The following is a 461,373-nucleotide window of genomic DNA, read 5'->3' on the forward strand; positions in this document are numbered from 1 at the left end:
TCAGATCACCAAACTCGCCGGTAAACACCTGCGTCCAGGGCTGTTGCCATATCAAGGCCTGAGCTTGCTGCTCCCAGAAGCGGGCTACTTCAGCAGGCAGCGTATCGATCACGGATTTTCTCATGATGCCACGCACTCCAATGATTTGATGATGGCTGAAAAATCCAGTTCGCCAAATCCTTGTTGGTTAAATTGCTGGTAGATGGCGGTGGCCTTTGCCGCGAGCGGTGTTTCCACCCCGGCGACTTTGGCGCTTTGCTGGGACAGGTTTAAATCCTTAAGCATCATGGCGGCGGTAAATCCGGGTTGGTAGCCGCGGTTGGCTGGAACATCCGGCAGCAGGTTGGGGACCGGGGCATACTTGCTCATTGCCCAGCATTGGCCGCTGGAGCTGTTAACGACTTCAAATAACTTGTCGGCGGCGAGGTGAAGTTTTTCAGCCAGGACAAATGCTTCAGACACGGCAATCATGGAGATGCCGAGGATCATGTTGTTGCAGAGTTTTGCCGCCTGCCCGCTGCCGGCTTCACCGGTGTGGATAATTTTTTTACCCATGGCGGTTAAAATCGGCATCGCCCGATTCAACGCCGCCGTTTCGCCGCCTACCATGAAGGTCAGCGCGCCTGCCTCTGCGCCAGCCACACCGCCTGAGACGGGGGCATCGAGTGCCAGCAGCTGATTGGCTGATGCGTGTTGATGCAGTGCACGAGCGCTTTGCACATCGATGGATGAGCAATCGATGTGCAGCGTGCCTTTTGCCTGCGCATACAGCCCGTCATCCCCCAGGCAAACGCGCTTAACCTGCTCGCCGGTTTGCAGCATGGTAATCAAACAGTCGTTTTCCCGCGCGGCGTCGCTGATGGATGCGGCGCGCAACCCCCCGGCATTGACCAGGGCCGTGAGCGCCTCCTGCTGCAGGTCAAAACCGGTTACTTCATGTCCGGCTTGAATCAAACGGATGGCCATGGGTAAACCCATATGACCCAGACCGACAAAACCAATCCGTGCCATGTTCTCTCCCTCATAAACAACCGGCCCCAAAAGCCGGCTCACTGTTAATTAATCATGTATCGGCATGACAAACGCACTGGTATTCGATGGGCTTACAGGCCATTTACTGGTCACTGTTTTGCGGCGGGTGTAAAAATGGATGCTTTCCAGCCCATGCATGTTGGTATCGCCAAAGGAGGACTGTTTCCAGCCGCCAAAAGGATGGTTGGCGACAGGAACGGGAATAGGGACATTAATACCCACCATGCCCGCCTGCACTCGTTGGCTGTACTCGCGCGCACTGTAGCCGTCGCGTGTGAAAATGGCGGTGCCATTGCCGTATTGGTTGCGATTGATGATCGCCAGCGCCTCATCCAGGGTGTCAACGCGAACAATGCATAAAACCGGTCCAAAAATTTCATTCTGATAAATGGACATGGTTTCCCTCACGTGGTCAAAGAGGGTAGGGCCCAGGAAATAGCCCTGCGGGTATTTGGCATGGCGGAAAGCGCGGCCATCGATCACCAGCGACGCTTTCTCATGGATTCCTGCATCAATGGCTGCCACCACACGCTGTTTGTGGGCCTGACTAATCAAGGGGCCCATTTCGCTGTGGGGGTTGTCGCCTGCGTCCACACGAATGGCATGAATGAGCGGCGTGAGCTTGTGCAGCAACCGATCCGCCGTCTCATCACCGACCGCCACCACGACCGAGAGCGCCATGCAGCGCTCGCCAGCAGATCCGTACGCCGCACCGGTAATCGCCTGGGCTGCTTGATCCAAATCCGCGTCCGGCATCACCACGCAATGATTTTTCGCGCCGCCGAAGGTATGAGCGCGTTTGCCATTGGCCGCGGCGGTGCGGTAAATGTATTCCGCAACTGGCGTTGAAGCCACCGCGGTAAAGGCTTTAATATCCGGGTGATGCAGCAGACAATCCACGGTGGACTTATCGCCCTGAACACAATTGACCACCCCTGGAGGCAGGCCGGCATCGGCTAACAATTCCACAAGGCGCAGTGGCGCTGAAGGATCCTGTTCCGACGGTTTTAAGATGAAGGTGTTGCCGCAGGCAATGGCTGGGATCATCATCCACACCGGCACCATCACCGGAAAATTAAACGGCGAGACGCCGGCACAGACGCCCAGCGATTGCCTGAGCGTATGGCAATCCATGCCGGTGGCCACGTTGGCGGAAAAATTGCCTTGCAACTGGCTGACAATGCCGCAGTGCAACTCCACTACTTCAATGGCCCGCGCAATGGATCCTTTGGCATCTTCCAAGGTTTTGCCATGTTCACGGGTAACGACATGGGCAAGTTCGGTTTGATTTTTTTCCAGCAGCTCCCTGAACTTAAACAGCACGCGCGCACGTTTTATCGGGGTGGTTTCTGACCAGGACTCCCAGGCCGTTTGGGCTGCCTGAACGGCAGCATGACAGGTTTCCTGCGCAGCGATTGGCACCTGTCCAATGGCTTCGCCCAGAGCAGGATTGTAAATGGGGCGCTGACTTTCGTTGTTGTGGGTATAAATTTTACCATTGATGTAGTGATCTACTGAGTAAACCATGATTAAACTCCTTTTAAAAACAGTGTTTTTCAGCAAAACTCAGTCTGTGTAAGCAGTAATCGTGACCTGGTAGGTTTTGTCGTCAGTGGTGTGGGAACTGCGTGTCTCAATGACTTCAACACGTTGGTATTCGCCTGCTTTTTGCAGCGCCTGAGCCAGGGCATCGTCCAAACCGGATTCAGAGTAGCCGGTGAAATCGTTGGGTTTAACTGTGGTCATCCTTTTAGGCCTGTTTGCTGAAGTGATGATCAGTGTAGCATGAACAAAATGATTTTCTTAATAAAAACATGAACAATAAATTGTTTATGCGTTTGATTTATTCAATAATAAAGGACCAGTGCAGGTAAAGGAATCATAGCGATGGGAAAAAAAACAATCTTACGCGTCGAGGATGGCGTCAACCTCAGCGAAACACAGTTAAATAATTTAAAGGAAATAACAGGCGGGGATTTCGATATTCAGCAGGCCTCACTGACGGCTGATTTGCAACGCAGTTATCAACTTCGTGCAGACTCATTTAAAGACGCATTTTCTCTGATAGTCAAGTCCGTTTCCAGACAATCGAAAGCATCATTTAACAGTGACTCTTATCTGGATTGGGCTAAAAACGAGTTCGTTTTTGCACAGGGGTTATCCAGGGACCAATACGAAGAAATTCTTACAAAATACACGCGTAAATTACTTGAAGCATTGGTCACGCACTGGCTCAGTCATGTCAAGCTGGAACACCGTTGGGGGGAAGCCATTGAACTGCTTAATAAAGCGGAACAATACCATCTCATGATGACGGGGCGCCCGGATTTGGCCACGCTGACACCCATCACCATTCGTGGAGAAGCCCATTTTATCCTGCAAAAGGACACGCAACTGCCGCCGTTGACTGACGAGACGCGCGATGAGCTTGAAAAAATAAAGGCATCGGTGTTGTCGACTACACCGGACTGGTTTCGTGCCTTGCCGGTTCACCAGCAAGTGTATCTCCATGGTCTGCAACCTACGCCAACCAAACTGGGGATGTTAAAAAGCAGTGTGAATGACTTTATGCTGCATTGGAATGAGCTTAAAAAAGATAAAAACCTTGAAAATGAGTTACTGAAAATTAAAAGCCAGAGTGACGTAGTTCCGTCCTGGTTTTCTTCGCTGACTTCTGCTCGCCGGGAGTTCCTCTTGGCGGTGCTTCGTTCGTCTTCAAATCCGTTGGTTGATGTCAGTCAGGCTTTGGACGGCCTCAATCAGCTGGTTGATGAAATGCAGACTGGAAAACACGTCAACCCACATCATTTAGCTGAACTTGCCGAGCTGCCATTCTGGTATGTTTGCCTGCCTGACTATGAGCAGCAATTATTAAAACATGTCTTAAAAAGCAATAAAAACATAAACGAAGTGACGTCCTTTTTACCCAGTCGTTTGCGCACACTGCCGGGGGTGCCCAATTTTTGTGAGCATCAATTCATGATACTTAATAACCAGGCCCAGGTCCTTGAAGCTTATGAGGGACGGTATCGCTCAAGCCATGCGGGATCGCGGGAGGTGAAGGACTATCCTGAACAGGTCAGTCGGCTGCATACCCAGCGCAACGGGGCACGGATTCGCGAAGCCACCCTTGGCAAGGGTGGTCGAAAAAAAATGCTGCTGCAAACCTTAATCAGCCCGGTTCCCTTTTCAGAGGGATTTATTCCGGATCGTTATCTCGAAGCGCAGCGTCAGAAAGTGGTGGGAACCCTAAGACAGGAAAGCAAGGGTAAAAATATCGATATATTCACGTCCAACCATCCGTTTAATGTGGCCCGCTATGTTTTATGGACATCATCAAAAGATACGGAATGCCTGGCGCTTTTGGACAGCGCGCGTGAATTGTTAACCTCTTCCCGCCTTGAAAAGCGCATTGACGAGTTGAACCTGCAGGATAAGGAAAAGCAGGCGTTAACCTCACTTCTCAAGCAGAACGTCGCGTTCATTGAAAGCAATAAAAATCCAAAAGATTATTCCACATTGAGTAACCTTGCGACCAGACTGGACCTGAGTCAGGTGAATCTATCCGTTTTGGAATGGCAGGACCTGGTTAAACAAGCCGTTGAAGAGATTAAGACGTTAAAACAGGCACCGTCTTTTGTGCAAGGACCGTTGACCCAGCCTGCTCAAGTCAGGCAGGCATTGATCAATCTGCTCTACAGCGCAAAAGACAATTTAACCTGGTCGGATTGGCAGCCGCTGTTTGCCCAGCAGCTTCATTGGCATTCGCTGGCCAATAAGCCCAGGGCGGCGTCTACCCTGATTACGGATGTAAGCGATCTGGCCTTATTGGCGAATGAATACGAAGCCACTCTGAAATCCGGCTGGGGTACGGCAACCTTTTTCGATTACAATGGCCGTGAACTTTTCTTAAGCTCGTTAGAAAACCTGCTGATGCTCAAAATGCAGGGCGTGAGCTATGGATCCTGCGTCAGCGGAAAAGATCGCAAGGCAATCGAAGCCATTCATACGGATGCGATGTTGTTATACCGCTACATTTACGGTTACTGGCCCAGTTACAATGACACAGGGCTTGAACGCAGCCAGTTTGTGAACCTGTTTGCGAAAATCTACCTTAGCCGGCACCAGCATATGCATGCCGGGCAAAATGCACCGGGTTCTGAAGGCTTGAAAACGCCGGACGTTTATTTACCGGCGGATATAGCGCAAGCTATCCGGGATTTATCGGGACAGCCTGACATTCTGACGCGTGATGACTGCCTGGCCAGTAATAACGAGGTCAAACGGGTAGTTATAGGCTCAAAACAGCACAGTGACAAGGTTGCCATTGATATTGAGGCGGCAAAAAAACTGTCAGAAAGTCACCGTGTGGCGCTGCTAAACAAGTTAAAGGCGTTAATGGGGCAGAAGAAATACTGGCACAGCAAGACGACGGGCTTGGGATGGGGCTGGAATGCACCGGCAGGGATTAGCAAGATTAAGTGCATCCTTGACCGCTTTGATTCCACCCAGCATATCTCCTCTTCAGAAACGATCCTGGCTGAGATCTACGCAGTGGTCAGGGAAAGGCCAATGACGAACTCCAAGCGCGACGAAGCAACACAAAAACTCTATGCCTTGATCCGCGAGCTCTGTGTGAGTAAATATCCTCAGTCGATTATTGATGTGGCGCTGTCTAGGCTGGATTCCATTAAGGAGGAATCGTTTTCTATGAGCAATGACACCACGACTGGAGTAAAATTATAAACACGTTACTCTGACTTCAGCGACGCCGAAGTCAGAGTCCTCAGAGGATGTGTTCGAGGCCGTAGTACAGGCCATCGAGTTGCTGGACTTTTTGACAACAGCGCACGATACCCGGCATAAAACAGGCGCGATCAATGCTGTCATGGGTGATGGACAGGGTTTCGCCCAGGGAACCAAAAACCACCTGCTGGCGGGCGATGACGCCAGGTAGCCTGAGTGAATGAATGCGGATATCCTGATGTTGACAACCGCGCGCACCTGTAAGCAACTCATGCGTGGCTGAAGGCTCTATCGTTGTCTCTCTGGCTTTAGCAATCATTTCCGCTGTTTTTAAGGCGGTACCTGACGGCGCATCGTATTTTTGCGGGTGATGCGCTTCAATGATTTCAACATCGCTCAGGTAGCGCGCCGCTTCGGCCGCAAAGCGCATCATCAGTACAGCACTGATAGAAAAATTGGGCGCGATAATGCCGCCAAGTTTGCGGGCATGGCAGAGTTCAGTCAGGGCGGCAATTTGTTTATCCAGCAAACCGGACGTACCAATGACTGGATGCGCCCCACTTTCAATGATGGCCAGACTGTTCTCAAACACACTGTCGGCACGAGTCAAATCAACAACAATGGCAGCCTGTGTATCAACGATGGCGCGGCGAAGATCATCCTTGCGCGTCAATGCACCCACCAGCTCAAAATCAGGATGCTGTTGAATGGTGTCGCAGGCCAGGCTGCCCATTTTGCCCAGGGCGCCATTTACGATAACGCGTGCCGTCATGTGTTTCTCCATAAAATAAGAAGGGTAGTCAATCAGCGGGCAGAGGCCGGCTTTTCAGATTCTTTAAGGACACGCATCGCCCAAAGGCTAGCGGGTATCCAGCCAATGATAGACGCCTGCATAATCAGAGCCATGACGGCACCACCCGGGTTATCTTTAATCAGCAGAACAAACCATGGAAAAGCCACTGATAAAAAGAAAAAAAACAGTCGTTTCATCGAATAGTACTCTGTTGCAACGATAAATAAAGTATACACTGATCGAATTTCATTTGGCGAATCCTTAAGGAAGCAGGGTAACGTCTTGCAATTGATTGCCAAACATTGTACATTGCATGCGCATTTTGCAATGAACGTGGTATCCAATTGGTTTGCAATAGGCCACTCGCAATTTCAATACAGTCTCTCGACAAACAGGCGGCATTGTTCCTATTGTTCGATTATTCAACAAGGTTTTAGCATGAGAAGGCAAGCACTTCATCCTCTTACAGCAGTAATTAACAAATCTCAAAAAAACCATTCCAAACGGGCCCGGCACGAGGCCTTAAACTGGCTGGCAAAAAAATTCCCGGAGGCCTTTGATAACAGTCAACGTATTCAACCGTTGAAAACCGGCATTATGGATGACATCCTTGCTTTTGCTGAGGAAGCGGCTGAAGCCGGTTTATCCAAAAGTAAGTTGCGTGAAGCCGTGGTTATTTTTACCCGCCGTCTCGATTACCTGGCCTGCCTTAAAGCCCGGGAAATGCGGGTTGACTTACAGGGGAATCCCGTATCGGTGGTCACTGAAGACGAGGCGGAGCGTGCGGCAGCTAAAATCAAGCGGCGAATTGAGAAGGGACTTAAAAACGCGCGTAACACCGCGGAAGCCAAGGCAGCACCTGCCACGCCAGTGAAAAGCGACACTCAGTCCCCTCTCTATCCTCAAAACGCTAGCGACTATGCGTCCCAATACGCTGAGCGTTTATCCGCCTACAGTGCATCGGGTCCTGAGGCCGTGATGCAAACCAAGCGCAGTGCGGCGGTGATTGTCAAGCACCGTAATGTCAAAAAAACCTATGATCCCGAGGCCGTTGCCCGCCTGAAAGAAAAACTGGGTTTATCCCGTCGCGAGGAAGAGAAAGAGGCCAGCAATTAGCGACACACAGGCTTAGAAAGAGCCTAAACCGGGCTTCTATTATTTAAAGCGCAAGGTATTGAAAAGACATCGTGCCCCCAAATAAACACGGTGTGAGGTTGACAGTAAGGCTTTATTGTCAGGCCAGAATTCTTCGGCATTGATGCGATAGATAAGGCCGTGAGCATTATGCCAGTTCCAATTGGATGCAGAGCCAATGCGCATGCGGTAAGGATAATGCCTTTTAACCTGTCGGTTGACGCGACTATTCATGCTGCCATAAGGGTAGATGAATGTGTCGGGTGTGTAACCTGTTTGTTGCTGAAGCCGGTGTTTGGCGGCAACCACCTCGGTTTCAAGGCAGACGTCTTCGGCTGTCAAATGCTGGTGGGTCATGCCGTGCACCGCCGGAATAACCAGCCCGGATGAAACCATTTCATTGATCTCTTTCCAGGTACATAAGGTGGCATGGCTTTGATAAGATGCCATGGCCTCCGCATAAGGCACGCCAAGACGGGTTGCGTCATCGAGTGTTGTGTCTTCCAGAATAAGGCCTACCGGAATAGCCAGCACTGCTTTGATTTGGTACTGCTTCAGCAAAGGGAAGACCTCGCGGTAAAAATCATAATAGGCATCGTCAAAGGTAAGACAAAGGTTGACTCGCTGTCTGTTCAGGGACTCCCCGGGAATCACAAACGGGTAGTGTCCAGCCAATTGCTTTAAATGCTGCTGGAAAGCCAGGACGCGGTCTGGGAGTGAAAGATTTGAAACACGATGGTACATTAAAACAACTAGCATGCCGTACTACCTGAAACAACTGAATTTTCGCGTGGAGAAGGCTTTTTTTCCAGAGACTCGCCCAAGGCAATGGCGGCAAAAAAAACCAAAAAATCCCCGGTATTGGAAAATAACAGGAACGAGTCCGACAGGTTGGCGACGAGGAAGCTGCAAAGCAAGGCAATCATCATCGGCCGCATGTCCTTTAAGCGTTGGCTGGCGTGAAAAAAAGCCAGAAAAAAGAAAAATAACACGGCAAGGCCAACAACACCGTACTCTGCCGCCATGAGCCAATACTGGTTATGCGGATCCAGCAGGTTTTTCCCCCAGGCAGGAATAGGCTGCTCCTGTCGGTAACTGTAAGTAAATCCGGCGGTGCCTGTGCCCCAGAGCGGGTGGGCTAAAAACAGTTTTTTTGCATACTGGTGAAATTGAAGCCTGAAACCGACGGAGGTATTTTTATTATTCCCTTCCTGGTAATTCTGCACGTCATGAACCATGGCTTTAAAGCCCGTGTTAAGCGCCATGCTGTGGTAGGCTACCAGCAGTGCGAAAGGTAAAATAATAAGGAAGTAGAAAGGTATTTTACGTGTCGGGATGTTTTGCCATAAAAACAGGGCCAATAAGACGGAGTAAATCACATACCCCGTTCGACCGGTATTAATAAACAGGGTTTGATAACTGAACAGCAGGGCCAACAGGCTGTAACTTAAACGCAATGCGGTGTTTTTATGGTTCAAGGCCAGATTGGCACTTAAAAAGGCGGCAAAGGCCATGTAAAACCCGGTCACAATGTGGTTATGAAACACAGCCCCGGGATCATTGACCGGATTCATGGTTACCCAGCCTAAGGCTTTGAAAAAGGAAATTAACAAGGTAAGGGTCATGGCCGCAAGGAATGCGTGAATTGCGAACCAGCGAAGGCGCTCACTCTGAAAAGCAAGAGCGATTAAGGGGATGAATAAAAATTTGGAATACTTGTTGATGAAAATCAACTTGCTTTTTAAGTCAGCTATGCCAGTCAACGCGCCAAGAAGGACTAAAGCAAACAGGAGGACGATGCCATAAAACCAGGGTTCGCGGATGATTTTGCTCAGTTGACGGCGTATATCGGGGCTTAACAGGGCGACGACGAGGCCGCTGATTAACGCGATGGATTTTAAGGTCATGCTAAGCGGCAGGGTAAAAATACTCAAAACAAACAAAAGCGCAGCAATACGTTGCAAATGAACTTGTTTGAAATGGAACACACACCACCTTTACACTTTACGCTAATCGAAGCGGGATCATACCATAGCTTCGATTAGCAAAGCGAATATGCCTGTCTTAAGCATGATGCGCATTATAACTGAACAATTTCCATGCAGTTAGTTCCCCCCGCCTTGCCGATAGTACTGCCGCGGGTCAACAACACATACCCATGGGCTTTAAGCAGGGATTTGTGTTTTAACTGGTTGACCACCCAGGCATTCACTTCCTGGACAGGGATGTTGTGGTAGGGCAAAAGGATGGGGGAGACGTTATTCACCAGGCACAGTTTACCCACGGTGCGTTCATTGGCTGTAACCGCAAAAATGGGGACATTGCTGAATTGACGCGACATCCAGATGGCGCTGGCGCCTGATTCCGTCATGGCGATGATCGCTTTAATGGGGAAGTGATTGGCGGCGTGCATGGTTGCCATGGCAATGGCCTGATCGGCGCGGTGATAATGGCAGGTTTCCTTGTCCGCTGTGTACAAAAACGACGTGTGCTTTTCCGAGCTTAGGCAGATTTTTTCCATCATGGTAACCACTTTGACCGGAAATTTGCCCGTTGCCGTTTCTGCTGACAACATGACGGCATCGGTGCCATCGAGGATGGCATTGGCGACATCCGACACTTCAGCCCTGGTCGGCTGCGGGTGGGTGATCATCGATTCCATCATTTGCGTCGCGGTAATGACCACTTTATCGAGCCGCCTGGCCTGCTCAATGATGCGTTTCTGAATGGCCGGCACTTCAGCCGCCCCCACTTCCACGCCCAAATCTCCGCGTGCCACCATGACGGCATCGGCCGCATTGATGATGTCAGTGAGATTATGCAAGGCTTCGGTGCGTTCAATTTTAGCGATAATGGGAACGTCCGGTGCGCCTAAGTCAGCCAATAACTGCCTGGCTTCCTGAATGTCATGCCTGTCTTTGACAAACGACAGCGTCAAGTAATCGATATCAATACTGACAGCAATACGCATGTCGTCGCGATCCTTCTCCGTTAAGGCTTTAGCAGCCAGACCGCCGCCGCGACGGTTTAATCCCTTGTTGTTTTTAAGCACGCCGCCTTCCAGCACCTCGCAAATGATTTGCGGTGGTGCGACCGACGTGACTTTGAGTTCAATCATGCCGTCATCCAGCAGCAGCAAATCGCCAGGCCTCACTTCATAACACAGGTTTTCATAGGCGACGCTCACCCATTGTTCATTGCCCAGGGCTTTGTTGGCGCAGTCTAAAATGAATGATTGGCCATTGACTAACGTTATGTGGTTGTGTTCAAAACGGCCGATGCGAAGTTTGGGTCCCTGCAGATCAGCCATGACAGCAATGGGACGTTCCAGTTCAGACGCAATGGCTTTGGCTTGTTTGATGGTATCGAGTACGCTCTTGTCGGCGTGAGAAAAATTCACGCGGAAAACATCAACCCCTGCGGCAATGATGGCGCGCAGGGTGTCAGGTTGACTGCAGGCAGGGCCTAAGGTGGCAACGATTTTAGTTCGACGGTTCATGGGCACGCTCTTCCAGAATAGCTACGGCAGGTAAGGTTTTGCCTTCGAGATATTCCAGAAAAGCTCCACCTCCTGTGGATATATAGGAAATCTGCTCATTGAGATCATACAAATCAATGGCAGCCAGGGTATCACCGCCGCCGGCAATGGAAAAGGCGTTGCTGTCGGCGATGGCGATGGCAACGGCCCGGGTTCCATAAGCAAACTGCGGGAATTCAAAAACGCCGAGAGGTCCATTCCAGATAATGGTCCCTGCTTCTTCAATGATGTCGACATAATGGCTGATGGTATCCGGACCAATGTCCATGATCATGTCGTCAGCCGCGACGCCATTTAAAGATTTGTTGAATGCCGGGCAATTGTCACTGAATGACTTGCCCACCACCACATCGGTCGGCAGAGGGATGTTGCAGCCTTTGGCTTCCGCCAGGGCTAAGACGGTACGTGCTTCATCCAGAAGGGATTCTTCGTACAGGGACATGCCGATTTCATAACCTTGCGCTTTTAAAAAGGTATTGACGAGACCGCCGCCCAAAATCAAATGATCGACTAAGCCCACCAGCTCACGAAGCAGGGACAGTTTGGTTGATACTTTGGAGCCGCCAACGATTGCCACAATGGGCTTTTTGGGATCTTTAAGCACATGCTCCAACGCCTCAAGCTCACTCACCAACAAGGGGCCGGCAGCCGCCACGGGGGCGTATTGCGCCACGCCATACGTTGACGCGTGTGCACGGTGCGCTGTTCCAAAAGCGTCCATGATAAAAATATCGCACAAGGCGGTGAGCTTTTTCGCCAGCACGTGATCATAGGCTGTCTCGCCGACATTGAAGCGGACATTCTCGCAGATCACGAGTTCACCCGGCTTTACCTCTACACCGTTGAGGTAGTCACTGACAAAGCGAACTGGGTAATCAAGATGTTGATCCAGGTAGTGTGCGACAGGCTCCAATGAAAAACGTTTGTCAAATTTCCCTTCCTCCGGCCGTCCCAGATGGGACAGGACAATGACGGCAGCGCCCGCTTCCAGGGCGGCTTTAAGGGTGGGCAACGCGGCTTGCAGGCGTTGATCGCTGGTAATCAGTCCATCTTTAATGGGAACGTTTAAATCTTCGCGGATTAATACCCGTTTTCCGCGCAGATCCAAATCACTCATCTTGATTAAATTCATCATCCTGTCCTTAACGATTCATCATGCAACTGGCGGTATCGAGCATGCGGTTAGAGAAGCCCCACTCGTTGTCATACCAGGCCACCACTTTAACCAGGTTGCCCAGAACTTTGGTTTGGGTGGTATCAAACACGGCAGAGGCCGGGTAATGATTGAAATCGCAAGACACCAGCGGGTCATCGCTGATGTGCAGAATGTCGCTTTTGGCACGGCGCATGATGTCATTGACTTCGTTGACTGACGTTTCACGCAATGGTGTAAAGGTAAAATCAATCACGGAGACATTCAAGGTCGGGACCCGCATCGCAAAGCCATCAAGTTTGCCAGCCAGTTCCGGTAATACCAGACCCACGGCTGCAGCGGCGCCGGTTTTGGTTGGGATGATGGATTGGGTGGCTGAGCGCGCACGGCGCAGATCGTTGTGGCTGCCGTCTAACAGCATCTGATCCTTGGTGTAGGCATGCACGGTGTTTAACAGGCCATGATCAATACCAATGGCATCGTGCAGCGGCTTGACCACGGGGGCTAAACAGTTGGTGGTGCAGGAGGCATTGGACACGATAATGTCGGTGGCCTGCAGGGTTTGATGGTTCACGCCGTAAACAATGGTGGCATCGGCGTTTTTACCGGGGGCGGAAATCAATACTTTTTTAGCCCCGGCTGCGATATGTTGCATGGCGGCATCACGGTTGGTGAAATGGCCGGTGCACTCCAGCACGATGTCCACGTTCAAGTCTTTCCACGGTAAGGCTTTGGGATCGCGCTCGGCAATCACGCGAATCGGGTGGCCGTCAATCAACAGCCTGTCGCCCTCGACACGGACTTCGCTGGCAAAGCGGCCATGTGTGGAGTCAAAACGGGTCAGATGGGCTGTGGTTTCAATCCCGGACAAATCGTTAATGGCCACGACATCAAATTCATTCTGACGTCCGTACTCATAAATGGCTCGTAACACACAACGGCCAATACGCCCATAACCATTGATAGCAATTTTTATCGTCATTTCACTTCTCCAAAATACTGGCGACTCATAAAGAGTCTGTTTCTAACAGGGTATTGAGCCTGTGTGACAAGTTCTCAACGGTAATACCCAAATACTTGAATGCCTGTGCGGCCGGGGCTGAAACGCCAAAACGGTCAATGCCGATAATCACGCCATCCAGGCCGGTAAAACGAGACCAGTCCGAGGTCGCGGCCGCTTCAATGGCAATGCGTTTACGGACAGTCTTGGGCAACACTTGTTCCTGATAAGCAGCCTCTTCGGCAAGGAAACGCTCACAGCAGGGCATGGAGACCACTCTGACGCGATGACCCTGGCTGTTCGCCTGGGCGGCTGCGGCTACAGCCAATTGGACTTCAGAACCTGTCGCTATAATTATAGCCTGAGGCTCTCCCTCGCAATCCATGAGAATGTACCCACCGCGGGCGATGCGATCGCGGGCGTTGTGTTGATGGGTTAGGGCCGGCAGGTTCTGACGTGACAGCAGCAAAGCCGATGGACCGGTATGATGTTCAATGGCCTGCTGCCAGGCAACCGCCGTTTCCATCAGATCCGCCGGCCGCCAGACCTGCATGTTCGGGGTATTGCGAAGCATGGATGCCTGTTCGATGGGTTGATGCGTGGGACCATCCTCACCCAGACCCACCGAGTCATGGGTAAACACATAAATGACGCGCTGCTTCATTAACGCGCTTAACCGCACGGCATTGCGGGCATAGTCAGCAAAGACCAGAAAGGTTCCGCCGTAAGGAATAAAACCGCCGTGCAAGGCGAGGCCGTTCATGATGGCGGCCATGCCGAATTCGCGAACGCCGTAAAACAGGTAATTGCCATTAAACTGCGCATGGGTAATGGGGCGGCTGCTGGAGCAATCGGTGTTGTTTGAACCGGTTAAGTCTGCTGAGCCTCCCAATAATTCTGGCAGCAGTTTACTGAACTCCTCAAGGCAAAGCTGCGAGCTTTTGCGTGTAGCCAGCGCCTTGTCATTGAGGCGGCATTGCTCAATAAAGGCGTTACTGACCGAGGGCCATTGATCAGGCAAATCGCCATTGATGCGGCGCAGAAATTCAAAATAATCCTGCTCATGCTGCTGCTGGTAACTTTGGCAGCGGGCAATCCAGTCATCCTCGTCACGCTGGCCCTTTTCACTGTGATCCCAGGCGGCATAAATCGCGTCGGGAATGACGAAAGGCGGATGCGGCCAATGAAAGGTGTTGCGGGCCTGGACAATGCCGGCAGCGCCCAAGGGCGCGCCGTGTGATTTTTCGCTGCCGGCGACAGGCGAACCATAGCCAATGATCGTCTTGCAGATAATCAGGCTGGGTTTTGCCGTTTCAGCACGGGCTTCTAAAATGGCCTGTTCGATGGCGGCCTCGTCATGCCCGTCAATGGGGCCGATGACTTGCCAGTGATAGGCTTTAAAGCGCATGGCCGTGTCGTCGCGAAACCAGTTTTCGACGTTGCCATCAATGGAAATGCCATTGTCATCATAAAACACGATGAGCTTGCCAAGGCCCAGGGTGCCGGCCAGCGAACAGGCTTCATGAGAAATGCCTTCCATCAGGCAGCCATCGCCGGCAAAAGCGTACGTGTGATGATTAACCAGCTCATGTCCGGGGCGATTAAACTGGGCGGTCAGCGTCTTTTCCGCGATTGCCATGCCCACGGCATTGGCAAGCCCCTGCCCCAGAGGGCCGGTGGTGGTTTCCACACCCGGTGTATCTTCCCGTTCCGGATGTCCCGGCGTTTTTGAATGCAGTTGACGGAAATTTTTCAAGTCGTCGATACTAAGCTTATAACCGGTTAAATGCAGCAGCGAATAAAGTAACATCGAGCCGTGGCCGTTGGAGAGAACGAAGCGATCCCTGTCGAACCAGTGCGGATTTAGCGGGTTGTGCTTTAAAAATTTATGCCATAGGACATAGGCGATGTCTGCCATGCCGAGCGGCATGCCGGGATGCCCTGACTGCGCCTGTTCCACGGCGTCGATGCTTAAGAAGCGGATGGCATTGGCCAGTTCATTTGAAAAACTCATGCGCTCTCTTTAAATCGCTGATCGAAGTGCGCGTATTGTCGCTCAGAAGCCGCTAATCAGCAAGTTGCTTTCGGTGGCCTTTTGCTTAAAAAATGTGCTTAAACAGCTTGGAAGAAGTAAAAAAGCAGTTTAATCTGGCTTTTTGAGATTATTGGCCTGAATTATGCCAAGGATAAAGCTGCTTGAGGCGCACGGCAGGATGTTTTTTTATTGACGGAAATGTATTACAATGCGCAAATTTTGCAAAAATTTTACTCAATGGACAATTTTGTGACCATCACATTCGAGCAAGGTAGTGTATGACCGCACTCATGTATCGTTTGCAAACCCTGATGAAAACCCTGCCGCCATTGCCCATAGCGCATGACGCACCCTGGTCATTCAGTGACTATTTAAACCAGCAGCCTGTGTCTTTTTTCCGTCCCCTGCTAAAGAAACATCTGGTGCTGACTATTGAATACAGTGTTCTTTGCGCGCAATTGTCGTCTGATTTGCTGAGAAAAAATGCCAATCTTGAGGAAGTTACCGAACAGGTCGCGAGCGCCTTGATGATGTCGGAATTGCTGGCTCATCTTTACCGTTATTATCTGAATGTTCCACGTGAAGTCGAGCGCTTACGCAAGGATCAGCTCTTTTATCGGAAATTGCTCAAGTCTCGCGGGTATCAGTTTACCTCGCTAAGCGAACAGGTCGAACCCGATACGTTTACCCAGCAAGTACGCACCATGACCGCAAAATCCAATTGGCTCAGGCTTTTTGTTGTGCGTTCCAAGCGTTTTGTTGATGCGATTGCTCAGTTGCTTAAGCGGGCTGAAGACATTAAACCCGTCACCAAATTTGTTAATCCGGCACTCAGTTATTTATCCTGGCTGTTTTTTATTCCGCGCCTGGCCGCTAACATGCTGGTGATGGGCAAGCACTTTTATCCGAGCGATCGCTGGATGAGTAAGGAAGAGCGTGCGCTCGGTGTTTCAACCCGACTGCAATTGCATTTCCAGCGCCGCTGGTTTGAACTGGGCAATGATTCCGTCTGGCTGATTGCCGGATTACTGAATTGTTTTGTGCTGGTGGGGCCGCTCGCGCCGGTCGGAGCCTACATGACCACGGTGTTGTTTGCCTATGATATTCTGCTTGCGGCGATTCGGGCATCCATTGAGCTTGGCCGCCTTGAGCGCCTTCGCCAGGAGCATGTGCAGCGTATTGAACAGCTTGAACGGCAGGACAACCCTGCGGAAACGGATGAAGCGCGCCGCTACCTCACGCATCTCGATGCACGCATTCTTTTTGAGAAGAAACGCCTCTTGCTGAGCGTGGCCAACACAACAGTCCTGTTTTTGGCGATGGTGTTAACCGTGCCGTTTTTAGCCTCTTTCGGGCCGTTTGTGCCGCTGATTGCAGGCGCTCTGCTGGTCACCATCACCATCGCTGGTTTTCTGGCGTTCTCAGCATTGGAGAAACAACGGCCTGCTGATAAGGTGGCGCAACTGGAAGTGTCGCATGCCGCAACCCTGGTCCGCCTGGGGTTGTTTGCCCCTGACGTCCCGCAGAAGCCTTCTGAAACCCCTGAGCCTGATGTGAACGCGCTGCCGCCGCCTGAAGGACTGGTCGCCAGCTGAATCCCGTCGCCTGCCATGGAGCTAACGGATTTTCAATGCTATGCTTGCCTTATTTGCTTACGAGAGAACAGGCCATGGCAACCCCTCAATTACCCCAATTCAGTGCGATTAAGCTCGAGACCTTTCCGGCGCAGCTTGACCAATTGTTACAACACCACCTAGACCAGATTGAGCGATTGTTAAACCAGACCTCGTTCACCTGGGATAACCTCATGCACCCGCTTGAGGAAATGGACGATACCCTGGAGCAGTTATGGGCGCCTTTGGGCCACCTGCATGCGGTGGTTAATTCCAAATCATTACGCGATTGTTACCAGGCCTGTTTACCCAAACTGTCAGCCTATGATTCGGCCATCGGCCAGAACCAGCGCCTGTACGAAGCCATCCGTGCCATTGACCAAAGCGTACTCGATGAGGCGCAGCAGAAGATTTTAGACGACACGCTCCGGGATTTTGAATTGTCGGGCGTGGCCTTGTCCAGCGAGAAAAAACAACGGTTTGAAGCCATACAAACGCGCTTGTCTGAATTATCGAACCAGTTTGACAACAACGTACTGGATGCCGGACAGGCTTTCAGCCTGCACATTAGGGACGAGAAACTGCTGCAGGGCTTGCCGGAGCATGCGATGTTGACAGCGAAGGCACTGGCTCAGGAAAAGCAGATGGACGGGTGGATGCTTAATCTTGAATTTCCCTGCTATCTGGCGGTGGTGACTTACGCCGACGATCGCGGCTTGCGCGAAACATTTTATCACGCCTACGTGACCCGTGCCTCGGATGAGGGGCCTAACGCTGGCCAATTTGACAATACCGCCATCATTGACGAAATCCTGGCGCTGCGACATGAAAAAGCTGCGATGCTGGGCTTTGCCAATTACGCGGAGCTGTCGCTGGCGACCAAAATGGCGGAATCAACGGAGCAGGTGGTGGATTTTCTGCTGGATTTATCGCAGCGGGCCCGCCACCAGGCGAAAGAAGAGTTCACTGCGCTTAAGGCTTTTGCTGAGGAAGAGTACGGCATGACTGCGCTTAACTCCTGGGACATTGCCTACGTGTCTGAAAAAATGCGTAAAGCCCGCTATGATTTATCCCAGGAAGAGTTGCGGCCTTATTTTCCTGAGGACACGGTGATGAAGGGCATGTTCACCATTGTCAACCGCCTTTATGGCATGCGCATGGAAGTGATGAGCAATGTGGATGTCTGGCATGAGGACGTGAAGTGTTACCGTGTGATTGATGAGCATGATCTGACCCGCGGCTATGTGTATGTGGATTTGTATGCGCGCCAGCAAAAACGGGGCGGCGCCTGGATGGATTCGCTGCAGGGCCGGCGGCGTTTGGCCAATGGTGAAATTCAGTTGCCGATTGCCACCTTAACCTGCAATTTTGCCAAGGCCGCCGGCAACAAGATGGCCACGTTATCGCATGACGAAGTGCTGACGCTGTTTCATGAATTGGGTCATTGCCTGCATCATTTGTTAACCCGGGTCGATTACCTGGGGGCTTCGGGCATTAATGCCGTGGAATGGGATGCAGTGGAGTTGCCGAGTCAGTTTTTTGAAAACTGGTGTTGGGAAAAGGAGGCGCTTCAATTGCTGACCCGCCATGTGGAGACGCAGGAGACCTTGCCTGACAGCCTGTATGACAAGCTGTTGGCTGCGAAAAATTTCCAATCCGCCATGGGCATGATGCGCCAGCTTGAGTTCTCGCTGTTTGATTTTCGCATTCATCGCGAATACCAGGGGCATGAACCCGGTTGGGTATCCGCCATTTTGGCGGATGTTCGCGATCAGACCACGGTATTGCCGATTGCGCCATACAACCGCTTCCAGCATAGCTTTTCCCATATTTTTGCCGGCGGGTATGCGGCGGGGTATTACAGTTACAAGTGGGCGGAAGTCTTGTCCAGTGATGCCTATTCGCGGTTTGAGGAAGAGGGGATTTTTAATGAGAGCACGGGGCGTAAGTTCCTGCAGGATATCCTTGAAGTCGGCGGCTCAAAAAAAGCCCGCGACGCGTTCCACCGCTTCCGCGGCAGGGATGCTAAAATCGATGCCCTGCTGTTGCACAATGGCATTCGTTCATAGACAAAATTTTTAATCGAGGCGGGCATCCCGCTTCGATTTTATGTTATACTGTAAGTGTACAAATTGGGGGCGACCTGGCTTCGACGTGGGTTGCGAAACCTGAAGTGCATGCCGAGAATGAGATCTCTCGTAAATAAGGCTCACTAAACATAAATGCAAACGATGAAAACTTTGCTGGTGGTGCTATCGCTGCCTAATCCGCTTCGATAGTGTTACCTTGTGCGCTGCCATAAAACCAGCGTCCCGTTGACCGAGCCTGCTTGCCGGTATCGACTCAGCGGTCATAGAAGACAAGCTAGTGTCCTGGTCCATCCCGAATCAGGATTGCGAAATTCAGGGAATCGCTGCCGACCATCCTGCCTGTCGGAGGGGAAGCAGTTAAATTAATAGACAAGGCTACGCATGTAGAGCTGACGGCAGAGGATTTGCGGACGCGGGTTCGATTCCCGCCGCCTCCACCATATATACTTCTAAAATCTTCCAAAAACATCCAATAGGCCTTGATTATAAGGCTTTTTTTATTTAATCTTCTTCCCACAAATTCCAAAGAAAGCCCCCAACTTCTAGCTCTAAAGTGGGGCCTATATAGGGGCTTTTTGATCTGTAATAAATGTGAGGCCCCCATGGCGCTAACTGTTGTTCAAATTAAAGCTGCAAAACCTAAAGAAAAGCCTTATAAGCTGGCTGATGAAAGAGGTTTATACCTATTGGTTAATCCAAGTGGTTCCAAATTATGGAAGTTGAAATATCGATTTGCAGGAATTGAAAAGAAATTGTCTTTAGGTGCTTTTCCAGAAGTGAGTTTGGCTGAAGCTAGGGATAAACGCGAAGATGCAAGAAAATATCTCACTAATAATATAGATCCAGGGGTTTTAAAAAATTCCATCAAACGATCTAAGAAAGAAGCAGCAGAAAACAGCTTCGAGGCAATTGCTCGTGAATGGCACGCAAAATTCACTCCCAAGTGGACAGATGATCATGGTAAACGAATTTTAATTCGCCTAGAGCAGAATATTTTTCCATGGATAGGTAAACGTCCTATTAAGGAAGTAACTGCCCCTGAATTGCTCTCTGCATTACGTCGAGTTGAAGCAAGAGGAGCAGTAGAAACAGCTCACCGTATTTTACAAATCTGTGGTCAAGTATTTCGTTACAGTATTGTTACTGAACGTGGCGATCGTGATATTTCTGCTGATTTAAAAGGGGCACTAGCACCCGTTAAGAAAAGACATCATGCCAGTATTACTGAGCCAACTGAAGTTGGTAAATTATTACGCGCTATCAATGCATATAAGGGCTCTTTTGTTACAAAATGTGCTTTGCAGTTAGCGCCGTTATTTTTTGTACGACCTGGTGAGTTGCGTCAATCTGAGTGGGTTGAGTTTAATATAGAAAAGGCTGAATGGCGTATCCCAGCTGAAAAAATGAAAATGCGTCAAACACATATTGTGCCTTTATGTACTCAAGCAATTCATATTTTACAAGAATTGAAACCATACACCGGAGAAGGTAAATACCTATTCCCATGTATTCGTACTCCACAACGCCCTATGTCAGAGAACACTATCTTAGGAGCTTTGCGACGTTTAGGGTACACCTCTGATGAAATGACAGGCCATGGTTTTCGCAGTATGGCTTCTACTTTACTCAACGAGCAAGGTTGGAATCCTGATGCCATAGAGCGACAACTTGCTCATGCAGAAAGAAATAATATACGTGCAGCTTATAACTATGCTGAATATTTACCAGAACGTCGGCAGATGATGCAAAGCTGGGGAGATTATTTAGAGGAACTGGTTGTGAGTCGGAATGAAGTTATTCAGTTTAAAATAGGATGATTAATATGTACTCTTCAATACAATTTGCGGACATTGATGTGAAAAAGCTAACCCTACTCACAAACTATACCGAATATGAACAAAAACTATTAATTGAAGCAGCCATAAAATGTTTATTATTATTTTATATTATTTTTGATTCTGGGAAGCCAATTGTTTTAGATAATGGTGAAGTTGAACGAATCAGGCTTAATCATCCCGAAGGAGTTTATCTGAATTTTCAGAATACTAACGAATATGAAGATAATATCCAAAATAAAATACAGTACATAGAAAAATATGGCTGGGGTTCGATGTGGATTGATTCAGAAAAAGCTGATGAATACTTAGACATGCCTAGGCCAGATAAATTATCTTATAGTTCACCCCTTATAAATATTTTATTAATAGCTGAGAAGAAATTTTGGCACAATTTCGATCCGGAGCACCCTCCGAAATCTGAAGAGATAGTTAGCTATTTAATTAATGATCATAAACTCAGTATTAAAAATGCGAAAGAAATTGATTCTATTATACGCCCTGAAGTATATAAATCTGGAGGGAATAGAAGACGCAATAAAATTTAACCTAACACCCCAATAATTCTTTAAATTTCATTGGGTTAATTGAACCTAAGAGGGCAGTTTTTAATAGTGCTCATAACCCTTTGAATCGTTACAAACTAATTTTGTTGATTTCTAATGGAGTTGTTCCTAAACACATTAAGGAGATACAAAATGCAACAGCAACAAGCAAAATCATCACGAATTTTAAGACTTCCTGATGTTGAATCCAAAACCGGCATATCCTGCTCATCAATATATTTGATGATGGCTAATAATACTTTCCCTTCCCCTATAAAATTAAGCAAAAGATCTGTTGGTTGGCTTGAAACTGAAATAGATCAATGGATAGAGAATAAAATTAGGGAAAGCCGGCATAATGGGGGAAACAAGTAATGGAATGTAAAAGCAATGCCGTCAGAATGTCTGCGAAACAACTAACGGCTAAAACAAGCGCAAATAACAACAACGATTGTAACACAGATACTTTGTTAAATGATGATGTACAGCAAGTTTGTGCACCAAGTAAAACGGCCTTATTACTTGAACTCATCAAAAATGAGGAGCTTTTTCATGATGAACAAAATAACCCATACATAACTTTTAAAAATATTGATCATTATGAAACATGGCCGTTAGATAGTGCGAAATTTAAAGAGTGGGTTTCATTTCTATTTTGGAAAAATTATAAAAAATCCATTCATGGACCGGCCTTTATTGACGCACTCTCTGTCCTGAAGGGAAAAGCTTTTTACGAAGGTTCTCGTTGTAAGATATTCACTAGAGTTGGTTATTTAGATGGGAAAATATATATCAACCTTGCTAATAAACAATGGCAAGTTGTAGAAATATCAAAACATGGATGGAAATTACTAGAAAAATCGCCCATTAAATTCGTTGGTTCTCAGAATATGAGAGCATTACCAACACCCATTCCACAGAGTGGTAATTTAAATCTTCTATGGAAGCATGTAAATATTACAGTAGAATTACAACTTTTAGTTACAGCATGGCTTTTAGATGCATTATTACCAAATACCCCATATCCAGTTCTGCTGCTTACAGGCTTTCAGGGATCTGGAAAAAGCATAACACAAGACAGGCTTAGAGAACTAATTGATCCAAGTTCTTCAAATTTACGTAACCCTCCAAAAAATTCTGATGACATTATTACAGCAGCTCAGAATAATTATCTTGTTTCATATAATAATGTGAGCAAATTAACAGCCGAAAATCAGGATGATATGTGCTGTTTATCTACTGGGGGCGGTTTTGCTAAAAGACGATTATATACAACTGGTGAAGAAGTTGTTCTTGATATAAAAAGACCAATAATCATGAACGGTATCGGTGACTTAATTAATAGACAGGATTTACTGGATCGAACTATCGCCATAGCGTTACCAATAATTAATACAGCAGGCAGAAAATCAGATGTTGAGTTAGATGCCGCATTCAATCATGAGCTTCCACAAATCTTTACTGGCTTGCTGGATTTATTAGTAAAAGTTTTATCCTATATTCCTAGTGTCAACCTTCGAGAAAAACCAAGAATGGCAAGTTTTGCTATCTTAGGGAAAGCCTTAGAACTGTCTCTCAACTTACCAGATGGCAGTTTTGAAAATACCTATAGATCAAACCTTCAAGAAAGTATGTTGAGTGCATTAGATAGTTCTTCTGTTGCAGTTGCTGTTATGAATTTCATCAAAAAAGAGCAGCATTATAAAGGAACCTATGCAAATCTACTGGAAGTATTACATTGGTATCAGCCGTGGTCACAAGGATGGCCTAAGTCACCTAAAGGTTTGTCCAATGCTCTAAAACGATTGGCACCTGCATTAGCCATCACAGGGCTTAGGATGGTCTTTGAGGAAAAACCACGTAATGATGGTTATCATATCGAAATATTCAGTTTGTAGAAGATTAAAATAATATATTTTAAGTTCACTATGTACACTGCGGTTAACTTAGTGAACTTAAAAACGAATAAAAAAATATTTCTCTGTAAAATACAGACAATAAACAGGAGCCATTATGAAATTTCAGCCAGGAAAAAGTGGTAATCCATCTGGAAGACCTGTGGGGGCATTAAATAAACAAACTCAAATGTTAAAATTATTAGAACCAAAAGCAGAAGAACTTATTAATAAAATGGTTGAAATGGCACTAGAAGGTGATGCAACAGCTCTAAAACTATGTATTGAAAGATTATTGCCAAAGGCTGTTCATAAACATATCCAATTTGAATTACCCGTTTATGAAGAAGCTAATTCAATAACTAACGTAACCGAAGTATTAAACCAAATACTAGCAGGCAATCTTTTACCTGATGATGGCTTTAAAATAATCAAATTAATTGAACAGCAGGATAGGCGAGTGGCTGTTGGCGGTTTGCCAATTTTTTCTTTACCTTAATATAAAAGGGAAATTTGACTGTGTTAGTAAAAGAGATCTAGGTAGATTTAAATGTCATCTAAGGTAGTGTTCAAAAACTGTGTCATCTCTAAAAAATTGATATAATTTGTACAATTTTGTAGAGGTGACAATGAATAAGAATAAAAAAATAGATTTAGCGAATTTTGATTTCAATGATTTCAAAGCAGATGCGATATCTCAATTAAAATCAGGTCAATCCTTGACGGGTAAAGACGGGATATTAACGCCGTTAATCAAAGAACTATTAGAAGCTGCTTTGGAAGGTGAAATGGACACGCATATGGAAGCGTGCCATGAAACCGGACTTACGAATCGACGCAATGGCAAAACGACCAAGACCATACAATCCACTTCCGGTGTTTTTGATTTAGAGACACCAAGAGATAGAGACGGTAGTTTTGAGCCAGAAATTGTCAAGAAGCGTCAAACTGTATTGAATGAATCCCTAGATAACAAAGTTTTAGCCTTATATGCCCTGGGTATGAGCTACGAAGCCATAAGTGAACACCTAGCCGAGATGTATGGTTTAGAAGTATCGTCAGCTAAAATCAGCCTTATCACAGATAAATTACTTCCTATGATTACCGAATGGCGCAATCGGTCTTTGGAGTCTGTATATCCTATTGCTTTTTTAGATGCCATGCATTTTAAAGTACGTGTCGAGGGAAAGTGACTAGCAAAGCGTTTTATACAGTTCTTGCAGTAACACCGGAGGGGCGGAAGGATATTTTAGGTCTTTATTTATCTGAAAATGAGGGGGCTCGCTTCTGGCTTGGTGTTCTAAATGACCTCAAAGCCCGTGGCGTAGAGGATATCCTCATTGCAAGCATTGATGGGCTTAAAGGGTTTCCTGAGGCGATTGCTGAGGTGTTTCCTAAAACCGAAGTGCAGCTTTGTGTGGTTCATCAAATTCGCAACTCCCTAAAGTATGTAGTCAGTAAAGACCAGAAAGCGTTCATGGCCGATTTAAAGCTTGTGTACAGAGCAACCAGCAAAGAGCTAGCCGAGCATCACTTAATAGAGTTAGAGATAAAATGGGGCAAAAATACCCCGCTGTATTGAAGTCATGGAATAATAACTGGGAGGCTCTATCCCAATATTTTAAATACCCAGAAGAACTCAGGCGCATTATTTATACTACTAACATTGTGGAAGGCTTTCATCGACAAATCCGCAAATACACTAAAAATAAAGCCGCTTTCACCAGTGAAAACGCCCTTATTAAGCTCATTTATTGTGCTTGAAAGTGCTGGAAAAATGGAATCAGCCCATGCACAATTGGGCGCTTATCATTTCCCAGTTACACATCTATTTTGAAGATAGATTAAATATAGGGCTTAGATAACTAGCGAGGTGACACAGTTAGATGAACACTCTCTCATCTAAAGTTGATGCATTTAATAATTTATTTCTAAGAGTATATCTATGATTTTGAGGTGCTTTTACTTTGCCATTTTTATTTAGCGGAATAGTATTAATTTCTTCTATCTTTTCAAAATTTATAAGCCATTTCCCAGTTTTCCCCAAGGCTAAATAGATTTTATCGTTGCTAGGTGAGTAATAGCTGAAATGGGTGACACACGATAGCAAGCAATGTATTTTATTCTTTCTCTCATAGAACTTTCCAATCGCAGTCCATAATACCGACTTTCAGTTAAAAAATTATGAAACCATTGTTCTCTAATGGGAACGACGATAGTGTCAATTTCTAATGGATTAATATTTTTAACTCGAACCACACCATTATTATCTTCAATAACATTTTGTAGAAATGGGCTGAAATGATAAATATAATCGTTATCAACGCTCTTATAACGAGCTAAGTAAAGAACATCAACATCTATGTTAAGCTTAGGAATAACAAAATTTTCTAAAGCAATATGTTCTTCATCAATGATTATAAGAACGGAAAGAAGATTTTCTATCAGGCAATCAAGGAAATGGTCAAAATTTCTATAGTTATGTAAAGAGATGTAATTTTCACATATATTTTTTAAATCAAAATTTTTATTTAGTTCTTCAAATAAAATGTTCCTGATTTTTCTCGGATCAGCATCAAATGAAGCAAAAATCCCATAATTTGTGCGCCAATATGCTTAAATGCATCATGTCTACTTAACTCATTTTCAACAAAATATAATCGAGGAGTATTATTATTTAGATCCACTAAATACCCATCAGGGATGTTCCCATGAACTCCCTTTTTACCAATTTTTTTCTTTATATCCAGATAGAAACGATTATTCCCAAAAAGCTCAAATTTAACATTGTTAATTGCTTGTTCAAGCTTTGCTTCGTTTGCAAAGGGATCTAAATGATACAGACCATTATTTGTAGAAATGGTATTCATACATGCCTCTATATGTTTTTATAACAATTGATACTTATAGTCCGTGGTTCTATAAGTATACCACTTATATTCTAATTGGATGAATAAAAAACATCCTTCTCTAACTAAACTAGGCAGCAGAATACGAGAGCTTCGTAAAGCCCAGGGATTCTCTCAAGAGACATTTGCCGCCGAAGTGGGGTTAGATAGAACATATATGGGTAGTGTTGAGCGCGGTGAGCGAAACATTGCGACATTAAATCTTATACGTATTGCTAAATGTTTGAAAGTTGAGGTGGGGGAGCTATTTCCAGCTATAAAAAGTCTTCATGTTGATTAAGTGTCGAACCTCAAAATTATTATATCGTTATTAGTAGTTATATTGTCTATCTATTATCCCTCATCAGTTTTTCGATTCTCCGGCTCTAACAGTCTTCAATGCGATGGTCATATTATTCAAACAAGCTCTGTTGGGAGAGCACCAAAGGACTCCAACAACTATAAAAATATTTAACTATACTTATAGAACAAAAAATACCTAGAATATTTATGAAAATAAAAACTTGGAGTGATATAAAGGACAAATATACTGATACCTTAATATTGGGGAATGGTGCCAGTATAGCTGTCTGTCATAAATTCAAATATACTTCCCTTCATGAGGAGGCTTTTAAGCAGAAATTATTAAACTCCGAAACAAAATCAATATTCGATTCTTTTCAAACTAACGATTTTGAAAAAGTTTTACATGTTTTAACACAAGCTCAAACAATAAATAAGATTTTAAAAATAAATAACAAAAAATAACAAAATCTTATGAATCAATTAGAAATTTATTAATTAATACGCTTAGAGATATACATCCTACATTTAATAATATTGAAATAGACAATTTTGAAAAATTTCGCATTTTATTAAAAATTTCCGAACCATTATAAGCTTAAATTATGATTTGATTCTTTATTGGACAATGTTTCATATAAATTGTCGAAACAGGGGATATGGAATTCTTCGAGTACCTTATGTACAAAAAAATATACATGAAATAAGAAAAAAATTGCATTATAAAAATGGGATCGTATTTCGAAATAATAGTTTCTTTTATTTTTCCCCTAATGGAAAGTTTGAGAAAATTAAAAATAATTTCGATTATTTACAAGAGCTTTTTTTGAAATGGATGAAAATATTTTTAGGATTTCTACAGATGAGGAAACTGATAAGTTAAATGTGATTACTGGTAAGTCAATTTTAAAATACTCTGAAAATATAATTAAAGATGGTTTTATTTGCAAAGGAGAAAGAGGAAATTTATTTAATTATGATTATGAGTTTTTAAGAAAGCCATATAAATCGACCTCACCCCCGACCTTAGTTTTTTATCTTCATGGCAATATCTCTCTTGCAAAATATATTAATAAAAATTTAGATGAATCCGAAATAAAGTTGTCCTCCACTAAGCTTTCACAGCTTGGTACGATATATGTTCAGTGGAAGTTAGGAAGTTGTTCTCCTTTATTTGTATGTGAAGGAACAAAAGAAAAAAATTGGCTCAATTGAAAATAGCGCCTACTTGAATACTGTTTATAATAATGCATTCAATGATATAGATGAGTCTATAACTATTTATGGATGGAATTTTAATGACAATGATGATCATGTTTTAGAAAGAATTAAAAGGAGGAAATGGGAATCTAAAAAATTGGAACGTATTGCTGTTTTTCGGGATGGAAAAGAAAATGAATTTATAGACAAAGTGGAAAAGAAACTTAATAAATTTATTGGAAAAAATGTAGTTATAGAATTTTATGATGCTGGTAGTAAAGATGCCTGGAATAATTAGATTGAAATCTAAAATTTAATTCACAGCATGCAACTTTGAACATTATGAGCAATGAATAATTCACGTAATTTAATTACTCATTTGCATTACGAAATACAACATCTACTTCTATAGGTGTAATTATTATGCAATTCGTTAGAAATGGACCAGAAGTTCCAGACAGGTTATTACAAACACATGAAGACGGCAAAGTAGTTTTTTTTTGTGGGGCAGGCATATCATACCCAGCAAAACTTCCTGGTTTTGGGGGGTTAGTAAATAAAATTTATGAATTTTTAGGTGAAATGCCAAATGATATTGAAAAAACGGCGATTAAGGCAGGGCAGTTTGATACTGCAATAGGGTTACTTGAAGCTAGAATCGTAGGGGGACGGAATGAAGTTCGTCGAACCCTCATTGATGTGCTTAATCCCGATCTGGAATCTAAAAATGCGTTAGAAACCCACGCATCATTACTGACATTAGCCCATTGCCATAAAAATGGATATGCACGGTTAATTACAACTAACTTTGATCATATTTTTGAAGAAATTATCGAGAAAGAAAGTATGAGTATTGAAAGATATCAAGCTCCATTACTTCCTGTTCCTAAAAACCGTTGGAATGGCCTTGTTTACTTACATGGTTTGCTACTGCGTGAAATTAAAGATAGGGCTAATAATCATCTGGTTCTTTCTAGTGGTGATTTTGGTCTGGCATATCTAAATGAACGATGGGCTGCCCGTTTTATTAGTGAATTATTTCGAAACTATACGATTTGTTTCGTTGGGTACAGCATTAACGATCCTATACTTCGTTACATGATGGATGCTCTTGCAGCTGACCGCTTATTAGGTGAATCAACATTAGAGATGTTTGCTTTTGGAAGTTATTCTAGAGGTAAGAGAGAAGAGGCGGCTAAAGAATGGAAAGCAAAAAATGTTACTCCCATCCTTTATCAAGAGCATAATAATCATCTTTATTTACACAAAACAATTCGAGCGTGGGCAAAAACTTATAGAGATGGAGTAAATGGTAAAGAGCGCATAATTGTTGAGCATGCAATAACAAGACCTCAAACAAGTACTTTGGAAGATAATTTCGTTGGGCGAGGGATCTGTAAATAATTTTGTGTAATTAGTCATAGCATATAATCTGTCGGCACTGGATAGTGCTGACAAATATGATGAGAACAACTATGACTGAAGATATAGATGAATTGGCAAAAGAGATAGCCAGAAATTGCAAAACACCTGAAGATTTCACCGAGTTTTTCAAACAATTAAAAAGACGAGGATTGGAAGCTGCTCTAGCCGGCGAGCTTACTGCACATCTGGGCTATGAAAAGCATGATAAAGGTGAATCACGCAAAGATAATTCTCGAAACGGTTACAGCAAAAAGAAAATTCATGTCAGTGAAGGTGAAATGGAAATTGCCGTACCTCGGGACCGCGCGGGCTCGTTCGAGCCGCAACTCATTCCCAAGCATGCCACTCGCTTTGACGGTCTTGATGAGAAAATTATTTCCTTTTATTCTCGTGGATTAAGCACCCGTGATATCCAGTCAGAGCTGGAAGAAATTTATGGGACTACCATTTCCCCAACGTTAATTTCCAATGTTACAGATGCTGTTTTGGCTGATGTGCGAGCCTGGCAATCAAGGCCTCTGGATAGCTGCTTTCCCATTGTTTATCTGGATTGTCTGGTGGTCAAGGTAAAGACGGATAAAGGCATTACCAATAAAGCCGTGTATTTGGCACTGGGTGTAAATACCCAAGGACATAAAGAACTACTTGGCATGTGGATTAGTCAAAATGAGGGCGCAAAATTCTGGCTTAATGTGCTGACTGATTTAAAAAACAGAGGTCTGGATGAGATATTTATTGCCTGTGTTGACGGCTTGACTGGTTTCCCGGAAGCCATCGAAACGGTCTACCCTTACGCCAAAGTTCAGCTTTGTATTGTCCATAAAATCCGCCAATCCCTGTCTTATGTGAGCTGGAAAGACCGCAAAATACTTGCCGCTGATTTAAAAAGCATCTACAGTGCAAATACGCTCATTGAGGCTGAAATGGCACTGGATGCTTTCTCTGCCAAATGGGATGACCAGTATCCGTCTATCAGCATCTCCTGGCGCAGGGATTGGGAACGGGTCATTCCTTTGTTTGATTATCCGGCGGATATTCGACGGGCGATTTATACCACCAATGCGATTGAGTCATTGAATATGACCTTACGGAAAGTAATAAAAAACAAACGCATGTTTCCTTCTGATGAAGCCGTTTTTAAATTGCTCTATTTGGCAATTGAACGAATTTCTCAAAAGTGGACCATGCCGATTCATAACTGGAAACCAGCTATGAATCGCTTCATGATCGAATTCGGCGATAGAGTTACCGGATAACAGGACGGCTAGTTACACAGAATTCCGGACAGACTCTGGGCGAGTTTTATGGGCATTATCAGACCCCTCGGGATTGCCTGCAAGACGATTTGCTGGTGATAAGTTTTCTGATCCGGCACCTTCATTAGATTGGTTAGATATATTTCATGAAAATCGTTTTACTAATTCAGATTTGTTGCAGTTTGGTGTATCTCATTTGCTAAAACAAGATGAAAAGATTACGTTTAGTTTCTTAAATCGTCCTGTACCAAATAAGTGCGTTCCATACATGAGCTTGATAGAAAATAGTTCTGTAGTTAAAAATCTGGATGATATTATGCGCAACCTATCACCCTGGTTTGTGCGGCATTTAAATGATCCCAAACTACTTCTATGGTTTGCTAACCAAGGTGGTAAGTTAAACTATTTTTTAATTAATCTCATTGAGAAAGAACTTGAATATTATAAAAGTCTTGAGGGTAATGAGAAAAAGGAAGAAATTGCACTAATTCTTAGACACTCAAAAAATGCAATACCCTCACCTATAATGCGCAAATATTGGCAACTATTATTAACTGGACGGATTGATTCAACTCAAAATAATTTTGAACTTTATCAGTGGGTGACTCAATTTAAACAGGATGGTTTAACAGTAGCTCTGAAAATGAAATTACGCGAACTACTATCTCCAAAAATATCTTTAAGAAAATTTGTCTCTACCAGACAAGAGATCGGCAATTCATCCCCTGAGTCGCTCATAGATTGGGAGTTACGACTTACTAGTGATCATGTGCATTCTGCATTAGGCGAGTTATCAAAAGAAGCCAGCTGGAAAGATGCTTTACCCCAACTACTAGACGATTTTACAATGCTACTGCGAGATGCAATTGATTTGAAAGCAGAACTAGGTAAAGCGAATGAATTGGCTGATATGACCTATAGCGCTCAACCATCAATAAGCGAACATCCTCAAAATCGCAAATTTGATGATTGGACAACATTAATTGAACTTATCAGAGATGCTTGGCTAGTAACATCAGTTCGTAATCCAGAACAAGCTTTACTTGTAGCTAAAAAATGGCAGTTTTATCCATATCCAATATTTCGTCGCTTAATGTTCTTTGCAGCTGCTCAGAAAAGCATTATTTCCTCATCAAATGGTTTAGAGTTGCTTTTATCTGATAATTGCCGATGGTTATGGTCAACTGAGACTAAACGAGAAGCTATACGCTTAATTGTAGCTTTGGGCTCCCATTTAACAAGAGATGATTTGCTCAATTTGGAACAAGCGATTATAAAAGGCCCACCAAATGAATTATTCGAAGGGGTTGTTGAATTGGATCGCCTGGAACAGATCAAAGACCATATGATTTGGTTGCGTTTGGCTAAGCTTAAAATGAACAACATAGAGCTGAGCGAAGAGGCTTCAACAAAATTAGAAACAATACAAACTACTTATCCTCTGTGGTCAATTGCCGCAGAAGAGCGTGATGAGTTTCCAGTTTGGATGGGAAATGGAGAAGAACTTCAGAGTTTCAAACAAACACCTAAAAGCCGCAAAGAGCTTGCAGAATGGTTGAAACAAAATCCTGGTGATGATTGGAGAAATGAGGATGACTGGCAACAACGGTGCCAAAATGATTTTTCAACAGTAGCAACATCCTTGTGCATACTTGGTAAAGAAGGTTTTTGGCCTTTGAAGCGTTGGCAACAAGCGTTGCAAATATGGTCCGATGATAAATACACCGCCCATTCATGGCGTTATATAGCTCCTATTCTTATTAAGATTCCTAACAATATATTGCCCGAACTTTCTCATGCATTAGGATATTGGATAAAATCTGTAGCTAAATTCTCGGTAACGCATCATGAAGAAATATTTTTTAATTTCTGCAATCAAATATTAAATTTAGATTACCCTGAAACAAAATTTGATGACCCAGTAATGATGGCAATCAATCATCCCGTGGGATATGTTACTCAAGCAATACTTAACAGGTGGTTTGTACGTAAACTCGAAGATGGTCAGAAACTTCCAACAAACATTAATACAATATTCACAGAACTTTGCGACATTACAATTGAGAAATTTCGATTGGCACGTGTATTACTTGCCGCAAATGCAATTACACTTTTTCGTGTCGATCCTGACTGGTCATTTAATCATTTGCTAAATATATTCAACTGGGAAATCTCTAAAATAGAGGCTCGGATGGTATGGGAAGGATTTCTTTGGACCCCTCGTTTATATTATCCATTTCTTGAGGCCATAAAGCCTCATTTATTAAAAACAGCAACCTTTTATGAGATATTAGGAAAAAACAGTAAACAACAATATGTTGCTTTTATTACGCACATTTCACTTAATCGCGGTGAAACTTTTAACTACAGTGAACTAAAAGATATTTATCATATTTTACCATCAGATGGCTTAGACATAACGGCGGAAGTTTTGGCCCGAGCTCAAGAATCTGCGGCTGATCAACGAGAAGAGCATTGGGACAATCGTATTCTACCTTTCTGGCGAAATATATGGCCAAAGTCTCTTGAGGTCGTGTCTGATAATATCTCGAAAGAATTAATACGCCTATGTATCGCAAGTGGTAATCGATTTCCAAGTGCACTTAAGCTTTTGCTCCCTTGGATAAGTTACAAACAAAATATAATAAACGATTTACATCTACTACATAGTTTAAATCACTGTTCTAATTTTCCTGAAGAAGCTCTTATTTTATTAGATAAAATTACTTACGATTCACCGTGGATTTCCGATAAGTTAAACGATTGTTTAAGAGAGATTGAAAGTGCAAATCCTGAATTAACGAAGACCCCCAAATTCATTAGACTCCATCAAATTTGGAAAAAACACCACCCGGTCAAATAATTAATGTGTTGGCAAGAAACCTCGGGATCATCGAAGCCAGAGGATCAAGACCCTTGGATATTACGGTCTATCAACTTAATATGGTGGACTGCTGCTAACCATTTTCCTGACGTCGGCAAAATGGATCAGGAATAAAATCCCAGCCTATTGCCAAAATTCTTGCTGTGCCCATTCAGTGGGAAACCCCATATCTCGAATGGTTATGTAATTAGAATTTGGGAAAGACTGCATCAATTCCACGACACGCTTTTGCCAGGTCGAACGCGGGCAAATTATTTTCATGTAATGTGCTAAAATACATAGCACGATATATACCCTAGATGTCATATTTGTGTTGCCAATAAATGAATCGAAAGCAGGCATTGTCCCTGCTTTTGCAAGTTTAGGTTGGTCGATTAAGTTTCTATTCCATAAACGACTATGATGTGCAACTACATTTCGGACGTAATTTAATGTGCGCAACCAACTTTCCATGACCTGCCAATCAGGAATGTTGTACTTTTGTGCAATTACGGTTTTATCTTTTACCGCCATGCCTTTATAAAATACAGACAAAAGGCCGAAGTCCCACAGCTCTATAGCAACCCATATAGGTAATGGCAAGCCGTATTTCTCTTTGTAATGTTCTACAAAATCTTCTTTGGAGCGTTTTATCAATTGTTCGTGTTTAGAAAGCCATTCTTCATATTTTGTTTTACCAGTTTTGGGATCAATTTTTTTAGTGAAATGCCCGTGTAATAAATCGGGGTTAGTGTAAGCAAATGGATCCGTTTCTCCAAGAAGATAGGCTATGTCTACTCTGAAGGCGACTTCTATTCTCTCAATAGCATCCAGTATCAGTAAACGTAGTTTTTTATCGAAAACATATAAAGCAACTACATCTTGGAAATGTGCATCCTGTACAAATTCATCAGAACGCCGTGGCCTTACCAATTTTGTTTCAGTTAGAGGAAGTAATTTGCGAAGGGGATACCAGTAGCCACTTAAGCGATAGTAGCCTAAACGACGAAGGTATTCCAATGCTACGCTGTCATTGGTAACTTCTAAACCACGAGATTTCAATAGTTCGAGTTGATCTTCAAATGTTAGGTGAGGTTTGTTATAACGTGGCATCTTGCTACTTATACAAAAAAGAAAACCCACTCGTACATTTTGCAATGAAGAGGAGCAGGCCGTGTTATATATAGTATAACACTATTTTTAAGAGAGACAAATTTTCTGTAATTGTAAGTTATACTATTCCATATTCTAGAATTTAGAATGGGCTATTTGCAATTCGCGAATAGCGAATAAAATACGTGGAGCACGGTTCGCTTCCAGCATCAGTACGCTATTTTTAGGGGCCTATTTGGGGGCTTTTTTAAAAATCACATTGAAATAGTTGTTTATTATCAATTAATTATGTGGCTAATGTGATGGCCGCCCCACCAATACACCATCCCACCAAAGACCACCGAAGAACATCAAAAACCCTTATGCAGTAAGGGTTTAATGAGGGTTTGTCGGCTGTCTTTCATCCTCTCTCATAGCCTCCAAATGATCCCAAAAAGTGCCCATTTTTCTGAAAAATGTACCCAATTTGTGCCCAAAAAGTATTACCCATCAGCGATGCCTTTTTATCCATGGGGGGATTGGCTTGTGATCACTCCATAAGCCCAATTTTTGAGATTGCGTGTATTTCTGTAGTTCGTATAGTGATTTATCGGTGACGTATTTATTATAAACCCATGCCATGCCCAGTTTAACCTGTTCTGAATTGGCATCGATGCCATTACAAGAAACGCGACCAAGGACTCGACCGTACCGATCGTGCTTCTGGGTTGTAACGGTAGCCATTTTGTTAAAACATAGTTTAGCGAGACTCTGCTTTGATTTATTACCAAATGGCTGACTTTTCTCAGGCGCATCAATTTCTGTCAGGCGGATTTTGATTTGCTTATGGTTGTTGGTCAAAATGGTAAGAGTATCTCCGTCTGCAATCTTTATGACTAATCCAGTCATTGTTATTGTCGCGGAATTGCAAGAAAGAGAAAATAAACTGAGTGAAATCAAAAGCCACCTTTTAATTATCTGGGTCTGTGCCATTTTGCTCATTCGATTTCTCTTTATTTTTATTGAGTGACTTTAAAAATTCAGGACATATCTGCTTTGATTGGCTTATCGTACCGTCCATACAAACAAAATAATTGTTAAGGCAATGCGATATCCCTCCCTTTTTCCCTGAGCAGGGGGTATTTTGAGAGAGGCTATTTGTGGAAAAAAACAGACAAGAAAGCATCGCAAATAATTTAAAGTCCATTTTATTAGCCGAAGAATCCTCTTTGCTGAGTATAGATTACCTTCCGGGGCTATATAAAACTTCTAATAGAAAATTGAACAATTCCAATAATATCACCCTCATTTTTTTCTAAAGCGATATTCCCCCAATTATCATTTTCTGCTTTTAATTCAAACGACTGAATGATCCTCTCCCAAAAACAGAGCCGTCAAAAACTAGAAAAAATTGACATCCGAGATTTTCTGCCTAAACTGATTTGGGGTCAAATTGTTCAGGGAGGAATGGGGCCGAAAATCGTTGTAATCTTGACGCCATTCCTCAATTTTTCTTTTAGCATCTTCCAGAGAAAGAAACCAGTGGCTGTTCAGGCATTCATCCCTAAAACTGCCATTAAATGACTCAATAAACGCGTTATCTGTTGGTTTTCCGGGCCTTGAGAAATCCAAAGTTACATTATTCTGATAAGCCCATTTGTCTAATATCTTTGAAATAAACTCAGGGCCATTATCAATCCGGATGCTTTTGGTAGCCTGTTATCAAGGACTCTGAGCTCCTCAAGAACATTCACAACTTCCTCACTTCGAATAGTCGGCCCTACATGAATAGCCATGCATTCCCGACTAAAATTATCGACTATAGTTAAAGCCCGTATTCTCCTCCCATTAAACAGATTGTCAGAAACAAAGTCCATGCTCCAGCATTCGTTTAAAGTGGACGCCATTAATCGTTCTTCTCTGTGCGCACCAGCAACATGACGGCGCGGACGCTTTCTGCGAAGATTAAGACCTTCCTCACAATAAATGCGGTGAACTTTTTGTGATTAATAACCCATCCTTCCCGCCTTAATAAAACATGAATGCGTTGATAACCATAACGTACCCGTGTGTGGGCTATCTCACGTATACGGTGTCTTACTGCTGTATCTTCGCCACGACATGAACGGTACTGATATACACTACGGCTTAACATTAGAACGTCACAACTTCTGCGGATGCTTATCCGGTAACTGTCCTGAAGGGCTAATGCCAACGCTCGCTTTTTCCGTGGCTTTAAAGCTTTTGACAGAACATCCTGCAACATCTGCTTATCAAGACTTAGGTCAGCAACCAACTGCTTAAGACGCTTGTTTTCATCTTCCAGCTGACGAAGTTTCCTGAGTTCCGATGCACCAAGCCCACCATATTTTTTCTTCCATATGTAAAATGTCGCCTCGCTTATTCCCAGCTTTCGGCATACCTCTGAAACACTCGTTCCCAGTTCCGCCTGCTTCAACCCAAACAGAATTTGTTCTTCTGTAAATTTGCTTCTTTTCATGATGGCTTATACCTTTTTTGCTTGTTGATATTTTGCCAGATTTCTCCAGTTTAGGGTGGATCTATTTTCAGGGAGGAGATCAGATTTCAGACAAAACTACCTCTTTATTAGTTGATATAGCTCCATAATACAATGATCATCACCTAAGTACCCAAGCTGAGATAGAATTTTACATAACTTATTTCTCACCAAAAATAGTAGTGAGGTTTTCTATTTCCCAAAGGAAAACTGAGAAAACCAGAATCCTGTCCTCTCAAAATCATACCGCACAATCTCTTGTTCTCCCTTCGTTTGGGTCTAGTCATGTACCTGTTCCGCCAACTATGAGGGCACCCGCAGGGAAAAGCGACCCGCCATTTAAGAGAAGGACCAGTGTATTTACGTTTTATACGACCGTTTTTATCTCTATCACGCGCCTTATTTTTTACAGACATTTTAATTCCTAAGTTGATTAACTTAGTAAATGTCTTTTGCAAATCCCCATATGGTTTTATTCATTAGAATCTCTGGCATAATTAATATGCAAGAATAACACAGACCAGCATGCAAACTGTAATGCCGATATTACCTTTCGCTTGGATTAGAGACTGTAGAGCTAGCGAGACAGCATGTTCAGATTGAATTTGAAGCGGGCGTGATTCAGGGATTAATAGCGGCACTATTTGTGGCCAATTTTAGACTGTGAAAGACAACCTGATGAATTTTCGAGAAAGCAGAATATCCTAGAGCAGGCTTGGTTAGCCTTTCATCCTTGAACCCACATGATATTTTCCCTTGAGACAGCATCATGGAGTCATACGTGTGGCGCGTTTTATAGGTATTTTGATAGCAAACCTCTGCTTTTTTTAAACCGGTGAATTCTTTCTGCCTTTCCAGTGCTTCCAAGGCAGGGGAAAGGAGAAGTACTTCACGGTTACCGGCCTCCGTTTTCGGCCTTTCAATTCCTTTGCAACGATGGTTTCTTCAATACTCATTAATTGGTTCTTCCAGTCGATGCCTGTCCCGCATAATCCAACCAATTCAGAAATACATAAACCGGTAAAAAAGGCAAATTGAAATAAATTTCGCAATTAGCCATCAGACGAATTCAGAATGGCATTTATTTCATCAACACTGAACAGACCGGGCTTGTAATCGCTGCAGTTGGTGTTTTGCGGAGGATTTTATCGATAATAATACTGTTTAATGGGTTTTGTCATTCAGCATGCTAAAGGGACCGTCGATCAGCAGCTAATGGGACCGCCTAAAATGTCAAAACGGTACCTATCAAACTTGTCCACTTTTAGTTAATTATACATGTTATTTTCGCTTTTGTTTCTCGCTCTCCTCTGTAACTGGGACCATCTAATGTAACCCGATATGAATTATGTCTTAATCTATCGATAGTGGCTGCAGCAAGTAATCGATTAGGGAAAGCAGAACCCCATTCGCTAAAGTCCAGATTGGATGTAATGATCGTTGATGCACGCTCATATCTTTCCGAGATTAGGTCGTGAAAATCCTCATCCTGGGGGTTGCGTAATGGTCTTAGTCCAAAATCATCGATGATTAGTAGTGGCATTTTCACCAGTTCTGAGAACTTTTTATCAAATCGACCTGATGCTCTAGCTGCTTGCAACTCATTAAAGAGTTGATTTTGCGAAAGCCAGAGTGTATCGATTCCTCTTGTATCGCACAATGAGCTATGGCTTGAGCAATATGAGATTTCCTGTTCCACAAGGTCCTACGATGAGAATGGGAACTTTTTCTGCAATAAATGAACACGAGATTAACTCCTGTATTTGAGCGCGATTGATTTTAAGGTTAAAGTCAAAATCGAATGATTCTATCGTCTTGTCACCACGGATACGTGCACGCTTCATTCGTGTTCTTAATTTTTTGTTTTCCCTTCCTAATAACTCATCTTGAAGCAGTAATCCCAGAAACTCAGGTAGCTTAGCTTCTTTTCTATAGACTCACGGTTACGCAGCGGGATGTTCTCAGCAACATGCGATAACCGTAGTTGTTTTAACTGCGAAGATAGCTCGGGCATCGGGTTTATCATCATTTGTCTCCTGTTGTTTGTATTAGTGTAATAAGTGGGACGTATTCCGGCAGAACTTTCCCCCTACCGAATAGGGTTTGGCCAATGTTGTCGGTTCTTCCTCATGCGGTAAGGCTTGCTTTTCAGCCCCAACCTCTAGCATCGTCTTGATTGTTTTATAATGCACGCTTTGAAAACAAGCGCTCTATGGCAAGCAGCCTCCAGACGGTCATCGCCATATTTTTCCTAAGACCGAGAATGCTTTGTGCAGCCCGAAGATAATCTACGACTGAATCATTTAATAGTCCCTCAATAGCAATCACGCATTGGCTTCCAACTTCATGTGCTTGCTTTAGGCACCACTGGGCATCTCGCATCGAGTAAGCCAAAGCATTCGGTGGAAGGTGTTCTGGTATTGTATGTTTGGTGCCTGGTATTTCGAGTTTCGGATGGAGTGCTACCAGTTGATGATTGAAATACAGTCGGATAGTTGTATCCGTTGCTCTAAGCCAAAGCTCTTGCCGTGCGAGGCGATATGGACCTGAATATCGGCATTTCTTGTATTGCACATGGCAATCACCATGAAGCTTGACCTTTTCCCACGCCGCAAACTCGGGCGGATGGTTAGGCAGTTTTTTAAGAAGAGGTTGTTCAATTTCAAATAGAACCAAAGGCTTTTCATGAGTAGTGCCGGTTGCGCGCGCCAGCCTCTTGTATTAACCAGATCTTTAACTGCTCGTTCGCATCGTTTAAGCTTCTAAACTGGCGCAGTGGAACAAAGCGGTTTTTAACGTACTTAACCCCGGATTCAACTCGGCCTTTTTTCTGGGGATCATACGGAGGACATGGGGAAATAATAAAACCATAGCCTGATGCGCACTCCCCATATGCCTTTTGAACGCAAGGGTTGTGGTAACAAGCTTTCGTAATCGCACACTTCGCGTTATCTATAATTATTTTTTCTGGAACACCATTAAACCATTCAAAGGCACGCCGATGGCAGGCAAGCCATGTCTCAACATCCTGATGTAAGACCATTTCTGCATACATATGACGGCTCCAGGAGAGCACCATCACAAAGATCCAGGTCTTCTGTTCCTCTCCTTTGCCATCAGTAATTTTAGGTCCTTGCCCAAAGTCAACCTGTGCTGATTCGCCCGGTTTAAACTCTAATATCGTGGTGACCGCTCGTTGTTTTTCCTTGTAAGACTTGATATAGCGTTGAACAACGCTATAACTACTTTAAAACCATGTTCTCGTTGTAAATGAGCATAGATAGTGCTGGCCTGAACGCCCTGTCTGGTCCATTCTTCAATCTTCACCCGGTATGGCTGTATGCTCAAAAAGCTATTGGCACTGCTCTTTTCAAAAATAACGCCAGTTCCTGTTCTGTGGGGATTGACTTATCCTTTTCTAACCAGCCTTGCTCTATCGCAATGTCACGCACCCTCCTAAGCGTTTTTCTATCGGCAAGTTTGTCACGGGACAGCCCTCTGAGCGTAGCGCCTTGACGCAATTGGCTAATAATAATGATATATTCGTGCATCTCAAATCTCCGGTTTGACATCCATTTCCCATTTATGAATAAACAGAGAAAATTATGTTCATTTTTAACCAAAGTTTGATAGGTGGGGTGGTCCCTTTAGCTGCTGACAGCCCGGTCCCTTTATGTGATGACTAGGTGGTCCCATTAAGTGCTAATGGGGTGGTCCCTTTAGGTGATGACAAAGTGGTCCCATTAGGGTGCTGAATGACAGGTTTTCTTTAATGTATGGATCAACCAAGGCCTGTTCAATGACGGTTCTTAAAAGGATTAAAATATTTGAAACGGTTTTTGTGGTGCAATGTACGATTGTATCCATTTGCGGATAATAGCCGGTTGTAGATTGGCAGTTTTTCAAACATTGGTAAAAGATGCCCATCGCAAATTTTTTTTATAGCCGCGATAAGGTTCAACAGATTTTTACTATTAATGTCGGGGGCTTAATATGAAAAATTAGCCAGTGCGATTGTGTTTAAAGAGGCCTATAAAATATTTTACGAATTTCTCTTGGCGTCTATCCGATTTTATTAATTTTACTTTTCTATAAACTTGATGCGAATAAACTCCATGAAAACTACATTAACCCCAAAAATAAATCTTGATCCTCATGTCGATCACTTCATGAAGGAAACCATCGAGGTTGCCAGGTCTAACCCCATGGCACCGTATGGCGCGATCATTGTGTATGATGATCGTGAGATTCTATTTAAATCGGTTAACTCTGCCAATAACCATCCTTTAATGCATGGTGAGTTATCGGTTATCCATGCTTTATTTAGTGATGGATTTGATGGAGATAAGAGTAAATTAAGCCTTTACAGCACGGCTGAACCTTGCCCCATGTGTGCGGCTGCTGTGTATTGGGCGATGATCCCTAAGGTATTCTATGGTTCATCAATTTCATTTTTACATGGTTTATTTGGTAGGCAGATTCAAATCGGTGCAAAGGAAATTTTAACCAGTACCCCTAATTTTTATGAGGTAGAGTTGGTGAGTGGGGTTATGGAAGAGCATTGTAATGATTTATTTCTGAAAGCAAAATTACTGCAGGGAAACCAGCATGATTAAAAAAATTGTTTCAGGTGGACAAACGGGCGTTGATCAAGCCGCGTTATTAATCGCAACTGAAATGGGTATCGATATCGGTGGCTGGTGTCCGAAGGGCGGCCTGGATGAGAACAACGTTAATGTCTTAAAGCAATTCCCTGCCTTGAAAGAAGCAAAAATCAGCGATCCTGATGAGCGAACGAAATTAAACATACTGGTCATCCCATTTGGCAGAGAAAGCATCCAGTGCCATTTCAGCCTCAATGAGCGTATTTGCACTGTAGATGCTTTTTAAATCAGCGGCAAGTATTTTGCGGTCTTTCCAGCTCACATAAGACAGGGATTGGCGGATTTTATGGACAATACAAAGCTGAACTTTGGCGTAAGGGTAGACCGTTTCGATGGCTTCCGGGAAACCAGTCAAGCCGTCAACACAGGCAATAAATATCTCATCCAGACCTCTGTTTTTTAAATCAGTCAGCACATTAAGCCAGAATTTTGCGCCCTCATTTTGACTAATCCACATGCCAAGTAGTTCTTTATGTCCTTGGGTATTTACACCCAGTGCCAAATACACGGCTTTATTGGTAATGCCTTTATCCGTCTTTACCTTGACCACCAGACAATCCAGATAAACAATGGGAAAGCAGCTATCCAGAGGCCTTGATTGCCAGGCTCGCACATCAGCCAAAACAGCATCTGTAACATTGGAAATTAACGTTGGGGAAATGGTAGTCCCATAAATTTCTTCCAGCTCTGACTGGATATCACGGGTGCTTAATCCACGAGAATAAAAGGAAATAATTTTCTCATCAAGACCGTCAAAGCGAGTGGCATGCTTGGGGATGAGTTGCGGCTCGAACGAGCCCGCGCGGTCCCGAGGTACGGCAATTTCCATTTCACCTTCACTGACATGAATTTTCTTTTTGCTGTAACCGTTTCGAGAATTATCTTTGCGTGATTCACCTTTATCATGCTTTTCATGGCCCAGATGTGCAGTAAGCTCGCCGGCTAGAGCAGCTTCCAATCCCCGTCTTTTTAATTGTTTGAAAAACTCGGTGAAATCTTCAGGTGTTTTGCAATTTCTGGCTATCTCTTTTGCCAATTCATCTATATCTTCAGTCATAGTTGTTCTCATCATATTTGTCAGCACTATCCAGTGCCGACAGATTATATGCTATGACTAATTACACAAAATTATTTACAGATCCGCGGTTTGATCCATTTCCTGACCACTTTGTTCAAGCAGCAATTTATTTTTGCTTAACACGTTAAAAAGTTGAGGTGTCTTTTCCTTGTCAAGGCTTTTCAGTTGCTGATTAAGCTGATGAAGCTGCGTTTGAACGCGGTGCTGCATGGCATTAAACTCTAGTGCAAGGGCGTCCAGGGTTGCAGTGTTTAGGTACTCAGTAACGGTCCCCGAGGCAGTCTTTTCCTTTTCATCCAGCCCCTCTTCTTCAGCCAGCAGTTCCATATCCGAAGCCGATAATTTATCGAATTCCTTAAAAAGGGATCGAAGTTGCTCTGTCATATGAGCAGGAGACTGGTTTAACGTGACCCTGAGAGTATGGTCAAGAGCGACCGATGAATACTCATCGATATGGGTTAATACCGTTAACAGGTTCGGTGTTACCCGGATAAACCCTTTAAGTTCCTCAGGATAGTATTTATCATTGCTTTTACTGAATTCAGGGTAACTAAAAAGAGCATCCGTTACATGATCCCAGTACGTTGGCCCGGAATCACAGTCCAGCCATATCCATAAAAAATTGCTGTTCACACCGATAACAGTCCCAAGTCCTTTTGGGGTATTGATGCGTTCTAAAAAATGGGTCCCGAACGGTTGAGTGGCCTCCGGAGAGGTATTAATGGTTATTTCTTTTTTTGACTTGGTTTTTAAACAAATGCTGGAAATAGCCTGCTCCGATTTTAAATGCACAATGGCACCTCAAGTTGGTTGGAATGTTTACGTTGCAGGAGTGTACTTATTTTTCAAATGCATGTACATATTTGGTCATTCTGGATTTGATTAGATCGTTATGTATATAAAATGATGTTAGGTGCGCCGTTTATTCTGGTCTGGGCATCAAGACAGACGAAGAATGGCTTGCATAATCGCTTGTTTTATTTTATTTCTATCGATGATGTTCGCAACCGCACGAATGGGGCTCGTTGGCGTTTCCATCATTTGAATCAGTTGACGGTCAAGACCGGGCATGGAATACCATAATCCCTTGAATTCCTGTTTTAAAATACCTTGGGCATTGAGGCATGGAAAGGCAATGGTCTGGGGTATGTAGTGATTAATTTCCTCGGAATGCAATGCAAGGAATAATGTAACGGGGTCAGCCAAGCCGGTGTTTTTTTTGTGATTGGCATCAATCCGGTGCCAGTTTTTCCAGTCCTCCAACACGGCCTGGCCTAAGTGCGATTGCAAATGCTGAGCGATGTTATCGAACTCCTCCGGACTAATGTAAAAATGGTGGCTTTCAATGAATTCACTGGAGATAAAAACGGTTTCAATCTGGTTTAGGACATCGGCTGTGATTTCGGGAGATATTAGCCCATTATACCCTTTGGGGTAATCGCCGCCCATGGCATAGAGCTTAATGTTGTCTTTAATTGTTTCATCAAGCAACAGTGCGGCATGGATGTTATGCAAGGGGCCTAGAGCCACAATAACCAGCTTATGTTCGGGGGAATAGTGTTTTGCGGTTCGTACAATAAAAGCGGGGGCTGATTCTGACTCAACGGGAAGATCATTAAAGCGTTGCCCATAGACTCTTCGATAAGCAGCCGCTTGCCTGATATGCCAGCTTTTTTCACCTTCATCGGGATTTGGGTAGCCATAAAATGGGGGCCATAATGGGTTTTGCTGCAGGAAAAGGTATTTGGAGTCGGTTCGTTTTACCCCGATACCGGCATAAACGGGGATTGAGGGAAAACCGCGCTCTGTCATGATAAGCTTGGCAATCCGCGCCTTGTCTTCGGGTTCAATGTGGTTGGTTGTTACGGCCAATGGTTGATGAGAGCTGTCCAGCGCGAGCAACAAGGCCAGCACATCGTCAATGTCGCCGCCGATATCGGTGTCCACAATGTAATCAAACGACGTGTCCGCCGCAGGGCAGACAATGGCGAATAACGACAGCATCACAGTAAAAAAACAGCTTAAGATCAAGCGGGGCAATGAACCATACCCGAAAAAGTTATTCCCGTGACAAGACAAAGGGCTTCTCCAACATCAGAAAAACAATAAAAGTTAGCAGCTTAAAACCAAGACGGTTCATGTGGCCATGTTCCATCGCATATTGAATAAACAATTCATCGGCGAGAATAAATACGGCATCGATTGCAAGAATCACCAGAAATGCCGTGTAGGCACGCTGCAAGTAGTGGTTATTTTTTTCTGAAACCCATACGGCGCGCGCAAAAAAGAAGGTGATAATCCAGGCGAAGACAACAATAATAAAATAGGACAGCAGAAATAAGGGCTCGTTATTGAGCTTATAAAGTGAAAAAGTCTGCACCACCAAATCATAATTTCCCGACGTGTAAACCCAGTGGGCGGGTAAGAGATGCAGACGCTGCAACAAATTAACCGTATCACTTAAAGCAACCAGTAAAGACCAGAGCATCCAGAACAGGAGGATGCCTTTGGCAATCCATCGAAGCGCGCGATTGTCCTTTTCAAAAAAAGTATCCAAACTCATCTTTACTGCTTCCTTAAGGATAAGTCACCGTCAGCGGGTCATCAATTGCGATAGTCACCGGTTGCGTCCACGTCGGGCCTGGAGACGTATAAGTTACTCCTGGTGTTGGGTTATTTCCTGGACCGCCCGGATTGTATAAGGGTAAATAGGGAGGGGTCGCTGGAATAATGACGGCAGTGATTAAACGCATGGCCGCTTCATCCCCTTTTAAAATGATGTCAAGGTAATTGTCGCGATCCGCCACATAGGCATCATTTAAAGGGAGATCGTATTTCCCTAAATCCGCGAGACCGACTACCTGAATGACGCCGGCAGAAAAATTATAAGGGATATTGGCTTGCGTGATGAACTGTGATACGCCGCCGTCCACTACCTCTATTTGAAAAAAGGTTTCAAAGTCGGTGGGTAGGATAGCTGAAACGCCGTCAGGAGAAATGCCGGCTGTAGTATAGATGCGTAATCGGTATTCTGCATCGGGTCCGTACAGTGCCGTGCCGCCATTCGGAAGATTACTTCGAAAGGCAACCGGTGCATTTTGCCCGACATCGTTCATGATGCTTAATTTGGCGCCAATTAATTTAGGACCTCCGCCGGGTTGGTAAGGATTGCCACTGGATTTACTCAAACCCACTGCACTCACCGGGCCGTTGGGACCCACCAGTTTCAATGTGGTTCCATTATCAACGACGGTGACCTTGGTCGGGTAAACGGCCCCGGGTGTTCCGGGTGAAAGTCGATTGCCGAATTTGCCAAAAATGACGACACAACTGCGCTTGTTGTATAAAAAATTAGGTGTGATCGATGCCACTTCCGGCTGCACGATTTCGCCGGTATTCAACGTTAAACGAAAATCAGTCGGGCGTACGGTACTGGGCAGCACGGGCCAACTGAAACAAATCGGCATGGCATCGGCATGATTGGTCGGATAACCAAAGCCAAAAGCGACATCCGTCGGTGTTTGTGCCGTGGTGTAGGCAGCAAAAGGCGCACCGGGGGTTGTAATCGTCATCCAGGCGCCACCGGCGGCGACAACGCCCGATTCATTGCCAGGAACCCCTTCAATGCCTTCAAACCCGTAATTGGCAGACAATATTTCGGGCTGATTGCCCCACAAGTCCGCGTTAATTAATTTATCTTCCAACAGGGATTGGTAAGCCAGGGAGGGCGGGGGGATCACGTTAACCCGCAATAAATCATTGGCATTGGTTACTCCGGCGCAACTCACGCCATCGTTCCAGCAGGCCATTAACACATTGGGAGCGCGGGCGCCACTGATGACATCGCCCACGCGCAACCCGTTGGCTGAAACCGTCAGGGTCAAGGTGCAGCTGGCGTTGGGCGCCAAGGTAAACCTTGAGCCGCATCCCGTCGCATGGATGCTGGTATGGGGTGGCAGAGAGACAATGGTCGCATTGATGGCGGTGAGCGGATTTGGATTGGTAATCTGATATTTCGCATGCACCGGAAAGCCGATGGGCACTTCTCGTGGTAGCAATGTGTTGGGCTGAGGTTTAATCAAAAAGGCGAGATTTTGCTGCTCGTTAGTGAATGCTGCCCGCGCATGGCCACTGGCGTGGGTAAGCGTCAAAAGCAGAAGAATCGGTAATACAATTCGATGGGAATGCTTCAAATGAGTCATTATTAGGAACCTTTTATATAGACCAGCTGATCTGTGCCAAAACGGTATTCATGTGCAAATGCGATTGGCTTAAATGATTGGATACGTGGGTTTGTCGTATCGCACCATCGCCAAGGCCAACCGGTCCCAAGTCAGAAAACAGATACCCTATTCCCGCTGTTACATTCGGGGCGAGCAAGGTATCGATACCTAAACCAAGGGCATAACTTAACGACGAGCGGTCATGGTTGGCGTAAGTTGGTGTTATCGTGAGATACCCTGGGACGGTGGTATAAAAATGTTCAGCGCGATTAAATCCCGCGCCAATACCGGCGATCAGATAGGGATAAAATCGTTGTCCCCATTGGTGCTGCAATTTCGCATCGATTAATAACTGCGACAGTTCAATGGTGTATTCGTAGTTAGCACTGTAGAGTGGCGGGAAAATCCCTTGTTGCAGGGTGCCCCTTACCGCCATGCTGCTGAATTGATGGTAGCTTAAGCCAATGATGAAGCTGTTTAATGGATTAAGCGGGAATCGGCGTCCCAGTGAAATGCCATACCGCGTCGTCGACGCATCCCTATCCGGTAAATAATTAAATGTGCTGTATCCCAGTTGAAAATGAGCGGACTGGCTTAATTGCTTCGTTTTCGCAGCGCCTGCATCCAAGCCCAGAACAAAGCGTTTATCACTGAGAGTGCCTATGTCGCGGCAGTAAGATCCTTGCATTAACACGTAGCAGAGTGAGAATAAAATAAACTGTCGTTTCAATCCATGTCCTTATCAATTGCAATCCTTGTGAACCGCCAGTTTATACAAAAATGAGTTGAAGGAATAGCCATGAAAGGGGTTGCATTCCGGCAGCGAGAAATGGCGTTTGGCTGAATTCATCGCTGCTAATCGGAATCACCCCTGATACTTCTCATGCAGTAATATCATTAAAATGATAAACAAGCCCCAGGTTAAACTGGCTTGTGGTTGGGTGATTGAAGATTAAGCTCCCTTCCACCAGGCCTCGTCGATTGATGACGGGATCGGTAAAGGATTGGTAGATATTGATTACCCATTCCCCTCGAAGGCTCAGGTTTTTCGAAAGGGTCGTGTTGAGGCCCAAGCCTGTTTGAAAGCCGTTTAAGTCGTGCTCATTGTTAAAAGTCGTGACAACACCGGTAGCTAACAAGGCACGCCCTTCGCCACTCACCTTCAATGCGCCGTTAATATACCCTGCACGGGCATAGGCAAGTGTGTTATTGTTGATTTTAATTCCTGGTAAAACGGCAACGCCAGCATGTCGCTTATTGCGCACATTAAACGAGGCGAAGGTAAGCCCTTCCAAATTGACCGGGTTATCATCAAAAATCGCTGCTTTAGCCTCATTATCAGAAAAATTTAAAAACCCCTCGACACCAAGATAGAAAGGGGAAGGGAAATGAATGGCAAAACCGGCGAACAGACCTCCGGCTATGGCTATATCGGTCAGGTGGGTTTGGCCAAAGCGATTGACTAATCCTGTCGCGAAGCGAATATCAGTCAACTTGATATTGTACTTGGAATAATCTCCCGAGAGATTAGCACCGATGTAAAAATCTTTTTTATACTGAAGACTTAAGTCTGGAGAAGCATTCATTGCGCCAGCCAAAACGCTTGCTGCATGCGCAATCCCAAAGAGTAGGAGTCCAAGTTTTTTCATAAAAATTCCTTTGATACGATAACCATCAGCCAAACCAGCACGCCGTGTTATACTAAAATCATTTCGATCGATTAACAATCCGGTGTTTACGGGGATTTTTGCTGTAGGTACAAAATAGCCATGGTATGTGCGAATGATTAAATTTGCTGCCTGTCACGCCTGATTTTTGGACATGTGCTCACCATTGAAACCCCAGCGGTAAAATAATCAGAATAAATGCCGCAACTTTCTGCTGCAAATCAGTATAAAATCCTGTACAATATGTGACAATTTTTTATCCATTTAAATTTTAGAAGAGTGCTATGGCTGATTTAAACCTTTACAGAAACATTGGTATCTTCGCTCACGTCGATGCTGGAAAAACCACGACTACCGAACGTATTCTCAAACTGACCGGTAGAATCCATAAAATGGGTGAGGTTCACGAAGGTGAATCAACAACCGACTTCATGGAGCAGGAAGCCGAGCGCGGCATTACCATCCAGTCCGCAGCGGTCAGTTGCTTCTGGAAAGGCACCCGCTTCAATATTATCGATACCCCGGGCCACGTTGACTTCACGGTTGAAGTGTACCGTTCACTGAAGGTACTTGATGGCGGTATCGGTGTATTCTGTGGTTCCGGTGGTGTTGAGCCTCAGTCAGAAACCAACTGGCGCTATGCGAACAATTCCAAAGTTGCCCGGTTGATTTTCGTCAACAAACTGGACCGTATCGGGGCAAACTTCCTGAAAGTCACCGAACAGATTAAAAAAGTCCTCGGTGCCAAGCCTTTAATCATGACATTGCCTATCGGCATTGAAGAGAACTTCGTCGGTGTGGTCGATTTATTAACCCGTAAAGCCTATGTCTGGGATGAAACGGGCCAACCAGAAAATTACAGCGTAACAGATGTTCCTGCCGATATGCAGGACGATGTGGAAACCTATCGTGCGCAATTAATTGAAACGGCGCTTGAGATGGACGATGAGCTGCTGATGGGTTATCTGGAGGGGGTTGAGCCTTCAATCGAAGAAATCAAGCGTTGCATCCGTATTGGTACGCGTGAATTGGCCTTCTTCCCAACTTATTGCGGTTCAGCCTTTAAAAACAAAGGGATGCAGTTGTTGCTGGATGCAGTCGTTGATTACTTACCTGCTCCGCATGAAGTGAATCCACAGCCATTGACCAATGCTGAAGGCGAGCCAAACGGTGAATTTGCTCTCGTTTCACCCGACGAGCCCTTCCGTGCCCTGGCCTTTAAAATCATGGACGACCGTTTCGGCGCCTTGACTTTCGTCCGTATTTATTCAGGAAAACTGAATAAAGGGGACACCATTCTTAACTCCTTTACCGGTAAGACAGAACGTGTCGGTCGTATGGTTGAGATGCAGGCCAATGAGCGTAATGAATTACAAAGTGCAGAAGCGGGCGACATCATCGCTATCGTCGGTATGAAAAACGTCCGTACCGGTCACACCCTTTGCGATCCAAATCACGAGTGTACACTGGAAGCGATGGTTTTCCCTGAGCCGGTTATTTCCATTGCCGTTTCGCCAAAAGACAAGGGCTCAACTGAAAAAATGAGCATTGCCATTGGTAAGATGGTTGCCGAAGATCCGACCTTCCGAGTTGAGACGGATGAAGATTCAGGTGAAACCATTCTTCGCGGTATGGGTGAATTACACCTCGACATTAAAGTGGATATCTTAAAGCGTACTTATGACGTGGAATTGATTGTCGGTCAGCCCCAGGTGGCTTACCGTGAAACAATCACCAAATCCATTCAGGACAGCTACACCCACAAGAAACAATCCGGTGGTGCTGGTCAATACGGTAAGATTGATTACACGATTGAACCTGGCGAGCCGAACAGTGGATTCACTTTCCTCACGTCCGTTGTGGGTGGAAACGTGCCCAAGGAATTCTTCCCTGCCATTGAAAAAGGTTTCCGCTCGATGATGGGCACTGGACCTCTGGCCGGCTTCCCTGTACTGGATGTGGTTATTAACCTCACTGATGGTGCTTACCACGCGGTTGACTCGTCTGCGATTGCGTTTGAAATTGCGGCCAAAGGCGCGTTTCGTCAGTCGATGCCAAAAGCAGGTCCTCAGTTGCTCGAGCCCATCATGAAGGTGGATGTTTACAGTACCGAAGAAGATGTCGGTAACGTGATTGGTGACTTGAACCGTCGTCGCGGTATGATTTCCGGTCAGGAGCCCAGTGCTGCCGGTGTTCGCATCAAGGCCGATGTTCCTCTTTCAGAAATGTTTGGTTACATCAGCACGCTGCGTACCCTGACGTCTGGTCGTGGTCAATTCTCCATGGAATTCTCTCACTATGCGCCTTGCCCAACCAGCGTGGCTGAAGCAGTGATTGCCAAAGAGAAAGAAAAGAAAGCCGCATTGGCCAAATAAGCCTGCCGTTTGTATTTAAAAGCCCTGTCAGCTTATGCTGGCAGGGCTTTTTTATTTAATGGATGATTAACTAACAACGTCTCCACGGTGGTCGCTTTTCCATAATCTCCCAGGAATCAGGAAGTCAGATCGAAACGATCCGCATTCATCACTTTCGTCCAGGCAGCAACAAAGTCGTGCACAAATTTTTCTTTGTTATCGTCCTGAGCATAGACCTCGACATAGGCGCGAAGGATGGAGTTGGAACCAAACACCAGATCCACGCGTGTGGCGGTCCACTTCAGGGTATTTGTTTTACGATCGCGAATCTCATACAGATGAGGTCCTGCTGGTTTCCATGTGTAGGCCATATCGGTCAGATTAACAAAGAAATCAGTGGTCAGAACCCCTTCGCGCTCGGTCAGTACACCGTGCCTGGTGTTGTTATAATTCGTCCCTAACACCCGCATCCCACCAATCAGCACCGTCATTTCAGGGGCTGTCAGACCGAGGAGTTGGGTTTGATTGAGTAAAAGCTCTTCGGGACGAACAGGTGATTCCTCCTTAAGCCAATTACGATAACCATCGTGAAGGGGTTCCAGTACGGCAAAAGAATCGACATCCGTCATCGCGTCCGTGGCATCGCCGCGACCCGGAGCAAAAGGAACGGTAATATCAAAACCCGCGGCTTTCGCTGCCTGTTCAATCCCGACATTGCCAGCAAGAACAATTACATCCGCCACGCTGGCACCGGTTTCTGCGGCAATTGCTTCGAGAATCTTAAGAACCTTTGCCAGACGGTGCGGTTCATTGCCTTCCCAGTCTTTTTGTGGCGCCAGGCGAATGCGTGCGCCATTCGCGCCCCCTCTCTTATCCGAGCCTCGGAATGTTCGAGCACTGTCCCAGGCTGTAGAAACCATTTCGCCGATACTTAACGCACTGGCCCGGATTTTCTCTTTGACGGTGGCCACATCATACGTTTTGTTACCTGTCGGAACAGGATCCTGCCAAATCAATTCCTCATCGGGTACATAAGGTCCAATGTAGCGTGCCTTTGGACCCATGTCGCGATGGGTCAGTTTGAACCAGGCGCGCGCAAATACGTCTGAAAAATAAGCCGGATCCTTGTAGAATCGTTCAGCAATTTGCCGATAAACGGGATCTTTCTTCATGGCCATGTCCGCATCGGTCATGATCGGATTTTGGCGAATGCCCGGATCGGCCACATCGACGGGTTTGTCTTCTTCCTTGATGTTAATCGGCTCCCACTGCCAGGCGCCGGCAGGACTTTTTTTCAGTTCCCAGTCATAGGTCAGGAGGAGATAAAAATAACCGTTATCCCATTGGGTGGGATGGGTTGTCCAGGCTCCCTCAAGACCACTGGTCACAGCATAGCGACCGATGCCGCCAAGCCAGCCAAGCCCTTGATCGTCAACATTGGCGGCTTCAGGGGCAGGTCCCAACTGTTTGGGATCGCCGTTGCCATGGCATTTTCCCACCGTATGGCCGCCCGCCGTTAACGCGACGGTCTCCTCGTCATTCATCGCCATGCGTCGGAAGGTTATACGCACATCCTGAGCCGTCCGCAGTGGATCAGGATGTCCCCCAACCCCTTCAGGATTCACATAAACCAATCCCATTTGCACGGCCGCCAGCGCATTTTCGAGGGATTCACGGTTGTCATCAGCATAACGTTCCGTGCCCAGCCATTCTTTTTCTGAACCCCAATAAATGTGTTTTTCGGGATGCCAGATGTCTTCACGGCCGAAACCAAACCCAAAGGTTTTAAGCCCCATGGATTCATAAGCAATGGTGCCGGCAAAAACAATCAAATCGGCCCAACTGAGACGATTGCCGTATTTCCTTTTAATTGGCCATAATAATCGCCGTGCCTTATCGAGATTCACGTTATCGGGCCAGGAGTTCAGTGGCGCAAAACGCTGACCGCCCGTGCCCGCACCGCCTCGACCATCGGCGATACGATAGGATCCGGCAGCATGCCAGGACATGCGAATCATAAGACCGCCATAATGACCCCAATCCGCAGGCCACCAGCTTTGACTATCCGTCATCAAGGCGAGCAAATCCTTCTTGAGTTCCTCAAAATTGAGCTTCCTTACTTCCTCTCGGTAGTTGAAGTGTTTTCCCATGGGATTGGTTTGCGTATCCTGCTGATGCAGGATGTCGAAATTTAGATTTTCTGGCCACCAGTCAAAGCTCGAGTGGCCTGTTGATAAGATACCGTGCAACGCAGGGCATTTTGAGGTGGTATTGATGTTTGTTGTATCCATAGGTATCTGCCGGTAATCCATTAATAGTGTCATCGTTTTTAACTATATACTGAGCCTTTCGCAAAAGAAATATTGATTCGGCTGTCTGTCCATGCCTCATGCGTATCGCTTGGTTGTATTTGCCAGATTGAGGATGACAATGTCCCTACCAATCATGTTTTTATTGGGATGCCGTGCCCGTGGTCTGCACGCACTGATCCCAGAACCAGTTCAGACTGTCTTTTATTATGTACTTGAAAACCGTACTATTTATTATGGTACTAACCCATGATGGTTATAAAAATTAATATCTATTCAAAAAAAGTTAAAAAATTTGTCTATGCCGGTATCGCTTTGGCCTCTGTCTTGACAATAGGAACACTGGGCTATTGGTTCATCGGTGAGGGTAACTACTCCGTGGTGGACAGTTTTTATATGACGTTCATTACCATCGCCACCATCGGTTACAGTGAAGTGATTGATTTGGATAATAACCCCCTGGGGCGATTATTTACTGTTTTTATCGCGCTTTCCGGGATAGGGGTTGCTACCTACATTATTACCAATCTGACTGCGTTTATGGTCGATGTTGAAATTTCCGAAGTACTTATGAGAAAAAAAATGAATAAGCAAATAAAAAAGCTAAAAAATCATTACATTGTGTGCGGGGTTGAAGGAGTGGGTTTTCACATTATTAAAGAGTTGGCGCAAACAAAGCGCACGAGCGTCATCATTGATGTCAATCGAGCGCACATTGACAAATTGGTGGATGTTTTTCATGGCCAATTATTTATGGTGGGTGATGCCAGCGACAGTGATGTGTTAATGGCCTGTGGTATTAACGAAGCCTTGGGCCTTTTTGCGATTACGGGGGATGATAATGAAAACCTTGTTATCAGTCTGACGGCTAAACAGCTTAACCCCCACCTTCGTGTGGTTGCAAACTGTCACGATCTTAAGAATGCCGAGAAAATGAAAATGGCCGGTGCAGATGCGGTGGTCTCCCCCAGTTACATCGGCGGTATGCGCATGGCATCGGAAATGATCCGTTCTACAGCAGTCTCTTTTTTAGATACCATGCTCAGAGACAGAGAAAAAAATTTACGCGTTGAAGAATTCACCGTACCCGAGGCCTGGTTTGGCCACGCCATTGAACGTTTGAATTTCAAACAATATCCCAGCTTACTGCTATTAGCTGTTAAAACAGAGGCGGCCTGGATTTATAACCCCTCGCCTGCTTATGTGCTGAACGCCGGGGATACGTTGATTTTTATGATCACGCCGGAGGAGAGGGGGGCGTTGGAAGCGGTTTTAAAATGTTATGCCGCTCAAGGTGACTAAAGAGTTGCTTTGTTTAAACTATCAGAGCCCTGTGTTAAAATTAAATTTTGTTAATGAAGGATTGCTGTATGAATATTGTACAGATATTTGAGCAACTGGCTAGGACAGCTCACCATAAAACAAATTGTATTGAATTATTAAAAGACGAGAGTAGTATTCTCCAGCAATTATTTTTAAACAACGATGCTTCCGCTTTAAGAGATTTTTTTAGTGAAAAAGCGATGTATGCTGATCGAACCACCATTTTTGATCTCTAAACTTCAGAATGCTGTTGTATTAAGACATGCAAGTCAATTCAAAATCCTCACTGGTTGTTGTTGGATCCGGGATTAAGTTTTTTTCTCATTTGACAACCGAAGCCATCGCTTATATACAGCAATCAGACATTGTGCTTTATTTAGTAAATGACCCGGTTCTAAAGTCATGGATACAAAAACAAAATCAGAATACGGAATCATTGGATTTTTTATATCACTCCTGTTCATTGCGTGCAGAAGCTTATCAATCCATTACGCATTATGTTTTAAAACATCTCTATCAAGAAAAGCATGTCTGTTTTGTCTTGTACGGTCATCCCAGTATTTTCTCCAAGCCAGGGCTTGAGGCTGTTAAACAAGCACGAATGGCAGGTTATTTTGCTAAGATTTTACCAGCAATCTCTGCCGAAGATTGTCTTTTTGCCGATCTAGTGATGGATCCAGGTTCGTCAGGATGCCAATCATTCGAAGCAACGGATTTTTTAATCCATCAGCGGCAATTCGATACCTCAAGTCATTTGGTTTTGTGGCAAATCGACGCGGTTGGTATTATTAATCATGAATCAACAAACAATAAGAAAACCGGTCTTTTACTGTTATTGGATTATCTTAAGCGTTCCTACCAACCTGCAGATGAGATTATTATCTATGAAGCAGCACAATATCCAGGTTTTGAACCGATTATAACCAGAGCCCAGTTACGGGACTTACCGGATATACAATTATCAGCGCTCTCAACTTTATATATACCTCCTGTAAGGAAGGCCCCTTGCGATCCGATATTATTAAATGCCTTAGGATTAAAATAATGACCGATTACTTAATAACCTTTGCCAGACAATACGCAGCAAGCTATAGGGGATTACCCAGGCAATGCTGGCAAGGTATAACTTTAATTGGCATTAGTACTCTTACCATGGGTATTTGCTTTTTTTTATCACTGTATTTTGTAAATATTCGTCATTTTACGCCATTTATGTCCGGATTATTTCTTTCGGGCTACGGATTAGGTACTGTATTAGGAGGATTTATTGCTGGTAAATTATCCGATAACTTTCCCCCTAGACTTATTGCGATTGCCAGCCTGTTAGTTCAATCTGGGGCATTTTCTCTTTTAACTTGCCTGCAATCGCCCTCTCTGTTAATGGTTAATTTATTTTTGCTTGGATTTTCAGCTTATGGATTTAAAACATCCAATCATGTCTGGATGCTTAGCCTGTGTAAAGGCAATGCCAACTTGCGTTATAAAGCAATTAGCCTTTCTCATGTTGCCGGAAATTTTGGCTTAGGGTTATCTGGTATTCTCACTGCAGGAATCACTTCCTATGGATTTCAGTCTATTTTTTATTTATCAAGCCTTCTACTGTTAGGCTCTGCACTTTATCTCGTATTTCAAAATAATCTTAAAATAAATATCCCTTTACAAATCAAGGAAGAGCTTTATGACAACCTTAAAACCAGCTCTAGAATAATCTTGATATTGGTTATTTCATGTGTTTTTTTTGTCGGACTAATAATTGCACAACTAAGTGCTACGTATCCTTTGTATATTGAAACTTCCTTTCCCTATTTAGGAGTTAAGGCAGTGAGTATTTTATTCATTTTAGATACGTTCCTGATTGTCTTATTTCAAGCCCCATTAACAACATTTGCCGATAAACAAAATAAATTGTTGGTTACAGGAGTTGGGGCTTTACTGATGGGCTTTGGAATGCTGGTTCTAATTTATTCCTCTCTCTTTTTTCTGGCTATTGTTTCCTGCGTGATTTGGACAACCGGTGAAATGCTCTTTGTGTCTACCGCTCAACTTCTCTGTTATGAGAACAGCAGTAGTCCAAAAAAAGGACAAAATCTGGGATTATTTCAAACTACCTTTGCAGCAAGCAATGTTATTGGGCCCATGTTAGGTGGTTTTATTTACCAGCATTGGGGTGGAAATTTACTCTGGTATTCCAGCATGCTTATAGGGACAATGTGTTTTTTGCTGTGTTGGTATTTTAGCAGAATCAATACTGACACAACCTCTTAAAAAAGTGGCATCAGCTGCAAATATCGCTTCTGAGGTATGTGGAAATAGAGTTTGATTGAATCGGCAGTCATTATCTAATAGCTCGAGAGAGTCTTTAAGTATGTTATGAGTATCCAATGTATTGTGAAAATAGTTAAATTGAACCGATTTTGCTATTTTTCCAATAATAGTGTCAGAAGATAATGCGCCTTCTTTTGATAATTCTCCAATAAAGACATTCATAATATGCTCTAGTTCTCGCATATCATTTATCGTACTGGAGGCTAGGCGTGATCTTGGTGAAAAGACGCGAGTAGCAGGGTGTTGTAAGGAGTAATATATTGGGAAATAATCAGTTTCAAAATGGAAATGCCCAGGTTGCATTATGGTGGGTTTGTATTTTTTTAAACCATAAGATTCCACAAACACTTGTTGTAAGATATCCAGGGGCAATGCGTCATTATTTGTCGCCGGTGCATAACCGGGAACTGCACCTAAAGCGGTGGCGAACAAATGTTTCGCTGTATCTACAAGATAAGGATTAGGCTTTAGATTGCACTTTTTTTGAATGACCGAAAAAGTAATGTCATAATAAATTCTGTTTCGTTCATACTCATATCGATCCCAAGCCAATTCATGTAGATATTGCTTTAGACTTTTCCATTCAACATCATTATGTATGCTTGTTAACCAATTCTCCGAAAAATATACTACACAACAACGCCAATTTGAACGAATTGCATCACTATGAACTATTTCTTTAAAAATTTTCCAATGCCCATAAAGCGATTTTGCAGGACGACTCTTAATATTAAAATCGCGCTGTAAATTTGAATGATTCGCTGCCGCACCGATATGAGGTAGCATAAATGCAGAACGCGCTCCTGCCGTTGAAGACAATAGTCCGTTAGGAGTGTAAACATGACTTTTCCTTTTATTCAGGATTGTTGATAGGGGGAAAAAATCGCCGGGTTTATAAACAAGCCAAGGAATAGTAATTTGCTCACTTCCCAAATCAATAAAGCACTCAAGTTCTTTCTCAAGGATAATGCCAAGAGGTGTGCCGTTTGCACTATAGCCGAGATGCTCAAGAATATCTCGAGGGACATGAGGGTCTGTTATTCTATAGTAATTACCATCCATACCTGGAAATAAAGAGCTGCGTGTATCGGCATCCGTATCTCCATAAGGATAATAAGCAATATAAAGTGGATGAGATTGTTTCGGTGATAACCGGTCCACAATATCAGTAAAAACAGGTTCAATTTTCGCAAAGCGATGACGAATGTCTGACCAAAAGCATTTTACCAACCCATTCCCTTCATCAATCTCTGTAAACATCAATACAACATCCTGTCTGTTCGGTAATGCGTAATAAAAGCGGTGATTTTAGTTTTTCGAAATGATCTCGTCAACGAGATTTTCTGAATATTTTTTGATTAAATTGAATCTTATTCGCCTCTAAAATTGTTATGAAAATACGATAATTTTTTTTTGATGTATTCAATGATTTAATGCAGCGCTTAAGTAATCCCAGCAAAATTGAAGGAGGGAATTGAAAGAGGTGCCAAATTTAAGGCTGACTTGAGAGATAGGATATTACAATTAGTGATGTTCGGTTAAATCATTCAACTACAGCGAAGTAGTATTAAGCAACATAGAAAATAGAGTATCTAATTAGTCTAATGCTTAAATAGTTCAAATCAGGAATCACATAATGATGAATGGAATAAATTTAGAAAAACACCATGCTTTACAAAGCGCGGATAATGTTCAACAAATATGCAATACTACTCTGAAAGTACTCGGCATCACCCATTTTAATTATATAAAGGTATACAACGATTGTTCCCGTGAGTTGTTAACAAATAATGCTGGCTGGATAAAACATTTCTATGAAAATAACTTATATCAATCAAAGGCAATCATTGACATAGAACATCTTTTACCAAAAGGATTCTATTTGTGGACTGAACAAGAAAAGAAAGATCCAGCCTATCTTCAAGGTCGAGAGTTTAATATTGATAATGGCATTAGTTTTGTGACCAAAACCTCTCATGCTACTTATATTTACATTTTTGCCTCGTCACCAGATAAGTATGAAATGAATAATTTTTATGTGGCTAATCTGGATTTATTGCAGCATTTTATGCATTATTTTAATGACAAGGCTAAACCTCTTATCGAACAAGCAGGAAAAAATCGAATTTATTTACCGGAGCAACAAACGATCAATCCTGACCGACTAAAAAACTTTACCTTATCCAAGACAATTAGACAGCAATTTATTGAGCAAACAAAAATTGAACGTTATTTCTTGTTTAATGAATCACAAGATATCTATTTGACAAAAAAACAAGGGCTTTGCGCCTCTTTTCTCATCAAAGGCTATACTTCCAAACAAATTGCACGTGAGACAAACCTTTCTCATCGTACTGTTGAGGGTTATTTCTTTAAAATTAAAAATAAATTGGAGGAAGCGCTCAATAGACAGCTTACGAAAACTCAGCTTATTCAAATATTACGTCAGGCCAATTTGGGATAGACACGTTTGACCTTATCTAAATAGGGGGCCTGGCTGAAACCAAGTAATGTGTAAAATTCCTTAATAGTTTACATGCGAAATAAACTGTACAGCTATAAATACGCGAATAGGTAATTATTAATTTGGGTAGTGTATACATTCAACCATCCGGGTTCCTCAAGGTCTGATATTAATAAATCACTATCCATAGAAACAGTCGCTGTATTGCAGTATAGATGGTGTCATGTAGATAATGTTTGAGTTTTTTCCGGTATCCGTATACAATTGCACTGAAAATATTCATATTGAACAATCCCATTCAATCCCCATTTGCTCGCTACAGGACATTTCATGAGTTTTGCATCCCTAGGCTTAATTGAGCCTTTAACCAATGCCGTGAAGGCATTAGGCTATGACCAACCCTCCGCCATTCAGGCTAAAGCCATCCCTGAAATTTTGCTGGGCAAGGATCTTTTAGCTTCCGCCCAGACAGGAACCGGTAAAACAGCCAGTTTTGTGTTACCTATTCTGCAAAAGACCAGCGTAAAATCGCGTGCCAGAAGTAACCGTACCAAAGTATTGATTTTAACACCCACCCGCGAATTGGCGGCGCAGGTTTATGAAAGCATTGTGCAGTATGGCGCCAACCTGTCGCTGCGTTCTGCGGTAGTCTTTGGTGGGGTAAAAATCAATCCTCAGATGATGCGTTTGCGTGCAGGGGTTGAGCTCCTGGTGGCGACACCCGGTCGCTTGCTGGACCTGCATCAACAAAACGCCATTCACTTTGATGAGGTGGACACCCTGGTGCTGGATGAAGCAGACCGTATGCTCGACATGGGCTTTATTCACGACATTAAGCGAATCATTAAATTATTACCGGAAAAACGCCAGAATCTGCTTTTTTCAGCCACCTTTTCTGATGAAATCCGCAAGCTGGTCAAAGGCATTCTTAATCGTCCGGTGGAAATTGAGGTGGCCCCGAGAAACGTCACGGCAGATGCCGTGAAGCAGGTTGTTCATCCGGTTGATAAAGGGCGAAAAAGCGAGTTATTAGGCCATTTGATTCACAGCAAAAAGTGGGGGCAAACCATTGTCTTTACCCGCACCAAACATGGCGCCAATAAATTGGTCAAGCAATTGCAGACCTCAAACATCCATGCTCAGGCGATTCACGGTAATAAATCACAAGCCCAGCGCACCAAAGTGCTGGCAGAATTCAAATCCGGTGAATTACACATCCTGGTCGCCACGGACATTGCGGCTCGGGGGCTGGACATCGACCAGCTGCCCTGTGTGGTCAATTATGATTTACCGCAAGTGGCGGAAGATTATGTGCACCGCATCGGTAGAACAGGACGTGCCGGCGCTTCGGGGTTGGCGGTGTCTTTAGTCAGCGCCGATGAGATTAATCAACTCCAGTCTATCCAAAAATTAATCCAATGCAAACTGCAGCGTAAAGAAGTGGAAGGTTTCGAGCCAGAGCATCATTTACCCACAGAGGTCATGAGCCGCCCGCCTGTAAAAAAGCCCAATGCGCCTAAACGTCAGGGGTTGAACGCAGGCAGTAGACAACCGCACTACCGCCAGGGTAAACCGCGAGCAGGCGCTCGGACCAAGGCTTGAATTCAAAGGCTGAGCATTGTTTGCGTCAGTGGTTTTATTCATCCTTTTTTAGGCAATGCCAAAAACAAGGAGCCGGCATGATTGATTGCATTGGCTTCCACGCCGGCCTGGTCACCTTCGCCTTTATAAACATCCACATGCGCACCCACGATAGCGCCTCCTGTGTCTTGAGCCAAACACCAGGAGGTTTTATTGTTGCAATGGTAAATAAAACTCATCCCCACCGGAATAACCTTGTGGTCTGTGGCGCAAGAAACATGCGGGGTCAGCGTTATGTTTTCAGAACCATAAGGGCCGCCTTCTTCTTTGGCAAAGAAGACATAGCTTTGATCGCGGTTTCGCAAATCGTCGGCCTGATGAGGGTTGAGACTATCGAGGTAGTGGCGAATCTGCTTTTCCGAAGCGGCGCTTTGCCTGATTTTTTGTGACACATTACAGCGTAATTTAGCCTCATCATGGCATTTGGGATCGTGAGCGCAGCGCTCGATGGTCTCCAGGTTGCCACCGCAGGTAGGGTCCTGAGCGCATTGGACGATGCGGCCAAGCATGGTGCGCGGTCTGCCGTTGGCTCCGGCGTAATTCACATGAAGGAATTTGCCATCCAGCACCAGGGATCCAGAGCCTTCAACCATTAAAAAAGCCGGATCATTGGGATCCTTCACGTAGCCAATGATGTGTTTTTTGTCGAGGGCGCCGTGTTCAATTTCTTCTCGGTCGGGAACCATCGAATAGGTGCCGTTTTTATGTTTAAGGCAAAATCCACGCGCCATGTTTGTCAGCGGGTCAACGCCACATAAGGGGCCTTTTAAGTTCAATCGCTTACTTTCCAGCGCGGCATTGACAACACCCGGATTGCCATAGACAGGGTATAAAAAGGCACCACCCCGTTGACTGCGTGCTTCAATGGCGGCGGGGGCATAATAAGCCGTAAATTGGAATTCCCCCTGCTTAAATCCAGCATGGTTTTCAGGCCAGCCTTCACTTTGATACCAGTCAAATTCTGTTTTAAGCGTCGAAACATAGGTTTTAAAGTTCCCATGGGCCGCCTTCGCGAGCGCGAGCATTTTTTGATTGGTACGAAGGCACCAATCCTGCCGGTTAAGTTGCCGGTCGGCAATGGTTATCCTTTGGAACTCTCCGCGGCTTTTTTTGCAGTTTTTAATCTGATGATTTAAGGCGCGGATCACTTCATCCATATTGCCCGTCAGGTGTGTGAAGGGGAGTTGTGAGGCTGGAATTTTATGGAATTTAAAGCGCAGAACACCAGGCTCCCTGGCCGCCATTTTTTGCCGGGTGGTGTAGTCTGCAAACCGTCTGACATCCAGGCAGCGCTGGATTGCATCGGTTGGCAGTGCAGCGTCTGCAAGTAAACTGAAGGTTATCAGGGCAAGAAAAAAAACGGAACGATTCATGGTGTCCTTCTTGTCGGTTAGCGTCGGGCGTTGCCCATTCATTGACTTTGCGATGAGGGATTATATCGGCTGTTGCCGGGCCATTAAAGAAAAATAAAGACCTGCCAGTCTACCAACGTGCCATTCGGCTTAATCAAGCCACTGCCTGAATCAGGCAATGGTTGAGTCTGAATCCTGCCTCATCCCCTTGTTGCGATAAACGCCGACGTGCGATAATCGGCTGACGAACCTTTTTTTCTGTAAGTTATGCACGCATTAAACATGATTCTGGCCAGTGCCTCGCCAAGACGCCGCCACCTCCTGGAAGCGCATGGTTTCACTGCGCGAGTAATGCCTGCTGACATCGAAGAAATACCGCAGCCGAATGAAACGGCGAAAGCCTACGTGACTCGTCTGGCGAAGGAGAAGGCCGAGGTGGTTTTATCACGGATAGCAATTAACGAAGCCGATGTCATTCTGGCGGCAGATACGACGGTGGCTTACCACAACGACATTCTGGAAAAGCCCCGTGATGCAAGCGATGCCTATACCATGCTGCAGAAGCTAAGCGGTAAAACCCACGACGTCCATACAGGCTATGCCCTTGTTTTTTTACCCGCCAAACGCTGGATTGTTGACTGCGTAACCACCACCATTACTTTCCATACCCTGAGTGAAGAGCTGATACATCAGTACATTGATTCTGGTGATCCCTTCGATAAGGCTGGAGCCTATGGGATACAGACTGTGCGCGATACCTTTGTGAAAGAAATCAGAGGCTCTTACTACAATGTCATGGGGCTTCCCATTGAGGACATTCTGCAAAAAATGCTCGAGCTGCTCCCAGATGATCGATTGAAAATCAGCCGTCCAACGCCGCCATGACAGCCTGTCTTTGTTCCCCGCTTAAGGTGGTCAACGGCAGGGTTGCTTTACCTAATAACGAATACAACTCATGCGAAACGTCGGTTAAAGCCAGCAGGTGATTGGTAACCGTCTCCGTATCGGCGCGTGTTATGGGGCCTGTCAGCGAAGCGCGCGGCGATTGTGTATGGCCTAAATTAGCCAGCGTGCCTTGCATTAGGTTCAAAACGGCCCTCACCGCCACGGTCTCATCGATTCCCGCGTCACTCAGGCATGACAGGGCCTGGTTGAACAGTGTAACCAGGTAGTTCGAGGCGAAAACCCCGGCGGCATGATAAAGCGGCTTTTTCGTTTTGTTGATGGCAAAGACAATGGCTCCCAAGCCCTGCCATTGCTCAGTGAGCGCGCTGACGGCAGGCAAATCCCCTTCCACCGCACAGTAAGTGCCGCTAAATTCCTGTACGCTAAGTGCGGGTTTAGCGAAGCTGCGCATGGGGTGGATACTGGCTGTATAACAGCCTTTTACTCGCACGGCATCGAGGGCATCACTGGTTAGGGCGCCGCTGCAATGGACGACAATGCCACCGGGTTTTAAGTCGCTTTGGCTTAAGGCGGCGCTGACGGCGGCAATACAGGAATCCGGGGTGGTGATGAAGGTGATGTCTGCCGGGGGCAGTTCTTCGATGGCAGGGCACCATTTTCCCTGACCAATGAATTGCAATGCTGCCTTGGCGCTGGCTTCGGTTTGATTGCAGACAAAGCCTATCTCACTCCCTTTTTGTCTGGATAACAGCCAGCCCAGGGTTTGTCCTACCCGGCCTGCACCGATGATATTGATTACCGCCATTTAAATCTCCGCAGGGATGTTGCCAAATTGTATCTATTTTTTGCAGTTAAACTCAACTTGTTGTAAGCACTGGCGGTTGACTTGCTCAATAAAAATACATACTATGGTTTGAGTTTCCCACTTTTTGGCTCACATGGCTAGTTTAGATACATACAGAATGATGATGCGCAGCCTGGACACTGTTGTCGAGGTTGGTGTGGTCTTTTTGTGAAAAAGCGTTAACAAACAGTCTTCTCCAATACCGGTGTCCAGGTCGTCACGGTTTTACCCGCGCATAATTCCGTCTCGAGAATGCCAGTTTCTGTCCCAACTGAGCTGTTCTTACGGCACCAAGTGAGATTAAGATGAAAGGAAAATTAAATTATTACTTCTCAGATTCCGACAAGGGCTACGACTCTGTCATTGAAGAGGGTAACGACAACTACAAAGCCCTGGGCCGAACGCCTTTTGGCCATACCGCCTACAGCCGTTTTTTTGGTTCGGAAAAAGAAGTCCGATTTGTGGTTAAACAGCCCAAACCGATTTACTGGCGGGGCGATAAGGGCGAGTTGAATGACGAGGGACTGATTGCCAAGTATTTGGCCCATTATGAGATGGAGTTAAGCAAGTGGAATCAGATTCATCCTGAGCATCCCGCCACCCTCGCCGTCGATAAGGGTCTCCGCTTGATATTACCCTGTTTGCCGGGAAAACCGCTGATGTCGATATTGTATCAGTTTCCTTCCAATCTCAGCGAGGCACGCGATCAGCTGGCCTATTGTAAAATTGTCCTGGCTGTTTTTAAGGAGGTCAGGCGTGTTCACGAGTTGGGTTTTTGCCAGGGTGATTTTAAGTGCGACAACCTGTTAATTGATCAGATCCATGAAGGGAAATACCGTGCTTACCTCATTGATTGTGATGGCCTGATTTTAAAAAGCAGCCTGGACGGTGCTTGTCCACCGGAATGGCAAATTATTAATCACCTTCTTGACCATTCAGGCCTGATTAAAAAGGAGGATGAGAGCGTGTTTCAGGATTACGTTAGTTTAAAGACGATTAATGTTGCTCTGACCCCAACGAAAAACATGGCGAGTGAATTGAATGGTATCCAAGAGGAGCTATCCCACCATGGCCCAACCCTGCTTAAAGTCAGGGATGTTGTTAATGGGAACTATAATTATTATGTTTATGGGTGCCTGGCGGATGGGAAATGGGGATTTACAGCGCTTGACAGAGGAATTGTCGATTCCGTCGAAATCAATGGTTTTTCCGGCAAGCTGCACGGCACTGCGGCTAGTGCAATCGTTCCCCATATCGAGAAGCAACACGGGCATGCCAGCCTGACATTGGATTTAGCCATCAGGCGCCTGAAATCGGCCATAGCCGAGCTGGAACTGAATTTAGGTTTTGAACCGATTCGGCTGACTTAACCGGATAAAACCTGCTCAAAAGGCAGGTTTAGCCCATGCTGTGAAAGCGCATGCCAAGTCCTTGCTTCATTTGGGCTTGTCGGCTGTTGGGATGGCAAGGTAATCGATTTTATTGTTACGATCCTCTAGCTGTTCAAAAAATCCGTAAGCATGCCTTGGCTTCTCGGTCGTGGCTTGCGTTTTGTCTGATAATGAAACGGGTTCTTCACATGAGCCCTCTTGAATCAGGCATTCGTCATCGAGGTAATGGCTGTCCCTTGGCAACGGTAAGAACGATTCATCCGTGAGGTAACCTGATCCAGAGGCTGGCCGCGCTTGCTCAGTGGGCTTATTGTTTGCCACGGGCCTGGGTTGTAAAGAGCGGCCAAAGTTCGATAACGTATTGTTTAAAAAAGCAAATGGAGATGCCTTGGTCATACTTCCCGAGTCCAGGATGGATTGGGTCTTGTATTGGACAAGTTTCCCAGTCTGCGGGTAATTGCAATGGTCTTCATAAATCAGATCCTGGTTCTCGGCAAGATGATGAAAAAAAGTAATTTCGGAAGCCATCTCCTCACTGGTGGGCTTGTAATGCCCGCTTTCATTACTGAACAGGCATAAACGCCCCTGATCAAAAATCAAATGACCGGCAGACAAGACTTTTTTGCCATTACTCAGGTAGGAATGATGACCAACCTCGCCTTCTTTAGCCGCTAAAAGGTGGCCGTCCAGAGTACGTACATAGAGATAACGCCCATGAAGTTCTTTTGTCTTATCGTTGGAGTAGCTAAAAATGCCCTGTTGGCATTCGAGTTTAAATAACAGTTGGGCGATAAATGGTTGAAAATAAAGGGACTGCCAGCCAAGGCGTTGCGATATCCGCTCGTTTTTTCTCTCTTGGCGAAAGGCATTTTTTAATTTAATGCCTCGGTTATTGCTGATAGGCATAACGAATAAATATTGGTTAATATTAGGTCATATTAACCAGTATTTATTAATAAAAAATTAAAGAGTGCGCCCATAATGTTATCTTTACAGTTTATTTTCGAAGCGAGCGTCAGTCAGCCCATCTCTCATTAAGCAGCGTCAAAACCTTTTCAGGCGGACGTCCAATCACGGCTTTACCGCGGTAGGTCACAATCGGGCGTTGCATTAAAACCGGGGCTTTGTGCATGGCGCTTAAGAGTTTTTCTTTATCACTCAGGGACAAGCCCCACTCTTTAAAAATGGTTTCCCCGCTGCGGACGAAGTCTTTAAGCTCAAAATGAGTGCTTAACGCGCGCAATTGCTCAAGGCTTAGCGGTCTTTTTAAGTACTCGACTATCACCGGTTTGAGGCCTTTGTCATGTAGCAGTTTTAATGTTTCCCGGGACTTCGAGCATCGGGGATTATGGTAAATCGTGATCGTTTCCATGACATCGCTTTTTTTGCCGACTTGAAAAAATCATAGCATGTCAGTGCGTTCAAACAATAGTGGTTACATCCTAAGCCTGCTAAACATCAGGAGCGATAAGCAGAGTTTGGCGCTTCTGTGCCATACTCGGGTAAAGGATCGCGCTCAAGCGAGGCGGGGGTTAACACAGTGACACTGAGCTTGACTTTGTCACGGAATGCACTGTTGACGTCGCCATTGAGGTAATTTAATTGGTCAACACCGGCCCATCCTTGTACGGATTGCATAAAGTCTTCACGCTCATCGAGCTCAATAAACACTTGCCGATCCGGGTCAATGAGGTAAGCATCCTCTTCATCCCGATAGATAAGGTAAGCATGATCAATGTCTTCGGATTCAAGACTTACCATCATTAATTCACCGGGTTTTAATTTCCTGATTTCTTCAAAAAAACCTGTTGGCTCTTTGCCGCGTATGTCGTCACTGCCATGACGGCTATGTATGAATTGTTCAATTGGATCGTAACCCTCCTGGTGGGATGGGATTTCCGTGGGTTCCGCCCCTCAAGCAATACCCGCGCACCCTCAATGGCACACCATTGGCAATTGCCGGTGTTTTTGGGGACACCGTTCACATCAATGGGGTTAATTTTTTTAAGTTTTTGTAATAGCTCATCTTTCATGGCGGCCTCACTAAATGTCCTTTTTAAGTATAGGCTTAAAAAAAGCAATGATTATGACGGGGTGCAGGATGGAATGGATTGAGCAGCGCATTATTCAATAAAGGGGATTACGGATAATGCCCAGTTGGACCACTGGGCACTTCAGGTTTAACTGCGCGCGTTTTTCAGCCTGTTTTCTTCGCTTAAGTCATCACTTCCTGATTCGTTCTTTTTCCCATAAACCGGACTGTTGGTGCTGCTCATTAACTCTGCGAAGGTAATCGGGGACGGATCGGATTCAATCACACGAGTTGCTGGTTTGGTTGACTCCTTTTCACTACCTGACTTTTTATTGGTGAGCACAGGCGCCAGCGGATTAACCGCTGGTTGTTTGGCGTCTGATTGGGTCTCGTCAGGGGCATCGGGGTTTGGAAAGTCCAGTTTGTACTGATTATCTTCCTGTTTATTGTGATTAACGGCAAGATAAACTAATGCGGCGGTAATCGCCAGGGCAAGCAGTACGCCTACACCAACAGGGAGCATGGTGGACATGATGGTGCCGAACATCACGGCGGGCAGCAGGGTGCTGACACCGGTTAAGGTAGCGAAAGCCACCAATGAAACCACGGCGAGGATCGGGACGTATTTGAATCCAATGACGTTTCGATCACTGTTTGCAAACCAGGCTGCTTTTTCTTCAACCGTATTCGACATTTCCGTAAGTCCATCCCTCTGATACTCGTTTAAACCATCTTGGAAGTCGTTCCATTGTTGATGGGCTAATCGATACTCATCTTCCCCCGCCATGTAAATTTTCTTTTTTCGTCTCGCGACCACATCGGCAATGATAACCACCAGGGGGAGGACAATCGCCATAACTGGCAGGACAAACAGCGCGGTCGGCACAAAAAAACCAGCAATGAGCGCCGTGACAAAAAATAAAATAGCGGCTGGAAAGGCTAAGGGAGCTACCGCGGCGATACCCCAGGCAATGCCTTGTGCCGCAGGTTTATTGGATTGAATCATGCTGTGTTGTTGCGGCTGATGCCCGAGCATGAAGTAAGGCAGGTTGCTTTTAGCTCCGAGCAGATCATTCAAAATGCCATATCCCATGGCCATTAAAAAAACCATCCCACCGGCAAAAAGAGCGCCGGCTATGACGGTCAGTACAAAGGGTGCGGCAAAAAAGCTTAACGCGGCAAAGCCTAAAATGGCGAGGATGGAGAGGATGGAAACAATAATTCCAAATTTCAGAGAGCCTCTTAATCCACTATTGTCAATCTGTCCTATCATGATTTACTTCGCAAAACGATTGAGAAAAGCTATTGTATTAAGGAATACTTAAGGAATTCTTAAGGAAGTATTCATTTTGACTAAAAATTGATCATTTTTCGCAAAATGGTTAGTGCACGAGTGAACAGCATAAGGACAACGATATGAATTCTCCCTGCCCTTTGGGCCCCAGACTGCAGGTATACTGGGACAGGCGATATGATTTTTTTCATCGCTTTGATGAGGGTATTCAGCTTGATGCCGAAGGTTTGCATACCGTTATGCCAGAACAGGCTGCCCTGGTTCAGGCGCAGCTATTTCATGAGGTTGATTGTGTTCTCGATGGCTTTTGCGGTGTCGGCGGGGCGGCGATTGCTTTGGCACGCCTCGGCAAAAAAGTCATTGCCATCGAGTTGAATGCCCAACGGCTTGCCATGGCCAGACATAACGCCCGAATTTACGGGGTCGATGAAGCGATTACCTTTGTGCACGGGGATTTTTTTGAAGTGGCGCACCAGTACAGCGCGGATGCCCTGCTGGTTGACCCCCCGTGGGGATGGCCCAGGTACCGTCCGACGGATCGCTTTTTGTTAGAGCATTTTGAGCCGCACGGCAAAAAAATACTTGATTTTGCCTTGTCTCGCAGTAATCAGGTCATTTTGCGGGCTCCCGTTCATTTTGACACGGCTGAATTAGAGTCCTTCGCTGTCAATTACCAGTCTTACGATAACATCCTGAATGATCGGGTGATTTCAAAATCGATCCTTCTCTATCAAAAGTCATTGAAAAGTTAAATCCAAAGCTTATGAACCCGGGTCTTTGCGGGTGCTGAGCAGAGGGCATTGCCTGACGCGTTCCGCCCAGGCGTCAATAGCGCTTGGGCTCAGGAACATCAGATCGCCGTCAATGTCCTGTTGGTTTTCAAAAAACAGCTGGTCAAAAATGGTGGGTTGAAGGGGCATAAATCCCAGTTTGAAATAAAATCGCCCGGATTTGCGAGCAGAATAAAGACAAATGCGACCTTTACAGCCCAAAACCTGGCTTTGTTCAAAAATGGCCTGGATCAGGATGGTTCCCAGCGAATAATCCCCCTGCATCCTCGATTCAATGGCATTGAGGACAATGACGGACTCTGTACCATAGGCAGACGTCAAACACTCGGATTGATCGAGGACATTAAAATGCGCATGAGCGGCGACTGTCTGTTCGGGTGTAATAAGAAAATAGTAATGCATGCTTGGAAACAGCTGGGAACGGATGTGATAAAGGGTGAGAGCGAGGGAGTTTCCCGTCGCCTGGTGTTTGGGAGCAACGGTGAGCCGGGTGATGGGTGTGTAATCAAACTGGCTTTGGTGGGCCGGGGGGGCGTGGTCATGATGCTTAAGCGGGTGAAGAATGACTTCGTACATGTTTTTGGCGAGTGCGTCACACAATGCCAGCCGTTTTGATCCGCCAGGACCAGGCAAACAGGTTAAAATATTCTGGGGTAATTGTTTGACCTGGCATGCCAGATGCCATTCATTCGCATGCGAGAAATTCATCCTGGTCCACGCATTACGCATCATTTTTCTCTAACTGCCAAGGGCGTCCATTTCAATTATAGCATTTGCGCTACCAGGGCTTTACAAGGAAGAGGGGGCTTTGTTAGCCTGTTTGATTTATTATTGACTGTATTTCGCTTATGAAAATGACCTTATCGCTGGGCTTGCTTGTTTTAACCTTCAGTATTCAGGCCTTCGCGTTTTCCTGCCATGAGCCTCAGCCCATTATTCAAAAACCAATCCAGTTTGATAAAGAGCGCGTTGCGTTGACGCGCGACTATCAACGGCATCATTACGGCATTGATTCCGAATCCATCGCCATTGAGCCTAAGATGGTTGTCTTGCATTGGACGATGCTGCCGACCATGGACATTGTTTTTCGTCTGTTTAATCCGCCCGCCTTGCCCAAAAATTCGCCGCGGCGTAACGAATTACCGGGGGATTTAAACGTGTCCAGTCATTTCCTGGTGGACAAAGACGGTCGCATTTATCAGTTAATGCCGGAAACCTGGATGGCGAGACACAGCATTGGCTTAAACCACTATGCCATTGGCATTGAAAATGTCGGGGGCGTCGATGGCAAGGACGACCTCACGGAAGAACAGGTTCGTGCCAATGCGTTTCTCGTGTGTTACCTCAAAGCCAAATACCCTCAAATCGAGAACGTGATTGGTCACAATGAGTATTTAAATTATAAAAATACGCCCTTATGGCTGGAAAAAGATCCGAATTATTATACTGATAAAACCGACCCGGGCCCCACCTTTGTCAACAGGGTAAAACAGCGCATTGCTGCCTCCTAAAGGGCGCGATAGTGCAACAGGTAGTGTTTTTGCCATTGCAGCCCATTGTCTTTCGCGATAATCCGCAGCGATTTGACGCGCTTGGCGCCCAGCACAGGGTCTCTGCCAAAAAGCAAAGCGAATTCCTTGCTGTTTTCGATAAGGGGGGACAGCAGAAAACCGGATTTAGCCATGCCGGCAATCAGGCGATAGTGTTTTTTATGGCCATTGGTTAATTCAAGCTCAATCACCAATGCGGAGGGCTTGTACAGCCAGGTCAACAGATGCCCCAGCCAATTGGCCTTGATGTCTATCGCCGCAAAAACGGGTTGTGTGCCGGAAGGCAAAGTGATGGTTTCTCCCAGTGTGTGCGTTTCAGTGACAGTGAACGGCAGCGGTTTTGCAGGTTGGCGCTGTTTTTTTAAAATTAAAAAATCCTTGACTAAATAAACAGGATAATACGCGGTGAGTAAGCCAGGCCAGGAAGCCCCGTCTTCCAGAGAGGGAAGCCGTTCATCAAGAGGCTCTATTTTAAACACAACCGTATCCGGTGCTTTTTCTGCCAGATGATTTGCATTCCTAAGGGCCATGGCTTCTGAAAAAACCGAATAACTTTGAAAAACCGGCCGCGGCGACCACTGTGCCCCGGAGGCGATTAAAAAATTCTGCTCAAATGAATAAATGTCGCTTTTTCCCGGCAAAGGGGGGAATTTGACCAGATTAGCCAGGTAATCCTTTAATAAATAAAAATCCCTTTCTCGCCAATGCCTGTCGGCAATATCCATTTTCAGGGCGGATAAGACATTACTGCACGTTACCCTCAAATAGGTTAAAGGCGAATAAGAGGTAAACTCCGTCAGAATATAAAACCAGGTCAATACCGCCAACAGCATCATGGGTAAGAGACGGGTGGACTGTATCACGGTTGGCAGCAGGAAAGCCGCCATCAGGATGGCGGTAGCTGCAATGAGGGAATGACCAAAATGCCGGACAAATCCTGCCTTAAATGCACAAAATAAAAACAGGGAAAACAGGGCGGTAAGAAAAATCCTGTCAATGCGTTTTAAGCCAGGCTGTTTGGCAATGAGAGCGATTAGCACCATCGCCGCGATCAGAAAGGCGAAAACGTCCCGACCATTACCAGGCGACGCCATGGCTTCGGTGTAGCCCATGGCCAATTCAATTGAGCGCCATAGATACATGGGCAGATGGGCAAGGGGCTGATTGGCCAGGCTCCAAAACGCGGCTAAGGCCAGAAAAAATCCAATCCAAAAGCTTAACAGGGTTTTGTGCTGCTTTTTTAGGAATAAATAAACACTGGTGCTTGAGAGAACGAGCAGGGTAAACAGCAGCAGGGTTCCTTTAATGAATATCAATAAAGCCAGGGGGGCGGTTGTCAATGCCAGCACGCTTCGCGGAGGAGCAGGGTATTTAAATACCATTAATCCCAGGAGGAGTGGATAAGAAAGCAGCAGGGCATCGCGTGAATAAACCATCATCAGGAACAACAACGCCAGGGCAAACCGCCATCGCCAGGCGATACCGTGCGTTAACACCATCAATAACAGGCCGTAGCTTAAGGCAAGGTAAAGACAGCCGCCATACATCAGGTGGGCGGTGTCCGGATGATACGCTTTCGTGTAAATGGCCGCATAAGGTCCCAGTGTAAATACAATATCCCGCCCAAAAATCAATCCCTGCGATACGGCCTGATTAAGCGCTAATGCCCAGGATGCATCAATGGTGAATCCCGGCATGACCGGTGAAAAGGGGATAAAAAGCGGTAAAAGCAGGAGCAGCAACAAGGCGTTAAAGCCCCAAAGGAGCCATGGTTTGTATACTGCGGGTGAATCCATATCTGTTCTGAAATAGCCGTTTAGACGCTATTATGCCAGAGATTAGCTAAAATGCCTGGTGGGAAATGAGGCCACAGGATGATTTCAATGGTGCTAGAAATTGCTTATAAATCGCTGCCCACGTTAAACTGTTGCCCCCTGTAAACGGTAAGGATTTTTTATGCCAAAATTCACTGAAGCCTTGTTGGCCGCAACCTACAAGAATGGCAAACCCAGCGGTGCACTGACGGACGTGCATGCCAAAGCGGAACATCACCGCTTTAAAAAGGACTATCTGTTTAAAGACAAGGCCATACCGAAGGGAGTGTATGCTTCTCGCCTGATTCAACATTATTTAATTATCCAAAGCCTGGAAGTGCATCTTCAGGCACTTTCCACAGAAAAAGAATCAGCTGTCAGCGCTTTTTTTATTTTATCTTACTTAAACGAACTCTGGCGCACGCCGGCCATTGAGAAGGATTTGCAGCAACTGGGCATTAATCCGAAAGACATCAGGCCGAGTGAGGTTGCTCCTGCAACGACGAAGTACCTGGAAAAAATCCATAATGCATCCCCGCAGGCGCTACTGACCCATTTTCTGGTGCATGTCGCTGGGTTTATGCATGGCGGTAATATCATTCTCAACAAGTACATAAAACCCAGTAATGAATTGACCGATTATCACATCTCAACCCATCAATATGATTTTTCCGCCGCCTTTACCCGCTTGCCTGAAAAAAGCCGTTCAACCCTGGGCCTGTACCAGGAGATGATGACGCATCTTGATACCAGACAGCTTTCATCAACTGACTATGACGAGGTGGTTAACGAGGCCCTGTGTGTTTATGAAGCCATGACCGGGATTTATGACGACCTATGTGAGATGCATGCCCGTCAACCCCTTGTTTCATCCTCGGCAATTGCCAAGGTCGGCGTCAGTTTAATGGTTGTCGCCTGGGTATTAAAATGGCTCTTTGATTTATTCAATCCAGTCGCCAATAGCCTGCCGGCAGCCACTCCTTAATGATTGTTCCCTCTGCGGTGGCTGATGCAGGCCACCCGATCCCCCTCCTTTGCTGAATCAAATCCCGCTTAAAAGGTAGTTTTTACTGGTTTACGCAACACCCAATCTCTCACATCATAGCGCCACCTGAGATTAAGACATGCAGGCAGGGTTCAAGAGGAACGTGCAGGCATAAAAAATAATCTCAGGTGCTAACTGCCTGGCAGCAATGGAATAGTGTCAGGCTTCATCAACTACGAAGGAGTAATTTTATGGAAAAAAACAACGAGCGAGTCCTGGCTTATTCAATGGCTAAACCCTTGTCTGAAAAAGAAATGATGGAAGTGGCTGGAGGTGCGGCCAACTACACCACCAGACACACCTTTCGCGTAACAGGAGGTACGGGGCCATCTGCAGATGTGGCTTATGATGTAAGCATCGATTGGTAACCTAACAACACGGGGTCGTAAGGGGCCCCGTGCAAAAGCGACAGGGATTTTACATGAAGTTTTTAATCTTGACGGAGCCTGACGACAGTCACGCAATGTGTATTAAATTGGCGTTGGAAAAAACGGGACATGACGTTCGATTGCTTTTTACAGCTGATCTACCGACCAAACAGAAGAACTCGGTTTACATTGATAATGTCAGTTACGAGTGGAAAAGCACGGATGCCGAGTTGTGCGTACGCGACAATTATTATGATGTCGTTTGGTGGCGGCGCGTGCGCAAGCCTTTTTTGCCAAGGGAAGCTGTTCATCCTGACGATTACCATTTTGTTTTACGGGAAAATATTCTTTTCCATGAATCCATTACCCACAATCTGGCACCCAAAGCCTGGTGGGTTAATAGTAAAGAGGCGGCACTGAGAGCCAATTCCAAACTTCTCCAGTTGAAGTGGGCTGTGCAGTGCGGTTTAACCATTCCGTCTACCCTTTGTTCGAATGATCCTAAGGACATACGGTATTTCCTGTTGAAACATGAAGATCAGGGTGTCATCTACAAGCCACTTTGTTCCAATGTCTGGTTTGAGGAGAGGGCGCTTAAAATTGCTTACACTGCTAAAGTGGCTTTTCTGGATTTACCCAGTAATAAATTACTGCAACTGGCGCCAGGACTTTTTCAGAAAGAAGTCAAAAAGAAATACGAGTTGCGCGTGACTTGTTTTGGCGATTACCTGGTCGCGGCCAAATTAAACTCTCAACAGCATGACGAGGGACGCATTGACTGGCGTGCCATTCCTGAGGGTCAATTGACGATCGAACCGTATTCATTGCCGACCGAAATCGAAAACAAAATCAGGCATTATATGAAAAAAATGGGACTGGTATTTGGTTGCATGGATTTCATTGTTTCGACCGATGACCAGTATGTTTTCCTCGAAGTGAATGAGCAGGGGCAGTTTTTATGGATTGAAGACTTAAATCCTGCATTTCCCATGCTGGATCTTTTTGTCCAATTTCTGACGAATCAGTCCGTGCATTTTATTCCAGCCAGTCAACCACCCAGGCATTGGGTTACTGATTATGAACAGGAGGCAGGCGAATGGATGGATCGAAACATCAGACAACATGTCGAACTCCATGCATTAAAAACGAACCAGGGGCAACGACAGCATGCGTAAATCATTTTGTATTTTGGGTGTTCTTTTTCCGATGGTCTTAATGGCTAAAACGACAATTGATCTGCTTGGCGACGAGGGAAGTCAGGCCGATCGTGTACTTAGGCAATACAGTGGGCCGATACGGGCCCTGGAAGAATCATTGCATAAATTGCTATTAAGTGATCAACTGCAGGCGCACCCCGAGAAGCTCAACGAGGCGGGTAAACGAAAAAGGGCTCTCGTTGATAAAATAAAAAAAGAGTACGGTTATGCGTATGTTGATGTATCGACAGTCAACTATTCGAGCGATTCTGTCTACATCACCATTGAAGTGATTCGCAAAGAGCAGGCTCAGCGTCTTCGCTTTATTGATGATCACAGAGCCGTGAAGCACAGTGCCAGGAAAGACCTCATCCATGACATGGAAAGGTACAATGAGCTGGGGACCACGTTGTTTTTAAATGATCAATTGAATCCCGAAAAACTGGATTGCCCCTTCTATCACTGTACCTGGGGGTTTGAGCATCCAAAATTAAAGCCTTTCTATGCGCCATTTCAACAGGGTGTCAGTGCACAGAAATCACTAATCCTCGAGACGCTTGATGCCGATCCGGATCCGGAAAGGCGCGCGGCGGCTGTGTTTTTAGTCGGGCATTTTGATAATCCTCAGGAAATCATTGATTTGTTGCTACCGCATGTTCTGGATAATGACAGTGGCATACGTAATAACGCCATGCGGGTGATAGGGACGACATTGGCCAAATACAAGACGGCGCGTGTCAACATCGAACCTTTCCTTCACTTGTTATCCTCACCCTATGACACAGATAGAAACAAATCCTTGTTGGTGCTGCTGCAGGTATGCGATGCCAATCGGCAAAAGCTGATTCAGGAGGGCAAAAAATCCTTGTTGGCTCTATTGGCATTAAAACAACCGAACAATCATGAGCCGGCATATCAGATTTTGAAAAAAATCAGCGGTAAGGACTACAGGGATACCGATCTTGAGTCATGGAAAGCCTGGGCCGATTCCGTTCAGGTCACGAATGAATAGCCATTGAGTGTGCCCAATGAGTCAATTATTCAGGCAGGAAGTCCTTGACTTCAAAAAAACTAAAAATCTTGGCACGGTGTTCATTAATATTCCTTTTAATGTTTATGTCCTGTCGTTTGGTATGGCGGTTATTTTAAGTCTGATGATCCTGTTCCTGTGTTTTGCCGAGTATTCAGAAAAATACATGGTTAATGGCTATCTGGATTACTCTAAAGGGTTCATTCCGATTTACTCCGGCAAAAGCGGGCTGATAGTAAAGGGACAGATGAAAAATCATCAACATGTCAATCAAGGGGATGTTTTATTTAAAATAGACACCTCTTATTCGGATGCGCCCAGTCAAAATAAAATACTCAGCCGTCTTAATCATCAAACACGGCGGCTTGGCCAGGACATCGTGCGGATAAAAAAGGAACTCGTGGTTCTTAAGCCCCTGCTGGCAAAAAAATACATTTCAGCAGACGTGTATAACACTAAAAAAGATCACCTTAACGAGTTAAGAAATAAGAAAAATCAGCTGGAAATTGAGCGGATTCAGCATCAAAAACGAAATGCTTACCTCGTTCAGGCCCCGATTAACGGCAGGTTGACCGTAATTCATTACCAGGTTGGGCAGCAGATCAGTCCTTCTGACGAGTTGGTAAAAATCATTCCAGACAATACCGATCTCCTTGCTGAAATTCAGGTTCCGGTTAAACACGCCGGGTTTATGAGCAGAAATGATCCGATTACGCTTCGTTACGATGCGTATCCGTATGAGCGGTTTGGTACTTACACGGCGATCATTAAAGACATCGATCCGGTGATTAGTGTCGATAAGACAGCTCCCCATTCTGAGCCCTATTACAGGGTGCGGGCTAAGCTCGGCCGTCAATTTGTGACGGTCTATGGTCGGCAAAAAGGTTTGCAGCAGGGGATGACCTTTTCTGCTGTGATGACAGGTACACGTCGAAAAGTATGGCAATGGATTTGGGAACCCATTAACCATTTTATGGGAAGTTAATCAATGAATTCAAAGCAACTCAATTTTAAATGGCAATGGCGTGCTGCGCTTCCTGTCATTATTCAGGATGAAACCGCCGAATGCGGTCATGCCTGTGTGGCGATGGTCAGTAATTATCACGGCCATGAATTGAATCTGCCTGCGCTACGGGCATTATCAAAGCCGTCCAGCCGGGGGACAACATTATTGGATATGACGCGTTTACTGACTACGCTTGGGTTTAGAACCCGCGCTTTGCGTGTCCCTCTGGAAGAACTCCAGCTCGTTCAGTGCCCTGCAATTCTGCATTGGGATTTAAATCATTTTGTGGTGTTAAAAGAGGTTAAAAAAGGACACGCAATTATTCATGATCCCGTGAGTGGCGTGAAGAAATGCAAGATGGAGGAGTTATCCAAATCCTTTACCGGTATCGCGTTGGAGATTGAAAAAGAGGCCGACTTTAAGGCGATAAGAAATAACCAATCGTTGACGCTGACCCATCTGGCGTCATCCATCGATGGCGTCAAAAAATTCATTACGCTGCTTCTTTTCTTTTCGGCGTTCATTGAACTATTCAACCTGATTAATCCCCTGTTTATGCAATTTGTAACGGATAACATCATCAGTACCCACAATGCCCATAATCTGTATTTTATTGCCTGTGGGTTTGCGCTATTGGTTTTTATCCAAACATTTGCCGAATACATCCGCGGCCAGGTGGTGATTTATGTCGGTAGTCACCTGACCGAGCAGTTTTCCTCGAATATTGTGCAGCATATGCTCAAATTGCCGTTGGATTTTTTTGAAAAAAGACACAAGGGCGATGTTCAGTCGCGATTTCAATCGATTGGGGAAATTCAAAAAAAGATCAGTACCGATTTTATCAGTACACTTTTTGACGGTTTAATGATAGCTATTAATCTCACGGTCATGGCATTTTACAGTATTCAGTTAACTGCCATTGTGCTGGTGGCCCTGGCGTTGTATGTCTTTATCCGCCAGACCAGTTATCATTCGTTAAAAAAACAAACCGAAACCTCGATTGCGCAGCATGCCAAGGCCTCGTCCGTTTTTCTTGAGACGCTCCATGGGATTTTACCGATCAAAGCCTTTTTAAAAGAGCAGACCCAATTCAACACCTGGCGAAACGCATTCATTGCTTCGCTGAACGCGGATATCCGGATTGCGCGTGTGAATCTCGGTTACCGTATTCTCAACCAGTTTCTGTTTCACATCGAACACATTATTGTCGTCTGTGTCGGCGCCTCATTGGTATTGGCCAACCAATTCTCATTGGGCATGCTCATGGCTTTTCTGGCTTACCGATTGGCTTTGGTGAATAAGGCCTCCACGTTTATTCAGAGTGTGTTTGATTACAGACTCATCGCCCTCCAACTCCATCGGTTAAGCGACATTGTTTTTCAGGAGCCTGAAGAAATAAGTCGGGGGAAAGGTGAGCTTAAACACATCCAGGGTTCACTCCATATGCAGGAGGTCAGTTTTCGGTATAACCCGGAAGGGGACGATGTGCTAAGCCAGCTGAGTTTGGACATTAACGCTGGGGAAAAAGTGGTTATTACCGGTGCCTCCGGTTGCGGCAAATCCACCTTGTTAAAAGTGGCCATGGGGCTTTTAAACAAAACGCAAGGCGAAATTTTTATTGATGGCAAGCCCATGCACGAGTTCGGTATTCATAATTTAAGGCAAATATCGGCGTCAGTCATGCAGGAAGATGTGTTGCTCAGTGGTTCGATACTCAATAATATTGCGTTTTTTGATGAAGCCCTGGATTTGGAGCGCGTGTATGAAGTGGCTAAACTTGCGTGTATCCACGAGGAGATTGAGCAATTTCCCATGGGTTATGAAACGTTGGTGGGCGACATGGGTTCTACGCTTTCAGGTGGGCAAAAGCAGAGAATATTTCTGGCACGGGCCTTGTACAAACAACCCAAAATTCTCTTTCTTGATGAGGCCACCAGCCATCTGGACATCGAAAATGAAAAAAAGATAAATCAGTCGCTGAATCGGCTTGCTATAACCCAGGTCGTGATCGCTCATCGGCCAGAAACCATAAAAATGGCAGACAGGGTAATTCATTTGCCAGCAAAAAAGCCGTTACAACCACCCTTTCCTCTTGAAGTAAAAGAATGGCAGCCAGGCTGAAATGACCATTAACAGGATGGCCAACGGGTAGCCGACGTACCAGTTAAGTTCCGGGATATGCTTAAAGTTCATGCCATAAATGCTGGCGATTAGCGTTGGGGGAAGAAAAAGGACGGCTGCGACAGTAAAACTCTTAATGATGTTATTCTGCTCCAGTGTAATCATGCCCAGGGTGGCATCGTGCAGAAAGTTAAATTTGGTTGAGAGAAAGGCAGAGTAATCGCTTAACGAGTTCACATCGTTGCCAATCGTCGCCAGAGTTGATTTCATGTTGCCCGACAGTTTGATGTTTTCAGCCTGACTTAAAAAAGAAATGAGCCGGGTAAACGACATCAGGCTTTCCCGGGCTTTGGCACCTAAATCCCCGTAAGCCCCGATCATGGCAATAATTTTTTTATAACTGATGTCCTTGGCGGTGCCGATTCGCTCCGTATGCCGGAAGATCAGCGCGGATGTTTTATCAAATTCGTGGCTGATCTTTTCAAGAATGTCAGCAAGTCGATCAACGGCCGCTTCAAGAAGACCAATCAGCAAGCCGGCCGATGTGGGTTTGCTGTATTGCGCCAGGCGTGACTTGAATAAACTGAATGAATGGAGTTCCGTGTAGCGCAGGGTCATTAAAATGCGGTTGTTTAAAATGAACGTGACCACATCGGTTTGCACTTCCGGGGATTCCGATTTGGCCACCATGGTGGCTGTCATGAACAGGGTGCCATTGTCGGCATAAAGCCGGCTCGATAATTCGATTTCTTCAACCTCGGTTTTGGTTGGGATATTAATGGTAAAAAAACCTTCGAGAAGCGCTTCTTCTTCGGGGGTTAGATCATTAAATCAAGCCATACTGCCTGGTGAAGGCGATAAGGATTACTCAGGTCTAATGGTTCAGCCTGTAGCCCTGTTTCAGTGTGACAATGGACAATGACCATTTCTGTTTTTTTTTTAGGAAAGGATGAAAATAGCATACGTTTATCCTTGGCTGTACACAAATCCTTTCAGCAGAGTGATGCGATCATTGGTGTACAGCCATGGCGTATTAACGTGGGGAAGGAGTATTTGCATTGTTATTCAGGTGATCATCCATGGCTTCCTTTTTGGTATGCAGTGACAGTGTATCATCCTGACAGACTTCAATCGCAACGTGTTTAAGGTAAGCGTTACCCATCACGGCATCCATTATGGCTTCAGTGCCGGCTGGTGTTAAGCGACAACCTAATAAGCTCAAGCTTTCGAGATGGGTGTTGTTTTTAATAATTTGAATTAATCGTTCTTCATCCTCTTTTGCAAGAGGAAACAAGTCGAAAACAGCGCTGGTAACCCGAGGCAGATTATTTTCTAACTCGAGAAGCAGCGTCTCTTTACCGTCCCGAACATTATGCACATTAAACATGGTCTCTCCTACTTCTTGTTCATTGCTTGCATTGAGTTGCTTTGAGTATGGAGGTCATCGTGGATTAGAGCCCTAATGTCATTAAGACAACGACCCAACCCGCTTTTTGTGAGGTAACCATAGGTTTTACCCGCCTCCTGCTCTGTCTTCTGATTTGAAAGAAAAGCAGTTGAGATTTTTTCCTGAAGATCAGGATAGTCCACTACATTTTCTAAATCCGTAATCAGCTGATAAGCGATATCGACCTTGCGGTGTGTCAGGTCCTTATCGCGAAAATGCCTGCTGATGAAATTCAATTCATAAGTATCCTTTTTTTGATTGGCCCGTGAATTGATATACTCCTTCAGCTCGTTCTGAATGGCTTTAATTAAGTCAGGAGAAACTTTATTTTCTTGTTTCGGTTGAGATAAAAGCGGTGTGCTCTCATCATTCATTTGATTCTCTTCACTATCGGAGTTCTCTACGTCCATTCCTATAACAGCCGGCTGGATGTCTTCTTCTTTTATTTCCATTTTCCCGTTATCCAGTTCACTCTCAACAGGTTGTCCCGGCAACTGCACTGGCTCATAACCTGGCATATGGTTTGGTGCGTAAACGTCATTAAAGTAGTTAAGGTAATTTCCCCAAGCTTGATTATTACGCTGAGCAAAATCAGGGTCAATCTGCGCCTGCTGGTCAAAAAATTGTTTAAAATTAGGCGCTTCAGCCCATTTTCCCTTTTGAGGAGGCGCCACGTTGTAGCCAGGTACCAGATCCAGGGCGTATTGCGCAGGTCCGATCACTTCGTGCAGGCTGTGAAAACCACCGCCAACGATGTAAGCGACTACCGCAGCCAGGTAATTCTTTTTAAGATTCACATCCTCAAGATTAGCCAGAAATTCCATTTGACCTAGAAACAAACTGGTCATTCCAGAAGGACCAGCGACATAGATGGCATCGTTTTCAATTAAATCCAGGACATATCCCGAGTCAAGGTCAGCTTCTTGTTCTTTACAATCCGGAATCCAACGTCCCTTTTCGGTTGGGAATCCTGAGGCATGTTCTTCTTGCCCCTTGAGCATCAGGCCCAATTGATCATGAGTGCTATAACCGATGCGACCTAAACGACCACGATTTCGTTCAGCAGTGTAAAGAGAACTGTTATAAAATACATCATCAGCAATATGATGGCGATACCCTTTCCCAGGCCAGAAGGGCTCTTGAATACCTTTGGTAAAAAATTGAATTAACCGTTCTTTTTTCTCGCTTTCACCTTCAGGTTCGTTGGGTTTGTTAAAGAGTTCGCTGACAATTTCTCGTAATTTACCGACCGGCTCGCGGGCAGGTGCTGTCGTAACGGGGGCGTCGCGAGTAATGCATTGAGCATATTTAAAATGAATATACATGATGCGGATGAAATCTTCTGGCTTGTTATCAGCCAGTATTTTTATGATCTCTTCAGGCTTTAGATCTTTATCATTAGGGAAAGCCCCAAGCGCAATGGCAATATTGTTTTGCTGATATAACACATGCATGTCATATTCATCTTCACGCGTTTTAATAAATTTTATCAACTCAGCAGAGACGCGCTGTACAGCCTCCATGATGGCTGGAGTTGGGTGCTTCAGAAGAAGCACAGGCATTTCTGATTCAAAACGGCGCCCCAGTGGGTTTTCAAATTTTTCTTGGGGGCTTTGCTTAAAATCAGCCTGGCGAATGTCGGCAATCAAGCCTTCAATTTGTTTAATATTCGCCATTTCTTGTAAAATGTCGATGACTTTTTCAGGATTCTGCTCGTGATTTTCAATGGCAGTTTTAATTTTACCAATGGCGAGATCGGCCTTGGCAACCAGCGCGAGATCCTCCTTGTTCTTATTTTTTAAACGAATCAACTCCATTATCGCAAAGGTGTAGGCTTCTGTTTTAGATTTAAACTTCATAATTAATCATGTGGGAACGTGGGTATGATGTAATTATATTCAACAAAGATTATGCCAACCTTAATTAAGCTTTCCATTTTTGTGTAAAAAAAATATAATTGTTGATTTTAATGTGATCAACCATTATGACTTTCTTTGACGACCTGAAAAAACTTCCTTATCGCGACCGCAGCAATGTCTATGCGCTTTTAATCAGTAAATTAACTGCTTATGCGGCTGAATCCGTCCCAATTGAAGACAAGATAGTATGCAATGGGATGATCAAGGAAATAAAGGAGCTGTTTTTTAATCACGAGCAGGAATGGGGTGTTTTAGGTTTTATTTTGAAGCAGTATTTAGCTAAACACGCCCGCAATCTTTCGGTAACGCTGTTTGGCTTCCTTAACGAGGTGCTGGCGCAGTTGGATTCCAATGAATTTAAAAATTATTTCAATCATAAGGAAATCACTGCGGAGGCGCTGGATTGTCGCTTGCAACGCTTGTTTGAATCGCATTTAGCAATTAATCTGTTGGAAAAGCCCAATCAAAAAATCTGGGCGAGTGTCAACAAAGTCAGTCAATTCATTGTTTCTCTTCTCATTAAGTATAACAACGAGGAAGAATACGCCCTTTTTTTAGATGATCTGGGACCTGATCCAAAGGATAGCGAAATCCCCAACCTCGCATTGGCCTTCGCCCGCTTCAAGATGCGACCCTCGCTTGACGAGGTGATCAAGGTACTACTGCGACAAGAGGATTTGGCCCAGGTGTTATTGATTCAATTTATGTTTATGCGTGATGCGTTTGGGAATTTCAAACTAAAAACTTACCCTGAAAGCAGGGCGACTTATGGGGGCGATTTCAAACATTATCTGAATAATGCCTCTAAAAAGCAGGATCTACGCAGTTTTTTCTGGAATTATGCCAAAGTAGCGCCGCATTTGTACACCGATCGAGGACGTGCTGAATTCAATCAAATCCCCTCAACCAGCATGGGACTGTGCATTAACGCGGAGGATAGAAAATTATTTCCTGTGCGAGAGGCTTCCTGGATGCCTGATTGCATTTGTCAGGCGCCCGATTTGAACTCCGATTATGTTAAATTGTTAGCAGAGCAAGGCATTCCTTATGTTGCCGGGCCTTCAGGGATGACGTCACTACTCTGCGGCGCAATGATTTTCATGGGCGATTTGGCTGAAACCTCGCAGCGCCATTACTATTTGCTTGCCATTGTGGCTTTTATTGCAGGGGGCGGATTACACAGCATCCATGAAATTTTAACCATCCCTCACGTACGTCTTGGATTATTGCCCCAATACCGTGCCTTTGGCAGCAAGGCTGGAAATTACAGCAGCTTTTTTAAACTGTTCGCTGACGATGATTGCGTTCAGGAGTGCATTAATAACGCCTGGAAGTCAACAATGGATTGGCTGAAAACCAATAACCCTGATATTGCCTTTATATCGAATTCGAAGCAGGAAATGGAGGAGGATGCCCCAGCCGCGAAAGTCAACCGGTGTATCTTACTCTAGATTTGGTAGCAGGGGCGTTATGACCTAAAGACCAATGCCTCTGTTTTTTTCTGAAAACGGTTTACACTTTGAGTTTTGCAAGGAATCGCTGATGTATGCAAGGATTGTGAGTTTGTTGTTGTTCACCCACATTGCTCTGGCTGGCCCCTGGATGACGGGGCCATTGTTAGCGCCTTCAGGAAAGACCATTCCTCCTGGCCATTTCAATATCGAGCCGTATGGCTTTTACACGGTTTATCCTCAGGATTTCAAAAACATTGAAGTCATGCCGATTATCAGTGCCGGAATTAATGAGTTTATGGATTTGCAGACATCCCTGCCGATTGACTACAGTTGGGCACGTGGACAACACGGCAGTGGCATTGGGGATTACAGTCTGGGGCTGGGTTTTCAGTTAATAAGGCAACAGGAAAACCCCAAGTGGCCGGATGCCCGCCTGATCATCCAGCAGGTCTTTCCCACCGGCCGCTTTGAGAATCTCCACCCAGATAAGCGAGGCACCGATCAAACCGGCTCAGGGTCGTATCAAACTTCGCTGGCCTTAACGCTGCAGCGGTTATCCGCGTTACCCAATGAACATTATCTGCGTACGCGGCTTAATTTAACAATGACTATACCAAGTGACGTCACGGTGCAGGGACTCAACGTGTTTGGCGGCAGCGTCGGTACGTCGGGAACGGTGACGCCGGGAAATAATTATGCAGCCGATCTTGCTTTTGAATACACGTTAAGCCAACATTGGGTGGCTGTGTTTGAAACCCTGTACAACAACAGTTCGTCTTCCAATTTTAACGGCAACCCGGGTTTCACGCCAGGCGCGTCAGTCGGCGGTCCCGGCGGCAATAATGCGTCATTAGCCCCTGCGCTTGAATACAATTTTAACGCCAATGTCGGCCTTATTGGCGGTGTATGGTTTTCAGTAACGGGTCCGCATGCCGCTAAATTTGCAGCCTACACCGTCGCGATTAACTGGTTTATTTAAAACGAGGTCATCATGAAAAAATGGACGGGAATTCTTCTTTTTCTGGGCAGCGCCGCCGCCTTCGCGGCTCCTTGCGATACCAAGCGAGATTTATTGCTTGATAACAGCGAAACCAAAGTCTGGCGGTCAACCATTTGCCCTAACCAGCAGTTACCCTTTCATACGCATGAGCATGCCAGAGTCGCTATTCCAGCAGAGGACGGTTCGCTTAAAGTCATCTATCAATCCGGTAAAACCGAGGTGATTAAGCTTAAGAAAAATCAACCGATTTTTCTGGATAAAGCGCAGGGAAAAGAAGCCCACCAGGATGTGAATACGACTCAGCACATTCTGCACATTACCGTAATCGAGCTCAGCAAGGATTAATCCAGCCACCGGGCAAGCTGCCATATTGCCCTTGCTCGGTGAATGGCTCTGGGTGACAAGGATACACCGATTGCATTTGCTGTGAATTGCAGCCATGAGCTATAATTTAGATGTTTATCTTTAGTCAATTGCGAGGCTAAAATGGACATTTATCAGAAGACCGCCCTCGTCAGCCGCTATTTCCAACTGCAGCAAAAATTTCACAGTTATTTTATTCTGGAAAACACGCATCCAGCGGATGAAGAAAACATTGAAATCAGTTTAAAAGAAACGATAAATGACATTAAACAGTACATAAAGCCTCACGAAATCCATTCGTTAATCAATCTAACCTTTGACAAGTTATTTCTAGCCAATCCCATCGAAAAATCGCGTTTTCTGGAGTTTGAAGCCAATGCGGAGCAATTGATTACTCTGCTGGCTAATCAAGAGAAGCAAACCACGCGCTCAAAGGCTTTCTGGGCGACTGCTTTATGTGGCTTGCCCATCGTGACCTTACCGTTTATGGGCTTGATTTACAAAGGGTGGTTAAAGCATTTCTCGCAAAAACAGATTTTGCAGCCAGGGAGTCTGGTTCGAAAACCGCCAACGCCTTTTCAGCCCAGGAAGCAGTCTTACAGGGCAGAGGAAAAGAAGAAAGCCGCCTCCTCGTCGGTGGCAGAATGGCAAACACTGCAGCAGGTACAGCAACTCCATTTAAAGGTCATGATTCACAACATGATCAAAGCCCGTAATATCCTCCTGCATCAGGATCCGTTTCAACTCGATGATGAGGAACTGGATTTTACTTACAAATCCCATGAAGAAGCCTGCAAAGTCTTAAGTAAAACCCCGCCTAACCGCTACACATTCGAAAGTTTGACCGGAGGCAGTTTGATTGAGGATTTTGAAAAAGCCATCGACAAATTGAACAAGGACAACCTGACACCGGGGATGACTAAAAATGTCATGCCCATTTCTTCCCGTGCCAAGCATTAACATCCGAGCTGCAACGTATTATAGTTGATGTCTTTCAACCACAAGGAAATGATTTGAAATTAGGCAAATTGCCCATTTGTGCGGCTAGGCTAATCAGCGGCTTGCTCATTGGGTTGATGGTCGGACAAACGATGGCGGCTTTACCCACGCACGACGTGCAGGTCTGGACCAACCTCACCGCCAACGGCCCGTTGAGTTCAAAAACGCCAAAAATCAAATACTGGCTTGAGGCACAGCCGCGTTTTGGCGAGGACGCTTCCCGGTTGTCGCAAGTGCTGCTGCGGCCGGGCTTAGGGTATGCCTTGACACCGACCACCAGTATCTGGGTAGGTTATGCCTGGATTTATACCACCTTGCCTTTTGCAAGCCCGTCATTTGATGAAAACCGCACCTGGCAGCAACTGTTATGGAGCCGAAAGTTCAATTCGGTTCGTCTAGTCAGCCGTACACGGCTGGAGCAACGTTTCATTGAGCAGAATATTCACGTCGCCTGGCGTTTCCGGCAGTTTTTTAAAGCGGAAATTCCATTGCCGAAACAACCGGCATTCTCGGGGATTGTGAGCAATGAAGTGTTCATCCACCTGAATGATTTTAACCGTAACAACAATCAGGGCTTTGATCAGAACCGTTTTTTTGTGGGCATCGGTAAAGAACTCACTCGGCATGTGAAAGCCGAGGCGGGCTATCTTAATCAGACAATAAGGCGTGTGAATGCCGCCGATTACAGCGGCAATTACCTGTCGTTGAATGTGTTATGCAATTTTTAGGCTGAACTTCTGTGAAGCCAGGGCAGCAAAGCGGATAATCACAATGAGCAACAATTATTTTGAGAGCCCTTTCAAAGGCATTCCTTTAAGCGAACAAGTCACTAATCCCAATATCCTTGTTGGCCGGTACAGTTATTATTCCGGTTATTACCACGGGCATTCTTTTGATGACTGTGCCCGTTATTTAATGCCGGATGAGGACAATGTCGACAAGCTCATTATTGGCAGTTTCTGTTCTATTGGCACTGGTGTCTCGTTTATGATGGCGGGAAATCAGGGGCATCGCATGGACTGGATCAGTACCTTTCCTTTTTTCTACACCGAGGAATCTGTGTTTGCCGAAGCTGTAGATGGGTATCGGCCTGCCGGCGATACGGTGGTTGGCCATGACGTGTGGATCGGTGCGGAAGCCATGATTATGCCGGGAATTCAAATCGGCCATGGCGCAATCATAGGGAGCCGGGCTGTCGTAACCCGACACGTCGAGCCGTACAGCATCGTCGCTGGCAACCCGGCGCGTCTTATCCGTAAACGGTTTGATGAACATGACATTCAGCGATTGCTGGAAATGGCCTGGTGGGATTGGCCAACGCACCGTTTGTCGGAAGCCATGAAATGCTTATGTGCCAGCGACATCGAAGCGCTGCATGCCTTCTGGCAATCCTGGCGTACTTGAAGTGCCAAACGAAAAGTGTTAAAAATCTGGCGGTGACTTTGGACGCATTTTTGGTGAATTTTTTGTCAAATTGAGGTAGAATGGCATTCCTGTTCACTGGATGTCCCTGACAATGACGTTAAACGGTTTAATGTTTCTCTTTATGGTTATCAATGGTTTAATACATACCGACGTGCACACGGTTAAACTTGGGGATACGCCGGTTAAAATCGTAAAGCAGCAAGGCAAGGGGAAAACCTTTGTCCATTTGCATGAAAATGAAACCACCGCACTCATGGCGGCTCAATATTATGTCAATAAAGAGGGCGGTACCCTCATCACATTAAAACACTCCGGCCAGCGTAACATTGTTTTCCATTTGCACAAGGTGAAATATGAATTTGACCCTAACCGTATTTTTACGGAAACGGGCATTAAAAAAACTTTGCAGCAATACGGGCATTATTCGTTAGCAGCCCATCAGGAAGTGAGCCGGTTTGCTTCCGCAATTAAACACTTAATCCCCAAAGGCAAGGTGATCGCAGTCCATAACAACAGGGACTATTCCATTCGTGAGTATTTCCCAAAACATCCGTTGGCCCGGGATGCCAAAGCCATTAATTACCATCCCAACAGCAATTACCGCAATTTTTATTTTGTGACGCAGCCCCGGGAATTTGAACGGTTGAAGAAACTTCAATTCAATGTGGCTTTGCAGTCGCCCAAAGCCCAGGATGATGGTTCCCTGTCGTATTATCTGGGTACAAAAAATTACATTAATATCGAATCCGCATACGGCCAGTTGAGCGCACAGCTTAAAATGCTTTATCATGCCTGACGGCTTGGCATAGCCCTCTTTTCAAGATAGGATTAAACTTTTGCACAGGGTAGGACGAATGGAGCAGCTTGACGAGAAAGTGACATCGACACAGACAACGATACAGCAGCAGATAGTGCAGCTCAGTTCGCATCTGAATGAGCGTATCCTGGGGCAAAAAGCCCTGGTTTCACGATTGTTGATAGCCCTGCTGGCGGATGGCCACCTGCTGGTCGAAGGGGCTCCCGGACTGGCCAAAACCCGGGCCGTCAAGGAGCTGTCGGCGTTGATTGAAGGCAGTTTTCATCGTATCCAGTTTACACCCGATTTACTACCCGGCGACTTAACCGGTACCGATGTGTTCCATCCGGAAAATGGCTCGTTTGTGTTTCAGCCAGGTCCCATTTTTCATCATCTTATTCTCGCCGATGAAATTAACCGTGCCCCTGCCAAGGTGCAATCGGCCCTGCTCGAAGCAATGGCAGAACGCCAGGTCACCATCGGCGGCAAAACCTATCCGTTACCAGAACTGTTTTTGGTGATGGCGACTCAGAATCCCATTGAGCAGGAAGGGACTTACCCCTTACCCGAAGCCCAGCTGGATCGGTTTTTGATGTACGTCAAAATCGGTTATCCGGATGCCGATGTTGAGCATGATATTTTATCATTAGCACGCAAAGAAGCCATGGGCGTAGAGGGCGGCCAGCATAAGTCAATAGAACCCTTGACTCAGCGCGCGCTGTTTGAAGCACGCCGGCACGTGTTAAAAGTTCATACCAGCAGTGCCCTTGAACATTACCTCGTGCAATTAGTGGTTGCTACCCGCAACCCCGCGGCCTACAGCGACGAGTTGACACGCTGGCTGCGATTTGGTGCAAGCCCAAGAGCGACCATTGCGCTGGATCGCTGCGCCAAAGTGCATGCATGGCTTGCCGGACGTGATTACGTGACACCCGAGGATATTCATGTCATTGCCCATGACGTGTTGCGTCATCGCATCCTGCTGAGTTTTGAAGCGGAGGCCGAAGGCGTCAACAGTGATGATTTCATTGATGTTCTATTACGTCTGGTGGCAGTCCCCTAGGAGGTTCAATGACCGACGGTGTTATTGCTCCCCTTAATGAACTGATCGATTTAAGGCGGTATGCGCGCAAAATTCATTATAAACCTGGCTACAGTACCGTGAGTGCGGGCAATCATTTATCCAGACTGCGCGGCCGGGGGATGGATTTTTCCGAAGTAAGAAATTATCAGGCCGGCGATGAAATACGCCACATGGAATGGCGGGTAACCGCCCGCACAGGCCGTCCCCACATTAAAATTTATCAGGAAGAGCGAGAGCGTCCGGTGGTCATCCTGTCGGACTTCAATCCTTCCATGTATTTTGGTACCCGCGTGGCGTTTAAATCGGTGCTGGCCGCCCGCTTGGCCGCGTTAATTGCCTGGACTGCGGTCAGGCAGGGTGACCGGGTGGGTGGTCTGGTTTACTCAGCCAGCCGACATGATGAATTCATGCCGCGCAGCCGTGACGCAGGTATTTTACCCTGGCTTGCCTCCCTCAGCGACTACACGAGCCAAGGGATTAATCCCGTGAAAGCGGCGCCGCGCCTGTTGAGCGACGCCTTGCTGCGCTTGCGAAGGGTGACCCGGCCGGGCAGTATTGTGGTGTTGATCAGCGATTTTTATCATGTGGATGCCGACAGTGAAAAGCATTTAAGCCGGCTGCGTGCTCATAATGACATCCTCATCTATCACATCTGTGATGCTCTGGAGTTAAATCCGCCAAAGCCGGATGTGTATGCCATCACCAACGGTGGAGAGGAAATTTTAGTCGATACCCGCATTCATCGTGTCAGTGAGGACTACCGTCATTATTGCCAGCAGCGATTATTGAATCTGCAGGCGCTGTGCAAACGCCTGCAGATTCAATGCGTGACTGTCACGGCGGAGCAGGATCTGGCCCAATTGGTGAGACAGACTTTCCCACGGAGGTCCCGTGACTGAGCCACAACCGCTTAGCCAATTGCGCGATATCCATTTACCGGATCCGGTGAGCTGGTGGCCTCTGGCGCCAGGATGGTATCTTTTAATGGGGATAGCCTTCATTGGCGTTATGGTATTGATCGGGCTTATTTACCGGTACTATGCCAATGGCCGGGCCAAACGACAGGCATTAAAATTGCTGGCGATCTACCAACAGGATTATTTACGTGACGGCGACAGCCAGTCAGCCAGCGCCAAAGTATCTGAGTTGTTACGCCGTGTGGCGCTGGTTTATTTCCCGCGCGAGCAGGTGGCCAGCCTTAAAGGCGACGAATGGCTTGCTTTTCTAAACCGGACGGGACAAAACATCAATTTCAATGCCGTGCGGGACTGTCTATTGGAATTACCCTATCAAACGCAGGGCGACGTGAATGTCAAACCCTTGCTTTCACGTGCAAAAGCCTGGATACAACAAAGGGGGGCGCCATGTTCCAGTTAGCTCAACCCTTAATCCTCTTGTTGTTACCGCTGCCGATTCTGATTTGGTTCTTTGTGCCCCGCGCGGTTTTAGCGTTGCCTGCGGCCCTGCAGGTGCCTTTTTATGACGCCATGTATTCCATTGTGCAACAGGAAAAACGCTTGCTTGCCAACCAAGTGCGTTCGGGGTTGTTTTTAGCCATCTGGATTCTACTGATTGCTGCGGCGGCCGGCCCGCGGTGGGTCGGAAACCCTCTCCCCCTGGAAAGGGAAGGGCGCAACATCATGATGGTCCTTGATATATCTGGCAGCATGGAATTAATGGATATGGTACTGGATGGACGGCCAGTGAACCGTTTGACTGTGGTAAAGCGCAGCGCGGAACAATTCATCAGCGAACGGGCAGGCGATAAAATTGGTCTGATTCTGTTTGGTACCCGGGCTTACCTGCAAACGCCATTAACCTATGATCTTCACAGTGTCCTGATGCGCATTGAAGATGCCACCATTGGTCTTGCAGGAAAAACAACCTCCATTGGTGATGCCTTGGGATTGGCTGTCAAACGCCTGCAAAATGTTCCGCCTCAGGGACGGGTGATTATTTTATTAACGGATGGCGCCAACACGTCCGGCATGTTGCTGCCTTTAAAAGCCGCTGAGTTAGCCGCTGCCGATCACATCAAAGTCTACACCATTGGTCTGGGTTCCGAGGGCAATGTGCAATCATTGAATAATGCGTTTTTAGGCATGGGCACAGGCTCTGATCTGGACGAAGACACCCTTAGGAAAATTGCCGACGTAACCGGAGGTCATTATTTTCGCGCCACCGATCCTCAATCGCTGCAGTCTATTTATGAAAAAATCAATCAATTGGAAACCATTTCCCAGGATGAGGTGAGCATAAGGCCCGAGCAGGATTATTATCCCTGGCTGCTCGCTATCGCCCTGGCCTTGTTTTTATACTGGTTTGCCGAGCAGGCGGGAATGTTCCGGTTGATCAGGAGGAGTAGCCCCTTGAAGGAGACTCACCATGCTGGCTGATTTGCATTTTTTGCGGCCCTGGTGGCTGCTGGCCCTTGCGCCACTCTTGATACTCGCCGTTCAATTGTGGCGCAGTAACGCCCGACTGGATGCCTGGTCTTCCGTGTGTGATCGCCATTTGTTATCCCATTTAATTGTATCAAAAGGAGAGAATAAACGGCATGTCGCCATCCTGTCTCTTTTTCTAAGCGCTTTATGCCTCATCATCAGTCTGGCCGGCCCTGCTTTTCAAAAGTTACCGGTGCCATCCTATCACCGCATACAGCCTCGCGTTCTGGTTTTAGATATGTCGGATGCCATGCTGGAGCGGGATTTAACCCCGGACAGGTTAACGCGTGCCAAATTTAAATTGCATGATTTGTTTTCACGGACTGACATCGGCCAAACCGGTTTGGTGGTGTATACCGGTGAGCCCTTTATCGTGTCACCCTTGACGGACGATGCTCAGACCATCGACTCCCTCCTGTCCTCCTTAACGCCGGATATTATGCCAGTAGGGGGGCAAAAGCTGGATACGGCCTTGCAACAGGCTGGGCAGCTGATAACGCAGGCAGGATTTAATCAGGGCCAGATTCTGGTCTTAACAGCCGAGTCGCCGAGTAGCGAAGCCATTAAAGAAGTAGCCAATCTGGCGAAGCAGTCTATTTTTACCTCGGTGATGCCCGTTGTTGGCGGCAATGCATCCATTAATCCCCTTTTTCAGGAACTGGCAAACGCTGGCATGGGCCTGGTTATTCCTTTTAGCAACAATGCCAGTGATTTGGATCATTGGCTGAATGCTTCGTCTGGAGAGCAGCAATACAATCTGGACGAACAAAACCTAATCCCGGTTTGGCGTGATGACGGGCGCTGGTTTTTAATTCCGGCTTTGCTCTTTTTATTGCCGGTATTCAGACGAGGCTGGTTACAAAGGATAGAATCATGAGAGTTGTGCTGTTTTCGCTCCTGTTGTTAGGCAGCGCGATGGTTCACGCGTTCAGTTGGCAGGATTTATGGGCGACAGATGATCAGCAGGCCCAGACATTGATGAACAAAGGGCAATACAAAAAAGCGCAGGAACGGTTTCAACAACCCGATTGGCAGGCGGCTGCGGCTTACCGTGCCGGTGATTATGAAGCAGCGGCTAAACAGTTCGGCGCTTTGGAAACCCAACAGGGCTATTACAATCAAGGCAATGCCTTAGCGCATATGGGACGATACGAAGAGGCTATTAAGGCTTACGATGACGCCTTGAGAATCAATCCCGCTGACGAGGATGCCCTGCATAATCGTCAGGTTGTCGAAGACTTGTTGAAAAAGGATAAGGATAAACAGCAAAACCAGCAGGCCAATAATCAACAAAATCAGCAGAATCAGGATCAGCAGGGTGATAAGCAACAGCAGGATGAGGATCAACAGGGTAATAAGCAACAAGACCAGCAGAATCAGGATCAACAGGGTAATAAGCAACAAGACCAGCAGAATCAGGATCAGCAGGGTAACAAGCAACAGAACCAGCAGAATCAGGATCAACAGGGTAATAAGCAACAAGACCAGCAGAATCAGGATCAGCAGGGTAACAAGCAACAGAACCAGCAGAATCAGAATCAACAGGGTAGCGAGCAGCAAGACCAGCATAAGCAGCCTGCCCGCCAGGATAAAAACAATCAGGTTGATGACACGCTCAAACAAGCCGAGGTAAACAAGCAACAATCAGCAGAAAATCGCGAAAAGCAACAGGCGAAAGAGCAAATGTTAAATTTGATTCCCGATGATCCGGGCGGACTAATGCGGGAAAAATTCCTGCGGGATCATTTAAAAAGAAAACGAGGGTGGTACCAATGAGACGAGGTTTGATTCTTATCAGCTTAACCTTCTGGCTGGGGTTCACCCAGGCTGCAGTGACCCTTCAGGTGGATGCTCAAAAAGTACAGATGGGGCAACCCTTCAGGTTAACCTTAACCCTGGATGACGAGAGCGGTTTACCGGACTTAACTCCCTTACGTAAGAATTTTACCATTGTTGGAACCGAGCGCAGCATCAATTACACAGTCATCAATGGCCAGGCGCGCTCAGTCAATCAATGGATAATCCTGCTCATGCCGAAACGCACCGGCATGCTGACCATTCCCTCCATTCGCGTCGGGCAGGAGCAGACCACGGCAACGACTGTGGACGTGACGGAAGACAAACCCGATGAAACGCAATCCATGGATGAACCTAAGGACATCATGCTGCTGACCGAGGTAAGCGATGAACACCCTTACGTCAACCAGCAGGTAATTTACACCGTTAAATTGTATTACAACCGTCGATTGCTTGATGCCGATTATCAAACACCGGAAATCAGTGACGGTTTGCTGGTTCCCCTGGGCGAAGGTCGGCGCTATCAAAAGTCCATTAACGGCATTGCCTATGCGGTGGAAGAACAGCAGTACGCCCTTTTCCCACAAAAAAGCGGTCCCTTAAAAATCAAGCCGCCTGTCTATAATGCGCTGGTCGCGGATGTCATACCCCGGCGCGCCAGTGTCAAAGCCAAGGCAACCACCCTAATGGTTAAGCCCGCGCCTGCCAATGCCGGTACGGATTGGTTTCCGGCCAAGCAGGTGCAATTAACGGAAACCTATGATCAACCCTCTCTCACGTTAAAGCAGGGCGATACATTGACCCGCACTATTACCGTACAGGCCACTGGTGCTGCAGCACAACTGATGCCGCGCTTAAATGTACAAAAGAGCGATCAATACAGTATTTACCCTGAAAAACCGCTTGAAAAAACCACATTGCAGGCCGAAAATCTGGTTGGAACGACCACAGTCAAAGTGACTTACCTGCTCAATAAATCAGGGAAAATTGTTATCCCCGAATTGAAACTCCCCTGGTTTAATACGGTCACTCGCCGCGCCGCGGTAGCAACGTTACCGGCCCGCACACTGGATGTCGCCTCATTCGGCGGCAACGCCAATGCAGTGCCTGCGGCATCAAGCGTCTTGCCAAAAACATCAACCGCGCCCGTCCTTACCAATCCGGTTAACGCGTCAAATCCCAAACAAGCACAAAACAATTCACTGGCCTGGATTATCGCCGCTCTGTTTGCGTTGGCGTGGGGTATTACCCTGCTGCTTTGGTGGGTAAAGCAACGGCAACCTTCGGGTCGAGGGCGTCTTCTGGCCAGTCGCAACAAACTCCGGGACGCCTGCCTTGCCAATGATCCTCAAGCGGCTAAAAACGCCTTGCTCGACTGGGCTCATTTACAATGGCCCAATGAAACAATACTCACGATTAATGATGTCGCGCGTCTTGTGCGCGATCCGGGACTGAAAAGGCAACTGATGTTGTTATCGGAAGTGTTGTATCAACCGGGGGCGCATCCCTGGAAAGGCGAAACGCTCTGGCGAGGTATGATGACGATGAAAAACAATCAGGGCACGCCCAAAAAGCCTAATCCCTTGCCCCCCATTAATCCGTCGTGACCCGAATAATGGACGTCAAGGATTACTGCCGGCTGGATGCTCATGCGCTGGCCGCAAAAATAAAGGCAGGCGAAACCACCCCGGAAGAGGCCATGGATTGTGCCTTAACTCGTCTGCGGCAAGTCAACCCGTCACTGAACGCCATTGTCCACGAATGCAGCGGCTGGGCCTTTGATCGGTTAAAAAACATGCAAGGCGACGAACCTTTTTATGGTGTGCCAGTGGTGGTCAAAGATTTGGGATTTACCTTAAAGGGCGTTCCATTTACGGCTGGTTCTCGTTTCTTTGCCGGCACCGTACCGCAAGCCAACAGCGATTACATTGATAATTTACTGTCGCTTGGCATGCTCCCTTTTGCGACCACCAATACCCCCGAGCTTGGTCTGTCCTTTGTCACCGAGCCCGTGTTACATGGCCCGGCAAAAAATCCCTATGATCCTGCTTTAACCCCTGGCGGTTCCTCAGGGGGCTCAGCGGCTGCGGTAGCGGCAGGCATTGCCCCTGTGGCCACGGCCAGTGATGGCGGCGGCTCAATCCGTATTCCGGCGGCCTGTTGCGGCTTATTTGGCTTTAAACCGACGCAGGGACTTATCTCCCTGGGGCCCTGGGTAGAAGAATCCTTGTCCGGTTTAAGCGGTCAGCACGTGATTACTCGCACGGTGCGCGACTCAGCCCGGGTCTTTGCCCATCAGGTACGGCATCAAAAACCGATAATACCGGTTATTCCTTCACAGCCGAAAACAGTGGTCCTGGTGCCCAACGCGTTTACACCGGTTGCGATCGAACCTCCCTGCCTCTTGGCCATGGACATCATGCGTCAACAACTGGAGGCGCTGGGTTATTCTGTAAGCGAACGGGAGCTAACGCTGGATTTGGAGTTGATTAATCAGTGTGCTCTGATTTTAATTACCGCCAATACGGCGGCTGTCATTGAAAGCCAGCAGCAGCTATTGGGGCGCAAGGCGAGAAAGCATGACCTTGAGCCAGCGACCTGGGCGTTTTATCGTGAAGGGAAGGCCATCAAGGCGAGTCAACTTATTCAGGCTCGAACTCAACTTTATCGGTGCCTGCGTCCACTGCATGCCTTACTGAATGACGCAGCGTTTCTGCTGACCCCGGCATTAGCCCAATTACCGATTAAAATCGGTAGTCTTGTCTACAACAATGATCTTAAAGCTTATATAGAGCAAGGCCGAGCGTTTTCTCCGTTTACGCCGTTATTTAATCAGGCCAACTTACCTGCGATGACATTGCCCGTCATGTCTCACGGGGAATTGCCTGTCTCGGTACAGATTGCTTCAGGACGGTGGCGCGACTGGGCATTGCTGGCTCTGGCCGAGCAATTGCAACCCGCCTTCCCATCGTTTTCCCCGCCGTTGCCTTAATGGAAAGCGAATTCAGCAATGCGCCTATTAACTGGCAGCATTGAAGAAATATTTTCTAGGCGACTCGCTATTTATTTCCTGCTGGAGTATAATAACAAGACTTGGTTGTTTTCTATATCTCAGTGGAAAAATGTTACTCTCGTGAAAATCCCTCTTTGAATATCAAGTGACGAATTATCGCGTAAAGTCCCATTGTCATGGCTTTGATTAGACAACTCCAAGTGTGTGTTTAATTTTATTTGGAAAATATAAATGTCCGCTATAGTAGAAACTGGCCACGTCAAGTGGTTTAATGATGATAAAGGTTATGGCTTCATTAGCCGCGATAATGGTCAAGACGATGTTTTCGTCCACTTCCGCTCCATCAAAAGCGAAAGTGCCGGACGCAGAACATTAGTTGAAGGTCAACGTGTACAGTTCACCGTCAGTAAAGGCCCTAAAGGATTACAAGCAGAAGAAGTATCTGCCATCTAATCCTGTCGTTTCTACCCATTTTTTCTCTTTACCAGCAGCATCGCTGCTGGTAAAAGAGAATTATCTCTATGAAAAATCCGGATGTAATAATCATTGGTGCTGGGGCAGCCGGTTTGATGTGTGCCATCGAAGCGGGCTTTCGTGGCCGTCGCGTACTGGTGATTGATCACGCCAACAAAGCGGGCAAAAAAATTCTGATGTCCGGTGGTGGTCGTTGCAATTTCACCAATTATGACATCGAGGCGCATCATTATCTTTCTGCCAATCCTCATTTTTGTAAATCGGCGTTAAAACGCTACACCGCCTATGATTTCATTGATCTGGTCAACAAATTCCGTATTCCTTTTCATGAAAAATCGCACGGGCAATTGTTCTGCGATAACAAATCGTCTGATATTGTGGGGATGTTGCTCGCCTGTTGCGAAGATGCCGGAGTCACCATTGCATTAAATACCTCGATTCAATCCGTTCATCTCGAAGGAAAAGGTTATCGTTTGCAGTTGGCCTGCGGCACACGCCTTCAATGCGACTCCCTGGTGGTTGCTACTGGTGGGTTATCCATCCCTACCATGGGGGCTTCACCCTTTGGGTACCAATTGGCGGCGCAATTTGGCTTAAACGTGCTGCCGACCAGGGCCGGATTAGTTCCTTTTACACTGCAGCCGCAGGATAAGGAACGGTACGGCACATTGTCGGGCATTTCGGTGCCTTGCCGTGTAGCCTGTAATAATCAGGAATTTAATCTCGATATGCTGTTTACCCATCGCGGCTTAAGCGGCCCTGCCATGTTGCAGATTTCTTCTTTCTGGCGCGCTGGAGAGGAGTTAACCATTGATCTCGCGCCGGGGCATGATCTGGCGGCCGCGCTCCTGGCTGCGAAACGTAAAACACCGAAAATGCGGTTGAAAACCTGTCTGGAAATGACCTTGCCAAAACGAGTGGTGGCGACCTGGCAGGAGGAGGACGTGCTTGAAAAAGAATTAACCACCTTTTCTGATCAACGGTTGAAAGACGTGGCATTAAGCGTCACTCAATGGCGCATCAAGCCCAATGGCACCGAAGGCTACCGTACGGCGGAAGTCACGCTGGGTGGTGTGGATACCGAGGCCATTTCCTCCCAAACCATGGCAGTGAAATCAATCCCCGGCCTGTACTTTATCGGCGAGGTTCTCGATGTCACCGGCTGGTTAGGCGGGTATAATTTTCAATGGGCTTGGTCTTCCGGTTGGGCGGCCGGGCAAGTGGTATAACCTCAGCAAAATTCTCGTAAGTTACCGAAACTTCTGTATAATCAGGTGTGCCTTAAATTGACAGGATGCCTACGTGATCAGAATCATTGTATCGTTATTGTCCCTCTATGCTGTGTTTGCCCAGGCTTCAGTGCCAGTAGACGGTACGTTTATTGCAGGTAAATCATGCCCTGCCTACCTTTCCAAAAACAAAAAAACTAACCCGTCCAATGCCTCGGTTGAAGCAGGGCAGCGTTTTACCTTAATAGAGATTAACCGCCCCTACAAACCGGACTGGCTGCGCATTGTCATGGCGGATGGGACGGGGCGCTGGGTTGCCAGCCAATGCGGTGATGCCGATTACCAGACTCAACCCGCCAGCCGTTGCGATCAAAGTCCAGGCATGGCGGACTCGTATGTACTGGCGTTAAGCTGGCAACCCGCCTTTTGCCAGACCTATGGTTATGAAGCAGGCAAGCCTGAGTGCATGAAATTGAAACCAGCTTCTTACGCGGCGTCTCACTTGACTTTGCACGGCATGTGGCCAAATCAGAATCAATGCGGTCAAAATTACGGTTTCTGCGGCGTGGAGCCGCAGCCTAATCATTGTGATTACCCGGCTGTGAATTTAAACGATGAAGTGGCAGAGAGATTGCGTGTGCTGATGCCAAGCTATGCCTTTGGCAGTTGCCTCGAACGGCATGAGTGGTATAAGCATGGCAGTTGTCAGATTTTAAGTGCTGATGCCTATTTCTCATTGGCCATGCGCCTGGCCAGTGAAGCGGATCTCTCGCAGTTAGGCACTTACCTGCATGAACATCTTGGTAAAACCGTGACGCGAAATGAACTGGAAGAGAGAGTGCGTCTGTCGTTTGGCAGTAATGCAGCCAAGAAGGTGTATCTCGGATGTAAAAACGGCTTTTTAGTCGACATTTATATTCAGTTGCCGGCATTGATACCCTATTCAGAATCACTTAAAACCTTAGTCGAGAAGGCACCGGAATTAAAACGCTACCAGGGCTGTCCTGCGTCGGTCGGCATTTCCGATTTCACCATGAATGCCTGGTTTTAGGCCGTTTGGTTCATCCTGCCGAGGCTTGAGAATCACCAGGCAGGATGCTTGCGCATTGCTTTAACTTCCTCTAATGTAGGGAAATACACGTCCATTTGGAAACGAGATTTATGTTGAGCCGCTTTTTGGTATTGATTTTTATAGGGTTTCTACTTAGTGGTTGCCATCGCCAGGCGGTAGCGACCGAGCAGCAACCCGTGGCAGTGGCCAATGTTCGTAGCACGCAGGTCCGTACAGTACCGAGCTTCAATCATGTCATTGCCAGAGGGCGTCTCAATGTCGATTTGCACACCGGCTATTCAAAACCGCAAGTGATTCTTCGTGGCGCGGCAAGCGATCTGCAGCAGGTGGTGACCAAAGTTCAGAATGGCCAGTTGCTTATCCAGATTGGTGAAGGCTATCCCCGTTGCGGTGCGGTTTCAGTCGAAGTTCGGGGTCATTATTTAAACTCCTTCACTTACCAGGGCGGCGGCGTCATTACCGGCTCCCGCCTTCATTCCGGCTTACTGGATTTAAGCATTGATAATCCGGGTAATACGACGTTGGGCGGTGATATTTTTCTGCGCAAACTGGATGTCCGAGGCAGCGGCAATGTCCAGATTAGCGGCGTTCACGCGCATTATTTACAACTGTCCATGCGCGGCAAGCCGCATGTGCAATTGACCGGGGTGGCCAATCTGTCCATGGTCGAACTGGCAGGTGAAGGCTGGTTCAGCATGTACTGGATAAAAAGCGATAAATTAAAAATTCGCGCCAAAAACAAAGCCTTTATGCAGTTGGCCGGTATTGCCAATGTCATTGATGTGGAATTATGGGGTAATGCCCAATTTAAGGGGCGCTATTTACGAGCCAACCGCGCCTTTGTTAAAACGCATGATCGGGCTGTGGCTGAGCTTTCAGCCGTTAAACGGCAACATACTCTGGCGAGCGATGCCAGTGATATTTATTTTTACAATCTTCCGGAAATGCGGACCGACTTCATGGCCTATAATGGGGCGGTGCTGGACATGCGGGATTGGGGATATTATTCCATGCAGGAATACACGCGATACAATAAGAGTTTGAATAATTAACAGCCCTGATGGGCTGTTGGTTATTTCCCAAATCCCCAGGACATCGGTGTGAATTCCATCTCGTCATCAAAGAATTCGAAATTAAGTCCATTGATCATTAAGGCCGGATCGATGTCGGTTGTGTTTGGCTCATCCCCCATTCCCTGTTGCAATCCCTCTTTCACGAGATAAACGACAGAAAAAACAGCGGCCACCCAGGCACCCACATTGCCCAACGTACTAATCACTTCTTTTTCTTTTTTAGAAAACATGACGACTCCCTTTATGTTGCTGAATAAAGGGATTGAGTGTACATGATTAAAGCAGGCTTAACCAGTCGTCAGATTCTGATTAACACATTGAATAATGTCGGCAATATCACCATCCAGCGGCAACACATGGGCTGATTTGGCAAGCCAGTGAATGGTGACATTGTCACAGCCTGCAAAACGGGCAGCCACACGGCGCGAAGCCACCACTTCATCATAACAGCCGAGAAACACATCGGTAGGGCAGGTGGGTGGTTTGAATTCAAACTGCTTCACCAGGGTTAAAATCTCAATGATGGTAGTCAGCGGCAATTGGCGATAAGCGATTTCACAATGATTGGTTGTGAATAAATTACCGGCTGCGCTTCGTAATTGACGAAATCCCAGCTGGTAGAGGATTCTGGCCAGTTTCAGGGAACCGGGTAAGGCCAACTGCAAATCAAGTGCCGGTGCCAGTAGATACAGGTGATTTAAAGGAAAACGGCTGCTCAAGTGACAGGCTAAGAGCCCGCCCAAGGACAGGCCCATGATATCCACCTGTTTAAACTCAGCCACCAGCGTCGCACAAACGTCCTCAACATAGGCAAGCCAATCAAGGGCCTTAACTTCGGCAAACGCATCGAGATTCTTGCCATGGCCTGGCAGTACCGGAGCAACCACGGCATCGTAGCCTGTAAATGCCCCCAGGAGATTACGAAAGACTGCTGGTGAAGAAGAGAAACCGTGCAACAACAGCAGGGCATGGTTTTTTTCCTTGCCTTCGCGCTTAAAGGGCTGCAACAGTTCGGCATCCCGCCTGCGCAACATGGAAACCTGCACCCCGCGTCTCATACAGCGAAAATCATTTAAATTCATTCCATTCCCTTCGGATAAGCCTGTCATCGTTGGCAATCATAACAAACCATCGACGTTTGTACCTACTGATACCTGATTTTACTGATGCCATTGGGTAGTGTCCGCTACTGCTAATGTGAAAAAAAATTGTAAATGCAGCCGTCTACGCAGAAATAACAACGATTTAGTAATATTATACTTGATAATATTATACAACGAATACCCGTAAAACGTATTGTCGCTTGGTGGGTATGCTATTCTTAATAGAGTAATGACATTTTGCAGGTGATTTTATGTCTGGAACAGAATTATCAGGGTCCATACCTAACCCCACGTCGACCACGCCAAGCCCAGGCTCTGGAGGCAACAGCGATAATGATGATTTGGTCAGCAAAATCAATCAGTATATGGTAGGTAATAATCAGCAAGACAAGGATGAGGAAAAAGATCCTCACATGAAGCAGCTTGAGGAATTACTAAAATTTGTCGAAGACATCAACTCACAGGTCACTGGTGCCATTAATCAGGCGATATCACCCGCGATCGGCGCTGCAGGCAGTGCCATAAGTCAGGGATTTAATTCAGTCCAGGGCATGTTTTCCAGCGGCGGCACTAACGCCGGCGATGATGCGCCAGAAGCGGGGCAGGATGATAGCATGGACATGGATGGAGACGGCATAGAAATGTCGATGATGAGCACTGACACCATGACCGACCCCATGGATGCGATTGAAGACATGCCGGAACTGGATCAGTTTGAAAGCATCGTCAGCGGTCCAGGCGCGGGCCAGGGACAGGATATGGATTTGGAACAAGAGGTGACCCAGGGTGTCTCAATGGTGATGTAACCTTGACATCGGGTAGTTAATGGTTGCCCGCTTAAGCGGGCAGACATGAAACCTTAAGATTCCATTAGCTTGTGCGGCAGGCTTTCCAGACGGCCGGCCTGCGTAATCACCACATAATTCAATTTGCGTTGCAGTTCGGAGATGGTATCGGAGCCCGCATAGGTTAAACCCGAACGTAAACCACCGATAATATCCGCAATAATTGCATCCTGATTGGTTTTGTAGAGTACTTCAGTTGCTACTCCCTCGGCTGTTTTCCATTCATGCATTTGCCCGAGAAAATCTTCCTGTGCCTCGCGGGAGGCCATGCCGCGGTAGCGTTTGACCAGACGCCCATCGTCCTTTTTAATGACCTCGCCGGGCGTGGGTTCCGTGCCGGCCAACATGCCGCCAATCATGACAAAATCGGCGCCAAAGGCCAAGGCTTTGACGATGTCACCTGACGTACGGATACCCCCATCAGCGACAATGGAACGATCCGTGCGGGCGCAATCCTGAATGCAGGTAAGCATGGGAATGCCAAAACCGGTTTTAATTCGCGTGCTGCAGACGGAGCCGCCGCCAATACCGGCTTTGATGATGTCCGCACCGCAGGAGGCTAAATAATCCGCGCCGGCATAGGTCGCGACATTGCCCGCCATAATGCAGCGGCTGCCAAGAAGTTTGCGCAGGTTTTTTAAGGTTTTACCCACGTATTTGGCATGGGCGTGGGCGACGTCAACACAGAAAAAATCAGCGCCCGCATCGCGCAGGGCTTCGGCACGCTGCAATTCCGCATCCGTGCAGCCAACGGAGACAAAAACCTGTCCCTGACACTGTTTGAATTCACGAATGTTGTCGTCAATGCTTAAAAAGCGATGCATGACGCCAATGCCGCCCTTGCTGTGCATAAAGTTAGCCATGTTGCTTTCGGTAATGGTATCCATGTTCGAGCTCATAATCGGCAGCTTAAGATTTAATTTGCCGAGACGATCCGTCATGCCGATATTCACTACCCGGCGAGACTCATGATGATTGTAGGCGGGCACCAGCAACACATCATCGAAGGTAATGGCTTGCATACTCATGCGTATTCTCTCCTAAAACGCGTACTATAAATGCTCTGCTGCATAATAAGCAAGCCTTGAGCGTTCGCCGCGTGTTAGGGTCATGTGGGCACTGTGCTGCCAATGTTTGAAACGATCCACGGCAAAGGTTAATCCCGATGTTGTTTCCGTGAGGTAGGGGGTATCAATCTGCTTGATGTCGCCAAGGCAGATTATTTTACTGCCCGGACCCGCACGGGTGACCAGTGTTTTAATCTGTTTGGAGGTGAGGTTTTGAGCCTCGTCAATGATAATAAACCGATTTAAAAAGGTGCGGCCGCGCATGAAATTGAGTGAGCGGATTTTAATTTTGTTCTGCAGCAAATCCTGCGTGGCATTTCGGCCAAACGTGCCGCCTTCCTGCGAACTGTGCAGCACCTCAAGGTTATCCATCAAGGCACCCATCCAGGGCGTCATTTTTTCTTCTTCGGTTCCGGGTAAAAAGCCGATGTCCTCTCCCACGGGGATGGTGACGCGCGTCATTAAAATTTCGTTGTAGCGGTTCTGATCAAGGACCTGGGTTAGTCCGGCCGCAATAGTCAACAAGGTTTTTCCTGTTCCCGCCGAGCCTTGCAGGGTCACAAAATCAATGTCCGGGTCCAGCAGCATGTTCAAGGCAAAATTCTGCTCGCGGTTACGGGCATTGATGCCCCAGACGGAATGCTTGGGTTGGGTGAAGTCACGTGCGACCTGCACGACAACACCGTTGGATTCAATGGTTTTAACCATGGCCTGGAACTGGTTGTCTTCCGTACTTAAACAATCATTGTAATTCCACTGATTCGTGAGAGGGCCGGTGATGCGATAAAACGTTTTGCCGTTTTCCTGCCAGGCCTCCATGTTTTTAGAATGCGTATCCCAGAAGTTGTTTTCAAGAATGTGCAATCCGCTGTGTAACAGATTGACATCGTCCAACACTTGATCGTTGTAGTAATCTTCCGCCGGAATGCCGAGAATACCGGCTTTAATCCTGAGATTAATGTCTTTGGAAATAATCACCACGGCCCGATCCGGGTGTTTTTTCTGCAGGCCTAACGCCGTGGCGAGCAGCGTGTTGTCGGCTTTATGTCCTGGCAGGGATGTTGGTCGCAATTGCTCAAATTCATCGGTCTGGAAAAACAAGCGGCCGCTGCTTTTAATGTTTTCCGAGGTCAGAAAGCTCGGAATAGGCAAGCCGGCTACGATTTGGGTATGGCTGGCATTGCTCATCAATTCCACCAGCATGCGGTTGGTTTGTCGTACGTTGCGTGCCACTTCCGAGAGGCCGGTTTTGTGACTGTCGAGTTCTTCAAGCACCACCATCGGCAGGTAAATATCATGCTCCTCAAAGCGGTAGATGGCAGTGGGATCATGCATGAGGATATTCGTATCCAACACAAATAATTTTCGGCTTTCAGATTTATTGTCCATGATAATCCCTGTCTACTAAATCAATTCATTGTGATTAGGGCGGGGAGCGCAGTCAAGTGAATTCATGCCCAAGCCGTGAAGTTTATCCAGGTTAACGTGATCAACGCGAGAGGAACTGGAGCCGTTCATCAAAAGAACTGGAATCACACGCAGCGACCAGTTGTTTATTATTTTTTACAAGGAGCTAACCGTGAAAGCGGCCAGTGAGTAGTATGTTGAATTTTATAAAGCGCAAGTGATTTTGCAATGAATTAAAGCCTCTGAACCCCATCGCAAAGGGCGAAATGGGATTCATTGAGGTATTAAAGAATGCGCACCAGCCATTATTTTTGCAGCGATTTAAGCGTCGCAAGGACATCATCGACATGGCCCGGTACGCTGACTTTGCGCCATTCGTGCCTTAAAACACCTTGCGGGTCGATGAGGAACGTACTGCGTTCGATGCCGCGTACTTCTTTCCCGTACAGCGACTTCATTTTAATGACATCAAAAAGTTGACAGATTTCTTCGTCTTTATCGCTGATTAATTCAAAGGGAAATTGCTGGTTGCATTTAAAGCTGTCATGTGATTTTAGCGAATCACGCGAGATGCCGAAAATTTCAGTATTTAATGCCTGGAATGCAGGGTAGGCGTCGCGGAAATTTTGTCCTTCCACGGTACAACCCGGCGTAGAATCCTTAGGATAGAAATAAAGAACAATCCATTTTCCCTGATAGTCACTTAAACTGGCTGAAAGACCATTGGTCGCGGTAAATGAAAAAGCAGGTATTTTTTCACCTATATTCATTGTGTATCTTGTCCTTACGTGAAGTCGTCTCTATTTAAAATACACGAGAACAAGACCGCCTGCAAAGCCGCTCAAGAGATGCACTGGATGCGGACAGAATTGCTTTCTGGTGTATAATTCCTCCTCTTTGTTAACAATGATAAGCAGATTATGACTACTCACAAAGCGTCAGACGCCTCCATTGCCGTCAATAAAAAGGCGCGATTTGATTATTTTATTGAGGATGAACTTGAAGCCGGCGTGGTGCTTGAAGGCTGGGAGGTCAAGAGCCTGCGCGCCGGAAAGATCAACCTGTCCGATGCGCACGTCATCCTTAAGTACGGTGAAGCCTTTTTGCTTGGTGCGCAAATCCAACCCTTGCCTACAGCTTCTGCGCACACGCTGCCCGACGCAACCCGCACGCGTAAGCTATTATTAAACAGGCGTGAATTGAGTAGACTGATTGGCAGTGTTGAGCGGCAAGGTTACACCATTGTTCCGCTGTCGCTGTACTGGAGCAAAAACCGCATCAAAATCAAAATCGCGCTGGCGAAGGGTAAGAAAACCCATGACAAGCGTGATGCGATTAAAGACCGCGATTGGCAGCGTGATCGCGCCCGGTTGCTCAAGAAAAAATAACAGACCCCATGCGTTGACAAGCGTGTACTGTCAGGGATAATGGTGGTAAGTTGCTAGAAATTTGCTGCTAGTTTTTTTCACGCGTGAACCTGACTGAGTAATTTCTATCGCATTGCAGGGATTCAATGGATTAATGATTCTAAGGAGAGATCATGCCTAATTTTGCCAGACTCTGTAAATGGTTATGTCTTACGCTCGTCTGCCTGCCCCTCTCGCTTCACGCGGGTAAAACCATCCAATCCATGGTGGTTTTTGGTGACAGCCTGTCCGATACCGGCAACACCACTCACCTGCTGAAAAGTTTAAGGCAGGAAGAAAGCCCCGCCTACCTGGTTCGTCCCTTAAAAGTCTTTGTCATCAACAAGATGACCGAATTTGCTTATGATTATTACGTACCGCAAATGGTGCTTGACGCCGGCATTGAGATAGTCAACAACTACTTTGATACAGAGTTCGGGCCGTTCCTGGCTTCCGTGATCAGCAAAGTGAGAAAAGTACCTGTCCTCCCGGGCGAACCCTATTGGCAAAATCATTTTTCCAATGGCCGCGTCTGGAATGAATACCTGGCGCCCATGTTGGCCCTTGATCGCGAAGACAATGGGGATTTCACCAACCAGGCTTTCGGTGGCAGCTGGGCTGTGACCTACGATTATCAACTGACGGTATGGAATCTTATCCGCCATCCTTTAAATACGTTAAAGACCCTGATCGTTGGGAAACTGATTCCGCCAAGCCTGGGGCTGACGGTACAGGCCTACCTGTTAATGAACGAAGTACTGGATGATCGTACGGCTTATTTCGTCTTTACTGGCGCTAACGATTACTTGAATGTGCTGGTGTTTGAAGACAATTACAATCCGGCGGTCATGAGCGCCTACATTGATAATGTACTCGACGGGATTGTTTCAGGTGTAAATAAATTGACCAAGGCTGGCGCACGGCATGTCATCATCATGGGCTTGCCAGACGTTGGCTTCACGCCAAAATTTGTTCACACCACCGACAAGCCGGTATTGAGTGCGGCCATTAAACTGCATAACGAGCGTCTGGCGGCCCGTATTGAAACCCTGCGTCAGGCACAACCTGAGGTTAATTTCCTCTACATCGACATCAACCCGCTGTTGCAGAAAGCCCTGGACCATCCAGCGGATTATGGCTTGACCAATATTACCGACGCCTGCATTGACGTCAAACTGCCGATGTTTGGCGCGTTTGCTGCATCCCCTTATGCACGCAATTACGTCTTGTTGTATGCTCAGGTTCTGCAATACCGCGATGCCAGTTTTAAGCGCGGCGAGCGCAATTATCATGTCTGTGATACGCCGGATAATTACCTCTTCTGGGATGAAATTCATCCAACAACACGCGCTCATCGTTACCTGGCTTATGAAATCTGTGAGGTAATGAAAGCCAATGGCTATAAAACAAACTGCCATCAACCGTCTACTATTTAGTATATCTGCGGTATTGTGGCATACTTGGCCATTTTTCAAATGATTAAGACGCCAGCATGCAGGGTTATGCTGGCGACCTGTCAAAGAATTGGGGTAAGGAGTGGACTATGTGCGGGATTATGGGAGCAACCTCTCAACGTGATATCAGCAAAATATTACTGGAAGGGTTAAGACGTCTGGAATACCGCGGTTATGATTCTGCCGGCATTGCGGTTATCGACAAGACAGGCCGGCTGAAGCGGGTCCGAATCCAGGGCAAGGTCCAGGCATTGGCTGATGCCATGCAGGAAGTATCCATTCATGGCACAATCGGCATCGCGCACACGCGCTGGGCAACCCACGGTAAACCCTGTGAAGAAAATGCCCATCCTCATCTTTCCCACGATGAAATTGCCGTGGTTCACAATGGCATCATTGAAAATTATGAATCCCTGCGTAAAAAATTGCAGAACGCCGGTTATCAGTTCAATTCTGAAACCGATTCAGAAGTGGCGGCACACTTGATCCATTACCATTACCAGCAACATGAAAACCTGTTGACCGCCGTGCAGGATGCCGCTGCCGAGATGCATGGCGCCTTCGCTCTGGGTGTCATTCACCAGAAACGGCCGCAGGAACTGGTTGCGGTACGCAAAGGAAGTCCGTTGGTTGTCGGGATGGGAATCGGCGAACAATTCATTGCCTCGGATCCGCTGGCACTGCGATCCTTTGCGCAATCGGTCATTTTTCTTGATGAAGGCGACAGCGCCCTGCTGACGGCCAATGAAGTGCATGTTTTTGACCACAGCAAAAAGCCGGTACAACGTCAGCGTCATCCGCTCGATAATGACAGTCAGACTGCCAGCAAGGGTAACTATCGCCATTTTATGCTGAAGGAAATCCACGAACAAAGTAAAGTACTGGCCGATACCCTGGAAGGGCGTATTGTCAGCCTGGATGTGCTCAAGGCCAGTTTTGGTGAGCATGCGGCGGCCATTTTCCCCGACGTCAAACAGATTCACATTGTGGCTTGCGGCACCAGTTATCATGCCGGTTTGACGGCCCGCTATTGGCTTGAATCCCTGACTGGTCTACCCACTCAAGTTGAAATTGCCAGCGAATACCGCTACCGGGATGTGGTCGTCGGCGATAATACCCTGTTCATAGCCATTTCCCAATCCGGCGAAACGGCGGATACGCTGGCCGCGTTATACAAGGCAAAATCCTTAAATTATTTATCTACCCTGGCCATTTGTAATGTGGCTACCAGCACCTTGGTGCGCGAAGCTGAGTGCGTTTTCCTGACACGTGCTGGCATCGAAATCGGTGTGGCCTCGACCAAAGCCTTTACGACGCAATTGGCTGCCTTACTGATGCTGTCGGCTGTGCTATGCCGCGATGAGCGGGCAAAAACCGTATTGACGCAGTTGCAGGAATTGCCGGCTTGTTGTGAGCGTGCCTTGAAAATGAATAAGGCCATTGAATCATTGTCTTCTCTTTTTGTGAATAAATCCCATACCTTATTCCTGGGACGAGGCGTGCAATACCCTGTCGCTCTGGAAGGGGCTCTGAAGCTGAAAGAAATTTCCTATATTCACGCGGAGGCTTACCCTGCCGGTGAGTTGAAGCACGGTCCGCTGGCTTTGGTTGACAATGAAATGCCAGTTATTGCCGTTGCCCCCAATGATGAATTGCTGGATAAACTAAAATCCAATCTGCATGAAGTCAGCGCCCGGGGCGGTCAATTGGTGGTTTTTGTGGATGATTCCCAAACCTGGGAATCCAATGGCGCACGCCTGATTCCCGTTCCTTCCTGTGGTCAATGGGTGGCGCCCATTGTGTACACCATTCCGCTGCAATTATTGGCTTATCATGTGGCAGTGGCGAAAGGAACAGACGTGGATCAGCCGCGTAACCTCGCCAAGTCGGTGACGGTGGAGTGAATAAAGGAAAACAATTCTGGCACGCGCTGTGGGAAAGCGGCAATCTCCCTTTCCACCGCAAGTCCGTGAATGAGGACTTAATTCAATTCTGGCCGTCCCTTAAAATGGCGGATAATCCCTCCATTTTAGTCCCTTTGTGCGGCAAGAGTCTGGATTTGTTGTGGCTGGTGGAGCACGGGGCCAGGGTCACTGGCATTGAATTAAGCGAGCTTGCCGTGCAGCAACTGGCCGCTGAAAATCACCTCCCTCTTAAACAACAGGCCATAGACGATTGCCTGTGCTATTCATCACCGGCATTAACACTCTGGGTCCATGATCTGTTTACACTGCCTCAACGCCTCATTGAACCCGCGGATGGGCTTTATGATCGCGGAGCGCTCGTGGCCTTGCCCGCGGTGCTACGGGCTGCGTACACGTCCCGCTGCCTGCAGTGGTTAAAACCAAAAGGCCGCATTTTACTGAAAACCTTAACCTACAATCAGACGCTGATGGAGGGACCGCCTTACAGCGTCACCCCGAATGACTTAACCGCTCTGTACCCTGGCTGCGCACTGCAATTGCTTAAGGAAAACCCACGTCGCATGGATGAGTCCGATTCGCTGTTTGTGCGCGGATTGCGGGAGGTTATCGATTATGTCTGGTTAATTGAAAGGAATTAACCAAAGGCCACAAAGTAGTATATAATGCTTTCGTTTTTTTTATCATCATGTTTTTCGGGGAACTGAATGAGTCAAGAGATGTTGTCTACGGCAGCGACAATTGCCCAGGAGCTTAAAGTAAAGGTGTCGCAGGTAGAAACCGCCATTCGCCTGCTGGATGAAGGCGCGACCGTACCTTTTATTGCCCGCTATCGTAAAGAAGCGACAGAGGGCCTCGATGACACTCAATTAAGACAACTGGCGGAGCGTCTGCTTTATCTGCGTGAACTGGATGAGCGCCGCGCCGTGATTCTGCAGTCCATCCGTGAGCAGGAAAAATTAACGCCGGAACTGGAACAGGCCATTCTTACTGCGGACACTAAAACCCGCCTGGAAGATCTCTACCTGCCGCATCGTCCCAAGCGGCGTACCAAGGCGCAATTGGCCCGCGAAGCAGGACTTGAACCGCTGGCGATGACCCTCTGGCAGGAGCCCGGGCATGATCCCGAAACGTATGCGCAGCAATTCATTAATGCCGAGGCTGGCATTGCTGATGCGAAAGCCGCACTCGAAGGCGCAAGACAGATTTTAATGGAGCGGTTTGCCGAAGATCCGGAATTACTCAACGAGCTCCGGGAATACCTCTGGCAGCATGCCGTGCTTAAATCCACTGGAGAGGCAAAGGACAAAAAAGACGCAGCGAATAAATTTGCCGATTATTTTGACTATGCAGAACCGATTAAAAAAATCCCCTCCCACCGCGCGCTGGCATTATTCCGTGGCCGACGCGAAAGCGTTTTACAAATCGGCCTGCACCTGGTTGATGATGTGGAGTACGGCGAGAGAAGGGTGGCTACTTATTTCAACATCAGTCATCAGGAACGTGCTGCGGATAACTGGCTGTTTGATACCGTACGCATGACCTGGAAAATCAAATTATTCACCAAGCTGGAACTCGAATTACTGGCGCGTTTACGTGAATCGGCCGATGAAGAGGCGATCCACGTGTTCGCACGTAATCTGCGCGGTCTGCTGTTGGCTGCTCCGGCTGGCCCACGCATTACCATCGGTCTTGATCCCGGTATACGCACGGGTGTAAAAGTGGTAGTCGTCGACATCACCGGCAAATTGCTGGATTACACCACCGTTTTCCCATTTGCCCCGCAGAATGAATGGCATCAGGCCATCGCTGAACTGGCAAAACTGGCCGCCAAACACCACGTTAACCTCTTAAGCATTGGCAACGGCACCGGCTCCCGCGAAACGGAACGACTGGTGGCGGACATGATTAAAATGTACCCCGATTTGAAATTAAACAAAGTGCTGGTGAGTGAAGCTGGCGCCTCCGTTTACTCTGCCTCCGAACTGGCGGCGAACGAGTTTCCGGATTTGGATGTCAGTCTGCGCGGCGCGGTGTCCATCGCCAGACGGTTACAGGATCCGTTGGCAGAATTGGTTAAAATCGAGCCAAAAGCAATTGGTGTCGGCCAATACCAGCATGACGTGAACCAGACTCGTCTGGCACGAAGCCTGGACGGTGTGGTCGAGGATTGTGTGAATGCAGTGGGTGTCGATGTCAATACGGCCTCCGTGGCCCTGTTGACCCGTGTGTCCGGTTTAAACGAAACCCTGGCAAAGAATCTGGTTGAATACCGCGATCAGCATGGCGCTTTTGTTGATCGTAACCAGTTAAAACAGGTTCCGCGCATGGGCGAAAAAACCTTCCAGCAGGCCGCGGGTTTCTTACGCATCATGAATGGCAGTAACCCCCTGGATGCCTCCGCAGTTCACCCGGAAGCCTATGCACTGGTGGAACGCATTCTGTCTGATAAAAAAATGACGATTACCCAAGTCATTGGTAATCATGATTTGTTAACCAGCGTCAATGCCGCCGACTACGTGGATGAGCAGTTTGGATTGCCGACCGTTCGTGACGTGTTGCGTGAACTCGAAAAACCCGGCCGCGATCCTCGCCCGGAATTCAAGACCGTTAATTTCAAAGAAGGCGTTGAAGACATCAGTCATCTGGAAGAAGGCATGATTCTCGAAGGGGTCATCAGCAATGTCACCAATTTCGGTGCTTTTGTGGATATTGGGGTTCATCAGGATGGGTTGGTTCACATTTCAGCCATGACCAATCGGTTTATTACCGATCCGCACACCGTGGTGAAAGCGGGTGATATCGTCAAGGTGAAAGTCGTTGAGGTTGACAAAGAGCGTCGTCGCATTGGTTTGAGCATGAAACTCGATGAAGCCAGACCGGTCGTTGTACACAAAAAAGTCAGTAAGCCTCAGGCTAAAAAAGCACCTGTGGTTAAAAAAGACGATGCCCGTAAAAAGGAAGACAGACGCCAGGTGCAACCGGCGAAAAAGGGCGTGTTTAACACCGCCATGGCGGATGCCCTGGCTAAACTGAAACCGGGATCATAGCATGACGCCTCGCGGTGAAATTACCATTCAAACTTTGGCCATGCCGGCGGATACCAATGCCAATGGCGATATTTTTGGCGGATGGATTGTTTCTCAAATGGATTTGGCTGCCGGCGTGCTGGCTAAAAAACTGGCGCGTGGGCGTGTTGCGACGGTAGCCATTCATTCCATGACCTTTTTAAAACCTGTGCACGTGGGTGATGTGGTCAGTTGTCACGTGGAACTAATAAAGCGAGGCACAACGTCAATGACCATTGCTGTCGAAGTCTGGGCAGAACCGGCTGCCGTTTCGGGGCGCTACCAGGTGACCGAGGGAACCTTTGTTTTTGTGGCCATTGACGAAGAAGGAAAATCAAGAAAGGTACCTGATTCGGAATGACTATTGAACTGGAACACTTAAAAAAATGGATCGCCAGCATGGCAGCCCTCATTGAAAAAGATGGTGATCCAGAACCCCAGCATTACACGCCTTTTTTGCAGGAACCTGAATTGGCTTTGCGTCTGGTCGATTTAATTGAGGAGTTGGACGAGTCTTCCTATGATGAAGAGCGGCCTTATTATTCAGCCTGCGTGTTTGCACTGGATATATGTGTTGCCCAACTGCAGGCTGCCCATGAAAACGGCAACAAAGCCGGTGGCAAAATCCTGACTCACTTAATGGATTACATGGCCGAAACCATCAATAAAACCAAACACACGCTAAGCTTTTGGCTGCCCATTCTTAATGCGTTTTACGAGGTACATGTTGAATTGTCATCTCGCCTTAAAGAAGCCTATTTAAATCTGGCAGGCGAAGAAGAGGAATTAACCCCGGAAGAAGAGGCCAATCATTTAAGTGCTATCAAAGACATGATTCAGGAACTGTCCGACTTGTCTGTGTTTGATATTGCTGAGAATTTTTTTGCGCAAAGCTATGCCATGCCGGATGACTTTTTTTCCGATTTGGTGATTGATCTATACAGCATTGAGGAGGGTCAGGATATTGCCTTGCTCCTGTTGCTTCATCCCAAGCCGCATGTGCGCCAGGTGGTTGTGGATACCATCGCCCAAATCATTGAAAGCATTACTTTCTCGTCCATCTCGTTGTCGCGCCTGCAGGTTATCAAAAGCTGGTATCCGTCGTCTTATCAGGAGCAGTTTAATTCCTGGATAAAAATTCAGCGAAAAAAAGGCGTCATTTTTCATCCGCTGGGCACCCAGCCGGTTTTTCGTGTAAAAGCCAGTGAAGTCGATGGCAGCGGCGCGCAGGGTTTGTTTGTGCATTTAAAAAAATACCGCGGTAATCGTCTGGGCGGTTTATTATTAAAGCAGGAGATCGGCGTTAAGGATGCCTGGATTACGCCGATCATTACGGCGAAGCAAGTGACCAGCTATTACGATGAAGCCTTTGATGAGACGGTGACCTTACGTGAAGTCGATAGCGATTATTTTGTGTTAATCACCAACCATTTTCTGGCCATTACCCTCGCGCAAGGCGCGATGCCTGATTTGCATTTATTTGAAATTCAGGAACTTCTGGGTTTGCATTTTGTGCCGGAGTTCATTGATGTGGCTGCCGTAATGGAAGAAATCAGTATTCAAATTGCCCCGTTTACTCAGGCGGCCATGGACGCGTCATTCAAGCGTTCGCGCGGTTGGCTGACGACCAAGAAATTCACAGAGTCCTGGTACATCGAAAATGCTCACGTCGACAAACTGGTGAATCGCTCAAGCAGTTTTGTAGAGGGGATAAGGGTTTGCGACATTGAAACCGCCATGGAAGCCGTTTTTGAACATGAAATGGAGAAAAACCGTGACAAGTGGTTGTTTCATTTCTTATGGATCACGTTGTGGATGAAAGCCAAAACGCGTAAAACGGAGAAGTTATGGCAGGACAGTTTTTTTATTGCCTACGCTATCCAGCAGGGGACGCCACTTCATACCATCCCTGTGATGCAGGAAATTTGTCGTCAAACCGTGATCAATAGTGCGGAGACGATGAATGAACGGCGGACTCACCTGAACCAGGAATAATTTCCTGCCGTTTCTCCAGGCAGTGATGAGATCAAACCATGATGTTATCGATGGACGAAATCAAACAACGACTCAATGCCATGACCTTTGATCTTGGTCAGGGCGATGCGGTGACCCTCTCGTTTTCTTTCACGACCCAATTGCGGTTTGGCGTCCATTTTCTGCAACGAATACGTATCGCCAAAAGGTATGGGACGGTTATTGGCGAACTGATTGTGCCTGGTTGTGAGCCTCAGCTCTACGTCTGGTGGGATCAGTCGCCTCATCCAGCACCGTTACCCCTGCGTACAACACTGCTAAAGGAGATCGATTCATTTAACCGCATGCATCCCCTTCAGGTGGTGAAATACATGGCGAAACGCTTTAACAATTGCCCTATTAAAACCCTGATGATGGCGGGCAACTACCCCTTGGGGCCGAATGACCTCCCATCCCTGTTTCATACCAACCAGTTAAGTGTTATTGAGCGTGGGGAGGAGCACTGGTCTGACTGGTTGGTTATGGCCTGCTTTTATTTTGAGACGGTCTCACAAGGCATTGAGACCTACCTGCAATCGCATGCTCAGTTGCCGCTTGATGTAATGGAAGCGGTGGGGGCTTACTCCATTGATTCAGGATTGGATTGGCAGGATTTTCCACTGTTTTATTCAAGTCAGGATATCGCAAGCGAAATCGACGGCATCAACCGACAGTTGGACTATTTGCAGTCACAGGCCACGCTGCCGGCTGCTTTGACTTCACAACGGGAATCAAGGGAAAAACTGGTGGCCCTGCTCATGGCGCCCCTGCAAGAACGGCACGCACTTCTTAAGCAGTACCAACGGGTTCCTCTCATGAGGGCTTGGCAGGAGGAGCCAAAGCAATTGCAAGCAAAACAGACGTTTGAAAGGCTTTTTTCCAACCTGCATTATCGTCATTTTGATGCCCACTCACGGATCATGCAGTTCCTTTTTAACACCTGGATTGAAATTCAGGGGCAACTGAACGATCACCAGCAAGGTCAAAATCAGGTCATTTTACAGAAGTTAAGTGAGTACGCTTATCATGAAGCATTAAAAGAAACGCCCCTGGCCGGACGTGATGTCGGACAAGACTCGTCACCCTGGCCTCCTTATTATTTGTGGGCCTTTGTTTTTGCACTGAGTCAGGGCGATGCCTTTGTTAAAAAAACCTGTACCCACCTGTTGATCAATGCCCTGTTGCCTGAACACGTGGACAGGCTGGTTCTGATTGATTTTGAGCAGTGGTGTGAAAAAAATCAGGCGGGAGTCTGTTTACTGCACGATCATTTGCTAAAAAATGAACACTTTAACCGCTTGAGAGGGGAGCTATTCGCCCATGGCCAGCAAACCTTTCAATTCGAAATGGTCAAATTGATGTTTTATGCCGTCAAAGCCATGGTTGCACTCAACAAGGCAACACCGGAAATCGCTGCCGCACGGTTTGCCAACGAGGCGCTACCTGCCTTGTCCGAGCTTATTCTAAACGGTCATCAGCCCGCGATTGATTTTATTGTCGCCGGCTTACAGGAACCCTCGCAGATCGGTGTTTTCTTTGGACTGGATTATAACCTGGCCATTGCCCTGGTAAGTCATTATGTGGACGACAATGACTTGCCCAAGGCCTGGTCTTTTTTTAGACGACTGGAGCAGTTTACCTGTGCCTCGGGGATTAAACGGCAGGCGCTTGCAACGGAAACAGTGGCTTTGCTGCACATTGTATTTGATGACAAAGCCCGTGAAGCCGGTCTTCATGTCCTTATTGAACAGGCTAAATTCGGCGCCTCGGATTTAATGAAAGACGAGGCGGTGAATGCGCTTCAGCGAGCAGGGCAATTGATCCCTGTTGCGGCATTGGCCTGTGTCAGGTATTTTATTGAGGTCCGGGAGCCCAGAGACAACAGGATTTTAAAATTCATGCGCCTTGCAGCCGAAGCGGATCCGGCTGAAACGGCTTATCTGAATTACCTTTTTTTGCGGCAGCGGAAAATGATGGCCCCGGAATCATTGATTAAAGCCGCCTCCTGGGGACATCGCCTAGCCTGCAGCGAACTGGAAAATTACATGGGCCGCTATGTTGAGGAAAAGAATACGGAACTGGTCAAGGATTTTTTTATCCCGGCTCTGCTGGATGGAAAAATACAAAAATACCTGCCGTGTGACCTTGTTGTAAAAACAGTGATTCTCATGATTGATACCCAGACTGAGGATGACAAACCGGCGTATACGGCGAAGATGATGTCATTGTTTATTCGCGCCTTGAAAAGAGAAAACCCGCCCAACCGTAACACATTGATTACCATGCTTCTGGCAAAGTCAGAAGGCCGGTTTTCCGCCGAACAATGCAATGAGCTGTCTCAGGCTATCGATCACAGTCTCCTGCCAGAGAAGGCATTGACAACTCCTGAAGCACAAGGGGTGGCCAGCCTGTCGTTTGCCAGGAAAAAAGGCCTCTTTGTCAGGGAGAAGTTGAGCAAAGAGATTAACGACACCAGGGAGCCCCCCGCTTCTTCTCCTGGTACGCCCCCGCTGTAGGTCATGCTTCTATTAAGCAATATTGATGTGCCTTCTGCGATCTTGACATATCCGGTGTTTTACGATCTGTGGATAACTTTGTTCATAAATTTGTTGGTCACCCACAAAAAAAGGCAAAAATCAAAATAAGTAATTGATTTTAATAAAATTAATCATTTTGGGGTTGGTAGGTTATTCGCAAGCGACTCTGTGGATAACAGTGTGAATGAATGATTGAATTCAAGAAAAAACAAGGGGTAAACCCATGCCCGTGCCTTGGTGCACGGGCACGATGGTTTACCTGTGAGGCAGGGTGCTTGTTGTGTAATGCGGGGCCATTTGACTAACCAGTTCCAGAAGAATCATTTGGGCAATGAGCTGGTCAATCATCCGTTCCATGCTGGGAGCATGGTGCGTTTTGATTGAGATAAATTCCGGAGCGGAGGAATTGCCTCTGTGATAGCGATAGGATTCAGCTTTCTCTTCCCGATGCAGATGAGCATCAAAATCGGTAAACAGATTAAACAGAGTCCGCAGTGGTGTAGGGGTCGTGTAAATAAAAAACGGGGCGTGTTCTGGGCCTGGTTTGAAGGTACTGGCATCCGAGGGTGAATTATAAAACCGGTAATAGGTTGGGGCTGGGCGTGGATAAAAACGATGCGAATCGTAATTGTCCTGGTTGGAAGCCCTTCTGGTCGGCTGAGGCCTGTGCGTCTGTTCTTCACGGGGCTGCGGCTGAGGTCTGTGAGCGTGTTCTTCACGGGGCTTCGGCTGAGGTCGTCTGGGTGCACTGTGTTGTTGTGCCTGAACAGGATTTCCCTGTTCATCAATGAAGCCTGCATCGTATTGAGCGCGTTGGTGGTTATCACTTAAAATGCTGTAGGCAGCACCAACTTCCTTGAATTTTGCTTCAGCCGATGGATCGTTCTGATTCTTGTCAGGATGGTGTTGCAGCGCCTTTTTGCGATAGGCTTTGCGTATGTCATCCTCTGAACATTGTTCAGTGTTGAGTCCAAGGATTTCGTATAATTTCTTAGGCATTATTACTCCAACGACGTAAATATATCTGAATTATAAGCCACTAAACTTAAGTCAATATTATGTGAGTGATTTTTCATGAGAAACCGATTAAGGGCCGTGATCACAGGGTTTCTTTTTAGCTGTGGTATCACAGCAGACCTTGCCATGAGAAGCTAGTGATTCTGAACAAGCAATTCTTTAGCATGCAGCCGGGTTTGTTCCGTGATGGTCAGTCCGCCGAGCATACGGGCAATTTCATTGATTTTATCGCTTTCTTCAAGCGCGATAATCTGGGAAAAAGTCTCATTGTGTTCACTGTGTTTTTCCACTACAAAATGATGATGAGCGGCAGAGGCAACCTGCGGCTGATGCGTGACACAAAAAACCTGGAGACGCTTGCCCAATTTTCGCAATAATTGACCGACCAATGCGGCTGTTGCGCCGCCAATACCGACGTCCACTTCATCAAATAACAAGGTGGGTGTGGCACCGCGTTGGGCTGTTACCATCTGGATTGCCAGGCTGATGCGTGACAGTTCACCACCCGAAGCAATTTTGCTCAGTAAGTCCGACGGCATACCGGGATTAGTGCAGACTTTGTATTCGACTTTGTCCATGCCATGCGCCTGCATCTTGTCAAGTGCGCTGATTTCGATTTCAACCCGTCCTTTTGGCATACCCAATTGCTGGATAATGCGGGTAATTTCCTGGGACAGTTTTTCTGCAGCCAGTTTTCGGGCGTTGGATAACTGCGCCGCAGCCTCCTGATAATGCCGGGTGCAGCGATCATATTCCTGCTGCAGGAAGGAGGCGCGCTGCTCTTTATTTTGTAATTGCTCGAATTCGTCCTGCAGTTGCCTGGCGTGTTGGGGCAGCGCATTGGCATCAACATGGTATTTGCGTGCGGCCTGATGCAACGCGCTGAGCCTCAGTTCGACGGTTTGCAGGCGCTCCGGGTCAAGCTGTACCTGATTGGTGAATTCGCGAATTTCATTTAAGGCTTCTTCACATTGAATCAGTGCATTATTAATGAGTTCCGCTGCATTTTTAATGGTCTGTTGCTCCTGGGGCAGCTGATTCATGGACTGCAAAACCTGATTTAAGGCCCGATTGATATTGAGCTCGTCATTGTCATTGAGCAAAGACAGGATTTGTTGACTGTGAGTTAAGTAATCGTTAGCGTGATGCAGAAGCTGATGTTCTTCGCTTAGGGATTGCATTTCGCCTTCATAGGAATTTAAAGCCTGCAATTCATCGATCTGGAACTGCAACAACTCCAGACGATCCGAATGGGCATCCTGATTTTTAAGATGGTCCATTTCCTGTTTAATCGTCAGGCATTGCTTATAAAGAGCCTGAACCTGCTGCAAACATTCATCATGACCGGCATAATCATCAAGCTGCTGACGGTGAGTCGCGTGATGCAGCAGCGTTTGATGCTGATGTTGGCCGTGAATATGAACCAGCATTTCGCTGAATTCCTTGACCTTTTGCAGGGGAAACGGTTGACCGTTGATGTAGGATTTTGAGCGGCCTTCCGCATAGATTACTCGCCGCAAAATGATTTCCCCGGCTTCGCAGTCAATGTCGTGCTCCTCAAGCCATTTAGCCGGTTCGGAGGTTTTATCAATGTGGAAGGTCGCGCTGATGTCGCATTTGTCTTCGCCTGTGCGTAATGTGGAAGCATCACCACGGCCGCCTAAGGCCAGCATCAGGGCGTCAATCATAATCGATTTACCAGCGCCAGTTTCTCCAGTGAATGCGGTCATCCCCTGGGAAAAATCCAGGTCAAGCTGTTTGACAATGGCAAAATTTTCAATGCGCAAGGAGGTGAGCATGTTTATCCCTGGTGTTTTGATTCCCAGCCGAGTTTAATCCGTAATGTATCATAATAATGGTAATCGGCGGGATGTAACAAGCGGAGTTGTTGCGCATTTTTTTCGACAGAAACCTGTTGTCCCGGTTTAACCAACCGTGATTCATGCCCGTCGCAGCTGATGCGCAAATCCGTTTCATTTAATTCACTGATGACTAAGTCCACCTTTGCCTGGCCATCGATAACCAGAGGCCTTGAACTTAAACTGTGTGAAAACATTGGTACCAGGACCATGGCATTCAACTGGGGATGCATGATCGGGCCGCCAGCCGACAGGGCATAGGCAGTGGAACCCGTAGGAGTAGAAATAATCAAGCCATCCGAGCGGTAATGACAGACGTACTGTTGATTGATGTACACGTCGAATTCGATGAGGTGGGTTTCACTGCCACGACCCAGTACAACGTCATTTAAGGCATCCCCCTGGAAGTAGGTGTTTTCATCATCATGGATACGGGTTTGCAGTAAAAAACGGTGCTCCTCCCTGTATTGGCCTCCGAGCACGGTGTCCAATTGTTTTTCCATGTCTTTCGGATTAATGTCCGTCAGGAAGCCCAGGCGGCCGCGGTTGATGCCAATGACCGGCACATTGACTTTAATGGCCATGCGCGCAGCCGATAACAGGCTGCCATCGCCGCCGACCACAATAATTAAATCCTGTTTTTTTCCCATGCAGGAGCGTTCAAGGACCGGGAGGTTCAGTTTAAAATGTAAGGCAGTCTCCGTATCCTGATAGGTCTCGATTTTCTGATGATGTAAAAAGTTAACCAGGCGCTCAATGCTCTCATTGACGCCCTGGTTGGCACGGTGTTGGCGTGCGTAAATGATAATGCGTTGGAATTTTTGTTTCATATCAGGCCAGACTATTACCTGTCAGGAACGGGGACCCTGTGTTTGATCCTAGCACATTCCTGACCTATAAACAGGGTGGCCGCTGCAGGAAACGCACCGCCCACTCCCTTTTTACTCCTCAGCGCTGGCGCGTGAAGCCCGTTTACGCTCGTGTTCCTTCAGCGCTTTTTTGCGCAGACGGATGGATTGCGGGGTGACTTCCACCAGTTCGTCATCGTCAATGAATTCCAGAGCCTGTTCCAGTGACAGTTTGATAGGCGGCGTCAGAATGATGTTTTCATCGCTGCCTGCGGCTCGGATATTGGTCAATTGTTTTTCTTTGGTGACATTGACTACGAGGTCATTATCTCGAGAGTGAATGCCGACGATCATGCCTTCATAGCACATGGTTTGCGGTTCGATGAACAAGCGGCCACGCTCCTGCAGGTTAAACAGGGCAAACGCACGAGCGGCGCCGTTGCAGTTGGCAATCAATACGCCATTCACGCGTTGACCCAGGCGGCCGCGATGCGCAGGGCCGTAATGGTCATACACATGGTACATTAATCCTGTGCCGGATGTGCTGGACAGAAATTCAGTGTGAAAGCCGATTAAGCCGCGGGTAGGAATCATGTAGTCGAGTCGTACACGGCTTTTACCGTCAGGAATCATGTTCTGCATTTCGCCGCGCCGCTCGCCGAGCTTTTCCATAATTGCACCCTGATGGGTTTCTTCCACGTCCACGGTTAAACGTTCGTAAGGCTCCAGCTGCTCGCCATTTTCTTCGCGCATGATCACTTCAGGCTTTGAAATGGCCAATTCATACCCCTCGCGGCGCATGTTTTCGATGAGAATGGACAAATGCAGTTCGCCGCGACCGGAGACGCGGAATTTGTCCGGATCTTCAGTGTCTTCAACCCGTAAAGCCACGTTATGCAGTAATTCGGTTTGCAGACGCTCGCGTACCTTGCGGCTGGTGATGAACTTGCCTTCCTGCCCGGCAAAAGGCGAGTCGTTAATCTGAAACGTCATGCTGATGGTGGGTTCATCCACGGTCAATGCCGGCAGGGCTTCAACCTGGTTGGGATCGCAGAGGGTGTCAGAAATGTTAAGCTGTTCAATTCCCGTGATGGCGACGATGTCGCCGGCGCTGGCGTCTTCCACTTCGACGCGATCAAGCCCTTTAAAGCCTAGTAATTGCAAAATACGGCCGCTGCGGATATTGCCATCTTTATCAATAACCTTCACCGGCGATTTGCTTTTGATCCTGCCACGGGTAATCCGGCCGATGCCAATGGTGCCTACGTAAGAGGAATAGTCCAGTGAACTGATCTGCATCTGAAAAGGACCATTCTCATCCACATCGGGTGGCGAGACGCGATCAATGATGGTTTGCAGCAACGCGTCCATGTCGCTGGCTTCATCATCCAAATCAAGCTTGGCGTAGCCATTTAAAGCGGAAGCATACACCACCGGGAAATCAAGTTGTGTATCATTGGCACCCAGATTGTCAAACAGATCGAACACCTGATCCATGACCCAATGCGGTCTGGCGCCGGGTCGATCGATTTTGTTAATTACCACAATCGGATTTAAGCCGCGGGCAAAGGCTTTCTGGGTGACAAAGCGCGTTTGCGGCATGGGCCCATCCACGGCATCAACCAGCAGCAGCACGCTGTCGACCATGGAGAGAATACGCTCCACCTCGCCGCCAAAATCAGCATGGCCGGGGGTGTCGACAATATTAATCTGATGATCGCGCCAGTGAACGGAGGTGTTCTTGGCAAGAATGGTGATGCCGCGTTCTTTTTCCAGGGCGTTGGAATCCATCAGGCGTTCCACTTTGGGGGCGCGCTCATTTAAAGTACCGGTTTGCTGTAACAGTTTATCAACCAGGGTTGTTTTGCCATGATCAACGTGAGCAATGATGGCGATGTTGCGAATTCTCTCAATCATATAAGACCTTTTGCGGTGAAGCAGACTCTAGCGTATTGCGGCTTATCCGTTATAAAAGCAAGCCATGTGTTCAGGGATTCGCCATTATACATGGGTTGAGGCATAAATCCTATTGGAAACTTGCCAGGACTGTGTAGTATGTGAATCCAGATTGAGCTCGTCTCGGGTTTGCTGCTGTATTGTGCAATGTCCGGGCAGTAGGAATGCTAATGATAAGTAATAAATCATGAAGACTAATAAATCAAAAATTATATGCCCCACTTGTGGCAAATCAGACACCTGGCGTTTGGATAATCCGTACAAGCCCTTTTGTTCCTACCGCTGTAAATTAATTGATTTAGGGGAGTGGGCCAGTGAATCACGAAAAATTCCCGGCGATCCCACCAACCTGGACAATGTCCAGGACAGTGACGGTTCAGGCGAATAGCCACGGCCAAGGTTGACTTAAAAATGATCTAAATGGTACTATATTTGACATTTTGCTGTCAGATAATTTCCCCATGCGCTCTCAATTTGAATATTCAGGTCACCCGATTTATCCCACTGCCCCTCGAACCTGGCGAGTGTTTATCCGAGCGGATGATTTGGATGCTGAGTCGGTTCGATCATTGAATACCCTGCCTGAATACAGGGTTTGTCCTGCCCTGCATATGAATTTGGGTACGGCCGACTTGCCTCAACGGGCTTACATCGACTCGGGTTATGTCAGTGCCTTTGAGTTTCACGATAACAGTGCTTTAAAGGCGGCCAATGCGTATTTGGCCTATAAAAACGTCCATTTCATTTTTATTCCTGAAGCACTCTGTGATTCGATCCATCTAACCGGCGGCACAAGAGGGTTTGAAAAAAACGGTAAAACGACTCATCCTCGACGCGAAGAGGGTTCTTCCTGGCAAATTCCGGTTCGTAATGCCGTTATTCCGCAAATTTTTAATACCGATAACATGTCAGTTGCGTTAAAAGAAGGAGACTCTCGTTCAAGTTGTGAAGTATTAATTGGCGGGAATTGGAAGGATTATGCTGTTTGCTTTACCTTGCCCAAAAGTCTCTCCAGAGAAATCGCCGGCCACGAACCTCAGGATATTGCGACTCTCGAGCGGCTGTTAAGACGAAGCGGCAGCCTCCCGTATCTGCTCAATCCCGATCGCTCCATAAGCTATGCCCAACGGGAAGCAATCGCTACCCAGGCAAAGCAATTGCAAACCTGGTGGAAAACGCTGGGAGAGGAGCGACAATTGCTTTGCTTTATGCACGCGGTGCTTGAGGGTAACGCGTATCGAGAGCCAAATCCTGAAAAGGAACCCCGTTTTACGCGCGAGCTATGGGCTGTGCATCTCAGGCTGAATGACATGATGAGCAGGACGCCTTCCGCGCGCCATTACCTCAATGCCCTGCAATGGGTGATAACACGTCTGCATGGTCAATTGCTCCCCTTTCATCCGTCCTATCACCACCTGTTTAATCGGTTCGTGCAGGAATTTAAAGAGGCGGTTCATCAGCAAAATGAGGGTGAAATGCAACAACGCATTCATTATCTTAATACCGTTGATAAGGCCCTGCAGGCGGAAGCCCAGTTCTGGAAATGCCTAGGACAGTGTAACCATCAGCAATTCTTACCTCGACAGCATTACAGACTCATCTTGAACAGTGCCGCAGCTTTCAGCCGATGGTCTCTTGCACGTCGAACGAAAAAGAGCTCATCGAAAAATCCATGTACGTCAAATCGGTAACCGAAGCTCTGCAAAAGGAATTCACTTTTTTTAAGCATTATCAAATCACTCGCCAATTAATGAACCTGGAGCAATTCAGGACAGGCAGGGAACACTCGTTTATATTCCATCTGGTGGAATGGTATAACGTGTGGGTGGATAAAAGTGACGGTTTGTTTAAGTCACTGTCTCCGGAAGCACTGAATCAACAGGCAAAAACCTGTGCAAAGACACAAATGGCTTTGATTAAACTGCAACACCTATTTGACCAGTGTAATGCCCGAGGCGCTGACATCAATCGGGAGAAATCCAATCATGGATTCAGGCAATTGGTTGCCAGGGTGACCAATCAGTTGGAGCAGGCATTGAGCGCGGGAACTTCCCTGGATGTTGGCCGATACATCGATGAAGCGACGCATTATTTGCTTATTCTGCTGGCTCAGCGTTTGGGTTCGCAACGCAATGCGTTCTTCAATGAAAAAATGCACTCCACTCAACTGCAAAATCTGGATAGAATTCCGAAACCCCAGGTAGAAGAAGCCAAACCGCCCATAATGGAAATCAATTAACATCGAATTGAATTCGCTTGCCAGTTTCATTGATTTTAAGGTTCAATACGGGGTCTGGTCTTTACGTTTTGATGCAAATTCACAAGGAATTGATATGCTTAAAGTCAGTGGCTTAAAAAAGCTCCGCTTACTGAGTTTAATACAAGGAATGGTTATGATGACAAGTACACTTGCTGGCAGCGGTCGCGGCGATTTTCACGTCCTGTATCAGGGACAGTCCGTTGACGATTTGATTATTCAGTACATGGCAGAACACAATATTCCCGGGATGTCCCTAGCGATTGTGCAGGCGCCTTATATTACCCGTGTGGTTGGTTACGGTTTAGCCAACACCGACAGCAAACGCCTGGTAGCCACGCACAGTGTTTTCCCCATTGGCCAAATGACCAATGCCTATACGGCGGTTGCGATTATGCAATTGAAAGAAATGGGCAAATTGCAGCTCGATGATGCGCTTTCCAACCATTTAAAGGATATTCCCTCCTCCTGGCAGGGAATCACACTTCGACAGCTCATTACCCATTCTTCCGGTTTACCGGATTATCGCGAAAGCCCCGGTTTTGATTACAGCAAGGACTATACACCGTCACAATGGCTGGAGCTGATTAAAAATACCCCCATTCTGTTCAAACCAGGAACCCAAAGTCGAGCCAGCGCCACGAATAATTACCTGCTGGGTCTTGTCATCGAAAAAGCTAGCGGCATGACTTATCAGGAGTTTGTCAGCAAGAATCAGATTGAACGCATGTCACTTAAACATACCTTTTTTGTCGGCGACGAGAAAACCATTGATAATGAAGTCAAGGATGACAAAGCAGGCTTTAAACATCAGCAATTTCTTAAAAATCGGGTGTATATTAACCCGATCGAGCCTGTTACCGGGTATGAACAAACCGAGCAGAAACTGTCCCCGTCCAAGCCATTAAGCTGGACTGCCACCTTTGCTGACAGCGGCATTATCGCCTCGGCCGAAGACATCAGTTTGTGGGATATTGGTTTGGCTGGCGGCATCCTGGTTCAGGATCCAGCCGACAGAGAATTCCTCTATCATCCGGTGACTGTGAATGGTCAAACCATACCAGGCAATGCAGGATGGCTGTTCCCCGGTCATCCCGGGTTTATGGAGATAAAGGGTCACTTGCCGGGTTATTCGTCGTTCCTGAGCCGTTTTACAGCACCCACGGAATTGGTTTGTGTAACTCTGCTGGCGAATAAGGGCGGATTAGCTGATTTGGATATTCTCGGGCGAAAAATTGCCGGTGCTTTCGATTACAATCTGGCCGCGCCTGTTGGAGCGGTTTGGTCCGAGACCCTGCAAAGCCCTTATTCCGTCAGTGAAACCATGAATCGGGTGGCTGCCATCATCAAAAAACAGGGCGGGACGGTATTTGCCCGCATTGATCACAGCGGCGAAGCTGAAAAAGCCGGACAATCCTTACCAGAGACGCAGGTTCTGATTATTGGTAATCCCGCGAAAGGCACGGCCCTCATGCAGGCGAATGCGGCCTTTGCACTGGATCTGCCGTTACGGATTATGGCGACTGAGGATGAGAAAAAACAGGTCTGGTTAAGCTTCACCGATCCGGTAAAACTGGCCTCACAATACCACCTCACACCCGAACAACTGCCGGTATTAAAGCCAATGAGCCTGGGATTAAACCGGATTTGTCAGCAGGCCGTGAGTACAACCACGATTCCTGCCTCTCCCTGAGGCAGGAAATCCGATTAATTGGGGTTAAACGGGACGATGGCGGTTTCGCTGTTTTCGATCTGCGGCGTTTCGGGCTCGTTGCCATTCTCCAGGTGCAAATCAGAACCGTCAGTAATGGTCAGTACGTCGGTATCGGACATTGCTTCCAATAAAGGCAAGCCCTGCTCTTGCCGGGACGGCTGATCTTGTGCGGTGGGCTGTTGAACAGTTGGAGTCTGGGTATCAGCCGGGTTTTGGCTGAATAAGCCCAATATTTTATTGGTTATTTGATGGTTAAACTCCAATACCCATCGCAGCAGCTGATCGACCCACTCCTGATTAGGATCCTTGTCTTCGCCTTTTTTAGCCGCGGGTGTCATAAAATCGTAAAGAGAATCATTCCATTCCTGGGCACGATTTTTGTCTTTAACCGTGGATTTTTTAGCCGGTGTTGCCTCCGCTTCAGCTTTAGCCTTGGGTTGTTGGGGAACGGCGGTATTGTCGGCGTCTTTTTTCTTGGTGTCCGGGGTGGTAGACGGTTGAGCGTCTTTCCCGAGATCATCCTTTTTGTCTTTATCCTTATCCTGGCCTTTGTCCTCGGTCCTATTCTCTTTCTTACCAGGAGCAGGATCTGAAGAGGAAAGATCGTATTGCCGGCGTTTCTCCCCATCTACTAAAACCGAATAAGCTTCCCCCAGTTTTTTAAACACCTCTTCGGCGTCGGGTTCCTGGTATTTATCGGGATGAACCAACAAAGCCGCTTTTTTATAGGCTTTTTTGATGTCCTCAAGGCTCGCGGTCGGAGGCACGCCCAGTACCTCGTAAAAATTTTTGGCTGTCTTGATGCGCTCAGCTGTGGGATTTTCTGCTTTCGGGGCGGCATCTTCTGGTGTTGAGGACATGTGAATCTCGTATAAACCAACTTATGTAAATAATAGCACATGCCTCTTTCAGATCATGCCGTTTTGTTTTTCTTAACACACCGTTTACAAAAAACATTGGCGTGGTTTGGCAAGGCCGCTTAAGCGCAGGGCATTTTATTGAGCAGGGTAATGAATAATGTCATGGAAAAAGGCGCTTTTATCCTGAGTATTGCGGTAGCCGTGGGGTTTGCTGGCATCAAAACGAAGCCCATCGCCCGGGTGAAGCACATGCCAGTCCTGATGAATCAGAATGTCAACGGTTCCCTCAATTACAATGATGTGTTCAATCACCCCGGGTTCATGCGGCGTGGATAATTGCTCGCAGTGCGGTAACAGTTCAATCATAAAGCATTCAAAGCGCAGTTCCGGATCAAAGGGGAACAAGGAGGTGATTTTGAGTTGCTCATCCGCATGCTGCAATGCCTGCTGGGGTTGGGGGCGGTAAAGGGTTGCGGTGGCGTCACGTGGGCTGTCTTCAAGAAACGAAGAGAAAGACACATGAAAGCCGCTGGCAATTTTCCATAAAGTGGCCACTGTCGGGCTTGATTCCAGGCGTTCGATTTGGCCAAGCATTGCCTTGCTGACGCCAGTTTCCTGAGCCGCCTTGTCGAGACTCCAGCCGCGCTGTTGGCGAAGGGTTTTTAAGTGATTGGCGATGTGTTGTGCAAAAATGTCCAAAATTTTCCCTCTCAACGCTTGTGCGCTATAACGCACGATGTTATTCTTCAGTTGTGCGCTATAACGCACAGTAATGTATTCTGTATTTAATCATGAGGTGGCGCGATGTTGAAGTATTTTTCCATAAGTCATGCCGCAGCCGGCTTTATCGCGGTGATGGTGGGGTTTACCAGCTCAGCCGCCATTGTTTTTCAGGCGGCCGCCGCCGCTGGCGCAGACAAGGCGGAAATCAGTTCATGGCTTTTAGCCTTGGGACTTGGCACATCCTTAAGCACCATGGGATTGTCCTTCTATTACCGCATGCCGGTCTTGACCGCCTGGTCCACGCCCGGTGCCGTCTTGCTGATGACCAGTCTCGCTGGCCTTTCCCTGCCTCAGGCGGTCGCTGCCTTTATGGTAACTGGCTTACTGACGTTGATTGCCGGCTTAAGTGGCTATTTTGAAAAAGTAATGGATTACATTCCGCGTGACCTGGTGGCGGCCATGCTCGCCGGGGTTCTGCTTCATTTTGGGCTGAATGTGTTTACCAGTTGGCAGGATGATCCCGGCTTGGTTACGGCTCTGCTGGCCAGTTATTTATTGGGGAAACGTTTTTTCCCCCGCTACGTGATGGTGGGGGTGCTTGCCGTCGGTCTGCTGTTTGCCTACTGTCAGGGTTTATTTACTCATACTTTGATTCAGCATGGGTTGACCCGTCCTGTGTGGGTGGAACCTGAATGGTCCTGGCCGCTTTTATTCAGCGTGAGCCTGCCTTTGTTTATTGTCACCATGACCTCGCAGAATATTCCAGGCATTGCCGTTCTTCATGCGGAAGGTTACCGCCCGCCCGTCTCCGCCTTAATTAGCTTGACTGGGCTCACGAATGTGTTATTCGCGCCTTTCGGCGGCTTTTCCTGTAACCTCGCAGCAATTACCGCCGCGATTTGTGCGGGTAAAGAAGCTGGCCGTGATCCTGATTTACGGTATCTCGCCAGTCTCTGGGCCGGCGTCTTTTATTTATTGATGGGCCTGTTTGCAGCAGCGATGGTGGATGTCCTCGCCTCTTTTCCAAAGGTTCTTATCACAACGATCGCGGGCTTGGCCCTCTTTGCTACTATCAGCAGTAATTTACAAGCCGCGTTTACAGACGCCCATCGTCGTGAAGCCGCGTTGCTGACCTTGATGATCAGCACCTCCGGGATTACTATTTTAGGAATGGGCGCGGCATTCTGGGGATTAGCGGCAGGCATCGTTGCCAATGGGCTTCAGAAAAAGCCGCTTCGTGCAATGACAACCCATGGAGAATAAGCAGCGTGCCATTCAACAGAAGGCGGTATCACCTGGATACGTCACTGTCTCCAACCCACTTCAATTTAAGCCGCTGGTTGTCGCAGCAGGGATGGAAGGCTACGCGCTTTAACAGCCTGTCCAGTATCAATGACAAGGTGTTGTTGTTTAACGAAGCGGCTGCGCAGACACTGGAATACAAGCATTTGCTGGCAAAACTTGTCGCGAACTATTGTCCACACGTCGCGCCCCAAACCTTTTGCATTGATGATGGCAATTGGCAGGAGGTAGTGCATCGTTTGCTCTGCATTCATGCCCAGTTGCCACCTCAGGAAAAATTAGCCTGGATCTTAAAACCGGCCTTGTTAAACAACGGACAACACATACACGTGTTTAACACGCCAGAGGCATTAGCCGCACATTACGTACAGTCGAAACGCATGGGCGGTATGCATGTTCTACAGCGTTATTTATGCCCTCATTTATTAAGGGATGATCGTAAATACAGCATCCGTTTGTTTGGGATTCTGACCAACTACGATGGCGCTTATTGTTATAAAGACGGTTACTTTAATGTCGCTCTGCATCCTTATGTGGAGGATTATTCTGATTTGAGGCCCCACTTAACCAATGAACATTTGCTCGATCCTAAGGTCAATGTCATTCAGATTCCGGCCAGTCGGTTTGCGCAATTCAGTCACTATCTGCCGCAAATTGACGCAATTCTGCAACAAGTATTGCGAGGATTGCACTCTGATTTTCCTGAGGCTTTTCGTTGCAGCAGGCAACGAACCCTTGCTCTTTTTGGTTTTGATTTTATGGTGGACAATCATGAGCGGCTATGGTTACTGGAAGCCAATCACGGTCCCTGTTTCCCAATCGATGACCACCATCCGCTTCAGGGTCCTTTGTATCAGGGGTTTTGGCAAGGACTGATTCACAGTTTTATTGAACCCATTGCTGACAACCGCCCTGTCAACCGCATTGATTACCCTCATTTTAACAAAGTCCTTTGACGATTTGTTCAGGTTAACTGATGTTCCGCTTTCCATTGTGACCAGGGGCCTGAATACCCCTTAAGACGAGCCTCGGCATACTCATAAAAACGTTGCAGAAACTGAAGCCGCTCCTGATAGTAGGGGGTCAGGTCGGGATCAGTACGCACAATCTGGGTTAAATCATAATAGGGTGGGATGGCCGCCAGCCGTTCAATGATGTCATTGAATGAAGCCTTGTCGGCGTTGTTTAACATATCGTACATGGCGAGCAGTGTGGTGGAGCGCCCCTTGCCGCCACGGCAATGCACATGAAGCCACATGCCTTTCGGCAATTTCTTGACCAGGGAAACGAAGGTATCAACTTCTTTATCCAGGGGGGCGCGGTGATCGGTGACCGGGAGACGGCGATAGGCAAAGCCTGTTTGAGTGACCTGCTCCTTTTCGCTGAGCAGGGTTTCAACAGCAATGGAATGGCCGGTGCCGTAATCTTTTTTGGCGAATTGCTGAACGGTCAGCACGTTGTCTATTTTTTTTAAGGACGACAGGCGTGCCAGCCATTGCGTCTCCGTTGCAATGGATTCTTCCGCGGTTTTACCGAGATTCAACCAGTTATGAAGATCACAGAGGGTGATGGCATTGCCATTCAGGTAGCCATGGTTTTCCTGACGCAAATCAAGCACCAGAACCTGATGGGGTTCAATGCCCGCCCGGGAGCGAATGTAATCCGCCACCTGTTGCCATCCCTGGCTGCCTGGCTCAGCACTTAATGACATGCGCAGGTTTTCAACACCGGCGAGATTGCCGTGGTAGTAATCGCTAATCATCAAGGTATCCCGCAGGCTGCCCACAGGCGATGTTGGGGTTTCGGTGTCCTGTACGATGCAGGGTTTCTCACGCGTCGCTTCGCAGGTGAGGGGATCATTAAAGGAAAAAACAGGGTGGATTGACGCGGCCCATCCCAGGAGTAATAACGTGATCTTCAATTTAATCATGAGAGTCACTCGCAAGTGCCAAATTGCTCTCAGTCTAGGTAAAAAACGCTGGTTCTTCAATAGTTTAAGCCGGTGAATGCTGGCCTCGATAGCAATCCATTGACAGAAAAAGCACCCGTTTGATTACTCAATGTTGACTAATTCAGGAAATTGGTATGCCGTTTGCTAAACTTAAACTAGGACGTAGGAAAAGGGGAAGAGTCATGAAACAACTTATTTTACATCCTACCGAAATAAGTCAATGGCATGCTTTAATCAATGAAGCGCAAGCTTCCACTCAACTTGTACTCAATGAAAGCACGGAAAGTTATCTGGTTTTTCTGCTGATGCGCTACACCCAGGGCCCCAAACTGATTGAATCAGTCATTGCGCTCGATTTCCTGGAATCCATGCAAAACGGCAAATGCCGCCAGGTTGAATTGCTGCGTGATGTGGGCGATAAAAGCCTGCTGTTTTGCGGTCTTTTTCCCGGTATCGCTAAAAAAAGGCAGGTTAGTCTCAACTATTTTGTCGACATGGGGCAGGCGGCCTACATGACCATCAGCGAATTGCAGGGGCGTCAACTGGCGCAGTTGTACCTGGAACTCAGTCTGCAGTTTTTAAAGCTTCAGCATATCCTGCAGGCCATGCGCAGCGATTACATTCAATTCTGTGATGCAGAGGGCCGTACCATTCCAACCTGGGATCTGCCCATGCAATAATTGTTCAGGTTAATAAAATCTTAAGCTTTATCGCCTAAAATCCGTTTCGACTAACCTTACCGGAGCGAACAATGACGCGGGCGTTTACGCATCTGACCGAAAAAATTAATTTTAGCCTCTATAAAAATACGCTCACCATCTACCCGAAATCCAAAGATTTACCTTCTATTGATAGCTTAAGAAGCAAACAGCCATGGGAAGTGATGACAGTATTGATGGAGGTGATGAGGTTTGAGGAATGTCAGGCTATTAAAGTAAATAGCGCGTTGAAGCATGTAGCAAACCAGTATAATGTGAAGCGTTTTGTGCATCGTGAAGATACTGATCACAGCTGTTACCATCGCGATGATTTTGATTGGGATGCTGACCATTACCATGCGCAGTTTGCCGTGTCGATTACACCCGGTTTGTTAAATAAGATCCTGTTGGTGTTTGAAAAGTACATGCTCATTACCAAGGAAGAGCGGGAACGCTTTATTAAAGCTTATCATGAGGCGAATGTATTGCCTTCAAAAGAGCCGCTTGGCAAGTCGCAGGAGGCTATTCTCCTGCCCTTCGCCGCAACGGCCGTGCACGGTAAAACTGTTGTTGAGGAACCAGTGCAGGTTGCCCAAGACATCGAAAAAGAGCCGGTTTTGAAGCCTAAACCCCATGAAATAAAGTTTGAAGCGCAGTTAAGCGATCTTTCCAAAAAAGTAGAGGATTTTAAAAGGGCGAGTCGAAAAGATCCTCAGACATACCAAGCGGCTTATAATGAAGCCAAGACCCTGCATGAGAAGCTTAATGAAAATTACGTGACTTATCAGCAGCACAAAGATGGGAAACTCTTTGTGGCAAATGCCAATTCGATTATCGATAAAGCGAGGGGAGAGTTGGAAAATCACCGTGGGGTTAAGAAATACATTGTCGATTTTGTTGAGCGGGTTCAGGGATTTATCGCTCAATTCGGTGATTCTCCTGCGCAGAAGGTGAATCAGAGGCCGACCTTTTTCAAGACGGATTCCATTCGCAAGCTGGAGGCCCTGACTGAGACAGTGCAAGCGTTTTCCTTCGATGCCTGATGGATTTAATGGATAACCGCGGCAACCGCGGTTACCCCTATTTTCTGAACAAGAGCGCAATATCAATGGTGTCAAATTGGTAATGACTGTTGCAAAAATCACAGGCGATTTCAATTGTTCCCTGCTCCTGCAACAATTGCTGGGCTTCGCTTTCGCCAAGTACCCCAATGACCTGCTTCATTTTTTCAGGACTGCAGCGGCATTGAAAGCGGGTTTCGCGGCTGGGGAACAACCGCAGTTCGGTTTCATGATACAACCTGAAAAGCAGGGTTTGATTATCAAGCGTCAGTAATTCCTGTTCGCTGACTGTCTGACCCAGTTGCACGGCATACTCCCAGAAATGCTCTCGCTGCTGGCTGTCGGATTGCCCGGGCAAGAGTTGCAGCAGCATGCCCGCAGCGCGTTCGTCATTAACTGCCAGCCAGACCCGTGTGGCAATCTGCTCGGATTGGGCAAAATAATGCATTAAATTTTCACTCATGGAGGTGGAGTGAAGCGGCACCATACTTTGATAGGCTTGTGTCTGCTGGTATTGATTAATGGTCAATACCATCTGTCCCTGAAGAAACGCTTCGGCATAATCCGCAATTTCAAGATTCTCTTCAAATTTGGCAAACCCGCGCAGGTTTAATTGATTATCGCATTGCACCAGCAACAAGGGCAGACGATTGTCTCCCTGAAACTGCAAACTGATTTCCCCCTCAAATTTCACGCTGCCGGCGAGCAGCAGGCAGGAAATCAGGGCCTCGCCCAATAAATTACGCACCATGGGAGGGTAAGGGCGTTGCTGCATGATGGCTTGAAAGCTGTCATCGAGATGGGCAATGGCGCCGCGTATGGTTTCGTTTTCAAAAATAAAGCCCTGCAGGGTATCCGGTTCTCTCATCATTAATCGCTAAGCCAAAAAGACAAATTCTAGCACAAAGTTCATTGCCTGCCTGCTTTTGACGCGCGATAATGCCAGTTTTTTGGCGAGGGCTCATGAAGCTTAATCCACAACAAATGGCGGCGGTCACCTACATCGGCGGACCCCTGCTGGTGCTGGCCGGCGCCGGAAGCGGCAAGACACGGGTCATTACTCAAAAAATCGCTTATTTAATCGAACAATGCGGGTATTCGCCGGCTACGGTGTATGCTGTAACGTTTACCAACAAAGCGGCGAATGAAATGCGGGAGCGGGTGTCTGCTACCCTGCCTGCAGGCAAACGACGCGGTTTGAAAGTGGCGACTTTTCATACCCTGGGCCTTGGTATTTTAAAACGTGAACTCGGCCTGGCAGGCCTTAAGAAAGGATTTTCCATTTTTGATGCCGAGGATAGCCTGCAACTGTTGCGCGGGCTGCTGCCCACGGGCAAAGCCAATGAGCGCGATTATGTCATGCAGATTCAGCATCAGATTTCCCATTGGAAAAATCAATTGCTTTCTCCTGAAAAAATCCATTCCTCTGCCTTCGGATCATCCCCTCATGCCGAAGAGGCAGCGAGACTTTATCCGGCGTATCAACAGGCCTTGAAAGCGTATAATGCGGTGGATTTTGATGATCTCATTCGTCTACCGGTGGAACTGCTGATGGCGCATGACGAGGTGCGGGAGCGCTGGCAGAATCAAATCCGCCATCTACTGATTGATGAATACCAGGATTCCAATACCAGCCAGTATGAATTGGTGCGCTTATTAACCGGTGTGCGTGCCCAGTTTACCGTGGTGGGGGATGATGATCAGTCGATTTATGCCTGGCGCGGTGCTCGTCCGGAAAATCTGGCGCAACTGCAAAAAGATTACCCGCAATTGAAGGTGATTAAACTCGAGCAGAATTACCGATCAACCAGCCGCATTCTGCATGTGGCCAATACTTTAATTGCCAACAATGCGCATCTTTTTGACAAGCGTCTGTGGAGTGATTTAGGTCATGGGGAGGTGCTCAGGGTACTGTGTTGCCGTGATGAACAGGATGAAGCAGAACAAGTGGTGGCCGACTTAATCAGCCATAAGCTCAGGATGGGCAATGAATACGGCGATTACGCCATTTTATACCGGGGCAACCACCAGTCCCGGGTGTTTGAGAAAGTGCTTCGTCACCATGGCATTGCCTACCGCATTAGCGGCGGGCAATCCTGGTTTGCCCGCACCGAGGTCAAGGACATTCTGGCTTACCTGAAGCTTCTGTGCAACGAACACGACAATGCGGCTTTTTTGCGTGCTGTGAACACGCCCAAGCGGGGCATTGGCGAGGCCAGTCTTGATGCGCTGGGTCATTATGCCCATGCTCGCGGACACAGTCTCTATGCCTCGGCCGACCACCTGGCCTTAAGCGAATTGCTCACCGACAAACCGCGTGCGGCGTTGGCGCAATTTAAGCAATGGCTGGAAACCATCAAGTCGCGCCTTGGCGATGGCAGCATTGAGCCTTTGCGTCAGATGGTGGAGGAAAGCGGCTATGAAGCCTACCTTTATGAACAGAGTGATGCACCGGCAAAGGCACAAAAGCGCATGGAAAATGTCCTGGAACTGCTGGAATGGGTCGGTCGTCTGTTGGCTAAAGACGAAACGCCGTCGCTGGCCGATGTCATCAACAAATTGATTTTAATTGATATCCTCGAACAGTCGGAAGATTATGATCGGGAAACGGTGCAGTTACTGACCCTGCATGCCTCCAAGGGCCTCGAATTCCCCTATGTTTATTTGGTCGGCATGGAAGAAGAATTGCTGCCCCATCGGGTGAGTATTGACGAGGAGCAGATTGACGAAGAACGCCGGCTTGCCTATGTCGGCATTACCCGGGCGCAAAAAGGCCTGTGTTTTACCTTAGCCCGTCAGAGACGACGTGGCGGGGAGTTGCAGGATTGTTTGCCCAGCCGATTTTTAGAGGAATTGCCGGAAGAACACCTGGAATGGTTTGGCAAAGGAAAGGAACGCAACGAGGCCAAGTCTAAAGAATTGGCGCGTTCTCATTTGCAGGGTTTAAAAAATTTACTGACTTAGTCAGCAGAATGAACCTGGATAAAGCCCGAAGGCTAAATCCAGTAGGGGGCGGTTTATGCCGCTGGGGAAATCCGTTTTGACAGTTTTTCCAGAAATGCCTCGGTCTGAGTAGGGCCTTTGCTGAAAAAGCGGTGGGTTTTGTGAACAGGGTTTCTGGCTTCATTTTTAACCAGTTCATGGGCCCTTTCCTCGCCACGACGTAACGACTGATCCAGTTCCTCCAGTTTTTGCGACTTCATGTCTGCCACACCAGGCTTCAAAAGCGTTCGTTTGAAATGCTCCTGCCGGTAAAGATTGACATGATACAGGGCCTGTTCGGTTTCCCAGTCCTCAGAGGGTTGGGTTTCCACCACCACATTTTCTTCGGTTTCCGAGTCAAAGGGATTGCCGCGTTGCTTATTCCAGGCGCTCTTAAAATCGGCATGCGGACTGCGTTGATTAACTTCCGGGTTATTGAGTTGGCTGAATCCGTAATCCCACAGGGCGGCCAGAAAATAGATGGGTATGAAAATGAACCTCAGCATCCGGGTCGGTAAATCCGCCTCATGCGAATGCCCATGTTCTTTCCCGAGGCGCTCGTTCAATACATCACGAAAATCACTGTGGCGGTGCTCATGGGAGTGAGACATGAAATAATGCATGTCTTCAAACCCTTCGCTGACAATGCCGAGAATGGCTGACAATATTTCAGGGATGCCCGGGACCCTGTCCGCGGTAACGCCGATACTGACCAAATGGCCGAAAAAAAACAGGATGCGCAAAGGCACAATGGTTAATTTCAGGATTAAACGAAACGGGTTTAAGATCTGCCCCCAGTTTTCGCGCGCATACAATTCTGCGCCCCATTTACTCAATCGCGTGATCGCGTGCTGGAAAAAATTACGGCCGCTGTTTAAGGCAGAGTAAATGATATTCAGTGAGTCCGCGGTATTTTCAAGATTAAAAATCAAGGCGGAAAAGCCGGTAATGATGGGATTGATCACCCCCATGACAAAACTGGGTATTTTGACCATCCAGCCAAACAGGGGTTGGGCATTTTTAGCCACCGTCCACCAGGTACCGGCGGTGCAGATGGTTAAGGCAGTGGCTAAACCCAACAGGAGTACGGCCGTGACCGCCATAAAGACATTTTTGACGGTGACGCCCTGTTTAAAATCATCACGAAGGCGCCGATACCACTTGCGCAGGGTATCGTTATTAATCATGTCGGTGATGGCATTGTAGGTCAGAAAACCATACGCTGTCCCGGCAACAATGGCCATGGGTAGAATGATGGCTGGCAAAAAGCCGAAGGGAATGGTGGCTAACAGCGGAATGGTTGCGAATTCACCCACTAACAGGTAGGTCGTGCCTATCCCCATGAAGACTGCGGCCAAGACACTGAACGCCTGGACGCCGCGATAAAGACGCTGGCGGCTTGCCAATAAATCCTGACTTTCTTTCTGCTGGTGCGTTTTAAGCCACTCACGTAATCTACTTTCATAGGGGGTCAGTGGCAGCATCCCTTCCCCCTCATCGTCTTTGGCGAAGAGCTGCAGCGCAAACCAGTTTTCCATGTCACGCAGGCGTTGCTTCAGTTGTTTTTTGCGTTTCCGGCTGGCCGCATTCAGTTTGACATGCTTGAATTTTTCCATTTCCAGCAATTGGGCCCGGTAATCGATAAAGAATTGCGGTAGAGGCTCGTTGCTATTAAATTCTTCCTCTTTGGGGAATTTTTCCAGCAGGTACTGGTTGGCAAGGTAACGCTTTAGGTAATCGCGCCCCGTTATTTTATTAAATGCCCCTTTAATATTCTGAAAATAAATTTCACCTTCGTAAGCCACCGACAAACCAAAGGCCGTGAAAGCCAGAGGCAATAAAGGCAATAGGGCATACATGCCGCCGAAACTTAAAAAGCCAAGAATCAGACTGGCGCCTGCCGTTAACAGGAATAGAAAAAGATAATACGGAATTTTTTTTGTTTTCATCATTCACCCTGAGCATTTGAAAGCTGTGGTACTTTATAACAAATGAAAATGATTATCAACAAAGTAGATGCAAAAAGAATCACTATGCTCGATTAGTTCATCGTCAAAAAAAGAAGTTGCAACATGGCGATCATCATGTACTATCAAAGGGCATTTTATTACTAAGGAGAAATAATGCGTCTGAAACAATGGATGATCGGTCTTTCCGCAAGCGTCGCCCTCGCAGGTCCTGCTGTTGCAAAGCCCGTTGTGATTAACGAACAGTTGCAAGTACCTCAATGCTTGGCCAGTCATTTGCCAAGTGACTACCCGGTCCTGGCTGAAAACCGCAATTTTAAAATTATTTCTGTCCCTTCAGACGATTTGGACACCATCACGCGTCTTGCTGATAAGGTGGGTTGCGGGCATTACATCAACGTGAGCCACAAGCTGGCCCGCGCCAAAGCCGGTTTATTACCTGAAAAAGCGCAAGCTTTGTTAAGCGCATCCCCTAAAAAAGCGGTGCAGACTGAAAACTATGAGATTAAACACCAGGCTGAGGTGGATGCGGCACTGGCAGAGGTCAAGGCGGACAACATTTGGGACACGCTGACGCATTTAACCAGCTATTACAACCGTTCCGCCACCAAGGATACCGGCGTTGAAACCGCCAATTGGATTAAGGCCAGTTTTGAAAAAATGGCGACCGAATACGGACGTCAAGACACGGACACGTACCTGGTTAAAACCGGCTGGTACAAGCAACCCTCCGTAGTCACGGTGATCGGAAAAGACATTAAAGCCCCAGGCATCGTCATTGGCGCTCATATGGATACCCTCGATGGCCGCATGCCGGGTGCCGGCGATGATGGCAGCGGTTCGTCCAGCGTGATGGAAATTGCTCGTGTCCTGTTGGCCAGCGATCAGAAATTAAAACGCCCGGTTTATATCATCTGGTACGCAGCCGAGGAACGTGGTCTTGTTGGTTCTCAGCATGTCGTTGAAGAATTCATGAATAAATCCATTCCGGTCAAGGCAGCAATCCAATTCGATATGACGGGTTTCCGCAACGATCCCAAGGATCAAACCATCTGGGTCTTTAAAGATTACACCGATAAAAAACTCAGTGATTTTGTCGCTTCATTAATCACGCATTACGTTAAAGTTCCCGTCAATTACTCGCGTTGTGGCTATGGCTGCAGTGATCATGCCTCATGGACCGACGAAGGTATTCCTGCGGCGTTCCCGTGTGAAACCAGCTTTGATGATCACAACCCCTACATTCATACCTCATCCGATACCATGTCGCTATTAAGCCTTGAGCACATGACCAATTTCACTCGTTTAGGCCTGGCCTTTGCGATTGAATTGGCGAGTGAATAAGGTGAGCTTGCGCCCTCTCCCGCGGGGAGAGGGTGTTAATAAGGCTGTGAATGACCCCTTTAGTGGATTTCTTTACCGCTTTTGGTCGTCGGAAGCGGCGGGCAATGATATTCCTGAAGAATCTGACCCTCCGTGTCAACCGCTTGCAGAATGACTGGAAATTTCCATAAGGTGTGCAGGTGTTTTAATACTTCGTCTGTACTTTCACCTAAAGGAATGCGGTTTTGCTGGGTGTACCGCAAAGTGAGCGATCGATCACCTGCAACATCGACGGAATACACCTGAATATCGGGTTCCAGGTTACCCAGGTTGTATTGCGATGACAGTGACTCACGAATGGTCTGATAACCCGATTCATCGTGAATTGCCCCAATAATGAGTTCCGGTTGCCGGTCATCATCCACAATATGGAATAATTTTAATTCACGAATTAAGCGTGGCGACAGATATTGGGCAATGAAACTTTCATCTTTAAAATTGCGCATGGCGGTATCGAGACTGCTTAGCCAATCGGTATTGACGAGGAAAGGGAACCAGCGTTTGTCTTCTTCAGTGGGAGACTCGCAAATGCGCTTGATGTCCTGCATCATGTGGTAACCGAGTGTGTACGGGTTGATGCCGCTGTAATAGGGGCTGTTAAAAGCCGGCTGCATGATCACATTGGTATGGCTTTGCAGAATTTCCAGCATAAATTCATCGGTAACCAGGCCTTCATCGTAGAGGCCGTGCAGCAGAGTGTAATGCCAAAAGCATGCCCAGCCCTCATTCATCACTTTAGTTTGCCCTTGCGGATAAAAATATTGGGCAATTTTACGCACTATCCTTACAATTTCCCGCTGCCAGGACTCCAGTAAGGGCGCATTTTTTTCAATGAAATAAAGAATATTCTCCTGCGGTTCTTCCGGAAAACGCTTTTTATGGCCATTAGCATCCACGTGCTTGCTTTGCGGGATGGTTCGCCACAATTCATTAACCTGCGATTGCAAATACATCTCACGGTTTTGCTGCCTGATTTTTTCTTCCTGAATGGACAGGGTGGCGGGGTGTTTGTAGCGGTCAACCCCGTAGTTCATCAGCGCATGGCAGGCATCAAGGACGGCTTCCACTTCATCAATACCATGCCGTTCCTCGCATTGACTGATGTAGTTTCTGGCAAAAACCAGGTAGTCAATAATGGCATCCGCTGAGGTCCACATCTTAAACAGGTAATTGTTTTTAAAAAACGAATTATGGCCATAACAGGCGTGAGCAATCACCAAGGCCTGCATGGCCATGGTGTTTTCTTCCATCAAATAAGAAATGCAGGGGTTGGAATTAATCACCAGTTCATAGGCTAACCCCATCTGGCCGCGTTTATAACTTTTTTCCACACCCACGAAATGCTTGCCAAAGGACCAGTGATGGTAACCAATCGGCATGCCGACGGAAGCATAGGCATCCATCATCTGTTCCGCGGTAATAATTTCAATCTGATTGGGGTAAGTGTCTAACTTAAAGTCAGCGGCCAGACGTCCGATTTCTTTATCGTAAGTTTGAATTAATTCAAAGGTCCATTCCGCACCTGTTGATATCGGTTTTTTCCTCATACCGTTTTCCTTTTGAATAACTCACGAAACACAGGGTAAATATCGGTAACATTATCGATGTTTTCCATGGCAAAGTTGGGGTAGTTGTTTTTAACCTGCTGATACACTTCCCAAAGGCTTTGGTGATGACGGGGCATGATTTCAATGTAGGCAAAATATTGCAGCAGCGGCATGATTTTCTCCTGCAGCAACTCCTGGCAATAGGGCGAGTCGGCATTCCAGTTGTCGCCGTCTGAAGCCTGAGCGACATAGATATTCCATGAAGAAGGCGGGTAGCGGGCTTCGATAATGGCATGCAAGAGTTCAAGAGCACTGGAGACGACGGTACCGCCGGTCTCGCGGGAGTAAAAAAACTCTTCTTCATTCACTTCCTTGGCGGAGGTGTGGTGACGAATAAAAACCAGCTCAATTTTTTCATAATTTTTGGTCAGGAAGAGGTAGAGAAGAATAAAAAAGCGTTTGGCGATGTCCTTCTTGGCTTCATCCATCGAGCCTGAAACGTCCATGACACAAAACATAACGGCCTGTGTAGAGGGCGAAGGAATTCGTATGCGGTGATTGTAACGCAAATCAATGGTGTCAATGAATGGCACAGCCTGAATCTTGCGTTTTAAAAATTCAACCGTCTGTCTGACCTTGGCCACGATGTCCTGATCGGCGGTGGGATCCGCTTCGAGTCTCGCCAGCTCCTCTTCCGCTTCGCGTAGCTGACGCTTGTAAGGGGATGACAGTGCCACGCGACGGCCGGTTGCCTGACGCATGGAGCGTACGACGTTGATGTTGCTGGGAATTCCGCTGCTGGTTACGCCGGCCCGCACCGTTTTGTAGGTGGTGAGACGAGCCAGTTCCTTTTTAACCAAATCGGGTAATTCGAGATCCTCAAAATAAATTTCAAGAAATTCTTCGCGGGAAAGCTGAAAGACAAAATCATCCTCGCCTTCGCCGCTGTCACTGGCCTGGCCGCCGCTGCCACCAGCCCCACTTTCGGAGGGGCGTTTAATGCGGTCACCAGTGATGAATTGATCATTCCCGGGTAACACCCGTTCAATACGTCCGCCCTGACCACGGTGAAAGCGTGGTTCAGAAATGTCTCTTGCTGGGATACTGATTTGTTCGCCCTGATCGATTTCGGTAATGCTTCGTTTACCAACTGCATCAGAGACAGCGCGTTTAATCTGGTTTTTGTAACGGCGAAGAAAGCGCTGGCGATTCACCGTGCTTTTTTTGCCGGCGTTTTGTCGTCGATCAATCAGTTGTGACATGGCCACATCCTTATCCGCATCCGGGTTGCTTCCTTCAATAATAGAAAAAAACAACCCTTTATGCTGGTGTTATTGCGATTTGCGTACACGTAAATACCATTCGCAAAGTAATCTAACCTGCTTGCGGGTATACCCTTTGTCAACCATGCGGGCAATAAATTCTTCGTGTTTCTTCTTGTCATCTTCCGATGCTTTGGCATTAAAAGAAATCACAGGCAACAAGTCTTCGGTATTGGTAAACATCTTTTTCTCAATGACCGTTTTTAATTTCTCATAACTGTTCCATATTGGATTCTTGCCGTGGTTATTCGCCCGTGCACGCAAGACGAAATTCACCACTTCATTTCGGAAGTCCTTGGGATTGGAAATACCTGCTGGCTTCTCAATTTTTTCCAATTCGGAATTTAATGACGGCCTGTCAAAGATTTCGCCAGTGTCCGGATCGCGGTAGTCCTGATCCTGAATCCAGAAATCCGCATAGGTGATGTAACGATCGAAGATGTTCTGACCATACTCGGAGTAGGATTCGAGGTAGGCAGTCTGAATTTCCTTACCAATGAATTCAACGTAACGGTGAGTCAGATGCTCTTTAATGAAGGCCAGGTATTTTTCATGCAGTTCCTGCGGAAATTGTTCCTGCTCAATCTGGCGCTCCAGCACATAGAGCAGATGCACCGGGTTTGCGGCGATTTCGGTGTGGTCAAAGTTAAAGACTTTGGACAGGATTTTGAAGGCAAAGCGGGTGGAGATGCCGCTCATGCCCTCATCCACACCGGCAAAATCACGGTATTCCTGATAGGATTTGGCCTTGGGATCCGTGTCTTTAAGGCTTTCGCCGTTATAAACGCGCATTTTTGAATAAATGCTTGAATTTTGCGGTTCTTTCAGGCGAGTCAATACGGAAAATTGAGCCAGCATATCGAGCGTGCCGGGCGCGCAGGGGGCGCTTTTTAACGAGCTGTTATCAAGCAGTTTCTGATAAATTTTGATTTCTTCAGACACGCGCAGGCAATACGGAACTTTGACAATATTAATACGGTCAATAAAGGCTTCATTGTTTTTATTGTTGCGGAAGGATTGCCATTCTGACTCATTGGAGTGAGCCAGGATAATGCCTTCAAAGGGGATGGCCGATAAGCCTTCTGTGGCGTTGTAATTGCCTTCCTGAGTCGCAGTCAATAGCGGATGCAGCACCTTGATGGGTGCTTTGAACATCTCCACAAATTCCATTATACCGCGGTTGGCGCGGCATAAACCGCCGGAATAACTGTAGGCATCGGGATCGTCCTGAGAAAATTCTTCGAGTTTACGGATATCGACTTTACCGACCAGCGAGGAGATGTCCTGATTATTTTCATCACCCGGCTCCGTTTTGGAAACGGCAATTTGTTTCAGGCGGGAAGGCTTTAATTTAATCACTTTAAATTGATTGATGTCGCCATTGAATTCCTGCAGGCGCTTCACTGCCCAGGGGGACATGACGTAACGCAGGTGTCGGGTGGGAATACCATACCGTTCCCTTAAAATGTCACCGTCTTCCTCCGGGTTAAAAAGAGACAGCGGCGAATCAAACACCGGGGATCCCTTAATGGCGTAAAAGGGCACTTTTTGCATCAGATCCTTAAGCTTCTCGGCAAGCGACGATTTGCCGCCGCCGACGGGGCCGAGCAGGTAAAGGACCTGTTTGGTTTCTTCCAGACCCTGAGCTGCGTGCTTTAAAAAACCCACAATTTGTTCAATGGGTTCTTCCATGCCAAAAAATTCCCGGAACACGGGGTAACGATGAATGACCTTGTTGGAAAATAATCTTGATAAGACGGGATCATGACGTGTATCAATCAATTCGGGTTCGCCAATGGCCAGCAGCAGGCGTTCAGCAGGATTGGCATAAGCCGTTGGGTCGGTTTTACACAACTCCAGATATTCATTGAGAGTCAACTCTTCTTCTTTGTTGTCGACAAAGCGTCGAGTGTAATTTAATAAAAAATCTTCTGTGCTCATAAGCCATCCCCTTTCACTAAAATCCCTGGCGGGAAACGCACGTCTTGCCTTTACCACTTTGCATTTCTCTGATAAAAGCGACAAACTATCCTTAAATTTAGTATAGAACCAAAATGGTTCCTGAAGTAGAGCTAAGGCATAAAAAAATTAAAAAGAATCAAATCATTATTTATACCGTTTTTTATTATTCAAGAGTAAGTCTACCCAGAATGGAGCAATGTTCATGCCAGAGACCACGGTTTATTTGAAAAATTACCAATCCCCTGTATTTTCAATCAAAACGGTTCAATTAAATTTCGAACTGTTTGACGATCATGCGCTGGTGACGAATGACATGACGGTCAAACGACAGTATGCAGGACCCCTGCAATTGTTCGGTGATGAGTTGGAATTGGTCAGCCTTCACATCGACGGCCGCGAGATCAAGGAAAAAAATTACCGTTTTGTCGATGGCCATCTGCTGGTTGAAAATTGCCCCGATGAAGCCACAATCACGGTGGTGACCCGAATTTATCCACAGAAAAACAGCAAACTCTCTGGTCTGTATCGTTCCAATCAGATGTTTTGCACCCAGTGTGAGGCGGAAGGTTTTCGCCGCATCACCTATTTTCCGGACAGACCCGATGTTCTGGCGACTTATACAACCCGCATCTGCGCTGACAAAGCCAAATACCCCGTGTTGTTATCCAATGGCAATCCGGTTGACCGCGGTTTGGCGGACGGTGGCAGGCATTGGGCGGTCTGGCAGGATCCCTTTAAAAAACCCTCTTACCTCTTCGCCCTGGTTGCCGGCAATTTAAGTTGTGTTGAAGACCAGTTTATCACCTGTTCCGGGCGCTCGGTGGAGTTACGCATTTATGTAGAACCCGGCAACGAAGACAAATGCAGCCATGCCATGGAATCGCTAAAACGCGCCATGCGCTGGGATGAAGAGGAATATGGACGTGAGTACGATCTGGATATTTTCATGATTGTCGCCGTCAGCGATTTCAATATGGGTGCGATGGAAAACAAAGGCTTGAACATCTTCAATTCCAAATACATTCTTGCACGGCCCGATACGGCCACTGATCAGGATTTTGCTGACATTGAAGGGGTGGTTGGCCATGAGTATTTCCATAACTGGACCGGCAATCGTGTGACCTGCCGTGACTGGTTTCAGCTTAGCCTGAAAGAGGGGTTAACCGTTTTTCGTGATCAGGAATTTTCCCGGGACATGCATGCCCGTGATGTTAACCGCATTCTGGATGTGAAGGCATTGAGAGCGCAGCAATTCCCGGAAGATGCCGGGAGTATGGCCCATCCAGTACGACCTGAATCCTATCAGGAGATTAATAATTTTTATACGGCAACGGTTTACAACAAGGGCGCAGAAGTCATTCGCATGCAGCAAACCCTGCTGGGAAAAGCCGGGTTTCGCCGTGGGATGGATCTGTACTTCAAGCGGCATGATGGCCAGGCAGTGACCATTAATGATTTTGTGGCGGCAATGGAAGACGCCAACCAGGTTGACTTGACCCAATTTAAACGCTGGTACAGCCAGGCGGGTACACCGGAAATTACCGCAAAAACCCAGTTTAAAGACAATTGCCTGACCTTAACGTTAAGCCAGTATTGCCCGCCCACGCCTGAAGCCAGTGAGAACGCGCCTTTCCATATTCCGGTGCGTATGGCCTGCTTTGATGAACAGGGCTTACCGATTCCGTTAGCGAAAGAGGTGCTTGAATTGCGTGAGCAAGAGCAAACCTTTACTTTCCCAGGCTTAAAAAAGAAGCCCATCGTGTCCTTGCTGCGTGATTTTTCTGCGCCGGTTAAACTAAAACGTGACCTGAGTCAGGACGAATCGTTGGCGTTGCTGCGCTTTGAAAGCGACGGGTTTACCAAATGGGACATTGCCCAGCAACTGGCCATTGATTGCATTGATGGTTTATTAAAAACCAACACAACACACTGGTCTATCCCCGCACCGCTGCTTCAGGCCTATCATCATGTGCTTGTTGATGATACCCTCAACAGCGCATTACGTGCTGAACTGTTAAATCCACCCTGTTTCGAGGAGGTGACGTCTTCCCTGCAGGAAATTGATGTGGATGCCGTGGAGGCTGCCCGTGATTTTTACCGTGCCTCTTTAGGCGAGGCATTGTATGGCTCGCTGTCTGAAACCTACCAGGCGTTGTGGCGTCAAGAAAAACATCAAATGGATGCGCAGGCTTACCAGCAGCGTAAATTACGCAACATCTGTCTGTGGCTGATGATGAAGGCGCGTGAGAAAGAAACCCTACCCCTTTGCCAACGCCAATTTGCCGAGGCTAAAACCATGACCGACCAAATGGCCAGCTTTGCTTTATTAAACAATTGTCAGGACCGTGCGGTTCGCGAAGAGGCGGCCGAGCGCTTTTTCACCCAATGGCAAAACGATGAACTGGTGCTTGATAAATGGTTTGCCGTGCAGGCTACAGGCGAGGCGGTCAATACGTTGGATCTGGTGAAACAATTAGTCCATCATCCGGCGTTTTCGTTAAAAAATCCCAACAAGGTGCGATCACTGATTGGGGCGTTCTGCATGAGCAATTACCGGCATTTCCATGCGTTAAACGCCAGCGGCTATGCCTTTTTAACGGATATTCTGGTTGAACTGGATAAAATGAATCCCCAGGTGACTGCGAGATTGGCCACGCCGTTCACCCGCTTAAGACGCTTTAATAAACCGAGACAGGAGTTAATGCGCAAGCAATTGGAACGGCTTAACGCGCTGGAGCTATCACGGGATCTCAAGGAAATTGTCAGCAAGAGCCTTAAAGATTAAAGAGGATTCATGGTTAATCGTTATGCTGTGATGGGCCATCCTGTGGCCCATAGTTTATCGCCTTTTATTCATGAACAGTTCGCTCTTCAAAGCGGTGTTTCGTTAAGTTATGAAAAAATCGCTGTTGAGCCCGGTTATTTTGTGACTGCTGTGCAGGATTTTTTTGCCGCCCAGGGGAAGGGGCTTAATGTGACCCTTCCTTTTAAAGAAGAGGCCTACCAGTTGGCAGAGCAGGTAACGCCGCGTTGCCGGCAAGCCCGTGCTGCCAATACCTTGTGGATGAAGGAAGGGCATTTGCACGCGGACAACACCGATGGTATCGGCTTGATTCGCGATTTGAAAACCCACATGTCCCTTGCCGATAAGCGGGTGTTAATTTTAGGAGCAGGCGGTGCAGCGCGGGGAATTATCGCACCGCTGCTGGCGGAAGGAATTGGCGGCCTCACGGTCACTAACCGCAACCTTCACCGTGCAAAGGATTTACAAGCCGATTTTCCCTCGATTCATTGCCAGGCCTGGGGAAGCTCCGCGCCGTTTGATCTGCTCATTAACGCCACGTCTGCCGGTACCCGGCAGGAGGAAATCACCTGGCCTGAGGGGGCCATCAAGGCAGAGTCATTCTGCTATGACTTGTCTTATACTCTGCAGGGCTGTACGTCGTTTGTCACCTGGGCAAGGCAAAGGGGGTGCGGGGCGTCAGATGGTTTGGGCATGCTGGTCGAGCAGGCCGCTGAGGCGTTTTTTATCTGGCATGGTCTTTTTCCAGAACGTGCAGCCGTGTTAGCCCGGTTGCGAGAAAAGCAGCAGGGGACACACTAGGAAAAGAAATCTTCAACAGCCGCTTTGGCATTGATGGTGTCATCATAGCCCAGTTGAATGAGTTCCTGAGTGAACTCCTTTTCAAATAACAGAAAACTGAGCAGGTCGCCTGAGTGACTTTTGGCCCCCAGCGTGTTTAATAGGAAACGCAGCAGTGCCGGCATGTTTTTGTATTGTTCCTGAGCAATGGCTGCCATGTCGATGCTGGGGCGCAAATGCAGTGTTTCAATGGGACGCCAGGGGGAGCGGCGTTTCTTCCATAAGGAAATCATGCGGGCAATGTCATTCATGCGATTGACGAGCTCAATATCCCGATCGAGATTATCCAGGAACAGGCCGTTCAGCATGCCGCCCAGAATGTGTGCAAAACCGATGTCGCCATTGCGTAATTTTTCAGTATTGGTTGCTTCCGGCAATTGCCGTGTGCCAAGGATAAGAATTTTTTCCACTTGGCAGCGTATGGCGCCTCGTAACGGAGAAACCAGCCCCATACTGCCGTCACCGTAATGAAGGCCATTGATTTTAACGGTGGGGAAAAACAAAGGCAAAGCACCGGAAGCCAGAATATGTTCCATTCTTAAGTTGGTGCGCTCACTCATGTGCCTGGGGTAATTCCAATCCTCAAAAAAGGCATCGGTATGCTGGTAAAAGGAAACGGTTTGATGGGTTTCATAGCAATTACTGATGACTTCAAGCGTTTCAATGTGATTATCAAGAATGTGGCGTTCGATGGCCTCAAAATCGACATTGCTGTTGATGAAGTCGTGCAGGGGAAGCGTATTGAGCAGATAACCGGATTGCCGCTGTTTGATGATCATATGGCTTAAATTGCGGAAAACCGATTTGCTTAACTCATAATTACTTGCGTTATAAATCTGCGAACAGCGGATTTCGCCCCAGAGACCCACCAGTTTCTCCACGCCCGCTGGAAAGTCCGTTGCGTTTTCAGCCAGGATAGCCGCATTGATGCTGCCGACGCTGACACCGCTGATGACTTCAAAGGGTATCTTCTTAACCCCAAGAATGGTGCTGATGGCTTGCAATACGCCGGCTTGATAGGCACCTCGGGCACCGCCGCCAGCAAGATAAAGGGCTTTTTTAGCCATGGACTCTTATTCTTAAAATTAATGTTGAAAATATAGATGACTTCGGGTGTCTCTGGCAAGCCTCTTAAGAACGCCAGGATGAATTGTTTAATTTCCACTGAGCAAAGGGATTTATTTCATTACATCAGCATTCGTTAAGCAACGGTTTGCTATAATAATAATTATTGTCATGAATCAGGTGTAGTAATGAGTCAGGATAAAATCCCCAACCCGCCATCCAGTTTTATCCCCGAAACCGACCTCGACGAGGAATTAACTCCGGAAGCCTTGCGTAAAAAGGCCACTGAGCATGCAAGAAAATTGAAGGAGCTTAAGGACCGGACATTTGAAGGCCATCCACCGGCTGATCCCGGCTTTATAAAGGATTTGCTTAAAGCCAAAATACCCGGCCTGACCGGGTTGTTGCAGGGCGTGGGTAGAACGGGTGGCACCATCAGCAGTCTTATCGCTGCAACGGGTCACGTGTCGCAGCCACTTCAGGCGGCGGGCTCCGGTTTTCATATCGCCGGTGCTGCCCTGGCGGCTGTGGATTTTGTTCGTATCCCGCTTGTTTCCCTGGCGGCATTCATCGCTGGTGAAAAGCCGATTACATTGTCAAAAACAGGGCGCTGGTTGTATTCAGCCACGGGACTTGGACTTGCATTAACGGCCATCCTGGTTCCGGTTGCCGCACCTTACATTGGTGTGGCCGCTGCGGGTATCGCTTTGGGAGTCAGTGTCATTACGCTCGGGAATATGATTTATCAACGCCAGAAGTTGAAAAAATCCCTGAAACAAACGGAAACAAGCATTGAAGCCGGCATGACGGAGTTAAAGGATATCGCGTCGGAAGCTGAGCGATTGGAGAATGAGCTTGGAACACTCGATGCGACCAGGGATGCAAAACGAATCAGCCAGATCGAAAGCAGCCTGACAACGCTTGGGGATGAGGCGAAAAGCCGGGAGGAGGCTCTGCAGACCCTGTACGACAAACAGGCCACAGACAATGCCAAGCTCAAAAAAATGGGCTTCACCGCCTTTATGGATAAGGGTGTTGCCATCGGCTTGGGCTCCATGGTTGTGATCGGCGCCATTGTGAGCCTGTTTTTTCCGGTGGCTGGCTTAAGCATTCTCGCTGCCGCAGGTGTCATCGGCGTCAGCTATGCGGCGGGGCGTTTCCTGGGGCCCATGGTTGCACCCTATGTTAAAAAATTTGGCAGCTGGGTTGCGAGCAATTTCACACAGGATAAGGACGATTCCAGGGAACCTGCGCCGGAGCTAATCGATGCCAACAGCGAAAAAGCGGCCTTGACAGACCATGATGCGCTCGATAAAAACGATGCGGGGTTAATTGAGCACCCGCGCCCGCGCTTAAGCCTGTTGGGAGGGAAGTCAAAGGATGAGCTGGAAAAGTTAACCCAGCAGCTTCAGATTGAGACAGAGCGTATGGATGCAATGAATAACAAGCTTACGTCCCTGGTCGAAAAAAACGATGCCAGAGGGGTTTTGAATTTCTTTAGCCAATTAAAGCAAAATCTCAAGGCAGAATGTCCGCATGAGGATTTAAGTTGTGTCTCTGATCTGTTTGAATCCATTAAACCGGCTCTGAAATTACTGGGGCAAGCCGTTAAGCAAATCAGGGATGGCGAGTTAAAACTCAGTGAGAAAGAGCAGATTGATTTGGAGAATGCAGTGGATTTCACGAGTTCGCTACTGGAAAAACCGGAGGCAGCGATGATGTTAACGATTGCTAATGAACACCACGTGAAGGACAGTTTACAAAAACCCTCTGCCATCCAGGATGATGAAGATGATAAGGAGGGGGAAGGCATGAAGGAAGACGACACCAAAAGCAATCAATTCACGTAATTTCTACGATTGCAATCCTCAATAAAGTGGTATAGCTTAGTTGATCTGATTATGGATTGATGAGGCGGCGGCTCATGCTGGCATTATTTCGTGAGCAACCACGCGCTTTCCACATGATTTTCATGCTGGAAATCTGGGAGCGGTTTGGTTTTTATACGGTACAGGGCATTCTTACCCTGTATTTCATGCGCTTTTTAGGATTCAGCGACAACGAAGCCTATTTTGCTTTTGGAGCCTTTTCGGCCTTGGTGTATGGAATGGTTGCCTTTGGTGGCTACCTTGGTGACAAAGTGCTCGGCACCAAGCGCACGATTGTTCTCGGATTAATCACCCTGGCCTTGGGCTACCTCGCTCTGGCATTTGCAGACGAAGAGCGTGTTTTTCTTGCGCTTGGTTTAATCTGTGTGGGTAATGGTTTGTTTAAAGCAAACCCCTCCAGCCTTCTCGCCAAATGCTACACCGAAGACGATCCCCGCCTGCACGGTGGTTTCACCTTGTATTACATGGCCATTAATTTAGGCTCAACAGTGGCTCTGATTGCCGGGCCTGCCATTTCTTCCCGCTATGGATACCCTTATGCCTATTTTGTCAGCTTCATCGGACTGGTATTAGGGCTGGCTAATTATTGGTTTCAGCGTCAGCATGTTGCCAATGTGAATACCGAAGCAGACAATAAGGTCATCCAGTTATGGCAATGGGCTGTGGTGGTTGCCGGCATCGTGTCAGCGACTTTCGCCTCGGCCTACCTGTTACAACATGTGATGATTGCTCAAGAGTTGGTCTGGCTGGTGACGGCAATTGTCGTGGGCATTTACTTTGTTTACATGCGTCGTGAAAAGAACCGCTCCTTCCTGCGTATGGTTGTGGCCCTGGTGTTGATGATTGAAGCCATTGTTTTTTTTACTCTTTATCAACAAATGCCGACCTCCTTGAATTTATTTGCGGTCAATAATGTGCACCCGGTCCTGTTAGGCGTCGCTTTCGATCCCCAGACTTTCCAGGCATTAAATCCCATCTGGATTATTGTCATGAGCCCCATTCTGGCCCTGTTTTACAGCCGTCTGCACAAATCACGCGTGCATTTTCACATCCCCTACAAATTTGCAGTAGGCATGATTTGCTGCGGCATCAGCTTTACCCTCCTTTATTTTGCACGTTTTTTTCATGACGAAGCCGGCTTGGTTTCGTCCTGGTGGCTGGTGGCCAGTTACTTTTTCCAAAGCACCGGCGAATTGTTTGTTTCCGCTCTGGGTGTTGCCATGGTGGCTGAACTGGTACCTGCCCAGATTGCCGGTTTTGTGATGGGCATGTGGTTTCTCACGTCTGCGGTGGCCGGGTTTATCGGTGCTTCCGTCGCCTCCTTTACTGCGTTACCTGAGCATGTGAAACCGGGTTTGGAGTCATTGGCTATCTACACCAATGTATTTGCCTGGATTGGCTTGGCGACTTTAGCCATTGGCATTTTCATGTGGTTAATTTCCGCACGCTTGAGCCATTACATCAAAACCCCTCTGGATGAATAAGGTATAGGTCTACTTCAAGCGCTGATTTATCAAGAAAGTGCGGAGTAGACGCCTGTACCATGACTTGAGGGCCTATTCCAATGTACAGTGGAGTGGCAAAGAAGAAATCAGCTCTCATCACTCTTTGCTATTCTTCGCACACGTCCTTTCTTGTTCTGAATTCTCCCCCCAGTATGTTTGTATTAATTTTTATTTCAATACCATGCGCTAGTTAATATTTGTTTAATAAACATTCAGTATGATCCTGGGTATGCACTGCTCGCAGTGAATTAACCTAATCCAGTGGAGTACTGACGTGAGTTTACCTCCTGTAACCCGAAAAGCGACATTAAAGGTAATTGCCAAGGCCAAAAAGGCGGGTATTAACCTGAATAAACTAGTTCCTGCTGTTTTTTTAGAGGAATCAGACAGCTCAAAGTCTGAGCCTGCAAAGGCTGGGCTTCAGGATTTACAAGGGTTGTTTGCGCTCACGTCTCAAAAGATGAAAGATAAAGAGCGGTACTATGTTGAAGCGCTGATTGCAGCCCACTTAAAAGACATGGAGAAAGCGTTACAAGTCAATAAAATTGCAGAAAAGAAAAAGTCCAATTGGTTTAACAAGCTCAAACTCATTCTTTTGGTTGTTGCGGGCACCGTCTTTTTTGGTTGTGAAGGTTTCGATGGCATCACCGCTTTATTGGGTATTTTTAATCTGCCTACGGTGGGTATTTTTGTCGCCGGTACAGTCTTTTCAGTTCTGTCCATTCTGGTTTTTTATGCGTTTGACTTAGTCGAGATCTCCCATAATCTGGGTGTGAATTTGAAAAGCGCGCCGAAGATGGTTGATCTCTACATCAAAGAACTTGAGTCCATTAAGGCACTGCGTATAAAAATTAATTCAGAATGGCGCAAGAAGCAAGCCTCTGAGGAACTTGAAGAATACATACAGTTGATCGAGGCTTTAAAGGCACATCGGGAAGAAATTTTAAAAGACGCAGAAACGTTGAAAAAGTCATTGGAGAGGCCGGTCCTTAAAGCCGCCAAATTGGTGACAGCGGCAATCACCGGGGTCATTTTTTTCAGCGGTGGTTTTTTTGCGGGCCAAACAGTGGCTTTAGCCATTGCCGGCGCTATTGGAGCCAGCGTTTCCGCCACGTTCTGGCCTATTATTTTAGTCAGTGTGGGCGTTGGTCTGGCAGCACTTGCCGTCTACTGGTTTGTCGAGCGTCCCGGTATTGAAAACCTCATTGGTCGAATGATTGGACTTGATAAAGAAAAAATTGATAAGTTAACTGATAAATCAGAGAATCACGATGAAAATCTGGAAATGCAGAGCCTGCTTGATAACATCAACCATCAAAAAAATCAATTAACAGTTGTTTCACGTACTCAAGAGGAACTTGATAAAGAAAAGAGTGCTCAAGTAGGCGCAAATGAAACCATTGGCAGACTAAAAAAAGACGTGGAGCATTTCCGTACCCACAACAATGAATTGGTTATCGACAACGAACGTCTGGGAAAAAATCTGACTCAGGCAAGCGAAGAAATGCAGAAAGTCATTTTTGAAAAAGAAAAGGCAACCGATGCAGCAGTTGATAGGGGAAACCAGCTTAAAGAGGCTCAGGAAAAATTAAAGGAAATGGAGGAAACCAAAAAGCTGCTCGAAAAAACGAGACAAGAAAATCTAAGATTACAGTCCGCTTTGGAAAAGGAAACACAGCGTGTTAATGAATTAGGTAACGCGTTGGGTCTTGAAAAGAAAGCAAAAGGCAAGCTTGAACAAAAAGTGTCACAGTTGGAATTGGCTCTTTTAAGACCGGATGCCGAACCAATTCGTGTTCCGGTAGAAAAACCCACTAATGTCTTATCGGCAGAATCAGTCGAGTTGGCCGATGAGAAGAAAAAACCAAATCCACTGGATGAGAAAAAAGAATCACCTTTAGTGGCGCTAAGCCTGTTTCCTACTGCCCAGACCAAACCCGCTTTATCCGCTGCCGTGGTCAATGCCACTTATACCCGTGAACAAGCCAGCAACAACCAGGTGTTCACCTAACAGCACTCGGAACTCATTAAATGAGGCGAGTTAGTCACCACCTGCCGGATACCATGGCCTATGGTGGCCAGGTTAAGCGGCAGGTAAACCAATAGGGAGTGGCCTTTGCGGTACTCGGGATTGATGCTGTGATAATAATCTGTCAATTCATTCTGCTCAACAAGCGGCAACTCGGGATCAAGGACCGCCAATTGATTGGTGATTACCATGGGATGATGGTCGGCTGATTGCCAGTGATTGCATGCCTTGAGCTTGTTTACCAATTGAAGAATCGACCCGGGAACAGGTTTTTGCGGTCGCGGATAGTATATCTCGCTCATGGTCGACAAAAACTGGTACTTGGTTGGTGTATTGACATTGGAGAAAAACACCAGTTCCTGCTCAGGGTGACTCAATTTGTACTTCATGGCCTGAATGAGTCCGATTTTGGCCGCACTGTAACAAATATTCAGCCGTTGATCATGGTAAGTCCCGCCTAGAAAAACAATGTAGTCTCTGGCATCCATGCAAAACAGTTGCCGGTAAACGCGCATAAAGCCGATTATACGATCATGATGCCCATAAAAAACAGCCAAATCACCTGGCTTGCCGGCTCCTAAAACAGCATTATTGAACTGCATGGCATCCGGAATCAGGTAATGCTTGCGGGTGAATCGTTCCAGATTTTGAACAAGCAGCGAAGGCAATGCTTCTCCCTGCTCCGTACTGAACAAGTCAGTCCGTAGAATAGCTCCCGTGTCCATTTTCCCTCCCTGGAAAAAGACATAAAGGATTTACTATAGTAATGCCTCTTCAAAAAAGTCAAACGCCGAGTATTTTTTTTACGAAAGGGACAGTAATTCGTCTTTGTGCGGCCAACGATGCTTCATCGAGTTTATCCAGGATGCGTTGTAATTCATGCATGTTACGTCCGCAGCGATTAATCAAAAAAAGCGCAACGCTGCTGTTTAAGTGAAATCCCCGCTTCTCGGCCTGTTGTTGCAAAGCGCTGATTTTCAATTCATCATTTAATTCCCTAAGCTGCAGCACCAATCCCCAGGCAAGGCGTGAACGCAAATCGGGCAATTGAATGGGGGACGATGCTGGAGGGTGCTGTCCGCTGATTAATAGCGTTGCTTCCGTTCGATCGCGAACCTGATTGTAAAGATGAAACAAGGCTTCTTCCCAGGCCGCATCCCCGGCTATCGCATCAATATTATCCAAGGCGATTAAATCATGGTCTGCCATGCCTTCAATACTGGCTGGCCCCCATTCTTTTAAGACATCCAATGGAAGATAGATAGCCTGAGAATGCAATTGACAACAGGCTTGCAGCAAATGGGATTTACCGCATCCCTTCGCTCCCCAGAGGTAGAGAAAGCGTTCCCCTTTGCCGTTTAACATGGCTTCAATCTGCTGCCTGATTAAACGGTTTTCCTCACCCCAGCAAAAGGTTGTTAAATTGGCTTGGTGATTTAATTGAATGGCTAAGGCTAACTGCTGATTATTCATTGAGGCGAACGGTTGGCAATACAGGCTTTCCTACTCCAGGTCCAGACATAATGAATGTAAGTGGCTGTTGTAGTTATGGCAGTCAGGATGATTAAGGTCTGAATTAAATAATCAGTAATGGGAAAAAAAGCCAGCTCGAAAAGACAAACAGTAACCAATGCCAGCTGTAAAGTGGTGTTGATTTTACTGAGTCCGGTAGGCTCAAAATCCAACTGACGCTGCACAAACAAATACCAGGCCAAGACGCCCATCGAAATAGTGAAATCCCGTAAAAAAACCAGAATAACCAACCACCAGGGCAGTTGCCCAATCAAGGCTAAGGAAATAAAGCTGGAGGCAATTAATAGTTTATCCGCCAGTGGATCAATGAACGAGCCCAAAAGGCTCTGCCAGCTGAAATGCCTCGCCAGCCAGCCGTCAAAGCCATCGGTAAATCCGGCAAGCATGAACACGTAAAAGGCTATCGGGTAATTTTTACGATAAAGATAAACCAAAAAAGGAATAATCAATATCAGCCGTAATACGGTCAATGCATTAGGAATATGTTTTAGTATCGGGTGAGACACAATAATTTATTGACCTTTTGTTTTTGGCCAGCAAAAGCAAGGCTGCGCCTTGCTGCCACGATTCTATTATCGCCCTCAAGTTTATACAATCCTGCCGCGACTGTCACCTTGTTGCGAAGGTGATTTGTTAGGCGAAAGACCGGAGCCTGTTATTAAACTGCAAATCCCAATCAAGCTCATCAGGCACATAAACGGCACAACACGCTGAATACTGAGCAGGCTGCTGATTAAACTGAATAGCGCGGAACACGCAAACTGACAGAACAGGGTCAATGCCAGTGCGGTGGCCATGTGCCGCGGAAAAGGACGTACCGACGCGGCGGTGCTCGATGCGACGATAAAACCTGTGCCGAAATAATACACCATCATGGGTAAAATGAAGAGAAATCCGAGGCTGGCATCCATCCATGAAAAGAAAACCATCAGCAAGGCGCTGGCAGCAAAAAAACGCACGCCCAGCATCACCAGTTGGGCGCTACTGAAATAACGGATAAGCCAGCCGCAAGCCCCTGTTCCCAGCAAGTGCATGATGGCCATGAGTGTTTTAATGGTGCCATACTGGCTGACGCTCAATCCCCCGCCCTGGATTAAAATAAAGGACGCGCTGGTATTAAATGCCGATTCGCCGGCCATCATAAAAGCCGATACAAGCAGGTAACGCACAAACAGGGCGTTGTGAAAAACCAGGTTAATTGTTTGCCGCAACGTCAAAGCACCGCTTGGTGCAGTGTGGGTTTCGTCGATGCGGGCAGTAAGGCATAACAACAATAATCCATAAGCGGCCATGATGAGCATGGCAGTCTGCCAGGGCCAATACTGATGGATACGCCCGCCTATAAAAGGCAGAAAGCAGATAAACAAACCGGCTAACGAAAATAAAAAAGCAAATTGCCGGGTAGCTTTTTGTTCATCATGGGTGTCATTCACCATCGCCCGACCCATGAGCAAGGTGGCGCCTACCGCAACGCCCTGAATAAAACGGCACGAAAGGAAAAAAAGCGCGGAATGACTGAATGAACAAAGCCAGTTACTGAGGGTGTAAAGTAATAGGCCTGAGATAAAGATAGGCTTACGGCCAAAGCGCTCTGACAGTTGGCTCCATAATAGCATGCTGACCGCTTTACCGGCTAAAAAAAAACTGATGGTTAATTGGGCGACCCGTGGGGACACGTTAAAAAAAGCAGCCAGTTGCGGCAATGCCGGGGTTATAAAATGGATGCTCATATTGCCCAGGAACCAGGTCAATAAAATCATGATCCAGGCTGATTTTCTCATCATGGCACCTCAACAGCGGACTGGAGTGGAGATCGGTGCGGCAGCAGCACGGCCGAGGCAATCAAGGCCATCACGGCATAAAGCGCGGCAACCACTAAAAACAATTGCGCAAGGGACATAAACCCAGCCAGATACCCACCAAGGCAAAGACCCGTTAAATTACCGAGTTTGGCTAACGAGTTGGCCACGCCCAGGGCATAGCCCTGTTGTGGATGCCTGTCACTGATTAGGGTAAACAAGGCAGGTAAAAGTGCTGCAAGCACCACGCCCCAAAGAAGACGCAGACTAATCAGGCTGAACCGGTTAATAAACAAACCCTGTGCCAGCAGGGTGAGTGCACCCAATAAGGAAAAGCCTAATAAATAATATTTAATCCGTTCCGGGTGTAGACGGCATTGATCAAATTGCCGCCCGCACCACTCCGAAACCAGAAGCATTGACACGGCAGGGAGAGAATAAAGCAGGCCGATGAACACGGCATCCGCGTTAAGCAAGCGGGCAATCGCCACCGAAAAGACGGGATCAGTTAAACATTTGGCCATTTGAGTCAATAGAATCAATAGACCAATGACGCTGGTAAAAAGTCTTAAGGAGATGAACGGCGCGCCTTTTTTCAGGGGGAAATTGACCTGTTGGCAGCCTGAGTCCGGCAACTGCTTTTGCATGACCAGTGCCGTCATCAGACTGAGCAGCAAGGCAGTACTGTAGAGACCGCGATAACCGGTGTACGTCAGGCATAAACCGCCAACAAGGCCTGCGATGGTGGTGGCGACGGCTTTGGCGGATTGCAGACGCGCCAATTGCCGGCTTTTACGGTGCCAGTCGCAGAGGGATAGGGCATAGGTCTGCATGGCGACAATGAATCCCGCAAAGCCGCCTTGAATAACACGGACAATGAGGATGGCTGAAGCCGAATTGGCAGCAAGCATCAAACCCTGACAGAAAACCAGGGCCCAGGCCGCCCGCATTAACATCCGTTTGTATCCCCAGCGATCCGCCAGCCGACCCCACAAAGGCCCCATGATAATGTTGGCTACCATGGGCAGTGCCAGAGCCAAGGTGCTGTAAATAACGGCGGCTTTAAGGGAACTGGATTGGCTTGCAACCAGCAGGGGAAGAAACGGGTTTGTCATTTCCATCGCAAGCAGCATAACGAACTGGCTTACGAGAAGGATCCATTCTAAACGCTTGCTCATGAGAATGAACTCAATGGGTTGGCGACAAAGGTAAACAAGTCATCCTGGTTTCCTTGCAGCCGCATGGATAACAGGCTTTTATGTGGCCATGGCCTGACTAGAATTTTTTGATAATACCAATCAGCAAGAGCAGCTGAAACCGTGGGAGCCAGTTCGGCGAACAAACGCTTTAATTCGGTACTTGCCTGGTGCCATAATTCACAGGCTGCAACCTGACCCTGTTGATGAAGAACCGCGATCACATGGGCCAGATTGCTTTGCAGATTGCCATGGATGAATTTATCGCACACCACGTCAAGCTGAGGGCTGGCTAAGGTTGAGTCGGGATGCAAACGGGGTTTGGCGACGTGGTCGTAAACCGGGTGGGTGGCCAGGCGGATTCCCCCAAGGTCACGTATAACCAGGGCTGAAGGCAGGTGATCGTCAAAACGGATTAAGGTATTTTGCTGGTGGCTTTCCATGGCAATGCCGTAGTGCATCATCAGATGCAGTTGGCCGGCAAGCACCAGGCGGCAGTAAACAGTAAAATACTCACGCAGCGACAGACCACTGGCTTCAATGATTTCAAGCAGCAAAGGATGGGATTCTGCAGGTGATTTGGTCAGAAGTGCGGCAAGCGGGATTAAGCGTTGTGTTTCATGCTGCACAAAAGCAACCGGGTTTTCCCGCAGCAGTAGCGCGGTCTGATTTCGTTGATGGGAGGGGATAGCGGCATGATTGACATTGATTCCAGCGAGGTCACCGGCTAAAAAAAGTGTCCCTCGATAGTCATCGTGTCTCTGCAGTAGTTCCTTAATCCAGGAGGATAAGACAGGGCCGTTGTCCACCGAAGCCGGAGAAACGGTTCGCAGCGCCGAGGTGGTGTGCACCGCGGCTGCCAACTTTAAATGGCCGCTTTTGTCGCCTTGCGTCATCATGGTGCGAAAAGACATGGAAGGGCGCGTGAGTTGATGATAAGGAATTAAAAGTAATTCTTTATTATCGAGTAGGGTAGCACACAGGCTCTGAATTTTATTACGCCATTGCCAGGGATGGATGGGCAATGGGTAATAGTCTTCTGGATTCATCTGATTAAAGCAGAGATTATCCCGCCAGCGTTGATATTCATGGGGAAACTGACGTTGCAGCAGGGACTGATAATCCATGCGGCCATGGCTTACGTAAGCCCGATCGCGCCGTAACGCGCCCCAATGGATGGCCACCCGGGCATTGAATTCTGGCGAATATTGCATGACTTCGCGACGGTTAAATCCGATTTTACAACGAAAATTGGGATGATGAGGATGGCCTGAGCACCCCCATTGCTCCAGCAGCTCCATGCTCTCTTGTGTGCCACGTTGATTTAGCCAGTTCCAGAACGTTTGGCCATGGAGCTGCCTTTTTAAATCGGCCTGCCAGCGTTGACGATAGGCTAAGGCCAGTGCTTCATTGGCGATGCTTTCATTGAGTTCCTGACGCAAGGTCTGCCAGTGATAAAAGGCGCTGGCCGGGTGAGTCTGTTTCATTCTGTCTTTCAATAAATCAAGCCAATCATGAACATGATGGCTTGGAGGGGCTAAAACCAGTTGTTCCAGGTTAGCCGCCTGTTTAAGACGCTGCAGGCAGTCACGGTGAGCGACCGTGATGTAATGATCCACGGCGCTTTGCGGAAGGCCGATGCCTACCTCAAATAACAGGAAGCGTAATTGATGACTTAAATCATGAAAATTACCGTATGCAAGTGCCATAGTCTGAATTCCATCAACAAAGATGGATTAAATATAAATGATAATCATTCTCATTTTCAAGAGAGATTTCATGGTATCGGAACTATTCTCCTCGCATTCCTCGCGAAGTACGAGGAATGTCACCAGAGGGGACTTACGCAGCCTATCCACGGGGGACTGTGTAAAGGTCCTCCTCTCTGGAGAAGGGGTTAGGAAAGAGTCCTGCGAGGCTGCGTTCAATCGTCCTTTTTGCGGTAAATCACAGCCGTATTGCCAATGACCTGAATGAGTTCGGCCTGCAAGGCGTCACAGAGATCGTGAATCATGACTTCACGATCTTCCTTTTCAGCGCCATTAATTTTTACTTTAATCAGTTCATGCGCATCAAGGGCGTGGCTGGTTTCTTCAATAACGGGAGGGGTCAACCCCTTGGCACCAATCAAGATGACGGGTTTTAAATGATGGGCTTTGGCTTTTAGGGCCTGTTTAAACGCAGAGTTCACTCGGGGATCCTGAGAAAATAAATGGCGAATTATTGCACGTTTTGCTGGGAAAAGGTAGTAAATTTAAGTATGATAGGCTGAGTTTTCCATTTCATTTTTCAGTATGCCACGTTCCAAAAGCAGTAAGCGATGGTTGCAAGAACATTTTGATGACGTTTATGTCAAAAAAGCGCAATCAGAAGGGTATCGAAGCCGCGCTGTCTATAAATTGAAGGAAGTGGATGTTAAAGAACATCTGCTCCGCCCGGGCATGACGGTGGTTGACCTGGGTGCCGCCCCGGGCGGCTGGACTCAATACGTCAGCCAAAAACTTGAGGGCCATGGACGTATTGTTGCCCTGGATATTCTACCCATGGATGCCTTGCCTGATGTCGATTTCATCCAGGGTGATTTCCGTGAAGATGACGTGCTGCATCAATTAACGAATTTAATCCCTGAACGCAGTGTGGACTTGCTTTTATCCGATATGGCCCCAAATATGAGCGGTACGGCCGCTGTCGATATTCCGCGGGCGATGTATCTTGCGGAATTAGCCTTTGATTTTGCCGACAAGACCTTTAAGCCGGGTGGTTCAATGCTGATAAAAATATTTCATGGTGCCGGGTTTGATGAGTTGATTAAACAGGCCCGCACCCGATTTGAAAAAGTAGTTATTCGTAAACCAATGGCCTCACGTTCTCGCTCGCGAGAAACCTATTTGCTGGCGAAGGGCTATAATTTATAGTAACTTTATCGTTCTAACGACGTAGAAATACGTACAATTGAGGTTAATACTTTGAACGACATGGTAAAAAATCTGATTCTGTGGCTAATTGTTGCTATTGTACTGGTTTCAGTGTTCAGCAATTTTGGGCCACGGCACGCTGACACTCAAAAATTATCCTACAGCCAGTTCCTTAAAGAAGTGGAACAGGGTAACGTCAATTCAGTGACCATTGAAGACAGTAAAGTCATCAAGGGCATGACTAAAAAGAACCAACGTTTTGTAACCTACATGCCACTACAGGATGATGCCCTGCTCGGTGAATTATTGAAAGGCAAGGTGGATGTCAGCGGCCAGGAAAAACCACAGGAAAGTTTCCTGGTTCATGTGTTTATTAACTGGTTCCCGATGTTTTTGCTGATTGGGGTCTGGTTCTTTTTTATGCGACAAATGCAAGGTGGCGGCGGTCGAGGGGCCATGTCGTTTGGACGTTCGCGCGCGCGCCTGCTGGGTGAAGATCAGGTTAAAGTGACGTTTGCCGATGTTGCGGGGGTGGATGAGGCCAAAGAAGAAGTGAAGGAATTAGTTGATTTCTTAAGGGACCCAACCAAGTTTCAGAATCTGGGCGGTCGTATCCCTCGCGGCGTATTGCTGGTTGGTCCCCCGGGAACGGGTAAAACCCTGTTGGCCAAGGCTGTTGCCGGTGAAGCCAAAGTGCCCTTTTTTACCATTTCAGGTTCTGATTTCGTGGAAATGTTTGTGGGTGTGGGGGCTTCCCGTGTACGTGATATGTTTGAACAGGCGAAGAAACACGCACCCTGTATTATCTTTATTGACGAGATTGATGCGGTCGGTCGCCATCGCGGTGCAGGACTTGGCGGTGGCCATGACGAACGGGAGCAAACCTTGAACCAGCTGCTGGTGGAAATGGATGGCTTCGAGGGGAATGAAGGAGTGATTGTGGTTTCTGCCACCAACCGCCCTGACGTGCTTGATCCAGCCCTGCTTCGACCTGGTCGTTTTGATAGACAGGTTGTCGTTCCTTTACCTGATATACGCGGACGCGAACAGATCCTCAAAGTGCATCTGCAAAAAGTTCCGTTGGAAAAGCATGTGGAGATCCTGCCTATCGCTCGCGGTACGCCGGGCTTCTCCGGAGCCGACTTAGCCAATCTGGTTAACGAGGCCGCCTTGTTTGCAGCTCGCGCCAATAAACGCAAAGTCAGCCTGGTTGAACTGGACAAAGCCAAAGACAAAATCATGATGGGTGCCGAGCGGCGTTCCATGGTGATGGATGAAAACGAGAAAAAACTGACGGCTTATCACGAGGCCGGTCATGCGATTGTCGGGCTGTCCGTGCCTGAGCATGATCCCGTTTACAAAGTAACCATTATCCCTCGCGGACGTGCATTGGGTGTGACCATGTTTCTGCCTGAGCAGGATCGCTACAGCCACAGCAAGCGGCGTCTGGAAAGTCAGTTATCCAGCTTGTTTGGTGGTCGAATTGCCGAGGAGCTTATTTTTGGTGCTGAAAGCGTAACGACCGGCGCATCGAACGACATCATGAGGGCCACAGAAATTGCCCGTAAGATGGTGACCAGTTGGGGCTTGTCTGACTTGGGTCCTTTAACCTTCGGCGAAGAAGAAGGGGAAGTCTTCCTGGGGCGCAGCGTCAGCCAGCGTAAAGAAGTATCCGACAAAACCGCCGAGCACATTGACGAAGAAGTAAGAAAAATCATTGACAGAAACTACGAGCGTGCCAGAAGCATACTGGTTGCGGCCATGGATAAATTGCACGTCATGGCGGAGGCCTTGATCAAATATGAAACGATAGATACCCATCAGATCAGTGAAATCATGGCAGGCAAGGAGCCTACCCCTCCTGAAGACTGGGATGAAACCAAACGCATAGAAAAAAACTCCCCTGAAACCGGTGAATCCAATAAACCCATTAATGGAAAAACGGTTGATCATCCTGCGGGAGAACATTAACCGGAAGTAACCTTAAAGCGCCTTTAGTCCGCTTTAAGGTTACCCGCTCTGTTCATTACCATCCCCCTATCCTGAGAGAAACGTGAATAACAGCGAGTTTTTAAATTGGCTTACTCATTATGCCAGGACCTATTCTATCCCTGTTTCTGCCAAGCCCCTCCTGATGGGGGTGTTGAATATTACCCCGGATTCCTTTGCCGACGGCGGGCGTTACCTCAATCCGGACGCTGCATTGCAACAAGCCTTGGTCATGAAGGATGCCGGTGCGGATTTGATTGATTTAGGCGGCGAGTCTTCGCAACCGGGTGCCCGTGCGGTGTCAATCCAGGAACAGTTGGATCGCGTGCTTCCCGTAATAGAAAAGATACGTCAGGAAAGCGATATTTGCCTATCGATTGATACCACTAAGGCAGAGGTTATGCGGGCGGCTGTTGCGGCAGGTGCCAATTTGATTAATGATATAAAAGCGCTTTCCGAGGAAGGCGCTATGGCGGCGGCAGCAGAGTTAAATGTTCCAGTGTGTTTGATGCACATGAAGGGCATACCGGAAACCATGCAGGAAAATCCCTACTATAGTAAAGATGTAGTGGATGAAATCAATGATTTCTTCATTGACCGCATTGAACGATGCATCCAGGCGGGTATTGCTCCGCAGCACCTTATTCTTGATCCAGGATTTGGTTTCGGTAAGTCTGTTCAGCATAACTTGTGGCTTACAAAACATATTCAGCGTTTTCAACGGCATGGATTGCCGCTGTTGCTGGGCGCTTCGCGTAAAAGTACGCTAGGGGCGGTATTGAATAAAGCGGTAGAGGATCGGCTGATTGGCAGTATTGCTGTGGCAGTTTTTGCCGGATTGCAGGGAGTGGCAATCATCAGAACCCACGATGTGGATGAAACCAATCAGGCCTTGTCGATGATTGACGCTATTGTACAGGCAGAGAATGAGTGAGGTAATAAGGATGAATCAACGAAAATACTTTGGTACAGATGGAATTCGGGGACGGGTTGGATTGTCCAGTGTCAATCCTGAGTTCATCCTGAAATTGGGATGGGCTTTAGGCCGGGTGTTGGGTAATGAACAGCGTAAAAAAGTCATCATCGGCAAAGACACGCGGGTATCTGGGTACATGCTTGAATCCGCGCTTGAAGCCGGGTTGGCGGCGGCGGGTGTCGATGTGGCCCTGTTGGGGCCGATGCCTACGCCCGGAATTGCTTACCTTACCCAAACACTAAGGGCCAATGCTGGCATTGTTATCAGTGCGTCTCATAATCTTTTTGAGGACAACGGCATTAAATTTTTCTCTTCAGACGGCAGTAAATTTGAAGATGCCATGGAGCTTGCCATTGAGACAGAAATAGAAAAACCCTTACAAACTGCAGAGGCGCGGCATTTGGGAAAAGCACGACGCATCAACGATGCGGCTGGCCGTTACATTGAGTTCTGCAAATCCAGCATTCCTTCCATGACGCGCTTGTCGGGAATTAAACTGGTTGTTGATTGTGCCAATGGCGCTACCTACCACATTGCCCCGAATGTGTTCAGTGAGCTTGGGGCTGAAGTGATTGCCATCGGAGATGAGCCGGATGGTTTTAATATCAATGCCCATTGCGGTTCCACGTCGCCCGAAATATTACGCCAGCGTGTCCTGCAATCGCGCGCTGACCTGGGCATTGCTTTGGATGGTGATGGCGATCGTTGCATCATGGTGGATGCCGAGGGCAATGTCGTTGATGGGGATCAAATCATTTATATCATTGCCCGGGAACGGCATCAGCGCGGTATGCTGCAAGGGGGCGTGGTAGGTACGCAGATGAGTAATTTTGGATTGCAGAAGGCCCTTGAAACCATGGGGATTCCGTTTCTGCGTGCCAAGGTTGGCGACCGCTATGTACTGGAAGCATTGAAAGAAAAGGATTGGAAAATTGGCGGCGAGCCTTCAGGGCACATTGTTTGCCTGGATAAAACCACGACAGGCGATGGTATCATTGCGTCCTTGCAGGTTTTAGCCTGTATGGTGAAGCAGGATAAATCGCTAAAAGAGCTCACGGAAGGCATTCAGTTGTTACCGCAAACCCTGATTAACATTAAGACCAGCGATGCCTCTGAATTGGCCAGCCATCCAAACATTACTCATTTGGTTGATAATGTCAGCCGCCAGTTGAATAACAATGGGCGCGTGCTGTTGCGCCCATCAGGGACTGAACCTTTGCTTCGGGTGATGGTGGAAGGCATCGATGAACAGGAAGTCGCACGTCACGCGCAGTGGCTGCGCGATGAAATTGTATCCTTTGAAAAGGGCACGCATAAAAATCAACCGTTGCCCTAAGCGGGGCAGCTGATTAATTCCTGGCGGGTGGCTTGCAGCAGCTGTGACGAACAAGTCGGTACAAAGAAAAAGCGATGCCGATGGTCATTCGCCCTGGGTGAAATCATCCTAAGCAGCTGGGTTATAAACTGAGCAAGCGTCTCCACGATCTTCAAAAAACCGCGATGCCTTTGCAGGCTTTCATAACGGGGGTCGACCAGGCATTCCGTTATGTCCTGGAGGTCTTCTCTTTTCTCATTCGCCTCCGCGACATGGGCCAACTGATGCAGATTGATGGTTGCCTGCTCCAGTAATTTAGCTTCTCGCGGATGCTTATTCTGCAGTCCGGCCTGATGGGCATACAGGTTGTCAAGTCGCGTTTTTAAGGCGGGTAATTTGACCTCGTCGGGCTTTGTATCCATCACCGGTACCGGAGGCTTTAGCTTAAGCAAGAGCGCGCAGTCTTTATCCGGGTTTGGGGTGAGGGTTTGATACGCCAGAAGTACGGCGTGTGGGGTTGTCGGATGAGGGTATTCCAATTCAAAATGAATATCCCTTAACAGCTGAGCGGCCTGATAATAACGCTTTTTGTCATTGGCCTGGGAGCGCAGAGCGATATACAGGTTTTGGTACCAGTGAATCAACCCCTGATCCAGACCCTGAAGCAGCGGCAGAATGTTCTGGTGCATCACATCCAGTTTATGATGGTACTCAATCTCCTGTTTAAGCGGCAAAGGATGATTCTCAATAGCATCTTCGACTGTGTCCTTAACCGGCTCAGGCAATAAGATTTTCAGTTGCTTCAGATTCAGTTCGAGCGCTGTCTCCAGCTGGCTCTGTTCAAGGGTCAACTCATGGGGTAGCGGCAGGCGCTCTAACTCCTCCCGCAATTCTTTTTGCCGACGCTTTAACTTAATAACCCGTAAATTAAGGTTCATTGTGTGGGTGTCTGACAAGGTTACCTGCTGCATTCGAGCTAAATAATCTTTACACTGACTAATTTGCCCAATCAGCTCCTCAATACGAACTTTCCGGGCCGGGGTTTTCTCCGTCAACTCTTTAATTTGCGTCGGCGTTAACTGAAGTTCATTGCCATGGATAATGTTATTGTGAGTGCGCAGGCGGGTGTTTTCCGAAAGTAAATCGCATAGCTCCTGGACCAGTTTCAAGCCCTTGCCGAGTAGACCTATGTTGCCTGATGCGGCGAGACTGAGCCTGTCAAGCGCCTGCTTTAATTCGAGGCTGCTGCTGTTCTCGCTGGAATAGGACGGCTCATACGATTGGATAAGCTGAATGATAGTCCGATTGAGAGAATCGGGTGCAGACTCAGACTGCCCTTCCTTAGGGGCTTCAGGTAGCATCGTTTGCGCATCGTCCCTTCTTTTGCTGAGTGATTCAATGGCTGCTTGCAGTTTGTACCGTTTGAGTAAAAGCGAAAGGTAGGAATAATGCTGCTCCATGCTCTGGACATTCTGGGCATAGTTCTTATTATTTAACCAGTTCATCCAGGCTAATGGATTTAAACTGGACGTACTGATGACTTGTTGCCAACCTTTTATGTAGAGCAGGTTCTCCTTGTCCGGTGCTTGATCAAACAAATAGGCAAGATCCCGTTTTACGTCAGCGGGAAGAGTGAATTGCTCAATGTCTTTATCCAGCATTTTGAGCGTTTGTTGTGATGCTTCAAGTTCGTCGCTTAACTGTTTGATGGTATTTGAAAGTTCCTGATGGGATAGCGATTCCTTTAAACGCTGCGAGTAGCGGGTAAATTCATGAAGATACCGTTCATGCCCGATAATCTGACCCTGGATATTCTCCAGCTCGCTCCTCAGAAGGCGTATGTCATTGTACGAGATCAGTGTGATATTGAGCTCTTTTAACTGCCGCTGAATGTCGCTGATTCTCAACCAGTTCCTATTAAGAATGAGTTTGAGATCGTTAAATTTAATGTTATTCAATTCCCTGGTGAGGGTTTCTTCAAGTCCTGAGATCAATACCTCGCGTTCGCGAAGACCGGTATACATTGGCAGAGCCAGTATGGGGTCTTTCTGGTATTGCAGTTTGGCATAGATTTCATAGAGTTGCTGATAAGGTTCTTCCAGCTGGCTTTTTGTCTTGCGACTTTCCAGATTATGGGACTTGAGGTTGTCCCTAATCAGCCTGATTTCCCTCTGGTTCTGCTTTTTCTCGTCATTGATCGCAGCGATTGCTGCCTGCTTGTCCGCATTGCCTTTCCAGCGTTGCAGCAAGTCCCTGAAGTCATGAAGAAACAGCCATAATGCCTTGACTTCCTCAGGTGGGCTGCTCTCTGCATTGAATAAATGATCATAATGGATCAATAGGTTATAGAACGAAAGGAAGTTCTTCGGTGATGAGGTAAGAAGTTGAGCTGCCAGGGCTCTGAGTTCCTCTTTCATGCGATTCTCCTCAATACAAATAAGTCAATCCCTGAGTACAGCCTGGACTGAAAAGAAGCTCAATTTCTATAATTAACGGAGCAATTCATAAAAATCAAGCAAAATACTAGGATTTCGAACAACATTGAGGTATATTGCCCCGGTTATTAACTGGAGTGGCAATGAGGAAAAAAATTGTAGCCGGGAACTGGAAGATGAATGGTACAGTCACCACCATTACCCAGCTGCTTAAAGACCTCATTCAGCAACTGCCTGTATTAAGCCACAGCATGGATTGTGCGGTGATTCCGCCTGCCATTTATTTGCCTCTGGTGCAGGAACTTCTGCAGGGCAGTGGCATTGGCTGGGGCGCGCAGAATGTTTATCCAGCGAATGCGGGTGCTTATACAGGTGAACTTTCCAGCCCAATGCTTAGCGATTACCAATGCCGGTATGTGTTGGTAGGTCATTCGGAAAGAAGACATCTTTTCGGTGAAAGCGAAAAATTTGTTGCTGATAAATACCACCATGTAAAAGATCATGGTATGATACCCATTCTTTGCGTGGGCGAGACGCTAGAAGAGCGCCAGCAAGGAAAAACAAAAGACGTATTAACTCGTCAGCTTTTAGCCATAGCTAAAAAAAGCTCGGCCTGTTTTGACAATGCGGTCATCGCTTATGAACCCGTGTGGGCAATAGGCACTGGTCAGACAGCAAGCCCTGAGCAAGCTCAGGAAATGCATGGGTTTATTAGAGAATTAGTGAGTGAATTCAGCAAGGAAGACGCTGCTGCATTACCGCTGCTTTATGGCGGAAGTGTGAATGGAAAAAATGCAGCCTCGTTGTTTTCCATGCCGGATGTCGACGGTGGTTTAATTGGTGGTGCATCCCTTAATGCACAACAGTTTGTGGAAATTGTTAAATGTATCAATTAATTTTAATCATTCATGTGCTGGTCGCCATGGTCCTGATTGGACTGGTGTTGATACAGCATGGAAAGGGCGCCGATATTGGTGCTGCGTTTGGTTCAGGCGCATCAAATACCGTTTTCGGCAGCCAGGGTACCGGAGGATTTCTGTTCAAATTGACCGGCGGTTTGGCGTTGACATTTTTTGTGACAAGTTTGTTCCTGTCCTACATGGTATCCACGCAATACCAAAAGGCAGAACAACAAGCCATTCCTCAACCAATCAGCGCGCCAAATAGTGCGATTCCGGTGCCGGTTGATAGCAGTAAAAACGGAAAAGAATAACTAAATATGCCGAAGTGGTGGAATTGGTAGACACGCCGTCTTGAGGGGGCGGTGGCGTAAGCCGTGCCGGTTCGAGTCCGGCCTTCGGCACCATTTATCCGAGCGATATGAATGATGCTATCACAATACTTACCAATATTTGTTTTTATTATCATAGCCTTGGCTTTAGGCATTGCTATGATTACTGCCGCGTCATTGTTTTCCAAACATCAACCGAATTCTGCTAAAAACGCGCCCTATGAGTGCGGTTTTAATGCGTTTGAAAGTTCCCACATTCCTTTCGATGTTCGATTTTATCTGGTTGCTATACTCTTTATTATCTTTGATCTGGAAACTGCTTTTTTCTTCCCCTGGGCCCTGGTATTGCGTGAGATAGGCTGGTTTGGTTTCTCAGCAATGATGATCTTTCTCGGCCTGCTGATCATTGGCTTTATCTACGAATGGAAGCGGGGCGCTCTTGAATGGGAATGATTATTTTTTATTCATCCCGGGTTGAGGCCTGCGGCAACGTGTTATTAAACCAAGGTATATTATTTTAGAGGCTTGCTATGGCTGTTGCAGAATTGCAAAAAACGGGCTTTGTCACAACCTCCGTTGAGAAGCTGGTGGGTTGGGCGCGCAGCGGTTCAATGTGGCCGATGACGTTTGGCCTGGCCTGTTGCGCAGTAGAAATGATGCATGTGGGCGCTGCCCGCTATGATTTGGACCGCTTTGGGATTCTTTTCAGACCCAGTCCCCGGCAATCCGATGTCATGGTTGTTGCCGGTACCTTGTGCAACAAGATGGCGCCTGCCCTCCGTAAGGTCTATGACCAAATGCCTGAGCCCCGCTGGGTCATTTCCATGGGTTCATGTGCCAACGGCGGGGGGTATTACCATTATTCCTATTCGGTCGTGCGGGGTTGTGATCGCATTGTACCGGTTGATGTATATGTACCGGGCTGTCCGCCAACGGCTGAAGCGCTTCTTTACGGCATTATCCAGTTACAGAATAAAATCAGGCGTAAACCTGTAATAGAAGCATAAACGAGCACAGGTATCTATCGATGACTAAACTGACTAGCTTGGCCGAAAAAATAAACACCGAATTGGCCCATTTGATTGACTCCGTCGATGTGGCAACGCATGAGATTACGATTGAGTGCAAACCTTCTCACATAAAGCAGGTCTTGGAGCATTTGAAGGTACATGAGCATTTTGCATTCGATCAGCTGATGGATGTTTGTGCCGTGGATTACCTCGATTACGGTTCCTATGACTGGGAAACGGAAGCTGCTACTGAAAGCGGTTTTTCTCGTGGCGTGGAGGCGCATGAAGCCAGAGCCTTTGTCTTTGATAAGCCTCGCTTTGCAGTAGTTTATCACCTGCTCTCAACAGTCAAAAATCAACGCGTTCGTGTAAAAGTATTTCTTGATGAGCATAATCTGGTTATTCCATCGGTCCATGAGCTATGGAAATCAGCCAACTGGTTTGAGCGTGAGGCTTACGATTTATTCGGTATTCTATTCTCCGGTCATCCTGATCTGAGACGGCTGCTGACGGATTACGGGTTCATCGGACACCCGTTCCGCAAGGACTTCCCTTTGATTGGTGAGGTTGAAATGCGTTACGACGCACGCCAACAAAAAGTCGTGTATGAACCGGTCAGTATAGAGCCCCGAATCCTGGTCCCCAAGGTAATACGCAATGACAACCGTTATCTTGATAACCATGGAGTGAGCCATGATTGAACTAAAAAATTATACGCTTAACTTTGGCCCCCAGCATCCTGCGGCCCATGGTGTATTGCGTCTGGTTCTTGAACTTGAGGGTGAAACCATTGTCCGTGCAGATCCACACATTGGGTTGTTGCACCGTGCGACTGAAAAATTAGCCGAGTCAAAACCCTACCTGCAAAACATTGGTTACATGGACAGGCTTGATTACGTGTCCATGATGTGTAATGAGCATGCCTATGTGCTTGCTATTGAAAAATTGCTGGGCATTGAAGCGCCGGTGCGTGCTCAATACATCCGTACCTTATTTGATGAAGTAACACGGGTTCTTAACCATTTGCTCTGGTTAGGTGCCAGTGCCCTGGATATTGGTGCCATGACAGTCTTTTTGTACTGTTTCCGTGAGCGGGAAGATTTGTTTGATTGTTACGAAGCGGTGTCCGGTGCCCGTATGCACGCCAAGTACTACCGGCCTGGCGGAGTCGCTCGTGATCTTCCTGACAGTATGCCACAATACAAAGCCTCGCGCTGGCACACGGAGCGGGAAGTGGAAAAAATGAACGAAAATCGTCAGGGAAGCCTCCTTGATTTTCTATGGGCTTTTACTGAGCGTTTTCCAAAGTGCGTTGATGAATACGAAACATTATTAACCGATAACCGAATCTGGAAACAACGCACGGTAGACATCGGTGTGGTTTCCCCTGAACAGGCCCTGCAATGGGGGTTCAGTGGCCCCATGCTGCGTGCCTCCGGTATAGCCTGGGATTTGCGTAAAAAACAGCCTTATGCTGCTTATGATCAGGTCGATTTCGATATCCCGGTCGGCAAAACCGGTGACTGTTACGATCGTTACCTGGTGCGGGTTGAGGAATTGAGGCAATCCAACCGCATCATGCGCCAATGCATCGAATGGCTACGCAAAAATCCGGGTCCCGTTCGACTGGAGGATCACAAGATCACACCGCCGCGACGAGTTGAAATGAAACATGACATGGAAGCGCTGATTCATCACTTTAAGCTGTACACGGAAGGCTTCTCTTTGCCGCGGGGTGAGGTTTACAGCACAGTGGAGGCACCCAAAGGCGAATTTGGTATTTATTTGGTTTCTGATGGCGCGAATAAACCTTACCGATTGAAAATTCGGGCGCCTGGTTTTGCCCATTTAGCGGGATATGATGAAATGGTCAGAGGCCATATGCTGGCTGATGGAGTAGCAATTCTTGCCAGTCAGGATATTGTTTTCGGTGAAATCGATCGGTAACACGACGCTATCGGATTAAACGTTTTTTAAGGTTAGAAGCATGTCTGAGCATTCAGCTAAAATACTTTGTCAACTGATATCAGCAGAGCGGATCAGTGAAATCAATGCATGGATAGCAAAATATCCAGCGGATCAAAAACAATCCGCCGTCATGAGTGCCCTGCGCATCGTTCAGGAGGAACACGGGTATTTGTCGCCGGAATTAATGGACGCGGTTGCCGATTATCTGGAGATGCCAGCCATTGCCGTTTATGAAGTTGCCACCTTTTACACCATGTATGAGCACAAGCCCATCGGGCGTCATTTGGTTAATGTGTGTACTAATATTTCCTGTAAATTGATGGGTTCGTCGGAAGTGGTTAACTACCTGAAGTCCAAATTGGGCATTCAGCTTGGTGAAACAACGGCTGATGGGCGCTTCACCCTTCGCTCGGTCGAGTGCCTCGGTGCCTGTGTTAATGCACCGATGATGCAGGTCAATAAAGAGTATCACGAGAATTTAAATCCTGAAAAAATTGATCACGTGTTGGAACAGTATCAATGAACGATAGAGGTGATTGCCATGGTTGAATTAAATCAAGTCTGTTACCGAACATTCCATCTGCAAGAGCCTTGGACATTAAAATCATATCTAAGCGTGGGTGGGTATAGTGCGTGGCGACGTATTCTGAGCGAAAAAATCCCACCTCAGCAAATCATTGAGGAATTAAAAACGTCAGCCTTGCGCGGACGCGGCGGTGCGGGTTTCCCGACTGGCCTTAAGTGGAGCTTCATGAACCGTAATGCCCCTGTACAAAAGTATGTGGTGTGCAACTCGGATGAAGGAGAGCCCGGCACATGCAAAGACAGGGAAATTTTGACCAATAACCCCCATCAATTGATAGAAGGAATGGCGATTGCGGGTTACGTCATGGGCGCTACGGTAGGCTACAACTACATCCGCGGTGAATTCTGGCTGCCTTTTGAGCGAACAGAACAAGCGTTGAAAGAGGCTTATGCCGAGGGACTGCTGGGTAAAAACATCCTGGGCAGCGGCGTTGATTTTGATTTATACAATCATCTGGGGGCCGGCGCTTACATTTGCGGAGAAGAAACTGCTTTGCTCAATTCGCTGGAGGGGAAAAAGGGTATGCCGCGTTTCAAACCCCCATTTCCAGCCAATTACGGCCTCTACGGCAAACCCACAACCATCAATAACACGGAAACCTTTGCTTCCGTTCCCCCCATTCTGGAAAAAGGCGGTGAATGGTTCCTAAAACTCGGTAAGCCTAACAATGGCGGAACGAAGTGTTTCAGTGTCAGCGGTCATGTCAACAAGCCGGGAAATTTTGAAATTCCGCTGGGAACCCCCTTTAAAACGCTGCTGGACTTGGCAGGTGGGGTACGTAATGGCAATAAAATCAAGGCGGTTATTCCTGGCGGTTCGTCCATGCGTGTCCTCCCTGGGGATGTCATGATGGGGCTGGATATGGATTATGACAGCATTCAAAAGGCAGGGTCCGGTTTAGGTTCGGGCGCGGTGATTATTATGGACGAAACCACCTGTATGGTGGATGCACTCTACCGCATTTCTGAATTTTATATGGACGAGTCCTGTGGCCAATGCACCCCTTGTCGTGAAGGCACCGGCTGGATGGTTCGTTTAATCCACCGCATTCGAGAGGGGCACGGCGAGCCAGGTGACATTGACAAACTGGTTAATGTGGCCAACAAAATTGATGGCCGCACCATTTGTGCATTAGGAGAAGCGGCTGCCTGGCCAGTGCAGAGCTTCGTAAAACATTTCTATCATGAGTTTGAGTATTTTATTAAGCATAAACGCTCGATCGTCGCAGCATAATTGAGAAGGTTTAGACAATGGCTACCATTGAAATCGACGGGAAAACATTTGAAGTTGAAAATGGCAAAATGATCATTGAAGTGGCTGATGAAGCGGGGATTTATATTCCGCGATTCTGCTACCACAAGAAATTATCTGTTGCCGCCAATTGCCGTATGTGCCTGGTTGAGGTAGAAAACGGTCGAAAACCTGTTCCCGCGTGTGCGACACCGATCACGAACGGCATGAAAGTGTTTACCAAATCCGAAGAAGCGATTCGTTCGCAGGAAGCGGTAATGGAGTTCCTGCTAATCAATCATCCTCTCGATTGCCCCATTTGTGATCAGGGTGGAGAGTGTGAGTTACAGGATATTTCCATGGGATTTGGCCATGACAGTTCCGAATACGAGGAAACCAAGCGCTCCGTTGAAGACGATAATCTGGGGCCTTTGATCGCGACAGAGATGACACGCTGCATCCATTGCACACGCTGCGTTCGATTTGGTGAGGAAGTAGCCGGACTGCGTGAGCTTGGTGCGACCGGACGCGGTGAAAAGATGCAAATAGGCACCTACGTACAACACAGCATTCAGTCGGAAGTGTCAGGTAATATCATTGATTTGTGCCCGGTAGGCGCTTTAACGTCCAAGCCCTATCGCTTTACAGCCAGGGCCTGGGAATTAACACAGCATGACAGTTTGGCCCCTCATGATTGCCTGGGTTCCAATGTGTACCTGCATGTTCGTCGTAACCAGGTCATGCGCGCTGTCCCTAAAGAAAATGAAGCGATTAATGAAACCTGGCTTTCTGACCGCGATCGATTCAGCTATTTGGGACTTAAAAGCGAAATGCGTGCAGGCCACCCGATGATAAAGACCCAGGGTCAATGGCAGACAGTGGATTGGGAAACCGCACTGAAATTTGTAGCCGAGGGGATGAGTCGAGTGATTAAACAGCATGGCCCTGAGCAGTTTGCTGCCTTTGCTTCGCCCTCCTCCAGTCTTGAGGAATTCTATTTATTGCAAAAATTAATGCGGGAACTGGGGGTTAATAACCTCGATTACCGTTTAAGACAAGTTGATTTCCGCGATCAGGATGGCTTGCCTGCCGTCTGGGAGAATCAATTAAGCCTGGCGGACATTGATCATCAACAGGCAATCCTGTTGTTGGGTTGCAATATTCATCGCGAGGTTCCACTCGCAGGCCTTCGAGTTCGTAAGGCCTTTCGAAATGGCGCTAAATTGTTTGCGATTAACCCCGTAGACTATGACTATCACTTCGATGTTCGGGCGAAAGCCATTGTCTCACCCCAGGAAATGCCCATGCAGCTGGCAAAACTGGTTGCGGCCATGGCCACCGATGTCCAGAAATTGCCTGAAGCGGTACAACGCTTAATTGTGGGGCTCGAGGTTGATGACGTTTCTCGTGCCATGGCGGCTGAGTTGTGCCAAAGCAAGGCGGCCATCATTATGGGTGCGCTTTGCGAAAATCATCCTGATGCGGCTTTGCTGCGCACGATGGTGCATGTGCTTGAAACCATCAGCGGCCTGCGTGTACTGCGATTAACCTCAGGCGCTAACGCAGCCGGTGCAGAGCTGGCGGGCATGCTTCCTCATCGAACCACGGCAGGCAAAACCGTGTCTCAACCCGGTCTTGATGTGCAATCAGCGCTTGATGCCAAATTAAAAGGCTATTTCCTGCTGGGCGTTGAGCCTGGATTTGATTTTGCCAATCCCTTTAATGCCAGACAATCAATGCTGGCTGCGGAATTCGTGGTCATGGTCTCTGCTTTTCAACATGAATCGATGTTTGATTATGCGGATGTGATTCTGCCCATGGCTCCTTATGCGGAAACCTCTGGAACCTACATTAATGTTGAAAACCGTTGGCAAAGCGTGAAGGGTGCCTGCAGTCCTTTCGAAGAAGCGCGCCCAGCCTGGAAAATATTGAGGGTATTGGGTAATCTGCTGCATTGTCAAAATTTTGCTTATGTCTCCAGCGATGAAATCCTGGCCGAGGTGAAATCCATTGTTGACATGACATCCGGAGTGAAATACCAACCCTACTTTCCCGAGTCGTTGCCGTCCTATCATCAGCAGCTGGTCAGGGTAGGTGAGTGGCCCCTGTATCGTTGTGATGCCATTGTGCGCAGCACCCAGGCTCTGCAACATTGTGCGGCGGCGGAGTCCGCTTGTATCCGTGTTCATCCCGATACGGCAAATAGATTGAAATTAGATGAGGTTGCTACTGTATCTCAAGGAGATATTGAGATAACATTGCCGCTCAAACGAGACGAGCGAATAGCACCCGATGTTGTATGGGTAGCCAATGCAATGCCTGAAACAGTTGACCTCGGGCATTCTTTTGCTGCAATCACTATTAAGCGCTAACAGGTAAGATTATGCTACATGATATAGGCATTTTGCTGTGGATTATTATAAAAATATTAATCATTGTCGTGCCCCTGCTGATCGCTGTCGCTTATCTGACCTATGCTGAACGCAAAGTTATTGGTTACATTCAGGTACGGATCGGTCCTAACCGTGTGGGTTTTAGAGGGCTGCTACAGCCTTTTGCTGATTTAATTAAGTTAATCACCAAAGAAATCATTATCCCAACGAAATCGAACAAGTACCTGTTCGTTATTGCACCATTGTTTGCATTGGCCCCTTCTTTGGTGGGTTGGGCTGTTATTCCCTTCTCGGAAGGCATGGTCTTAGCCGACATTAATGCCGGCGTGCTTTACCTGTTTGCCATGAGTTCTCTGGGAGTTTATGGTGTTCTTATCGCCGGCTGGGCTTCGAATTCCAAGTACGCCATGTTTGGCGCCTTACGAAGCACCGCACAGACGGTGTCTTACGAAATTGCCATGGGTTTTGCTCTGGTTGGGGTGCTGTTAGCGGCCGGCAGCATGAATCTGAGCGAAATAGTCCAATCTCAACGCGGAGGACTTTGGCACTGGTGGTTTTTGCCGCTGTTGCCTTTGTTTGTAACCTGCTGGATTGCCGGTATTGCGGAAACCAATCGCGCGCCATTTGATTTGGCGGAAGGGGAGTCAGAGATTGTTGCTGGATTCCATGTCGAGTATTCAGGGATTGGATTTGCCCTGTTCTTCCTTTCGGAATACGCCAGCATGATTCTTATTTCCACCATGTTGTCCATTCTGTTTCTGGGCGGCTGGTTATCACCGTTTGAGGGCATTCCAGTTCTTAACAGCATTTTCTTTGTTGTTCCCGGTTTTGTCTGGCTGCTTTTAAAAATCTCTTTTTTCCTATTTGTTTATTTGTGGATTCGCGCCACTTTCCCTCGCTATCGCTATGATCAGTTAATGCGCCTGGGTTGGAAAGTTTTAATCCCGGTGACCATAGTCTGGGTGATTGTTACCGCCTTGATGGTGATAACTCATCTGAAGCCATGGTTTTAACGAGCAATGAGCTAAGTAATGAAAAAATTATATCGATACATCAAACATTACATAAAGAGCTTCCTGTTGCTGGAGCTTTTCTCTGGGTTGTCAGTAACGGGTAAATATTTCTTCAAAAAGAAATTTACCGTGCAGTTTCCCGAGGAAAGTACTCCTGTATCCCCCCGTTTCAGGGGTATGTTAGCCTTGCGCCGTTATCCAAATGGTGAAGAGCGTTGCATTGCCTGTAAATTATGTGAAGCCGTGTGTCCTGCGCTAGCGATCACCATCGAATCGGAAGTGCGCGAAGACGGCTCCCGGCGCACAACACGTTATGATATTGACAGCTTCAAATGCATTTATTGCGGTTTGTGTGAAGAATCCTGCCCGGTCGATTCCATCGTTGTGACCCCTATCCAGCACTATCACTACACGGAGCGCGGGCAGAATATTTTAACCAAAGACAAATTGTTGGCTATCGGCAGCCTGATGGAAAAGAAACTGGCTGAAGATAGAGATGCTGATAAAGATTACCGCTAACGAGGTGCGAGATGCATGAGTTGCTAATACAAATTGTATTTTATGTTTTTGCTGCACTGGCAATTTTTTCAGCATTAATGGTGGTTACTCAAAATAACCCGGTACGCTGCGTGTTGTTTCTGGTGCTGACATTTTTTGCCAGTGCGGTACTCTGGATTTTGGTGTCCGCGGAATTTCTTGCGCTGATCCTTATTTTAGTCTATGTGGGAGCAGTAATGACCCTGTTCCTGTTCGTGGTTATGATGTTGAATATCGACATTGAATCCATGAAATCCCATTTTGTCCGTTACCTTCCCTTTGGGCTGATTATAGTAGCATTCCTGACTGGATTACTGCTCATTGCCTTGCCGGACAACATGTTTAAAGCAGCGGTTGAACAAACCCCAGTGACAACAACGGTTGTTGATAACTTTAACGAGTACGATGAAGTGGTTGCCCAGCCTGCAAAGACGATTTCAAACACAGAAGCTATCGGCAGGGTTCTTTATACCGATTACGTATTCGCATTTGAGTTGGCGGCTGTGTTGTTATTGGTCGCTATTATTGCAGCGATCACTTTGGCGCATCGAAACATTGCCCGATCCAAGCGACAAAGCATCGTCAGCCAGATTATGACTGAGCGCAACGATCGAATCGAGCTGATTGCGATGAAGTCAGAAAAACAATCATAGGAATGACCATGATACCAGTAAATAATTATCTCATCCTAGCAGCCATTCTTTTCGGTTTAAGTATTGTCGGCATTATGCTTAACCGAAAGAACATTATCCTGTTGCTGGTGTGCATCGAGCTGATGTTATTAGCCGTAAACACGAATTTTGTTGCTTTTTCTCACTATTATGGAAGCGTGACTGGGCATGTATTCGTCTTTTTTATATTGACGGTTGCTGCCGCTGAAGCAGCCATTGGCCTGGCTATAGTGATGTTGCTCTATCGCAATCGGGGCAATATTGATGTTGATAAAATGAATCATTTAAAAGGTTAACAACGTGAGCATTCAACAACTATGTCTTATCATTGTCCTCGCACCGCTGTTCGGCTCGCTTGTCGCAGGCTTTTTCCGTAATCAGATTGGACGGGTTGGTGCGCATTCGGTCACTATAGCCGGGGTGGCGCTGTCATTTCTGCTGTCGCTTTACGTTGCTATTGCCATTTTGAGCGGCGCTCACGAGTCCGTGAATGTCAACCTCTATACCTGGGCAAGCGGCGGGATATTTTTTCCCTATGAATTTCACATCGGTTTTTTAATTGATCCCCTTTCGGTAGTGATGCTGGTTATTGTGACTTTTGTCTCCTTACTGGTTCATATTTACAGTATTGGGTACATGGCTGAGGATGATGGCTATCAGCGCTTCTTCAGCTACATTTCCCTTTTTACCTTTATGATGCTCATGTTGGTTTCTGCCAATAATTTCCTGCAACTGTTCTTCGGTTGGGAAGGTGTGGGTCTTGTTTCCTATCTCCTGATCGGGTTTTGGTACAGTAAAGAGTCTGCCATTGAAGGGAGTCTTAAGGCTTTTTTAGTCAACCGTGTTGGGGATTTTGGTTTTGTCCTGGGCATAGGTCTGGTTCTGGCTTACACCGGAAGTCTGGATTATGACATGGTTTTCAAAAGCGCTTCCAGTTTGAACACCCAAACAATTGAACTGTATTCTGGTCATCCCTGGTCGCTGGTCACTGTGATTTGCATCCTGCTTTACATCGGCGCCATGGGTAAATCTGCTCAGGTTCCCCTGCATGTCTGGTTACCGGAATCAATGGAAGGTCCGACACCTATTTCAGCATTAATTCATGCCGCCACCATGGTGACTGCGGGTGTGTTCATGATTGGCCGGATTTCACCCCTGATTGAATATTCCACAACGGCCTTGTCCCTGGTTCTTGTTATTGGCGCGACCGGTGCATTGTTCACTGGACTCCTGGCGCTGGTGATGAATGACATCAAACGCGTGGTCGCTTATTCCACCTTGTCGCAATTAGGTTACATGATGGTTGGCATGGGCGCCTCTGCCTACAGTGCCGGCATGTTCCATTTGTTGACACATGCCTGCTTTAAAGCACTGCTATTCCTTGGTGCCGGTTCTGTGATTATTGGCATGCACCATGAACAGGATATGCGAAAAATGGGTGGCCTCTGGCGTAAGATGCCCATTACCTACGTGACCTACATCATCGGCAGTCTGGCATTGTGCGCTATCCCGCCTTTTGCAGGATTTTATTCGAAAGATACCATCATTGAGGCAGCTAAAGTATCCACCATCCCGGGAAGCACTTATGCCTATTTCTGCGTTGCCCTTGGCGCGATGGTTACCGCTATTTACACGTTTCGCTCCTTCTTCATGACGTTCCATGGTACGCCACGCATGGATAAACATACCTTTGATCATGTGCATGAATCACCAGCCGTAGTCTGGTTGCCATTGGTAGTTCTGGCCATACCCTCGGTGATTATTGGTTATATTCTGTTCATGCCCATGCTTTATGATGTTCCGACTCTGCTGGGTAAATCCCTGTTCGTGCTGCCTGAACACAACGTGCTTCACGAGTTGTCGCGGGAAGTGCATTCCCCTTTACAAACAGCATTGCATGCCCCGCTGTCACTGACATTCTGGTTAACCCTGGCGGGTATCGCCATTGCCTGGGCAGGATACATCGCCTTCCCTGCTATCCCGGCAAAACTGGCAAGTTCCTTCTCCTGGATTTACCGCTTGTTGCTTAACAAGTATGGTTTTGACACCTTTAATGACAAAGTGATCGTGGCCGGTTCCAAAGCACTCGGTCGATTCTTTTACAATACCGGCGATCAACGACTCATTGATGGACTCGTTGTGAACGGTGCAGGGCGTACTGTGCGCTGGTTCGCTCAGAAGGGACGTGGTATTCAGAGCGGCTATTTATATCACTATGCAACAGTCATGGTGTTGGGTTTAATTGTTTTCTTATGCTGGTTGCTATTAGGCTGATTATAAGGTGAAGGTATGCATCATTTGCTCAATTTATTGATCTGGTTACCCATTATTGGAGGCGTGTTTGTATTCCTGACCGGTGATGACAATAATCCCAATGTCTCACGCTATCTGACATTGTTTACGATATTGTTGACGTTACTGATTTGCATCCCGTTGGTGAGTGGATTTGATGTGAACACCTACAGCATGCAATATCTGGAAGACATGGCGTGGATGCCGGCTTTGGGAATTAATTACAGCCTTGGTGTAGACGGGTTGTCTCTTCTACTGATTGTGTTAAGTATTTTTACCAACCTGATTGTCGTGCTGGCTACCTGGACCAGTATTCACAAGCGCGTTGGCCAATACATGGCTGCGTTTTTGATTATGCAGGGCTTTTTGGTTGGCGTTTTTGCCGCGACCGACGCGATTGTCTTTTATATTTTCTGGGAAGCGACCTTAATTCCCATGTACCTGATTATCGGTATCTGGGGTTCGGATAATCGTGTTTATGCTGCCATTAAATTCTTCCTGTACACTTTCTTAGGCTCTGTGTTGATGCTGGCTTCCTTTCTTTACATGGGCTACATTGCCGGGTCCTTTAAAATCGAAACCTTCTATGCTGTAAAATTGAGCATGACTGCCCAGACATTGATTTTTATTGCATTTTTCCTTGGTTTTGCCATTAAAATACCCATGTTCCCTGTGCATACCTGGTTGCCTGATGCCCACACGGAAGCGCCAGCAGGCGGTTCCATCGTTCTTGCCGCTATTCTACTTAAACTCGGTGCCTATGGTTTCATCCGTTTTGCTTTACCCATTGTCCCTGATGCCTGCCGGTATTATGCGGATGTGATGATTGCGCTGTCGTTGATTGCGGTAGTCTATATTGGCCTGGTCGCTGTTATCCAACAGGACATGAAACGCCTTATTGCCTATTCGTCCATTTCGCATATGGGTTTTGTAACCTTGGGTTGCTTTGCGATATTCACCATTGCCGAACGCTCTGGCTTACAAAATGCCGGTCTTGTTCTGGAAGGTGCTATTATTGTCATGATTTCCCATGCTTTTGTGTCGAGCGGAATGTTTGCTGGCGTGGGTTATATTTATGATCGCATGCACACTCGGCAGGTCAGGGATTTTGGCGGGCTTGTCCATTCCATGCCCATCTTTGCTTCGTTCTTTATGTTGTTTGCCATGGCCAATGCTGGTTTACCGGGCACTTCTGGCTTTGTAGGTGAATTTATGGTCATTTTGGGAAGTATCAAGGCCGGATTCTGGATTGCTTTCTGGGCCGCCACGACATTGATAGTAGGGGCAGCCTACACACTCTGGATGTATAAGCGTGTCATATTTGGACCCGTAAAAAACGACAAAATTGCAGCCCTTCAGGACCTGTCCGGTTTTGAAATCAGTGCCTATGTGTTACTGGTTATCATGGTTGTGGCGATGGGAGTTTATCCCAAGCCCGTGCTTGAATATGTGCATCAAACAGTGAGCCACACATTAGCTCAGGCCGATAAATCGAAACTATAATTTACAAGGTTAAATGAACATGACGTCCTTGCTTGATAATATCCACGTAGCTTTACCGGAAATCATCCTGTTGATCACAGCGGTTTTGGCTCTGCTAAGCGACCTTTTTTTGCGTGATTACTGCAAAAACATTGCATTGACTTTGTCCATTATTGGGTTGGTCCTATGCACGGTTATCAGTGCCTTGTTACTGGGAAGTTACAAATCCATTATCTTTGGTGGTTTGTTTATCAGCGATGACAGTGCGCAGCTCATGAAAATCTTTATTTACCTGTGTGCTGTTTTTTCATTTATTTATTCGCGCCAGTATGTCGATGAGCGCCAGATGCCTGCCGGGGATTATTATGTTCTTGGTCTTTTTTCCACGCTGGGGATGATGGTATTAGTCTCGGCGCATTCGTTGTTGACAATTTATCTTGGTTTGGAGTTGTTATCCCTGCCGCTGTACGCCATGACGGCTATCCGTAGAACCAACAGTGATGCTGCCGAAGCGGCGATGAAATACTTTGTCATGGGAGCCATTGCGTCTGGAATGATGCTGTACGGATTGTCTTTAATTTATGGTGCCACCGGAAAATTGGATCTTCTGGACATCGCCAATGCGATTGCAGCCAATTGGCAGGAAGAGGACTCGCTTCTTTCCTTTGGTCTGGTTTTCATTATGGTCGGCCTGGGCTTTAAACTCGCATCCATGCCTTTTCATATGTGGGCACCGGACGTCTATCAGGGCGCTCCCACCTCCGTCACGCTGTTTTTAAGTGCAGCCCCTAAAATTGCGGCCATTGGCATGACCCTGCGTCTGCTGACTCTGGCCCTGGTTGATATTTCTGCTCAATGGCAGCAATTGTTGTTGATCATGGCGTTGTTGTCGACGGGGTTTGGGAATTTGTTCGCCATTGCCCAAAGCAATATTAAACGGCTGCTTGCCTATTCTGCGATTTCCCATATTGGTTATGCGCTTTTTGGTATTCTCACCGCGACCGAAGCAGGGTATGCGGCGGGTCTTTACTATGTGCTGGTTTATTCCATTATGACAGTGGGTGCCTTTGGCTTGATTGTCTTACTGTCTAACCATGGACTGGAAGTAGAAAACGTTGATGATTTAAAAGGGTTGAATAAACGCAACCCATGGATTGCCTTCCTGATGCTGATTGTTATGTTTTCCATGGCTGGGGTTCCTCCTACTGTCGGCTTTTTTACCAAGTTGTTGGTCCTGAAAGCTTTGGTGGATGTCCATTTAACCTGGGTTGCTGTATTGGGCTTGCTCTTTGCGGTTGTCGGCGCTTATTACTATGTCCGTATTGTCAAGGTCATGTATTTTGATGAAGCGAAAGACAGCGCGCCTGTTCAGTTAAGCACGTCGGCACAAATTTTTTATTCCATTAATTGTTTGTCGCTGCTTTACCTGGGAATTTTCCCTTCTGGATTGATCAGTGCCTGCATCAATGCGTTTGCTTAACTGCAATAACTTGAAAAAATTGCTTGCTATGCAAGGTAAGTGTGCGTATACTTGCCTCAGTTGATGCGGGGTGGAGCAGCCTGGTAGCTCGTCGGGCTCATAACCCGAAGGTCGTAGGTTCAAATCCTGCCCCCGCTACCACTATCTAAAAGACCCCATTTTTGGGGTTTTTTGTTATGTATTACCCGGTAATCAGGCACACCCGTCGGTTTGCAATCTTTATAAAGTGCGGCAACTTTATACACCGTAAACTCCGATTATTGCTTACTGTTTTTCAAGCGACGGGTCATTGTCCTGTGCGAATTTTCTCGCTGCCGGAATAAAATGTGCAGAGTGGAATATGATAAGAACAGATATTCAGGAATTATTGGAACCGTTGGTGAATAGCCTGGGCTATGAACTGTGGGGCTGTGAATATTTGTCACAGGGGCGCCATTCGTTATTGCGTATTTATATCGATAAAGAAGATGGCATCGGGATTGATGACTGTGAACGAGTCAGTAAGCAGATTAGCGCCTTACTTGATGTTGAAGATCCTATTTCCGGCAATTATAGTCTTGAAATATCATCACCCGGTATACCCAGGCCTCTGTTTTATAAAAAACATTACCATCGATACCTGGGACATGATATACAGTTAAAATTATATAAACCCGTAAATGGAAGCCGTAAACTGTCTGGCAAGATTGCCGCAGTGGACGAGGACACTCTGAAGTTACTGGTCAATGAGACACCCGTAGACGTGCAATTATCCAATATTGTGAAAGCAAATTTGACAGGCGAGTGAGGCGAACAATGAGTAAAGAATTGTTATTTATTGCTGAGGCATTATCCAACGAGAAAGGCGTCAGCAAAGAAGTAGTATTGCAAGCAATCCAGGCAGCCCTGGAGTCGGCCACACGCAAACTGTCAGAAAAGGAAATGGGCATCCGCGTCAAACTGGATAACCGCACTGGCGAGTACGAAACATTCCGTTATTGGGACGTGGTGGAAGATGACGCCGTTGAATTACCGGATCAGGAAATAGGAATTACCGAGGCCAGAACTCGATCGCCTTCCATTCAGGTCGGTGAGCGCATTGAAGAGCCAATGCCTTCCATTGAATTTGGACGTATTGCGGCCCAAACTGCCCGTCAGGTGATTATGCAGAAAGTCCGCGAGGCAGAAAGACAACAAGTGGTCGATCAGTTCCAGTCCAAACTGGGTCAATTGGTCTATGGTACAGTCAAGAAGGTCACTCGCGATAATATCATTATTGATTTAGGCGGCAAGGCTGAAGCGTTCATGCCTCGACACGAAATGCTGCCCAACGAAATGTTCCGACCCAATGATCGCGTACGAGCGTATTTATACGAAATTACCCCTCAGTCCCGTGGTCCGCAACTGTATGTCAGTCGTATACGTAACGAGATGTTGATTGAATTATTCCGCATTGAAGTGCCTGAGATTGGCGAAAACGTGATTGAAGTGAAAGCCGCTGCCCGTGAGCCGGGTAACCGTGCCAAGATTGCTGTGAAGACCAATGACGGCCGCATTGACCCTGTGGGTGCTTGTGTCGGTATGCGCGGTGCGCGTGTTCAGGCGGTATCCAGTGAATTAGGTGGTGAGCGAGTCGATATTATACTCTGGGATGACAACCCGGCTCAATTGGTTATTAATGCCATGGCGCCTGCTGACATCAGCTCAATTGTCGTCGATGAAGACAGTCACACCATGGATCTGGCGGTTCAGAAGGAACAGCTTTCTCAGGCTATCGGTCGTAATGGTCAGAATGTGCGCCTGGCCAGTCAATTGACCGGTTGGACTTTAAACGTCATGACAGTTGAAGACTTTAATAATAAAAGTCAGGAAGAATCGCAAAAAACCATCAATTTATTCACCAGTGCACTGGAGATTGATGAAGAAATCGCCTCCTTACTGGTGGCTAATGGTTTTTCTTCACTGGAAGAAATCGCCTATGTACCAAAAGAGGAGTTAATGGCGATTGAGGAATTTGATGAAGAGATTGTTGAAGAGTTGAGAAACAGGGCGAATGATTGCCTTCTGACTCAAGCCTTGTCTTCGGGGCAGTCAGGGGATCAGCCGTCTGAATCATTATTAACAATGGAAGGCATGACTAACGATATCGCCGCCAAACTGGCTGCCAAAGGCATCACGACCATGGACGACCTGGCTGAGCAATCGGTTGATGAATTACTTGATATACCTGGAATGACTGAGAAGAAAGCGGGTGAATTGATCATGAAGGCCCGTGAACCTTGGTTTTCATAATTATCAATTGTTGTAATGAGTGACCTTTGCGTTAATCAGACAGCGTTTGACTGCTGATTAACGCGCAAGTTGATAACAAGTATTGAACAATGGCAATTTGCATTAGAATTGCTAAAGGGGGGTAAAATATGGCGGATGTGACGGTTAAACAATTAGCTCAGGTCGTGGGAATCCCCGTTGAGCGTCTATTGAACCAGTTGCAGGAAGCGGGACTCTCTTTTAATAACGATGAACAGACCGTGAACGAAGAACAAAAGCGTGTCTTGCTAAATCATTTGAAAGGTAACGCCGGCAACGAGTCAAGAGCTGCACCTGAGCGAATTACGCTGAAGCGAAAAAGCCTGACCCAGGTTACGGTAGGGCATGATCTGCACAGCGGAAAAACCGTGAATGTGGAAGTTCGTAAAAAGCGAACCTACGTTAAACGCAGTGCTTTGCTGGAACAACAAGCTGAAACCGAGCAGGAAGCAGAACCCGTATTGACTGATGTTTCAGCCGAAACCCTGCCTGCAATGGTGGAAGAGGCGGCTCTCCAGACGCTGGAATCCGATGTGGCAGTGGTTGATGAAACACCAGAGCCAGAGGCAGTGAAACCCGTGGAACTCCCATTGGATGAATCTGAAAACATGGCGGTAGCCGCTGTTGCGGATAAAAACCTTGCCGCGCCAATGGAAACAATGCAGGCTAAAGAAGTCATCGAAAGCAAAGAAGAGCAGGAAAAACCCGAGGCTGCCAAAGAAGCGCGTGAGAGAGAAGAGAAGCCCAAGAAGAAATATTCCAGTAAAGAAGACATCGAATCGGAAGCAGACAAGACCGACTTTAAAAAAGCGGCAGCGAATAAAAAGAAAACCAAATATTTAATCACTGAGCGTGATGACGAGGAAGGTTCGCATGTTCGTCACAAGCGTCCAAAATCAAAACGACGTAAACTGAATGAGAAATCGGACAAGTACCGTGAAGCGGAAGACGCCTTAACCCATGGCTTTGCCATGCCCACCGCACCCGTTGTCCGTGAAGTACTGATTCCCGAAACCATTACTGTTGGGGAATTGGCAAAACGCATGTCCGTTAAAGTGGCTGAAGTCATTAAAGTCATGATGGGCTTAGGCGCCATGGCAACCATCAACCAGGTTATCGATCAGGACACGGCTGTCATTGTGGTTGAGGAAATGGGGCATAAGGCACGGGCACTGAAGGAAGATGCGGTGGAGCAGACCCTGGGTGAGGTCATCAGCAAGGGAAGCCAATCAGAAGGTCGCGCGCCTGTGGTGACCATCATGGGGCATGTGGACCATGGTAAAACGTCTCTGCTTGACTACATCCGCCGCACCAAGGTGGCTGCAGGAGAAGCCGGTGGTATTACCCAGCACATCGGGGCCTATCACGTCAGTACACCGAAGGGTGATATCACGTTTCTGGATACGCCAGGCCATGCTGCCTTTACAGCCATGCGTGCCCGGGGTGCTCAGGCCACAGACATTGTTATCCTGATTGTTGCCGCGGACGATGGCGTTAAACCCCAGACAATAGAGGCTATTCAACATGCCAAGGCTGCAAAAGTGCCTATCATTGTGGCTGTTAATAAAATGGATAAGCATGATGCTGATCCTGAAAAAGTCATGAATGAATTATCCGTTCATGAGGTCATTCCCGAGGCCTGGGGTGGTGACACCATGTTTGTTAACATTTCTGCCAAAACCGGCATGGGCATTGACGAATTACTGGATGCCGTGCTGCTGCAATCGGAAGTGCTGGAGCTGGAAGCCTTTACGGACGGTGCAGCCAAAGGGGTTGTCATTGAATCACGTCTCGATAAAGGGCGTGGTCCAGTAGCGACTGTTCTGGTACAAAGCGGAACGCTGCGCAAAGGGGATATTCTGCTGGCTGGCTTCCAATATGGTCGAGTCAGGGCTTTAGTCAGCGACAACGGCACTCTGGTTGACAGTGCCGGGCCGTCCATTCCTGTGGAAGTTCTCGGTTTGTCCGCCATTCCACATGCCGGGGATGAAGCTGTTGTCGTACCGGATGAGAAAAAGGCGCGAGAAGTGGCCTTGTTCCGTCAGGGTAAATTCCGTGATGTCAAACTGGCCAGACGTCAAAAATCGTCAATTGAAGGCATTTTTGAAAACATGACCACCACGGACGCCAAGGTCCTGAATATCGTATTGAAAGCCGATGTCCAGGGGTCCCTGGAAGCCATTGCGGATGCCCTGGTTAAATTATCGACTGATGAAGTGAAGGTTGAAATCATTGCCAGCGGTGTGGGCGGTATCACCGAATCCGATGTGCATTTGGCCATTGCCTCCAATGCGATACTTATTGGCTTTAACGTGCGTGCCGATGGCGCTGCCAAGCGATTGGCCGAACACGAACAGGTTTCCCTGCATTATTACAGCGTAATTTACGACATTGTGGATCAGGTCAAAGGTGCGTTAACCGGTATGTTGGCTCCTCAATTCAAGGAAGAAATCATTGGAATTGCCGAGGTACGGGATGTTTTCCGCTCGCCGAAGCTGGGTGCTATTGCCGGATGCATGGTGGTAGAAGGAATGATCAAACGCAATAACCCTATCCGGGTTTTACGTAATAACGTTGTCATTTATGAAGGGACACTGGAATCCTTAAGACGCTTTAAAGATGACGTGGTCGAAGTGCGCCAGGGCTTTGAATGCGGTATTGGTGTGAAAAACTATAACGATGTCAAAGCAGGTGATTTGATTGAAGTATTTGAAACAATTGAGATCAAGCGAGCTTTATGAGTAATGACTTTAAACGAACGGATCGTGTAGCCGAAATGCTGCAGCGTAAATTATCGCAGATCATTCAACAGGAGATTAAAGATCCCCGGCTGCCCAGTTTTGTTACGATTTCCGGCGTTAAGGTTTCAGGTGATTTAAGCCACGCCAAAGTGTACTTTACTGTGTTGGGTGATGAGAACAAGCAGGCGGCTGTGATTTTAAATACAGCCGCCAGTTATTTGCGCACTGCCTTGGCTCGCACGATTAAACTGCGTACAGTTCCACAGCTTCATTTTGTCTATGACGAATCCATCGAATACGGCAGGCGCTTAAGCAAGTTAATTGATGAAGCCAATCCTGATGATCCAGATGAGCAACGTGAGCAGTAAACAAGCCATTGACGGGGTGTTGCTGGTTAATAAACCCCAGGGCCTGTCGTCCAATGCCGTACTGCAAAGGGTAAAGCGGCTTTACCATGCTGAAAAGGCCGGCCACACCGGCAGTCTGGATCCCTTGGCTACCGGCATGCTTCCTGTCTGTTTTGGTGAGGCAACCAAATTCAGCCAATACGCGCTTGAGGATGATAAAACCTACGAAGCGACCGGGTTATTAGGAATAAAAACCACGACGGCCGATTCCATGGGCGAAATCCTGACAAGAGTTGATGCTGTTTCTGTGACCCAGGAACGCCTTCAGGCTGTGATTCAGGAATTCATTGGCTTAACTCACCAGACGCCGTCCATGTTTTCTGCCTTAAAACACAAGGGGACACCCTTATACAAGTACGCACGAAACGGGATCGATATTGAACGTGCTTCACGCGAAATCACCATCAAGGAACTCCTCTTGCTGCATTTTGACGGCCAGCAGTTTAAAATCAGGGTGAGTTGCAGCAAAGGAACGTACATTCGAAACCTGGTGGAAGACATTGGTGATAAATTAGGTACAGGAGCGCACGTGACGCAATTGCATCGTCTGCACACAAGTGGTTATTCCGAGTACCCCATGTACAGCCTGGAGTTGCTGCAGGCCGCCAATCAAGCGCAATTATCGGCCTGTCTGCTGCCGATGGAAACCACAGTACGGCATTTTCCTTCGTTACAATTAACCGATGAGGAGCTCATCAATCTGAGACTTGGACGTGTCATTTCTCCAGTGAATGCTGCGACATGCACCACCGAAATCCGTTTATATGACAGCCGGGGACAGTTTGCTGGTCTTGGTGCCTTTGATGAGTCCGGCGCTTTTAAGGCGAAGCGTTTACTCAGTGAACAGGCCTTCCGAGCGCGTGAGTGAGAATCTTGCACAATTATTAACTAAAGACTTGTGTCTTAAAGACGCTCTTGATAGAATGCTCCCCTTTAAGAAGAACACTTAGCTTATTTCCAGGAGTGAACAATGTCGCTAACTAGCGCACAAACAGCAGAAATTGTGGATCAGAACAAACGCACTGAGAAAGATACTGGCTCTCCAGAAGTGCAGGTTTCTTTAATTACCAATCGCATTCAATATTTGACAGACCACTTTAAGGCCCATAAAAAAGATTTCCATTCACGCCGTGGTTTGCAGGAACTGGTTAACAAACGTCGCAAGCTGTTAAAATACTTAAAAAGAAAGGATCAAGCCCGTTATCAAACGCTGATCCAAAAGCTTGGTCTGCGGGATTCCTATTGATAGTGGGTTTTCCTATGGCTAGGAAATGCACAACTATCCAATTTAAGTTAAAGGCGCAGTTTTCTGCGCCTTTTTTTTGCTAAAACATCATGAGGTGACTACGTGTCAAAATTCACTAAAGAAGTGCAATTCGGGGAACACACCCTGATTTTGGAAACTGGCGAAATTGCCAGGCAGGCGGATGGGGCCATTTTTGCCAGCATGGGCGGGACTCAGGTATTGGTAACTGTGGTCGGTAAGAAAGACGGCGCCGAAGACAATGGCTTTTTCCCGCTGACGGTCAATTACCAGGAGAAGACCTATGCTGCGGGTAAAATTCCCGGTGGCTTTAACAAGCGGGAAGGCCGTCCCAGTGAAAATGAAACGCTGACTTCACGACTGATGGACAGACCACTGCGTCCGCTGTTCCCTGAAGGATTCCGTAATGAAGTCCAAATCATTGCCACGGTGATGTCGTTAAATCCGGAAGTGCCTGCCGATATCGTGTCCATGATCGCAGCGTCTGCCGCACTGGCTATTTCAGGTATTCCCTTTATGGGGCCTATCGGTGCTGCCCGTGTCGGTTACCAGGATGGCATTTATTTATTAAATCCCAGCTACAAAGCCACTCAGCAGTCTGATCTGGACCTGGTTGTTGCCGGAACAGAAGACGCGATTTTAATGGTGGAGTCCGAGGCACGCGAGCTGACGGAAGAGGTGATGCTGGGCGCTGTACTGTATGGCCATGAAATGATGAAAGGCGTTATTCGCGCCATTAAGGAAATGGCTAACGAAGTGGGTAAACCCGCCTGGAACTGGACTGCGCCAGCAACCGACACCTCATTGATTGCCCGTATAGGTGAATTGGCAACCACTCGCTTTAACGAAGCATACCTGATTAAAGACAAACAACAACGTCATCAGCGTCTCCAGGATGCTCGTCAATTCGTGATTGATACGTTGATCCAGGAACGTGATGATCTCAAAGTGGATGCTGTGGCAGAAATCATGGAATCCCTTGAAAAAACCATCGTGCGTAATCGTATTCTCGATGGCGAACCCCGAATTGATGGACGTGATCAGCGCACTGTCCGCCCCATTGCTATCCGTACCAAGTTTCTTGAGCGTACTCATGGTTCCGCCCTGTTCACCCGTGGTGAAACGCAGGCCATCGTGGCTGCTACTCTGGGTAACGAGCGCGATGCACAAACATTGGACGGTCTGTATGGTGAGACGAAAGATCGCTTCATGCTGCATTATAATTTCCCTCCCTATTCGGTTGGGGAAGTCGGTATGGTCGGCAGTCCCAAGCGTCGTGAAATAGGTCACGGCCGTCTGGCAAAACGAAGTCTGATGGCTGTATTGCCCACTGCCGCGGAGTTCCCTTATGTGCTGCGCGTCGTATCCGACATTACCGAGTCCAACGGTTCCAGTTCCATGGCCACCGTCTGCGGAACAAGCCTCGCTTTAATGGATGCGGGCGTGCCTCTCAAAGCACCTGTGGCTGGTGTGGCGATGGGTCTTATCAAGGAAAACGATCGTTTTGCCGTGCTGACGGATATTCTGGGTGACGAAGATCATCTGGGCGACATGGACTTTAAAGTGGCCGGAACCGAAAAGGGTGTTACCGCGCTGCAAATGGACATCAAAATTACCGGAATCACCAAAGAAATCATGGAGCAGGCGCTGGAGCAGGCGCTGGCAGGACGAAAGCATATCCTGGGCGTGATGAATAATGCGTTGTCTGAGCACCGTGGTGAACTGTCTCAACATGCGCCGCGCATCACTACCATGAAAGTGGCGGAAGACAAAATTCGCACCATCATTGGTAAGGGTGGCGCTACAATCAAAGGCTTGATTGAAAGTACCGGTGTTTCTATCGATATCGATGACAGCGGTGTCGTGCAACTTTTCTCGCCGGATGCCGAGGCGCTGGAAGAAGCACAACGCCAGATTAAAGCCTTGATTGCAGAAATTGAAGTAGGGCAAACCTATAAAGGGAAAGTCAGCAAGATTGTTGATTTCGGTGCGTTTATTAATCTGTTGCCCGGTAAAGATGGACTTCTGCACATTTCCCAAATTTGCAGTGATCGTTCTCAGAAAGTAGAGTCGGTCTTGAGTGAAGGTCAGGAAATTGAAGTATTCGTGGCTGGCGTTGACAAGCAGGGACGTGTAAAACTGGAGTGGAAGGATAAACCGCAGGCGGCGGAAAAGGCAGCGGATGCTCCAGTAACCACCGAAGAAACCGTTGATCTCTCCAATGATGAGATCGACGAAACGCAAATCAGATCCACCGAAGAAGAATAACTCGCTTCAAAGTGCCTGGCCTTGGTCAGGCACCCCTTTCTGTTTTTATATTGGTCATACTGACCAATGTGTTGGCAACTTCTGTCCGTTTACTGTAAAATGTGCCTCAAATTCACTACCGTGCAGTGACTATGGGCGCATTCAATATTTTAATTTATGGTAAATCAACCGAAGCCAAAACCCAATTCGTTGGACGGCTCACTCAAAACAATCTTGAAAAAACAGAGAAGCATCCCTTTCTTATTCCAGGCCGTATAGAAAATTCACCGCATGACTATCATTTCTGGGTTATCGATACCTCGTATCAGTCGCTCTTATCGCTTTATTGTCGGGATACTCCCATCGTCCTTTATTTTATAGAAAACTGGGATGTGACCCAGATGGCCGGGGACATTGAGGCATTGAGGAAAGCCAATTCTTCCTTACCCATTCTGATTGTGAATGCCGCAGAAAAGAAAAACGAGATTGCTGTTGCTTCATTTGCTGACTGTCCTGTTCTGCCTGTTGCTGACATGCACGATACGAACAGAGACAATGTATTTCACGCGATTAATCAAATGATCAAGGCAAAAAAAGATTGTGAACAAGAGGCTTATTTTTTATTTAAAGCCGAAATAACCGCCATGGGCAGGGCCAAACAGTACGCTTTGAAGGGAAGCGCACTTTATGATGCGCTGGAACAACTCGAAAGGGAATTAGAAAATGCTCCTTTGGATACAAGGGAGGCCATTGCCCAATCCGCAGAAAGACTGATGAAGGCGCGGCAGCAAATTGAAAACATGGGGAGTAAAGACGCAATCATATCCACCTTTCTTCAGGAATGCCAAAGCCATGTTTACGGTGAACATTACAGGCTGGCCCAGGCGATTGTGACGGTGGCGATCATTGCTACCCTGACTTTGGTCGCCGCGGTCATCGGTTTTGCTGCGGGATTTAGTCTGGGCCTTTGGTCAGGGCCAGGCGCATTTTTTAGCGGCATTGCTGCAGGTGTGACGGCGGCTAATGCCGTATTGGGCATCTCCGGGGTAGTTGGTGGCGTCGCGGGCAGTTTAATTTCTTACGGTGTATTTCGATCAAACCCTGTCATGAAAGCCGCTAATCATGTGGCCCAGTCCATGACACCCGCTCCAACATACATGGACACCGATTTGTAGCCATGACGAGAGCCATGGCTTAACGGATTAACTTTAAAAACTCGCTGCGCGTATTGGAGTTGTTGCGCATGTCACCCAGCATCACCGACGTGGTCATGACTGAGTTTTGCTTTTCGACCCCGCGCATCATCATACACAGGTGCTTGGCCTCAATGACGACGCCGACTCCCCGCGCACCTGTGATGCTTTCAATGCAGGCGGCAATTTCCGAAGTCAGTCGCTCCTGAATTTGTAACCGCCGGGCAAAATAGTCAACAATACGGGCTATTTTAGAAAGACCAAGCACTTTCCCGCTGGGTAAATAGCCCACATGGCACTTTCCAAGGAAGGGCAGCAGGTGATGCTCACACATCGAGTACAATTCGATTTCCTTCACAATCACCATCTCGCTCATGTCGGATTCGAACAGGGCATTATTGATGATGTCGTTTAAATCCTCCGCATAGCCTTTCGTTAGATAACGAATGGCATTGGCAGCGCGTTCCGGGGTATCCCGCAACCCTTCACGCGAAGGGTCCTCGCCTATCTCTTCCAATATTTTTTTATACAATTCTTGCATTAATAAAAACCCTAACCCGGCGGCCAGGTCATTTGCCGACCACCCAGTACATGTAAGTGAATATGATAAACTTCCTGTCCGCCACCTGCATTCACATTAAAAACAAGGCGATATCCAACATCGCTTAAATGCTCATGATGTGCCATCTTTTTGGCAGTGAGAATCATGCGGCCAAGCAATTGCTCATCGTTACTGTCCGTGTCATTAATGGTTGCAATGTGTTTTTTAGGCAGCACCAGCAGGTGAGTGGGAGCCTGAGGTCTGATATCATGAATAACCATGACTTCCGGATCATCAAAAAGCACCGTTGCCGGAATCTCCCCTTTGATAATCCTGCAAAAGAGACAATCCATCATTGATCCTCATTTATGAGCTAATCCGACATTATACCTTGAGTTATAGCGATTAAAAATAGTTGACTGTTGATTGTTCTCTGAACATCTTATTTTGCCTTTTGATGAGGTTTTGGCATAATACGCCGTCTTCATATCTTAAGGGATAGTTAAAATGGGCTTAATGCAAATTAAAAGTGGTCGTGATGTTCCAAATGAAATCAATGTCATTATTGAAATTCCCATGCACGGCGAGCCTGTCAAATACGAAGTCGACAAGCATACCGGCGCATTATTCGTTGATCGCTTTATGACGACCGCGATGTTTTACCCCACTAACTACGGCTACATTCCCAATACTCTGTCTGAAGACGGTGATCCCGTCGATGTCCTGGTGGTGACTCCTGTTCCGCTGATAAGCGGCTCTGCTATTCCGTGCCGTGTCGTGGGGATGCTCAAAATGACAGACGAGGCAGGGGTGGATGCCAAACTCCTGGCTGTCCCCACCAACAAGCTCACCAAAATGTATGAGGCGGTAAAAACCTATGCGGATTTGCCGCGGCAATTATTATTGTCTCTGGAACATTTCTTCCAGCACTATAAAGATCTTGAAGAGGGGAAATGGGTAAAAATTACCGGTTGGGAAGGACCCGAGGCCGCCAGAGAAGAGATTGTTGCCAGCGTCGAACGTTTTAACAGTAAAGACAATTAATCCCGCAGCGGATTTTCAGACGTTGCCATTTTTCCAAAGCGGCCCTTGGGATGTTCAAATTCCTGGTCGCTTTTTAATATGCGCTCCAACTCTCCGTTCACCTGACGTACATAACTGATCATCTCGGCTTCTTTTTCAAAGAATTCAAAAGACTGTTTTAATGAGGCTTCATCCAGTTGTAAAAAGGCTTTAGCCTTGCGACGCAACGTGTCAGGGCTATGTCCAAGGAAAGCCATAATCTCCTGGGCCATGGTCAATGATGAATCAAACGTTTCCCGTTTAAAATAATCCACCCCGGCTTTATGCAGTTGGTAGGCATGACTGCGATTGCGGGCGCGGGCATAGATCTTTAAATGAGGAAAATTCTGTCTGCTCATTTCGACAATGTCGAGACTGACGTCTGGATTACCGACGGCAATCACCAGTAATTTAGCCTTGGCCGCACCGGCGTTGAGCAGTAAATCGAGTCTCGCGGCATCGCCAAAGTACCCCTTGTACCCGAATTTACGCAACAATTTAATCTGCTCAGGGTCCTTTTCCAATATGGTTAATTTAGTGCCATGCCCTGTTAAAAAACGCCCAATGATTTGACCAAAGCGACCATAGCCTACAAGAATAATGTCTTGTTGCTCCTGGATGGTATCAAAGGGTTGTTTGGGTAACAGGCTTAGGTAATGAGGCACAATAAAACGTTGATAAGCCAGCATGATAAAAGGAGTCGTTGCCATGGAAAGGGCAATAACCAGGGTATAAAATGCGGCGGTCTGATCACTGATGACGTTTAAATGGGAAGCGAATTTAAATAGAACAAACGCGAACTCGCCGCCCTGAGACAAGGCCAGGGCAAAGCCGATGCGTTGAATCTTGGTTAGGCCGAATTGCCATCCTAAAAATAAAAGCACGGAGGCTTTGATCACAATCAGAAGACCCACGGCCCCCAGCAGCTCATCCCATCGCGCCTCGAGCAGGTTAAAATTAATGCTCATGCCCACCGAGATAAAAAATAAACCGAGCAATAAGCCTTTAAAAGGCTGGATATCAGTCTCCAGCGTGCGTTTGTATTCGGAGTTGGCGAGTACTACACCGGCCACGAAGGCGCCAAGGGCAGGTGACACGCCGACGGCTTCCATCAACAGGGTAATGCCGACAATGAGGGCAAGCGATGTGGCTGTAAATACTTCCCGCAGGTGGGTTCTTGCCACAATAAAAAAGAGGTGGCTTGAAAAAAAGTGGCCGGCAATAATCATGGCACCGATGACGCTGGCGACGATAAAGGGATGAGCCCAGGACGGGAACAGGGTAAGCAGCGTGGCTTGCTCAGGTGCGGCTGTCGTGGTGGTGGCGGCCAGCAGCGGCATGATGATAAGAATAGGGATAACCGCAATGTCCTGAAACAGCAACACAGCAAAAGAGGTCTCCCCTTCGGCGGTTTTCAGCAGGTTTTTTTCTTCAAGCATTTGAATGACCAGGGCTGTAGAAGAAAGCGTCAATGCCATGCTCACAGCCAGGCTGCTTTGCCAGCGATAGCCAAACAACAGACCAAGGAGGCAAAGAATGGTGGAGGTGACTACCACCTGTAGGCTTCCCAGTCCCACGATCATCTTACGGAGACGCCATAGGGTGGCCGGTTCCAATTCCAGGCCAATCAGAAAAAGCATCATGATCACGCCAAATTCAGCAAAGTGCATGATTTGGCTGGCGTTGCCAATCAGTTTAAAACCGTAGGGTCCAATCAGGGCGCCAACGATTAAATAGCCCAGTACGGAGCCCAGTTTGAAACGGCTGGCCAGCGGCACAATCAGGGCGGCTGAGGCGAGAAAAATAAACACATTGCTTAGGAAATGGTTATTCATGTTGGTCTTTCTGTCAGTTCGATCACGGAGGCGGGGTGTTACAGGAACCACCCCCCTACCGAACTATACCGCTTATTTTCTTGCGCAGCTACAAAGCCTGAGGCGGTGGGTTTTCTTCAGCATGACCAGCAAGGTGCAAAACGCCTCTTGAGATGGTACCAAGCACTTGAATGTCGCTCTGTTTTTCAAGCAAGGGATCGTGGTTGAACAAGGTCATATCGGCAAGTTTGCCCACTTCCAGGCTGCCCTTGTCATCGTCGATGCCATACAGTTTGGCGGCCTCGATGGTGAGTGCCCGCAAACTGTCTTCCAAACCCAGCCTTTGCTGTTGATTGAATACTTCAGGGCATTGGGCATTGGGTTTTTCATTCCAACTCTGGATTTGACGGGTGAGATTTTGCCGCATCATGGCGAGAGGAGAGGGGGGCGTTGCCGGCGAATTGGCCTGGATGGGGCTGTTACCCAGAATAGTGCGAGCCTGTGCCAGCGGGTTTTCATTGAGGGCTCTGGATGCGCCAAGGAACTCATGGCACATGCTTTCTCCCCAATAATAAAGATGCGGCGAAAACCAGTTGATGCTCAATCCCAGCATGCGAATGCGATACAGTTGATCCTGCCGGGTGAGTTGTGCATTGATAAGGATAGGCCTGAAGCTGAAATCATTCTGGGTTTGTTGGACTTTTTGAATCAGGTTTAATGCCACATCAATGGCGGCATCCCCCTGGCATTCGAGCGCAACCTGAACGTTGGCTCTCGCCGCTTTAACCAGCATTTTTTCAAGACTGCGTAAATTATAGCGCAGTTGGCCTGCCCAGGCGGTAGGCAAGTCATCGGGCACTTTATAATAAGGGGACGACAGGTAGGCCTGGTAATCGCGGATGTTGCCATCCACGGTGAGGTGTACCGGACCATTGTAGAGTCTCGGATTGTCCAGCTCATTCATGGCAAAACGTTGTTTATCGCCTACGGTCTCTGCATTTAAAACCACATCCACGGGAAAAGAGGGTTGGCTTGTCAGTGAATAATAGGTATTGAGCCAATCCTGAGAGGCCTGGGTTTCAGTCACTGTCGTATACCCGGCCGCGGCATAGCGGGTAGCCGCAACGCCAATGGCCTGTTTCAACTCTGCCGATTGAATGACTTTGATCAGGGCTTTTTGCAGCGCCCCTTGCTTTAACAGGCCGTTTTCAGGCACGGTCACGGGAAGGCTGCTTTTTAGAGCCGGCAATCGGTCCATGGCGGCCTGATTTAACAAGGCCTCATGCCCGGATGAATACATGACCAGGATGGGTTTCGTCGTACTGATTTCATCCAGCATCGCCCGGGTCAACGGTACGCCTGGCATGCGGGCTCTGTCATACCCATTGACAACAAGCCAGCCGTCATCCGTTGTCATTTTATTACGGATAGCCATTAAAAAGTCACTTAAGGATTTAACCGGTTGCCATCCCGGTTGTTGAAACACATTGGTGGTGGATAAATCCAGGGCGTGGGTGGCGAGCCAGCCGTAAAGAACAAATTGTGAATAAGTATCGATGAACCCAGGGGTAACTGTCGCTCCTTTCAGGTCAATGACGCGGGTATTTTCATCGCGGCAATGGACAGACAGCTCTTTTTCCTTCCCCAGCGCCACGATGCGGTGGTTTCTAATGGCCACGGCTTCGACCGTGGGTTGTTTGGGATTTAGGGTAATAAACCGGGCATTGGTAAACAACGCGGTGGCATGATGACACAGGGTGAAGTCATTCTGCGAGTAGACACTCGGTATGGTCAAAAAAAGGCAGCCGCCAACCAGGAAGACGCGATGCATTTACCTATCCTTGTAAAGACAATTTATTTATCCTAGCTAACTTATGCAATCGTGGCAAAGCATTTGTGCCCCTGCTGGTTTTGGTCACAGCCTGCCTACATTGAAATTTTTTGACACGGTGATTACTGATTTACAATTTAAATGGTTTCGAGTAGAGTGGATACACTTTTTTGTGTATTTTTTACACGATTATTAAGCTTACCTTAAGCTTAGGTCAATATAATGAATTTGCCATTACAGGATTAGCCAACAGAGAAGGATTGGAATGAGCACTAAAAAGCATGCCTTAACTATTTTTAGTCTGACAATGATCACTGTCGGATCGGTCGACAGCATTCGCAATCTGCCTGCCACGGCTTTGTTCGGCAGTCAGCTCATCGCTTTTTTTATGCTCGGCGCCCTGTTTTTTTTAATCCCTACGGCCCTGGTTTCTGCTGAACTCGCTTCCGGGTGGGCCAAGCAAGGCGGTATTTATATTTGGGTCAAGGAGGCGTTTGGCAAGCGTACCGGCTTTTTAGCCATCTGGCTCCAGTGGATTGAGAATGTCATTTGGTATCCTACGATTCTTTCCTTTGTCGCCGGCACGGTCGGTTACCTCATTAATCCGACTCTGGCTGGTAATCCTTATTTTCTCTGGGCGGTGATTGTCAGCTCCTTCTGGGGCGCGACCCTCGTCAACCTGCGCGGCATGAGTTCTTCCGCCTTGTTTAGCAACATCTGTGCGCTTTCAGGATTACTGTTGCCCATGTCGTTAATCATCGGTCTCGGCGCCGCGTGGATAGTCGGTGGCAACCCCCTGCAGATCCATTTTGATGCACAGAGTATTTCACCTCATCTGCACGATAAAGGCATGTGGGTGTCGCTTACCGCCATTATGATGTCCTTTTGTGGCATTGAAATCGCCACTGTCCATGCCAATGATGTTGAAAATCCCCAGCATGCGTTTCCACGGGCTCTGATTTACTCGGTGGTGATTATCCTCAGCACGCTGATTTTAGGCTCTCTAGCCATCGCGGTGGTTTTGCCGCATAACGACATCAATCTGGTGGCCGGAATTATGCAGGCCTTCGATGCCTTCTTCTCGCGTTACCATTTGTCCTGGATGATGCCTGTGGTTGCCCTCATGCTGGTGATGGGGGGATTGGGTGGCGTCAGCAACTGGATTATTGCCCCGACCAAAGGTTTGCTGGTTGCGGCAGAAGAGGGCAACCTGCCTCCCAGCTTCCAGCGCACCAACCGCCATGGCGCACCCGTATTGATGCTGGTTACCCAAGCGGTGATCGTCACGCTGTTATCGACTTTGTTTTTATTCATGCCAAGCGTTAATGGTTCGTACTGGTTGTTAACGGCGCTTGCGGCCCAATTGTACATGCTGATGTACCTGTTAATGTTTATCGCCGCCATTAAGCTGCGTGTCAGTGCCCCGCACCATCCCCGCGCTTTTCGTATCCCGGGCGGTTTAAGCGGCATGTTGTTGATTGCCGGCATCGGAATGGTGGGCACCTTGACTACCCTGGTGGTGAGTTTCATGCCGCCTGCGGACATCAATGTCGGCAGTGTCGCCCGCTATGAAGCGACGCTGGTGTTTGGTTTGTTGCTCATGTGCGCCCCGCCGTTTGTCAGTTCCTGGATGATGTCCCGTCGCGCGCAGGACGCCGTTGTTCTGGACAGTACACCGGCCTAGTCATCGACATATTTTAAATGACCAGTACTGTACAGGGGTTATTAAATGAATTAAACGCCCGTCTTCCCGAGTTGGAATGGAAGTTGGCCAATCTGCATGCCTTTAATCCCTTGAGTTTACCCAAGGGATTATTTCAAACAACCAATGGCTCTTTAGCGGGTGCGTTCATTGCGGAAGTTAAACACGACATTGATCGGTTGGCCGAGCGCGATGATTTGCAAAGTGCGCGTTTTGTAGCCGAGCGCATCAAACAAAAAATCAATGTATTAGTCAATCTGTGTCAACTCAACGAAAAAGTGAGAACGCCAATCGAAAAGCCGGCTTACACCCTGCCGCGGATAATGACACGTCAACAGTGGCTGCAATCGCTCGAAAAGGACCTGGACGCACTTGGTCATCAGCACCAGGCCCTGCTGAACCGGCATCAAAAAAACCTCGATGCCGAAGCACAGCTTCGCCTGCAAGCCGAATTGGGAGAGCTTGAAAAACGCATGACCTTGCTGCGTGAAACCTACCAAAAAGCCATTAGCGCCTGAAATGATTAATTTTTAAACAGGGACATGTAAAATAATCGGCATGCTCTTGTCATTTAAGCCTCAATTAAGTTTTGAGCGCTAGGATGACCTGTAAATGAATTCAGGATTTATTCCATGTTTTTTACGGCAACCAATCGACTTCACTTCCAGGCCCAACAGACCATTGCTCAGGTATCGCAAAAAATAGACGAACACACCTGGCTTCTTAAAGACGTGTTACCTGCACAGGAGGCAGAGGCCAAAATCCATGCCTTGAGTTTGTTAAAACAAGCCTTCAAGCGGCTTGATCGTCAGGAGGTCTGTATTGCTGATGTCATTCATCGGTGGGCGTCGTCGTTGCGATTCATCACGCTCCCCGCCACGGCCTCGCAGCCTGCTGTCTCCCAGCACCGCCATTTATTTTATCAGACGCCTGACCCTGCCAGGACGATGCCCTTTGTCAAAACCCTGGTGAGTGATTACGGTCATGTCTTATTGAAAAGTCCCTCGCTACCCTTACCCGGCTCGATGAATGATGCACTGCCCAGGTATGACATTTAATCGGTTTTGACATAAGATACTGAATTTACTTAATGAATCAGTATGACTGGATTTCGAAGCCTTCTCTTCTTTCTTGGCATGCTTGTTTTAAGCCCGGTGTGGGCCGTGTCCCTCAATGACAGCGGTCACATCAGTCTAACCAGGGTCAGTGAGATCATTCAGGTCAAATCTGAAGCAGACATTGCCGCGGCGTTGCAAAAAGCCAAGGCGAAGCATCTGCCTGTGGGCATTATGGGTGTTCAACACAGCCAGGGTGGTCAATCCATCGCGCCAGAGGGTATCCAGTTAAACATGCTTCCCTTTAATCAGGTTTTGAACGTTGATGCGGCTAAAAAGCAGGTGACCGTGCAAAGCGGTATCACCTGGGGTAAGTTGCAGGAGGCCATCAATCCGTACCAATTAGCCATTACCGCCATGCAGTCGCCGAATATCTTCACGGTGGGCGGTTCCTTAAGCGTCAACGCCCATGGCGATGATTTTCGCATGGGGGCAGTGGGAAACAGTATTGTGAGCTTTTCTCTCAGGCTGGCCGATGGACGGCGCTTGCGGGTGTCTCCAGAACATCATCCGGATTTGTGGTGTGCGGTGAGGGGCGGCTACGGTGTATTGGGTGTGGTGACGGATGTCACGCTGCAACTAACAGACAATACGCTGTTAACCAGCCACTACAATGAAACGTTGACCCGCACATTCCCGGATTATTTTCGCCATCACATTTTAAACAATCGTCAGGTGGTTCTTTTTTATGCCCACATGAACATTGTGCCCAATGCGTCGTTTCTAAACGACATGTATGTCATTACTTACACCGATACCGGTCGATTGCCGTCCAAAGTGGTACCACTTGAAAATCCAGAGCGCTGGAATGCGGTGCTGACCCCCTTGTTTAATGTCTCGCGCAACAGTCTTTATGGCAAACACTGGCGCTGGAAAATGGAAAAACGCTTGTTTAAAAAACGATACGGGGGTAAACCAGTGACTCGCAACAATGCCATGGAGAAGCCTGTGCGTTTTGCCGCCAATTACAGACCGGGTACGGCAGATTGGCTGCAGGAATATTTTATTCCAGTGGAACAGTTCCCGTCATTCATCGATCAATTACGCAAGTTAACCTTGAGCGCTTCGATTGATTTGTTGAATGTGACAGTGCGTTATGTGCCTGCGGAGCCGGATTTGCTGTTGTCGCAAGTCAGAAATGACAGCCTTTCTGTCGTGCTTTATTTCAATCAGAGCTTGTCAGCTGCGGCGATAGAAAAGACAAGGCAATGGACAGAAAAAGTAATCGATGCCGCACTGGCCTCAGGAGGTTCTTATTACCTTACCTATCAGAATTTTGCCAGTCAATCGCAATTTGAACAAGCTTATCCCCGCTTTGCAGAACTGAAGGCACTTAAACGCCAGTATGACAAAAACAACCGATTCAGCAATAAATTTTATCAAAAATATTACAACCTGACGATTAATACTTAATATAAGGTTAATTATTAGTCATTAGACTAGCAGGCTCTTATTGATGAAGAGTGTGTTATGTCTAAAGATTATCCTAAAGAAATTAATTATTACGGTCAGCAATTCCTACCCTCGGATTTTATTGCGTTAAAACCAGAATTTGCGGCTGAAAGAAAAGCCATGCGTCTGCTGCAACGGCAAAATGAAAATTGCAAATACATTGCTCAAGAGAATCAGACCGCTTACGCCATTATTCCTGCGGAGGAGCATTTTATAGGACTGATGACCGGTGAATCCCTAGACCAGGAAGAAATGAATGAGGAATTCAATTTCATATTAACCTGTGAGGAAAAACCGCAATTATTGGTTGATAAAAAAATGAATCACTCATTCCTGGCCAATGGTAAAAAAGTATTGGCTGCCGGCTCGCTGATTTTTAGTCAGGGGTTGTTGATTGGGCTCACCAACAACAGCGGCCATTATCGACCGACCGATGAGCAGATGTTGGCTGTCATTAAGGCATTGCATTCAGCCAGTGATCAGCATTTAAGGTATTATCGAAGTTACGTCAGTGATCCGGCGAAGACTTACGCTGTGCAAGAACTTCTTGATTTGGATACTTTTGCTGAAGCCAGACCCCTGGGAGACGAGGAAATTTTACTTGAAAGCGGCAAACGGCAAGTCATTTCCGGGTATGATAACGACAAAGCCCCCCAAAGCCAGTCAGGGCGTCGTTTTGGACTTAATTTGGCCAATGAACTGAATGAACAATACCTGACAACCATTACCCGGCATTCCTTTTTCAAAGAGACCACCATCGAAAATAATACCCCAACACCCATGAATTACGTTCTGTAGGAAAAACGGGGGTGTCAGGACGTCACCCGGCAATACTGCCGTAACAGGCTTGAGGTTTGCCGCTGATGAACGCCCAATAACGATCCCCGTAAGACCAATGCCAATACTCTGTCGGGTAATTGACAAAACCCGCCAATAACAGTGCATGACTCATCACGCGGCGATGGTGGGCCGCTTCAGAGGAAACTCGGGTAGAATTCGTGGGCGAAAGCTCGACATGGGTATCGGACATCCAGTCTCTGGGATGGATGCCCATGTCCACCAGTTGTCCTTCCTTATCCACCAGGTATACATCAATGGCAGCTCCGGTGGTGTGAGGCGGGATGTTGGGGCTGCCGTCCAGATTCAGCACTGGGGAGATAAGCTTGGTTGTTTCGTTAAAAAGTTCTTCCAGTGTCCAGTGGGGGTATAATTGTTGCAATTCGGCATACCGCGCGTCAAACAGTTTCTTTTGTAATGACAGACTGCGAAATCCTTCGTACAGGCAAAATCGCAGATTCGCAGGCAGCAATTGCTGCGCGGCCAGCAACCGCTGATACACGTCATTGCGCATTTTAGTGTAATCCGTGTTATTGGCAATTTCAGGGGAAGGGCCTATAAAGAGTTCGTCGCTGTGCTTAATGTCGATGAGCGGGTCATGATTCTCAACGATAGGAATAGCCAATACTTCGGGCGCTGCAATTAAGGCCATCGGGGATTGCGAAGAAACCAGCATTGTCATCTCCATACAGTCAACTCAGGGAAGAGTATACAATGATTGAAAAAAAGTGTCAGACTGTTTCTTTATTCCGTCCTCTCAGGCCAAACGGGTAATCCGTTGGCTCGCTGCAACCAGTTACTCTGTGGATAAGGGCAACTGGCATCGATCGCATGCAGGGTGTAGGCATGCCTTGATTTGGATGACCCATTGGCGTCGCTTTTATGCGGGACGCGACCATGCAGGAGAACAAGGCTGCCTTGCCTCACTTCAAGTGGCACACAATCGTCCTGACACCAGGGGGTTTTATCATACTCTTCGAAGTAAATGCTGTTGTTTTCCCTGATCATTTTTTGCTTCAGAGGTATCGTATGCGGACTGGGGATCACCTGTAAGCAGCCATTTTCCAGGGTCGCATCCTCCAGCGCAAACCAGAAACCCAACACCTCGCTTTGCTCGCTGTGCAGGTAGGTGGCATCCTGATGATAATTGACTTCCGCGCCAATGGCCGGTTGTTTAAACAGGTACATGGATTGCAGCAGGCAGGGGGTTTTAAAGCCCAATTGCCGGCACATGGACTGGATACGCGCGTCATGAGAATGGTGTCTGAAAACCGGATCATGTTCATGCAGGGCATGCCCCACTTTGTTTAAAGAACGCTCAATCGGTTGTGCCAGGGTGCCGTCGCCGTTAAATGCGCCAGGTTCAAAGAAAAAGTGAATTTTATCGCCGGATCCAAGAAAATAATCAGATGCCGCATGCTCATTGGTTTGGGTAGAAAAAACCGTAGCCGGGATGAGGTCTTTGTTTTCTGCAATCAGGTGATTCATGCGATGCATGAGTTGCTCACAGGTTTCCTTGCTGAAAAAGTCTTCAATGACCAGATAACCCTGGGTAAGGAAGTCGTCAATCTGTACTGGCGATAAGTCCATGGTCTTTCCTTGATGTGATAGCCTTAAGGCGCAAGGATCATAGTGCGTTTGTGACCTTTAAGCAACCCAATGAATCGACATGAATGCCTTGAACAATAGCCTCGCTTTCATTATGCTCTAATTTTAGCGAAAGGATTCTCATGACCGCGTCCCTGGCCACCATCCTTCTTTATTCAATTATGCCGGCACTGATGATGATTATTGGCGGAGGGATAACCAGTTTTTATCAGCCCAGCCGTCAACTGACGAGTGCAACCCAGCATTTCGCTGCCGGTGTCGTCTTTGCGGCAGTGGCCAAAGAGTTATTACCGGAAATCAGTGCGGCACACGCCCCTGTGGCATTGGCCGCAGGATTCTCGTTAGGCGTTCTCGGCATGTTGCTGTTGAAATGGTTAACCGGCAGGCTTGAAGAACGTGAGGAAGCGCTTCCTGGAATGCCCTTGGGGTTAATTTATGCTGTCGGTATTGATTTATTACTGGATGGCATTTTAATCGGTGTTGCCTTTTTAGCTGGGGCTCAAGGCGGCGTTCTGGTGGCTGTCGCTTTAGCCATCGAAATCTTTTTCCTCGGTTTATCCACCACAGCCACTCTGGCGTCACGCCGTATTTCCAGGGCAAAACGGGCAGGGATTACCCTGCTATTAGCCCTGTTAATTCCGACAGGGGCAGTGTTTGGCGCAAGCCTGCTGGTCCATTTGCCGCCGGTCATGACCAGGGGGGTCTTGTCCTTTGGTGTGGCTGCCCTTCTTTATCTGGTGACTGAAGAATTATTAATCGAAGCGCATGAAGGGGTTGAAGCGCCCTGGGTTACGGCGTGTTTCTTTGCCGGGTTTTTAATCATTTTATTGCTGGAAGGGTTAAGTTAACTTTTAAGGATGCAATACATGAAGCGACTGGTGATTGGATTAATGGTGTGCAGCCTGCCAATCCTGGCATGGGAGGCTGGAGCAGTGACCCAGCCCACGGTGCAAGCGGTGCATTTTACCCCGTCACAATTTGAAAAAGCGAAGCGTAGCAATCTCCGATTTATTGTAGCCTTTCATAAAAAGGACTGTGCACGCTGCAAAAAGCAGCAACAAATTTTAAATGAGCTCGCCCTGTCGCCTGAATTAGTCGCCTTACGCCTGTTGATTGCCGATTTTGATGATGCTGAACTTGTGAAGCAATTTGATGTCAGCTTTCACGACACCTTGATTGTATACCGGGGGCCGCGGGAAGTGAGCCGCTCGCAGGGCTTGCTCAATGCAAGAGCCATTAGGCAGCAAATTACAGGTTGAATTTTGTACAGTCATTGCGAAACCGCAAAACTAAAATTGCACTTTGATGCATTTTGAACTGTAATAAAAATGGGATCATCAACTGGAGCAACGAAATGCCCATCAGTTATGCATGCCTTACCTCGTTAAAAGCCATGTTACAAACCTATAGCAAAACAGGCAGCAGCGATACCCATTATCAGGATTTGCTGGCTTTATTACATAAAACATGCCGATCCTCGCATAAATTGAAAACCTGTACCGACAGCGACATTCTCCTGCTTTTGTGTCATTCGGCTTCCAGGATTGAAAAGGCACCGCAGTTCAAGGCCTGTGTCGAGGCTTTTCTTTTGGATTATCAGGCTCGTACCAATGCGCTGGAGTCGTATGTCGATGAGAAAGGCAATCCAGTCGCCAGCGATGAGTTCTGGAAAGAAGAGAACCCTTGGCTGCCGCCGGAGATCCCCAGCGCGTTGACGCTTGAGCTTAAAGCGGTCATTGCCGAGCGGGAGCGCCGCTTGAGAGGAGGGGGTGTAGAGGCATTGAAAAACGTGCATGCCAATAAGACCGAATTTGGCTTTAACATGAAATAAACAGCCCTGCTTTAATTCAGGAAGAAACGATGTTTAAAAAAATCTTAATCAGTAATCGGGGCGAAATTGCCTTACGCATTGTGCGTGCCTGCAAGGAAATGGGAATAGCTGCTGTGGCTATTCACAGTGAAGCCGATCGTTATTCCCTGCATGTCAAGCGGGCTTCTCACTCCCATTGCTTGAGCAGCAAGCCTCTGGATGCTTATCTGAATGGCCATCGCATCATTGAATGCGCCAAGGCAGCCGGTTGTGAAGCGATACATCCCGGGTATGGTTTTTTATCGGAAAACGCGGATTTTGCTCTGGCCTGTGAGCAGGCTGGTCTGGTGTTTATCGGTCCTCGTGCGGACGTGATAGCGATCATGGGATCCAAAGTGGCCGCACGCAACGCCATGCAGCGTGCCGGCATTCCGGTCATTCCGGGCAGTGAAGGCAATCTTGAATCGGTCGAGGACGCATTAGCGTCTGCTGAACGACTCGGCTACCCAGTGATGCTTAAAGCGACATTTGGTGGGGGCGGCCGCGGTATTCGTCTGTGTTACGAGCCGGACCATGTTCGGCAGCAGTTTGCGCGTGCGCAATCTGAGGCAGAAAAAGCATTTGGTGTTAACCAGGTGTTTATGGAGAAATTCATTGCCAATCCCCGCCACATCGAAGTCCAGATTCTAGCCGATCATCATGGAAATGTCCTTCATTTGTTTGAGCGTGATTGCTCTATCCAACGGCGGCATCAGAAACTGGTCGAAATTGCTCCGGCGGTACAACTGAACCAGGCTACCCGCGAGAGGTTGTATGCTTACGCTGTTAAAGCGGCAAAAGAAGTCGGTTATACCAATGCTGGAACAGTCGAATTTATTCTTGATGAGGACAATCAGGCTTATTTTCTTGAAATGAATACCCGCTTGCAGGTCGAGCATCCAGTCACAGAACAAATCACCGGGATTGATTTGGTTCAGGAGCAGATTAAAATCGCCGCGGGTGAACCCTTGCCCCTGCAGCAGGAACAGATTAATCGCAATGGTTTTGCCATTGAATTCCGCATTAACGCCGAAGATCCCCAGAATGATTTTCTGCCCAGTTTTGGACGGGTGACCCGTTATTATGCCCCGGGAGGACCTGGAGTAAGAACGGACAGCGCCATTTATACCGGCTATTCCATTCCGCCTTATTATGATTCGCTTTGCGCCAAACTGACCGTATGGAGTCTGGATTGGCCGTCGGCCATCCGCCGCGCACGCCGGGCCCTGGAAGAAATGCGCCTGTTTGGCATAAAAACCACCATCCCCTATTACCTTGAGATGATTAAATCCGAGGAGTTTCTGCAAGGGCATTTAAATACAGGACTCGTGGAGTCCCATCCAGAGTGGCTGCAGTATTCCAATAAATCGCTGCCTCAGCATAAAGCCGCGGTGATTGCCGCGGCCATTGCCCGCCTGGGCATGAAAAAGAATTAGCTGAGCGCGTAATTGTCAATCAGACGGATATCATCAATGAGGACGGCGGCAAAGCGGCGACCGTCCTGCTCGTGAAGATACTCCACCTCAATGCCGGCAGCCTCGATGTCGTTTTGCAACTGGTCTATCGCTTTATCCTGATGAAAAAGGCGAGCGAAGGTTTCCGCTTTAAGACGCTGGGCGCTGTTAAGGCGATTGTTACGCGAGCTGAAAGCCAAACCGCTGGGCTCCCTGATCGTGGGGCAGGGGATAATCGCAATCGGCAGAAAAAAAGCAGCAACCATGCCGCGAATGAGCCGGTATTGCTGATAATCCTTTTCGCCAAAATAAGCCTTTTGGGGTCTGACTAAATTCAATAATTTTAAAACAATGGTTAATACGCCGGTGAAATGGCCGGGGCGATGAATGCCTTCCATGCACTGACTTAAATGATTCTCATGCACCTGATAATGATACCCGTCCTGATAGATTTCCTGCTCGGCAGGCAATAAACAGAAATCGACGCCGCTTTTTTCCAATAAGTGTAAATCCGCTTCCAGGGTGCGCGGGTAGTGGGTGAAGTCGTCTGGCCGGTTAAATTGCGTCGGATTAATAAAAAGGCTGGCCGCGGTGTAATGATTCTGCTGTTGGCTAATGGCATACAGGGACGCATGACCGGCATGGAGATTGCCCATGGTGGGGACAAAGCCCAGGCTTAAGTCGGCCGGCAGCGTGCGGCGGAAGTCAATCCACTCGTTCAGGTGATGAAAAATGCGCATGGTTAATCCTGTTGATGAAGCCCCGCAAGCGGGGCTTGTAATTAAAAGGCATGATCAGGCGTTGGGAATGCGGCTTGTCGAACCTCATCCACGTAAGCATTGATGGCGTTTAAGGTGAGTGCCTTGCCATTCAGGTATTGCTTTAAAAATTTAGGCCTGAATTCCGATTGCAAGCCCAGCATGTCATGCCAGACAAGAACCTGTCCGTCGGTGCCGACTCCGGCGCCGATGCCGATGGTGGGAATGGACAGTGCCTGTGTGATGGTCTCTGCTACGGACAAGGGGACACATTCAATCACCAGTGCGGTACAGCCGGACGCTTCCAGGCGTTGCGCCTGACGAAGAAGCTCGGCGGCTTGTTTTTCTTCTCGACCTTGAACTTTATAGCCACCCAATTGGTAAAACGATTGCGGCGTTAAACCAATGTGGCCGATGACAGGCACCCCAGCGGTGACCAAATGAGTAATCGTTTGACAAGTATCCTCATCGCCGCCCTCAATTTTTACGGCATGGGCGCCTGCCTGCATGAGTTGTCTGACACATTCAACCGTGTCGCGTAAAGAAAGGCGGTGGCATAAAAAAGGCAAATCACTGATTAGGAATTGTTGGGTCAGACCGCGGGCGACGGCTTGGGTATGTAAAATCATCATCTCCAGTGTCGCCATGACCGTGGTGTCATGCCCGTGCACTGCCATGGCGACGGAATCACCCACCAGCACGCAATCCAGTTTTGATTCAGCAATTGTTCTTGCCGAAGGGTAATCGTAACAGGTTAATACGGTTATTTTCTCACCGTGTTGTTTTTTGCGTTTAAAGTCGGAAATTTTCATTGCGCGCCTCCCTGTAACTGGAAAGTGCGGATACGTGGTGCTACAGGTACCTGTCTCATGGATCAAGTCCTCCGTTAAATGGTTTGATAAGTCACCGCTGCCACTCAGGCGGTCGGCGCCCTTCTGATCTTAAAGTACAGACACTAAATTGCAAGATGCCGGCTTAATTATGTTACTATCGTCCCTTATTCAAGAGAAAAATGGACAAAAATTGTCCTCAGTTGCGAGGCGTGCATGGTATTTGCTGACAAATTAGACAAACCGGGCGAACACCCCTTTGTGTTTAACACGGAGGCGGGCGCACTCGAAGGCGTGTTGACGGTGCCTTTGACCGGCGGCTCCGCCTTCATTGCGCTGCTGGGGCATCCTCATTCCCTGCAGGGCGGCACGATGAATAACAAAGTCGTCACCACGATGGCGCGTGCCTTTAAAGAGTCAGGTATTGCGAGCCTCCGCTTCAATTTCCGCGGCGTGGGCCATTCTCAAGGACGCTATGACGAAGGCATTGGCGAAAGCAACGACATGCTTGCGCTTTGCCAATTGTGGGCCGCTGAATGTCCGCAAAGCCGTTACCTGTTTGCCGGATTCTCTTTTGGATCCTATGTGGCTTATCGCGCCGCCGCCCAGCACGCCCATGCGTTATTAATCACGGTGGCTCCACCGGTTCATCATTACAATTACCGGGCCTATCAGCCCGCACCGTCACCCTGGCATGTTTTTCAGGGGGATAATGATGAGGTTGTACCGGAGTCCCTGGTGATGGATTTTGCCGCAAGCGTCTCCCCGCCGCTTGCCGTGAGTACATTTGCCGACACCAGCCATTTTTTTCATGGGAAATTGCTGGAACTGAAAGAGGAATTAATGAGAATCCTCAATGAAAAGGTGTTGCACCCATGAGTATCTCAGCCAGTTATGATGCGGCAATCGCCCGGGGTGAAATTGAAAATGATCCCTTGCAACGCCAGATCATTGGCGTCATGGACGAGTTGGCCAGTGCCTTAAGTCAACCCAAAAAATCCTTTTTCAGCTGGCGGCGCACGCATGTGGTCAAAGGCATTTACCTTTATGGCAGTGTGGGCGTGGGCAAGACTTTTCTGATGGATCTTTTCTTCGAACAGGTTAAAACCCGCGAAAAAGTCCGGTTCCACTTTCATCATTTTATGCAGCAGGTTGATGCGCAGCTTAGGCGTCTGCAGGGGCAGAAAGATCCCCTGCAGGTGATTGCCAAAAATTTGGCTAAAACGACTCGCCTGTTGTGTTTTGACGAGTTTTTGGTGCACGACGTCGCCCATGCGATGATTCTTGCCGAATTGTTGAAGGCTTTGTTTGCCAATGGTATTGTGCTGGTGGCGACATCCAACATCAAACCGGATGATCTGTATTTAAACGGGGTGCAGCGGGCCCGTTTTTTACCGGCCATTGCCCTGATTAAATCCCAGTGCCAGGTGCTTGCCTTAAATCAGCCGCGCGATTACCGGCTCGGCCGTGAAATTCAGGTGGAAACCTTTTTCTGCCCTTTAAATGAGACCAACCAGAGCCGCTTCAGCGCGCAATTTGCCCGGATGGAACCGGCGGCTCAGTCCGCAGGGACCGTGACAGTGCAAAACCGTGACATTGCGTATGTTCGTTGCGGTGACGAAGCCATCTGGTTTGATTTTAAAGTGATTTGCAACCTGCCGCGCAGCCAGCTGGACTACCTTGAGCTGGTGGATCGATTTTCCACTGTATTTGTCAGCGGCATGCCGCAACTCCATGAGCGCGATACGGTCTATGCGATTTTATTTGTGCATTTCATTGATGTGCTCTACGATCGCGGCGTGCGGCTGATTCTATCAGCCGAGGTCCCTTTGACGGAGCTGTACCTCAAGGGGGAGATGAGCCAGGCCTTCAAGCGAACCTTAAGCCGTTTACAGGAAATGCAATCCCAGGATTACCTGCGTCGTCATCCTCGTCGGGCAGTGAATTCGCTGTTGATGCCGCCAGAATGACAAAATTTGTTCTAAAATGAGAATGATTCTCGATATCATTTGTGTTAAACTAATGAAATTTTGGATTGAGTGTTACCATCATGCACATTACCGAGTTAACCCGTGGCGATAAAGTCCGATTGCTTGATTTTGGCCGCACCGATGCGCAGTATCGGCGGCGTTTGCTGTCATTGGGTATTACTCGCGGTGTGGAATTGACGATTGTAAGAATCGCTCCTCTGGGATGTCCAGTGCAGGTTGAGGTCCGGGGAACATCCCTGACCTTGAGAAAAGAAGAAGCAATTCACCTGAATCTGGAGCGTGTATGACCTCTCTTTTACTGGTAGGCAATCCCAATTGCGGCAAAACCACCTTATTTAATGCCTTAACGGGTGATAATCAGCGTGTGGGTAACTGGCCTGGCGTCACGGTGGAGAAAAAAACCGGGGAATTGGTTGTCGAGGGCCAGTGCATTGAGGTGACGGATTTACCCGGTGTTTATTCCCTCGCCCTGACCGGGCGGGGGAGCAGTCAGGATGAGCAGATTTCGGCTAAGGCGGTGGCCACCTGCGAGGCGGAGTTAATCATCAATGTTATTGATGCCTGCCATCTGGAGCGCCATCTTTACTTAACCAGCCAGTTGCTGGAGTTAGGTAAACCCATGATTGTTGTCCTCAACATGATGGACATCGCAAGACAACGCGGCATCACCATTGATATTCCGGCTTTGTCCCGGCAATTGAATTGCTGTGTTCTGCCGCTTGAAGCGCACAAAGGCATAGGCCTTGTTGAATTAAAAAAAACCATCATTAAGCCACTGGCTGCTGCTCTGCCGTTGCCTTTTGATTACCCAGCCTCCATCGAGTCGCTCATGGAGAATCTCAGAAAGCAGCTGATCGCAGTTTGCAATATCGTCCCTGAGCGGGCAACGTATTATGCCCGGCGTATACTGGAGGGCGATACCTTGCTGGTCGAGGCAGCAAGGTTACAGGCGCTGGATCCTGCACTGACCGCTGAGGATATCGATGTTGTACTGGCGGATATCCGCTACCAGAAAATCCACGACGTGACTCATCTGATTCAAACTCGGGCCAGTGATGCCAGTGACCATCTGACAGCCAAAATTGACCGCATTGTACTGAATCGATTTCTGGCTTTACCCCTGTTTTTTGCCATGATGTACCTGATGTTTTTGTTCGCCATCAACATTGGCGGGGCTTTTCAGGATTTTTTTGATATATCCACCGATACGGTTTTTGTTCAGGGCAGCGCCTGGGTACTGCAGCAGCTGCATTCCCCGCAATGGCTTATTGCCGTGGTGGCCAATGGTCTGGGTATGGGTATTAATACCACCCTGACCTTTATTCCTGTGATTGCGGCCATGTTTTTCTTTCTGGCGTTACTGGAGGCGTCAGGGTATATGGCCCGTGCCGCGTTTGTGGTGGACAAGGCCATGCGTATGCTGGGATTGCCTGGGAAGTCCTTTGTGCCGATGATTGTGGGATTTGGCTGTAATGTGCCCGGGATCATGGCGGCAAGAACACTGGATTCCGAGCGGGATCGGCTCTTAACCGTACTGATGAGCCCCTTTATGTCCTGCAGCGCCCGATTGGCCATTTATGCGGTGTTTGTTGCCGCATTTTTCCCAAGCGGCGGGCAAAATGTGGTTTTTGCCCTGTATGTCATTGGCATTTTAATGGCGGTTTTTACCGGGTTTATCCTGCGTAAAACCACGCTGGAAGGGGAGGCATCCCCCTTGATTCTTGAATTGCCCGCCTACCATAAGCCCTCGTTTAAACGCCTGTGGCGTGAAACCAGCCTGCGTCTTCGTTATTTTGTTGTCAGGGCCGGACGTCTGATTATCCCCATTTGTATTATTCTCGGCAGTTTGAACGCCTTGACCATTGACGGCGGGTTGAACACGGATGAAGCCAGTACCCATTCTGTTCTGTCCTGGCTTGGCCAATGGCTGACGCCGTTATTTGCCCCCATGGGTCTGCATCAGGATAACTGGCCGGCTACGGTCGGTTTATTAACCGGCATGCTGGCAAAAGAAGTGGTGGTTGGCTCTTTAAATTCGCTCTACGCGCAGTTAGGCCATCTGGCACAGGCGCAGGCCGCTCATTTTGATTTCTTAGGCTCCATGGCGCAGGCATTCTGGTCGGTGCCTGAGAACCTTTCGTCATTGGGGCAGGCTTTACTCAATCCGGTGTTAGCCAGTGCGCCCGACAGCGAATTGTCGCAAACGGTGTATGGCATGATGGCCGAACGATTTGACGGCAAAGCTGGAGCATTTGCTTACCTTCTCTTCATTCTGCTTTATATCCCCTGTGTGTCTACCATGGCCGCTATCCGGCAGGAGACGACACGCCGCCTGATGTGGTTCTCCGTCACCTGGTCTTTCCTGATTGCCTACGCCTCCGCTGTGATTTTTTATCAGGGTGCCGTGTTTTATCGCCACCCCCAGGAGTCGTTGCTGTGGATTGCTGCCATGGTGGGGGGCATTGTCGCGTTTATCGCGGTATTGCGGGGACAACATTTGCTTGTGAGGAGACGCCATGCTGTTACAAATTCGTGATTTTATCCGCCAGCACAAGGTGGTGAGCAGCCAGCAGGTGAGCCGTGAATTTCATATAGACGCCCAGGCGCTGCAGCCGATGCTTGAGATCTGGCTTCGAAAGGGGGTGATTGCCCGCTGCGACGAGAATACGTCCTGCCAGAGCCGCTGTTTTAAATGCAAACAACCTCCTGTTTATTACCGTTACCTGGCGGATTGTTAAATTCTTAAGTTCCTGACTCGGCGCGGTTATCCACTATTTACTGATTTTTTTCTCTTTTTGTACTGTAAAGCCCTGTGCTGAATCAATTAAATTGGGCTAAGATAGCAATATGACGAGTTTTATCGGTTGACTAGGATGGCGGAAAACGCATCACTCCCTGAAGAAGATTTTTTAAAACTGGCCGAAGAGGCTCGCCAGCGGATTGTCGAGGATTTCAATGATCCGCTGAGTCTGGTTGAAAAAGTCTACAGGTTATGGTGGCATTGGGCTGATTTTTCTCTATTTATCGTGACCCCGACCATCGAAGTGATTTCGCCACCGCTTATCGTTCCCCCCGAACTGGTGCCGGAAACCAACGAATATGAGTTCGTTTACCCCATTCATGATCACGGTTATAAATTAAGTGCGTCCAAAGCGCAGGACATGTACATTGCCGGCACGTCAATGTGCAAATTATTCTACACCATTGAAAAAATGATTTTTATGCTGGTCGAGCGCCTTAAGGCGGGCGGTGTAAGTGCTGAAACCGAAGTGCAGGTCGCCTTTGGTGGGCATGAGCTTGCCCAGCGCAAGGCCTTTGAATCGGTAATTAACTTAAGTTACAACGTCGTTGTGACCAATTTCGATCCGGGTTCCTGGGGTGAGCGCTACCTTGAAATCGTCAAGCGTTTAGCCGATCGCGGCTACGGTTACCCTGCGGAAGCGCCCAGGGATGTTTACCGGCATCATCGCGGTACGGGCCCGTCTATGCAGCGTTAACCAGACGTAGTTTGAAACCCTCTTCCCTGATTAATCGCAGACGCCAGGATTTAAACCCGATGGTCTGCCCCCCGTAACGAAAGGACAAAATAAAATAAGCCCCCATGATGGTGACCAACAGGCTTTGGTATCCGCGCGAGGCCGGTGGAATAGCCTGCCCCTGATTAAAATACACGGCGATTGCTGTGGCCAGCATCAACAGGCTGCACAATACAATCAGATCGTAGAACAGGGCGGCTAAAAGACGAAAAAACATGGTTATTACTCAAAAGAACAGAATTGAAGAGTAATGGTTTGCTTGCCGCAGTTCAAGACGGTTAGTGTTCCGACATGGCTTTTTTGCCGATGGAGACATGCTCCAGGCAATCGATGTAAATCTGGCTTAGATCGAGGCCGTGGTAGTCATTGCCGTCTAATTGTTCCCAGTGGCCTTCCTCATAGGCTATGACCATGGACAGTAACTTTCCCAACTCCCCTTCGCGTGCCATCAGTGCTCCCTTAATGTCGTCTGCCAGCGTGATTTTTTCAATCAATGCATTCATGGGAGTATCCAGCAGGCTGTCAAGCACCGAGAGTAATCCAGCCGTGTAGGCGCTTTCAGCCGATAAATGGGAATTGGCTTTGGCCAGTTTTTCGGCCATCTGGGCGCGGATAAGCCCGGACTCGACAATTTCGAGAGGCTTGTTGGATACGTTTTTCATCGACAGCACCATGACCCAGTTTTTTAAATGGAGGATGCCCAGGCGGGTGACGGCCTGCTGGATGGATTCGATGGCCTGATAACCGGAGAAGGCCGCCGAATTGGCAACGCGTAATAATTGATAACTCAATAGCGGATCCGTCTGAATCAACGGGATTATCTCGTTGAAATGGGTATCGGGGTGCTGCAGTTTTTCAATCAGCATCAGCAGATTTAATTTATTGGCGGCAATTTCTTTCACTTCCTTCACCTCGGGTTGAAAGAGGAAGTCACCGCAATAGTAATCCATGGTCATGTCTTTGCAATTGATAAAGCGGTTCGGGTCGGAAATATTGTAAGCAATGACCTTGCGCTGCTTGGCCTGACTGTATTTGACCACTTTGGTCAAATCAGCCATGCCCATCAGGTGTTCACTCAACGCGATGTACTCGGCGAAATTGAGCCAGGCCAATTGATCGGGGCTGTCAATCATGAGCGCAATGGAGTGGGCCGCGTCCTTTAACTCCTCTGCCGTGTAGGTCTGGTTAATGTCAGCGGCATGCAGCTTTAATATCACCGGATTTTCAAGCGGGGGATCGGCGAGTTCGAGCAGTGAATTGAGGGCATAAGGCACAAACAAGGGCAGGTTGCTGTCAATGTTATGGGTGACGGTGGTGAAATAAGGCAGCAATTCAATGGGTTGTTTGGCTTGTTGGTTAGCGATAATCTCCATGGCGACACATTTCAGTTTTTGATTATAGATTGGCCGTTTAATTAACATGGTTACTCAGTCCTTCGCTTAACCGATATTATCAATGATAGTATGGCTGGTTGTTTGTTTCCATTCAAGTTGATCTTAAATTATTCTTTTTGATTATAAAATAGATTTATTGAAGCAAAGGGTGGGAACACATGATATGCTTTTAACGCAGTAGCTTTGCGCTAAAAATACAGAGTGGTATACTTCGCCAGTTTTCTGCTTGCTTTGTGTAAATTACAGCCTGATTTGTTGTTTCGATTTAAGCAGCATGCCATGCTTTTCTGTGATCAGGGGCATGAGGGTTAGCTTTGTTATGCTATATTACTAATTTTAGTTGAGGGATGCCGTGAATAAAAAAAGACCGGTGAATCTGGACCTGCGAACGTTAAAATTTCCGCCAATGGCGATTGCATCAATACTGCATCGCGTTTCTGGCATGGTATTATTTCTGCTTCTGCCCGTCATGATGTATTTTCTTGATTTATCATTGCGCAATGCCGGGACGTTCAATAACCTGCAGGCCACCTTGGCCCACCCCTTGTGCAAATTAACCCTGTGGGCTTTCCTGGCGGCATGGACTTACCATTTGCTGGCCGGTATCCGCCATATGCTCATGGATCTTGGGTGGGGAGAGCATCTCGAGTCAGGCCGCCGCAGCGCTGTGTTCGTGATTATCCTTTCTGTTATTTTCTCACTTTTGTTAGGGGTCTGGATATGGTAACCAATGTCACCAGCCTGACGGGCAATGGGTTAAAGGATTGGCTGATACAGCGCGCCACGGCCGCGTATCTTCTGTTCTATACGTTATTCTTAATGGGCTTTTTAATCGCTCATCCGCAAATGGCCTATCATCAGTGGCAGTCCCTGTTTGCCTGCAACTGGTTTAAGGTCGCCAGTGTTATCGCATTAGGCGCCATTTCTTTACATGCCTGGATAGGCGTTTGGACCGTCACCACGGATTACATGAAATGCACGATGCTGAGAGTCTCTGTGCAAATGGCTGTGGTTGTCTGGTTGCTGGGACAATTTATTTGGGGTTTGATGATTGTTTGGGGACAATAAGCATGGCATTTCCACGACACAAATTTGATGCGGTAATTATTGGTGCGGGCGGGGCTGGCATGCGGGCTGCCTTGCAGTTGGCCAATTCAGGGTTGCAGGTGGCCTTGCTGTCCAAAGTCTTTCCCACCCGCTCCCATACGGTTTCTGCACAGGGCGGTATCACCGCTGCGCTTGGCAACGCGGATGAAGACGACTGGCGCTGGCACATGTACGATACGGTCAAGGGCGCCGATTACATTGGCGATCAGGATTGCATTGAATACCTGTGTAAAACAGGCCCGGAAGCTGTTTATGAGCTCGAACACATGGGGCTCCCCTTCTCAAGAATGGACAATGGCAAGATTTACCAGCGCCAGTTTGGGGGGCAGTCCAAGCATTTTGGCGGTGAACAGGCCGCTCGAACCTGTGCGGCGGCAGACAGAACCGGTCATGCCCTGTTACATACCCTTTACCAGCAGAACCTGAAAGCCAAAACGCATGTTTTCAGCGAATGGCTGGCTTTGGATTTCGTTAAAGACAATCACGGCCGCATCGCGGGGGTGACGGCACTGTGCATAGAAACCGGCGAAGTCGTGTTTTATCAAACCCGCGTCTGCATTCTGGCGACAGGCGGAGCCGGACGTATTTACCAATCAACGACCAATGCCCACATCAATACGGGCGACGGCTTTGGCATGGCATTGCGTGCCGGCCTGCCGTTGCAGGACATGGAAATGTGGCAATTCCATCCTACCGGTATTGCGGGTGCGGGGACACTGGTGACGGAGGGATGCCGTGGTGAGGGTGGTTATCTAATCAATAAGGACGGGGAGCGCTTCATGGAGCGGTATGCCCCCCGGGTAAAAGATTTGGCCTCGAGGGATGTCGTTGCTCGCTCCATGGCGCTGGAAATCCGTGCCGGCCGAGGGTTTGATCCCAAAGGCGTCGATCACGTCAAGCTGAAACTGGATCACCTGGGCGCGGATTTAATCATGTCCCGATTGCCCGGTATTCGCGAATTGTCCTTAAAATTTGCCGGGGTCGATCCAATTGTTGAGCCCATTCCGGTCGTACCCACCTGTCATTACAGCATGGGCGGTATTCCCACGAACATGCACGGGCAGGTGATTACCCATAAAAATGGCGTTGACACCGTGGTTGAGGGCTTGTATGCCGTAGGTGAGTGTGCCTGCGTTTCTGTGCATGGCGCCAACCGCCTCGGTGGCAATTCGCTGCTTGATCTGGTGGTGTTTGGTCGTGCGGCAGGGCTTCATGTCGAAGAATTGTGGCAATCCAATCAAATGCCTGATATGGCTTATGTGACGGAGGAGAACATTGCCGAAGCCATGGCCCGTTATGATCGCTGGCAGGAATCAAGCGACGGCGAGATGCCGTCAACCATCCGTGATGACATGCAGCGTGTCATGCAGGAGGATTTCGGCGTATTCCGCACCGGCAAGGTCATGGAGGAGGGTCTCCATCGTCTGCAGGCCCTGCGCGAGCGTTTGCAGCATGCCAAGCTGGTGGATAAGACCAAAGTATTCAATACGGAATTAGTCACTGCACTGGAATTGGATAATTTAATGGCAACGGCCTATGCGACAGCCCAATCTGCCTTAGCCAGAACAGAAAGCCGTGGCGCGCATAGCCGGGAAGATTATCCACAGCGTGACGATGCCAACTGGATTAAACACACGCTCTATTTTGCGCATGATGATGCGATTGATTATCGCCCTGTCAATGCGAAACCTAACTATGTCGAGCCGTTTGAGCCGAAAGAACGCGTTTATTAAAAGAGGATAAGCCATGGCTGATAATCGAATTCTGAGCCTGTCTATTTACCGTTACAATCCTGAGCTCGATGAGTCTCCTTACATGAAGGACTATGAAATCGCTGTGCCGGCAAAGAGTGATCCCATGCTGCTGACCCTGCTTGAGCGCTTAAAAGCCGAGCAGGACCCAACCATTGCCTATCGCCGCTCCTGCCGTGAGGGCGTGTGTGGATCAGACGGCATGAACATCAACGGCACCAATGGCCTGGCCTGCATCACCTCGCTTTCACAGTTAAACACCAATCGCATTGTGATTCGTCCCCTGCCGGGATTCCCTGTGGTGCGTGACCTGGTCGTTGACATGACCCAGTTTTACCAACAATACGAGCGCATTGAACCTTACCTGCAAAACGATGAGGTTGCTCCAGCGCGTGAACGGCTGCAATCGCCAGAAGAGCGTGCGCAGCTGGATGGCTTGTACGAGTGCATTCTGTGCGCCTGCTGCACCAGTTCTTGTCCCTCGTTCTGGTGGAACCCGGAAAAATTTGTCGGTCCTGCCGGTCTGCTTCAGGCCAGACGCTTTTTAGCCGACAGCCGTGATACAGCAAAACGGCATCGTTTGGATAAATTACAGGATCCATTTAGTGTATTTCGCTGCCGTTCCATCATGAATTGCGCGAATGTTTGCCCGAAGGGACTCAATCCGACGCAAGCGATTGCCGATATTCGTAAACAGATGTTGAATCAAGAAACTTGATGACGATTATCCAGCGTCTCAACCCCAGGACGCGCCCTTTGGAGAAACAATACAATGAGCAGTAACGACTTTCAGAATCAACTCGCTTCATCCTACCTGTCGGGTGGGAGTATGGCCTATGTGGATAGTCTGTACGAAGATTTTCTGAATGATCCCAATTCAGTGCCGGCCGACTGGCGCGCTGTTTTCAGCACATTACCCCAGATTAATCATGTCGCTCAGGATACTCCTCACCGCGACATTCGTGATTACTTTCTGATGAATGCTAACCGCAAACGCGCCCCGGTAGAAAACGCAGAGGCCAGCAAACAGTTCCAGGTTGCTCATTTAATCAATGCCTATCGTGCTCACGGGCATCATGCCGCCAAGCTTGATCCGCTTGAAATGGCAGAGCGGGTTCAGGTACCCAGCCTGGAACTCAGTTACCATAAGTTATCCGATGCGGATTTAAACCGCTCTTTTTATGCCGGCAAGAATTTTAATGGCACTGAAATGCCTCTGGCTGAAATTTATCAGGCCCTGCGCGCAACCTATTGCGGCAGCATTGGCATTGAATACATCCATATCTCCAACATTGAGGAAACCGAATGGCTGCAGAGAAAGCTGGAAACCGTTCGCGGTCGCCCCAATTTTGACGCGGAAAAGAAACAGCAGATATTACGTGACCTGATTGCTGCGGATGGTCTGGAACGTTATCTGGGTACTCGTTATGTTGGACAGAAACGTTTTTCGCTGGAAGGCGGGGATGCGTTTATCCCGATGATGAAGGAAATTATTCGTAAGGGCGGCGCAGAAGGCGTTCAGGAAATTGTCATTGGCATGGCTCACCGCGGCCGTCTGAATGTCCTTGTGAATGTACTTGGAAAAGAGCCTGATCAATTATTCCAGGAATTTGAAGGCAAGCTCGGTTCGGCTGAGCGCTCAGGGGATGTAAAGTACCACATGGGTTTTTCATCCGACATTCGTACCGAAACCGGCGCCATTGTCCATCTGGCGTTGGCCTTTAACCCGTCGCATCTTGAAATTATCGGCCCCGTGGTGGAGGGGTCCGTGCGTTCACGTCTGGGACGCCGCCATGATCTTGAGAAAAAGGATAAAGTCGTGCCCGTCGTGGTTCATGGGGATGCGGCCTTCGCCGGGCAAGGCGTGGTCATGGAAACCTTTAACTTTTCCCAGGCACGCGGCTATTCCACCGGCGGTACCGTGCACATTGTCATCAATAACCAGATTGGCTTTACCACCAGCAATCCACTGGATGCTCGTTCGACCCTTTATTGCACCGATGTGGCTAAAATGGTGCAGGCGCCGGTTATTCATGTCAATGGCGATGATCCCGAAGCCGTGGTGTTCGCGACGCAAATTGCAGTGGATTTCCGTATGACCTTCAAACGCGATGTGGTGATTGATTTGGTCTGCTATCGCCGCCACGGGCACAACGAAGCCGATGAACCGTCTGTGACTCAGCCCACGATGTATAAAAAAATCAAAAGCATGCGTCCCTTACGGGAAATCTATGCCGAGGAGCTGATTCAGGAAGGGTTAACGACAGCGGCTGAAGTTGACCGGTTAGCGGAAGAATACCGTAACCGTCTGGACAAAGGGCAGGCGGTCGTGGACACCGTTCAAGGGAATTATGATGGCAAAATGTCCATTGATTGGACCCCTTATTTTAATGCCAGGTGGACCGATAAGGCGGATACCACCATCAGCGCCGCGATGCTTAAGACCCTGGCGAAAACACTGCATACTCTGCCTGACGGCTTTGAGTTGCACCCGGTGGTTAAACGGTTGCTTGCCGAGCGCGAAAAAATGGCGACCGGTGAACTGCCGATGAACTGGGGATTTGCTGAAACCATGGCCTATGCGAGCCTGTTGCAGGAAGGTTATGGCGTCCGTTTATCCGGGCAGGACTGCGGCCGTGGTACTTTCGCTCATCGTCACGCGGTGTTGCACGATATCCAAACCGGCAATACCTTCGTGCCTTTGGAGAAGGCTGCCACGAGCAAACCGTTTGTGGTTATCGATTCGGTGTTGTCTGAAGAGGCAGTCCTTGCGTTTGAATACGGCTATGCTTCCTCCGAACCCAATTCACTGGTGCTCTGGGAAGCGCAGTTTGGGGATTTTGCCAATGGCGCCCAGGTGGTGATTGATCAATTCATCAGTTCCGGCGAGCAAAAATGGGGTCGTCTCTGCGGTCTGGTGATGCTATTACCGCATGGCTACGAAGGCCAGGGTCCCGAGCATTCCTCCGCACGTCTTGAACGCTACATGCAGCTTTGTGCGCAACAGAACATGCAGGTTTGCACACCAACGACACCTGCCCAGATTTTCCATCTCCTGCGTCGACAAATGATTCGCAATTTCCGTAAGCCATTGATTGTTATGACACCAAAGAGCTTGCTGCGCCATAAATTGGCAGTATCACCGGTGGAGGATTTATTAAAAGGTAAATTCCACGATGTGATTCCGGAAATCGATGCGCTGGATGCCGCTAAAGTCACGAAAGTCGTGTTATGCTGCGGAAAAGTTTATTATGATCTGTTGCAAAAGCGCCGTGACGAGCAGTTGAATCATATTGCCATTATTCGCATCGAGCAATTATACCCATTCCCGAAAAAGGAACTGGAGCAGGAACTGGCGAAATTCACCAAGGCGAAACAGGTTGTCTGGTGTCAGGAAGAACCGCAAAACCAGGGGGTTTGGTTCTCATCGCAACACAACATCATTGACTGTTTACGTCCGGATCAACATTTAAGTTATGCCGGTCGAGGATTTGCCGCGGCCCCGGCCGTCGGAAGCCCACTGCTTCATGCGAAAGAGCAACAGGATCTGGTTAACCAGGCTCTGGCTTGATAATGAATTACAATAAATAACCAAAGAAGGACTAACCATGTCTATTGAAGTTAAAGTACCGGCTCTGCCCGAATCTGTGGCGGATGCCACCATTGCCGCCTGGCATAAGAAAGTGGGTGAAAAGGTGGCTCGTGATGAAAATCTGGTTGACCTGGAAACCGACAAAGTGGTTTTGGAAGTCCCGGCCCCAGCTGACGGCGTACTGACAGAAATCCTGTTTAAAGAAGGCGATACGGTCAACTCAGCGCAATTATTGGCCCGTATTGAGGCGGGTGGCACGGCGGCTTCTGCACCGGCGGAACACAAAACGGTAGCCGCCGCGCCAGAACAGGCACCAGTCAGTGCGCAGGTTCCTGCCCAAAGTCAGGGCACCAAGGCGACGGGGCCGGCCGTACGCCGCATGCTGGCTGAAAACAACCTGCAGCCAGAGCAGTTATCCGGTTCTGGTAAAGACGGGCGTTTGACGAAAGAAGATGTTGTCGCTTTTATTGAATCCAACCGCGAAAAATCAGCCAGTGCAACTGCCGCGCCTGCCCGAAGCGAAACCGCTTCCCTGCCACCGATGGGTGCCCGTGAAGAACGCCGTGTTCCGATGACGCGCCTGCGTGCCAAAATTGCGGAACGCCTGGTCCAGGCTCAGCACAATGCGGCCATGCTGACGACCTTCAATGAAGTCAATCTTAAGGCTGTCATGGATTTGCGTGCACAATACAAAGATCTTTTTGAGAAAAAACACGGGGTAAAATTGGGCTTTATGTCCCTCTTTACCAAGGCTGTCGTTGAGTCATTGAAACGCTTCCCGGCTGTTAATGCGTCTATCGATGGCCAGGATATTGTTTATCACGGTTATTATGATGTCGGGATTGCCGTTTCGACGGATAAAGGCCTCGTGGTGCCCGTCGTTCGTGATGCTGATCAGCTCAGTCTGGCCGAGATTGAAAAAGTCATTGCGGACTCAGCCAGCCGTGCCCGTTTAGGCAAGCTTTCTTTAGAAGAAATGCAGGGTGGTACCTTTACCATCACCAATGGCGGTGTTTTTGGTTCCCTGCTGGCTACACCCATCATTAATCCGCCGCAAACGGGTATTCTCGGCATGCATAAAATTGAAGACCGGCCAGTGGTTGAAAAAGGGCAAATTGTTATTCGCCCGATGATGTATGTCGCCCTGTCTTACGACCACCGTCTGATTGATGGCCGCGAGTCGGTGCAGTTTTTGGTAAGCGTCAAGGAGTTGCTCGAAGATCCTGCCCGCTTGCTGCTCAATGTGTAACGATTGACATTTTAACCGCATAACCCGGCTTGCCGGGTGTTGCTTTTTTAAAGGTACTAACGATGAATTTACATGAATACCAAGCCAAGCAGCTGTTTGCCCGCTATGGTCTGCCTGTTCCAAAGGGCCAGGTTGCCTACAGTGTTGACGAGGCAGTGAAAGCGGCTGAACAATTATCCACGCCCAAATGGGTGGTGAAAGCCCAGGTGCATGCCGGCGGACGCGGAAAAGCAGGCGGCGTAAAACTGGTATCCAGCAAAGAGGAACTGGCATCAGTCACCCAATCATTGTTAGGCACCCGCTTGGTCACTTACCAAACCGATGCCAAAGGCCAGCCGGTCAACGCGGTCCTGGTGGAAGAGACCTGCGACATTGGCCGTGAACTGTATCTCGGTGCCGTTGTGGATCGTTCCAGCCGGCGTGTGGTGTTTATGGCTTCCACAGAGGGTGGGGTGGAAATTGAAAAAGTGGCCCATGAAACGCCTGAGAAAATTTTTAAAGTCATCATGGATCCTTTAGTTGGTATTATGCCTTTCCAATGCCGCGACATCGGATTTAAACTGGGTTTAAACGATGAGCAAATCAAGCAATTCACGCAGCTGATGATGGGGCTTGGCAAGATGTTTGTGGAATGCGACTTAAGCCTTCTGGAAATCAACCCGCTGGTGGTCACTCAAAGCGGACAAATCCTGTGCCTGGACGGTAAGATCAATATTGACGGCAATGCCCTCTACCGCCAGCCTGAACTGAAAAACATGCGAGATAAATCCCAGGAAGACGAGCGTGAAAATCGTGCGACCGATTGGGAGCTCAATTACATTCCGCTTGAGGGTTCTATTGGCTGTATGGTGAATGGCGCCGGTCTCGCCATGGCCACCATGGATGTGATTAAGCTGCATGGCGGTGAACCAGCCAACTTCCTCGATGTGGGTGGCGGTGCAACCAAAGAGCGTGTCAGCGAAGCCTTTAAAATCATCCTCTCAGATGAAAACGTCAAAGGCATTCTGGTGAATATCTTTGGCGGCATTGTGCGTTGCGATTTGATTGCCGAGGGTATCCTTGCGGCTGTAAAAGAAGTCGGCGTAAAAATCCCTGTGGTTGTCCGTCTGGAGGGCAATAATGCCCAGCTGGGTGCTGACATTCTGAACAAGAGTGGTTTAAACGTCATTGCGGCCAACAGTTTGACTGATGCTGCAAAGAAAATCGTTGCGGCAGTCGCGTAATTACCAGAAAGGGGGCGCATGAGCGCTCCAAACTAAATTGAGGTTAGCAATGAGCGTATTAGTTAATAAACACACCAAAGTCATTTGCCAGGGTTTTACTGGTAAACAAGGCACTTATCATTCGGAACAGGCGATTGCTTATGGTACGCGCATGGTCGGTGGCGTGACCCCCGGCAAAGGCGGTCAGACGCATTTGAATTTACCGGTTTTCAATACTGTTCGCGAAGCAGTGGAAGAAACGGGCGCGGATGCCAGCGTGATTTATGTTCCCGCTGCATTCTGCAAGGATTCCATCCTGGAAGCGGCCGACGCGGGCATTCAACTGATTGTCTGTATTACTGAAGGTGTTCCCGTTCTGGACATGCTTGACGTCAAAGTGTATCTGGAAAACAATACCACGGCCCGCCTGATTGGCCCCAATTGCCCCGGTATTATTACCCCTGGCGAATGCAAGATTGGGATTATGCCAGGTTCCATTCACCTGCCCGGCAAAGTAGGGATTGTCTCGCGATCCGGTACGCTGACGTATGAAGCAGTCAAGCAGACAACGGACAAAGGCTTTGGCCAAAGCACCTGCATCGGTATTGGTGGTGATCCTATTCCCGGCACCAATTTCATTGATGCACTGACTTTATTCGAACAGGATCCACAAACGGAAGCGATCATCATGGTTGGCGAAATTGGCGGCTCGGCAGAAGAAGAGGCGGCTGAATTCATTAAATCCAATGTGAAAAAGCCTGTTGTTTCCTACATTGCGGGTGTGACGGCTCCAGCGGGTAAACGCATGGGGCATGCCGGCGCCATCATTTCCGGTGGTAAAGGGACTGCGGCAGAGAAATTCGCTGCTCTTGAAGCGGCTGGTGTCCGTACCGTGCATTCTCCGGCTGATCTTGGCGATGCCATCGCCGAAGTCACCGGCTGGTAATTATGCTAACCCTGATTAGCCAAGGCTTATCAGGGTTATTTCTTCGCTTTTCTATTCATTAATTCATCAAACAATGGGCGCTTGGATTCAGGCAACTCGGCACGGCGCAAAGCTCGCATGGCTTCCTGACTCCCCTGCACACAATCAGGCGTGAGTCGATCGATAATCAGGATGCCATTGAGATGATCAATTTCATGTTGCAAAACCCGGGCGTAGAAACCGCTCTCCTGTTGGCGGTGAAACTTCCCCTCTTCATCATAATAGGTGACGGTGATTTGCTGAAAACGAGGCACCTTGCCGGCTTTATCCGCGACGGAATAACAGCCTTCAAAATCAGCCTTAAGGGGTAAACCGGCGACTCCCTCATAGCTGGGGTTAATCATAATATGCATAGGGTAATGTTTAACCTCCTCGCGTAACAGGGCCGCGCTCTCTGGAATATAGACGGCAATAATCCGCCTGGATTGGTTGACTTGCGGGGCGGCAAGGCCGACCCCCTCCAGGGCATGAAGCGTCGCTTTCATTGCCGCGATCAATTGTTTGTCGTCGGCACTTAAAGGGAATGGCACCGACTTGGCCGGTGTTTTGAGAACCTGCTGGTGTTCCCGTTGTTCAATGTGGATGAGACTGAGGGAGTAAGCCGGGTTGTTCATAAGGAATCCTGCTGCAAGCCAAGTGATAAATTTCATTCAATTAAATCAAAGCGTTGATTAAATAACCAATTTTTGTGGAAAAGCTAAACAATATGATTGTTCACTATCTAGCATTTCCATATAATGCCTATTCCCCATTTTAACAATAACAATAAAAAGGTAAAACAATGAAAAAATGGATGTTAATGGTGGCAGGCAGTGTGTTCATGGCCAATGCTCAGGCAAATGAAGGGCTTTGTGGTTACAAGGATTATTTCCATTTGAGCAATAAGGCACACCCGGCCATTTATATTGTTAGCGGGTACAGTGATCAGGATCTGAATTTACAACTGGTCGGTCCACGCAGCTTTGTTATTCGTGATACCCCCCAATGCCGTTCTGGCTATGCGCATGTCACGGTGGCATATGATGTAGCCAATTGGTGCGTCCTTGACATTAAGGATGGTCCTTACATGCAGCACCCTTCCATTAGCGCCTCCTGCCATGGCATTCACTACCTTGGTTTGGATTATGACGGTATTGGCAGTTATTCCTACACCATTAAACTGGATTAACCGGAGTGGGCGCGAGACCTTTCGCGCCCGAAGCTGTCAGGCAGGTGCCAGAGCGCTGCTTGTTTGTTTACGAAAGCGCCATTGCAGCGTGCCTGTCAGCAAAGCCCCCACGAAAGCGCCGCAGGGAATGACTTTCAACGCCAGAAGGTAACTCGTCAGGGGATAGACCTGCACGCCCTCGACTGAGAAAGTACCCGTCCAGTTCATTTCCATGACGTTACCAATTAAGGTATGAAAGAAAGAGCCGCCCAGCATATTAACGCAATTCAGGAAGGCCACCGTCACGCTTAAAAGTTCCGGCTGAACGAGCCTGGCGCCAGCCGCAAAAACGAGAACCTGATAGCAGCAGAGAAGACCGATGATAAAAAACAACAGGATAAACGCGACTTTGTGGTAGGAAGGGTGTGAAAGCAGCACGAAGAAAACAGCCGCCATACCAAGCCCGCACAGACTGATCACAGGGTAAAGACCCATTTTTTTACTGGCGAAAGACAACAGCGGACCGCCAAATAACATGCCGACAAACAAAAACGAAATGACCAGCGCTGCCTCGCTTTTGGGGATAGTATAGGCTGTCATCAGGTAAGGGACGCCCCAAACATCGGCAAAGCCTTCCAGCGAACCAACCATTAATGCATTGGCAATGGCCAATACCCAAATGGATGGTGAGGAAAGAAGGGTTTTGAACTTCTTTAAACTGAAGCCACTTGTCCCCGTGGCCATCGATTGTGGTGGCGTACGAAGAAACACACTGACGGCGAGGCCTAAAACCACAGCCAGCAATGCGAGAACAAGCGCCAGCGCATGCCAATCGTAATAAAGTGCAAGAAGGCTTATCGGCTTACCGCCATAAATGGCGCCTAATAAACCCAGGCTGAAAGAAAACCCCACCATGCGTGCATAGTGTGCCTCAGGAAACCAGTCGGAGATCACTTTGCAAACACCAAGGAAACCCACGGCCGAGCCTGCACCGATTAAAAAACGGCTGAGACAGGCAATCAGCCAGTGATGAGTAAGGGTAAACATCAGCGTGCCCGCACTGCAGAGTAAAGCAAAAAACAAAATCACCCGTCGTGCGCCATAGCGATCAAGCAGAACAGCCACAGGAATCTGCATGCCAGCGTAACCGTAGTAATAAAAAGCGGCCAGTAGCCCGAACTGACTGGCATCAATGGTCAGCTGCTGCATAATTCCCTGCATCATTAATCCAGGCCAGAGGCGGAGAATAAACTGATAAGCAAAAAAGACCACGGGGAAAAACCACATGACAAAGGGTAAATGGCGTTGTGAACGAAACATACTGTCCTCACTTGAAAGCGGGTTAAAACGAAAGGCAAAAAAATGGGTGAGGAAGGTAATCGGCTTTTCAGCCGATAATAATTGAACAGGGTATGTGGATGGAGCAGAGGAACAAATTCATGGGTTAAAATCAAACGAAGCCATTCATTGACGTTACATTATTTTTTCATCAATGACAATCGCTGAACAGAAAGTATTTTAATTTTACCTTGCTCCAATCAATTTCAGATAGTCTATTGTTAATAGGTGACTTCTGTCGCTATAGTTTCAATCCACAGGACAAGCAGGAGGACAAGTGATGAAAAAAGGAATTTTATGGATTATCAGTTTACTCTTATCGGCCTCAGTTGGGGCAAAGCCGTTTGAAATTGTAGGCCAGATTCCTGTTCTTATCAGTGATGAAACCGAGAACGGATTGCAGCAATCCCGGGTTGTGCTTGTGCAGAACGTGCAGCTATCCAGGGAAGCTCAGGCGGTGCTTAGCGAGCGGGTGCAGGAGATAAGCGATACGGTCAGTGACGAGGCGTCGCTGCTTCCCACAGGCCTGCCGGCAAAACTGGATTTAGGGATGAATAAAACGCCGGTACTGAATCAGGGCGTGCACGGCACCTGCGTAACCTTTGCCGTGACGGCCGCCCTGGATGCCTTGTTGGCTAAAGGGGATTACATCAGTCAATTATGCAGCCTGGAGTTAGGCACTTACCTCCTGAATAAAAAACAAATCCCTTACAGCGGTTGGGACGGCTCCTTTGGCAAAATTGTCTTAAACCAGCTTGACCAGTACGGCATTATTACCACCAGCCATCAACGCAGCAAGGGCTGTGCCGGTGTGAAGCGTTACCCGGCGGATAATGAAAAAAACCAGGGTAAGGCCATGTCAGTGAGTGAGTACAGCGCCAATGCCCTGGCTATTAATGACCAAATGGCCTGGGAGAGTCTGGTGGACATTGATGATGTCTTCACTGTCAATCACAATCCGGCTCAGGTTTTACAAGCGATTAAAAAAAGTTTAAGTGAGGGGCATCGGTTGACCTTTGGCGTTCTGCTGGATGTGGAATTAAACCATGCCGGGGCCATGGGCAAATACGCCAAGGCGTTTGACTCCTGGATGCTCACTCCTGAAATTATCCGTCATGCCCGGCAGGGACGAGTGAATGGCGGGCATGAAATGATTATCATTGGCTATGATGACACGGCGTTGATTAGGGATAATTTTGGCCACGTCAGCAAAGGCATGTTAATCTTGCGTAATTCCTGGGGTAGTAACAGTGGCAACCGTGGCAATTATTACATGTCTTACGACTACTTCAAGGCATTGAGTGATGAGGTGCAAATCATCAAGCCCAAGGTTTAATGTGACGACGATGAGAAAAAAAACGCATGGACTATAAAGACTATTATCAAATTATGGGATTGGAGCGCGGTGCGTCACCTGAAGAAATTAAACGGGCCTATCGAAAACTGGCTCGCAAGTACCATCCTGATGTCAGTAAAGAGCCGGGTGCTGAGGAAAAATTTAAAGAACTGGGCGAAGCCTACGAGGTATTGAAAGATCCTGAAAAAAAGGCCAAGTATGATCAATACGGTCAGTACTGGAAACAACAGGAACAATCCGGCTTCAGACCCGGTGAAACACAATACCGTCACGCCCCGTTCAATGAAGGCGATGCCGCTGATTTTGAGGAGTTTATCAACAGCATTTTTCGCCAGCGTCAGCAGCAACAACAGGCTAATTTTTATGATTTTGGCCAACAGGATATTCATGCCAAATTACCCATCAGTCTGGAAGACAGTTACCGCGGCGCTGAAAAAAGCCTGCAACTAAAAGTGCCAGTCTATGATCGTCATGGGCATGGCGAATATCAGACGCGCACGGTCAAAGTGAAAATTCCTGCGGGGATTGGCGATAAGCAGCAAATTCGTCTCAAAGGCCAGGGGGGCAAGGTAGACGGCCAGGCGCCGGGGGATTTGTACATCGAAATCAGCCTGTTGCCGCATCCCTGGTTCCGTGTGGATAAAAAAGACATTTATCTGCAATTGCCTGTGGCGCCCTGGGAAGCGGCATTGGGAGCGACTGTCCAGGTGCCTACGCTTGGGGGCGTTGTTAACCTTAAAATTCCGGCGCAGTCACAATCCGGCAAACAAATGCGGCTTAAAGGCAGGGGGCTGCCCGGTAATCCAGCGGGTGATCAGTATGTGAGTCTCGACATCGTTATCCCTCCCGGTGACAATGAGACACTCCGCCATTTGTATGAGGAAATGGCAAAAGCAGCCTCGTTTAACCCGCGTGCAAAATTAGGAGTCAGCCATGGCTAAGGACAACGAAACCACGGTGGTGTGCGAAGAATGGTATACCTTGTCCCTGCATGAGGTGACGGGTTCTTTTGGAGTAAGTGCCGAAGTCATTCTTGAAATTATGGATGAAGGAATTATTTCATCGCAAAAAAATGAACAGGATGAATTTTATTTTGGCAATGACGACCTGCGACGCATTCGAACCGTTTTGCAATTGCACCGCGATCTGGGTGTGAACGTTGCCGGGGCAGCCTTGGCATTGGAATTGATGAACGAAATAGAGCAGTTGAAGCGTTTATTGCAGGGTGGCCGTCATTAATCAGGCAACAGGAGCCATGGCTGGCGGTGTGGCTTCCGGCTCCTCATCGGCTGGTTGCAATCCAGGGTCATGGTAGGCGCGTTCGGTTCGGGTAAACAGACCGAACTCATTGGCAAATGAGGGCATGGGTGGTTTATTCTTTTCTGCGGTGATATCACGCAGGGCATTAAAACGCTTAAGGGGTGTGGGCGTATAAAGACGTAGAAGCGACAGCAGATTAATGAGGCAATTCTTAAACCACAACCAGTCAGTCTCTGTGAATGAGCGCTGTTTGGTCAGGGGGATTGAGAATTCGACCTTGTCACAGGCGGTTTTTAATTGAAAAAGCCGATCACTCGGCGATGTTTTATCATTGAGAGCAATGTCTTTTAATGTGGTAAGCAGCTTGCTTTTCTTATCAATGAGATCCTGTACCTCATAGACGGAAGTGTCATCCACCCCATTGCCTTTCGCTGCATCCAGGTACAGATAAAAGGCCTGAATGGCTGACAGGACTTTATCCAGATGCACATAGTCACGCAATGCTTCATTCTGAAACGCTCGGGTTTTTTTAATTAATAAACGAATCATGCTCTGGCGGATATGATTAGACGATTTCGTCTGCTCAATGATTTCCTGATTAAACGACATCAGGTGGGCATGCAGTTTTTTCTCATATTCACTGTGTATGTGCAGTAAACCAAGGCGGCGTCCTGCCATCCTGGTCACGAGTTCCTCAAAGGTGGATTGCAGGTACTGAGCCTTATACTGTTGGTTCAGTTCAGCGTCTTTTTTCTGAACCGCTTGCAAATAGTGCGTTTGTTCGTCGGCGGTTTCCTTCTCAAATTGATAACTCGCCTGCAATCCCGTGTAATAAGCATTTAAATTGCCGACCCAATCAGTGACACCGGAAGGTATGGTTATGCACACAGGAAATTGGGCACCATTGAGCAAGTTATCTACGTGAGGATGACGCCCCGATGAGCCTTGTCCTGCCCGGTAATTGTCCTGATGCTCATACAGGTCGGATAAAAGGCCGGTGTATTGATCGAGCAATTGTTTCTCGATTGCCCTAAGCATTTCAGGCGTTGAGGGAAGGTACCCTGACGTAAATTGAAGGTAGTCGTTCAACTGGTCATTAAACTGGCTATAACGTCGGATTTTTTTATCGCGGTCGGGCGAGGCGGATTGTTTCTTCCAGTATCGGAGTGCGCCGGTTATCAGGCCGGCAATGTTGTCAATAACAGGGATGATGGTGAGCTCGGTTTTGGGAAATAATCCATCGATTGTTGGCGGCGTTGCCATTCCCTGTGGGAGTAAATGAGGCAGTTCCTTTTCTGCCTGTTTAAGAAAAGGCAATGCCTCGCGGTAATGCTTGACTGCGTCCTGTCTGGCTAATTCCAGTACGTCCGGTCGCACAGGAGGTCCTGGTATGTAGGACGAGTCAGGGTGTTTAAGACGCCTGTACAATTGCAGGGATTTGTTCAATTCGTTAAAGACACGAAGTTCACGACTGATTTGTTTAAGTTTCAATTCAGCCAGGGTTGCCCGTTGTTTCGTTGCCAGCTGTCGTTTCTGGATGGGTGTCATGGAAAAAACCAGTTCAAGGTGCTGAGCCGAAACCAAACCTGCCGGCTCAACCAGACCCTGGTAAAACTGATCCAGAATGGCTTTCATGGAGGTTGTCAATACGCCAGGTTTTAAAGCCAGTTTCGCTTCAAAATGATCCGTTTCCATCAATAGACGTGTAAATAACATCGAATTGATTTCGTCCAGATGATCCATGACGGCTTCATGAGAGGCTTGAGAAAACTGGAGCAATTTGGTTTTTAACTCCATGAACAGACTGTACATGACAGGCGTGTCCAGCAATAATCTGAAATGGAAGGGCGAATCGTGGATAATCTTCTCAATGTTCATGGCAATGCGTTTGGTATTGAGACGGATTTTTTCAAGCCTGTCAGACGGTATCGGTGTTTGATGATTCAAGGCTGCAATGTGTTCGGGAACCACCATAAAAGCCTGGATCGTATACCATAATCCATTGTAATGGAGGGGTTCTTCCTGTGGTTCTACCTCCTCGGGATGGACCAGGTAGGCCTGGGTCTCATCGTGGGTGAATTGATAGAGTTGCTGGGCTTTCATCATCAGATCACGGCAAACCAGACGTGAGTGAGGATCATGATAAAAGGAAAGCGACAACTGATAGATGGTGTTGATGGCATGATAAACCTGCAGCAGATGATAAACATAGGTTGATTCGCTGCTTTTGTCATTGAGTTTCTCAAGTTCAATAACCATTTGTTCAAGGTAATACAGGGCATTAAACAGGCGTTTGATGTTAAGCAGTTGCTGAGGCTCTGCCAGCAGGGATTGCTTCTTTTCCAATTGGGGAAAAGGGACTCCCTTTTCCTGCGGTTTAAGATGCTGTCTGGCGGGAAGATTCAACGCCGCAGTGAATTGAAAAAGTGATTTGCGGTAATCTGCTATGTGCCTTGAACAGGTGTCTTTTTTAAGCAGGTAATGCGCTCGATTGGCATGTTGTGTATTCACAGCCAGTGGCGGGGATTCCACGTCGGTTTCATAGCGCTTTTTACCGTCATCAAGGTAATTGTCACGATAGGTTTTCCAAAGCGTCTTTGTGGCGGCGATCCGTGTATTAATATCCAGTTCCATTGCGATTAATGCATCGAGAGTCACCGGCAAAGCCGATGCCTGATCAGTCAGCGACGCGATGATTTTCTTATCCAATGCGCCAACTTCTGCATCAGACGCCTTAATCGTCATAAAATAAGGCTGAAAACCAGCATAGAGCGGTCGTAATTTTTTCTTCGTATCCTCTGTTATTTCAGAGAGGGTTGTCACCTCTTGCTCATCCAGAATGGCCATGAATTGCTGATACGCTTTGTGAGCCTGGTTTAAGGCAATTAACCGCTGATCGTAATGTTGCGCCAGAAGAAATGCCTGATCGGTGGTTAAGGGGGCAGGCTGTTTTAAAAGGCAATGCCCTTCGTCGCACACTGTAAATTCAAACCCCTGGGCCTCGTTGTTTAAGCCGAGAACGGCTTTCTCGTTGAGCTTGAACAGATCTCCGCCCGCATAAGGCGCTAAAGCCAGCTCACTCTGGTCGATAATGTGCCGCAAAAGCGCTTTATTAAGCTGTTTATGAAACCTTGCGGTGGCTGTTTCCTGGGTAAACAAGGCAGCCAGCGTGGTGTATTTAGCCTGAAGGTGACTAATTTTATCCGTGTTTTCATAATTGTAATACCAGTCGAAAGGCATTTTTAAGGTGCTCAGCCAGCCGCGATTTTGCGTCAAGCCATGGATAATGGCATTACTTAAGTCAACATGGTGATGCTCGATTACAGGACGGATGTATCGATAGTGCCGGGCTAGTTCCTTTTTGACTATCTCAGGCAGTTGGCTTAAACGAAGCCCCTTGTATTCTGGCCGGGCAAGAATGGCATAGAAACTGTTAAAAGCACTCTGCAGGCGTTGTGCTTTGACAGAGGCTGTCCGGGTTTTGCTTAGTCGCTCTCGCGTTTCACCGAGACGCAAATCAAGGAATCGCGCATCCTCCAGCGTCAACAAGGCCTTGCCGCAGGTTTCAAAATTAACGGCTTTCCGGGCATAGGTGATGAGCAGATCATAAAGCGGCTTTATCTGCTGCATCATGGGCCTGGAAAGGGTTCCTGGATGCAGCAGGGCTTGATCTTCGATTCGATCAACCAGGGCAAATAGCCGCGGCAGCAAGTCATATTTTAATTTGGCCAGATTATCACGCACCACATTCTGGGATGTTTCATTGAATTGCACCATCTGCTGGAAGGTACTGGTGGTCAGGCTGATAATATTGCGTACAATATTAATGTAGTTCATCAGCTTAAATGCGATGAAAAAATCATTTTCCCTCAAATCGTCAAGTGCAAAAATAATCTTAATCGCATTGTCCTGAAGCTCCTGCAATTTTTGGTCATTCATTTCTGGTGCTTCAAGGGAGATTTTGGCAGAATAATGATGCAGTTGGAGGCGGAGTTGCTGAATATAGCCTGGAAGTTTCGCACTGAATTTACTAATAAAGTTGTAATCAAATCCGCCCTGCCGAGGTTTCATTTGATCAACAGCAACGCCTGCGTACCAGCCGGCATTATAACTCAATGGAAAATCCAGAATGCGGCCAGCGAGGTCATTCGCCTGCTGTTCATAACCATCTGCCTGCTGTTTAACCAGATGCAGAATGCGTTGCAATTGCACAAGCTCATGGCCAAACACCTCCATAAAATCGACATCGAGGTGCGTCAGCAGGTAACTGGCCTGATAGGCGTGATGAATGGTATTAAAATACAGTTTTTTCAAATCAAGGGTTTTTTGCTGGCCATTGCGAAGATTGACATTTTCCAGATCGATGAAGGCCATTTCCGCATGGTACAAGGCATTCATGAGTTGTTTAAGTTGAACGATACGGCGGGGTTCATCGGCGAAATCCACATAGGGTTCGCCCGAGGCCTGGATGTCGGCAAAATAATCGCGTGCGTGGCTTGAAAAATAGGGGCCTTTCAGTTGAGTTGTGATAAATTCACGATTGCTGCGCAACAGCGTTGAAATCTGATTTTCCTTAAAAGTATCCAACAAGCGCAAAAATCGTTCTATCATAAGTAGTTACCGATGCGATCGTGTTGCAGTTATAATATATGTCGCGTCTTAAGTGAAGAATGAAATGCATTGTTTTGTTAATTATCTGAAAATGTTGATTTTTTTGAAGGCATTCAATGAGGGGATGTAGCATGACTGGGTGGCGGACTTTAGCGGATATACGGCGGGATTATGGGGATTTAAGGCTTGATGATCACCAGATCGGCGACGATCCCTTATTGCAGTTTCAGCTTTGGTTTAATGAAGTGCTTGCCAGCGAGAAGCAGGATCCCACGGCCATGGTTCTGTCCACGGTTGATGACCAAGGAATGCCGGATTCAAGGGTGGTATTACTCAAGGGAATTGAAGAGGGGCGCTTTGTTTTTTATACCAATTATGAAAGCACGAAAGCCGTGCAATTGCAAAAACACCCGGTTGCCGCCCTGAATTTTTACTGGCCGGAAATGGCCCGGCAAGTGAGAATCCGCGGCACGGTGGAAAAAACCAGCCGGGAAATGTCAGACGCCTACTTTGCCAGTCGACCGCCAGCCAGTCAGCTCAGTGCCATGGCTTCGCCTCAGAGTCGTCCCATTGCCACCCGGCAAGAATTGGAGAGTGCCTTTAACCGCCTGCTGGCACAATGGAATCAGCAGCCCATTGTTCGCCCGGAAAATTGGGGCGGATACCAACTCAAACCGTTGACCATTGAATTTTGGCAGGGAAGAGATAACCGTTTGCATGACCGTGTGCTGTATCGGCAACAGGGCGATGAATGGATTGGTTGCCGCTTGGCGCCATAGTAAGATAAATCATATACTTATAAAGACAACATGTATTATTTTTAACTATATTGTCAAGAAATAGTAAATTAATCTCACTTGCCCATTCCTGGGTTGTTCAAGGCGTAAAATAGTCTCTAAGTGGATTGAATCACGAATCCCCTGGCGATGGTACGGAAGTTGCTACCATTCAAGTAAGAGGAAGACGAGCTAAGAGAGGGTACGAACATGAACGATACTTCAGCCTTATTACCACACATTAAATTGCGCTTTAACATTGAGCATCCTAACCTGGAGGACTGCTACGCTGAGGGGTATCAATGCGCGCTGTCCGAATTGGGCGAGCAGGAAAATCCTTACCGTCAGGGCACAAGTGAACATGAACAATGGCAGGAAGGTTGGTGGGCGGGTTTCTATGGCGAGGAACCGCTTTATAATTTGGACGTAGCACCCGTTAAGAATGAGGAAGAAGAAAAGTCAGCCGCCAATGACGGTTTATTTTCTATTCACAATAAATCATTTCTGGTAAACGTGTTGCGTATAACAGGGGCCATCGCCGCTTCAGCCTTTGTCGGTTACCAGGTGCTTGATTTAGTGGCATAACCCTGGGGCGGGTCAAACCCGCCTTTATTTAAACAATTTTAAAACCATGCTGCGCATCCTTGCGATCTCGGATGCGTTAAATTCTTTGTAAATGTCACTGCCTATATTCAAACAGACAGTCACGTCATCACCTATCCCTTTCAGCAGGTCAACGCCGGAAAGGCGGAGAATCTGAATGGCATCACGAATGTCCTGTGCCCAGGCGTCAAGGTAACTCATATCACTAAACACCGGCAAAAACGTGTGTTCACCTTCCTTAAGAAAGAGCACTTCCGGATTGTCCGGTGCAGAATGAATATCCACCGGGATGATGAAATTAGCCTTAATGAATTCAAGGTAAGCTTTATTCGCCTGTTGGCTATCCCCCAGCGAATCCAGGGCATTTTTTACAGCAAGTTCGAAACTGTTCATAACGGACAACGTCAATAAAAGGTCAGATTATACGCATTCATTGCGCATAATTATACCCCGCCTTCGTTCTGACGGGACGGGGGCGGGGTTTCCATGCCACTCTGGTGTTGAAATAAACATTTGTAGCAGTATAATGGGTGCTTGGGTTTGTAAATTTTTTGAGCTGATTGCTGTTGGTAGGAAGCATCTAGACGGTTGGAGTCGCCGTTGCTTCTGGATACAGTTACCGAGTGTGTATTTATGAATAAAATAGCAGTATCTCAAAATGCAAATTCCTCAGGACGTTTCAGTCAACTGAGCTTTGCATGGATTGTCTGGGGGTTGGCCGCAGCGTTTTATTTTTCTGATTATCTCGCCAGAGTAGCACCCGGAGTGATGCATCGCAGTCTGCAGATTGATTTTGGCATCAATGAGGTCGGGTTTGGGATTCTGACAGCGTCTTTTTACATTCCTTATATTATTATGCAGATTCCGGTTGGCTTGACTGTTGACCGTTTAAGTATCCGCGGCATTTTAACGGTGATGTCATTGATTACTGCTTTGGGCTGTGGCGTTTTTGGTTTGGCAGACGGCCTGATGATGGCCTCCGTAGGACGCATGCTGATTGGTTTTAGTGCGGCATTTGCTTTTGTCAGCGCGCTGCGTCTTGCCACCTCCTGGTTTCCGCCGGCGATGTTGGGCTTGTTGTCGGGTTTAACTCAGGCGTTGGGCATGTTGGGTGCCGCAGCAGGTGAAGCGCCTGTGTCTTTTCTGGTGGCCAATGTAGGTTGGCGCCACAGCATGTTGATTATCGCTTTCCTGTTTATCGTCTTGGCCGGTCTTTTGTATCAGTTTGTTCAGGATAAGCCAGGCACCAGACGCCGTGAGATTAAGGCACAACCCCACATCAGTATCCTTGAAAGTCTGAAAATTATTTTATCGCATCGACAAACCTGGCTTAATGCCCTGTATGCGGGTTTCCTTTTTGGTCCCACCGCTGTCATTGGCGAAGCCATTGGTCCGGCTTACCTGCAGTATGGCCGCGGCCTTTCAGCGCATGCGGCGGCTTTTGCCACCGGTCTCATTTTCATAGGCTGGGGTATCAGCGGTCCATTGTCAGGATGGATATCCGATCGCATGGGACGCCGCAAACCCTTGATGATTTTCTCAGCCCTGTGTGGCGTTGTACTGACGACCCTGTTTGTATTCTACCCCGACATGAACAAAACATCAGCCTATGTGCTTTTCTTTCTCTTTGGGCTGACCAATACAGGCGTGGCCATTGCTTATGCGGTGTCCACTGAAATTCAGGAAAGCAAGGTCATCGGTACCTGCATTGCTTTTACCAACATGACGTCTATTTTTGTAGGGGCGTTAATGCAGCCCCTGGTGGGACGACTGGTGGATTTGTCAGCCGGCGCGCGTGCATTCAATGTGGAAACTCTGCTGTTAAGCGACTTTCAGGCCGGTCTGCGCATTTTGCCGCTGTGTTCCCTGGTTGCACTCCTTCTGGCATTCACTGTAAAGGAAACCTATTGCAAGCCCATAAGGCAGATTAACTGATCTGATTTTGTTGAGTTTTTTTGTTATTTCTTTTGCTAGTTAGTGTATCTCGTGCTTTAATTAGGGCGGGTACTACTTACCGCATCTTTTATGCAGTTTTGCAGTGAGATGTCACTAACACGGAGATAATAATGAAAAAAATCATAGGATTAGTGGTTATCCTGGCCGTTCTAGTCCTTGGCGGATATTATGGTATGGGCATTATCACTGAACACACAGTGAGAAAAAACGTCGATATCGTTAATCAGTCGAATGGCCTGTTTGCCGATATCACAGAATACCATAGAGGCTGGTTTAAATCTCAGGCGACATTAAACTGGCGTTTACATGTGCCCGAGCGCATCGTCAGAGGTGCTGATGGCCAACCACAAACGATGCCTGCACAAGATTACCAGATGCAAATGCCATTAACCATTTACCATGGCCCCATTATATTTGCGGATAACGGCGTTAAATTAGGCTTGGGTTACGCTAAAACGGACTTAACCTTACCACAAACCTATGCGGAACAGTTCAATAATACGTTTACCGGTAACTCCACCAAACCTAAACTGGATTTAAGTCTGCTGATTAACTACTTGAATAACAGCAAGGTCAATATGTCCATTCCTGAGTTTAAACTGATTGCCAAACAAGGCAATTCGCAGTTTGACTGGAAAGGCATGAGCAGCACCGTCAATGTGACGTCTTCCATGGACGAAGTGGCAGGCGACCTGACCATTGAAGGCATGAGCTTTGTGAAAGATCAAGTGACGGCCACCATGGGGGAAATCTCCAGCGAATACAACCTGCACCGCACGGATTCCGGTTTATTCCTTGGTGATGCCAGTGTTTCTTTCCCTTCTTTGCTCATCCAGGATAAAACTCAAAAACTGTTTGAACTGAATGATCTTGACATCAATACCAGCAGCGACATTGAGAGTGGCCTTTTCAATTCTCATTTCAAAAGCTCATTGGACAAGATCGTCACTCAAGGCAAAACCTATGGACCCGGTAATCTGGAAATGGCTGTACGTAATCTGGATGCTGGCGCGCTGGCCCGTATTAATGAACAAGCCAACAAAATGCAGCAGGGTTCTGATGTGGAGAAGCAGCAGGCATTAATGGCTATTATGCCTGAGATTCCTAAACTGTTTAGCCGTGGTGCGGAATTTGAAATTTCAGAAATGACATTCACCATGCCAGAGGGTACAGTCGAAGGCAACCTGATTATTACTCTGCCCAAAGGCGATAACAACAATCCGGTCGAAATGATGCAGAAAGTTCAAGGTAATGGCCGTTTGAAGGTTCCCGGTGCGGTGCTGAAGCAGATCATCAGCCAAACTGTCAGACAACGATTGGCTGCCGGTTCCACTCAGGTGACATCAACTCCGGATACCACGGCTACTGATCCCAATGCGCCGGCGAATACTGCCTCAACGGCGACCCCGGATATGGAACAGCAGGTTGCAGCACAAACCGATCAACAAATCAATGCCATGGTTCAATCCGGCTTACTGGTACAACAAAGCACGGATTACGTGGTTGAAGTCAGTCTGAATCAGGGGCAACTTGTTGTAAATGGCAAGCCTTTCAATCCTGCCATGATGAAATTCTAAGTCTTATCAATACCTTGTGAGCGGGTTTAATTTGAATTAAACCCGCTCAATAATACCTGATTATCCGTCAATTTTTCGGTTGTTTTACTTGTCAGGAATTGTCCAATTGGGTAAGATTCATGTTTTTAAAGGAGGAGTTAATAATAATGACAACAATCAGTAATGAAGCCGGGGATACAACTGCGTCACTGGCCGAGAGCGTAACTCAATCAGTGCAAAGGTATTTCTCCGAGCTGAAGGGAACTGATCCTGTTGATCTGTACAAGTTTGTTTTGGAAGAAATAGAGACACCTCTGTTTCGTGCAGTAATGGAGCACTGCAAGTACAATCAATCTCGTGCAGCGGTTATGTTGGGTATTAGTCGAGGGACGTTACGCACCAAATTACGTCGCTATTTTGATGATAAATACGTTGGAACACGTGATTAAAGGTTTAAGTAGACCCAATAAAAAAGGAAGCTCTGGCTTCCTTTTTTATTGGCGACCATTGGGCCTTATTCGGCAAACATCGAGCTCACCGATTCTTCGACATTGACTCGTTTAATGGCCTGAGCCAGCATATCAGCCAAACTCACCACCCGAATTTTTTTACACTGTTTGGCGGCCTGAGAGAGAGGAATCGTATCGGTTACCACAACCTCATCCAGAGAGGAGTGAATGATGTTATCGACAGCTGGCCCTGAAAGCACGGGATGAGTGATGTAGGCTCGAACACTGTTGGCGCCATTGCGTTTTAAGTGCATTGCAGCTGAACAGAGCGTACCGGCAGTATCGACAATGTCATCAATAATGATGCAGTTTCTACCCGCAGGTTCTCCAATGATGTGCATCACTTCCGATTTATTGGGACCGCTGCGGCGTTTGTCGATAATGGATAGCTCTGCATCATTTAAGCGTTTGGCCATGGCTCTGGCACGGACCACACCGCCGACATCCGGTGAAACAACCATCAGGTTCGCCAGATTCTGCTGCTTAATGTCTTCGAGGAGAATGGGGGTTGAATACACGTTATCGACTGGCATGTAGAAAAATCCCTGTATCTGATCGGCATGCAAATCAACGGTCAGCACCCGGCATATGCCTACCGAAGCCATCATGTCAGCGACAACCTTGGCGGTAATCGGAACGCGGGCGGAGCGAACACGTCGATCCTGTCTCGCATAGCCAAAATAGGGAACAACGGCTGTGATTCGGCCTGCGGAAGAACGTCGCAGGGCATCGGCCATGGTCAATAATTCCATGAGGTTATTATTGGTTGGGGCACAGGTAGATTGGACAATAAAGACATCGCGGCCACGGACATTTTCCAAAATTTCAACCATGGTTTCCCCATCGCTGAAGGTGCCCACAGTGGCTTGGCCTATCGGAATTTGTAAGTGGGAAGCAATTTTAAGTGCCAGTTCGGGATTGGCATTGCCGGTAAAGATCATCATCGTTGACATGTGTAAGAAACCTTCGATTGTTTATAATCAGTTAACTTAAACACATAGCAGAAGACAGCCAGAAAGATATAATTATTATTTTAGCGATCCGGTGAACGCATCCTTCCCGGTTATCTTCTGCCGTCTGTTTACTTGAATCAACAAGAAAATGGCTGGGGTGCTAGGATTCGAACCTAGGTATGCAGGGATCAAAACCCTGTGCCTTACCACTTGGCGACACCCCAATATGCTTAGATTCTTAATCATCCATGAATCATCTGCAGTTGTCGCTGCAATGTGCTGCGTATTTTGCAGAGAAATGAGGGCAATGTCAACGTTGACCTGCGAAATTATTTTCACAGGTCAATTTCTTCATTTTATTGCTCATTTTAAGAACAATTAGACCCGCCACTTTTTGATCACCATCTTGATAAAGATGTCATGGCCCTGAAGTCGGATTTGACTTGGCAGTGCCGCTTTGCCGACAGCACTGTAGCCCAGGTATTGAATAGTGTAGCCAGCCTGGCGAAGCAGCAGTAGGCGGTTTTGAGGATCGCGCTGAGCGGTTTGTACCGCGCCGGGGGCGGGCAGGCCGCGAACCCAGTAATACAGGTTGGCTACAGGCAGGCCAATGCCCGTTTCTTTACGTAATAAAGCGTCTGCACTGCTGGAAGAGACTTTTTTCGGCCCATCACGTAACGTGACCACGCTGCCTTTTTTGTCAATCATGACCGTGCCGCTGCCTAAGGGACCGAAAAGGCGGATTTGATAACTTCCAGGACCATTTTGCAGCCAGTTCACGGACGCCGTCCAACTTTTTTTCTTGCCACGTGCCGCCATGGCACCGGATAGTTCCCAGGACGAAATACTGGCGGTTTGTTTCGCCTGTTCAGCGGGCGATACATTGATTGCAGGTGATGCTGCCGCTTCGTCGGTCGTTAAGGGCTGACCATTGGCCGCTGCATCGCCGGGTAGGTTGCCTGAATGAAGCGCCTGATGATGACGCGGTGCGCAGGCTGTTAAAAGTAAAAGCAAACAAAGCGACGAGCATTTCAAAGCATTCATTGCCAACTCTCCATTCCGTTAAATCTCAATCATAGTTTTTTAAATCACAATACGCTAGACTGCGGGAAGTTGCAATTAATGACAAACCTTATGAAACCACGAGCAATATACCCCGGTACTTTTGATCCGGTCACCAATGGTCATGTGGATATCATCCAGCGGGCGGCATCCATTTTTCCGGATATTATCGTAGGTGTAGCGAACAGCCTGGCAAAAAAACCGTTCTTCTCCCTCGACGAACGCATTGCCCTGCTCTGTGAGGCATTGCACGACGTGCCGGGTGTGAAAGTGGTCGGTTTTAGTACGCTTTTAATTGATTTTGTCCGTGAACAGCAGGCGACAATTATTTTGCGTGGTTTACGGGCGGTAAATGATTTTGAATACGAATTTCAGCTGGCGGGGATGAACCGTAAATTATCACCCGACATTGAAACGCTGTTTTTAACGCCTTCCGAACATTTGATGTTTATATCCTCCAGTCTGGTTCGGGAAATCGCCGCATTCAATGGGGATGTGTCCCAATTTGTTCCGGCTGCTGTTGTACGGGCTCTTAGGGATAAAAAACAAAAATCATGAATGCACGCACGAGTCTGTTGATTTTGGTCAGTGCTCTATGGAATGTTTGCCCCGGTTTTGCCTCTCCCTTTCATGACACGCCACCTGGTTATGCCATCGCCACTGCTCATCCTTTAGCCACGAATGCCGGGCTTGAAATTCTGGCAGCCGGTGGTAATGCTTTTGACGCCGCGGTGGCGGCAAGCGCGGCTCTGGCAGTCGTTGAGCCGTACCACTCTGGCCTCGGAGGCGGTGGATTCTGGTTATTGCACCTCGAAAAGGAAAAGAAAAACTGGTTTATCGATGGTCGGGAAATCGCGCCTCGGGCGGCCCACAAAGACATGTTTCTGGGCAAGGATGGCAAACCCGTTCCTGAGCTTTCTCTCAACGGAGGCCTTGCGGCGGCCATACCGGGCGAACCGGCCGCTTTGGTTTATATTGCCAGCCATTACGGCCGTCTTCCCCTGTCAAAAACACTGGCGCCGGCCATCCGTCTGGCGGAAGAAGGTTTTCCTGTCGATTATCAGTTTCGTTATTTTTCGAGCCAGACAGACAGGCTTCAGCAGTTGCGCCGTTTTTCGGCGACAGCGGCTGTGTATTTAAAAAACGGTAACCCTTATGACATTGGCGACATTCTGCGTCAACCCGATCTGGCTAAAACCCTGCGCCTGCTTGCTGAAAAGGGGCATGAGGGGTTTTATCAGGGGGAGGTGGCTGAGCGCCTGGTCAGGGGGGTGCGTGCAGCCGGTGGAATTTGGACTCTCTCGGACCTCGCGCGCTATCAGATTAAAGTGCGCGAACCCTTACAGGGAGCCTACCATACCATGCTGATCATTACTTCGCCTCCGCCATCCGCGGGCGGGGTCGCTTTGTTGACCATGTTGAATATTCTTTCTGGTTACGCACTGGATAGCCTGCCCTTGCCGATGAAGATTCATTATACCGTGGAGGCGATGCGAATGGCCTACTGGCAGCGTGGTGATGCCATAGCCGATCCTGATTTTATCAACGTACCGATTGATGACATGATTTCGGCTGCCAATGCCAAAAAACTGCGTCAGTTGATTTCACCGATGCAAGCAACACCCAGCCGTCGGCTTGAATCCAAAAAGGTGATGGAAGATGTCTCCAATACTACCCATTTGTCGATTATGGATGCAGAGGGCAATCGCGTGGCGGCGACCATGACCGTGAATTATATTTTTGGTTCCAGTGTGATGGCTGAAGGCACGGGCGTGCTGTTGAATGATGAAATGGATGATTTTGCCAGCCAGCCTGGGGCATCGAATGTTTTCGGTATTGTTGGCAGTCAGGCCAATATCATTGAGCCCGGTAAACGGCCATTATCCAGTATGTGCCCTACGTTTCTGGAAATGCCGGGGCGTGTGGCCGTTATAGGGACACCGGGTGGCAGCCGTATTCCCACCATGGTTTTGTTAGCCAGTCTGGTTTTTTATAATTCCGAGGGAGCAATCAGTATGGTTTCCCGTATGCGTTTCCATCACCAATACCTGCCCGACGTGTTGCAGTTTGAACCGGAAACCTTTTCGCCGCAATTGCAGTCGCAATTAAAAAGCATGGGCTATGTGTTGATGCCTTTACTGCAGTACTATGGTGACATGCAGGGTGTTACCTGGGACAGGCAGAACAATGTACTCACCGCCGCATCCGATCCGAGGCACATTGGCCTCGCCGCCACCGTGACCGCCACGCAACGCCAGGAGAGCTACGGCGTATCGCATTAGGGTTTATCCTGTGTTTCCCCAACCAGCTTTTCCATGGATTGATGGACACGTTGGATCAGTTCCTCTTTCTGGTCCGTGGTATAAGCACTCGCATCAATGGGTTCACCGATATGAATTTCAGCCGTTTGATTGATGTTAAATTGCAGGGTTCTTGCTGGCAGTATGTTATACGCGCCGCGAATACCAATGGGAATGATGGTGGCTTTGGCTTCGATGGCGGTGACAAAGGCGCCTTTTTTAAAGGGGGCAAGCTTACCATCCTTTGAGCGGGTGCCTTCGGGCGCTATCCACATGATGATGCCACTTTCCAGCAGCTGGCGCATGGCTTCGAGATCTTTAATCGCCTGAGTGCGGTTTTTTCTGTCGATGAAGGGAAATTCCGCTGCCGTCATGCCTTTCCCCATGATAGGAATTTTAGACAGTTCCTTTTTAGCCAGCATGCGTATGGAATGATTGGGAAAGGCTTTAAAGCTGATGGGAATATCATAAAGGCTGCTGTGGTTACACATGATAATGTAAGCCTTACCTGGTTCTGGAACCACGCCGTGTGGATTGATGATTTTGCATTGGACGCCCACGAGATTAAGCAAGCGGTTAACCCAGCGATGAATCGTGGCGTCTACCCAGGCCCGGCTGGTTTTACCGAACAGGCGCATGAGAACGGAGCGGCTACATGCATTCACCGTATAAAGTGCTGACAGCAACATAATCCAGAACGTGCGGAGTTTACTGATTTTCATTGGAACTCGTTTCAATCATTGGGTGGGGAATCATACTGTAAGAGCAGGAGCTTGCCCATACTCTTACACTTTATCCCAGCGCACATTGCAGTTTTTCTTAACAGCCGCAGTCAGGAGCTGGACTAAAGGATAGGCACGATTGGCAAGACTCACCTGATCGTCATCGTCTTCCTGATTTAACGGCTGGTTTTTGGTTTCCCTGTCGATGGCTTCTTTCAAGTGGCCAAGGGCTTTAGGTATTTCATCAGCGACCAGGGCGCCCGGAATGATGCCGCTGTGCCCCATCATCTTTAATAATCGCTGCGCGATATCCCCTAACATGGTGATATTTTCATAAGCGTCGCTTTTAAATTTAACTAACATACAGCTGTCCTTCTCTGGATGATACAGGGTAAGAATTATATACCGATTTTACACTGGGAAACGAGAGGCGAAAGGCATTCACTCCGCTGCCGGTACAGGCTGGCATTGAGGGCAGAAGGCTGAACTTCTTCCGCCAATGATTTTGACCTCAATGGCACAACGGCAGTGAACGCAGGGTTGATTCTTACGGCCATAGACTTGAAGCTTCTGGGTAAAATAGCCGGGCTTGCCGTCTTTATCATAAAAATCGCGAAGTGTGGTGCCTCCGGCTTCAATGGCGCGCCGCAATACAGCCTGGATATGCACACTCAGGCAGTTGAATTGTTCGCGGCTTACGCATCCTGCGGGTGTGAAGGGGTGAAGGCCGGCCAGAAACAGACTTTCAGTGGCGTAAATATTGCCCACTCCCACCACAATCCGATTGTCCATGATGAAGGATTTGATGGTTTGGGTTTTACGTTTTGCCTTTTCAAATAAATAGTCGCCATCGAACGCGTCACTTAAAGGTTCTGGTCCCAGGTGACGCAACAGGGGATGATCGTCCGGATCATCGGCAAGGTATAACCACAAGCCAAAACGGCGGGGATCGTTGTACCGAAGAAGCCCGCCATCGGTTAACAGCAAGTCGATATGATCATGCTTTTTGGGCGGGGGTGCGTTGTTTTTAAGCAGACGCAGATGCCCGGTCATGCCCAAATGAATAAGAAGATACCCCTCTTCGAGGTGAATGAGAATGTATTTGGCGCGCCGGCTCACCTCAATAATTTTCTTGCCGATGCAGCATGCGGCCAATTGGGGCGGTACCGGCTTGCGCAGGCGTGAGTCCCTGATCATCAGCCCGGCGATTTCCTGTGCCAATAGAAACGGTTTAATGCCTTCCTTGGTGGTTTCGACTTCAGGTAATTCTGGCATCAGTCTTGGTCTTTATGCTCTATGATCCGGCCTTGCGGCGCATCCTGTTTAACCTTGGGCGGCGGGAATAATGCATTTTTAATCAGGGTGGCTACCCAGAGTAAGCCGCCGATAAACAATCCCCACACCAGGACATAGGAAAACATGATAAACAGACCAATTAACAAGGAAACGGCCACGCCGATGACCAAAAAAGGGACAATGCTTTCTACGATTCGTTTGATATTGTCATTCATTATGGAATCCTGTTCTCGATGTACTTCAATTTATTTCCTGTTTTAATTAAAATTATCGTTCACAAGTCGACCTGATGCAATGCGGTTTGTGCAATTTGTGGTATGATCATAAGAGTGAGGTGTAATTGTATACCTTCGCACACGCCTTGGCTTAATAGAGGATTCGATCTCATGTCGAAGCTGAGCGGATAGTTTAATCAGCTGTTAAGTCTCTGGCAAATAATTCTTTTTTGGGGAGTTACCGAATGATTTATGGGGTTTTGAACCTTTCATTTTGGGGATATGTCATCGCGACCATCGTGTTAACGCAAATCACGATTGCCGGGGTTACCATCTATCTGCATCGCTATCAAACACACAGAGCATTGACCCTTCATCCTGTCGTCAGTCACTTCTTTCGTTTTTGGCTCTGGTTGACTACCGGGATGGTGACGGCCCAATGGGTAGCCATTCACCGCAAACACCACGCCACGACGGATGTCGAAGGCGACCCTCACAGTCCCAAAGTTCTTGGGATTAAAAAGGTATTCTGGCAGGGCGCCGAATTGTACCGCGCAGCCTCCAAAGACCAGGAGATGATAAAAAAATATTCCCATGGGACACCCACTGACTGGGTGGAGCGCAATGTTTACAGTCGTTTCAGTTCCAAGGGTATTCTCATTATGCTGTTGGCCGACTTGATTCTGTTCGGCATTCCCGGCATTACCATCTGGGCTATTCAGATGATGTGGATTCCACTGCACGCGGCAGGCGTTGTCAATGGAATTGGCCATTACTGGGGGTATCGTAATTTTGAATGCCCGGATGCTGCGACCAACATTTTCCCCTGGGGATTCTGGATTGGTGGTGAAGAATTGCATAATAATCACCACACGTTCGCTTCTTCTGCCAAATTTTCTGTAAAGTGGTGGGAATTTGATATTGGCTGGTTTTATATTCGTTGCCTGTCCTTGCTGAAATTGGCCAAGGTTAAAAAACTGCCCCCCAAACTGGCGATGGAAGAAGGCAAGCTGCACGTGGATTTGGAGACAGTAAAAGCGGTCGTCAGCAATCGGTTTCAGGTAATGTCCTACTATTACAAGCGGGTTGTCCGCCCTATTCTCAAGATGGAAAAGCGTATCCATACGGAGAACAATAGCGATAAAAAACTGTTCCAGCGCGCTGGACGTCTCCTGCGGCTTCAAGACAGTTTGTTATCGCCACGTGCAAACACAAAACTGCAGGCGTTACTGGCGAGCTGTGAGCAATTGCGCCTGGTTTATACTTACCGGCAATCGCTGCAGAACATCTGGCTTAAGACGGCAAGTTCGCAGCGTGAGCTGGTCGATGCCTTGCAGCAATGGTGCAAGCAGGCAGAGGAATCGGGTCTTGAAGTATTAAAGCAATTTGCCCAGCAAATGAAAGGCTTTGTACCCAAACCCGTCAAAATCTGATTCCAAAAGGGAGGCGAAGCCTCCCTTTTTTCTATTTAAGCCCGACCTGTATGGGTTCTCTGGCTATACTTTCAATAAGACATCAAATTATGGTAACTCATGATTGACTTTCCTCGGGTTTTGCTTTGAAGTAATGAATTACCAGTCACAAAATTGAAAGGAGTTGTTTATGGAAAAAATGACAGCCGTTGTAACTGGAGGTACAGGAGGCATTGGCACTGCGATTTGCCAAAAATTAGCTTCTGAGTACCAGGTGATCGCTTGCTACTTCAAGGATGGAAAGCATGAAGAAGCCAAAGCCTGGCAAGAGCAGCAACGCAAAGCCGGTTTTAATGTCGATATTGTTTATGCGGACATGGCAAGCTTTGCTGATTGCGAAAAGCTGGTTTCCCTGGTGAACGAGCGTTACGGCCACATCGATGTTCTGGTGAATAATGCCGGGATTACTGCCGATTGCAGTCTTAGAAAAATGACTCCTCAGCAGTGGCAGCAGGTACTCGATGCCAATCTGACCAGTGTCTTTAATATTACCCGCAATGTATTGCCTGCCATGCTTGACAAGGGTTATGGCCGTATCATAACCATCTCGTCAATCAATGGCCGTAAGGGCCAGTTTGGCCAGTGTAACTATGCTGCCAGCAAGGCTGCCTTGTTTGGTTTCAGCAAGAGTCTGGCATTGGAAGTGGCCAGCAAAGGCATTACTGTCAATACCATTTCGCCAGGGTACATTGAAACACCGATGTTGGCAGGAGTAAAAGAGGACGTATTAAAAACTATTATTTCCAATATTCCTGTTGGGCGTTTAGGTCGACCTGAAGAAATTGCTGACGCCGTGGCTTTTCTGGCTGCCCGCGAATCAGGCTTTATTACCGGTGCCAATCTGGATATTAATGGCGGTCAATACATGTAATTACCTGTTTTCTCATGGTAGTAGAAAGAGAACAAAATGGAAAAAGACAAGGTTATATTGGTAACAGGGGGCACTGGCGATATTGGTACTGCCATTGCCATTGAGTTAAGCAAACGGTATGGTCAAATCATTGCGTTGGATGTGGTTTCGGAGGTGCAGGCTACTGAATGGCTGAACCATCTGAAGCAAGAAGGCCATGAACAAATCGCTTTCCGCCACATGGATGTGACCCGCTTTGACGAATGCCAGCAAACTGTTGCCGATATTCTTGTCGAATATGGACGTATCGACGTGTTGATTAATAACGCAGGAATTACCCGTGATGCCGTATTCCATAAAATGACCAAACAACAATGGGATGAGGTCCTGCGTGTAAATCTCGATGGCATGTTTAACGTGACTCGTCCGGTGGTTGAGGTCATGCGTAACCAGGAAAGTGGCCGCATTGTCAATGTGTCGTCCGTGAATGCGCAGAAAGGCCAATTTTCTCAGGCCAATTATGCCGCTTCCAAGGCCGGTATTTATGGTTTTACCAAGAGCCTGGCCCAGGAGTTGATGAGTAAAAACATTACGGTAAACAGCATTTCTCCTGGTTATGTCAATACCCGTCTTATGAAGGGGATTCGGCCTGATATTCTGGATTCAATCATTAATTTAATTCCGGCAAAACGCCTGGCAGAACCGCAGGAAATAGCCTGGGCTGTTGAGTTTTTAATTGATGAGCGAAGCCGCTACATTACCGGCGCCAATTTAAGTATTAACGGCGGCCTGCACATGTATTAAGTGGACAGGCTGTTTTAGAGGATTAAATGACTAGACTTATTAAGAAATACAAAAACAGGCGATTATACGATACTGAGAAAAGCCAATACATCACCGTTGAAGAGTTACAGCGTTATATCATCGATGGAATTGCCTTCCGAGTGGAGGATTCTGTCACCAACAACGACATTACCAATACCACCTTACTGCAGATTTTTGTGGAAATGGAAAGTGGCGCCAGCCAGTTTTTATCGGCCGACATGTTAAAACAGCTCATTATTCTGGCCAATCACCCGATGAGTCAGTCTTTTAAAAAAATGCTGGAACAACTGTTTGTGACCATGGAAAAATCCCTGAAGGGTAATCCCTATTTAAGTGATTATAAAAACACCAGTGATCGTTGGTCGCAACACATGCAGCAACTCCTCACGCAGTGGCAGGGATTTTTTAAATAATTATGCTGCACTGCAAAAAAAATCGTTAAATACCTTGACAGGCATAGCAATAAAGAACTATTCTAATATTGTGCACTGCAACATATTGGGGAGAAATGAAATGGTAAACCAAGCTTATTTTGAAAAATGGAGCGAAATCGCCAAGAAGGTTCAAGAACCTGTTCAAGCCATCGCTGAGTTAAATGTCAAGACCTTGCAAAACCTGTCTTACATTAAGCCCGATGAGTTGGCAAACTTGAAAAAGCCGGAAGAGTTGTTTGACAAGCAAATGAATGTTGCGCTGGAAAACGGTCACAAGGCATTGGACTACATGCAAAAATCGTTTCAAATCATTGAAAAGGCCATGTTAAATTTCGCTAAAGATGTTAAAAAAACAGAACAAGCGGTTAAATAATTCTGCACCGTCTGTTCTAAACAGCCGCTTAAGCGGCTGTTTTTCTATTGGCTCATGCCATCGCTTGGGCTTTGCACCATTACCTGACCTGATACTAGCCCTGACTGATAATCAACACTCCAATGAAAATGAGGGTGCCGCCAATCAAAACGGAGGAATTGGCATGATTTTCACGAAACAGCAACCAGGTAAAGAAAATAGTGAACAGGGGATAAATTAATTCAATGATGCCTGCGGCAGTGGCATTTTTGGCCCGCACAGACAGTGCAATCAGGTAACTTGCCACGCTAACCACGACAATCTGAGTCAGCGTAAGAATCAGTAAATCAGGCTGATTGCTCAACGTATGCCAATCTTTTTTAAAAGAGGTCAGACCGGCAAGCAGGGAGAAGACCACCGCGCCAAGGAGCATCTCCAGCGCCAGCAGAGTAAAAATGGACAAGCTGTGCAGGAGTTTTTCCGCGAGAGAATAATTTAAACCCCAGAGCAGGGCTGCCAATAAAGCAAATACTATCCACATTGTTAGTCCGCTTTATGAAGAGTGTCTCCCCATCGTCTCACAAGATCCAGATCAAAATCAAAAAGATCGAGAATACGCCCCACCGTGTGATTGACCACATCATCCAGGGTGGTGGGCTTTGTATAGAAGGCAGGGACGGGCGGAGCAATAATGGCTCCCATTTCGGTTACGCTCACCATGTTACGCAGATGCCCCAAATGCAGTGGTGTTTCTCTCGCCATGAGCACCAGTTTGCGTCGCTCTTTCAAGATCACATCGGCTGCCCGGGTTAATAAATTACTGGTACACCCGCTGGCAATGTCAGCCAGCGTGCGCATGGAGCAAGGGGCGATGATCATGCCTAAGGTTTTATAGGAGCCACTGGCGAGGCAGGCGGCAACGTCATTGATGTTGTAATAATGGCTGGCTAGCTGTTCAATATCCGCGGCTGTGCAGGTGGTTTCATAATGGCGAGTTTGTTGCGCCGCTTTCGTCACAATCAGATGGGTTTCCACGGACAGTTGCCGTAAAATTTCAAGCAAACGAATGCCATAGATAATGCCTGAAGCGCCGCTGATGCCGATGATGATTCGTTCTTTCTTAGCCATGAAGTTGCTTTTGTCGACGAGGTAAGACCATAAAAATACCACAAAAAGTGTTATTTTTCTCCATTTTCGCTGCCAAGACGGCAGGAAGCGAGACATTCTTCCAGTGCAGTAACGCCAAGCTCATGCATTTTTTCAATGTTGCGCAGCGGAATTCGTGAGGTGTCGCCATAATAGGCAATGGCCTGTTCAACCTGGTCTTCACGCAACAGATGCAGCATGGGATAAGGGGAGCGGTTGGTGTAATTGGCGGCATCGTTAAAATCAACGTGGTCGAAACAATAATCAGGATGAAAACTGGCCAGTTGATAAACCCCTTCATAGCCGCTGTCATTTAAGAGTTGCTCGGCTAAATCCAGGAAATCCAGGTAGTCGAAAAAGGATTGGAACTGCCTGGGGAAAATGAGCAGGGTGGTGGCAATGGCAGAGTCCCTATCCAATAAAGACACCTCCTCCATTAATTGCAACAAGGCCTGTTCTGTATTCTGGCTATCTGCAACCGCAAGGCGAAGCGTCTGGCGATCCACTTCCCGTTTGGCAAAAGGGCAAATCCCGTATTCGATTATAAAATGCCGGACCCAATGCCGGGTTTGGGCAATGACCTCTTCAGAATGATTCATCATGATTAAAAAGCAGAAAGGATAACCAATTTTGACACTTGCTATAATTAAAAGGCAATCTCGCCATGGAAAAAAATTATGAATAAATACCTACTACCGTTGTTGGCTTTGGTGCTGGTGTCTGAAAGTCAGGCATTGCAGCCGCTGAGTTTCAAGTCCCCTTACAATGATCAGATGCTGCCGTCGCCCTTTCCCGTTTATGTCATTGAAAATCAGGGCGTGGTCAATCATGCCTATCCTGGGGCAAAAAAAGTGTTGTTGCCCACCGACAACAGTTACAGCGGCAAGTCAGGCTGCTACGTGGCCTGCTATTCGCATCGTTCTGGAATTTACGCCGTCTCACCGGACATCAGCGTCATGGGGCAGGTGCGTGTACCTGGGGAATACATTGGCCGCATTTGCCAGCCTAAAGCCTATGAATGGCAGGATATCAGTCAAATAGCCGCCTTTAACCAACTCTGTGCCCAGAAAATCAAAAGCTGCGCCGCCGGCGACTGCTGGGCCGGCGGCGATACAGGCGGTTGGTTTGGGATTCAATAACCGTTAACCGGTGGATGCCGCAGGACTGGTGGTTACTTCACTTTTATACGTTTTAAACACGTACGTTCCCGGGGCATTGACGATGCCAGGGTAGGGCAGCTCAGCCAACACCGGCGCCTGGATCATTTTTCCTGACTCTTTTTTAAGCCAGGACATCCATTCGGGCCACCAGGAGCCGGCAAGATGCGTCGCCTCATTGAACCATTCATCCGCTGTTTGGTGAGTATTGTAATTGCGGTAATACCCGTACTTTTCCACATTGGGCGGATTGACAATCCCGGCAATGTGGCCTGAGCCGCCCAGAAGGAAACGCTTTTTGCCTTTCATCAACTCAAAGCCCTTGTAAGTGGTTTTCCAGGGGGCAATGTGATCTTTCAGTGTGGAAACAAAGAATGTGGGAATAGTAATCTGGGTGACGTCAATCGGGACGTGATTGAGCAACACTTTACCGGGCTTAACCAGGTAATTATGCAAATACATCCAGCGCAAATAAGTCGAATGCATTTTCGCCGGCATGTTGGTGGCATCGGCATTCCAGTAGAGGATGTCAAAGGGAACCGGATTTTTCCCCTGCAGGTAATTTTTAATGAAAAAACTCCAGACCAAATCATTGGCCCGCAGGGAATTAAACGTACTGGCCATAAACCGCCCATCCAGATAACCTTTCAGTTGCATTTGCTCTTCAAGACGCGCAATTTGATGCTCATCAATAAAGACCGAAATATCGCCGGGATCGCTGAAATCAATCATCGCGGCGAGAAAGGTTGCGCTATGAACCGGCATGGTTTTGCTGGCATTGTAATAGGCCAGAAGGCAGGCCAATAAGGTGCCGCCGATACAAAAGCCCAGGGTGTTGACTTTCTTGACATTCAATTGCTTGCGAATGATGTTAATGGCGGTCATCGGGCCTTCATCAAGGTAATTGTACAGACCCTTATTGGCATAACTGGCATCCGGATTGACCCATGAAATCATGAACACGGTAATCCCCTGTTCCACTACCCATTTAACAAAGGAATTGTGCGGGCTTAGATCAAGGATGTAGTATTTATTGATCCAGGGCGGAATCATCAGCAGTGGAATGGAATTGACCTTTTCCGTTTGCGGCGAATATTGGATGAGCTCCATCATGTCATTGCGGAAAATGACTTTGCCGGCTGTGGTTGCCAGATTTTCCCCAATTTTAAACGCATCGGTGTCCGTCATTTTGATAATGAGCCGGGTGGAGCCGGATTCCATATCCGTGAGCAGATTTTGTAATCCTTTCAATAAATTTTTGCCATGGCTTTGAATGGTTTCGGCCATCAGTTGGGGGTTGGTATGCAGGTAATTCGCAGGCGACAGGGCATCGAGGTATTGGCGGGTAAAAAACTGAATGCGTTTAGCCAGCTGCTTGTCGCCGTAATCGATTTGTTCAAGCAGGCAGTTCATGTGTTCGCTGGCTAAAAGGTAATGCTGGCTTAACAAATTAAAAAAAGGATTATTGACCCATTCCTCGCTGCTGAAGCGTTTATCATCTATCGGCATGGCTTTGCCTTCAAGCCAGTGACTGAACTGGTCCTGCGCCAGACTCATGGCGTCTTTCCAGTAGGCGACCTGCATTTGCCAGACCTGCTCTGGATTTTTAAGCAATGTCAGCATCAGCGAAATGAAATCATTGGTTACATCGGAATACTGCTTGATTAAATCCAGTACCTGCGTGGGCTGCGTCTGAAACTCCGTCATCAGCTTAAGACTTTTTTCAGCCACGACCTGCATGATATGGCTAAGTTCCGCGTCGTGAGTCATCCTTACTCCTGCTATCCTTTTGCTGTTCTATTCTCACGCTTTTTAGGCTAGATTAGCAAGTAGGGAATTTACCTAGAGGCCAAGACGTGAAAACAAATGCTAAAACACGAAAAATAAGCTGGTATACCTTATTAGTCACGACCGTGGTGGTTTTAGCCGTTCTGTATTATTTTTGGGAATATTACCTGTTCAATTATTATCTCGGCGGTTTCACCCACGAAGGCTATCTCGTGCAACGCTCCCAGACCGGGTTGCATTTCTTCCTGTCCGTATGGCCATTGTGGGCTTTTCCTTTGGCCGTGGGTATTGGCTTAACCCTGCTCTGGCATGAAGCCACCTTAAATCAGGCCAGACGGCGCATTGAACAACTCGAAGAGGAGCGCGCTCTGCAACCGCTTCCCCGGCATGAAGACGACATAGAAAAAAAGCGTGTGGGCACGCCTCACGAGACAGCGCCAATGCAAAAGATCCTCCCTGACGTGACCAAGGAGTACGAAGAATTAAAAACCGCGCATGAAACCCTGCAGCAGGATTATCAGGCGAGTCTTGATTTCATTGAGAAACTGCTGTTGCGGTTAAATAACTCGCAATAAATCCCAATCTTAAGCTTGCCCTAAGGATTTTCCTCTATACTGGTATGAGTTTTTAAGCGTATAGGTTGAATCACCATGGGTTACAATGTTTATGAAGTCAATGGGTACCTGAATGAGGCTATCCGGAAGCTTGGCGGAAAGCCACAGCTTCATAAAGGCAAAAGTTGGGACGCCGAAAAAAAAGACATGAATGAAAAAGGCAAGGACTATCTCACTGCAAAACGACAAGACTTGCCCCCTTTGCGATTAAGACCCCTTTTTGTAGAGTATCTAATTGCTATCAGTAATGCGCAGCAGTATGTTTTTGAAAAGAAAAAACACCAAAGTATGCGTCAAGGTGTTTTAAATATTATTATAGAGGCGATGCTGCAGGAGGCTGACAATTTTCCTGAACTAGCCGATCTGACGAAACCGGAAGTGGTGCTCAGTCAGACTAAAGGCGCTCTGGAATCTTCAGAGCAAACCGAAAAGCGGGCTGCACCTCCGGAACAAAATCCTGAACGGATCTCTGAAGAACGATCTAAAGAGGTAAATGGCTTTTTTGAAAGTAATGCTGAAGCAGAGGTCGATCCTAAGGTTGCAGAATTTGGGATGAGCAAAGAGCTGGAGGACTTGAAGAGCTACCAATTATTCCTGATTAACGACCCCCGCACCCATGCCTGTCGCGTAGAAAAAGCAGAGACATTAAACCGTCTTATTCAGCAACTTGAATCACAAAAAACAATAGAGGGTATTAAGGGCGTTCTTACGGAATTTTATGATGGAGAAGGAATGGTCGACAAAGAAACCAAAAAGGACTCTGCTTATGAGATATTGAATAAAGGGCAAGGCCTTACCACGCGTTTTTTGGGTTTCTTCAACACCAATTCTCATACCACGACGTTGAAACTCATTGATAGTCTGGCAAAAACTGTGGGTGTCGGGCATAAAAATGACCATTTTAAATTAAGCTAACCTTTCTGTCCCCGTCGTTAGGATGGGGACATTGCCTCCTCGTCTTCTCAAATCCATTTTTTTTGCGTTATAATTTCGCTCTTTCGTTTAAGCTAAGTCCTGATGCACCTCAAACAGTTAAAACTGGCGGGTTTTAAGTCTTTTGTTGATCCCACGACAGTTCCTTTTCCAAGTCAACTGGTCGCAGTCGTAGGTCCCAATGGCTGCGGTAAATCCAATATCATTGATGCGGTCCGTTGGGTGATGGGTGAGAGTTCGGCTAAAAATCTGCGCGGTGAATCCATGACGGATGTCATTTTTAATGGATCTTCCAATCGCAAGGCACTGGGTCAGGCTTCCGTCGAGTTGTTGTTTGATAACAGTTTAGGCCGTTTAACCGGCCAATACGCAAGCTATCAGGAACTGGCCGTCAAGCGGGTCGTTACCCGCGATGGCGAATCCCTTTATTACCTCAATGGCACCCGTTGCCGGCGGCGCGACATCACTGACATTTTTTTAGGCACAGGCGCTGGCGCCCGGGGTTATTCGATTATCGGCCAGGGCACGATTTCCCGCCTTGTCGAGGCACGGCCTGATGAATTACGGGCTTACCTTGAAGAAGCAGCCGGCGTTTCCAAATACAAAGAACGCCGCCGCGAAACCCTGACCCGCATCCAGCATACGCATGACAACCTTGCCCGGGTCGCCGATATTCGCGACGAGCTCGATAAGCAACTGCAACGTCTGGAGCGCCAGGCGAAAGCGGCGGAACGCTATCAACAACTTAAACAGCAAGAGCGCCGGCTTAAAGCTGACATTCTGGTCCTGAAGTGGCAGGCGCTTTGCGAAGAACAGCAGCGCATGGAGCACACCATTCAGCAGCACCGTGTCACCTACGAAGCGCAGCAGGCTCAATCGACCGACATTTATCAACAAAGCGTGACCCTGCGCGAAAAACGGCATGAGGAGGACGAGCGATTGCAGCATGTCCAGAACCGTTATTATCAACTGGGAACCGACATTGCCCGGCTGGAAGAAAATCTTCAGCAGCATCAGCGCGACAGGCAGCGCCTGATGGATACGCGTAACCAGTTGCAGGATGATTGGCAGTCCTTATCCGCGCAACAGACGCAGGATGAAGAAGCCCTGCGGCACAGTCAGGAAATTCGCGAACAATGCCTGACCAATGTCCTGTTGCTGCAGGATGAACTGGCCGCCAAAGACGCGCAGTTAACGCGTTGCCAGCAACAGCAAAATGATTGGCAGGCGCAGGCCGATGCGGTTCAACAGGCCCTCAATAGCGCGCGCCATGAACAGCAGATGACGGCACTTAATCTGCAACATCTGGCGCAGCGCCGTCAGGACACCCAAACCCGACTCGACAGCCTGATGAGGGAAGATACCAGCCAGGACACCACGGGTTTAAGGGAGGAGCTGGAGCGCTTAAAGGACGAAGTGGAGACGCTTCGTCTGCAAGTTCAGGAGCAGGCACGGGATTACGAGGCACAATCTTTACAGGCGCAAGGCATGGCTCAGGAATTAAAAACCAGTGAGCAGGCCATCCGTAAAGCACAGGATGAGGGGTACTCCCTGCACGCGCGGCATGCAGCCTTGTCGGCCATGATTCAAGCCTCCCTGGGGCGTCATGAGGACAACACCCTCGATGAGGACTGGAAAGATCAACCGCGTCTGGCCGAAGTGCTGCAGGTCGATAAAGACTGGCAGGCCGCCTGTGAAATGGTGCTGGGGGATAGGCTCCAGGCCATAGTCATGGAGGACCTGACAGCGCTCTATACTCGACTGAAAACCGACCCATTGCCGGGTGATCGCTGGTTTGTGACCCCGCAATCCCTTCCGGCATCGCCCCGCAAGCAACCGCGTTTGTCGGATAAAATCCAGGGTTTTACTGCCTGCGGAACCCTCGACTTCACTCAAATCCTGGCTGCGGCCAATTGGGATGAAGCCATTGCCTGGCTGCCTGCGATTACTGCTGAAGAATCCATTCTGACGCCGGAGGGTCACTGGTTGGGTCAGGGTTGGTTAAAAGCAGCGCCGCTTGCACGAGGCGACACTCAGGGTCTTTTAGTGAAACAGCAGGAATTGGCTGAACTGACCGACCAGCTTGATCAGTCGCGGCTGCGGTTAAGCCGCCTGATGACGCAACGCGATGAACAACAGGAGCAACTGGCGGCTCTGCAGGAACAGACAGCCAATCGCCAGCAAACCCTCCTCGAAACCAGGGAGAACTTGCGTCGGGTAGAAACACAGAGCCAACACAAGGAACAGGCGCTGCGGCAGACTGAGCAAAAAAGGATGCAGCTTAGTGAAGAAAAAGAAGACTTGCTGCTCAAACTGCAAACCTTGGCTGAAGAGCATCATGACTTGACAGCCCGCTTGCAGGAGCAGGCGCGAATTGTCGAAGAACAGGCGCATCGCTACCAGCAGTTACAGGATGGCAAAACGGCCTGGCTTTCCGAACTGCCATTAAGCAAGGCCGCTGTTGACACAGTCCGTACCCTCCTGCATCAGGCGGAATTAAATGCCGAACGTGAAAAATTGAAAGTGAGTCAGTTGCAGGACGCGTTGAAACGAAACGAAGATCGCCTGCAGGTTCTTCATGATCGCCTGGAAGAAGTACAAAGCCAGTTACTGAATTTGCAGGATCCGAATGCTACCCTTAAGCCCCTGCTTGAGGAAAAACTGCTTCAGCATCATGAACTGGACGCGTTGCTTGCACATCACCGTGAACAGCTTAATCAGCTTAACCAGCAGATTGAGGGACTTACCGAACAATTAAAAGGCCTGGACAAACAAAGCCGCGACCTGCAAAACGTCATCCAGCAGGCGCAAATTGAGGAGCAAACGCTCAAAGTACGCGCGGCAGGATTGCTAGATTCTTTAACGGAACTTGGGGTAAGGCTTCAGGATGTATTGACAGGACTTGCGCCTCAGGCTTCGCTGAGTTTGCACGAAGAGGCCCTGGTTGAGGTGGTTAATAAAATCCAGCGACTGGGCGCGATTAACCTGGCTGCTATTGACGAATACGAGACCGAGTCGCAGCGTAAAAAACATTTGGACGACCAATACGACGATTTGCAGGAAGCGCTGGCGACTCTGCAAACCGCGATTGAAAAAATGGACAGGGAAACCCGGCAACGGTTTCAAAGCACTTTTGATGAAGTGAATCAACGGTTCCAGGTGTTGTTTCCTCGCCTATTTGGCGGTGGACGTGCCCTGCTTGAGCTGACTTGTGATAATCTGTTGGAAGCTGGTATTGTGGTAATGGCACAACCGCCGGGTAAACGGAACAGTACGATCCATTTATTGTCCGGTGGAGAGAAAGCGATGACGGCTGTGGCGTTGGTTTTTGCCATTTTTCAACTCAATCCGTCTCCTTTCTGTATGTTAGACGAAGTGGATGCGCCTTTGGATGACGTGAATGTCGGACGATTTTGTACTTTAGTGAAAGAAATGTCACAATTCGTACAATTCCTGTTTATTACCCATAACAAGGTAACCATGGAACTGGCGGATCATTTAATTGGAGTAACCATGCGTGAACCCGGTGTGTCGCGCGTTGTTGCAGTTGATGTTGAACAAGCCTTGTCAATGAGCGAGACTTGATAAATACCAAGAGCTAAGTCAAGCGCTCTTTACTTACGAGGAGTAAACCATGCAGGCAAACTGGAGTCTGATACTCAATGTGCTATTACTCATTGGTGTAGTGGTTGCTATTGGCCGCCTGATGAAAGCCAGAAGGCAGAGTTTAAACCACACGGCCTATCAACCCTCACTGGGTCAGGCCGAACCGAAGCATTACGATGATATAATTGCCATTCGTAAAGTCAACCTTCAACCGAAGGAAGAGGTAGACGAACTGCCTGAATTCACTATAAAAACCCAGTCAACGGAGGGTCCATCCATTGCCCTCGATGAACAGGACACCGCCGGTACGGCTGAAACCCGTGTGGATATCCGGCCAATCGAGGCCCGCAGCGAGAGCCGGCCTGCGCTGGATTCACGCTCCATGGAAGCAAGACCTGTTATTAAAAATGATCCTGGTCAATCGATCATGATGTTTTTGCTGGCAAAAGAAAACCGCCAGCTGGCCGGCTATGAACTGCTGCAAACCGTATTGGCGGCTGGTCTTCGTTTTGGCGAAGGGCATTTGTTTCACCGCCATCAGCAGGCCAATGGCCAGGGGCCTGTGTTATGCAGTCTGGCCGCCGCTACCGCGAGCGGGGTGTTTGATTTACAGAATATTGGCGCATTCAGTGTGCGCGGCCTGTGCCTGTTCATGCACACCTCCGGTAATTCGACCATTGATGCTGAACGCTTCGCCATCATGCTTGAAACGGCCAAACAATTAAGCGACGGCCTTGATACACATCTGCTGGACGATATGCGGCGTCCTTTAAATGACGAAAGCCTGGCCCGTTACCGTCGTGTATTGAATATTCCCAGTGAACACGAACTCTCGGCCCTGGCTTGATTGCCGTCCTCAATTCATGCAATTGACGCTCAAGGTCAAACCGGCCAGCCGCGTCAATGCCTTGTTTGTAACGAACAACCAGCATCTTTTACTTGAACTCAAAGCCAGTCCAGAAGAGGGTAAGGCCAATAAGGCACTGGTGGTGTACCTCGCCCGATTACTGGGTTTGACCCAAAAACAGGTGGTGATCAGCAGCGGCCATCATGCGCGGGATAAAAAAATTCGCCTGTTGGTCGAAGAGGCTCAGCAAAACCAGGTCATCCAGCGTCTGGATAAAGTACTCATTATGTCCTGATTTTATATATTTTGAACAATTTGCGCAGAGGTTGAGAGCTACTCTGGTGAGTTGACACAATAACCATTACACTAAGCATTTTAACCCCTTGCAATCATTATGAACTTAAAAACAATTGCCGAGCTTTTAGGTTGCGCTCCTGCGCCAGACATGGAAATCCATGGCATTGCCATCGACAGCCGCCTGGTAAAACCGGGTGAATTATTTATTGCCCTGCGAGGTGACCGTTTTGACGGTCATGATTTCATTGCCGAGGCGGTGGCCAAGGGCGCGGCAGCGATTGTTTGCGAGCAGGCCTGCCCTGGGATTGCTGTGCCGCAATGGGTTGTTCCCTCAAGCCTTGAAGCCCTGGCTAAACTGGCCGCCAGCCATCGCCGCCGCATGGATTGCCGGGTGATTGCGTTGACCGGCAGCAACGGCAAAACCACGGTAAAGGAAATGATTGCAGCCATTCTCCCCCCGCCTTCGCTCGCAACCCGCGGCAATCGCAATAACCACATTGGTGCGCCCTTAACGGCCCTTGAACTTAAGCCGGAACACCGTTATGCCGTGTTTGAGCTTGGCGCGAATCACCCGATGGAAATTGCTCATACTGTGGCGATTGTGCAACCGCAGGTGGCGCTTATCAATAACATTGCTCCCGCCCATATTGAAGGGTTTGGCTCCATTGACGGCGTTGCCAGGGCTAAAGGCGAGATCTATGAGGGCTTGCCTTGCGATGGTACGGCCGTGGTGAATGACGATGACGAGTATGCCCATTTCTGGGATGGTCTCTTAGACGGTAAAAACGTGTTGCGCTTCTCTCTGAACAAGCCGGTTGATGCCTATGCCCGGGATACCCTGTTTGATGAACGGGGTTGTGCCCGGTTTACGCTGGTATTGCCCTGCGGTGAAGCTCAAATCCAGTTACAGGTTCCCGGCGAACACACCATTCGCAATGCCCTGGCGGCGGCGTTGTGCTGCTTTGCCGCCGGTATAGGATTGCCGGACATTGCCCGTGGCTTAAACCAGTTTCAAGGGGTGGCGGGACGCATGACCTACCTGCACGGCCATAATGATGCCCTTGTCATTGATGACACCTACAATGCCAACCTGCGTTCGGTTCTGACGGCCGTTGATGTCCTGTCCAAACGGCAGGGCCGCCGTATTCTGGTGTTGGGCGACATGGGGGAGCTGGGTGCATGGACACAGCAGCATCATGAGGAAATCGGGCGGGTGGCGCAAAGCAAAGGCATTGATTTGCTTATGACCTGCGGTAAGCACAGTGAGTTCAGCAGTAAAGCCTTCGGGAAGCCGGCTTGCCATTATCAGACGCAGGACGATCTGGCCCGGGATTTGCTGTCGCATCTGAATAAAGACACCACGGTGCTGGTAAAGGGGTCACGGTCGGCGGCGATGGAGAAAATTGTGCATAGACTGGTGGGTTGATGAATCCAGTTATGCTATGCTTGGCAACTTTTTGCACGGCCTGATACCGGCTGCAATCGAATCAATCTGACAAAGAGGAACAGACAACATGCTTTACTGGTTAACGCAGTTATTTCAAGGACAATATCATGCGTTCAGGGTTTTTCAATACATTACGTTTCGCTCCATTCTCGCGGCATTAACCGCGTTGCTGGTGGGATTGTTCTGCGGTCCCATGATGATTAAATGGCTGAGAAATTTGCAGATCGGCCAAATGGTCCGCAACGATGGCCCGCAAACGCATTTATCCAAAGCCGGGACGCCCACCATGGGCGGGCTGCTGATTTTAGTGGCCATTACCTCCAGTTGCCTGTTGTGGGGCGATTTGCGGCAACCGGCGCTTTGGCTGGTGCTCTTGGTCACGTTAGGATTCGGCGCCATTGGCTGGGTTGATGATTACCGCAAGGTGGTGCGTAAAAACAGTCGCGGATTACCCGCGCGCTGGAAGTATTTCTGGCAATCCGTGGTCGCCATTCTCGCAGTCACTTTCCTTTATTTTAATGCCAGCATCCCAGTGCAGACACAATTGTCTATTCCTTTTTTTAAAAACTGGCTCATTACCTTGGGCCCTTTATTCCCGGTTCTGGCGTATTTCGTGGTCGTCGGCAGCAGTAACGCGGTGAATTTGACCGACGGCCTCGATGGTCTGGCCATCATGCCGATTGTTATGGTTGCCGGTGCGCTGGGGATTTTTGCCTACGCCAGCAGCAATGCGTTGTACGCTCATTACCTGGCTATTCCCTACATTCCCAACACCGGTGAGTTGACGATTTTCTGTTCGGCTATCGTCGGCGCAGGATTGGGCTTTTTGTGGTATAACACTTACCCTGCCCAGGTTTTCATGGGCGATGTCGGGTCACTCGCTTTAGGTGCCGCCCTGGGGATTGTCGCTATCGTGGTCAGGCAGGAACTGGTGCTTTTAATCATGGGTGGCCTCTTTGTGATTGAAACCCTGTCGGTTATCCTGCAAGTGGGCTATTTCAAGTACACCGGCGGTAAACGCCTGTTTCGTATGGCACCCTTGCACCATCATTTTGAATTAAAAGGCTGGTCTGAGCCTAAAGTGATTGTGCGGTTCTGGATTATGACGGTTATTTTTGTCCTTTGTGGTTTGGCAACCTTAAAATTACGATAGGCGAATCATGAATCAACCATGTTATCTCGTTGCAGGTCTCGGTAAAACTGGACAGTCCATTGCCCGCTATCTTAAGCGGCGTAATGAGCCGTTCATCGCCTTTGATACGCGAAATCAAGTCGAAGGCCTGGCCGATTTTCACTCGGAGTTTCCTGGCGTTGACGTGTTTTTAGGGCAATTGCCATCGACCGTTTACCCTCATCTTAAAGCCGTTATTACCAGTCCTGGTGTGTCACTTGAAGAACCGTTCCTGACGCAGGCTTATGAACGCGGTATCCCTGTGTACGGCGACATTGAATGCTTGGTGCGAGAAATCACAGCGCCGGTGATTGCCATAACCGGAACCAACGGCAAATCCACCGTCACCATGCTGGTCGGCGAGATGGCTAAAGCCGCAGGCCGACATGCGGCGGTGGCCGGGAATATTGGCACGCCTGTTCTCGATCTGCTGGACAAGGGCATGGACTATGATCTATGGGTGCTTGAATTGTCGAGCTTTCAACTGAATTTAACCCATTCTCTGGCGGCACGGGCGGCCACGATTTTAAATGTCACGCCGGATCATCTCGACAGACACCACACCATGGCGGCTTATATCGAGTCCAAACAGCGTATTTACAAGCAGGCTGAGTTACTGATTTACAATCGTGAGGACAAGGCGACGGTGCCTGAAACAGGCGATGCCCAACGAATAAGTTTCGGGTTGGATAAGCCAGAGACGGGGCACTGGGGAATTGTCTATGACGGTAAAGACGCTTTTTTGGCCTATGGCGAAGAACGATGGCTTGCCGTGGACGAGTTACGCATTAAAGGCACCCACAATTGGCAGAATGCCCTGGCTGCCTGTGCCTTGGCCCGTGCCGCAGGCATTGATCGCGACGCCATGATCACCGTATTAAAAACCTTTGCCGGTTTACCGCACCGTTGCCAATGGGTAAGAACCTTGCAGGGGGTGGACTGGATTAATGATTCCAAGGGAACCAACATTGGGGCTACCCAATCAGCCATTACCGGCATTGGCGGCGCCATGCAGGGTAAAATCGTGCTGATTGCCGGCGGTTTGGGTAAGGGGGCGGACTTTACCGAGTTACGTCAGCCCGTCAGCCACTACGTACGCTCGATGGTGTTGATTGGAACCGATGCCGACAAGATTGAGAAGGCGGTGGGTGATTTATTACCTGTCTCCCGGGCTGCCTCTTTGGACGAAGCGATTAATCAGGCCAAACATCAGGCGCAGGCGGGGGATGTGGTGCTGTTATCGCCAGCCTGTGCCAGCATGGACATGTTTCGTGATTTTAATCATCGCGGCGAACTGTTTGCCAACCTGGTAGGGAAATTGTGAGCGCCATGCAACCCCGTCATTACACGCAACGTGGAAAACCAACCCACAAACCCTTAGCCCTTTATGACAAATGGATGATGGGGGCGGTGCTGGGCCTGCTGATCATTGGTCTGATGATGGTGGCTTCCAGTTCCGTCATGATCTCAACCAAGTATTATCATCAACCCTTTCATTTTCTCATTCGTCAATGCTGCTATCTGGCGGCTGGCTTTCTGGTGGCGCTGGTGGTGATGCGCATTGACAGTCAAATCTGGGAAAAACTGAGTATGCCACTGCTGCTGGCCTGCCTGGTGATGCTGATGCTGGTTTTAATCCCCGGTATTGGACGCTCCGTCAACGGCAGTCGTCGCTGGCTGGCCTTAGGGCCGATTGGCATTCAGGTGTCTGAGTTGGCGAAAATGACCATGATTTTTTACGTGGCCGGCTATCTCGTTCGTCAACAAAAACAGATAGGCGCCAGTATTTTGGGTTTTATCAAGCCCATGATCATTCTGGGCATGGTTTCGGTTCTGTTGTTACTGGAGCCTGATTTCGGTGCCACTGTGGTCATCGCCGGTACCATCATGGCCATGCTCTTTTTAGCCGGGGTGAAGCTGCGTTATTACATTGGTTTGGTTATCCTGGTTGGCTGCTGCCTTGCCATGCTCGCGGTGTCATCACCTTACCGGGTTGCACGATTAACCGCGTTTCTCGATCCCTGGGCGGATCAATTTAACAGCGGTTATCAGTTGACCCAATCGCTGATTGCGTTTGGCCGTGGCGGCTGGCTGGGGACTGGTCTTGGCGATAGTGTTCAAAAATTATTTTATTTGCCGGAAGCGCACACGGATTTTCTATTTGCTGTGCTGGCTGAAGAATTAGGGTTGCTGGGCGTCCTGTTCGTATTAATTTTGTATAGTATACTGGTGCTTAGGGGACTGATGATTGGCTATACCGCCTTTTGTCAGGATCGGCTCTTCGCCGCATTTACCGCCTACGGCCTGACATTCTGGTTGGGGTTGCAGGCAACAATTAACATGGGGGTCAATTCAGGTTTGCTGCCAACAAAGGGATTAACCTTGCCGCTGTTAAGCTATGGCGGTGCGAGTATGGTGGTTAATTGTGTGGTTATCGCATTGTTATTGCGGATTGATCATGAAAATCGTTGGCAATCTTTGGGATTGAGAAAGCCGACTTCATAACAAGGGGAACGTGGTGGACAGCTCAGGACAATTTCTTTCGCCAAGGATGGGGCGTGTAGAACAGATTCATTTCGTCGGGATTGGCGGTGCTGGCATGTGCGGCATTGCTGAGGTGCTTCACAATGAAGGGTATCGCATTACCGGATCGGATATCAGCGAAAACAAAGTGGTTGCCCGTTTGCAATCCCTGGGCATTGCGGTGGCCATTGGCCATCGTGTGGAAAATATCCAGGGAGCCGATGTCGTTGTTCGATCCACTGCCGTCAGTTCCGATAATCCGGAAATCATTGCGGCCAAAGAACAGTTAATCCCCGTTATTCCACGCGCAGCCATGTTGGCTGAATTAATGCGTTTCCGACACGGCATTGCCATCGCGGGGACGCACGGCAAAACCACCACCACCAGCTTGGTCAGCAGTCTTCTGGCGGAAGGCGGCCTGGATCCGAGTTATGTTATTGGCGGAAAATTAAACAGCTCTGGCAGCAATGCACAATTAGGGCATTCCGCTTATTTTGTGGCGGAAGCCGATGAAAGCGATGCCTCGTTCCTGTTCTTAAAGCCGATGATGGCGGTCGTTACCAACATTGACGCTGACCACATGAGCACGTATGAAGATAACTTTGACAAACTGCGTAACACGTTTGTGGAATTTCTCCATCACCTGCCTTTCTACGGCCTTGCTGTGTTATGCCTGGAAGACGAAGAGGTTCGCCGTATCCTGCCGTTGATTCAGCGCCCGACCATGACCTATGGTTTTCGTGAGGAAGCCCATTATCGCGCCGTCAATTGGACTCAAACGGGTTTAAACAGTGAATTTACAGTGTTAAGACCGAGGGGATTAAAGCCTCTGGACATTAAATTCCAGTGGCCAGGACGGCATAACGTGCTGAATGCCCTGGCAGCCATTGCCATTGCGTCTGAGCTCAATGTCAACGATGACGCCATTGTCTGCGGTCTGGCTAAATTCCAGGGCGTGGGACGACGTTTCCAGATTTTAGGCGAACGCCAGTTTGAACACGCCAGCGCGACAGTGGTTGATGATTATGGCCATCACCCGCAGGAGATTCGAACAACGCTCGATGCTTTTCGCCGCGTGTGGCCCGACAAGCGTCTGGTTCATATTTTTCAGCCGCACCGTTACAGCCGTACCAAAGATTTGTTTGATCAGTTCGTGGATGTATTGAGTATCGCTGAAGAATTATTGCTGCTGGATATTTATTCTGCCGGCGAAGAGCCCATTCCCGGGATCAGTAGCGAAGCCTTGTTAAAGAAAATTCGCACCATCCGTCCCAATGCCCGACTGGTGAATGATCAGAATCTGGTAAAAACCCTGGATGAATTGATTGCCAATGGCGATGTTATCCTCATGCAGGGGGCTGGCAGTATCGGTCAGATGGCGCAAAATTTAATGCAAACTGTGCGAGAACCAGCGTGAAAACAATCAACGGGTTAACGGGTCAGGGTGTTGCTTTTCAGGGGCAATTGCTCAGCAATGAGCCATTGGCAGACTATACCACCTGGCGGGTGGGCGGGCTTGCCCGTCAACTCTACAAGCCGGCCGGCATCGATGATCTGGCCCTGTTTTTAAAGCACCTGCCGAGCAATGAACCCTTACTGTGGTTGGGACTTGGGAGTAACTCCCTCATTCGCGACAGTGGGTTTGCCGGAACAGTGATCCTCACTCAGGGCTGCCTTAAAGAAGTCAGTCTGGTTGGCGATCGCCTCGTGCGTGTTGAGGCTGGCGTTTCCTGCGCCACCATGGCCCGTTTCTGCGCCAGGAATCAGTTAGCCGGCGGCGAATTCTGGGCCGGCATTCCCGGTACTATGGGCGGCGCTTTGCGTATGAATGCGGGCTGCTTCGGCGGTGAAACCTGGCAATCGGTGGTTGAAGTCGAAACCATGACCCGGCATGGCGAGAGACGGGTGCGCAAACCGTCGGAGTTCGCCATTGCCTATCGCCATGTTGCGGGACTTGAGGATGAATGGTTTATTGCGGCCACCTGCCGACTTTCACCCGGCGAAAAAGACAAATCACTGCAGATGATTAAAGAGTTACTGGCTCGCCGTGCTGAAACGCAGCCGACGAATGAATACAATTGCGGCTCCGTATTCCGCAATCCTGCTGGCAATTTTGCCGCTCGGCTCATTGAAGAATGCGGGTTGAAAGGAAAACAACTGGGGGGTGCTGTGGTATCCACCAAGCACGCGAACTTTATTATCAATCACGAAGGCAATGCGTCGGCGCAGGATATCGAATCATTGATTGAACTGGTGCAACATACCGTTCATCAGCAGACTGCCATTGAACTGATTCGTGAAGTACACATTATTGGAGACTAATCATGTCTGAACTGGTCAACCTGGCCTTACTTTATGGAGGCAAATCGGGGGAGCATGAAGTTTCCCTTGTTTCCGCTGCCTCCGTTTTAGCCCAACTCGATGCTCGAAAGTATCGTATTATTCCTATCGGTATGGATAAAGAAGGGCGCTGTTACCTCAATGATTATCAGGAACTGCTGGCACATAAAAACAGCTTACCGGTAAAAACCGCTTCCTCCAGGGCCTTACCCAGCCTCTTGATTGATGGTCGTTTGGCTGTGGATGCGGACGTGGTATTCCCTGTTGTTCACGGCCCCCTGCATGAAGACGGTTGTTTACAGGGATTGCTGGAATTGGCCGGTGTCGCCTATGTGGGATCCGACGTTCTGTCGTCAGCCATCGGCATGGACAAGGACATGGCGCGTCGCCTGGCCTGCGATACGCGTATCCGTTCCGCCCGCTACCGCCTTTTATCCTGGCACAGCAATGCAGCCGAGCGTCGTCAATTCTGCCAGAATGTGGTGTCGGATTTTGGCTGGCCGTTGTTTGTCAAACCCTGTTCGTTAGGATCCAGTGTGGGTATTCACAAAGCGAAGACGATGACTGAACTCGCTCATGCTGTCGAAGATGCTTTACGCTACGATGAGACCATTTTGGTCGAAGAGTTTATTCAAGGGCGCGAAATTGAATTGTCCGTCCTTGAAAACACCAATCCTTCCGCTTCGCCGCGGGTCAGTATTGCGGGTGAAATTTGTGTTCATCATGCGGATGGTTTTTATTCCTACGCCGCAAAATACATCGAAAGCGCCGCCACGGATCTTCATGTTCCTGCGCAATTGGATAAAGCGCTGCTGCACGAATTACAAGCCATTGCCGGTGAGATATTTACCCGCTTAAAATGCAAGGGTATGGCGCGTGTGGATTTTTTTGTCAATGACAAAACGGGTGATATTTATTTTAATGAAATCAATACCCTGCCCGGTTTTACGCCCATCAGCATGTATCCCAAATTATGGCAGGCCAGTGGGCTTGGTTACCCTGAGTTGCTTGAGGAATTGATTTCCCTTGCCAGGATACATCATCGTTGCAGGGAGCAACTGGTAACCAATTACCAATAATTGAGGTCAATGGATGGACGGAAGCGGTAAGGGGCAGTTAGGTTATGCTGGCGTACTGACGCTGTTGGTCGCCTGCGCGCTTTTTTTAGGGGCGCGGCTTGTTTATGTCTTCATCGCTGACCCTGGGCGTTTTCCGGTCAATACCATTAAAATTGCAGCAACCTATCAGCATGTTTCCCATCAGCAACTGGAAGAAATACTATCCAGATACCTGGACGCTAGCTTTTTTTCCCTGTCCGTTAATCAATTGCATGCCGAATTAAGCGCCCTGGAGTGGGCAGCGCAAGTGGAAATAGAGCGAATTTGGCCGGACACCTTAAAAATTACGCTCGTGGAAAAGGAACCGGTGGCGACCTGGAATGACGCCATGCTAACCAAGGATGGCGAGACATTTAACGGGGGACAGGTGGATGATTCTACACTGCCTCATTTACGAGGTCCTGCGAATCAACAACAGGAAGTCTTACAAGTTTACAAAAAAATGAGTAAGATATTATCAATCTATGGCTTGCACGCCGCCTCGCTGGAATGGCGCGACAACCATGCTTGGGACCTCACTCTGGCAAATGGTGTACAGTTACGCCTGGGAAAACGAGATCTAGAAATGCGAATTACACGATTCTGTAAAGCATATCCTGCTGTTTTTGCAGATAAACCGGAGCAGTTGGCAAGTGTTGATTTACGGTATCCGCGCGGCATGGCGGTGCAATGGAAAAAATAAGCGGGAAGATAATGGCAAAAAAATCAGAAAAAAACATCATCACCGGTTTGGATATTGGCACCTCAAAAGTTGTTGCCTTAGTGGGCGAAATCACGGCTGACGGAACCATCGAAGTCATTGGCATAGGGCGCCACCCTTCACGCGGCCTCAAACGAGGCGTGGTGGTGGACATTGAGGCCACGGTCAATTCCATTCAGCGCGCCGTCCAGGAAGCAGAATTAATGGCGGGTTGTGAAGTCCGCACGGTGTTTGCCGGAATCGCCGGCAGCCATATCCGCAGCCTCAATTCGCATGGCATTGTCGCCATCCGCGATCAGGAAGTGTCGCAGGCGGATGTCGAGCGGGTGATTGATGCGGCCAAGGCCGTTGCCATCCCCGCGGATCAGAAAATTCTCCACATCCTGCCCCAGGAATTCATTATTGATAATCAGGGGAGCATTCGTGAGCCCGCCGGCATGGCCGGTGTTCGGCTTGAGGCACGGGTTCACATTGTGACGGGTGCCGTCAGTGCCGCGCAAAACATCGCCAAATGCGTGCGCCGTTGCGGGCTTGAAGTCAGCGACATTATCCTTGAACAGTTAGCCTCCAGTCATGCCGTCCTAACGGATGACGAAAAGGAATTGGGCGTTTGCCTGATTGATATCGGCGGCGGGACAACTGACATTGTTGTTTTTGCCGAAGGGGCCATCCAGTACACGGCGGTCATCCCTATCGCTGGCGACCAGGTCACCAATGACATTGCCATGGCGTTGCGCACACCGACTAAAGCGGCAGAAGCCATCAAGGTTAAACATGCCTGTGCCATGCCCGAACTGGCCAGTGCCAATGAAATGATCGAAGTCACCAGCATGAATGATAATCGCCCTGGGCGTAAAATTTCAGCCAAGGCTTTGTCTGACGTTGTGTCCGCCCGTTACGAGGAATTATTTACCTTAGTCAGAAATGAATTGCGCCGCAGCGGGTTTGAGCAGCGCCTGGCGGCTGGCATGGTCATGACCGGTGGCGGCTCAAGTGTCATGGGGGCTATCGAGTTGGCAGAAATGTGTTTTGAAATGCCGGTACGTCATGGGTGTGCTCACCATGTGTCCGGGTTGGCAGAAGCGACAGTAAACCCTTCTTTAGCCACAGGAGTTGGTTTATTATTGCACGGATACCAACAGCAGTATGAAGGCGGTTATGCAGTTCCGGCATTGAATGTCAGCGGTAAAGGGCTCTGGTCTCGCATGAGAGAATGGTTTCAAGGTAATTTTTAATTACCCACAGAATAATAAGAATTGAAGAGGGGAGAGGCAGTAATGTTTGAACTAATGGAAAGCCAAGATAACAGTGCCGTCATTAAGGTTGTGGGTGTTGGCGGCGGCGGCGGTAACGCGCTGGAGCATATGGTCGCTGAAAATATTGACGGAGTCGAGTTCATTTGCGCGAACACCGATGCGCAGGCATTGAAAAATTCCAATGCTAAAATTCACATTCAGCTTGGTGATAATCTGACCAAAGGCCTCGGTGCCGGTGCCAATCCACGCATTGGCCGCGAAGCGGCAGAAGAAGACCGCGAGCGTATCCGTGAAGTCCTGGAAGGCGCAGACATGGTCTTTATTACGGCCGGTATGGGCGGTGGTACCGGTACGGGAGCGGCGCCTGTGTTTGCGGAAGTCGCCAAAGAATTAAACATCTTAACCGTGGCTGTGGTAACCAAACCGTTTTCGTTTGAAGGGAAACAGCGTGCCTTGGCGGCTGAGGAAGGCATTCGCCGGCTGGCTGAACATGTCGATTCATTAATTACCATCCCTAACAATAAACTGCTCAGTGTGCTTGGCAAAAACATCAGTTTGCTCAATGCCTTTAAAGCGGCCAATAACGTCTTGTTGGGGGCGGTAAAAGGGATTTCCGATCTGATTACCCGGCCTGGTCTGATTAACGTCGACTTCGCTGACGTTCGCACTGTGATGTCGGAGATGGGCATGGCGATGATGGGTACAGGCAGTGCCACAGGCGAACAGCGCGCCCGACAGGCCGCCGAAGCGGCAATTGCCTCCCCGTTGCTTGAGGATGTGAACTTCTCCGGGGCAAAAGGCATTCTGGTGAACATTACTGCGGGCCTTGACATGTCCATCGGCGAATTTGAAGAAGTGGGCGATGTGGTGAAAGAATTCATTTCCGATGATGCGACCGTGGTGGTCGGTACTGTGATTGATCCTGACATGACAGACGAAATGAGAGTGACGGTGATTGTAACAGGCCTTGGCGATTCACGTCCGCGCGGTCAACAGCAATCGGCCTCAAGCCAACAACCGGCCAAATCCCGTTTTGCAGAGTCTACCCGCAGTGACGGATCCCTGGATTATCACCAACTGGATCGTCCGGCGGTGATTCGCAAGCAGGCTTCAGCCCCTGCAACCACCACGTCAACCAAGGCCGTATCGGAGTCTGTACCGGATGTTGATTACCTTGATATACCAGCGTTTCTTCGTCGACAAGAAGAGCATGTTGATTAAATAATGGACGGCCTTCGGGCCGTTTTTTGTGGAAAAGCATGAAAAAATTAGACTAATCAATCAATTGCTGTTATGATTTGGTCGTTTATTGCGCGTCAACAAAAAGGGTATCGAGAAAAGGTGATCATTGCATGATAAAACAAAGAACTCCTAAGAAAGTAATTCAAGCAACAGGTGTAGGCTTGCATTCAGGCGAAAAAGTTCTTCTTACTCTGCGCCCGGCACCCATCAATACCGGTATTGTTTTCAGACGCACTGATTTAAACCCACCCGTTGAAATCCCTGCTTCCTACGACAACGTGGGCGACACCATGCTCTGCACCTCGCTGCACCGTAACGGCGTGAAGGTTGCAACTGTTGAACACCTGCTCTCAGCTCTGGCTGGATTGGGCATTGATAATGCCTATGTGGATGTCAATGCACCGGAAATCCCCATCATGGATGGCAGCGCGGCGCCCTTTGTCTTTTTAATTCAATCCGCAGGAATCCGTGAACAAAGCGCCGCCAAGCGTTTTATCCGTATATTGAAACCCATTCGCGTGGAAGACAAGGACAAGTACGTGCAATTTTTGCCGTACAATGGCTATAAAATCTCATTTACTATCGATTTTGATCATCCGGCATTTAACGGCCGACCGCAAAAAGCGAGCTTCGATTTTTCCGATACGTCCTATGTCAAAGAAGTATGCCGCGCCAGAACCTTTGGCTTCTTGTCCGATTATGAAAAATTGCGTGAAAATGATTTGGCAAAAGGCGGGAGTATGGACAATGCCATCGTGGTTGATGATTACCGCGTGCTCAATGATGACGGCTTGCGCTTCGAGGGTGAATTCGTCGCTCACAAGGTTCTTGATGCCATTGGCGACTTGTATTTATTGGGATGCGGCCTGATTGGCGCGTTCGAGGGCTACAAATCCGGGCATGAATTAAACAATCGCCTGCTAAGGGAGTTGATGGTTCGCCAGGATGCCTGGGAATACACCTATTTTGATGCTGAAAATTACCAACCTGCGGTTGTTCCTGATTTCTTCCCTGTTGAAGCCTAATTCCATCCTTGCTTGTGCAGGGCTCTCAATACGCTGCTAGCCTTTATCGTCCTGCGCCAGTTTGTAAAGTGCGTCCTTAAGCGGCGGATAAGGGCAGGTTTCTCCTGCTTGTTGAATGGCCGCACGCGACTTGTCAGACAGTGGACGGCATTTTTTGGGGATAGATGAACTTAATTTCACTTCCGGCTCGATGATTTTAATCTGGATGGAGAGGAGCTGATAAAACCCCGCCTCTTTGCGCAATCGATCGCGCAACACCGGAAGCTCGTAGCGTAGCGGTGTAGCAAAGGCTGGGGCAGTGAGTGCCAATACCAGACAGCCGCGATTAAAACTACCCACACTGCAATGCTCATGAAGCGAAGGACTTAAATACATTTTCAGCTTTTCGTTTAATTCATTGAGTTTTATGCTCTGTTCGCAGAGAGCCGCCAGTTGTTTATTCAGGCACTGATTAACGGGACGCATACAGGCAGGTAGCCGGGCTTAAATGAACCGATTTGCAAGCATAGCAAATTTATTGCATCTCCTCTATGATAGGGCAATAAGAATAATGAGGATACCAATGAAGGAAAAAGCCGATACGAATGTTGTCTATGAAGCAGGACTCCATTTAGTCCTTTTTTTCTGGCCTGTGATGCTGGCATTGGCGGGCATGCTTCTCGGTATCGAGTTTGAACAATTAAAAGTGTTGTCTTTGTTCGTTGTCCTTTTCGCCTTGGCCTGGATAGGGATTACCTGGGTGACTTATCATTTTTCTTCCCTGACCATTAAAAAAAAGCAGGTGATCTTGCGCACCGGTGTGCTGGTGCGCCAGACGGTAGATATTCCGCTGACTAAAATTGAAACCATAGACATTCGCCAGTCCATCCTGGGCAGTCTTTTACGCTACGGATCGCTCGTTATTACCGGAACAGGCGGAACACGCTATTTAATCAATTACCTGGATAAACCATTAACCTGTCGACGTTACATCGAACAATTAATGAATGAGCAATAACCGCTTTCCTTCCCGTGTTTAAACTGACATGCCAACAGCTGCCGTAAGCCATTGGGCCACCCCCTTTCTCCTTGAGCCTCTGGTGTTGGTAATCCCATTAAGTCAGGGGCTTCAGCATCACAACGAGTTACTGCGTTTACAGGACGGCAGCCTGTGGGTGGCCAAATTGTTTGCGTCATCAACCTGGTTAGGTCCCACCCATCCCGAGCAGCTTGAGTTCACAGAGGAATTGGCAGCGGTTGTAGCCACCCGTCTGGCGCTGACACAGCGTGCACTACGCCCGCATCCCGCAGGTTTTCTTATTCCGGTGGGCAATCAGGTCGGTGTGCTTAAGCCCTATTGCCCCGGCAAAATCCATGAGCAGTCATCACCCCATCGAGCAGCCTGTTCAGGCAGAGCGCTGGCTGCCCTTCATCAACTGGGATTTAAGCATCCTAAGGCGCAACCCTTTCCGGCCATCGAGGTTGATGACGCCTCCACCTTGAGTTGGGTTTGTGCACTGATTGACGAATGCAATCAGCAACGTAATCACCGTGACCATGAATGGGTCGTTAGCCATCGTGACCTTCACAGTCACAACCTGGTGTGGCAGGACAACAAACACCTGTGTCTGCTGGATTGGGAAAGTGCGGGTTTAATTCACCCGCTGGTGGAATTGCTGGGCCTTGCATTGAATTGTGCCGGCGTGGTAGAACATCGCTTCGAGGCGTCGTTATACACGGCAGTATTGACAGGCTATTATGAGCACGTATCGCACCGGCATAAAGCCGATGATACCCTGTGGCACCAGATTTTTCATAGCTGGCTTCTCTGGTATGCCTATTGTCTGAAGCAGGGCAAACACCAGGAGGCCGAGGCGATCCTTGCCACAGTCAATCATTTACAGAAATTACTTCCCTCTCTGAAAGCAATCTACACCACGATAAGCGAGACGTAAAATGAAACGAATTGATTTTCGAAGCGATACGGTCACCCAACCGACGGCCGGCATGATGAAAGCGATGATGGGCGCTGAGTCAGGCGACGACGTGTTTGGCGAAGATCCGACCGTTAAAATGCTTGAATCCATCCTTGCTGAGCGTGCCGCGATGGAGGCTGCTGTGTTTGCGCCCTCAGGTACCCAGACTAACCTGATGGCCATCATGGCGCATTGTGAGCGCGGCGATGAATACATAGTCGGTCAGACAGCACATACCTACGTGTGGGAGGGTGGAGGAGCTGCCGTATTGGGTAGTGTGCAGCCACAACCCCTTGATTTTGAGACGGATGGCACCCTGTCGTTGTCCAAGGTAGCCTTGGTCATCAAGCCAGTGGAAGATCACCATCCTCGCAGCCGGCTATTGTGCCTGGAAAATACCTTGTCCGGGAAAGCCTTGCCGCTGGATTACCTGAAAACCATTCCTTCTTTTTGCCGCGAACATGGCTTGAGCGCGCATTTAGACGGGGCTCGCGTGTTTAATGCGGTGGTGCATTCAGGGGTGGAACTGCACGAAATAAGCCGTCACTTCGATTCCATTTCCATTTGCCTGTCCAAAGGATTAGGGGCACCCGTAGGCTCCGTGTTATGCGGTTCCCGTGAGTTGATTGGTAAAGCACGGCGTTGGCGCAAAGTGCTGGGCGGTGGCATGCGACAGGCCGGATTGCTGGCGGCGGCCGGGATTTATGCGCTTGAGCATCACGTGGCGCGATTACAGGAGGATCATGATCACGCCCTGCTGCTGGCTGAGCAATTGGCAGGAATTGAGTCGATTCAGGTCGAGAGCGTCGCAACCAATGTCCTTTTCGTCAAAGCCGCTAAAAACTACCCGCAACTTCAGGCTCATCTGCAGAGCCAGGGCATCGTTTGGCCAAAAAATCCTAATAAAAGCGGCCAGTTACGTTTAGTCACCCATTTGGACATTGACCGTGACGGCATCGAACGCACTATTCAGGAAGTGAAAAAGTTCTATACTCAATCTAGGAGTTGAACGTCATGGCGAGGCGATATGAAACGATTGATGCTGTTGACTGGCCTGTTAATGGCGTTAAGCCCAATGGCGGCAGAGGCCATGCGTTGCCAGCAATCCCTGGTGTATGAAGGAGACACCAAATTTGCGGTACTTAAAAAATGCGGTGAGCCCTTGGCCAAAGAAATCCGTGACGATCGGCAATTGCTGTTGGATGCCTGGGGTAACCCGGTGGGTGAAAGCATCCGGCAAATTGAGGTTTGGACATACCAGAATTCCCCTAACGAGTTTGTCTACGAACTGACCTTTGAAAACGGCCGGGTGAAAAGCATAGATGCCAGCCGTCATTAGCCCGTTAACCCATACGCAATGGCGATTCTGAACGGGCATCCTCTGCCATCTGCCTGATGTGTTCATCCGTGCTTTGCTGCATGAGCTCAAGCGCGCATTGACCCTGTTTGTTTTTTAGGGTGATTTCTGCGTCGAAGTCAATGAACATGGCAATGACCTTGTGCCGGTTGGGTAGGTTGGTTGCCTGAATCAGCGCCATCAAGGGGGTATTGCCGTCCGCAGAGAGAGGGTCTACCTGAGCGCCATGGGCAAGCAGGAGAGCCAAGGGTGCAAGACAGCGGCTGTGGATTAGGTAATGCAAAAACGGTTGGCCGTTAATGTGAAGGCTATTCAGGATTTCCGGGCTGCATTGACGAAGAAGGAGTTGATACAATTGTTCATCGTAAGACAGAGCCAGTTTCACCAACAGCTGTTGCAGGATTTGACGATCAGACGCACTCGATAAGTCAAACTGATACTGACTGATAAGCAAGCGGTAACATTCCCGTTGCTCAGGAATCCCCCAGGGCGAATCGCCAAGCAGTTTAAAAACGGTTTTATCGTCTGCCGTGACCTGGCGCACATCCGCCCCTGCACTGATTAATTTTCGCAAGGCTGGGGCATTGGCCTGCGCGGCCGCATGATGAATGGCTGCCATGCCCGTGACATCAAGGCGGTGGAGGTTGCCGTTTAAGCGGGCAATCACCATGTCCATGCAACGGGAATGGCTGAGAAAAGCGACTTTCAACGGGGTGTTCGCATGGCCGCAGGTCATGAACAGCGAGGCGCCATGATTAAATAACGTCTGTATGATGGCTTCATGGCCGGTTTGTAGGGCTTCAATGAGGGGCAGGGTGCCGGAAACGCTCTGATTAACATCCATTTTTGTCTGTGACAGCAGGCGTTGGATTAAGGGCAGGTCTTCCTTTTGAATTGCCTCCAGTAACAAAGCGATTAACTGCCTGGCCTTTGGATGGGCAAGGGCAGCTTGAAGAATGTCGTTTTCGTTAGTTCGATAGGCTTGACGAATAAAACCGCTTAACTCATCAAGAGGAGTGTCCGGTGAGGTTAAAAACAAACCCAGCGCGTCATGAAAATGGCTGTCCAAGGCCATTTTTATGGCTGAACGGCCTGAACGATCCCGGGCGTGAATGTCACAAAAGCCATCGCTGAGCAGTCTTTTGATGGCGGGTAAGCTGCGTGTCATGACGGCCATGTGCAAGGGGGTAAACTGATTGGCAGAGTGCTGCTGAAACCGCAGCGCCTCTGCCTGGCTTTTGGGAAATTCCGTTTCATCAAAAACAAAAAACGTCGACAATTGAAGTTCATAACTGTCTTTCTGAAAACAAAAAGCGGTGATGAAATAATTCGCCCCATCACCTGCGCCTTTAAACCAGTCGATTAATTTTCGGCTGACTGCCAGGGCGTGCGTATTTCCATGCAATTTAAAGGTATAATTGCTGTCGTAATAAGCCAGCCAATGGGGCTTTTTATTATAAGCGGACGTGGTATGCCGGTCACCGATGAATTCAAAGTGAATGCCGGCAGGTATGCGAGTCAGGTAGGACAGAATTTCCAGAAGTTCCGCCTCGCCTCGCGCATAATTAACCGGTTTTCCCTGTTCATCGCGGTTGTGTTCAGGTTCCACATAGAGGGGAAGATACTGGCTGTTTTCCTGTGTAACTCCCTTAATGAGATCAAATTGGTTCTGGCGATCCGTTTGCCGCAACGAATCAATTGTTCGTAGTTGGCTGTGTTGGAACCAGAAAAGATCATTCGTCCATTGTTCAAACAACTCATCCAGGTTTTTATACCAGGCAGCCTGGGGCAGGGTCGGATCCAGCGGCTTGAATAAATCGTCCTCGCGGCCATTCCAGCGACTCATCATGCTTAAGGTGGCAAAATAATAATCCTCGCGATCCGCATAAAGGGAATGGAGAAAGGAAAACCCGTGGCAGTGGCCGTCGTGATCAAAATAACGGGTATCACGGTAGTTGAGCTTCAGACGGTAAAGCATGTTATCCAATACCGCTGCCTGATGGATAGGGACCGGGGGATGGCCGTAAGCCGCGTTTTGTTTAATCGACATTAAATCCTGTCCTTCTGCCAGCAAGGGCAGCCATTCATCCTTCTGATGCAAAACGGCAAGATCATAGGGGGTAAACCCATACATGTTCCTGTGATGACGCAGATCCGCAAAGCCCGGTAGCCTAAGCAGGTCGCTTAAAAAAGGACAGCCGCTTTTCACGGCAAGATGAAGAAGGTTATCCCCGATTAAGTTCTCGTGCAGACAGGTTGCGCCAAGCGTCAGTAATCGCTCAGTGGTGCCCTTGTCGTGGCGGGTGATGGCATAACTTAAGGCGGTGTTTTTTAAGATGTCCTGTTGATTAATGGCGACATTCCTGCTTAATAAATAATCAATAACAGGGCCATGGCCGTTTTTTACTGCCTCAATCAATGCCGTGGTTCCTCCCGGTGCACTGATTGCCTGAGCCTCTTCAAGCAGGTATTTCACAGTGTGCAATTGGCCATTGGCTGCCGCAATGGCCAGTAAGGGATTAACGACGGCGGGGGGTAGGGCGTGTTGCTTTATGATGGACTTCAGGAAAAGCGTATCGCCGATTTCAGCAGCACGTGTTAATGAAGCAGGGCGGGTGTCGTCTTTATGTCTGAAAAATTGCCCCTTGCAGCGGGGTATAAGATAGTTTCTGGTCGTAGGGAACGCGGCTTTTAACCACTGCTCAATCGCTTCTTTAAACCAGGCGGTTTGTTCCGGATTTCTCTGGCATTGGCTTAAATGGACATCGCTGCAATCCGCATTCTCCATGAACAGCTTCTGTGCTGCGGCCAAGTGACCGTTTTCCAGAGCCAGATGCATGGCTTGCTGGGAGAGGTTGTTTTTTCTATCGATGTCGATGTTGTTTTTAAGGCATTCCCTTAGTTTATCCATGTCTCCCAGTGCGGCGGCATAATGCAATAACGAATTACCGTGAACATCGGTAAAATTGAAATCGGTTTTGTAGAGGGAATAAGGCGGATAGGGGTGGGCTGCTTCAAAGGCCCGCCGTTTAAGGATCAGGGCTTTTAATTGATTAAATCGCTGCAAATCACGGGCATGGGTTGGCGAAAGGTCTGTTGGCATGAGGGTAACTTTAAGCATAAGGTGCAAAAAATGATGGATTATAGCCCATTTTGTTTACTAAGGGATAAAAAGCCGGTTCATATAAGTGATTGATCCCCCTCGAAATTCTTCTATCATCTGGTAAACTGATTAAACGAATGCTGAATAAAGGATTATTATGCGTACGTTATTCATTGTGCTGTGTCTGGCATCCAGCCTGGGTTTTGCTGACAAGGAAATTGCGATTACCATCGATGATTTGCCGCTGGTGGCATCACGAATGGATACTCCAGGCAATCAACAGCGCGCCACGGAGCGTTTTAATAAAATTGTTCAAGCCCTTGTGGACAATAAAGTGCCCGCCACCGGGTTTGTGATTGCCGGCGCCATTGAAAAAGGGCAATGGGCTTTTCTTGAGCAATTTCGTCAGGCCGGTTTTGAGTTGGGTAATCACACCTATTCGCACCGCAGCTTAAATCAGATTGGCGCGGACCGTTACATTGCTGACATCGAAAAAGCCGATAAAATCCTTAACCCGCTCATGACCAAGCCGAAGTATTTCCGCTACCCCTATCTGGCCGAAGGGGCTAACCAAACGCGAGAAAAGGTGCATCAATACCTGGCTGAACAGCATTATGTCATCGCGCCAGTGACCATTGACAGCGATGATTTTCGCTTTAATGAAATGGTTTATCGTGTGCCCTATCGTTCAAGGGAGGCCTACATTCAAAAACTCAAACCCCGTTACTTAGCCTACATCTGGAACCGCACGCTGCGCGCAGAAAAGAAGGCCAAAAACAAAAATGCCAGGCAAATTCTGTTGTTGCATGCCAATGTACTGAACAGTTATGTGCTGGGCGATATCATTGCCATGTACCGGAAAAACGGTTATCAATTCATTACGTTGACGCAGGCTTTAGAAAACCCTGCGCCGGAACTTGATTTCTCATTCGAGAATGCGATTAGAAAAAACAAAGGGAGCCACTTCCCTTATTAAACCTTATTCTTCTGCGTCCGCACTGTAGCCGCAGCCTTCGCGGGGGCAAAGGATTTGTTTGCCTGAGCGCTTGGTTTCCTTGACCGTCAACAGGGGCCAGGCGCATTTGGGGCAGGGTGTTGCCACTGGCTCATTCCACAAGGCATAGTCGCATTTGGGGTAGTTGCCGCAGGAATAGAAAATTTTGCCTTTGCGCGACTTCCGTTTCAAAAGGGTGGCCTCATGGCATTTGGGGCATTCCACACCGGTGTCGGCCGGTTTTTCCAGCGGTTCAATGAATTTACAATCGGGATAATTACTGCAACCAATGAAGCGGCCGTAGCGTCCGGTTTTAATGTGCAAAGCCCCCTGACATTCGGGGCAGCTTCGACCCTCCACCACATCCGGCTCGGCTTTTTCCCCTTCCGCATGACCTAAATCCTGGGTGTAGTCGCACTCCGGATACCCGGTACAACCAATGAAACGTCCGCGTTTCCCCAGGCGAATGGCTAAGGGTTTGCTGCATTTGGGGCATTGTTCATCCAGGGTCTCGGTGGTCACGTCCTTGCGTTGCACCTGTTCATCGGTTTGATGAATCTGGTGAATAAACGGCTTCCAGAATTCTTCCAGCACGGGCACCCATTCACGTTCACCACGCGACACGGCATCCAGCGTGTCTTCCAGTTCGGCGGTGAATTTGTAATCCACGTAGCGGGTAAAATGGCCCGTGAGAAAACGGTTAACGATACGTCCCACGTCCGTGGGAACAAAGCGTTTTTTATCGACAATCACATATTCCCGTTGCTGCAGGGTATGAATAATGGTGGCATAAGTCGATGGACGGCCAATGTCGTATTCTTCTAGGGCTTTAACCAGCGAGGCTTCCGAATAACGAGGCGGCGGTTCGGTAAAGTGCTGATTAGCCAGGATATCCTGAAGCATCACTTTTTCACCGAGTTTAAGATTGGGCAATAAAATGCCATGTTGCTCGTCTTCCGCCAGATCATCCTGTCCTTCTTCATACACGGTAAGAAAGCCGGGAAAGGTGATGGTAGCACCATTGGCGCGGAAGATGTTGCCCTGACCGCAGGTGAAATCAATCGCGACCGTATCCAAAATGGCATCGGCCATCTGGCAGGCGACGGTACGTTTCCAGATCAGGCTGTAGAGCTTGAATTGATCGGCGGTCAGTGATTCCTGCACCATTTCGGGCGTGCGTTTAATGGACGTGGGGCGAATGGCTTCATGCGCTTCCTGGGCATTTTTGGATTTGGTTTTATAAAGACGGGGGCTTCCGGGGTAATTGTCATTGCCGTAGCGGTTAATGATAAATTCACGGATGTCGTCCAACGCTTCGTTGGACAGATTGACCGAGTCGGTACGCATATACGAAATAAGACCGACCGTTCCTGAACCAATATCAATTCCCTCGTATAATTGTTGGGCGATCATCATGGTTTTACGCGCCGTAAAGCCCAGTTTGCGGGCCGCTTCCTGTTGCAGGGTGGAGGTAATGAAGGGGGCGGCGGGTTTGCGCTTGCGTTGTTTCTTTTCGATGTTATCAACAACCAGAACCCCTTGGGCCTGCTGTAATAAGGTGTCACGCAGACGGTGAGCTTCATCCCCCTGGGTGATGCTGAACTGGTGCAGTTTTTCACTCTGATAGTGCGTCAGCCGGGCTTCAAACGCGGCCTTTTCATGTTGGCAATGGGCAATGATGCGCCAGTATTCCTGGGCGATGAACCGTTCGATTTCTTCTTCGCGCTCCACAATCAGACGCAAAGCCGGACTTTGCACACGGCCTGCAGAAAGGCCACGCCGGATTTTTTTCCACAACAGCGGCGACAGATTAAAACCCACCAGATAGTCAAGCGCACGGCGTGCCTGTTGCGCATTCACCAAATCCATGGAAATGGAGCGGGGATTATTAATCGCTTCCTGAATGGCTGATTTGGTAATCTCATTGAAAAAAATACGGTGAACTTCTTTGTTTTTTAACAGATTGCGTTCTTTCATTAATTCGTAAACATGCCAGGAAATGGCCTCGCCTTCGCGGTCAGGGTCCGTTGCCAGAAGGAGAGAGTCTGAATGTTTAAGCGCTTTGGCGATGGATTCGATGTGCCGCGCGTTTTTTTCAATGGGGGTGTAGGTCATGGTGAAATGGTTATCGGGATTGACTGATCCCTTGCGCGGTGGCAAATCCCTGACGTGGCCATAGGAAGCCAGGACATCGTAGTCTTTACCCAGGTATTTTTGAATGGTTTTAGCCTTCGCGGGAGACTCCACGATAACCAAATGTTTGTTCATAGAAAGTTGGCCTTAACGTTTGTGTTATCAATGTAAGGGTAGTTCATCTTCTTTTTGATAGAGCACAAGATCAAGAAAAGCAAGTTGTGCAGAATCAAGATGCTCTGCCAAAGCATTGCGAATGGTCCATTTCGTCTCCTGCAACGTGACAAAGCGGGATTCGGAAAAAAGCAGTTGATTAATGATTTGCTCCATGGTTTCAGTCGCGATAACGCCCCAAAGCATCATGCGCACGATAAACTGGTGACTGGCTTTGGTCAGTTTCATTTGTTCATCAACGGTAAACACCCGTGTGGCATTCAGGTTAGCTGCCCTGACCACGAGCGTACTTTTCTCAGGGTTGGTCGAATCAAGACCATTTTCCCCGTCTGGCTGGCCTGTCTCTGCGTTTTGTTGAGATTTGCTTTCCTTTAACTGAGATAAACTTTTCTCAAAGAAATTCATCAACATCTCAAACAAGCTATCTTTCATATGCACACCTCATGTAACCGCCGGGTACTGATTTGACAATGCCCTCTAATTCCAATATGGCCAGGTCAGAGACAACGTCCTCAACGTTTAAGCCGCTGCGGTCGACGATCTGATCGACCGTCGTCGTCTCAAAGCCAATGCACTTTACTAGGTTTTTATTGTTGGTTGCAAGGGATGACCTGGATTGATTTGCTTTTTTATCCGGAATGGTCAATTTTAACTCTTCCAGGATGTCCTCCGTCGAGGTAACCAACTTGGCGCCCTGCTGCAGAAGAAAATGACACCCTCTGGATTGCGGGTTATGGATTGAGCCAGGTACAGCCATCACCTCCCGATTTTGCTCCAGTGCCAGGCGCGCAGTGATCAACGAACCGCTGCGAAGTGCCGCTTCTACAACCAAGGTGGCCAAGGATAAGCCACTTATTATACGATTTCTGCGTGGAAAATGTCCAGCACTGGATGGACTATTTAACGGAAATTCACTGAGTAACAAGCCGTTTTTACTTAATTTATCAGCCAGTTGCTGATGTTGGCGCGGATAGACGCGATCAATGCCTGTTCCCATGACGGCAATGGTTTTTCCTCCCGCAGCCACACAACCGGTATGCGCCCGGGCGTCGATGCCGAGCGCCAGCCCGCTGACAACGGTTATTTGCCGGCTAGCCAATTCAAAGGCAAAGTGTTCTGCGGTCTCACTGCCGCTGACGGAAGGCTTTCGGGTTCCGACCATGGCAATGCAAGGCTGCTGGAGTGCGGCTAAGTCCCCCATCGCGTAGAGAACCACCGGCGGATCATGGATTTCGCGAAGCAGGGCCGGGTAGGCGTCATCCTCCCAGGTCAACACATGGTGGTAGGGCGAAGACTGCTGCCAGGCGGTATCTGCGTCGATGGTCTTGTGCTCAAACCGCTCAATGGCCCGCGCCATTTTATCCGGTAACCCGGCGTCAAGCAGGGCCGCATAAGGTGTGTTGAAAAGATCCGTCAATACCGGCCATTGCCGCAGTAATTTCATGACGGTGCGGGGGCCGATGGCAGGGATGCGGTTTAAGGCGAGGAGGTAAGGCTTGTTGATCATGGATTGGTAACTTTATCCAGCAAATGAACGGCTCGGGTTGAACGCACCACCAAGGCAAAACTGGTTTTGCTAAAGACTCTGAAAATCATCATTTCTCCCACCCGTTCGCGCGGCAGAAGGATTTCCTCCTGACGATTGAGCGGATCGCGGATTAAGCGCTGCTCGGAGTAAATCGCCAGCACATCGCCTGACTCAAGCCCCGCGTCATCCCCACGGTCGATGACGGCCACCAGCCCCACAGCGCCCTGAGTGGAGCCACTGGGCAAGCCGCCGGGTAAATCGATGATGGAGCCCCGAATGGGATAGCTCGGCGTTTTAGGTAAAAAATTCAGTTTGAATTCCGGGAAATCATTGAGCATGACCCGATCTCTTATTTTGACGCCCTCGGTAATTTCCGTTAAAAGGATAGTGGCGGGTTCACCGCCGCGCACCAATTCGCCATAGCCAACTAATGTCGCTTTATAACCCAACGGCCGGTGGGTCACTGGCTCAAGGTAAGGGCACTCGGGTCGATACACGGCATAGGAAATCGTCGCACCTCTTGGCATTTTACGTGAAGGATGCAGCTTTTTTACATAGACTTCATCTCCCTGGCCACCCAGCATGTGTTCGCCAGTAAAGGCCACGATGTAGGGTGCCTGGGCCAGCAGATTCTTGTCCATGACCAGCGACGCGTTCAGGAAGGGTTTAATGTCCATCAGCGAAATGGGAGGGATCGCTGCGTCACTGGGCATGGGCCGCATATGCGGCGATAATTTAATCGTGCCGTTGGACAGGACTTTCAGGTAGGGGTGACGGTGGTAAAAATTGAGTTCCAGAACGGCACCGGGGTAAAGCCGGTTCGGGTTTTTAATGGTGGGATTGGCATGCCACAGGGCTTTCCATTCCCAGGGACGGTTTAAATATTTGGTGGCAATTGACCACAGTGTATCGCCGGGCTGAACAACGTAGCGTCTGGGGTAATCGGAGCGGAGGGAAGTCACGTGCGGTGCTGAAGTGAAGGCCTGCAGGTCAAATGAGAGAAAAAAGCATAAAAGAATCAGCAAGTATCGCATTGATCAGTCCTTGGTCCAATTGTTGGCATCTTGCAGCTACACAGGGTATTAGCGATAATACCACGCAATTCACCTTTTAAAACAGATGTCTTATGGCTATTCGCAAGATTATTTACCTGCCTGATGCAGTGTTGCGCCAGGTCGCCAAACCGGTTGAACAGTTCGACGACGCATTGCAAACGCTTATCGATGACATGTTTGAAACCATGTACAGTGTCAATGGGGTTGGCCTTGCCGCTCCGCAAATCGGCGTGAGCCTCCGTTTGTCGGTTATTGATGTGATTGGCGACAAAAAACAGCAGCTCGTCCTCATCAATCCCGAAATAATCGCTTCCGAGGGGCAAAAGGAATACCAGGAGGGCTGCCTGTCTGTGCCTGGAGTTTACGACACGGTGGTGCGCGCCGACAAGGTCACCATTCGGGCACTGGACAGAACCGGCAAGTCGTATGAAATGACCGCTGACGGTTTGCTCGGCGAGTGTTTCCAGCACGAGATTGACCATTTAAACGGTAAACTCTATGTGGATTTGTTGTCACCGCTCAAACGCAGCATGGCAAGGCGCAAGCTTGAAAAATTCAAGCGTCAGATGGCGCGCAAATAATGACGCCGCTGTCGATTGTTTTTGCGGGCACACCTGAATTTGGTTTGCCCTGTCTCGAGGCGCTGGCTGGATCGGTGCACCGTCTCACCGCCGTTTACACCCAACCGGACAGACCCGCGGGACGCGGCCGCCACCTGCAGCCTTCCGCTGTCAAGCGCTGGGCTGTCGATCACGGCTTGCCCGTTTATCAACCGCTCAATTTTAAAACCCCCGAGGCAGTAGAACAGCTGGCCGCTTTAAAACCAGACTTGATGGTCGTGATCGCTTACGGCCTCATCCTGCCGAGGAGCGTGTTAACCATCCCCCGTTTGGGCTGCATCAATGTGCATGCGTCGCTGTTGCCCCGCTGGCGAGGGGCTTCGCCCATTCAACAAGCCATCCTGCATGGAGACAAGCAATCCGGCGTGACCATCATGCAGATGGACGTTGGCCTGGATACCGGTGACAGTCTGGTTGAAACTGCCTGCGAACTGACGGAAAGGGAAACGGCCGCCAGTCTGCACGATAAACTGGCGCAACTGGCGCCAAAAGCCCTGCTTGAAGCCGTCGATGCGTTGGCGGAAGGACGCGCCAAACCGGTTGGGCAAAACCATGCGCTTGCCACCTACGCGTCGAAAATTGACAAAGACGATGCCCGCATTGACTGGCATCAGACGGCTGACGTCATTGACAGGCAAATTCGTGCCTACAATCCCTGGCCTGTGGCGTTTACCCGAATGGGCGAGGAAAACCTGCGGATTTATGAGGCCCGTAGTGAGCCCGGTCTTCACGGTAAAGCCCCGGGCACGGTATTAAGCATCGACAAGCATGGCCTGCGGGTAGCAACGGGCGACGGGGTGCTGTGCATTGAAATGCTGCAATTTCCCGGCGGCAAAGCCATGCGTGTTGCCGATTGGCTGAATGCCGGCCGCGCCGGACAATTGATTCATCAGGTCCTTCAATGAGTAAAAATGATCGTCTGCAGGCCTTGGACGCCCTGATGGCTGTGTTTAAGGAAAACACCCCCCTGTCTTACAGCCTGTCCAATGCCTCTCCGCTGGCCAAAGAAATTGCCTATGGCGTCTGTCGCCATTATTTTCGATTACAGTGCCTGGGCGATAGCCTGCTGAAGAAACGTCCCAAACCCCTGGAGGTCTGGGTTGTGGTGCTGATGGGGCTTTATCAGTTGCTGTATCTGAACAAACCCATTTATGCCACTGTCAAGGAAACCGTGGCATTGCTAACTCTGGTGAAACAAGCCTGGGCCAAGGGGTTAGTCAATGCGGTCCTTCGCAATTTCTGCCGCGAAAAGGACGACTTATTGGCAAAGGTACAGACCCGGCCCGAGTACCTGTCGGGTCACCCCGACTGGTTGGTGACGCGGTTGCAACAGGACTGGCCGCACCACTGGCAAGCGATTGTGAAGGCCAATGATCAGCATCCGCCCATGAGTCTGCGCGTGAATCAGCGTCGCTTATCCCGCGAAGACTACTTAAAGCGACTGGAGGATAATGGCATTGCCGCGCGGGCGCACACGCAGGCCGCCCAAGGCATCGAGCTGGAGCAAGCCTGTGATGTTTGGGATTTACCCGGTTTTGCCGAGGGGGATGTCTCTGTGCAGGACGAGTCGGCGCAACTGGCTGTGACCCTGCTTGATTTACAGCCCGGACTGCGCGTGCTTGACGCCTGCTGTGCGCCCGGTGGCAAGACTTGCCATATTCTGGAAACTGAACCGCGGCTTAACGCCTGTGTCGCGCTGGATGTGGATGAAAAGCGGTTGACGCGCGTGAACGAGAATCTGTCCCGTCTGCACCTGAAAGCGACTGTGCTCCAGGGCAACGGCCTGGACCCCTCGACGTGGTGGGATGGCAAGTGCTTTGATCGCATTTTACTGGATGCCCCCTGTTCCGCCCTCGGCGTTATCCGCCGCCACCCGGACATCAAGCTTTTGCGGAGCGAAAAAGACATCCGTGAGGTGGCCGCTCTGCAAAAAGCCTTGCTGCAAGCGCTTTGGCCCCTGCTGGCACCCCAAGGGGTGCTGGTTTATGCCACCTGCTCCATTCTTCCGCTTGAAAATGAACAGCAGATTGCAGCCTTTGCAGCACAGCACTCAGACTGTGACGTCTTAACAGGTGAGCAACCCTGGGGACTTTTTACCGGTCATGGCTGGCAAATCATGCCTGGGGACGGAAACCGGGATGGTTTTTTCTACAGTGTGTTACGCAAAGGATAAACGAAATGCTGATTAACTGGCCGCTGATTATCATCCTCACCGGGTTGTCCTTACCGGGCATTGTCATCGCCATTCCCCGACTGATTCACCTGCTGTTGCCAAAAAACAGCGAAGAGTTAAGGAAAAAAATCAGTCGCTTTGCCATGTTGCAGACCCTGATGATGGTCATGCTGATGAGTTTTGCCGGTACGGTTTTATCGCTGAAGACCGGGTTAAACGAACCGATCCTGCAGGGTTTGCTGCACAATCAACCGGTGTTGGGCTTGCTGCAGGAGATGCTATTGCCGGTATTTCTAAGTGTTCTTGGTGGGCTGTTGGTCTTCTTTTTCCTCTATTACGGCGTCGTTGTCAGCATTCTCGATGACAAAAGCCTAACGGTTTTATACACCCTGCGTGCGGCTTTGCGGCTTGACGGGTGCATTCTGTATGGCGGCGTCGTGGAAGAAGTCATTGGCCGTTTTGGGCTGATGAATGTCATTGCCTATTTCGGCGCCCTGTTTACCGGGCGAATTTCGGCAGGCGTCATTGGCTTTGCCATGTTAAGCAGCGGTTTGCTGCTCAGTCTGGGGCATTTACCTGCCTACATCGCGGCGGGGTGCGTAGCCAGCCGTCGTTTTGCCTATGCCATGGTGTTGTTAAATCTCTGGCAGACCGCTTTATTTGGCTGGTTGTTCTGGCAATACGGGCTTCTCGCGGCCATCGCCGGTCATGTTCTTTTTCATATTGGCTGGTACCTTTATGATCCTGCTCCAAAACCGGTTGTTCCTGACAGGGCAGCCTAAGTATTTTGATTTGCCAAACGGGCCGCACTTGTGAAACAATTTTTCGCACTTGCCTTACAGTCCGATTTGGTTAATGCAAACACCTGCCCAGTACCAGTTATTGCCTTTAGACTCCCTGCAGCCGGGGCGCTATCAACCGCGAATCCATTTTGAGGAGACGGCGCTTTTGGAGTTGGCCCAATCCATTACTGCCCAGGGCCTGATTGAGCCGCTGGTGGTCAGAGCCATTGCGGCGGGATGCTATGAAATCATTGCCGGTGAACGCCGCTGGCGCGCGGCGAAACTGGCCGGATTAAGCGACATTCCCTGCCTGATTGGCCAATATACCGATCAACAGGCCGCGGCGTTAACGCTGGTTGAAAACATTCAGCGCCAGGAGCTGAATTTGATTGAAGAAGCGACAGGCTATCGTCGTCTCTGTGATGAATTTCATTTCCAGCAGGATGAAATTGCCGTGCTGGTGGGCAAATCGCGAAGCCACATTGCCAATATTCTGCGCTTATTGACGCTGACTCAATCCGTGCAGGATAAAATCGGCAGGGGTGCGTTATCCCTGGGGCATGCGCGCAACCTGGTGGGCATGACCCCTTTTGAGCAGATGCGCTGGGCTGATGAAATCATTGAGCAGCAATGGTCTGTGCGCCAACTGGAAGAAAAAGTGCGCCCGGCGAAAGCCGCCCCGGCCCCATTACCCGATCGGCGACGCGACCGGGATATTGAGCGTCTGCAGAGTCAGCTGGCGGAACAAGTCGGCGCGCCTGTTCAAATTGTAAGCGATGACGGCAGCGGGGGATGGCTGCAGATAAAATTTTTTGATAATGATACCCTGGCAGGGCTTCTTGAGCGCATGGGCTTGCGTTATGATTAGCACTTTTGCACTGACGTGTCGGTGTCTTGGGCTAATTCGAGTGTCAGACAGATGTTATTTCAATCACCTACTTTAAGGAAGCGAAATTGATGAAAAGGACCTTATCAGGTTTGATTGTGGGCGCGTTGTTTACAACCAGCCTGCATGCCAGTTTTCAAAGCGGCGCGGACAAAATTATCAATCAGGTCGACCCCGCCATGAATATCGGTGTCGAGGTGGTGGACTTAACCAGCGGCACAACGATTTATCGTCGCAATCAGGCTCGTTCGTTTATTCCCGCCAGCAACATGAAACTGTTTTCGGATGCCGCGGCGCTGATGGTTTTAGGACCGGATTACCGGTTTAAAAATCAACTCAGTGCGGGGATTGGCACCCTGCAGAATGGCGTATTGAACGGCACGCTGTACCTGCATTTACCCGGTGACCCGTCCTTCAGCCGCGAGCGCTTGGCCAGCCTGTTGGCTTCCTTAAAAAACTGGCACATCGACCGGATTGTCGGCAATGTGGTCATTGACAGCAGCCATGCCAATGTGAACCCTTACCCGCCAGGCTGGATGGTGCAGGATCTGGTTTACAGTTATGGTGCGCCACTGGCGCCCGTGGTGATTGATGCCAACCGCATGATCGTGACGGTCAATCCCGGCGATAAACCCGGGGTGCCGGCCATTGTGGAAGTGGAAGGCGACAAGGGTGGTATTGTCATTAATAATCAGGTCACCACCAAAGACAAGGCCTCCCGCTGCGGTGTGGATTTTTCCATGAACAAGCAAAATCAGCTGACGGTACGCGGCTGCGTCGGCGTCGGCCAATGGGCAGTACAGCAGAAGATGGCCATCCAGAACCCGCTGATTTACGCCCAGGGGTTGATCCAGCAGCAACTGAATCAACTCAACATCGTGCATGAAGGCCATGTCACCCTCGGCAAGGCGCCTGCCGGCTCCTTGTTGTTGGCCACTGACACGTCCAAGCCCATTGCCCAGCTCATGGCCGATACCTTAAAACCCTCCGACAACCTCTATGCCGACAGCCTGTTCCTGCATGCCGCCGCGAAATTACAGGGCACGCCGGTTAATTGGGCCGATGCGCAAGGCATCATTAAAAAATTCCTGCAGCAACAAACCGGTATCCCGTTGCAGAATGCCATTCTGACTGACGGTTCCGGCTTGTCGCGACACGATTTGTTAACACCGAATCAAACGGTAAGCCTGCTTAAATTTTTATACGAGCGTTTCCCGCTTTCGTACGAATACATTGCCGCCTTGCCAATCTCGGGGCGTGATGGCACCTTGCAGCGTCGCTTTAAGCGGCCTGATCAACAGGATCTGGTGCGCGCCAAAACAGGCACCATGACGGGCGTCATCAGTTTGTCCGGCTACCTTTACACCGCCAATGCGCACACCTTGGCCTTTGCAATCTACATTAACCGTCTGCCGGGAACCAAGCCTTCCGTGTCCGGGCGTTACCGCTATGTCGTCGATGCCCTGTGCACGTATTTCCTGCAGCAAAAGCCAAGCAATAATTCCTGGGCGAAAGTCTTTTCCAGGCACCCGCGAATCAAGTATCAGCAAAATCCAACCCAGACTGAGCTGCAGCGCAGCCGTCAGGCAAAATGGCGCCGTCTGGAAACCGTGGTTAAGCAGGCTCTGCGAGGGCAGGCGGTGACCATCCTGTACCGCGGCAATGAACTGGTCCTGAAGGATAATCAACCCGATGCCAATCGAGTCATGAATGCTCTGCAGGGCCTTCGCAAAAAATACCCCTTTGCCGTGGCGCTGGCGTCTAAAAACAAGCCCGGTTTAACCGGTAAGCCGCTGGTGATGTGGATAGACGAAGCGCCGCTCACCGCTCAACGGGTTTGGACTATCCGTGAAGCCACCAGTTAAAGACTCGAAAGCGCCTGGTTAACAGGCGCTTGACCAAGGCTTACCATGATCCGCTTTATGTTGTTTATTCTTGTGTTGCTGGCCTCGTTTTCCGGCCAGGCAGCCATTCGCTTTTTAACCATCTCCGATATTCATTACGGCGCCCGCAATACGGATGGCGACGGCCATGATACCAGCCCCTCCCTTCTGAAGCTGGCAATGAAAAAATACGCACAATTGTCGCGACAGGCTGATTTTATTATCACGCTGGGCGACCTTCCCACCCATTTATTAGGGCCGGTGCCGGCTAAGGCAGACTATGAGCAGGCCGTATTCCATGCCTTGTATGAGGCTGATAAGGGTAAGCGGCCCCTGTTTTATGTTCCCGGAAACAATGACGCCCTGAAAGGCAATTACCAGCCTTTTAATGCAGCAGGAAAAACGCCCCTCGATTTGGCGGCTGATTGGCAGGGAGCCTGCGTTTATTGTGACGGCCTGATGCTCAATGACAGCGGCATGGATCGTGATGGCTATTATGCCAGTTATGTCATTCCCGGTGATAAGTCCATTATTCTCATTGCATTAAACTCAACCCTGTTCAGTCGCACCCCTTTTTTGCTGCCGTCCTACCCGCATCAACAGGAGGCGGCGAACAGGCAATTGCGGTGGTTGAAAAAACAGTTATCCACACACAACGCCAGGCAAGTGCTGATTGCCATGCATGTCCCGCCAGGCAACAATCTTAAGGGTGAGCCGATGTGGCATAACGCATACCAACAGGCGTTTCTCCGTCTGCTGGAGGAGGCTCAGTCCCGGTATGGTCAAATAACCCTGCTGACATCCCATACCCACATGGATGAAATCCGGCAAATCCGATTGTCCAACGCCATGGTGTATGCCTATTCCACGCCCTCCATCAGCCGCGATCACCACAATTACTCGGGAATGAAGCTGTTTAAGCTTGACGAACACGGTATCCTTGCCGATTTTACGACGTTCTATACCCGTTCTTTTACAACCTGGAAAAATGATTGTTATGCGGCGCTCAAAGGGCCGGATGCGATTTTTCCCCAGTGCGCTTCGTCCACGCTGGCTTCCTGCCTGAACTCCTTAAATCCCGCGACGGTCTGCCATCGTCTGGACGAAGGTCATTATTACGGTGTAAAAAGTGAGAGAGTCCCCGCCAATGTCTGCCTGCGTTTCTATCAGGTTAATCCGTTAAACGCAGGATAAGCCGGTGGTTTTCCTCATCGCTGCCTTGTCAAAATCCAATTTTTGCTATAATTCAAAGTGTTCCTATAAAAATTAGCCGACATTATGCTTTCAACAGCACGAATAAAATCAACCACGCTGTCGAATGAGGGATGGTTTAACAGGAAAAGCCTGTTAAATCTCATGAATGAAGTGCTTTTGCTCCTGGCTCTCATCGCCCGCCATGAAAGCAAGGCCACGCAGGCCCTGGTTGAGCAATGGCTGCAAAACGTCTTACGTACTGTCTCCCTGTGTTTTGACAGGGGTTCCCCTGAAATGATGGGATGTCTAGCCAAATTTATTCGCAGCGGCAAGGAGGGTTGGATTGTTTTTGAGGAGCAGGACTGGGCCGTTTTATATGGTATGCTGGTGCCTTCCGGCAAGGGGACCACGGCCGAGCTTAAGTCGCGATGCCTGAATGAACTTCAGCATTTTATTGCAGCAGCCAGCCTGAATAAAAAAAGTCCCAAACCGAATGACATCATGGCGGCCGGCATTCATCAGTTACTTTTTCAGGAGCAGTTGACTGCTTACCTTAATTCCTTTCACGCCTCACCAAAAAAAGCAGAGGAGATGCCCAGGTTAACCAAGGCGGTTACTGTGTTGATCATTTATTTTTTGAAGGCCGTGGGCATGGCACTGACGCCGCTTGCTGTGTTAAGAAAAGACAATAAATATTATTCCCATTTGAAAAGCGGCAAACAAATTCAAACGGTGACTACCCGCCTTCGCGATGCCGCCGTGGGCGTGGCTGATGCCTGCCATCAAGCGGTGTTTCTGCGCAAGAACCAGACGGACATTGAGCGCCAGGCGTTGATGGTGGTTAACGCTGCATCGCAGTTAGCGATTGAATTTACTCTGAAATCCTCGGAGCGTTCGTTGAAATTGGTAAAAGAACGTCTGGCGGCAAAGAAAAAAGCCCTGGGTGAGGCATCGGAAAAAGCCAGCAGCCTGCAAAAAGAAATAAAAAAGCTGCGCAGTGAAAACCAACAACTCAAGCAGCAACTTAAAATTGAAGCCAATTTGCTCGAAGCGTTAAGGCAGGAATTTGTGACACGCAACAAAGAAGCCCTTCATTTGAGGGAAGAAATTCAGCAGGTTAAAGCCGAAACCTCCGGGGTTAAAAATGAACTGCTGCGTCTGCAAAGCCTCATGGAGCAGGAACAAAGCCGGCAAAAGGCGCAGGTAAAAAATTTTGACAAGGATTTGGCCCGTTACAGTAAAACCCTCTCCAAGCGGCTTAAACCCTAGGCTTTTCTTTTGTACGCAGTGACAGTTTGAAATGCGCAAACGGCTGGGTGATTTGTCCCAAGGCATCCGCATAGCCAATGCCAATTGCGGATACCTTGAATTGCAGGGGTTTCAATTGCCGGTAGTCTTTAATTAAAGCGTTCATTTCCTCCTGAAAAGCCGCCGCTTCGCTGGTATTTTTAAACGGTTTGGCCATCAGGGTGATGTGAGGCGTGTATTCAAAAAACACATTCGGGCTGCCGTAAAGGCTAAAAGCCTGACGTTTAACGGCGTTATTCATTGCCCAATCAGGGATGGGCGTGTTGGTGTCCCGCAGCGAGTTCAATTGCAGCACAGTTTCATCGCTCATCTGCTGCAGGTAAGAGTTACCGCCCTGCGTTGCGTGCGGTAAATCAATACCGAGCATGACGTAATTTCCTTTCGTGACATAGAGCGAGGTGGTTTTGAGTTCCACGGCGTGCCAGAATTTAGCCAGGAAGGCCACTCGTTTAACCAGTTGCGGGATGTTTTTATCGGGGTAATCGGCAAGGTAAAGCGTGACATGCAGCGGGTAAGCATGCAAAAAAGGTTCTATCTGGTATTTCTTAAAAACCCCCTTGCTTTTTAAAAACTGATTAAACTGCTCAATGGATTGATAAACAGCGAGATTATCCAACTCGACATAGACATTGACGCTGCGGCCAAAGGCGTGCGGGATCAGAAGGATCAGTGTCAGGCCGATCAGGCGTTGTAACAGGGAATGAGCATAGTGTGTTTTCATCATAAAAACCCGGCTAATGGACGGTAAAATCAAAATAGGTCTGAGGGTAGGGTTCTTTTCCCAAGGTGAAATGCCACCATTCCTTACCATAGGGTTTAAATCCCTGATCCATCATCAATTGCCTGAGCAGCAGGCGGTTTTGTCTCTGCACGGCTGTTAATTCAGGATAAAAAACATGTGCGCTTCGGTCTAAGCAATCGAAACGGGTGCCGGTGTTGATGGAGTCATCGTCAACATGCTGATTGGTTTTACTGTAACAGGTACCATTGACGCGTGCCGGGTAGTCGCCACGCTGGCTCAGTTTCACCAGAGTTAAATCGACCGTGCTGCCGCGGCTGTGGCCTGAGGCAAGTGAAATATAACCTTTGGCAAACAGGGTGTTCTTTTCTTCGCGTGGGTAATAAAACCTTTTGGTGGCGGTGTTGCTTGATTGACTCCATTGGTAAAAGGCTTTCACGGCGCGGCGGGGGCGGTAACAGTCATAGACTTTTAATGTATACCCTTTTCCTAACGCGGCTTTTTCGACTAAGGCAAGTTGCCTTGCGGCTTCCCGGGTCAGAATACACCGTCCTGTTTGATAGCCGGGAACACGCTTGCCAGTAAAATTGTTGGCACTGGCATAGCGCAGGTCTTCAATGATTTCGGGTGCCACCTGGTGCAGATAGATAAAACCTGCCGGCAGGGCAGTGGCTGCGGCAGTCCATAACAAGGTGAGCAGGGTAATAAACAAAGGGCGCATGGCGTCCTGCCAGTGATTACGGGAAGACTAACTATAATCAATCTTTTCAAACGTTGGCAAGCCATGGAAGGGCGAATAAATCGAGCCAGAACGCCTCATTTCTCTTGCAATATTTTTCCAAATTGTCTATTTTATGACATTTTTTTGATTGGCGGTAGTGATTATGAAAAAGACATCAACTGAAAAGGCGAGCACGGGATTTATCGATCTTATTCTTAAAAAAATCAGAAAAAAGAGAAAGAATTCCTGCAGGACAGGCTTCAGGAGTCCCCCGAAGACCTGATTCCATCCATTGAAGACTTTCAAACGAAAAATGCCATTGCGGAAACTGAAAAAACGCTGGGTGAGCGGGATGAAATCCTTGAAGAGAATGAGAGCATCCTGTTTCATACCGACAGTGAGATTACAACAGCTGCTGAATTTCCCAATCCCACCTTTTCTCTGTCAGAGCAGACAATGAAAAAGTTTGGAAGAAGCGAAACTACAATTCCTCGAGCCACGAGCGAGATGATGGTCAAGAGTGAAAAAAGGACGTTGGTCTACACGGCTTCATTCACGCAAAAAAAATTAAGGGAACTGAAAAGCCTGGAGCAGTTGTATCTACCAAAAGACCTTCCCCGCAAGAGCAGTGAACCGCCCGCGTCGTTTTCCCAACTCACCCGGGCTGAGACGGTGGACAGCACCGTAACGCCTTATTTTATTGATTCGCTGACTCGAAAAAATTCGCAAATGGAGCTGGTTACGGTCGATCCCTCGGCACCAAGTTACCTGCTATCGCGTCAGGCTTCTGTTGATGAAGCAGGCTTTAAGGCGTCCATGAGCCATGATTGTGGTGTACCGCCTTCGCGTAAGCCGCCTGAAGAGCCTGGCATCGAGGCAGTGCAACAGCCTCAGCTTATACCGGACGTTCCCATCAGCCAGTTAATCATAAAAAAGATGCCTGCTCCTGGTAATGATTTTAAAAATAATTTCTCACTGAATAGCTATACCTGTTGGCATGACAACACGAGCTTTGTTCGTGAAAATGTCAAGCTATATAAACAGAAATCCAGCCTTGAATCCGTTCAGGAACTCCGCAAACTGCTTGAGCATCTGCTGGATAACAGCCTCTATAAAAATCTTAAAGTGATTGAAAAAAGCAGAATCAACCTTGATGAAGGCAGACATCGTTCGCTGAACTGGTTGCTTCTTTTAACCGAGATTAGCGGGATAATCCAATTTTTTGATTCGGCAACGGGGGAAAAGTTTGCTGAGCCTTTACCCATAATCAATATGCATCAGTGGTTGCCAACCCAGGGATTGGTTCACGTCTTGCGCCGGATTAACGCTAATATTCACGAGATTGAAATTTACAAGATGATCAACTCTTTTTTTGCACTATTTGTTGATGAAGAGTCCATGAAAGACGTCAGGGTACTTTTTTTAGAACAGGTTATTGGCGATTTAAAACAAGTTGAAAAGGAGTTTTCAGGAGCTTTCCTGGACAGGGAGCAATTTGCGCACATTAAATATCTAACCATTGATGCCTTTAAAGAAAACTCACCGCATGGCGAAGGCTATTTGTCTCATGCTTACCCTTTTGAATTTGCGGATATACTCAACTGGCTGCACGTTCTTGAGTTGCCTAAGCTTGAAAGTGTCATTATCGATGATTTTATTGATAATCAATCTAAATCCAATTTTGATGTGCTGGTGGGCTTTTTGCAGAAAAACAGCAGCAGCTTAAAGACTGTCATTTTGGGCAAATGCTTTTCGGAGGACGACAGGGAGATTCTGAAAAATAAATTGCCCACAGTGAAAATTGCGCATCAGTCGGAGACGGCGTCCAAAAAACAGTTGGGTTTTTTCAAGAAAGAACCAAAGCCGACGCTTAGCCCTGCAGCCAGCGTACTGAAGTTTTCCTGATGGATTAACTGACGGTTTTATTCGTCACCCGGCTTTTAAGATAAGGGATAAACAAGCGTAAGGCCTGCTGGAACCAGGGCGTGAACTGCTCTGGTTCGTCATGGACCCATTGCTTAAGATCAGTGAGCGAAATCCATTGCACGGCTTGCGCCTCGTCCTGATTAAAGGGGATGAGGTCGCTCTCGTAAGTGCCGGCCAGCACGTAATCGAGCTCGTTTTCAAACAAACCATTGTTAAACACCGCCACATAATGAAACTTGCCCACCGTATGAAGCGTGGCTTTAATCCCCATCTCTTCATGAAGACGGCGTTCAGCGGCTGCCAAAACGCTTTCGTCTGGCGTCGGGTGCGAACAGCAGGTATTGGTCCATAAACCGCCAGAATGGTATTTGCTCTGTTGACGTTGCTGTAAAAGAATTTCAAAGCGGTCTTGCCGTCTGCGGTAAATAAACACGGAAAAAGCACGGTGCAGCATGGCGTATTGATGCGCCGACAGCTTGTCGATGGTTCCCAGTACTTCGTCATCTGGTGTAATCAGCACCACATGAGGATTAGTCATTCATTCGTCCCCGTTCACCCGATGGGTATTAAGAGTATAGACTGTGCGCCAGGCTTTTTTGAATAAAAATTAATCAAATTGATGGCGCTATGCTATAGTTAATTAGGTTAATTGATTAGAAGCGGCATTTATGGATTTTCATACCTCTGTTCCGGCCAAATGCATACTGGCTGGTGAGCATGTGATTGTTCATCGTGGTTTTGCCTTTGTCACCCCGTTTAGCAATTACACGCTCACCCTGGGTTACACCAAGGACTCTGTCCGTACCATTCAAACCATTTCCACGGAGGGAGAAAACTCGCTTTCCATCATGCTGTGGCCCGTCGTCAGCAACGCACTGATGCTCGCAGAGAAAAACCCGGCGGAACTGACTGGTTTTTTTACTATCCACTCCTCCATTCCCATCGGTGCAGGCCTTGGATTTTCCGCCGCCCTCTGCGTGGCCGTCGCCCGCTGGTGCCTGTATTACGGTTTAATCAGTCAGGCGGAACTCTTTGAATTTGCCATTGAGCTTGAAAACGAGTTTCATATCAAAAGCAGTGGTCTGGATATCGCCGGCGTTATGTCCAGCGGAGTGATTAAGTATACAGCCAACCATGAAATACAACCCATTGAACCGCGTTGGAGACCCCACCTTTATGTGTCGTCTTCCGGTGAAAAAAGCATCACTGATAGCTGCGTTAAGACGGTGAATACACTGCGAAAAACCAATCCTGAACTGGCCAACCGCATTGATGATCGCATGCTTGATTCCTCCCGGGAAATCCAGATGGCTTTGGAAAGCGAAGCAACGGAAGGGTTTCTTTTGTTGGAAAGCGCCTTAAACAAAGGCAATCAATGCTTTTATGACTGGGGGCTGGTTTCTGACAAACTTCATCAGCATGTTCAGGAATTAAAAAAACACGCCAAAGCCTGCAAAATCGTCGGCGCAGGGTATGGCGGTCATGTGATAAGCCTCTGGGATAAGGAGCCGGATGGTCATTTGCCCTTTAAATTGCATCGCCTCTTGTAATTTTTGATAAAAAATCAATAACACTCCACACGCGTTGTGGTCACATCCACCGGGGCGTCTTTGACAATGGTGATGGTTTGATGAGGCGGGACCACCAGGACCTGCTGGTATTGCACAAATTCGGTATTGGTGTAATTACAGCCAGTCAGTAAAACGAAGGGTATTAAAGCCATCCATTTCATGTTGTTATTCCTTCTTCGTCATTTAGCTCAAATTGTAGTTTGATTGTTTATTATTTGCCAATCATCCCCGCCGTTCTTCGTTTGCGTAGCCTTCGGGCTTTTTATCATTAAGATAATAAAGGAAAGCCAGTAATTGTGCGACGGCGAGATAAAGGGATGGGGGAATCTCATCGTTTAATTTGACTTTGGATAACATGGCTGTCAACTCTGGGTCTTTTTCAAGCGGGATGCCGTTTTCCTGGGCGACTTTGATGATTTGTTCGGCAATGAATCCCTCGCCCTTGGCCACCACCCGCGGGGCTGATTCACCATCGTATTGCAGGGCTACGGCCTGTGGCGGTGTCTTGTTCATACTTTCAAGTCCAGTAAAGAAAAGCGGCTGCCGTCGATTTTGTTGTCTTCAAGCCCAAGGTGTAAGCCAAAGGCACCTAAATTCAACCCCAGATCGCTGACCAATTGCGTCAATTCATCATGATGGTCCTGTAACAGATCCAGCGTGGCCGGTTTGTCAGCGTTAATGTGGATATCAATGGTATTCTGATGGAGAGTCACAGTGCCCTGTAAATCGCCGAGGTCGTTTAAGCTTAAGGCAAATGAAATACTGTAGCGCGACGGCATCAGGTTGCTCTGATGTTCTTCATTAATCAGCAGAGGGATGGCTTCCTGGCCATCGGGCGTTCTTATCGGTAAATCCAGCATCAGGCTGTAAGGTTGCTCCGGCGTCTTCATCAAGTGAGCGTATTGACTGGTATTGATGCGGGCAAGTGCATGCTCCGTGTGTTCGCTCAGCACAGACAGCAGTTTTTCTACCGGCATGTCCGCCATGGATTGCAGGGATTTAGGCTCCAGGCGATGATGGGGTTGCGGCACCGCACCGGGCAACGGCAGGGAATCATTCTCCGCCATTTCATACCCGGTGACGGCCATGGGTTTGGCAGGTGGGGTAATTCCCTGTTGTGCCAGGGTGTTTAACAGGCGCAGGTATTGTGCTTTCAAGTCACTGGCAAGGACTGTCGGCGGTACGGTCGTCGGCGTAGCGGCTGCGGTCAGCAGATTCGCTTCCAGAAACAGGCCGCTTTGATTGACCGCCTGCATGATCTGTTTAGGCAATTGTGAAATGGTTGGAAGACTTGAAAGGATGTGGTTTATCTGGTCTTTGACATTGGCCGGAAGCTTCGGATGTTCCACCAGCGCGTTGAGTGTGGCCAACAGAGCAGTGGCCGGGGCCTGGCGTGGCAAGTTGTGGGCCAGGGCCGTTTGAATGGGAGAGGGGGGCGCCTTATCGCTTAACACCTGCAGAATGGTTTCTTCCCCGATTTGCAGCACCTTCACATCCAGCACTTCTCCCGGAGCAAAATGGTGTGCGGTTTTGGCATTGATATTCTGACCGTTGATCTGAATGGTGACCTGATCATCTTTCAAGGCTCCGACGACAACGCTTTTAAGGATTTGGCCGACGTACAGGTCCACGGCCGGTTTTGCAAGTTTGAGTTCCTGCACCGGGTTTAAGCGTACGCTTTGCACCGCACCAACATCAAAGGCCATGATGGCATCCTTTATCTGCGCTCACCACCAATTTTTCTTGTCTTTTCCAAAGTCATTTCACTATACTGATGCCTTTGTTATCGGCTGGAAAATCCTTTTCTTGATGGTTGTCCATGAAAAGGCGTCGTGGCTCACCAAAGCTTGGGTAACATAGGGATACTAACAAAACAGGGTGTGGAAGATGTTAGATAGAGCGAGTGTTGTCGACGAACAATTTATAAAGCGCGTTCAAAAGGGTGACTTTCCTGCTCCCCGAAGCGTATTGACTCCCTCTCAGGCCGGCATGGATAAAAAAACAAGCATTGAGATTTTCGATTCGCAGATGAAATCGCGCCTGCTTGATTTAATTGCCCGCCAGCTTAAAGAAAAGGGTTTGTCCTTTTATACCATTGGCAGCAGTGGCCATGAAGGCAATGCCGTCTTTGGCGAGGTCTTTTCACCGTCGGATATGGCGTTTCTGCACTACCGAAGCGGTGGTTTTTACTTGCAGCGATCCAAGCAGGTGGCGGGGTGCGATGGGGTGAGGGACATTCTCCTGTCGTTGGTGGCCGCCGCAGACGATCCGATTTCAGGCGGCCGTCATAAAGTGTTTGGCAGTGTGGCTTTGAATATCCCGCCGCAAACCTCGACGATTGCATCGCACCTGCCCAAGGCACTGGGCGCGGCCTTGTCCATCACCCGGGCCAAAGAACTGGGCATTACGGCAAATCTATCGCCGGACAGCGTCATCCTCTGTTCGTTTGGCGATGCTTCAACCAATCATGCGTCGAGTCAAACCACGTTAAATGCCTGTTCCTGGATAGCCAGTCAGAATTACCCTCTCCCCATTGTGTTCATTTGCGAAGACAATGGCATCGGCATTTCCGTTCCGACCCCTGAAAGCTGGATCGAGTCCTCGGTGAAACAGCGTCCCGGTATTCATTACCTGCATTGCGATGGTCTGAACATGGCCGATGTTTACCTGAAAGCGCGTCAGGCAGAAGCCATCGCCCGTCATAAAAAACAACCGGTTTTTCTGCACATGCGCTGTGTGCGGCTGCTTGGGCATGCCGGTTCCGACATCGAATCGCAATACCACAGCCAGAGTAAGATTGAACTCAATGAAAGCCATGACCCGCTGCTGCACTCCGCCCGCATTTTGTACGATGGCGGCTGGATGTCGCAAAAAGCCTTGATTGATTTGTACCGTGATAACCGGGCTTTAATCGAAGCGAAGGCCACCGAGGCCATACGCCTGCCGCGCATGACCAGTGCCCGACAGATCATGACGTCGATCACGCCCAAAGCGCAGGCGAAAGCCGATTTCCCCTTGCCGGATGAAACCCGGCGCATGGCGGTCTATGGTGCCGCGGCCAATCAGTTGAAATTAAAGCGCAACCTTTGCCAACAAATTAATTTCGCATTAACTGACTTGATGATGCAATACCCCAATATGCTGGTTTTTGGCGAGGATGTGGGTAAAAAAGGCGGCGTTTACCGGGTCACCGCTGATTTACAGGCCCGCTTTGGCCAACGCCGCGTTTTTGACAGCCTGTTGGATGAAACCACCATCCTGGGTACCGCCATTGGCCTCGCGCACAATGGCTTTATTCCAGTGCCTGAAATTCAGTTTTTAGCTTATTTGCACAATGCCGAAGACCAGTTACGGGGTGAAGCGGCGACGTTGTCGTTTTTTTCAAGCGGCCAATACCAGAATCCCATGGTTATCCGCATTGCTTCCCTAGCCTACCAGAAAGGCTTTGGCGGGCATTTCCATAATGATAACTCCATTGCGGTGCTGCGTGATTTACCCGGCGTCATCGTCGCCTGCCCTTCCAATGGGCCGGACGCGGCGAAAATGTTACGTACGGCCATGCGCCTGGCTTACAAGGAAGGTCGCATTGTGGTGTTCCTTGAGCCCATTGCCCTATACATGACCAAGGATTTGCATGAAAACGGCGACAACGGCTGGCTATTTGATTATCCCTCACCTGAACAAACCATAGAACCCGGGGAAGTCGGCGTTTATGGGCAGGGGGATACCGTCATCCTGACTTATGCCAATGGTTACTATTTATCCCGGCAGGCCGCTAAACTATTAGAAGAGCAGTACAACATTAAAACCAAAATCGTCGATTTGCGCTGGTTAAGTCCCTTGCCGGCAGCCGCCATTATTAAAGAGGTGGCTAAAGCCAAACGGGTGCTTATTGTTGATGAAGGCCGACGCAGCGCGTCGGTCAGTGAAGGGTTAATGACACTGTTGATGGAAGAAGCCCCCTCCCGTTTGAAAATCAAGCGCATCACCGGGGAAGACTGCTTTATTCCGTTAGGTACCGCCTGGCAGTATTTATTGCCCAGCCGGGATTCAATTATTGCGGCCGTTTTGGCATTGCATTCAGTAAAAAGGGAGAAAGAAGGTGGACGACTTGTTATTTCTTGACGAACAATTGCACGACGACGAACGCATGATTCGTGACAGTGTCGCGCGCTTTGTCAACAACGATGTGATTCCCTTAATGGCTGAATCGTTCGAGCACGGGCAATTCCCCCGTCAATTGATTAAAAAATCAGCGGATTTGGGCCTGTTGGGCTTAACCCTGCCGGTGCAATATGGTGGTGCGGAAGCTTCTTATGTGGCCTATGGCCTCGTTTGTCAGGAATTGGAAAAGGGCGACAGTGGTTTGCGCAGTTTTGTCTCGGTACAAAGTTCACTGTGCATGTACCCCATCTTCCGTTATGGCAATGAAGAGCAAAAAATGCGCTTTTTACCGGCCATGGCGGCAGGTGAAGTCATCGGCTGTTTTGGCCTGACGGAACCCGATTCAGGCTCTGATCCTGCCAGCATGCGCACTCAGGCTAAGAAAGTGGACGGCGGTTGGCGTTTAAATGGCAGTAAAATGTGGATTACCAATGCGCCGATTGCTGACATTGCCATCGTCTGGGCAAAAACCGAAGGCGGCATTCGTGGTTTTATCGTTGAAAAAGGCAGTAAAGGCTTCAGCGCCCCGGAAATTAAACACAAGATGTCGTTAAGGGCTTCCATCACCGGAGAACTGGTGTTTGAAGACGTTTTTGTTCCCGATGAAAACCTGTTGCCGGGGACAGAAAAGGGCTTGGGCGCGGCGTTAAGCTGCCTCAGCCAGGCCCGTTACGGCATTGCCTGGGGAGCGATAGGAGCGGCCATGGCCTGTTTCAATGAAACCCGCGACTACCTGTTGGAGCGTAAGCAATTTGACCGCCCATTGGCTTCGTTTCAGTTAATTCAAAAAGATTTAGCCGCGATGTACACGGAAATCATCAAGGCCCAGTGCCTAAACCTGCAGATTGGCCGCTTAAAAGATCAACAGCGTGAAACGCCGGTTATGATTTCACTCGCCAAAGGCAATGCCTGCCGCGAGGCGCTGAAAATAGCCCGCCAATGCCGTAATTTATTAGGCGGCAACGGCATTAGCCTTGAATACAGCGTCATTCGTCACATGCTGAATCTGGAATCCGTGTTTACCTACGAAGGAACGGATAATGTGCACACGCTGGTATTAGGCCGTCACATTACCGGCATCAATGCCTTCGGTTAATTCCCCTTGTCCCGCATAAACCGCCTTTGCTTTTACGGCAAGGCGGTTGGTTACGGCGATCCCTTAAGCCTCTGCTGTCCTCCCTAAACTCAGGCAATTCACCCCGCTTTGACTATACTTTTACATATATTCTGGCTTGGATAGAAAGCACCGGCTTAGGATTGACCATGAAGGGATGCAGAATGACTCACCGCATAAACCCAGGCAATTTGAAACCCCGTCGTACACGATTAGTTCACGCAATGAAACGGCTGCGTGTTCACCTTATTGGTGTAGGGAGTTAATGATGGAAATCGAGGTGTTATTGGCCGGTGATGATAAAAAGGAATTATTACGCATTAGAAAGCTGTTGAGTACCATCAAAAAAAGCCGTTTTCGGGTGCATGTGGTTCTTAATCCTGACGAGGCGCTGGCCGAAACCCTGGGTGGCCATATGGATGTCTGCCTGGTTGATTTTGTGGCCGAGCCCCTGGAAGGGTTTACTCTGGTCAGGCAGGCTATCGGTAAAGGCAGTGAGGTGCCTTTTATTGTTTTAGCTTCCGAAGAGGACAGTGCAGAAGCCACTGATGTAGGAGCCAGTGATTGCCTTAATAAGCAGGAGCTGAACGGGCAGTTGCTCGATCGGGTTATCCGCTATACGATTGAGCGCAAAAAAAGTGAAGATCAGTTAACCAAAGTCAACCAGCAACTGCAGTATCTCGCCAATTATGACCTGTTAACGGGCCTTGCCAATCGCAATCAGTTCAACAACCAGCTCCCTTTCATCATTGAGCGGTGCATGCGGCAAAAATTATCCTTAGCCGTGCTGTTTCTTGATCTGGATGAGTTTAAGCAGATTAATGACGCCTGGGGACATAGTTATGGCGATTTGTTATTGAGGCAGGTGGCTAAGCGGCTGAGAAAAAACCTGCGTAAAGTCGACAATATTTATCGCTTGGGCGGTGATGAATTCATTGTGGTGGTTGATGGCCATATTAATGAAGATCAGGTGGCGCATCTTGCTGATAAAATCATTGCCATTCTGTCGGAGCCTTTCATCCTAAATGAGTAAAAATGCCAGATGTCGACCAGCATAGGCATCAGCTTTGCCAACTTTGATTCCATGCGTCCATCCGAGCAATTAAGTAAAGAAGCCGACATCGCCATGTACAATGCCAAAAAGAATGGCCGTAACACGTATCAATTTTACCGTGCGGAATACGTCGATGACGTCCTGCGTTACACTCATCTCACCCTCGATTTGTACGAAGCCCTGTCCAATAATCAGTTTAGGCTGCAGTACCAGCCTTTAATCAGCCTGGATGGTGATGTCATGATGGGTGTTGAAGCGCTCCTGCGTTGGTATCATCCGCAATGGGGCAATATTCCACCCAAGGTGTTCATTCCGCTGGCAGAGAAAAATGGCTTGATTAATCCCATTAGCGAATGGGTGATGCGTGAGGCCTGCCTGCAAAGCCGACAGTGGCAGGAACAAGGCTATTCCCCACTGCACATGGCAATCAACATTGCCATCAGCCAATTGCAGCACCCTCATTTTGTTGATACCACGAAAAGTATCATTCAGGAAACACAGGTCGATCCATCCCGACTGGAACTGGAAATTTCGGAATCATCGATCACCACCAATTTCCATGAATGCGCGCAAAAGATGAGTGAATTAAAGGAGATAGGGGTGCACTTTGTGATCGATGATTTTGGCACCGGGTATTCCAATCTCGGTTATTTAAAACATTTTCCCTTCGACAAACTTAAAATTGACAAATTGTTTATTGATGAAATTACCTCCAATAACAATGAACAATACATTGTCGAGGCCATCATTAATCTGGCTAAACAAATGAACCTGGAGGTTCTTGCCGAAGGGGTGGAAACCCGGGAACAGTTAAACTACCTGCGCAAACATCACAGTGATCAGGTTCAGGGCTTTTATTACAGCGAACCGCTGGATGTTGATGTATGTACCCGGTTACTGGCCAAGGGTAACAAATGGAACCCTTTAATAAAGAAAAACAGCCACAAAGTCTATAATAAATTGAGGTAGCGGAGAAAATGAATGAGTAATCTTGAAAAGGAAACCGTGGATACCCTGGTTAAACCGGAACCGGATTTTGGCGACGAACTCTCACTGGAAGACTCTTGCAATGAATTAAACCAGAACCAGTTTATCAGCGGTGACGAAGTGGATTTGTTGGGCGATGGCGTCCCGGGCTATGAAACCACCGGTGAAAGTGATCCGCTCGATCAGATAGGCAATGATATCCTGGTCAATAGTCCCAAATCGTAGTCAGGACCTGTACCCGTCAAATCCTGTTAAATAATTGTTGCCAATCCCTTGAAAAACTGACAGCAACCCCTATGTTTAATATCACCCCTTCTTAAACTTTCAGGAGAAAATGATGAACATACGTAGTTATTATCCCTTGCAAAAAGATTTAAGTAATATTTTTGACCATTTCTTTCGCGACAATGGTGCAGACTCTTCCTTTGTGGACACAGGCACCTGGGCTCCGGCCGTTGATATCAAAGAAGAAAAGGAAAAATTCCTGGTGGTGGCTGATCTCCCTGGCGTTAATAAGGACGACATCCATATTGCCCTCGAAAATAACGTCCTGACCATCAGCGGCGAAAGAAAATTTGAAAGCAAGGAAGAAAAGAATGGTTATTCCCGGGTAGAGCGCGTGCAGGGCCAGTTTTACCGCCGATTCAGTCTGCCGCAAACGGCCGATGAGTCACAAATCAGTGCCACCTACAAGCACGGCGTTCTCGAAATTTCCATTCCTAAAAAGCCCATGGCTGTACAAAAGAAAATTGAAGTCAAAACTGAGGAATAAATGCTCGATAACCCGGAGATGGCTTGAAGGCCTATCCGGGTTACGCGTGATGCTTATTTCTGAAACCCCTCATTTCCTATCATTGAATTAACAGAGGCTTTTGTTCCTCCCTGGTTTCCTTTTTGTCATAAACAAAGTGGGTTTTAGTGAATAAATCCTGTAATTGCTTGCAACACGCTTTGTTGTGCAGGGAAAACGCTTCATCCGCCATCAGTGTATAAAGCATTTGTACCCCCTGATGACGCCCTTTACCAAAAAAATGAGACTTTGACCAATGGCTGTCTTTGCGCGATGCGGCGATTTCGCGCATTTTCAGGCTGAGCATCGATATCTTTTCCGTTTCAGGCCATGCCTTTTTTTGCAGTTTTTTAATTTCCGCCATGATCTCTTTCACCCCGGTGCTGTTGGTTCCCGTGCAGTGCTGCTGCAACAGGCTTTCCCAGGTTTCAAGGCGCGGCACGGCTTCGTCATGGAGGTGCATCACGGCGGGGGAACTGTCGACTCCAGTCTGTAATTGATCTTTTAACTGCTGATTTTGTGCCGCCAGGTCTTTATTGTTCTGTTTCAGGATGGCTATCGTTTTTTCTGACTGGAGCTGGGCTTGCTGAAAGGTTTTTAATTGATTTAGCAGGTTTTTTATCCAGGCAATGAACGGCATTTTTTGCGGGTTGTTTTGAGGTGTCATCAACGATTGGGCGTTTGCGAGCTCAACGGCTTTGTCGATCAGGCCTTTGTTTTCCTGGGCGAGCTTGTCGCATTTCGCCTTTAAGTCTTCCAGGGGTTGTTTCAGCGGCTGATTAGGTGCTTTATGCAGCAGTTTTTCAATTTCAGCCTGTTGCTCTTTGATTTGCTTACGCAAGTTTTCCTGTTCAGCCAGGGCGGCCTCGTATTGTTGTTTAAACTGTTGCACTTTCAGTTTTTCGTAACTGGCCTGCCAGTGTTCGCCATAAGCGCGAATGTAATCCTCAAGCGTGGCGTTTGTTCCAAGCGGCTCTTTCAAGAGGGCACGGATAAATACGCCGAGTTCCTCGTGCCTTTGCTGCAAATGCTGGTATTTTTCCGAGAGCGCCTGGTAATGAGCCTGGGTTTCCAGACGGACATTTTCCACGGCAAGGCAGGACTGAAAAATCTGTAAATCCTTATCCATCTGCGCCGTTTGTGCCTGCAGCCTCGAGCTGATTGGCTTTTTAAATGGGGCGACCGATTTGGGAATCATATTTAAAAGGGCATCCCGTGCGCCTTTTAAGCCCTTTTGCATGCTGCTCCACTGTAAATCGGTCCCGGAAGTGGTTTTTTTATGGGTTTCCGCTTCTTCAAAAAGAACAATATAGGGCGTGGTTAGAAAATCAATCACCTTAATGGCGGATGCCAGAAAATCATCAAACTGTTTATTTTTGGCAACCAAGGGTTCAAGGTCAGCGAATAAAATGGTACGAAGGAAAGCACAATGAGCATCGCTTGCACTTCTTTCTTCCGTGCAAAAGCTGTTTAGATAGACTGCGGCGCTGGCTTCCTGCCGGTAGGGGGCGAGCAAGGCATTTAATGCGTTATTATCGGCCACAGTCCAGGACATCAGCCCTTCTTTTTTAAGGTGGCGAAAATAGGCACCGGAAAGGGCCAGGGCGTTCGAGTTTTCACTGCTGATGTATTGCAGAATTTTAGTGGAAACCTGCGAAAAAAGCTGGGTGTATTCTGATTTTTTATCTTTCAGTGCTTTGGGTTTGCTAATTTCAATTATAAATTCGCTGATATTGATTAAAAAAGCAGACAACTCACTGGGGGATGAGGCCCAGGAACGGCGTTGGAGCGGAGTTAATTGAATTGGCATAAGGATCCCTCGGTTACCTGTCAATTTAATGGACTCCATCATACCCGAGTTTGTTAATGCTTAAAAAGGCTAACGTCAAAAAATAGCGCCGTTGACTATACTCAATTAATCCAAACACAAGGAGGTAAAAATGAATCAACCGCAGAAAGGGGAGTTTTGCTGGAATGAACTGGCTGTTGCTGACAAAGAGGCGGCTAAATCGTTTTATGGCCAGTTGTTGGGCTGGACATTCACTGATCATGACATGGGTGAGTTCACCTACACGATGATAAAAAACCGTGATCAGGAGTTTGGCGGCCTTTGGCAAATCCCTAATGACCGGCAAAAGGAAATTCCGCCGCACTGGATGGGGTATATTCTGGTGGATGACCTGGAAAAGACCTTGGCTAAGGCGGAAAAACTGGGTGCACAGGTCATCATGCCCATTACCCAGGCAGGTGAGATGGGTCGTTTTATTATCCTTAAGGATCCTGCCGGCGCCAACATTGCATTCTGGCAATCAGGCACGCAATAAAGTGAATAACAATGCCCGCCTGACCCGCGGGCGTTTAACAACGAAAGGCTTGTTATTTCTCACCAGTCACGGTATTATTGCCATCCAGTTCGGGGCGTAGCGCAGCCTGGTAGCGTACTAGCATGGGGTGCTAGTGGTCGAAGGTTCAAATCCTTCCGTCCCGACCATCAAATCCCCTTAAAAATTAGGGGTCTTTCCCAATTACGGGGGCACTCAATCATCAGCATAGTACTCTAACCCTTGTTCTATAATTTTCAAAGTTTTTAGGGTCTTTCCCAATTACGGGGGCACTCAATCATCAGCATAGTACTCTAACCCTTGTTCTATAATTTTCAAAGTTTTTAAAACCATAAGCACGACGTTGAATCAGTTTCATCTTCCGATGAAAGCCTTCAGTGATACCATTTGATTTACTAAATCGCCACATACAAACAACTTCTTCTTTCCAGTTATCGAGCGTTTTACCTAGAGCTGCTAGAGGTTTAAGGGGCTTTGCTTCAGTTCGTCGAGCATTTCCAAAAAGCGAGGGATTAACTGACGTGCTCGGTTCTTGGTAAGCATTTTTTGGGTCTTTCCCAATTACGGGGGCACTCAATCATCAGCATAGTACTCTAACCCTTGTTCTATAATTTTCAAAGTTTTTAAAACCATAAGCACGACGTTGAATCAGTTTCATCTTCCGATGAAAGCCTTCAGTGATACCATTTGATTTACTAAATCGCCACATACAAACAACTTCTTCTTTCCAGTTGTCATTCAGCACCCTAATGGGACCACTTTGTCATCACCTAAAGGGACCACCCCATTAGCACTTAATGGGACCACCTAGTCATCACATAAAGGGACCGGGCTGTCAGCAGCTAAAGGGACCACCCCACCTATCAAACTTTGGTTAAAAATGAACATAATTTTTCTCTGTTTATTCATAAATGGGGAAATGGATGTCAAACCGGAGATTTGAGATGCACGAATATATCATTATTATTAGCCAATTGCGTCAAGGCGCTACGCTCAGAGGGCTGTCCCGTGACAAACTTGCCGATAGAAAAACGCTTAGGAGGGTGCGTGACATTGCGATAGAGCAAGGCTGGTTAGAAAAGGATAAGTCAATCCCCACAGAACAGGAACTGGCGTTATTTTTGAAAAGAGCAGTGCCAATAGCTTTTTGAGCATACAGCCATACCGGGTGAAGATTGAAGAATGGACCAGACAGGGCGTTCAGGCCAGCACTATCTATGCTCATTTACAACGAGAACATGGTTTTAAAAGTAGTTATAGCGTTGTTCAACGCTATATCAAGTCTTACAAGGAAAAACAACGAGCGGTCACCACGATATTAGAGTTTAAACCGGGCGAATCAGCACAGGTTGACTTTGGGCAAGGACCTAAAATTACTGATGGCAAAGGAGAGGAACAGAAGACCTGGATCTTTGTGATGGTGCTCTCCTGGAGCCGTCATATGTATGCAGAAATGGTCTTACATCAGGATGTTGAGACATGGCTTGCCTGCCATCGGCGTGCCTTTGAATGGTTTAATGGTGTTCCAGAAAAAATAATTATAGATAACGCGAAGTGTGCGATTACGAAAGCTTGTTACCACAACCCTTGCGTTCAAAAGGCATATGGGGTGCGCATCAGGCTATGGTTTTATTATTTCCCCATGTCCTCCGTATGATCCCCAGAAAAAAGGCCGAGTTGAATCCGGGGTTAAGTACGTTAAAAACCGCTTTGTTCCACTGCGCCAGTTTAGAAGCTTAAACGATGCGAACGAGCAGTTAAAGATCTGGTTAATACAAGAGGCTGGCGCGCGCAACCACGGCACTACTCATGAAAAGCCTTTGGTTCTATTTGAAATTGAACAACCTCTTCTTAAAAAACTGCCTAACCATCCGCCCGAGTTTGCGGCGTGGGAAAAGGTCAAGCTTCATGGTGATTGCCATGTGCAATACAAGAAATGCCGATATTCAGGTCCATATCGCCTCGCACGGCAAGAGCTTTGGCTTAGAGCAACGGATACAACTATCCGACTGTATTTCAATCATCAACTGGTAGCACTCCATCCGAAACTCGAAATACCAGGCACCAAACATACAATACCAGAACACCTTCCACCGAATGCTTTGGCTTACTCGATGCGAGATGCCCAGTGGTGCCTAAAGCAAGCACATGAAGTTGGAAGCCAATGCGTGATTGCTATTGAGGGACTATTAAATGATTCAGTCGTAGATTATCTTCGGGCTGCACAAAGCATTCTCGGTCTTAGGAAAAAATATGGCGATGACCGTCTGGAGGCTGCTTGCCATAGAGCGCTTGTTTTTCAAAGCGTGCATTATAAAACAATCAAGACGATGCTAGAGGTTGGGGCTGAAAAGCAAGCCTTACCGCATGAGGAAGAACCGACAACATTGGCCAAACCCTATTCGGTAGGGGGAAAGTTCTGCCGGAATACGTCCCACTTATTACACTAATACAAACAACAGGAGACAAATGATGATAAACCCGATGCCCGAGCTATCTTCGCAGTTAAAACAACTACGGTTATCGCATGTTGCTGAGAACATCCCGCTGCGTAACCGTGAGTCTATAGAAAAGAAGCTAAGCTACCCTGAGTTTCTGGGATTACTGCTTCAAGATGAGTTATTAGGAAGGGAAAACAAAAATTAAGAACACGAATGAAGCGTGCACGTATCCGTGGTGACAAGACGATAGAATCATTCGATTTTGACTTTAACCTTAAAATCAATCGCGCTCAAATACAGGAGTTAATCTCGTGTTCATTTATTGCAGAAAAAGTTCCCATTCTCATCGTAGGACCTTGTGGAACAGGGAAATCTCATATTGCTCAAGCCATAGCTCATTGTGCGATACAAAGAGGAATCGATACACTCTGGCTTTCGCAAAATCAACTCTTTAATGAGTTGCAAGCAGCTAGAGCATCAGGTCGATTTGATAAAAGTTCTCAGAACTGGTGAAAATGCCACTACTAATCATCGATGATTTTGGACTAAGACCATTACGCAACCCCCAGGATGAGGATTTTCACGACCTAATCTCGGAAAGATATGAGCGTGCATCAACGATCATTACATCCAATCTGGACTTTAGCGAATGGGGTTCTGCTTTCCCTAATCGATTACTTGCTGCAGCCACTATCGATAGATTAAGACATAATTCATATCGGGTTACATTAGATGGTCCCAGTTACAGAGGAGAGCGAGAAACAAAAAAGCGAAAATAACATGTATAATTAACTAAAAGTGGACAAGTTTGATAGGTACCGTTTTGACATTTTAGGCGGTCCCATTAGCTGCTGATCGACGGTCCCTTTAGCATGCTGAATGACACCAGTTATCGAGCGTTTTACCTAGAGCTGCTAGAGGTTTAAAGGGGCTTTGCTTCAGTTCGTCGAGCATTTCCAAAAAGCGAGGGATTAACTGACGTGCTCGGTTCTTGGTAAGCATTTTTTTCATGAGTATATTGTGTAACTGTTGTTGGAATTGATAGACGGCTTCAATAGCTGGATTGTCTGCCAGGAAAGCATCGCGCTTGGCTTTTTTTAAGGGTGTTAATCGTTCAGGCTTGGTTCTTAAGAGCGCCATGATGCCGCGATTGCTTTTGACGTTGCTTGCAAGTTCCCTATAAGTCATCATGCATTGGTGTTGCATTAAGCGAATGACATGGAATCGGTCAGCGACTATTTTGGCGTTGGGGAAATGCTTTTTACGATGGAACGATAGGTAGTGCTTAAATCGATGCAGACGACTCTAACCCGCTCTTTACCCGGTAAAGCAGCGAGGTAAGCGGCCAGGTCGGTTTCACTTCGCCCTTTGACGATATCAAATACTTTATTCTTTCTTAAGTTACAGAGTGTTGTAACGAATCCTTGTTTTCGGTTAAAGAAATGTTCATCAATTCCTAAAACGGATGGGCAGTATGCATTGGTCCGCTCCTTATCTTGTTCTTTATAGTGGCGTTGATACCATCGTTCAATGGTTGCCTTACCCTTCTTAAATAGACTGGCTAACTCGCTTTGAGAAATCCCCGAGGTATGTTTATGAAAAACAGCGGCTTGTAGACGCCAAGTGGAACGTTGATACTTATTAATACCAGGAAATTGCTGGTTGCCATAACGATGACAACGATTGCAATAAAGCTTATAGGCTTTGAATTGTAAGAGACTGCGTCTGTGACCTACTAGTTCGTGATGAACAGTACGAATGTAGGAATCTTTCTTGCGCACTTCTTTACTTTGACAATGGCCACATCTTGGTAATCGGTTGTAAGAAAGTTCCAATATCAAAGGTTGATAACCCCGTACTTTTTTTATGGAAAAGCCAGGTAAATTTAAGATAAGATCATGTTTCGGCACTTTAATCTCCATTTCGATCGCTAAATCAATGGGTTAGTTTAAACTAACTTGATTAAAGTGCCCCCTTAAATGAGAAAGAGCCAAAATTAGTAATTTGTAGCTTTGTAGTAAATCTTCTTAAAATAAAAAAATCTGCTAGGTGTACTTTTATTTTTGAATTATCTAGAAAACAGCATTATTGATAAGGAAGATCTGTTTCTATAATTTTGATATTTGTAGTATCAAAATTGTATTTTTTAATAATTTTTCATAGTTAACCTTTGTTTCCTTTGGAACCTTGGGGCCTAGATAAATTGTTTTCAAAAAGTATCCTCCAATGTGGAAGATAAAATTGAATTTTTTACAGTAACAGTGTTTTTCTTAACTGCTAGGTTATCGTCTAAGAAAGTAATAGTTTTATCCAAAGATTTCCCCTTCAAATGGAATCTGTCTTTAGAGAAATAAAACCCATTTTGGTATTCATTCGGGTAACTTAGCCTTCCATCTTTAAGAAGCAGTCTTACTTCTGATTCATGTTGATAGCTCTCATGCTTTGTTACTAGACAAATCGAAAAACAATATACAAATAAATGACTATACAAATGTTTTAAGACCTCTTTTTGTCTCGATTCAGAAAGCACCAAATATTTTGAACAGTTGGTGATAGAATTGATTCTATTGCAGAGCTTTTTAAAGTTAGCCTCAAAAGTTGCCTGTTTATAAATCGCAGCGCAAATAATTGGATTTTCAACTTTTTTTTCTGATACTAAAGTGAAATTGGAGTCTATTCCTAGAGCAACTCCATATCCATCGTCACCATATAGTCTCCATAAAGATAAATTATCATTTTGTTCTGAAAATGAACAAATATAAAAATCAATTTCATGATTAAGTAAAATTGCTTTTAGATTTTTAAGATAATGATCTGCATCAGGTACTTTGGTTTCATATACAAGTTTTTCAAATATTTGGTACCCATGTTTAAGTTCTAAGGTATCATTCAAATTTTCATAATGTGTAAACAAAAATTTTCTGCTTGCAATTATTTGTTCAAATTTCTCAAGTGATGTGTAGTGATATAGTAGCTTCTGAGAAGATAGATCGTAATTATGTTGAGCAAGAAATTTATTGGCTTTCTTTTGGAAGTTGTTTATCAATTCATCCATATAATCCATCTTTTTTCTCTATATGTAAGTATTACTATTACAATAGTTCCTAATTTTCGATTTTAGCAAGGTAATCCAGTTGCTTATATACGGACTTGGCCATGCACTTAATCACAACAGAGTTTAGCGAGCTCATCTAACAAGAACATAATATCCTTCGGCTTTAGGCCATTTAAATGGCCAACTTTAAAACCTAATTCATGCAGGTCTTTCATGCAGCGATTAATCATATGTTTCATATCCGCCTTACTTGCATAGGAATAACCCGGCATCTGTCTAATTAATTGGTGTACTAAAGTGCGCTGCTTAGTTTATTACCCATTGAGATAACTCCAAAGTGTGGTACGGGATTTCAGACCCATTTCATCCATAATGAGTAAGGACAAACGGTAATGGGATATTTGAGTGGATAATTGCGAGTTTAATTGTTGAGCATAAAGATAAAGCCAGCATTTCTTGCTGGTTAACCTTTTTTCACGGTTACAAAATGTAACCGGCTGCAGTAGCAACCAATTTATGCGCAGAGTTTTAATTGAAGTGGTTTGGGTTTTTTACCTTTGGCATTTACAAACGCTCTGCTTCTTTTAAAGTTCGAATAAAAATTCTTTTGATCAGCTTTAGTCTGAGTTTGTTCGATAATATAGAGTCGTAATACTTGTTCGGTGTTTTCATTCATATTGGTTATTTCATCTTCATATTTTTCCCATTTGCTGACAGCGGTATGCGATTCATGAACCACAGTTTCACCAAATTCACGTAGAGGCATGGAAAAATAGGAGCGAATGAATTTCACTTGATTACCCGTTAATCTTTCTTCTTGGATGGCCAATTTTTTTATTATTTCATCAGCAACGTAGCGGACATCAATTTTGGGATGCCATTCGTCATTGATGTTAATCATTGTTACATTTTCTAACTCAATAGGAAAACCAAGTCCTTCGTAAAGAAATGTGGGTTCAATTTTAGTTTTCATGGTGTTTCCTCCTCGCTTAAATTGATCACTGTAATAATGGGCATCAGATCATAAGTAAATGTAAGAATAATTCGTACTTTTTTCCCATCTATGTCGTTGCCTTCAATACAGTATTTCCAATCCTGCGGTTTTTCATGTATGTAGTTGGATTCATAGGAATCCTTGCTTTTGTTTCTTTTTCTCTCACAGCCAGATTTACCCTCTAAAATATTGAGCACATCAAGCTCTGAAATATTTCTTTGTTGCTGCCTTTCTTTTGCATGCTTTACAAAGATATAGTTTCTTTCTTTAATTTTCTGCTCAATCAAAGCAAAAAGCTCTTGGTCGGTTTTTTTAGAAGGTTTTTTAACCATTACTTCTATCCCATATTGCTATTATAGTTTTTGTAAACTAAGTTTACAAGATTTGATTTAAAATTTATCAATGATTGTAATTGGCATATGTTCCATTTTGGAACATGCTATGGATAGCCAGTAGATACTTATTAAAATGAATTCGCTGTGCTCATTGTTTCCTGGATTTCACGTTATTTCATCCAGGCTATATCTAAATTGTTGTGAGATAAAGCCCCCCTTGGTGTAGAACCTGGAAAATTAGCTCTTCGCTCGCATAAAAATGATACATTGATGGCCAAGGTGTATATATGGATTTCTTTATGTATTATAATCCCGCGCAAAACCAATTGAGACAGCCATGCCATCAGCCGCTATTGATTACAGAGAAAAACTCATCCAAAAAGGTATTAAACGGGATTTGATTCCTCTCGCTCTAACTAATGAACAATGCGAGGTGCTGTTTAGAAAAATAAAACATTTCAACACGTCCTGGATTAGGGAAGGATGGCAATTATTGGCGATTCTTGGTGATGAAGCAACGTATAAAAAGGTAGATCAAAAAGACAATTTTGATGTAAACATGGCGCATTATGCTGCTTTTTCTGGCGATATCCAACGATTGAATCAGGTGCTGGCGCAAAGACCAGGCCTTTTTTCTCAATTCGATAAAGAGGGAAAAGGCGCTGCACATTACGCTGCCGTGTCCGGAAACCCTGCGGCGTTGCAATGGATAAAAAACAATAAGCCTGACTTATTGGAAAAAATTGACGAAAATGGCGTGACAATTGCGCATTACGCTGCCTTGTCGGGCAGCCTTGGGGCCTTGCAATGGATTAAAGACAATAAGCCTGCCTTATTGAACACAATTGACAAAGATGGCTGGACGATTGCGCATTGTGCCGCGCGATCGGGAAACCCTGAGGTATTGCGATGGATTAAAAAAAATCACCTCGAGGCATTATCGATGGATAAGAAGGCTCGGGATGCTTTATTAGTCGCTGCCGCGCTTTCCGGCCATGGAGAGCAACTCAATCTGGCCTTGGCTCTTTGCGGTAACCCCAGCGAAATCAATTTCAAACATTTAACCGCTGAAAATTCCACCGTTCTTTCTACTCTGCGCGAGGCGCTTCAAAGCAATTACACCTTAACGAGTGTGGTATACCCCTATTTCAGTGAGCTAATGGATGAAATAGAGAAGTTACTTGAAAAGAATGAGGTGATCATTTTTCGACTGAACAAGCTGAGCGACGATTTTACTGTTTTATGTCAATGCGATAAAACAACAGGTGCACGAACCTGCCCTTTATCAAAGGACGCGCTATTAGCCCTGTTCACAACAGCTGCCCAGGCCATTTCGCCCCGCATTCCAGAGAAAGACATCAAAGCGCAGTTTTATAAAATCTATAACAACAGCATTCCTTTAAAACATGACGCTGCTTTGGCCGCGAAAGGAAAAGTCCAGGACTTTAAACTGAAATCAGAGACATTAACGGGATTTCGCACCTGGTTTATCAACACCAAAGTGGCTCAGCTCAAACGGCACGCCATGTCTGATCTTAAGGCATTAATCCTTAACGCGGATACGTTTACTGAAAACGACTTACGGCAGTGGTACCTTGAGCACCAGGAGTCAGTGAACCGACAAACCCATACCTTGACTGGGCTTTTTTTCAAAAAACGCGAAACGGATTCCCGCGCATTGGTAAGGAAAATCTGTAAGGATTTTGGCTTTGAAGAGCAACTGGTCACGGCTAAGCCTGACGATCACCATTCAGGTAAAGAGGCGATTGCAGTACTCCGTTAAATTGGCAATGAGGTAACTTTTCTATCATATCGCTCAACAGAGCCCATTTTTGGGCTGCATTTTATTGGGTATAAACAATGAAAATTTCTTTATTTCAATGGGTAACGATGGGTTTAATGTCGTTCAATGCCTGGGCGAGTGATTGCAGTCAGGTTTATACCATTGGCGCTTACGACGAAGCGTTTGAGAACCATGCTGTGGTTTCAAAACTGGGAGCAATCCCCGCTTCAGAAGTACCGCCTGCAATACCACCCTCGTTTTTAGAAAATGATGGTTCCTATGGAGGTGGGGAAGTAACCTGTTCCATTGCAGAAGCCTGCCAGTTACTCAAAACGCAACTGGCCTCAGGGGTATTGGACAAAAATTAAAATTGGCATATCTATCTCCTTCAGGCTGTTTGGGATAACGATACTTATTTATTACATCCGAATGATTATCGTCTTAAGCACCCTGTGAAAGTGGTGGCGCTCGTTAAGAAAGAATGTTAGCAGCAATGGGTAATTTGTTGAATTGATATTATTGTATCCGTCTTGTTGTATCCAACCAGCCTTGTTCTACTAATCGATTCCATGCCTTTTCGATGTGACGAGGTTTCATTAGTTGCGCTTTTCTAGTATTCCAGCTTTGAATTCCTGTAATTACCTCTTGAAGCTCACAGGCATTCTGTTGATCATTTAGCCAATGAATGGTTGCAAGTAATTCCATGCCATAAGGAGTTTCAAATCCTTCAATTAATTGACTTACAGAGTGAAGATGCTCTATCGATTGAGATTGCTTCTCAAGAAAATTATTAGCTGCCTGTACTGCATCAGGCAGCAGTTCAATGGTGGCATCTGGTTTCTGGCTGTCTCCATACCCACGAATGTAATGCCCTTCCAGGATTTCTAATACTTTATTGAGATTGTGAGCATAAGGGCCATAATGAGATGCTTTATAATTAAGGCGCAAGGGCTGACCTGCTATCTGAAGGAAGTAGGCTAATTTTTGGATTTCAAGCAGAGTGAGCCGATAATGAAGTGAAGAGTATTGCTCGATTAGTTTAATAAAAAGGGCTCTTGCTTCTGTCATATGAGGTTTGTTTGTACCAATCGGCATAGTGAATGCGTCTGGAGCACCCTTTGGTGCATATAGCATTACTTGCACTTGGGGGATGTTTGCAAAAGCTTGTTCAATTAAAGGACGAATTTCCGTCCAGGGTAAGCCGCCGTTGCCACATCCTAGCGGAGGTAATGCAATTGATTGTATGCCGCGTTGTTTTATTTCATCAATTAAGGTTTCTAATCCAATTTTAATATCTTGTATATGCGATTTTTGTTTCCAGTGACGTTTGGTAGGGAAGTTAATAATGAAATGAGGGCTAGAGGTTTCTTTCAATTCATAAATAAACATTTTTCCAGGAGCAACTTCTCCTGCTTTACATGCTTTCGCATAAGATTTGAAATTTTCTGGCCAAGCTTGTTTAAATTGTAATGCAATTCCTTTTCCCATGATACCTACTGTGTTAACAGTATTAACCAGGGCTTCTGCATTCGCTTCAAGTAAATTACCTGTTACATATTCAATCATTGTATTCTCATGGTTCTCTAGATTAATAATAGTATCTAGGTAAAATTTCTACTGGCGGATGATTTCGATAAGGATAATTTGCCATAATGGTCTCTACATTTTGTTTCATTGGGTTATTTAAAACAGCTATACTTTTTATTAATGACCAATCACAAAACGAATACACCAGGAACTCTGCTTGTTTTCGCCGTTGACGATCGCCGTCCTCCGCTGTATCAGCCCAAAATTTTTGTTTTATTATATCCCAGTCAATTTTATCCAGATGATCTATATTATCATACCAATCGGTATAGGTTGCCAACCCATGCCCATCTGAAAAAACATAACGATTTCCATTGGAGATAATAAGATCTAAAGAAGTAACCAGATAAATTAGTGGATCTTGTCCTTCTGTATATCCGGCAACTTGCCCTGTTTTTAATTGAAGCAACATTGGAGAATGAGTGCAAAAATAAAAAGGCACGTAATCATGGGCTGTGCCTTTAGCGCCACAGGGAATAGGTGTTATCTTTCGATTAGCTTGTACAGTTGCATCATGAATAGTTCGATAAATATTACCATCATCCGGTGTATTATTGGGGGAATGTAGACCACCTCGCTGCATTAGAAGACTCAGATTATTTATGTGGGTTAATTTGTACAACATTATTTTATGCGGAGCAGGCACTGTCATTCTTTATCCATTTTTTTATAAAGCCGGTATTATTTTAATCTTTAACCCGTTTTTTGCGACATTTAGTAAATACGCTTAATAATAATCATTCACCACAAAGATTTCGAATCCATACTCCCATCTATTTTCCCACACATACTGGTCCCAACCCTCCTCTTGCTATAAGCTCGAACAATTGACGAACGGGGATTCCAATGAACACAAAAAAAGGGGTAAGCATTGTTTTATTAGTTGGTAGTATGATCCATTTGTCCTTTGCATTTACACCTATCCACCCCGTTAAAGTTAAAAGCAATACGTCAGATGTTGCTGTTGGTCAATCCAGACAAACGACGTTCATCGATTTTTCAGGTACCTGGAAAGGCAAGTGCACATTCAATGATTATGAAACGGAAGAAACCGTTATCATTAAAAATACAGCCGAATACATCAAATTTGGCAATAAACTATTTATTGTGGGGGATAGTTTATATTCGGAAAGTAATACCCGCCCGCAAGTCACTTATTTCGATCATAAGCAATTGCAATGGTCTAACGATGGAAACTCACTAATCATACATGGTACAAAAGTAGTGGGTGCACGTTTAGACACACCCTTGTCTACTTATCTTTTCACTGACCGCATGTCGTTAGTGGAAGATCAGATTGTGATAAGTATAACGGTCAAAGGGTTTCAAAACATGAAACTTATCATGGAAGACAACGGCCATTGTTTGCTTGACAGGGTCTAAACCAATCACGTTTTCTTCCTCTAGTCTGGGTTACAAACCTTGGGATTTCCCTTTTTCTCTATCCTCGAAATAACCGCCCCATCCATCAAAAAACAAATAAATTGAATGGAGTAGCGAATGTGCCACAGGTTGTTTTTGAATTTTCGGGGATTGGTCATCAACTTGTTCAGACAGAAGGCGAGCCAGAAATACCATTTGATTAAAACGATGGAGAGGCTTTCCAACAGGGGGCTCTGCGTCGGAAGAGGGTAGGTTTCCATGAATGCCTGCAATTTGGTCTCATCCAGCGACACGCCTCGTTTATCATAAACCGTACACCAGGCGAGCAGCGTATCGAGGTAATCGGCCGTTTGATCAAACAGCCCTGCCGTTTCCCAGTCGACCACCCAAAAATGATTGTTTTCCCAAAGCACGTTTTTAGGCTTTAAATCATTATGACAAAGGACGGTGCCTTTTAGGGCGTTCAGGGCTTTCAGTAGCGGATCCCTGTGGGTTACGAGGTAAGTCGAGAGGGTGTTGATTTTGGGAAAAAAATAAGAGGGATGAGTACAGAATGACAGTTTATCCCACACCGAAAGGGTTATGATTTTTTCGCCAATCTGCTTGTAAACAGTCAATTTTTCCTGTGCCAGGGCCTCATTAAACTGCAAGGACGAGCGGTGCAATTGAGCGAGAAATGCAGCCACTTGCCGCACATGGCTACTCGACAGGTCCTGATTTTCGCGCACCACGGCATCAAGTTGAGGATAGAGTAAAATTAAATCGTTGGCCGTCTGAACAAGGCAATCCTCAAAAGCGAAATAGGCCGACATCACATGCCCTGTCCCGGATAACTGCGAAGCGATCTGCTCGCTAAACCGAAGTGACTCCATCAGCTTTTCAAGTTCGACCGCGTAATCCTGAACGTACTTCGCTTTATTAATCGTCTTGACTACGTAACGTGTTGAACCGCAGGTTGCCTGATAAGCGGAATTGACATCGCCGCCACCGAGCGGCTTGATGATGTTGAGTGGATGTGGCAACCCCAGAGATTGGGTTATGAAGGTCAGTTCCTCCGGTTTAAGCATAAAACACGTGGTCCTTACTGATTATTTAAAGTACTTATAGTAAGGATAGGTCGCATAATCAAGAATGGCCTTATCCCCGCTGCTGTCGCCATACGCATAAACCGTACGCGGTGCATCACCGATCAATTGAAGAACCTGTTGCAGTTTTTCTTCGCCATTGCAGCTTTTTCCTTCCAGGGCCCCGGTGGCCTGACCGTACTCATCAAAGGCAATTTTTGTTGAAACCAGGCCATTGAACGCATGACTGAGGGACCAATGCGTCATGTACAAATCGTAAGCCGCTGTTGCCAGGATGCAATAATGGCCCTGGCTTTTATGCCAGTTTAACCGTTGACACGCACTGTCCCTTATCAAGGAAGGCAGCACGGTGTCCGAGAACAGTTGACCCTGCTGAAAAAGATAATCCCGGGAGAGGTTGGTAAAAAAGGAGCGGACGATGCGGTGGTTTAACTCATCAAGCGCCATGCGATTGCAGTGATATAAAAGCAACGCGTGCAATTGGCACGCGGCTTTGGTAAAGACGGACGGGCCAAAGACAAAACGCAGAAACGGCACGGTGGTGCTTTTTCGAGTGATGGTCCCGTCAAAATCAAAAATAGCCACCGGTTGCCTGTCACCTGGCTGCTCAATCATGTCTACTCTCTTGCTGGTTAAGCGGTTGATTCTGCGGATACCTGCATTGATTATAGCGTATTCTGTGATCGAGCCTTTTATGCAACCGAATCACATGGAATCAACTTCCGTTACAAAAATGCTCTATAGTTAAACATTATGTCTTGTTTTGGTTTTAATGATGGTCAATCCGTTAGAAACCTTGTTACTTGATCGAATCCTTCGTTATGCGCAAACTCAACCCGAAAAGATAGCCTTAAAATTTCTAAAAGAGGATTATAAAAGCACCCAGACGCTGACTTACGCGCAACTTGCTGAACAGGTGGACTCTTTAACTGATGCCATACTTCAAGCCCAGCAGCAAAGAAACCTGCCTTTAACCCAACAATCGATATTGTTAATTTTTGATTCAGGCATTGAATACATCGTTTCCTTTTTAGCGGTAATACACTCTGGAAATATTGCCATCACAGCCTATCCTCCCCGCCAGGTGAGGCATTTAAATCGGCTGTTAAAAATCATTGAAAATTCCCATACGTCGCTGGTCTTAACCACAGAGCAGATTAAACAGTATTGCGAGCTCAATCAATTTGCCTTTCCTCAAAGCAGCACCTTGTTTGCTATCGAAACCCTACAGGAAAAACGGCTTAATTTTGAAGGGGAAAAACCCGTTGTCAGTCCCGATTTGACTGCTTTTTTACAATACACCTCCGGATCCACCGGCGCACCCAAAGGAGTTATTGTTACGCACAGAAATATCGTTGCCAATCTTGCCATCATGGCTGACCTGGTCGGTGAAGGAACATTAAAACGATGCGTCTCCTGGCTCCCCATTTTTCATGACATGGGGTTAATGGGGAATACCCTGCTGCCGTTGTATCTTGGTTCCACCAGTGTTTTCATGGCACCGCTGACGTTTATTAAAAATCCGCTTTTCTGGTTGACGACCATCAGTCAGGAGAAAGGCACGTACACCATGGCGCCCAATTTTGCCTACGATTTGGCGGCAGATGCGCTGGCAGCGACCGATGCATCCAGTCTTCACCTGGATTTTTCCAGTGTGCGTTGCCTGGTAAACGGCGCTGAGCCGGTTAAACCCAAAACAGTGAAGCGCTTTGAGCAATTACTTGCACCGTATGGATTGGCAAAAAACACGATGCGCACGGGTTATGGTATGGCTGAAACAACCCTCTGTATCTCGTTTGAATCCAGAAAAAAGCGCTTTATAAAAGTAGATAAACGTGCATGGGAACAGGGCATTGTTACCGAGAGCAACCACGAGTCATCACAAACAGAGCTGGTTTGTTGCGGGAGCATCACGAATTCATACCAGTTAAGGATAGTCGACCCGTCGACACGGCAGGTGCTTCCTCCAAATCAGGTGGGAGAAATCTGGGTGCAGGGGGATTCCGTGGCGAAAGGCTATTATAACGATCCCAAGCAAACCCGCGAAACCTTCCAGGCGATGACCAGCGACACCTGCGAAGGCCCCTTCCTAAGGACAGGCGATTTGGGATTTGTCACCCAGGATGGCGTACTCGTTGTTTGCGGCCGCGTCAAAGATCTACTGATCATTAATGGACGTAATATTTATCCCCAGGACATCGAAACAGCCTGTTATGAATGTGATCCCGCGTTATTAATGAACAGTGCGGCGGCTTTCGCGGTCGATAATGAACAGTCTGAAGGTTGTGTCATTGTTGCGGAAGTAACCTCTGATCTTGATGAAGCCGTTTATCAGCGCATTCTCCAGCAAATCAAAAAAGCGGTATTTGACAGTGTGGATATTGTTCCCAAGGACATTGTGCTTATCCCGCCACGAAAAATATTTAAAACGAGTAGCGGTAAAATCCAGCGCAGGGCCTGTAAAAATGCTTACCTTCAAGGCGAATTGGAGGTCATTGCCCGTTTGCATCCCGCGCAGGAAAGTCTTCAAAACAACATCACTCTGAATCCGCTTCCGCACGAGAATGAGGTGATTCATTGGTTGAAGCAATGGATTTCCCTGCAAATGAAAATTCCCCTGGAACAAATTGACAGTCACAGGGCTTTTGCTGAATATGGCTTAAGTTCGGTGGCTTTAGTCACCATGGTGGGCGAGCTTGAAACCTTCCTGAAAAAGCCTTTGGATCCATGGCTGGTCTGGGAGTTTCCTACCATTAGCCGGTTAAGTGAGCAGCTTGTGGATAAGGCAAGGCACGAGGTGGGGGAGGAAGAAACAGCATCGTATGAGCCGATTGCCCTTATCGGCATGCATTGTCTTTTCCCAGGGCAGGGCGCAAACAACTTAGATGGGGTCGCCGCGTTCTGGGAAAATCTCAAGGGCAACACGGATAACATCACCCCCATCCCGCTGGAACGGTGGGATAACCGCTTGTATTTCGACGCTGATCGGGAAAAAAAAGGCCATATGTACTGTTCAGCCGGTGGTTTCTTAAGCCATATTGACCATTTTGATGCCAAATTTTTTGCTATTTCTCCCCGGGAAGCGGCTTACCTTGATCCGCAGCAGCGATTATTGCTTCAGGTGACCTGGCATGCCCTGGAAGACGCGAAACTTACTCCTGACAGTCTAAAAAATTCCAGGACAGGGATTTATATTGGTCTCAGCACGCACGATTACGATCAGTTAATTCACAAAAAGGTCCCTCTTGATGAATTAAACCTTTATCAAGCAACGGGGACCAGTTTCTCAACCGCTGCCGGGCGTCTGGCTTATTTTTTAGGCACCCAGGGACCCTGCATGGCCATCGATACCGCCTGTTCCTCCTCGTTGGTGAGCGTTCATCAGGCCTGCCGCAGCCTACAGGACGGCGATTGCCGCTTGGCCATCGCCGGGGGCATTAATCTGATTTTAGCGCCGGAAGGCAGCATTATTTTCTGTAAAAGCAACATGTTATCCGCAAAAAATCGTTGTTCTACCTTTGATATCAGCGCCGACGGTTATGTACGCGGTGAAGGGTGCGGCATTGTCATTTTAAAAAAACTCTCGGATGCGCTACGTAACGGCAATACCATTTATGCCGTCATTCATGGCAGTGCCGTTAATCAGGATGGCGCGAGTAATGGGTTGACAGCACCCAATTTGCAGGCGCAAATGGAAGTGATGCAAACAGCACTTCAGCGGGCCAAGCTTAAAGCGGAGCAGATTACCCATGTGGAAGCCCATGGCACAGGGACTGAATTAGGCGATCCCATCGAGTGGGAGGGCATTCGCCGCACCTACGGTCTCACCCGCAAAACGCCGCTTTATATCACCTCATTAAAGACGCGCATTGGTCACCTCGAGGCTGCGGCCGGAATAGCCGGACTGATTAAAACTGCCCTGGCCATTCAACAGGGGCAAATCCCGGCTCACCTCCACCTGCAGCAATTTAATCCCAAATTGCATCAGCAGGACACCATGAAGGTGCCGGGGCAATTGACCGACTGGCATATTGAAAGCCGTTATGCCGGCGTCAGTTCATTTGGATTTAGCGGCACCAATGCCCACGTGATTTTAGGGGAGGCGCCCAACGCAGCGCCAAAGGTTGAAAAAGTGACTCGCCCCACCCATTTGTGGGTGGTGAGTGCTCAGGACAAAGACACATTACAGGCCTACCTGAACCAATACCTTGCCTATGGGCAACAACAGGCAGACGCCATCCATTTTGCTTCCTTCTGCCATCAACTCTTGACGGCACGGGCGCATTTGCCGCAGCGTGCGTTCATTGTGGCAGAAAACACGGCGCAATGGCTGGTTAAATTAAAGGACAAAGACTGGTACGAAGGGAGTGGGACGGAAGCCCATGACATGGCGTGGCTCTTCACCGGCCAGGGTTGCTTACAGCCTGACGTGGCCGCCCAGTTGTATGCCACAATTCCCCAGTTTGCAGCCATTATTGATCACTGCTGCCTGCTTTCCCGAAAATGGCTGCCTTATGATCTGAAAGAAATTCTGCTGAAGACCCCGGAGTCAGTCGATATCAATCACACCCAATACGCCCAACCGGCTCTTTTTGTGTACGAATATGCCCTGGCGCAATGGCTATGGGCTTTGGGTTTACGGCCGCGCTGTTTATTGGGCCACAGCCTCGGAGAATACGTCGCTGCCTGCCTTGCCGAAATCCTGTCGCTTGATGAGGCGCTGATGCTGGTTTGCCAGCGGGCCATGCTGTTTACGCAATTACCAGGTGATGGGGCTATGCTGGCTGTTTCTGCTGAACAATCGCGGGTCGAGTCGTTAATTAAACCGATTGACAACCTGGTGATTGCATTAAAGAATGGCCCTGAGCAAATGGTTGTGTCAGGCACGCATGAAGCCATAGCCGCCTGTCAGCTGGCCTGTCAGCAACACAATTTACGCTGTAAGAAACTGGCCACTTCGCATGCTTTCCATTCACCCCTGATGCAACCTGTTGCTCAGGAATTTGCCAAAATGGCCGCCGCCATTCATTACAAGTCTGCCAAAATCCCCGTAATATCCAATGTCACCGGCGTTGAACTGCAGGAGGGCGAAATCAACGCGGATTATTGGTGCCGCCACATGCTGCAACCGGTGGAATTTCATCGGGGGCTCAAGACCCTTCGTGATAAGGGCATGCAACTTTTTTTGGAAATTGGCCCTAAAGCGGTGCTTGTTTCCCAACTGCAGGGCATGGATGATGTGCTTGGATTAGCCGCCGTTTCCGATTGTGTAAGGCCTTGGCCAGGCTTGTTGACCACCCTGGGTCATTTATACCTGAAAGGCTTCCCCATTCATTGGTCGGTACTGGATAAACATCAGACCTGGGTTGACGAGCCACTCCTTAAATACCCGTTCAACAAAAAACAGTACTGGTTGCCGGAAGGGAATCGCTATGCCGATAGGGATGCCGCAGAAAACACCTGGAAATCCTGCCTTTATGAGCCCGGGTGGCAAACGCTGGATTGGCAACCCGAACCAGACCCCGCCTTGCAGGGCAAGGTCTTACTGATCGGATGGGATGAAAACCAGCGTCTGGATGACTACCGTCGCTTTTTAAAATCGGACAATGCCAATGCGCACATTCTGGTCTATCACGGCGCAGCTCAACCCAAAAGTGCGTTAGTCACCGGTCTTAAACAGGCTGACTTCCTGGTTTATCTCTGCTTTAAAGAGGCAGGGAACATCGAAAAGGAAACGGCGTTCATGATGGCGCTGTCGCAGGAATTGTTAACGCATCGCCCGGAAAAACCCCTGCTTTTATTAACCACGGACAGCTCGCTGACCGGCGCCGCCTTAGGTGCCTTACTCCAATCCGTGAAACAGGAGTACCCTGCCTGGCCGGTGCGTTGTTTACAGATAGCCGATGAAACCGCCTGTCCGGGGCTTGATTTTATATTCGCCCGGCAGACGCCGTATGGGGCCTTGCATTATGATGCAACCGGCCGCTACGAGCGCAAAACAATCAGGCCGCTGAATGCGGTAACACCGAGGGCGTTTAACTTCACGACAGAGGATGTGTGTTTGATTACCGGTGCTTCCGGCGATATTGGGCAGGCGCTTATCGAGGTGTTGTCTACGCTTGGCTTAACCCAGGTGATTGCAGTGGGGCGTCGGGAAACGGAACCGGAATGGTCGGCGGCTATTCAGCAAAAAAGGACTCAGGGGTTGCAGTTGCATTATTGTTGCTGTGATGTATCCAGGGCGGATGAGGTGGAGAAACTGCTGAAAAATCTGCCGGCCTCTTGTCCCCCCTTGACCCTAATCATTCATGCGGCCGGTACAACCATTGACCAGCCATGGCTTAAAACCACGGAAGAGGAAATGAGCACTATCCTCAGGGCAAAAGCCCTGGGGGCCTGGTATCTCCATCAGGCCACCCTCGGTTATTCACTCAAAGCGTTCATTTGCATTTCTTCCCTAAGCGCGTTATTCGGTAACCAGGGCCAGGCGCTCTATGCTGCTGCCAATGCGTATTTGAATGCACTGATCTCTTTACGCCGTAATCAGCATCGTGCCGCACAGTCGTTGATTTTAGGTCCGGTAAAAAACACCGGCTTGTTTAAAAAGAATGAAAAAGCACTGACCGCTTATTTAGCCGAGCGAGGCATCGCACCCATCACTTTAAGCGAGCTTCAATCCGTTGTTAAACAGCCGATGGATTGTCCACAATTGATTGTCGGGCATTTTTTAAAACCCCTGGATGAGCTGGATTCAGTTACCGAAGCGGCTCAGGCCAGTGAGGTGGGCCGTGGCGAGGTGGGTGATGCCAGGACTGTCAGCGCAGAGGATATTCTTAACTCGGCGCAAGGTATTCTTTGCGTGGCAGCTGGTGATTTAGCCATCGATGACAACTGGTTTGAAGCGGGCATGGATTCGATTATGGCCGCGCAACTGGCGCATCAGCTTAATCGAAAATACCAAAAAAAATGCCTGACGGCCAAAGACATTTTTACTTATTCCTCCGCCGCACAGTTGGCAGAAAAAATTCAACAGGCACTGCAGGATAATCAGGCCTTGCCGGTGCAGACTATGGGTAGGCCCCGTTTGGCAAGGACAACCCCCCTGTCCTTGCAGCAACAGGAAATATGGAATTTCATCAAAACGTCACCTGAACAAGAGGCTTATCATCTGCCAATCGCCATACGCATTGACACCGCCATCTGCAGCAATAGGCTGCAGGAGGCACTTTCTCAGGTCTTAGCCCGTCATGATGTGTTGCGCTGCAGTTTTCATGAGCTGTCAGGGCAGGTCCATCAGCAGGTTCATGAAGACTGTCAGCTTCACCTTGAATTGGCGGATTCCGACAATGAGGCGGACGTGGCCGCTTTTTGCCGCCTGCCGTTTGATTTGACCAGAGCCCCATTAATCCGGACCCGGCTCATTAAGCAGGAAGAGGGACGGTATTTATGGCTGCTTAATTTTCATCATCTCATCGGCGATGGCTACACGGTGACGTCGTTTATCCATGAAACCTGTCGAGCCTATGAAGGGGAAACGCTCGATGGAAAACCACCGCAATATGGCGAGTTCATTGCCTGGCAATGGGATACGATCTATCCTGCCTTGAATGAGGAATTGAAAACCCATTGGTATCAAAGGCTTAAAGCCATGCCGGTGACCGTGCCGCTCGCCACGGAAACCAACGAGCCGATGGAGGCACGCATCCTCGCTGAATCCCTGCCACTTAAAGAAATAAAACGCAGCATAACGGTACTTGAAAAGCACAATTTGTCCATGAGTAATTTTTTATTGGCTAACCTGTTTGAGGTGTTGCTTGCCACTTTCCAACAGCAACAGCTGGGTATTGTTGTCTTTTTCTCCGGTCGGGGAAACGGTGAGTTCACCACGGTTTTTGGCGATACATCCAATGATGTGGTCATCACATCCAGGCACGAAACCAGTATTTTTACCCACAGCCAATTACTGCAGGAGCAGATTTTATCATTGGAAGACAAGCAGTATTTCCGTCTGACTCTTTTAAAGACTCTCGGCTTGCAAAAACCCATGATTTCGTTTGATTTTCAGCGTGGCATTGAATTGAATCTTAAAACCAGCCTGCCCATGACCATTCTTAAAACCAGCAATGTGCAGAATTATTTATGGGGTGACGAGCCACGATTGTTATCGTTTAAAGTGTCCCTGGCTGAAAATCACTTAAAATTCGCACTGAAATACCGCGCGGATAAAATTAAAAAAGAAACGGCTCAGGCCTTGCTGGATAAGTGGCTGGCTTATCTGCAGAGCCATGAGGAAGCAGGCTCTTTTAACCAGGATGCCCTGGAAAACAGGCGCAGTCATCAAGCGTCTGCCTTGCAGGTTAACCTGTGGCAATTACTAAAAAACCACCCGAATGGCTTACCTTATTCCATCCCCTTATTCAAAGTCCTGGATTCTTCTGTGGACTTGCCTCAATTGAACAGGGCGTTGCAAAAAACCATTGAAAACAACCCGGCCTTACGTGTCTCTTTCCGCGAGGGGAATCACGGCTTGCAATGGCAAATCCACCCTGATGCGGCCCTGCCTATCCAGCGCATTGACACCACGAATCTTGATGAAACCTTAGGCGGCTTGTTGGCTGAACCGATTGATCCAGAAAAACCGCCGTTGCTTAAGGCCTGTCTGCTGGTGCCGAAACAGGACCAGAAAAACAGGATTTTATTTTTCAAACTGCATCATCTGGTCTGTGATGGCGTGGGGGCTGAACTCTTTCTTAAAGAGCTTGAACGATGGTATGACGCAGTCGATGAGGCAGTGGACAGTGCCGCAAAAGACGCGGATTATGTAAGTTACCATCAACAGGAACAATCGGCTTATCATCAAAATCGCAGCGACTATGCCCGTTACCTTGCAAAAACCAATGCGCTGCTTTCAGACGGCGACTGGCTGCCGCACGGTAGTCAGGAGCCCCAGTTTATGAGTGGTGCTGTTTATCAGCAAATCCCCCGGGAACTCACGGAAAAAATCCTGGCGTTCTGCCAGAAAAATCAGTTTTCAAGCTATGCTTTTTATCTTCACCTGTTCTGTAAGGCGTTGGCTGCCCTTACCGGACGGGAGGCAGTTTACATCAGTCTCGTCAAATCCAACCGACTGATTAAGGCGCAGCAGACCCGGATAGGGTATTTCGCTGATAATATCCCCGCTGTTCTTCCTATTGATGATTCGCTCGATTTGGTTAATCAGATAAAGCAAACCCAGATGAGGGTTATTGAATTGATTGATCAGTACCAGCAGGCATTTCTGAATGAGGACATGACCACCATGAATTATCGGCAACCGCCGTTTATTTTCAATCAATACAAAGTGGATCAGGGAAGCCGGCTGTTTCAGTCAGCCGATTACCTGATTCCCTCTCTCCTTGAAAAAGGCGAAAGGAAAGTTACCATTTGGAATTACCCTAACCCTGAAAAATTGAATCTGATGGTGCGAAGCAGTCCATTGGGAGACCGATTGGGACTGGCCTTCAACCCACGCTTGTTCGGTGAGGATGAGGCCGGTTTATTTTTACAAAACCTCTTGCAGGCCATTGCATCGAGTCTCGATTGATAGCCTAAGTTTGCCTTACGTTTGGCTAAATCAACGGGTTTGCGCGCTATTTCCGCGCAAGCCCGATTTTGCTGTTAGTAATAGTCATAATCAATGGAGGTTGCGGAGATGTCCGTGTAGGTATCCATTGGTTCCTGTTCAATGTAGGTTACTGAATTGTAAACCGGCGTACTGCGTACAACAGTGGAGCCGCAGCAGCTGTTGGTCACGACCGGTGTAGTAACGACGGACGTGCAGCATCGTTTGACAACGGGTCTGACGACGGTGGTGGGGCAACAGGCACTGGACACGTAGTTTGTGCCGCAACATGGCCTGGTGACGACATAATCATTAACAGAGGTATTGACGTAACCACAGGCCGTTAAGCCCATGATAATTGGTGCTAAAATGATCCCTTTCATGATGAATTCTCCCAGCCTTATTCACTAAGCATAAGTGTATAATATTTGATCAGTGGTTGCCAGTTAATCATGGTTTATTTTTGTTTTATATGAACTATTTTTTATCTCTAAGGGCTTGGTAAAGCCAGCATTTGCCTGCCAAAAAACAATTCAACAAAATTAAATCAAAAAGTATTCATTATGATCTATAATTAAACATGGTGGACAAATGGAGTTGGCCATGACTGAGAAACTGGAATTGGAAGAGTATCTGACGACCTTACTGTCTGGTGAATATCGCACATCCAGACCCTTCGATAAAAAATCCGATATTACCGCAGTAATGGGACCGGAAGCGAAAGCACTGAAAATTCCTGACATTCCCATGGAACAGATAATCCCACCTCGAGAGATGATCGTAAAAGGTATCTATCTTTTGCTTGAACCAGTGTTAAATGAACTGGTAAAAAACAGTGCCTTTGATTGGCAATTATCATATGGCTCGTTATCAGCAAAGGATGTCGCTAAAGGGTACCTCTTCAACGCGATCACCAGTTCCATGCTCAAAGACAGACCCTTCACTCCTCAGGAATTGGGTTTACAGATTTTTCTGCGTCACGTCAGTGATGCCTATGTCGACGGCATCAGCGCAGAAAAAGCCATCTCTACCTTTGTTGGTAAACCCCATGTGCAAAGCCAATTCGGCTCCATGGTCATCTCCATGTCCCTTACCCGGCCGACCAAGCAGGATTTAATCAAGAGTTATCTGGCCGACAACCGTTTTGTTATGGCCTATAAAGCCAGTTTGTTTGATGAAAGCGAGTTTGAAAAAGGAATCTGCGATGATTTAAAGCAGACCTTGCTCATGGTCATGGACATTGTTAAAAAACACTATAAACCGCATTTCTGGAATAAAAACAAAGAAGCATTCAGTCTCAGTCCAAGGACTATTAATGAGACAACGGGAATGCCCGCCTTACTGTATTATTTCTCCGCGGTTTTGAAGGAAATCCGTAAAACCAATTCGCGTACGTTTATGGATGAAACATTAACTGAGATTAAAAAATCGTCCTTCTTTCTGCAACACAGTGTGGATTTAAGCGATGACAGCCGTCAGGAATTAAAAATGGCTATGGATAAACTCATTAAAGAAATTGACACTGTCAATGAAAAAGTAACCAGCAGCAAAATCAAGGAAGGTCTTACCACCTGGACGCCTGCTTATCCGCAGCCAACAACCGGGTTCAGGGGGAGTATTTAACAATGAATAAGCATCCACTCAAAGAATAGCCATTATTTTTACACGATTTAATGCGTAGTCCCTCTGTTCGCAAAATGCCAATTCCTCGACTATTCTTAAAGAGTGTTGTAAGTCGGAATTGAATATGGATACACGTTTTGGATTACCTGTTTCTACTACTTCAATGGAAATTGTTGCTGCGCTTGATCACTTTCACCATCAAATTATTGCTTCTGGCCCCCTGGCGAATGACATCCTGTCTGCGGCAGAAAATAACCCTCAGGACGTGCTCGTGCAGGTTTACAGCGCTGCTTTTTATCTTTATGGTCAGAACAGCGAAGCCACGGCACTTGCCCGCACGCATCTGCTTAAGGCTGAAAAACATTTAAGCGGTGCTAATTTACGGGAACAATTGTTTTTTGAAGCGGTTAAAAGCTGGATGAATCTGGATTATGACGCGGCGATTATTGGCTTAACCGCTTTAATCCGCCTTTATCCGCGCGATACACTCGCCTTAAAATTTTCGGAATGGTTATTTTACTGCACTGGTCAGGCTTATCAGGCCAAACGCTATTTGGCGCTCTGTGAAAGCATGGTCAATGAAAATAAGACCGACCCCCATTTTTTGGCCATGTACTCCTTTGCTTTGGAATTAAGCGGTCACCTGACGCGGGCCTGTGCAGTGGCTCAGGAAGCGATAGCCATTGAGCGTGTGTCCCCCTGGGCGCATCATACCCTTGCACACTATTATTTAAATACCAATCAGATTGAATCAGGCCGTAAACACCTGGAAGACTTTAAACCCACCTGGGACAGTATTCTGCCCCTGCTTAAAGGCCACAATACCTGGCATATTGCCTTGTTTTATTTAGCCATGCGGGATGAAGAGCAGGTCATGCTGCTGTTTCCCCAGATTTTTGGTTCGCTGCCTGAGCTGTGTACTGAGCAGTTAGACGGCATTTCCCTGTTATGGCGGCTCGAACTGGCCGGCTTGCCGCAGGCCTATGGTACGACCTACATTGCAGAATACCTTGATAATTATCCTTACGAACAATATACCGGATTTAATAACATTCATTACATCTACTGCCTGGCGCGCGCTGAGCACGAAGCGCAGGCACAGCGTGCCATCCAGTCCGTCATGGATTACGCCAGGAATTTACCGCAAGGCAAAAGTCATTACCTGTGGCAGCACATCATCCTGCCCTTTTGTCAGGCAACTTATGCCTACACGCAAGATGATTATCACCGCGCGCATCAGTTATTAGCGCCCATAATTATGAAATTTAATCAATTGGGCGGAAGCGATGCCCAGGGTGAGTTATTTACCCAAACTTATTTAACCTGTTTGTTAAAGTTGCATAAAAAAGACGAGGCCCGGAAATTCTTTGTGCAATACCTGCCTCATTATCGAGGCACAGCCCTGGAATCGTATTGGTTTCAGTAAGCTGTCAGCCTTGCATTAAAAGGAAATGAGTATGGGAACGGATCGGATAATCAATGCAAAAGCCTATTTTCTGGAGCTGCAACGCAGGATCTGCGCAGAGTTTAGCCTGTTTGAGCCAGTGCGGGAATTTAAAAAAGACGCCTGGACCAGCGCGGTGGGTGAAGGATTGACTTGTGTACTGGAGCGCGGCGCAGTCATTGAGAAGGGGGGCGTGAATGTCTCCTATGTCCACTCAGCCACCCTGCCGCCTGCCTCCCTGGTGCATCGAAAAGACCTCGCCGGCTTACCCTTTTCCAGCACGGGCATATCGATTGTCATTCACCCGCAGAATCCTTACGCACCCACTTCCCATGCCAATCTGCGGCTATTTTATATGGAAAGGGAAAACAAGGCGCCGCTTTGGTGGTTTGGCGGCGGCTTCGATTTAACCCCTTACTATGGATTCATTGAGGATTGTCAGTTATGGCATCAAAAAGCACTGGAGGCGTGCGAACCCTTTGGCAAAGACTGTTATTGGGAGTTTAAGGAGAGAGCGGATGAGTATTTTTACATTAAACATCGTCGCGAGCCGAGAGGAATAGGGGGGCTTTTTTTTGATGATTTAAACCGTTGGGATTTCGACACGACCTTTGCATTTGTTAAACGGGTAGGCGAAAAATACCTGGAGGCCTATCTCCCCATTGTGACCAAAAGACACACCATGGACTATGGAGAACGGGAGCGGCAATTTCAATTGTATCGCCGGGGACGTTACGTGGAATTCAATCTGGTCTATGACCGGGGTACCTTGTTTGGACTGCAGTTTGGCGGCAGGGCTGAATCCATCCTGATGTCGCTGCCACCGTGTGTGAGCTGGTCTTATGAATACCCGGTGCAGAAACAGAGTGCTGAGGCAGAATTAGTGGATTATTATTTAAAAACCAGGGATTGGATTAATCTTTAACCCTTCTATACTTCCATTTTCTACCAAATAACCCAGAGGGTTTATGATGACAAAGAACATTCGTTTGGCTACACGCGCATCGAAACTGGCCCTGATTCAGGCCGAGATTGTAAAAAGCAGGCTGGAGCAGTTTCTCGACAAGCGCGCAACCGTCTCGATCGTGCCTTTAACCACGCAAGGCGACAGGGATTTAACCAAACCCCTGCATGAAATTGGTGGTAAGGGGATTTTTATTAAGGAAATAGAACAGGCATTGCTTGATGATCTGGCGGATATCGCGGTACACAGCCTGAAGGACATTACCACCAATCTTGCCAAAGGGTTGCAGTTGTCGGGTTTTTTAAAACCGGAAGGGCAGCGCGATGTTTTGGTGTTTAAAGAAAAAAAAGTGACATTCGATACCTTGCCGGAAGGGGCCATCATTGCCACCGGCAGTTTAAGACGCAAAGCCCTGCTCAAGTATTTACGTCCGGATATCCAGACGCTCCCCATTCGTGGCAATGTATTGACCCGGCTGGATAAAATACAAGAAATGCCCGTTCAGGGAATCCTGTTGTCGGAAGCGGGATTGATTCGCCTTGAATTAACCGACCTGATTCAGGAAGCGCTCAATCCCACTCGTTTTATTCCGGCACCAGGGCAAGGGGTTATTGCGTTGCAAACCCGTCATGGGGATGAATTCGCCATTGACTGTTGTCAAGCCATCAATGACAGCCATCAGGAACTGATTTCCACCTCCGATCTTCATTTTTTAAGCCATGTTGGTCTCGACTGCAAAGCGCCGCTGGGTTTATACACCACCGATGAGGGCGATTCATTAAGGATGAAATTGTTTTTGTCCAATGAAAAGCTCACGCATTTTTATCTCAACGAAGTGGATTTCCCCAAAAAAGACCGTTTACGGGCCATCGATGAGTTGGCCAGAAACACTCTGGAGTGGCTGAAAGCGCATGAACACTAACCCGCTTCCCTTGCACAATCGGCGTATTATCCTGCTGCGCCGCGCGGAGAAAAGCCAGAAAATAGCCGACATGGTCAGAAAATGGGGCGGGACGCCCCTGTTTCATCCGGTGCTCGACTTAATTGCAACGCCCTTTCTTGAAAAAATAACCAGCGAGTTCATCAAGGCGTATAACACCATCATTTTTGCCAGTGCCAATGCCGTTGATTTTTTTCTTACCCGGCTTAAACAGGAGACTGACAATCCTCAGGGACTTCTGGCCAACCACCGCATCATTCCGGTAGGCCAGGAAACAGCTAACCATTTACTTTCCCTGCACATTAAGCCGTCTTTGGTTCCTGAGGAATACAGTCAGGAAGGTATTCTCGCGGCTTTACCGCAGCATCTGGACGGATGGAAAATATTACTGCCCAATAACCTCGATTCAAGAAAACATCTGGAAGAGGTGTTGCGCGAACGCAATGCCAAGGTGACCGCGCTCCCTGTTTACCAAAGTGTGCCGATCCCTCACGCGTCGCCTCTAATACTGAAGGACCATGATTTTATCGTGTTCAGCAGCAGCCTGATTGCCCGATTTTTTTTTGAATCCCAAGGGAAATTACCTCACATTATTCCCGTGGCCCTGGGACAGTCAACGCTTCAAACCATTAGCAACTATTATAATGGTCATGTCTTGTTGCCCAGAGAAAGTTCACTGGCAGGTACGATCGAGGCCATCCGGGTTTATTGTGCACAAGAAGGCTGAAAACCAGTAGCCAGAGGGAAGAAACAGTTTGCTGCATGGAGGAAGTGATGCTCGTGTTCTATAGTTAAGTAACTTGCTGAATTTCAAGTCATTGCATGAGGAATATCGATCATGACGTTATCTACTCAATACTTTGAACAGGCGCAAGCCCTTTTCCCGGGCGGTGTGAACTCCCCGGTGAGGGCCTTTAAGTCCGTGGGTGGAACGCCGGTTTTTTTTAAGGAAGGGCGGGGAGCCTATCTAATCGATGTCGATGGTCATGACTACATTGATTATGTCGGATCGTGGGGACCCATGATTTTAGGGCATTGCAATAAGGCGGTGATTGAAGCAGCCCGTGAGGCGCTGGGTCATTTTTTAAGCTTTGGCGCACCGAGTGTGCAGGAAATACAATTAGGCGAACGAATCACTGAACTGATGCCGGCGCTTGAGAAAATCCGCATGATGAATTCAGGCACGGAGGCGGCAATGACGGCCATTCGGCTGGCGCGGGGCTACACCGGACGCAATAAAATCATTAAATTCAAAGGGTGTTATCACGGACACAGCGATTGCCTGCTGGCAAAAGCCGGATCGGGGGTATTGACCTTAGGCATCCCTTCAACCCCGGGCGTTCCGGCCAGCGTAACCGAGCATACGCTCATTGCCAACTACAATCGCCTGGATGAAGTAGCCATGCTGTTTGACACCTACAGTGAGGATATCGCGGCCATCATTGTCGAGCCCATTTGCGGCAACATGGGATTTGTATTGCCCGAGGATGGGTTTTTGCCAGGGCTTAGGGCCTTATGCGACCAGCACAACGCCGTATTGATATTGGATGAAGTGATGACCGGGTTTCGAGTGGCCCTAGGCGGTGCGCAATCCCTGTTTAACATTAGGCCCGACCTGACCATCCTCGGCAAAGTCATCGGTGGCGGGATGCCGGTGGGGGCCTTGGGTGGCCGTGCGGACATCATGGATTGCCTGGCCCCGGTAGGCGGTGTTTACCAGGCTGGAACCTTGTCGGGTAATCCCTTTGTCATGACCGTGGGGTTAGCTACGATCAATCAATTGACTGAACCCGGCTTTTTTGATCGCCTTACGCAAACCACCGAGTCATTGATCCAGGGTTTTAACAACCTGGGCGAGCGGTTAGGGGTTCCTCTGCATGGTGCTTCAAGAGGAGGGATGTTTGGTTACTTTTTTAACCCCGATAAACGGATTGCCAATTTTGATGACGTGGCGAAGGGTGATGAAACCTTATTTAACCTTTTTTTCCATGGCATGCTTAACAAAGGAATCTACCTGGCTCCCTCCATGTTTGAGGCCGGATTTGTTTCCATCTGCCATGGCCGTCAGGAAATAGAGAAAACCCTGGCGGCGGCTGAAGAGACGTTAAAAGAAGCGGTAAAAATAAAGCCTGTGAGTTAAGCGCCGCCGGTATCGCGGATGGCCCCGTCCATCAGCTTAATGTCTTTATCGGCAGTCCTGGCGTAATCCAGGTTGTGAGTAACCACCAGCACGGCTTTTTGTTCCTCATGCGCGAGCATCGTCAACAGATTGATGACAATTTCGGCATTGGTAGAGTCCAGGTTTCCAGTGGGCTCATCGGCGATAATAATGGCGGGATTATTTGCCAATGCTCTGGCGATGGCCACACGTTGCCGTTCCCCTCCTGAAAGTTCATTGGGCCTGCGGTTAATTTTTTTCTCAAGCCCAAAATGAGCCAACAGACTTTGGGCCCGGTCATAAGCGGTGCTATCCGCGTAGCGATTGAGCCTGCGCATCGGCAACAAGACATTTTCGATGGCTGTAAATTCCTGGATTAGAAAATGAAATTGAAACACAAAGCCTATTTTTTCAAGCCGCAACTGCGCCAATTGCTCCGCATTCATTTGATTGGTAACCTGCTTGTCAATGATCAACGTGCCGGAGGTGGGTTTGTCCAGCAGCCCCAGTAGAAAAAGAAGGGAGGATTTACCCGATCCGGATGGCCCGGTGATGGTGACAAATTCGCCCGGATAGATGGCCAAATCCACCCCTTTTACTAACTGAACGGGTTGTGGCCTTAAGTCCAGGACTTTATTTAACGCGATCGCCTGCAGTACGGGGTGTTGCTGGCTCATCAGGTGTCCCCCCGAATAGTATCAACTGGCAATAAGGCTGAGGCCTTTCGAGCAGGCAGGATGGCGGCCAAGATGGAAATGCTGAAAGCAAACAAGGCGGAAATAAGGTAATTGGAGTAGCTTTTATTCAGAACAAATCCCTGGGTTCGGGTAAATCCTGAGTTCTCAAAGCGAATGGCGGATAAGCCTTCCACCAGGGTAAAACCGATTAACCAACCCAGCAAACAGCCGGTTACGCCGATGGTGATGCCCTGAAGTAAAAAAATGGTTCGGATGTCGGTTACCTGAAAACCCATGGATTTTAGTATGGCAATGTCTTTCTTTTTTTCATTGACGATGGTGGAAATAATGTTGTACATACTGAACAGGGCAATGGCCAACAAGGCCGCGGTACAGGTGTACAGCACGCCATTCTGAATGGTAAAGACCCTGAAAATGTTTTGATTAAGCTCTTGCCAGCTTTGGGTTTTGTACAAATACGTGTTTTCAATCTCCTTGGCAATGTTGTTGGCTTTTTGGACATCGCCAGTCACCCGCATTTTAATCTGGTTTAACGTGTTTTTTTTCTTAACCAAAACCTGCACTTTATTCAGCAGCATGTAACACTGCTGGTCGTCCTGAGAAGCAATGCCGCTGCGGAATAAACCGATGACTTTGGTGTTCAGTTTATTCCCCTGATTGGATGTCGCAAACAGGCTGTCCCCTTCTTTAACGCCAAGCTTTCTGGCCAGCCCCTCGCCGAGAATAATGCCATTGGGCGTGGTATAGAAGTCCGATAATTTGGCGCCGTTGAGCAGCTGTTCATTGAGGTGGGTAATCTTTTCTTCTTTTTTAGGAATGATGCCATACAACAACGCAGTCACCGTGCGGCTGCCCACCTGTAAAAAAATTTCCTCACTCAATACCGGGGATATTTCAATGTCTGCTCGCTGCGTCAAACCGCTGATGATTTTTTGAGAGCCACGTATGCCGCGGTTATCGTTTTTGGGTTTTAAACCCAACATCTGGACATTATCCGGATTGGTAAAGTAGAGTTCGGAAGGCTGTTTGGACACGGTACGGAATTCATCTTTCAGGACGATATGCGGCGAGTTATTAATCACCTGCTCGGTAAAATACTGTTGCAGTCCCTGGAGGAGGGCTGCGAGTGCAATGTAAAATCCCACGCCAATCGCCACCCCAAGCACCGCCACGCTGGTTGCCCGGCGATGATAATTTAAATACTTGTTTGCAATCGACAACAGGAAGAACATAATCAGTGCCTCAACGATTGGGCAGGGTTTAATAGCAGGCGGTCTGTTGCTTTGATATTGTCGGTGATGAGCTGGACTTTTTGCAGGGTGGTAATGCCGGTCCTTACGGCAATGGGTTCATAACCCTGTGCGGTTTTGCGGTAGACTTTCCCTTCATGGACGGCGCTTAAGGGAACCATCAGCGCGTCATTCACCACTTCGGTCACGATGTTGATCTCCACCGTCATGCCTATCAATAACGGGGTATTGTTGGGCAGACTGATCCGCACTCGGAATTGGCGGGTTTCAGGATCTCCCTTGGGCGTCATTTTCTTTATTTTTCCAGTCATGACCTGATTGGGGTAGGCATCCGATTTAATGAGCACCAATTGGCCAACGTGCACCAGGGGAATGTCTTCTTCATCCACGAGTGCGGTGATTTGCAGCGGTTTGGGCTTGCCTACCCAAAAAATGGTCGTGCCGCTTTTTGCCAACTCCCCGAGCTCAATGTCTTTTCGTAACAGGATGCCGTCAATGGGTGACACCAGTGTTATTCGGTCAAGCAGTTTCTTCTGGCCTTCGTAATTGGCCAGAGCTTGTTCATAATTGCTGAGTGCTTCCTCTGCGGCAGTGACGCTGACTAAATTTTTTTTGAGTAGCGTCTGATAGCGTTCATTTTCCTTTTTTAAATAATCCAGTCGTGAGAGAAAGCTCGTCAGTGCGGCCTTTTCAACCCGGTTATTCTGGTAGGCCAACACTTGGCCTGCCTTAATTTCCTGCCCCTCGACCACATTGATTTGTTCAACAGTGGCCGTTTTACTGGCCGCAATCTTCGCCCACTTGACCGGTTCCACTTCGCCCGTGGCATAGACGATTTTTTCCGCTTTTTCTACCTGGGGATGAATGGTTTCTACTTCGTGGGTACGTAAAAAGAAGTAAAGGGAGAAACCAACCAGTAGAAATAAAGCCATGAAGACTATTTTTTTCATGTCGCTTTCTCTTGTAATGGCAGGGTTGCCTTTAAAAAGGCCTGACCTCCACCATAATGACGATTAAAATTAACAGGATTGTTGGAAATTCATTAAACGCCCGAAAAAACAGGGTGGATCGGGTATTTTTATCTTCAGCAAACAACCGCCGATAATGCCCGGAAAGCAGATGGTAAGCCCACAAGACCACCACGGCCGTGAGCTTGACATGCATCCAGGTCTGGGAAAGGTAATAAGGCCAATTCGAGTACAACAGGATTAAACCCAAGACCGTGGCGGTAATGCCGGCAGGATAAATAATGCCGAAATATAAGCGCCGCTCCATGATTTTAAATCGCTCTATGCTGATTTGATCACTGCTTTGCGTATGGTAAACGAATAATCGGGGTAAGTAGAGCAAGCCGCCAAACCAGGCGACAATGGCAACGATATGAAACGATTTAACCCATAAAAACCACATACCTGTTCCTTGTTGTTATATCGATGGCTTATATTGTTATTCCGATGGAACTACAGGCCGCAGCCAGAGCGCCCTCTTATCAATGATATAACACCTTCACAGGATGAATTCAAATCAAGTCATGTTCAGCTTGCTGGCTGACAGTTGAATCAGCATGCGCCTTAACGATTCGTATTTCATCTGTTCAGGTTGAAATTCCTCGTCTGGGGAATACCTTAGGATAATGGATTTATTAACCATGATTTCAGCAATGTATCCCATAGACCAGAAAGGGAAATCCCTTTCGATGATGTCTTGACAGCCAATCAGTAAGACATCGTGATGCCTTTTATCCTGGGTGATAAGATGATACAAATTCGATATGGCGGCGCAATCACCCTCCAGAAGCTGCACAAATTTAAATTTATTAAACAGTAACACACCGGTGATGCTGTATTTTTTATTATTCTCTGATGATTGCTCCCAGATGTCTTCAATGTCCTGTGTTCTTACCTGAGGCAAGGCTTTGCTGGTGTAAATCAACTGTTTTAAATGCATGTCATTCCCTTTGCTGGTCACTTGTCTTTAGCGATCATTGACTTTGTGGGTCAACAAGTAGCTGTTGTTGTGTTTTTCAATCAATGCCCGTAAGTCATTAATGGTTTTCATGTCATTGTCTTTACAACAACGCCGTAACAGTATAGTACACAAATGCAGCATGGTACCGGATAATTCTTTGGTTAATTTCTTGACATGTTTTTCAGGGTTGACCTTGAAATCGGCATCGTTAATGGTTTGAGCCACCACATTGTCTAAGTATTGTTTGAGAATTTCCCGTTGCGGCTCGATGATTTTACTCATGTAAGATTTGTCCAGTATCTGTTGCAATGAAAGGACTTCTTTATTAATTAGCCCGTCGAGGTATTGGTCAAGATCACCATATTTACCTTTATTCTCTTTTTCAGAGAGAGAGGCTAAGTCATCGACATCAAAGTATCTGACATTGCCGTAACGTCGGATTGACGTGTCGAAACTGCGGGGCAAAGACGCATCCGCGATGTAAATTTGCCGGTTCGGGTTAAAATGACAATAGTCATTGTCTTTAACAATGGGTTCAGTGGTATTGGTTGCGGAAAAAATAACATCGGTATTGAAAAGGTACGGTGCAATGTCGTTGATGTGAATTACCGTGGCTACTCGTCGTAACTCGTCACACACTCTTTCCGGATTATGGGATGCGACCACAATTTGGTTCGGCTCATAGGGAATGAGGTTTGTCAGGACTTCCTTGACCAGTTTACCAGTCCCTATAAAAAGGTAATTTTTGTTATACCGGTCACTGTATTGCGCTTCAAGCTCATGAAAAAAACATTGCGTAATGGATGACATGGGTAACGCGATGTGATTTTGAATGGCTTTTGACACTTGAAAGCTGTAGGCGTAGATGGTCTCCAGGGTATGGCCGATGCGGTTATTCTTTTTCGCCTCAAGAAAGGCTTGTTTGACTTGGCCATTGATGTTTTTTTCACCGTAGATTTTGGCTTCCAGTCCAGCAACAACCCGCATGATGTGCTTTAAGGCATCAATGCCGGACAGGTCGACGAAATAGTGCAATAACTCATCAAGGCTGGTCTTCGTTCGTAACGAAAGCCATGAAAACACAATGCCAGGGTCGGAGACGATACAGACAATCTCAAACCGGTTACAGGTATTGAGAATACAGGCCTCGTTGACGGTTTCAAGCTCGCATAATTCATTCAACGCGAGTGAACACTGTTCTGGGGACATGCTAAATCGACTACGCACTTGAATATCATAATTTTTATGAGATAAGCTGATACAATGCAATCTCTTCATACAGACCGCCACCTTAAAAGTTAAAAAATACTTGGCAATTAGGTTAAGATTTAAGGGACATACACAGGGTATGGCTAATTATTGTACATATAGCAATAAAATTGATCAGTTATTGTCTATAATTATTCCACATGTTTTCTCGTGGAGCGTTTATGTCTTTTTTTCCTGGTACCCACCTGAGAAGACTACGCTATCACCCTGGTATAAGAGACCTGGTACGGGAAAATCACATCCATGTAGACCACCTGATTTACCCTCTTTTTGTGACGCACGGAAAAAAAAGAAATATCAGCCATGCCGGATTGTTTTCAATTTTCGCAAGACTTGCTGTTGCTGGAACTGGAAAAGGTCATTGCCTTAGGTGTCAATGCGGTTCTGTTATTTGGCCTGCCTAAACATAAAGACGACCTGGGCTCCGGTGCCTGGAATAAAGAAGAAGTTATCCCTCAGGCGGTTGCCGCCATTAAAAGGGAGTTTCCCGAATTAGTGGTGATGACCGATCTGTGTTTTTGCGAATACACCAGTCACGGTCATTGCGGTGTGGTGGACAATCTATTGGGTCATCCGGATGTCAACAACGATGCCACCTTGCCCTGCTGGCAAAACAAGCCGTTGTTCATGCTGAAGCGGGAGTCGATGCCCTGGCGCCGAGCGGCATGATGGATGGCATGATTGCGGCCTGGCTTAAACCTAACTAGGCATTGTCATTACTGAGGAGCGGTATGGATACGAATTATCGATTTATTCGGGCATTAAAAAGGGAACCGGTGGATAAAACCCCCATCTGGATTATGAGGCAGGCAGGGCGGTATTTACCGGAATACTTAAAGACCCGCGACAGGGCCGGTGATTTTATGACGCTTTGCAAAACGCCCGAGTTGGCCTGCGAAGTGACCCTGCAGCCCATTACCCGGTATGCGTTGGATGCGGCCATTTTATTTTCTGATATTTTAACCATTCCCGATGCCATGGGCATGGGCGTGAGTATCATTGAACAGCGGGGACCGGTGTTTGCGAAAACCATTCAAACCCTGGCTGACGTTGAGGAGCTACCATCCATCGATCCGGGCAGTGAGTTAAAGTATGTCATGGACGCAGTCCAGTTAATTAAATCCTCTCTGGCGGGCCGTCTGCCACTCATTGGTTTTTCTGGCAGCCCGTTTACCCTGGCGACGTACATGGTGGAAGGACAGGCGACTCATGCCTTTCATGCCATTAAAAAAATGCTTTACAGCGCGCCGGAAGTCCTGCACCGGCTGCTTGCCAAATTAACATCATCGATTCAGTCTTATCTGCATGCACAAATCAGCCACGGTGTCGATGCTGTCATGGTTTTTGATACCTGGGGCGGAGTGCTTTCAACGCGGGATTACCATCAGTTTTCATTGATTTATATGCAAAGCATTGTCCATTATCTTAAACACCATGCTCCGGATATTCCCATCATTCTTTTTACCAAAGGCGGAGGGGCATGGTTGGAGACTATCGCGGAAACGGGTTGCCAGTGCGTAGGGCTGGATTGGACTACGGACATGAGTGACGCAAAACGCCGGGTAGGAAAGCAGGTTGCCTTGCAGGGCAATCTCGATCCGGTGACCTTATTGGCGCCTCCCTCGGTAATCATCGAAAAAACCAAACAACTACTGGACGATTACGGCGAGGGATCCGGCCATGTTTTTAATCTTGGTCATGGCATCCTTCCTCACATTCCGCCTGAACACGTCACGGCACTGGTTGAAACCGTCAATGAATACAGCCGAAAGTTTCATAACAAGGTGAACAAGACCTGATTTAAGCCGCGTGCCTTCCTGTATCTGAAGGCACGCTGAAAAAATTTAAGCCGTGATACCCATGGGCAGGATAATGTTAATGGAGTTGCTGGATTGCCATTGCACCGCACCTCCTTTGCCATTGGTCAGGTAATAGGAGACGGTAAAGCGGGGTTCAGTCGGCAGATTGCTGACGTAACCGCAGGTGACACGGCCTGTGGTACTGTTGTAATTAACCATCTCATTGAAATAATTAGTCAGCTGTGTTGGTAAGTCCGTTGGCACTGAATCGGATTTAAAATAAATCAGATTATTCTGTGACAATAAATTTTCATAACCGTAACCGGCAATGTAATCACCGAAATTGGTTAACGCGTTGCTTCCCATCGCCATAGGGCAGAAAATATCCACGGTCACGCCAATGGGGCTGGCATGGACAAGGGAAGTTAACGCCAAACCAGAAATTAACGACACCAACGCTTTCTTTTTCATTATTGGTCCTTCTGTTGTTAATACCGCTTCCGTAAAGTGAAAATAAATAATGGGGGAGGGCGAAAGCGTTGTCAATCCGCCTAAAAAAATATTTATTTTCAGGGAGATGGGTATCGACGATGGGGGACTAGACTGTTCTTTACTGTAAGGTGTGTGTGCCTGAAGGGCCCACGTAGTGATCATCGGTGAAGTGCTCGACAATGTAATTGACCATCGCAATAAAGGGCAAATCGTTGAGGTAAAGGGGGTTGCTTTTCAAGGAAAAAACGATGTCACGAATAATCTGGCTTTCCTCCTCGTCCTCAGGATAGCCTCTGGCTATGGAAAATGTTATCTCCTTCAGGTGTCCAAGCGAATCCTCATTGGCTTTAAAAAACGTGGAAAGGTGATTTTCCGGCGGAAGATAGTCTTTCAACAGGGAAAAAACAGCCGCCAACGGTTTAAGGCAGTCCGAGGCAATGAAGTGGGCTTTAAGGTAGAAGGCTATCGCAGGTTGTTTGGTGGCTTTGGCAATAGCCATGGTTTCCAGAAGAACGTCTTTCGCAATGGCGTTATCTGGAGTCAGTTTGCAAAGTTGAACGACAATCGCACTTTGTCCGGCACGCACGGCCATTTTTAAAAACTGACCTGCAGCCTGTCTGCCAGGTTCCTGCAGGGCGATTATTTTCTGAAAATCATCCCATTGTGCGTTTTTTGCCGCATGATGAAGCATGAAATCGACACCGGCTTGCCGCGGTCTTAATCCGGCCGCATAAAGACTGTCGATGGCCTGCCACTGCAAGGCTTTGGCGAGCTCTGTAAAAACCTGGGTACGGCTGTCTTCGCTGATTCCCATGCGGCATAAGCTGATCATCAGTTCCCATTTGTGTGGAGAGTTCATCGTGATCGTTTCCTGCAGGCCAGCGTGAATGGCGTCAATGCTGGGAAAGGGAGGAGACTTAAGGTATAAAAAACTTCGGACTATCTCGATACGTTGTGCAGCAATTGCCGCAAGCAGAACTTTGTCGAGGCATTCCTCGCTAACAGGATGGTCGTTGTATCGGAGATGGCACAATCGGTCAACAATTTGCCAGCACTGCTCAGCTTTCAGGGGATTTGTGTCTTTAAAATGAACCGTTCCCTGTAAGGCGCTCAAAACGGCCTGGTCCAGTACCTCCTGTGGAATGTGAATCGACTTAAGAGGATCGCAAAGGGATTGAACAGCATTGATTAAGCCATTTCCTGATGCGCGAATCAACCGTTCAGAGTTAATTTTTACTGCCATGCGTTACAACAATTCGATCAGGGGCTGTTTTAATTTTAGACTATTGACATGCTTTTTTTAAGTCATGAGGGGCAGCAATACACCCTGGCTATGGCATCGGAAAATTCGAGCCGTTCATTTCGACCCCTTAATGTGACTTCAAGAAAATGCTATGCTTTTGCCCCTGGAAGTCTTGATCTCGAATGCTATGCTGGTATCGAAACAAACCGCTGTTCTGATTGAAAACTGCATCAAACAGACTCACATCGATGTCACCTGCTCCTATCCTGTTCAGTCTGTTTTAAATATATCCGGCGGTGCGGCCTGTTTTTCTGGAACAGACTCGTTTCTGACACAGGTGATTGGTTGGGGGTTTGACACCGAAAGAGATCGGTTTGGTGAGGACATAGCAGACATAGAACAGTTTTATCGCCAACAGGGTCATCCCCAGGTGGATATCGAGCTTTGCCCCCTGGTGCCTCATTGGTTGCCTTTGCAACTCGGCAAACGCGGTTACCAATTAACGGAAATGAATACCATTTCGATTCTTGACTTAAGGCAGCAGGGGGTGCAAAGGCATTCAAACAATACCTCCTGCCTTATCCGCCCGATGGAAAAAAGTGAGTTGAGTGCCTGGGCGCGGGTGGTTGCGCATGGCTTCAACTGCCTGGAGGCAGAGGAGCATTTTTATCGCTATGCCAGTGCACGCAATGTCACGGCATTTGCTGCTCTGGTTGATAACAACCTGGTGGCGGGAGGAACGATCGCCATTCACGATGGCATTGGTGATTTGGGCGTGACCAGTACCCTTCCCCTTTACCGGGGAAAAGGCCTGCAAAAAGCGTTGCTTTTCAGCCGGCTGCAATTTGCTAAAGAACAGGGCGCTCAGCTTGCAGTGGTGACGACCGCGCCGGGATCGGTGTCTGAATTAAATTGCCAAAAAGCAGGGTTTCATTGTGCCTATACCCGGGTGAAATTGACCCTTGGCCTTGAATAATAAGCTCTTTTTTAATTTTTAATTGCCCGGAAATGATTTATTTTGATATCATTTGTTAAATTTTTAACCTTTTGAGGTCGCTATGAACTATTTAGCCAGCGCACTGGCTGTCGTGTTCAGTCTGTTCATGGTCAACGAAACGGAGGCGTCAGACAGTCGTTTGCGGGACAAGATTGGGCAAATGCTTATCGTGGGCTTTGAAGGAAAAAACGTGGATGTGCACTCCCCCATACTTCAAGCGATTGCAGAAGAGAACATTGGTGGGGTCATCTTGTTTGACTACAGTGACCAAACGGAGACCTTTAATAAAAACATTGAAAGTCCCAAACAGGTTCAGCGCTTAAACCAAACGTTGCAGCGCGCTGCAGATGAGGCCAACCGCCTCCACCATCGTGAACCCTTGCCTTTATTGATTTCAGTCGATTATGAGGGCGGCGAAGTGAATCGCCTGAATGCGAAATACGGCTTCCCGGCTATCCCTTCAGCGGAGGTTTTCGCAAGGCTGGACGATGCCAGGGCGCATCAACTCGCCGAAACCATGGCGCTGACCTTAACCCGCAATGGCTTTAATCTGGATTTTGCCCCATTGATTGACGTCAATGTGAATCCGGACAACCCTGTTATTGGTCAATTGCGCCGCAGTTTTTCCGCTGATCCCAAGGTGGTCGCCCATTACGCCGGTGTCGTGTCCAGCCATTTGCGATCGCATGGTCTACAATGCGCCTACAAGCATTTTCCGGGCCATGGCAGTTCGACCGCCGACTCGCATGTCGGATTTGTCGATGTCTCCCACACCTGGAAAACCATGGAATTACGTCCCTATCAACAATTACTGCATCAGAAATTCTCCTGTGGCATGATCATGACTGCCCATATCGTTAACCGTCAACTCGACGAGTCGGGTTTACCTGCCACCTTGTCCCATAAAGTATTAACCGGGCTTTTACGTGGCAAGTTAAAATTTGATGGCGTAATTGTTACCGATGATATGCAAATGAAAGCCATCAGCGATCATTATGGTCTTGAAAAGGCACTGACCCTGGCGATTAATGCCGGTGCTGACATGATTATGTTTGGTAATCAGTTAAGCGATAAGCCTCAGGAAACCAAAGCCCTGGTTGATCTCATTGAAGCAAAAGTCAAGGCAGGTGAAATCAGCGAAAAACGCATTGACGAGGCGTATCAGCACATCGTTGCTTTTAAGCGCTCACTTAAAAAGGATTAATTTCAATTGCAGAAAACACTGTCGCGTTGCATGGCCCTGGATGTGTTTCGTGGATTGACAGTGGCTTTGATGGTCATTGTCAACAGCCCTGGAAACCAAACGGCTTATTCCTGGCTTGAGCATTCCACCTGGAATGGCTGTACGTTGGCGGATCTGGTTTTTCCGTTTTTTATTCTGATGGTGGGGACGTCCTCTGTGTTCAGCTTGTCCCACGCCCGGTCACGCGGTCTTACTGCCAGGCAATTGTTGCCAAAAATCATTCAACGTGCCGCTATACTGTTTTTAATCGGTCTGCTGCTCAATGCCTTTCCCCGGTTTGATTGGTCACATCTTCGCGTTTATGGTGTATTGCAGCGTATCGCCCTATGCTATTTAGCTGCGTCCCTGGTGTATTTAACCTGCACAGTAAGAACTCAGGTTTTTATCGCTTCAGTCCTATTGCTGGGGTATTGGCTTCTTCTGTGTTTTATTCCTGTGCCTGATCAGGGTTCAATTACCTTAAGCCTTAAGGGAAACTGGGTAGGGTATGTTGACCGTGTGTTAATGGCCCCCGGTCATTTATATACCGGACTTTTTGATCCGGAAGGGTTGCTGAGTACCCTTCCTGCAATCGCCACTGCCTTGATAGGAAACTTATTAGGCGTAGGGTTGCTTGATGAATCGCCTCCTGCTCAAAAAAACCGCCTCATGCTGATGAGCGGGCTCGGTTTAATGCTTGTCGGGGGGCTCTGGGGACTGCTTTTTCCCATCAACAAGGCGTTATGGACAAGTTCTTACGTGCTGTGGACGGGTGGTGTGGCCTTACTCCTTTTCAGCGGTTGTTACTGGCTCATGGATGTCAAAGGCTTAAAAACCTGGGGTCAACCTTTCAGGGTGTTGGGTACCCAGGCGCTGGCGGTTTATGTTCTCCATGTGCTGTTTTTAAAACTCCAGGCAATGGTAAAATGGACACTGGCTGACGGGACGGTGGTGAGTGCAAAACTGATGATTACCCGCACCTTGTTTGGCTGGGCGAAAGCAGAAAATGCCTCGTTGTTCTATGCCTTGTTTTATTGCGCCTTATGGTGGGCGGTGGCCTTTGTGAGACAGAAAAACAGGACAACAGGCGGGGGCGTGCGTATAACTCCAGGCTCACCATGATTATTTTTTATTAATAACCAGCGTTAACCCCTGTCGATAAGCTTGGCAGGCGCCTGCTGCATCATTTAATTCCTGCAGTAATTTGCCCAACTCTTCATAAGCCTGGGGTGTAGGCTCGAGCTCCAGGCTCTTTTCAAAATAGGTGCGCGCTTTTCCCCATAAGTGATTGTGCGTGCTTAATTGGCCGAGGCAAAGCAACAACTCCGGGGAGTTGGGATGCTTTTTTAACAGGGATTCCGCGAAGGTGAGTTGGGATTCACTGACCTTCAATTGCCCATACAGGGTAACTAAAAGCGGGCTGTATTGTTTTCGCAGGGTCTGTCTTAAAATGGATTCTGCCTGTGTTTCCTGACCCTGTTTGGCCAGGTAGCGTCCATATTCAGCCATCAGTTCAGGATCATAAGTCAAGGCCTTGGGCAGGCTGTTTACCAACTGGGTCAAGGCCTCACTTTGACCGGCTTTTGCCAGATCACACAGGGCTTGCAGGTAAGTCTGATGCCGTAAATTGTCGTAGTCGGCACCGGTTAACACATGGTATTTTTTCAATTCCGGCAAAAGCGCAATCAATTGTGGCCAATCCCGCACTTCCCGGTAAAGATGGATTAACAGCTTTAAAACGTAGGGGTGTTTAGGCGCTAAATCCTGCAGGTGCCTTAACGTGGCCAAAGCCTGCTCCCATTGTTTGTTGGCCAACTGCAATTGGGCCTGGGTTAATTCAACGGCAATTTTGGCTTCAGGCATGGATTGCTGAGCCTCGCGCAAATAATCATCGCGCAGTTGATTATCGCCCATTTCCTGCGCTGCGCGCGCAGCAGTCAGGTAATTCAGTAAGGGAGTTTCCGCATTGGGAAGGGCCTTTATCAGGTTACTGCGGGCCTCTGACCAATAGCCTTCACTGAATTCAATCAAGCCCCGCCGGGTCTGCTCCTGTGCATGCTGGGTACGCCGTTTATGCCGCCAGGCCTTGTAGGCGCGGGGAGTTCGGCTTAAACGGGAGCCTAAAAGAAGCAGGTAATGAAGCAGAAAAAAACCAAGCAACGCCAGGATTATCGCTACCCACAAGGTGGTTTCAACCGTCCAGTGGTTAATGGCAATCAGCAGATAGCCTGGGTCGTGGCTTAACTGGATGCCCAGCCAGACGGAGGTTAAGAGGACAATGAAAATGAAAAAGAGCCTTATCATCATCAGTTATCCTCTTGCGTGGAAGCCGGTTGTGCGGCAGAAGGCGTGGAGGCAGTGTTACTTTCAATCAATTGATTCAAAAGCGGTAGGGATTGACCAAGTACCGGGCGGGCAGGATTTAATGCCGTTTGTTTCAAGGCATGCAGTTCCTTGACCAACGATTGAGTGACCGGCGCCTTTTTTTCAAAGGTGCGATGGATGTCTTTCAATGCCTGGGTCAGCGATTGTTGATAAACCTGCTCATTATTCTGTAGCAGTGCCCACTGAGCTTCCTGCAGGTTCATGCGAATGCTTTCCCTGAGCAAGGCCTGATGAAGCGGTGAAAGAATGGGCCTGATGTCGTCCGTCTGATGACGGACCACGACCAGTTTTTCCAGGAGATTTAAGCTTTCCCTGAGCCTTTCCCGCCAGGCGGAAGGTGTGCCTTGCTGAGCAGCGGGCAGCGGATTGGCAGAAGGGCTGCTGATGCTTTGTTTAATCGGCAACTTGGATACGAGGCTCTGTGCGGCATCGAGCTGGCTCATTAATCCGGCAATATCAAGGGCGGGGGAGGATTTCACATCGGCAATTTCCTTGGCAATGGCCTGACGAATGGCATAGATGCGCTGATCAGACAGGGTTTTCAGCAGCTCATCGGCCTGTTGCAAAAGAGCAGCGGTGGTTTCCTGATTGTCCGTCCAGTGCGCATTGATTTGCGCCAGTTCAAGATAATAGCGCGCTTTAAGCAAGACCCAATCCTGCTTTTGGTAGAGTCGTTGTGCCATGGCGGTATTCACGTGGTTGTTTAACTCCGTGAGTCGCTCCTGCAACTGGCTTTGCGCGCTTTTAATCTGTTGCTGTAACTGATTAAGTTGTTGCACATGACTTTGCTGCGCCTGGCTAAGGGTTTCAAATGCTGTCTGGAGACTCTGCTTGTCTTCGTTGAACTGTCGTGACTCTGAAAGGGCATACCAGGCTAAAATCAGTGACAGGGCCGCAGCACCCAGGGCAGCAAACGAAAGCGGCGACCAGCGTAAACGACGAGGCTCGCTTTTTGCTTCAGGACGCTCAGGCCTTGCTTCGGATGGCAAAGAGGGAGGAGCGTCATCACGGTGTTTAGTCATGGGCAAGTCCTTGTTGAATTTGATTGAATATCCATTATCGCGTGAAGTGACGGACGATAAGTGTTCCTATAAGAAACAGGAAGTTATAACTTGTCTTTAGTATAATATCCAGGGGGGCATTGCGCCACGTCGTTTATGCAAATTTTTACGTAAGATGACGGGTGTCTGATGTCGCGGCGGAAGCTTGACATTGAACGGGCGGTAGTCAATTCTTGCTGTTACAGTCAGTCTGAAGGGATGCGATGGGCAATTTCAAAAAGGCGGTGACCTACCTTGATCATTCAATGCAGCGCAGCCTGTCGCATGCTGCACATCAGCTTGTTGCCGTAGGGATACTTGCTTTTGCAGGGTTTCCTTTATTCTACTGGATCTGGACAGACTGGTTCCCACAACCCTATGAAAATTTAAGCTTAAGGCTTGTGGCAAGCCTGCTCGGATTGGGTCTGGCCTTAACGCCTTATTGGCCGTTGCGATTAAAACCCTACCTGCCCTGGTACTGGTTTATAACCATCCTTTATGCCTTGCCGTTCTTTTATTCCTATTTTTTTTTAATGAGCCATGCCAGCGTAATATCGGCGATGTCGCTTTTGTGCAGTGTGTTTCTTCTGGTGCTGCTCGTTGATGTGCCGACCATGATTATTCTGCTGGTGCTGGGCTGGGGATTGGCACTGCTTTGCCATTACCTGTCAGCGCCCGTGGTCTATTTTGGCGAAGAGCATGTCGAAATGCTCCTGGTGGTGAGCTTTGTCATTATTGTGGGTTCAACGGTAAATTACAAAACAGCCATGCTGCAACAGCAGCGTTTGGACGGGATGGCAGCAGCTGCCGGGATGATTGCGCATGAATTGCGAACGCCGCTGCTTGGCATTAAAAGCGGGGCTGTGGCCATGGCGCGGTATTCGCCGCAACTGGTTCAAGCCTATCATTTAGCCAGTGAAAAAGGGTTGCTCAACAATGCCATTAGGCCCAACCGATTGCAACAATTAGCCGGCATCCATGAGCGCATCGTCAGTGAAATTGATTATGCCAATACCATCATTGACATGCTGCTGGTCAAAGCCGGCCGTGAAAACTCGCTGCAAAACTGTAAATTGGAGGCCTGTTCCATTGCGGATTGCCTTGAGCAGGCCCTGGAACGTTATCCGTTCAAAAGCAGTGACGAGCGTCAGCTCATCAGCTGGCATGGTGATTTTAATTTTTACGGGTCCAGGTTGTTAATGCAGCATGTGTTGTTTAATCTCATTAAAAATGCATTGTATGCCATCGCCACGGTGCAAAAAGGGGATGTGGTGATCTGGGCTGAGCAGGGAGAAAAGTACAATTTTCTTTATTTCAGGGATTCCGCAAAAGGCATGTCTGAGCAACAATTGGCGCGTTTGTTTAATCATTTTTATACCACCACGTTTATGGGAACGGGTCTTGGATTGTCTTTTTGCAAACTGGTCATGCAGCGTTTTGGGGGAGATATTCAGTGTGAATCGCAGGAAGGGGTCTACACTCAATTCGTGTTGACATTTCCCAAGTACGACTGATTTTTATTTGGCAAAAAGATTAGCCTATGTTATTTTTTATAAACACGTTGTAAGGCCTGATCAGTCAGGTGACACGGACATCACCTGTTCCGCAGTAAATACCATTTTGTCAGCGCTTATAACTGGTATTGTTATTGGAACGCTTGCTCAGGAGGAGCTATGCAACATTATTCAATTCCCACCTGTTATTTTCCAAGTACTGCCTTGTTTATTGACGACAGCCGCGATTTTTTGCTGAATTTCGTGCTGCAACTGGATGAAGGATTGGCTTATCGCATGTTCGATTCCCCGTTTGATGCACTGGATTGCATTCAAAGAAAACGGGGTGAATCCGAAACGCTGAGTCAGCGCTGCTTAAGCGAATACACCGAAGCTAAACATTGTCCGCTGACCAATCAAACCATCAATTTGAATCTGGCGGCCATTCACGCTGAAATTTACAATCCCCGGCGGTTCTCGGAAATCTCCGTGGTGGTCGTGGATTATGCCATGCCCGGCATAGATGGCATTGAGTTTTGCCGCCGCATTGCCGACACCAACATTAAAAAAATACTGCTGACTGGTAAGGCCGATGAAAAAGTAGCAATTGAAGCCTTCAATGAGGGATTGATCCATCGCTACATTCAGAAAAGTGATCCCTTGGCGGCCGAATTGATCACCAAGAGCATTTATGAACTGCAATGGCAGTATTTTCAGGCGATGTCAGAAATGATCGTTCGCATGCTGTCAGTGACGTCACCAAGCTGCCTTCATGATAAACATTTTGCCGCATTTTTTAAGCAATTGCGCGAAGAAAGAGGTATTGTCGAATATTACCTGGCCGACAATTCGGGCAGTTTCCTGTTGCTGGATGATGATGCCCGCGTGAGCTTCCTGATTGTAAAAAACCAATCGGATTTACGTTTGCATTATGATCTGGCGCGTGACAACGGGGTAGATGGGCCGGTTCTTGAGCAACTATTAAGCGGGGAAAAAATCCCCTGCCTCTGGCAGGTCAACAGTTTAAATGCAAACTGGGAAAACAATCTCGTGCCTGCTCATCCACTCCAGGGCGAAGACACCTATTATTATGCCTATGTTCAAGGCACGGCATTGTTTGATGTCCAGGAAGACAGAATACTCTCTTACCACCGTCACCTTGAAGAGGTGGATGCTGAGGAATTACTGTTGCTTTAATAGGGATTCCCGATGTGCCTTGACGCTGGAAATGCGCCGGGCTTACCGGTATCATTTTGATTAATTTATTTTATGAGGTACACGCCATGCGCTTTGGCATTTTTATGTTGCTCATAGCCTTATCATCAGGTGTCTATGCGGTGGATGATTTTGACAAGCAGCAGATTATTAACCGCATCAAACCGGTAGGCAGCGTGCGTGTCCAGAAAGAAGGAGAGGCGCAAACGCCATCCACCCAGCCTGTGCAGACCGCTGCGGTAGAAAAAAAGGAACCAGGGCAGGCAGTTTATGATCAGTATTGCAGTGTCTGTCATCGTGACGGTGTGGCCGGGGCGCCCAAATTCCGTGTCGAAGCCGAATGGAAGGCACGCATCGCTGCTCGAAAAGACATCGATGGTCTGACCGCCTCCGCGATCAAGGGCCTCAATGCCATGCCAGCGAAAGGAACCTGTGTGGATTGCAGCGACGAGGACATTAAAAACGCGATTCTATACATGTTGCCTCAATCATGAGTTCCAGGTTTTACCGTTATTGGCAATTGTTATTGGTGTTTGTCACCCTGTTCGTGCTTGCCGCTTCCTTCTATTTTCAACTGGTCAGGGACTTGACGCCCTGTCCCCTTTGCCTGATGCAGCGTTTCAGTGTCATGGCCTTATTGGCTTTCACCATGATGTCCTGGTTTTGGGGAATGAGTCGTGGCGGAAAATACATTGCGGCATTGATCATCACCTTTGCGGTGGCGGGATTTTATTTTGCCGCGCGCCAGATCTGGTTGCAATCCCTGCCGCCGGAACAAACCCCGGCTTGCCTGCCAGGTCTTGATGTGTTAATCCGCTATTTTCCCTGGCAGGATGTGGTGCATGCTTTGCTCTTGGGCGCAGGGGACTGTGCCGAGATTACCTGGACTTGGTTGGGATTGTCCATGCCGGCCTGGGCTGCACTTTATTTTCTTGCCATGATTCTGGCCGGAGCCATTAACTGGCTGGTGTTGAGTAAACGCTAGAGCTTCTGGTCAAATGGCGCGCACTTGGCTATCATGGCTTATTTGCAACAGGCATAACCCATCATGAGTTCATTTCATTGCGAAGTCCTGCACGCCTATCCCCACAATAAAGCCCGGGTGGCTCGCGTTAAAACCGCCCATGGCGAATTTATCACGCCCGTCTTCATGCCGGTAGGCACCCGTGCCGGCGTCAATAATATGATGCCGGAAGAGTTAATTCAGGCAGGCAGTCAAATCATATTGGGTGGCAACACCTACCACATGCTTTGTGCACCTGGAATGACAGTCATTGAAAAAGCAGGCGGCATGCACCCGTTTATGAATTGGCATGGGCCGATGTTGACCGATAGCGGTGGTTTCCAGGTGTTTAGTCTGTCACGAAACAAGGAGATTTGTACCATTGATGAAGAGGGGGCGCATTTCAAATTGCCTGATGGCCAACGTGTTATTCACATGACGCCGGAAATGTCGCTTGAAACCCAGAAAATCATTGGTGCCGATATCATCATGGCCTTTGATCAATGCACACCCGATGCGTTAAGTAGAGAGCAAGCCCGGCAGGTCATGACGCGCACTCACCGCTGGCTGAAACAATCCATTGCCTACCACCAGGAACATCCCCATTCGCGCTACGGTTATTCCCAGGCTTTGTTTGGCATTATCCAGGGTGGCATTTATGAGGAGTTACGCCGCGAAAGCGCGGCGTTTGTCAGTTCCGTTACTACCGACGGCGTGGCCATTGGTGGCGAAACCGTTGGTTTTGATATGGAAAAAACCGTGGAAATCATCCGTTGGGTCCATGCGTTTCTTCCGGAAAACAAGCCGCGTTATACCATGGGGGTCGGCATGTCACCCCAGGATTTACTGGATGTCGTCAAAGAAGGCATTGACATGTTTGATTGTGTGGCACCTACCCGCAATGCCCGCCATGGCGCCCTGTATTGCGGCGAAGTGATTAAAGAAGGGCATTGGCTTAAATTTGACAGCCCTCATGAAAATCAGCGGATCCAGATAAAAAAAGCACATTATGCCGAGGACGATAGCCCAGTCATGCCGGGATGCCAATGCTACACCTGCCGACATTATTCACGGGCTTTTCTGCACCATCTGTTTAAACAAAAAGCCACCTTATTTACCGCCTTGGCGAGTATTCATAATATTCATGTCATGCACGATGTTTGTGCTAAAATGCGTGATTTGATTTTATCGTCGTCCAATGACGAGCGTCCTATTTAACTGAAGAGGAGTAACAATGGTCATTATTTCAACGTCAATGGGCGATATCCACGTCGAACTGGATAAGGAAAATACCCCAATCACTGCCGATAATTTTCTGGAGTATGTCCGCAGCGGGTTTTATAACGATACCATGTTTCATCGCGTGATTGATAAATTCATGATCCAGGGCGGTGGATTGACCGCGGACATGGAGCAGAAAAAAGGCAATGCGCCGATCAAAAACGAGGCGAAGAATGCCAAGCCAAACAAGCGCGGGACGATTGCCATGGCAAGAACCATGGATCCGCATTCCGCTACTTCCCAATTCTTCATCAATGTGGTTGATAATGCATTCCTGAATTTTACCGGAGAGCATCCGCAAGGTTATGGTTACTGCGTATTTGGCGAAGTGGTCGATGGTATGGATGTAGTCGATGCCATCGTCAAAGTCAAAACAGGCCAACGCATGGGGCATGGGGATGTGCCGCTTGAAGACGTGGTTATTCGCGAAGTCCGCGAAGCCTGATGAAGGAACGGCAATAAACAGTGCGTTTATTGCCTGCGCCGTTTGCTTAAACTGGCAGAGTAATCGAATTTTGGCATTTCAATGTGAAAGAAAATGGCCAATAATCGCGTGACAAAAATGGCTGTCATGGTGATTAAGATGGTTAAGTGGTTGCTGACTTGAAAATGTTCAAGGGTAATGTACAGTACAGCGCCTGCCACTGCGATGACAGCGTAAAGTTCTTTGCGAAGGACCAAGGGAATATCATTGCACAGAATGTCGCGTAACATCCCGCCGCTGATGCCGGTCAGCATGCCGCTGATGACGGCAATACTCGGCGTTAACCCATTGGCCAGTGCCTTTTGTGTCCCAATGATCACAAACGTAGAGAGGCCCAAGGCATCAAGAATTAAAAAGACCTTCATGATGCGGGCTAATGAGCTGGCAATAAAAATGGTCAAAAAGGCAAAAAGACAGGTGTACAACAGGTATTCGGGATGAGCGACCCAGGTAATTGGATGGGTATTGAACAACATGTCGCGAACGGTTCCGCCACCCAGCGCAGTGATGCAGGCAATCACCATGACACCAAAAAAGTCCATTTTTTTGCGTCCGGCAGCAATGGCGCCGGTCATGGCCTCAACACAAATCCCGAGAATGAATAACAAATGCAGTAACATGATGAGCACTGTTCGTAAAAAAGACAATGATAGCATTTATTGCCAGACTGACAAACCAGGCTGCATACGCTAATCTAAATACATAAACCGCGTGATGATGGAGAGAGAGAATGAGTGATAATCCAGCTGTTCAAATTCAGAATGTGGATAAAGAGACCCACGATAATATCATGCGTCTTAATCAAAAATTAAAAGGCCTTCAGGTTGAAATTGAAGCTAAAATGGACGCGTTGGCGATGGAGCCTGCTACCCCACAAACTGACGAACGACGCCAACGCCTGCAAATCCTGGCCGACGAGGTGCAAAAGGCCATTGAGGCGATAAAAACCTTAGTCAGCATGACCACTGGCCCTGATCAATACGGTTTTAGCGGCGATGATCTCCACTCCTTCAGTACCATGCTCAAAGACAGCGTCGATCAGCTGGCCAGAATCAGGGAAAATTTCTAGTTAGTCGAACCGACTAAAACAAGTTGTGCGGATTTTCATCAATCGCCTGCATTTCAATCATGGTTTCCAAACCCAGTTCAATGGCAGCCGTCACGGCACGGCTGGTTGCCTCCTTGTTATCGGAAAAGGAAGCCTTGTCATCGCCAATAATGGCAAGAATGGCGCCTGCCAGTATGCCCTGAGCTGGATTTTGCGGGTGCAATTGCTGTTGACGCGCGGACAATAACGACGACAAGGTAAAAAGCTGGGCACACTCCATTTCGGTGGCCAACACCCCAGCCTGACGTATCCCATCCATGTAATGACGGTTTTCTTCTGTCAGGCTTAAATTAAATTCCCGTGCAAACAGCGAACTTTTGGAATGCACCAGGCCAAAATGGGTGTCACTGGAAACCGTCATTTTTTTAATCGCCCGGCCTGAGGCGACTAGAAATTCCAGCGAAGCCACGGCCGGGTATTCACGATAAATGTAGTCCCAGGAGGACTTGTCATCACGAACGGCGCCGGTAGCGATGACCAGATCCCCCACATTGACCCGTTCAGATTGGAGGGAGGCGGCGGTGCCGATACGTAATAAACGCCGGGCGCCCAATGCGGCCAGTTCATTAATAATAATGTCGGCGCTCGGCCCTCCCATTCCGGTGGAAATGGCACCAACGTCAATCATGCCGTTTTTGCCTGGCAGCGTGCCTAAATAAAAATTATGCTGGCGAGGGTGGCGTTTAACGACAGGGTGAGTAAATCGCTCGCTAATCTGTTGTGCTCTCTCATCCGAACCGGTCAGAAAAAGGTAGCGTCCCTTGCCGCCGTTGCCAAGAAGGTCATCCATTGTGGCATTCATGTGCTGGGGTTTAAATTCGCTCATGCGTGCTCCTCGTTCATGATGTCATCCTCAAAGGGAGGCAAGTTTTATACCATTTGGTTGCTTGCGTGTTATATAATGAACATTTCGATAATATTATTCTCAATAGAGGCAGGCAGGTAAGCAATGGGACTTTCCAAAAATGAAACACATTCCCTTCATTTTCAAACCTTGCAGGAGAAGGCAGTCCAATGGATGGATGGAAAAAAAGAACTGACTGCTGAATTAGAAAAATTCAGGAAAAAATAAGTGATTTTTTTAGTTTGCCGGTTAATGAACAGTTGGAATTAGTCAGTGATTTATCGGCGATTAACAATTTACCCAAAGCAATAAAAGACCTGACCTGCTATCCCTATTTTCAGACTCTGCCAAAGGATGCCCTGAATGTCATTGGCTCTTACCTCACAAAGAAGGATATCAGTGCCTTTATTACAACCCATAAACGCTCCCATACCTTCTTGCAGCCAGCGAGACTTGTTGACCGGTTACTACAGCATGTTGTCAATGGAAACCAGAAAAAGGCAGAGGACATCGTGGCCATGCATCCTGAATTACTGTTAGTCCCGGGTACAGTCACGGACTATTCTTTGCGAACCTTCAAACAGATGACTGCCTATGAATACGCCTACTGGGCAAAGGATACCCACATGCTTGAGAAGTACATGGATGCCGATACGGCCGCTGAGATGCTTAAGCGTTGTGAGGACATGGAGAAGAATGGAGTGAGTTACACGCAAAACGGAGTGAAGGTGAAAGACTCGACTGGTTTTAATTTCACCCCGCTTAAAACCGCAATGAAAGAGTACATGGACATTAGGCGCCTTAAGGAGGACACGGAGGAACAACATCAAGCCTGGTTAAAAGTTGGTAAGGCTCAATACGATGTGCCGGTCCATGTAGCCAATGAATATTGCCGAGACGATCTGACGTTTCAATTGTCCACCTTTGTGCACCAGGTACTGCCTAGAAAACTCTCCCTTTACAAATATGGGACGGGCAAAAGTAATCCTTGTTTTTATTCCAGCGACCTGGGGACTAAGGTGGCCTACCTGCGCGCGATGAGCCATCAGGTTGAGGCGTTGCCGCACCCTCATTGCGATTGGGTCGCCATTGATCTGGCGGCGATTGGTCGTCTGGAGAAGGTGAGAACCGGGGAGCTCGCCGAGTCGCTGGAAGCCCTGCGCGCCTTATCGCAAAAAAAACCAACCAACTCAGGCTGACGTGGAGTGCTCTGTTAAGTTATGCCATACTGGTACGGTAGCTTGGCGTCTTTAGCGACCATTATTATAAGGATAGGGTATGAAAAATAAAGTTCTTGGTATTGCCTTATTGACTGTCGCGGCAGGGTATGTCATCCCAACGATGGCGAATCATGACAGTGAACAATTGTCGAAACAGGGCTTGCAGAAAGTCATTGACAATTATTTAGCCCACAAAGGAAAAATCGAAGACGTCACGGGGATTGCCGCTGCAGTTTTTTTGCCTGAGAAAAAAGGCGCTGACAAAGGCACTGTTTATGGTTTTTATGCAGGCGTCAGTGGCCGTTCACCCTACAATAAGCCGGTCAATTCAAGCAGTCTGTTTGAGATTGGCAGCATAACCAAGTCGTTTGTGGCCGCCATTATTTTACAACTGGAAGGTGAGGGGCGATTATCCATTAAGGATCCGGTGGGTAAATGGTTGCCGCAATACCCCCACTGGAAGGACGTCACCATCGAACAACTATTGAACATGACCAGCGGTATCCCTAATTATACCGCGAGCGAAGAATTTGGAAAGAAAGAAGACGAGTCTGATTTTAAAATGCAATGGACTGACGCGGAGCTTTTAAATTATGCTTCCCCCGACAAAACGCTGCCGCCTGCGCCCAAGAATCGCTTCGATTATTCCAATTCCAATTATATTCTCGCCGCCCTCATCATTGAAACGGTGACCGGCAATCCCCTTGCACAGGAATTGCAGGAGCGGATTATCAAGCCGCATCACCTGCAAAACACCTTTTACCCCGCGGGTGCAGAAGGCGAAAAAGTGCATGAGCAAGTCATGCCGCGTATGGCGCATGGCTATGTCTACGACACCGATAAAAAAGGGCTAGTGGATATTACTGAAAATAATCTATCCTGGGCAGGTGGTGCCGGGGCCATCATTGCTGATATGCCGGATGTGATTCACTGGGTGCAACTCCTCTACCATGGCAAATTGTTTCGTCCGGAACACCGTGAAAAAGCCTTGCAGGAATTAAAATCGATTGTCTCCATGGAAACAGGAAACCCCATCGATACGGTCACTGCCGATGATCCGCGCGGATTTGGGCTGGGTGTGGGTTATTATTATGATAAATCAATGAAAACCCGGTTCTGGGTTTACGAAGGGAGTACCCTGGGCTATCGTGTAATGTACGTCTTAAGTGAATGCAATAACATCACGGTGGCTGTGGCGCTTAACAGCAAGGCCGGAGAAGGCAATCCTGACTCGAAAAAAGGGGATGGTATTCCCGATTTAACCCTCGAACTCTACCAAAATGTCATCGCAACCCATCCTTCCTATGCCTGTACGAATTGACCGCGTCAAGTCAACCGCCCTCCGGCGGTTGGCCTTGCACAGGTTTTGTTAAAAACCCAATGGTTTCAGCAGCGGGTGCAGTAATTGCGCGCAGTAAAACCCCATTTTCGAGAGATCCCGGCTGATGTCACCCGTCTCGGTTTCCTTGCGGCTGGCATAAGAAAAAACCAGCGGCTGATGATTATAGGCGATGGCCAGTGAGTGTCCTCGCCGGTAATGGGTTTTTAACTGCTTGTAATAGAACAATTCATGGTAGCAGGCTGGATGATAAAGGCTTTGCCACCCGGCAAAACCCTGTTTGGCCATCCAGGCAAGCGAATAACTTTGATCGAAGCGCCACAGGTGCTGACTGAAGAGATTAAATTCAAGAGACGGTGTGGAAGACAGAATAAGCAGTTGCTGCTGTTGGCTGACGAAGGCTATGGCGAGGTGGTCCACGTCGTGCAGGCCCAACACATCGTCAAACACACGCGCACTGCGTTGCCTGCAAGTAAACAACACCTCGAGAAGTTGGGGATGGGGGGTTATTGAATTGCAGCCGGTATTCATGAGGTTCCTGTGACGTCCGTGTTAATGGTTGAAGTAATTGACGGAAGACAGGGCGAGATCGATGATCCTTTTTGATTGCTCCTCAGAGGCACTGATCAAACTGACATCATTGACCAGATTAGTCAAAAAGGCCGCAGTATCTTCCGTTTCAGCGGCATTATATAAAGCCCCAGCCTGTAAAAAAATATAGTGAAGTAGTTTCTTGTCGATGGTCAATTTTTGTGCATTTTGTGAAGGGTAGGACTCGCCAAAAAGCAGCCATCCGGGTGAAGTATTTAATTTTTCAGCCATTTCTATCAGCTTAACGGGTTCGGGAATGGCTTCTCCCCGCAGGTAGCGTCGACAAATCTGTAAGGAGTAACGGGTAATTTCCGCCAGTTGGTGAATACAGACGCCGGAAGTCGAACGGGTGGAGGTTAGGCCGGCGCTTATCATGGCCTCCTTCAGACGACAGGCGAATTGTTTGGCTAAACCGGTTTTGTCCATGCTCTATCTTCAATGGTAAAGGAACGAAGTGTAACAAAGCTTTACTTTGGCTGTAAATCATAACAAAACGAAACCTTTGGTTTCGTTTAGAAATCAGTGGTTGACAAATTGCCGGCGTTTGCTACCATTGCCGCGAAACCTAGTGTTTCAAGTCCAGCAGGAGGAGATGCAGGGAGTGCCTCATCCTCCCAGAAGTGGTTTAACCATAGCGGTTAACCTCGCCAAGCCGGGCCCAGGGGCCTGGCTTGTTTTCAAGGGATAAGAGCAGATGCCGAGCTGAAAATAATGTTTGCTTTGTCGAGAGAGCTTTTATATAATCTCGGCCATTCGCAAATAGCGACGAATTCCAGGCACGTAGCTCAGTGGTAGAGCACCACCTTGACATGGTGGTGGTCGGTGGTTCGATCCCACTCGTGCCTACCATCTTAACCCTGCTTTGCAGGGTTTTTTTTTGGTCTGGTGTTTGACAAAAAAATGGATGGGAGATGGCCCAATGACCGTTTTTAAAACCCGATTGCTATCGATCCCTAAATTCAGTATAAATGAGAGCCTGGTAGGGGAAGGAGAACAACATGCCAAACATTAAACTGCCTGATGGTCAAATAAAGCATTTTGAACAGGCTGTTTCTGTCTTTGAAGTGGCTAACAGCATCAGCCCGGGTCTGGCCAAGGCCACGCTCGCCGGCAAGGTCAACAATCAATTAGTGGATACCTGTTTTATCATTGAAAATGACAGTGATTTGCTGTTAATTACTGATAAACAGGAAGAAAGCCTTGAGGTTATCCGCCATTCGACTGCCCACTTGCTCGCCCAGGCGGTGAAAAGTTTATTCCCCAGTGCTCAGGTCACCATCGGTCCGGTGATAGAAGACGGTTTTTATTATGATTTTGCCTTTGGGCGTCCATTTACTCCGGACGACCTCGAGCGTATCGAGGCGAAAATGGCCGAGTTGGCCAAAGCCGATTACCCCGTCACACGGCGGGAAATGCCGCGAGATGAAGCCATAAGCTATTTCCGTAGTTTAGGCGAAGAGTATAAAGCAAAAATCATTGCCGACATTCCTGCCGGTGAAGTGATTTCCCTTTACAAGCAAGGCGACTTTGAAGATTTATGCCGTGGCCCGCATGTGCCCTCTACCGGCCGTTTAAAAGCGTTCAAGCTCACCAAGGTGGCTGGTGCCTACTGGCGCGGTGATTCCAATAATGAAATGTTGCAGCGCATTTACGGTACAGCCTGGGGTGATAAAAAAGCACTGGAGAGTTACCTGCATCGCATTGAGGAAGCTGAAAAGCGAGACCATCGCAAACTGGGCAAGGCCCTGGATTTGTTTCATTTTCAGGAAATTGCTCCGGGAATGGTATTCTGGCATCCGAAGGGTTGGACAATTTATCAAATGCTTGAGCAGTACATGCGGGAGCGCCTGCGTCATTTTGGCTACCAGGAAATCAGAACACCTCAATTGGTGGACAGAACCTTGTGGGAGAAATCAGGCCACTGGGATAATTTCCGTGAAGAAATGTTCGTTACCGAGACTGAAAATCGTCATTACGCAGTCAAACCCATGAACTGCCCCTGCCACGTTCAAGTCTATAATAATGGTCTTAAGAGTTATCGTGATTTGCCTTTGCGCTTTTCCGAGTTTGGTAACTGTCACCGTTGTGAACCTTCCGGCTCCCTGCATGGTTTGATGCGGGTACGCAACATGGTGCAGGACGACGCACACATTTTTTGCACAGAAGAGCAAATCCAGTCGGAAGTCGCGATGATGCTCGAGCTTGTGCAATCCGTTTATGCTGATTTCGGTTTTAATGAAATCAAGTATCGCCTTGCGCTTCGCCCCGAAAAACGAGTGGGTAGCAACGCCGTCTGGGATAAAGCGGAGGGTGCTTTGCAGGAGGCGATGCGTAGCCGTGGCATTACCTGGGCTGACGCGCCCGGTGAAGGTGCTTTCTATGGCCCTAAAATTGAATGCTCGCTGGCTGATTCATTGGGCCGCATCTGGCAGTGTGGTACAATTCAGGTTGATTTCTCCATGCCGGATCGTCTCGAAGCCAGTTATGTGGCGGAGGACGGCAGTAAAAAAACACCGGTTATGCTGCACCGAGCCATTTTAGGTTCGTTTGAACGCTTCATGGGCATTCTTATCGAACATTACGCTGGGAAGTTCCCTTTGTGGCTCGCGCCAGTACAGGCAATGGTGCTGACCATCAGTGAAAAGCAGGATGCTTTCGCCACGAAAGTCACTGAAATTTTGCAAAAACAAGGCATTCGTGCAAATTTTGACTTGAGAAATGAGAAAATAGGCTTTAAAATTCGCGAGCATACTCTGCAAAAGGTTCCCTATTTGCTGGTAATAGGCGACAAAGAAGTCGAAAGTGGCTCTGTTGCTGTCCGGACTCGTGAAGGAGCTGATTTGGGAGTCATGGCTATTGATAAAATTGGCGAAATGCTGCAGCAGGAAATTGCTGCGAAGAGTCGCATGTAAACCCAAGTTTGGAGGATAAGACCATTAGTGTAACAAACAAGCGTGATAGTGATCGCGCACGAGTTAATGAACAGATCAATGTACCCGAAGTACGTTTAATTGATGCTGATGGCAACCAAGCAGGTATTATTTCAACGCGTGAAGCGTTGCGCGCAGCGGAGGAAAGCGGTTTAGATTTGGTGGAAATTTCACCTACAGCCAAACCTCCTGTTTGCCGCATCATGGATTATGGTAAATTTCTCTTTGAGTTGAGTAAAAAACAGGCTGAAGCACGTAAAAAGCAGAAGCAGATTCAAGTTAAAGAGCTGAAATTCCGTCCTACGACGGAAGATGGGGATTATCAGGTCAAGCTACGCAACCTGATACGTTTCCTAAATCATGGGGACAAAGTCAAAGTCACGCTGCGGTTCCGTGGTCGTGAAATGGCTCACCAGGATATTGGTATGAAGATCATGGAACGTTTGCAACAGGACACTGCCGAATACGGCGTGGTTGAACAGCAGGCGAAACGTGAAGGACGCCAGTTATTGATGGTATTGTCGCCCAAGAAAAAGTAGAGTGGTTTTCTGACGTCCGGGAAGTAATCACCCCAGTTGTCCAGCAGTCACTTCATTGTGTATGTAGCGAAATAAAAATGCGGAGTATATTTTTATGCCAAAATTAAAGTCACATCGTGGAGCGAGTAAACGCTTCCGTAAGACAGCGAGTGGTTCTATCAAGCGTCGCGGCGCTTACAGGAATCACATCCTCACTAAAAAATCCACCAAGCAAAAGCGCCATTTACGTGTTGCGTCCAGTCGGTTGAAAGATTGTGATGCCAAGTTGGCCGCTCGTATGTTGCATGGTAGTTAAGGGGAGGATAGAAAATGCCAAGAGTTAAACGTGGTGTGACTGCGAAAGCCCGTCACAAGAAAATATTAGATCAAGCCAAAGGGTATTACGGTGCCCGTAGCCGGACCTATCGTGTAGCCAAACAGGCCGTTATCAAAGCGGGCCAGTATGCTTACCGCGACAGACGTCAGAAAAAACGTCAGTTCCGTGCTTTATGGATTACCCGTATCAATGCTCAGGCACGTGAGTGCGGTATTTCTTACAGCCAACTGATCAATGGTTTGAAAAAGGCCACAATCGAGCTGGATCGAAAAATCCTCGCCGACATGGCTGTTTATGATAAACCTGCATTTGCAGCTCTTGCTGAGCAAGCGAAAGCCGCCCTTGCAAAATGAACTGAGTGTTTGTTGAATCACGAGGAGGCTTTGGCCTCCTTTTTTACATGTAGGCAAAATCATGCAAGATATTATCGAGTTGCAGCAACATGCGTCGGAAGCCATCGGCCAGGCCCAAGATATCAACACGCTGGAAGCAATACGTGTTGACTATTTGGGTAAGAAAGGTCGGCTTACGGAAATCCTGAAAGGATTAGCCGCCCTGCCGCCCGAGGAAAAGCCGCGCGTGGGTCAATTGGTTAATCAGGCTAAACAAGCCATCAGCGCGCTGATTGAAGAAAAGATGCTGACACTAAAAGAAGATCTGCTCCAGAAAAAACTCGAATCAGAACGCATTGATATCACCTTAAAGGGTCGGCAACCCAGGTATGGATCTCAACACCCGGTCACCCAGGTCAAGCAATTCATCAATGATTATTTCAGCCGATTAGGCTTTGATATCGTCAGTGGCCCGGAAATTGAAACTGAATTTTACAATTTTGAAGCATTGAATATTCCCGGACATCATCCCGCACGTGCGATGCATGACACGTTCTATTTTGGTGATGGCCATTTACTGCGTACGCACACGTCCCCGGTGCAAATTCGCACCATGGAAAACCGTCAACCGCCCCTGCGACTCATCGCGCCGGGACGTGTTTACCGTTGTGATTCCGACTTAACGCACACCCCCATGTTCCATCAGGTTGAAGGATTGTTAGTGGATAAGGAAGCGACCTTAACCGGGCTGCGTGGTTTGCTGCACGATTTCTTCGCTGCTTTTTTTGGCCGCGAGTTGGCTTTACGATTCAGGCCGTCTTATTTCCCTTTTACTGAACCTTCAGCGGAAGTCGATATCGAGTGCACTCAGTGTTCCGGATCGGGTTGCCGTTCCTGCAAATTCACCGGATGGCTCGAAGTCTTGGGCTGCGGTATGGTGCATCCTAACGTGCTGGCAGCGGTCAATATTTCAGCCGAAGATTATCAGGGCTGGGCGTTTGGTATGGGTATGGACCGATTGGCCATGCTGTATTTTGGCATTGACGATCTGCGTATGATGTTTGAAAACGATTTAACCTTTTTAAAACAATTCTAGTCGTTGCCAGGCTCGGCAACGGATGGGAAGTCTCCAAACAGTGGACAGGTATTGACGATGAAAGTTAGTGAATTATGGTTACGTGAATGGGTAAATCCTGCAAAAAACGCAGAGGAACTGGCTGCGCTTTTAACCATGGCGGGTTTGGAAGTCGACGCGGTCAATCCGGTTGCCGGGGCTTTTGATAAGGTCATTGTGGCGCAGGTGAAGCAGACGATGCCCCATCCGCAGGCCGATAAGCTGACTTTGTGTGAGGTGGATACGGGCAATGGCAAGCCACTTAACGTGGTGTGTGGCGCCGCCAACGTCCGTGCGGGTTTAAAGGTGGCCCTGGCTCAGGTTGGCGCGACGCTTCCGGGGGGATTGACCATCAAGGAATCGACCCTGCGCGGTGAACTGTCACAGGGCATGCTGTGCTCTGCGTCTGAACTGGGGTTGGCGGATGCGTCAGAGGGCATCATCGAGTTGGACGACGACGCTCCCACAGGACAGGATCTTAGAGATTACCTGATGCTTAATGATCAGGTACTGGACATTGATTTAACGCCCAATCGTGCGGATTGCCTGAGTGTGTTGGGGATAGCCCGCGAGGTAGCGGCCATCAGCCGGTTACCCTTAAAAAAACCGGCCGCTGCCCATTGCCCGCCCGCCATGGATGAAGAAATCAGCATTGAATTGCTCGACAGGGAAGGTTGCCCACAATATTACGGCCGCGTTATCCGCGGCATTAACCCGCAGGCGAAAACGCCTTTGTGGATGCGTGAAAAACTTCGCCGTTCAGGAATTCGCGCCATTCATCCTGTCGTGGATATCACCAACTACGTGATGCTGGAACTTGGACAACCCATGCACGCGTTTGATTTAAGACTGGTTGACAGCGGCATCCGGGTGCGTAAGAGTCAGAAAGGCGAGGTGATTGACTTGCTCGATGGCCAGCAGGCCGAACTGACGGGTAATGAGCTGGTCATTGCCAATGCCAGCCAGCCCGTGGCTATAGCCGGAGTCATGGGCGGCGCCTGCAGCGGTGTGACAGAAGAGACAGTCGATGTCTTTTTGGAAAGTGCTTTTTTCAATCCGGTAACCATTGCTGGGGTTGCGCGGCGCTACGGTTTAAGCACGGATTCCTCACAGCGTTTTGAACGGGGTGTGGATCCTGCTTTACAAGGCTTGGCCATTGAAAGGGCCACCGAATTGTTACTGGCTATCACCGGCGGAAAGGCAGGACCGGTATCGCGGGTTAGCCAGCCTGAACACTTGCCGCAAAACAAAGTCATTCACTTAAAACCCGGCAAGGTCAAACAATTGACTGGCCTTGAGGTGAGCCCCCAGGACATGCTACACATGCTGCAGGGACTGGGCATGACGGTTGATAATCAGGGCGACGTCTGGAAAGTGACCCCGCCGACTCACCGTTTTGACATGCGCCTGGATGTCGATCTGATTGAAGAAATCGTGCGTTTATATGGTTATGATCGGATTCCCGGCGATAAAATGATTACCACCGTGCAGGCCGGCGTAATTAATCCGCTTGAAACCCTGGGCAAGCAATTGTCACAGTTTTTTATGGCGCGTGGTTATCATGAAACCATCAGCTACAGCTTTGTTGATCCTGAATTGCAGGCTGCCCTTTACCCGGCTCAGAAGTTCATGACCCTGCTTAATCCCATTTCTTCGGAACTGTCGCAGATGAGGGCGGGCATGTGGCCTGGCCTCATCGCATCGATGGTGTATAACATCCATCGCCAGCAGCCAACGATCAAATTTTTTGAAAACGGCGTTATTTTTGACGTGAAGGACGGCAAGCTGACTGAGCGGGCGTGTTTTGCTGGCCTGTTAACCGGCCAGAGCGGGGCGTTAAACTGGCTTGAACAGACGCGCGCGTTTGATTTTTATGACGCTAAAGGGGATTTGGAAGCCCTTTTTGCTTCGTTGCATCTTGGGGACATTGCCTTCCAGAAAGCAGAACATGACGCGCTTCACCCTGGTAAATCCGCCCGCTTAATGCGGGATGGGCAACCCATCGGTTGGTGCGGTGTGCTCCACCCCCGTTTGGCACAGGCGCTGGATGTTAGCGACGAAGTCATCCTTTTTGAGCTGACATTGGCATCGCTTGCTCAGGTAAAGCCAGTCCGGTATCAGCCGATTTCGAAATTCCCGCAAATTCGTCGCGATTTATCCCTCCTGGTCGATGAACAGGTCTCTGTGGCGGCCATTGAAGCCCTGATTCAGGGTACAGTTGCCAATGGCTGGCTTAAATCCTTTGATGTGTTTGACGTCTACACCGGCGGTTCAATCCCGACTGGCAAGAAAAGCATTGCCATCGCTTTGACTCTGCAGGACGATAAGCGCACCCTGATTGATCATGAGATCAATGAGATAATCAGTGCTATAATCAAAAAACTGGATGAGAAATTTGCTATAACATTGAGGGAGTAATCGTGAACGCTCTAAGTAAAGCAATGATCGCAGAAACATTATGCAATGAATTGGGGCTGCCGAAGCCGGAAGCCAAAATCATGGTAGAGCAGTTTTTTGAAACCATTCGCCATGCCTTGGAAAACGGCAGGCACGTGAAACTCTCTGGTTTTGGTAATTTTACCCTGCGTGACAAACCGCAGCGTCCAGGCAGAAATCCCAAGACCGGAGAAGAAATTCCAGTCGTTGCCCGAAGGGTGGTGACCTTTAAACCCGGGTTGAAGTTAAAAACAAAAATTGAAGAACGAGGCAAGTAACCGTTGAATCATTACACCCGACATGTTTTTCTGTGCACCAACCAGAAGCCGGCAGGTAAAACCTGCTGCGCCAATCACGGTGGCGAGCCTTATTTTGCCTACCTGAAAGAGAAATTACTGGAGCTTGAAGTTCATGGTCCCGGCAAAATTCGAGTCAGCAAATCCGGTTGTCTTGGCCGTTGCAGTCTGGGCCCCTGCGTTGTAATTTACCCCGAGGGCGTGTGGTATACCTATTCATCATTTGAAGACATTGATGAGATTATCGATACTCACTTGCTGAAGAATGGCACGGTGGAACGCCTGTTGATTCAGGGTTAAGGGAGTTGTAAGGCAGTTTAGAGGCCTCTGAACTGGAAAAATAAAACAGGACTTGAAAAATAATTCATAGTTCAGTATTCTTCGAGGGTTTATAAGTATTGTTTTCTTCCAAATTGTATTCAAATCCAGCTGCTCCAGCCGGGCATCTGCGACGAGGTTGTATCGGAGTTAAACAAGAACTTTAATTATTGATGACCACTAATTACAAGTTTTATTTGTAATTGACTTGTAGGTTATTGCAGTTTTGGTTAAAATCGCCCGTCCAAGATTGAAAGATTACCAATGTAGGCGGTACGGAGTTAATTAATGAAGACATTTAGCGCCAAGTCTCACGAAGTCAAACGTGACTGGTACGTAGTCGATGCGAGTGATAAAACATTAGGTCGCCTGGCTACTGAAATTGCACGTCGTTTGAGAGGCAAGCATAAGCCTGAATATACCCCGCATGTTGATACAGGCGATTATATCGTTGTAACAAATGCTGAAAAGGTGACAGTCACAGGCCGAAAATTCAAAAACAAGATGTATTATCATCACACCGGTTTCCCCGGTGGTATCAAGTCAGAATCCTTCGACAAAATGCAGGCCCGCAAGCCCGAGCGCATTATCGAACTGGCTGTAAAGGGCATGCTGCCTAAAAATCCTTTAGGTAGAGAAATGTATCGAAAATTAAAGGTTTACGCAGGCAATGAGCATCCCCATGCTGCACAACAACCTAAGCAACTAGAGATTGAGGAATAAGTATTATGGCTGAAATGCAGCAATACTATGGCACTGGTCGTAGAAAAAGTTCAACGGCTCGTGTGTTTTTACGCCAGGGCAAGGGTGAAATCACCATTAATAATCGCAAGCTGGAAGAATATTTCGGCCGTGAAACGTCTTGCATGATCGTTCGTCAGCCTCTTGAGACTGTTGACCAATTAGACAATTTTGATCTTTACATTACAGTAACCGGCGGCGGTATCTCTGGTCAGGCTGGTGCTATTCGCCTGGGTATAGCCCGTGCATTGGTCGCCTATGATGAAGAAGGTCTGGCGGAAGATGCAGTAGCGAATCCCAATTCTTACCGCAGAAAATTACGTGCCCGCGGATTGCTGACTCGTGATTCACGTCGTGTTGAACGTAAAAAAGTGGGTTTGCACAAAGCACGTCGTGCTACCCAATACTCAAAACGTTAATACCAATTTTAGCCCCGCCTCGGCGGGGTTTTTTTTTATCTCTCTTTACCATTCATCCCAGGGTTTACCCGCCTTCCAAGACGTTTCTGATTGGCAGAGTGAACTGCCGGCGAGCAGCGACACTGTGATTTCGTTAACTTAAGCTCGCGATGTCTGGCCGGGCATTTCCAAATGTCTAATTCTTTGATATAACAGAAGATACATTACCTGCTCCTCACTGCAGGCAGCATTTCAGGGATTTGAACAGGACGATAGCCGTGACAGACACCAGCATACCCGGTCACACTGAACCCCCTAATGAAGTCAATGAAGAAATCATTGACGAGCAGCGCCGAAAATTTCTTTTGACCAGTACGGGCATCCTTGGCGGGGTAGGCGTGGCCTGTGCATTAACACCCTTCGTTTCCTCGTGGCTTCCCAGCGCCAGAGCTCAGGCCGCTGGAGCGCCGATTGAGGTCGATTTGAGCCATCTTGAACCGGGTCAGCAAGCCACGGTGGAATGGCGGGGAAGACCGGTGTGGATCATCCGACGGACGCCGGAAATGCTTAAACAGCTGGATGCTCATAATGATCAATTACGAGATCCAGACTCCTTAGTCGACCAGCAGCCTGCGTATGCCAAGAATAAATACCGCGCCATCAATCCGGAATACCTGGTGTTGATTGGTGTGTGCACGCACCTCGGTTGTTCCCCCAAATACACGCCCGATGAAAATACCCTGGGTCCTGATTGGCCGGGCGGCTTTTACTGCCCCTGCCATGGTTCAACGTTTGATCTGTCCGGACGGGTATTTAAGGGGGTTCCTGCTCCCATTAATCTGGAAGTGCCGCCATACCGCTTTGTCAGCGAGCGTGTCGTTATTATTGGTGAAGATGAAAAACAAGGATAATCAAGCATGGGCGCTTTTTTAAACTGGGTAGACGCACGTTTTCCTCTCATCAGCACGTGGAAACATCACGTCAGTGAGTATTATGCTCCAAAGAATTTTAATTTTTTCTATTTTTTCGGTTCGCTGGCTTTACTGGTTTTGGTGAATCAAATTGTCACCGGACTGTGGTTGACCATGTTTTATACACCCAGTTCCGAGCAAGCTTTTAATTCTGTGGAATTCATTATGCGCGAGGTTAATTACGGTTGGCTTTTGCGTTACATGCATTCGACTGGCGCGTCGGCTTTTTTCATTGTGATTTACTTGCACATGTTTCGCGCCCTGCTGTATGGGTCTTATCAAAAACCCAGGGAATTGCTCTGGTTAATTGGCATGGTAATTTTTATTTTGCTGATGGCAGAGGCTTTTTTTGGTTATCTTTTGCCCTGGGGACAAATGTCTTATTGGGGAGCTCAGGTGATAACCTCGCTGTTTGGGGCGATTCCTTTTATTGGGGAAACGCTGGCCACCTGGCTTCGTGGCGATTTTAACGTTGCCAATGCAACCCTGCAGCGTTTTTTTGCCCTGCACGTGATTGGCGTGCCTTTGTTGCTGGTGATTCTGGTTTTCCTGCACATGGTGGCTTTGCACAAAGTCGGGTCCAATAATCCCGAAGGAATTGACATCAAGAAACACGTGGATGAGGAAGGCAGGCCCCTGGATGGCATTCCTTTTCATCCTTATTACACCGTCAAGGATCTGGTGGGTGTGATTGTCTTTTTAATTGCTTTCGCGGCTGTCGTCTTCTTTGTCCCGGAAATGGGCGGCTATTTTCTGGAACATGCCAACTTTGCGCCGGCCAATCCGATGGTGACGCCCGAGCATATTGCGCCGGTTTGGTACATGACGCCTTTTTATACCATTTTACGGGCCATACCGAATAAATTATTAGGTGTTATTGCCATGGGGGCTTCCATCGTCATTCTGTTCTTTCTACCCTGGCTTGACAGAAGTCCTGTGCGTTCCATGCGCTACAAAGGCAACCTGTCGCGCCTGGCCCTGGCGGCATTCATTGTGAGTTTCATCGTCCTGGGTTACCTGGGCACGGTGATTGTGACTCCGCTTAAGCAGACAATCGCTTTTCTTTGCACGGTCATTTATTTTGGGTATTTTTTATTGATGCCCCTGTATACCCGTTTTGAAACACACCGCACTGTCCCTGACAGGATAGAGAGATAATCATGAAAGGACTATTGACCGTATTGTTTGGATTGTTCATTTCGGTAAGCCACGCCTCGGTTGGCCATGAGGTGGCATTAAAGACCTTCGACCTCAACGTGCAGGATGAAACCCGTCTGCAGCGCGGTGCAAAAATGTACATGAATTATTGCTCCGGTTGCCATTCCTTGCGGTTTATGCGCTATAACCGTATGGCGCATGATTTGGGATTGACCACCTTTGACGGTGAATTGGACACGGACTTATTATTCAGTAATTTAATTTTCACCCAGGCCAAAGTATTTGACCCCATCCAAATCAGCATGCCACCTGAAGACGCCATGCAATGGTTTGGTATTGTTCCGCCTGATTTGTCATTGAGTGCGAGAGAAAAGGGGCCGTTTTGGATCTATACCTATTTGACCAGTTTCTATGCGGATAAGACCCGGCCTTTCGGTTCTAACAATTTATTAAAACCCGATGTGGCCATGCCCAATGTATTGGAACCCCTGGCAGGAAAAATCATCGCGGTGGATAATAACAATAACCCAAATCTGACAGCCATCTCCCATCTTCTGCAGGTGGAAAAAGGGGAAATGAATTTAGCAGAATTTGAAAGTGCTGTTCAGGATTTGGTGACTTTCTTAGCCTATGTGTCAGAACCTGCCCAGTTGGTGCGTTATGATATAGGCAAAGGCGTTCTGATTTACCTCGGTGTTTTTCTGGTATTGGCCTACCTGCTCAAGAAAGTCTATTGGCGCCGGTTGCATAAGTGATTCTTTTGAATAAAATTTACCCAAAAGAATAAAATTATGTAGTAATCGGCAATCATCCGACAAATTGTGATAAAATGCTTGCCTTTGAGCGCAATTAGGCGTGAACTAACGATTGACGAGGAGTTGCTGATGGCTATTGTAGCGAAGCGTACAATTATGTCTTTGTATTCAGATAATGATGATGTATACAGTCATCAAGTTCGAATCGTTTTAGCCGAAAAAGGGGTCAATGCTGAAATTTTACTGGCAAAACGTGACGAGCCAACTTCCGATTTATTAGCGGTTAATCCTTATGGCACTGTTCCTACGTTACTGGATAGAGAGCTGGTATTGTATGAAGCCCGAATCATTATGGAATACCTGGACGAACGCTTTCCTCATCCTCCGCTGTTGCCCGTATACCCTGTCGCGCGTGCTGAAGCCCGTAAAATGATGCATCGCATCGAGCAGGATTGGTATCGACTGATGCAGGATATCAGAGCTGAAGTCAATGCCGATGAAGCAAGAGCACTGCTTCTGGAAAGCTTAATCAGCCTGGAGCCGATTTTTAATGACAAACCCTATTTTCTGAGCGACGAATTTTCATTGCTTGATTGCGCCCTTGCACCGCTTCTTTGGCGTCTTCCACAAATGGGGATTGATGTTCCTGCGAAATCAAAAGCCTTAAATGCCTACATGCAACGCATCTTTAAACGCGAGTCGTTTCAGTTAAGTTTAACGGATACCGAGAGGCAGCTAAGGGCAGCATAATATGAGCTTGAATATGACTCCGAACAAGCCTTATTTAATTCGAGCTATCTATGACTGGATAGTGGATAACAATTTAACCCCCTATATTCTGGTTAATGCGGATTATCCAGGCGTTCAGGTTCCTGTCGCTCATGTGAATAATGGGCGTATCGTTCTCAACATTTCGCCGCAGGCTTGCCGTGGTTTGCACCTGGAAAATGATCGCATTGTGTTTACCGCTCGATTTTCAGGGCAGACCGTGCAAATTTTCGTCGTTCCTGCCGCAGTGATTGCCATTTATGCCAAAGAGAATGGCCGCGGTATGGAGTTTGGTGTTGAAACCAGTGAACCCCCGCCCCCACCGCCTGTGGGTAAAATAGAACGTCGAGGAAAAAACAAACCTGCATTAACGTTGGTCAAAAAGACTGATTCTTAAAAGGAGTCTGCCATGACCAGCCCGGCCTATTCACTGTACACTACCCGACAAATCCGTTTCTGTGAAAGCGAGGCAATCCATCGGCTTGCCATTTCGGTAGATGAATTGATGGAAAGAGCCGGGCAGGCCGCTTTCCGATGCCTCAAAAACAGATTCCCCGGGGCGCGAGTACTGACGGTTTTTTGCGGTGGTGGCAACAATGCCGGCGATGGCTATGTTCTGGCGCGATTGGCACAGGCAGAAGGCTATCGTGTGATTATTCATCAATACCGGGCCATTGAACAACTCCCTGACACAGCACGTCATGCGGCTTTGCGGACAGTGGCGGCCGGCATTATCTGCCAGGATTTGGACGAGCCCATCGATGAAGAAACGGATGTGATTATTGATGCCTTGCTCGGGATCGGGTTACAGGGAGAAGTGCAAGGTTCCTTAGCCTTAGCCATTACTCAAATCAACAGCAGCGATTGTCCCGTTCTGGCGATGGATATCCCCTCTGGCTTAAACAGCGATACCGGCGAAGCGATGGGGGTTTGCGTGAAAGCGGCGGCTACCGTCACCTTCATTGGTAAAAAAACAGGTCTGATGACGCTGGATGGTCCTGACCATTGCGGTACTATTGTGGTGGATACGCTGCGATTGGAAACCTGTCTTGCCTCCCTGGTTCCAGAGGTTGAAGTGCTGAATGGGCAAGAATTAAAGTCGTTATTAACCCCTCGGCCACGCAATTCACACAAAGGTATGTTTGGTCATGTGCTCATCATTGGCGGCGGGCCTGGCATGCCCGGGGCTGTTTGCCTCGCCGCTTCTGCTGCCTTGCGGGCGGGGGCGGGCCTGGTGACTGTGGCAACACGTCCGGAACACGCGGTGATGATTCCTGCTGCATTCCCTGAGGTGATGGCGGTCGGCATTGATGATGTGCAGGCGCTTTTGCCGCTGCTTGCGAAAGCGACGGTTTGTCTGATTGGGCCAGGTCTTGGCATGGATGAATGGGCGGTTCATTTGTTTAATCTGGTCATTGCATCGCAATTACCCATGGTCATTGATGCGTCCGCCCTTCATCTTCTGGCTCAAAACCCGCAACATGATGACAATTGGATATTGACGCCTCACCCTGGAGAAGCGGCTGCTCTGTTGGGATTAAGCACAGCCGACATCCAGCGCGATCGTTGCGGTGCTGTTTCGGAGATTCAACAGCGCTATGGTGGTAATGTTGTTCTTAAAGGCGTAGGCTCATTAATTAAAACCGATAAAATAGAAACCTACCTCTGTGCAGCCGGTAATCCCGGCATGTCGAGCCCGGGAATGGGCGATGTGTTAAGCGGTATTCTCGCCGCATTGGCGGCTCAGGGGTTGTCCTTAAGCAATGCCCTGAAACTGGGCGTGCAGCTGCATGCGCAAGCGGCGGATTGGGCTGCTCTGAAGCAGGGTGAGCGAGGCTTGCTGGCCAGTGATCTTCTGCCCTATCTGCAAAGACTGGTTAATCAAAAAGAAACCGATGTATGACTGTTCAAAACTATGACCTTGCCGATGAAAATGACACCGTGGCGCTGGCTTTTAGACTGGCCACGTGTTTAACCTTTCCGCTGACGCTCACCTTAAGCGGCGAAATAGGCGCAGGCAAAACCAGTTTTATGCGTGCTTTGCTGCGCGCTTTGGGTGTGACAGGGGCGATTAAAAGTCCGACGTTTTCTCTGGTTGAAAGTTACCAGTGTCAGGACTTGTCAATTCACCACTTTGATCTGTATCGTATTCATGATGAGGCTGAATTGGATTACATTGGCTTTAGAGAATTTTTTACTGGGCGCTCGTTGTGTTGTATCGAATGGCCAGAACGGGCGCCGCACAGTTTGGTGCATGTGGATATACATGGTTTGTTAGCAATGAAAGGGGACGGGCGTTTAATGAGTTTGTATGCATCAACCGTCGCTGGAGAAGCGATATTAACTTGCCTGGCGGACCAACAATGAAAAGCAGAATACTTGTTTTATCAGGTTTGTTATTCCTTTTGGCGAATCACGCGATGGCCGCGCGCCTGCAATCCGTGCAAGTCAAGCAGCAGGCGGGTAAAACGTCGTTGTTTTTTACGCTAGACAGTGCGATCGCCCATAAAGTGTTTACATTAACCAATCCTGATCGTGTGGTGGTTGATTTTGAAAACACGAACCTCGCTTTTAATCTGAACCAGCTCAATCTCAATAATGAATTAATCAAACTGGTTCGCAGCGGCCATCCTAATCCCCACACGCTGCGGCTGGTGTTTGAAGTGCGTGATGCGGTTAAATTGCGCGCTAATCCCTGGAAAGGGGGCAAGCATGCCTTTGCGCTGGATATTTCTGCCAACGGCGTGAAACCCTATTCCTCGCCGAGCGTAAAACCGTTCGCCGTGTCTCGTCAACCGGTAAGCAAACCCGTACCTGTACGCAACATGCCTAAAAAACCCTTGAGGGACGTGGTCATTGTGCTTGATCCTGGTCATGGCGGTAAAGACCCAGGGGCCAGTGGACCTCATCGCACCGCGGAAAAAAACATTACCCTGGCCATTGCTCTTAAGTTAAAGCAAATCATCGACAGGCAACCCGGGATGCGGGCTGTATTGACCCGGCGGGGCGATTATTATGTCGGTTTGCGTGAACGGTTGAACATTGCCCGCCAATACAATGGGGATGTGTTTGTTTCCATTCATGCGGATGCGTTTATTAATCAGCAATCGAGCGGTGCCTCCGTGTTTGCCCTGTCGCAACGCGGCGCCACCAGTGAAGCGGCACGCTGGTTGGCAGAGAAGGAAAACTATTCAGAATTAGGCGGCGTTAATCTTAAAGATTTGGATGACCAAAGCGGCCTTGTGCGAGAGGTGCTCATTGATTTATCGCAGACGGCAACCATCGGTGCCAGCCTGCACATGGGCGAGCGGGTATTGCGCAATCTGAATACCGTTACGAAATTGCATAATCACAAAGTTGAGCAGGCACGGTTTATGGTGCTTAAATCACCGGACATTCCCTCCATTCTGATTGAGACAGGATTTATTTCAAATCCCAGAGAAGAGAGAAACCTGACCGATTCACGTTACCAAACGCGTTTAACGCAATCCATTTTCCAGGGTCTTAAGCGTTACTTCTGGGATTATCCGCCGCACGGCAGCCGCATTGAAGCCATGTCCGGCAACAGCCTGCACCTGGTTAGACGGGGTGAAACCTTGCCTGCTATTGCGTCTCAATACCACGTGTCCATGGCTGCTTTAAAAAGTGCCAATCATTTGTCAGGAAATCAGGTAAAAGCTGGCCAACGTTTGGTTATTCCTTCATCATGGTCGTAAGGATCAAGCAACTGCCCCTTACCGTGGCTAATCAAATTGCCGCAGGCGAGGTGATTGAGCGCCCGGCATCGGTGGTTAAGGAATTGCTGGAAAATGCCTACGATGCAAAAGCCGATACCATTCATGTGGACATTGGCTTTGGCGGTTTGAATCAGATAAAAGTCAGTGATAACGGCTCAGGCATCGTCGCTGACGATTTGCCCTTGGCCATTGCTCCTCACGCCACCAGCAAAATCAGTCAACTCAATGATCTCTACGCGATCCACAGCATGGGATTTCGCGGCGAGGCATTAGCGAGCATTGCGTCGGTCAGTCGTGTAAGCATTAGCTCGAAAACGGCCGAGCAGGCGCATGCCATGCAATTGACGGCTGAAAACGCCATCCTGCAAATCAACCCCTGCGCCCGAAGTCAGGGCACGACGGTGGATGTGAAGGATCTTTTTTTTAATGCGCCAGTACGCAAGAAATTTTTAAAGAGCGAACGGCAGGAATTTCAGGCCATCGAATTATTGATTAAACGGTTTGCCTTGAGTGCACCGCATTTAGCCATTCATTTAACGCATAATGGTAAAAAGTGCCTCGATTTACCCGCGGCTAAGGACGAGCAGGGGGCATTGTGGCGCATCAGGAAAATCCTTGGCAAGGAATTCGTCGAACAGACTGTGTACGTGGACGTAGAACATGCCGGCGTCCGCTTGCAGGGGTGGGTGGGCAAAGCGGACTACCAGCGCAATCAAAACGACAAGCAATGGGTGTACATTAATGGACGCATGGTCAAAGACAAATTAATTCATCATGCCATCAAACAGGCCTATGAACCGGTGCTTTATCCGGGAAAACATCCGGCCTGCCTGCTGTACTTAACCCTTAATCCGGCGGACATCGACATCAATGTTCACCCCACCAAACACGAGATACGTTTTCAACAACCGCGATTCATCCATGATTTTCTGGTGTCTCAATTACAAAAAATGCTGGATCGACGTGAAAGCCCCGGCATGGATTTGCCAAACGCGTTAGGCAGGAAGAATTCTGTCCTGCCGCTTCAGGAAAAAATCCCCGTTTTTTTGACGTCGGCCGCGATGCCCGCCGCGACTGCTTGCTCGATGCTGGCTATCGATGAGCAATTTATGGTATTTCAAAGCGCCACAGGACAGGTGTTTCTCGCCGATTGGCGAGCCCTGTATCGGGAGTGGCTGTTAAAGCAATTGATGGTTCAACCACTCCCCCTGGCCTTTCGCCCGCTGCTTGTACCCGTTCGTTATCAATATGAGAAAAAAATGGACAATTTGCAGCGACAACGCTATAGTGAAGTGCTCGGTCAAATCGGTATACGGGTCGAATGGTTTAACGAGTCGCAGATCCTCGTTCAAACCCTGCCGTTGCTAACCCCGCATCTGGCCATTAGCGATTTTTTTTCCAGGTTGTTGAACGAACCCATGCCGACTGAGAGCGAATTAATTCATTTACTGACAGCTAGTCAAAAATTGCCTGAGTTTAACAGTAGCGCGCACGGCGATTTTAAAGATTTCCTGCATCACCAGGCCGAAACATTGGCCGCCGAGACGTCATACTGTAAACCCTTGTCCACATTGTTTTGCCGGGAATTGCTGCATGCCTGAGACGGTGTTGTGTTTAATGGGGCCGACGGCCTCGGGAAAAACTGCCTTAGCCTGTGATCTGGCGCAACGGCTTCCTGTGGAAATTATCAGTGTGGATTCGGCCATGATTTATCGCGGTATGGACATTGGCACAGCCAAGCCCACGGCTGATGAACTGCTGCGCGCACCACACCAGTTGCTGGACATTCTTGATCCGCCTGACTCGTTTTCTGCCGCTGAGTTTTGCCAGGCGGCGAATCATTTGATTGAGGGCATTCATGCCCGTGGAAAAATACCACTGCTCGTCGGTGGAACCATGATGTATTTCCATGCCCTGCAACAGGGATTGTCTGATTTACCCGAAGCCGATGATGTGTTGCGTCAGCAATTACTGAAGCAGGCCGAGGACAAAGGGTGGGCGGCCTTGCACCGTGAATTGGCTGATGTCGATGCCGTTGCCGCCGCGCGTATACACCCCAATGACACGCAGCGGATTCAGCGGGCCCTGGAGGTTTTTTATTTAACGGGTAAACCCTTGTCTCATTTTTTAGAACAGGGAAAAGGCCAACCGCGCCATCGTTTTGTCAATTGCATTCTTTTTCCAAATGAACGTGCCTGGCTACATGAACGCATTGCTCTGCGTTTTGATGCCATGCTTAAACAGGGTTTTGTTGAGGAAGTCAGGCAATTGATGGTGCGCTGGCCTCTGTTAACGCCAGCCAACCCCTCGATGCGTCTGGTGGGTTACCGGCAGGCGTTGGATTATCTTGCCGGAAGGGATGATCATGAACAGTTTCGCGACAAAGGCATCGCCGCGACACGGCAATTGGCCAAGCGCCAGTTAACCTGGTTGCGCGGTTGGCCGCACGGGTGTTTTTTTTCCTGCGACAAACCGGACATCACCGGCGAATTCATGGCAAAGCTTGCGGAAATATTGGATAATAGCCCGCAAAAATCGAATGATTAATGAGGATAGACATGTCGGAAAATGAAAAAAAACAACCTGCCTGCACTGAAAAAATGTATGTGGTTCATCCCGGTGATCTCCCTTTGAGCTGTCCGACGGATGAAATGCAATTATGGAATGCGCATCCCAAGGTGTATTTGCCCATTGAAAAAACAGGCCAGGAAGTATGCCCTTATTGCGGATCCCGATTTTTGTTGCAAGATGATTAATTCCATTTGTGTTGTTCGTATTTCGGCGTTGGGTGATGTGTTAATGGCGGTACCATTGATACGCACCCTGCAGACGCATTATCCTCAGGCTAAAATCACCTGGGTTATCTGCCGCCCGGCCTATGATCTGGTTGAAGGCATGGATGGCGTTGAATTCATCGTGATTCCCAAACCCGATACGTTTAAGGACTATTGGCATTTCCGAAAACAAATGCGTCATCGGCAATTTGATGTGCTGTTGGCCATTCAATCCAGTTTTCGCGCCAACCTGCTTTACCCCTTTATTAAAGCCAGGCGTAAAATCGGTTATGACCGCCTTCGCGCGAAGGATGGTCATGCTCTGTTTATCAAAGAAACCATTACGCCAGGTCAAGATCACACGCTTGATGGCTTTCTGCGTTTTGCGCAAGCGCTTGATTTATCCTCTATGACTATTCGCTGGGATTTGCCTATCGCTGACGAGCAGGTGCAATGGGCACGTGAGCATTTGCCTTCCCAGGGACCGATTTTATTGGTGAATCCGGCGGCCAGTAAACCCGAGCGCAGCTGGCCAGTTGATCGGTATGTAGCAGTCATTAACGAAGCGCAGCAGCGATGGAACGTGCAGGTTGTCCTGACCGGTGGTCCAGGGGATTATGATCGGCAACTGGCCGATGCCATTTTGCAGCAGGTTCACTGCATCGATCTGGTGGGTAAAACCCGGCCAAAACAGTTATTGGCAGTGATTCAACAGAGCCAGGCAATGCTTTGTCCGGATACCGGTCCCTCGCACATGGCGGCAGCCGTGGGCACTCCGGTTGTGGCCTTGCACGCCGTGACCAGTTCCAATGTCTCAGGCCCCTATACGTTTCGCCATTTGGCGGTCGATTGTTATCCGCAGGCCGTGACTGACGTCCTTAAAAAGACGGAAGCGACCAATGTCTGGGGAACGCATGCTCACGGTGAAGACACCATGAAATTGGTGAGTGTTGACGCGGTGTTGGCTAAACTCGAGCAGCTCTTTACAACGTATTACTCATTACCCTCAAATAAAAAAGCAGGAACCTAGGTTCCTGCTTATCCATCACTGCTTTCTTAGGTTATTGGCTGGCACCTGTGCCTGTGCTGTTACCGCCATCCAGAGCCGATGACGACAAGGATGGGCTGGGTTGAGCGGCACGTGCATTTTGAATCAGCAGCATGGTGTTGGTTAACAGGATACGCTCCTGTTGCTGACGGCTTAAGTACATCTGGTAATTAATTTCTGCCAGAAGAATGGCAATCTCTTTTTGGACGGTGGCTGACGACGCGGTGTTAATGCGCTGAATCCACTGCTGGTTTTCAGAACCGGAGGTCGTATTGGTATTGTAAAGCCGCCAGGTGGCCATGTTGAATTCATTCAAGGCCTGGCTGCTTGTCTGCCCCTGATTTTGACCGGACGCAGCGCTTTGTTGAGGCATGCGCTTGGAGAGGATGTAATACAGGTTGCTGATGCCGACAGAGCTCTGTGCCGCGTAGATTCGCAGGTTAGTCAGGTAGTTGGATAACGTCGCCATGGCCTGATCTTTCATGGCCTGAGTCTGGTTGGGGTTATTCTTGTCAACCGGTGTGGTAGCCGTAAGGTAAAGTTGGCTGTAGGCGTCACGGCTTGGTAATGTCAGAGGAGCCACCATGCCGGAAGCGTAGCGGATAAAATTAGTCGCCGTCTGTAACTGGTTGTTGGCCACCAGACCGCTGTTGCTGCTGGGTTGACTGGATGAACTGCCGGTACTGAATAATAACGGACCAAGCAAACTATCCATACTCAATTGCGCCACTAAATTCTCGTTTTGTTTACCCAGAGGGAAAAACCCGGTGCCTGGCGGCGTACCAATCACATTGATCATCACCTGGTTTTGTGAAATAACCGGTCCACCGCCATTGTTGCCGGAATTGTTTTGGCCAGTGAAGCAATCGCCCTGTACATAACCACCGTTTTGATCCATACAGTAACTGGCATCGGGGGTTGACAGGATGTTTAAAATGGCCTGATTAACCGGATCCGCCTGGTAGGGGGTCTGATCGATTAAGTCGGAGACGGAGACGGTTGCATTCGAAGGCGAATTGTAACCGGGGAATGTTTTACTGGCAAAGTTCTGAAACAGCGACTGATAAGTCGTCATGGTGGCCGGAATCAAGGACGATTGGCTGCCCTGATCCTGCGTGGCGCCTGAGGTGCTGTTGGCTGGCAACAACGCACCAATGTAGGAGGCCAGCAGATTAATCTGGTATTGGGAAGCGGTATTGGTGTCGATGAGGAAATTACTGAAGGCGCTCTGGGTTTGATTCGGCTCCAGCTGGCATTGGCCGCCTACTGTGGGGCAGAATGAATTTAAATCATACCCGAGGTATTCACCCAGTACTTTAAGGCGATGGGATAAACCATCAATGCTTTGCTGGTTATTGTCGTTGGGATTTTGGGCGCCAGCATAGGAGCTCAACACCAACAGACCGGGCAGTACAACGTGGCGCAACGTTTTTTTCATCATTCTTCCCCTTCAAGAGCGCGTGCAACAAGTTTTAAGCGATATTCAGAAAATACACGGGCAAGCAGGCGCAGCCGTTCAAATGTGATATTGCGCTTTAGAAAAAATCCGGCGGGGTCAAAGCTTCCGGCGCTGTTTTCCTCGGCGTGAATTAAAATGCGTGAGGCACTGCCCGGATGGACCGTATCAATGGCTTGCAGCAAGCGAAGGCCGCGCCCTGCCTTGATATTACCCACCAGACGAATAAAGACATCTTCCTGGCCCAGGACGCCCAAATCGATTTTTTCGATGTCATCCAGCTCGTTCCCCAAACGGTTTAAAGCCTCTTCAAGAGCCGGATCGCCATCCAGAGTCCAGTCTTCAACACTTTCCATAAAAGTGATCACCCGATAGATCATCGGATCCACGTATTCAAACCAGTATTGAGCGGAGGCCTGGTGGCTGAGATCGGGCATATTTTACTCTTTTTTTACGGTGTTATGAATTGATGGACTGCGCATGTTCTAACTACTATAGTATAGTAAGAAGGGTAAAAGTCTAATAGTGAAAAGTAAATTTTATGAAAAAAGAGTCGCCGTCAAGAATAGTGACTGTTTTAAAGAATATTTTTAATGTTCGCAAATGGTCTGATTTCGACAGAATGAAGTCGTTTACATTGTATCTGGGAGACGGCTTCAAGCGGCTTTTCGTGCCGCAAAAAACGACAGGCAGTGGTGAGTCCTTTAAGATGGCCATGGCCAAATACAATCTGTCTGAAAAAGATTTGGTCGCCCAGCAAAAAGCGCTTTTCCGATTAAGTATTTTAATGTTCATTGCAGCCATTCTGGTCTTTTCCTATGCTGTTTATCATGTGATTTATGGATCAATCAGCGCGGTTATCATCAGCCTCGTGGTGATGCTCATCGCCCTGACTTTGGCGTTTCGTTATCATTTTTGGTATTACCAGATTAAAGTTCGAAAACTTGGATGCACCTTCAGGGAATGGTTCAGGCAAGGTTTGATGGGTGAAAAACCATGAATAAAATTGTTAGTACGTTGTTAATGACGTTGTTCCCTGCGCTGGCTTTAGCAGCAGACAGTTCTTCCGGTTCACTGAGTTTTGCCCCGCCTCCCAGCGATTACTCTGTGGTTTTTCTCGGCAATATTTTTGGTATTGTCGATGGCGTGCTGCATGGCAGCGGCAGTCAGATCATGGGCAGTATGTTTTCCGTGTTTAACTCGGCCGTATTGGCGTTAGGCGGTATTGTCATCATGTATACACTGCTGGTATCGACCATGAATACCGCGCAGGAAGGGCAAATGCTTGGCCAGAAATGGTCATCCATCTGGGTTCCCGTTCGTTCGACTTTAGGTTTGGCCTTGTTAATTCCCAAGGCATCCGGCTATTGCCTGATGCAAATTTTTGTGATGTGGGTGGTGCTGCAGGGTGTGGGAGCCGCGGATAAAGTGTGGGAAGCGGCTCTAAGCTATTTAAACCGTGGGGGTGTGATTGTTCAGACCCAGATTAACCCCTTGACGTCCTTGCAGGCCGGCGGCAACAGTGTGGCTACCGGGGCATCCAAGATTTTGGCTGGTCAGGTGTGTATGGCTGGTATTCAACAAGCCCTGGAAAGTCAGCGTCAAACCTTAATGAGTCAAAAAAGCAGCGGGGAAGGAGTTTGCTCCGGCACGCCTTCTGCAGCCATGGCGCCTTTCTGTAATACGGCCGTTCCTGATTTCATTAATTCCGTGAACATGGTCGCGGTTCAGAATGCGGATCCATCGAAAAACACATTCACGGCCAAGATGCCGAATTTTGATTCCAATAATCCCTATGCCGTTTTAAACGGGATTTGCGGCTCGATTACCTGGAGTTCGATTGCCAACATCAATACGGTGTCTGGCGTGGTGAAGAACAATGACCTTGAAACCGCGAAAATGTCCCGTGCTATTGCTATTCAGCAAATGTACCTGGACTTGGCCATGGTGGCCCAGGTAATGGTCAATAATAATCCTTCGCTGAACCCTTCTTCTTCTGGCGCCAATACCAACAATAAACCGTTCGCACCCGGTGTCGCGCAACAACAGTTTGGTGTCCCGTACCTCAACTCCGGTTCGGCCTGCGATGGCCCTTCGACCGATTGCGTCAGTTGGGGTCCTGACTCCTCCAATTCCAACGCCCCTTTGTTTAGCGGTACCGAATTTCAGGGGGCAATAACGGATTATAACGGCATCATGATGCCAACGCTCAATCTTATCCGGCAGGCTCAAGACAGCAGTAATGCCAATAAGCAGCGTGCGTTTATTTCCAAAGCACAGCAACAGGGCTGGCTCATGGCTGGCAGCTATTTCTTTGACTTAGCCCGCCTGAATGCCTCTGATTTGCAGACCGCCAATCAGACAGACACCAATACCGGTTTGGAGGGCAGCCAGTTTGACAGTCAGATTCCACTCAACGCGTTTAGCCAGAACAAGCAATGCAGCGGGACTTATGCGGCCTTGTGTCAATGGTTAGGCGGTAACCAGACGCCAATCCAGAACATGGTGGGATTGATTAACGGTTCCACACTGGTCGGACCCAATACCGCGCCGCTGAGCCCGCCGACCTTTGGTAATAATGCGGCTCAAAAGGCACAAAGCGGGGTTCTTTCCTCTACGGTATATGGCTTCATCAATAACTCGGTCATGGTGAATCTGCCTGGTCAACCCGGACTGACTCCGCCCCAGTTTGCCATGAAGTTTAATATGGACCTGTCGCCCGGACCCATGTATTTAAAATCACAGGATTTCCCCTGTGGTGAAGTCAAGATTGTCTTCTTTAAATTCTGTCTGGGGCAATTGTTGGGTGACATCTTCTACAACCTCATCATCAGGAACCTGTTTAACTTCTTCCTGACCATGATGTCATCCATTATTAACATGATTGTCATGTCGTTCCTGTCCCTGCCGTTACTCGGTATGGCGGAAATCTTCAAACACGGGGTGTCCTTCATTCAGCAGCCGACGGTTAACCCGGTGGTGGCGCTGGCCAACATGGGCGTTAACTACATTAACTTTGCTAATGAATTATGGATATACCTGATGGGGCTTGCCATCATGAGCGCTATTATTCCCTGGTTCGGTATCTTTATTTTCCCTTTACTGGCCATGGTCATGCCCCTGCTGTTTGCCTGGTTAAGCACCATGGTGAGCATCGGTTTCCTGACGGCTTACTACATCCCGTTCCTGCCGTACATGATTTTCACCTTTGGAACCATTGCCTGGCTGATTGCAGTGATTGAAGCCATGGTCGCCGCGCCCATTGTCGCTTTGGGTGTGACCCATCCAGAGGGGCATGATGCCTTCGGTAAGGGCGAGCAGGCGATCATGATCCTGATGAACGTTTTCCTGAGGCCGGCCATGATGATCATCGGTTATATTTCAGCCATTGCCCTATCCTATGTGGCGGTGTGGGTGATCAATGCCGGTTTTGCCAATGCGGTTACGTTCGTCCAGGGCGATCCCAATGCACCGACCTGGAATGTCACCGGCGCTTCTGATTTTGGCAACTCCATCCTTGCCGGAGCGCCTACTGGCAACGGCACGTCCTATCAACCCAATCAAGATTATGCGGCTCAGAAAGCAGCAAGAATTGACACGACCATTGGTTACACCGGTTGGGCGGGTATTTACGGTTTCTTCTTTGCCATCCTCATCTACACCACCATGTACATCACGGCGGTGCAGAAATCGTTTACCTTAATTACCTACCTTCCCGACAAGGTGTTGCGCTGGATTGGCGGGCAGGGTGAGAGTATAGGCCAGGAAACCTCGCAATGGGCTGAAGAAGGCAAGAAACAAGTTGAGGGTGCCGGCTCCAGTACGATGAAGGCTGCAGGTCAAATGGATCAACAGCTGCAGGGTTACGCCATGAAGGGTATGAAGAAACTCACCGGCCAAGGTGCCTCCAAAGGCGCCAGTGTCAGTGGTAAGGGGGTAGACTCCAGCTCAAAAAAGCCGGAAGCGACTCCTAGTAAACCTCCGGTTGAGTAACGGACTATCGCATAAAGCCAGGTTAAACTGGCTTTATTGCTGATGAAAGGAGTCGCTGATGTATGAAGGGTTTTGCAGTTCCCCAAGGTGTTTCTCTAGTCGTATTGCTCTTTTGTACCGGCCAATATGAGTTTATAAACCCGCTCACTGATGATGCCCTGCTCAAACTTATCTTTGGCATCAATGGTCATTAACTGGCCGCGTTGCCTGACCAGTTTTCTCGTGGTGGACGTGACTTCATTGGGATCGCTTTCCAGCAGGATATCCCGTACCTCTTCATCAAAAACCAGGTATTCGCGTAAGGCAACCCGCTTTTCATCCACTGTCGGTACCAGTTTTTGCCAGATACAAAGACGAATGGTTTCAAGAATATCAATGGTGCGCCCCAGGCGCTCTTCGCCGGCAAAGGAGGTGACCAGACGGCGCATGGTTTCTGCTACGCCGGAGGTATGCAGTGTGGTATAGACCGGATGGCCTGTTAATGCCGCCTCCAGCGCTGCGCTGATGGTTTCAGCATCGCGACATTCCCCCACCATGATGAGGCGAGGCTTGCGGCGCAGGGCGTTACGCACCCCGTCAGCAAAGTCGGGCAGGTGGCGGGGAATTTCGGATTGGCTGACGACAGAAGAAATGGTTTCAATTTCATCATACACAAATTCAATGGGTGCCTCGTACGTCAGCACTTTGCGGTTAGAATCATCTTTTTCAATCAAATCACGAATAATGGATGCCAGCAGCGTGGATTTACCCGAACCTGTGGCGCCAGTGATGAACACAATGCCTTCCTGAGGTGCAATGGCTTTAATGATATTATCCGGCAAGCCCATGGTTTCCAATTTGGGCGGTGTGGTGGGAATCGTTCTTAAGGTGATTTGAATGGCATCGTGCCCTTCCACCAGGCAGGAGGTTGCATTGACCCGGTAGCGGTAACGTACGCCGCGATTGGGTCGGAATTCGTAATGGGTGTCAATGTCCTTACCGGAGAGTAATTGCGTGGTGGCGTTCGGTCCGTAAATGGAGTTAATCAAATCGCCCAACTCGGTATTGGAGAGACTGCGGTTAGTGATTTTCAGCAGACGGCCATACACTTCAGCAAAGATGGGTGAGCCGGTTTGAATGGTAATATCCGAGGCCTTTAAACTTTCGGCATGCTCAAGCATTTTGTCCATAAAGACCGGTGTAAATCGCGTGGGTTCATCGGGCATTAAATTAATGTTGCTGCTCATAAATTAGCCTTGGCTGAATAGAATAATGAATCAAAACGGGTTTATTGACCTTGCAGCCGGACTGCAAGGTCGGTCAGGGATAACCCCTTGTTGTTAAAAGTATATACTAACAAGGGGTTGCAAGCATGGCGAAATCGCTAATTAACCGGGGTAATGTCCTTATTGACCGGGGCAATATTAGGCTGCCAGGATTTGTTGGTAATCACAATCTTGGCATTTTGCGCCAGTTTTTCCATGGTGCGGAAATGCGCCAGCGCTTCCTCGTCTTTCGCCACCGCCGCACGCCACTCCTTGCTGTTAATGTTAAGGGCTGGCAGCGCCGTGATACGCAGGACACGATCATCAATATGAATTTCTGAGCCGTCTCCGGTTACGCCGAGGTCGGTGTGTGAAACGTAGGGAGGCGATACCATGTTCATGGCTAACAGCTTCCGGTACAAAATCATGCCGTTATAGTCTTCTTTGATTCGGGCCACACTTTCTTCAAGAATGGTATTGGCCTGTTCAATGCCGTTTTTCCACCCTTTGGCGACATAAAAACTCCACAATTGCCGTTCTTCCTTGGTTTTGGGCAGAAGGGTAATGTTGGGGTATTCGGGTTTTTTATAATCCATCCACAGGTACTGGCGCCAGTTGGGCGGTGTGGTTATAAAATGCGCCTGCTTCGCCACCTTGTAGGTGCGGTCAGAAATTCGGATGGTTTGCATGTCCGCCAGGTTAAGGGTATTGCGTCCCTCGAGTAATACAGGCGGCAGAATATTGTGCTCAAGGACTAGCGCATTGAAATCAAAAACAGCATCCAGATCGCGAGCTTTGCGGGTTAATTCTTCATCAATGATCTTGGCCCGGCAGGCTAAACCGGATTGGGCACCGAGACTCAAGGCTGTTTCTCGAAGCGCCATTTCGCGAATCTTGCTCATGCCGTTTTTATTGGAGGTGACGCCGCGTGTATTGGCCATGGCCTGCAGGCCCGCCAATGAGGCCGTATCGCCATTAATTACGACGGTTGTCTGATGCGAAGAAGAGTAGCAACCCGCCAGCAGGGCGGTTGCGCAGGTCAAAGCGAGACTAGGAATAAATTTTAGCATAGCGTAATTCTACAACCTGACTGTTAGGGTAAACGTGAATGCTGGCTTTACGACCTGCCTGATAATCAATATCACGCAGAATTTCAGCCAGGCTCTCGTCCTTGGCGGTAATGCTGATTAGTACCGGTACAGCCGGCTCTTTTCCAAGAATCCGCATGCGAAAGTGAGCGGCTTTGGCAATGCGTGCAGTAAGTTCTTCAATCGGTCCAGACCAGTCTACTGATGCCCGTGCCTGCAACGTGTAAGCATTGGGGATGGTCAGGGTATTATCCCGCACAGGGGGCGTAATGACTTTTTCCACGCGAGCCATCTCCAGCATGGAATCACTGACAGAGGAAGCGGCTTCGGCGAGTTTGATGCTGGCATCATCAGCAGGGGCATTAATGGGGGGTTTTTTAAACGTGCTATGACAACCTGCTAATAAAAGAGAGGTGGTTAAAAGCATAACAAGCTTGTTGTTCATCGTCGTTGCTTTATTATCGATAAGTACTGCATTGATTGAAACAGGACCATGGCCCCCTTGTCAAGCACAAGTCACGGTATTTCAAACTCTTAGCTCTTTTTGTAGAGGGCATAAAAAACCTGGCCTGCCTGTTTGCTTTTCAAGGCCTGCCATTTGGTCGGATCAAGGGCGATTAATGCGGGCGATTCTGCGTACACCAAACCGCCTGAAGGCAGACAATGGCTTTGCTCAAGGAGGGTGAAGCACCTCTCATGGAGGGATTTGGCAAAGGGAGGATCGAGGAAAACAAGATCAAAGGTCTCCCGGGTACTGTTTAAAAACGCCAGGGCATCGTCGTGAATGACCGACAGGTGGGACGGATCGAAAGAATGGCTGACGGCCAACAGGTGGTTAAAAACAAGGCGATTTTGCTCCACCAGGGTAACCCGGGCCGCCCCGCGGGAGAACGCCTCAAAACCGAGGGCGCCGCTGCCGGCAAAGGCATCAAGGCAACGTGCGCCGCGGATGTCGTGCATCAACCAGTTAAACAGGGTTTCCCGCACCCTGTCGGGAGTGGGCCTTAATCCCTGTGCATCAGGAAAATCGATTTTCCTGCCGCGAAATTTGCCGCCGATGATGCGAATCTGCTGTTTCACTTTTTCCCTACGGTGACTAACAGCATTTGCGAAGGTTTCAGTTCCTCATCGAATGCTTTTTTAATGTCCTCAACACTGACGGCTTCAATTCGAGCCACATAAGTGTCTAAATAATCATCAGGGAGATTGTAAAAAGCAATGCGTAGCAGCATGCCGGCAATGCTGTTATTGCTGGCTAGGGATAAGGGGAAATTACCGGCCAAGTATTGCTTGGCCGCCGTCAATTCCTCTTCGCTCGGCCCCATTTTTAAAAAGCCATCCAGTGTTTCGCGGGTAACCTGTAACGCCGTGTTTGCCTGATTATTTTCGGTTGCCAGGCTGATAATAAATGGACCGTCACCTGGCATGGGGACAAATTGGCTGTAAATGCCATAGGTTAATCCGCGTTTTTCCCGAACCTCGGTTGCCAGTCGAGACACCAGGGCTCCGCCGCCAAGAATGTAATTGCCCACCATGAGCGGAAAATAATTGGGTGAGGCATGGTTAATGCCGACCTGGCCCAGACGCAGCATGGTTTGGGATGAGGGGAAAACAACATCCACTTTTTCTGCTGCAGCCAATGCCTCGGCTTTTGGAATGGGGGCCGCATGGTCGCCTTTGGGTAAAAATTCAGTCAGCTGCTCCGTGATCTGATGCGCTTTTTCCTCATCGATGGCACCAACCAGAACAATGACGGTATTAGCCCCGACATAATAACGTTTGTAAAAATTGCGCACCTGCCAGGCATTCAGCATTCTTACGGTTTCTGTAGTGCCATTCACTGGATGGGCATAGGGGTGATTTTTGTAAAGCTGCTTGAAGAATGTCATGTTAGCGACATCATCCGGCGATTCCTGCATTTGCGCAATGGTCATCAATAATTGATTCTTCTGGCGATCAAAGGCTTCCTGTCGGAAAGCGGGTTTGTTAATGATAAGGGAAAAGGCGTCGACCGACTGTTTTAACGCCGCTTCCGAGGTCAGGGTCTTCAAGCGGAATACCGCCATGTCCCGACTGGTTTCATAATTGTATTGCGCCCCGGTGTCCGCGATGGTTTCTGCAATCTGCGAGGCATCCAGGCGACCACTGCCCTGATCGAGCATGCTGGCCGTCAGCGAAGCCAGACCAAATTGCCGGTCATCGTAAGCAGAACCTGCGGCAAAGGCGACATTGATGTCCAGCATCGGTACTTCTTTCGCCTGATAAAAGACCACTTTAGCCCCATGGCTGGTTTCCCATTTTTTAGTCTTGAATGTATTAGCCTCTGTCGCAGAGGCACATGAAAAAAGGAAGGCAATCAAAAACAATCGTTTCATTATCGTCTCTCAGGTTGGGACACTGGGAATAACTGGGCTTCAGTCATGGATTCAGCACGGAAGTATTTTTTTGCCGCGTCCTGAATCTGTTGGGGAGTAATGCTGTTGATTCTATCGGTGTAGACATCGGCCGTTTTCCAGCCCAGGCCTAACGTTTCCAGAACGCCAATTTCCATGGCCTGGCCGAAGATAGAGTCTTTTTCAAAGGTTTTCTGAGCAATAATCTGGGTCTTTATCCGTTGCAGTTCCTGTGCGCTGACTGGTTCTCTCTGCAGACGCTGCAACTCTTTCAGTATGCCGGCTTTCAGTTCTGCAATGCTGTGTGACTGGGTTGGAATACCAAACAATGTAAATTGCGTCTGGTAACGGGTATAAAGATCGTAGTAAACATCAACATTGCTGGCTACGTGCGAACCGCGCACCAGATTGCGTGCGAAGCGCGCGCTCTCACCGGCGTCCAGAATGGCCGCAATGACTTCCAGGGCATAAGGCTCCCACTCGTTTGCGGCTGTTTTGACACTGGGCACGCTGTAACCGAACATCAGCATGGGCAGTTTGGCTGGCGCATGGATTTCAACCGACTTGGTGCCCAGGGCTGGCGGCTCCTGCTGAGGTTTACGAATGAAGTCAGGCCGTCTTGGGATCTGACCAAAATACAACTTGGCGAGTTCATACACCTTGTCGGCGTTGACATCGCCTACCACCACCAGGGTGGCATTGTTGGGTGCGTAAAAATGTTGATACCAGGATTTTAAATCCTCGATATTCATTTGTTTAATGTCGCTCATCCAGCCAATCACCGGGTGATGGTAAGGATCGGCCAGGTGAGCCGCCGCGAGATAACGTTCAAATGTCAAAGCCTGGGGATTATCGTCCGTACGCAGGCGGCGTTCCTCCTGGATGACTTTCATTTCCTTGGCGAATTCGTCTTTATCAAGCAGCAGATTCTGCATGCGATCGGCTTCGAGTTCAAAAGTTGTCGGTAACTGCGACGCAGCTATTTTTTCAAAATAGGCGGTGTAATCATAATTGGTAAATGCATTTTCTTCCCCGCCGACATTGGCAATGGTTTTGGAAAAGGTGCCCAGGGGGTATTTTTCTGTGCCTTTAAACATGATGTGTTCCAGCGCATGTGAAACGCCGGTGATTCCGCCCGGCTCATCTGCTGAGCCAATGTTGTACCAAATCATTGTCACGGCCACGGGCGCGCGGTGATCTTCCTTGACAACAATTTTCAAGCCGTTATCCAGGGTGTACTGATGAACATTGTCAGCCGCATAAGAGGATAAAGCAGCGCAAAAAAGCAATAATGCAAGCCGCATGGATTAACTCCGAACCAAAAAAAGTGATAGAATTTCACATTTCCTTCGTTTTGTACACCTTATGATTAAATGGTTTAAAAGAAATCAAAATGGAACCACGCCAACGTCTGCGGCTGATGAAGCACGGGGCGAGGATTTGACTGTAGAAAATTTGCCCGCCGACACAGGACACTCGCTGCCTGCTGACAATGAGGCGCAGAGCAAACCTGGATTCTACGCCCGCCTGAAGCAAAGCATGAGCAAAACCCGCCATCAATTGGGCGAGGGCATTGGCCGCCTGTTGCTTGGCCGCAAGGAACTTGACGCGTCGCTGATGGAGGATATCGAAACGCTGCTGCTCAGTGCCGATCTGGGTATTGAGACGTCACAAGCGGTGTTGCAGCAGGTAAGCGAGAGCCTGGCCCGCAAACAGTTGGCAGACGGAGAGGCAGTGTATGGGTTGCTGAAGGAGCGTCTCACCGCCTTGCTGGCAGCAAAAAGCCAGCCTTTAATACCGCAGACCAATGAGGGTACCCCGTTTGTTATTTTAACGGTTGGGGTCAATGGCGCCGGAAAAACCACCACCATTGGCAAGTTGGCCAGGCAATTCCAGCAGCAAGGGAAAAAAGTCATGCTGGCCGCTGGTGATACCTTTCGCGCCGCGGCGGTTGAACAATTACAGGTCTGGGGGGAGCGCAACCAGATTCCGGTTATTGCCCAGCATACCGGCGCGGACAGCGCGTCCGTCATTTATGATGCATTGCAGGCGGCTAAGGCGCGTGGTATTGATATTCTGATTGCCGATACGGCGGGGCGTCTGCATACGCAGGGTAATCTGATGGAAGAATTGAAAAAAGTCAAACGGGTACTTCAGAAGCTTGAGCCCCAGGCGCCCCATGAAACAATGCTGGTATTGGATGCCAGTATTGGGCAAAATGCGCTTAATCAGGCACGTGAATTCCATCAGGCTGTCGGTTTAACCGGAATTACCATGACGAAGCTCGACGGCACGGCAAAAGGAGGAATACTGTTTGCCATTGCCAATGAATTAGGGATACCATTTCGTTATCTGGGGATTGGTGAAGGGATTGACGATCTACGTCCCTTTGACGCAGAACAATTTGTCAGAGCCATATTCAATGATGATTAAATTCGATCAAGTGAGCAAACGTTATCCCGGCGGCTTTGAAGCGCTTAGTCAGGTTGACTTTACCCTGCAGAAAGGCGAGATGGCCTTTATTACCGGTCATTCGGGAGCGGGCAAAAGCACGCTGCTTAAATTAATTGCGAAACTGGAGTCTCCTTCGTCCGGTCAGCTGACGGTCAATGGCGTTCGCCTTAACCAGCTTAAAAAACGGGAAATCGCCTACTATCGAAGCAGTCTGGGCATTACGTTCCAATCGCCCAACCTTTTAAATGATCGCACCGTGTTTGACAATGTCGCTTTGCCTTTGCAGATTCAGGGCGTACAACCGGCCATGATCGCCAAGCGTGTGCATGCGGCGCTGGATATGGTTGGCTTATTGACCAAGGAGAAAATGCAGCCCATTCATCTTTCCGGCGGGGAGCAGCAGCGTGTCGGAATTGCCCGGGCTGTTGTGCACAAGCCTGCCTTACTGCTGGCTGACGAGCCTACTGGAAACCTGGACCCCAGCCTGTCATCGGAAATCATGCGACTGTTTGAACAGTTTAATCAGGTGGGGGTAAGTGTTTTGATTGCTACCCATGATTTGGCGCTGATTGCCGGCATGCGGCATCGTATCATCATGTTGAAGGGAGGGCGGGTATGTTAAAAAGCATCCGTGCACAGGCAGCCTACCATCTGCAGGCAGCAACCAACAGCTTTAATTTTCTCTGTCGCCGCCCGTTGGCGACGATGATGACGGTGATTGTAATCGCCATTGCCCTGGCTCTTCCTGCACTCTTTTGGGTTTTCAGCGACAGTTTGAATCAATTGACTGCTGATTGGCAGCGTGGCGGCCATATCTCGCTTTATTTAAAACAGCCTCTAACCACGGCGGATCAAAATAAAACCCTGATTCAGATTCAGGAAACCGAGGGGGTGGGACACGCCACCTTGAAAACACCGGAAGAAGGCATGCAGGAACTGCAAAAACAGGAAGGGATGAACGACATCATGCGCTACCTTCCTGAAAACCCCCTGCCGGCGGTGATCGAAGTGATTCCGGCGGTGGGGATAGATACACCGCTCAAGGTGGATCAGCTCTATGCCCGCTTGAAGGCCTTACCCAACGTGGAACAGGCCAAGCTCGACATTGAATGGGTAACCCGGCTTCATGCCATTCTCGGGTTTGCCTCCAAAACAGCGCATGCCTTAATGGCACTGCTTGCCTGTGCGGTGGTGCTTATCGTCGGCAATACTCTGCGTTTAGCCATCCATAACCGTCATGAGGAAATTCAGGTTCTGAAACTGATCGGCGCCACCGATGCCTTTATTGTCCGCCCTTTTCTGTATTCCGGGGTCTGGTATGGTCTGGTTGGGGCTATCTTTGCGGTGTTGCTGGTTAATATTTTCATGTTAAGCATCGCGGTCGCCGTTCAGGAGCTGGCTTCATCCTATCAAATGCATTACCCGCTGCTTGGTTTATCGGTCAAGCAGGCTTATCTCATCGTTTTTGCGGCTATCCTTCTCGGTTGGTTGGGGGCGCGATTGTCGGTCAAAAGGCAGTTGGCGGCGATAGAGCCTTATCATTAAAATGTTCAGAGGCTGTCGTAAGCGGTCTCTATTCTAATCAATGTTAGGGATGATGACTTATAGGTTAGGCATGTAGACTGGATATTATAAAGTTTTAAATTTCTTATTCTATTTAATAACTTTCTATTGGGTGAAGCATTATATAAGGGCAATAACTCTACTGGAGAAAGGAATCGAAATGTAGGCTTCTTTGTTGGTTCTATTGGTAGCGTAATATATTTCTTCTCTAGTTTTTCCAGTGCAATGTTTAGTCCTGAATATCTTAATTCTCTATGCTGGTCAAACCATGCTGGGGCATAATGAACCCCATTGAGATTTATATAAACTTTGGTTTTTGCATTGTAGCCAATCCAAGTTTTATCTTGCTGAATATAACATGAGACAGTTTGCGGAGCTATATCAGGGGAAGTAGACCTCGGCTACTTGTCTATAAGTGCCCTCGCTTAGTTCGCTGGTGTCGGCCCTACTAGAACCAAGATTTTGACCATATGTGTCTTGAAGTATTTGATTACAAAAACTCATTAATCGTACCGATATTCGAGAGTTGTATAATTTATTTCGTCATTGATAATCTATGAGGCACAAGGAAATATAAAAATAAGCAAAGTAAATAAGACTATGTTGAGCCATGGCTTAAGCTCTCGATCTTTGCAGATATTTTATCATTACTTCCATCCCATAACATAAAAAGACCAAGTGATAGCCACTGAACTTGCAAGTGAAATTAAATTTAACTATAATTTCATATGAAAGGGGGTGTGCGATGAAAACTTCAAATAACATTCTTCATCAAGAAGAAATTGTGTTGACTAAAGCTGTGAGGAACCTGGCAAAATTTTATTCTTTAACTGGAAAGGATTTAAGCAAAATAATTGGTATAAGCGAATCTAGTGCCACCCGTATTAGTCAAGGGACTAAATTAATTTCACCTCATACTAAGGAGGGTGAAATGGCTTTATTGCTGTTAAGAGTATACCGAAGTCTAAATGCAATGGTTGGAAATAATCACGAAAAGGCTAAATTATGGCTGAATAGTCAGAATAAATACTTTAGAAATACACCAATTGAGGAAATAAAAACTATTCCAGGTTTAATTGGTGTACTTAATTATCTAGATGCAATGCGCGGAAAACTATGAGTATATGGACTGAATCTGAAGGAATAAAATTAGTTAGAAGCCTTAATTTGGAACCATGGAGAATGGTTGAGTCTCAACATAGTTCAAGTTCTCGAGACCTGGTTGAAAGTAGGGAAGAACACGATCTCTTAGAAGAATTACTAGAGAATTCAAAGCCGAGAATAACAAATAATAAGCACTATTTAATCTATACTCCTTTTAGATATCCACCACTTAAGTATGGATCCAGATTTGGTAATACTTATGAACCATCTCTTTGGTATGGTTCTATAAATCTCCTTACGGCATTAGCAGAAGTTGCCTTTTACCGTCTAAAATTTTTTTCTGATACTTCAGCTGATCTCGAGTATATTGAAATTCCAATGACTGCTTTTAAAGCATATATACAAACAGAAAATGGTATTGATCTAACAACACCTCATTTTAAAAAATACCAGGATAGAATTTCCAATAAAACAAGTTATGCGGATAGTCAGAAACTGGGTGCAGAGATGAGGGATGCAAATATAGAAGCTTTTATTTTTACTTCAGCAAGAGATAAGACGTTTGGAAAAAATGTGGCTGCATTTATCCCGGATGTATTTAAGATGAAGAATAATCAATATATAACAGATATGCAAAATTGGCGTTGTATTGCGAATCAAAATAGTATTGAATTTACTCGAGATGAAATTCTGTGTAGAAAACACCATGAATTTTTTAAAGAAGAATTTGAATGAAGGGTTTCCCGTTGAATTGTACAAAAAACAATCTATACTTAATTGATGGGTTAAATTCATTAACCGCTTAAATTCGTGTATAATAAGGCTGTCTGTAAGGAAACCGACAGACAGTTCATTAACCCTGTTATGGTTTTGATAACTGGAGGAAGTACCCATGAGTCAACAACTGCAATTGGCATCGTTAAATTTGCCTATAGGCAGTATTGATGCGTACATTCATCGGGTCAATCAGATTCCGATGCTTTCTGCTGAAGAAGAATTGAACTATGCGGAAAAATACCATAGTGAAGGCGATATTGAGAGCGCCCGTCAGCTCGTGCTGGCTCATTTACGCTATGTTGTTCGGGTAGCCCGAGGCTATCTGGGTTACGGTTTACCCTTAAGCGATTTAATTCAGGAAGGTAATATTGGCTTAATGAAAGCAGTCAAGCGTTTTGACCCCAAAATGGGTGTTCGTTTGGTTTCTTTTGCCGTGCACTGGATTAAAGCGGAAATCCATGAATACGTGCTGCGTAACTGGCGCATCGTGAAAATCGCGACCACCAAAGCGCAACGCAAGCTGTTCTTTAATCTAAGACAAATGAAAAAACGCCTCGGTTGGTTTAACAGCGAGGAAATTGACGCGGTAGCCAATGATCTGGGCGTCAGCCGTGAAGACGTAGTGATGATGGAACAGCGCTTGAATGCCATGGATGCTTCGTATGACGCCTCGGCCAATGACGACGACGATGACGCGTTTAAAGCCCCGGTGCATTATCTGCATGACAGCAATAATGATCCGGCTCTGTTGATTGAACAGGAGCGCAGCGGTATTCAGGGGCGTGATCAGTTATTCCAGGCGCTCGACTGCCTGGATGAGCGCAGCCAGGACATTCTACAGCAACGCTGGTTAGCGGATGACAAAGTCACCCTGCATGATCTGGCTGACAAATACGGTGTTTCCGCTGAACGCGTGCGTCAGCTGGAAAAAAATGCCATGAAAAAACTGCGTCAGTACATGGAAGACGTGTCTGCCTAGGCCTTATGCATTCATGCTGTCAACTCACCCTTTCATGCTATCCGGCTGTTCCTGCCTTGACAGGAACAGCCAAATCAGTTTACAAAATTCTTTCTCCGAACGTCTAATTCAGATGCTGCAATAGCCTTTTGCGCGTCGTCTCATCAACGAAAGCGGTTTCAAGCGCCATGCGTGTAAAATGAAGCATGTCGGTATCCGAGTAATGGAAAGTCTGTTGCACGCGCTCATACTCATTGGCGAGGTTGGTATTAAAAAAGGGCGGATCATCCGAATTGATGCTTAACATCAATCCGGCATCCTGCAGACGGCGTATGGGGTGATTGGGGATATCCTTAAAGAGGCCAAGCCGCACATTGCTGGAAGGGCAGAGTTCAAGCGCAATCTGATTGTCTTTGAGGCGGGCGATAGTCTCAGGCGAATGGATGCTCTGCACGCCATGGCCAATGCGTTTAATCGGCAAATAATCCATGGCCTCGTTCATGCCATCCGCCGAGGCAAATTCTCCGGCATGCACCGTGGCCTGAAGGCCGCCATCGACTGCAATCTGATACGCTTCGGCAAAGCGTTTGGGAGGATAGTTGACTTCATCGCCACCAAGACCAAAACCCACAATGCAGGGCAAGTCTTCTTTAATGCCTTGTTTTGCCACTTTCACGGCGGCTTCTTCGCCGAAATGACGCACGGCCGTGATAATGATGCGCCCGACAATGCCGTGTTGATGTTCGGCATCGTCAATGGCTTGCTGAATGGCTTTCAGGTGCTCACGCGATGGAATGCCACTGACCATTTCCGCGTGGTCAGGCGAATACATCATTTCGGTATAAATACCGCCGCCCGCGGCACTGTCTTTAAGGTATTCAAAGGTCACGTCATAGTAATCCCGGGGAGAGGCAATGAGAGCGGCAATTTGATCATAGGCTTTTAAAAAATCCATGAAATCGCCGTAGTTGTAACTGGTGCCATTGGCATTAATGAGGCCGGTCGGTAATTGCAACTGGTTGCGCTTGGCTAGCTTTTGCGCCAATTGCGGGCTGATGGTTCCTTCCAGATGAACATGCAACTCGGCTTTTTTAATGGTCATACGGATAATCCCTGAGTTAATGTATAATCAATGGTAAGTTACCATAAAAACCGCTAAAATGATTCGCTAAATTTTGTAGGATTCATTATGAACAAACATGACCTTGATAAAGCCTATGTCAGTCCAATAGACAAATTTTTGCATCAATTTGACGCCGATCATGAAAAATCAGCGTCGCAATTGAAGGAAATCAGGAAATACGAGCGCATCAATGCCCTGCGTGATAATCCCGATTTGCCTGAGTTAGAAAGCGAAATCTGGCGTGATTTTTAGCGACAGTCCGGTTGTTCAGTGACTGGTGAGGGCATTAGCCAATCAGCAAGTGCAACAGCTTGTAAGCCATGATCGTCAGCAATGACGCCGCCGGCAGGGTCAGCACCCAGGACATAAAAATATTCCGAATCACAATTAAATTCAAGGCGCCAATACCGCGTGCCAACCCCACCCCTAAGACAGCGCCCACCAGCGTCTGCGTTGCGGAAACCGGGATCCCCGTACTGGTTGCGACAACCACGGTTGTCGCGGCAGCCAAAGTCGCAGCAAAAGCACGGCTGGGTGTTAAGGCGGTAATGGAACTGCCTACCGTTTCAATGACGCGACGTCCGTACATGAGAAATCCGGTCACCACCCCAAAACAACCCAGAAAAATAATCCAGGCCGGGTAATTGGTCGCGGCAAATGAATTATCCGGATGCATGACCAGGCTATGGACAATAGTCAGTGGTCCGACAGCCAGTGCCACGTCATTGGAGCCGTGTGCAAAGACCATGGCGCAAGCGGTTAAGGCCATGAGCACGGCAAAATATTTTTCCACCTGAATGAAACGTTCCCGGCGGCGAATGCGCGGCATTTCAGGAATGCGTTTAATGAAAAGAACGCCAATGATGGTGATGGTAATGCTGGTCGCCAGGGTAACTGCCAAATCCTGCTTTAAATTCAAATGGATATCAAAATGATTTAAACCTTTAAAGACAGTAATGAACGACAGCACCGAGCCGACTAAAAACAGGTAAATGGGAATGTAAAGCTTGGCTTTCTCTAACGGGTCGGACTTGACAAAAATGGTTTGCTGAATGCTGATAAACAGGGTGTATGCGGTAATACCGGCAATCAGCGGCGACGTAACCCAGCCAATGGCAATATGGTAAACCTGACTCCATTGAATGGCTTCAGGGCCGAGTACCACGGCACCGAATCCTACCATGGAACCCACCAGGGCATTGGTAATGGATACGGGTACGCCAAGGTAGCTGGCCAGATTCATCCATACGGTACAGGCCAGTAAGACGCCCAGCATGCCTTCAATCAGGATTAAGGGCTGGCTGGATAACTCACTGCTGGTAATGATGCCGTCACGCATGGTTTCAGTCACGCCGCTGCCGCCCAGAAAAGCGCCGGCGAACTCAAAGACAATGGCAATGAACATGGCCTGGCGGACGGTAACCGCTTTGGAACCCATGGTGGTACTCATGACATTGGCGAGATCATTCGCGCCGACGCCCCAATTCATTAAAAAACAAAGCGCAAGCGCAGCAAATAACAGATAAATAGAATAATCCATAGACAAAATTACCGGGCAATTAAAATCTGTAAACGGCCGCCGACTGTTTGAGCATAATCTGCCAAGTCACCAATCCATTGAACCAGCTTGTAGAGAAAAATAACCTCGAGCGCGGGCAGATCTTTTTCCAACTCAAAAATACGGTGACGGATGTCAGCAAGCTTTTCGTCGCTGTCGTGTTCAATTTCATCGAGGGTGACAATCATTTCCTCAACAATTTTGACTTCACTGCCGCGAAAACCGCTTTCCAGCAATTCATCAAGTTCATTGATGGCTTTGCAGGCTTGTTTGGCGGCATCAAGGCATCGCTCCAAAAAAGGCATGAAGACTGAAGAAAGGGCTTCAGGAATCACCATTTGCCGGCTGACGATGAGCCCGGCAATGTCCTCAGTGCGGTTGGCAATGCGATCCTGGGCACTGAGGAGTTCAAGAAGATCGGTACGGGATACAGGAAGAAAAAGGCCAGTGGGCAAATGCAGACGCAGATCGCGTTTGATTAAATCGGCTTCTTTTTCAATTTGGGAAATTTTCTCTTTGATGGCTGCAGCGGCAGGCCAATCCAGTTTGAGGACGGCCTCAAAAAAAGGATGCAGCTGCTTGGCACAATGATAGGTTTTTCGCATGTGCTGTTCGATAGGCCGGATCGGAGAAGGCCCAAACATATTAAATATGCTACCCATAGTCATTATGCACGCTGAAAGAGTTGGGCTGATTATAACGAAACTTTTGTAAGAACTAAACCATTCCTGCAAAATTCGCGCAATTCAGGCATTTGTCCTGCTACACTAATACTATCTCACAGGAGTGGGCATCATGAAGAAATGGTATCTTTTGTTCTTTCTGGCTGCCGGCAGCGTGTTTGCAGAGCCAATGATAACCAAGGTGATTGAGCTGCATTATCAAAATGCAGCCGATGTGATCCCATTGATTAAACCGCTTTTGAAAGCGGGAGAGCAGGTGACGGGTACGAGACAAACCTTGATTGTCAAGGTGTCACCTGACACTCTGACCACGCTTCGCGTGATACTTCATAAACTGGATACACCGCCGGTGGTGTTTGAAATTACCGTTTTTCAGGGTGACCCTGATTGGTTATCCACGCAAGACAGCCACACCATGACCATCAGTACCCCTTCCCAAATCAACCAGCGCCGCCGTCAATCCATTACCGTGATGAACGGTGAATCGGCCTTTGTCAGTACGGGTGAAAACCAGCCGGTGGTTCGTTCCGTGGGTCTGGGATTATGGACAGGCGTCAGTTTCGATCGCCGGCTGGTGCAAAGCGGGTTGCTTATTGAACCGATTCTGCAAGGCAATCAGGTAAAAATACTTATCAAGCGCGTTCGGGAACAGACCAGCAACATGAGCAATCAGGTGTTTCATGAGCAGAAAGTGGAAACGACCATGCTGATTCCCCTTGATCAATGGGTGCCCTTAGCCAGTGCGCAAGGCAGTGCCCCGGCGGAGCCGGGAACAGAAGTGATTCGCGCAGGCACCCCATTTGCGCAAAATTCAACACTCTATATCAAGGTTAAAATTCTCTCAAAGACAAGTGCGGGGATTAACAAGGAATAGCCGGGGTTATTTTGATTTCACCAACCACCGAAAAGTATTGCCGAATGCTGTTTTTACTAAGCCTGCTGGTGTTAACGGTAACTTATTTTTTAAAAGACCGATTACCCGATCCGGGTTATTATGATTTGACTACGCTGTCGCCGCCATTGCAGGAACCGACCAGTCAGAAAGCCTTTACTCTGACGGTCAATCATCAGCATTACGTTATTCGTCCGCAGTATGAATACCAATTGAATGGGGTGGTGGTGTCTTATAACAATTCGGATGGTTTTGGCGATATCTGGCATCATAAACGCTGGCAGGATTTTATTAATCTTCGCGATCTTTGCGTGGTGTGGGGCGACAATGTCCGTAGCGGGGTTTATAAAAAAGTGCAGTTCAACAGCGACAGCTGGACCTGCTGGGTGTCCTGGTCAGATCGCCAGACCGGGGAACTGTTTAAAGGCAATGCCTTGTCCAATAATCATTTGCTTACGGATAATCTGGCCATTAAAAGAACATTGATGCAGGCTGAAGTCGGCGATCAGATTCGTCTGCGCGGCGTGCTCGCTGAGTATGCCAATCAAGACACGCGCTTTAAACGCGGAACCAGTATCAGCCGCGACGATACGGGCAATGGGGCCTGTGAAACCATCTATTTATCACAGTTTGCCATTGTAAAAAAAGCCAATCCCGGACTAAGAGCGCTTTATACAGCGGCCTTGTGGAGTACGATACTGAGCTTTATCGCCTGGGTTGTGATGATTTTTATTGCCCCCTACCAGAAATATCAACGTAGATAACACGTTTTTCAACCCGTTAGCTTGACAAAGAGAAACCAATGGCAAAACAATGATCCTCCTAATGAGCAGACAGCAAGAGGATGATGATGCAAATTGCCAGTATTTCAGGGCGTGAAATTCTTGATTCACGGGGAAATCCCACCGTTGAAGCCGATGTTTATCTTGAAAATGGACTCATGGGCCGAGCCTGTGTCCCTTCTGGCGCGTCCACAGGCAGCCGTGAGGCTTGCGAATTACGGGATGGTGAGCCCGATCGTTATCTGGGCAAAGGCGTGCGGCGTGCTGTTGGTCATATTAATCAGGAAATTAACCAGGCCTTAAAAGGCATGGCGGTGGACAGGCAGGAGGCCATTGATCAACAACTCTGCCAACTCGATGGCACGGAGAATAAGTCCCGCCTCGGTGCCAATGCCATTTTAGCGGTGTCTTTGGCGTGTGCGCGTGCTTATGCCCAGGCTAGACAGCAACCGTTGTTTGTCGCCTTAAACGAAGGTGAAATGATGACCATGCCGGTACCCATGATGAATGTACTCAATGGCGGGGCGCATGCTGACAACAACGTTGATATTCAGGAATTCATGATTATGCCGGTGGGTGCGCCTGATTTTACGGCGGCGCTGCAAATGGGCACAGAAACCTTCCATGTATTAAAATCGGTTCTCAAAAAGCTGGGCTTAAACACGGCCGTTGGCGACGAGGGCGGTTTTGCACCCGATTTAAAATCAAATCGTCAGGCACTCGATGTGTTATCGCAGGCGGTGGAAACGGCTGGATTTAAGTTAGGCCGTGACATGGTGTTTGCTCTGGATGTTGCCGCGTCCGAACTTTACACCAATGGCTTGTATCATCTCGCCTCGGATCATCAGCAATTGGATAGTGATGGATTGATTGCTTATTACCAGGAGCTGGTGAATAGTTACCCGATTGTCAGTATCGAAGACGGTCTGGATGAAAGCGATTGGGCAGGGTGGCAACGTCTAACTGTTGCATTGGGCGAGAAAATCCAATTGGTGGGCGATGATTTGTTCGTTACAAACCCAGCCATACTGCAGCAGGGAATTAACCAGAAACTGGCCAATGCCATTTTAATCAAACTCAATCAAATCGGTACGTTAACCGAGACGCGTGAAGCCATTCGTTTGGCGCAGGCGAACCAGTATCGATGCATTATGTCGCATCGCTCCGGTGAAACGGAAGATGCCTTTATTGCTGATTTGGCTGTCGCCACGGGATGCGGTCAAATTAAAACCGGTTCCTTGTGCCGCACGGATCGCGTGGCGAAATACAATCAGTTATTAAGAATTGATGAGTTGGCAAAATTACCTTATGCCGGCAAAACGGCCTTGGCAAGAGGCTAAGACGGGTTTGGTGTTCTGGCTGCCGGAATTAATCGGCAGTCAAGCCCAGAGAAAAATTAAAAAATCAAAAACTTAGCCAAACGAATGGGATAGGCCCCTCGAAAAGGTACAAATTCTCGCCAAATGGCCACTTGCGCGTGTATAATGAAGAAAATAATTCTTCTGGCTAATCCATGCGATCCATTGTGGTCATTTTGATACTGGCACTCATCGGCCTGCAATACAAATTGTGGCTAGGCGATGGCAGTGTTTTACAGTGGCAACAACTTGAGCAAAAAATAGTCGAACAGCAAAAAGAAAATAAAAAGCTGGCCGCACGCAATCGTGCCATTGAAGCCGACATCCTCGAGCTCAAAAGTGGTGAACAGGCTCTGGAAGAGCAGGCCCGGTATGAACTGGGCATGATTAAAAATGACGAAGTGTATTATCAATTTGTCGAGTGATTCTTTCTGGGCTTATCCATTTAAACATTGTCATACTGGATTGGACACAGCCTTGTGTGACGTAGTGTATCTCCTTGTGTGACCGGACACATGGAGGAAGGGTTATGCCGTTATCCCCCATGGTCTGATTTTGCTTTTTTTAATTCGCGTTTCAGTTGCCTACGAAATTTCTGATAATCCACTTCCAGCGCATGACGTACACTGGTCTTGAAACGGGAGCGGGACGCTTTGATTTCCCGGCTAATTTTAGTACTCAAATCCCTGGGACGGGGCAAGGAACCGGCGATAATTTTGGACGCAATTTTGGCTTGGTAGTCCGCCAGCGGCCAGATGCACCCTTGGGGCTGAAACAAGCCAATAAAATACAGATTATCCCATGTGGCATGCATCATTTTTCGATAAAGCGGAATATGGGTCAGCTGGCTGTAATCAAGAAACGACTTGTCAAAAAAAGGGAAACTGATTTGATAGCCTGTGGCAAAAATAATCACATCAAACTCATCCTGACGGCCATCCACAAAATGCACGGTATTGCCTTCAAAACGGGCAATGCCCGGTTTTGGAAAAATTTTGCCGTGACGAATAAAATAAAGCAATTCAGAATTGATGGTGGGGTGAATGGCCAGCGGCCTGCAATGTGGCTTTTGTAATTTGTATTTCGGGTAGCGGCCCTGCAGGATGCGGATAACACCGGCAGCCAAAAGCTGTTTGGGCCAATCGGGTATCCAGCGAATTTTGTTAAAGGCAATGTCCGTCGGTTTGCCAAAGATGAATTTTGGAAAAATATGTTGACCCCGACGCATGCTGATGCAGGTTTTAGGCGACAGACGTGAGATTTCAACGGCAATATCACAGGCGGAATTGCCGCCGCCGACAACCAGAACCCGTTTGTCTTTAAAGGGCGCTGCTTTTTTATAATGATGGGCATGGAGGATTTCACCGCTAAACTGCCCCGGGTATTCCGGCATGCGCGGATCCCAATGGTGCCCATTGGCAATCAGCAGGTAATCAAACTCGCGCTCATGCAATCCGTCCTGATTGCGATAAATAACCCGCCATTTTTTATCCTGTTGCAACTCTATTTTTTCTACGGTGGTATTGAAAGCGATGTATTCGCCAATGCCAAAATGCTCGGCATATTTTTCAAAATAGGTCAGAATTTGCTGATGGGAGGGGTATTCCGGGTATCCGGGCAGCATGGGAAAGTCTTCAAACTGTGAAAGGTATTTGGAGCTGATGATGTGAGTGGTTTCATAGACGCTGGAATGCTGGTTATTTTCATCAAACACCCAGTTGCCTCCGAGACGTGCGTTTTTTTCAAAAACCTGAAAATTGGTTAACCCCTGCTCGAGTAAATTTTTAGCCGTTGTAATACCGCTTGGGCCTGCGCCCACCACACAAATACTGGGTGAATCATTACCTGGTTTCATAAAAATACTTATTTCAGTTTAAATTTTAGTGCTGTCGAGCCGTTTGAGACTTGTGCATGACAGCCAGAATATTATTCAGCATGAGCTGTTGAATCTCTTTGTTTTTCTCAATGGTGAAATGGTTAACGCCCACGTTTTTTAACGTGGTCACGTTGATGTTATCCACCTGGGTATGCTGAGGATCGGCAGCCTTGACGCGAAGGCCGCTAAACATGGGAACAAAAGACGGTTTGTAGAGATTAATCACATGCTTGACGTTGGGGGGTACGGCTAAGGGCGATACGGCATCAACGGTAATCAACAAAGCGACCGGAATATTGGCGGCATTCAAGATACGGGCTACTTTAATCTGGTCATTGGCACCCAGGGAGTGACCGACTAAGATAACCGGCGGTTGTAAATGGCCGGCGCGGTATTGCTTTACGATACTTTTTCCTAATTCACTGGATCGAAACCAAACCGTGCTTTCCGTTTTAATGTGATGGTTTTTTTCAAGATTAGCCTGCAGTTGATTCATGCCGGTGCTAAAGATACCTCCCAGACCGCCCCGCATGACATACACACTCGCTGCCCGGTTGCTTGCATTGGATTTCCCTGCAATGGTGCTCCGGGTGGTTGCCAGATCCAGACATCCGACTAACGACAGCGTTGCCAAAAGCAACCCGACAGAAAAAATCGCAGGGCTGTTTTTTTTTCGATTATTCCTGTTCATCTCAATTGTCTTATCGCAAAGAATAAGTTGATTTTACCTAAATTCATAACGAGATAAAACCTAAATCAGGCCTTGGCAAGACACTGTCTGCGTCCAAAGCAAATGAAAGGAAATAACAATTTGCCAATTAAATGCACATGTCTCGCTTTTCCTTAAGGTTTACATAATGTTCAGACAATAAAATAACGGCTTTGGTAAATAGCGTTCTGGCCTTTTAAAGCAGAGGCTCAGGGCGCAGAGAGGCAGTATGCAAACTAAATCAGAAAGCACGAGTGACAAACAACATTACATCGGCGTGTTTATTAAAGACACCAAAGAAGGGCCTGGCCATGCCTCGATCTGTACAGTGAAAAAAAAAGCGGATGGCGAAACCAAAGTCACGCACACCAGTATTTATCCTGGACCAGTTGGCTCTTTGATTAACGGCATGCTTTTTGGTTCTGTTCCCGTTCGGGCGATGTTGGCAAGAACACATGAACAGGATTTGGATGAATCCGATCATGTGCTGTTAAAACCCGTGGATGAAACAGCCTATAAAGAGGCTAAAGCCACTCAACAACAAATTGAGGATCGTGCCTCCAAAGGGCATACGATGTATGGTGTATTTGGCAAATTCAATCCCCTGGCTACCATGACGTCCAGAGTGTTTGAGGCGCATAAAAGTGCTCACAAAACCATCAGACATTATCAGGATCATTTAGGTGTGCATCCCCCTGAGGACATGTGCGGCATTGTCGTTTATCCGAATCATTCCCATGTTGTCGAACCGGTGGAAGTTCATAATTGCACCTCCACGGTGGGAGAAGTGTTGCGTGGTGCCGGTGTGGAAGTGCCCGAGACGTTAGTGCCTTCCTTTTATACACCCAGGTTGGAAAATACCGGGTTTACCCGCATGGATAAAAAAGAGTTCACTGGCCGCTTTTTCGACAGTGCAACGTCAACCTCTGAATCATCTTCGGATTTCCCAAGTTCATTCAAGCCCTCCTCCTCCAGCCTGTAATGATTGGCCATTCACCCGTCTGTTAACAGGTGAATGGTCTGGCTTTCAGTTCAATTTGGCGCCTGAATGCTGAAGTTCGTCCGCGAGACCGTCAGGCGTAATTCCCCAAGGCTTATTGGTTTGAATGTTAGCTCCTCCCGCATTTAAAACATCAGCCACCAGAGTGCTGCAATTGGTTACCTTAGACGGCGGAGCAGGCAATTGCCGCTGTTTCTCCATATGCAAATGAATATCGATGGGATCATAAGCAATGAAATGAAGCGTGTCATGAAAAAATCGGGCCACATCAACTCGGGGCAGTAATTGGTAACGCATGCGATCTTCAGCAATGTCTGCTTTCACCTGCTGAAGCCGTTGATGCATGGCATTGATATCAAGATGATCAATTTCAAATGTCAAATCCGGCTGTTTGGGTGCTCTCTCTGCCTGGGTGAAAAACGGCGGTGTCTCCATGTCGTTTGTAATCATTTTTTGATCGGCGCTGGCTTCCAATAGCATATCCTGCGTCAATGATTCCGCCATATCCGCTTTAAGTGGCAGGACGGCGAGTGGGCCCATGGAAGGAAAATTCTGCGGGTGGATGCTGCCGTAATCGCCCGCATCATCGGCATTGAGTTTAGGTTCTGAACCACCAATTTGAATCGCGGCATGTCCTGGCCCATTCACTGTCTTAAGCCATATATAAACATAGGAGTTCGGTCGCTGTTTTGATTGAGGCTTTGTCGGCGATACATCGGTTGAGGCGTCGCTGTTTGGAGGATAATCCTGTTTATCTGCGATTTTTTTGTCTAATGGTGCGGTGATCGATTTGTCAGGAACGATATCGAGCGTGCGGTGTTTCTTTCTGGTACCAGAAAAGTAGGTGGTAAGCCATTCAAACATGAGTATTCCTTATCGGCAGGGTCAGTTAACCATCTGAGCAGAATGAATTGCTAGCGATGGTAACCTGTGGTTGATTTTTACTCAAGGCATTAGCAAAAAATTAAACATTTATCAATTCAACGGGTACAGTAACAGGCGGGGTCTGCCATAAACTTAATACATAACCGCCACTGCCGGAGCCGGTCGGTTTTACAGCCAGTGCCCCGTGATCATAGAGCATAGTCATGTGCTGGTACAGCGTTTCACTGACTAATCCCCATTGTTTAAAGCATTCTCCCCCCAAACGAATAGCCTCAGCCAGTAAGGGTAATGCCTGGTCATCCACGCGGCCAAGCGCTTGTCGGGCCTTATGGACGGCCTCTTCCATTAAATCATCAATTCGCTGGGCTTGCTGTTTATCTTTAGCCCAAAGGGAGTTCACCTGTTGAATGCAATGCGAGGTAATGCCAATTTGGTCACAGGACGATAAATACCAATGAGGTTGCCACGTTTGCTGAACGGGTTCAACCTGGCCGTTTTGAAAAAAAACAGGCTTATTGGCTGCCACACCGGCAATGTCTAGGCCGCTGCTTTGACCATGAAATAAATTTTCCAATTGCCGGGCAAAACGGGCAATGTCCTCTGATTGAATCAATTGTTGTGCGGCAAACCAACGCGCCATGGCCACGCATAGAACCGCGGAAGCACCCATTCCGACGCCGACAGGAATGTTGCTGTCCAAGTGAAAATGCCCGGTGAGTTGATGAAGCGACGTCCCAAGCAGTTGATGGCCATGCTCAAGAACACTCCAGAACAACATTCGCATTTCAGCACCGCTGCTGCCTTCGCTGTCCGCACTTAGCTTTGAGGGAGAGGGGGTGTATCGCAGGAACAGTTTTTTTTCCTTGATTGGAAAGACTAAGGCGCCCTTGCCGCGTAATACGGCATGCTCACCAGCGAGAATCCATTTACCATGGGTTGCGGTCTCAAAATCATAATACATCGTAATGTCCTGCTAAACGATCCTGCTTGAATTGCCGGGCCATGTCCGCCTGATCATCACGGTAGAGTAAATGGATGTTAGGTCCTGCATCCATGGTTACCAGCGGGCCGTCACCCTCACGTTGCCAAAAATCCTGCAAGTCGTTAAGGACTTTATTTCCTTCGTCAGTCATGTAGGTAAAAGGGTTTTCGCAGGTTGAAAATAGACGGTGCATGTCTTGAAATTCCCGCCAACAGATTTCATAGGCGCTTTTCCAGTCTTTTGCATGAAAGGCATTCAATAAGTCAGTTAAGTTGTCTGAAGCCCGTTGACTGCGGTTGGGATAAAATGGGCTGCTTTTTATCATACGGTGGGCCTGGCTTGAAGGCACCTCCTTTTCGGCATGGCTGATAATCACCACCTGGTGAATCAACTCCGGGTAGGGTAACGCTATTCCCTTCACCGCCTCCCCCTCCCAAATGGCCCAGGGTGAAAAAAAAGAGCGGCAGGAAGAACCGGACCCGACACGGCTTAGCTTTGCCTGCTCTTCCATTGGTGGCAGCGGTTGGTTGCTTAATTCACTTAATGCTTTCACCGCGCATAAGGTAAGGGCTGCAAAACTGGAGGCTGAGCTGGCAAGGCCGCTGCCATGGGGAAAATTATTTGATGAACGCACAAGAAACGCGCCCTCGTAATCAAAGCGCTTTTTTAGAAAAGCAAGGTGTTTTAGGTAACGCTGCTGTGCCGGTTGAGAAAGACTGAATGGTTTTTGTCCGGGGAATGGCAAAGGTTCCCAGACGTCGTCTTTGCCGTGATGTTGCTCGAGTTGTACACTGGTTAGGAGGTTATTCAGTGTATAAGACAGGGATGGATTATCAGGAATATTGTGTCCCTCATCCTGTTTTCCCATGTATTTAATCAGTGCAATGTTTGCTGGGGCTTGGGCAAACCAGGGCATTGGTAGTCTCCTTCGCTTAATGGCCTTTGGCGTCATTCCATAAAATTTTATGCAATTGAATCTGGAAGCGGACAGGCAATTGATCCTCTATTATCCAATCGGCCAGGGTGGTGGGATTCATTTCCTCCCAGCTTGGTGAAAAAAGAATCTCTACCTTGTCAGTCAATTGGTATGTCTCGATGATTTTGCATGCCCAAAGATAATCTTCTCGACTGCAGATGACAAATTTGATTTGATCAGTGGCTTTGAGGTAAGGAATATTGTCAAAACGGTTTTTACTGCACTCGTTGGAGTCGGGCGTCTTAAGATCCATGACCACCATGACCCGTGAGTCTACCCCCGCAATGTCTCGTGCGCCACTGGTTTCCAGCGAAACCTGATAACCTGCATCGCAGAGATGGGTTAACAGAGGAATGCAGCCAGGTTGTGCCAGGGGCTCGCCGCCAGTGACACAGACACGGCGGCAACGATAACGGCTGATTTCGTCAAGAATGTCGATAATGGGCTTTAATTCCCCACCTGAAAATGCATAAGCCGTATCGCAATACTGGCAGCGCAGGGGACAGCCGGTTAAGCGAATAAACACGGTAGGAAGACCTACCGTGGTGGATTCGCCCTGTAATGAGTGAAATATTTCCGTAATTCGTAATTGATTGATTGCACGGCTCATGAGGCATTAAGCGATTTTAATTTTGCCGCAGCCAATTGGGCTGTGGGGGTGTCAGGGTAATTGCGGATAACCTGCTGTAAGCGGCTTTTCGCTTCAGCAGGTTTGCCGGAAGCAGCGAGTGCATAACCAATTTTCAAGCTGCAGGCGGCCGCCTTGCTGGATGTAGGAAACTGTTTCAGTACCACGTCAAAATGCTGAATCGCTTCAGGATAATTTTTCTTGACCATGTACAGTTCACCTAACCAATAATGCGCATTGGCAGTGTATCCTCCCTGAGGATAATTGGTCACAAAATTTTTCATGGCGGTTAACGCGTCATCAAATCGTTTGTTTTTAACCAGTTCGTAAGCGGCAAGGTAACTGATTTGCTCATCAGCGGGGTTGCTTTTACCGGGAACAGCGGCTGCAACGGGTGTTGGTGTGGGCTGGGGAGCGGGTGTTGCCACCGGCGTCGGAGCCGGTTCGGGTGTTTTAACCGCCGGTGCGGTGCTGCCCATGGATAATTCAGTGGGTGCCGCCGGGGTGGAAGCCTGGGCTGATTTGGCCACGGCAGGATTATTTCTTAACCGGGCGTCCAAATCTTTATAAAAAGCCAATTGTTGTTGTTGCAATAATTTTAAATCATGGGCCTGCACTTCAAGTTGGCCTCGCAACTCCTGAATTTCCTGTTGCATGCCTTGAATTTTGTCCAAGAGTTCTGCATTGTCGCCGTTACCCTGGTTGTCATCCTTTGCCAGAGGAATTTCTTCATCCATGTCCAATTGTGCTTTGGCAACAGACTGCTCCATGGCAGCCTGTTGTTCATCAAGGATTGCAAAATTTTCGCTGTCATCCACCACGGGTGCTTCTGCATGGCTATGCAGAGGCAGGAGGCAACAGAAAAACAGTGCAAGCAAGCGTTGATGTGCGCTCATCATCGGGTGGCCTCGTAAGTAAGCTCAACACGTCGGTTTTGACGGTGAGAGGCTTCGTCATGACCGTAGTTGGCTGGACGCTCTTTACCATAGCTGACCACACGGATTTGGCTGCGGCTTACACCGGCCATACGCATCAGTTCTGCCACGGTGTTGGCACGTCGCTCGCCCAGGGCAATATTGTACTCGCGGCTGCCGCGTTCGTCGGTGTGACCGGCCAGCAGGATGCGTGCGCCTGGATGGGACTTCAGGTAGTCAGACTGGGCATCAAGAGAAGCCATGTATTTGGGATTGAAAGTACTGTCATCATAAGCAAACAGGTACAGTTGGTTATGAGGTGCCTGGGTCGTGTAGGATTCACCAGGTTCTTGACCTGCAAATCGACTAAATTGCCCCAAACCGTGAGCTGATGCTTCGCTATCACCCATCATGTCTGCGCTACCCGGTGTTTTTTTCGCACAGGCAGCGAGCAGGACGATGCTAGCAGCAACAAGACCCAGTTTTAGAAACGATTTGCCTTTCATCCTTTTCTCCTTGTTATTCGTAATATACAGATAAGTTAAAGCGCCACAATGGCGGGTCATTGTACAATTGTTTTCACTATTTCGCCATCAACAAACGCAAATCAGGCCAGGTTTTTGTTATTTGTGCCGATCATGGCGGATATGGCTGACAATAAATTCCGTCAGCTCCGCTGTAAACTGCACGGTGATCTGATTGGCGGCCATCACACCACCGTAAGGTGTATCGGCTGGACAGGGGATTTTAAAGCGAAAATCGCGTGAAGCTAAAACCTGGTTGTCGTTGATGCGGGTAAGAACAGCCTTGGCAACGAACGCCATGGTGCTGGGGCAGGTCAGGAAATTTTGTTCAAGCTCGATTAACTGGGTATCGAGACGGTAATCGGTTTTATCCGAGATGGGGCTTGTGGCGACGGCGTAAAAATAGCCGCTGCGCTGCAGGCTTTGTGAAATGAGCGGGAACAGCATGTCAGCGGGCGGCTCTATCCATGCATTGTGAACAAAAGGCAAGACTTCAAAGGGTTTTTTGACATAAACCATCTGCGATGTGTCGTATCCTGACACAGCTTCCGGTGCGGTCACCAGAATGGATACGCGACCCGCAGGACGTCCATACTGCTTCTGGCTATAAGCATCCAATTTGTACTGGTTGGTCACCGACTGCTTGACAGAGCACCCGCCAAGCAGGGTCAGAATCAGTGAAGCAATAAGCACTTTTTTCACGTCTATTCTCCCGGACCTGGTTTTAAGGGTTTGGTGCCCCGTATGAGTACCGATGGATTTTGCCGCATCTGGTTGCTGACTTGCTCGAGATTGGCGGCAATGGTATTTAGCCGCCTTAACAGAATAATGGCCGGCGGAATGGTTTGCTGTGAGATCTTGTCGATGGTGGATTTGCCGGAGTCCATGGCCAAAGAAACCCTGTTTCCTGCATTGGAAATGCTGTCAGCCATGCGCGTGATGTGGGTGATGCTGGTTTTGAGATCCTGGCTTAAACGCGGCAATTCCTTACTGACCTCGGCAATGTTTTTCACCATGATGTCGGTATTTTCAAGGGTGCGGTCGATGTGTTGTTTGTTTTCAGCCAGCACGCCAGTAAATTTTTCAAGGTTAACCAGGGTGTTGTGTAGGCTTTCCGCATTTTTTTTATCAAAAATGCGTTTAATCTCGACACTCACGCTGTTGATATTCTCAGACACTTCTTTAAGCACGCTATCGAGTTGATTAAACAGTGACGGGCGCGCTGGAATAATCGGGTAGGGTTCCTTGGGGATTTTTTTTAAGGGCGTCAGATCAGACGAGGTGGCTGACAACCCCACGTAGGTGGTGCCGGTGATGCCCTGGGAAATTAAGGTGGCTGTGGTGCTGGTGGTAATGGGGGTGCCGTCTTCGATGTCCAGCAGGATTTTAACCTGTTGCGGGTCAAGGCGGTTTAATTCAATTTTTCGCACATAACCTACCTGCACCCCATTGTATTTAACCGGTGATTCTTCACTCAGACCCGATACAGCCTCATGGATATAGACGGCGTAAATGGTGTATTTTTTTTGGTCAAATCCAACCGATAACCACAGCGCGGCTGCAAGCAGCGCCGCGGTCAGGATCAGCACGGTTAAGCCGACCATGGTGTAGTTGGTTTTCGCTTCCAAAAGGATGCTCCTGTAGTTCTATCTCACCAGTTTAGAGTTTACTGAAGTAATCGGCAATTAGCGGATGAGGATTTTTCTGCAATTCTTCAATGGGTGCGACCGATAAAATCTTCCCTTCACCGACAAAGGCAACGCGATCCGTGATGCTTTTTAACGATTGGATATCATGGCTCACCATCACCACGGTGAGATTCAAGGCATCCCGCAAAAAACGGATCAACTCATCAAACTGCCTTGCGCTGCGTGGATCAAGACCGGTTGTCGGCTCATCAAGAAACAACAATTCGGGATCCATGGCAATGGCCCGGGCCGCCGCTGCCCGCCGTTGCATGCCGCCGCTTAACTGAGCTGGAAATTTGCTGGCAGATTCTTTGGGAAGGCCGACCATAGCGATTTTAAGCATGGCCAGTTCGTCCATGAAATTTTTTTCAAGATCGGTAAACTCGCGCATGGGAAACGTGATGTTTTCCAGTACCGTCATGGCTGAGAAGAGGGCGCTATGCTGAAAGAGCATGCCCCAACGCCTGCGAAGGGCGTCTGCCTGACGGCTGTCCAGCGTTGATAAATCCTCACCAAAAATTTTAAGCGTGCCTGCTGTGGGCTTAAGCAGCATCAGTAAACTGCGCAGTATCGTGGTCTTGCCGCTGCCGCTGCCGCCAATGATGGCTAAGATTTCCCCTTTTTGCACGGTTAAATTGACATCGGTATGCACCCACTGTCCGGCGAGGCAGTTTTTTAATCCTTCAATTTCAATGATAGGTTCGGCCATTTAAATACCCATCCAGCTGTAAACCACGGAGAAAATGGCATCGGCAATAATGATAAGAAACAAAGCCTGCACGACACTGCGGGTGGTCTGGCTGCCGACACTGTCGGCATTGGCCTCGACTAAAAAACCCTGAAAGCAGCCGACTAATGAAACGATTAAGGCAAACGCCGGTGCCTTATAAAGGCCAAGCATCAATTGATCAAGCCCTACCGAGTCTTTAAGGCGCGCCAGAAAATCAACGTAACCGACATTGAGCATGGATTTCGACATCATCATGGCACCGATGATACTGAAAATATCGGACCAGAAAATCAGTAACGGGAAAATGAGCAAAAGGCCCATGACTTTGGGCATGACCAATAATTCGACCGGCGATAAGCCCATGGTGAGCAGGGCATCAACCTCTTCGTTGATTTTCATGCTGCCGATTTGGGCAGTAAAGGCTGAGCTGGTGCGGCCTGCGACAATAATGGCGGTAATTAAGGGGGCAAATTCGCGAAAAATGGCCATGCCCGATAGGTAGGCGATGAAAATGTTGGCGCCGTAGGTCTGAAGCTGCAGCCCCATCTGGTAGGCCAGTACCACCCCTATCAAAAAAGACAGCAGTCCGACAATGGGTAGTGACTGAATCCCTGCGGAATCGATGATGGAGGCGATACTGGGAAATTGAAAACGCCGCCATTGCGCGCAGGCTTCGAAGAATTTGGTGGTTAAATCGCCCAAGAGAATGATAAAGCCATCGGCCTGATTGAGCTTATGCACCGTCTCCTTGCCGATACGATGGAGAATATTCTCCTGTTTCACCGGTGGAATTTTGTATTCAATGGCTTCGTGCTTGGATTGGATCAGTTCCAGTAACGCGTGTTGTTCTGGATTAAAACCAATCAGTTGGGTTGCTTTGCCGCGTGATTTAAAGATGGCCATGCAATGGATCAACGCCATAGCCCCAGCGCTATCCAACTGCGATAAGTCCGCGCCGCTGATGGTCACTTCCGGGTCATCGGGTAATGCAATGGTATGAAAGGAGTCAACCAGCCCATCCAGTTTGAGAACAGACCAGGGGCCTTTGCAGAGGAACGCCTTTTTTTTCTTGTTGAAAACAAACTCAGCCGCAGCCGCTCGTTTAGCCATAATTGTCATTTACACGAGAAATAGCCTAGGATAATACGAAATCCCTTGCGTTCGCAAAAAACGACGTGATTTATTTAAAACGCTGGCAAACCCTGCTTTGGAGTATCGATCCGGGTTATTTTCAATTAAAGCAAGCCGTTAAAACACTGGTGGCTATTCTTATCGCGTTGTGGTTTATGCGTCATGAAACCCGGTTAACACAGGTCATGGCGGCTTTTGCTGCCGGCATGTCCATGCAGGGTATCGTCGCGACCACCTGGCTGTCGCGTCTTTATCAGGTTTTGTTATTTAACAGCCTTTATTTTGCGCTGTTCATTGTGGGGCTGCTGATACGAGACTCGCAGGAACTCACTGCCGTTGTCCTCGTGATTTTAGGATTTGCGGTGAACTATGCCCGGCGGTTCGGCCTGCAAACCAGCATGGCGCCGATGATTGCCTGGATGCTTTGTTTTGTGGCTACAATCCTGCCGTTTCAATCAACGACCCAGGCCCTGTTGCACATTTACGGCTTATTGGCTGGTTTGTTAATCGCGGCCGCGGTCATGATGCTGCTGTTTCCGCAAAATTACCGGTATTTATTCATTAATAACAGCAATCAACTGTTTAAGACCTTGGGACAAGGGATGCTGGATGTGCGTCGTTATCTGTTACTTGGGATGAAGGCCACGGATTTTGAAACCCTGCCTTTTGCGAAAATTAAAACCAGTTTGCATCACTTGCTCGACAGCAACCAGACCATTGAAGAAAACTGCGATCTGGATGATCAAAAAAGGGTGGATGATATCCTTATTCATCTCTACGTGCTGGTTAATGCTTACCTGATGATGCTCGAGGCTTACCGTGCCCTGCATGCCAAAGCATACCCGTTGTCACGCGCCGGCCGTTGCTGCTTAAGTCGAATCAGCAAGCAGTTTGCTCATTTATTTTTTAGAATGCGTATGCGAGGTAATTTCCTGGTGGCGGGCAGCACAATCAAAGTCGACATCAACACGTTGGCTGAAAAATTCAATGAACGGTCATTACGCGATCCTACGCTGGTGATTGCTCTTTTGCATCTCAAATTAAGCTTTACCCTGATTAACCGGCATGTCTGCGAATTGGTACGGGGCAATAATGGAACTTAGCGGAACAACACGCATGGCCTGGCAAACAGCCATTGCCATCAGCATTGCGGAGTTAATCAGCCTGACTCTGAATCTGGAACGAGGATACTGGACCACCCTGACCGCCATGGTGCTGACCACCCAGACCTGGGGAGAAAGCGTGAAACGCTCCCTTGAACGGGTCAGCATGACCATTTTAGGCGGCGTGGTCGGGACAATGCTTTATTTTCTACTCCCGCCTGAGAGTGCCCTCATCCCGGTGATACTTTTAATTTTTGTGTTTTTTACCGTGTTTTTTTTCCCCATCTACCACCTCCTTGCCGTCTTTGCCTTGACCGGCTTTATTGTCTTTTTGTTTGCCATGATCGGCGCCTGGAATCTGGTTTTACTGGAGGAACGTATTCTTGATACGGCTTTGGGGGCATTGATCGCCGTGCTGGTGGGCTGCTTTTTTTTACCCGTTAAAACCGACATTGCCGGCTTGTTTATTGGTCATTTTGAAAAAATGAAGGCGTCGTTAAGCCTTGGCTTTCTTAACCAGTCGCCGCTTAGCTTACCCATCATCAGTTTTCCTCTGGCGGCTGATTTTCAGGCCATTCGCAAAAAGGCCATCGCCATTCGTTACGAAGTGTTGTTTCATTATATCAATCGCCATGATTTTGGTGTGCTGCTAACCCAGACGGCGATTTGTACTCAATACGTGGTCGGGGTGCTCGATGCATACCAGTGGCTAATCAATTATTTAAGCCGGGAAGACAAACAACGTATCCGGCAAGTGGTGGAAACCACCCAGCATAATATTGAAACCTTAATCAAACAATTAAAACAGGAGCCGCATGACGCGATGAAGCCACCCTGTGATATGATTGAACTGGTTACCAGGGCCATTGAAGAAGACCCGACGCGCTTTGCTCATCTCGACAATCAGGGGTTGGGTTATTTTAATCTGATGCATTTTTTTACCCGGTTAAATACTCGGTTAAATGACATTTACAGGCTGCTTGACAAAAGCAAGGATTAGTTTTGTGGTTTTGTGGTTGATGCCCGCCGATTGTGATAAGATCGCTACCATTTTCTTTGGCGTTGTGAGCCAGCATGCAAAATCGTTACAGCCAATTTGAAAAACGCAAGCAGGACCATATTGAATTGGCCCTCATGCCGTGTAACCAGACCGACGAAATGAATGATCTTGACAGCATTCATTTGGTCCATGAAGCGCTTCCTGATCTTGATTTTGCCGACATTTCCCTGCAGGGCATTCGTTTTGGCGAACCAGTCAGCACCCCCTTTCTGGTGAGTTCCATGACCGCAGGGCATCACGATGCTGCCCGCATCAATCGCTGCCTGATTGCAGCCTGTGCAGACAAAGGCTGGGCAATGGGGGTCGGATCACAACGCCGGGAATTGATGGATGATGAGGCGGCTTTTGAATGGTTGCCGTTGAGGCGTGATTACCCGCAGGTTGCGTTAATGAGCAATATTGGTATTGCCCAGCTGATTGATACGCCGGTTAAGCGCATCCAACAGTTGACGGAAGCGCTTGAGGCCCGGGCTTTGATTGTGCATTGCAATCCTTTACAGGAAGTCATTCAACCGGAAGGTACGCCGCAATTTAAAGGATGCTGGCAGGCCATTGAGCGGGTAGTGGCCGCTTTACCCATTCCCGTCGTCATCAAAGAAACCGGTTGCGGCTTTTCGGCTTCCACCTTAACCCGTCTGAACAATCTGGGAATTGCCGCGGTGGATGTCAGCGGTTTGGGCGGTACGCACTGGGGTCGCATTGAAGGCCATCGCGCGGCGGATTCACCAAAACGGCAACAGGCTGCAAAAACATTTGCCAATTGGGGCATTACCACCGTCGCCAGCGTTCGGCAGGCGGCAGCACTGAATCCTCACTATGAACTGTGGGGTTCTGGTGGGGTACGCCACGGGTTGGACGCGGCCCGATTAATTGCGCTGGGCGCCTCGACGGTGGGGTTTGCCAAGCCCATGCTTGAAGTGGCGTTAAAAGGGGTTGAGCAGGTCGTGGAACGCATGACCACAATAGAATACGAGTTAAAAGTCGCTATGTTTTGTACAGGTAGCTTACATTTGTCTGATTTAAAGGGGAAGGCATGTCCATGAACCATTTGGCTGATGAGTTATTTCAGGGCTTCTCCAGGTTAAACCGTGAAGAGCGATTTCAACGGTTGCTCCAACTCGGTGCATTAACCAAAGAAGATGTGCATTTTCTCCGTGAGGGCGGGGTGCAAAATACCCTGCTCGCTGATAAATTGATTGAAAACGTGATTGGTTATTTCCAATTGCCACTGGGTGTGGCTACCAATTTCCGCATCGATGGTCGCGATTATGTAATTCCCCTTGCCGTGGAAGAAACTTCCATTATCGCTGCCCTGTCAAAAACGGCCAAGTGGATAAGGCAATACGGTGAAATTGAGACCTGGGTGGAAGGGGAATGTATTCTGGGTCAGATCCAGTTTGCCAAAGTGAGAAATTTTGCCAATCTTGCCGCGATATTCGAAGAAAACAAGCAATTTCTCATTGAAAAGGCTAACGAAGACGTGGCCATGACCATGGTGAAGCGCGGCGGTGGCGTGGTTGATTTGGCGCTGCGTCATCTGCCCCGTGAAGACGGGGGCGACATGGCGATTATTCACCTGACCATGAACAGCTGCGACGCCATGGGGGCCAATATTATCAATCAGGTGCTTGAGTATTTAAAAACGCCCCTTGAACGACTAACCGGCGAACAGGTCACCATGTGCATCCTGTCCAATTTAAATGATCAGAAATTAACGACGGCCAGGGTGACCATCAACAGCATTGATCCGGAACTGGGCGAGCGCCTGCAGGAAGCGTCCTTATTTGCAGAATCAGACCCTTATCGGGCAGCCACGCATAACAAGGGGGTTATGAATGGCATCGATCCTGTCTTGATTGCCACCGGCAATGACTGGAGAGCGGTCGAGGCGGGTGTTCATGCCTATGCCACCCGTTCTGGTCGCTACCAGGCAATTTCACAGTGGCGTTACCAGCAGGGGCAATTGACTGGACAGCTCACGGCACCCATTGTGGTGGGCACTGTCGGCGGCGTAACCGCTCTTCATCCCACGGCAAAGATGTGTTTGCGCATGATGGGCATTGAATCAGCCAATCAGTTATCCCGTGTCATTGCCGCTGTGGGACTGGCGCAAAACTTGGGTGCCTTACGGGCGCTTTGTACGGAAGGGATCATTCAGGGACATATGAAGCTGCACATTGATAATCTGGTGCTGGTTGCAGGTGCTACTGACAAGGAGATGCCGGTTTTGAAAGAAAAATTAAAAAGCTGGCTTCGTATTAATAAACGAATCAGTGTGAATAACGCCTGTGAATTGCTGGCGGAAATCAGGCAGGCGGCGGGCTAATATGAAATGGTCTATTCCGGCAAAAACCTTTCTGGTGGGTGAATACGCCGCCGTCGCTGGCGGTCCGGCCATGGTGTTAACCACGTTTCCCTGTTTTGAAATGACGCTGGTGGATGGGGATCGCCATGACGGGATTCATCCGGATTCACCGGCAGGTCACTGGTGGGCGACGCATCGCATTCCAGCAAAAAGTCTGCTCTGGCATGACCCTTACGCCGGTAAAGGCGGTCTTGGCGCTTCGAGCGCCCAATTTATCGGGGCTTACCTTGCCAGTTGTGGCCTGCTGCATGTCAAAGCCAGCCGTCAGGTGTTACTGGAAGCCTATTATCAGACCTGTTGGCGAGGAGAGAGGGTTCGCCCCAGCGGTTATGATGTGGTGGCCCAAACCCAGCATCGCTGTGTTTACATCCATCGCCAGAAAGACGTGATTGAAAATTACCATTGGCCTTTTAAAAGCCTGTCTTTTTTGTTGCTGCACAGCGGTCAGAAACTGGCTACACACTACCATTTACAACGCGTGGCCTTGCCGCAGTCAACGGCCAGGCTATCCGACATCGCTGAAACGGCGCGCCAGGCTTTTATCGAGGCCGATGACGAGAAGCTGCTTCATGCAGTGAATGACTACCAGCAGCAGTTGACGGAATTGCGTTTAATGGCACCCCATACGCTCAATTACCTGCAGGCATTGAGAGCCAATAATCAGATTCTGGCGGCCAAGGGCTGCGGCGCCATGGGGGCGGATGTTTTATTGCTCATTGTCCCCAGCGAATCCCTGGTAGAGCAACAAAAAAAATTAACTGACGAGGGGTGGACGGTCTTAGCCAGCAATCATGAATTACACACTGGCAAAGCCCTTTTAAAAAATAATCCACCTAAAACACTTGAAATTTTACCCTGATAAGGTATTATTCCAGCCTCTTTGGGCCGTTAGCTCAGTCGGTAGAGCAGAAGGCTTTTAACCTTTGTGTCATAGGTTCGAATCCTATACGGCCCACCAGTTTTGGTGGACAAAAGTCCCAAAATAAAAAGTTGTCGTACACCCGTATCGGGCCGTTAGCTCAGTCGGTAGAGCAGAAGGCTTTTAACCTTTGTGTCATAGGTTCGAATCCTATACGGCCCACCAGTTTCCCCTTTGCGCTCGTAGCTCAGCTGGATAGAGTACTTGGCTTCGAACCAAGGTGTCGGGGGTTCGAGTCCCTCCGAGCGCACCATTTAAACCCTTTAAAATCAGGTAGTTAACGGTTGCCTGGATCGAAACGTGCCGTAAAAACCAAGTTACAGTGACGAAAACGTGCCAGAATTTTTTGTAATTCTTTCCGCTGCCACCTTTAAATGGTCACTTGAAAGATGCGCGTAACGTAACACCATTTCATATTCTGACCATCCACCTAATTGCTGTAATTCTTGCAATGAGGTACCATTTTGCACATGCCAACTTGCCCAAGTGTGACGCAAGTCATGCCAGCGAAAATCTTTGATTCCTGCCCGAATCAACGCTTTTTGCCAAGCATGATTATTACATCGCGTAACAGGCTTACCAAAATAGGTAAATACAAATGTGGGATGTAAGCCCACTTGTTTTTCTATAATGACAATTGCCTGAGAGTTTAAAGGAACAGGGATAGCCTTCTTTGTTTTAGATTGATCAGGGTGAATGAGTGCATGTTTTCTAATTAAATCCACTTCACTCCACTGCAATTGAGTAACATTAGATTGGCGTAAACCAGTTGCCAAAGTAAAAGCTGCCATATCTTTCAAATGATTTGGTAGCTCCTGAATCAATTTATTAGCCTGTCCCCTACTCAACCAACGTATACGTTTATTTTCAACTTTTCTCATTCTGAATAATGGCATGGTGTTTATCCACTGCCATTCCTTATGAGCTTTGTTTAAAATAGCACGTATAATTTCCAACATTCGGTTGACCGTCGTTGGAGTAACATTAGTCCGCTCTTTTTCTTGCGCAATAAATTCAATTAATTCGGCGTTAATTTCATCTAACGTTTTCTGGCCAAGATAAGGGTCCAGAAAGGCCAAATGAAATTTATCCGTAACTAAACTTCGTTTATGCGCTGATTCCTCTAACCATCGCACAACAGCATCTACCCACGATTTCTGTTGGGGTAATTTGGTATGCTTGTTACTCCATAGATCTTGTAGAAAATTATCATGGAATTGTTGCGCTTGTTGTTTTACTTTAGTCCTAGTGCTTCTGCGTATACGCTTGTCACCGAAGGTGACGTCGATCCACCAAAACCCATTTTTTTTCGTGAGTGCCATTTATTATCTCCTATATCGACACCCCACGATGCATCGCAAGTAGAGTACTTGTTTCGCATATACATCGCAAGATCTTGTTCTATAAAACGCCAACCTCGCCCTATCTTTACTCCAGGTAGTTCACCTGATGCAGCCATTCGTCGGATAGTTTCCCTGTGGGCGCCTAGAAACTTTGAAGCCTCTTCAATATTAAAAGTATTCATAAGCAACCCCATTTATAACCCTGGTGCACATATTTATTAGTATTGAGTGATCCTCTCCCAAAAACAGAGCCGTCAAAAACTAGAAAAAATTGACATCCGAGATTTTCTGCCTAAACTGATTTGGGGTCAAATTGTTCAGGGAGGAATGGGGCCGAAAATCGTTGTAATCTTGACGCCATTCCTCAATTTTTCTTTTAGCATCTTCCAGAGAAAGAAACCAGTGGCTGTTCAGGCATTCATCCCTAAAACTGCCATTAAATGACTCAATAAACGCGTTATCTGTTGGTTTTCCGGGCCTTGAGAAATCCAAAGTTACATTATTCTGATAAGCCCATTTGTCTAATATCTTTGAAATAAACTCAGGGCCATTATCAATCCGGATGCTTTTTGGTAGCCTGTTATCAAGGACTCTGAGCTCCTCAAGAACATTCACAACTTCCTCACCCCGAATAGTCGGCCCTACATGAATAGCCATGCATTCCCGACTAAAATTATCGACTATAGTTAAAGCCCGTATTCTCCTCCCATTAAACAGATTGTCAGAAACAAAGTCCATGCTCCAGCATTCGTTTAAAGTGGACGCCATTAATCGTTCTTCTCTGTGCGCACCAGCAACATGACGGCGCGGACGCTTTCTGCGAAGATTAAGACCTTCCTCACAATAAATGCGGTGAACTTTTTTGTGATTAATAACCCATCCTTCCCGCCTTAATAAAACATGAATGCGTTGATAACCATAACGTACCCGTGTGTGGGCTATCTCACGTATACGGTGTCTTACTGCTGTATCTTCGCCACGACATGAACGGTACTGATATACACTACGGCTTAACATTAGAACGTCACAACTTCTGCGGATGCTTATCCGGTAACTGTCCTGAAGGGCTAATGCCAACGCTCGCTTTTTCCGTGGCTTTAAAGCTTTTTTGACAGAACATCCTGCAACATCTGCTTATCAAGACTTAGGTCAGCAACCAACTGCTTAAGACGCTTGTTTTCATCTTCCAGCTGACGAAGTTTCCTGAGTTCCGATGCACCAAGCCCACCATATTTTTTCTTCCATATGTAAAATGTCGCCTCGCTTATTCCCAGCTTTCGGCATACCTCTGAAACACTCGTTCCCAGTTCCGCCTGCTTCAACCCAAACAGAATTTGTTCTTCTGTAAATTTGCTTCTTTTCATGATGGCTTATACCTTTTTTGCTTGTTGATATTTTGCCAGATTTCTCCAGTTTAGGGTGGATCTATTTTCAGGGAGGAGATCATGAGTTCAAGAATTAAATGATAAAGCCTCACAAGATCCCGTTCGCAATATAGATTAGTTGGCATTAACTCATCGAAATAAATAGAACGTAATTGTCTTATTGAGCAATTTAGTAAAGCAGCAATGTCTTTTAGAGTATAGTTAGTTGACTCTAATAGATAATTAATGATGTTCTTACAGATTTGTAGCCTAAAGTTATTTTCCACAACGAATACTCCTTTTCAACTTATTCTGTAGATAGCTACAGAAAACGCCTAAACATATTTTTTTATCTAAATCGGTTTGTTTATTTGTTACTGTTCATTCAACTTATGTGTATAATAAACGCTAGGTAAACAATACACACAAATATAAACGATAACGTTTATAATAAACAATTATGTTTATTTTGCAAGGTATTTATATGGATATAAAATTAAAAATAGGGTTAAGAATTAAAGAGTCGCGAAAAAACAAAAAATTCACTGCAGTGCAGTTGGCTGAAGTCACTGGTTTTTCAGCGCAACGAATTAGTAATTGGGAACGAGGAACAAGAACGCCCAGGTTTAAAGATGCAGAAATACTCGGTAGTGCATTGGGTGTTTCTCCAACATGGTTATTATTTTTAGATATTGACCACAAACCTATGAAGGATCATCCCTTCCAAACGATCCCTATAATCAATGCCTCATCTAAAATTGAAGGTTACCTCCCAATACCTTCATCAATTCAAGACAACATAACGCATGATGATTTTGCTTTTATTGTGCACGATAAAAGTATGTCTCCTATTTATAATGCAGGTGACCTAGTTACTTTCTGTAAAGAAAAACAGAACCACTGCGATTTAGTACTGATTCATATTAACGCTACAGAAGAGAACTTATTTAGAAAAATAAGCTCAGAAGACAATACGTTTATATGCTCACCTATCAATCCGGACTGGCCACAAATTCGATTTGAATCAGCATCAATGTTTCAAATAATAGGTTGGGTAAAGAATGGGGCTAAAGTATTTTATTAATTAATGAATAAAGAATTTCCTATCTTTACAATCATTAAGATCTCATCATTTGAAAACCCCTTTTTCAGAACAAGCTTATTTAAAGATATCCCAAATATATCGGATAATGTAACAAGATTGTGTTCTGTACTGCTTAAGATTGTATCAATAACCTGAGTCGCAATACGCTCTCCATTAATAACCTGTTCACTTACAATCTTCATGATTAAAATCCTTATTACGACAACAACAACGTACTTTACTTATTTGACAAGCTTGATTTGATTAGAGCATAATATGTTTGTCATTTATATCACTAAAATCTTTGGCAAATACGCATTTTAATTCAAAATAAAAAGCAAATTAATTAACAAAAAGACTAATATGGAATTTTGTAGGAATTTTACTAGAGTTTGTTGGGATGAAATTAGAGAGGAAGTAAAACGCTCTAATCCTGAGTTTTTTTTCTTAGTTGATGAAATTGCGCCAGGAAAAGATTTCCCACTATATGTTTTTAACTTTGGATATGGTGATTTAATTGGTGATTCTGAAACCTTTTATATTCCGCACCAAGGAAAGCTTCAAACTCTTAATAATTTTTCATCTCAAGAACCAATTACTAAAGACCTCTTTTATGGATTTCACAGTTGTCCATTAGGTCTTGTATTAGATAAGTGCTTTGAATGGTACTTAAGAGGTGATTCAGAAAATGAAACGCATCCTGTTTACATAGATAAGAAAGGGGATTTTTTTAACATTGGACATGTAACCCAGATAAAACCACTTAAACGATACTTGCCTAATGGCATACTGTCTGTAAAAGCTGGGGCACAAACCACTCTTGTAATACAAAATATTGGATGCAAAAGAAGCCATAATCGTCTTATTCGATCTGGAATTGATTGCACCATCCCCAATTCATACCATGATCACAGTGAATTTTTTAAACGAATTTACCAATCTTGCCCTGCTGAAAGTAAATGGAGGGCCTCTATTGTTTACTTCTCTGAAAAATGGATAGATAACATTGTTAATAATCCTGAGTGGATCAATATTAATAAATATTTCTTTAAGTATTATCTACATTATTATGCTTACACCTACTATGGGGACTATTATCAACATATTTTTAGGGTTGCTTTTGATAAGTCAAATTTAGAACGAGATTTTTTTATTCAAGATACCGCTAAATATATCTTTGAAATTCTCATAGGTGAAAAATATGGGTTTTCGTTTACCAATACCGATGAGTTCTTGCCTGCATCATGGATAGGCTACGTTTTAAAAGACATTTATAAGCTAAAAACAGAACCGTCTATATTAATACCTAAAAAACATGTTGAAAAAAATCCAGTATATTTTTCGCTTCAACATCCTATTTTTCGACCATATCAAGGGTTGTCCAGAAAAAGAGCGACTCTAATTTCTGAGCTTGAAAATATGAAAATCGTTACAAATAAATATAAAGAACTATTTTCCTCTAATCATGAAGAATGGGCTGGTACAATTCTTGAAGAAAAAGCCAAAAAAGCTCAATTTGTTTATTACCATGGGTTTGAGAATAAAAAAAATTGGCTTTCGGACATTCATCATTTATTAAAAAATGATTCTGGAGTGCATCATTTAAGCAATGACACTTTTTGTCAAGATGCGCCTTTTTTTAAAGGATGCATCTCAATAAACAGCTTCTAATCGCTGTGCTCTTTTAGAATTAAATACTAAGAAGGCACTCATGAAACAAAGCAAAGAAGATATTGTCCAAGCACTTTGGGCATTGAAATAATACATTGCTACTCCTGATATGAGAGGGCCAATCATCATGCCTAATGCATATGCGCTGCGCCACGCCCCTATACCTAGGCCACTGTGGTTAGAGCTTCCATATTGATGACATAATGCAACGGAGTACGCCATAAACAACATTTCACCAAGAGTAAATACTAAAAGCGAACAAAACATTCCTTGTATTGTAGAAGACAGGCCCATAGCAAACGTTGACACCCCTAATAAAATACAGCCGATACAAGCAACTATATGTTTATTGAATCGCTCAATCCTTTTTGATAATTTTACTTGAAATAATGCGATTAAAATGGGATCAGTTGCGAAAAAAAATCCAATGATTAAAGAATTTCCTATTGTTTCGTTTAAGTGAATGCCTAGTACTGTTTTTTGTATCCCATAAGTTAAACCGATGCAAAATACTGAAAATAACATTGGAATAAGCGAGCTATAGACTGACTCAATTTCTTCTTTATTACTGGGTTTTGCGGCCACATCCTGATTACTGATTTCTAATTTTAGAAAAATAACTATTGAAAACAATATCAAAGTAACGCCGACCAAAGTCATTGCTAATTTAAAATGATTTTGCGCTAAAAGCATTATCAAAACCATTGCCACAATACCACCAGTATTTTCCAGTGCATTTTTATAGGATTGGGCAATCGTTAAACTGTGATTGGTATTTTTTGAAATCTGCAAGAAAGATGAGTTACTGCAAGTGATGAACAAGTTGATCCCAAATCCCATTAACAATACAAAGACAACAGATAAATGAAAAGAACTCACTTTTGCTAGAATAACAAATGCGACGCCCATGAGTAAGAAACTTGCCCCAATTATACCCTTTGCTTGTGCTTTTCCCGTAACGTATCCACCACATATACTGCCCAAAATAGCTCCAATCCCCATTGAAAAGCCTAAGAAGCCTATATTTAATTTATTAAAATTGGTGCTTACACTAAAAAAATACGCAATATGGTAAGATAGGCCGCCTCCAATAGCCTCTATAAAAGAAAGAGCCAATAATAATTTACAAGTGACTGGTAAATCACTAAAAGAGAACCCTACTTTAGAAGAGCTGACTGTTGAGCTCATTGTAATCCCTCACATTAAATAAAAATTAGATACATCCACTAAACTATGCCACTTGATTTAATAACCTTAATGCATCAGAACTCGGCATTCGTTGTATTTTATCGGGAGGAATATACAAAGTAGACAGTGTTGTTAACTCTTGCCTATCAAGTTGCTCTAAATCAAATTCAGATATCTTTGGATGAGTACCAGGATAAAGAGCGGCTTCGTAAATAACCGCTTTTTTTTCTTTTTTATAGAGTTCGATTAATTTTTTTTTAATAAAATTAAGAGCCTCAAAATTGATTTTATTTGTTGGTAAACCCAGATTTCCAACCATACCAATCTGGTAAATTACTACATGAGAAGAAGGATCTACTACTTTATCATATAGAAGATATTCCGTAGCATCAAAGGATTGGATACCTCCAGATGCGGGATCAAACCTAAGATCGGCATATAAACAATCTTGAGTTGAAATACCAGGGCACACCACTGTTTTAATGCTATCATCAAGCATAGACAAAGCGAGCAAGCCAGGAGTAGCAAACACACATGGATGACCATATATAACAACACATAATGATCGTACATCTTCTATCGCGCTATAAATATATTGTGCAATATTATTATAAGCACTTTCTCTTGATTTAGAGTTAAAGTATATTTCATCCAGTGACTCTGATGATTTCGCTAATTTACGAATATAGCGCTCTAGCAAGGGTTCATTAACTAAGTAGATTACCTTATCACAAGTAGAAATATATCCTTTTGCTTCTTCTGTAATATGAGCTATTGTTTTAATTCCAGTACCAACTAACGCTACAACTTTCACTTAAATCCTTATTTGGTCACTGGAAAAACATGGCTCATATCCGGATACGGGATCACATGGCTCATATCCGAAAAATTCTTTTTATCAGTGATTAACTCCCTGATCTTATGTGTATCTGAGTTTTTATATGATTCAACCAAGCTTTTACTTAAAACCCAATCCTCTAAAGCCACTGTATCAAGGAGTGGATTTTTCACCAATGCCTCAACTGCATCTAATAATTCCATAGTCCCTCCAAAATTTGGCAATCAAAATTTTGCACTATTTATTTTATAAAAATTTAAATCATTATCCTATCAAAAATCAATCATTATCAAGAAATCTTTTATTTCAAATAACATGTGTCATTCAGCACCCTAATGGGACCACTTTGTCATCACCTAAAGGGACCACCCCATTAGCACTTAATGGGACCACCTAGTCATCACATAAAGGGACCGGGCTGTCAGCAGCTAAAGGGACCACCCCACCTATCAAACTTTGGTTAAAAATGAACATAATTTTTCTCTGTTTATTCATAAATGGGGAAATGGATGTCAAACCGGAGATTTGAGATGCACGAATATATCATTATTATTAGCCAATTGCGTCAAGGCGCTACGCTCAGAGGGCTGTCCCGTGACAAACTTGCCGATAGAAAAACGCTTAGGAGGGTGCGTGACATTGCGATAGAGCAAGGCTGGTTAGAAAAGGATAAGTCAATCCCCACAGAACAGGAACTGGCGTTATTTTTGAAAAGAGCAGTGCCAATAGCTTTTTGAGCATACAGCCATACCGGGTGAAGATTGAAGAATGGACCAGACAGGGCGTTCAGGCCAGCACTATCTATGCTCATTTACAACGAGAACATGGTTTTAAAAGTAGTTATAGCGTTGTTCAACGCTATATCAAGTCTTACAAGGAAAAACAACGAGCGGTCACCACGATATTAGAGTTTAAACCGGGCGAATCAGCACAGGTTGACTTTGGGCAAGGACCTAAAATTACTGATGGCAAAGGAGAGGAACAGAAGACCTGGATCTTTGTGATGGTGCTCTCCTGGAGCCGTCATATGTATGCAGAAATGGTCTTACATCAGGATGTTGAGACATGGCTTGCCTGCCATCGGCGTGCCTTTGAATGGTTTAATGGTGTTCCAGAAAAATAATTATAGATAACGCGAAGTGTGCGATTACGAAAGCTTGTTACCACAACCCTTGCGTTCAAAAGGCATATGGGGAGTGCGCATCAGGCTATGGTTTTATTATTTCCCCATGTCCTCCGTATGATCCCCAGAAAAAGGCCGAGTTGAATCCGGGGTTAAGTACGTTAAAAACCGCTTTGTTCCACTGCGCCAGTTTAGAAGCTTAAACGATGCGAACGAGCAGTTAAAGATCTGGTTAATACAAGAGGCTGGCGCGCGCAACCACGGCACTACTCATGAAAAGCCTTTGGTTCTATTTGAAATTGAACAACCTCTTCTTAAAAAACTGCCTAACCATCCGCCCGAGTTTGCGGCGTGGGAAAAGGTCAAGCTTCATGGTGATTGCCATGTGCAATACAAGAAATGCCGATATTCAGGTCCATATCGCCTCGCACGGCAAGAGCTTTGGCTTAGAGCAACGGATACAACTATCCGACTGTATTTCAATCATCAACTGGTAGCACTCCATCCGAAACTCGAAATACCAGGCACCAAACATACAATACCAGAACACCTTCCACCGAATGCTTTGGCTTACTCGATGCGAGATGCCCAGTGGTGCCTAAAGCAAGCACATGAAGTTGGAAGCCAATGCGTGATTGCTATTGAGGGACTATTAAATGATTCAGTCGTAGATTATCTTCGGGCTGCACAAAGCATTCTCGGTCTTAGGAAAAAATATGGCGATGACCGTCTGGAGGCTGCTTGCCATAGAGCGCTTGTTTTTCAAAGCGTGCATTATAAAACAATCAAGACGATGCTAGAGGTTGGGGCTGAAAAGCAAGCCTTACCGCATGAGGAAGAACCGACAACATTGGCCAAACCCTATTCGGTAGGGGAAAGTTCTGCCGGAATACGTCCCACTTATTACACTAATACAAACAACAGGAGACAAATGATGATAAACCCGATGCCCGAGCTATCTTCGCAGTTAAAACAACTACGGTTATCGCATGTTGCTGAGAACATCCCGCTGCGTAACCGTGAGTCTATAGAAAAGAAGCTAAGCTACCCTGAGTTTCTGGGATTACTGCTTCAAGATGAGTTATTAGGAAGGGAAAACAAAAATTAAGAACACGAATGAAGCGTGCACGTATCCGTGGTGACAAGACGATAGAATCATTCGATTTTGACTTTAACCTTAAAATCAATCGCGCTCAAATACAGGAGTTAATCTCGTGTTCATTTATTGCAGAAAAAGTTCCCATTCTCATCGTAGGACCTTGTGGAACAGGGAAATCTCATATTGCTCAAGCCATAGCTCATTGTGCGATACAAAGAGGAATCGATACACTCTGGCTTTCGCAAAATCAACTCTTTAATGAGTTGCAAGCAGCTAGAGCATCAGGTCGATTTGATAAAAAGTTCTCAGAACTGGTGAAAATGCCACTACTAATCATCGATGATTTTGGACTAAGACCATTACGCAACCCCCAGGATGAGGATTTTCACGACCTAATCTCGGAAAGATATGAGCGTGCATCAACGATCATTACATCCAATCTGGACTTTAGCGAATGGGGTTCTGCTTTCCTAATCGATTACTTGCTGCAGCCACTATCGATAGATTAAGACATAATTCATATCGGGTTACATTAGATGGTCCCAGTTACAGAGGAGAGCGAGAAACAAAAAGCGAAAATAACATGTATAATTAACTAAAAGTGGACAAGTTTGATAGGTACCGTTTTGACATTTTAGGCGGTCCCATTAGCTGCTGATCGACGGTCCCTTTAGCATGCTGAATGACAACATGTCCGTGCATAGAATATCATTACGGATTGACTCATATTATTCCACAAATGTATGTTTTTGAACACAAATTATTTTGCGCTTGCCTCAATGTCTACGGTTTTTACTTCCTAAATTATTTAATGTTATCCTCCTCAATCATATGATAATAATCAATAAGGACTCTATTTGACGAGTTTACAGATAATATCCCATTTTTTTCCATTTTTTTGGCCGAAAAATAATTTTAAAAAAAAGTTTCGGGTCATATTTTCATTATTTTTGGTTTTCACAACACTCGCCTTAAATTTAATTGTACCCATTTTTTTTAAAGATATAGTAACTGCATTATCCGGTACGATAAGGACATCGAGCATGATGATTATCTCGCTGATCTGCTGTTATGGATTACTCTGGATGCTGGCAAGATGCAGTGAAAAAATTCGCGAGATGCTTTCTTTTGTAAACATAAGTACAACAATTGCGGATTATAGTACTCATGTCTTTGCACACCTTCATGCTTTAAATTACAAATTTCATCTGGATAAGGAAACCGGAAAAATAACCAGCGCTATCAGTCGCGCACAGCTTGCAATCGCGATGCTTATCTCGAACATATTGTTTCGGATTGTGCCTGTTTTTTTAGAAATTCTCTTCGCTTTTTTAATCATTTGGCACTTCTATGGCTTAAGCTATGGCCTCTATCTAATTATTATTTTGGGAATCTATCTTGTTTTTAATGGACTCACTCAAAAAAAATCCACAGTCCTGCAAAAAAATTGTAGCATTGCTGAATTAAATGTAAGTTCCGCAATTACCGACAGCCTACTCAACACAGAAACTGTAAAATACTACAACAGTCAAACCGTAGAACATAAAAAAATAGACCAATTTTTACAAGAAAGCGTTCATGCAAATACAGCATTATTTAGTGGAAACGGTACATTTTTGGTGATACAAACACTCATTATTGCGGGGGGTCTTGCCTTTTTGTCCTATAAAGTAGGGTACCAAATTTTAATTGGACAGTTAAAAATTGGTGACTTTGTCCTGATTAATGGCTATTTATTACAGTTATTTGAACCTTTAAGCGAAGCTAGTGTGCGTTGGCGAGATACCAAAAATGATTTATCCAAAATAGAATATTCAGCCTATTTATTAGATCAAACCGATGAAGTTGAACAAGACCATCCTGATGCAAAACCTTTATTCATTACCGGCCCGCATGTTCACTTTAAAAACGTCACTTTCGGTTACCAACCAGAACACCCCATTTTAAAAAATGTAAGCTTCGAAGTTCCACCCGCAAAGATGACAGCTATTGTGGGACCCAGCGGATCGGGTAAATCAACGATTGCACGATTATTGCTGGGATTATTTGAAGTCACTCAGGGACAAATACTCATAGATGACCAGGATATTACTGCTGTGAGCAAGCATTCATTACGCCAACAAATCGGAATTGTTCCACAAGAAGTTCTACTCTTCAACAATACGTTGAGGTTTAATCTCTGCTACGGTGCTCTAAATATCTCCGAGCGTGAAATCAATAACGTAATCCAACTGGCGCACTTGGAAGAGATGGTAAAAAACCTCCCCAAAGGAATTGAAACCAACATCGGTGAAGGGGGTTTTAAATTATCAGGAGGAGAACGCCAGAGGATTGGAATAGCAAGATGTTTATTACGCAACCCGAGTATTTTGTTATTTGATGAAGCAACCGCATCGCTCGACACGCAGACTGAAAAAAATATCCAGGAAAATATTGAGGAAGTTACAAAACATACCACCAGTATAGTCATTGCACATCGTTTGAGTACGATTATTCATGCTGACAACATTCTTGTTTTACAAGACGGAGAAATCGTAGAAGCTGGAACGCATCAAGAATTAATCGAGAAAAAGGGATTATATTACTCCATGTGGAATAGCCAGCAGCAAAAGAGTGCATCATGATGAATGAAAGTTTACCCAGCATTAAAGAAACTATCTACTATCTTTGGCCTTGCGTTTGGACAAAGAACAGCCTAAGAGGAAAAATTCACGTTGTCTTGGCTCTCTTATTTATATTGATTTCCATTGCACTAAATTTGTGTGTCCCCATTTTTTTAAAAGAAGCCATTAATGCACTCTCTGGACATGCCCTATTTTTAAACAGCACCCCTTTAGTCATCATTCTGACTTATGCATCGGTTTGGGGTGCATCCAAAGCTTGTATCACCCTCAGTCAAGTAATAGCTTTTCCTGTAGAATTAGAAGGGGCGAGAAAATTTTGTTTAGAACTTTTTGATCACGTACAAGCGCTTTCCACAAAATTTCATAGAGAACGTAAATCAGGCGAAATTCTTACAATCATAGAACGTTCACACTCGTCTGCTGTTGATCTTATTGGTCGACCTATTGTGATGATATTGCCGGTTCTTATAGAAATAATTTTTGCTATGATTTTTTTGAGCTATTTTTATGATCTTTTTTTTGGATTGGTTCTATTGTTGATGCTGGTTTCTTATATCTTGCTAAGCTATTACACCGCTCAATGGATTGTAAAATGCAGAATGAAGCAAAACAATGAAGATGCATCTGCAAACGCCTATCTGGTGGAAAGCCTGTTGCATGCGGATACCGTGAAATATTTTAATACCCAACAGGATGAAATCAATACAGCTGCTCAAAAATTACAAGAAAAGGCCTGTGCAGATACTCGAGCATTAAATGCCGATGCAAAAATTCATCTTATGCAAAATGTCATTGTCGGTATGTGTGTTATTATTATGCTCTTACTTGCTGGCAGCCGAGTCATTGCAGGGAGCATGAATGTCGGAGATTTTGTACTGGTCCATGGCTATTTATTCATGTTCATGCTGCCATTATCCATGCTAGGCTATCGAATTCGTGTTACCCGAGATGATTTAGCTCGTTTTCAAACCGCGATTCAGTTGCTGAAAATTCCTATCGATATTCAAGACCAACCCAATGCCAGAACACTTAAGTACAAAGAAGGAAAAATCCAATTTGATCACGTCCATTTTACTTATAATGAACATCGAAAAATTCTTGATGACGTTAGCTTTATAGTTGAACCCGGTACCACTACTGCAATCGTTGGATCCTCAGGATCCGGCAAATCCACTCTCGCAAGATTAATCTTTCGGCTTTACGATTTGAATTCGGGGAGTATTCAGATTGATGGGCAAAATATTAGCAATATCCAACATGCATCACTCAGAGCAATACTCGGTATTGTTCCTCAGGAAACTGCTTTATTCAATGATACCTTAAGAAATAACCTGATATATGGAAATCCGCATGTCACTCATGATGAATTGGCGGATGCAATACAAGCAGTACATCTTGACAGGTTCGTGGCAAAACTGCCTGATGGGTTAGAAACCAGAGTTGGTGAGCGCGGATTAAAATTGTCTGGTGGCGAAAAACAGCGAGTGGCCATCGCTAGAATGCTGCTTAAAAAACCTAAAATTTTTATTTTTGATGAAGCAACATCTTCACTGGATATGAAAACAGAGAAAGACATTCAGACCTGTCTCAAACAGATATCGATCAACACAACAACACTTATTATTGCACATAGACTTTCTACAGTAACGCATGCAGATAATATTCTGGTACTCGCTAAAGGTGTGATTATTGAGCAAGGTACCCACAATGAACTACTAAATCAAAATGGTGCCTATGCTCAATTGTGGAAAGCTCAAAGTCAAAATAAAATTGACACAGGGTCTATTAATGGCTTTGTTCCTTAGCTCATTATCCTCCGAAAAATACCTCTATATTTTGAGGAGGATAATGCTTGGTTATGCTGTGACACCAATGGAGGCGGCATTATGAATATAAAACAAAACGACACATCAACCACTCCCCCTATTTTATATGGTACAGCATGGAAAGAAGATGACACAAAACGTTTGGTGCTCCAGGCACTCAACTCAGGATTTCGAGGGATTGATACTGCCAATCAACGTAGGCATTATTTTGAAGAAGCCGTGGGTGATGCAATTGATCAATTTTTAACAACTAGTCAAAAAACACGCAGTGATTTATTTCTACAAACAAAATTTACCTCTGTACATGGCCAAGATCATAGAAAACCTTATGATGAATTTGATTCATTGACCAACCAGGTCAAGCAATCCTTTGCAAGCTCACTAGAACATTTACAGACAGACTACATTGACGCCTATATACTTCATGGCCCTTCACTATCTCATGGAATAATCGATGCAGATTTAGAAATTTGGCAGGCCATGGAAGAGCTGGTGTGTAGTAGAAAGGTAAAGTTTCTCGGCATTTCTAACGTTAATATGGTACAAGTTGAAGAACTATATAGAAAAGTCTCTATAAAGCCGTCGTTTATACAAAATAGATGTTTCGCCATAACACAATGGGATCAAGACGTTAGGACATTTAGTCAAAAAAACAAGATTATCTATCAAGGATTTTCTTTGCTCACTGCGAATCAGCGGTATTTATTAAACCCTCACATGCAATCACTTGCTGTAAAATATGATAAAACCATCCCGCAAATTATATTTCGCTTTGCAAACCAAGTGGGGATATTGCCTTTAACCGGCACTACAAATCAACAACACATGGATAATGATTTAAACATATATGACTTTGAGCTTACACAAGAAGAAATTCAATATATAGAAAATATAGGATTATAAGTGAACCAATATGACCATTAAAATTGAAACACCAAGGATGCTTTTGCGTTTAATTAAGGATGAGGACTTAGATCAAGTTGCTCAGCTTCATGCAGACCGAGAAGTTAGAAAATTCTTTCCTGATGGAACACAAGATCGCGAGCAGACTAAGCGAAGAATAAAACAGATTATGAACCTTTATGGAGATAAAGGATTGCCTGGTTTTGTTATATTCAATAAGGTGACTCATGAATTCATTGGACGATGTGGATTTGGGCCAATTGAAACAGGGGAAATTGAAGTTGGATACCTTATTGTAAGAAAATTTTGGGGTATGGGTTATGCATCTGAAGCACTAGAGGCACTTCTTGAATGGAGTAAAATAAATATCAATTCTGATTATATTATTGCTTTTGCGCCACTCAAACATAGTGCATCACATCGAGTAATGGAGAAGTGTGGTATGGAATATTATAAAGATGAACTTGGTCATGGTGTTGAGTGTAAATTTTATCGTTCCAAAAATAAATAATTTATAAAACAGGTCAATTAGCATGACAAAAATTACAACAGATGAAGCCGCGTTAAAATTAGCTGTACTTATTGATGCTGATAATGCTCGAGCAGTTATTATTGATGGTCTTTTAACTGAGATTGCTGGTTATGGAGATGCTATCGTAAGGAGAATTTATGGCGATTTCACCTTACCATCTAGCGCACAATGGAAAAAGGTATTGCATAAATACGCTATAAAACCAGTACAGCAGTTTGCTTTTACTTCTGGAAAAAATGCAACAGATAGTGCACTTATTATTGATGCTATGGATCTACTTTATACGCATCGTTTTGGTGGTTTTTGTATCGTGTCAAGTGATAGTGATTTTACAAGTCTTGCTAACCGTATTCGTGAAGAAGGGTTGCAAGTTTTTGGATTTGGAGAAAAAAAAACACCAGAGGCATTTCGTAATGCCTGCAATAAATTTATTTTCACTGAAGTACTACGCCCTGTAGCACCACCTGATCAATTAATTAGCCAGTCAAAAAAGAGAAAGCAGCCTGTTAAACAAGCAAAAGCTAATGAACCCTCAGCACAAGAATTTCCAAAAGAATTTATTCTAGAAGCATTAAATAACTCATACGATGATACTGGTTGGGCATACATAGGAACATTTGGTGGCTATTTAACTAAGTTAAAACCAGACTTTGATTCCAGGCTTTATGGTTTCAAAAAGCTGAGTGATTTGGTTAAGGGAAAACCGGAGATTTTTGAAACGGAAGAACGAGTCAATCCTGGATCGAACACAAAAGTTTTATATTTACGTGGTAGACAAGAATAACGTGGAAATAATTAATGAATCTATTAGAAAAAATTGCAGCATTAGAAAATGAAGCTACTGAATTTGGTTTTCAGTGGGAAACGACCGATCAGATTATGACTCAAATCCAAAGTGAGTGTATTGAAGTCGATGAGCATTTAAAAGCAGGAATTAATGATAACTCATCTGCTTTGCAGGAAGAAATAGGTGACCTATTGCATGCCGTGTTTTCACTGTGTGTATTTTGTAAATTAGATCTCAAAGATACACTGCAACAAACCGTGGAAAAATTTGAGCGGCGGCTCCGCGCTGTCAAAATGATTGCTCATGAAATGAAACTCATTAATTTGGAAGGACAAACTTTTGATGAGTTGATGTCTATCTGGAAACAAGCAAAGAGCAGAGTAGGTTAACGCTGGGTGAGCATGACTTGTAAATTGGGTAGCCGAAATGTAGATTCAGCATAAAATCACAAACGCGCAATTGTCCTGCGCTTGATAAAATATTTTCATGCTCGCATAAATTTCCGTACAAAATTAATGAATAAAATCAACCTATAAAAAGAAGACAGGTCGGGTAACAGGATCGAGTTGCCCCGATCCCGTCCCCTAAGAACCTTACTATTACCCATAAGTCTATAAATTATAAGAAAAACTTTTTCTTTAATTTAACTCTCTGTTATAAATAAGGGCAGTATTTTGACTGATAATGAGAGCAAATGATAAAAGGGAATCAAAATAACTCATCTTCTGGATGGGCAGAGAGTGAGTTCGGAATAGTTAATTTTGGTGATAAACGATTAAGTAAAAGACTTCTAAAAATAGCAGATAGCTTTGCCAACTCCCCTGAATGTTCAATAAATCGAGCATGTGACGATTGGCATCAAAGTAAAGCAGCTTATAGATTTTTTCAAAATGATGCTGTATCGGAAAGAAAAATCCTTGATAGTCATATCACTAAAACTATTGAAAGAGCCAAGAACTATCCAACTATTTTAGCCATCCAGGATACGAGTTATATTTCTTATAAAAATCATAAAAAGACTGAAGGATTAGGAATTATAGCAGCTAGAGTTCGCTCTAAAACAACTAATTTTCAAACTCATGGATTGGTAATGCATACCACATTTGCAGTAACTACAGAAGGCCTGCCTATAGGATTACTGGATCAAAAAATTAGTTCTAGACCGCTTTTAGATGAGACAGTAAAGGAGTTGAAAAAAAGAAGTCATAATATCGCTCTTCCTATAGAGGAAAAAGAAAGTATGCGTTGGATCGAGTCTCTCGAACACTCTAATAATTATCCGGATTTAAAAAATGCTAAGGTGGTTACTGTTTGTGATAGAGAGGCAGATATTTATGATTTATTTGAAGTAGCATCGACAAATCAATGTCCTTTTGTAGTGAGGGCACGTCAAGATAGAACAGTAAATAAGACATCAATTTACTCTAAAAAAAGTGGTGAAAAATTATGGGATTTGGTGAGTGGTTCGCCTTGTCGGGGGGAAATTCAAGTCACTATTCCTGCTCGAGATAATAAGCCTAAAAGAACAGCAACATTAGAAGTAAGGTTTGATCATTTTGTGATGAACCCTCCTAAAAATAACGTGAAACGTAAAACCAGAACACTCCCTGATTTAAAACTAAATGCAGTGTATGTCATAGAACAATCTCCTCCTCTGGGCGAAGAGCCTATGAATTGGATGTTGTTGACCAACATAGACATTAATAATTTTGAAGAGGCAGTAGAAAAAATACAATGGTATTGCTTAAGATGGAGGATAGAAATTTTTCACAAAATCTTAAAATCTGGTTTTAAAGTTGAAGAATGCAGGCTCGGTGCAGCCGATAGATTAGTTCGCTTTCTTACAATAATGAGTGTCATTGCATGGCGAATTTTTTTTATCACACTAGTTGCTAGAGAAAGCCCCGATCTTCCTTGTTCGTTCTTATTGGCTAATGAGGAATGGAACGTCTTGTATACCAAAATACATCATACAAAACACTATCCTGAAACACCACCCACAATAAAAGAAGCCGTGAAATGGATAGCTCAGCTAGGCGGCTTTTTAGCCCGTAAAAACGATGGGGAACCTGGTCCTATAACATTGTGGAGAGGATGGAAAAGATTAGTCGACCTTGCGGAAGGTTGGAATCTTGCTCTTTCTTAGTTATGGGTAATAGTAAGCCTAAGAACGCAGCATGCGACTTTCACCGCACTACGCTCAAGCCTTTCTGAAGCTATTCACCCAGCAGGTATTCGCTACCAATAACATTCAATTGTTTGTCCTTTATTCGTTGAACAAAGGAGCAGTCTTTAGCCCATTTTTTTCTATCTTCAAAGTATTTAACATACTCGGGTAGATAGGGGTTGGCGCTCGACCTAATTTTGACGTGTCGTTGTATTTTTATATCCATCATTTTGTTAATACAAACATACTTCTTCGTACCGTCCTTGGCCTTAACCACGTCACTAAAAATCCAGCGCCTTGTAAGGCTACGATTTCGAAAATAACGATCCATTGCTTTATAGCGATTATGACCACTAAACTTCCTCATCGTCCAACGGAATGTTTCTTGATATATGTAATTATCCAGTTCGGAAAATGTTGCTTTTGAGACGACTTTTCGATGATAGTTAGCCCATCCTTTTATGATAGGATTCAGCGCTGAGATAAGCTCCGAGCCTTTCCAACCATATCCTTTCTTGACGGTCTCTTTGATTTTCATTTGTACGGATTTAATGCTGTCTTTTGAGGGCGTAGTTAAGAACTTACCCTTATATTTCCTGACATTAAATCCGAGAAAATCAAAGCCTTCCTCGATATGCACAATTTTGGTTTTTTCCTGTGACAATGAAAGACCTCGTTGTGCAAGAAAGTTTGAAATTATCGGCATCACTTTTTCTTTGAGGATATCAGGACTGTTTGCAGTTACGATGAAATCATCGGCAAAACGAATATAATTTATTTTATTGCCTTGCCCACAGCCGGAGTGAATTTCCCTCTCAAGTCCGTCTAGAACCATATTTGCGAGCAGTGGTGAGGCTGGACCACCTTGCGGAGTACCTCGTGCTGTTTCAAATAATTGATTCTTTTCCATGTAGCCTGCCTGCAACCACTGTGTTAGCACTCGTTGATCTATTATGATATTACTTTTGAGCCATCCATGATCAATTTCATCAAAACAGGCCTTAATGTCGCCTTCTAAAATCCATTGAGCGCAATTTTTCCGTGCCAAGGTTGCATAGCACTGGTATATCGCGTCATGAGTACTTCGCTTTGGTCTAAATCCATAGGAATTTAGATCAGCTGTAGTCTCTCCAACGGGTTCTAATGCTAACAAATAGAGTGCTTGCATTGCCCGATCTTTCAAAGTGGGTATGCTTAGTGGACGCTCTTTTCCATTCTTCTTCGGGATGTAAATCCTTCGAAGCGGAGTTGCCTTATACCCTCTTGCTTTTAGGTTGCGCACCGCCTCGCATTTTTCTTCTGATGTTGTCCAAACAACACCATCAATACCAGGCGTCTTGCTTCCTTTTGCTGTCGTTACTCGTCTCACTGCAAGAAGTTTTGCGCTGATGGAATTAACCAGCAGCCATTGCAATGACTTCACTTTTCCGTGCTGTTTATTACTCACTGCCTTTGCGATACGCACTTGAAGTCTGTATACATTTTTCTCAATACTAGGCCAGTCGAGCTGATCCCACTTTGTATTTAAGATGAATGCGTCAGGCGCACCAGATAATAAATTATCCGTCATTTGCTTTCCTCACTTCTACAAATTCTGCAAATTCTTTCGCAATGAAAGACCAATCGGACGTGGGCTTCTTTTCAGACCGGGTGACATTGAAACCCGTATCCAACTCATTACAAATTGGCCTTCGCTTTTTCCGATATCCCAAGCCTACACTTCCATAGGCAGCCTTTGCAGGCTACTGTCTTCTTACGAAGAGAAATATAGGGTTTCCAAGTTCCGCTGTTCAAGTAATGCCGGGTTAGGTGTCTGCTCTCGGCCGGAAAGTTTCGTAATCGTGTGGGGTTCGTGTGATTTCCCCAGCTACCTTTCGTACCTTTTGGTTCAAGCGATTCAGCCAATTGCGCTTGTTGCGAGTTACGACCTTTATCACAGATTCACTTATGTTCACCATACCAGCTACCTAGTAGCTATCCCGATTTTGGCTATCAGGTAGATTTACTTCCTTTCGGATGTTAACATCTCACTATCAGCCCTTCAGCTGTAGTTTCACTACATTGTCAGGGAGGCTTTATTAACTCCCGTAGGTTCATCTGACGATACAAATGGTTTTCGAAATTCCTTCCGATTAACAACTCAAAACAGCGACTTATCTTGTCGCACCACACCTTTCGCAACTGGTTGCTGTGTGTGTAACTCATTGTATTTATTCAATATAAAATCATATTTGCAAGAATCGGCTACGAAACACTAAATATTTGCTAAATAGCAATCAAAAACCAGTATGCAAATGTGCATCACTTTTAAATATTTTGTCAGATTTATCTGATGCAGATCTGCATACTGACACTCGTAACCAGTTGAAATATATAGCCTAATATGATCTAATTGTAATTAGGGGTGGCGTGCATGGATGCATCAGCCAGACATCCAACACAATCGAAAAAGAGGTTATATTATGGCTAGAATCACCGTGACCTTACCTGACAATCTTCATAAACAAATAATTAAAATAGCCGGTAAGGAGAATGATTCACTCTCTTATACGACAACACGGCTTGTTGAAATTGGACTGATGGTGATGAACAGTAAGTCTGATAATAAAGATGAGCAGAAGACTACAAACATTGAAGAGTATTGCCAAAAACTCATTATTCAAATTAATGGCATCATCAAAGAAATTGCCGTTGATAAATTTAATTTTGATGATGATAAAATCGTTCAAATAACCAAAGATACCTTAAACAAATTTAATAAATTAAAAGGTATTCAACAGGAATCACTATAGCTTTATCTTGCCCTTAGACTTTTAACATACTCCTCATAATCCGTTGGTCCTAGGTTCAAGTCCTAGTGGGCCCACCAATAAAATCAAGTAGTTACGAGTAGTAAAAACTGAAACGGTCTGAGGGGCACTGATGGGGCACTCAGAAATAACAAATAGCAACTCATCCCAATAACATGGGGCATTTAAAATAAATTCCTTTACCTGCTATTTTTATCAATTTCCTCACTTAACAAGTGTATAGCCTCATTAATTTCATAAGTAATTGCCAAAGAATCCTCTTTAATATCAAAATCAATTTTACCACCACCATGGCCAGCATATTTACTTCTTTTAGCTTGCAAGCACCTTAGTGCTTTCATTATCTTATCTGCATTTGGAGAACCCCAGTTTTTCAAAAGTATCTCCAAACACTCAAGGCTCCTCTTATTCTCTTCAGCATTTACTAATCTACGAATGACCTTTTCCTGTAATCCATCAATAACTAAAATAGTCAAATTCAACAAATAATCTAAATACTCTTTTTTGATATCAGTAATAACTGGGTGAATCTGCTTTAATAGCATATCAATATCACCCCCTTTAGGAGCCCATAATACAAATTTTTCCTTATCTAAAGAATAAGGAGGAAAATTGGCTAATTTTTGTTTTATCGCTCTAAGAGAACTTTCTTCTTCATCGAATTCAGCTAAAAAATCCGTGTTATAAGCGACTTTTGAAATCCCCGCTTTTGGCTCTTCATTATACTGCTTCCAATGAAGCTGTTCTTTATGGGGTAATTGCCCTAAACAATAAATATAAGCGTGCACCTGTCCTTCATCATTTATTGAGTAAGACTTCAAACTCCAACTTCCATAGCAATGAATTCCCCGATCTCTGACCTCATATTTCTCATGATTATTTTTATATTTAGACAATACTTCTGGATTAAAAAATGCTGGGCTTGTCTGAAAAGGTTTACCAGTATCTTTATAGTAATTATCAAGCATTTCTGGAGCACAAGACCATTCGACTATTTTACTATTTTTAAAATCAGTAATAATAAAATTCTCGTATTTCTTAGGATCGCCTTTTTCAATCTGCTCAATTGAATAGACTGTTTGGATTACCTCTGCACCTTTAAACCGTGGTATATCTTCATATTCATAAATTCTTCGTTTGATTCTTGAAGTTTGTAAACTACTAATACTCCATTGCAGAGGACTCTCTAATTCTTTTAACTCAAAAAAACGTACTAAAAAATGATTTGCATAACCCAAGTAATAATCTAATGCTTTTCTTTCAAAAAGTATTAAATTAAAATTCTGCTCAACTATTATTAATGCCCTTGGTTCTACATCACCATCCTCGTTTATTAAATTGAAAGTACCCTTTTCATTATCCAAATACAAACCATTAGCATGAACAAAATGTTGTAATAATTCATATTGGGTAATTAATTTCCCATCTTTATAGTTTGCACGACTGAAGAAAAGTGGCCACATTAAGCTATTATCTAAACCAAACTCGTGTGAAACTTCCATTGAACTACTATAACCATCATCTTCGCTATGCTTGAAGCAAGAAATCGAAGACTCTTTTAAAGGAAAATCTAAGGACAAAATCTCATCTGAATCATATAAATCAAAATTTTCTTGCTCAACGGTAAATGAGTTTAGGAAAATATGATCTGTATATAAATAAACCATTACCCAATCTGCTGAAGTAATATTCAATAATTGATCAGCATCATTTTTGGAGATGGCCGCTCTTATTTGCTTCATAATTGGCTGATATTGCATGGAAACTCTCTTATTCAATATTCTCATCTCTATTTAAAAACTGTATTAACCCATTTAACAAAATCGGTCATATCCATTAAGTCTATTTGCCGTTTTGAAGCATTTGACTGGCTTAAATTAAATTTATCACACTCCTCACGTAGCCAATTTACTGCTCCAGTCTTTGAACCACCCCCGTCAAGTAAAATAATAATATGGGGCTCAAACATTTTTTCAGAACAATTCAAAAACAAATAAGGTAGTTTTTCATCAGCACTCCCAGAAACTTGTTGCCATTTACATTCAATTCTTGTATTTAAGTTATATGCCTTAGATATTAAGACAAACTCGGTGGTACTGGCATGTTTATAAATTCCTTCATATGGCACATTTTTTAATAATAGCTCTTCGCCAAAATTCGAAGGGTTTAATTTCCAATCCTTATAACGAGTTACAGTAAAGCCCTTTTTTGTTAGAGCGAACTCTACTAATCCCTCAAGAACCTTTCCGCTACTATTTGCATATGAACCACCCTGCTTCATGGCAACACCCCTAATTAAATAGGGCAAGCATTTCACGTGCTCGTCCCCTTGTGCTCCCGTTACAACTGATATTCCGTTGCACCTCAAAACTGATAATGCTTGATCCTTGATATAAATTCTGAGTAAAAGCCGTATCATGATTAGATAAAATTACAGGAATCCCCTTCGCAGCCAGTTCTTTAGCTAACTCAACTAATCGTCTCTGGTCTTCTTGTCCAAAAGCTGTGGAATGATATTTTGTAAAATTGGCTGATGCAGATAATGGAACATATGGGGGGTCGCAATAAACTACATCTCCTTTAATAGCTTCTCCCATAATTACGCTATAATCAGCACATTTAAATTCTGCTTTTTCCGCTTTTTGAATAAAAACCAACATTTCATTTTCTGGAAAATAAGGTTTTTTATAATCCCCAAAAGCCGTGTTAAACATGCCAGAACTGTTGTACCTCATGAGGCCATTAAAAGCATGACGATTGAGATAAATAAATAGTGCAGCCTTCAAGTGGCTATCTGTAGTTGAATTAAATTCTGTACGCAATGATAGGAAGGTTGATTTTTTATTAAATTCAGCAGTAAAAAATTGCTTACAAAAATGGATAAAATCATGCTTTTCAAACTTCAAATGTTCAAACAAGTTAATTAGATCAGCATTAATATCAGCGAGTATAAACTTGTTATAGTTCGTATTTAAAAAAACTGCTCCTGAACCTACAAACGGTTCAATCAAACGAGCCCCTTTAGGTAGGCTCGCACGAATTTTATTTATTATCTGGAACTTACCGCCGGCCCATTTTAAAAATGGTCTAATGCGGATTATTGATTCCTTTTCACTATTTTTTATCATTATTTATCCTTTTTATCTAATTTTAGTCTAGTTTAGAAAATTAGGACTCATTTATGCTCTATAATTAAACAGTGGCGCTCCGCCTTATGTTATTTCACTTTGAGAAAATTGCTATTGGAACAGGGCAATAAAGCTCAAAACCTAGGATTTACTAGGGAAGTAACTGAAGGAGTACTTGATGCTACATAGCAAAAAAACCGTTTTTGTAAGGCAACATTGGAGAAAGCTATACAGCGATCCCATTTATGTTCGGTCTTACTGGCGGTCACCTCCTAGTAGGTAAACTCTACTAAAGGCATTTGCGCCACCCATTTCGATTCGCTAAAAGTAAAATAATGAGGCAAAAAATCAAACAAATAAGTTTGTTTTTGCTTACAGACAAAAATGCAGTACCCCATAATTGCCCCTGAATATATAATACAAACTCAAATATTGAGTTTTATCATATATATATGAACTCAATTCTTCTGATTAATATTCAAAAGGTTCGCGGTTCGATTCCGCGCAGCGGCACCAGGTATACCAATGGTTATAGGTTGTTTTCAAAATCACCATCCGGATTATGGGACACATATGGGACAGTTGTAGATAACTATTTACCTTTAGTAACTAGCTTAATAGCTTTCCATTGTATTGCTTCATTTGTATTGAAAATAAATAGTTCTCTTTCTCTGCTTGGGTCATTTGTATACGATAATTGTTTTATTCTTTTTTCAAAATCTTTATCTAATTCTTTATAGTACCCAACATAAACCCTTTCAATCACAGATTCTTGAATGCTTTCAATGATGTGTTTGTCCGTTTCATCGTTTATTGAAAAGCCGATTAAAAATAGATCACCCTTTAAAGTAGATAAAGCATTTAGACAACATCGAAGGTATGAGTGTCTATAAATTTTTTTAGCCTTATCTTTATAATTACCCTCTAAAACAATTAATGGTTGCTGGTCATCCTTCAACCATTTATCTATCTGTTCTAAAATGCGCCCGTCTTTGCTATCGTTATTAATCTTAATAAAATTTTCTATAGCATTAATAATGAATAAGCTTCCATGTAAGTAAAAAACATCTTGCGGACCCCTTGAAAGATTATTATTCCATTTTGGAAAATCATTGGTATTCATATCACGCGTAAATCCATCGTCATGTGGTAATGATGAAAAGTCAAAATCATGTAAATTGAACAGGTCTAAATGTTGATTAGTCCTATTCATAATTATCCAATACAGTAAAAGATCATAGTTTGTAGTAAATATTTTGTTAAAGTTTGATAATATTTTTAAACATGCTATGAAAGTACCAGGAGAAATGTCGCTTTGGAATTTGGGATGAACAGAGTTTATTGTATTGTAGAAAGCGGCAATTAGATTATCCTTATCCTTATTGAGAGTTCTGTTGAGTAATTCCGCTTTAGGATAATGTTTTATGGTTTCTATAGTTATATTTAAATGGTCCAACACTTTCTCAAAATCGCAGGTATTGATGTCATCAAATAGATTTTTGATGCTCTTACTTATGGATATCTCCCCTTCATCTGCTAACTTTTGTGCTTGTTTGTATAGATATTTATAATCAAAATTTTCACATAAACTAATACTGAAGCCATTACCCAACAATATGGATCTATTTTTGTTGGTTGAATTCTCTAATGCTTCTTCAAACGAAATTGGATTTAGTTTGGCCATCCTTTGCCCTCTATAAATAAGACCCGATGTGTTTAATTATAGTTCAAACGGGTATTTTTTGAGTCTGAGGCACTGAATTACCGAAGTGGTTATGTCCCTTGATTGTCCCAATATCCTTTGGGGGTTCTCTAAGATTATGTGTTTAAAACAGAAAAATAATATGAACACCTGATTTAGTATCAATGGCAGATATTTTCAGTGTGAGCATACGCTATGCTATGGTTGGTGTATCTAACGATCCATTTCTATTTCACTCCTTGTTTTTGTGGGCAGTGTTTTTTCAGGAGTGAAGGAGCCAGATTTTTCTAATGCTTGTTGACTTTTGTTGTAAGCTGCGACTAATTGATTTAAGTCTCTTTTATTGTCAATGGTTGCAGCATTGTCTCTAATGGAAATGATTTGGCTGCCGCTTAACTTCATGGACTTTATTTGTACAAAATCGGCAATTGTTTTTGGTAGTTCAATTGGCTTATCAACGATTGAGGAAATGGCTCCTATATCCTTTCTCATTAGTTGCTTTTGGATTTCTGCAATCCCTTTGCTTAAATGAATATCGTTCCAGTCTGTTTTTGCTTTTCCCTGCAACCCATCGGGAAATACTGCTCTGGCACTTAAGTTATCTTGTTTAAAGGCATTAATTGTTTTTTCGATGGCTTGTTGTGATTTAGCGAACTCTCCATCATTATCTCCTGCAATAACAACTTCTTTTGAATGGAATTTTTTGATGATTGGGCTTAAGTTCTTCATGTTTGAAACGCCAAAGGAGCATAAAACTGTGGCTTTGCTGTCCGCGAGAGCGATGGAAGCACCTGTTTCAAAACCTTCGGCGATATAAAGGCGGGATCCTTGCATTCCTTTTTGAATAACGCCACAACTGCCGTCTATGATTCCTTTGGATAGCTTTGGGTTGTCCATGAATTTATTTTTACTGGCTGTTTGCTTGTCCAGATAAATTCGTTGAACGCCTGTTAGTTCATTTTTTTCATTTCTTGCAGCAATGATTAATGCTGGGATTTTATTAACTTTATCTTCCAATAATCCTTGTTCATTGCAGTTTTTCCATTGAGATCCAGTGGGCCAGAAACGTATATCCATTTTATCAATGGATTCTATGCCCCGATGTTGTTTTAAATATTTTTCGGCCAATGTTCCCTTTGCAAGAATAGAACCATCCCAGATACTTTTTGCAGAAATTACTTTGTTCTTCTTTTCAAGGTCATTTAATTTTTGTAATTCATTTTTACTGGAAATGGGGGCTTTTATGAATATGGAAAGGTTTTCTAATTGATTTATGCCTACCATGGACGCAGCTTGAGAGAGTGCTTCTTTAAAGGACAGCTTATCTCTAGCAATAATCGCTTGAATCGGCGCGCCTCCTATTCCGTCACTGAAATCATGCCATAAGCCTTTGTCCTTGCCTTTCAAGCTTACAATTAAGCCACCAGAATAACGTAACTCTCTGGAGTTTTGTGTTTTTGGCTCACCCCAGATTGTTTTATAGGTAGTTTCTGGGTCGGCCATCAGAGCTTCATTAATAATTCTGGCATCCAAAAATTGTGCAGATTGTTGGATTTTTTGTAAGACCGGATTGGTTGATTGCAATGATTTTTGGGTGATCGTTTCTGGCTTAAAATCGTAGTTATTTTCTAATTCCTTATTAATTGTATTTACAGATGACACATTCAATGGATATTCTTGCAAAGCTAATTGATAACCGCTGCCCTTTTCAATTTGCTTCATATGACTGGAAAGAGATAACCAGTTCTTTTTCCAGGCTGATATTTCTTTTGCAGAATTAGAGTTTGTGACGCTAGGGAACTGCATTGATAGTGTGTGTACGACTTCATTTAGCTCCTTAATTTCACGCAATTTTATTTGGTGGTTGCTAGCCTGGGCTAACAGCTTTTCTTTGTTGCCTTTTTCATAGGATAAAATTGAATCAAGGTACTTTGAGCCTTTTAATTGATGAGCCAATGCATCACGTTTTGATGACTGACTGATTGCTGCTGATATCAGCTTGTTATTTTGTACATTGCCATCAGCTTTATTAAGGTGCGCCTGCTGCCAAAGCCTGTAAGTTTGCATACTGGCTTTTTTGTAAGTCAGGAAACATTGATAGTCTTTTTTCTCAGGTGAAGAAATATTAGATAATCGTTCCTTTCTGTCGGTAACTCGTAGATATTTACTAAGGGTTTTAGATTCAATATTTGCTTCTTTAATAAAGGGATAATGGCCAGTGATATCATTTTTAATCTCATTAATTACTGCAAGACGTGTTTTGAAATTAGACTTACTTGCCGTAAATTGCTTGATGTTTTCCCGATACTGCTGTTTTTCTGTTTGTACTGCTAACTTTGCCAAATCCAGCTTGAAATAAGAGGCTATTTCAGGCATGGCTTTGTTTTGCATCAATTCGTGAGCTAACTCATTGCGGCGGGTGAGTAACTCAATAGATTTTGGATTACTACTCTTCCCTTCACTGTTTCCCGCTTCTTTTAAACTTGCTGACCAATTTTCTCTAAGCTCAAGCTGTAATGCTTTATAGGCTTTGATGTTATCGAACGCCAATCTTCCCTCAGCACTTAATCCATTTCGAAACAATTTATCGCTATGCAAACGCGCATCTTTATGTATGGATTGCCATAATGATTCAGGCTTTTGATTCAATTCTTTTGCATGGGTTAAAACAAAAGAATGTGATAACTTGGATTCTCTTTTAATTTGGACTGCAAGCCTTTCTTTCTCTTCGCCTTGTGCGTTTAAATAAAGCGAAATATTGGTACGTATTAAGTCCCTTGTTGCCTGCTTGCCAAGTGATTCCAGGCGCATCTGTGCTTTTTTAAATTCCTTGCCATATTCATGCTGTGGCAATCCAATTCGGTTTAGTTCTCCGATGGAAAAATGCTGCAAATAAGGTTTATAACGCTCCAGATCCCTACTAATTACAAAAGCTACTGCATTGCGTTTAGCGGACTGTTGTTGCAGAGCTTGTTTATTCTGATTTGAAATTCCATTATCCAACGATTGGGCATTGATATGCTGACTTCGTTTAAGGATTTGTTGGTTTAAAAACACGTACTGCCTGACAGTAGAAAAATCCTGCCTTTCTGATTTGGGTAGTGAATGTAATAACTTCGAGGTTTGGAAACGCAGGGCTTCACGCCGATAGGTACTAACACCAAAACCCAAGCGTTCTTTGGCAAGGCGATACAATTTGGGATCATTCACAATGGCAAATGCTAATTTTGCCGCTTTTCGATCTTCCCCTTGTTGTTTGCATTGAACATAGGTTTCTACTGTCTGTTCCAAGCCCTTCCAGTCCTGTTCTTTCGATAATTTTTTTTCAATGGCATTTTGTAAGACTATGCTGTTTTTGTGCTCTTTAAAACGTGCTTCATGAGCTTTCAGAGTATCTGAATCAACCATATCCATTGAGGAGTACTTGTCACTGTTATTGGTGGTAATGGCTTTAACCAGATGATCTTTATCGTCCGTGACTACTATCATTTCCCAAATACCACGGGTTGTTTCCACGTAATAGTTTTGGATGGTTGATGCAAATCGGTTTTGGCTTTCAATAAGGCCAAGACCTCTTTTTTTATCTTTTCCCTGGGTAGCATAGGTCGTGAGTACATAGCCATGATCAAGATGTCGTAGTTCTTTTGCTCCGTGAGGTAAGTGTAGGGTTTGATTGTCTTCCGTTATGATTGTTATTCCCTCATTGTTGATTTGTCTGATGGTTGCCAATTCAGAGTTGCGAATACCATTGTGTTCAGAATTACGTTTCCATTGAATTTGATCACCGGCCATTAGACTCAATTGTTCTCGCCGATATACTTCAACAGGCCGTTCCAAATCTTTGTTTTCAGTTCTAAATTCAGGTAGTGAGGACAATTTAAATTTTATGGCTTGACCATTTTCATGCTTAAGAATCAGTGTATTATTATGCTTGTTTTTGTTAGTGACCTGCCCAACAGTTAAATAATCTCCTGCTTTGATGTTATACCGCTGAATAGTATGATTAAAACGAATGATATCGTTTTGACTATAATAAGCTGCATTTCTGAGCTTAATTCCAGTTAAATTGCGTTCTTTTAATATGGGTTGCAGATGCTCTTGTCCGGTTAGTGTCCCTTCTTGAATTAAAGCGTTTCGTAAAATCTGAGTTATATCCTGGCGATTTCTGTGCGTTGGGGCAAAGCATAGTGTGTTTTGGCGTTCTTCTGGTGTTAATGACAACCATTTACTTGAAATATAATCAACCCGTTTTAAATAAGTATCAAGCGTTTCCACATGAGTTAACTTATCAACGGCATCATAGATTTCACCTCTACCAGCATGAATTGCTGATTCCCTTAATTCTGAGTCTTTCTGGCGAAGATTATCCGTCATGGCAACGGTTTTAATCCCATAATCTTG

At 47.2% G+C, this 461,373-nt stretch carries 421 protein-coding genes, 8 tRNA genes, 1 other RNA gene and 15 pseudogenes (2 of these 445 only partly in view); 277 read left to right on the forward strand and 168 right to left on the reverse strand.

The window, feature by feature from the left end; all coding sequences use genetic code 11:
• The 4 genes in view from acs to GH742_RS00835 are tightly spaced (at most 48 nt apart) and all read right to left on the reverse strand, a layout consistent with a single transcriptional unit that may run on beyond the window.
• A protein-coding gene (gene acs, locus GH742_RS00820) for an acetate--CoA ligase (protein ID WP_203455733.1) crosses the window boundary here: on the reverse strand, nt 1-124 show its beginning. Its footprint begins 1,730 nt before the window's first position; only the first 124 of its 1,854 coding nucleotides appear in the window; it begins with the start codon at nt 122-124; its stop codon lies off the left edge, out of view.
• Entirely contained in the window at nt 121-1,011 is an 891-nt protein-coding gene (mmsB, locus tag GH742_RS00825) for a 3-hydroxyisobutyrate dehydrogenase (protein ID WP_203455734.1), read from the reverse strand. Before mmsB ends, acs begins: the two co-directional genes overlap by 4 nt.
• A gap of 48 nt (nt 1,012-1,059) precedes the next feature.
• Nucleotides 1,060-2,559 (reverse strand): CoA-acylating methylmalonate-semialdehyde dehydrogenase, encoded by a 1,500-nt coding sequence (locus GH742_RS00830; protein ID WP_203455735.1) that lies wholly within the window; start codon nt 2,557-2,559, stop codon nt 1,060-1,062.
• A gap of 39 nt (nt 2,560-2,598) precedes the next feature.
• Nucleotides 2,599-2,778, reverse strand: a complete 180-nt coding sequence (locus GH742_RS00835; protein ID WP_203455736.1) for a hypothetical protein — start codon at nt 2,776-2,778, stop codon at nt 2,599-2,601.
• Nucleotides 2,779-2,919: 141 nt separating this feature from the next.
• Here GH742_RS00835 and sidP point away from each other — a divergent pair, with 141 nt between their 5' ends.
• Nucleotides 2,920-5,778, forward strand: coding sequence for a Dot/Icm T4SS effector PI-3-phosphatase SidP (sidP, locus tag GH742_RS00840; RefSeq protein ID WP_203455737.1), 2,859 nt, complete (start codon nt 2,920-2,922; stop codon nt 5,776-5,778).
• Nucleotides 5,779-5,818: 40 nt separating this feature from the next.
• Here the strand turns inward: sidP and dapB are convergent, their stop codons facing one another.
• Both dapB and GH742_RS00850 read right to left on the reverse strand, forming a co-directional pair.
• Nucleotides 5,819-6,550, reverse strand: coding sequence for a 4-hydroxy-tetrahydrodipicolinate reductase (dapB, locus tag GH742_RS00845; RefSeq protein ID WP_203455738.1), 732 nt, complete (start codon nt 6,548-6,550; stop codon nt 5,819-5,821).
• Nucleotides 6,551-6,582: 32 nt separating this feature from the next.
• Nucleotides 6,583-6,768, reverse strand: coding sequence for a hypothetical protein (locus tag GH742_RS00850; RefSeq protein WP_108291412.1), 186 nt, complete (start codon nt 6,766-6,768; stop codon nt 6,583-6,585).
• Between the two features lie 241 nt (nt 6,769-7,009).
• Here GH742_RS00850 and GH742_RS00855 point away from each other — a divergent pair, with 241 nt between their 5' ends.
• The gene (locus GH742_RS00855) at nt 7,010-7,687 is read left to right on the forward strand and encodes a ProQ/FinO family protein (protein WP_203455739.1); all 678 of its coding nucleotides are present in this window, start codon (nt 7,010-7,012) and stop codon (nt 7,685-7,687) included.
• Nucleotides 7,688-7,726: 39 nt separating this feature from the next.
• Here the strand turns inward: GH742_RS00855 and GH742_RS00860 are convergent, their stop codons facing one another.
• The 6 genes from GH742_RS00860 to tkt form a co-directional block, all read right to left on the reverse strand.
• Entirely contained in the window at nt 7,727-8,464 is a 738-nt protein-coding gene (locus GH742_RS00860) for a polysaccharide deacetylase family protein (RefSeq protein WP_203455740.1), read from the reverse strand.
• Nucleotides 8,458-9,693, reverse strand: coding sequence for an O-antigen ligase (locus tag GH742_RS00865; protein WP_203455741.1), 1,236 nt, complete (start codon nt 9,691-9,693; stop codon nt 8,458-8,460). Before GH742_RS00865 ends, GH742_RS00860 begins: the two co-directional genes overlap by 7 nt.
• Nucleotides 9,694-9,785: 92 nt before the next feature.
• Nucleotides 9,786-11,204: a pyruvate kinase gene (gene pyk, locus GH742_RS00870; RefSeq protein ID WP_203455742.1), complete on the reverse strand. Its 1,419-nt coding sequence runs from the start codon at nt 11,202-11,204 to the stop codon at nt 9,786-9,788.
• Entirely contained in the window at nt 11,188-12,375 is a 1,188-nt protein-coding gene (locus GH742_RS00875; protein ID WP_203456795.1) for a phosphoglycerate kinase, read from the reverse strand. The genes pyk and GH742_RS00875 overlap by 17 nt, the downstream gene beginning before the upstream one ends.
• A 10-nt stretch (nt 12,376-12,385) precedes the next feature.
• Nucleotides 12,386-13,378, reverse strand: coding sequence for a type I glyceraldehyde-3-phosphate dehydrogenase (gene gap / locus GH742_RS00880; RefSeq protein ID WP_203455743.1), 993 nt, complete (start codon nt 13,376-13,378; stop codon nt 12,386-12,388).
• A 25-nt stretch (nt 13,379-13,403) separates the two neighbouring features.
• Nucleotides 13,404-15,410 (reverse strand): transketolase, encoded by a 2,007-nt coding sequence (gene tkt / locus GH742_RS00885; protein ID WP_203455744.1) that lies wholly within the window; start codon nt 15,408-15,410, stop codon nt 13,404-13,406.
• A gap of 299 nt (nt 15,411-15,709) precedes the next feature.
• Between tkt and GH742_RS00890 the strand changes: the two genes are divergently transcribed.
• The 9 genes and pseudogenes from GH742_RS00890 to GH742_RS00930 all read left to right on the forward strand — a co-directional run bounded on the left by GH742_RS00890 (nt 15,710) and on the right by GH742_RS00930 (nt 25,173).
• Nucleotides 15,710-17,026 (forward strand): hypothetical protein, encoded by a 1,317-nt coding sequence (locus tag GH742_RS00890; protein ID WP_203455745.1) that lies wholly within the window; start codon nt 15,710-15,712, stop codon nt 17,024-17,026.
• A 74-nt stretch (nt 17,027-17,100) separates the two neighbouring features.
• Nucleotides 17,101-19,113, forward strand: a complete 2,013-nt coding sequence (locus GH742_RS00895) for a M3 family metallopeptidase (protein WP_203455746.1) — start codon at nt 17,101-17,103, stop codon at nt 19,111-19,113.
• 65 nt (nt 19,114-19,178) lie between these two features.
• Nucleotides 19,179-19,574, forward strand: a transfer-messenger RNA (tmRNA) gene (gene ssrA, locus GH742_RS00900).
• A 162-nt stretch (nt 19,575-19,736) separates the two neighbouring features.
• Nucleotides 19,737-20,951 (forward strand): integrase arm-type DNA-binding domain-containing protein, encoded by a 1,215-nt coding sequence (locus tag GH742_RS00905; RefSeq protein WP_203455747.1) that lies wholly within the window; start codon nt 19,737-19,739, stop codon nt 20,949-20,951.
• A gap of 38 nt (nt 20,952-20,989) precedes the next feature.
• Complete coding sequence (locus GH742_RS00910; protein ID WP_203455748.1) at nt 20,990-21,517, forward strand: hypothetical protein; 528 nt, start codon at nt 20,990-20,992, stop codon at nt 21,515-21,517.
• Between the two features lie 150 nt (nt 21,518-21,667).
• Nucleotides 21,668-21,889 carry an AlpA family transcriptional regulator gene (locus GH742_RS00915; protein WP_203455749.1) on the forward strand — a complete coding sequence of 74 codons (222 nt, stop codon included), beginning with the start codon at nt 21,668-21,670 and terminating at the stop codon, nt 21,887-21,889.
• Nucleotides 21,889-23,412 (forward strand): hypothetical protein, encoded by a 1,524-nt coding sequence (locus tag GH742_RS00920; RefSeq protein WP_203455750.1) that lies wholly within the window; start codon nt 21,889-21,891, stop codon nt 23,410-23,412. Before GH742_RS00915 ends, GH742_RS00920 begins: the two co-directional genes overlap by 1 nt.
• 115 nt (nt 23,413-23,527) lie before the next feature.
• Nucleotides 23,528-23,908 (forward strand): DUF5681 domain-containing protein, encoded by a 381-nt coding sequence (locus GH742_RS00925; RefSeq protein WP_203455751.1) that lies wholly within the window; start codon nt 23,528-23,530, stop codon nt 23,906-23,908.
• A 130-nt stretch (nt 23,909-24,038) separates the two neighbouring features.
• Nucleotides 24,039-25,173: pseudogene (locus GH742_RS00930) on the forward strand (IS256 family transposase).
• Nucleotides 25,174-25,940: 767 nt separating this feature from the next.
• Here GH742_RS00930 and GH742_RS00935 read toward each other — a convergent pair.
• A complete protein-coding gene (locus tag GH742_RS00935) occupies nt 25,941-26,279 on the reverse strand; it encodes a hypothetical protein (RefSeq protein WP_203455752.1) in 339 nt (112 codons plus the stop codon).
• A 79-nt stretch (nt 26,280-26,358) separates the two neighbouring features.
• Here GH742_RS00935 and GH742_RS00940 point away from each other — a divergent pair, with 79 nt between their 5' ends.
• From GH742_RS00940 to GH742_RS00975, 7 genes and pseudogenes are all read left to right on the forward strand, one after another.
• Nucleotides 26,359-26,598 (forward strand): helix-turn-helix domain-containing protein, encoded by a 240-nt coding sequence (locus GH742_RS00940; RefSeq protein WP_203455753.1) that lies wholly within the window; start codon nt 26,359-26,361, stop codon nt 26,596-26,598.
• A 209-nt stretch (nt 26,599-26,807) separates the two neighbouring features.
• Nucleotides 26,808-27,065, forward strand: coding sequence for a DUF4917 family protein (locus tag GH742_RS15705; RefSeq protein WP_203455754.1), 258 nt, complete (start codon nt 26,808-26,810; stop codon nt 27,063-27,065).
• 127 nt (nt 27,066-27,192) lie between these two features.
• Nucleotides 27,193-27,483 carry a hypothetical protein gene (locus GH742_RS15795; protein ID WP_370569536.1) on the forward strand — a complete coding sequence of 97 codons (291 nt, stop codon included), beginning with the start codon at nt 27,193-27,195 and terminating at the stop codon, nt 27,481-27,483.
• Nucleotides 27,432-28,098, forward strand: a pseudogene (locus GH742_RS15800) (DUF4917 family protein). The gene GH742_RS15795 and the pseudogene GH742_RS15800 overlap by 52 nt, the downstream one beginning before the upstream one ends.
• A 125-nt stretch (nt 28,099-28,223) precedes the next feature.
• Nucleotides 28,224-29,204: an SIR2 family protein gene (locus GH742_RS00965; RefSeq protein WP_203455757.1), complete on the forward strand. Its 981-nt coding sequence runs from the start codon at nt 28,224-28,226 to the stop codon at nt 29,202-29,204.
• Between the two features lie 59 nt (nt 29,205-29,263).
• Nucleotides 29,264-30,481: an IS256 family transposase gene (locus GH742_RS00970; protein WP_370569537.1), complete on the forward strand. Its 1,218-nt coding sequence runs from the start codon at nt 29,264-29,266 to the stop codon at nt 30,479-30,481.
• A gap of 73 nt (nt 30,482-30,554) precedes the next feature.
• The gene (locus GH742_RS00975) at nt 30,555-33,344 is read left to right on the forward strand and encodes a hypothetical protein (RefSeq protein ID WP_203455759.1); all 2,790 of its coding nucleotides are present in this window, start codon (nt 30,555-30,557) and stop codon (nt 33,342-33,344) included.
• 144 nt (nt 33,345-33,488) lie between these two features.
• On the opposite strand, the gene GH742_RS00980 is transcribed toward GH742_RS00975, so the two are convergent.
• From GH742_RS00980 to istA (GH742_RS15805), 8 genes and pseudogenes are all read right to left on the reverse strand, one after another.
• The gene (locus tag GH742_RS00980; protein ID WP_203455760.1) at nt 33,489-34,457 is read right to left on the reverse strand and encodes an Abi family protein; all 969 of its coding nucleotides are present in this window, start codon (nt 34,455-34,457) and stop codon (nt 33,489-33,491) included.
• A 489-nt stretch (nt 34,458-34,946) separates the two neighbouring features.
• Nucleotides 34,947-35,429 (reverse strand): thermonuclease family protein, encoded by a 483-nt coding sequence (locus tag GH742_RS00985; protein ID WP_239005238.1) that lies wholly within the window; start codon nt 35,427-35,429, stop codon nt 34,947-34,949.
• Complete coding sequence (locus GH742_RS00990; RefSeq protein WP_203455761.1) at nt 35,407-35,643, reverse strand: hypothetical protein; 237 nt, start codon at nt 35,641-35,643, stop codon at nt 35,407-35,409. The genes GH742_RS00985 and GH742_RS00990 overlap by 23 nt, the downstream gene beginning before the upstream one ends.
• Nucleotides 35,644-35,837: 194 nt before the next feature.
• A pseudogene (locus GH742_RS00995) lies at nt 35,838-36,936 on the reverse strand (IS3 family transposase).
• A 1,282-nt stretch (nt 36,937-38,218) separates the two neighbouring features.
• Nucleotides 38,219-38,614 carry an ATP-binding protein gene (locus GH742_RS15710; protein ID WP_203455762.1) on the reverse strand — a complete coding sequence of 132 codons (396 nt, stop codon included), beginning with the start codon at nt 38,612-38,614 and terminating at the stop codon, nt 38,219-38,221.
• 4 nt (nt 38,615-38,618) lie between these two features.
• Nucleotides 38,619-38,858 carry an ATP-binding protein gene (locus GH742_RS15715; RefSeq protein WP_370569538.1) on the reverse strand — a complete coding sequence of 80 codons (240 nt, stop codon included), beginning with the start codon at nt 38,856-38,858 and terminating at the stop codon, nt 38,619-38,621.
• Nucleotides 38,828-38,983 carry a hypothetical protein gene (locus GH742_RS01010; RefSeq protein ID WP_203455764.1) on the reverse strand — a complete coding sequence of 52 codons (156 nt, stop codon included), beginning with the start codon at nt 38,981-38,983 and terminating at the stop codon, nt 38,828-38,830. Before GH742_RS01010 ends, GH742_RS15715 begins: the two co-directional genes overlap by 31 nt.
• 19 nt (nt 38,984-39,002) lie before the next feature.
• Nucleotides 39,003-40,505: pseudogene (istA, locus tag GH742_RS15805) on the reverse strand (IS21 family transposase).
• 564 nt (nt 40,506-41,069) lie between these two features.
• Here istA (GH742_RS15805) and GH742_RS01020 point away from each other — a divergent pair.
• Entirely contained in the window at nt 41,070-41,570 is a 501-nt protein-coding gene (locus tag GH742_RS01020) for a deaminase (RefSeq protein WP_203455765.1), read from the forward strand.
• Nucleotides 41,563-41,844 (forward strand): YpsA SLOG family protein, encoded by a 282-nt coding sequence (locus GH742_RS01025; RefSeq protein ID WP_203455766.1) that lies wholly within the window; start codon nt 41,563-41,565, stop codon nt 41,842-41,844. The genes GH742_RS01020 and GH742_RS01025 overlap by 8 nt, the downstream gene beginning before the upstream one ends.
• On the opposite strand, the gene GH742_RS01030 is transcribed toward GH742_RS01025, so the two are convergent.
• The 7 genes from GH742_RS01030 to GH742_RS01060 all read right to left on the reverse strand — a co-directional run bounded on the left by GH742_RS01030 (nt 41,755) and on the right by GH742_RS01060 (nt 48,568).
• Nucleotides 41,755-42,675, reverse strand: a complete 921-nt coding sequence (locus GH742_RS01030; RefSeq protein ID WP_203455767.1) for an IS256 family transposase — start codon at nt 42,673-42,675, stop codon at nt 41,755-41,757. The genes GH742_RS01025 and GH742_RS01030 overlap by 90 nt on opposite strands.
• Before the next feature lie 75 nt (nt 42,676-42,750).
• Complete coding sequence (locus GH742_RS01035) at nt 42,751-43,488, reverse strand: hypothetical protein (protein WP_203455768.1); 738 nt, start codon at nt 43,486-43,488, stop codon at nt 42,751-42,753.
• Between the two features lie 147 nt (nt 43,489-43,635).
• Complete coding sequence (locus GH742_RS01040; RefSeq protein WP_203455769.1) at nt 43,636-44,736, reverse strand: nucleoside hydrolase; 1,101 nt, start codon at nt 44,734-44,736, stop codon at nt 43,636-43,638.
• 19 nt (nt 44,737-44,755) lie between these two features.
• Nucleotides 44,756-45,259 (reverse strand): hypothetical protein, encoded by a 504-nt coding sequence (locus tag GH742_RS01045; protein ID WP_203455770.1) that lies wholly within the window; start codon nt 45,257-45,259, stop codon nt 44,756-44,758.
• Between the two features lie 13 nt (nt 45,260-45,272).
• Nucleotides 45,273-46,898: a hypothetical protein gene (locus tag GH742_RS01050; RefSeq protein ID WP_203455771.1), complete on the reverse strand. Its 1,626-nt coding sequence runs from the start codon at nt 46,896-46,898 to the stop codon at nt 45,273-45,275.
• 13 nt (nt 46,899-46,911) lie between these two features.
• The gene (locus GH742_RS01055) at nt 46,912-47,649 is read right to left on the reverse strand and encodes an outer membrane protein (RefSeq protein ID WP_203455772.1); all 738 of its coding nucleotides are present in this window, start codon (nt 47,647-47,649) and stop codon (nt 46,912-46,914) included.
• Between the two features lie 151 nt (nt 47,650-47,800).
• Nucleotides 47,801-48,568, reverse strand: a complete 768-nt coding sequence (locus GH742_RS01060) for an outer membrane protein (RefSeq protein ID WP_203455773.1) — start codon at nt 48,566-48,568, stop codon at nt 47,801-47,803.
• Nucleotides 48,569-48,870: 302 nt separating this feature from the next.
• Between GH742_RS01060 and fusA the strand changes: the two genes are divergently transcribed.
• Nucleotides 48,871-50,961 (forward strand): elongation factor G, encoded by a 2,091-nt coding sequence (gene fusA, locus GH742_RS01065; RefSeq protein WP_203455774.1) that lies wholly within the window; start codon nt 48,871-48,873, stop codon nt 50,959-50,961.
• A 116-nt stretch (nt 50,962-51,077) separates the two neighbouring features.
• Here fusA and katG read toward each other — a convergent pair whose 3' ends face one another.
• Entirely contained in the window at nt 51,078-53,231 is a 2,154-nt protein-coding gene (gene katG, locus GH742_RS01070) for a catalase/peroxidase HPI (protein ID WP_203456798.1), read from the reverse strand.
• 267 nt (nt 53,232-53,498) lie between these two features.
• Between katG and GH742_RS01075 the strand changes: the two genes are divergently transcribed.
• The 4 genes from GH742_RS01075 to GH742_RS01090 all read left to right on the forward strand — a co-directional run bounded on the left by GH742_RS01075 (nt 53,499) and on the right by GH742_RS01090 (nt 56,837).
• Complete coding sequence (locus tag GH742_RS01075) at nt 53,499-54,551, forward strand: TrkA family potassium uptake protein (RefSeq protein WP_203455775.1); 1,053 nt, start codon at nt 53,499-53,501, stop codon at nt 54,549-54,551.
• Between the two features lie 68 nt (nt 54,552-54,619).
• Entirely contained in the window at nt 54,620-54,808 is a 189-nt protein-coding gene (locus tag GH742_RS01080; protein ID WP_203455776.1) for a hypothetical protein, read from the forward strand.
• A gap of 26 nt (nt 54,809-54,834) precedes the next feature.
• Nucleotides 54,835-55,617, forward strand: a complete 783-nt coding sequence (locus GH742_RS01085) for an SAM-dependent methyltransferase (protein WP_203455777.1) — start codon at nt 54,835-54,837, stop codon at nt 55,615-55,617.
• Nucleotides 55,617-56,837, forward strand: coding sequence for an MFS transporter (locus tag GH742_RS01090; protein ID WP_203455778.1), 1,221 nt, complete (start codon nt 55,617-55,619; stop codon nt 56,835-56,837). The genes GH742_RS01085 and GH742_RS01090 overlap by 1 nt, the downstream gene beginning before the upstream one ends.
• Here GH742_RS01090 and GH742_RS01095 read toward each other — a convergent pair.
• The gene (locus GH742_RS01095) at nt 56,748-58,157 is read right to left on the reverse strand and encodes a hypothetical protein (protein ID WP_203455779.1); all 1,410 of its coding nucleotides are present in this window, start codon (nt 58,155-58,157) and stop codon (nt 56,748-56,750) included. The genes GH742_RS01090 and GH742_RS01095 overlap by 90 nt on opposite strands.
• 376 nt (nt 58,158-58,533) lie before the next feature.
• Between GH742_RS01095 and GH742_RS01100 the strand changes: the two genes are divergently transcribed.
• Both GH742_RS01100 and GH742_RS01105 read left to right on the forward strand, forming a co-directional pair.
• Nucleotides 58,534-59,361 (forward strand): LuxR C-terminal-related transcriptional regulator, encoded by an 828-nt coding sequence (locus GH742_RS01100; protein WP_203455780.1) that lies wholly within the window; start codon nt 58,534-58,536, stop codon nt 59,359-59,361.
• 330 nt (nt 59,362-59,691) lie between these two features.
• A complete protein-coding gene (locus GH742_RS01105) occupies nt 59,692-60,963 on the forward strand; it encodes a DEAD/DEAH box helicase (protein ID WP_203455781.1) in 1,272 nt (423 codons plus the stop codon).
• Between the two features lie 38 nt (nt 60,964-61,001).
• On the opposite strand, the gene GH742_RS01110 is transcribed toward GH742_RS01105, so the two are convergent.
• Nucleotides 61,002-62,375 carry an MltA domain-containing protein gene (locus GH742_RS01110; RefSeq protein WP_203456799.1) on the reverse strand — a complete coding sequence of 458 codons (1,374 nt, stop codon included), beginning with the start codon at nt 62,373-62,375 and terminating at the stop codon, nt 61,002-61,004.
• A 246-nt stretch (nt 62,376-62,621) separates the two neighbouring features.
• Here GH742_RS01110 and GH742_RS01115 point away from each other — a divergent pair, with 246 nt between their 5' ends.
• On the forward strand, nt 62,622-63,239 hold the full coding sequence (locus GH742_RS01115) for a nucleoside triphosphate pyrophosphatase (RefSeq protein WP_203455782.1): 618 nt from the start codon (nt 62,622-62,624) through the stop codon (nt 63,237-63,239).
• Here GH742_RS01115 and GH742_RS01120 read toward each other — a convergent pair.
• Nucleotides 63,217-64,065: a Rossmann-like and DUF2520 domain-containing protein gene (locus tag GH742_RS01120; RefSeq protein WP_203455783.1), complete on the reverse strand. Its 849-nt coding sequence runs from the start codon at nt 64,063-64,065 to the stop codon at nt 63,217-63,219. The genes GH742_RS01115 and GH742_RS01120 overlap by 23 nt on opposite strands.
• 344 nt (nt 64,066-64,409) lie before the next feature.
• Between GH742_RS01120 and GH742_RS01125 the strand changes: the two genes are divergently transcribed.
• Nucleotides 64,410-65,474, forward strand: a complete 1,065-nt coding sequence (locus tag GH742_RS01125) for a hypothetical protein (RefSeq protein WP_203455784.1) — start codon at nt 64,410-64,412, stop codon at nt 65,472-65,474.
• Between the two features lie 66 nt (nt 65,475-65,540).
• On the opposite strand, the gene GH742_RS01130 is transcribed toward GH742_RS01125, so the two are convergent.
• From GH742_RS01130 to GH742_RS01150, 5 genes are all read right to left on the reverse strand, one after another.
• The gene (locus GH742_RS01130) at nt 65,541-66,401 is read right to left on the reverse strand and encodes a hypothetical protein (protein WP_203455785.1); all 861 of its coding nucleotides are present in this window, start codon (nt 66,399-66,401) and stop codon (nt 65,541-65,543) included.
• A 109-nt stretch (nt 66,402-66,510) separates the two neighbouring features.
• On the reverse strand, nt 66,511-66,867 hold the full coding sequence (gene arsC, locus GH742_RS01135; RefSeq protein WP_203455786.1) for an arsenate reductase (glutaredoxin): 357 nt from the start codon (nt 66,865-66,867) through the stop codon (nt 66,511-66,513).
• Between the two features lie 86 nt (nt 66,868-66,953).
• A complete protein-coding gene (locus tag GH742_RS01140; protein ID WP_203455787.1) occupies nt 66,954-67,259 on the reverse strand; it encodes a hypothetical protein in 306 nt (101 codons plus the stop codon).
• Nucleotides 67,260-67,273: 14 nt separating this feature from the next.
• Complete coding sequence (locus tag GH742_RS01145) at nt 67,274-67,528, reverse strand: hypothetical protein (RefSeq protein WP_203455788.1); 255 nt, start codon at nt 67,526-67,528, stop codon at nt 67,274-67,276.
• A gap of 147 nt (nt 67,529-67,675) precedes the next feature.
• A complete protein-coding gene (locus GH742_RS01150; RefSeq protein ID WP_203455789.1) occupies nt 67,676-68,800 on the reverse strand; it encodes an ABC transporter ATP-binding protein in 1,125 nt (374 codons plus the stop codon).
• Between the two features lie 143 nt (nt 68,801-68,943).
• Between GH742_RS01150 and GH742_RS01155 the strand changes: the two genes are divergently transcribed.
• The gene (locus tag GH742_RS01155; protein ID WP_203455790.1) at nt 68,944-69,573 is read left to right on the forward strand and encodes a methyltransferase domain-containing protein; all 630 of its coding nucleotides are present in this window, start codon (nt 68,944-68,946) and stop codon (nt 69,571-69,573) included.
• Between the two features lie 9 nt (nt 69,574-69,582).
• Here GH742_RS01155 and GH742_RS01160 read toward each other — a convergent pair whose 3' ends face one another.
• Nucleotides 69,583-70,344 carry a hypothetical protein gene (locus GH742_RS01160; RefSeq protein ID WP_203455791.1) on the reverse strand — a complete coding sequence of 254 codons (762 nt, stop codon included), beginning with the start codon at nt 70,342-70,344 and terminating at the stop codon, nt 69,583-69,585.
• Between the two features lie 122 nt (nt 70,345-70,466).
• On the opposite strand from GH742_RS01160, the gene GH742_RS01165 reads away from it, so the two are divergent.
• Nucleotides 70,467-71,123: an N-acetylmuramoyl-L-alanine amidase gene (locus tag GH742_RS01165; protein WP_203456800.1), complete on the forward strand. Its 657-nt coding sequence runs from the start codon at nt 70,467-70,469 to the stop codon at nt 71,121-71,123.
• Here the strand turns inward: GH742_RS01165 and GH742_RS01170 are convergent.
• Nucleotides 71,120-72,958 carry a hypothetical protein gene (locus GH742_RS01170; protein WP_203455792.1) on the reverse strand — a complete coding sequence of 613 codons (1,839 nt, stop codon included), beginning with the start codon at nt 72,956-72,958 and terminating at the stop codon, nt 71,120-71,122. The genes GH742_RS01165 and GH742_RS01170 overlap by 4 nt on opposite strands.
• Before the next feature lie 160 nt (nt 72,959-73,118).
• Between GH742_RS01170 and GH742_RS01175 the strand changes: the two genes are divergently transcribed.
• From GH742_RS01175 to GH742_RS01200, 6 genes are all read left to right on the forward strand, one after another.
• Complete coding sequence (locus GH742_RS01175; protein ID WP_203455793.1) at nt 73,119-73,961, forward strand: biliverdin-producing heme oxygenase; 843 nt, start codon at nt 73,119-73,121, stop codon at nt 73,959-73,961.
• A gap of 251 nt (nt 73,962-74,212) precedes the next feature.
• Nucleotides 74,213-74,389 carry a hypothetical protein gene (locus GH742_RS01180; RefSeq protein ID WP_160160654.1) on the forward strand — a complete coding sequence of 59 codons (177 nt, stop codon included), beginning with the start codon at nt 74,213-74,215 and terminating at the stop codon, nt 74,387-74,389.
• 53 nt (nt 74,390-74,442) lie between these two features.
• Entirely contained in the window at nt 74,443-75,564 is a 1,122-nt protein-coding gene (locus tag GH742_RS01185; RefSeq protein WP_203455794.1) for a hypothetical protein, read from the forward strand.
• Nucleotides 75,557-76,597 carry a HEAT repeat domain-containing protein gene (locus GH742_RS01190; protein WP_203455795.1) on the forward strand — a complete coding sequence of 347 codons (1,041 nt, stop codon included), beginning with the start codon at nt 75,557-75,559 and terminating at the stop codon, nt 76,595-76,597. The genes GH742_RS01185 and GH742_RS01190 overlap by 8 nt, the downstream gene beginning before the upstream one ends.
• 16 nt (nt 76,598-76,613) lie before the next feature.
• The gene (locus GH742_RS01195; protein ID WP_203455796.1) at nt 76,614-77,600 is read left to right on the forward strand and encodes an HlyD family secretion protein; all 987 of its coding nucleotides are present in this window, start codon (nt 76,614-76,616) and stop codon (nt 77,598-77,600) included.
• A gap of 3 nt (nt 77,601-77,603) precedes the next feature.
• Nucleotides 77,604-79,742 carry a peptidase domain-containing ABC transporter gene (locus tag GH742_RS01200; RefSeq protein ID WP_203455797.1) on the forward strand — a complete coding sequence of 713 codons (2,139 nt, stop codon included), beginning with the start codon at nt 77,604-77,606 and terminating at the stop codon, nt 79,740-79,742.
• Here GH742_RS01200 and GH742_RS01205 read toward each other — a convergent pair.
• The 3 genes from GH742_RS01205 to GH742_RS01215 form a co-directional block, all read right to left on the reverse strand.
• Complete coding sequence (locus GH742_RS01205; protein WP_203456801.1) at nt 79,695-80,522, reverse strand: magnesium transporter CorA family protein; 828 nt, start codon at nt 80,520-80,522, stop codon at nt 79,695-79,697. The two genes, GH742_RS01200 and GH742_RS01205, sit on opposite strands and share 48 nt — an antisense overlap.
• A 253-nt stretch (nt 80,523-80,775) precedes the next feature.
• A complete protein-coding gene (locus tag GH742_RS01210; protein WP_203455798.1) occupies nt 80,776-81,129 on the reverse strand; it encodes a hypothetical protein in 354 nt (117 codons plus the stop codon).
• 8 nt (nt 81,130-81,137) lie between these two features.
• The gene (locus GH742_RS01215; protein ID WP_203455799.1) at nt 81,138-83,048 is read right to left on the reverse strand and encodes a hypothetical protein; all 1,911 of its coding nucleotides are present in this window, start codon (nt 83,046-83,048) and stop codon (nt 81,138-81,140) included.
• Nucleotides 83,049-83,173: 125 nt separating this feature from the next.
• Here GH742_RS01215 and GH742_RS01220 point away from each other — a divergent pair, with 125 nt between their 5' ends.
• The 19 genes from GH742_RS01220 to GH742_RS01310 all read left to right on the forward strand — a co-directional run bounded on the left by GH742_RS01220 (nt 83,174) and on the right by GH742_RS01310 (nt 101,310).
• Nucleotides 83,174-84,559, forward strand: a complete 1,386-nt coding sequence (locus GH742_RS01220; protein ID WP_203455800.1) for a hypothetical protein — start codon at nt 83,174-83,176, stop codon at nt 84,557-84,559.
• 91 nt (nt 84,560-84,650) lie between these two features.
• A complete protein-coding gene (locus GH742_RS01225; RefSeq protein WP_203455801.1) occupies nt 84,651-85,541 on the forward strand; it encodes a hypothetical protein in 891 nt (296 codons plus the stop codon).
• Between the two features lie 12 nt (nt 85,542-85,553).
• A complete protein-coding gene (locus tag GH742_RS01230; protein ID WP_203455802.1) occupies nt 85,554-85,907 on the forward strand; it encodes a hypothetical protein in 354 nt (117 codons plus the stop codon).
• A 141-nt stretch (nt 85,908-86,048) separates the two neighbouring features.
• Nucleotides 86,049-86,885 (forward strand): hypothetical protein, encoded by an 837-nt coding sequence (locus tag GH742_RS01235; RefSeq protein WP_203455803.1) that lies wholly within the window; start codon nt 86,049-86,051, stop codon nt 86,883-86,885.
• A 53-nt stretch (nt 86,886-86,938) separates the two neighbouring features.
• Nucleotides 86,939-87,652, forward strand: coding sequence for a DUF2490 domain-containing protein (locus tag GH742_RS01240; protein WP_239005242.1), 714 nt, complete (start codon nt 86,939-86,941; stop codon nt 87,650-87,652).
• Nucleotides 87,653-87,695: 43 nt separating this feature from the next.
• Nucleotides 87,696-88,328, forward strand: a complete 633-nt coding sequence (catB, locus tag GH742_RS01245; RefSeq protein WP_203455804.1) for a type B chloramphenicol O-acetyltransferase — start codon at nt 87,696-87,698, stop codon at nt 88,326-88,328.
• 130 nt (nt 88,329-88,458) lie between these two features.
• Nucleotides 88,459-89,145 (forward strand): protein tyrosine phosphatase, encoded by a 687-nt coding sequence (locus GH742_RS01250; protein WP_203456803.1) that lies wholly within the window; start codon nt 88,459-88,461, stop codon nt 89,143-89,145.
• Nucleotides 89,146-89,203: 58 nt separating this feature from the next.
• Nucleotides 89,204-90,208, forward strand: a complete 1,005-nt coding sequence (locus tag GH742_RS01255; protein ID WP_203455805.1) for a MoxR family ATPase — start codon at nt 89,204-89,206, stop codon at nt 90,206-90,208.
• 8 nt (nt 90,209-90,216) lie between these two features.
• Nucleotides 90,217-91,128, forward strand: coding sequence for a DUF58 domain-containing protein (locus tag GH742_RS01260; protein ID WP_203455806.1), 912 nt, complete (start codon nt 90,217-90,219; stop codon nt 91,126-91,128).
• Complete coding sequence (locus tag GH742_RS01265; RefSeq protein ID WP_203455807.1) at nt 91,121-91,606, forward strand: DUF4381 domain-containing protein; 486 nt, start codon at nt 91,121-91,123, stop codon at nt 91,604-91,606. The genes GH742_RS01260 and GH742_RS01265 overlap by 8 nt, the downstream gene beginning before the upstream one ends.
• Nucleotides 91,594-92,625 carry a VWA domain-containing protein gene (locus tag GH742_RS01270; protein ID WP_203455808.1) on the forward strand — a complete coding sequence of 344 codons (1,032 nt, stop codon included), beginning with the start codon at nt 91,594-91,596 and terminating at the stop codon, nt 92,623-92,625. The genes GH742_RS01265 and GH742_RS01270 overlap by 13 nt, the downstream gene beginning before the upstream one ends.
• A complete protein-coding gene (locus GH742_RS01275; protein ID WP_203455809.1) occupies nt 92,615-93,550 on the forward strand; it encodes a VWA domain-containing protein in 936 nt (311 codons plus the stop codon). Before GH742_RS01270 ends, GH742_RS01275 begins: the two co-directional genes overlap by 11 nt.
• Entirely contained in the window at nt 93,547-94,449 is a 903-nt protein-coding gene (locus GH742_RS01280) for a tetratricopeptide repeat protein (RefSeq protein ID WP_203455810.1), read from the forward strand. Before GH742_RS01275 ends, GH742_RS01280 begins: the two co-directional genes overlap by 4 nt.
• The gene (locus tag GH742_RS01285) at nt 94,446-96,077 is read left to right on the forward strand and encodes a BatD family protein (RefSeq protein ID WP_203455811.1); all 1,632 of its coding nucleotides are present in this window, start codon (nt 94,446-94,448) and stop codon (nt 96,075-96,077) included. The genes GH742_RS01280 and GH742_RS01285 overlap by 4 nt, the downstream gene beginning before the upstream one ends.
• Nucleotides 96,074-97,462, forward strand: coding sequence for an amidase (locus GH742_RS01290; RefSeq protein ID WP_239005243.1), 1,389 nt, complete (start codon nt 96,074-96,076; stop codon nt 97,460-97,462). The genes GH742_RS01285 and GH742_RS01290 overlap by 4 nt, the downstream gene beginning before the upstream one ends.
• Nucleotides 97,463-97,714: 252 nt before the next feature.
• Nucleotides 97,715-97,936: a cold-shock protein gene (locus GH742_RS01295; RefSeq protein ID WP_058531672.1), complete on the forward strand. Its 222-nt coding sequence runs from the start codon at nt 97,715-97,717 to the stop codon at nt 97,934-97,936.
• A gap of 68 nt (nt 97,937-98,004) precedes the next feature.
• Nucleotides 98,005-99,186, forward strand: a complete 1,182-nt coding sequence (locus tag GH742_RS01300; protein ID WP_203455812.1) for an NAD(P)/FAD-dependent oxidoreductase — start codon at nt 98,005-98,007, stop codon at nt 99,184-99,186.
• A gap of 73 nt (nt 99,187-99,259) precedes the next feature.
• Complete coding sequence (locus GH742_RS01305) at nt 99,260-100,237, forward strand: ribonuclease T (protein ID WP_203455813.1); 978 nt, start codon at nt 99,260-99,262, stop codon at nt 100,235-100,237.
• A gap of 110 nt (nt 100,238-100,347) precedes the next feature.
• The gene (locus tag GH742_RS01310) at nt 100,348-101,310 is read left to right on the forward strand and encodes a GIN domain-containing protein (protein ID WP_203455814.1); all 963 of its coding nucleotides are present in this window, start codon (nt 100,348-100,350) and stop codon (nt 101,308-101,310) included.
• A gap of 20 nt (nt 101,311-101,330) precedes the next feature.
• Here the strand turns inward: GH742_RS01310 and GH742_RS01315 are convergent, their stop codons facing one another.
• A complete protein-coding gene (locus GH742_RS01315; RefSeq protein WP_203455815.1) occupies nt 101,331-101,561 on the reverse strand; it encodes a hypothetical protein in 231 nt (76 codons plus the stop codon).
• Between the two features lie 57 nt (nt 101,562-101,618).
• Nucleotides 101,619-102,413, reverse strand: coding sequence for a carboxylesterase (locus tag GH742_RS01320; RefSeq protein WP_203455816.1), 795 nt, complete (start codon nt 102,411-102,413; stop codon nt 101,619-101,621).
• A 272-nt stretch (nt 102,414-102,685) separates the two neighbouring features.
• Between GH742_RS01320 and GH742_RS01325 the strand changes: the two genes are divergently transcribed.
• On the forward strand, nt 102,686-103,240 hold the full coding sequence (locus GH742_RS01325) for a hypothetical protein (RefSeq protein ID WP_203455817.1): 555 nt from the start codon (nt 102,686-102,688) through the stop codon (nt 103,238-103,240).
• A 53-nt stretch (nt 103,241-103,293) separates the two neighbouring features.
• Here GH742_RS01325 and GH742_RS01330 read toward each other — a convergent pair whose 3' ends face one another.
• The 3 genes from GH742_RS01330 to GH742_RS01340 form a co-directional block, all read right to left on the reverse strand.
• Nucleotides 103,294-104,307, reverse strand: a complete 1,014-nt coding sequence (locus GH742_RS01330) for a guanosine monophosphate reductase (RefSeq protein WP_203455818.1) — start codon at nt 104,305-104,307, stop codon at nt 103,294-103,296.
• Between the two features lie 24 nt (nt 104,308-104,331).
• Nucleotides 104,332-105,735 carry a PhoH family protein gene (locus tag GH742_RS01335; protein WP_203455819.1) on the reverse strand — a complete coding sequence of 468 codons (1,404 nt, stop codon included), beginning with the start codon at nt 105,733-105,735 and terminating at the stop codon, nt 104,332-104,334.
• A 323-nt stretch (nt 105,736-106,058) separates the two neighbouring features.
• Nucleotides 106,059-106,523: a peroxiredoxin gene (locus GH742_RS01340; protein ID WP_203455820.1), complete on the reverse strand. Its 465-nt coding sequence runs from the start codon at nt 106,521-106,523 to the stop codon at nt 106,059-106,061.
• Between the two features lie 150 nt (nt 106,524-106,673).
• Here GH742_RS01340 and smpB point away from each other — a divergent pair, with 150 nt between their 5' ends.
• The 8 genes from smpB to GH742_RS01380 all read left to right on the forward strand — a co-directional run bounded on the left by smpB (nt 106,674) and on the right by GH742_RS01380 (nt 118,132).
• Entirely contained in the window at nt 106,674-107,141 is a 468-nt protein-coding gene (gene smpB, locus GH742_RS01345) for an SsrA-binding protein SmpB (RefSeq protein ID WP_203455821.1), read from the forward strand.
• Nucleotides 107,142-107,293: 152 nt separating this feature from the next.
• Entirely contained in the window at nt 107,294-108,595 is a 1,302-nt protein-coding gene (gene plaC / locus GH742_RS01350; protein ID WP_203455822.1) for a lysophospholipase/glycerophospholipid:cholesterol acyltransferase PlaC, read from the forward strand.
• 107 nt (nt 108,596-108,702) lie between these two features.
• Entirely contained in the window at nt 108,703-110,517 is a 1,815-nt protein-coding gene (gene glmS / locus GH742_RS01355; RefSeq protein WP_203455823.1) for a glutamine--fructose-6-phosphate transaminase (isomerizing), read from the forward strand.
• Nucleotides 110,514-111,176: a thiopurine S-methyltransferase gene (locus GH742_RS01360; RefSeq protein WP_203455824.1), complete on the forward strand. Its 663-nt coding sequence runs from the start codon at nt 110,514-110,516 to the stop codon at nt 111,174-111,176. Before glmS ends, GH742_RS01360 begins: the two co-directional genes overlap by 4 nt.
• 66 nt (nt 111,177-111,242) lie before the next feature.
• Nucleotides 111,243-113,585, forward strand: coding sequence for a Tex family protein (locus tag GH742_RS01365; protein ID WP_203455825.1), 2,343 nt, complete (start codon nt 111,243-111,245; stop codon nt 113,583-113,585).
• A gap of 1 nt (nt 113,586) precedes the next feature.
• Nucleotides 113,587-113,964 carry an acyl-CoA thioester hydrolase YciA gene (gene yciA / locus GH742_RS01370; protein WP_203455826.1) on the forward strand — a complete coding sequence of 126 codons (378 nt, stop codon included), beginning with the start codon at nt 113,587-113,589 and terminating at the stop codon, nt 113,962-113,964.
• A complete protein-coding gene (locus tag GH742_RS01375; RefSeq protein ID WP_203455827.1) occupies nt 113,961-115,598 on the forward strand; it encodes a hypothetical protein in 1,638 nt (545 codons plus the stop codon). Before yciA ends, GH742_RS01375 begins: the two co-directional genes overlap by 4 nt.
• Nucleotides 115,599-115,636: 38 nt before the next feature.
• Nucleotides 115,637-118,132 carry a hypothetical protein gene (locus GH742_RS01380; RefSeq protein WP_203455828.1) on the forward strand — a complete coding sequence of 832 codons (2,496 nt, stop codon included), beginning with the start codon at nt 115,637-115,639 and terminating at the stop codon, nt 118,130-118,132.
• 276 nt (nt 118,133-118,408) lie between these two features.
• On the opposite strand, the gene GH742_RS01385 is transcribed toward GH742_RS01380, so the two are convergent.
• The 4 genes from GH742_RS01385 to typA form a co-directional block, all read right to left on the reverse strand.
• The gene (locus GH742_RS01385) at nt 118,409-119,152 is read right to left on the reverse strand and encodes a DnaJ domain-containing protein (RefSeq protein WP_203455829.1); all 744 of its coding nucleotides are present in this window, start codon (nt 119,150-119,152) and stop codon (nt 118,409-118,411) included.
• A gap of 152 nt (nt 119,153-119,304) precedes the next feature.
• On the reverse strand, nt 119,305-120,969 hold the full coding sequence (gene recN / locus GH742_RS01390) for a DNA repair protein RecN (RefSeq protein ID WP_203455830.1): 1,665 nt from the start codon (nt 120,967-120,969) through the stop codon (nt 119,305-119,307).
• Nucleotides 120,970-120,971: 2 nt separating this feature from the next.
• Nucleotides 120,972-121,859 (reverse strand): NAD(+) kinase, encoded by an 888-nt coding sequence (locus tag GH742_RS01395; protein ID WP_203455831.1) that lies wholly within the window; start codon nt 121,857-121,859, stop codon nt 120,972-120,974.
• 111 nt (nt 121,860-121,970) lie between these two features.
• Nucleotides 121,971-123,794 carry a translational GTPase TypA gene (typA, locus tag GH742_RS01400; RefSeq protein WP_203455832.1) on the reverse strand — a complete coding sequence of 608 codons (1,824 nt, stop codon included), beginning with the start codon at nt 123,792-123,794 and terminating at the stop codon, nt 121,971-121,973.
• A 226-nt stretch (nt 123,795-124,020) separates the two neighbouring features.
• Between typA and GH742_RS01405 the strand changes: the two genes are divergently transcribed.
• The 4 genes from GH742_RS01405 (at nt 124,021) to GH742_RS01420 (ending at nt 127,783) form a co-directional block, all read left to right on the forward strand.
• The gene (locus GH742_RS01405; protein WP_203455833.1) at nt 124,021-124,221 is read left to right on the forward strand and encodes a DNA gyrase inhibitor YacG; all 201 of its coding nucleotides are present in this window, start codon (nt 124,021-124,023) and stop codon (nt 124,219-124,221) included.
• 73 nt (nt 124,222-124,294) lie between these two features.
• Nucleotides 124,295-125,524 carry a hypothetical protein gene (locus GH742_RS01410; protein ID WP_203455834.1) on the forward strand — a complete coding sequence of 410 codons (1,230 nt, stop codon included), beginning with the start codon at nt 124,295-124,297 and terminating at the stop codon, nt 125,522-125,524.
• Complete coding sequence (locus GH742_RS01415; protein WP_203455835.1) at nt 125,506-126,072, forward strand: hypothetical protein; 567 nt, start codon at nt 125,506-125,508, stop codon at nt 126,070-126,072. Before GH742_RS01410 ends, GH742_RS01415 begins: the two co-directional genes overlap by 19 nt.
• A 154-nt stretch (nt 126,073-126,226) precedes the next feature.
• Nucleotides 126,227-127,783: a serine hydrolase gene (locus tag GH742_RS01420; protein ID WP_239005244.1), complete on the forward strand. Its 1,557-nt coding sequence runs from the start codon at nt 126,227-126,229 to the stop codon at nt 127,781-127,783.
• Between the two features lie 14 nt (nt 127,784-127,797).
• Here the strand turns inward: GH742_RS01420 and GH742_RS01425 are convergent, their stop codons facing one another.
• Nucleotides 127,798-128,664: a J domain-containing protein gene (locus GH742_RS01425; protein ID WP_203455836.1), complete on the reverse strand. Its 867-nt coding sequence runs from the start codon at nt 128,662-128,664 to the stop codon at nt 127,798-127,800.
• Between the two features lie 135 nt (nt 128,665-128,799).
• Complete coding sequence (locus tag GH742_RS01430) at nt 128,800-129,363, reverse strand: helix-turn-helix domain-containing protein (protein ID WP_203455837.1); 564 nt, start codon at nt 129,361-129,363, stop codon at nt 128,800-128,802.
• A 105-nt stretch (nt 129,364-129,468) separates the two neighbouring features.
• On the opposite strand from GH742_RS01430, the gene GH742_RS01435 reads away from it, so the two are divergent.
• Nucleotides 129,469-130,650: a benzoate/H(+) symporter BenE family transporter gene (locus GH742_RS01435; protein ID WP_203455838.1), complete on the forward strand. Its 1,182-nt coding sequence runs from the start codon at nt 129,469-129,471 to the stop codon at nt 130,648-130,650.
• A 5-nt stretch (nt 130,651-130,655) separates the two neighbouring features.
• Nucleotides 130,656-131,645, forward strand: a complete 990-nt coding sequence (locus tag GH742_RS01440) for a tubulin-tyrosine ligase (RefSeq protein WP_203455839.1) — start codon at nt 130,656-130,658, stop codon at nt 131,643-131,645.
• 8 nt (nt 131,646-131,653) lie between these two features.
• Here GH742_RS01440 and GH742_RS01445 read toward each other — a convergent pair whose 3' ends face one another.
• The gene (locus tag GH742_RS01445; RefSeq protein ID WP_203455840.1) at nt 131,654-132,619 is read right to left on the reverse strand and encodes a tyrosine protein phosphatase; all 966 of its coding nucleotides are present in this window, start codon (nt 132,617-132,619) and stop codon (nt 131,654-131,656) included.
• A 203-nt stretch (nt 132,620-132,822) separates the two neighbouring features.
• Here GH742_RS01445 and GH742_RS01450 point away from each other — a divergent pair, with 203 nt between their 5' ends.
• Both GH742_RS01450 and GH742_RS01455 read left to right on the forward strand, forming a co-directional pair.
• Complete coding sequence (locus tag GH742_RS01450; RefSeq protein WP_203455841.1) at nt 132,823-133,320, forward strand: hypothetical protein; 498 nt, start codon at nt 132,823-132,825, stop codon at nt 133,318-133,320.
• Nucleotides 133,321-133,391: 71 nt separating this feature from the next.
• Entirely contained in the window at nt 133,392-134,381 is a 990-nt protein-coding gene (locus tag GH742_RS01455) for a hypothetical protein (protein ID WP_203455842.1), read from the forward strand.
• A gap of 37 nt (nt 134,382-134,418) precedes the next feature.
• On the opposite strand, the gene hslO is transcribed toward GH742_RS01455, so the two are convergent.
• Nucleotides 134,419-135,267: an Hsp33 family molecular chaperone HslO gene (gene hslO, locus GH742_RS01460; protein WP_203456806.1), complete on the reverse strand. Its 849-nt coding sequence runs from the start codon at nt 135,265-135,267 to the stop codon at nt 134,419-134,421.
• Nucleotides 135,268-135,338: 71 nt separating this feature from the next.
• On the opposite strand from hslO, the gene GH742_RS01465 reads away from it, so the two are divergent.
• A complete protein-coding gene (locus GH742_RS01465; protein ID WP_370569507.1) occupies nt 135,339-137,363 on the forward strand; it encodes a UvrD-helicase domain-containing protein in 2,025 nt (674 codons plus the stop codon).
• Nucleotides 137,364-137,416: 53 nt separating this feature from the next.
• On the opposite strand, the gene GH742_RS01470 is transcribed toward GH742_RS01465, so the two are convergent.
• Nucleotides 137,417-139,333: a hypothetical protein gene (locus GH742_RS01470; protein WP_203455844.1), complete on the reverse strand. Its 1,917-nt coding sequence runs from the start codon at nt 139,331-139,333 to the stop codon at nt 137,417-137,419.
• A gap of 171 nt (nt 139,334-139,504) precedes the next feature.
• On the opposite strand from GH742_RS01470, the gene lapA reads away from it, so the two are divergent.
• A complete protein-coding gene (lapA, locus tag GH742_RS01475) occupies nt 139,505-140,692 on the forward strand; it encodes an aminopeptidase LapA (RefSeq protein WP_203455845.1) in 1,188 nt (395 codons plus the stop codon).
• Nucleotides 140,693-140,751: 59 nt separating this feature from the next.
• Here the strand turns inward: lapA and GH742_RS01480 are convergent, their stop codons facing one another.
• The 3 genes from GH742_RS01480 to GH742_RS01490 form a co-directional block, all read right to left on the reverse strand.
• Complete coding sequence (locus GH742_RS01480) at nt 140,752-142,278, reverse strand: SpoVR family protein (RefSeq protein WP_203455846.1); 1,527 nt, start codon at nt 142,276-142,278, stop codon at nt 140,752-140,754.
• Nucleotides 142,275-143,540, reverse strand: coding sequence for a YeaH/YhbH family protein (locus tag GH742_RS01485; protein ID WP_203455847.1), 1,266 nt, complete (start codon nt 143,538-143,540; stop codon nt 142,275-142,277). Before GH742_RS01485 ends, GH742_RS01480 begins: the two co-directional genes overlap by 4 nt.
• A gap of 69 nt (nt 143,541-143,609) precedes the next feature.
• Nucleotides 143,610-145,541: a PrkA family serine protein kinase gene (locus GH742_RS01490; RefSeq protein ID WP_203455848.1), complete on the reverse strand. Its 1,932-nt coding sequence runs from the start codon at nt 145,539-145,541 to the stop codon at nt 143,610-143,612.
• Between the two features lie 223 nt (nt 145,542-145,764).
• Between GH742_RS01490 and pepN the strand changes: the two genes are divergently transcribed.
• Complete coding sequence (gene pepN, locus GH742_RS01495; RefSeq protein WP_203455849.1) at nt 145,765-148,347, forward strand: aminopeptidase N; 2,583 nt, start codon at nt 145,765-145,767, stop codon at nt 148,345-148,347.
• 9 nt (nt 148,348-148,356) lie between these two features.
• Entirely contained in the window at nt 148,357-149,166 is an 810-nt protein-coding gene (gene aroE, locus GH742_RS01500; protein ID WP_203455850.1) for a shikimate dehydrogenase, read from the forward strand.
• Here aroE and GH742_RS01505 read toward each other — a convergent pair.
• A complete protein-coding gene (locus tag GH742_RS01505) occupies nt 149,163-150,272 on the reverse strand; it encodes a patatin-like phospholipase family protein (protein ID WP_203455851.1) in 1,110 nt (369 codons plus the stop codon). The two genes, aroE and GH742_RS01505, sit on opposite strands and share 4 nt — an antisense overlap.
• 186 nt (nt 150,273-150,458) lie before the next feature.
• Between GH742_RS01505 and GH742_RS01510 the strand changes: the two genes are divergently transcribed.
• The 3 genes from GH742_RS01510 (at nt 150,459) to GH742_RS01520 (ending at nt 155,675) form a co-directional block, all read left to right on the forward strand.
• On the forward strand, nt 150,459-152,120 hold the full coding sequence (locus GH742_RS01510) for a hypothetical protein (protein WP_203455852.1): 1,662 nt from the start codon (nt 150,459-150,461) through the stop codon (nt 152,118-152,120).
• A gap of 74 nt (nt 152,121-152,194) precedes the next feature.
• A complete protein-coding gene (locus tag GH742_RS01515; protein ID WP_203455853.1) occupies nt 152,195-153,643 on the forward strand; it encodes an oligopeptide:H+ symporter in 1,449 nt (482 codons plus the stop codon).
• Between the two features lie 295 nt (nt 153,644-153,938).
• Nucleotides 153,939-155,675 carry a hypothetical protein gene (locus tag GH742_RS01520; protein ID WP_203455854.1) on the forward strand — a complete coding sequence of 579 codons (1,737 nt, stop codon included), beginning with the start codon at nt 153,939-153,941 and terminating at the stop codon, nt 155,673-155,675.
• Here the strand turns inward: GH742_RS01520 and GH742_RS01525 are convergent.
• The 7 genes from GH742_RS01525 to yhbY form a co-directional block, all read right to left on the reverse strand.
• Complete coding sequence (locus GH742_RS01525; RefSeq protein WP_203455855.1) at nt 155,672-156,418, reverse strand: hypothetical protein; 747 nt, start codon at nt 156,416-156,418, stop codon at nt 155,672-155,674. The genes GH742_RS01520 and GH742_RS01525 overlap by 4 nt on opposite strands.
• A gap of 58 nt (nt 156,419-156,476) precedes the next feature.
• The gene (hda, locus tag GH742_RS01530; protein WP_203455856.1) at nt 156,477-157,166 is read right to left on the reverse strand and encodes a DnaA regulatory inactivator Hda; all 690 of its coding nucleotides are present in this window, start codon (nt 157,164-157,166) and stop codon (nt 156,477-156,479) included.
• A complete protein-coding gene (locus tag GH742_RS01535) occupies nt 157,163-157,732 on the reverse strand; it encodes a CDP-alcohol phosphatidyltransferase family protein (protein WP_239005245.1) in 570 nt (189 codons plus the stop codon). Before GH742_RS01535 ends, hda begins: the two co-directional genes overlap by 4 nt.
• Before the next feature lie 81 nt (nt 157,733-157,813).
• Nucleotides 157,814-159,010: an MFS transporter gene (locus tag GH742_RS01540; protein ID WP_304607784.1), complete on the reverse strand. Its 1,197-nt coding sequence runs from the start codon at nt 159,008-159,010 to the stop codon at nt 157,814-157,816.
• Entirely contained in the window at nt 159,007-160,203 is a 1,197-nt protein-coding gene (locus GH742_RS01545; RefSeq protein WP_203455857.1) for an MFS transporter, read from the reverse strand. The genes GH742_RS01540 and GH742_RS01545 overlap by 4 nt, the downstream gene beginning before the upstream one ends.
• Nucleotides 160,200-161,930: an IucA/IucC family siderophore biosynthesis protein gene (locus GH742_RS01550; protein ID WP_203455858.1), complete on the reverse strand. Its 1,731-nt coding sequence runs from the start codon at nt 161,928-161,930 to the stop codon at nt 160,200-160,202. The genes GH742_RS01545 and GH742_RS01550 overlap by 4 nt, the downstream gene beginning before the upstream one ends.
• Nucleotides 161,931-162,145: 215 nt before the next feature.
• Nucleotides 162,146-162,412 (reverse strand): ribosome assembly RNA-binding protein YhbY, encoded by a 267-nt coding sequence (gene yhbY, locus GH742_RS01555; RefSeq protein ID WP_203455859.1) that lies wholly within the window; start codon nt 162,410-162,412, stop codon nt 162,146-162,148.
• Between the two features lie 103 nt (nt 162,413-162,515).
• Between yhbY and rlmE the strand changes: the two genes are divergently transcribed.
• The 4 genes from rlmE (at nt 162,516) to glmM (ending at nt 167,437) form a co-directional block, all read left to right on the forward strand.
• On the forward strand, nt 162,516-163,136 hold the full coding sequence (gene rlmE / locus GH742_RS01560) for a 23S rRNA (uridine(2552)-2'-O)-methyltransferase RlmE (protein ID WP_203455860.1): 621 nt from the start codon (nt 162,516-162,518) through the stop codon (nt 163,134-163,136).
• A gap of 60 nt (nt 163,137-163,196) precedes the next feature.
• Nucleotides 163,197-165,107 (forward strand): ATP-dependent zinc metalloprotease FtsH, encoded by a 1,911-nt coding sequence (gene ftsH, locus GH742_RS01565; protein WP_203455861.1) that lies wholly within the window; start codon nt 163,197-163,199, stop codon nt 165,105-165,107.
• An 82-nt stretch (nt 165,108-165,189) separates the two neighbouring features.
• Nucleotides 165,190-166,059: a dihydropteroate synthase gene (gene folP / locus GH742_RS01570; RefSeq protein ID WP_239005246.1), complete on the forward strand. Its 870-nt coding sequence runs from the start codon at nt 165,190-165,192 to the stop codon at nt 166,057-166,059.
• Between the two features lie 10 nt (nt 166,060-166,069).
• The gene (gene glmM, locus GH742_RS01575; RefSeq protein WP_203455862.1) at nt 166,070-167,437 is read left to right on the forward strand and encodes a phosphoglucosamine mutase; all 1,368 of its coding nucleotides are present in this window, start codon (nt 166,070-166,072) and stop codon (nt 167,435-167,437) included.
• Here glmM and GH742_RS01580 read toward each other — a convergent pair.
• The gene (locus tag GH742_RS01580) at nt 167,434-169,833 is read right to left on the reverse strand and encodes a hypothetical protein (RefSeq protein WP_203455863.1); all 2,400 of its coding nucleotides are present in this window, start codon (nt 169,831-169,833) and stop codon (nt 167,434-167,436) included. The two genes, glmM and GH742_RS01580, sit on opposite strands and share 4 nt — an antisense overlap.
• 161 nt (nt 169,834-169,994) lie before the next feature.
• Between GH742_RS01580 and tpiA the strand changes: the two genes are divergently transcribed.
• The 27 genes and pseudogenes from tpiA (at nt 169,995) to GH742_RS01710 (ending at nt 195,867) form a co-directional block, all read left to right on the forward strand.
• Nucleotides 169,995-170,747, forward strand: a complete 753-nt coding sequence (gene tpiA / locus GH742_RS01585) for a triose-phosphate isomerase (protein ID WP_203455864.1) — start codon at nt 169,995-169,997, stop codon at nt 170,745-170,747.
• A complete protein-coding gene (gene secG, locus GH742_RS01590) occupies nt 170,735-171,064 on the forward strand; it encodes a preprotein translocase subunit SecG (RefSeq protein WP_203455865.1) in 330 nt (109 codons plus the stop codon). The genes tpiA and secG overlap by 13 nt, the downstream gene beginning before the upstream one ends.
• Nucleotides 171,065-171,072: 8 nt before the next feature.
• Nucleotides 171,073-171,157 (forward strand) — tRNA-Leu (locus GH742_RS01595).
• Nucleotides 171,158-171,178: 21 nt separating this feature from the next.
• Nucleotides 171,179-171,535: an NADH-quinone oxidoreductase subunit A gene (locus GH742_RS01600; protein WP_203456810.1), complete on the forward strand. Its 357-nt coding sequence runs from the start codon at nt 171,179-171,181 to the stop codon at nt 171,533-171,535.
• A 77-nt stretch (nt 171,536-171,612) separates the two neighbouring features.
• Nucleotides 171,613-172,089, forward strand: a complete 477-nt coding sequence (locus GH742_RS01605) for an NADH-quinone oxidoreductase subunit B family protein (RefSeq protein WP_203455866.1) — start codon at nt 171,613-171,615, stop codon at nt 172,087-172,089.
• A 20-nt stretch (nt 172,090-172,109) separates the two neighbouring features.
• Complete coding sequence (locus GH742_RS01610; protein WP_203455867.1) at nt 172,110-172,793, forward strand: NADH-quinone oxidoreductase subunit C; 684 nt, start codon at nt 172,110-172,112, stop codon at nt 172,791-172,793.
• Nucleotides 172,786-174,039, forward strand: a complete 1,254-nt coding sequence (locus tag GH742_RS01615; RefSeq protein ID WP_203455868.1) for an NADH-quinone oxidoreductase subunit D — start codon at nt 172,786-172,788, stop codon at nt 174,037-174,039. The genes GH742_RS01610 and GH742_RS01615 overlap by 8 nt, the downstream gene beginning before the upstream one ends.
• A gap of 40 nt (nt 174,040-174,079) precedes the next feature.
• Complete coding sequence (gene nuoE, locus GH742_RS01620) at nt 174,080-174,583, forward strand: NADH-quinone oxidoreductase subunit NuoE (RefSeq protein ID WP_203455869.1); 504 nt, start codon at nt 174,080-174,082, stop codon at nt 174,581-174,583.
• An 18-nt stretch (nt 174,584-174,601) separates the two neighbouring features.
• Nucleotides 174,602-175,879 carry an NADH-quinone oxidoreductase subunit NuoF gene (gene nuoF / locus GH742_RS01625; protein ID WP_203455870.1) on the forward strand — a complete coding sequence of 426 codons (1,278 nt, stop codon included), beginning with the start codon at nt 174,602-174,604 and terminating at the stop codon, nt 175,877-175,879.
• 17 nt (nt 175,880-175,896) lie between these two features.
• Nucleotides 175,897-178,248, forward strand: coding sequence for an NADH-quinone oxidoreductase subunit NuoG (gene nuoG / locus GH742_RS01630; RefSeq protein WP_203455871.1), 2,352 nt, complete (start codon nt 175,897-175,899; stop codon nt 178,246-178,248).
• An 11-nt stretch (nt 178,249-178,259) separates the two neighbouring features.
• Entirely contained in the window at nt 178,260-179,282 is a 1,023-nt protein-coding gene (gene nuoH / locus GH742_RS01635; protein WP_203455872.1) for an NADH-quinone oxidoreductase subunit NuoH, read from the forward strand.
• Between the two features lie 18 nt (nt 179,283-179,300).
• Nucleotides 179,301-179,801: an NADH-quinone oxidoreductase subunit NuoI gene (nuoI, locus tag GH742_RS01640; RefSeq protein WP_203455873.1), complete on the forward strand. Its 501-nt coding sequence runs from the start codon at nt 179,301-179,303 to the stop codon at nt 179,799-179,801.
• Nucleotides 179,802-179,812: 11 nt separating this feature from the next.
• Nucleotides 179,813-180,472: an NADH-quinone oxidoreductase subunit J gene (locus GH742_RS01645; RefSeq protein WP_203455874.1), complete on the forward strand. Its 660-nt coding sequence runs from the start codon at nt 179,813-179,815 to the stop codon at nt 180,470-180,472.
• Nucleotides 180,473-180,480: 8 nt separating this feature from the next.
• A complete protein-coding gene (gene nuoK, locus GH742_RS01650; protein ID WP_108293432.1) occupies nt 180,481-180,786 on the forward strand; it encodes an NADH-quinone oxidoreductase subunit NuoK in 306 nt (101 codons plus the stop codon).
• Nucleotides 180,787-180,790: 4 nt separating this feature from the next.
• Complete coding sequence (gene nuoL, locus GH742_RS01655) at nt 180,791-182,764, forward strand: NADH-quinone oxidoreductase subunit L (protein WP_203455875.1); 1,974 nt, start codon at nt 180,791-180,793, stop codon at nt 182,762-182,764.
• A 15-nt stretch (nt 182,765-182,779) separates the two neighbouring features.
• Entirely contained in the window at nt 182,780-184,285 is a 1,506-nt protein-coding gene (locus GH742_RS01660) for a NuoM family protein (RefSeq protein ID WP_203455876.1), read from the forward strand.
• 19 nt (nt 184,286-184,304) lie between these two features.
• Nucleotides 184,305-185,744, forward strand: a complete 1,440-nt coding sequence (gene nuoN / locus GH742_RS01665; RefSeq protein ID WP_203456811.1) for an NADH-quinone oxidoreductase subunit NuoN — start codon at nt 184,305-184,307, stop codon at nt 185,742-185,744.
• 64 nt (nt 185,745-185,808) lie between these two features.
• Nucleotides 185,809-185,885: transfer RNA gene (locus GH742_RS01670), tRNA-Met, on the forward strand.
• 199 nt (nt 185,886-186,084) lie between these two features.
• Complete coding sequence (rimP, locus tag GH742_RS01675) at nt 186,085-186,531, forward strand: ribosome maturation factor RimP (RefSeq protein ID WP_203455877.1); 447 nt, start codon at nt 186,085-186,087, stop codon at nt 186,529-186,531.
• Between the two features lie 8 nt (nt 186,532-186,539).
• A complete protein-coding gene (gene nusA, locus GH742_RS01680; RefSeq protein ID WP_203455878.1) occupies nt 186,540-188,015 on the forward strand; it encodes a transcription termination factor NusA in 1,476 nt (491 codons plus the stop codon).
• Nucleotides 188,016-188,143: 128 nt separating this feature from the next.
• Nucleotides 188,144-188,236: pseudogene (locus tag GH742_RS15810) on the forward strand (translation initiation factor IF-2 N-terminal domain-containing protein); the annotation flags it as partial.
• A gap of 96 nt (nt 188,237-188,332) precedes the next feature.
• Nucleotides 188,333-190,774: pseudogene (gene infB, locus GH742_RS01685) on the forward strand (translation initiation factor IF-2); the annotation flags it as partial.
• Nucleotides 190,771-191,142 carry a 30S ribosome-binding factor RbfA gene (gene rbfA / locus GH742_RS01690; RefSeq protein ID WP_203455880.1) on the forward strand — a complete coding sequence of 124 codons (372 nt, stop codon included), beginning with the start codon at nt 190,771-190,773 and terminating at the stop codon, nt 191,140-191,142. The pseudogene infB and the gene rbfA, both read left to right, overlap by 4 nt.
• The gene (gene truB / locus GH742_RS01695) at nt 191,123-192,049 is read left to right on the forward strand and encodes a tRNA pseudouridine(55) synthase TruB (RefSeq protein ID WP_203456812.1); all 927 of its coding nucleotides are present in this window, start codon (nt 191,123-191,125) and stop codon (nt 192,047-192,049) included. Before rbfA ends, truB begins: the two co-directional genes overlap by 20 nt.
• 102 nt (nt 192,050-192,151) lie before the next feature.
• A complete protein-coding gene (gene rpsO, locus GH742_RS01700; protein WP_203455881.1) occupies nt 192,152-192,427 on the forward strand; it encodes a 30S ribosomal protein S15 in 276 nt (91 codons plus the stop codon).
• Nucleotides 192,428-192,529: 102 nt separating this feature from the next.
• Entirely contained in the window at nt 192,530-194,713 is a 2,184-nt protein-coding gene (pnp, locus tag GH742_RS01705; protein WP_203455882.1) for a polyribonucleotide nucleotidyltransferase, read from the forward strand.
• Between the two features lie 131 nt (nt 194,714-194,844).
• The gene (locus GH742_RS01710) at nt 194,845-195,867 is read left to right on the forward strand and encodes a hypothetical protein (RefSeq protein ID WP_203455883.1); all 1,023 of its coding nucleotides are present in this window, start codon (nt 194,845-194,847) and stop codon (nt 195,865-195,867) included.
• A gap of 19 nt (nt 195,868-195,886) precedes the next feature.
• On the opposite strand, the gene folE is transcribed toward GH742_RS01710, so the two are convergent.
• Together folE and GH742_RS01720 are read right to left on the reverse strand one after the other, a co-directional pair.
• Nucleotides 195,887-196,426 carry a GTP cyclohydrolase I FolE gene (gene folE, locus GH742_RS01715; RefSeq protein ID WP_203455884.1) on the reverse strand — a complete coding sequence of 180 codons (540 nt, stop codon included), beginning with the start codon at nt 196,424-196,426 and terminating at the stop codon, nt 195,887-195,889.
• A gap of 11 nt (nt 196,427-196,437) precedes the next feature.
• Complete coding sequence (locus GH742_RS01720) at nt 196,438-196,779, reverse strand: histidine triad nucleotide-binding protein (protein WP_203456813.1); 342 nt, start codon at nt 196,777-196,779, stop codon at nt 196,438-196,440.
• Nucleotides 196,780-196,933: 154 nt separating this feature from the next.
• Here GH742_RS01720 and ppa point away from each other — a divergent pair, with 154 nt between their 5' ends.
• Nucleotides 196,934-197,470 (forward strand): inorganic diphosphatase, encoded by a 537-nt coding sequence (gene ppa / locus GH742_RS01725; protein ID WP_203455885.1) that lies wholly within the window; start codon nt 196,934-196,936, stop codon nt 197,468-197,470.
• On the opposite strand, the gene GH742_RS01730 is transcribed toward ppa, so the two are convergent.
• Together GH742_RS01730 and GH742_RS01735 are read right to left on the reverse strand one after the other, a co-directional pair.
• Nucleotides 197,467-199,323, reverse strand: coding sequence for a monovalent cation:proton antiporter-2 (CPA2) family protein (locus tag GH742_RS01730; RefSeq protein WP_203455886.1), 1,857 nt, complete (start codon nt 199,321-199,323; stop codon nt 197,467-197,469). The genes ppa and GH742_RS01730 overlap by 4 nt on opposite strands.
• A gap of 88 nt (nt 199,324-199,411) precedes the next feature.
• Complete coding sequence (locus GH742_RS01735) at nt 199,412-201,133, reverse strand: amidohydrolase (protein WP_203455887.1); 1,722 nt, start codon at nt 201,131-201,133, stop codon at nt 199,412-199,414.
• A gap of 265 nt (nt 201,134-201,398) precedes the next feature.
• Here GH742_RS01735 and GH742_RS01740 point away from each other — a divergent pair, with 265 nt between their 5' ends.
• The 5 genes from GH742_RS01740 (at nt 201,399) to GH742_RS01760 (ending at nt 206,200) form a co-directional block, all read left to right on the forward strand.
• Nucleotides 201,399-202,817, forward strand: a complete 1,419-nt coding sequence (locus tag GH742_RS01740) for an APC family permease (RefSeq protein WP_203455888.1) — start codon at nt 201,399-201,401, stop codon at nt 202,815-202,817.
• Between the two features lie 17 nt (nt 202,818-202,834).
• Nucleotides 202,835-203,353: a primosomal replication protein PriC gene (locus tag GH742_RS01745; RefSeq protein WP_203455889.1), complete on the forward strand. Its 519-nt coding sequence runs from the start codon at nt 202,835-202,837 to the stop codon at nt 203,351-203,353.
• Nucleotides 203,354-203,467: 114 nt separating this feature from the next.
• Nucleotides 203,468-203,893: a hypothetical protein gene (locus GH742_RS01750; protein ID WP_203455890.1), complete on the forward strand. Its 426-nt coding sequence runs from the start codon at nt 203,468-203,470 to the stop codon at nt 203,891-203,893.
• 42 nt (nt 203,894-203,935) lie between these two features.
• The gene (locus GH742_RS01755) at nt 203,936-205,363 is read left to right on the forward strand and encodes an FAD-binding protein (protein ID WP_203455891.1); all 1,428 of its coding nucleotides are present in this window, start codon (nt 203,936-203,938) and stop codon (nt 205,361-205,363) included.
• A 57-nt stretch (nt 205,364-205,420) separates the two neighbouring features.
• Nucleotides 205,421-206,200, forward strand: coding sequence for a hypothetical protein (locus tag GH742_RS01760; RefSeq protein WP_203455892.1), 780 nt, complete (start codon nt 205,421-205,423; stop codon nt 206,198-206,200).
• Between the two features lie 22 nt (nt 206,201-206,222).
• Here GH742_RS01760 and GH742_RS01765 read toward each other — a convergent pair whose 3' ends face one another.
• Together GH742_RS01765 and GH742_RS01770 are read right to left on the reverse strand one after the other, a co-directional pair.
• Nucleotides 206,223-206,915, reverse strand: coding sequence for a M15 family metallopeptidase (locus GH742_RS01765; protein WP_239005247.1), 693 nt, complete (start codon nt 206,913-206,915; stop codon nt 206,223-206,225).
• Between the two features lie 68 nt (nt 206,916-206,983).
• A complete protein-coding gene (locus tag GH742_RS01770) occupies nt 206,984-207,829 on the reverse strand; it encodes a phytanoyl-CoA dioxygenase family protein (RefSeq protein WP_203455893.1) in 846 nt (281 codons plus the stop codon).
• 140 nt (nt 207,830-207,969) lie between these two features.
• On the opposite strand from GH742_RS01770, the gene GH742_RS01775 reads away from it, so the two are divergent.
• From GH742_RS01775 to GH742_RS01790, 4 genes are all read left to right on the forward strand, one after another.
• Nucleotides 207,970-208,695 (forward strand): ZIP family metal transporter, encoded by a 726-nt coding sequence (locus GH742_RS01775; RefSeq protein WP_203455894.1) that lies wholly within the window; start codon nt 207,970-207,972, stop codon nt 208,693-208,695.
• An 18-nt stretch (nt 208,696-208,713) separates the two neighbouring features.
• A complete protein-coding gene (locus tag GH742_RS01780; protein ID WP_203455895.1) occupies nt 208,714-209,106 on the forward strand; it encodes a thioredoxin family protein in 393 nt (130 codons plus the stop codon).
• A 95-nt stretch (nt 209,107-209,201) separates the two neighbouring features.
• Nucleotides 209,202-209,678, forward strand: a complete 477-nt coding sequence (locus GH742_RS01785) for a hypothetical protein (RefSeq protein ID WP_203455896.1) — start codon at nt 209,202-209,204, stop codon at nt 209,676-209,678.
• Between the two features lie 29 nt (nt 209,679-209,707).
• Nucleotides 209,708-211,132, forward strand: a complete 1,425-nt coding sequence (locus GH742_RS01790) for an acetyl-CoA carboxylase biotin carboxylase subunit (protein ID WP_203455897.1) — start codon at nt 209,708-209,710, stop codon at nt 211,130-211,132.
• On the opposite strand, the gene panC is transcribed toward GH742_RS01790, so the two are convergent.
• Both panC and panB read right to left on the reverse strand, forming a co-directional pair.
• Entirely contained in the window at nt 211,129-211,890 is a 762-nt protein-coding gene (gene panC / locus GH742_RS01795; RefSeq protein ID WP_203455898.1) for a pantoate--beta-alanine ligase, read from the reverse strand. The genes GH742_RS01790 and panC overlap by 4 nt on opposite strands.
• Before the next feature lie 41 nt (nt 211,891-211,931).
• On the reverse strand, nt 211,932-212,720 hold the full coding sequence (panB, locus tag GH742_RS01800) for a 3-methyl-2-oxobutanoate hydroxymethyltransferase (RefSeq protein ID WP_203455899.1): 789 nt from the start codon (nt 212,718-212,720) through the stop codon (nt 211,932-211,934).
• 234 nt (nt 212,721-212,954) lie between these two features.
• Between panB and GH742_RS01805 the strand changes: the two genes are divergently transcribed.
• The 6 genes from GH742_RS01805 to GH742_RS01830 all read left to right on the forward strand — a co-directional run bounded on the left by GH742_RS01805 (nt 212,955) and on the right by GH742_RS01830 (nt 218,226).
• Nucleotides 212,955-213,617 (forward strand): alpha/beta hydrolase, encoded by a 663-nt coding sequence (locus GH742_RS01805; protein WP_203455900.1) that lies wholly within the window; start codon nt 212,955-212,957, stop codon nt 213,615-213,617.
• The gene (gene zapE / locus GH742_RS01810) at nt 213,614-214,708 is read left to right on the forward strand and encodes a cell division protein ZapE (protein ID WP_203455901.1); all 1,095 of its coding nucleotides are present in this window, start codon (nt 213,614-213,616) and stop codon (nt 214,706-214,708) included. Before GH742_RS01805 ends, zapE begins: the two co-directional genes overlap by 4 nt.
• 80 nt (nt 214,709-214,788) lie before the next feature.
• Entirely contained in the window at nt 214,789-215,016 is a 228-nt protein-coding gene (locus GH742_RS01815; RefSeq protein ID WP_203455902.1) for a FeoA family protein, read from the forward strand.
• Complete coding sequence (feoB, locus tag GH742_RS01820; RefSeq protein ID WP_203455903.1) at nt 215,013-217,265, forward strand: Fe(2+) transporter permease subunit FeoB; 2,253 nt, start codon at nt 215,013-215,015, stop codon at nt 217,263-217,265. The genes GH742_RS01815 and feoB overlap by 4 nt, the downstream gene beginning before the upstream one ends.
• A complete protein-coding gene (locus GH742_RS01825) occupies nt 217,246-217,467 on the forward strand; it encodes a FeoC-like transcriptional regulator (RefSeq protein WP_203455904.1) in 222 nt (73 codons plus the stop codon). Before feoB ends, GH742_RS01825 begins: the two co-directional genes overlap by 20 nt.
• 135 nt (nt 217,468-217,602) lie before the next feature.
• Nucleotides 217,603-218,226, forward strand: a complete 624-nt coding sequence (locus GH742_RS01830; RefSeq protein ID WP_203455905.1) for a virulence factor — start codon at nt 217,603-217,605, stop codon at nt 218,224-218,226.
• Here GH742_RS01830 and GH742_RS01835 read toward each other — a convergent pair.
• Entirely contained in the window at nt 218,213-218,482 is a 270-nt protein-coding gene (locus tag GH742_RS01835; protein WP_203455906.1) for an RDD family protein, read from the reverse strand. The genes GH742_RS01830 and GH742_RS01835 overlap by 14 nt on opposite strands.
• Nucleotides 218,483-218,543: 61 nt before the next feature.
• Nucleotides 218,544-219,686: an EAL and HDOD domain-containing protein gene (locus GH742_RS01840; RefSeq protein WP_203455907.1), complete on the reverse strand. Its 1,143-nt coding sequence runs from the start codon at nt 219,684-219,686 to the stop codon at nt 218,544-218,546.
• A 325-nt stretch (nt 219,687-220,011) separates the two neighbouring features.
• Between GH742_RS01840 and sdhC the strand changes: the two genes are divergently transcribed.
• The 8 genes from sdhC (at nt 220,012) to sucD (ending at nt 229,506) form a co-directional block, all read left to right on the forward strand.
• On the forward strand, nt 220,012-220,386 hold the full coding sequence (gene sdhC, locus GH742_RS01845) for a succinate dehydrogenase, cytochrome b556 subunit (protein WP_203455908.1): 375 nt from the start codon (nt 220,012-220,014) through the stop codon (nt 220,384-220,386).
• Nucleotides 220,380-220,727 (forward strand): succinate dehydrogenase, hydrophobic membrane anchor protein, encoded by a 348-nt coding sequence (gene sdhD / locus GH742_RS01850; protein WP_203455909.1) that lies wholly within the window; start codon nt 220,380-220,382, stop codon nt 220,725-220,727. The genes sdhC and sdhD overlap by 7 nt, the downstream gene beginning before the upstream one ends.
• Nucleotides 220,728-220,729: 2 nt before the next feature.
• On the forward strand, nt 220,730-222,499 hold the full coding sequence (gene sdhA, locus GH742_RS01855; protein ID WP_203455910.1) for a succinate dehydrogenase flavoprotein subunit: 1,770 nt from the start codon (nt 220,730-220,732) through the stop codon (nt 222,497-222,499).
• A 13-nt stretch (nt 222,500-222,512) separates the two neighbouring features.
• A complete protein-coding gene (locus GH742_RS01860; RefSeq protein WP_203455911.1) occupies nt 222,513-223,235 on the forward strand; it encodes a succinate dehydrogenase iron-sulfur subunit in 723 nt (240 codons plus the stop codon).
• A gap of 54 nt (nt 223,236-223,289) precedes the next feature.
• Nucleotides 223,290-226,088, forward strand: coding sequence for a 2-oxoglutarate dehydrogenase E1 component (locus GH742_RS01865; protein ID WP_203455912.1), 2,799 nt, complete (start codon nt 223,290-223,292; stop codon nt 226,086-226,088).
• A gap of 37 nt (nt 226,089-226,125) precedes the next feature.
• Nucleotides 226,126-227,358: a 2-oxoglutarate dehydrogenase complex dihydrolipoyllysine-residue succinyltransferase gene (gene odhB, locus GH742_RS01870; RefSeq protein WP_203455913.1), complete on the forward strand. Its 1,233-nt coding sequence runs from the start codon at nt 226,126-226,128 to the stop codon at nt 227,356-227,358.
• A gap of 62 nt (nt 227,359-227,420) precedes the next feature.
• The gene (sucC, locus tag GH742_RS01875; protein WP_203455914.1) at nt 227,421-228,581 is read left to right on the forward strand and encodes an ADP-forming succinate--CoA ligase subunit beta; all 1,161 of its coding nucleotides are present in this window, start codon (nt 227,421-227,423) and stop codon (nt 228,579-228,581) included.
• 49 nt (nt 228,582-228,630) lie between these two features.
• The gene (gene sucD, locus GH742_RS01880; RefSeq protein ID WP_203455915.1) at nt 228,631-229,506 is read left to right on the forward strand and encodes a succinate--CoA ligase subunit alpha; all 876 of its coding nucleotides are present in this window, start codon (nt 228,631-228,633) and stop codon (nt 229,504-229,506) included.
• A gap of 35 nt (nt 229,507-229,541) precedes the next feature.
• On the opposite strand, the gene def (GH742_RS01885) is transcribed toward sucD, so the two are convergent.
• Nucleotides 229,542-230,195, reverse strand: coding sequence for a peptide deformylase (gene def / locus GH742_RS01885; RefSeq protein ID WP_203455916.1), 654 nt, complete (start codon nt 230,193-230,195; stop codon nt 229,542-229,544).
• A gap of 131 nt (nt 230,196-230,326) precedes the next feature.
• Between def (GH742_RS01885) and GH742_RS01890 the strand changes: the two genes are divergently transcribed.
• Nucleotides 230,327-230,713, forward strand: coding sequence for a hypothetical protein (locus GH742_RS01890; RefSeq protein WP_203455917.1), 387 nt, complete (start codon nt 230,327-230,329; stop codon nt 230,711-230,713).
• 36 nt (nt 230,714-230,749) lie between these two features.
• Here GH742_RS01890 and GH742_RS01895 read toward each other — a convergent pair whose 3' ends face one another.
• Nucleotides 230,750-232,012, reverse strand: coding sequence for an MFS transporter (locus GH742_RS01895; RefSeq protein ID WP_203455918.1), 1,263 nt, complete (start codon nt 232,010-232,012; stop codon nt 230,750-230,752).
• A gap of 298 nt (nt 232,013-232,310) precedes the next feature.
• Here GH742_RS01895 and GH742_RS01900 point away from each other — a divergent pair, with 298 nt between their 5' ends.
• Genes GH742_RS01900 through GH742_RS01910 form a run of 3 tightly spaced genes read left to right on the forward strand, consistent with a single transcriptional unit; the run spans nt 232,311 to nt 234,626 of the window.
• The gene (locus tag GH742_RS01900; protein WP_203455919.1) at nt 232,311-233,366 is read left to right on the forward strand and encodes a C1 family peptidase; all 1,056 of its coding nucleotides are present in this window, start codon (nt 232,311-232,313) and stop codon (nt 233,364-233,366) included.
• A gap of 26 nt (nt 233,367-233,392) precedes the next feature.
• Nucleotides 233,393-234,328, forward strand: coding sequence for a DnaJ C-terminal domain-containing protein (locus GH742_RS01905; RefSeq protein WP_203455920.1), 936 nt, complete (start codon nt 233,393-233,395; stop codon nt 234,326-234,328).
• A complete protein-coding gene (locus tag GH742_RS01910; protein WP_203455921.1) occupies nt 234,321-234,626 on the forward strand; it encodes a chaperone modulator CbpM in 306 nt (101 codons plus the stop codon). The genes GH742_RS01905 and GH742_RS01910 overlap by 8 nt, the downstream gene beginning before the upstream one ends.
• Here the strand turns inward: GH742_RS01910 and GH742_RS01915 are convergent, their stop codons facing one another.
• The gene (locus GH742_RS01915; RefSeq protein ID WP_203455922.1) at nt 234,627-239,258 is read right to left on the reverse strand and encodes a hypothetical protein; all 4,632 of its coding nucleotides are present in this window, start codon (nt 239,256-239,258) and stop codon (nt 234,627-234,629) included. It abuts the gene before it with no gap.
• Between the two features lie 131 nt (nt 239,259-239,389).
• Here GH742_RS01915 and pdxH point away from each other — a divergent pair, with 131 nt between their 5' ends.
• Both pdxH and GH742_RS01925 read left to right on the forward strand, forming a co-directional pair.
• On the forward strand, nt 239,390-240,037 hold the full coding sequence (gene pdxH / locus GH742_RS01920; protein WP_203455923.1) for a pyridoxamine 5'-phosphate oxidase: 648 nt from the start codon (nt 239,390-239,392) through the stop codon (nt 240,035-240,037).
• A gap of 207 nt (nt 240,038-240,244) precedes the next feature.
• The gene (locus GH742_RS01925) at nt 240,245-240,619 is read left to right on the forward strand and encodes a transmission trait enhancer LetE (RefSeq protein ID WP_203455924.1); all 375 of its coding nucleotides are present in this window, start codon (nt 240,245-240,247) and stop codon (nt 240,617-240,619) included.
• Nucleotides 240,620-240,643: 24 nt separating this feature from the next.
• Here GH742_RS01925 and GH742_RS01930 read toward each other — a convergent pair whose 3' ends face one another.
• A complete protein-coding gene (locus GH742_RS01930; protein WP_203455925.1) occupies nt 240,644-241,030 on the reverse strand; it encodes an SseB family protein in 387 nt (128 codons plus the stop codon).
• Nucleotides 241,031-241,270: 240 nt separating this feature from the next.
• Here GH742_RS01930 and GH742_RS01935 point away from each other — a divergent pair, with 240 nt between their 5' ends.
• The 3 genes from GH742_RS01935 (at nt 241,271) to GH742_RS01945 (ending at nt 244,598) form a co-directional block, all read left to right on the forward strand.
• Nucleotides 241,271-242,572 (forward strand): MFS transporter, encoded by a 1,302-nt coding sequence (locus tag GH742_RS01935; RefSeq protein WP_203455926.1) that lies wholly within the window; start codon nt 241,271-241,273, stop codon nt 242,570-242,572.
• Nucleotides 242,573-242,703: 131 nt separating this feature from the next.
• Nucleotides 242,704-244,170, forward strand: coding sequence for a YdgA family protein (locus tag GH742_RS01940; RefSeq protein WP_203455927.1), 1,467 nt, complete (start codon nt 242,704-242,706; stop codon nt 244,168-244,170).
• A gap of 146 nt (nt 244,171-244,316) precedes the next feature.
• Nucleotides 244,317-244,598, forward strand: a complete 282-nt coding sequence (locus GH742_RS01945; protein ID WP_058527975.1) for a helix-turn-helix domain-containing protein — start codon at nt 244,317-244,319, stop codon at nt 244,596-244,598.
• 65 nt (nt 244,599-244,663) lie between these two features.
• Here GH742_RS01945 and GH742_RS01950 read toward each other — a convergent pair whose 3' ends face one another.
• The 3 genes from GH742_RS01950 to lolB all read right to left on the reverse strand — a co-directional run bounded on the left by GH742_RS01950 (nt 244,664) and on the right by lolB (nt 246,655).
• Nucleotides 244,664-245,611: a ribose-phosphate pyrophosphokinase gene (locus GH742_RS01950; protein WP_058531791.1), complete on the reverse strand. Its 948-nt coding sequence runs from the start codon at nt 245,609-245,611 to the stop codon at nt 244,664-244,666.
• 149 nt (nt 245,612-245,760) lie between these two features.
• A tRNA-Gln gene (locus GH742_RS01955) sits at nt 245,761-245,835 on the reverse strand.
• Between the two features lie 154 nt (nt 245,836-245,989).
• Complete coding sequence (lolB, locus tag GH742_RS01960; RefSeq protein WP_203455928.1) at nt 245,990-246,655, reverse strand: lipoprotein insertase outer membrane protein LolB; 666 nt, start codon at nt 246,653-246,655, stop codon at nt 245,990-245,992.
• Between the two features lie 69 nt (nt 246,656-246,724).
• Here lolB and coaD point away from each other — a divergent pair, with 69 nt between their 5' ends.
• Both coaD and ggt read left to right on the forward strand, forming a co-directional pair.
• Nucleotides 246,725-247,231, forward strand: a complete 507-nt coding sequence (gene coaD, locus GH742_RS01965) for a pantetheine-phosphate adenylyltransferase (RefSeq protein WP_203455929.1) — start codon at nt 246,725-246,727, stop codon at nt 247,229-247,231.
• Nucleotides 247,228-248,955, forward strand: coding sequence for a gamma-glutamyltransferase (gene ggt, locus GH742_RS01970; RefSeq protein ID WP_203455930.1), 1,728 nt, complete (start codon nt 247,228-247,230; stop codon nt 248,953-248,955). Before coaD ends, ggt begins: the two co-directional genes overlap by 4 nt.
• Here ggt and GH742_RS01975 read toward each other — a convergent pair.
• The 4 genes from GH742_RS01975 to GH742_RS01990 all read right to left on the reverse strand — a co-directional run bounded on the left by GH742_RS01975 (nt 248,952) and on the right by GH742_RS01990 (nt 251,206).
• Nucleotides 248,952-249,695 carry a 1-acyl-sn-glycerol-3-phosphate acyltransferase gene (locus GH742_RS01975; RefSeq protein WP_203455931.1) on the reverse strand — a complete coding sequence of 248 codons (744 nt, stop codon included), beginning with the start codon at nt 249,693-249,695 and terminating at the stop codon, nt 248,952-248,954. The two genes, ggt and GH742_RS01975, sit on opposite strands and share 4 nt — an antisense overlap.
• 63 nt (nt 249,696-249,758) lie before the next feature.
• Nucleotides 249,759-250,058, reverse strand: coding sequence for a DUF1840 domain-containing protein (locus GH742_RS01980; RefSeq protein ID WP_203455932.1), 300 nt, complete (start codon nt 250,056-250,058; stop codon nt 249,759-249,761).
• 78 nt (nt 250,059-250,136) lie between these two features.
• The gene (gene mutM / locus GH742_RS01985; RefSeq protein WP_203455933.1) at nt 250,137-250,970 is read right to left on the reverse strand and encodes a bifunctional DNA-formamidopyrimidine glycosylase/DNA-(apurinic or apyrimidinic site) lyase; all 834 of its coding nucleotides are present in this window, start codon (nt 250,968-250,970) and stop codon (nt 250,137-250,139) included.
• A complete protein-coding gene (locus GH742_RS01990; protein WP_203455934.1) occupies nt 250,970-251,206 on the reverse strand; it encodes a hypothetical protein in 237 nt (78 codons plus the stop codon). Before GH742_RS01990 ends, mutM begins: the two co-directional genes overlap by 1 nt.
• A 245-nt stretch (nt 251,207-251,451) precedes the next feature.
• Between GH742_RS01990 and GH742_RS01995 the strand changes: the two genes are divergently transcribed.
• The 5 genes from GH742_RS01995 to GH742_RS02015 all read left to right on the forward strand — a co-directional run bounded on the left by GH742_RS01995 (nt 251,452) and on the right by GH742_RS02015 (nt 255,160).
• A complete protein-coding gene (locus GH742_RS01995) occupies nt 251,452-252,639 on the forward strand; it encodes a fatty acid desaturase (RefSeq protein ID WP_203455935.1) in 1,188 nt (395 codons plus the stop codon).
• A gap of 169 nt (nt 252,640-252,808) precedes the next feature.
• Complete coding sequence (phbB, locus tag GH742_RS02000; protein WP_203455936.1) at nt 252,809-253,549, forward strand: acetoacetyl-CoA reductase; 741 nt, start codon at nt 252,809-252,811, stop codon at nt 253,547-253,549.
• A gap of 36 nt (nt 253,550-253,585) precedes the next feature.
• On the forward strand, nt 253,586-254,332 hold the full coding sequence (gene phbB / locus GH742_RS02005; RefSeq protein ID WP_203455937.1) for an acetoacetyl-CoA reductase: 747 nt from the start codon (nt 253,586-253,588) through the stop codon (nt 254,330-254,332).
• Nucleotides 254,333-254,358: 26 nt separating this feature from the next.
• Nucleotides 254,359-254,766: a polyhydroxyalkanoate synthesis regulator DNA-binding domain-containing protein gene (locus GH742_RS02010; protein WP_203455938.1), complete on the forward strand. Its 408-nt coding sequence runs from the start codon at nt 254,359-254,361 to the stop codon at nt 254,764-254,766.
• 100 nt (nt 254,767-254,866) lie between these two features.
• Nucleotides 254,867-255,160 (forward strand): phasin family protein, encoded by a 294-nt coding sequence (locus tag GH742_RS02015; RefSeq protein WP_058531801.1) that lies wholly within the window; start codon nt 254,867-254,869, stop codon nt 255,158-255,160.
• 94 nt (nt 255,161-255,254) lie between these two features.
• On the opposite strand, the gene GH742_RS02020 is transcribed toward GH742_RS02015, so the two are convergent.
• From GH742_RS02020 to GH742_RS02030, 3 genes are read right to left on the reverse strand one after another with little or no spacing between them, the layout of a single operon-like run.
• Nucleotides 255,255-255,680 (reverse strand): DMT family transporter, encoded by a 426-nt coding sequence (locus GH742_RS02020; RefSeq protein WP_108293222.1) that lies wholly within the window; start codon nt 255,678-255,680, stop codon nt 255,255-255,257.
• A 2-nt stretch (nt 255,681-255,682) separates the two neighbouring features.
• On the reverse strand, nt 255,683-256,267 hold the full coding sequence (locus GH742_RS02025; protein ID WP_203455939.1) for a UbiX family flavin prenyltransferase: 585 nt from the start codon (nt 256,265-256,267) through the stop codon (nt 255,683-255,685).
• Between the two features lie 50 nt (nt 256,268-256,317).
• On the reverse strand, nt 256,318-256,887 hold the full coding sequence (locus GH742_RS02030) for a DUF1415 domain-containing protein (protein ID WP_203455940.1): 570 nt from the start codon (nt 256,885-256,887) through the stop codon (nt 256,318-256,320).
• Between the two features lie 75 nt (nt 256,888-256,962).
• Between GH742_RS02030 and GH742_RS02035 the strand changes: the two genes are divergently transcribed.
• Nucleotides 256,963-257,424 carry a hypothetical protein gene (locus tag GH742_RS02035; protein WP_203455941.1) on the forward strand — a complete coding sequence of 154 codons (462 nt, stop codon included), beginning with the start codon at nt 256,963-256,965 and terminating at the stop codon, nt 257,422-257,424.
• A gap of 3 nt (nt 257,425-257,427) precedes the next feature.
• On the opposite strand, the gene GH742_RS02040 is transcribed toward GH742_RS02035, so the two are convergent.
• Nucleotides 257,428-259,212, reverse strand: coding sequence for an alpha/beta hydrolase (locus GH742_RS02040; protein ID WP_203455942.1), 1,785 nt, complete (start codon nt 259,210-259,212; stop codon nt 257,428-257,430).
• 86 nt (nt 259,213-259,298) lie between these two features.
• On the opposite strand from GH742_RS02040, the gene GH742_RS02045 reads away from it, so the two are divergent.
• From GH742_RS02045 to lpxC, 16 genes are all read left to right on the forward strand, one after another.
• Nucleotides 259,299-259,805 carry a hypothetical protein gene (locus GH742_RS02045; protein ID WP_203455943.1) on the forward strand — a complete coding sequence of 169 codons (507 nt, stop codon included), beginning with the start codon at nt 259,299-259,301 and terminating at the stop codon, nt 259,803-259,805.
• 75 nt (nt 259,806-259,880) lie between these two features.
• Nucleotides 259,881-260,759, forward strand: coding sequence for a hypothetical protein (locus GH742_RS02050; protein WP_203455944.1), 879 nt, complete (start codon nt 259,881-259,883; stop codon nt 260,757-260,759).
• A 102-nt stretch (nt 260,760-260,861) separates the two neighbouring features.
• Entirely contained in the window at nt 260,862-264,362 is a 3,501-nt protein-coding gene (gene smc / locus GH742_RS02055; RefSeq protein ID WP_203455945.1) for a chromosome segregation protein SMC, read from the forward strand.
• Between the two features lie 49 nt (nt 264,363-264,411).
• Nucleotides 264,412-265,230 carry a cell division protein ZipA C-terminal FtsZ-binding domain-containing protein gene (locus GH742_RS02060; protein ID WP_203455946.1) on the forward strand — a complete coding sequence of 273 codons (819 nt, stop codon included), beginning with the start codon at nt 264,412-264,414 and terminating at the stop codon, nt 265,228-265,230.
• Nucleotides 265,202-265,525: a DUF167 domain-containing protein gene (locus GH742_RS02065; RefSeq protein WP_203455947.1), complete on the forward strand. Its 324-nt coding sequence runs from the start codon at nt 265,202-265,204 to the stop codon at nt 265,523-265,525. Before GH742_RS02060 ends, GH742_RS02065 begins: the two co-directional genes overlap by 29 nt.
• 99 nt (nt 265,526-265,624) lie before the next feature.
• Entirely contained in the window at nt 265,625-266,953 is a 1,329-nt protein-coding gene (gene murF, locus GH742_RS02070) for a UDP-N-acetylmuramoyl-tripeptide--D-alanyl-D-alanine ligase (protein WP_203455948.1), read from the forward strand.
• An 88-nt stretch (nt 266,954-267,041) separates the two neighbouring features.
• Nucleotides 267,042-268,127, forward strand: a complete 1,086-nt coding sequence (mraY, locus tag GH742_RS02075) for a phospho-N-acetylmuramoyl-pentapeptide-transferase (protein ID WP_108293200.1) — start codon at nt 267,042-267,044, stop codon at nt 268,125-268,127.
• 7 nt (nt 268,128-268,134) lie between these two features.
• The gene (murD, locus tag GH742_RS02080; protein ID WP_203455949.1) at nt 268,135-269,469 is read left to right on the forward strand and encodes a UDP-N-acetylmuramoyl-L-alanine--D-glutamate ligase; all 1,335 of its coding nucleotides are present in this window, start codon (nt 268,135-268,137) and stop codon (nt 269,467-269,469) included.
• Nucleotides 269,470-269,474: 5 nt separating this feature from the next.
• Complete coding sequence (ftsW, locus tag GH742_RS02085; protein ID WP_165481677.1) at nt 269,475-270,650, forward strand: putative lipid II flippase FtsW; 1,176 nt, start codon at nt 269,475-269,477, stop codon at nt 270,648-270,650.
• A gap of 13 nt (nt 270,651-270,663) precedes the next feature.
• Complete coding sequence (gene murC / locus GH742_RS02090) at nt 270,664-272,085, forward strand: UDP-N-acetylmuramate--L-alanine ligase (protein ID WP_203455950.1); 1,422 nt, start codon at nt 270,664-270,666, stop codon at nt 272,083-272,085.
• Nucleotides 272,082-272,990, forward strand: coding sequence for a UDP-N-acetylmuramate dehydrogenase (gene murB, locus GH742_RS02095; protein ID WP_203455951.1), 909 nt, complete (start codon nt 272,082-272,084; stop codon nt 272,988-272,990). The genes murC and murB overlap by 4 nt, the downstream gene beginning before the upstream one ends.
• Before the next feature lie 2 nt (nt 272,991-272,992).
• Nucleotides 272,993-274,087 carry a D-alanine--D-alanine ligase family protein gene (locus GH742_RS02100; RefSeq protein ID WP_203455952.1) on the forward strand — a complete coding sequence of 365 codons (1,095 nt, stop codon included), beginning with the start codon at nt 272,993-272,995 and terminating at the stop codon, nt 274,085-274,087.
• Between the two features lie 13 nt (nt 274,088-274,100).
• Nucleotides 274,101-274,808 carry a cell division protein FtsQ/DivIB gene (locus GH742_RS02105; RefSeq protein WP_058531817.1) on the forward strand — a complete coding sequence of 236 codons (708 nt, stop codon included), beginning with the start codon at nt 274,101-274,103 and terminating at the stop codon, nt 274,806-274,808.
• A gap of 11 nt (nt 274,809-274,819) precedes the next feature.
• Nucleotides 274,820-276,061 carry a cell division protein FtsA gene (gene ftsA, locus GH742_RS02110; protein ID WP_058532267.1) on the forward strand — a complete coding sequence of 414 codons (1,242 nt, stop codon included), beginning with the start codon at nt 274,820-274,822 and terminating at the stop codon, nt 276,059-276,061.
• Nucleotides 276,062-276,103: 42 nt separating this feature from the next.
• Complete coding sequence (ftsZ, locus tag GH742_RS02115) at nt 276,104-277,303, forward strand: cell division protein FtsZ (protein WP_203455953.1); 1,200 nt, start codon at nt 276,104-276,106, stop codon at nt 277,301-277,303.
• Between the two features lie 131 nt (nt 277,304-277,434).
• The gene (lpxC, locus tag GH742_RS02120; RefSeq protein ID WP_058531819.1) at nt 277,435-278,349 is read left to right on the forward strand and encodes a UDP-3-O-acyl-N-acetylglucosamine deacetylase; all 915 of its coding nucleotides are present in this window, start codon (nt 277,435-277,437) and stop codon (nt 278,347-278,349) included.
• 36 nt (nt 278,350-278,385) lie between these two features.
• Here the strand turns inward: lpxC and GH742_RS02125 are convergent, their stop codons facing one another.
• A complete protein-coding gene (locus GH742_RS02125) occupies nt 278,386-278,814 on the reverse strand; it encodes a DUF721 domain-containing protein (RefSeq protein ID WP_203455954.1) in 429 nt (142 codons plus the stop codon).
• Between the two features lie 97 nt (nt 278,815-278,911).
• On the opposite strand from GH742_RS02125, the gene GH742_RS02130 reads away from it, so the two are divergent.
• The 4 genes from GH742_RS02130 to GH742_RS02145 are packed head-to-tail and all read left to right on the forward strand — an operon-like array spanning nt 278,912 to nt 281,643.
• On the forward strand, nt 278,912-279,346 hold the full coding sequence (locus tag GH742_RS02130; RefSeq protein ID WP_203455955.1) for a PH domain-containing protein: 435 nt from the start codon (nt 278,912-278,914) through the stop codon (nt 279,344-279,346).
• Between the two features lie 28 nt (nt 279,347-279,374).
• Nucleotides 279,375-280,283: a phosphotransferase enzyme family protein gene (locus tag GH742_RS02135; protein ID WP_203455956.1), complete on the forward strand. Its 909-nt coding sequence runs from the start codon at nt 279,375-279,377 to the stop codon at nt 280,281-280,283.
• 1 nt (nt 280,284) lies between these two features.
• Entirely contained in the window at nt 280,285-281,313 is a 1,029-nt protein-coding gene (gene ltaE, locus GH742_RS02140; protein ID WP_203455957.1) for a low-specificity L-threonine aldolase, read from the forward strand.
• 18 nt (nt 281,314-281,331) lie between these two features.
• Nucleotides 281,332-281,643, forward strand: a complete 312-nt coding sequence (locus tag GH742_RS02145) for a DUF2845 domain-containing protein (RefSeq protein ID WP_203455958.1) — start codon at nt 281,332-281,334, stop codon at nt 281,641-281,643.
• Nucleotides 281,644-281,647: 4 nt separating this feature from the next.
• On the opposite strand, the gene GH742_RS02150 is transcribed toward GH742_RS02145, so the two are convergent.
• The gene (locus GH742_RS02150; RefSeq protein ID WP_203455959.1) at nt 281,648-284,782 is read right to left on the reverse strand and encodes an ankyrin repeat domain-containing protein; all 3,135 of its coding nucleotides are present in this window, start codon (nt 284,780-284,782) and stop codon (nt 281,648-281,650) included.
• 139 nt (nt 284,783-284,921) lie between these two features.
• Here GH742_RS02150 and GH742_RS02155 point away from each other — a divergent pair, with 139 nt between their 5' ends.
• A complete protein-coding gene (locus GH742_RS02155; RefSeq protein WP_370569509.1) occupies nt 284,922-285,740 on the forward strand; it encodes a polysaccharide deacetylase family protein in 819 nt (272 codons plus the stop codon).
• Nucleotides 285,741-285,743: 3 nt separating this feature from the next.
• On the opposite strand, the gene topA is transcribed toward GH742_RS02155, so the two are convergent.
• The 4 genes from topA to GH742_RS02175 are packed head-to-tail and all read right to left on the reverse strand — an operon-like array spanning nt 285,744 to nt 290,627.
• Nucleotides 285,744-288,026 carry a type I DNA topoisomerase gene (topA, locus tag GH742_RS02160; RefSeq protein ID WP_203455960.1) on the reverse strand — a complete coding sequence of 761 codons (2,283 nt, stop codon included), beginning with the start codon at nt 288,024-288,026 and terminating at the stop codon, nt 285,744-285,746.
• Nucleotides 288,027-288,053: 27 nt separating this feature from the next.
• Nucleotides 288,054-288,497, reverse strand: coding sequence for a DUF494 family protein (locus tag GH742_RS02165; RefSeq protein ID WP_203455961.1), 444 nt, complete (start codon nt 288,495-288,497; stop codon nt 288,054-288,056).
• The gene (dprA, locus tag GH742_RS02170) at nt 288,487-289,572 is read right to left on the reverse strand and encodes a DNA-processing protein DprA (protein ID WP_203455962.1); all 1,086 of its coding nucleotides are present in this window, start codon (nt 289,570-289,572) and stop codon (nt 288,487-288,489) included. The genes GH742_RS02165 and dprA overlap by 11 nt, the downstream gene beginning before the upstream one ends.
• Complete coding sequence (locus tag GH742_RS02175) at nt 289,569-290,627, reverse strand: LysM peptidoglycan-binding domain-containing protein (RefSeq protein ID WP_203455963.1); 1,059 nt, start codon at nt 290,625-290,627, stop codon at nt 289,569-289,571. The genes dprA and GH742_RS02175 overlap by 4 nt, the downstream gene beginning before the upstream one ends.
• Before the next feature lie 92 nt (nt 290,628-290,719).
• Here GH742_RS02175 and def (GH742_RS02180) point away from each other — a divergent pair, with 92 nt between their 5' ends.
• The 8 genes from def (GH742_RS02180) (at nt 290,720) to GH742_RS02215 (ending at nt 299,455) form a co-directional block, all read left to right on the forward strand.
• A complete protein-coding gene (gene def / locus GH742_RS02180; protein WP_203455964.1) occupies nt 290,720-291,229 on the forward strand; it encodes a peptide deformylase in 510 nt (169 codons plus the stop codon).
• Nucleotides 291,229-292,173, forward strand: a complete 945-nt coding sequence (gene fmt / locus GH742_RS02185; protein WP_203455965.1) for a methionyl-tRNA formyltransferase — start codon at nt 291,229-291,231, stop codon at nt 292,171-292,173. Before def (GH742_RS02180) ends, fmt begins: the two co-directional genes overlap by 1 nt.
• Nucleotides 292,170-293,441: a 16S rRNA (cytosine(967)-C(5))-methyltransferase RsmB gene (gene rsmB, locus GH742_RS02190; protein WP_203455966.1), complete on the forward strand. Its 1,272-nt coding sequence runs from the start codon at nt 292,170-292,172 to the stop codon at nt 293,439-293,441. Before fmt ends, rsmB begins: the two co-directional genes overlap by 4 nt.
• A 5-nt stretch (nt 293,442-293,446) precedes the next feature.
• Nucleotides 293,447-294,223: a CPBP family intramembrane metalloprotease gene (locus tag GH742_RS02195; protein ID WP_203455967.1), complete on the forward strand. Its 777-nt coding sequence runs from the start codon at nt 293,447-293,449 to the stop codon at nt 294,221-294,223.
• Nucleotides 294,224-294,296: 73 nt separating this feature from the next.
• Nucleotides 294,297-295,091 carry a ParB/RepB/Spo0J family partition protein gene (locus GH742_RS02200; protein ID WP_203455968.1) on the forward strand — a complete coding sequence of 265 codons (795 nt, stop codon included), beginning with the start codon at nt 294,297-294,299 and terminating at the stop codon, nt 295,089-295,091.
• Between the two features lie 89 nt (nt 295,092-295,180).
• Nucleotides 295,181-296,974 carry a D-alanyl-D-alanine carboxypeptidase/D-alanyl-D-alanine-endopeptidase gene (dacB, locus tag GH742_RS02205; protein WP_203455969.1) on the forward strand — a complete coding sequence of 598 codons (1,794 nt, stop codon included), beginning with the start codon at nt 295,181-295,183 and terminating at the stop codon, nt 296,972-296,974.
• Nucleotides 296,975-297,031: 57 nt separating this feature from the next.
• Nucleotides 297,032-298,186 (forward strand): metallophosphoesterase, encoded by a 1,155-nt coding sequence (locus GH742_RS02210; RefSeq protein WP_304607787.1) that lies wholly within the window; start codon nt 297,032-297,034, stop codon nt 298,184-298,186.
• An 84-nt stretch (nt 298,187-298,270) separates the two neighbouring features.
• The gene (locus GH742_RS02215; RefSeq protein WP_203455970.1) at nt 298,271-299,455 is read left to right on the forward strand and encodes a hypothetical protein; all 1,185 of its coding nucleotides are present in this window, start codon (nt 298,271-298,273) and stop codon (nt 299,453-299,455) included.
• On the opposite strand, the gene GH742_RS02220 is transcribed toward GH742_RS02215, so the two are convergent.
• Entirely contained in the window at nt 299,445-300,218 is a 774-nt protein-coding gene (locus GH742_RS02220; RefSeq protein WP_203455971.1) for a 2'-5' RNA ligase family protein, read from the reverse strand. The genes GH742_RS02215 and GH742_RS02220 overlap by 11 nt on opposite strands.
• 10 nt (nt 300,219-300,228) lie before the next feature.
• Nucleotides 300,229-300,954, reverse strand: coding sequence for a M15 family metallopeptidase (locus GH742_RS02225; protein WP_203455972.1), 726 nt, complete (start codon nt 300,952-300,954; stop codon nt 300,229-300,231).
• A gap of 507 nt (nt 300,955-301,461) precedes the next feature.
• On the opposite strand from GH742_RS02225, the gene GH742_RS02230 reads away from it, so the two are divergent.
• Nucleotides 301,462-302,859, forward strand: coding sequence for a hypothetical protein (locus tag GH742_RS02230; protein WP_203455973.1), 1,398 nt, complete (start codon nt 301,462-301,464; stop codon nt 302,857-302,859).
• 4 nt (nt 302,860-302,863) lie between these two features.
• On the opposite strand, the gene idi is transcribed toward GH742_RS02230, so the two are convergent.
• Nucleotides 302,864-303,418: an isopentenyl-diphosphate Delta-isomerase gene (gene idi / locus GH742_RS02235; RefSeq protein ID WP_203455974.1), complete on the reverse strand. Its 555-nt coding sequence runs from the start codon at nt 303,416-303,418 to the stop codon at nt 302,864-302,866.
• A 130-nt stretch (nt 303,419-303,548) separates the two neighbouring features.
• Here idi and GH742_RS02240 point away from each other — a divergent pair, with 130 nt between their 5' ends.
• Nucleotides 303,549-304,430, forward strand: a complete 882-nt coding sequence (locus GH742_RS02240) for a mevalonate kinase (RefSeq protein ID WP_203455975.1) — start codon at nt 303,549-303,551, stop codon at nt 304,428-304,430.
• A gap of 14 nt (nt 304,431-304,444) precedes the next feature.
• Here GH742_RS02240 and GH742_RS02245 read toward each other — a convergent pair whose 3' ends face one another.
• The 3 genes from GH742_RS02245 to GH742_RS02255 all read right to left on the reverse strand — a co-directional run bounded on the left by GH742_RS02245 (nt 304,445) and on the right by GH742_RS02255 (nt 306,157).
• A complete protein-coding gene (locus tag GH742_RS02245) occupies nt 304,445-304,612 on the reverse strand; it encodes a hypothetical protein (RefSeq protein WP_160160658.1) in 168 nt (55 codons plus the stop codon).
• A gap of 61 nt (nt 304,613-304,673) precedes the next feature.
• On the reverse strand, nt 304,674-304,964 hold the full coding sequence (locus tag GH742_RS02250; RefSeq protein ID WP_108293134.1) for an EscU/YscU/HrcU family type III secretion system export apparatus switch protein: 291 nt from the start codon (nt 304,962-304,964) through the stop codon (nt 304,674-304,676).
• On the reverse strand, nt 304,961-306,157 hold the full coding sequence (locus GH742_RS02255; RefSeq protein ID WP_203455976.1) for a flagellar hook-length control protein FliK: 1,197 nt from the start codon (nt 306,155-306,157) through the stop codon (nt 304,961-304,963). Before GH742_RS02255 ends, GH742_RS02250 begins: the two co-directional genes overlap by 4 nt.
• A 181-nt stretch (nt 306,158-306,338) precedes the next feature.
• Here GH742_RS02255 and GH742_RS02260 point away from each other — a divergent pair, with 181 nt between their 5' ends.
• The 5 genes and pseudogenes from GH742_RS02260 to GH742_RS02285 all read left to right on the forward strand — a co-directional run bounded on the left by GH742_RS02260 (nt 306,339) and on the right by GH742_RS02285 (nt 312,542).
• Nucleotides 306,339-308,576: an alpha-ketoacid dehydrogenase subunit alpha/beta gene (locus GH742_RS02260; RefSeq protein WP_203455977.1), complete on the forward strand. Its 2,238-nt coding sequence runs from the start codon at nt 306,339-306,341 to the stop codon at nt 308,574-308,576.
• Entirely contained in the window at nt 308,554-309,711 is a 1,158-nt protein-coding gene (locus GH742_RS02265; RefSeq protein WP_239005248.1) for an acyl-CoA dehydrogenase family protein, read from the forward strand. Before GH742_RS02260 ends, GH742_RS02265 begins: the two co-directional genes overlap by 23 nt.
• Nucleotides 309,712-309,997: 286 nt before the next feature.
• Nucleotides 309,998-311,752, forward strand: a pseudogene (locus GH742_RS15815) (EAL domain-containing protein).
• 12 nt (nt 311,753-311,764) lie between these two features.
• On the forward strand, nt 311,765-311,995 hold the full coding sequence (locus GH742_RS02280) for a hypothetical protein (RefSeq protein ID WP_203455979.1): 231 nt from the start codon (nt 311,765-311,767) through the stop codon (nt 311,993-311,995).
• A 112-nt stretch (nt 311,996-312,107) separates the two neighbouring features.
• On the forward strand, nt 312,108-312,542 hold the full coding sequence (locus GH742_RS02285) for an Hsp20/alpha crystallin family protein (RefSeq protein WP_203456819.1): 435 nt from the start codon (nt 312,108-312,110) through the stop codon (nt 312,540-312,542).
• A 79-nt stretch (nt 312,543-312,621) separates the two neighbouring features.
• On the opposite strand, the gene GH742_RS02290 is transcribed toward GH742_RS02285, so the two are convergent.
• Nucleotides 312,622-314,370, reverse strand: a complete 1,749-nt coding sequence (locus tag GH742_RS02290; RefSeq protein WP_203455980.1) for a hypothetical protein — start codon at nt 314,368-314,370, stop codon at nt 312,622-312,624.
• 130 nt (nt 314,371-314,500) lie between these two features.
• Between GH742_RS02290 and GH742_RS02295 the strand changes: the two genes are divergently transcribed.
• Complete coding sequence (locus tag GH742_RS02295; protein ID WP_203455981.1) at nt 314,501-314,884, forward strand: VOC family protein; 384 nt, start codon at nt 314,501-314,503, stop codon at nt 314,882-314,884.
• A gap of 90 nt (nt 314,885-314,974) precedes the next feature.
• A tRNA-Pro gene (locus GH742_RS02300) sits at nt 314,975-315,051 on the forward strand.
• A 131-nt stretch (nt 315,052-315,182) separates the two neighbouring features.
• On the opposite strand, the pseudogene GH742_RS02305 reads toward GH742_RS02300, so the two are convergent.
• Together GH742_RS02305 and GH742_RS02310 are read right to left on the reverse strand one after the other, a co-directional pair.
• Nucleotides 315,183-315,421, reverse strand: a pseudogene (locus GH742_RS02305) (transposase); the annotation flags it as partial.
• Between the two features lie 61 nt (nt 315,422-315,482).
• Nucleotides 315,483-315,632, reverse strand: a pseudogene (locus tag GH742_RS02310) (transposase); the annotation flags it as partial.
• A gap of 214 nt (nt 315,633-315,846) precedes the next feature.
• Here GH742_RS02310 and istA (GH742_RS02315) point away from each other — a divergent pair.
• From istA (GH742_RS02315) to istB, 3 genes and pseudogenes are all read left to right on the forward strand, one after another.
• Nucleotides 315,847-317,352: pseudogene (gene istA, locus GH742_RS02315) on the forward strand (IS21 family transposase).
• A gap of 19 nt (nt 317,353-317,371) precedes the next feature.
• Nucleotides 317,372-317,548 (forward strand): hypothetical protein, encoded by a 177-nt coding sequence (locus GH742_RS02320; protein ID WP_203455982.1) that lies wholly within the window; start codon nt 317,372-317,374, stop codon nt 317,546-317,548.
• 8 nt (nt 317,549-317,556) lie between these two features.
• Nucleotides 317,557-318,122 (forward strand): annotated as a pseudogene (gene istB, locus GH742_RS15565) (IS21-like element helper ATPase IstB).
• Nucleotides 318,123-318,210: 88 nt separating this feature from the next.
• Here the strand turns inward: istB and GH742_RS15820 are convergent.
• From GH742_RS15820 to GH742_RS02355, 5 genes and pseudogenes are all read right to left on the reverse strand, one after another.
• A pseudogene (locus GH742_RS15820) lies at nt 318,211-319,265 on the reverse strand (ISL3 family transposase).
• 287 nt (nt 319,266-319,552) lie between these two features.
• A complete protein-coding gene (locus GH742_RS02340) occupies nt 319,553-320,398 on the reverse strand; it encodes a DUF2971 domain-containing protein (protein WP_203455985.1) in 846 nt (281 codons plus the stop codon).
• Between the two features lie 134 nt (nt 320,399-320,532).
• Nucleotides 320,533-320,720: pseudogene (locus GH742_RS15825) on the reverse strand (integrase); the annotation flags it as partial.
• A 192-nt stretch (nt 320,721-320,912) separates the two neighbouring features.
• Nucleotides 320,913-321,371 (reverse strand): hypothetical protein, encoded by a 459-nt coding sequence (locus tag GH742_RS02350; protein ID WP_203455986.1) that lies wholly within the window; start codon nt 321,369-321,371, stop codon nt 320,913-320,915.
• Nucleotides 321,368-321,724 carry a DUF4258 domain-containing protein gene (locus GH742_RS02355; RefSeq protein ID WP_203455987.1) on the reverse strand — a complete coding sequence of 119 codons (357 nt, stop codon included), beginning with the start codon at nt 321,722-321,724 and terminating at the stop codon, nt 321,368-321,370. The genes GH742_RS02350 and GH742_RS02355 overlap by 4 nt, the downstream gene beginning before the upstream one ends.
• A gap of 340 nt (nt 321,725-322,064) precedes the next feature.
• Between GH742_RS02355 and GH742_RS02360 the strand changes: the two genes are divergently transcribed.
• The 3 genes from GH742_RS02360 (at nt 322,065) to GH742_RS15830 (ending at nt 323,998) form a co-directional block, all read left to right on the forward strand.
• Nucleotides 322,065-323,510 (forward strand): ankyrin repeat domain-containing protein, encoded by a 1,446-nt coding sequence (locus GH742_RS02360; protein WP_203455988.1) that lies wholly within the window; start codon nt 322,065-322,067, stop codon nt 323,508-323,510.
• A 77-nt stretch (nt 323,511-323,587) separates the two neighbouring features.
• Nucleotides 323,588-323,878 (forward strand): hypothetical protein, encoded by a 291-nt coding sequence (locus GH742_RS02365; protein WP_203455989.1) that lies wholly within the window; start codon nt 323,588-323,590, stop codon nt 323,876-323,878.
• A 9-nt stretch (nt 323,879-323,887) separates the two neighbouring features.
• Complete coding sequence (locus GH742_RS15830) at nt 323,888-323,998, forward strand: hypothetical protein (protein WP_370569541.1); 111 nt, start codon at nt 323,888-323,890, stop codon at nt 323,996-323,998.
• Nucleotides 323,999-324,026: 28 nt separating this feature from the next.
• Here GH742_RS15830 and GH742_RS02370 read toward each other — a convergent pair whose 3' ends face one another.
• Entirely contained in the window at nt 324,027-325,076 is a 1,050-nt protein-coding gene (locus GH742_RS02370) for a macro domain-containing protein (RefSeq protein WP_203455990.1), read from the reverse strand.
• A 22-nt stretch (nt 325,077-325,098) separates the two neighbouring features.
• Nucleotides 325,099-325,680 (reverse strand): DUF4433 domain-containing protein, encoded by a 582-nt coding sequence (locus GH742_RS02375; RefSeq protein ID WP_203455991.1) that lies wholly within the window; start codon nt 325,678-325,680, stop codon nt 325,099-325,101.
• A gap of 263 nt (nt 325,681-325,943) precedes the next feature.
• Here GH742_RS02375 and GH742_RS02380 point away from each other — a divergent pair, with 263 nt between their 5' ends.
• The gene (locus tag GH742_RS02380; protein WP_203455992.1) at nt 325,944-326,480 is read left to right on the forward strand and encodes a hypothetical protein; all 537 of its coding nucleotides are present in this window, start codon (nt 325,944-325,946) and stop codon (nt 326,478-326,480) included.
• A gap of 20 nt (nt 326,481-326,500) precedes the next feature.
• Here GH742_RS02380 and GH742_RS02385 read toward each other — a convergent pair whose 3' ends face one another.
• Nucleotides 326,501-327,547 carry an aminoglycoside phosphotransferase family protein gene (locus GH742_RS02385; RefSeq protein WP_203455993.1) on the reverse strand — a complete coding sequence of 349 codons (1,047 nt, stop codon included), beginning with the start codon at nt 327,545-327,547 and terminating at the stop codon, nt 326,501-326,503.
• 21 nt (nt 327,548-327,568) lie between these two features.
• A complete protein-coding gene (locus tag GH742_RS02390) occupies nt 327,569-328,180 on the reverse strand; it encodes an HAD-IB family hydrolase (protein WP_203455994.1) in 612 nt (203 codons plus the stop codon).
• 157 nt (nt 328,181-328,337) lie between these two features.
• Between GH742_RS02390 and GH742_RS02395 the strand changes: the two genes are divergently transcribed.
• Entirely contained in the window at nt 328,338-337,148 is an 8,811-nt protein-coding gene (locus tag GH742_RS02395) for a type I polyketide synthase (RefSeq protein WP_239005251.1), read from the forward strand.
• Between the two features lie 74 nt (nt 337,149-337,222).
• Here the strand turns inward: GH742_RS02395 and GH742_RS02400 are convergent, their stop codons facing one another.
• The gene (locus GH742_RS02400; RefSeq protein WP_133134152.1) at nt 337,223-337,549 is read right to left on the reverse strand and encodes a hypothetical protein; all 327 of its coding nucleotides are present in this window, start codon (nt 337,547-337,549) and stop codon (nt 337,223-337,225) included.
• Nucleotides 337,550-337,769: 220 nt separating this feature from the next.
• Between GH742_RS02400 and GH742_RS02405 the strand changes: the two genes are divergently transcribed.
• The 6 genes from GH742_RS02405 (at nt 337,770) to hemL (ending at nt 344,277) form a co-directional block, all read left to right on the forward strand.
• A complete protein-coding gene (locus tag GH742_RS02405; RefSeq protein ID WP_203455995.1) occupies nt 337,770-338,789 on the forward strand; it encodes a hypothetical protein in 1,020 nt (339 codons plus the stop codon).
• A gap of 124 nt (nt 338,790-338,913) precedes the next feature.
• Complete coding sequence (locus GH742_RS02410; RefSeq protein ID WP_203455996.1) at nt 338,914-340,215, forward strand: tetratricopeptide repeat protein; 1,302 nt, start codon at nt 338,914-338,916, stop codon at nt 340,213-340,215.
• Between the two features lie 31 nt (nt 340,216-340,246).
• Nucleotides 340,247-341,158, forward strand: coding sequence for an oxygen-dependent coproporphyrinogen oxidase (gene hemF, locus GH742_RS02415; RefSeq protein ID WP_203455997.1), 912 nt, complete (start codon nt 340,247-340,249; stop codon nt 341,156-341,158).
• A 43-nt stretch (nt 341,159-341,201) separates the two neighbouring features.
• Nucleotides 341,202-342,119 (forward strand): hydroxymethylbilane synthase, encoded by a 918-nt coding sequence (gene hemC, locus GH742_RS02420; protein WP_203455998.1) that lies wholly within the window; start codon nt 341,202-341,204, stop codon nt 342,117-342,119.
• The gene (locus GH742_RS02425) at nt 342,109-342,864 is read left to right on the forward strand and encodes a uroporphyrinogen-III synthase (RefSeq protein ID WP_203455999.1); all 756 of its coding nucleotides are present in this window, start codon (nt 342,109-342,111) and stop codon (nt 342,862-342,864) included. Before hemC ends, GH742_RS02425 begins: the two co-directional genes overlap by 11 nt.
• Nucleotides 342,865-342,975: 111 nt before the next feature.
• Nucleotides 342,976-344,277, forward strand: coding sequence for a glutamate-1-semialdehyde 2,1-aminomutase (gene hemL, locus GH742_RS02430; RefSeq protein WP_203456000.1), 1,302 nt, complete (start codon nt 342,976-342,978; stop codon nt 344,275-344,277).
• On the opposite strand, the gene GH742_RS02435 is transcribed toward hemL, so the two are convergent.
• The 6 genes from GH742_RS02435 to GH742_RS02460 all read right to left on the reverse strand — a co-directional run bounded on the left by GH742_RS02435 (nt 344,274) and on the right by GH742_RS02460 (nt 349,420).
• Complete coding sequence (locus tag GH742_RS02435; RefSeq protein WP_203456001.1) at nt 344,274-344,972, reverse strand: ABC transporter ATP-binding protein; 699 nt, start codon at nt 344,970-344,972, stop codon at nt 344,274-344,276. The genes hemL and GH742_RS02435 overlap by 4 nt on opposite strands.
• The gene (locus GH742_RS02440; protein WP_203456002.1) at nt 344,972-346,225 is read right to left on the reverse strand and encodes an FtsX-like permease family protein; all 1,254 of its coding nucleotides are present in this window, start codon (nt 346,223-346,225) and stop codon (nt 344,972-344,974) included. The genes GH742_RS02435 and GH742_RS02440 overlap by 1 nt, the downstream gene beginning before the upstream one ends.
• A gap of 2 nt (nt 346,226-346,227) precedes the next feature.
• The gene (locus GH742_RS02445; RefSeq protein WP_203456003.1) at nt 346,228-347,193 is read right to left on the reverse strand and encodes an efflux RND transporter periplasmic adaptor subunit; all 966 of its coding nucleotides are present in this window, start codon (nt 347,191-347,193) and stop codon (nt 346,228-346,230) included.
• Between the two features lie 31 nt (nt 347,194-347,224).
• Entirely contained in the window at nt 347,225-347,653 is a 429-nt protein-coding gene (hemJ, locus tag GH742_RS02450; protein WP_203456004.1) for a protoporphyrinogen oxidase HemJ, read from the reverse strand.
• A gap of 114 nt (nt 347,654-347,767) precedes the next feature.
• The gene (locus GH742_RS02455) at nt 347,768-348,190 is read right to left on the reverse strand and encodes a BLUF domain-containing protein (protein ID WP_203456005.1); all 423 of its coding nucleotides are present in this window, start codon (nt 348,188-348,190) and stop codon (nt 347,768-347,770) included.
• 27 nt (nt 348,191-348,217) lie between these two features.
• Complete coding sequence (locus tag GH742_RS02460) at nt 348,218-349,420, reverse strand: hypothetical protein (RefSeq protein ID WP_239005252.1); 1,203 nt, start codon at nt 349,418-349,420, stop codon at nt 348,218-348,220.
• A 221-nt stretch (nt 349,421-349,641) separates the two neighbouring features.
• On the opposite strand from GH742_RS02460, the pseudogene GH742_RS02470 reads away from it, so the two are divergent.
• Together GH742_RS02470 and hemE are read left to right on the forward strand one after the other, a co-directional pair.
• Nucleotides 349,642-350,187, forward strand: a pseudogene (locus GH742_RS02470) (hypothetical protein).
• Between the two features lie 24 nt (nt 350,188-350,211).
• Nucleotides 350,212-351,279: a uroporphyrinogen decarboxylase gene (gene hemE, locus GH742_RS02475; RefSeq protein WP_203456009.1), complete on the forward strand. Its 1,068-nt coding sequence runs from the start codon at nt 350,212-350,214 to the stop codon at nt 351,277-351,279.
• 45 nt (nt 351,280-351,324) lie between these two features.
• Here hemE and GH742_RS02480 read toward each other — a convergent pair whose 3' ends face one another.
• Together GH742_RS02480 and GH742_RS02485 are read right to left on the reverse strand one after the other, a co-directional pair.
• On the reverse strand, nt 351,325-351,750 hold the full coding sequence (locus GH742_RS02480) for a hypothetical protein (protein ID WP_203456010.1): 426 nt from the start codon (nt 351,748-351,750) through the stop codon (nt 351,325-351,327).
• A 139-nt stretch (nt 351,751-351,889) separates the two neighbouring features.
• On the reverse strand, nt 351,890-353,014 hold the full coding sequence (locus tag GH742_RS02485) for a hypothetical protein (protein WP_203456011.1): 1,125 nt from the start codon (nt 353,012-353,014) through the stop codon (nt 351,890-351,892).
• Nucleotides 353,015-353,201: 187 nt separating this feature from the next.
• Between GH742_RS02485 and GH742_RS02490 the strand changes: the two genes are divergently transcribed.
• The 3 genes from GH742_RS02490 to GH742_RS02500 all read left to right on the forward strand — a co-directional run bounded on the left by GH742_RS02490 (nt 353,202) and on the right by GH742_RS02500 (nt 356,355).
• Nucleotides 353,202-353,990 (forward strand): GNAT family N-acetyltransferase, encoded by a 789-nt coding sequence (locus GH742_RS02490; RefSeq protein ID WP_203456012.1) that lies wholly within the window; start codon nt 353,202-353,204, stop codon nt 353,988-353,990.
• Nucleotides 353,991-354,072: 82 nt separating this feature from the next.
• Nucleotides 354,073-355,215, forward strand: coding sequence for a glycoside hydrolase family 3 N-terminal domain-containing protein (locus GH742_RS02495; RefSeq protein WP_203456013.1), 1,143 nt, complete (start codon nt 354,073-354,075; stop codon nt 355,213-355,215).
• A 6-nt stretch (nt 355,216-355,221) separates the two neighbouring features.
• A complete protein-coding gene (locus tag GH742_RS02500; protein ID WP_203456014.1) occupies nt 355,222-356,355 on the forward strand; it encodes an acyltransferase family protein in 1,134 nt (377 codons plus the stop codon).
• Here GH742_RS02500 and GH742_RS02505 read toward each other — a convergent pair whose 3' ends face one another.
• Together GH742_RS02505 and GH742_RS02510 are read right to left on the reverse strand one after the other, a co-directional pair.
• The gene (locus tag GH742_RS02505; protein WP_203456821.1) at nt 356,356-357,537 is read right to left on the reverse strand and encodes a heme biosynthesis HemY N-terminal domain-containing protein; all 1,182 of its coding nucleotides are present in this window, start codon (nt 357,535-357,537) and stop codon (nt 356,356-356,358) included. It abuts the gene before it with no gap.
• Nucleotides 357,538-357,539: 2 nt separating this feature from the next.
• Entirely contained in the window at nt 357,540-358,640 is a 1,101-nt protein-coding gene (locus GH742_RS02510; protein ID WP_203456015.1) for a uroporphyrinogen-III C-methyltransferase, read from the reverse strand.
• 242 nt (nt 358,641-358,882) lie between these two features.
• Here GH742_RS02510 and GH742_RS02515 point away from each other — a divergent pair, with 242 nt between their 5' ends.
• The 6 genes from GH742_RS02515 (at nt 358,883) to GH742_RS02540 (ending at nt 364,095) form a co-directional block, all read left to right on the forward strand.
• A complete protein-coding gene (locus tag GH742_RS02515) occupies nt 358,883-360,172 on the forward strand; it encodes a sensor histidine kinase KdpD (protein ID WP_203456016.1) in 1,290 nt (429 codons plus the stop codon).
• A gap of 159 nt (nt 360,173-360,331) precedes the next feature.
• Nucleotides 360,332-361,348: a response regulator gene (locus GH742_RS02520; RefSeq protein ID WP_203456017.1), complete on the forward strand. Its 1,017-nt coding sequence runs from the start codon at nt 360,332-360,334 to the stop codon at nt 361,346-361,348.
• An 86-nt stretch (nt 361,349-361,434) separates the two neighbouring features.
• Nucleotides 361,435-361,860 carry a cytochrome c5 family protein gene (locus tag GH742_RS02525; RefSeq protein ID WP_203456018.1) on the forward strand — a complete coding sequence of 142 codons (426 nt, stop codon included), beginning with the start codon at nt 361,435-361,437 and terminating at the stop codon, nt 361,858-361,860.
• Nucleotides 361,857-362,351 carry a disulfide bond formation protein B gene (locus GH742_RS02530; RefSeq protein ID WP_203456019.1) on the forward strand — a complete coding sequence of 165 codons (495 nt, stop codon included), beginning with the start codon at nt 361,857-361,859 and terminating at the stop codon, nt 362,349-362,351. Before GH742_RS02525 ends, GH742_RS02530 begins: the two co-directional genes overlap by 4 nt.
• 63 nt (nt 362,352-362,414) lie before the next feature.
• Nucleotides 362,415-363,587 carry a tRNA guanosine(34) transglycosylase Tgt gene (tgt, locus tag GH742_RS02535; RefSeq protein ID WP_203456020.1) on the forward strand — a complete coding sequence of 391 codons (1,173 nt, stop codon included), beginning with the start codon at nt 362,415-362,417 and terminating at the stop codon, nt 363,585-363,587.
• Between the two features lie 16 nt (nt 363,588-363,603).
• Nucleotides 363,604-364,095, forward strand: a complete 492-nt coding sequence (locus GH742_RS02540) for a peptidylprolyl isomerase (protein ID WP_203456021.1) — start codon at nt 363,604-363,606, stop codon at nt 364,093-364,095.
• Nucleotides 364,096-364,121: 26 nt separating this feature from the next.
• Here the strand turns inward: GH742_RS02540 and GH742_RS02545 are convergent, their stop codons facing one another.
• On the reverse strand, nt 364,122-364,754 hold the full coding sequence (locus GH742_RS02545; protein WP_203456022.1) for a trimeric intracellular cation channel family protein: 633 nt from the start codon (nt 364,752-364,754) through the stop codon (nt 364,122-364,124).
• Nucleotides 364,755-364,864: 110 nt separating this feature from the next.
• Here GH742_RS02545 and GH742_RS02550 point away from each other — a divergent pair, with 110 nt between their 5' ends.
• Nucleotides 364,865-365,203 carry a hypothetical protein gene (locus GH742_RS02550; RefSeq protein WP_203456023.1) on the forward strand — a complete coding sequence of 113 codons (339 nt, stop codon included), beginning with the start codon at nt 364,865-364,867 and terminating at the stop codon, nt 365,201-365,203.
• 13 nt (nt 365,204-365,216) lie between these two features.
• On the opposite strand, the gene GH742_RS02555 is transcribed toward GH742_RS02550, so the two are convergent.
• Entirely contained in the window at nt 365,217-366,068 is an 852-nt protein-coding gene (locus GH742_RS02555) for a nucleoside phosphorylase (protein WP_203456024.1), read from the reverse strand.
• 123 nt (nt 366,069-366,191) lie between these two features.
• Here GH742_RS02555 and GH742_RS15720 point away from each other — a divergent pair, with 123 nt between their 5' ends.
• From GH742_RS15720 to GH742_RS02565, 3 genes are all read left to right on the forward strand, one after another.
• Nucleotides 366,192-366,314, forward strand: a complete 123-nt coding sequence (locus GH742_RS15720; RefSeq protein WP_255536093.1) for a hypothetical protein — start codon at nt 366,192-366,194, stop codon at nt 366,312-366,314.
• A gap of 14 nt (nt 366,315-366,328) precedes the next feature.
• Nucleotides 366,329-367,285, forward strand: a complete 957-nt coding sequence (locus GH742_RS02560; protein WP_203456025.1) for a hypothetical protein — start codon at nt 366,329-366,331, stop codon at nt 367,283-367,285.
• A gap of 79 nt (nt 367,286-367,364) precedes the next feature.
• Complete coding sequence (locus GH742_RS02565; RefSeq protein ID WP_203456026.1) at nt 367,365-368,627, forward strand: serine hydrolase; 1,263 nt, start codon at nt 367,365-367,367, stop codon at nt 368,625-368,627.
• 48 nt (nt 368,628-368,675) lie between these two features.
• Here the strand turns inward: GH742_RS02565 and GH742_RS02570 are convergent, their stop codons facing one another.
• Nucleotides 368,676-369,176, reverse strand: coding sequence for a hypothetical protein (locus tag GH742_RS02570; RefSeq protein WP_203456027.1), 501 nt, complete (start codon nt 369,174-369,176; stop codon nt 368,676-368,678).
• 21 nt (nt 369,177-369,197) lie between these two features.
• Entirely contained in the window at nt 369,198-369,662 is a 465-nt protein-coding gene (locus tag GH742_RS02575; protein ID WP_203456028.1) for a helix-turn-helix transcriptional regulator, read from the reverse strand.
• A 348-nt stretch (nt 369,663-370,010) separates the two neighbouring features.
• On the opposite strand from GH742_RS02575, the gene GH742_RS02580 reads away from it, so the two are divergent.
• The 23 genes from GH742_RS02580 to GH742_RS02690 all read left to right on the forward strand — a co-directional run bounded on the left by GH742_RS02580 (nt 370,011) and on the right by GH742_RS02690 (nt 389,849).
• Nucleotides 370,011-370,085, forward strand: a tRNA-Val gene (locus GH742_RS02580).
• Between the two features lie 149 nt (nt 370,086-370,234).
• Entirely contained in the window at nt 370,235-372,148 is a 1,914-nt protein-coding gene (gene thrS, locus GH742_RS02585; protein WP_203456029.1) for a threonine--tRNA ligase, read from the forward strand.
• A gap of 23 nt (nt 372,149-372,171) precedes the next feature.
• Entirely contained in the window at nt 372,172-372,705 is a 534-nt protein-coding gene (infC, locus tag GH742_RS02590; RefSeq protein WP_108294717.1) for a translation initiation factor IF-3, read from the forward strand.
• Nucleotides 372,706-372,799: 94 nt separating this feature from the next.
• Nucleotides 372,800-373,000: a 50S ribosomal protein L35 gene (gene rpmI / locus GH742_RS02595; protein ID WP_108294601.1), complete on the forward strand. Its 201-nt coding sequence runs from the start codon at nt 372,800-372,802 to the stop codon at nt 372,998-373,000.
• 14 nt (nt 373,001-373,014) lie between these two features.
• The gene (gene rplT, locus GH742_RS02600) at nt 373,015-373,374 is read left to right on the forward strand and encodes a 50S ribosomal protein L20 (RefSeq protein WP_108294603.1); all 360 of its coding nucleotides are present in this window, start codon (nt 373,015-373,017) and stop codon (nt 373,372-373,374) included.
• 61 nt (nt 373,375-373,435) lie between these two features.
• On the forward strand, nt 373,436-374,449 hold the full coding sequence (gene pheS, locus GH742_RS02605) for a phenylalanine--tRNA ligase subunit alpha (protein ID WP_203456030.1): 1,014 nt from the start codon (nt 373,436-373,438) through the stop codon (nt 374,447-374,449).
• Between the two features lie 57 nt (nt 374,450-374,506).
• Entirely contained in the window at nt 374,507-376,885 is a 2,379-nt protein-coding gene (gene pheT, locus GH742_RS02610; protein WP_203456031.1) for a phenylalanine--tRNA ligase subunit beta, read from the forward strand.
• Nucleotides 376,886-376,887: 2 nt separating this feature from the next.
• On the forward strand, nt 376,888-377,181 hold the full coding sequence (locus tag GH742_RS02615; RefSeq protein WP_058530454.1) for an integration host factor subunit alpha: 294 nt from the start codon (nt 376,888-376,890) through the stop codon (nt 377,179-377,181).
• Between the two features lie 3 nt (nt 377,182-377,184).
• The gene (locus GH742_RS02620; RefSeq protein WP_203456032.1) at nt 377,185-377,499 is read left to right on the forward strand and encodes a ferredoxin; all 315 of its coding nucleotides are present in this window, start codon (nt 377,185-377,187) and stop codon (nt 377,497-377,499) included.
• 306 nt (nt 377,500-377,805) lie between these two features.
• A complete protein-coding gene (gene rplM, locus GH742_RS02625) occupies nt 377,806-378,240 on the forward strand; it encodes a 50S ribosomal protein L13 (protein ID WP_058530451.1) in 435 nt (144 codons plus the stop codon).
• Between the two features lie 5 nt (nt 378,241-378,245).
• Entirely contained in the window at nt 378,246-378,677 is a 432-nt protein-coding gene (rpsI, locus tag GH742_RS02630; protein ID WP_203456033.1) for a 30S ribosomal protein S9, read from the forward strand.
• A 257-nt stretch (nt 378,678-378,934) separates the two neighbouring features.
• Nucleotides 378,935-379,567, forward strand: a complete 633-nt coding sequence (petA, locus tag GH742_RS02635) for a ubiquinol-cytochrome c reductase iron-sulfur subunit (RefSeq protein ID WP_239005254.1) — start codon at nt 378,935-378,937, stop codon at nt 379,565-379,567.
• Between the two features lie 6 nt (nt 379,568-379,573).
• Entirely contained in the window at nt 379,574-380,785 is a 1,212-nt protein-coding gene (locus tag GH742_RS02640) for a cytochrome b N-terminal domain-containing protein (RefSeq protein ID WP_203456034.1), read from the forward strand.
• Entirely contained in the window at nt 380,785-381,540 is a 756-nt protein-coding gene (locus tag GH742_RS02645) for a cytochrome c1 (protein WP_370569542.1), read from the forward strand. The genes GH742_RS02640 and GH742_RS02645 overlap by 1 nt, the downstream gene beginning before the upstream one ends.
• 129 nt (nt 381,541-381,669) lie before the next feature.
• Nucleotides 381,670-382,290 carry a stringent starvation protein SspA gene (gene sspA, locus GH742_RS02650; protein WP_203456036.1) on the forward strand — a complete coding sequence of 207 codons (621 nt, stop codon included), beginning with the start codon at nt 381,670-381,672 and terminating at the stop codon, nt 382,288-382,290.
• A gap of 7 nt (nt 382,291-382,297) precedes the next feature.
• Nucleotides 382,298-382,705: a ClpXP protease specificity-enhancing factor gene (locus GH742_RS02655; RefSeq protein ID WP_203456823.1), complete on the forward strand. Its 408-nt coding sequence runs from the start codon at nt 382,298-382,300 to the stop codon at nt 382,703-382,705.
• 12 nt (nt 382,706-382,717) lie between these two features.
• Nucleotides 382,718-384,211, forward strand: a complete 1,494-nt coding sequence (locus tag GH742_RS02660) for an NAD(P)H-hydrate dehydratase (RefSeq protein WP_203456037.1) — start codon at nt 382,718-382,720, stop codon at nt 384,209-384,211.
• Entirely contained in the window at nt 384,208-384,675 is a 468-nt protein-coding gene (gene tsaE, locus GH742_RS02665) for a tRNA (adenosine(37)-N6)-threonylcarbamoyltransferase complex ATPase subunit type 1 TsaE (RefSeq protein WP_203456038.1), read from the forward strand. Before GH742_RS02660 ends, tsaE begins: the two co-directional genes overlap by 4 nt.
• Nucleotides 384,672-386,024, forward strand: a complete 1,353-nt coding sequence (locus GH742_RS02670; RefSeq protein WP_203456039.1) for an N-acetylmuramoyl-L-alanine amidase — start codon at nt 384,672-384,674, stop codon at nt 386,022-386,024. Before tsaE ends, GH742_RS02670 begins: the two co-directional genes overlap by 4 nt.
• A gap of 23 nt (nt 386,025-386,047) precedes the next feature.
• Nucleotides 386,048-387,646: a DNA mismatch repair endonuclease MutL gene (gene mutL / locus GH742_RS02675; protein WP_239005255.1), complete on the forward strand. Its 1,599-nt coding sequence runs from the start codon at nt 386,048-386,050 to the stop codon at nt 387,644-387,646.
• A complete protein-coding gene (gene miaA / locus GH742_RS02680; RefSeq protein ID WP_203456041.1) occupies nt 387,639-388,592 on the forward strand; it encodes a tRNA (adenosine(37)-N6)-dimethylallyltransferase MiaA in 954 nt (317 codons plus the stop codon). Before mutL ends, miaA begins: the two co-directional genes overlap by 8 nt.
• 11 nt (nt 388,593-388,603) lie before the next feature.
• Nucleotides 388,604-388,801 (forward strand): zinc-finger domain-containing protein, encoded by a 198-nt coding sequence (locus GH742_RS02685; protein ID WP_108294631.1) that lies wholly within the window; start codon nt 388,604-388,606, stop codon nt 388,799-388,801.
• Entirely contained in the window at nt 388,794-389,849 is a 1,056-nt protein-coding gene (locus tag GH742_RS02690; RefSeq protein ID WP_239005256.1) for a glycosyltransferase family 9 protein, read from the forward strand. Before GH742_RS02685 ends, GH742_RS02690 begins: the two co-directional genes overlap by 8 nt.
• A 31-nt stretch (nt 389,850-389,880) precedes the next feature.
• On the opposite strand, the gene icmX is transcribed toward GH742_RS02690, so the two are convergent.
• Together icmX and icmW are read right to left on the reverse strand one after the other, a co-directional pair.
• A complete protein-coding gene (gene icmX, locus GH742_RS02695) occupies nt 389,881-391,308 on the reverse strand; it encodes a type IVB secretion system protein IcmX (protein ID WP_203456042.1) in 1,428 nt (475 codons plus the stop codon).
• Nucleotides 391,305-391,760 carry a type IVB secretion system protein IcmW gene (icmW, locus tag GH742_RS02700; protein WP_108294637.1) on the reverse strand — a complete coding sequence of 152 codons (456 nt, stop codon included), beginning with the start codon at nt 391,758-391,760 and terminating at the stop codon, nt 391,305-391,307. Before icmW ends, icmX begins: the two co-directional genes overlap by 4 nt.
• Nucleotides 391,761-391,864: 104 nt before the next feature.
• Between icmW and icmV the strand changes: the two genes are divergently transcribed.
• Entirely contained in the window at nt 391,865-392,323 is a 459-nt protein-coding gene (icmV, locus tag GH742_RS02705; protein WP_203456043.1) for a type IVB secretion system protein IcmV, read from the forward strand.
• Nucleotides 392,320-395,316, forward strand: a complete 2,997-nt coding sequence (gene dotA, locus GH742_RS02710) for a type IVB secretion system protein DotA (RefSeq protein WP_203456044.1) — start codon at nt 392,320-392,322, stop codon at nt 395,314-395,316. The genes icmV and dotA overlap by 4 nt, the downstream gene beginning before the upstream one ends.
• 95 nt (nt 395,317-395,411) lie before the next feature.
• Here the strand turns inward: dotA and dotB are convergent, their stop codons facing one another.
• The 6 genes from dotB to GH742_RS02740 all read right to left on the reverse strand — a co-directional run bounded on the left by dotB (nt 395,412) and on the right by GH742_RS02740 (nt 401,345).
• Nucleotides 395,412-396,542, reverse strand: a complete 1,131-nt coding sequence (dotB, locus tag GH742_RS02715; protein WP_239005257.1) for a Dot/Icm type IV secretion system ATPase DotB — start codon at nt 396,540-396,542, stop codon at nt 395,412-395,414.
• A 137-nt stretch (nt 396,543-396,679) separates the two neighbouring features.
• A complete protein-coding gene (locus GH742_RS02720; RefSeq protein WP_203456045.1) occupies nt 396,680-397,630 on the reverse strand; it encodes a type IV secretion system DotC family protein in 951 nt (316 codons plus the stop codon).
• Nucleotides 397,611-398,093, reverse strand: a complete 483-nt coding sequence (dotD, locus tag GH742_RS02725) for a type IVB secretion system lipoprotein DotD (RefSeq protein ID WP_203456046.1) — start codon at nt 398,091-398,093, stop codon at nt 397,611-397,613. Before dotD ends, GH742_RS02720 begins: the two co-directional genes overlap by 20 nt.
• An 89-nt stretch (nt 398,094-398,182) precedes the next feature.
• A complete protein-coding gene (gene rsmD, locus GH742_RS02730) occupies nt 398,183-398,728 on the reverse strand; it encodes a 16S rRNA (guanine(966)-N(2))-methyltransferase RsmD (protein ID WP_203456047.1) in 546 nt (181 codons plus the stop codon).
• Entirely contained in the window at nt 398,725-400,023 is a 1,299-nt protein-coding gene (locus GH742_RS02735) for a pitrilysin family protein (RefSeq protein ID WP_203456048.1), read from the reverse strand. The genes rsmD and GH742_RS02735 overlap by 4 nt, the downstream gene beginning before the upstream one ends.
• Entirely contained in the window at nt 400,023-401,345 is a 1,323-nt protein-coding gene (locus GH742_RS02740) for a pitrilysin family protein (protein WP_203456049.1), read from the reverse strand. Before GH742_RS02740 ends, GH742_RS02735 begins: the two co-directional genes overlap by 1 nt.
• Nucleotides 401,346-401,406: 61 nt before the next feature.
• Here GH742_RS02740 and ftsY point away from each other — a divergent pair, with 61 nt between their 5' ends.
• From ftsY to rpoH, 6 genes are all read left to right on the forward strand, one after another.
• Nucleotides 401,407-402,474 (forward strand): signal recognition particle-docking protein FtsY, encoded by a 1,068-nt coding sequence (gene ftsY / locus GH742_RS02745; protein WP_203456050.1) that lies wholly within the window; start codon nt 401,407-401,409, stop codon nt 402,472-402,474.
• The gene (ftsE, locus tag GH742_RS02750) at nt 402,467-403,117 is read left to right on the forward strand and encodes a cell division ATP-binding protein FtsE (protein ID WP_108294723.1); all 651 of its coding nucleotides are present in this window, start codon (nt 402,467-402,469) and stop codon (nt 403,115-403,117) included. The genes ftsY and ftsE overlap by 8 nt, the downstream gene beginning before the upstream one ends.
• Nucleotides 403,111-404,040 (forward strand): permease-like cell division protein FtsX, encoded by a 930-nt coding sequence (gene ftsX, locus GH742_RS02755; RefSeq protein ID WP_203456051.1) that lies wholly within the window; start codon nt 403,111-403,113, stop codon nt 404,038-404,040. The genes ftsE and ftsX overlap by 7 nt, the downstream gene beginning before the upstream one ends.
• Nucleotides 404,041-404,803: 763 nt before the next feature.
• Nucleotides 404,804-405,178: an antitoxin Xre/MbcA/ParS toxin-binding domain-containing protein gene (locus GH742_RS02760; protein ID WP_203456052.1), complete on the forward strand. Its 375-nt coding sequence runs from the start codon at nt 404,804-404,806 to the stop codon at nt 405,176-405,178.
• Nucleotides 405,175-405,897 carry an RES family NAD+ phosphorylase gene (locus GH742_RS02765; RefSeq protein ID WP_203456053.1) on the forward strand — a complete coding sequence of 241 codons (723 nt, stop codon included), beginning with the start codon at nt 405,175-405,177 and terminating at the stop codon, nt 405,895-405,897. The genes GH742_RS02760 and GH742_RS02765 overlap by 4 nt, the downstream gene beginning before the upstream one ends.
• 157 nt (nt 405,898-406,054) lie before the next feature.
• Nucleotides 406,055-406,918 carry an RNA polymerase sigma factor RpoH gene (gene rpoH / locus GH742_RS02770; RefSeq protein ID WP_203456054.1) on the forward strand — a complete coding sequence of 288 codons (864 nt, stop codon included), beginning with the start codon at nt 406,055-406,057 and terminating at the stop codon, nt 406,916-406,918.
• Nucleotides 406,919-407,021: 103 nt separating this feature from the next.
• Here rpoH and GH742_RS02775 read toward each other — a convergent pair whose 3' ends face one another.
• Nucleotides 407,022-407,999, reverse strand: a complete 978-nt coding sequence (locus GH742_RS02775) for an adenosine deaminase (RefSeq protein WP_203456055.1) — start codon at nt 407,997-407,999, stop codon at nt 407,022-407,024.
• Between the two features lie 87 nt (nt 408,000-408,086).
• Between GH742_RS02775 and GH742_RS02780 the strand changes: the two genes are divergently transcribed.
• Nucleotides 408,087-408,272 carry a CBU_0585 family protein gene (locus GH742_RS02780; protein WP_203456056.1) on the forward strand — a complete coding sequence of 62 codons (186 nt, stop codon included), beginning with the start codon at nt 408,087-408,089 and terminating at the stop codon, nt 408,270-408,272.
• Between the two features lie 34 nt (nt 408,273-408,306).
• Here the strand turns inward: GH742_RS02780 and GH742_RS02785 are convergent, their stop codons facing one another.
• A complete protein-coding gene (locus tag GH742_RS02785; RefSeq protein ID WP_203456057.1) occupies nt 408,307-409,560 on the reverse strand; it encodes an inorganic phosphate transporter in 1,254 nt (417 codons plus the stop codon).
• Nucleotides 409,561-409,568: 8 nt separating this feature from the next.
• Nucleotides 409,569-410,240, reverse strand: coding sequence for a TIGR00153 family protein (locus GH742_RS02790; protein WP_239005259.1), 672 nt, complete (start codon nt 410,238-410,240; stop codon nt 409,569-409,571).
• A gap of 133 nt (nt 410,241-410,373) precedes the next feature.
• Here GH742_RS02790 and GH742_RS02795 point away from each other — a divergent pair, with 133 nt between their 5' ends.
• The 4 genes from GH742_RS02795 (at nt 410,374) to ftsB (ending at nt 413,718) form a co-directional block, all read left to right on the forward strand.
• On the forward strand, nt 410,374-411,135 hold the full coding sequence (locus GH742_RS02795) for a type II/III secretion system protein (protein ID WP_239005260.1): 762 nt from the start codon (nt 410,374-410,376) through the stop codon (nt 411,133-411,135).
• Between the two features lie 44 nt (nt 411,136-411,179).
• Nucleotides 411,180-411,917 (forward strand): hypothetical protein, encoded by a 738-nt coding sequence (locus GH742_RS02800; RefSeq protein WP_203456058.1) that lies wholly within the window; start codon nt 411,180-411,182, stop codon nt 411,915-411,917.
• Nucleotides 411,918-412,000: 83 nt separating this feature from the next.
• Complete coding sequence (eno, locus tag GH742_RS02805) at nt 412,001-413,275, forward strand: phosphopyruvate hydratase (RefSeq protein WP_203456828.1); 1,275 nt, start codon at nt 412,001-412,003, stop codon at nt 413,273-413,275.
• A gap of 173 nt (nt 413,276-413,448) precedes the next feature.
• On the forward strand, nt 413,449-413,718 hold the full coding sequence (gene ftsB, locus GH742_RS02810) for a cell division protein FtsB (RefSeq protein ID WP_203456059.1): 270 nt from the start codon (nt 413,449-413,451) through the stop codon (nt 413,716-413,718).
• A 110-nt stretch (nt 413,719-413,828) separates the two neighbouring features.
• On the opposite strand, the gene GH742_RS02815 is transcribed toward ftsB, so the two are convergent.
• Both GH742_RS02815 and GH742_RS02820 read right to left on the reverse strand, forming a co-directional pair.
• The gene (locus tag GH742_RS02815; protein WP_203456060.1) at nt 413,829-415,148 is read right to left on the reverse strand and encodes an NAD(P)/FAD-dependent oxidoreductase; all 1,320 of its coding nucleotides are present in this window, start codon (nt 415,146-415,148) and stop codon (nt 413,829-413,831) included.
• A 25-nt stretch (nt 415,149-415,173) separates the two neighbouring features.
• Nucleotides 415,174-415,860, reverse strand: a complete 687-nt coding sequence (locus GH742_RS02820) for a hypothetical protein (RefSeq protein ID WP_203456061.1) — start codon at nt 415,858-415,860, stop codon at nt 415,174-415,176.
• A gap of 247 nt (nt 415,861-416,107) precedes the next feature.
• Between GH742_RS02820 and GH742_RS02825 the strand changes: the two genes are divergently transcribed.
• The gene (locus GH742_RS02825; RefSeq protein ID WP_203456062.1) at nt 416,108-416,860 is read left to right on the forward strand and encodes a hypothetical protein; all 753 of its coding nucleotides are present in this window, start codon (nt 416,108-416,110) and stop codon (nt 416,858-416,860) included.
• A 45-nt stretch (nt 416,861-416,905) separates the two neighbouring features.
• Here GH742_RS02825 and GH742_RS02830 read toward each other — a convergent pair whose 3' ends face one another.
• The 10 genes from GH742_RS02830 to GH742_RS02875 all read right to left on the reverse strand — a co-directional run bounded on the left by GH742_RS02830 (nt 416,906) and on the right by GH742_RS02875 (nt 425,315).
• A complete protein-coding gene (locus GH742_RS02830) occupies nt 416,906-417,742 on the reverse strand; it encodes a hypothetical protein (protein ID WP_203456063.1) in 837 nt (278 codons plus the stop codon).
• 100 nt (nt 417,743-417,842) lie between these two features.
• A complete protein-coding gene (locus GH742_RS02835; protein ID WP_203456064.1) occupies nt 417,843-418,724 on the reverse strand; it encodes a mevalonate kinase in 882 nt (293 codons plus the stop codon).
• Entirely contained in the window at nt 418,714-419,661 is a 948-nt protein-coding gene (locus GH742_RS02840; protein WP_203456065.1) for a diphosphomevalonate/mevalonate 3,5-bisphosphate decarboxylase family protein, read from the reverse strand. The genes GH742_RS02835 and GH742_RS02840 overlap by 11 nt, the downstream gene beginning before the upstream one ends.
• 16 nt (nt 419,662-419,677) lie before the next feature.
• On the reverse strand, nt 419,678-420,331 hold the full coding sequence (gene queE, locus GH742_RS02845; protein ID WP_203456066.1) for a 7-carboxy-7-deazaguanine synthase QueE: 654 nt from the start codon (nt 420,329-420,331) through the stop codon (nt 419,678-419,680).
• The gene (ybgF, locus tag GH742_RS02850; RefSeq protein ID WP_203456067.1) at nt 420,328-421,248 is read right to left on the reverse strand and encodes a tol-pal system protein YbgF; all 921 of its coding nucleotides are present in this window, start codon (nt 421,246-421,248) and stop codon (nt 420,328-420,330) included. The genes queE and ybgF overlap by 4 nt, the downstream gene beginning before the upstream one ends.
• Nucleotides 421,245-421,769: a peptidoglycan-associated lipoprotein Pal gene (pal, locus tag GH742_RS02855; RefSeq protein ID WP_058530409.1), complete on the reverse strand. Its 525-nt coding sequence runs from the start codon at nt 421,767-421,769 to the stop codon at nt 421,245-421,247. Before pal ends, ybgF begins: the two co-directional genes overlap by 4 nt.
• 117 nt (nt 421,770-421,886) lie before the next feature.
• Complete coding sequence (locus GH742_RS02860) at nt 421,887-422,489, reverse strand: ABC-type transport auxiliary lipoprotein family protein (protein ID WP_203456068.1); 603 nt, start codon at nt 422,487-422,489, stop codon at nt 421,887-421,889.
• Between the two features lie 2 nt (nt 422,490-422,491).
• Complete coding sequence (locus tag GH742_RS02865; RefSeq protein ID WP_203456069.1) at nt 422,492-423,415, reverse strand: MlaD family protein; 924 nt, start codon at nt 423,413-423,415, stop codon at nt 422,492-422,494.
• Nucleotides 423,416-423,446: 31 nt separating this feature from the next.
• The gene (locus GH742_RS02870) at nt 423,447-424,184 is read right to left on the reverse strand and encodes an ABC transporter ATP-binding protein (protein WP_203456070.1); all 738 of its coding nucleotides are present in this window, start codon (nt 424,182-424,184) and stop codon (nt 423,447-423,449) included.
• Nucleotides 424,185-425,315, reverse strand: coding sequence for an MlaE family lipid ABC transporter permease subunit (locus tag GH742_RS02875; protein ID WP_203456071.1), 1,131 nt, complete (start codon nt 425,313-425,315; stop codon nt 424,185-424,187).
• 65 nt (nt 425,316-425,380) lie between these two features.
• Between GH742_RS02875 and GH742_RS02880 the strand changes: the two genes are divergently transcribed.
• From GH742_RS02880 to GH742_RS02915, 8 genes are all read left to right on the forward strand, one after another.
• Nucleotides 425,381-426,439 carry a hypothetical protein gene (locus tag GH742_RS02880; RefSeq protein WP_203456072.1) on the forward strand — a complete coding sequence of 353 codons (1,059 nt, stop codon included), beginning with the start codon at nt 425,381-425,383 and terminating at the stop codon, nt 426,437-426,439.
• The gene (locus GH742_RS02885) at nt 426,429-427,439 is read left to right on the forward strand and encodes an FUSC family protein (RefSeq protein ID WP_203456073.1); all 1,011 of its coding nucleotides are present in this window, start codon (nt 426,429-426,431) and stop codon (nt 427,437-427,439) included. The genes GH742_RS02880 and GH742_RS02885 overlap by 11 nt, the downstream gene beginning before the upstream one ends.
• Before the next feature lie 74 nt (nt 427,440-427,513).
• Complete coding sequence (gene fni, locus GH742_RS02890; protein WP_203456074.1) at nt 427,514-428,542, forward strand: type 2 isopentenyl-diphosphate Delta-isomerase; 1,029 nt, start codon at nt 427,514-427,516, stop codon at nt 428,540-428,542.
• Nucleotides 428,533-429,825: a hydroxymethylglutaryl-CoA reductase, degradative gene (locus GH742_RS02895; protein ID WP_203456075.1), complete on the forward strand. Its 1,293-nt coding sequence runs from the start codon at nt 428,533-428,535 to the stop codon at nt 429,823-429,825. Before fni ends, GH742_RS02895 begins: the two co-directional genes overlap by 10 nt.
• A 1-nt stretch (nt 429,826) precedes the next feature.
• Nucleotides 429,827-430,723: a mevalonate kinase gene (locus GH742_RS02900; protein ID WP_203456076.1), complete on the forward strand. Its 897-nt coding sequence runs from the start codon at nt 429,827-429,829 to the stop codon at nt 430,721-430,723.
• A 23-nt stretch (nt 430,724-430,746) separates the two neighbouring features.
• Nucleotides 430,747-430,822, forward strand: a tRNA-Lys gene (locus GH742_RS02905).
• Nucleotides 430,823-430,872: 50 nt separating this feature from the next.
• Nucleotides 430,873-430,948: transfer RNA gene (locus tag GH742_RS02910), tRNA-Lys, on the forward strand.
• An 11-nt stretch (nt 430,949-430,959) separates the two neighbouring features.
• Nucleotides 430,960-431,036, forward strand: a tRNA-Arg gene (locus GH742_RS02915).
• A 64-nt stretch (nt 431,037-431,100) separates the two neighbouring features.
• Here the strand turns inward: GH742_RS02915 and GH742_RS02920 are convergent.
• From GH742_RS02920 to GH742_RS02930, 3 genes are all read right to left on the reverse strand, one after another.
• Complete coding sequence (locus GH742_RS02920; RefSeq protein WP_010947770.1) at nt 431,101-432,105, reverse strand: site-specific integrase; 1,005 nt, start codon at nt 432,103-432,105, stop codon at nt 431,101-431,103.
• Entirely contained in the window at nt 432,018-432,320 is a 303-nt protein-coding gene (locus tag GH742_RS02925) for a helix-turn-helix domain-containing protein (RefSeq protein ID WP_010947771.1), read from the reverse strand. The genes GH742_RS02920 and GH742_RS02925 overlap by 88 nt, the downstream gene beginning before the upstream one ends.
• 67 nt (nt 432,321-432,387) lie before the next feature.
• Nucleotides 432,388-433,490 (reverse strand): IS3 family transposase gene (locus tag GH742_RS02930; RefSeq protein ID WP_203454544.1). Its coding sequence is split into 2 segments (ribosomal slippage): nt 432,388-433,238 and nt 433,238-433,490, totalling 1,104 coding nucleotides; the frame shifts between segments, so codons are not numbered across the junction.
• Nucleotides 433,491-433,974: 484 nt separating this feature from the next.
• Here GH742_RS02930 and GH742_RS02935 point away from each other — a divergent pair.
• A complete protein-coding gene (locus tag GH742_RS02935; protein ID WP_015444252.1) occupies nt 433,975-434,574 on the forward strand; it encodes a helix-turn-helix domain-containing protein in 600 nt (199 codons plus the stop codon).
• On the opposite strand, the gene GH742_RS02940 is transcribed toward GH742_RS02935, so the two are convergent.
• Nucleotides 434,571-434,777 (reverse strand): hypothetical protein, encoded by a 207-nt coding sequence (locus tag GH742_RS02940; protein WP_021436844.1) that lies wholly within the window; start codon nt 434,775-434,777, stop codon nt 434,571-434,573. The two genes, GH742_RS02935 and GH742_RS02940, sit on opposite strands and share 4 nt — an antisense overlap.
• Before the next feature lie 160 nt (nt 434,778-434,937).
• Here GH742_RS02940 and GH742_RS02945 point away from each other — a divergent pair, with 160 nt between their 5' ends.
• Nucleotides 434,938-436,245, forward strand: coding sequence for a hypothetical protein (locus tag GH742_RS02945; protein WP_010947773.1), 1,308 nt, complete (start codon nt 434,938-434,940; stop codon nt 436,243-436,245).
• On the opposite strand, the gene GH742_RS02950 is transcribed toward GH742_RS02945, so the two are convergent.
• Genes GH742_RS02950 through GH742_RS02960 form a run of 3 tightly spaced genes read right to left on the reverse strand, consistent with a single transcriptional unit; the run spans nt 436,228 to nt 438,474 of the window.
• Nucleotides 436,228-437,433, reverse strand: a complete 1,206-nt coding sequence (locus tag GH742_RS02950) for an MFS transporter (RefSeq protein WP_010947774.1) — start codon at nt 437,431-437,433, stop codon at nt 436,228-436,230. The two genes, GH742_RS02945 and GH742_RS02950, sit on opposite strands and share 18 nt — an antisense overlap.
• A 43-nt stretch (nt 437,434-437,476) precedes the next feature.
• Nucleotides 437,477-438,247, reverse strand: coding sequence for an SAM-dependent methyltransferase (locus GH742_RS02955; RefSeq protein ID WP_010947775.1), 771 nt, complete (start codon nt 438,245-438,247; stop codon nt 437,477-437,479).
• 8 nt (nt 438,248-438,255) lie between these two features.
• The gene (locus GH742_RS02960) at nt 438,256-438,474 is read right to left on the reverse strand and encodes a hypothetical protein (protein ID WP_015444251.1); all 219 of its coding nucleotides are present in this window, start codon (nt 438,472-438,474) and stop codon (nt 438,256-438,258) included.
• A 327-nt stretch (nt 438,475-438,801) separates the two neighbouring features.
• On the opposite strand from GH742_RS02960, the pseudogene istA (GH742_RS02965) reads away from it, so the two are divergent.
• The 10 genes and pseudogenes from istA (GH742_RS02965) (at nt 438,802) to GH742_RS03010 (ending at nt 449,311) form a co-directional block, all read left to right on the forward strand.
• A pseudogene (gene istA, locus GH742_RS02965) lies at nt 438,802-440,306 on the forward strand (IS21 family transposase).
• 19 nt (nt 440,307-440,325) lie between these two features.
• Nucleotides 440,326-440,502, forward strand: coding sequence for a hypothetical protein (locus tag GH742_RS02970; protein WP_203455982.1), 177 nt, complete (start codon nt 440,326-440,328; stop codon nt 440,500-440,502).
• Between the two features lie 8 nt (nt 440,503-440,510).
• Nucleotides 440,511-441,002, forward strand: a complete 492-nt coding sequence (locus GH742_RS02975) for an ATP-binding protein (protein ID WP_203456077.1) — start codon at nt 440,511-440,513, stop codon at nt 441,000-441,002.
• A 348-nt stretch (nt 441,003-441,350) separates the two neighbouring features.
• Nucleotides 441,351-443,117, forward strand: a complete 1,767-nt coding sequence (locus GH742_RS02980; protein WP_010947776.1) for an ABC transporter ATP-binding protein/permease — start codon at nt 441,351-441,353, stop codon at nt 443,115-443,117.
• Nucleotides 443,114-444,922, forward strand: coding sequence for an ABC transporter ATP-binding protein/permease (locus tag GH742_RS02985; RefSeq protein ID WP_010947777.1), 1,809 nt, complete (start codon nt 443,114-443,116; stop codon nt 444,920-444,922). Before GH742_RS02980 ends, GH742_RS02985 begins: the two co-directional genes overlap by 4 nt.
• Before the next feature lie 81 nt (nt 444,923-445,003).
• Nucleotides 445,004-445,846: an aldo/keto reductase gene (locus GH742_RS02990; protein WP_010947778.1), complete on the forward strand. Its 843-nt coding sequence runs from the start codon at nt 445,004-445,006 to the stop codon at nt 445,844-445,846.
• Between the two features lie 10 nt (nt 445,847-445,856).
• Entirely contained in the window at nt 445,857-446,357 is a 501-nt protein-coding gene (locus tag GH742_RS02995; RefSeq protein ID WP_010947779.1) for a GNAT family N-acetyltransferase, read from the forward strand.
• Between the two features lie 22 nt (nt 446,358-446,379).
• Nucleotides 446,380-447,162 (forward strand): NYN domain-containing protein, encoded by a 783-nt coding sequence (locus GH742_RS03000; RefSeq protein ID WP_010947780.1) that lies wholly within the window; start codon nt 446,380-446,382, stop codon nt 447,160-447,162.
• A 14-nt stretch (nt 447,163-447,176) separates the two neighbouring features.
• Complete coding sequence (locus GH742_RS03005) at nt 447,177-447,554, forward strand: MazG nucleotide pyrophosphohydrolase domain-containing protein (RefSeq protein ID WP_010947781.1); 378 nt, start codon at nt 447,177-447,179, stop codon at nt 447,552-447,554.
• Nucleotides 447,555-447,859: 305 nt separating this feature from the next.
• Nucleotides 447,860-449,311 (forward strand): IS4-like element ISLpn5 family transposase, encoded by a 1,452-nt coding sequence (locus GH742_RS03010; RefSeq protein WP_010947782.1) that lies wholly within the window; start codon nt 447,860-447,862, stop codon nt 449,309-449,311.
• 70 nt (nt 449,312-449,381) lie between these two features.
• Here the strand turns inward: GH742_RS03010 and ltrA are convergent, their stop codons facing one another.
• A complete protein-coding gene (gene ltrA / locus GH742_RS03015; RefSeq protein ID WP_010947783.1) occupies nt 449,382-450,902 on the reverse strand; it encodes a group II intron reverse transcriptase/maturase in 1,521 nt (506 codons plus the stop codon).
• A gap of 892 nt (nt 450,903-451,794) precedes the next feature.
• Here ltrA and GH742_RS03020 point away from each other — a divergent pair.
• Nucleotides 451,795-452,124 carry a hypothetical protein gene (locus GH742_RS03020; protein WP_223499473.1) on the forward strand — a complete coding sequence of 110 codons (330 nt, stop codon included), beginning with the start codon at nt 451,795-451,797 and terminating at the stop codon, nt 452,122-452,124.
• Between the two features lie 197 nt (nt 452,125-452,321).
• On the opposite strand, the gene GH742_RS03025 is transcribed toward GH742_RS03020, so the two are convergent.
• From GH742_RS03025 to traI, 5 genes are all read right to left on the reverse strand, one after another.
• Nucleotides 452,322-453,902, reverse strand: a complete 1,581-nt coding sequence (locus tag GH742_RS03025; RefSeq protein WP_015444249.1) for a hypothetical protein — start codon at nt 453,900-453,902, stop codon at nt 452,322-452,324.
• A gap of 29 nt (nt 453,903-453,931) precedes the next feature.
• The gene (locus tag GH742_RS03030) at nt 453,932-454,423 is read right to left on the reverse strand and encodes a PD-(D/E)XK nuclease superfamily protein (RefSeq protein WP_015444248.1); all 492 of its coding nucleotides are present in this window, start codon (nt 454,421-454,423) and stop codon (nt 453,932-453,934) included.
• 10 nt (nt 454,424-454,433) lie between these two features.
• Nucleotides 454,434-455,270: a Dam family site-specific DNA-(adenine-N6)-methyltransferase gene (locus GH742_RS03035; RefSeq protein ID WP_010947788.1), complete on the reverse strand. Its 837-nt coding sequence runs from the start codon at nt 455,268-455,270 to the stop codon at nt 454,434-454,436.
• 592 nt (nt 455,271-455,862) lie between these two features.
• Entirely contained in the window at nt 455,863-456,954 is a 1,092-nt protein-coding gene (locus GH742_RS03040) for a DUF4917 family protein (RefSeq protein WP_010947789.1), read from the reverse strand.
• Nucleotides 456,955-457,185: 231 nt separating this feature from the next.
• Nucleotides 457,186-461,373 carry the 3' portion of a conjugative transfer relaxase/helicase TraI gene (gene traI / locus GH742_RS03045; RefSeq protein WP_010947790.1) on the reverse strand. 1,758 nt of this gene lie beyond the right edge of the window, so only the last 4,188 of its 5,946 coding nucleotides appear in the window; its start codon lies beyond the right edge, outside the window; its stop codon occupies nt 457,186-457,188.

It is taken from the genome of Legionella sp. MW5194 (genome assembly GCF_016864235.1).
Lineage (GTDB): Bacteria > Pseudomonadota > Gammaproteobacteria > Legionellales > Legionellaceae > Legionella_C.

Coding starts and splice junctions, on each gene's coding strand:
- GH742_RS01155 (WP_203455790.1), top strand. CDS start 68,944: ATGAATTCTCCCTGCCCTTTGGGCCCCAGACTGCAGGTATACTGGGAC.
- GH742_RS01450 (WP_203455841.1), top strand. CDS start 132,823: ATGAAACAACTTATTTTACATCCTACCGAAATAAGTCAATGGCATGCT.
- rbfA (WP_203455880.1), top strand. CDS start 190,771: ATGAGTAATGACTTTAAACGAACGGATCGTGTAGCCGAAATGCTGCAG.
- GH742_RS02280 (WP_203455979.1), top strand. CDS start 311,765: ATGAGTAATCTTGAAAAGGAAACCGTGGATACCCTGGTTAAACCGGAA.
- GH742_RS01085 (WP_203455777.1), top strand. CDS start 54,835: ATGCAAGTCAATTCAAAATCCTCACTGGTTGTTGTTGGATCCGGGATT.
- GH742_RS01030 (WP_203455767.1), bottom strand. CDS start 42,675: ATGACTGAAGATATAGATGAATTGGCAAAAGAGATAGCCAGAAATTGC.
- GH742_RS01375 (WP_203455827.1), top strand. CDS start 113,961: ATGACTATTGAACTGGAACACTTAAAAAAATGGATCGCCAGCATGGCA.
- phbB (WP_203455937.1), top strand. CDS start 253,586: ATGGAAAAAGACAAGGTTATATTGGTAACAGGGGGCACTGGCGATATT.
- GH742_RS02525 (WP_203456018.1), top strand. CDS start 361,435: ATGCGCTTTGGCATTTTTATGTTGCTCATAGCCTTATCATCAGGTGTC.
- GH742_RS02950 (WP_010947774.1), bottom strand. CDS start 437,433: ATGAGCTCAACAGTCAGCTCTTCTAAAGTAGGGTTCTCTTTTAGTGAT.
- GH742_RS01275 (WP_203455809.1), top strand. CDS start 92,615: ATGCTGGCTGATTTGCATTTTTTGCGGCCCTGGTGGCTGCTGGCCCTT.
- GH742_RS02550 (WP_203456023.1), top strand. CDS start 364,865: ATGAGTGATAATCCAGCTGTTCAAATTCAGAATGTGGATAAAGAGACC.
- GH742_RS02670 (WP_203456039.1), top strand. CDS start 384,672: ATGAAAAGCAGAATACTTGTTTTATCAGGTTTGTTATTCCTTTTGGCG.
- GH742_RS01225 (WP_203455801.1), top strand. CDS start 84,651: ATGTATGCAAGGATTGTGAGTTTGTTGTTGTTCACCCACATTGCTCTG.
- ftsW (WP_165481677.1), top strand. CDS start 269,475: ATGCAACCCCGTCATTACACGCAACGTGGAAAACCAACCCACAAACCC.
- GH742_RS01380 (WP_203455828.1), top strand. CDS start 115,637: ATGATGTTATCGATGGACGAAATCAAACAACGACTCAATGCCATGACC.
- nuoH (WP_203455872.1), top strand. CDS start 178,260: ATGCTACATGATATAGGCATTTTGCTGTGGATTATTATAAAAATATTA.
- GH742_RS00920 (WP_203455750.1), top strand. CDS start 21,889: ATGGAATGTAAAAGCAATGCCGTCAGAATGTCTGCGAAACAACTAACG.
- tsaE (WP_203456038.1), top strand. CDS start 384,208: ATGACTGTTCAAAACTATGACCTTGCCGATGAAAATGACACCGTGGCG.
- queE (WP_203456066.1), bottom strand. CDS start 420,331: ATGAGCCGTGCAATCAATCAATTACGAATTACGGAAATATTTCACTCA.
- GH742_RS01720 (WP_203456813.1), bottom strand. CDS start 196,779: ATGGATTGTCTCTTTTGCAGGATTATCAAAGGGGAGATTCCGGCAACG.
- folE (WP_203455884.1), bottom strand. CDS start 196,426: ATGCAAGAATTGTATAAAAAAATATTGGAAGAGATAGGCGAGGACCCT.
- GH742_RS02400 (WP_133134152.1), bottom strand. CDS start 337,549: ATGAAAGGGATCATTTTAGCACCAATTATCATGGGCTTAACGGCCTGT.
- GH742_RS01285 (WP_203455811.1), top strand. CDS start 94,446: ATGAGACGAGGTTTGATTCTTATCAGCTTAACCTTCTGGCTGGGGTTC.
- GH742_RS01335 (WP_203455819.1), bottom strand. CDS start 105,735: ATGGACAATAAATCTGAAAGCCGAAAATTATTTGTGTTGGATACGAAT.
- GH742_RS01280 (WP_203455810.1), top strand. CDS start 93,547: ATGAGAGTTGTGCTGTTTTCGCTCCTGTTGTTAGGCAGCGCGATGGTT.
- glmS (WP_203455823.1), top strand. CDS start 108,703: ATGTGCGGGATTATGGGAGCAACCTCTCAACGTGATATCAGCAAAATA.
- phbB (WP_203455936.1), top strand. CDS start 252,809: ATGGAAAAAATGACAGCCGTTGTAACTGGAGGTACAGGAGGCATTGGC.
- GH742_RS02800 (WP_203456058.1), top strand. CDS start 411,180: ATGCTGTTTTTACTAAGCCTGCTGGTGTTAACGGTAACTTATTTTTTA.
- GH742_RS01605 (WP_203455866.1), top strand. CDS start 171,613: ATGGCTGTTGCAGAATTGCAAAAAACGGGCTTTGTCACAACCTCCGTT.
- GH742_RS01140 (WP_203455787.1), bottom strand. CDS start 67,259: ATGATGGTAAGTCTTGAATCCGAAGACATTGATCATGCTTACCTTATC.
- hslO (WP_203456806.1), bottom strand. CDS start 135,267: ATGAGAGAACCGGATACCCTGCAGGGCTTTATTTTTGAAAACGAAACC.
- recN (WP_203455830.1), bottom strand. CDS start 120,969: ATGCTCACCTCCTTGCGCATTGAAAATTTTGCCATTGTCAAACAGCTT.
- aroE (WP_203455850.1), top strand. CDS start 148,357: ATGGTTAATCGTTATGCTGTGATGGGCCATCCTGTGGCCCATAGTTTA.
- GH742_RS00925 (WP_203455751.1), top strand. CDS start 23,528: ATGAAATTTCAGCCAGGAAAAAGTGGTAATCCATCTGGAAGACCTGTG.
- hemF (WP_203455997.1), top strand. CDS start 340,247: ATGGGAACGGATCGGATAATCAATGCAAAAGCCTATTTTCTGGAGCTG.
- odhB (WP_203455913.1), top strand. CDS start 226,126: ATGTCTATTGAAGTTAAAGTACCGGCTCTGCCCGAATCTGTGGCGGAT.
- GH742_RS02150 (WP_203455959.1), bottom strand. CDS start 284,782: ATGCTTAAAGTTACCCTCATGCCAACAGACCTTTCGCCAACCCATGCC.
- GH742_RS01190 (WP_203455795.1), top strand. CDS start 75,557: ATGCGTAAATCATTTTGTATTTTGGGTGTTCTTTTTCCGATGGTCTTA.
- GH742_RS01420 (WP_239005244.1), top strand. CDS start 126,227: ATGATGACAAGTACACTTGCTGGCAGCGGTCGCGGCGATTTTCACGTC.
- GH742_RS02925 (WP_010947771.1), bottom strand. CDS start 432,320: ATGGGGTTGCTTATGAATACTTTTAATATTGAAGAGGCTTCAAAGTTT.
- GH742_RS01890 (WP_203455917.1), top strand. CDS start 230,327: ATGAAAAAATGGATGTTAATGGTGGCAGGCAGTGTGTTCATGGCCAAT.
- icmX (WP_203456042.1), bottom strand. CDS start 391,308: ATGATGAAAAAAACGTTGCGCCACGTTGTACTGCCCGGTCTGTTGGTG.
- sucD (WP_203455915.1), top strand. CDS start 228,631: ATGAGCGTATTAGTTAATAAACACACCAAAGTCATTTGCCAGGGTTTT.
- GH742_RS02740 (WP_203456049.1), bottom strand. CDS start 401,345: ATGCGGCTTGCATTATTGCTTTTTTGCGCTGCTTTATCCTCTTATGCG.
- GH742_RS01260 (WP_203455806.1), top strand. CDS start 90,217: ATGACCGACGGTGTTATTGCTCCCCTTAATGAACTGATCGATTTAAGG.
- GH742_RS00835 (WP_203455736.1), bottom strand. CDS start 2,778: ATGACCACAGTTAAACCCAACGATTTCACCGGCTACTCTGAATCCGGT.
- pyk (WP_203455742.1), bottom strand. CDS start 11,204: ATGAACCGTCGAACTAAAATCGTTGCCACCTTAGGCCCTGCCTGCAGT.
- GH742_RS01115 (WP_203455782.1), top strand. CDS start 62,622: ATGCACGCATTAAACATGATTCTGGCCAGTGCCTCGCCAAGACGCCGC.
- mutM (WP_203455933.1), bottom strand. CDS start 250,970: ATGCCAGAATTACCTGAAGTCGAAACCACCAAGGAAGGCATTAAACCG.
- GH742_RS01510 (WP_203455852.1), top strand. CDS start 150,459: ATGAGTCAGGATAAAATCCCCAACCCGCCATCCAGTTTTATCCCCGAA.
- dotB (WP_239005257.1), bottom strand. CDS start 396,542: ATGAGCAGCAACATTAATTTAATGCCCGATGAACCCACGCGATTTACA.
- arsC (WP_203455786.1), bottom strand. CDS start 66,867: ATGGAAACGATCACGATTTACCATAATCCCCGATGCTCGAAGTCCCGG.
- GH742_RS02840 (WP_203456065.1), bottom strand. CDS start 419,661: ATGCCCTGGTTTGCCCAAGCCCCAGCAAACATTGCACTGATTAAATAC.
- GH742_RS01750 (WP_203455890.1), top strand. CDS start 203,468: ATGTTTTTTACGGCAACCAATCGACTTCACTTCCAGGCCCAACAGACC.
- GH742_RS01865 (WP_203455912.1), top strand. CDS start 223,290: ATGAGCAGTAACGACTTTCAGAATCAACTCGCTTCATCCTACCTGTCG.
- GH742_RS01710 (WP_203455883.1), top strand. CDS start 194,845: ATGGGCGCATTCAATATTTTAATTTATGGTAAATCAACCGAAGCCAAA.
- GH742_RS01480 (WP_203455846.1), bottom strand. CDS start 142,278: ATGAGGAAAAAACCGATATCAACAGGTGCGGAATGGACCTTTGAATTA.
- GH742_RS02830 (WP_203456063.1), bottom strand. CDS start 417,742: ATGTTTGAATGGCTTACCACCTACTTTTCTGGTACCAGAAAGAAACAC.
- GH742_RS02040 (WP_203455942.1), bottom strand. CDS start 259,212: ATGACTCACGACGCGGAACTTAGCCATATCATGCAGGTCGTGGCTGAA.
- GH742_RS01365 (WP_203455825.1), top strand. CDS start 111,243: ATGAGTCAAGAGATGTTGTCTACGGCAGCGACAATTGCCCAGGAGCTT.
- typA (WP_203455832.1), bottom strand. CDS start 123,794: ATGATTGAGAGAATTCGCAACATCGCCATCATTGCTCACGTTGATCAT.
- GH742_RS01300 (WP_203455812.1), top strand. CDS start 98,005: ATGAAAAATCCGGATGTAATAATCATTGGTGCTGGGGCAGCCGGTTTG.
- ltaE (WP_203455957.1), top strand. CDS start 280,285: ATGAAACGAATTGATTTTCGAAGCGATACGGTCACCCAACCGACGGCC.
- nuoG (WP_203455871.1), top strand. CDS start 175,897: ATGGCTACCATTGAAATCGACGGGAAAACATTTGAAGTTGAAAATGGC.
- GH742_RS02320 (WP_203455982.1), top strand. CDS start 317,372: ATGATGATAAACCCGATGCCCGAGCTATCTTCGCAGTTAAAACAACTA.
- sdhA (WP_203455910.1), top strand. CDS start 220,730: ATGGCATTTCCACGACACAAATTTGATGCGGTAATTATTGGTGCGGGC.
- rplM (WP_058530451.1), top strand. CDS start 377,806: ATGAAGACATTTAGCGCCAAGTCTCACGAAGTCAAACGTGACTGGTAC.
- hda (WP_203455856.1), bottom strand. CDS start 157,166: ATGAATAATCAGCAGTTAGCCTTAGCCATTCAATTAAATCACCAAGCC.
- GH742_RS01465 (WP_370569507.1), top strand. CDS start 135,339: ATGCCAGTTTTTTGGCGAGGGCTCATGAAGCTTAATCCACAACAAATG.
- sidP (WP_203455737.1), top strand. CDS start 2,920: ATGGGAAAAAAAACAATCTTACGCGTCGAGGATGGCGTCAACCTCAGC.
- GH742_RS01235 (WP_203455803.1), top strand. CDS start 86,049: ATGGACATTTATCAGAAGACCGCCCTCGTCAGCCGCTATTTCCAACTG.
- secG (WP_203455865.1), top strand. CDS start 170,735: ATGTATCAATTAATTTTAATCATTCATGTGCTGGTCGCCATGGTCCTG.
- GH742_RS02785 (WP_203456057.1), bottom strand. CDS start 409,560: ATGGATTATTCTATTTATCTGTTATTTGCTGCGCTTGCGCTTTGTTTT.
- GH742_RS02895 (WP_203456075.1), top strand. CDS start 428,533: ATGTCCATGAACCATTTGGCTGATGAGTTATTTCAGGGCTTCTCCAGG.
- smpB (WP_203455821.1), top strand. CDS start 106,674: ATGACTACTCACAAAGCGTCAGACGCCTCCATTGCCGTCAATAAAAAG.
- GH742_RS01775 (WP_203455894.1), top strand. CDS start 207,970: ATGACCGCGTCCCTGGCCACCATCCTTCTTTATTCAATTATGCCGGCA.
- GH742_RS01805 (WP_203455900.1), top strand. CDS start 212,955: ATGGTATTTGCTGACAAATTAGACAAACCGGGCGAACACCCCTTTGTG.
- nuoI (WP_203455873.1), top strand. CDS start 179,301: ATGAAAAAATTATATCGATACATCAAACATTACATAAAGAGCTTCCTG.
- idi (WP_203455974.1), bottom strand. CDS start 303,418: ATGACTAATCCTCATGTGGTGCTGATTACACCAGATGACGAAGTACTG.
- GH742_RS02365 (WP_203455989.1), top strand. CDS start 323,588: ATGAAAATTTCTTTATTTCAATGGGTAACGATGGGTTTAATGTCGTTC.
- eno (WP_203456828.1), top strand. CDS start 412,001: ATGATGCAAATTGCCAGTATTTCAGGGCGTGAAATTCTTGATTCACGG.
- smc (WP_203455945.1), top strand. CDS start 260,862: ATGCACCTCAAACAGTTAAAACTGGCGGGTTTTAAGTCTTTTGTTGAT.
- GH742_RS01010 (WP_203455764.1), bottom strand. CDS start 38,983: ATGATGATAAACCCGATGCCCGAGCTATCTTCGCAGTTAAAACAACTA.
- GH742_RS02505 (WP_203456821.1), bottom strand. CDS start 357,537: ATGATAAGGCTCTTTTTCATTTTCATTGTCCTCTTAACCTCCGTCTGG.
- GH742_RS01760 (WP_203455892.1), top strand. CDS start 205,421: ATGTCTAAAGATTATCCTAAAGAAATTAATTATTACGGTCAGCAATTC.
- GH742_RS00985 (WP_239005238.1), bottom strand. CDS start 35,429: ATGGCACAGACCCAGATAATTAAAAGGTGGCTTTTGATTTCACTCAGT.
- GH742_RS03030 (WP_015444248.1), bottom strand. CDS start 454,423: ATGAAGCAGGGTGGTTCATATGCAAATAGTAGCGGAAAGGTTCTTGAG.
- GH742_RS03005 (WP_010947781.1), top strand. CDS start 447,177: ATGAATCTATTAGAAAAAATTGCAGCATTAGAAAATGAAGCTACTGAA.
- GH742_RS00855 (WP_203455739.1), top strand. CDS start 7,010: ATGAGAAGGCAAGCACTTCATCCTCTTACAGCAGTAATTAACAAATCT.
- GH742_RS15705 (WP_203455754.1), top strand. CDS start 26,808: ATGAAAATAAAAACTTGGAGTGATATAAAGGACAAATATACTGATACC.
- pdxH (WP_203455923.1), top strand. CDS start 239,390: ATGACTGGGTGGCGGACTTTAGCGGATATACGGCGGGATTATGGGGAT.
- GH742_RS02145 (WP_203455958.1), top strand. CDS start 281,332: ATGAAACGATTGATGCTGTTGACTGGCCTGTTAATGGCGTTAAGCCCA.
- GH742_RS15720 (WP_255536093.1), top strand. CDS start 366,192: ATGGGACTTTCCAAAAATGAAACACATTCCCTTCATTTTCAAACCTTG.
- GH742_RS02370 (WP_203455990.1), bottom strand. CDS start 325,076: ATGATTGAATATGTAACAGGTAATTTACTTGAAGCGAATGCAGAAGCC.
- rplT (WP_108294603.1), top strand. CDS start 373,015: ATGCCAAGAGTTAAACGTGGTGTGACTGCGAAAGCCCGTCACAAGAAA.
- pal (WP_058530409.1), bottom strand. CDS start 421,769: ATGAAAGGCAAATCGTTTCTAAAACTGGGTCTTGTTGCTGCTAGCATC.
- GH742_RS01515 (WP_203455853.1), top strand. CDS start 152,195: ATGCTGGCATTATTTCGTGAGCAACCACGCGCTTTCCACATGATTTTC.
- GH742_RS01980 (WP_203455932.1), bottom strand. CDS start 250,058: ATGTTAGTTAAATTTAAAAGCGACGCTTATGAAAATATCACCATGTTA.
- GH742_RS00915 (WP_203455749.1), top strand. CDS start 21,668: ATGCAACAGCAACAAGCAAAATCATCACGAATTTTAAGACTTCCTGAT.
- GH742_RS01915 (WP_203455922.1), bottom strand. CDS start 239,258: ATGATAGAACGATTTTTGCGCTTGTTGGATACTTTTAAGGAAAATCAG.
- GH742_RS01255 (WP_203455805.1), top strand. CDS start 89,204: ATGGAGCAGCTTGACGAGAAAGTGACATCGACACAGACAACGATACAG.
- icmV (WP_203456043.1), top strand. CDS start 391,865: ATGAAAAAAGAGTCGCCGTCAAGAATAGTGACTGTTTTAAAGAATATT.
- GH742_RS01150 (WP_203455789.1), bottom strand. CDS start 68,800: ATGATAGGACAGATTGACAATAGTGGATTAAGAGGCTCTCTGAAATTT.
- GH742_RS01315 (WP_203455815.1), bottom strand. CDS start 101,561: ATGTTTTCTAAAAAAGAAAAAGAAGTGATTAGTACGTTGGGCAATGTG.
- hemE (WP_203456009.1), top strand. CDS start 350,212: ATGGATACGAATTATCGATTTATTCGGGCATTAAAAAGGGAACCGGTG.
- GH742_RS01110 (WP_203456799.1), bottom strand. CDS start 62,375: ATGAATCGTTCCGTTTTTTTTCTTGCCCTGATAACCTTCAGTTTACTT.
- GH742_RS01990 (WP_203455934.1), bottom strand. CDS start 251,206: ATGAATGACAATATCAAACGAATCGTAGAAAGCATTGTCCCTTTTTTG.
- katG (WP_203456798.1), bottom strand. CDS start 53,231: ATGGATACAACAAACATCAATACCACCTCAAAATGCCCTGCGTTGCAC.
- GH742_RS02485 (WP_203456011.1), bottom strand. CDS start 353,014: ATGGCAGTAAAAATTAACTCTGAACGGTTGATTCGCGCATCAGGAAAT.
- GH742_RS00860 (WP_203455740.1), bottom strand. CDS start 8,464: ATGCTAGTTGTTTTAATGTACCATCGTGTTTCAAATCTTTCACTCCCA.
- GH742_RS02530 (WP_203456019.1), top strand. CDS start 361,857: ATGAGTTCCAGGTTTTACCGTTATTGGCAATTGTTATTGGTGTTTGTC.
- GH742_RS02380 (WP_203455992.1), top strand. CDS start 325,944: ATGAACACAAAAAAAGGGGTAAGCATTGTTTTATTAGTTGGTAGTATG.
- GH742_RS01745 (WP_203455889.1), top strand. CDS start 202,835: ATGACCAGTACTGTACAGGGGTTATTAAATGAATTAAACGCCCGTCTT.
- GH742_RS01945 (WP_058527975.1), top strand. CDS start 244,317: ATGACAACAATCAGTAATGAAGCCGGGGATACAACTGCGTCACTGGCC.
- tkt (WP_203455744.1), bottom strand. CDS start 15,410: ATGAGTTTTTCAAATGAACTGGCCAATGCCATCCGCTTCTTAAGCATC.
- GH742_RS01165 (WP_203456800.1), top strand. CDS start 70,467: ATGACCTTATCGCTGGGCTTGCTTGTTTTAACCTTCAGTATTCAGGCC.
- GH742_RS01455 (WP_203455842.1), top strand. CDS start 133,392: ATGACGCGGGCGTTTACGCATCTGACCGAAAAAATTAATTTTAGCCTC.
- GH742_RS02510 (WP_203456015.1), bottom strand. CDS start 358,640: ATGACTAAACACCGTGATGACGCTCCTCCCTCTTTGCCATCCGAAGCA.
- GH742_RS01415 (WP_203455835.1), top strand. CDS start 125,506: ATGTACGTCAAATCGGTAACCGAAGCTCTGCAAAAGGAATTCACTTTT.
- GH742_RS01075 (WP_203455775.1), top strand. CDS start 53,499: ATGATGGTTATAAAAATTAATATCTATTCAAAAAAAGTTAAAAAATTT.
- panC (WP_203455898.1), bottom strand. CDS start 211,890: ATGCGCATTTTTCATCACCTGAACGAGTGGATTGACTTCCGCCGCACG.
- nusA (WP_203455878.1), top strand. CDS start 186,540: ATGAGTAAAGAATTGTTATTTATTGCTGAGGCATTATCCAACGAGAAA.
- def (WP_203455964.1), top strand. CDS start 290,720: ATGGCTATTCGCAAGATTATTTACCTGCCTGATGCAGTGTTGCGCCAG.
- GH742_RS01310 (WP_203455814.1), top strand. CDS start 100,348: ATGTTGAGCCGCTTTTTGGTATTGATTTTTATAGGGTTTCTACTTAGT.
- GH742_RS02240 (WP_203455975.1), top strand. CDS start 303,549: ATGGATTTTCATACCTCTGTTCCGGCCAAATGCATACTGGCTGGTGAG.
- GH742_RS02985 (WP_010947777.1), top strand. CDS start 443,114: ATGATGAATGAAAGTTTACCCAGCATTAAAGAAACTATCTACTATCTT.
- GH742_RS01910 (WP_203455921.1), top strand. CDS start 234,321: ATGGCTAAGGACAACGAAACCACGGTGGTGTGCGAAGAATGGTATACC.
- GH742_RS01200 (WP_203455797.1), top strand. CDS start 77,604: ATGAATTCAAAGCAACTCAATTTTAAATGGCAATGGCGTGCTGCGCTT.
- GH742_RS01765 (WP_239005247.1), bottom strand. CDS start 206,915: ATGCTGGTTTCTTCGCAATCCCCGATGGCCTTAATTGCAGCGCCCGAA.
- GH742_RS02295 (WP_203455981.1), top strand. CDS start 314,501: ATGAATCAACCGCAGAAAGGGGAGTTTTGCTGGAATGAACTGGCTGTT.
- GH742_RS02935 (WP_015444252.1), top strand. CDS start 433,975: ATGGATATAAAATTAAAAATAGGGTTAAGAATTAAAGAGTCGCGAAAA.
- rpsO (WP_203455881.1), top strand. CDS start 192,152: ATGTCGCTAACTAGCGCACAAACAGCAGAAATTGTGGATCAGAACAAA.
- ftsZ (WP_203455953.1), top strand. CDS start 276,104: ATGTTTGAACTAATGGAAAGCCAAGATAACAGTGCCGTCATTAAGGTT.
- GH742_RS02395 (WP_239005251.1), top strand. CDS start 328,338: ATGATGGTCAATCCGTTAGAAACCTTGTTACTTGATCGAATCCTTCGT.
- GH742_RS02775 (WP_203456055.1), bottom strand. CDS start 407,999: ATGACCATTAAAAAAGCCGAGTTGCATGTTCATCTGGAAGGAACCATC.
- GH742_RS02340 (WP_203455985.1), bottom strand. CDS start 320,398: ATGGATGAATTGATAAACAACTTCCAAAAGAAAGCCAATAAATTTCTT.
- GH742_RS00895 (WP_203455746.1), top strand. CDS start 17,101: ATGGCAACCCCTCAATTACCCCAATTCAGTGCGATTAAGCTCGAGACC.
- GH742_RS02360 (WP_203455988.1), top strand. CDS start 322,065: ATGCCATCAGCCGCTATTGATTACAGAGAAAAACTCATCCAAAAAGGT.
- GH742_RS02355 (WP_203455987.1), bottom strand. CDS start 321,724: ATGGTTAAAAAACCTTCTAAAAAAACCGACCAAGAGCTTTTTGCTTTG.
- GH742_RS01525 (WP_203455855.1), bottom strand. CDS start 156,418: ATGGACACGGGAGCTATTCTACGGACTGACTTGTTCAGTACGGAGCAG.
- GH742_RS01645 (WP_203455874.1), top strand. CDS start 179,813: ATGCATGAGTTGCTAATACAAATTGTATTTTATGTTTTTGCTGCACTG.
- ggt (WP_203455930.1), top strand. CDS start 247,228: ATGAATGCACGCACGAGTCTGTTGATTTTGGTCAGTGCTCTATGGAAT.
- GH742_RS01785 (WP_203455896.1), top strand. CDS start 209,202: ATGCCCATCAGTTATGCATGCCTTACCTCGTTAAAAGCCATGTTACAA.
- GH742_RS02660 (WP_203456037.1), top strand. CDS start 382,718: ATGACCAGCCCGGCCTATTCACTGTACACTACCCGACAAATCCGTTTC.
- GH742_RS01545 (WP_203455857.1), bottom strand. CDS start 160,203: ATGAGCAAGCGTTTAGAATGGATCCTTCTCGTAAGCCAGTTCGTTATG.
- rpsI (WP_203456033.1), top strand. CDS start 378,246: ATGGCTGAAATGCAGCAATACTATGGCACTGGTCGTAGAAAAAGTTCA.
- GH742_RS00970 (WP_370569537.1), top strand. CDS start 29,264: ATGAGAACAACTATGACTGAAGATATAGATGAATTGGCAAAAGAGATA.
- catB (WP_203455804.1), top strand. CDS start 87,696: ATGAGCAACAATTATTTTGAGAGCCCTTTCAAAGGCATTCCTTTAAGC.
- mmsB (WP_203455734.1), bottom strand. CDS start 1,011: ATGGCACGGATTGGTTTTGTCGGTCTGGGTCATATGGGTTTACCCATG.
- GH742_RS01220 (WP_203455800.1), top strand. CDS start 83,174: ATGACTTTCTTTGACGACCTGAAAAAACTTCCTTATCGCGACCGCAGC.
- GH742_RS02780 (WP_203456056.1), top strand. CDS start 408,087: ATGAACAAACATGACCTTGATAAAGCCTATGTCAGTCCAATAGACAAA.
- GH742_RS01550 (WP_203455858.1), bottom strand. CDS start 161,930: ATGGCACTTGCATACGGTAATTTTCATGATTTAAGTCATCAATTACGC.
- GH742_RS01095 (WP_203455779.1), bottom strand. CDS start 58,157: ATGTTTACAGAGATTGATGAAGGGAATGGGTTGGTAAAATGCTTTTGG.
- murF (WP_203455948.1), top strand. CDS start 265,625: ATGAACTTAAAAACAATTGCCGAGCTTTTAGGTTGCGCTCCTGCGCCA.
- GH742_RS02960 (WP_015444251.1), bottom strand. CDS start 438,474: ATGGAATTATTAGATGCAGTTGAGGCATTGGTGAAAAATCCACTCCTT.
- GH742_RS01755 (WP_203455891.1), top strand. CDS start 203,936: ATGACTGGATTTCGAAGCCTTCTCTTCTTTCTTGGCATGCTTGTTTTA.
- GH742_RS01815 (WP_203455902.1), top strand. CDS start 214,789: ATGCACATTACCGAGTTAACCCGTGGCGATAAAGTCCGATTGCTTGAT.
- GH742_RS01210 (WP_203455798.1), bottom strand. CDS start 81,129: ATGTTTAATGTGCATAATGTTCGGGACGGTAAAGAGACGCTGCTTCTC.
- GH742_RS02100 (WP_203455952.1), top strand. CDS start 272,993: ATGTCTGAACTGGTCAACCTGGCCTTACTTTATGGAGGCAAATCGGGG.
- GH742_RS01410 (WP_203455834.1), top strand. CDS start 124,295: ATGCGCTCTCAATTTGAATATTCAGGTCACCCGATTTATCCCACTGCC.
- GH742_RS02900 (WP_203456076.1), top strand. CDS start 429,827: ATGAAATGGTCTATTCCGGCAAAAACCTTTCTGGTGGGTGAATACGCC.
- GH742_RS01730 (WP_203455886.1), bottom strand. CDS start 199,323: ATGAATAACCATTTCCTAAGCAATGTGTTTATTTTTCTCGCCTCAGCC.
- GH742_RS02375 (WP_203455991.1), bottom strand. CDS start 325,680: ATGCAGCGAGGTGGTCTACATTCCCCCAATAATACACCGGATGATGGT.
- GH742_RS01320 (WP_203455816.1), bottom strand. CDS start 102,413: ATGAATTTAAATGATTTTCGCTGTATGAGACGCGGGGTGCAGGTTTCC.
- GH742_RS02815 (WP_203456060.1), bottom strand. CDS start 415,148: ATGAAACCAGGTAATGATTCACCCAGTATTTGTGTGGTGGGCGCAGGC.
- GH742_RS02885 (WP_203456073.1), top strand. CDS start 426,429: ATGGAACTTAGCGGAACAACACGCATGGCCTGGCAAACAGCCATTGCC.
- dacB (WP_203455969.1), top strand. CDS start 295,181: ATGAAAAGGACCTTATCAGGTTTGATTGTGGGCGCGTTGTTTACAACC.
- GH742_RS01170 (WP_203455792.1), bottom strand. CDS start 72,958: ATGGATTCACCCGCAGTATACAAACCATGGCTCCTTTGGGGCTTTAAC.
- icmW (WP_108294637.1), bottom strand. CDS start 391,760: ATGCCCGATCTCAGCCACCAGGCCTCCGCTCAATACTGGTTTGAATAC.
- ftsA (WP_058532267.1), top strand. CDS start 274,820: ATGGCAAAAAAATCAGAAAAAAACATCATCACCGGTTTGGATATTGGC.
- GH742_RS02685 (WP_108294631.1), top strand. CDS start 388,604: ATGTCGGAAAATGAAAAAAAACAACCTGCCTGCACTGAAAAAATGTAT.
- GH742_RS02175 (WP_203455963.1), bottom strand. CDS start 290,627: ATGCGATACTTGCTGATTCTTTTATGCTTTTTTCTCTCATTTGACCTG.
- GH742_RS02460 (WP_239005252.1), bottom strand. CDS start 349,420: ATGTCCCCAGAACAGTGTTCACTCGCGTTGAATGAATTATGCGAGCTT.
- GH742_RS02200 (WP_203455968.1), top strand. CDS start 294,297: ATGCAAACACCTGCCCAGTACCAGTTATTGCCTTTAGACTCCCTGCAG.
- GH742_RS01145 (WP_203455788.1), bottom strand. CDS start 67,528: ATGAAAGATGAGCTATTACAAAAACTTAAAAAAATTAACCCCATTGAT.
- GH742_RS02490 (WP_203456012.1), top strand. CDS start 353,202: ATGCTGGTATCGAAACAAACCGCTGTTCTGATTGAAAACTGCATCAAA.
- GH742_RS02125 (WP_203455954.1), bottom strand. CDS start 278,814: ATGCGTCCCGTTAATCAGTGCCTGAATAAACAACTGGCGGCTCTCTGC.
- GH742_RS02495 (WP_203456013.1), top strand. CDS start 354,073: ATGAACTATTTAGCCAGCGCACTGGCTGTCGTGTTCAGTCTGTTCATG.
- GH742_RS01020 (WP_203455765.1), top strand. CDS start 41,070: ATGAAAACTACATTAACCCCAAAAATAAATCTTGATCCTCATGTCGAT.
- lpxC (WP_058531819.1), top strand. CDS start 277,435: ATGATAAAACAAAGAACTCCTAAGAAAGTAATTCAAGCAACAGGTGTA.
- GH742_RS01395 (WP_203455831.1), bottom strand. CDS start 121,859: ATGAAACAAAAATTCCAACGCATTATCATTTACGCACGCCAACACCGT.
- GH742_RS02520 (WP_203456017.1), top strand. CDS start 360,332: ATGCAACATTATTCAATTCCCACCTGTTATTTTCCAAGTACTGCCTTG.
- ftsH (WP_203455861.1), top strand. CDS start 163,197: ATGGTAAAAAATCTGATTCTGTGGCTAATTGTTGCTATTGTACTGGTT.
- dprA (WP_203455962.1), bottom strand. CDS start 289,572: ATGATCAACAAGCCTTACCTCCTCGCCTTAAACCGCATCCCTGCCATC.
- GH742_RS01950 (WP_058531791.1), bottom strand. CDS start 245,611: ATGTCAACGATGATGATCTTTACCGGCAATGCCAATCCCGAACTGGCA.
- GH742_RS00830 (WP_203455735.1), bottom strand. CDS start 2,559: ATGGTTTACTCAGTAGATCACTACATCAATGGTAAAATTTATACCCAC.
- GH742_RS01905 (WP_203455920.1), top strand. CDS start 233,393: ATGGACTATAAAGACTATTATCAAATTATGGGATTGGAGCGCGGTGCG.
- GH742_RS01490 (WP_203455848.1), bottom strand. CDS start 145,541: ATGAGCACAGAAGATTTTTTATTAAATTACACTCGACGCTTTGTCGAC.
- GH742_RS02445 (WP_203456003.1), bottom strand. CDS start 347,193: ATGAAAAAAATAGTCTTCATGGCTTTATTTCTACTGGTTGGTTTCTCC.
- ybgF (WP_203456067.1), bottom strand. CDS start 421,248: ATGATGAGCGCACATCAACGCTTGCTTGCACTGTTTTTCTGTTGCCTC.
- tpiA (WP_203455864.1), top strand. CDS start 169,995: ATGAGGAAAAAAATTGTAGCCGGGAACTGGAAGATGAATGGTACAGTC.
- GH742_RS02990 (WP_010947778.1), top strand. CDS start 445,004: ATGAATATAAAACAAAACGACACATCAACCACTCCCCCTATTTTATAT.
- rpmI (WP_108294601.1), top strand. CDS start 372,800: ATGCCAAAATTAAAGTCACATCGTGGAGCGAGTAAACGCTTCCGTAAG.
- GH742_RS01840 (WP_203455907.1), bottom strand. CDS start 219,686: ATGTTAATTAAACGGCCAATCTATAATCAAAAACTGAAATGTGTCGCC.
- GH742_RS01485 (WP_203455847.1), bottom strand. CDS start 143,540: ATGTCACAACTGATTGATCGACGACAAAACGCCGGCAAAAAAAGCACG.
- GH742_RS01435 (WP_203455838.1), top strand. CDS start 129,469: ATGTTGAAGTATTTTTCCATAAGTCATGCCGCAGCCGGCTTTATCGCG.
- ftsE (WP_108294723.1), top strand. CDS start 402,467: ATGATTAAATTCGATCAAGTGAGCAAACGTTATCCCGGCGGCTTTGAA.
- GH742_RS02565 (WP_203456026.1), top strand. CDS start 367,365: ATGAAAAATAAAGTTCTTGGTATTGCCTTATTGACTGTCGCGGCAGGG.
- GH742_RS02480 (WP_203456010.1), bottom strand. CDS start 351,750: ATGAAAAAGAAAGCGTTGGTGTCGTTAATTTCTGGTTTGGCGTTAACT.
- hemL (WP_203456000.1), top strand. CDS start 342,976: ATGACGTTATCTACTCAATACTTTGAACAGGCGCAAGCCCTTTTCCCG.
- GH742_RS02425 (WP_203455999.1), top strand. CDS start 342,109: ATGAACACTAACCCGCTTCCCTTGCACAATCGGCGTATTATCCTGCTG.
- GH742_RS02735 (WP_203456048.1), bottom strand. CDS start 400,023: ATGAAACGATTGTTTTTGATTGCCTTCCTTTTTTCATGTGCCTCTGCG.
- GH742_RS02765 (WP_203456053.1), top strand. CDS start 405,175: ATGAGTATATGGACTGAATCTGAAGGAATAAAATTAGTTAGAAGCCTT.
- GH742_RS02225 (WP_203455972.1), bottom strand. CDS start 300,954: ATGCGCCCTTTGTTTATTACCCTGCTCACCTTGTTATGGACTGCCGCA.
- GH742_RS02575 (WP_203456028.1), bottom strand. CDS start 369,662: ATGGACAAAACCGGTTTAGCCAAACAATTCGCCTGTCGTCTGAAGGAG.
- GH742_RS01660 (WP_203455876.1), top strand. CDS start 182,780: ATGCATCATTTGCTCAATTTATTGATCTGGTTACCCATTATTGGAGGC.
- GH742_RS00875 (WP_203456795.1), bottom strand. CDS start 12,375: ATGAATTTAATCAAGATGAGTGATTTGGATCTGCGCGGAAAACGGGTA.
- sdhD (WP_203455909.1), top strand. CDS start 220,380: ATGGTAACCAATGTCACCAGCCTGACGGGCAATGGGTTAAAGGATTGG.
- topA (WP_203455960.1), bottom strand. CDS start 288,026: ATGAACAAACATTTGGTTATCGTGGAGTCTCCCGCGAAGGCTAAAACC.
- GH742_RS01270 (WP_203455808.1), top strand. CDS start 91,594: ATGTTCCAGTTAGCTCAACCCTTAATCCTCTTGTTGTTACCGCTGCCG.
- tgt (WP_203456020.1), top strand. CDS start 362,415: ATGAGTTCATTTCATTGCGAAGTCCTGCACGCCTATCCCCACAATAAA.
- GH742_RS02970 (WP_203455982.1), top strand. CDS start 440,326: ATGATGATAAACCCGATGCCCGAGCTATCTTCGCAGTTAAAACAACTA.
- GH742_RS01860 (WP_203455911.1), top strand. CDS start 222,513: ATGGCTGATAATCGAATTCTGAGCCTGTCTATTTACCGTTACAATCCT.
- GH742_RS01895 (WP_203455918.1), bottom strand. CDS start 232,012: ATGTTTCGTTCACAACGCCATTTACCCTTTGTCATGTGGTTTTTCCCC.
- dotA (WP_203456044.1), top strand. CDS start 392,320: ATGAATAAAATTGTTAGTACGTTGTTAATGACGTTGTTCCCTGCGCTG.
- GH742_RS00980 (WP_203455760.1), bottom strand. CDS start 34,457: ATGCCACGTTATAACAAACCTCACCTAACATTTGAAGATCAACTCGAA.
- GH742_RS02035 (WP_203455941.1), top strand. CDS start 256,963: ATGAATAAATACCTACTACCGTTGTTGGCTTTGGTGCTGGTGTCTGAA.
- GH742_RS01580 (WP_203455863.1), bottom strand. CDS start 169,833: ATGAAAGAGGAACTCAGAGCCCTGGCAGCTCAACTTCTTACCTCATCA.
- GH742_RS01025 (WP_203455766.1), top strand. CDS start 41,563: ATGATTAAAAAAATTGTTTCAGGTGGACAAACGGGCGTTGATCAAGCC.
- fni (WP_203456074.1), top strand. CDS start 427,514: ATGCAAAATCGTTACAGCCAATTTGAAAAACGCAAGCAGGACCATATT.
- GH742_RS01325 (WP_203455817.1), top strand. CDS start 102,686: ATGTCTGGAACAGAATTATCAGGGTCCATACCTAACCCCACGTCGACC.
- GH742_RS00990 (WP_203455761.1), bottom strand. CDS start 35,643: ATGGACTTTAAATTATTTGCGATGCTTTCTTGTCTGTTTTTTTCCACA.
- GH742_RS01295 (WP_058531672.1), top strand. CDS start 97,715: ATGTCCGCTATAGTAGAAACTGGCCACGTCAAGTGGTTTAATGATGAT.
- GH742_RS01105 (WP_203455781.1), top strand. CDS start 59,692: ATGAGTTTTGCATCCCTAGGCTTAATTGAGCCTTTAACCAATGCCGTG.
- plaC (WP_203455822.1), top strand. CDS start 107,294: ATGCCTAATTTTGCCAGACTCTGTAAATGGTTATGTCTTACGCTCGTC.
- GH742_RS02570 (WP_203456027.1), bottom strand. CDS start 369,176: ATGAATACCGGCTGCAATTCAATAACCCCCCATCCCCAACTTCTCGAG.
- GH742_RS02010 (WP_203455938.1), top strand. CDS start 254,359: ATGACTAGACTTATTAAGAAATACAAAAACAGGCGATTATACGATACT.
- rpoH (WP_203456054.1), top strand. CDS start 406,055: ATGAGTCAACAACTGCAATTGGCATCGTTAAATTTGCCTATAGGCAGT.
- GH742_RS01425 (WP_203455836.1), bottom strand. CDS start 128,664: ATGTCCTCAACACCAGAAGATGCCGCCCCGAAAGCAGAAAATCCCACA.
- GH742_RS02250 (WP_108293134.1), bottom strand. CDS start 304,964: ATGAACAAGACACCGCCACAGGCCGTAGCCCTGCAATACGATGGTGAA.
- GH742_RS01600 (WP_203456810.1), top strand. CDS start 171,179: ATGCTATCACAATACTTACCAATATTTGTTTTTATTATCATAGCCTTG.
- GH742_RS02285 (WP_203456819.1), top strand. CDS start 312,108: ATGAACATACGTAGTTATTATCCCTTGCAAAAAGATTTAAGTAATATT.
- GH742_RS02720 (WP_203456045.1), bottom strand. CDS start 397,630: ATGCTAAAATTTATTCCTAGTCTCGCTTTGACCTGCGCAACCGCCCTG.
- pepN (WP_203455849.1), top strand. CDS start 145,765: ATGCCAGAGACCACGGTTTATTTGAAAAATTACCAATCCCCTGTATTT.
- miaA (WP_203456041.1), top strand. CDS start 387,639: ATGCCTGAGACGGTGTTGTGTTTAATGGGGCCGACGGCCTCGGGAAAA.
- GH742_RS02030 (WP_203455940.1), bottom strand. CDS start 256,887: ATGATGAATCATTCTGAAGAGGTCATTGCCCAAACCCGGCATTGGGTC.
- GH742_RS01340 (WP_203455820.1), bottom strand. CDS start 106,523: ATGAATATAGGTGAAAAAATACCTGCTTTTTCATTTACCGCGACCAAT.
- GH742_RS01445 (WP_203455840.1), bottom strand. CDS start 132,619: ATGATTAAATTGAAGATCACGTTATTACTCCTGGGATGGGCCGCGTCA.
- hemJ (WP_203456004.1), bottom strand. CDS start 347,653: ATGTGGTTTTTATGGGTTAAATCGTTTCATATCGTTGCCATTGTCGCC.
- lapA (WP_203455845.1), top strand. CDS start 139,505: ATGCGTCTGAAACAATGGATGATCGGTCTTTCCGCAAGCGTCGCCCTC.
- GH742_RS01935 (WP_203455926.1), top strand. CDS start 241,271: ATGAATAAAATAGCAGTATCTCAAAATGCAAATTCCTCAGGACGTTTC.
- GH742_RS02555 (WP_203456024.1), bottom strand. CDS start 366,068: ATGAGCGAATTTAAACCCCAGCACATGAATGCCACAATGGATGACCTT.
- GH742_RS02760 (WP_203456052.1), top strand. CDS start 404,804: ATGAAAACTTCAAATAACATTCTTCATCAAGAAGAAATTGTGTTGACT.
- rsmB (WP_203455966.1), top strand. CDS start 292,170: ATGAGTAAAAATGATCGTCTGCAGGCCTTGGACGCCCTGATGGCTGTG.
- ppa (WP_203455885.1), top strand. CDS start 196,934: ATGGGCTTAATGCAAATTAAAAGTGGTCGTGATGTTCCAAATGAAATC.
- ltrA (WP_010947783.1), bottom strand. CDS start 450,902: ATGACGGATAATTTATTATCTGGTGCGCCTGACGCATTCATCTTAAAT.
- GH742_RS01975 (WP_203455931.1), bottom strand. CDS start 249,695: ATGAAAATCAGTAAACTCCGCACGTTCTGGATTATGTTGCTGTCAGCA.
- GH742_RS01835 (WP_203455906.1), bottom strand. CDS start 218,482: ATGTTTTTTCGTCTTTTAGCCGCCCTGTTCTACGATCTGATTGTATTG.
- GH742_RS02130 (WP_203455955.1), top strand. CDS start 278,912: ATGAAGGAAAAAGCCGATACGAATGTTGTCTATGAAGCAGGACTCCAT.
- GH742_RS02820 (WP_203456061.1), bottom strand. CDS start 415,860: ATGAACAGGAATAATCGAAAAAAAAACAGCCCTGCGATTTTTTCTGTC.
- GH742_RS01735 (WP_203455887.1), bottom strand. CDS start 201,133: ATGCATCGCGTCTTCCTGGTTGGCGGCTGCCTTTTTTTGACCATACCG.
- GH742_RS02995 (WP_010947779.1), top strand. CDS start 445,857: ATGACCATTAAAATTGAAACACCAAGGATGCTTTTGCGTTTAATTAAG.
- GH742_RS01045 (WP_203455770.1), bottom strand. CDS start 45,259: ATGAGTTTGGATACTTTTTTTGAAAAGGACAATCGCGCGCTTCGATGG.
- GH742_RS02545 (WP_203456022.1), bottom strand. CDS start 364,754: ATGTTACTGCATTTGTTATTCATTCTCGGGATTTGTGTTGAGGCCATG.
- GH742_RS01090 (WP_203455778.1), top strand. CDS start 55,617: ATGACCGATTACTTAATAACCTTTGCCAGACAATACGCAGCAAGCTAT.
- GH742_RS01615 (WP_203455868.1), top strand. CDS start 172,786: ATGATTGAACTAAAAAATTATACGCTTAACTTTGGCCCCCAGCATCCT.
- feoB (WP_203455903.1), top strand. CDS start 215,013: ATGACCTCTCTTTTACTGGTAGGCAATCCCAATTGCGGCAAAACCACC.
- GH742_RS02640 (WP_203456034.1), top strand. CDS start 379,574: ATGGGCGCTTTTTTAAACTGGGTAGACGCACGTTTTCCTCTCATCAGC.
- GH742_RS02060 (WP_203455946.1), top strand. CDS start 264,412: ATGCAGGCAAACTGGAGTCTGATACTCAATGTGCTATTACTCATTGGT.
- GH742_RS02410 (WP_203455996.1), top strand. CDS start 338,914: ATGGATACACGTTTTGGATTACCTGTTTCTACTACTTCAATGGAAATT.
- GH742_RS02875 (WP_203456071.1), bottom strand. CDS start 425,315: ATGGCTAAACGAGCGGCTGCGGCTGAGTTTGTTTTCAACAAGAAAAAA.
- GH742_RS03000 (WP_010947780.1), top strand. CDS start 446,380: ATGACAAAAATTACAACAGATGAAGCCGCGTTAAAATTAGCTGTACTT.
- glmM (WP_203455862.1), top strand. CDS start 166,070: ATGAATCAACGAAAATACTTTGGTACAGATGGAATTCGGGGACGGGTT.
- GH742_RS02455 (WP_203456005.1), bottom strand. CDS start 348,190: ATGCATTTAAAACAGTTGATTTACACCAGCAAAGCCTTGCCTCAGGTA.
- GH742_RS01930 (WP_203455925.1), bottom strand. CDS start 241,030: ATGAACAGTTTCGAACTTGCTGTAAAAAATGCCCTGGATTCGCTGGGG.
- nuoK (WP_108293432.1), top strand. CDS start 180,481: ATGATACCAGTAAATAATTATCTCATCCTAGCAGCCATTCTTTTCGGT.
- def (WP_203455916.1), bottom strand. CDS start 230,195: ATGAAATTTATCACTTGGCTTGCAGCAGGATTCCTTATGAACAACCCG.
- panB (WP_203455899.1), bottom strand. CDS start 212,720: ATGAAAATTTCCGACTTTAAACGCAAAAAACAACACGGTGAGAAAATA.
- hemC (WP_203455998.1), top strand. CDS start 341,202: ATGATGACAAAGAACATTCGTTTGGCTACACGCGCATCGAAACTGGCC.
- GH742_RS01995 (WP_203455935.1), top strand. CDS start 251,452: ATGATTTATGGGGTTTTGAACCTTTCATTTTGGGGATATGTCATCGCG.
- fmt (WP_203455965.1), top strand. CDS start 291,229: ATGACGCCGCTGTCGATTGTTTTTGCGGGCACACCTGAATTTGGTTTG.
- GH742_RS02155 (WP_370569509.1), top strand. CDS start 284,922: ATGCGTACGTTATTCATTGTGCTGTGTCTGGCATCCAGCCTGGGTTTT.
- GH742_RS01825 (WP_203455904.1), top strand. CDS start 217,246: ATGCTGTTACAAATTCGTGATTTTATCCGCCAGCACAAGGTGGTGAGC.
- GH742_RS02435 (WP_203456001.1), bottom strand. CDS start 344,972: ATGAGCCAGCAACACCCCGTACTGCAGGCGATCGCGTTAAATAAAGTC.
- dapB (WP_203455738.1), bottom strand. CDS start 6,550: ATGACGGCACGCGTTATCGTAAATGGCGCCCTGGGCAAAATGGGCAGC.
- GH742_RS01250 (WP_203456803.1), top strand. CDS start 88,459: ATGTTTCTCTTTATGGTTATCAATGGTTTAATACATACCGACGTGCAC.
- GH742_RS02405 (WP_203455995.1), top strand. CDS start 337,770: ATGACTGAGAAACTGGAATTGGAAGAGTATCTGACGACCTTACTGTCT.
- nuoN (WP_203456811.1), top strand. CDS start 184,305: ATGACGTCCTTGCTTGATAATATCCACGTAGCTTTACCGGAAATCATC.
- thrS (WP_203456029.1), top strand. CDS start 370,235: ATGCCAAACATTAAACTGCCTGATGGTCAAATAAAGCATTTTGAACAG.
- pheS (WP_203456030.1), top strand. CDS start 373,436: ATGCAAGATATTATCGAGTTGCAGCAACATGCGTCGGAAGCCATCGGC.
- GH742_RS01780 (WP_203455895.1), top strand. CDS start 208,714: ATGAAGCGACTGGTGATTGGATTAATGGTGTGCAGCCTGCCAATCCTG.
- GH742_RS03025 (WP_015444249.1), bottom strand. CDS start 453,902: ATGCAATATCAGCCAATTATGAAGCAAATAAGAGCGGCCATCTCCAAA.
- GH742_RS01185 (WP_203455794.1), top strand. CDS start 74,443: ATGAAGTTTTTAATCTTGACGGAGCCTGACGACAGTCACGCAATGTGT.
- GH742_RS02230 (WP_203455973.1), top strand. CDS start 301,462: ATGATGGTCAAGAGTGAAAAAAGGACGTTGGTCTACACGGCTTCATTC.
- GH742_RS02540 (WP_203456021.1), top strand. CDS start 363,604: ATGGTCATTATTTCAACGTCAATGGGCGATATCCACGTCGAACTGGAT.
- GH742_RS02105 (WP_058531817.1), top strand. CDS start 274,101: ATGGACGGAAGCGGTAAGGGGCAGTTAGGTTATGCTGGCGTACTGACG.
- GH742_RS01060 (WP_203455773.1), bottom strand. CDS start 48,568: ATGAAAAAACTTGGACTCCTACTCTTTGGGATTGCGCATGCAGCAAGC.
- murD (WP_203455949.1), top strand. CDS start 268,135: ATGAATCAACCATGTTATCTCGTTGCAGGTCTCGGTAAAACTGGACAG.
- GH742_RS02210 (WP_304607787.1), top strand. CDS start 297,032: ATGTTGTTTATTCTTGTGTTGCTGGCCTCGTTTTCCGGCCAGGCAGCC.
- GH742_RS03020 (WP_223499473.1), top strand. CDS start 451,795: ATGGCTAGAATCACCGTGACCTTACCTGACAATCTTCATAAACAAATA.
- GH742_RS02020 (WP_108293222.1), bottom strand. CDS start 255,680: ATGTGGATAGTATTTGCTTTATTGGCAGCCCTGCTCTGGGGTTTAAAT.
- ftsY (WP_203456050.1), top strand. CDS start 401,407: ATGATTAAATGGTTTAAAAGAAATCAAAATGGAACCACGCCAACGTCT.
- GH742_RS02515 (WP_203456016.1), top strand. CDS start 358,883: ATGGGCAATTTCAAAAAGGCGGTGACCTACCTTGATCATTCAATGCAG.
- GH742_RS01770 (WP_203455893.1), bottom strand. CDS start 207,829: ATGGACTTATCGCCAGTACAGATTGACGACTTCCTTACCCAGGGTTAT.
- pheT (WP_203456031.1), top strand. CDS start 374,507: ATGAAAGTTAGTGAATTATGGTTACGTGAATGGGTAAATCCTGCAAAA.
- GH742_RS01215 (WP_203455799.1), bottom strand. CDS start 83,048: ATGAAGTTTAAATCTAAAACAGAAGCCTACACCTTTGCGATAATGGAG.
- rimP (WP_203455877.1), top strand. CDS start 186,085: ATGATAAGAACAGATATTCAGGAATTATTGGAACCGTTGGTGAATAGC.
- GH742_RS02350 (WP_203455986.1), bottom strand. CDS start 321,371: ATGAAAACTAAAATTGAACCCACATTTCTTTACGAAGGACTTGGTTTT.
- GH742_RS01900 (WP_203455919.1), top strand. CDS start 232,311: ATGAAAAAAGGAATTTTATGGATTATCAGTTTACTCTTATCGGCCTCA.
- GH742_RS01330 (WP_203455818.1), bottom strand. CDS start 104,307: ATGAGTATGCAAGCCATTACCTTCGATGATGTGTTGCTGGTGCCCGCC.
- GH742_RS02440 (WP_203456002.1), bottom strand. CDS start 346,225: ATGTTCTTCCTGTTGTCGATTGCAAACAAGTATTTAAATTATCATCGC.
- rlmE (WP_203455860.1), top strand. CDS start 162,516: ATGCCACGTTCCAAAAGCAGTAAGCGATGGTTGCAAGAACATTTTGAT.
- GH742_RS02255 (WP_203455976.1), bottom strand. CDS start 306,157: ATGGCCTTTGATGTTGGTGCGGTGCAAAGCGTACGCTTAAACCCGGTG.
- GH742_RS02790 (WP_239005259.1), bottom strand. CDS start 410,240: ATGGGTAGCATATTTAATATGTTTGGGCCTTCTCCGATCCGGCCTATC.
- GH742_RS00935 (WP_203455752.1), bottom strand. CDS start 26,279: ATGAATACCATTTCTACAAATAATGGTCTGTATCATTTAGATCCCTTT.
- GH742_RS01830 (WP_203455905.1), top strand. CDS start 217,603: ATGGCGGAAAACGCATCACTCCCTGAAGAAGATTTTTTAAAACTGGCC.
- GH742_RS01230 (WP_203455802.1), top strand. CDS start 85,554: ATGAAAAAATGGACGGGAATTCTTCTTTTTCTGGGCAGCGCCGCCGCC.
- GH742_RS01100 (WP_203455780.1), top strand. CDS start 58,534: ATGATGAATGGAATAAATTTAGAAAAACACCATGCTTTACAAAGCGCG.
- GH742_RS02220 (WP_203455971.1), bottom strand. CDS start 300,218: ATGATGAAAACACACTATGCTCATTCCCTGTTACAACGCCTGATCGGC.
- GH742_RS02870 (WP_203456070.1), bottom strand. CDS start 424,184: ATGGCCGAACCTATCATTGAAATTGAAGGATTAAAAAACTGCCTCGCC.
- GH742_RS01195 (WP_203455796.1), top strand. CDS start 76,614: ATGAGTCAATTATTCAGGCAGGAAGTCCTTGACTTCAAAAAAACTAAA.
- GH742_RS03035 (WP_010947788.1), bottom strand. CDS start 455,270: ATGATAAAAAATAGTGAAAAGGAATCAATAATCCGCATTAGACCATTT.
- GH742_RS01080 (WP_203455776.1), top strand. CDS start 54,620: ATGAATATTGTACAGATATTTGAGCAACTGGCTAGGACAGCTCACCAT.
- GH742_RS02260 (WP_203455977.1), top strand. CDS start 306,339: ATGTTAGATAGAGCGAGTGTTGTCGACGAACAATTTATAAAGCGCGTT.
- GH742_RS02825 (WP_203456062.1), top strand. CDS start 416,108: ATGCAAACTAAATCAGAAAGCACGAGTGACAAACAACATTACATCGGC.
- zapE (WP_203455901.1), top strand. CDS start 213,614: ATGAGTATCTCAGCCAGTTATGATGCGGCAATCGCCCGGGGTGAAATT.
- GH742_RS01180 (WP_160160654.1), top strand. CDS start 74,213: ATGGAAAAAAACAACGAGCGAGTCCTGGCTTATTCAATGGCTAAACCC.
- nuoE (WP_203455869.1), top strand. CDS start 174,080: ATGTCTGAGCATTCAGCTAAAATACTTTGTCAACTGATATCAGCAGAG.
- mraY (WP_108293200.1), top strand. CDS start 267,042: ATGCTTTACTGGTTAACGCAGTTATTTCAAGGACAATATCATGCGTTC.
- GH742_RS01540 (WP_304607784.1), bottom strand. CDS start 159,010: ATGATGAGAAAATCAGCCTGGATCATGATTTTATTGACCTGGTTCCTG.
- GH742_RS01050 (WP_203455771.1), bottom strand. CDS start 46,898: ATGACTCATTTGAAGCATTCCCATCGAATTGTATTACCGATTCTTCTG.
- GH742_RS03010 (WP_010947782.1), top strand. CDS start 447,860: ATGATAAAAGGGAATCAAAATAACTCATCTTCTGGATGGGCAGAGAGT.
- GH742_RS01740 (WP_203455888.1), top strand. CDS start 201,399: ATGAGCACTAAAAAGCATGCCTTAACTATTTTTAGTCTGACAATGATC.
- GH742_RS02135 (WP_203455956.1), top strand. CDS start 279,375: ATGCCAACAGCTGCCGTAAGCCATTGGGCCACCCCCTTTCTCCTTGAG.
- gap (WP_203455743.1), bottom strand. CDS start 13,378: ATGACGATAAAAATTGCTATCAATGGTTATGGGCGTATTGGCCGTTGT.
- GH742_RS01610 (WP_203455867.1), top strand. CDS start 172,110: ATGACTAAACTGACTAGCTTGGCCGAAAAAATAAACACCGAATTGGCC.
- GH742_RS02195 (WP_203455967.1), top strand. CDS start 293,447: ATGCTGATTAACTGGCCGCTGATTATCATCCTCACCGGGTTGTCCTTA.
- GH742_RS01130 (WP_203455785.1), bottom strand. CDS start 66,401: ATGCCTATCAGCAATAACCGAGGCATTAAATTAAAAAATGCCTTTCGC.
- truB (WP_203456812.1), top strand. CDS start 191,123: ATGAGCAACGTGAGCAGTAAACAAGCCATTGACGGGGTGTTGCTGGTT.
- GH742_RS00890 (WP_203455745.1), top strand. CDS start 15,710: ATGACCGCACTCATGTATCGTTTGCAAACCCTGATGAAAACCCTGCCG.
- GH742_RS02390 (WP_203455994.1), bottom strand. CDS start 328,180: ATGATTGAGCAGCCAGGTGACAGGCAACCGGTGGCTATTTTTGATTTT.
- GH742_RS00905 (WP_203455747.1), top strand. CDS start 19,737: ATGGCGCTAACTGTTGTTCAAATTAAAGCTGCAAAACCTAAAGAAAAG.
- GH742_RS02015 (WP_058531801.1), top strand. CDS start 254,867: ATGGTAAACCAAGCTTATTTTGAAAAATGGAGCGAAATCGCCAAGAAG.
- GH742_RS02385 (WP_203455993.1), bottom strand. CDS start 327,547: ATGCTTAAACCGGAGGAACTGACCTTCATAACCCAATCTCTGGGGTTG.
- GH742_RS01160 (WP_203455791.1), bottom strand. CDS start 70,344: ATGATGCGTAATGCGTGGACCAGGATGAATTTCTCGCATGCGAATGAA.
- GH742_RS01120 (WP_203455783.1), bottom strand. CDS start 64,065: ATGGCGGTAATCAATATCATCGGTGCAGGCCGGGTAGGACAAACCCTG.
- GH742_RS01925 (WP_203455924.1), top strand. CDS start 240,245: ATGAACGATACTTCAGCCTTATTACCACACATTAAATTGCGCTTTAAC.
- sspA (WP_203456036.1), top strand. CDS start 381,670: ATGGCTATTGTAGCGAAGCGTACAATTATGTCTTTGTATTCAGATAAT.
- GH742_RS02920 (WP_010947770.1), bottom strand. CDS start 432,105: ATGGCACTCACGAAAAAAAATGGGTTTTGGTGGATCGACGTCACCTTC.
- nuoF (WP_203455870.1), top strand. CDS start 174,602: ATGGTTGAATTAAATCAAGTCTGTTACCGAACATTCCATCTGCAAGAG.
- GH742_RS00965 (WP_203455757.1), top strand. CDS start 28,224: ATGCAATTCGTTAGAAATGGACCAGAAGTTCCAGACAGGTTATTACAA.
- GH742_RS02795 (WP_239005260.1), top strand. CDS start 410,374: ATGAAGAAATGGTATCTTTTGTTCTTTCTGGCTGCCGGCAGCGTGTTT.
- ftsX (WP_203456051.1), top strand. CDS start 403,111: ATGTTAAAAAGCATCCGTGCACAGGCAGCCTACCATCTGCAGGCAGCA.
- ftsB (WP_203456059.1), top strand. CDS start 413,449: ATGCGATCCATTGTGGTCATTTTGATACTGGCACTCATCGGCCTGCAA.
- GH742_RS02245 (WP_160160658.1), bottom strand. CDS start 304,612: ATGAAATGGATGGCTTTAATACCCTTCGTTTTACTGACTGGCTGTAAT.
- GH742_RS02025 (WP_203455939.1), bottom strand. CDS start 256,267: ATGGCTAAGAAAGAACGAATCATCATCGGCATCAGCGGCGCTTCAGGC.
- GH742_RS02940 (WP_021436844.1), bottom strand. CDS start 434,777: ATGAAGATTGTAAGTGAACAGGTTATTAATGGAGAGCGTATTGCGACT.
- GH742_RS02050 (WP_203455944.1), top strand. CDS start 259,881: ATGGGTTACAATGTTTATGAAGTCAATGGGTACCTGAATGAGGCTATC.
- GH742_RS02215 (WP_203455970.1), top strand. CDS start 298,271: ATGCTTTCAACAGCACGAATAAAATCAACCACGCTGTCGAATGAGGGA.
- sucC (WP_203455914.1), top strand. CDS start 227,421: ATGAATTTACATGAATACCAAGCCAAGCAGCTGTTTGCCCGCTATGGT.
- GH742_RS01405 (WP_203455833.1), top strand. CDS start 124,021: ATGAAGACTAATAAATCAAAAATTATATGCCCCACTTGTGGCAAATCA.
- GH742_RS02165 (WP_203455961.1), bottom strand. CDS start 288,497: ATGAAAGATAGCTTGTTTGAGATGTTGATGAATTTCTTTGAGAAAAGT.
- GH742_RS01470 (WP_203455844.1), bottom strand. CDS start 139,333: ATGATGAAAACAAAAAAAATTCCGTATTATCTTTTTCTATTCCTGTTA.
- GH742_RS02975 (WP_203456077.1), top strand. CDS start 440,511: ATGAAGCGTGCACGTATCCGTGGTGACAAGACGATAGAATCATTCGAT.
- fusA (WP_203455774.1), top strand. CDS start 48,871: ATGGCTGATTTAAACCTTTACAGAAACATTGGTATCTTCGCTCACGTC.
- GH742_RS01505 (WP_203455851.1), bottom strand. CDS start 150,272: ATGGCTAAAAAAGCCCTTTATCTTGCTGGCGGCGGTGCCCGAGGTGCC.
- GH742_RS01790 (WP_203455897.1), top strand. CDS start 209,708: ATGTTTAAAAAAATCTTAATCAGTAATCGGGGCGAAATTGCCTTACGC.
- GH742_RS02835 (WP_203456064.1), bottom strand. CDS start 418,724: ATGTATTATGATTTTGAGACCGCAACCCATGGTAAATGGATTCTCGCT.
- GH742_RS03040 (WP_010947789.1), bottom strand. CDS start 456,954: ATGGCCAAACTAAATCCAATTTCGTTTGAAGAAGCATTAGAGAATTCA.
- GH742_RS01940 (WP_203455927.1), top strand. CDS start 242,704: ATGAAAAAAATCATAGGATTAGTGGTTATCCTGGCCGTTCTAGTCCTT.
- yciA (WP_203455826.1), top strand. CDS start 113,587: ATGACGCCTCGCGGTGAAATTACCATTCAAACTTTGGCCATGCCGGCG.
- GH742_RS02945 (WP_010947773.1), top strand. CDS start 434,938: ATGGAATTTTGTAGGAATTTTACTAGAGTTTGTTGGGATGAAATTAGA.
- GH742_RS01175 (WP_203455793.1), top strand. CDS start 73,119: ATGCCAAAATTCACTGAAGCCTTGTTGGCCGCAACCTACAAGAATGGC.
- GH742_RS02290 (WP_203455980.1), bottom strand. CDS start 314,370: ATGCCAATTCAATTAACTCCGCTCCAACGCCGTTCCTGGGCCTCATCC.
- GH742_RS01385 (WP_203455829.1), bottom strand. CDS start 119,152: ATGCCTAAGAAATTATACGAAATCCTTGGACTCAACACTGAACAATGT.
- dotD (WP_203456046.1), bottom strand. CDS start 398,093: ATGAACAACAAGCTTGTTATGCTTTTAACCACCTCTCTTTTATTAGCA.
- GH742_RS01125 (WP_203455784.1), top strand. CDS start 64,410: ATGAAAGGAAAATTAAATTATTACTTCTCAGATTCCGACAAGGGCTAC.
- lolB (WP_203455928.1), bottom strand. CDS start 246,655: ATGAATGCTTTGAAATGCTCGTCGCTTTGTTTGCTTTTACTTTTAACA.
- GH742_RS00850 (WP_108291412.1), bottom strand. CDS start 6,768: ATGAAACGACTGTTTTTTTTCTTTTTATCAGTGGCTTTTCCATGGTTT.
- GH742_RS02690 (WP_239005256.1), top strand. CDS start 388,794: ATGATTAATTCCATTTGTGTTGTTCGTATTTCGGCGTTGGGTGATGTG.
- GH742_RS00940 (WP_203455753.1), top strand. CDS start 26,359: ATGAATAAAAAACATCCTTCTCTAACTAAACTAGGCAGCAGAATACGA.